The sequence below is a fragment of the Azospirillum lipoferum 4B genome, assembly GCF_000283655.1.
Lineage (GTDB): Bacteria > Pseudomonadota > Alphaproteobacteria > Azospirillales > Azospirillaceae > Azospirillum > Azospirillum lipoferum_C.
This window is the reverse complement of record NC_016624.1, coordinates 54,737-472,500: the sequence shown is the minus strand read 5'-3', so window position 1 is coordinate 472,500 and position 417,764 is coordinate 54,737. Positions and strand designations below refer to the sequence as shown.

The following is a 417,764-nucleotide window of genomic DNA, read 5'->3' as shown; positions in this document are numbered from 1 at the left end:
TGATTTGCCAGAGAATAGGTCCCCAACGCCAGGGCCAGCGAGATCGTCAGCTCCACCGTGCTCTCGTCGACCCGCCGCTTCGCCTGATAGGCGACCCAACCGCCGGCGAAGCCGAGCGCCGCACCGCCGAACGCCTCCTTCAGAAAATCGAAGGCCACTTCGCCGGCGGTCAGATCCTGTTCGCTGCCGGTGGCGAGATGCAGCAGGGTCACGAACGCCACCACCCCGACGCCGTCGTTGAACAGGCTTTCGCCCGAGATCACCGAGCGGAGCGTGTCGGGAACCGGCAGCCGTTCCAGGATGCCGTGCACCGCCACCGGGTCGGTCGGCGCGATGGCTGCACCAAGCACCAGACACCAGATCAGCGGCACGCCGACGCCGACCAACCCGAAGATGACGTGCAGCCCGGCCCCCATCAGGGCGGTGAAGATCAGGACGCCAAGCGTCGCCAGCGCCAGCACCGTCCATTTCCGCTTCAGCAGGGCGCAGAGATCCTCGTTCACCGCAGCGGCATAGAGCAGCAGGCTGAGGATGCCGTCGAGCAGGATGTCCGGCAGGCTGATCCGGTCTATCAGGTGGCGCAGCCAGTTGCCGATGCCGAGCGATGCCGCCACGCTGTCGGCGCCGCTGACCAGCAGGGCCAGGACCAGCCCTTCGAGGAACAGCGCGATGGTGCTGGGCAGCTTCAACCATCGGTAATTGATGAAGCCGAAGGCGGCTGCCAGGGTCAGCAGGATCGCGGAGAGGTCGAACGGACCCAAGGGCTTTCTCCGATGCAACGTGATGGCTGGCGAGATGGCAGGCAACTGCCGCCCGGCCGAGTGAGAAACGCGCGCTTCGACACCCCGGATCAGGCAGCCGGATCGGGATCTCGCGTCTCGACATGGCCGGAACAGCACAAGAAACCGATGGAAGTTGCAATGATCTCGACAACATCGGCAGGTGGCTTGATGTCACGCCGGCATGACGAGGCAAGAAACCTACTCCCAAATGGCTAGAGGACCTGGATTGCCACTCCTCGGACGATTGAATATTCTCGCGCCATGATTCGGAACAAATCCCACATTTTTTGTCGGAGCATTCGGCATCGGCGTCTGGGACCGGCGCAGGTCGATGTGAATGGCATGTGGATGACCGTCTCCGTGGCCGTCTCCGGGGTGTCCGGCGCATGATGGCCGATCGGATCTGGGCGGATGCGGCCCGGCTTCGTCACGCCGGCAGCCGCGATATGGACGGCGCAGGCATCGGGAACCGGAGCATGCCGGGGGGCGCGCCGGACATCTTCACCGGCGGCGAGATGGGCGCGCGGATGCGGGCGATGGACTGGTCCGCCACCCCGCTCGGCCGGGCCGAGGACTGGCCGCAGTCGCTGCGCACCCTCGTCAACCTGATGCTGACCTCCTGCTTCCCGATGTTCGCGGTCTGGGGGCCGGAGCTGACCTTTCTCTACAACGACAGCTACCGCCCGATCCTGGGCGACAAGCCGGAGGCGCTGGGCCGCCCCTTCGCCGAGGTGTGGGCCGACATCTGGGAGGATCTGTCCCCGCTGGCGGTGCGGGCCCTGGCCGGCGAGGCGACCTACCACGAGGACCGGCTGCTGGTGATGGAACGCCACGGCTACCGGGAGGAGACCTATTTCACCTTCTCCTACAGCCCGGTCCGCGACGAGACCGACCGCGTCGCCGGCATGTTCTGCGCCTGCACCGAGAACACCGCCCGTGTACTCGCCGAACGGCGGCTGACCTTCCAGCTCGATCTGGCGGAAAGGCTGCGCGGGCTGAACGACCCGGTCGGCGTCACCGCCGCCGCCGCGGAGGCGATAGGCCGCCATCTGGGGGTGGCGCGGGCCGGCTACGGCCGCATCGATCCCACCGGTACCATGGTCCTGGTAGAGCGCGGCTGGAGCGACAGCGGGATGGCCAGCCTGTCCGGGGAGACCCGGCCGCTCGACAGCCTCGGCCCCGCGGTGATGGCCGAATTGCGGGCCGGATACACGCTGCGCGTCGACGATGTGACGACCGACCGGCGCACCTCCGGCAGCGGCCCGGCGGAGGACTTCGCCGCCATCGGGGTGCGGTCGCTTCTGGTGGTGCCGCTGCTGAAGGCCGGGCAGCTGACCGCCATCCTCTATCTGCACGAGGCCAAGCCGCGCCACTGGACCGAGGCCGACGCCGCCCTGGCGGAGGATGTGGCGGAGCGGACCTGGGCGGCGGTGGAGCGCGCACTGGCCGAAACGGCACTGCGCGCCGCCAACCAGGCGCTGATGCGCGAACGTGCCGCGGTGGAGGCCGCCAACGCCCGGCTGGCGGCGGAGGGGGAGCGGCTGCGCGCCCTGTTCCGGCAGGCGCCCGGCTTCATGTGCGTGCTGCGCGGGCCGACGCATATCTTCGAATTGGCGAACGACACCTACCTTCAGCTCGTCGGCAAGCGCGATGTGGTGGACCGCCCCGCGCGCGAGGTCCTGCCGGAGGTGGAGGGGCAAGGCTTCTTCGAGTTGCTCGACCGCGTCTACAGCTCCGGCGAGACCTTCGTCGGGCGGAACATGCCCATCCGCTTCCAGCGCCGTCCGGACGGACCGCTGGAGGAACGCTATCTCACCTTCGTCTACCAGCCGATCAAGGACGAGGCGGGACGGGTCACCGGCCTGTTCGTGGAGGGCAGCGACGTCACCGAGGCCCGCGTCGCCGAGGAGGTGGCCGAGCGCGAGCGCGTGCAGGTGGCGCTGCTGCAGACCCAGAAGACCGAGGCGCTGGGCCAGATGACCGGCGGCGTCGCCCACGACTTCAACAACCTGCTCCAGGCCCTGTCCGGCTGCCTGCACATGATCGAGAAGCGGGCGGAGGGGACGCGCATCCAGCCGCTGGTCGATGCCGGCCGGCAGGCGGTGGACCGCGGCGCCAAGCTGGTGCAGCAGCTGATGGCCTTCGCCCGCCGCCAGGCCCTGCGGCCGGAAACGGTCGATCTGCGCGACCGCGTGCTCGGCATGTCGGAACTGCTGAACCGGGCGCTGCGCGCCGACATCCGGCTGGAGATCGACTTCACCACCGGTTTGTGGCCGGTGGAGGTCGATGCGACGCAGCTGGAACTGGCCCTGCTGAACCTCGTGGTCAATGCGCGCGATGCGATGCCGGAGGGCGGGGTGCTGGCCATCCGTGCGGACAATGCGACGCTGGAGCCGGGAGATCCGCACGCGCCCGACGGGCTGTCCGGCGACTTCGTGCGGCTGACGGTCAGCGACACCGGCACCGGCATGCCGGCCGAGGTGAGGGCGCGCGCCTTCGATCCCTTCTTCACCACCAAGGAGATCGGCAAGGGCAGCGGGCTCGGCCTGTCGCAGGTCTACGGCTTCGCCCGCCATTGCGGCGGCACCGCCTGGATCGACAGCGAGGAGGGGCGCGGCACCACCATCGGGCTGCTGATCCGCCGTTCCGGCACCGCCCCGCAGGCAGAGACCGAGCCGGCGGCCGAGGCGGCCGGCGCCACCCGCAAAGGCGGCCATGTGCTGGTGGTGGAGGATGACCCGATCGTCGCCCTGACCGTCGCCACGGCGCTGGAGGATGCCGGCTTCACCATCACCCGCGCCGCCACCGCCGACGAAGCCCTGCCGCTGCTGGCGGCCGGCCGGTTCGACCTGCTGTTCAGCGACGTGGTGATGCCCGGCACCATGAGCGGCGTCGATCTGGCCCGCACGGTGCGGCGCCTCTACCCCGGCCTTCCGGTGGTGCTGGCGACCGGCTACAGCGAGGAGGTGGCCCGCGCCACCGGCGTGATGGTTCTGCCCAAGCCCTACCGCATCGAACATCTGGTCGGCGTGCTGGATACGGTGCTGGCCGAATCAGGCCGCCCGCGTCCCGGCTTCGGTTAAGACACCGGACCATTCGATGATTGAGCCAGATTAAAGACGTCTTGCCGGCCCGATGCTCTACTGTCGGGGTCAACCAGCAGGGTGATCGCAATTGGCAACCATGACCCTATGCAGGTGAAACCCGTCATTCCCGCGAAGGCGGGAATCCAGCCATACCAGCTGTTTTCCACAAGAGTTTCCTGGATCCCCGCCTTCGCGGGGATGACGAGAGCACCCTCATAGGGCCTTGGTTTCCAGATGTGATCGCCTTTGGTCAACCAGAGAGGCACTTCATGGCACCGCTGGCCGAATCAGGCTCCACCGCCCAAATGCCCGCCCAAATGCCGGCGGATACCCCGTGGCATGCGCTCGACGCCGCCGACGCCGCCGGCCGGCTCGGCAGCCCGGACGAGGGGCTGAGCGGCGCGGAGGCCGCGGCACGGCTGGAACGCTTCGGTCCCAACCGGCTGACCCCGCCCAAACGGCGACCGGCCTGGATGCGCTTCCTGGCACAGTTCCACAATCTGCTGATCTACGTCCTGCTCGCCTCCGGTGCGGTGGCGCTGCTGATGCGGCATTGGACGGACGCAGGCGTGATCTTCGGCGTCGTGCTGGTCAACGCGCTGATCGGCTATATCCAGGAGGGCAAGGCCGAACAGGCGCTGGAGGCGATCCGCAACATGCTGTCGCCCCAGGCGGTGGCGATGCGCGACGGCCATGCCGTGACCCTGGCAGCGGAAGAGCTGGTGCCGGGCGACCGGGTGTTCCTCGCCTCGGGCGACCGGGTGCCGGCCGATTTGCGGCTGGAGCGCACGAAGGGTCTGCTGGTGCAGGAGGCGGCGCTCACGGGCGAGTCCGTCCCCGCCGCCAAGGCTTCCCTCCCCGTTGCCGCCGATGCGGCTCTGGGCGACCGCCTGGGCATGGCCTATGCCGGCACGATGGTGGTTCAGGGCCAGGGCACCGGCATCGTGGTGGCGACCGGCGACGGCACGGAAATCGGGCGCATCGGCCATCTGCTGGCGTCGGTCGCGTCGGTGGAAACCCCGCTGCTGCTGCAGATGGCGCGGTTCGGCCGCTGGCTGACCGGCGGTATCCTGGTGCTGGCGGCGATCACCTTCGCCTTCGGCCGGCTGGTGCATGGCGAGCCGTGGCAGGACATGGTTCTGGCGGCGGTCGGGCTGGCGGTGGCGGCGATCCCGGAAGGGCTGCCGGCGGTGATGACCATCACGCTGGCGGTGGGCGTGACCCGGATGGCCAGGCGCAACGCCATCATCCGCCATCTGCCGGCGGTGGAGACGCTCGGCTCCGTCGGCACCATCTGCACCGACAAGACCGGCACCCTGACCCGCAACGAGTTGCTGGTGCAATGGGTGGTGACGGCCGACGGCACCTATCGCGTCGGCGGCAGCGGCTATGCGCCGGAGGGGGAGTTCAGCCGCGATGGGCGGCTCGCCGACCCGGCCCGCGAGCCGGTGCTGCTGGATCTGGCCCGCGCCGCCCTGCTGTGCAACGACGCCGACCTTCACCGCAATCCGGGCGGAGACTGGCTGCTGGCCGGCGATCCGACCGACGGCGCGCTGCTGGCGCTGGCGATGAAGACGGGGCTGGAGCCGGCCGATGAGCTGGGCCGATGCCCCCGCCGCGACGCCATTCCCTTCGAATCCGAACGCCAGTTCATGGCGACCCTGCATCACGACCATGCCGGCCACGGCATCCTGGTGGTGAAGGGCGCGCCGGAACGCGTGCTGGCGCTGTGCGAACGCGAGCGGCGGGCCGGCGGCAGCGTTCCGCTGGACCGGGAGCGTTGGTCCGCCCTGACCGCCGATCTGGCCGGCCAGGGGCAGCGGGTTCTGGCGCTGGCGATGCGCCGCACCTCCATCGACCTGTCGGAACTGATCGTCGACGATCTGGCGGACGAGGGGCTGGAACTGCTGGGGCTGTGCGGCCTGATCGACCCGCCGCGGGCGGAGGCCTTGGCAGCCGTCGCCGCCTGTCGTCAGGCCGGGATCGCGGTGAAGATGATCACCGGCGACCATGCCGCCACCGCCGCCGCCATCGGCCGGACCTTCGGCCTGCCGGACGGCGTCACCAGCGGGCCGGAGCTGGACCGCATGGACGAGGCCGGCTTTGCCGCCGCCGCCCGCGCCAACAGCGTCTTCGCCCGCACCACGCCGGAGCACAAGCTGCGCCTGATCGCGGCGCTCCAGGCGGACGGCGGGACAATCGCCATGACCGGCGACGGCGTCAACGACGCCCCGGCGCTGAAGCGCGCCGACGTCGGCGTCGCCATGGGCCGCAACGGCACCGAGGCGGCGAAGGAAGCGGCGGCGATGGTGCTGGCCGACGACAATTTCGCCTCCATCGTCCACGCGGTGGAGGAGGGGCGCACCGTCTACGACAATCTGCGCAAGACCATCCTGTTCATGCTGCCGACCAACGGCGCCCAGGCGGCGGTGATCCTGGCGGCGGTCCTGTCCGGCACCATCCTGCCGATCACGCCGGTGCAGATCCTGTGGGTCAACATGGTGACGGCGGTGACGCTGGGGCTGGCGCTGGCCTTCGAGGCGCCGGAACCCGGCGTCATGGCCCGCCCTCCCCGCCCGCGCGACGAGCCGATCCTGTCCGGCCTGCTGATCCGCCGGATGCTGGTGGCGCTGGTCCTGCTGGTGGCCGCCAGCTTCGGCTTCTTCTATGTCCAGCGGATGCAGGGCGGCGGGATCGAGGTGGCGCGGACCATGGCCGTCAACGCCCTGGTGGTGGGAGAGATCTTCTTCCTGCTGAACGCCCGCGGCCTGCACAGCCACGCCGGCCTGCTGGCCGGCATCGCCGGCAGCCGGCCCGTCTGGCTGTCCATCGCGCTGATGACCGTCCTGCAACTGGCCTTCACCTACGCCCCGCCGCTGCAATCCCTGTTCGGCACCGCCCCCATCGGCGCCGTCGCCTGGGCGGCCATGATCGCCGCCGGAGCCCTGCTGTTCCTGCTGGTGGAGCTGGAGAAACGGCTTTCGAGAGGATAAGACGCTCCGGATGCCCATAGCTCTGCGCATAGCTTCCCCCCTGCCGCCGAGGCCCGGCAAGGTTGCAGCTATGGAGATATACTAGTATCCCAAGGAGACGGCCGCCGTCAGTGCCGGCCCTCCCCTTCCGGACACCCCCTGCCCGATCATGACCCTGGCCTTCCACATGATGCCGCTCGTCGGCACGATCCTGCTCCTTGCCTCCCGCCGCGTCAGCCTGCTGACGGCCGGGCTGGCCGGCATGACGCTGGCGTTCGTGACGATGATCGTCGCGCAGGCTCCGCTCGCCGGGATGCCGGACATGTCCGTGCTGACCATGGCGGCGGTCAAGGCGGGCGAAGGGGCATGGCTGGCGTGGCATGCCATGTCGATCATCGCCGCCGGCCTGCTGTTCCACCGCGCTTACGAGGCCCGCGGCATCCAATCCGCCGCCGTCGCGCAGGAGAACCGCCGGCGCGCCGTCTTCGTCGCCTGCTTCCTGGTCGGTCCCTTCGCGGAGTCGGTAACGGGATTCGGCGTCGGTCTGGTCGTGGCCCTTGCCATGCTGCGCCACATGGGGCTGCCGCCGGTCCAGGCCGCCGCCCTCGGCCTGTTCAGTCAGGTGCTGGCGGCCTGGGGCGCGATGGGGGTCGGCACGCGGGTCGGGGCCGAGTTGATCGGCGTGACCTTCACCGAGCTCGGGACGGCCAGCGCCCTGCTGATGGCGGTCGTGCTGCCCTGCCTGCTGCCGGTGTTCTGGGGGCTGATCCACGGCTGCGGCCTGCGCTCCACCCTGCGCGACCGGACGGCCGATGTGGCCCTCCTGCTCTGTCTGGCCGGACTGATCTGGCTGACCAACCGCTTCGTCGCGCCGGAACTGGGCGGCGGGCTGGCGACGGGCGTCCTTCTGGTGCTGGTGGAGGGGCCGCGCCTGCTGCGCAGCGACGACGGGCCGCGAATGGCGATGGCGGGGCTGATGGAGCGGCTTTGGCCCTATGTGCTGCTGATCGCCGCGCTGATGGCGACGCGGCTGCTGCCGCCGCTGTCGGACTGGACAGGCCGCTGGCTGGTGCTCGACCCGTTCGGCGGGCTGGCCCCGCTGGCCCTGCTGCGCCATCCCGCGACATGGCTGGTGGTGATCGCCGCCATCCTGCTGGCCGGACTGCCGGCCGCCAAGGCGGGCGAGGTGGTCCGCGGAGCCCTGCGCGCAGCGCTGGTGCCGATGGCCGCCACGCTGGTCTTCGTCGAATTTGCCGCCTTCATGGCCGCTTCCGGCGGTGCGGCGATGTTCGGGCAGGCATGGCGCGAGGTCGCCGGACGCTTCGCCGTGCTGGCGACCCCGGTCTTCGGCGGTGCCGCCGGCATGCTGACCGGCTCCAACACCGCGTCCAACGCCCTGATGATGCACATCCAGCTGAGCCTTGCCGCCGAAAGCGGCCTGCCACCCATGCTGACCGCGGCGATCCAGACCGTTTCGGGGAGCATCTGCACCATGCTGACCCCCGGCCGCATCGTGCTCGCCGCCGGCCTCGTCGGGCTGCAACAGGCGGAAGGCGCTATTTACCGCCGTGCCCTGCCGATCGGGCTGGCGACGATCCTGTCGCTGCTGGTCGTCGTCGTCCTGGTGGCCGGGGCCAAGGCCTGGGGCCTGGCATAGCGGACGGCGAAGCTCGCATGGTCATGACAGTTGAACGCCCCCCGGTCACGTTTCGGGGGGCGGCGTTTTTCTCATCCAGCCCCTCTTGCGGCCGCCGTGCCAGTCCCCATCTGGGTGTTCCGGGCCGGTCCCGCGGCAGTCACCCGTGCCGGACCAGCCTGCGGAATGATCGGAAAAATCGGTCCAGAACCCTTGTTTTAAGCGGCTAAATCCTCATTTAAAGCAGTGTCGGCGGTGACGCCGAGCTTGCCCAAAAATCCTGGCCCGCAACCCTGGTCGGATACCCCGTGTCGACCCCCACCCCTGGGGCTCCACGGCAACTTTGGTGATTTCCTTGATCTGAGTTCTCCAGTTCGGCGTCCCCCAACTCGGGCATGCCGACGCTTTCCTCTCCGGCCTGATGAAGAGCAGGCTGCCAGACTCCCCCGGGCCCCCCTCCCCCGGGATCGGGCGCCGCCGGCCGGGCCGGAGAGGGCCTCTCCTATCTGCATCCTGTGGCGATGCACGCACTCCGGCAGCGTCGAATGCCGGATTTTCGCAGCCTGCCCGCGCATCCGGCGCCGGGCCGACGAAGGAACCCTATGGGTACGAATCCGAATACCGACACGAATACCATCGAAACCCCGCGGTCCAGCCTGGGCCGTGCCCTTGTCCTCCACCCGGTCCTTCGCGGGACCGAGACCGACCGCAGCCCCGAGGCCTCGCTTGAAGAGGCGGTGGGACTGGCGGCGGCCATCGAGCTTGAGGTGGCGCAGGCCGCCGTCGTCAAGGTCAACCAGCCGCGCCCGGCCACCCTGCTGGGCGGCGGTGCCATCGAGCAGTATGCCAAGCTGCTGGACGACGCGCGGGAGGCGGGCGAGGACATCGACCTCGTCATCGTCGACCATGCGCTGACCCCGGTGCAGCAACGCAATCTGGAAAAGGCGTTCGGGACCAAGGTGATCGACCGCACCGGCCTGATCCTGGAGATCTTCGGTGCCCGCGCCCGCACCCATGAAGGCCAGCTTCAGGTCGAACTGGCATCGCTGACCTACCAGAAGTCCCGGCTCGTGCGGTCCTGGACCCACCTCGAGCGCCAGCGCGGCGGCTTCGGCTTCCTCGGCGGCCCTGGTGAATCGCAGCTTGAGATCGACCGCCGCCTGATCGGCAACCGCATCGTCAAGATCAAGCGGGAACTGGACGACGTCCGCCGCACCCGCGGCCTGCACCGCAAGGCGCGGGCCAAGGTGCCCTACCCGGTGGTGGCGCTGGTCGGCTACACCAACGCCGGCAAATCCACCCTGTTCAACCGGATGGCCGGTGCCGACGTGTTCGCCAAGAACCTGCTGTTCGCGACGCTCGACCCGACCATGCGTCAGGTGGTGCTGCCGTCGGGCCGCAAGGTGATCCTGTCCGACACGGTCGGTTTCATCTCCGACCTGCCGACCCATCTGGTCGCGGCCTTCCGCGCCACGCTGGAGGAGGTGCAGTCGGCCGATATCATCCTGCATGTCCGAGACATCGCCCATCCCGATACCGAGGCCCAGAAGGCCGACGTGGAGGCGATCCTGACCGACCTCGGCATCGATCCGGAGCGCGATCCCCGCGTGGTCGAGGTTTCCAACAAGATCGACCTGCTGGACGGGGCCGAGTTGGACGCCGTGCTCGCCCGCGCCGGACGGTCCGGCAACACCTGCGCCGTTTCGGCGGCGACGGGGGACCGGCTGGACACGCTGTTCCGCATCCTCGACGACCGGATGACCGCCGGCCGCGAGTTGGTGGAACTGGATGTGGAGCATGGCGACGGGGCGACCCTGGCTTGGCTCTACGCCCATGGCGAGGTGATCGGCCGCCGCGACGACGACAGCCACGCCCATCTGCAGGTGGCGATCGAGCCGGCGGTTCTGGCCCGCATCGCTCCCCTCGCCCAGGCGCGCGCCGCCGCCTGACCGGGCATCTGTCAGAAAGTGAGCCGGTGGGACGTGAGACGTCCCACATCGTCACGGAACACCGAAAGCGAAACGGGCCATGTGGGACGTCCCACATGGCCCGTTTCGTTTGTCAGGGAAAGCTTCTCACTCGGCCGGGGTGGCCACCATCGGAACCTCCAGGGCACGGGCCTGGAACAGCTCCCGCCACTTCTTCAGGGCGGCGATCAGGATCACGAAGCCCAGCGTCAGCATGATGATGGAGATGCCGGCGTTGAAGGGGTTGTAGCCCTTGGCGGCCTTGTTCAGATAGACGTTGGCGATCATCCAGTAGCCGGCGACGTTCACCGTGACGAACAGGTAGGCCAGCGGGACCAGGCAGGTCAGCATGTAGATCCGCTTCTGGGCCAGCCGCAGGATGATGGTGGCGCCGATGATCAGGCCGACCGAGGCCATCAGCTGGTTCGACACGCCGAACAGGGCCCAGACCGAGTTGATGTCGCCCGAGGTCAGCAGATAGCCCCAGGCCACGCAGGCGATGACGCTGGCGATGATCGAACCGGGGACCCAGTCCAGCCGCTTCATCGGGGCATAGACGTCGCCCAGCAGGTCCTGGATCAGGTAACGGGCGACGCGGGTGCCGCTGTCCACGGCGGTCAGGATGAACACCGCCTCGAACATCACGACGAACTGGAAGAAGTAGGAGGCGAGGCTGTTGAACCACGGCACGCGGGTGAAGATCTCGGTCATGCCGACCGCCAGCGTCACCGCACCGCCTGTGCGGCCGTAGAGGTCGAGGCCGATTTCCTGGCTCAGCCGCGGCAGGTCGACGACGGTCATGCCCAGGGCCTTGAAGGCGGCCGGCGAGGAGTTGATGGCGAAGTAATCGGCCGGATGCAGCGCGGTCGCGGCGATCAGCGCCATGACGCCGACCAGGCATTCCGCCAGCATGCCGCCGAAGGCCACCGGACGGATGTCGCTCCACTTGTCGATCAGCTTGGGCGTGGTGCCCGACCCGATGAAGGCATGGAAGCCGGAGATGGCGCCGCAGGCGATGGTGATGGAGATGAAGGGCCAGACCGGGCCGTTCAGCACCGGGCCGCCGCCATGGATGAAGTCGGTCAGGGCGGGGAAGCGGATCTCCGGATTGATGAAGACGACGCCGACGACCAGCGCGCCGAACACGCCGACCTTCATGAAGCTGGACAGATAGCCGCGCGGGGTCAGCAGCAGCCACACCGGCAGGGCGGTGGCGAAGAAGGCATAGATGGGCAGGATGATGGCGACGGTCTCGGCATGCAGCGTCAGCCACTCGCCCAGCAGCGTGCCCTGGATGTACGGGCCGGCGAAGACCGAGGCGGCGATGGCGGCGATGCCGACCTGGGTCGCGCCTTTGGACGAGCCGGTGACCTTCTCATACAGGCCCAGCGCGATGGCGATCGGGATCGTCATGAACACCGCGAAGGCGCCCCAGGCGTTGCGTTCCAGCGCATGGACGACGACCATCGACAGGCCGGCCATGGTGATGGTGATGATGAACAGCATCGCCAGACCGGTGCACCAGCCGGCCACCGGGCCGAGCTCGGCCTTGGCCACCTCCGACAGCGACTGGCCCTTGTGCTTCATCGAGGCGAACAGCACGACCGTGTCGTGCACCGCGCCGCCGATGACGCAGCCGATCAGCAGCCACAGGAAGCTCGGCAGATAGCCGAACTGGGCGGCCAGCACCGGACCGACCAGCGGGCCGGCGGCGGCGATGGCGGCGAAATGCTGGCCGGCATTCACCCACTTCTTGGTGGGCACATAATTCTTGCCGTCGGCAAGGATGTGGGACGGGGTGACTTCGGAATCGTCGGCACGAAGAACCTTGCGCACGAAGAACACGCCATAGAAGCGGTAGCAGAGCGTAAGGATGCAGAGTGTCGCGATCACAAAGGTTAGAGCGTGATCCATGACGGCTCTCCTGAAAAGGACGTGCCATCGGTCTACGCCGCCGCCTCGAACCCGTGGGGTGGAATGCCGCGAGCGGCAGTCAGGACGTGCCGAGCGGCAGCCGGCAGGGGGCGAGCGGCGCCGCTCAAATCGCCATGGCGCCGCTCGGCGCCAGGATGCCGCCGTTCGCCGGGAATCGGCTCCTTGCCGGTTGGAACAGCGCTAGTGTGGGACGTCCCACAGTGCCGGACAGCATCCCGGAGACCCAGCCATGTCCACCCAATCCGCCCCCTGCCCCACGCCGCTGCGCAAGGCGCTGGCCAACCTGCGCCGGCTGTTCAACGACGATTCCTATGAACGCTACCGCGAGGCTCAGGCCCGCTTCGCCCCGGACGAGCCGCCGCTCGACCGCCAGGCTTTCAAGGCGCGGCAGATCCTGATGACGCTGGGACGGGGTTGCTGCGGCCGATAGGAGGAGGATGCGACCTGCTGCCCTTGCGCTCCGAATAGGCGCGGGTCAGCTCCGCCCCGAACAGGAAGATGACGGCCGAATAATAGACCCACAGCAGGATCAGCACGAAGGATCCGGCCGCGCCATAGATCGTCACCACCCCGCTGGTGGCGATGTAGAAGCCGATCAGGAACTTGCCCACCGCGAACAGGAAGGCGTTGACCGCGGCCCCCAGCCACACATCGGTCCAGCGGATGCGCGTGTCCGGCAGGATCCGGTAGATCATCGCGAACAGCCCGGTCAGCACCGTCCAGGAGACCGCCATGTCGAACAGCCACAACAGCGACGGCATGGCCGGTACATAACCGGCGGCCCATCCGGTGGCCCACCCGGTAGCCCAGGTGCCGACCGCCGCCAGGGCGGCGCTGACCACCAGCGAGACGATCAGCAGGAACCCGATCGCCCCGATCAGCGCCAGCGCCTTCAGCCGTACCCGCACCAGCCATGTGATGGTCGATTCCTCCGGTGCCGCCACCCGCCAGATGCGGTTCAGCGCGGTCTGCAGCTCGACGAAGACGGTGGTGGCGCCGACGATGATGGTGCCGATGCCGACGATGCTCGCGACCAAGCCGGTTTCCCGTGCGCCGGCCCGCGCGATCAGGTCCTGCAGGGTCTGGCCGGCCTCCCGCCCGACCAGGGCCGACAGCTGCTCGACCAGCGCGCCTCGTGCCGCCTCGTCGCCGAAGATCAGCCCGGCCAGCGCGATCACCAGGATCGCCAGCGGTGCCAGCGAGAAGATGGTGTAGAAGGCGATGGACGCGGCCATGCTCATCGCATCGTCGTTGATCCAGCCATAGGCCGCGTCGACGACAATCGCCCACCACCGCCGCAGATACTCCATCACCGCCCCCCAAATCCCGCCTCACCGGTCAGGTAACACCGGCGGCGGCATTTCGGTCACGCACGGCCCGAACGGGAACGGGCCGCCCGTCGCCGGGCGGCCCGCTTTCAAGTCAGGTGGTCCGAACGGACGGGCCGATCAGCCCAGCAGCCCGATGTCGTCGTACGGGATGTGGTCGAAGCCCTGCCCATAGACCGGCGAGCTCGACGACAGGCTGAAGTCGTCCGCACCCGGATTGACGAAGCCCGGGTTCAGCGTGACGGAGCCCTTGTCGTACCCCGCGGCCTGCCACTCCGCCAGATCGCCCTTGCCGCCGCCGGCCATCACCTGCGGCCAGACGTCGAAGAGATCCTTGGACGCGTCGAGGTTGCTGTAGAAGTTGTCGTGGATGTTGCCGACGCCGGCCGGGCCGAAGATGTGGACGGCCATGCCCTCGCTGACGTCGACGACGTTGCCGGCGATGTCGTTGCCGCTCATCGCCTTGCCCTTCCAGCCGCCCCAGGCGACATCCTGCTGCAGGCCGATCTGGGCGCCGCTGTTGCCGGCGATGACGTTCTCGGTGACCGTATTGTCCCATCCGCCATGCAGGAACACGCCGCCGATGTTGTCATGGACGACGTTGCCCTTCACCGTGGCGCCGCTGGTCCAGTCGTCGAGATAGATGCCCCAGCTCGCGACGCTGCCCGACGGGTTGGTCGCCGTGGTGCCCGACACGTCGTTGTTGACGATGGTATGATCGCTCAGGTCCTGCTGTCGGTTGATCAGGTAGATGCCGCCGCCGTCGTTCGAGTCCAGGTTGGCGTCGATCACCTTGTTGAAGGCGATGGTCGCCCGATAGGTCGCGTCGCTGCCGTCCGTCTGGACCGAGCCGACGGCGATGGCCTTCTCCGGCGAATCCTCGATCCGGTTGTGGGTGATCTTGACGTCGGAGCTGCCGTTGACCCAGATGCCGGCGTCGCCGCGGTCGGCGGCGTTCGGGTGCCGGATCAGGTTGTCGGACACCACCGTGGCGTCGGAACCGGCCTTGACGAAAATCGCCTCGGCGCCGGTGCGGTCGAACTGGTTGCCGACGACCTTGCTGTCGGCGCTGTTCTGCACCGTGATGCCATAGCCGCCGCCCGACACCGTGTTGTTGGCGAAGGTCAGGCCGGCTGCGTTGTCGGCGAAGACGTAATGGCCGTTGGCGACGCCATCGGCGAAGGTCAGGCCTTCGATGGTCACGTCCTTGGCGCCGCCGAGCCCGAACGAGACGGACGCCTGCGCACTGCCGTGGATCACCGCCTTCTCGTCGCCGTAGCCGGTGAAGGTCACGCCGGAATCCTGGCCGTCCAGCCAGATCGCGTTCTTCGGGTGATATTCGCCGCCGCGGACATAGGTGGTGTCGATATCGCTCGACCGCATCGCAGCCTGCGCCTTCTCCAGCGAGGCGAAGGGACCGTCGGTGCCGTCGGCATTGGGGGCGGCGAGCTTGCCCGACCAGCTGTCGTTGCCGTTCTTGGCGACGTAGAAGCCGGGGCCGCTCGGCTTCGACACGCTGGGCGTGGGCTCGGTCGGAGTCGGCTGGGCAGGGGCGGGTTGAACGGGCGCCGGCTCCACCGGCGCAGGCTGGTTGGGCGCGGCCACCTCGTCACCGGTCGAGAAGTAGCTCTTGCCGGCATTCACGACCAGCGCGCCGTTCCACCACAGGTCGTCCTGTCCGCCGACAACGTCGCGGCCATCCAGCGCGCCCTTGTCGTAGGTCACGATGTCGTCGGTCGGCAGGACCGATTTGCCGTTGATCGAGATCTCGTTGACGATCAGGTTGCGGTCCGTGCCGTTCACATATCCGTCATTGTCGTACTGGACCTGCACCTTGTGGGCCTGGTCCTCTGCGAGATCCGTCTTGAAGACGAAGTCCTTGGCCGTGGCACCCGTGGTGCCATCACCGATCTTCTTGCCGTCGACCAGCAGGGTGAAGTGCGCGTCGGCAGCACCTTCGGCGGTCACGATGATGGTCGAATTCCCAGACGTCGTGGCCATTGATCCGTATCCTTAGCGGTTGCGATGCGGCGCCACGATGGTCGGACGGCTGGGGCAATAGTGAGGCATCTTTCCGGGATTCATCGAATAGGTGGTAAATTCCGTTACAATCCTGGGATCAATGCAAACGCTTGCCGAAGGTTCAATGAACCTATGAGAGAGATATTCCTGCAGAAGTATAGCGCATTACCACTTCTGGCTTCTTTGGTGTTGTTGATCATGAAGCTCGCAAACTGAACCGAATCCGCTGCGATGCTTTCCGGTTATGCCGCATCGCCGCAGCCAACGTCTTTTCACCGTCCGACCGCTCCCGTCGTCGGCAATGGCGCCGGTCGCGGGAGGGATCGCATCGACACCGCAGCGGAGCATCTCCGCACAAGCCCATGCATTAAGTTAAGTGACTTAAGTTCCTTGGCCGCATTCTTCTTCCACCCGCAGAGATGATGTCGATCGCGGCCAAGAACCAAAGCCAGCTCACCTTCCGCGATGCGACATCTCTGCACATCGACACTTCGACAGGGACAGCAACAATCGCAAGCAGCATCGGGCGAGCGGGCGTTTCCCTTTGTCCGTTGAGTGTTGCATGACATTCTGTCCAATCACGGTGGCAGCGTGTCGACGATTTGCCGCCCGGGACACGACCAGAATGCGAGGCGTGGGGGAGAAATGCTGAACCGAATCATCAGGGCGGGCACGGTGGCCATGGCGATGGCCGCTGCGCTGCTGTTCCAGCCGGCGGCCGCCACGGCCGCGGACAAGCCGCTCGTCATCGCCGCCGGCCCCGAGCTGGGTGTCTATTTCCCGGTCGCGGCGGCCCTCAGATTGACGGTCATCGACGCCAAGACAATGGCGGCGGATCGGCTGTCGATCACCGCATCCGCGGGCTCCGTCGCCAACATCGACGGGCTGCGCAAGGGGCGCTACGACCTCGCCATCGTGCAGGAGGATATTGCCGAGGACGCCTTCCGCGGCGCCGGCCCGTTCGCTGCGGTGGGAGGATGGGACGGCCTGCGCTCGGTCATGCGGTTCCACAAGGAAGCCCTGGTGCTGGTCGCCCGGCGCGACGCCAAGATTACCAGGATCGCCGACCTGAAAGGCAAGCGCGTGGCCGCCGGTCCGGAAGGGTCGGGCTCCCGCCCGGCGGTGGACCGGATTCTGGCGAGCCTCGGCGCCGGCGACACCGTCAAGCGGACGGAGACCGGCATCGACAACGGCATCCGCGCGCTCTGCCGGGGGGAGGTCGATGCGGCCTTCCTCGTCATCGGCCAGCCGAGTGCGTTGCTGATCGACGTGTTGGCGCGCTGCAAGTCCCGTCTCGTCCCGATCGACGGCCCCGTCGCCACGGCGATCAGCCAGTCGATGCCGGCCTTCCAGCCGATGACCATTCCCGGCCGGCTCTATCCGTCGCAGCCCAAGGATGTGAAGACACTGGGCGTCGATTCGGTGCTCGTGGCGCGCGCCGATGTCGATGACGACACGGTAGCCGCCGTGGTCGCCGCCATCCGCGGGGACCTCTGGCTGTTCCGCAACCTGCACCCGGTCCTCTCCCCGATCACCGACGAGGATCTGCGCCCGGATACCGGCGGGCTTCCGCTGCACAGCGGGGCGGCGCGCGCCTTCCGGCAGGCAGTCACCGTTTTCTGAACCGGCCGCAAGACAAATAGGAAAAGGCCCCTCCCGGTCGGGGAGGGGCCTTCATTTTTCCCGGCACCGCGGACCGACGGCGCGTCAGGTGATGCTGCGCAACTCCTCCGAGCGGGTGGAGCGCGAGGCGGCATAGTGGTCCTTGGCCAGCAGGGTGTAGACCGCCGGCAGGACGAACAGCGTGAACAGCGTGCCGATCAGCATGCCGGCCACGATGACGAGGCCGATGGAGAAGCGGCTGGCGGCACCGGCACCCGCCGCGGTCAGCAGCGGCAGCAGGCCGACCACCATCGCCGCGGTGGTCATCAGGATCGGGCGCAGGCGGACGCGGGCCGCATGCTCGATGGCGGTGCGGCGGTCCACGCCCTCGTTCAGCTGCATCTCGCGGGCGAACTCCACCAGCAGGATGCCGTGCTTGGAAATCAGGCCGATCAGCGTCACCAGACCCACCTGGGTGTAGATGTTCATGGTGGCGAGACCGAAGAACAGCGGCAGCAGCGCGCCGCAGATCGACATCGGCACCGACACCAGGATCACCAGCGGGTCGCGCAGCGATTCGAACTGCGCCGCCAGCACCAGATAGATCACGATCAGCGCGAAGGCGAAGGTGACCATCAGCTGGTTGCCTTCCGTCACGAACTGGCGCGATTCCGACAGGTAGGCGTGGTTGAAGCCGGCCGGCAGGTGGATGCGCGCCTGCTCCTCCAGGAAGTCGACGACCTGACCCATGGAGACGCCCGGCATCGGCACGGCGGAGAAGGTGGCCGACGGCAGCTGGTTGTACTTGTTCAGCGCGTTGGGCTCCACCGCCGTCTCCACCGACACCACGGTCGACAGCGGGATCTGGGCGCCCGACCCGGAGGTGACATAGTAGTTGGTCAGCGATTCCGGCGTCAGGCGGTCGGCCCGCGGCACCTGCGGGATGACCTCGTAGGAGCGGCCGTTCAGGTTGAAGCGGTTGACGTAGTTGCCGCCGACCAGCACCGACAGCGTGCTCGACACCGACTGCATGGTCAGGCCGAGGTCGGCCGCCTTGGCGCGGTCGATCTTCAGCCGGACGACCGGGCTGTCATATTGCAGGTCGCTGTCGGTGATGATGAACATGCCGCTCTTGGTGGCGGCGTCCTTGATCCGCTCGATGGCGTCGTAGATGGTCCGGTAATCGCCGGGGCTGGAGATCACCATCTGCACCGGCAGGCCGCCGGTGGACCCGGGCAGGGCAGGGGGCGACACCAGGAACACGTTGATGCCCGTCACCTTGCTCAGCTCCGCCTGGGCCAGCGGCTGCAGCTCCGAAGCCGACCGCTTGCGCTCGTCCCATGGCTTCAGGATCATGCCGGCGAAGCCCTGGTTGAGGGTGGGCACACCGGTCAGGACGAAGCGGGTGTCGGTCTCGGGGAAGCTGGCGAAGGTCTCGTCGATCTGCTTCCCGAAGCTGTCGATATAGTCGAGGTTGGCGTATTGCGGCGCCTTGGAGATGCCGAACAGGATGCCCTGGTCCTCTTCCGGCGCCAGTTCCGCCATGGTGTTGGCGAACAGGTAGCCGACGCTGGCCAGGATGCCGACGGCGAACAGCAGCGTGGCCGCCCGGTAGTCCAGCGTGCCGTGCAGCCGGCGTTCGTACCAGTCCGCCAGCTTTTCGAACTGGCGGTCGAGGAAGGCGGCGAAACCGCCCTGGTTTCCGCCTTCCTTGAGGATGACCGAGCACATCATCGGCGACAGCGTCAGCGCCACGACGCCGGACACGATCACCGACGCGGCGAGCGTGAAGGCGAACTCGCGGAACAGCGCGCCGGTCAGGCCGCCCAGCAGGCCGATGGGCGCATAGACCGCCGCCAGCGTGATGGTCATCGAGATGACAGGCCCGATGATTTCGCGGGCGCCGATCAGCGATGCGGCGACCGCCGATTTTCCGTGCTCGATATGCCGGTGGATGTTCTCCACCACGACGATGGCGTCGTCCACCACGAGGCCGATGGCAAGCACCATCGCCAGCAGCGTCAGCAGGTTCAGCGAGAAGCCCAGCGCCAGCATGAAGGTGGCGGCACCGACGATGGACAGCGGGATGGTGACGATCGGGATCAGCACCGACCGGAAGGATCCGAGGAACAGGAAGATGACGACGATGACGATGGCGACCGCCTCGATCAGCGTCTTCACCACCTCGTCGATGGAAGCCTGGATGAAGCGGGTGCTGTCATAGACGATTTCCATCTTCATGCCCGGCGGCAGGTTGCGCCGCAGGTCCGGCTCCATCTTGCGGATGTCCGCGACGATGTTCAGCGGGTTGCCGGTCGGGGTGCTGTCGACGCCGATGAAGATCGCCTGCTGCCCGTTCATCGCCACGCTGGCGTCGAAGCTCTTGGAGCTGAGTTCGACCGTGGCGATGTCGCGCATGCGCACCAGCGCCCCGTCCTTGGCCTTCACCACCATGTCGCGGAACTGCTCGACGTCGGTCAGCCCGGTGTTGGCGGTGATGTTGGAGATGACGAAGACGCCCTTGGTCTGGCCGGGCGCCGACTGGTAGTTGTTGGCGGCGATCGCCGCCGAGACGTCGGCTGGCGAGATGTTGCGCGCCGCCATCTTGACCGGATCCAGCCACAGCCGCATGGCGAAGGTCTGGCCGCCCAGGATCTGGGCGCGCGCCACGCCTTCCACCGTGGACAGCACCGGCTGCACCACGCGGGTCAGATAGTCGGAGATCGCGGCACCCGACAGGTCGGGACTGGAGAAGCCCATATAGAGGATGGAGGTCGTCTCGCCGGTCGATTTCAGGATGATCGGGTCGTTGGCCTCGCGCGGGAGCTGGTATTTGACCTGGTTGACCTTCGCCATGACGTCGGTCATCGCGACGTTGGGGTCGAAGTTCAGCCGGACGTAAGCGGTGACGACGCTCTGCCCCTGGGTGGAGGAGGAGGTCAGGTAATCGAGCCCCTCCGCCGTCGCCACCGCCTGTTCGATCGGCGTGGCGATGAAGCCCTGCATCAATTCGGGCGAGGCGCCGGGATAGCTGGTGGTCACGGTGATGACCGTGTTCTGCAGCTGCGGATACTGCCGGATCGGCAGTTCCAGCATCGCGCGGGCCCCGACCAGCAGGATCAGCAGGCTGACCACGACGGACAGGATTGGCCGGCGGATGAAGATGTCGGTGAAATTGCCCATGGCGTCGGCCTCAGTTCTGCGGCAGGGACTGCGGCGGGGTCAGCGGGTTGTTCTCGGCCGGGACGACGGCGGCGCCGTTGGCGAGCTTCATCTGGCCGGACACCACGACGCGGTCGCCGGGGTTGATGCCGCTGCGGATCTCCACCCGGTTGGCGAGCCGGTCCCCGGTCTTCACCGACTTGCGCTCCACCACCAGCTGCTCCTTGCCGTCCGGGGTCTTCCCCTGGACGGCCACCAAGACGGAATCGCCATAGACGGTGTAGTCCACCGCGGTTTCCGGCACGGTCACGGTGTTGGGCTGCGGCGGCAGCACGACGCGGACATTGGCGAACATGCCAGGCCGCAGCAGGCGCTCGCGGTTGTCCATGGTCGCCTGCACCTTCACCGCGCGGGTGTCGGCACTGACCTGCGGCTCGATGGTGGTGATCTTCGCGCCGAAATCGCGGCCGGGCAGGGCGTCGACATTGATCAGCACCTCCTGACCGACGGACAGCTTGGGAAATGCCTGCTCCGGCAGGGTGAAGTTGATATAGAGCTGGGACAGGTCGGTCAGTGTGACGATGGTGGCGCCGGGATTGACGTAATCGCCGACATTCACCTGCCGGATGCCGAGGTCGCCGTCGAACGGCGCCTTGATCAGCTTCTGGCCGATCAGGGCGCTCGTGCGCTTCATGTTGGCGTTGATCTCGTCGAGCTGCGCCTGATACTGGTCGACGTTGCTCTGGGGCGTGGCCTGGCTGCGGCGCAGGTCGCGGTAACGTTCCAGGTTCAGCTCCGCCAGTCGCGCCTGGGCGCGCTGGGCCAGCAGGTCGGCCTGCTCGGTGGCGTCGTTCAGCTGCACCAGCGGGTCGCCGGCCTTGACGCGGGCGCCCGATTCGAAGGGGATGCGCTCCACCCGGCCCGCGACCTCGGGTGCCACCGTCACCTGACGCGCCGCCTGCAGCGTGCCGATGGCGGACAGGTATTTCGGCACGGTCTCTGCACCGTCGCCTCCGCAAGGGCCACCGGGGTGGGTGGCGGCTTGTTGTTGGCGAAGAAGTCGGCGATGGCCTTGGCGCGGAAGGTGTTGAAGCCGTACAGCGCCGCCCCCAGCAGCCCCAGCACCACCAGCATGATGATGATGCGCACGGTCAGCCGCCCGCGGGTGACGGGCTTGCGCGGCGGGCGGGGCGGGGACGGCGGCGTGCCGTGGCCCGGCTCCGACGCCGGATGCCCGAACGACGTCTCGGTCTTTGGCGAATGCTCCAGGGTCACGATCGGCTACTCCGCTCTCTCGGGTGTGGATTCGTCATCTCTTGGTCCGCCTTCCGGCGGCGATGGCGGCACGAAGGCCAGATGGCCGCTGCGCTCCTGGGCGGCAATGGCCTCGTCGCGCAGGCCGAGCCCACGCAGGATGAACCATGCGGTCCGCCGCGCAAGCTCGGGACGGCCGCAGCTGTAGGGAACCACCGTTCCGCCGGACAGGCAGACGGTCGCCATCATCTCGCACAGATGCTCGGCAAGCCAGAGCCCGCTCTCCGCATCGATCGGGCCGGGCACCAGATCGCCGTCGGCGATGGCGGCATCGATGGAGGCGGTGAAGCAGGGCAGGAACCGGCTGCGGATTCCCTCATAGACCTGCCGCATGAACTCGCCGTCGTCCAGCAGGCTGATGATCGACAGGCGCTGGCGGGCCCGCTCGTTCGGATCGGCCGGGACCTGCATCACGAAATAGCCGACCAGCCCCTGGATCATCTGCGCCAGCGTCGCGGTGCCCGGCGGCAGCGCGATCAGCCGCTCATATTCCGGGTCGCCGTCGACGCAGCTGAGGAATATCGCCTCGTAGAGCGAGGCCTTGGACGGGAAATGCTTGAAGATCAGGCCCTCGGACACACCGGCGGCCTGCGCGATCTCCTTCGTGGTGGTCGCGGCGAAGCCCTTGCGCGCGAAAAGCGGCAAGGCGGCGTCGACGATGGCCCGCCGCCGGGCACGGCTGTCCAGGCGTGGAGCCATGGGGCTGCTGTCTTTCGAAAACCGGGCATATTAGGAAAGTGAGCGCACACTCACCTCGTTCGGGCGGTTTGTACACCGGCCCGACGCGCTTGTCCATCGGCTGCGCGCGGTTGCGCTCAGGCCGATTGGGTTTGGACCAGAGCGATCACCTTAGGTCCCAAAGCCCTTCTCCCCTTGCGGGAGAAGGGTTGGGATGAGGGGTACGGAGGCCGTAGATCGTTGGAAATATTAGACTTGCGCCCCTCACCCCAACCCCTCTCCCGCACGGGGAGAGGGGCTTCATCCAACGAACGAACGCCCATGAGTCGAGTCCGCAGCCTCACCCCATGCCCAGCCGTTCCTTCAGCGGCCCCAGGAAGCGCCGGCTGACCGGCACGGTGTGCCCGCCGGTGGTCCGGATCTCCGCCAGACCACCGTCGACGAAATGGATCTCCCGGATGCGTTCCGGATTGACCAGGAACTGGCAGTGGCAGCGAAACAGCTGGCTCTTTTCCTGGATGGTGTGGAGCGTCAATTCGGTGAAGCGCTCCTGCCCGTCCTCCCCCACCACATAGACGCCGGCCGGGCGCGAGACGACATACTCGACGTCCGCCAGCTTCATCAGGGTGATGCGGTTGACCCCGGTGCAGGGGATGTGGCGCAGCTCGGCCGCCCCCGGCAGCACGCCGACCTCCTGCGGGGCATGCTGCCGGCGCAGCCGCTGCAGGGTCTTCGCCAGCCGCGCCGGGTCGGCCGGTTTCAGCAGGTAATCGAAGGCATGTTCCTCGAAGGCCTTGACCGCATACTCGTCATGGGCGGTCAGGAAGACGATCCGCGGCATGCGGTCGGGGTCGAGCATGCTCAGCATCTCCAGCCCGCTGACCCGCGGCATCTGGATGTCGAGGAACACGACGTCGGGCGACTGCCGGTTGATGGCGCCGATCGCCTCGATGGCGTTGGCGCATTCGCCGACGACGCGGATATCGGCGGCCTCCTCCAGCATCCGGCGCAGTTCCTCCCGCGCCAGCGGCTCGTCGTCGACGATCAGGATGTTCATCATGGGCAGACCATCAAGGAGAAGACCATCGAGGAGAGGATCATCATGCCGGAACGGGTTCTTCGGCCGGCAGCGGCAGGCGCAGGGTGACGCGGGTCAAGACATCGGGGTCGCAGGCGATGGAGACGCCATACGCCTCACCGTAGCGGTTGCGGATGCGGCGGTCGACGATGGTCATGCCCAGCCCGTCGCCGCCCGGCTTGGCCTCGTAAAGCCCGGCATTGTCCTCCACCGACAACAGCAGGTCGCCGCCCTCCCGCTTCGCCGCGATGCGGACATGGCCGTCGCCCAGCAGCTGCGCCGTGCCGTGCTTGATCGCATTCTCCACCATCGGCTGCAGCGAGAAGGCGGGCATCGCCGCATGGCGCAAATCGTCCGGCACGTCGATCTCCACCGTCAGCCGGCCGCTGAAGCGCGCCAGCTCGATCTGCAGATAGGCGCTGACATGCTCGACCTCGTCGGCCAGCGTCGCCGTTTCGCTGGGGCGCTTCAGGTTCTTGCGGAAGAAGGTGGACAGGTTCTGCACCAGCTGGCGCGCCCGCTCCGGATCGTTGCGGATGACCGCTGAGATGGTGTTCAGCGCATTGAACAGGAAATGCGGGTTCACCTGGGCGTGCAGCAGCTTGATCTCCGACTGCGCCAGCAGGGCCTTCTGCTGCTCGTAGCGGCCGGCCAGGATCTGGTTGGACAGCAGCCGGGCGACACCCTCGCCCAGCGTGCGGTTGATGGTGGAGAAGATCTTGGTCTTCGGCTCGTACAGTTTGATGGTGCCGATCACCCCGCCATCCTCGCCGACCAGCGGGATCACCAACGCCGCCCCCAGCCGGCAGGTCGGGCTGATCGAGCAGCGATAGGCCACCTCGTTGCCGTCCGCATAGATCACCTGATTGTTGGCGATGGCCTGATGGGTCTGGCGCGAGCTGATCGGCGTGCCGGGCAGATGGTGGTCGTCGCCGATGCCGATGAAGGCCAGCAGCTTCTCCCGGTCGGTGATGGCGACGGCGCCGACGCCGGTCTCCTCATAGATGATGCGAGCGACGCGGGTGCTGTTCTCGCTGTTGAAGCCGCCGCGCAGCACGCCGTCGCAGCGCGCGGCGATCTTCAGCGCCTTGGCGGAGAAGGCGCTGGACTGCTTCTCGTCCAGGACGCGGCGCTCCAGCAGGATGCGCATGAACAGCGCCGCCCCCAGCGTGTTGGCGACGATCATCGGCGCCGCCACCACCTCGACCAGATGCACCGCCGCCTCGAACGGCCGGGCCACCGCCAGGATGATCAGCATCTGCACCACCTCCGCCACGAAGGTGACGGCGCCGACGCGCAACGGGTTGAACAGCGGCTCGATCCGGCCATGGCGCACCATGTGGCGGTGGACCAGCCCGCCGATCAGCCCTTCCGCCATGGTGGAGATCGCGCAGGCCAGCGCCGACATGCCGCCCAGCGAATAACGGTGCATGCCCCCGGTCAGCCCGACGGCCAGCCCCACCGACGGCCCGCCGAAGATGCCGCCCAGCACCGCGCCGATGGCACGGGTGTTGGCGATGCTGTCGTCGATGTGCAGGCCGAAATAGGTGCCCATGATGCAGAAGATCGAGAAGATCACATAGCAGGCCAGCTTGTGCGGCCAGCGCACCGTCACATGGGTCAGCGGCAGGAACAGCGGCGTCCGGCTCAGCAGATAGGCGATCACCAGATAGACGCACATCTGCTGAAGCAGGGAGAGGATCAGGGTGAAGGGTTCGACAGGCATGGCGGCATTCCCGGCAGCCGCCGCGGACATCGGGCGCTGCTCGGCCGCCATCCTACATCAGCATGCCATCCCCGCCGATGGGACATCCTTGCATTTCTGCCCGGGCATCCGCGTCGGCACGACCGCCGCCTATCGCTGGCGCGGAGCCGGATGCAGCAGCGCCAGCGACGGAGTGACCGCCTGCCGCATCGCCGCCTCCCATTCGGTCATGGTGACGAAGCGGTATCCGCGCCGCTCCCCCTCCTCCAGGATTGCCGGCAGCACGGCGACGGAAGAGGCCTTGGTGCTGTGCATCAGCACGACGGCGCCGGGGGCCAGCCGCTCGACCACGCGGCGCCGGACGATGTCGGGACCGGTGTCCTTCCAGTCCTGGCTGTCGGCGGTCCACAGCACCGTCGCCATGCCATGGCTGCGCGCCAGCGCCGCCAGCGCGTCGTCGACATCGCCATAGGGCGGCCGGAACCATGTGGCCTGCACGCCGACCGAAGCCAGCGCCTCCTCCGCCCGCGCGAGATTCCATTCGCGCTGGGCCGGCTTCAGGTCGGTTGTCATCGGGTGGGTCTGGGTGTGGCTGCCGACCTCGTTGCCCGATGCCGCGACCAGCATGGCGATGTCGCGATGGGCTGCGATCTTGGCGCCGATATAGAAGAAGGTCGCCTTGGCCCGATGCGCCCGCAGGATGTCGAGGATGCGCGGATCGTTGGCGTCCGGCCCATCGTCGATGGTCAGCGCCACCACCTTCGCCCCCGGCAGCGTCAGGTCCACCTGTTCGAGGTCGAGGTCGGAGCCCGGAATCAGATGCTCCGTCACGAAGGGCGCCGATCCATGGGTGGCGGCATAGCTGCGCGGCCCGGCCATGGCGGAGGCGGCCAAGGTGGAGACGGGCAAGGCCGACACCAGCCCAAGCAGCAGGACGGCGCGGCGGAGAAGGGGGGTCGTCATCGCAAGGCACGCAGGGAAAGGTCGGCGCCCCTTTACTCCTCAATAAAGGGGTAGAGGGGCAGGTGCGCGAGCTTTGCTCCCGGCGGCGATGCTGGACAAGCGATTTGTTGGGGGCCGGTGCGGCCCCCCGCACTCAGCCGAACAGCCCCCTGTACGCCTCCCGCAGCAGGTTCTTCTGCACTTTGCCCATGGCGTTGCGCGGCAGCTCCTCCAAGAAGGCCACCGCCTTCGGTACCTTGAAGTTGGCGAGCTGCTCCCGGCAGGCGCCGATCACCGCCGCCTCATCCAGCGCTTCCGCACCCGGACGGCGCAGAACCACCGCCACCACCGCTTCGCCGAAATCGGGGTGGGGGACGCCGATCACCGCGGATTCCACCACGCCGTCGATGGCGTCGATCACCGTCTCCACCTCCTTGGGGTAGACGTTGAAGCCGCCGGAGATCACCAGATCCTTGGCGCGGCCGATGATGTGGACATAGCCCCGCCCGTCGATCCGGCCGACATCGCCGGTGATGAACCAGCCGCCGGGGCGGATTTCCTGCGCCGTCTTCTCGGGCATGCGCCAGTAACCGGAAAAGACGTTCGGCCCCTTCACCTCCAGCACGCCGATTTCGCCATCCGCCACAGGCTCCCCCGTCTTCTCGTCCGCCACCCGCACCGACACCTCGGGCAGGGGGAAGCCGACCGTGCCGGGGATGCGGTCGCCGTCCAGCGGGTTGGAGGTGAGCATCCCGGTCTCGGTCATCCCATAGCGCTCCAGGATGGCGTGGCCGGTGCGCTCGCGGAACTCCCGGTGGGTGTCGGCCAGCAGCGGGGCGGAGCCGCTGATGAACAGCCGCATATGGGCAGCCGCCTCCGGCGTCAGGCGCGGGTCGGCCAGCAGGCGGGTGTAGAAGGTCGGCACCCCCATCATCACCGTCGCCCGCGGCAGCAGGCGGAAAACGGCGTCGGCATCGAATTTGGGCAGGAACAGTATGCCGGTGCCGTTCATCAGCACGCAGTTGGTGGCGACGAACAGCCCGTGGGTGTGGAAGATCGGCAGCGCATGCAGCAGCACGTCGTCCGGCCGGAACCCCCAGATGCGGTGCAGGGTGGCGGCGTTGGAGGACAGGTTGCGGTGGCTCATCATCGCCCCCTTCGACCGCCCCGTGGTGCCGGAGGTGTAGAGGATCGCCGCCAGATCGTTCGCCCCGCAGGCCACGGTGGCGAACTCCGCATCCAGCCCCGCCGCCCGCTCGGCCAAGCTGCCGTCACCGTCGGTGCCCAACGTCAGCAGGGTCCCCACACCGGCCGCCGCCGCGGTATCGGCCAGCGCCGCCGCGTTTCCCGGCGTGCAGACGAAAACCCTCGGCTCCGCATCGCCCAGGAAATAGCCGACCTCGGCCTTGGTATAGGCGGTGTTCAGCGGCAGATAGGCCGCGCCGGCGCGCAGGCAGGCGAGATAGAGGAAGACCGCTTCCGCCGACTTCTCGACCTGCACCGCCACGCGGTCGCCCTTGGCCACACCCAGCCCCACCAGCAGCCGGGCATAGCGTCCGCTGATCTCCATCAGGTCGCGATAGCTGTAGCGTCGTCCGGACTCCAGCTCGATGAACGGGGCGTCGGCATCGGCGGGGAAGCGTGCGGTAGCGATGTCGAAGAAGTTGTCGGTCATTCTCGGTCGGCCCCCTGCGGAATGGCGCGCCCATCATACACCGGCGCGGGGAAGGCGGAATCCCCTCTCCCTCCGGGGAGAGCAGGGCAGAGGGAGCCCCACCCACGCAACGCATGACTGTGGGACATCCCACATCGGCGCCTCGTGATCAATGAAACGAGTATCGACAGAGTCACTCAACCGAAGCGGTGCTGATCACCACGCACTCTCCGATACGGTAAAAATGTATGCACCACCGATTATTTCCAGTGGAAACCCCTGGAGTGCTCGCGTAAGCACGACTCACGTAACGGGAAATTTCATTCATCAAAACAACTTTTTTATCCGCGTATCCACCCTTCCCGGCACCCCCGCCGGACGATTCAGGAGACGGAGCGTATGACGGCCAAAGATTCCTCCCCGATTCCCCCGTGCTTCGACTGCGCGACCAACGCTACCCAGCGGCTGGACGAGATGTTCATCGCCATGGGCCAGATGAAGCGCATCGCGCTGGGCCAGACGCCGGCGGAACGCGCGGTGTTCCGCAAGCTGCACGGCGCCGCCCATGGCCGGCTGGTGATGGACCCGAACCGGCCGGACTCCCTGCGCGTCGGCGTCTTCGCCAGGGACGAGCTGCCGGCCTGGATGCGCTTTTCCAGCGACACCGGCCCGACCTCTCCGGATCTGGGATCGACGCTCGGCATCGGGTTGAAGGTCTGGGGCGTCGATGGCGTCAACGCGCTGGGCGAGACGGGCGACGTCGCTGACTTCATCATGCAGAACTTTCCCGTCTTCTTCGTCGATAACGCCGAGGAGATGTGCGAGTTCACCTATGCCGGCACGGTCCTGAAGGATTATCCCGGCTATCTCAAGACGCACCCGAAGACCGACGGCATCCTGAACGCCATGTCGGCGCAGGTGGACGGCAGCGTTCTGACCACCCAATATTGGGCGATCCTGCCCTTCGCCTTCGGCCCGGATCGCTACGCCAAATACTCGCTGGTGCCGGAAGCGCCGCCGCCGGGGCATCCGGCGGTCAACGTGCCGACCGACGACAAGAACTATCTCGCCACCGACCTCGCCAACCGGCTGCTGGACAACGAATACCGCTTCACCTTCATGGTGCAGGTGGTTCCCAAGAGCGCCGGCTATCCGCTGGACAAGGCGACGGAGAAATGGCCGACCGACCAATACCCCTACCAGCCGGTGGCGACGCTGATCCTGCCGAAGCAGGATGTCTGCGCCCGCGGCCAGGGCGACTATGGGCAGGAGCTGGCCTTCAACATCTGGCGCACGCCGGTGGAGCAGGCGCCGCAGGGCAGCATCGCCGCGGTGCGCAAGGTGGTCTACAACCACGGCGCCGATGTCCGCCATCAGGCCAACGGCCAGCCGCTGCAACAGCCGACGGTGCCGCGCACCCAGGCGCCGCCGCTGCCGAAGGACGACTGCATCGTCAAGGCGGTGATCTACCCGCCCATCGGCATCGCCCGCATCGGCAACGCGCCGGAGGGCTATGTCGTCGGTCCCGAGGTGCCCAATCCGAAGCCGCTGATGGCCGGCGACGATCCGGCGCAGAACCCCTATCGTGACGCCAAGGGCCGGCTTCTGCCGCAGGCCGCGCGCTTCCGCATCTATGGCGTCAACGCCATGGGCCGCATCGTCCGCGAGCTGACCGCCGCCGACAGCGGCGCCGACATCACCTGGAAGGTCCATCTCTCCAACCAGAAATCGGCCTGGTACAGCTTCCAGCTGGCGCTCGACATTCCCGAAGCGGCCTCCGCCGATCCGTCGACGCTGCGCAACCCGACGGTTACCGACCGCAAGGCGCTGGTGCTGGATGCCGGCGAGCACAAGATCCACGCCGGCCAAGGCAAGCAGAGCCGCAAGCTGGTCGCCGGCAAGTTCATGCACCAGGGCGAGCCGGTCTATCTCGGCCGCATGTGGTGCGAGGAGGGCGACCACCGCCTGCTGGTCACCGGCGGTCGCGGCTTCTCCTCCTCCTACAACGGCACCAAGGCGATCACCTTCGGCAACAACGAGGGCTGGCACGACGACACCTCGGACGGGCCGGTCGATGCGGTGGTCAGGCTGAACGGCATGGAACTGCCGGTCACCCCCGCCTGGATCGTCGTGGCGCCGCCGAATTACGGGCCGCAGCGCAAGTCCGTCCGCACCATGTGGGACCTGATGCGCGACATGGCGATCCAGGCCGGCACGCTGCCGAAGCCCACCCGTCCCTCCTTCACCCACGACATCTATCCGGTGTTCGAGCGGATGACCGGGCTGCAATGGGTCAATGCCGGGTTCGCCGCCGGGTTCGGCTGGAACTCCGCCAACGACTTCACCAAGCCGGACTGGATCGCGCGGCTGAACGACCGCAGCCTCGCCAACCAGGAAACCCGGCGGGTGCTGAAGAACTCCTTCCGCCATGACGATGTCGACAGCTGGTCGCCGATGCCCTGGCCCTGGGTCTATGGCGACGCGATGAGCATCCCGCCCGCCCAGACGCCGCGCCAATACACCTCGCTGACCCAGACCCAGCTGGAATTCCTCGACCAGTGGGTCGCCGGCGATTTCGACGACGACTGGGGCAAGGTCCCGGTCTACACCGAGTTCGATCAGGTGCCGCTAGACCAGCAGGGCGACGTGCTGACCCGCGCCGCGCTGGACTTCTGCCTGGCCGACGCCTTCCATCCCGGCTGCGAGATGACCTGGCCGGTCCGCGCCTCCACCATGTATATGGAGCCCTTCCGTTTCGCCCATGCGCCCAAGGGCTGGGTGGAGCCGGGCATGGGCGCCATCCTGTCCAGCGACACGGTGACCATCCCCAACGGCCCGCTCTATGGCCAGCTTCCCGGCGGCATCACCCGCTGGATGGCGGTGCCGTGGCAGACCGACACCGGCAGCTGCCGCTCCGGCTACGATCCCGGCTATGACCCCAACGTCCCGACCTTCTGGCCGGCCCGCGTGCCGAACGAGGTGCTGACCCGCGAGAACTACCGGATCGTGATGGACGCCGCCCAGCCGACCCAGGTGCGTCTGGCCGCCTTCGCCAACCGCGCCGCCTGGGTGGCGCCGCTGGGCACCACCAGCTACACCGACCAGATCAACAACATGATCCATCACTTCGACCATCTCGGCGTGGTGGAGGTCAATCCCGGCCCGACCGATCCGGAAGGCGCCAAGCTGTTCCCGCCGCTGATCGAGGTGGAGGACCAGCACATCCCCATCCCCGACGTGGACGACACGGTGGACACCAAGGCGGTCCGCACCGCCCACCGCACCCTGTCCACCAAGGCGCCGGCCCCGTCGGGCGGCGGTGGCGGGCTGCGGGCGACCCAGCCGGTCGACCTCAGCCGGATCGACAAGGTCCGCCGCTTCCCGCGCGGGCTGCGGTGATCCAGGGAGGCGTGATCGAGGCGGATGCGGTTGTGGTGGGAGCAGGTCCCGCCGGCGCCGCCTTCGCCCTCAACCTCGCGCCGCTGCACCGGGTGCTGGTGCTGGACCGGCGGGACGGCCCCGCCGTCCGCATCGGCGAATCGCTGGCCCCGGCCGCCCGCCGCCTGCTGACCGACATGGGATTGTGGGAGGCTTTCCTGGCGGAAGGCCATTCCCCCTGCCATGGCGGCCGGTCGGTCTGGGGCGGTCCGCTGCCGGTCGAGGCCGACAATCTGCGCGACCTCGACGGGCCGGGCTGGCACCTCGACCGTGGCCGCTTCGACGGCTGGCTGCGCCGGGTCGCAGTGTCGCGCGGCGCCGCCCTGCTGGTCCCGGCCCTGCCCTTGTCGGTGGACAGGGCAGGGGAGGGCTGGCTGCTGGAGGTGGAAACCGCCGGCCGCCGCCTTCCCGTGCGTGCCCGCCTGCTGGTCGATGCCGGCGGGCGCGGCTCGCCGCTGGCCAAGCGCTTCGGCGCCCGGCGGACGGTGTCGGACCGGCTGGTCTGCGGCTGGATCCATGGCAGGGACGCCCCCGGCCGCCAGTCCGGCCTGACCTGGATCGAGGCGGAGCCGGACGGCTGGTGGTACAGCGCCCCGCTGCCCGAGGGCCGCCGGGTCGTCGCCTTCCACACCGACGCCGACCTGCCCGCCGCTGCCGATGCCCGCGACGCCGCATCGCTGCTGCGCCGGCTGCCCGGCTGTCCCGTGCTTTCGGAGTCGTTGCGCGCCTGCGGCTTCACGCCGGAAGGGCAGGGGGAGGGGAGAGGCGGATTCTGCGCCGCCCACAGCAGCACGCTGTCACCCGCCTCGGGCGAGGGCTGGCTGGCGGTCGGCGACGCCGCCCTGGGCTTCGACCCGCTGTCGTCGCAGGGCATCTTCAACGCGCTCTACACCGGCCTTGCCGCGGCGGAGGCCGCCGACCGCCATCTGTCCGGCGATGCGAACGCACTCTCCGGTTATGCCGCCGGCCTGACGCCGATCCGCGACGCCTACCGCGCCCATCTGCACGCCTGGTACGGGCTGGAGCGCCGCTGGCGGGACCGCCCCTTCTGGAGCCGCCGGCTGGCGGCCTGAGCGGTCAGGCCCCGCTTTCCACCCCGTCATCCACCTCCTCCAGGATCGCATCGATCTCCGCCCGCAGCCGCATCAGCCGCTCGCGGTTGTCCGGGTCGAGGTGGCGGCGCTGCTCGCGCACCACGGCGACGTCGCGCATGATCCGCTTCACGCTGGCCTGCAAGGAGCGCATCGCCTCCTTCGGGCCGGGCTCCGGCGGAGTGGCTTCTGCAGCGGCGCCTTGGGCATGGTCCCGCTTGGCCTGCCGCACCGCCTTGACGCTGGCCCCCTCCTTGGCGCGCTCCCACAGCTCGGCGCGGAGCTCCGCCGGGGCGGCGGCGATCTCGATCATGACGGAGCGCGAGACATGGGCGAAGGCCGTCGCATACTCCTCCCGCATCTCCGCCGGCAGGCTCATGATCGCCAGCAGCTTGGTCACGTCGGTGCGGTCGCGCCCGACCACGGCGGCCAGCTCGTCATGGGTGTAGCCGTGCTTGTCGATCAGCCGGGCCAGCGCCGCCGCATACTCCACCGCGTTCAAATCGACGCGCTGGACATTGTCGATCAGCCCGATCTCGTCCGGGTCGCCGGAGGTCAGGATGGCGAAGACCGTCTTGCGGCCCAGCATCTCGTGTGCACGCACCCGGCGCTCGCCGCCGATCAGCAGATATTCGCCCTGGGGCAGCGGGCGGACCAGGATCGGGTTCTGCAGCCCGTGCCGCTCGATGGAGGATGCCAGGCCGCGCAGCTCCGCCTCGTCGAAATGGCGGCGCGGCTGGTCGGGGTTGCGGTGGACACGGTCGAGGTCCAGCTCCACCACATGCGGGAAACCGGCCGAGGTGCCGAACAGCCGGTCGCTGCCCACCGTCAGCCCGCCCGTCATGCCGCCCCCCGCCACGCCGCCCGGCTCGCCGGCGCCGCCCAGAAGCTCGCGGGTCTTGCGTTCGAACTTACGCGACATGCGGCAACTCCCGGTTCTGGGCATAGGCGCGGATCTGGCGCGCCACCTCGCGGAAGGTCTCGGCCCCCGGCGCCTTGGGATCGCCCGCCAGCGTGATCATGCCGGCGGCGGCCGCCTTGCCATAGACGGTGGCGCGCGGGATGGGGTCGAAGACCGGCACCTGACCGGCGTAGGATTCGTGCAGCTCCTGCAGCGTGGCGCGGTCCTGGGTCAGCCGGTCGTTGTACATGGTCGGGATGATGCCGGCGATGCGCAGGGTCGGATTCACCCGGCGGCGGATGCGGCCGATGGTGTCGATCAGCCGCTTGACGCCCAGCAGGGCCAGCGCCTCCGTCTGCACCGGCACCACCACCAGCTCCGCCGCCGACAAGGCGTTGGCGGTCACCAGACCCAGGTTCGGCGCGCAGTCCATCACCACGAAATCATAGGAGTGGCGCACCTCGTCCAGCTTCTCCCGCAGGATCAGCCCGCCGGTGGAATCCGCCGCCAGTTCAACGTCGGCGTCGGCAAGCGACAGCCCGGCCGGCGCCAGATCCAGCCCGCGTTCCGCCGTCGGCATGATGACGGAGGTCAGCGGCTCTTCCGACCGCAGCACGTAATAGAGTGTCTTGCGCTGCTGCTCCAGCGCGACGATGGCGGCGTTGCCGATGCCGACATGGACGGTGGCGTTGCTCTGCGAATCGCAGTCGATCAGCAGGACCCGCGCGCCCCCTTCGGTCAGGGCATAGGCGAGGTTGACGGCGGTCGCGGTCTTGCCGACGCCGCCCTTCTGGTTGGCGACCGCCAGATATGTCGCGGCGCGGGGGCGCTCGTCCGCCTTGTGGCGGGTCAGGAAATCGACCAACTGCTGCGGGATCCGCTCCGCCCCGCTTTCCCAGCGGCTGATCCGTGCCTTGGTATAGCTGCGGCCAAGCTGCGCGTTCAGCCATTCGGCGAACTGCGTCTGGTTCTCGCCGCGACGCTCGCGCAGCTGGCGCATCTCGTCGCCCCCAATCGACAGCATTCCCGTCATTCCCCCTCAACTCCGGCCCCGATATGGACGGCCATCCGGGCCGCCGGAGTCTGAGCAAGTTGCCGGAACTTTGTCAATGGAGAGCGCGGCGAGTTGCCACAACCATCACCCCGGAACCGGCCCGCCCGCCCGCAATTCGGTGAAGACGCGGCTTATCTCCGGAAAGCGCTCCTTCACCTGCCGGTCGATGCGGGCAAGGGCCTTCTCCACCTCGCCCGCGCTCACCTCGTCCCGCAGGTCGAGGCTGAGATTGACGATCACCACCTCGGGGCCGAGATGAGTGGTCAGCACCTCGTTGACGCGCTCGATGGCGGGCTCCTCCCGCAGCAGGGCGCGCACCCCGCGCACCAGATCGGGACGGGCCGATTCGCCGATCAGCAGGCTTTTCGTCTCATAGGCGAGGAAGCCGGCGGTGGCCGCCAGCACCAGCCCGATCAGCACCGAGCCGATGCCGTCGAACACCGGCTGGTCCAGCAGCAGGTCGGCGGACAGGCAGGCGGCGGCGATGATCAGGCCGACCAGGGCGGCACTGTCCTCGAACAGCACCATGAAGATGGTGGGGTCCTTGCTGGCGTGGACGGTCTCGAACACGCCGGCGTCGCCGCGCCGGGCATTGAAGGCGTGCAGCGCCACCAGCCAGCTGACCCCCTCAATCACCACGGCGATGCCCAGCACGACGAAGTTGATCCAGGGCGATTCGACCGGCTGGGGGTGCAGGATCTTCTCCACCCCTTCATAGATCGACACCACGGCGCCGCCGGCGAAGATCACCAGCGCCACGACGAAGGTCCAGAAATACAGCTCGCGCGCGTAGCCGAAGGGGTGGCTGTCGTCGGGCGGCTTCCTCGACCGCTTCAGCCCGACCAGCATCAGCGCCTCGTTCCCGCTGTCGACCAGCGAATGCACCGCCTCGCTCAGCATCGACGAACTGCCGGTCAGGAACGCCGCCGCGAATTTGGTGACGGTGACCGCCAGATTGGCCGCGATGGCCGCGATCACCACCTTGCCGGCGTCCGTCTCCGATCCTCCCACCGAACCGGTCATCGCATCCTGCGCCATGGTCCCCCGCCAATTCAGCCACGTTGGCAAACAACTCCGCTGCTGCCGCCCGGTTCCGCGGAGCCGGAGCACCTGAACCTTGGTGACGCCCCGATGGTCTAGGATGGGGTGGCAAGCCTCCGGAGTTTGAACTTTGGTGACGCTCCCATCCGGACCGACTCGGCATGACTCCTGAACTTTGGTGACGCTGGGGTCGTGCGGCTTTGAACTTTGGTGACGCCGAGGGTCCGGAATCGACTCGACCGGCCGTTTGAACTTTGGTGACGCCCTGAGGTGGGAAGGGACGATGAACGGCCGCGAAACCCAGAAAGCCCACACCCGCTCCTCTGTGCGTCATTCCCGCGAAGGCGCATAGGCGCTAACTTTGAGGACTTTGCCCATTTCCCAAGGGGTCGGCACTTCTTTCAGCGTCATCCCCGCGAAGGCGGGGATCCAGGCTTGCCCATTGATTCTGCTTGGAAAACCCTGGATCCCCGCTTTCGCGGGGATGACGGTCGATAAGGGATGGGCTTGGCTTCGACAACAATTCGACCAGTAAGTTAGCGCCTATGCGCCTTCGCGGGAATGACAGCCGAATAAGTGCCATGATTGCAGTGCCTTAATGGCCCGTGAGATCTGTGCATCCCGTAGCGCCTCCGCGGGGATGACAGGTAAGCCATTGAATTCAAACACCACGCCGATGATGGGCGAACAGCCAACCATCCAATGGCCGGCAGCAAAGGCCCCGCTAACGCGCCTCACTTAGCCGCTGGAATCCTTGAACTTTGGTGACGCCTGCCGCGACCCGCGCCCGCCCGATTCACCCCGACTCGCCTGCCCGGGCGTCACCAAGGTTCAAACCCGCAGCGCTCCCGGCACCGCGATTCGTCCACAGGCCCCCCGGTTTTCCCCATGAACTCTGGTGACGCCATCCTTGAACTGTGGTGACGCGACTCGGAGTTATCCCCTGAACCTTGGTGACGAATCTAATAGTTGGTTCCAAATAGCTTCCAATTAGCCTGCGTCACCAAGGTTCAAATTGCCTTCGGCGCGATCCGGGGTGTTGTATCTGGCAGGTTCGGTCATCCGGCGGTCACAGGACGGTCATGGAGGCCAGAAGCAGGTGACCAGGAACGGGAGAGCGGCATGGGCAGCATTCATCGTTTGATCGAGACACATGGGCGCGACGGCGCACTGGCCCTCGTTTCGGACGAGGAACGGCCGCTGATCGACATCGCCGCCGCGGTCCAGGCCGCGGAGAACGGCAAGCTCGGCATCACCTATGCCGGATTCTGCCAGACGGCGCTGCCCCACCGCCAGCTTCCCGACGACCAGCATTGGGAACGGCCGGGCCACAAGGTCAAGTTGGTGATCCAGCCCGGCGTGATCGAAGACCGCAACGGCGTCACCCGCCGAATCGGCGTGCCCTATGGCAGCCGGGCGCGGATGATCCTGCTCTATCTCCAGACCCGCGCCATCCAGACCGGCAATCCGGAGGTGGAACTCGGCGGCTCCATGCATGACTGGCTGAAGCGGATGGATATTCCGATCTGCGGCAAGGCCTATCGCGATGTGGAGGATCAGGCTGCGCGCCTTTCCGCCTGCCATCTCACCTTCTTCACCGACGCCGACGGCGGCCGGCGGCAGAGCAAGGAATCGATCGTCGCCGACGCCATCCAGCTGCGCCGGCCCGACGACCGCCAGGGAACCCTGTTCACCGAGACGGTGCGGCTCAGCGACAGCTTCTTCAAGGCCCTGCGCGAACATCCGGTTCCGGTGGCGGAAGAGGCGCTGAAGGCGATCAGCGGCAAGTCGATGGCTCTCGACGTCTATATCTGGCTCGCCTACCGCCTGCATTCGCTGGAAAAGCCGACCCCAATCACCTGGGCGGCGCTGCACGGCCAGTTCGGCGCCGGTTACGCCCTGGTCCGCCAGTTCAAGACCAAGTTCATCCCGAATCTGAAATACGCGATGGCCGCCTATCCCGACGCCCGCGTCGAAGAAGCGGCCGAGGGGCTGATCCTCTACCCCTCGCGCCCGCCGATCAACGAGCGGGTGATGGCGCGCATCGCCTGACAACGCTGCTGAACTTTGGGGCTGAACTTTGGTGACGGTGGGTGTTTTCGGTCTTGAACTCTGGTGACGCTTCAGCCTCCCGGACATCCGTCACCAGAGTTCAAGAGGCCAACAGTCAAGCATCCGCGGATTTCAACCCCACGCTTATCCCGTCGCCCGGTTCGTGATAGGAAAAATAACCTGCCACAGAATCCGGGAGAACACGGGTGTCCAGCCGGGTCCCATCATCGCTGCTCCTGTCGCCGCCAGATGCTCCCGGTCTCAAGTTGAACAGTGAAACAGGTCCGAATTCCTGTTTCACGGTGTTTCAAATGTCCCATTCCCCCTCCGCCCCAGGGGAAGCGAAGGGGAAGCGGCGCGGGGGCGGAGCGTTAGGCCCGGCCGCCGGAAACATCCCGCAGAGGGGTGCGCGGCAACGCTCCGTTCAGCCCGTCGACCCCGGTCTGCACCGCACGGGCAAGCGCGGTGCGGGCAAGCACCACCAGCAGGTCGGTCTGGGTGACCATGCCGAGGACCCGGCGGTTCTGGTCGACGATCACCACGTCATGGGTACGCCCGTCCGACAGGCGGCCCAGCAGGCGGAAGACCGGGGTGTCCGGCAGTTCGACCGTCGCCGGGGCCATGACGCTGGCGACGCGGGCGCCGCTGCGGCCGGTGTCTCCGTGAGACAACTGCTCGTGCCCGACGATGCCGACCACGGCGTTCTGCCCATCCACCACCGGCAGGGTGCGGAAGCCATGTTCCAGCAGGCGGGCGCGGGCCACCTGCGGATGGGTGTCCAGCGTGACCGAAACGACATCGCGGGACATGATGTCCCGGCAGCTGATGTCGGCATGCAGGCGTTCCAGCGCATGCAGCTCGGCATTGACCAGCAGGGCGCCGAGATCCTCGCGGCTGACGTCCAGCGTCTCGGCCAGCCTGCGCAGCGCGACGTCCACGTCGCCCTGGGTCAGGCCGGGGCGCAGCTGCGGCGGCGGATCGCTGGTGCGGTGGGTGTTGACCGCCTTGTGCGGATAGCGGTGGCCGGACAGCCGGTGGAACATCAGCCCGGCGGTCAGCAGCAGGATGGAGTTCACCGCGACGGGGAAGACGGCGAACTTGATCCCCATCTCCGTCACCGCCGGCCCGCCCAGCACCGCGGTCAGGGCGGCGGCCCCGCCCGGCGGGTGGAGGCAGCGGGTCAGCGACATGGTGGCGATGGCCAGCGCCACCGCGGCGGCCCCCGCCAGCATCGGGTCCGGGATGACGGCGGCGACCAGCACCCCGACGACCGCCGACAGCGTGTTTCCGCCGACGATAGACCATGGCTGCGCCAGCGGGCTGGCCGGCACGGCGAACAGCAGCACCGCCGACGCCCCCATCGGCGCAACCAGCACCGGCGCACTGGACATGTAGGTCAGCATGTTGCGGCAGAGCAGCCCGGTCGCGGCGATGCCCAGCAGGGCGCCGCAGCAGGCGATCATGCGGTCGCGCAGCGTGGCGCCCGGCAGGATCGGCCGGAACACGAGCTCCCCCCATGCCGCCCCCAAGCCCACCAGACGCTCGCGCAGGGCGGCAAACTTTCCCCTCGTCATTCGGTCCCCGTCCCCCTGATTACGCAATCGGCAAATTGCCCGTTCGGTCGGCAAAGTCGGGGCAGGCTAAAACCTCAACAGAACTTGAGGTCAAGCGGAAAGGGCTTCACACTGGCGGGACGGAGGGTTGCGGCAGAGGGGAGGACCGGGATGCTGTCGTCGGAGGAATACGACAAGGACCTGACGGTGGGCGAGGTCGCGCGACGGTCGGGCGTGGCGGTCTCGACCATCCATTTCTACGAGGCGCAGGGGTTGATCCGCAGCTGGCGCAATTCCGGCAACCAACGCCGCTTTTCCCGCGACGTGCTGCGGCGGGTGGCCGTGATCAAGGTGGCGCAGCGGCTGGGCATCTCGCTCGCCTCCATCGCCGACGCGCTGAACGCCCTGCCGGAGGACCGCACCCCCACCACCGCCGACTGGCAATGCATGTCGGAGCGCTGGCGGCAGGAACTGGACGAGCGCATCGCCAAACTGACCAGACTGCGCGACAATCTCGACGGGTGCATCGGCTGCGGCTGCCTGTCGATCCGCGACTGCCCGCTGCGCAACCCGTGGGACGAGTTGGGGGATGGCGGTGCCGGGCCGCGCCTGCTGGATCCGGCGTGAGGGATCCAGCTTGAGGATTGCGGCCCGGCACCACCCCCTCAGGCGCTCAATCGACCTTCAGCGTCAGCGTGCCCATGGTGCCGTAGCGGGCGACCGACCGGCTGCCCGGCTGGACGAAGACGGTGCCGGTGCAGGAGCCGGTGGTGACCACCTCGCCGGCATGCAGGCCGCCGAAGCTGCGGGCGCCGACATTCGCCATCCACACCAGCAGCCGCACCGGGTCGCCGGCGCTGTTGCCGCCGACCGTTTCCACCTTGATCTCGCCGTCGACCTCCAGCGTCACCGACTCCGTGAGCGGGTCGAGCGCGCGCCAGTCGGCGATGGCCGGGCCGACGATCAGCGCGCCATGGTTGAACTGGTCCGCCATATGGCTCAGCCGATCCTGGCTACCGAAGCCGGTGAAGCGGGTGTCGACGATCTCCCAGGCCGGATGGACGGAAGCCACGGCGTCCAGAACCTCGTCCCGCGTATAGGGCTGCTCGCGCGCCGGCAGGTCGCGGCCGAAGCGGTAGGCGATCTCCGCCTCCACCCCGATGACCTGGAACAGGTTGGCCGGCAGATGGTCCGTGCCCTCGAAGACGGTGGCGGCGTTGATCGGCGCGCGGAAGGGCACGGCCTCGGGCGTGGCGGCGCCGACCTTCCAGGCGGTGACGGGACCCAGGCGGCGGGCGACGGCGTCCTGGATCGCATAGGCCTCCGCCTCGTCGGCGGGGCGGCTGTCCAGCCCGGTCAGCCACTTGCGGGTTTCGCGTGCCGCGATCAGGGCCTCGACGGTATCGGTCATGACAAGTCTCTGTGGTGGATGGAAGGGGTAGGGGCGCCGCAGGAGTCGCGGACGACCAGCCGGCTCGGCAGGATGATCCGCTCGGGCGGGCCCTGCGGGTCGGCGATGCGGCGCAGAAGCAGCCGGGCGGCTTCCTGCCCGATCTGCCTTGCGGAGGTGGCGACGGTGGTGAGCGCCGGGCGGCTGAGCGCCGCTTCCGGCACGTCGTCGAAGCCGGTGACGGCCAGATCGCGCCCGGCCCTGAGGCCGCGCGCCTCCAGCCCCAGCATCAGCCCCAGCGCCACCACGTCGTTGTAGCACAAGGCCGCCGTCGGGGCTTGCGGTCGATTGAGCAGATCGTTCGCCACCTCGGCACCCGACCGTCGGGTCAGCGGACAGCGCAGGACCAGATCGTCCGCCAGCCCGTGCCGCCGCATCGCCGCTGTGAAACCGGCATGGCGCGCCGCATAGGCGGAATGATCCAGCGTGCCGCCGACGAAGGCGATCCGGCTGTGCCCGAGGGAGACCAGATGGTCGATGACCGTCTCCACACCCGCCTGGTAATCCACCCCGGCATAGTCGCGGCCCCGGTCGGAGACGAGGCGCAGGGCCTGCACGCAGGGCAGCCGCCAGCGGTCCAGCCGGTCCAGCAGCTCACCTTGCGTTCCGGTGGCGGGGCAGAGGATCACCCCGTCGACATTGTGTTCCCGCATCCGCTGCAGGAAACGCTCCTGCCGCTCCGGCTGCTCGGCGGTGTTGGCGATGAAGGCGACGAAGCCTTCGGCGTCCAGCACATCGTCCACCCCCGCCGTCAGCTCGGCATAGAAGGGGTTGTTCAGTTCGCAGACCAGCAGCCCGACGGTCTGGGTGCGGGCGGCGCGCAGGGTGGCGGCGCCGCGGTTGTAGATGTAGCCCAGCGCCGCCATGGCGGCCTGGACCCGCTCCCGCGTCTCCGCAGCCACCAGCGGGCTGCCGCGCAGCACCAGCGACACCGTCGACCGCGACACCCCGGCATGGCCGGCGACCTCCGTCAGGGTGATGCGGTCGTTCCCCGATCTGCTGCTATCCGGCGGTTTGGCCACGCTGGCGGGGCCTCACACCACGGCGGTCGGCAAGGGCCGGCCGGCGAAGAAGGCGTCCAGGTTGTCCAGCACCAGCTGGCCCATCGCCGTGCGCGTCTCCACCGTGGCGCTGGCCTGATGCGGCTGCAGGACGACGTTGTCGAGGCCGTAGAACCCCTCCGGCACATTCGGCTCGTCGGCGAAGACGTCCAGCCCGGCCCCGCCCAGTCGGCCTTCGGTCAATGCCGCCAACAGTTCCGGCTCGTCCACCACGCTGCCGCGGGCGACATTGACCAGGATGCCGTCGGGCCCCAGCGCGTCCAGCAGCTCGCGGCCCACCATGTTGCGGGCGTCCGGCCCGGCGGACGCCGCCACCACCAGGATGTCGCTCTCCCGCGCCAGATCGACCGGCGAGGCGACGAAGCGGTACGGCACGCCCTCGCGCGGCTTGCGGTTGGTGTAGGCGATGGTCATGCCGAAGGCCTCGGCGCGCTTGGCGATGGCCTCGCCGATGCGGCCCAGCCCCAGCACGCCCAGCCGCTTGCCGCTGACCTTGCGGGCGAGCGGCAGCTTGCCCTTCGGCCATTGCCCGGCCCGGACGAAGCGGTCGCCCACCGCCATGCGGCGCGACGTTGCGATCAGCAGCCCGATGGCGAGATCCGCCACGTCGTCGGTCAGCACGTCCGGTGTGTTGGTGACGCGCACGCCGCGGCCGCGGCAATGCTCCAGGTCGACCGCATCGGTGCCGACGCCGTTTATGGCGACGATCCCCAGCTTGGGCAGCGCGTCGATCACCGCATTCTTCACGCCGGTCCCGCCGCCGGTGACGACGGCGCGCGCCCGGTCGGCCAACTCGGCGACCAGCCGGTCGCGGTCGGGCGCCGCCGACAGCCGGTGGACGGTGTAGGCCGCGTCCAGAGCCTGCTCGATGGCGGGCATCATGGGTTCGACGAGGAGGATTTCGGGCTTCATCACGACTGTCCTTGGTGGAACGAAAAGGTCCTAGTGAGCCAGAATCTGGCCGAGGAAGCTCCGCGTCCGCTCCGATTTCGGGGCGGAGAAGAACGCCTCCGGCGTGTTCTGCTCGACGATCTCGCCGCGGTCCATGAAGATCACGCGGTGGGCGACCGACTTGGCGAACCCCATCTCGTGCGTCACGCACAGCATGGTCATGCCGTCTTCCGCCAATCCGATCATGGTGTCCAGCACCTCCTTGACCATTTCGGGATCGAGCGCGGAGGTCGGCTCGTCGAACAGCATCACCTTCGGGTTCATGCACAGCGACCGGGCGATGGCGACGCGCTGCTGCTGGCCGCCCGATAGCTGGCCGGGATATTTGTCGGCCTGTTCGGGAATGCGCACCCGCTCCAGATAGCGCAGCGCGGTGGCCTTCGCATCGGCCTTGGTCGTGCCGCGCACCTTCATCGGCGCCAGCATGCAGTTCTCCAGCACGGTCAGGTGCGGGAACAGGTTGAAGCTCTGGAACACCATGCCGACCTCCCGCCGGACGGTGTCGAGCTGGCGATGATGGGGGCCGAGCTCGACGCCGTTGACGGTGATGCGGCCCTTCTGGTGGCGCTCCAGCTGGTTGATGCAACGGATCAGGGTGGATTTTCCCGATCCGGATGGGCCGCAGATGACGATCCGCTCGCCCCGGTGGACCTCCAGGTCGATGTCCTTCAGCACCTGGAAGTGATCGTACCATTTCTGGACGCCTTCCATGCGGATGACGACATCCGCGCTCATCGGTCCGGACGCCACTGTCATGGTCTTACCCTCCACCGGGGAAATGCGGTTGCTTCAAGCTCAGGACTTGCCGGACGTGACCGCCGCCGGCAGGTCGGTGCCCAGCCACTTCCGATGGATGGCGTTCAGCTCCCCGTTCTTCTTCACCGTGTCGAGGAAGCCGTTGACCCAGCTCTGCAGCTTGTCCTGGCCCTGGCGCATGGCGACGCCCTGCACCTGGCTCTTCAGCACGAACTTCATCTCGTAATTGGCCTGCGGCGCCATCGTCTTGATCTGCTGCGCCACCACGTTGCTGACGCCCAGCGCATCGACCTGACCGGACAGCAGGGCCTGCACGGCGCTGGCGTCGTCGTCGAAGCGCATGATGCGGGCATCCTTCGGCGCCACCGCGGTCAGCGACTGGTCCTGGGTGCTGGCGCGGGCGACGCCGACGCTCTTGCCCGACAGATCCCCGGCCTTGGCGATCGGCGATTTCTGCGGGGCGAGCAGCCCGATCTCGATGGCGGCATAGGGATCGGAGAAGGCGACCTGCTTGGCCCGTTCCGGCGTGATGCCGAGCGAGGCGACCAGCACGTCCACCTTGCCGGTCAGCAGGTAGGGGATGCGGTTCGGACCGGTGACCGGCACGATGTCCACCGGCACGCCCATGTGCTTGGCCATCAGCTTGGCGACGTCGGCATCATAGCCGTCCGGCTTGCCGTCGCTGCTGGTGATGCCGAAGGGCGGGAAGTCGACCAGCATGCCGACGCTCAGCTTGCCCTTGCCCTTGATGTCCTCGACGCTCTGGGCGTTCGCCGTGGCGGTGAGTCCGACCGCGGCGGTCATCAGGGCGCCGGCGACGATCAGGCGGCGGGTGACGGTGAAGGCCATCTTTGTTTCCTCCGAGTGTTTTTTGAGGTTTCAGCGCGTTGGGGCGGCGTAGCGGGCTTCCAGCCGCTGGCTCAGCAGCGACAGGGGCCAGCACAGCGCGAAATAGATCGCGGCGACGATGCCGAAGACCAGGAAGGGCTGGAAGGTGGCGTTATTGACGATCTGGCCGGCGCGGGTCAGCTCGACGAAGCCGATGATGGCGGCCAGCGAGGTGCCCTTGATGACCTGGACCAGATAGCCGACGGTCGGCGGCACGGCGACCTTCACCGCCTGCGGCAGGATCACGTAGCGCATCAGCCCCGGATAGCGCAGGCCGAGCGCGGACGCCGCCTCCCATTGCCCACGCGGCACCGACTGGATGCAGCCGCGCCAGATCTCGCCCAGGAAGGCACTGGTGTTCAGCGTCAGGCCGAGCGCGGCGGCGACCCACGGACTCATGTCGATGCCCATCACGGTGGCGCCGAAGAAGACCAGGAACAGCTGCATCAGCAGCGGCGTGCCCTGGAAGACCTGGATGTAGCCGGTGGCCAGCCAGCGCAGCGGCTTCACGTCCGACGTGCGGCCGAGCGCCACGAACAGGCCGACGATGCTGCCGCCGATGAAGGCGATGGCCGACAGCAGCAGCGTCCACTGCACGGCGCTCAGCAGGAACAGGAACTCGTTGTATCCGAAGGCGCGGATCATCTTGCGGCCTCCTTCAGCGCCGGTCGACGGTATAGGCGAAGGCCAGCCGGTAGATGCCGGCGAACAGGGCCGAGAACATCAGCGCCAGCACCAGATAGATGCCGGTCACGACGATGTAGATCTCGAAGCTGCGGAAGGTCTGCGACTGGATGTTGTTGGCGACCGACGTCAGCTCGTCCGCTGAGATGGCGGACACGATGCTGGAGCTCAGCATCAGCAGGATGAACTGACTGGTCAGCGCCGGATAGACCGTGCGCAGCGCCGGCTTCAGCACGATGTAGCGGAAGACCTGCAGCGGGCGCAGCCCCAGCGCCAATCCGGCTTCGATCTGGCCCTTGTGGATGGATTCGATGCCGGCGCGGATGATCTCGGTCGCATAGGCGCCGACATTGACGACCATCGCGATCAGCGCCGCCACATCCGGAGACAGCCGCAGCCCGACGCTCGGCAGCCCGAAGAAGATCAGGAAGATCTGGACCAGGAAGGGCGTGTTGCGGATGACCTCGATATAGGCGTTGATCAGCCAGCGCACCGGTTTCGGACCGGAGGTCTTGCCCAGCGCACAGAGGATGGCCACCACCAGCCCGATGGCCATGGCGCCGAACGACAGCTTGATCGTCAGCCAGGCCCCGCCCAGCAGCATGTCCCACGACGCGAACACCGCGTCGAATTGAAAGTCGTAGGTCATGGGCGTTCCTCCGCACCCGCGTCGCACCGGCATTTCCAAGAGCCGGCGTCGCGCGGGATCGCCTTTGTCCGTCGGGCATCCATCCAGGGTCATCGCCCGGGAGCCATTGCCTGGGCTGTGGCGGCGTCGCAGTCGCCGTCCCGGTGCCCCTCAGTCTTTGGACAGGCTAATTGGATCGATCCAAATACGCAACGGAAAATGAGGAGAGTCGTGACAATTCGTGTACCAGATGTTTGGCGGGTGCTCGGATGGGGCGCCGGCGAAACCTTCCATTGCGACGGGACGTTTCATCCGCAGCCGGAACGCCTCACCCGGTCCGTCCATCAGCACGACCATCAGCATGAGGAGTGCCGCCCGCCATGACCGCCAGACAAAGCGCCGCTCCGGGCTCCGCGCCGCGGAATGCCGCGGTGAGCAGCCTCGTGCCCGCCCGGATGGACCGGCTGCCCTGGGCCCGATTCCATTGGATGGTCGTGGTCGGGCTGGGTGTCAGCTGGATCCTGGACGGTATCGAAATCCAGCTGATCTCGGCCTCCGGCTACAAGGAAAGCCTGGGCATGTCGAGCGCCGAGGTCGGGCTGGCCGGCACCATCTATCTGATGGGGCAGGTGGTCGGCGCACTCGTCTTCGGGCGGCTGACCGACCGCTGGGGGCGCAAGCGGCTGTTCATCACCACGCTGGCGATCTACCTGATCGCCTCCGGCATCGCCGGATTCGCCTGGACGCCGTGGTTCCTCTATCTCTGGCGCTTCGTCGCCGGGATGGGGATCGGCGGCGAATATGCCGCCATCAATTCGGCCATCGACGAGCTGATCCCCGCCCGCTACCGCGGCCGTGTCGACATCGCCATCAACGGCACCTATTGGGGCGGTGCGATGATCGGCGCCGTCGGCAGCGTCTTCCTTCTCGACCACTCCCTGGTCCCGGAGGATCTCGGCTGGCGCATCGCCTTCTTCATCGGCCCGATCCTGGGGCTGGCCATCATCTATCTGCGCCGCTTCATCCCGGAGAGCCCGCGCTGGATGGTCACCCACGGAATGGAGGAGGAGGCCGAGCGCATCGTCGACGGCATCGAGGCCAGTGTTCGCGAGCAGGGTAAGCCGTTGCCGCCCGTCGATCCGCGGCGGGCCATGTCGATCATCCCCGAAGATTCGGTGTCCTACGCCCAGTTGGTGGATGTCTTCTTCCGGCAGTATCCGTCACGCACCTTCCTGGGCGTGACGATGATGGTCACGCAGTCCTTCCTCTATAACGCGATCTTCTTCACCTATGCCCTGGTCCTGCAGAATTTCTATCATCTCGATCCATCGCAGACGGCGCTCTATTTCTTCCCCTTCGCCGCCGGCAACCTGATCGGGCCGCTGCTGCTGGGGCCGCTGTTCGATACGGTGGGGCGGCGGCGGATGATCTTCGGCACCTATCTGCTGGCGGGAACCGTGCTGCTGGCCTCGGCCATCCTGTTCCGGCAGGGGGTGCTGACGGCGGACACGCACACGGTGTTCTGGTGCGTGTCCTTCTTCTTCGCCTCGGCGGGCGCGTCGTCGGCCTATCTGACGGTCAGCGAAATCTTCCCGCTGGAGGTCCGGGCGCAGGCCATCTCCTATTTCTTCGCCGTCGCCCAGGTGGTGGGCTCCACCGGGCCGCTGCTGTTCGGCTGGCTGGTGGGGGAGGGGACGGAGCGCGAGCCGCTGTTCTGGGGCTATGTGCTGGGGTCGGTGGTGATGATGTTCGGCGGCGTGGTCGCCCTGATCTACGGCGTCGATGCCGAAGGCAAGGGGCTGGAGGAGATCGCCGAACCGCTGACCAAGGCCGACCGCGACCGCGGGGCGGGGGAGGAAGCGGCGGAGACGATCTGACCGCCGCCGCGTCTCATCCGGGATTGGCGGTTCCGGATGCATGGGCGCCGCTCAGGAACAGCCGCACCGCCTGCCGGACATAGCGGTCGAGGTCGGGGATGGCCGGCGCGCTCTGCGGCAGGATCAGGCGGCGCATCAGCAGGTTGCCGGTGACCATGCCGAGGAAGGCCTGGGCGGCCACGGCCGGATCCTCGATCTTCAGGGCGCCGCTGTCCGACAGGCGTTGCAGATACTCGGCAAGGCGGCGGATGGCGTTTTCCGGGCCGATGCGGAAGAAGGCCTCGGCGATATCCGGCACGCGGTCGCCTTCGGAGATCAGGATGCGGACCGTGCCGGTCGTCTCCTCGTTCAGCAGGGCCTTGACCAGATGCAGGGCGAAGGCGGTCAGCCCGGCTTCCGGCGTGACGCGCTCATCGGCCTGGGCCGGGGCGAGGCCGGAGAGGATCATGGCGTTGTCCTCCTCCATGATCGCGCGGAACAAGCCTTCCTTGTCGCCGAAATGCTCGTACAGCGTGGCGCGGGAGCCGCCGGCCACGGCGATGATGTCGCTGAGCGTGGTCTTCTCGAACCCCTTTTCGATGAACAGCTGCCGGGCGGCGGTCAGGATCGCCTGCCGGCGCGCCAGTCCCCGCGGTCCGCAGGTAGCGGGTCCGGCAGTGGCTCCGGCGGCGAAATCGGTCTTGTGGCTGCTGCTCGTCATGATGCGCTTTCCTCCGGCGCGGCGGCGCCCGCGTCCGGTCTGAGTATCCGTTCCACGCCGATGCGCGTGCGCCACTGTAGAACGTCTGCACCGGGAAGGGGGACCGGCGCGAGCGGCAAAAAAGACGCAGGGGTGCCCCTCCGGCAAGGTCATCGCGACAGCAGGATCGGCGTGTTCGCCTTCGCCAGCACGGTTCGGGTCGTCCCGCCGAAGACGAACTCGCTGATCCGCGGCCTGCCATAGGCGCCCATCACCAGCAGGTCGGCATCCACCGTGCGCGCATGGTCCAGCAGCACGGTGCCGGCATCGGTGCCGGGGCGCTGTTCCAGCACCACCTCCACCCCGTTGCGCGCCAGATGGCGGGACATGTCGGCCCCCGGATCGCCGCCGAGCAGGCCGTTCGGGCGCGCTTCTGGCACCACGACCAAATGCACGATGTCCGCCGCGCTCAGCAATGGCATGGCGAGCGCGATGGCCGTCGCCGCCTCGCGGCTGCCGTTCCAGCCGACGACGATGCGCCGGCCGATGCGGTGCGACGGCCAGCCCGTCGGCAGAAGCAGAGTGGGACGGCCGGAGGCGAAGATCACGTCCTCCGACAGGCTGAGCATCCGCGCCGGTTGGGCCGGCCGCAGCGGCGGACCGACGATGGCGAGGCTGGCATGGCGGGCATGGAGCATCAGCGCCTCGCCATCCTCATGGTCGGACAGGCGCCATTCGCCGCTGATGCAGGTGTCGGCGACGATGCGGTCGAACAGCGTCCGCGCTTCCGCCGCCGCGTTGCGGGTGGCGGTCCGATGCTGGCGCAGCATGGCCTCCAGCCCGCCGCCGCGGGCGAAGCCGCTGCCGGGGGTCAGTTCCAGCCGGTTGACGACGAAGGTGGCGATCAGGTGCGCCTGCCAGCTTTGCGCCAGGGCGGCGGCGTAGGCGAGCCGACCGGCCCGCTCCTCGTCCGCCTCGATGAAAACGACGATGTCCTTCGGCATTCCCGAGGGTATTCTGGGGGGCGTTCCGGGGGGCATTGTGCGAGCCTCTTGCTTGGCGATCCGTTGGGATGCGTGATTGATTGAGTCGGAATGACGTCAGGAGGCCGACGGGGGCGGGGCGGCGCCGCGGAGGAACAGGCGGACGCAGGCGCGCACATAGGCCTCCACCGCCGGAGTGTCGACAGGCCGGTCGGGCAGGATCAGCCGCTCCATCAGAAGATTGCCGGTCACCATGCCGCAGAAGGCCTGGGCCGCCGTATCGGGGTCGGCGACGCGGATCCGTCCCAGAGCCTCCAATTCGCGCAGGCAGCCGGCCATCCGCTCGCGCGTGCGCTCCGGTCCGACGCGGACGAAGGTCTCGACGAGGTCGGGAATGCGGGCACCTTCCGAAATCAGCGTGCGCAGGATCGCCGTCGTCTGCGGTTCCGTCAGCGCATGCATGATATGCAGCGCGATGCGGACCAGCCGCTCCTCCGGATCGGCAACCTGCTCGGAAATGCTGCCGGCGGGGGCATCCAGGGCCAGGGCGTCCGGTGCCATGCCGTCCAGCACCCGGGCGCAATGTTCCTCCATCATGGCGCGGAACAGGCCGTCCTTGTCGCCGAAATGGGCATAGAGCGTCGTGCGCGACCCGCCGGCGAGCCGCAGCACATCGCTGAGCGACGTGCCGGCATAGCCCTTCTCGACGAACAGCGCGGCCGCGGCATCCAGCAGAGCCCGGCAGCGCGCATGGCCGCGGGTGCCCGTTCCGGCGCCGTAATCCACCCCTCTTGCATCGAGCCCCGTATCGGGCATTGCGGAACCCCCTTGCGCGCTGCAGCGTTCTGAATGTATCGTCTGGTACAGTGTACTGTATGAGACAGTACTAAGCAACGGGGATGTGCCGGTCCATCCGCAGCCCGGACCGAAGGCCGGCCCAAAGCCCGGCCGTAGCAGGGAGACGGGACCGCAGACGCGCGGCGCCGAGACGAGGAAAGAGATGTTCAGATCCAACTCATTCATGACGCTGGCCGCGGCTGCTGCGCTGATCGCGGTGCTCGCAGGCTGCAACCAGCAGAAGCAGGCATCCGGCCAGCCCCAGGCAGGCGGTCCGCCGGAAGTTTCGGTCGTCACCATCGAACCGCAGCGACTGACCGTGACGACCGAGCTGCCGGGACGCACCGCCGCCTATCGGGTGGCGGAAATCCGTCCGCAGGTCAGCGGCATCGTGCTGAAGCGCCTGTTCCGCGAGGGCAGCGACGTCAAGGCCGGCGACCAGCTCTACCAGATCGACCCCGCCACCTACGAAGCGTCGCTGGCGAGCGCCTTGGCGGACGTGCAGAAGGCGGAAGCCAACCTGCAGGCCGCGCGCAACAAGGCGGCGCGTTACGGCGACCTGGTGAAGAACAGCGTGGTCAGCAAGCAGGACTTCGACGATGTCCTGGCTTCGATGAAGCAGAATGAGGCGCAGGTGGCCGCTGCCAAGGCAGCCTACAACCTTGCCAGCATCAACCTGAACTATACCAAGGTGTTCGCGCCGATTTCCGGCCGCATCGGCAAGTCGGCGGTCACCGAAGGCGCGCTGGTCACGGCCAGTCAGGCGACGGCGTTGGCGACCATCCAGCAGTTCGACCCGATCTATGTCGACGTGACGCAGACCGCCTCGCAGTTGATGAAGCTGCGCGAGGATATGGCGACCGGCCGCATCCGGCCGGCCGAGCCCGGCAAGATCCCGGTGACGTTGCTGCTGAACAGCAACGCCAGCGGCGCCGACACCCCCTATCCGGTAAAGGGCGAGTTGCAGTTCTCCGACGTGACGGTGGATGCCGGCACCAGTTCGGTCCAGCTGCGGGCGGTCTTCCCCAACCCCAACAAGGACCTGCTGCCCGGGCTTTTCGTTCGCGCCCGCGTGGAGCAGGGCGTCGCCGAGAACGCCATCACCGTCCCGCAGGCGGCGGTCAGCCGTGGACCGGATGGCAGCGCCCGCGTCTGGGTGGTGGGCGCCGACAGCAAGGTGGCCCAGCGTACGATCAAGACCGAGCGCGCGGTCGACAATGTCTGGCTGGTGTCGGACGGGCTGGCCGCCGGCGAGCGGGTGGTCGTCGAAGGCCTGCAGAAGGTCAAGCCGGGTGCCGAGGTGAAGCCGGTGCCGGCCCAGAACGCCCTTGCCGCGCTGCCTGAAAAGGCTGCTTCGGCCCGCTGATCCAGGACACCGTCCGCAGGAACCGCTCCCATGTCAAAATTCTTCATCGACCGGCCGGTCTTCGCCTGGGTCATCGCCATCGTCATCATGATGGCCGGCGCCCTGGCGATCCTGCAACTGCCCGTCGAACAATATCCGAAGATCGCACCGCCGACGGTGTCGATCACCGCCAGCTATCCCGGCGCTTCGGCCAAGACGCTGGAGGACACGGTCACCCAGGTCATCGAACAGAAGATGACCGGGCTCGACCACTTCCGCTACATGTCCTCCACCAGCGACTCTTCCGGCAATGTCAGCATCACGCTGACCTTCGAGCCGGAGGCCAATCCCGACATCGCCCAGGTCCAGGTGCAGAACAAGCTGCAGTTGGCGACCCCCCTGCTGCCGCAGGAGGTCCAGCAGCGCGGCCTTCAGGTGTCGAAGGCCGGCAACGACTTCCTGCTGGTGGTCGGTTTCGTGTCGAGCGACGGGCGCCTCAGCCAGGGTGACATCTCCGACTACGTCACCTCCAACCTGCAGGACACCATCAGCCGTGTGGAGGGCGTCGGCGACGTCACCGTCTTCGGTCCGCAGCATGCCATGCGCATCTGGCTCGATCCCGACGCGCTTAACAATTTCGCGCTGACGACCACCGACGTTTCCAACGCCATCAGTACCCAGAACGCCCAGGTTTCCGCCGGCCAGCTCGGCGGTGCGCCGGCGGTTCCGGGCCAGCAGATCAATGCCACCATCACCGCCCAGTCGCGCCTGCAGACGCCGGAGCAGTTCGGCGCCATCCTGCTGCGCGTCAATCCCGACGGTTCCCAGGTGCGGCTGCGTGACGTGGCGCGGATCGAGATCGGGTCCGAAACCTACGAGATCAATGCCGCCTACAACGGCAAGCCGGCGGCGGGTGTCGGCATCAAGCTGGCGACCGGCGCCAACGCGCTGGACACTGCCGCCGCGGTCAAGGCGCGGGTGGCGGAACTGCAGCCCTTCTTCCCGGAGGGTATCGAGGTCATCTATCCCTACGACACGACCCCCTTCGTTCAGCTGTCGATCGAAGAGGTGATCAAGACGCTGTTTGAGGCCATCGTCCTCGTCTTCGTCGTGATGTACCTGTTCCTGCAGAATTTCCGCGCGACGCTGATCCCGACCATCGCCGTGCCGGTGGTGCTGCTCGGTACTTTCGGGGTGCTGTCGCTCTTCGGATTCTCGATCAACGTGCTGACGATGTTCGGCATGGTGCTGGCCATCGGCCTGCTGGTCGACGACGCCATCGTCGTCGTCGAAAACGTCGAGCGCGTGATGGGCGAGGAGGGCCTGCCCCCGCGCGAGGCGACGCGCAAGTCGATGGACCAGATCACCGGCGCGCTCGTCGGCATCGCGCTGGTGCTGTCGGCGGTGTTCGTGCCGATGGCCTTCTTCGGCGGGTCGGCCGGCGCCATTTACCGCCAGTTCTCGCTGACCATCGTATCGGCGATGGCCTTGTCGGTGCTGGTCGCCCTGGTCCTGACGCCCGCGCTCTGCGCCACCATCCTGAAGCCGGTGGCGGTCGGCCATGGGCATGCCAAGAGGGGCTTCTTCGGCCTGTTCAACCGCGGCTTCGACGCCAGCAGCCGGGTCTATGTCCGCGGCGTGCGCGGTGCGGTGAACCGGCTGGGCCGCTATTTCGTCGCCTATCTGCTGATTCTCGGCGGGCTGGGCTACCTGTTCCTGCAGATGCCCTCCTCCTTCCTGCCGACGGAGGACCGCGGCCAGCTGTTCGTGCTGTGGTCGGCCCCGCCGAACGCCAGCGCGGAGCGCACGGCAGAGACAGCCAAGGCCGTCACCACCTATCTCCTGGAACAGGAGAAGGACAGCGTCGAGGGCCTGTTCTCCATCGTCGGCTTCAACTTCTCCGGTCGCGGCCAGAATGCCGGCATGGCCTTCGTCCGGCTGAAGGACTGGAGCGAGCGTCCCTTGCCGTCGCAGAAGCCGCAGGCCATCGCCGGCCGGGCGATGGGGGCGCTGTCGCGGCTGAAGGATGCGGTGGTCTTCGCCTTCTTGCCGCCGTCGGTCCCCGGCCTGGGCAACGCCACCGGTTTCGACCTGCAGCTGGTCGACCGCGGCGGGCTGGGCCATGACCGGCTGATGCAGGCGCGCAACCAGCTGCTGGGCATGGCGGCGCAGAACCCGAAGCTGGTCGGCGTCCGCCCCAACGGCCTGGAGGACACCCCGCAGTTCAAGCTGGATGTCGACCGCGAGAAGGCGAGCGCGCTCGGCCTGTCGCTCAGCGACATCAACACGACGCTGTCGGCGGCCTGGGGGTCGTCCTATGTCAACGACTTCATCGACCAGGGCCGGGTGAAGAAGGTTTATCTGCAGGCCGACGCGCCCTACCGCATGCAGCCGAGCGACATCGACCGCTGGTATGTGCGCAATACCGCTGGGCAGATGGTCCCCTTCTCCGCCTTCACCACGGCGCAGTGGATCTACGGTTCGCCGAAGCTGGAGCGCTACAACGGCTCGGCATCGATCAACATCCAGGGCGCTCCCGCGCCGGGCATCAGCTCGGGCGAGGCGATGGCCGAGATGGAGGCGATGATGCAGAAGCTGCCTCCGGGCATCGGCTACGAGTGGACCGGCCTGTCCTACGAGGAGCGACTCAGCGGCTCGCAGGCCCCGGCGCTCTATGCCCTGTCGATGATCTTCGTCTTCCTCTGCCTGGCGGCACTCTATGAGAGCTGGTCGGTGCCGGTGTCGGTCATCCTGGTGGTGCCGCTGGGCGTCATCGGCGCGGTCGTCGCGGCGACGCTGCGCAGCCTGCCGAGCGACGTCTATTTCCAGGTCGGCCTGCTGACCACCATCGGCCTGTCGGCGAAGAACGCCATCCTGATCGTGGAGTTCGCCAAGTCGCTCTACGACCAGGGCATGGAGTTGAAGGAAGCGGCGGCGGAGGCCTGCCGCCAGCGCCTGCGGCCGATCATCATGACGTCGATGGCCTTCATCCTCGGCGTGCTGCCGTTGGCGATCAGCACCGGCGCGGGGTCGGAGAGCCAGAACGCGATCGGTGTCGGCGTGATGGGTGGCATGATCTCCGCCACCGTGCTGGCGATCCTGTTCGTGCCGGTCTTCTTCGTCGCGATCTATCGTCTGTTCGTCCGCCGGCGCCCGGACCAGGGCGCCGCACCGCAGCCGGCGGCAGGAGACTGAGCGGAGGGAACGCTTCCGCCGCAGGAACTGAAAAGCGCCGGGTCCCTCGCGGGCCCGGCGCTTTTTCTTACGCGGCAGGATGGAACATCATGGAACAGGTCCGTCCCTTCCGTTCAATCCGTCCACCCCATTCGAACGTGGGACGTCCCACCACCTGACCTGTCGGCTTGCGGGTGGCAGGGCGTTGCCGTCGGGGCTGACCGGGGCTGCTGCTTTGCCAACCGGCGAATGTCAGCCGGTCAGGCCAGCTCGACGCGGTTCCGGCCCGCGTCCTTGGCCCGGTACAGCGCGGCATCGACGCGCTGGAGCAGGCCGTAGGTGTCCTCGCCGGCCCGGCACTGTCCGGCGCCGATGCTGACGGTGATGGAGCTTCCGCACTCCATCTGCTGCGATGCGACGGCCTGCCGGAGATTTTCGAGCACCTGCCCGGCAGCCGCCAGTTCGGTTTCCGGCAGCAGCAGGGCGAATTCCTCGCCGCCCCAGCGGGCGAGCGCATCGGAGCGGCGCAGCCGGGCGGAGAGCGTGCCGGCGACCAGACGGAGGGCGTCGTCGCCCGCCTGATGCCCATGCGTGTCGTTGAAGCGCTTGAAGTGGTCGATGTCGATCAGCGCCAGGACATAGGGCCGGCCGTAGCGCTCCGCTCTGGCCTCGGCCTCGGCAAGCGCCTGCTGGAAGCGGCGGCGGTTCCAGGCCCCGGTCAGCGGATCGTGCATCGCCGCCCGCTGCAGTTCGGCCTCCAGGATCTTGCGCTCGGTGATGTCCAGCAGAACGCCGTTGAAGACCAGGGTGCCGTCGGCGCGCCGTCGCGGCTGGGCGCGTCCCAGCAGCCAGCGCCGGGAATCGGCCGGACCGATCTCCAATTCGCCTTCCCAGACCTTGCCATCCCGTCCGGCCCGCCGCAGGCTGCGGCGGATCCTGGCCCAGCCCTTCAGGCTCATCAGCGGGATCAGGATGCTTGGGGCGGTGAGTTCGGACTCCGGGGTCAAGCCGAACAGCTCTGTGGCGGCGGAACTGAAATAGCCGGCGCGCAGCGCGCCGTCCGGATGAAGCTCTGCCTGGAAGATCGCGCCCGGCAGGGCGTTGGCCAGATCGCTGGCCTGGGCTTCCTGCTCCCGTTCCGCCGTCAGGTCGGAGAAACTCACCACCACGCCGACGATTCCGCTGTGGTTGCGGATCGGGCTGGCGGTCAGGCGGACCGGGAACGGCGTGCCGTCGCTGCGCAGGAATGTGGCGTCGATGTCCCGTGCCGTCTGCCCGGTTTCGGCCACCTGGAAGATGGGGTGGAGCGCCGCAGCGCCTCCCTCCGACCCGGCTGTGCGGCTGTCCGGGGGCAAGTCGGTTGGAGCCGGACTGCTGTAGGTCAGGAAACACCCGATATGACCGCGGGTCAGCTCGCTTTCATGGCGGAAGCCGAGGGCACGGACGGCGACCGGATTGACGAAGGTGAAGTTTCCGGCGCGGTCGATGCCGCAGACCCCGACCTGCACATTTTCCAGCAGCAGGCGGTTGAACTGCTCGGCCTCGATCACGGCGGTCAGGTCATGGATGATGCACAGCAGCAGCTTCCGCCCGGCCAGCAGGATGGGACCGGCATAGACCTGCACGTCGCGCACCGACCCGTCGGCAAGCCGATGATGGAAGCGTTGCGGGTAATGGCCGCCCTCCCACGATGCGATCTCCCGCATCGCCGGCAGGATCGACCGTCCGAGCGCATTGATGTCCCAGACATGGAGGCTGCGCAGCTTTTCGCGGCTGTGGCCGTAGAAGGCGGCCGCCTTGGGATTGGCATCGACGATGGCCCCGTCCCGGCCGGGATCGATCAGCAGGATGGGAGCCGCATTGTTCGCGAACAGCATGTCGAGAATGCCGCCGTCATCCCAGCCCGGTGCGATGGGCCGAACAGGATCGCCGGGCAGTTCGCCATGAGAATCGCGATCACCATGTGGCGCCATCCCAGGCCCTTTCGCTGTCGTGTGGCCGGAGTCGTCCCTGACGCCGGCTGCTACATTCTCCGGTACTCAGATTTGTAGAAAGAGAAATCTAAAGAATGTGTTGTCGCCGGGCGCAGGAATCGAAAATCGGGTGGTTGCCGCATCGTCGGCCGGCCGGCGCTACGTTCCTACGTTTGTGGGAGGGGGGCCGTCCGCAATCGTCCGCTTTGACCGCCGCACCCGTTCCCGCCCCTGAACCCTCGGGACCAGGATCGGGAGGATGGCAGAGGACGACGCTGATCATGCCCCGCATCCTCCTCTGCCGTCCGTTCCTATGTCCGGCTTTTCATGTCCGGTTTTCAGGCCGCGACGCGTTCTTCCTCGGCGTCCACCGCCACCGGCGGCACCCAGGGAATGAGATCCCGGCCGGTGTTGGCCAGCCGCCTGGGTTCGATACGGCCGATCACGCGGGTGCCTTCCTTGGCGATGCGCAGGATGTCGCCATCCTCCGGCACCAGGGCACGCTCGACGCCGCAGGCGCGGGCGAGGCGGGCGTGGGCTTCCATATGCTCGATGGTGCCGTGGACCGGAACCGCGAAGCGCGGGCGGACCAGCTCGTACATGCGGGCGAGGTCGTCGCGCTTGGGGTGGCCGGAGACGTGGACCGGCGCATCGGCCGGGGTGACGATCTCCACCCCCATGCCGCGCAGATGCTCGTGGATTTCGGCCAGCGCCTCCTCGTTGCCGGGGATGGTGCGGGCGGAGAAGATGACGGTGTCGCCCTCTTCCAGCCACAGCTCGCGGTGCTCGTTGCGGGCCAGACGGCTGAGCGCCGCCCGTTCCTCGCCCTGGCTGCCGGTGCACAGGAACACCAGATTCTCGCGCGGGGTCCAGGAGGCCTCGCGGACATCCATGAAGTCCGGCACATGATCCAGATAGCCGCAGGCCTGGGCCGCCTTTTCCATGCGCAGCATGGAGCGGCCGACCAGGACCACCTTGCGCCCGACCGCCGCCGCCGCTTCCGCCACCGCGGTCATGCGGGCGACGTTGGAGGCGAAGCCGGTCACCGCGATGGCGCCAGACCGGTTGGCAAAGGCGCCGATCAGGCCGGCGCGGGCGTCGGCCTCCGATCCGGTGGAGCCGGGAACGTCGGCATTGGTGCTGTCGCACATCATGGCGAGCAGCCCCTCGTTGCCCAGGCGCTTCAGCGCGGCGACATCGGTGGTCCGGCCGATCAGCGGATCGGGATCGAACTTCCAGTCGCCGGTGTGCAGCACCGTGCCGGCCGCCGTGCGGATCGCCAGCGACATCGGTTCGGGGATCGAATGGGTGACGGCGATGGTCTCGATCCGGAAGGGACCGATGGTCAGCGTGTCGCCGATCTCGAAGGTCTGCACCTTGGCGGCGCGGTGGGCGCCCTTTTCCTTCAGCCGGTCGCGGATGATGTGCGAGGCGAAGGGGCTGGCATAGATCGGGCAGCGCAGCCGCGGCCACAGATGGTGGATCGCGCCGATATGGTCCTCGTGCGCATGGGTCACCACCAGGCCGACGACATCCTGCATCCGCTCTTCGATGAAGGTCGGATCGGCCATCAGGCTGTCGACGCCGGGCAACTCGTCGCCGACGAAGGCGACGCCGGCGTCCACGATCAGCCATTTGCCGGCATGGCCGTAGAGCGCCATGTTCATGCCGATGCGGGAACAGCCGCCCAGCGGAAGGAACAGGATCTCGTCCTTGCCCGGAACCGGGCCGGTGGGGCCGCCGCCATGGACCGGAATGGTCGCCGGGCGGGAGCCGTCGAAGTCATCTCGCGGACGCGGGTTGCGGTTGCGTGCGCGGTTGTTCGGCGCCATCCGGCGCCGCTTTGAATCAAACGTCATGCCTCTGTCGTACGTCTCACTTAGGCCGGCATTCGACGCTGCCGGACAGGCGTGCATCGCTCGTCGATGCGGATCTCGGGAGTGGGGGGAAACCCTGCCGGAGGCGCCTGTACGGCGGCCGTCGGACGGCTGGGATCGAATGTTCGGTATGGGCTTATGTGGGCAAAGGGAGACGCACGTCAAGGGCGCGCGTGAAAAGTCACACGAAATGGTGGGGCATTGCTGGGATGCGTGGGGGGGGCAACTGGCGCTTTCAACTGCGCCAAGGCGGTAATGTCGCTAAGTGTCGTTGTAGGAGCTTTGGACTGCTGGCGTGTCCTGGCCAGCTTTGCCGGCGCTCTGGCCGGTTTGCTACCATGCTCAGCTATATAGCTTATTTGAAGCAAAGGCTCGACCGAGGTACGTGAGAGCCACGGATCGATCCTATCGATATCAGCTCATGCCAGAGTGACATATCTATGATTTCCCCGCATCCTGGTATGTGCGGCTAAAAAGGCGTGAAACGGATCATATCAGGGCAATCGCATATGAAGATCATGTTCCTTTTCAAGGAAACCCGTCATCCCCGCGAAGGCGGGGATCCAGGCTTTTTCAACAGATTCGCCATGCGAACTCTGGATCCCCGCCTTCGCGGGGATGACGGAAGTCCCTTCATAGGACTCTAGATTTCAAATGCGATTGCCCTCCGGATCATATCACGCCTTATTGCAATCATAGGGCGATCAATATAAACATATTCATTTCCTTGATTGTGCGCTCAGGGGCGGTCGTTCATTGCGATACAAATGCGATGGTCGGCGATTGTGGGCAAAAAGGGGGGATTATGCTGCGTTTGGTAACGCCAGATCAGGTGACTGATGTCCGGAATCGGATATTGGCAAGCTTTGTTGCAAAGGGGTGTAGATCGCATGCATGCAAGCTTTCAACTCCGGGAGGATCCATCGCAAAGGCTGATCTGCTCTGGTGCCCAGAAATTGGCTTGTGGGGTTACTTCCCCAACGACCTCTTCGACGATAACCGCTGGCCTTGCTGGTTTGGCAGTTCTCTGGAACCGGCGGATGACGCTAAAGTCCTCGGTCCGAGTTTGGAGATCAACCTGCCTGTAGATCCGGAAAACCGTCAGGCAGCCGGTCGCACCCTGGTTGATGACGAGGGACATTTCTACCTCGGTCATAAGGGAGGACTTGGTGGCGGGCGTGGCGGACAGATGTCCATGGCGGAGTTTGCCAAGCGAATCCGCGGCTTCGTAAACGAACCCATTCTTCGCTCAGAAAATGTCGAAGAACGTGTGTTTGTCATCGGCTCTCTCGATGCGCCCGGCTTCCTGCCACGACTGCGCGCTTATATCAAGGAATGCGAGCGTCTGCGAGCCATCGCCAAGATTCGTGCCCAAGGAGCCATGGACGGCTCAATGCTTAGTAACGTTGTTGGCAAAGCTGCCAATTCGGACAGCGGCTTCACGCCAGAAAATGACCAGGACGGCACAGGCAGCGGTTATCCAAGCGATACATATACCATCCGAAGAGAGCATGGGCGTGTTGTTAACGCCTTGCAAAAGACGATTGGCGATCAAGCAGTAAATGGCATGTGTTTCGACATGCGTCCAGACCTCTATGTCCTTGGCCCAAAAGGAAATATGAAAATACTTTTCGAGGTTAAGGTATCTTCAAGCACCCAAAGCTGGTTTACGGCCTTGGGTCAGCTTGTGGTTTATGGTGCCGGCCAGACGCCACCTCCTCAGCGTGTGCTCGTGTGCCCTGCGATGCGCGAAGACCCAAATTTCGGGAAAGCATTGAAGCAACTTGATATCGCTATCGTGACTTATGAAGAGGGAAACCGCGGGCGATTTACTTTCCATGGACTGGATTTAGTGCTGTCTCAGATAAGAAACTGAACCAACACGCATTCTGGTGCTGCGTACCTTTGCGGCTCGTACCATTGTCCTATGACGCGAGCCAAGACACACAGAGAATCAGTCAACCTCAATGCCGAAGGCGGACGCCGCCCTACCGCGTTGCAGGAGGGCGGCACTTCGCCCGAAAGCTCCCAGCCGTCAGTGATTGTCGCGCGGGATCCCCATCGTCTGGGCGACGCGCTGGTACTTGACCGCCGGCTTCAGCACCATGCCCTCATCCAGCTGGTCGACGATGCCGCGCTGGATCTCCTGCCACGGGGTCTGCGACGCCGGGGCGGGGTAGCCGCCGGCCGCCTCCAGCGCGGCCTTGCGGTCGGCAAGCTCCGCTTCGGAGAGCAGGATGTCGGCGCTGCCGCGGCGCAGGTCGATGCGCACGCGGTCGCCGCTGCGCAGAAGGCCGAGGTTGCCGCCGGCCGCCGCCTCCGGCGAGGCGTTGAGGATGGACGGGGAGCCCGAGGTGCCTGACTGCCGCCCGTCGCCGATGCAGGGCAGGGAATGGATGCCCTGCTTGATGAGGTCGGCGGGGGGCCGCATGTTCACCACCTCCGCTGCACCCGGATAGCCGATGGGGCCGGCGCCGCGGATCACCAGGATGGTGTAGGCGTCGATGCCCAGCGATGGGTCGTCGATGCGGTGGTGGTAATCCTCCGGACCGTCGAAGACGACGACCTTGCCCTCGAAGGCTTCCGGATCGCTGGGGTTGGACAGGTAGCGTTCGCGGAACTCGTCGGAGATGACGCTGGTCTTCATGATGGCGGCGTTGAACAGGGTGCCGCGCAGCACGACGAAGCCGGCGTTGATCTTCAGCGGGTCGTCGATGGGGTGGATGACGCGGGTGTCGAGGATCTCGGTGTCGCGGCAGTTCTCGCCGATGGTCCGGCCGTTGACGTTGGGCGCGTCCTCGCGGATCAGGCCCTGGCGCATCAGCTGCGACACCACCGCCGGCACGCCGCCGGCGCGGTGGAAATCCTCGCCCAGATACTCGCCGGCCGGCTGCAGGTTGACCAGCAGCGGCACGCCCAGCCCGTGGGTCTGCCAGTCGTCCACCGTCAGCGGCACGCCGATGTGCTTGGCGATGGCGTTGATGTGGATGGGCGCGTTGGTCGAACCGCCGATGGCGGAGTTGACCACGATGGCATTGAGGAAGGCGTCGCGGGTCAGGATGTCCGACGGCTTGATGTCCTGGCGCACCATCTCGACGATGCGCTTGCCGGTCTCGTAGGCCGCCTGCTGGCGCTCGCGGTAGGGGGCCGGGATGGCGGCGGAGCCCGGAAGCTGCATGCCCAGCACCTCCGCCAGCGAATTCATGGTGGAGGCAGTGCCCATCGTGTTGCAGTAGCCGGTCGAGGGGGCCGAGGAGGCCACCAGCTCGATGAAGCCCTGATAGTCGATCTCGCCGGCCGCCATCAGCTGGCGGGCCTTCCACACGATGGTGCCGGAGCCGGTGCGCTCGCCGCGGAACCAGCCGTTCAGCATCGGGCCGACCGACAGGGCGATGGCCGGAATGTTGACGGTCGCCGCCGCCATCAGGCAGGCCGGGGTGGTCTTGTCGCAGCCGATGGTCAGAACCACGCCGTCCAGCGGATAGCCGTGCAGCACCTCGACGAGGCCGAGATATGCCAGGTTGCGGTCGATGGAGGCGGTCGGGCGCTTGCCGGTCTCCTGGATCGGGTGGACGGGAAACTCGATGGCGATGCCGCCGGCGGTGCGGATGCCCTCGCGCAGACGTTCGGCCAGCACCAGATGGTGGCGGTTGCAGGGGCTGAGGTCGGATCCGGTCTGGGCGATGCCGATGATGGGCGCGCCGGACTGCAGCTCCTCCCGCGTCAGGCCGAAGTTCAGGTAGCGCTCCAGGTAGAGCGCCGTCATGTCGGGGTTGGCAGGGTTGTCGAACCACGCGCGCGACCGCAGCCGACGCCCTGAATCGGAAGAGTTGGGGGGGAAGGGGGGCTTCGTATCGGACATATCGGCACCGGTTTCAGGTTGGGGCGCGGGCCGGATCGGCGGCGCCGGAGTTGGGGGTGCGTTGCTGTGGCGTTACCAGTCGAAGGCGTCGGTGCGGTGCCAGCGCCCGACCATGCAGGCGTCGGCGACCAGGGACAGCGGGCGGGCGTCGACGTCGCTCGCCCCATCGCCTATCAACCGGTGGAAATGGCGATAGATGCGCTGGTACTCGGTATCGGGCTCTGCCAGCACCGGCACGCCGTCCACCGTCAGGCGGGTGCCGCCATGGGTGAGGTCGAGGCGGCCGTCTTCGGTCTCGATCACGATGGACCAGGTCTGCTCGCCCTGCTGGAGGAAGTCGAAATCGGCGGTGACGCGGCCGATGCGGGATCCGGGGGCGGCCGACATCTCCAGCGTCGCGGCGATGGGCGTGTCGCGGTTGGCCGGGGCATGCAGCTCGGCGGCGCGGACGAAGACCGGGGCCGGCAGGATGTCGGTCAGGATCGACAGGGCGTTGATGCCGGGATCGAAGACGCCGAAACCACCGGCCGCGAAGATCCAGTCCTGGCCCGGATGCCAGCGCCGGACATCCTCCTTCCAGGTGATTGCGACGCTGCGGATATCCGCCTCCGCCAGCCGGCGCTTCGTTTCCTCGACCGCCGGGTTGAACTGCGAATGCCAGGCGGTGAACAGGGTGCGGCGGGCGGTCTCCGCCTCCGCCACCAGATCGTGGAGCTCCGACAGGGTGGCGGCGGGCGGCTTCTCGATCAGCACATGCTTGCCGGCGCGGAGCGCCTCCACCGTCAGGCCGTGGCGGACGGCGGGCGGGGTGCAGAGCGCCACGGCATCCAGGCCGGGCAGGGCCGCCAGCATCTCCGCCTGGGAGCGGAAGGTCGGCACGCCGTCGGTTGAGGCGCCGTCCGGGCTGACCACGGCGGCCAGCTGGAACAGGCCGGTGGCGGCAATGGCCGGGATATGCTGGTCGCGGGCGATCTTTCCCAGACCGACGAGGCCGAGGGTGGGGAGCGTCATGGCGATTGTCCGGTCGGGGCGGAAGGCCTCAGGCCTTGCCCTTGTTGTAGACGTCGAAGCAGACGGCGGCGAGCAGCACCAGACCCTTGATTACCTGCTGCCAGTCGATGCCGATCCCGAGGATCGACATGCCGTTGTTCATCACGCCCATGATGAAGGCACCGATCACCGCACCGGTCACCCGGCCGACACCGCCCGACGCCGAGGCGCCGCCGATGAAGCAGGCGGCGATCACGTCCAGCTCGAACGACACGCCGGCCTTCGGCGTCGCGGTGTTGAGCCGGGCGGCGAAGATCAGGCCGGCCAGCGCGGCCAGCACGCCCATGTTGACGAAGGTGTAGAAGGACAGGCGGCGGGTGTCGATGCCCGAAAGCTTGGCGGCCTTCTCGTTGCCGCCCAGCGCGTAGATGCGCCGGCCGATGGTGGTGTCGCGGGTGACGAAGGCATAGATGCCGATCAGCAGCGCCATGATGATCAGGACGTTCGGCAGCCCTTTGTAGGAGGCCAGCAGCATGCCGATATAGGCGACCACCGCGAACAGCCCGGCGCTCTTCAGCAGGAACAGCGGTAGCGGCTCCTGTTCGATGGCGAAGCGGTGGCGGCGGATGCGGGCGGCGACGCTGAGGCCGATGATGATCGCCGGCGTCACCAGGCAGAGCAGAAACGTGGTGGTGTGGAAGCCGGCCGTGCCGAAGACATCCGGGATGAAGCCGGAGCTGAGGCGCTGGAACTCCACCGGGAAGGGACCGACCGACTGGCCGGCCAACAGCGCGAGGCTGAGGCCGCGGAAGACCAGCATGCCCGCCAGCGTCACGATGAAGGACGGGATGCGGAAATAGGCGACCCAATACCCCTGTGCCGCGCCGATGGCGGCACCGGCCAGCAGGCAGAGGATGGCGGTCGGGATGAAATGCAGGTGGAACTGCACCATCAGGATGGCCGCGAGCGCGCCGATGAAGCCGACGATGGAGCCCACCGACAGATCGATGTGCCCGGCGACGATCACCAGCAGCATGCCCAGCGCCATGATGACGATGTAGCTGTTCTGCAGGACGAGGTTGGTCAGGTTCAACGGCTGCAGCAGCGTGCCGTTGGTCATGTATTGGAAGAAGGCCACGATCGCCAGCAGCGAGATCAGCATGCCGTAATCGCGCATGTGGCTCTTCAGGAACTTGGCCATGGAGGCCTGGCGCGGCGCGGCGGCGGGCAGATTCAATTCGGCGCTCATTGCAGGGACTCCCGGGCAACCATGGTCTGCGTGACCGCCGGAGGCTTCGCGGTCGACGACATGATGGCGTGCATGATCTTTTCCTGGCTGGCCTCGGCCGCCGGCATCTCGGCGACCAGTGCGCCCTCGTTCATCACATAGATGCGGTCGGCGACGCCCAGCAGCTCCGGCAACTCCGAGGAGATCAGGATGACGCCGCGGCCTTCGGCCACCAGCTGGTTGACGATGGTGTAGATTTCATATTTGGCGCCGACATCGATGCCGCGGGTCGGCTCGTCCAGGATCAGCACCTGCGGGTCGGCGAACAGCCATTTGCTGAGCACGACCTTCTGCTGGTTGCCGCCGGACAGATTGACCGTCTGCTGGAACACGTCGGAACAGCGGATGCGCAGGCGGCGGCGGAAGTCGTTGGCGACCTCGATCTCGCGCTCGTGGTGGATGACGCCGCGCTTGGCGACGCCGTCCAGGTTGGCCAGCGTCACGTTGTGGCGGATGTCGTTGTCCAGCACGAGGCCGTAATGCTTGCGGTCCTCGGTGGCATAGGCGAGGCCGGCGTCCATCGCCTTGGCTATGGTGGACAGATCGACCTCCCGCCCGCCGAGGAAGGCCCGGCCGCGGATGTTGCGGCCATAGCTGCGGCCGAACAGGCTCATGGCGAATTCGGTGCGGCCGGCGCCCATCAGGCCGGCGATGCCCACCACCTCGCCCCGGCGGACATGCAGGTCGATGTCCTTCACCACGCGGCGTCCGGCATGGATCGGGTGATCGGCGCTCCAGCCCTTCACCTCCAGCAGGATGTTGCCGGGCTTGCTGGTGCGGCGGGGATAGCGGTCGGCAAGGTCGCGGCCGACCATGCCCTTGATGATGCGGTCCTGGCTGATCGGGCCGTCATGGCAGTCCAGCGTCTCCACCGTGGTGCCGTCGCGCAGGATGGTGACGCGGTCGGCGACCTTGGCGATCTCGTTCAGCTTGTGCGAGATCAGGATGGAGGAGATGCCCTGGTCCTTGAAGCGCAGCAGCAGCTCCAGCAGCGCGTCGCTGTCGCTTTCGTTCAGGCTGGCGGTCGGCTCGTCCAGGATCAGCAGCTTGACCTGCTTCGACAGCGCCTTGGCGATCTCCACCAGCTGCTGCTTGCCGACGCCGATGTCGGTGATCAGGGTTTCCGGCGAATCCGTCAGCCCGACCATGCGCAGCAGGTCGCGGGCGCGGGCGGTGGCGGCCACCCAGTCGATCCGGCCCCGTTTCGCCTGCTCGTTGCCGAGGAACAGGTTCTCGGTGATCGACAGCAGCGGGACCAGCGCCAGTTCCTGGTGGATGATGATGATGCCCAGCTTCTCGCTGTCGGCGATGCCGCGGAAGGCGGCGGGCTGGCCGCGGAACCGGATCTCGCCGTCATAGGTGCCGTGCGGATAGACGCCGCTCAGCACCTTCATCAGCGTCGATTTGCCGGCGCCGTTCTCGCCGATCAGCGCGTGGATCTCCCCCTCGCGGACCGAGAGGTTGACGTTGTCGAGCGCCTTGACGCCCGGAAACGTCTTGGTGATGCCGCGCATCTCAAGAATGCTGTCCATGGATGACCCCCGATCGCCCGCCTGCATGGTCCGGCGGTGCGCTGGAGCGGAGTGCCGGACGGCATCCGCTCCAGCGCCGCTCACTCACTTGATCTGCGATTCCTTGTAGTAGCCGCCGTCGACCAGGACCTGTTTCCAGTTCGTGGAGTCGACGCTGACCGGCTTCAGCAGATAGGAGGGGACGATCTTCTTGCCGTTGTCGTAGGTCTTGGTGTCGTTGACCTGCGGGGTGCGGCCGGCCAGCAGGTCGTCGACCATGCCCACCGTGACCTTCGCCAGTTCGCGGGTGTCCTTGAAGACGGTGGAGCGCTGCTCGCCCGCCAGGATCGACTTGACCGACTGGACCTCGGCATCCTGGCCGGTCACCACCGGCATCGGCTGCCCCGGAGTGCCGTAGCCGACGCCCTTCAGCGACGAGATGATGCCGATGCTGAGCCCGTCATAGGGTGACAGCACCGCGTCCAGCTTCTTGCCGCTGTAATAGGCGCTCAGCAGATTGTCCATGCGGGCCTGGGCGACCGCGCCGTCCCAGCGCAGGGTGGACACCTTGTCCATGCCGACCTGCCCGCTCTGCACCTTCAGCTTGCCGCTGTCGATGTAGGGCTGCAGCACCGACATGGCGCCGTTGTAGAAGAAATAGGCGTTGTTGTCGTCGGGCGAGCCGCCGAACAGCTCGATGTTGAAGGGACCCTTGCCCTCCTTCAGGCCGAGAGCCTTCTCGATGTAGGCGGCCTGGAGCACGCCGACCTGGAAGTTGTCGAAGGTGGCGTAGTAATCGACATTGGCGGACCCGCGGATCAGCCGGTCGTAGGCGATGACCTTCACGCCGCGCTCCGCCGCCTTCTGCAGCACGTCGGTCAGCGTCGTCCCGTCGATGGCGGCGATCACCAGAACCTTGTCGTTCTTGGTGACCATGTTCTCGATCTGGGCGAGCTGGTTGGGGATGTCGTCCTCGGCATATTGCAGGTCGGTCTTGTATCCCTTTTCCTGGAAATACTTGACCATGTTGTTGCCGTCGTCGATCCAGCGCGCCGACGACTTGGTCGGCATGGCGATGCCGATGGTCGGCTTGTCCTGGGCCATCGCCGGGGCGGCTGCGGAGCCGGCGGCGATCAGCAGGCCGACGGTGAGGCCGGCAAGTTTGCCGGCGAGGTTTGAACCGAAGGAAGAACGCTTACGAGACGACATGGACCGGAATCCTCCCCGTTTCTACGGCACGCGTTTCGCAGCCCCCGCTTTCGGTGTCGCGGACGGCGTGGGACGCGATGGTTTGTGTCCCTAGCAATCCTCCGTTTTCCCATAACTGTCAAATATGATTATTCGGCAAACCGATATGCATTTCTATATCGGCCGTCGATCCTGCGAGCTGGCGCATCTTGCGTTCCGACGCCGCGCGCACGGCCGACAGGACGGTGCGGGCCCCCGGCGACAGCGGCCGGTCCTTCAGCCAGAAGATGCCGTAGGGCTCCACGCTGAAGCGCTTGTGGAAGGGCATGATCGTGTAGCAGCCGCCGGGCGTGAACACCTGGGCTAGCGCGCGGGCGAAGACGGTGATCGACTCGGTCTCCGCCACCATCGCCATCGAGATCACCGGCGACGCGCTTTCGATCACCTTGTGCGGCAGCCGGGCGCCCTCGGCGCGGAACAGCGCCTCCACCCGGTCGCGCAGCAGCGTGCCGACCGGCTGCAGGATCCAGGTGGCGTCCGACAGGTCGGCGGCGGCCAACGGGCGGCCGAGCTGCAGCAGCGGATTGCCGGCGCGGCAGATGAAGCACAGCTCCTCGCTGCTGATCTCCTGATAATCGAATGCGGTGGGGTCGAAATGGCCGGGCAGGCGGCCGATGGCGAAATCCATTACCCCCTGATGCACCCGTTCGGCCAGCACGTCGCTGGTCTCCACCGCCACGCCGATCTTCAGGCCGGGATGCTCGCGGGTCAGGCTGCTGATGACCGGCACCACCAGTTCCACCGCCGGAGCCATCACCGTGCCGACCGACACCCGGCCGCTGTGCCCGGCCAGCAGCGCGTTCAACTCCTCGCCGGTTTCCTGCAACTCGCTGAGGATCATCCGGGCGTGGCGTATCATGAGGCTGCCGTACCAGTTCGGCTCGATCCCGCGGCCATGGCGGTCGAACAGCTCGATCCCCAGCGTCTCCTCAAGGTCGCCCAGCAGCTTGGAGGCCGCCGGCTGCGACATGTTCAGGCTGGCGGCGGCCCGGTGCAGGTTGCGGTGTTCGTCGAGCGCCGCGAACAGCTGGAGATGGCGCAGCTTCAGCCGGGCCTTCTGGAACCAATTCGGGGGGAAGCGTTGCGGGGTCACGGGTGGTTGCCTCCGGTCGGGCGCCGTCACCGGGTTATGGGATGCCGGGATACGATATTTGCTATCGCAAGCGCCCATCTTCGTATTGGACGATTATCAAAAGGCCTCTTATCGTTCGGGTCGTCAACAAATTTTGGAATGGCTGCCGGCGCAAATCCTGAAATGGGCGGCCACCGGGTGCGAGGGGGAGTGAAGCGGCATGGCGCAGGAAGCGCGTTGCGTCTGGCAGGCCCGGGCCCTGCTGGGGGAGGGTCCGCTCTGGTCCCCGCGGCAGGATGCCGTCTACTTCGTCGACATCCGCGGCTCCCGCATCCTGCGCCACGGTCTGTCCGACGGGGCGCGGGCGGGGTGGGAGCTTGACGCCGCCGCCTGCTGGCTGGTGGAGAGCGCCGACGGCAACGGCCTCATAGCCGGGCTGCGCTCCCGACGGGTGGTCCGCCTGCTGCTGGAGCCGGGGCAGGCGGTGATCGCCGAGGAACTGGCGCGGATCGAGCCGGACCGGCCGGGCAACCGGCTGAACGACGGCAAGGCCGATGCCCAGGGCCGGCTGTGGGTCGGCAGCATGGACGATGCGGAGGAGGCGCCGGCCGGCAGCTTCTATCGCATCGATCCCGACGGCGCCGTTACCAGGGTGGACGAGGGCTACACCGTCGCCAACGGGCCGGCGCTGTCGCCGGACGGGCGGACGATCTACCACACCGACAGCGCGGCGCGGACCATCCGTGCCTTCGATGTCGGCGCCGACGGCAGCCTGTCGGGCAAGCGCGTCCACATCCGCTTCGGCGAGGCCGACGGCTACCCCGACGGCATGACCTGCGATGCCGAGGGGTGCCTGTGGGTCGCCCATTGGGATGGCGCGCGCGTCAGCCGCTTCCGCCCGGACGGCAGTCTGGACCGCGCCATCGCCCTGCCGGTCTCCCGCGTCACCTCCTGCGTCTTCGCCGGTCCGGACCTCGACCGGCTGTTCGTCACCACCGCGGCGCACGGCCGGTCCGAGGAGCCGCTGGCCGGGGCGCTGTTCGAGTGCGACCCCGGCGTCCGCGGCCTACCGCCCGGGCGGTTCGGTTCCCCGTCGCGCTGAATGCCGATCCGATTTCGATGAAGGATTCCACCGCCATGCCGTCCAGCGCCCGCCCGTACCGCGGCGTCTTCCCCGTCGTCCCCACCATCTTCACCGAAACGGGGGAGTTGGATCTCGACGGCCAGAAGCGCTGCGTCGATTTCATGATCGACGCCGGCTCCACCGGCCTGTGCATCCTCGCCAACTTCTCCGAGCAGTTCGTGCTGACCGACGACGAGCGCGCGGTGCTGATGGAGACGATGCTGGCCCATGTCGCCGGCCGGGTGCCGGTGATCGTCACCACCACCCATTTCAGCACCCGCGCCTGTGCCGAGCGCAGCCGCCGCGCCCAGGATATGGGGGCCGCAATGGTGATGGTGATGCCGCCCTATCACGGTGCCACCATCCGCGTGCCGGAGGCCGGCATCGTCGAGTTCTTCCAGCGGGTATCGGACGCCATCGACATCCCGATCATGATCCAGGACGCGCCGGTCAGCGGAACCCCGCTCTCCGCCGCCCTGTTGGCACGGATGGCGCGGGAGATCGCCAACGTTTCCTATTTCAAGATCGAGGTGCCGCAGGCCGCCGCCAAGCTGCGCACGCTGATCGAACTGGGCGGCGACGCCATCGAGGGCCCGTGGGACGGCGAGGAGGCGATCACGCTGCTGGCCGACCTTGACGCCGGGGCGACGGGGGCGATGACCGGCGGCGGCTATCCCGACGGCATCCGCCAGATCGTCGACCCGTTCCTGGCCGGCGACCGCGAGGCGGCGGTGGCGGCCTATGGGCGCTGGCTGCCGCTGATCAACCATGAGAACCGCCAGTGCGGCATCGCCACTGCGAAGATCCTGATGAAGGAGGGCGGCGTCATCAAGTCGGAGGCGATGCGCCACCCGGTGGCCAACCCGCACCCGATCAGCCGCGAGGGGCTGCTGGACGCGGCGCGGCGGGTCGATCCGCTGGTGCTGCGCTGGGGGCGCTGAGTTCTTGCAGCGGATGCCCCCTCCCTAACCCTCCCCCGCTGGACGGGGGAGGGGACTGCCGCCGCTCTCCCGAATAAGCACTTACCCCCTCCCCCGCCCAGCGGGGGAGGGGTTGGGGTGGGGGCGATCGCCAGCCTACCCCCTCCCACAATGGAGACCCATCATGACCATCACCGGCGAGATGCTGATCGGCGCCAGCGCCCACCGCGGCGGCGAGGGCGAGTTCCGCGCCGTCGACCCCGCCAGCGGCGAGGTTCTGGAGCCCGCCTTCGGCGGCGGCGGCGCGGCGGAGGTCGAGCGCGCCTGCGCCCTGGCCTGGGCCGCATTCGACGCCTTCCGCGAGACCGGCCTGGACCAGCGCGCGACCTTCCTGGAAACGGTCGCCCAGAACATCCTCGACATCGGCGACGAGCTGATCGCCCGCGCCATGGCCGAAAGCGGCCTGCCGCGCCCCCGGCTGGAGGGCGAGCGCGGCCGCACCGTCGGGCAGCTGCGCCTGTTCGCCCAGGTCGTGCGCGAGGGAAGCTGGATCGAGGCGCGCATCGACCCGGCCATGCCCGCGCGCACGCCGCTGCCCCGCCCCGACATCCGCCAGCGCCATATCCCGCTGGGGCCGGTCGCGGTGTTCGGCGCCTCGAACTTCCCGCTCGCCTTCTCGGTCGCCGGCGGCGACACCGCCTCGGCCTTCGCCGCCGGATGTCCGGTGGTGGTGAAGGGCCATGGCGCCCATCCCGGCACGTCGGAGCTGGTCGGCCGCGCCATCCGGGCGGCGGTCGCGTCCTGCGGCCTGCCCGAGGGGGTCTTCTCCCTGCTGTTCGGCACCGGAAACGAGATCGGCACGGCGCTGGTCGCCGATCCGCGCATCAAGGCGGTCGGCTTCACCGGCTCGCGCCGCGGCGGGCTGGCGCTGATGGAGGTGGCGTCCAGGCGGCCGGAGCCGATCCCGGTCTATGCCGAGATGAGCAGCATCAACCCGGTCTTCCTGATGTCGGCGGCGCTGGCCTCGCGGGCCGAGGCGCTGGGCAAGTCGTTCGTGGCGTCGCTGACCATGGGCGCCGGACAGTTCTGCACCAACCCCGGCATCCTGCTGGGCGTCGAGGGGCCGGATCTCGACCGCTTCGTCGTGGCGGCGGTGGAGGCCATCGGCTGCAGTGCGGCGTCCACCATGCTGACGCCCGGCATCCACGCCGCCTATGACGCCGGCGTCGCCAAGCTGGCCGGCAGCGGCGCGGTGACGGCGCTGGCGCGCGGCATGGCCTGCAGCGGGCCGAACCAGGCGCAGGCGGCCTTCTTCGCTACGACGGCGGACGCCTTCCTGGCCGACACGGAATTGCAGGAGGAGGTGTTTGGCGCGGCCTCTCTGCTGATCCGCTGTCCGGATGTCGCGGCGATGAAGGCGGTCGCCGAACGTCTGGAAGGGCAGCTGACCGCGACGGTGCAGATGGACGCGGAGGACAAGGCGGCGGTGGCGGCGCTGATCCCGACGCTGGAGCGCAAGGCCGGCCGCATCCTGGCGAACGGCTGGCCGACGGGGGTGGAGGTCTGCCACGCGATGGTGCATGGCGGCCCCTTCCCGGCGACCTCCGACGCCCGCAGCACCTCGGTCGGCACGCTGGCGCTTCGCCGTTTCCTGCGCCCGGTCTGCTACCAGGACATTCCCGCCGAGCTGCTGCCGGAGGCGGTGCGCGACGGCAACCCGCTGGGGCTGTGGCGGCGCATCGACGGGACACTTGGACGGAATTGACCTGCGGACAGGCCTGACCACCGGTCGGGACTGACCGGCACCACCAACCCGCAACGGCTGCGTCAGAGGGAGCGCTGACGCAGGACACGCTGTCGGGTCCGGCCGCGCGCCGGGCCTGACGGTCGGGCACGGCGTGCGCCCGCGCATTGCCGAAAGACCGCTCCCGACACTGGCTATCGAAGCAAAAACAAACCGGAACAAGAGGAAACGCTGATGGTGAGATCCGCACTGCTGCTTGGCGCAGCCACCCTTTCGCTCGTCTCCGTCCTGGGGGTCACCCCGGCCTTCGCCCAGTCGAAGTTCGACGTGGTCCTTGGCGGCGATGCCTATTTCGAGGCCGGCTATGTCGACCAGGACCGCGACGCCGGCCTGCGCTCGACCGAGTTCCGCAACCGCCTGCGCCTGCTGGTCACGCCGAAGGCCAAGGCCGACAACGGTCTGGAATACGGCGCCCGCCTGCGCCTGCTGGCCGAGAACGGCGCCGGCAACGCCCGCAGCACCGGCTATGACCGCGCCTTCCTGTTCGTGCAGGGCGGCTTCGGCACCGTCCACATGGGTGTGGAGAACGGGCCCTCCGACGACAGCGGCATCATCGCCCCGTCCGACTGGGGCACCGGCGGCGTCGACGGCTCCTTCCCCTCCTGGCTCGGCAACAGCGCGACCAATGCGCCGGTCACCATCGGCAACATCCGCGCCCTGATCTCCGGCAACAGCGCCACCCGCGCCACCTATTGGACGCCGGAGATCGCCGGCTTCAAGCTCGGCGCCTCCTACCAGCCGTCGTCGGACAGCAGCGGCACCGACGTCAACCGGTCCAAGGTGGCGCTCGCCTCGGCCAACCGCACCGGCGCCTACCGTGACGTCTACGAGGTCGGCGGCACCTATGCCAACAGCTTCGGCGGCGTCGCGGTCAATGCCAGCCTGTTCTACCTGGGCGGCAAGGCCAAGGAATCCAGCACGACGGCGGCGCGCTTCGACGATTTGTCGTCCACCCATGCCGGCCTGACGGTGGCCTATGGCGGGCTGAAGGTCGGCGGCAGCTATGCCTGGTCGGGCGACAGCGGCTATGCCAAGTCCAGCACCGCCGGCATCGTCAGCCGCGAGAAGCAGGACGTCTGGACCGTCGGCGCGCAATACACCTTCGGCCCCACGACGCTGGGCGTCGGTTACCTGAACGCCAAGGACGCCGGCGACCTGACGGTGCGCGGCCGCAGCAAGTTCGAGCTGATCACCGTCGGCGCCCGCTATGTCGTCGCGCCCGGCTTCAGCGTCGGGCCGGAGTACAACCACTTCAAGCTCAGCTCCGACGTCGCCGCCAACAGCGACAAGGGCGACATGTTCCTGATCCAGACGAACCTCGCCTTCTAAAGGCCTGGCTTTCCAACAGGGGGCCAACCGACGTCCTGGCCTTTCTCCCGGCTTCGCACCGCCGCGGTGCTTTTCTCCATCCCACTGCGGCGGCTGCGTCCCGGCGCGCTCTCCCTCGGGTGCGTCGGCCCCGGTCTCTCTCGAACCGGGGTCACCTTGCGGCCGGGCGGCCTTCCGCTGCCCGGCCGTTCTTTCGACCGGACATATCCTTTTCAGCATCGCATCGGTCGAGAATCGTATTGGACAGTTATGGTTTTGGGTACTTAAAGTAGGCATCGCGAACAAATTCGACCGGGCTGCGATCACGATCTTTCAGCGCCCCGTTCCGCCGCCTGCCCCCATCCGAAAAGCACGGCAATAAACCCTCAGGGAGTGAAACAGATGTCCAGGAAATGGGTGATCTCCGCCGCCACCGCCGCCGCGGCGCTCTTCATCGGGCTCGGTGCGGTGCAGGCCGCCGACAAGAAGCTGGTGGTCGGCTTCTCGCAGATCGGATCGGAATCGGGCTGGCGCGCGGCGGAGACCAAGACCGCCAAGGCGGAAGCCGAGAAGCGCGGCATCGAGCTGAAGATCTCCGACGCCCAGCAGAAGCAGGAAAACCAGATCAAGGCCGTGCGCTCCTTCGTCGCCCAGGGGGTGGATGCGATCTTCATCGCTCCCGTCGTGGCGACCGGCTGGGATTCGGTGCTGAAGGAAGCCAAGGAGGCGAAGATCCCGGTCGTGCTGCTCGACCGCCAGATCGAGACCAAGGACCCCAGCCTCTACATGACCGCCGTCACCTCCGACACCGTGCATGAGGGCCGGGTGGCCGGCGAATGGCTGGCCAAGCAGACCGGCGGCAAATGCGCGGTGGTGGAGTTGCAGGGCACGGTCGGCTCGTCGCCCGCCATCAACCGCAAGAAGGGCTTCGACGAGATCGTCGCCAAGAATCCGGGGATGAAGATCGTCCGCACCCAGTCCGGCGACTTCACCCGCGCCAAGGGCAAGGAGGTGATGGAGAGCTTCATCAAGGCCGAGAATGGCGGCAAGGGCATCTGCGCCGTCTATGCCCACAACGACGACATGGCGGTCGGCGCCATTCAGGCGATCAAGGAAGCCGGGCTGAAGCCGGGCAAGGACATCCTGGTGGTGTCCATCGACGGCGTGCCCGACATCTTCAAGGCGATGGCGGAAGGCGAGGCGAACGCCACGGTGGAGCTGACGCCGAACATGGCGGGTCCGGCCTATGACGCGCTGATCGCCTACAAGAAGGACGGCAAGGCGCCGCCGAAGTGGATCCAGACGGAATCGGCCCTGTTCACCCCCGAGACCGCCAAGGCGGAGTATGAGCGCCGCAAGGACGCTTATTGATCGGGGGTTGAAATCTCCCTCTCCCCACCGGGGAGAGGGTCGGGGTGAGGGGGACCCACCGCGTGACAATACCGAGAATCCTCGCCGCGCATCCCCCTCACCCTAACCCTCTCCCCGGGGGGGGAGAGGGGATTCTTCACATGTTTCTTCCGCGCATCCGCCGAGGTCCGTCATGACGGCGTCAACCGCTCCTCCCTCCGCTCCGCTGCTGGCGATCCGCGGGCTGTCGAAGGCATTTCTCGGCGTGCAGGCGCTCGACGGTGTCGATTTCACGCTGCGCCATGGCGAGATCCACGCGCTGCTGGGCGAGAACGGCGCCGGTAAATCGACGCTCATCAAGACGCTGACCGGCGTCTACCAGCGCGACGGCGGCACCGTGGCGCTGGAGGGGCGGGAGATTGCGCCGCGTGGCGTGGAGGAGGCGCAGCGCCTGCACATCGGCACCGTCTATCAGGAGGTGAACCTGCTGCCCAACCTGTCGGTGGCGGAGAACCTGTTCCTGGGGCGCCAGCCGATGCGCTGGGGGCTGGTCGACCGCGGCGCCATGCGGCGGCGGGCGCGGGCCATTCTGATGCCCTATGGCCTGTCCATCGACGTGACGGCGCCGCTCGGGCGCTTCTCGGTCGCGACGCAGCAGATCGTCGCCATCGCCCGCGCGGTCGACATGTCGGCCAAGGTGCTGATCCTGGACGAGCCAACCGCCAGCCTGGACGCGCAGGAGGTGGCGGTGCTGTTCAAGGTGATGCGGACCCTGCGGTCGCGCGGGATCGGCATCGTCTTCGTCACCCATTTCCTCGATCAGGTCTATGAGGTCTGCGACAGCATCACCGTGCTGCGCAACGGCCGGCTGGTGGGGGAGCGGCGGACGGCCGACCTGCCGCGCCTCGACCTCGTCGCCATGATGCTGGGGCGGGAGCTGGAGGAGGCGGCGCACCGCATCGACCTCGGCCCGGAGGAGATCGACACCCGGCCGCCGCTCGCCAGTTTCAAGGGGTTCGGCAAGTCGCGCAGCGTCGAACCCTTCGACCTCGACATCCGCCCCGGCGAGGTGGTGGCACTGGCCGGGCTGCTGGGATCGGGACGGACGGAGACGGTGCGGCTGGTCTTCGGCATGGACCGCGCCGACCAGGGCGAGGCGACGGTCGATGGCCGATTGGCGCGGCTGACGGGGCCGCGCGACGCCGTACGGCTCGGCTTCGGCTTCTGTCCGGAGGACCGCAAGAAGGAGGGCATCGTCGGCGAGCTGTCGGTGCGCGAGAACATCATCCTCGCCTTGCAGGCGCGGCAGGGCTGGCTGAAGCCGATCCCGCGCCGCCGGCAGGAGGAGATCGCCGACCGCTTCATCCGCCTGCTCGATATCCGCACGCCGGACGCCGAGCGGCCGATCCAGCTGCTGTCGGGCGGCAACCAGCAGAAGGCGCTGCTGGCGCGCTGGCTGGCGACCGAGCCGCGGCTGCTGATCCTGGACGAGCCGACGCGCGGCATCGACGTCGGCGCGCATGCCGAGATCATCCGCCTGATCGAGCGGCTGTGCGCCGACGGCATGGCGCTGCTGGTGGTGTCGTCGGAGCTGGAGGAGATCGTCGCCTACAGCCGCCGCGTCGTCGTGCTGCGCGACCGCCGCCATGTGGCGGAACTGAGGGGAGGGGAGGTCAGCGTGGAGCGCATCGTCGCCGCCATTGCGTCGGAGACGCCGAATACCATTGCGTCGGAGACGCCGAATGTGGAGGTGCGGCAATGACGCTGTCCGCTCCCGGTCCGGCGCGCAATCTGCCGCAATATGGCGCGCTGCTCGTCGTGCTGTTGGCCAACTGGCTGCTGTTCCCCGATTTCTTCGCCATCCGCCTGCAGGACGGCCGGCTGTTCGGCAGCCTGATCGACGTGCTGAACCGCGGCGCCCCGGTGGCGCTGCTCGCCATCGGCATGACGATGGTCATCGCCACCCGCGGCGTCGACCTGTCGGTGGGTGCGGTCATGGCGATCTCCGGCGCCATCGCCGCCACCATGACCGGGGCGGGCTGGAGCCTGCCGGCGGTGCTGGCGGCGTCGCTTGCCGCCGGGCTGCTGTGCGGGTTGTGGAACGGGCTGCTGGTGGCGGTTCTGCGCATCCAGCCGATCATCGCCACCCTGATCCTGATGGTCGCCGGCCGCGGCATCGCCCAGCTGGTGACCGAGGGGCAGATCGTCACCTTCACCAGCCCGGCGCTGGCCTTCATCGGCAGCGGATCCTTCCTGACCGTGCCGATGCCGGTGGTCCTCACCGTCGTCGTGCTGGCGGTGACGGCGCTGCTGGTGCGGGCGACGGCGCTGGGGCTGATGATCGAGGCGGTCGGCGTCAACCGGCTGTCCAGCGCCGGGGCCGGCGTCAACACGCCGGTGGTGCTGGTCGCCGTCTATGTCTGGTGCGGGCTGTGCGCGGCGGTGGCCGGGCTGATTGTCACCGCCGACATCCGCGGCGCCGACGCCAACAATGCCGGGCTGTGGCTGGAGCTGGACGCCATCCTGGCGGTGGTGGTCGGCGGCACCTCTCTGCTCGGCGGGCGCTTCGGGCTGGTGCTGTCGGTGGTGGGGGCGCTGATCATCCAGGCGATGAACACCGGCATCCTGCTGAGCGGCTTCAAGCCGGAATTCAACCTGATCGTCAAGGCGGGCGTCCTGATGGTCGTCCTGCTGCTGCAGTCGCCGACGCTGACCCTGTTCCTGCCGCGCCCCAAGGGCGCGCAGCCGACGGGTGCGGTCAAGCCGCCGGTTGCGCCGCCGGTTGCGCCGAAGAGCGGAGGGGCGAAATCATGACCGGAGCACTCCAGCGGTTCCTTCCGCTGATCGTCACCACCGCGGTGCTGGTGGTGGGATTCCTGATCTGCGCGGCGCAGTTCCCCAACTTCGCCTCCTGGCGGGTGGTGGGCAACCTTTTGACCGACAACGCCTTTCTCGGCATCACCGCGGTCGGCATGACCTTCGTCATCCTGTCGGGCGGGATCGACCTGTCGGTCGGCGCGGTGATCGGCTTCACCACCGTGCTGCTGGCCGTGCTGATAGAGCATGGCGGCTGGCACCCCGTCCCTGCCTTCGCCATGGCGCTGATCGCCGCCGGCGGCTTCGGGGCGGCGATGGGCGGGGTGATCCATGTCTTCCAGATGCCGCCCTTCATCGTCACGCTGGCCGGCATGTTCATCGCCCGCGGCCTGGGCTTCGTCCTGACCACCGATTCGGTGCCGATCAACCACCCGCTCTATGGCGAGCTGAACGACATGGCGCTGCGCTTCGATTTCGGGCTGAAGCTGAGCCTGCCGGCCCTGCTGATGCTGGGGGTGGTGGTCGCCGCGGTGGTGCTGGCGCATTGGACCCGCTTCGGCGCCAACCTCTATGCGCTGGGCGGCAACCGCCAGTCGGCGGAGCTGATGGGTGTGCCGGTGGGGCGGACGACGGTGGCGGTCTATGGGCTGTCGGGTCTGCTGGCCGGGCTGGCGGGGATCGTCTTCTCGCTCTACACCGGGGCGGGCTATTCGCTGGCGGCGACGGGGGTGGAGCTGGACACCATCACCGCGGTGGTGATCGGCGGCACCCAGCTGACCGGCGGTTACGGCTATGTCGTCGGCACCTTCGTCGGCGTGCTGATCCAGGGGCTGATCCAGACCTACATCACCTTCGACGGCACCTTGAGCAGCTGGTGGACCAAGATCGCCATCGGTGTTCTGCTGTTCGTCTTCATCCTGTTGCAGAAGGGTCTGCTGACGGTCTGGGCCGGCCGCGGCGGCGAACCGGCGGAGGCGTGATGCCCATCGAGAGTTTCCTGTTCGATACGGTCGAGGGCCGTCCGGTGGAGGGCTTCACCCTCTCCGCCGGCGGGCTGGAGGCGACGGTGATCGCCCATGGCGCCCGGCTGGTGCGGATGACGGTGCCCGGCCAGGACGGGACCGTCGCCGACGTGGTGCTGGGCTTCGACCGGGTGGCCGACTATCTGGCGAGCGACGCCTATTTCGGCGCGACTTGCGGCCGCTATGGCAACCGCATCGGCGGAGCGGCCTTCACGCTGGACGGCGTGCGCCATGAACTGGCCGTCAACGAGCCGCCGAACCAGCTGCATGGCGGGCCGGAGGGCTTCGACCGGCGGATTTGGGATGCGACGGTGGAGGAGGCGGAGAACGCCGTCACCTTCACGCTCGTCTCGCCGGACGGTGACCAGGGCTATCCCGGAACGCTGACGGCGACGACACGCTACCGGTTGACCGACGACGGCGTGCTCGACATCCGCATGACGGCGACGACCGACCGGCCGACCATCGTCAACCTTGTCCATCACAGCTACTGGAACCTCGGGGGACATGCCTCGGGCGATCTTCGCGACCATCGGCTGACGGTGCGCGGCGGTTTCACCACGCCGGTCGGCGCCGACCTGATTCCGACGGGGGAGGTGCGGCCGGTGGACGGCACCCCCTTCGACCTGCGCGGTGAAGTGGGGCGCGGCGGGGTGCGGCTGGGCGAGGCTTTGGACGCGGTCGGCGGTTTCGGTTTCGACCACAACTGGTGCCTGGAGGGGCCGGCGGGGGAACTGCGCCCGGTGGCCGTGCTGGAGCATCCGGGCAGCGGCCGGCGGATGGAGCTGGCGACCGACCAGCCGGGCCTGCAGGTCTATACCGGCGGCTATCTCAGCGAGCAGGTGGTGGGAAAGGGCGGGCAGCCTTATCGGCGCTTCGCCGGGCTGGCGCTGGAAAGCCAGCGTTTTCCCGGCAGCCCCAACATCGGCCATTTCCCGTCGGCCCGGCTGGACCCCGGCGAGACATACCGGCACCGCATGCAGCTGCGATTCCGGGCGGGCTGAGCGGAAAGCGGGGAACCGTCCACCGGTTTGCGGGGTTCATCGAAGGCACGGCAGCGGCTCCGCTGCTGCCATCGCCAAACCCCATGCATGCCGGAAGGAAAGGTCGACATGGCTGCGACGCCGGACGCCGCCCGCCCAAGCCCCGTTTATCCGACCGGCCAAATCCCGACTGGCCAAATCCCGACTGGCCAAATCCCGGCGGGACCGATCCTGGTGCCCGGCCGGACCTGCTGGCGCGTGGCGAAGGCGGACCGGATGGCGGTCATCATCGACGCCGCCGCCTATTTCGCCCGGATCAAGGAGGCCATCCTCGGCGCCCGCCACACGGTGATGCTGATCGGCTGGGATTTCGACACCCGGATCAAGCTGGAACCGGAGGACCCGATTCCGGACGTGCCGAACGAACTGGGCGACTTCCTGTCCTGGATCGTCCGGACGCGGCCGGAGCTGACCATCAATGTGCTGAAATGGGATCTGGCGGTCCTGAAGATGCCGTTCCGCGGCCGGACGCCGCTGGTCCTGCTGGACTGGCTGAGCAGCCGGCGCCTGCGCTTCCGTCTGGATTCCGCCCATCCGCCCGGCGCCTGCCATCACCAGAAGATCGCCATCATCGACGATGCGCTGGCCTTTTGCGGCGGCATCGACATGACCACCGACCGCTGGGACACCCCCGACCACCGCGACGGCGATCCCCGCCGCATGCGGCCGAGCGGCGAGCCCTATGGCCCCTTCCACGACGTGACCACCGCCGTCGACGGCGAGGCGGCGCGGGCGCTGGGCGAACTGGCGCGGGAGCGCTGGCGCCGGGCCACCGGCGAGGCGCTGCTCCCGCCGCCGCCGACCGAGGCCCGTTGGCCGGAGGACCTGGAGCCCGACTTCCGCGACATTCCCGTCGCCATCGCCCGCACCGACCCGATGGCGGATGATGAAGGACGGGACAAGACCGGCAAGCGCGGCGTGCGCGAGATCGAGGCGCTCTATCTGGCCGCCATCGCCGCGGCCCGGCGGTTCATCTATCTGGAAAGCCAGTATTTCGCCTCGCAGCGCATCGTCGGCGCCATCGCCGCCCGTCTGTCGGAGGCGGACGGGCCGGAGATCGTGGTCGTCAACCCGGAACGCGCCCCCGGCTGGGTGGAGGAGGAGGCGATGGGCAGCGCCCGCACGCTGCTGGTCGGGCGCCTGCGCGAGGCCGATCCCCACGGGCGCTTCCGCATCCTGGCCCCGGTGACCGAGGGCGGGCAGGGCATCTATGTCCATGCCAAGGTTCTGGTGGTGGATGACCGCTTCCTGCGGGTGGGATCGTCCAACATCAACAACCGCTCCCTGGGGCTGGACACCGAATGCGACCTCGCCATCGACTGTCCGCCCGGCGAGCGCGAGGAGGAGTCGGAGAACTGCCGCGCCATCCGTTCCGTCCGCACGCGGCTGATGGCGGAGCATCTGGGCGTGGCGGTGGCGGAGGTGGAGCGGATGGAGGAGGGCACCGGCTCGCTGACCGCCACCGTCGACCGGCTGATGCGCGCGTCCGGCCGCTCGCTCTGTCCGCTGGAGCCGGAACCGCTGAGCGAGGCGGAGGTGGCTCTGGTGGACGAACGCCTGCTCGACCCCGACCGGCCGGAGCCGATGGCGGAGACCATCCTGCGCGGTGTGACGCTGTTCGGCGACGTGAACCGGACGGCATGGCGGATCGGTGCCGGGATCGCCGCGGGTGCTGCGCTGGGGGTCGGACTGGCCCTTCTGGCCCGCCGGAATGGGCGCCGGAAAAAAATGCGCGGAGAGTGAATTCTCTGCTTGCGGGGCGCGGTCCATCCCGCTACATAAGCGCTCCCCGCGGCGCCCAACGCGGTGCGGGGAAAGCGCTTGTGGCGGAATTGGTAGACGCGCTAGGTTCAGGTCCTAGTGGCTGAAAGGCCGTGGGGGTTCGAGTCCCTCCAAGCGCACCAACACTCCAAGTGTTGGTGAAGGGTAGCAGAAGTATAGTGGGGCCATAGCTCAGCTGGGAGAGCGCTACAATGGCATTGTAGAGGTCAGGAGTTCGATCCTCCTTGGCTCCACCACTTCTGAAGGTTTGGGTAGAGTTTAGGTCTTGTCTATCGGGGTGATGTCTTGTAAAAGGCGCCGCTCCTCAGCGCGGGTGTAGCTCAGTTGGTTAGAGCGCCGGCCTGTCACGCCGGAGGCCGCGGGTTCAAGTCCCGTCACTCGCGCCACTTTGCGGGCGTAGCTCAGGGGTAGAGCACAACCTTGCCAAGGTTGGGGTCGAGGGTTCGAATCCCTTCGCCCGCTCCATTACTGGAGCGACAGTTTCAGGTTCCCGTGGTCTCGTAGCTCAGCGGGAGAGCACTACGTTGACATCGTAGGGGTCACTGGTTCAATCCCAGTCGGGACCACCATTCACGAGGCTCCAAGGCAACCCCTTGGGGCCTCGACCATTTTGGGCCCTGGCAAGAGCCATCTTGCGGAATGGTCGACGCCCGGCAATCCGCCGCATTCCATCCAGCCCGTTGGCCCTGTATTCATGGTGCGCGAAAGCGCGGTCGGGTGCACGGGGCTGGCCAGTGCATGAGCCGCGGCGGGGTGATCGCCGAGGACTTCCCGATGGTCGTGTCCCTCCGGAAACCTGGTGCGGTTTGCAATGACGTGCCCCGGCTTGCGGCCGGGGGGCCGGCTGCCGATAATGCGCCACTTCCAGCTGCCGCCCGTCCGTTCCGGAGACCTCCCGGCGGTCCACAGGAGACGTGCCCCGTGTTCGACCTTTCCGACCTTCGCCGCCTGACCGAGCCCGGTGCTTTCGAGCGGGGCCGGCAATATTGGCGCGACGGCCGCGTCAAGCAGGTCGAGGCGGAACGTGGGGCCGGCGATGACTGGACCGTGACCTCGGCGGTGCGGGGATCGGGGCGTGCGCTTTATCGGCAGGAGATCGTCGTCGAACTCGTCCACGGCGTGCTGCGCGCACTGGACGGCAACTGCGACTGTCCGGTGGGCTACAATTGCAAGCATGTCGTCGCGGCGATGCTGGCCTGGGACGAGCGTTCCCGCAGGCTGCCGCCCGCCCCGCCGGTACGGGCGCCGGCACCGCTGCCGGTGCGGACCGCAGCCGCCGTTCAGCAACAGGCGGCTGCGGCGGACCCCGGACTTTCGGCGCCGGTGCGGGACCTGCTGTCGCGGCTGACGGCGGCGGCCTTGCGCGACGGCGCGGACCGGTATGCCGACACGGTGCGCAAGCGGCTGCTCTATGTGCTGAATGTCGGCGAGCCGCGACCCGGCGAGCGGGGTCTGCTGCTCCGCATCATGTCCGTCACCCTGCGCAAGGACGGCCAGTTCTCCAACGACGACAAATCGTATGATTCCTATCAGTTCAACACCCTGGCCACGGCCAAGTTCGTCACTCCGGCCGACCACGAACTGCTGAAGGCGGTTTCGCGCAACGGACAGACCGTTTCGCAAGGGTTTCTGCTGCCGCCCGACACCGCTCCCTGGCTGATCGAGCGCATGCTGCGCACCGGGCGGCTCTATTGGCAGGATTTCCGCAACGGCGAGCCGCTGCGTCCCGGCGACGCCTTGTCCGGCACGCCGCGCTGGGAGACCGACGGCGCCGGCAACCAGCGCTTCGCCGTCGCGATAGAGCCGGCGTCCGGCGATGCTCCGCCGCCGGTCGTGCTGCCGACCGTGCCGCTGCTCTATGTCGATCCGGCAAAGGCCGCCTGCGGCCCGGTCGAGGCGGCGGCGGTGTCTCCGCACGTCGCGGCCGCGCTGCTGGCGGCCCCGCCGCTGCCGCCGGGGGAGGTCGCCGCCTTCCGGGCCGAAGCGGAGCGGCTCGGCGACCGCCTGCCGGTGCTGCCGGTTCCCCCGGCTCGGGCGGAGCGCCGCCGCGTCCTGCCCCGGCCGGTGCTTCGGCTGGGGGTGGCGCGGCCTGCGGGACTGTATGGCTTCCATCCTTCGGCCTATGGCTACTCGCCTTATGGGATCACGGCAGCTCCGGAAATCGCGGTCGCCGACCTGCAGTTCGACTATGCCGGCACCCGCCTGCATTGGAAGCGGGGCGGGCCGCCGCTGCAATGGATGGAGGACGGCATCCTCGTCACCGCCGAGCGGCGTCCGGCGGAGGAGAAGAAGGCGGTCAAGCGACTGAAGGACGCCGGCCTCGACCTGCCGCCTTTGCCGCTCAGCGTCGGCGGCGGCCCGCTGGTCCGGGATGAGCTGTTCGCCGCGCCCGGCGACGAGTTCGACGAGCGGTCGATCTGGCTGGCCTTCTGCCATTCTGTGCTGCCCGAACTGAAGGCTGCCGGCTGGACCGTCGACGTCGATCCGAAATTTCCCTTCGAGGTTCTGGAGGCGCCGAAGGATTGGGCGTTCGAGGTCGGGGACGGCTCCGGCATCGACTGGTTCAGCCTGTCGCTGGGTGTCGATATCGGCGGGCAGCGGATCGACCTGCTGCCGATCCTGCGCGAGGTGATCGATGCGCTCGCCCGGATCGATCCGTACCTGATCGGTGAGGAATTCCTGGACGACGACGGCCGGGAGAATGACGGGGCGGACGGGGGGACGCCGGGCCTGGAAGCGGTGCTGGAGCAGTTGGCTCCGTCCGGGACGATGTTCGTGCGGATCGACGACAGCCGCTACATCCCGCTGGAGGTGGAGCGGCTGAAGCCGATGATCGGCGTGCTGATGGAGCTGTTCGGCCTGCAGCCCGGCGGCGGGGAACTGCGGATCGGCCGCTCCCATCTGGGCGACCTGTCGGCGCTGGAGGATGCGGCGGCGGCGGCGGGCATTCCGCTGCTGGGCGCCGACGCCGTGCGCGCGATGGCCAGGGCCCTGCGCGAGGCGGGCGGCGTGCCGGCGGTGGCGCCGCCGCAGGGGCTGCACGCCACCCTTCGCCCATACCAGCAGGCGGGGCTCGACTGGCTGCAGTTCCTGGGCGCCCATGGCTTCGGCGGCATCCTGGCCGACGACATGGGGCTGGGGAAGACCCTGCAGGCGCTGGCCCACCTGATGGCGGAGAAGGAGGCGGGTCGGCTCGACCGGCCGAGCCTGCTGATCGCGCCGACCAGCGTGCTCGGCAACTGGCGGGCGGAGGTCCAGCGCTTCGCCCCGACCCTGCGCACGGTGATTCTGCACGGGCCGCAGCGCAAGGAGGCCCATGGGTCGCTGGCCGACCAGGATCTGGTCGTGACCTCCTATGCGCTGCTGCCGCGCGACCGCGAGGTGTTGACGGCCCAGCCCTGGCACATGGCGATCTTCGACGAGGCGCAGTATCTGAAGAACCCCGCCGGCCAGTCCTACAAGGCGGCGCAGGCCCTGGAGGCGCGCCAGCGCCTGTGCCTGACCGGCACCCCGGTGGAGAACAATCTGGACGAGCTGTGGGCGCTGTTCGCGGTCAGCATGCCCTCGCTGTTCGGCGACCGCACCGGCTTCCGCCGGCTCTTCCGCACCCCCATCGAGAAGCATGGCGACGCCGAGCGCCAGCGCGTGCTGGCCCGCCGGGTCCGCCCCTTCCTGCTGCGCCGGACCAAGGAGCAGGTGGCCTCGGAACTGCCGCCGAAGACCGAGATCGTCGAGACGGTGGAGCCTGGCGACAGCCAGCGCGACCTTTATGAGACCATCCGCCTGACCATGGACAGGCGCGTGCGCGAGGAGGTGGCGCGCAAGGGGCTGGCGCGCAGCCACATCACCATCCTCGACGCGCTGCTGAAGCTGCGGCAGGTCTGCTGCGACCCGCGGCTGGTGAAGCTGGAGAGTGCCCGCAAGCGCGTGGCGAAGGGTGCGTCCTCGGCCAAGCTGGACCGGCTTCTGGAGATGCTGCCGGAGCTGCTGGCCGATGGTCGGCGCATCCTGCTGTTCTCGCAGTTCACCTCGATGTTCGACCTGATCCGGCCGGAGCTGGACCGGCTCGCCATCCCCTTCGTCGAGCTGACCGGCGACACCAGGGACCGCGAGACGCCGGTCAGGCGCTTCCAGGCCGGCGAGGTGCCGCTGTTCCTCATCAGCCTGAAGGCCGGCGGCACCGGGCTGAACCTGACCGCCGCTGACACGGTGATCCATTACGACCCGTGGTGGAACCCGGCGGTGGAGGACCAGGCGACCGACCGCGCCCACCGCATCGGCCAGGACAAGCCCGTCTTCGTCTACAAGCTGGTCACCGCCGGCACGGTGGAGGAACGCATGGTCCAGCTTCAGGAGCGCAAGCGCCGGCTGGGCGAAGCGGTCTACGACCAGGACCGGACGGCGGAGGATCTGCTGACCGCCGACGATCTGGATTTCCTGCTGGCGCCGATCGACGGGTGAGGACGGCGGGTGAGGATGCCCGCCGTCAGATCATCGCCAGCGGCTGCTTGCGCTTCGGCGGCGGGAAGGCCCTGTCGATCTCCGCGATGTCCTCCCCGGTCAGGGTCAGCTTGACGGCTACAGCGTTTTGGAGGACGTGCGCCGTGGTTCCGGCCTTGGGAATGGCGATCACGCCCTGCTGGCGCAACGCCCAGGCCAGCGCCACCTGGGCCGGGGTCGTGCCGTGCCGCTTCGCCACCGCCAGCAATGCGGGGGAGCGCAGCAGGCGGCCGCCCTGGCCGATGGGGGAATAGGCCATCACCGGCATGCGCGCAGTGTGCTGGAAGGGCAGCAAATCATATTCGATGCCCCGGTGTTCGGGGTTGTAGAGCACCTGATTGACGGCGCAACCGTGCAGGTCGGTGACCTCCGCCAACTCCTCCAGGTCGTCGACGTCGAAGTTCGACACGCCCCAGCGGGCGATCTTGCCGGCCTCGCGCAGCAGCTCGAACGCCTCGACCGTCTCCTCCAGCGGCACGCCGCCGCGCCAGTGCAGCAGGTAGAGGTCGATGCGGTCGATCTTCAGCCGCTTCAGGCTGCGCTCACAGGCCTTCACCGTGCCGATGCGCGAGGCATTGCTGGGCAGAACCTTGGTGACGATGAACAGCCCGTCGCGCCGGCCGGCGATGGCCTCGCCCACCAGCTCCTCCGAGGCGCCGTCGCCGTACATCTCGGCGGTGTCGATCAGGGTCATGCCGTGGTCGATGCCGGCCCGGATGGCGGCGATCTCCGCGGCACGGTCGCCGCGCCCCTCCGCCATCATCCAGGTGCCCTGGCCGAGAGCCGGAACGTCGGAGCCGTCCGGCAGGGTCACGCGCTTCATCTTCGATCCCTCGTCCGTCATCCCGAAAAACAACAAGCTGGCCCCGCGGGGCCAGCTTGTCCAATGCCTATTCGGTGGGATTTCCGGAAGATGGAAGCGGCTCAGGCCGCCTTCTTCGGCACTCCGGCATGGCCGCCTTCCAGGAAGTTCAGCAGCTCCTCGCGGTAGTCGTAATAGCGCGGGTGCTCCAGCAGGGCCTGCCGGGTGCGCGGGTGGGGGATGTCGACGGTCAGGACATGGCCGATTTTGGCGTTGGGGCCGTTGGTCATCATCACCACCCGGTCGGCCAGCAACAGCGCCTCGTCCACGTCGTGGGTGACACAGACCGCCGTCACCTTGGTGCGCGCCCACACCTCCATCAGCACCTCCTGCAACTCCCAGCGGGTCAGGCTGTCGAGCATACCGAAGGGCTCGTCGAGCAGCAGGAGCTTGGGCGACAGGGCGAAGGCGCGGGCGATGCCGACGCGCTGCTTCATGCCGTTGGACAGCTCCGCCGCCTTCTTGTCCATGCTGTCGCCGAGTCCGACGCGGGCGAGGTAATAGCGGGCGATGTCGGCGCGCTCGCCCTTGTTCGCATGGGGGAAGACGCGGTCGACGCCGAGCATGACGTTTTCATAGGCGGTCAGCCAGGGGAACAGGCTGGGGGCCTGGAACACCACGGCGCGGTCGGGACCGGCGCCGTCCACCTCCTTGCCATCCAGGATGATGCCGCCGCTGGTGATGTCGGCAAGGCCGGCGACCATCGACAGCACGGTGGACTTGCCGCAGCCGGAATGGCCGATCAGCGAGACGAACTCCCCCTTGCGCATCTTCAAATCGAAGCCGTCCACCACGGTCAGCGGCCCCTTCGGCGTGGCGAAGGTCTTGGTCAGGCGGGTGAATTCGAGATAGCGGTCCTCCATACCGCGCCCGCCCATCGCCTCGATATAGGCCTTGGGCGGGGGCGAGGCGGTGATCGGCTTCACGTCGGGCAGGGTGAGGCCGTCATCGCCGCCGGTGCCGCGGGCGACGCCGACTTTCATCAGGTACGCGGTGATCTCGGCGCGCAGGCGCTTGAAATCCTCGTCATGGTTGACGGCGGTGCGGTCGCGCGGGCGTGGCAGATCGACGGTGAAGGCGGGGCCGAGCGTGGCGTTCGGACCGGGGGTCAGCGGGATGATGCGGTCGGCCAGCAGGATCGCCTCGTCCACATCGTTGGTGATGAGGATGACGGTCTTGCGGTCCTTGCGCCAGATCGCCTCGATCTCGTCCTGCAGCTTGGCGCGGGTCAGCGCGTCGAGAGCGGAGAGCGGCTCGTCCAGCAGCAGCATCTCCGGGCTCATGGCCAGCGCGCGGGCGAAGCCGACGCGCTGGCGCATGCCGCCCGACAGCTCCTTCGGCCGGCGGTCGGTGGCGTGGCCGAGGCCGACCGTCTCCACCGCCCGGCGGGTCAGCACGCCGCGCTCGGCCGACGGCTTGGCCTTGTGGACGGCGTCGACGGCCAGCGCGACGTTTTCCTTCACGCTGAGCCAGGGCATCAGCGAATAGGACTGGAAGACCAGACCGCGCTCCGGGCCGGGGCCGGTCACCGGCTTGCCGCGATAGAGCACCTCGCCGGCGTCCGGCATCGCCAGCCCGGCGATCAGGTTGATCAGCGTCGACTTGCCGGAGCCGGAGAAGCCGACGATGGCGACGAACTCGCCCTCTTCGATCGACAGGTCGATGTCGCGCAGCACCTGCGTACCGCCATAGGACTTCGACACACCCTTCAGGTCCAGGATCGCCATGGCTGGTCTCCTTAGCGGGCGGGGCTGTGGCTGACGGCGGATTGCAGCGCCAGCATCACGCGGTCGAGCAGGAAGCCGATCAGGCCGATGGTGAAGACCGCCACCATGATCTTGGCGAGCGAGTTGGAGGAGCCGTTCTGGAACTCGTCCCAGACGAATTTGCCGAGGCCGGGGTTCTGGGCCAGCATCTCCGCGGCGATCAGCACCATCCAGCCCACGCCCAGCGACAGCCGCAGCCCGGTGAAGATGTAGGGCAGGGCCGAGGGCAGGACGAGGCGGCGCACCATGGTGAAGCCGGACAGCTGCAGCACCTTGCCGACATTCATCAGGTCGCGGTCGATGGAGGACACGCCGACCGCCGTGTTGATCAGCGTCGGCCACAGCGAACACAGCGTGACGGTGATGGCGGAGGTCAGGAACGACTTCTCGAACAGCGGGTCGTTGCCCGACACGGTGGCGCTGACCACCATGGTGACCAGCGGCAGCCAGGCCAGCGGCGACACCGGCTTGAAGATCTGGATCAGCGGGTTGATCGCGGCGTTGACGGTCGGCGACAGGCCGCTCGCCACGCCCAGCGGCACCGCCACCAGCGCGCCCAGCAGGAAGCCGGTGAAGACGGTCTTCAGGCTGGTGACGATCTGGTCGAGGTAGGTCGGCTTGCCGGCATAGGGGCGGGTCTTGACCTCCGCCGCCGGGTCCTTCGCCAGGATCTCGGCGTTGCGCTTGGCCTGCCGGTCGTAGAAGGCGGCTTCCTTGGCGCGTTCGGCCTTGTGGTCGGCGTAGAGGTTCGTCGCCTGCTCCCACACCTGGGCCGGGCCGGGGATGGCGCCGAGGCTGGTCTGCACCTGCGGGGCGGCCCAGCCCCAGGCGGCGAGGAACAGCAGGATGGCGGTCAGCGGAATGCCCATCTGGCGCCACAGCTCAAGGCCCTGCTGGCGCGGATTCTCGCCGGCGGCAAGCCGCAGCAGCGGCGCCAGCCAGCCGAGGCCGACGGTGTTCAGGGCGGAGGAGATGCGGTTCAGGGTGTGGGTGCGGCGGGCCTTGCGCTGGGCGCGGGCGAGGTCGGCGGAGGTGTCGGTCAGGCTGGTCATGGCGGGGTGTCCCTTCGGCAAGGTCCCTTCTCCCCCCTGGGGAGAAGGTTAGGATGAGGGGGTTCGGCGCAGCCGAAGAGATCCTCGAAGCGGATCCCCCTCACCCCGACCCTCTCCCCGCTTTCGGCGGACCAGGGGTCCGCCTGTCGCGTCAGCGCAAACTTCGTTTGCGCGTGAGCGGGGGAGAGGGAGGATTGGGCAGGTGGGGGCAATGCTGCTCAGCCCCCAACCACCTGACCGCCCTCGACCTTCTGGTCGCCCTTCAGGCCGATGGGCTGCTTGGCGAGGTAGTCGTTCGGCTTGCGGCCGTCATAGGGGATGCCGTCGATGAAGCCGTTGTCGACCGGCTTGTAGCCGTCGCTCTTCCACGGGAAATCGGCCTCTTTCGACTTGCCTTCCTCGACCAGCAGCTTGGCGGCCTGGAGATAGACGTCGGGCTTGTAGACCTTGCGCGCGGTCTCGTCGTACCAGGCATCCGGCTTGGCCTCGGCGATCTGGCCCCAGCGGCGCATCTGGGTCAGGTACCAGACGGCGTCGGAATAGAAGGGATAGGTGGCGTTGTAGCGGAAGAAGACGTTGAAGTCGGGAACGTCGCGCTTGTCGCCCTTTTCATACTCGAAGGTGCCGGTCATCGAATTGGCGATGACCTTGGCGTCGGCGCCGACATATTCGGGCTTGGCCAGGATCTTCACCGCTTCGGCGCGGTTGGCGTTGTTGTTCTCGTCCAGCCACTGGGCGGCGCGGATCAGCGCCTTGACGACGGCCAGATGGGTCTTGGGGTTTTTCTTTGCCCAGTCGTCGGTGACGCCGAAGACCTTCTCGGGATTGTTCTTCCAGATCTCGGTGTCGGTGATGACGGGGACGCCGATGCCCTTCATCACCGCCTGCTGGTTCCACGGCTCGCCCACGCTGTAGCCGTAGATGGTGCCGGCCTCCAGCGTCGCCGGCATCTGCGGCGGCGGGGTGACGGAGAGAAGCGCGTCGGCGCCGATCTGGCCCGACACGTCGGTCGGGCTGTAGAAGCCGGGGTTGATCCCGCCCGACGCCAGCCAGTAACGCAGCTCGTAATTGTGGGTCGAGACCGGGAAGACCATGCCCATGTTGAAGGGCTTGCCCTCGGCCTTGTACTGGGCGATCACCGGCTTCAGCGCGTCGGCCTTGATCGGGTGGACCGGCTTGCCGTCCGCGCCCTTCGGCACATTGGCCTTCATCTTCTGCCAGACGTCGTTCGACAGCGTGATGCCGTTGCCGTTCAGGTCCATGGAAAAGGCGGTGACGATGTGCGCCTTGGTGCCGAAGCCGATGGTGGCGCCCAGCGGCTGGCCGGCCAGCATGTGGGCGCCGTCCAGCTCGCCGGAGATCACGCGGTCGAGCAGGACCTTCCAGTTCGCCTGCGGCTCCAGCGTCACCGACAGGCCTTCATCCTCGAAGAAGCCCTTTTCGGCGGCGATGGCGAGCGGCGCCATGTCGGTCAGCTTGATGAAGCCGAGCTTCAGCTGGTCCTTCTCCACGTCGAGCGGGGCGGCGATGGCAGAGACGCCTGCGGTCAGGGCGATGACTGCAGCGGCGGATGCGAGAAGGCGGCTAAGGGTGTGGGAGGTTTGGGCCACGTCGGTTGCTCCATCTCTGAAATCCGGACCAGCGGTCGGGTGGGGCGACACCGGTATCGACGATTTTGGGTGTCGATTTTATGGGCAAATCCCGGACTGGCTGTTTTTCGGGCAGATGGTGGTGGAGCACCTTGGCCATCGAAAGCGTCCAGCGGGATCGACCGGAAAAGCCTTGTTGAAAGGCCCGTCGATACCGGGGTCGGCAACACTGCCGGGGCTGGCCCATCATTGGACGCTTGGGATGCACGCACCGTCGTTGGCGCGTCTCTGGCCTCCCTCTTCGCAAGCCTCATGCCAAAGGATGGGTTTTGCCGAAAAATGGGCCGGAGCGGTTGATTCATCTGGCTATGACCCGGCGGAAGGTATGAAGCACCCGGCGGGGTGACCGCACCGTCTGCCGATTTTTGCGGCGCACACAGACCCGCTTGGTCATCCTTTGTGCAAGACCTAAGGATGATCCAAAAACAGGCACCTAGGTATCGGGTGCGGAATGGCGCGGGAAGCCGCGGAATCGCTGGGTTTTTCCCGATACCGTCCGCTTGCGAAGGGATTGGCACGCGGATTGCGAAGGGAGTGGCGAGACAACAGCGGGCGCCAGCAACGTCGCCAGTGCCCGCAACATCGGCCGATCCCACGCGACGACGCGCGGACTCGGCCCTGGTTCGACGACGAACCGCCCGGACAACGGCGTCCGAACAGGTGTGTGCCCGCCTTCGCGATCCACTCGCGGGGCAGGGGCACTGCCCGTTCGGACGCCTTTCTTTTTGGCCCCGTGCCTGACTTTGCAGCAGGCCGGACACGATAGACGAGGCAGACGCGCCATGGACATGCATCTCTCATCGAACAACGGGCCCGCCGTCGAATCCGATGCCGTCGAACTTAACGAGGCAGAACTGCGCAGTGCCGGTCCGGCCAGGGAACGGCTGGTGGTGGTCGGCAACGGCATGGCCGGCATGAAGACGGTGGAAGAGCTGCTGGCCAAGGCGCCGGGCCGCTACGAGGTCACCGTCTTCGGGGCCGAGCCGCATCCGAACTACAACCGCATCATGCTGTCGCCGGTGCTGGCGGGGGAGAAGACCTTCGACCAGATCGTGCTGAACAGCCGCGATTGGTACGACGCCAACGGCATCACCCTGCTGACCGGCGAGCCGGTTGAGGGCATCGACCGCGCGAGCAAGACGGTCGTCTCGCAATCCGGCCGCGTCGTTCCCTATGACAAGCTGCTGATCGCCACCGGCTCCATGCCCTTCATCATTCCGGTGCCGGGATCGACCCTGCCGGGCGTCATCGGCTTCCGCGATCTGGCGGACGTGGACGCCATGCTGGCGGCGGCGGCGAAGGGCGGCCGCGCCGTGGTGATCGGCGGCGGGCTGCTGGGGCTGGAGGCCGCCAACGGGCTGCGGGTCAAGGGGATGGAGGTCACCGTCGTCCATTTGATGCCGACGCTGATGGAACGCCAGCTCGACCCGTCGGCCGGCATGCTGCTGCAGCGCGAGCTGGAGCGCCGGGGCATCGAGGTGCTGACCGGGGCCGATACCGCCGAAATCGTCGGTGAGGACCGGGTCGGCGCGGTGCGGCTGAAGGATGGGCGCGAACTGCCTGCCGACATCGTCGTCATGGCGGTGGGCATCCGCCCCAACATGGCGCTGGGCAAGGCGGCCGGGCTGGACTGCGGGCGCGGCATCCGGGTGGACGACCAGATGCGCACCAGCGATCCGTCGATCTACGCGGTCGGCGAATGCGTCGAGCATCGCGGCGTCACCTGGGGTCTCGTCGCCCCGCTGTTCGAGATGGCGAAGGTGCTGGCCCATGACCTCGCGGGTGGGGAGGGTGCGGCCTACACCGGCTCCGTCACCTCGACCAAGCTGAAGGTCACGGGCGTCGATGTGTTCTCGGCCGGCGATTTCTCGGGAGGGGAGGGGACGGAGGACATCGTGTTCCGCGATGCCGCCCGCGGCATCTACAAGCGGCTGGTGCTGAAGGACGGCAAGCTGCTGGGCGCCGTGCTGTATGGCGACACCAAGGACGGCGCCTGGTACTTCTCGCTGCTGAAGGATGGCGCCGACATCTCGGCCGAGCGCGACACGATGATCTTCGGGCAGGGGTTCGGCAGCGCCGATGCCGGTGACCCGAACGCCGCCATCGCGGCATTGCCCGATTCTGCCGAAATCTGCGGCTGCAACGGCGTCTGCAAGGGCACCATCGTCAAGGCGATCACCGAGAAGGGCCTGACCAGCCTGGACGAGGTGAAGGCGCACACCAAGGCGTCCGCCTCCTGCGGCGGCTGCGCCGGCACGGTGGAGCGGCTGCTGGCGGTGACGCTGGGCGACGGCTTCACCGCGGCGCCGAAGGTCAAGCCGATGTGCAAATGCACCCACCACAGCCATGACGCGGTGCGGGCGGCCATCGTCGAGCGTGGGCTGAAGACCATGGCCGAGGTGTTCCAGGCGATGGAATGGACGACGCCCGACGGCTGCGCCTCCTGCCGGCCGGCGCTGAACTATTACCTGCTGTGTGCGTGGCCGGGCGAGTACCGGGACGACTATCAGTCGCGCTACATCAACGAGCGCGCCCACGCCAACATCCAGAAGGACGGCACCTATTCGGTCGTGCCGCGCATGTGGGGCGGCCTGACCAGTGCCGCCGAGCTGCGCGCCATCGCCGATGTGGTCGACAAGTTCGCCATCCCCACCGTGAAGGTCACCGGCGGCCAGCGCATCGACCTGTTCGGCGTGAAGAAGGAGGATCTGCCGGCGGTCTGGGCGGATCTGAACGCCGCCGGGATGGTATCCGGCCACGCCTATGCCAAGGGGCTGCGCACGGTGAAGACCTGCGTCGGGTCGGAATGGTGCCGCTTCGGCACGCAGGATTCGACCGGGCTGGGCGTGAAGCTGGAGCGGATGACCTGGGGCACCTGGACCCCGCACAAGGTCAAGCTGGCGGTGTCCGGCTGCCCGCGCAATTGCGCCGAGGCCACCATCAAGGATCTGGGCGTGGTGTGCATCGACAGCGGCTATGAGCTGCATGTCGGCGGCAACGGCGGCCTGCATGTCCGGGCCTGCGACCTGCTGGTCCGCGTCGCGACGGAGGAGGAGGTGCTGGAATACACCGGCGCCTTCATGCAGCTCTACCGCGAGGAGGCCCGCTATCTGGAGCGCACCGCGCCCTGGGTGGAGCGGGTCGGCCTCGACCACATCAAGGCGGCGCTGGTCGATGATCCGGAGCGGCGCCGGGCGTTGAACGCGCGCTTCCTGTTCTCGCAGACCTTCTCGCAGGACGACCCGTGGGCGGAGCGTGCCGCCAAGGGCGTCGACCGTCACGAATTCAATCTGCTCGCCGAAGTGGGGTAACCGATCATGGACAGCATCGTTATGGAAACCGTCTGGACCCAGGTCGGCAGCATCGACGACATCCCGGTGCTGGGCTCGCGCGTCGTCCGCACGCCCGATGGCGATATCGCCCTGTTCCGCACGGCGTTGGACGAGGTCTTTGCCCTGGAGGATGCCTGCCCGCACAAGCAGGGACCGTTGTCCCAGGGCATCGTCCATGGCCGCCGCGTCACCTGCCCGCTGCACAACTGGGTGATCGAGCTGGCAACCGGCGAGGCCGTCGCCCCCGACGAGGGCCGCACCGGCCATGTTCCGGTGCGGGTCGAGGGGCGCAGCGTCTCCCTCGCGCTCGGCGAGGCCAAGCTGTCGCGCGGCGGCTGCCGCAAGGCCTGCGGCCATGTTTGACGGAGCGGAGCTTGCCTCCGGCGGACAACGGGAGGTGAAGACCACCTGTCCCTATTGCGGGGTCGGGTGCGGGGTGATCGCGACGGTGAAGGCAAATGGCGCCGTCAGCGTGCGCGGCGATGCCGACCACCCGGCGAACCGGGGGCGGCTCTGCTCCAAGGGATCGGCGCTGGCCGACACGCTGGTGCCGGACGGGCGGCTCCTGCATCCCGAGATCGGGGACAGGCGCGTGTCGTGGGACGAGGCGCTGGACGAGGTGGCCCGCCGCTTTTCGAATACCATCGCCCAGCATGGGCCGGACTCGGTCGCCTTCTACGTCTCCGGCCAGCTGCTGACCGAGGATTACTACGTCGCCAACAAGCTGATGAAGGGCTTCATCGGCTCGGCGAACATCGACACCAACTCGCGGCTCTGCATGGCGTCGTCGGTGGTCGGGCACAAGCGGGGCTTGGGCGCCGACGCGGTGCCGGGGACCTATGAGGATTTCGAGTGCGCCGATCTGGTGGTGCTGGTGGGGTCGAACCTCGCCTGGTGCCATCCGGTTCTGAACCAGCGGCTGCTGGCGGCGCGGGCGGAGCGCGGCACGCGGATCGTCGTGGTCGATCCGCGGCGGACCGATTGCGTCGATGCCGCCGACCGCCATCTGGCGCTGAAGGCCGGCACCGACGTGGTGCTGTTCAACGGGCTGCTGGCTTGGCTGGACAGCCGGGGCCATCGCGATGCCGGCTTCACCGCCGCCCATGCCGAGGGGGTGGAGGAGGCGCTGGCCGCTGCCCGCGCCGATGCGCCGGATGTGGCGACGGTGGCGCGGCGCTGCGGGCTGGACGAGGCGGAGATCGCCGCCTTCTATGCCGAATTCGCGGCGACCGGTCGGGTGGTGACGGTCTATTCGCAAGGCGTCAACCAGTCGTCCCAGGGCAGCGACACCGTCAACACCATCCTGAACGTCCATTTCCTGACCGGGCGCGTCGGCCGGCCGGGCTGCGGTCCCTTCTCCGTCACCGGGCAGCCGAACGCCATGGGCGGCCGCGAGGTCGGCGGGCTGGCGAACCAGCTTGCCGCCCATATGGGCTTCACGGCGGAAGAGGTGGACCGCGTCGGCCGCTTCTGGACCGCGCCGCGGATGGCCGACAAGCCGGGGCTGAAGGCGGTGGACCTGTTCCGCGCCATCGAGGCCGGCACGGTCAAGGCGGTGTGGATCATGGCGACCAACCCCGCCGTCAGCATGCCCGATGCCGGCCGGGTCCGCAGGGCGCTGGAGCGGTGCGAGACGGTGGTGGTCTCCGACTGCATCCGCGACACCGACACCGGCCGCTTCGCCCATATCCGCCTGCCGGCCAAGGGCTGGAGCGAGAAGGACGGCACCGTCACCAACTCCGACCGCACCATCTCGCGCCAGCGCGCTTTCAAGGCGGAGGCTGGGGAAGCGCGGGCGGACTGGTGGATCATGACCCAGGTCGCGCGGCGGATGGGCTTCGCCGACGCTTTTCCGTATGAAAGCGCCGCCGCGGTGTTCCGCGAGCATGCCGCGCTGTCGGCGTTCGAGAATGGCGGTGCGCGCGCCTTCGACATCGGGGCGCTGAGCGGGCTGGACGATGCCGGTTACGACGCGCTGGCGCCCTTTCCCTGGCCCTGGCGCGCTGGCGGCGAGCCGCAGAAGCGGCTGTTCGGCGATGGCCGCTTCTTCACCGCGGACGGGCGCGCCCGGATGCTGGCGGTGACGGCGAAGCCGCTGCCGCGCGCTCTGCCGGACGGCGCCTTGCTGCTGAACTCGGGCCGGTTGCGCGACCAGTGGCACACGATGACGCGGACGGGTCTGTCGGCGCGGCTGTCGGCGCATGCGCCGGAACCTCGGCTGGACATCAACCCGGCGGATGCGGCGGCGCGGGGACTGACCGATGGCGGGCTGGCCCGCATCGCCACGGCGGCGGGGGAGGCGCTGGCGCGGGTGCGCGTCACCGATGCCCAGAGCGAAGGCACCATCTTCCTGCCGATGCATTGGACCGACCGCTTCACCGGCGCCTGCGTCATCGGCCGGCTGATCGACGACGAGGCGGTGGACCCGGTCTCCGGCCAGCCGGATCTGAAGCGGATGCCGGCGACGGTCGAACCATGGCGGCCGGACTGGACCGCCTTCCTGCTGGCCCGCCGGCCGGTGGAGCCCGCCCATGGCGGCTATTGGGCGCGGCGCGCGGTGGGCAGCGGCAATCTGGGCGGGCATCTGGTGGAGATGGCGGGGATGGGGGCGATTCCCGACCTTACGGCGTGGCTGCCCTGCCTCGACCCTGCCGGGGCGGCGGTGGAGTTCCGCGACGAGGCGCGCGGCGGCCTGCGCATGGCCTGGATGGACGGCGACCGGCTGGAGGCCTGCCTGTTCGTCGCCGCCGACGGGCGTTTGCCGCCGCGCGGCTGGCTCGCCGGTCTGCTGGAGGCGGATGGGCTGGACGACGGCGCGCGGGCCGGGCTGCTTGCCGGGCGGGCGCCGGGCGCGCAGGCCGATGAAGGGCGGATCGTCTGCGCCTGCTTCAGCGTCGGCATCAACCGGCTGGTCGGCGCCATCCGCGACCGGCGGCTGACCAGCGTCGCGGAGATCGGTGCGGCATTGAAGGCCGGCACGAATTGTGGTTCCTGCGTGCCTGAACTCAAGGAGGTGCTTCGTCATGCTCACCAGCGCGAAGTGGCGTGATGGTCTCGCGGCGTTGGCGCGCCTCTTGGTCCCGCGGTTCGCGGGTGCTGGCGGCGGTGCCCCCACCTATCCTCCCCCGCTGAGCGGGGGAGGGACTGCCGCCGCTCTCCCGCTCAAGCGCATATCCCCTCCCCCGCCCAGCGGGGGAGGGTCAGGGTGGGGGCAAGTGATTCTCGTCGGCGCTGGCCCCGGCGACCCCGACCTGCTCACCGTTGCGGCGGTCAAGGCGCTCGCCGCCGCCGAGGTCGTGCTCTATGACGCGCTCGTCGGCGACGGCATCCTGGATCTCGCCCATCCGAGGGCCGAGCGCATCTGTGTCGGCAAGCGGTCCGGCCGGCATTCGCTGCCGCAGGGGGAGATCAATGCGCTGATCGCCTTCCATGCCCGGCGTGGCAAGCGCGTCGTCCGCCTGAAGGGCGGCGACCCGATGGTGTTCGGCCGCGCCGGCGAGGAGATCGAGCATCTCGACAGCCTCGGCATTCCGGTGCGCGTCATCCCCGGCATCACCGCGGCGCTTGGCTGTGCCGCCTCCACCGGCCTGTCGCTGACCAGGCGCGGGGTGTCGCGCGCCGTGACCTTCGTCACCGCCCATGGCCGCGACGGTGAGCGGTTCGAGCCCGACTGGGCGCGGCTGGCCGATCCGCAGGGTACGCTGGCGATCTATATGGGCCGTGAACAGGCGCGGTCGGTCGGGCAAGGGCTGACCGGGGCCGGGCTGCCGGCCGACACGCCGGTGCTGGCGGTGGAGAATGGTTGCCGGCCCGACGAGCGGCGTTATTGGACGACGCTCGGCGAGATGGCGGAGCAGGGAGTGGCCGCCGGCAAGGGGCCGACCCTGCTGCTGGTCGGGGAGGCGCTACGTCCGCGTCATGTTGGGGCGGCGGACGCCCTAGCCGGGACGGCGGACCCCATTGATCTCCGCGCGCTTGGCAACCTCGCTCAGCGGCTCGATCACGACTGACATGGTGAAGACGGTGGCGTGCAGCAGCTTCGTCCCGTCCACCATCAGCCCGACATGGCCGGGGAAGAAGACGATATCTCCCCGTTGATACTCCACATCGCGGCCATCGTCGGACACCCACGACCCCAGCCGGTCGTCCTTGCGCTGCATCCCACTGCTGTGGTGGGAGACCACCCCGGCCGCCGCCATGGCGGTCAGCACCAGCCCGGAACAGTCGATGCCGAAGCTGCTGCGCCCGCCCCAGACATAGGGCGTCTCCAGAAAGCGCAGGGCGGTGGCGATGTGGTCGGCCGCCGGGGCGGCGTCCGCCGGCTCCAGCCATCCCGCGAACAGCCACAGCCCGTCGTCGGTGCCGACCCAGCCGTTTTCGGCCCGGCCATCCAGCGTCACCAGCGACCCGAAGCTGAGCGTTGCCACCGGCGGCGCCTTATGCGTCGGTCCGGGGTGCAGGTCGGCGCGCAAGGCCCGCACGCGGTGGGTGGGGGCGACCGGCTCGGCATGCCGGGTGCCCGGCGGCAGCCAGCCGGCATGGCCGTCGAAGGCATTCTCCGCCCGCAGCCAGCCGTCCCGCTCCTCCAGAATGCGGAAACGCTCGCCGCGGATCATCTCGCTGGTCTGGGGGACGCCGTTTTGCGGCTCCTCCAGCAGGACGGCGTGCGGGGCGGTCAGTTGGCGGATGGTCATGGGTGCGGGCCGGATATGGGAAAACCGGCTGCGACCTTAACGCCGCTGCCGAGGTGGCGCGAGGGATAAAGCGCATCCGTCATTTCAACGGCCATTCCGTGATTCCGCCGGAAATCTCGACCGCGCCCGGCGCATTGCCCGGTTCTGCCCGGCCGCATCCGCCGACACCTTTTGTGTGCGAGCCAATCGCCAACACACAAGGCTGAACAGAGGAGCGGGAGAGATGGCAACGATGAAGGTTCTGGTTCTGGGTGCCGGCAAGATCGGGTCGATGATCGGCACGCTGCTGTCCGAGACCGAAGATTTCGCCGTCACCATCGGCGACCGGGACGAGGCGCTGCTGTCCCGCGCCGAGCGTGCCGGGCTGCGGGTGACGCGCGTCGATGTGGAGGATCCGTCTTCGCTGCGTGCCGCCATGGCCGGCCAGCATGCGGTGCTGAGCGCCTGCCCCTTCACCCTGACCCCGGCCATCGCCACTGCCGCCGTCGCGGCCGGCGCCCATTACCTCGACCTGACCGAGGATGTCGCCGCCACCCGCAAGGTGAAGCTGCTGGCGGAGACCGCCGACACCGCGCTGATCCCGCAATGCGGTCTGGCGCCGGGCTTCATCTCCATCGTCGGGCATGACCTCGCCCGCCGCTTCGACGAGCTGCACAACCTGCATCTGCGCGTCGGCGCCCTGCCGCAATACCCGACCAACGCCCTGAAATACAATCTGACCTGGAGCACCGACGGGCTGATCAACGAGTACTGCAACCCGTGCGAGGCCATCATCGACGGCCGTCAGCACGAGGTGATGCCGCTGGAGGGCGACGAGCGCTTTGCGCTGGACGGCGTCGATTACGAGGCGTTCAACACCTCGGGCGGGCTGGGCTCCTTGTGCGAGACGCTGGCCGGCAAGGTGCGGAACCTCGATTACAAGACGGTGCGTTATCCCGGCCACCGCGACATCGTCCGCCTGCTGATCCGCGACCTGCGGCTGGGCGAGCGGCGCCACCTGCTGAAGGACGTGCTGGAAACCGCGGTGCCGCTGACCCTGCAGGACGTGGTTCTGGTGCTGGCGACCGCCACCGGCATGCAGGAGGGCGAATTGCGGCAGGAGACCTTCGCCACCAAGATCTACAGCAAGCCCATCGCCGGCCGCAGCTGGAGCGCCATCCAGGTCACCACCGCCGCCGGCATCTGCGCCGTGCTGGACCTGCTGCGCGAGGGCTCCATCCCGCAGGCGGGCTTCATCCGGCAGGAACAGGTGCCGCTGGACGCCTTTCTGAACAACCGCTTCGGCCGGCATTACAGGGGGTGAGCGGGAGAGGGGATCTTTCCGTCCCCCGGCGGGCTGATGATCAGCAGCGTGTCCTGCGCCTGGATGATGTAGCGGTTGCGCTCGGTGAAGGGGATGTTGCGGCCATGGCTGTGGACCTGCACCACCATGCCGCCGGTGATCTCCGCCATGGTCCGGCCGACCTCGTCCGCTTCCGCCCGCCGCTCGCTCAGCACCATCTTGCCGCCGGCCGACATCAGGTCGCACAGGAAGGGGGTGGCGTGGCTCGTCTCCACCGCGTCGGCCATCAGATAGCCGCCGATCCTGGGCGGCGACACCACCAGATCGGCGCCGCTGAGGTTGGCGAGCTTGATGTTCTCCTCCTGCTTGATGCTGGCGACGATCTTGGTGGCGGCGGACAGGTGGCGCACCGTCAGGACCACCAGGATGGTGGTGTCGTCGCGCCCGGTGCTGACGATCACCGCCTTGGCCTTGCCGACGCAGGCCTTGATCAGCGTGTCCTCGCTGGTGGCGTCGCCCAGCAGGCCGACGAAACCGGCTTCGGCCGCCAGATGGATGCGGTCCTCCGAATCGTCGATGACGACGACGCGGTCGGCGGGATGGCCCTTCGCGACGGTTTCCTGTGCGGCGATGAACCCGCTGTGCCCGAAGCCGCACAGCACGATGTGGTCTTGCAACTGCTTCTGAATGCGGCTCAAGCGGAATTCCTCCACGATCCTCTGCACCACCAACTCGTAGGCGGTGCCGAGGAAGATGAACCAGATGAAGATGCGGATCGGCGTGACGGCGAAGGCGTCGATCAGGCGGGCGGTGTGGCTGACCGGCACGATGTCGCCATAGCCGACGGTGGTCACCGTGATCATGGCGAAATAGAGGATGTCCGGAAAGCTGATGTGATCGTCCAGATTGTCCCTCAGCCCGTCGCGGTCGAACCAGAACACCGCGATGACCAGCGTGAGCAGCACGATGACGATGCCGATGCGCACCAGCAGCGTCTTTTCCGCCGACAGGCCGGAACGGACATGGAGCAGCCGACCCTTGCGTAGGGAAGGTTTCGCCCGGCGCCTGTCCTGAAGCCGCCGCTCTGCCGGTTTGTCCATCGACCGTCCGTCCGGGTCTGTCGCGTTCACGTCCACTGTCTGAACGCGCCAGACCGCATTTCGGCCGCGAGGATCCCGCCTTCAATCGGCGAAGGCGGGTCGTCCCGTGGCATCACCGTCGCGGCGATGGACTGCACCGATCCTGCGGAGAGCCGCGGCCCCGTGACCGTTCCATCGGAACCGCTCGAGGGCTTACCCCACCGCCGCCATCGACGCCGCCGAATCGGCCGTCCGCGTGGTGCCGTAGCGGCGGATCATGGCGGCGCAGAACTCGGCGAACTCCTCCGCCACCTGGGGCGGGCTGGTGTGGTGGGGTTCGACGCCGCGGTGTTCGGGGGTGAAACAGAAGGTGACGGTCACGTCGAAATCGGCCAGCGCCTCCATCTGGCGGTCGAACCAGTCGAGCGCGTTGGGGCGGAAGCTGTCGGCCCAGGACAGGCCGGTGCGCAGGTGCCGCACTCCCAGCCGCTTCAGCCAGGCCACCGCGTCATCCAGCCGGTGATCCTCGTAATGGAACCACTGGCAGATGCCCATCTGCCCGGCATAGGGGGCGAAGGCCTCCACCGCCGGTTTCGGCATGCCGTCGGCGCGCAGCAGCCCCATGTGGAAGTGGCGATAGTAGGACGACCCTTCCGCCTCCTTGTGGCGGGTGGTGGCCTCCCAATGGCTGGGCAGGTCGTACAGGCTGTACCAGTGGATGCGCGGCACCTTGCCGATCAGCAGTTCGGCGGTGCGCTTGACGCCCCAGGCCTGGACCTCCTCGGCGCCGAAGGAGGACACGCCGGCCTCAGTCACCCAGACCGGCTTGTCGGTGACGGCGCGGATCTCGTCGATCTTGTTCGGCCAGTCGTGGATCTGCCAGAGATTCCAGTCGAGCGGGAAGCCGTGGACCGCCACCACGTCCACCTCGTCGAGCACGCCGCGCTCGTCGAGCCGGCGGACGAAGGACGGGTCGATGGGAGACATGCCGCCCAGCACGCGGGTGATGGTGGAATTCTCCGCCCGGATCGCCTGTCCGGCCAGGATTGTCATGCGGGCGAACAGGTCCCATTCGGGGTCGAGGTTGGGATCCCAGTGCGACTTGTTGTTCGGCTCGTTCCAGATCTTGGCGGCTTCGATCATCCCACGGTCCCTTTCTTCACGGCGTCTTCTTTCGGCTGGGCGGGATAGACCGCCCCCGCCTCCGTCGGGCGGTCGACCCGGCGGCAGACATAGACCTCGCGTTCCGGATGCTCGGTGATGGCGAAGCCGGCGCTGCGCAGCATCGCCTCGGCACAGGCCGCGTTCGGCGCCCACCAGTTGGTCCAGTCGCGGGCGTAGTCGTGTTCGATGAAATGCAGCTTCGGATAGCCGGGATCGTCGAAGTGATCCTGTTCGAAGAAGTCGTAATCCGTGCGCACCGGCGCCACCTCGGCCGAGCCGCGCTGCATCGACTGGAAGATCATCAGATCCCTGGCGACATGGTCGTGGATCAGGTCCAGTGCCAGCAGCGGGTGGCGCAGGTGATAGAGCACGCCCATGAACAGCACGACGTCGAAGCTTTCGCCGAGCTTGGCGACGTCATAGACCGACATCTTGTGGAATTCGATGTCCTGGCCGGTCACCTCGGCGGCGAATTTGGCCTGGGCCAGATAGCGGTCGTCGAAGTCGATGGCGACCACCCGGTCGGCGCCGCGGCGCTTCATCTCGATGGAGTAGAAGCCGCCGTTGCAGCCGATGTCGAGGACGGTGCGGCCGGTCAGATCCTTCGGCACCGCATGCTCGAAGCGCTTCCACTTCACGTTCGGATAGTCGTTGAGGAAGTGGTCGGGCGCCGTGCGCACGCCGTTGAGGTCGATGTTGTGGAACCAGTCGCCGAGTTCTGCGACGCGTTCGCGGATCTGGTCGGCCGTCAGGCTCGTCATGCCGCACCCTCGTTGATGCTGTGGACCTTCAGCCCCCAATCGCCGGCGATCAGAACGCTGCGGGAGGCCGGGCTGATTTCGAATCGTCCGTAAAAGTCGAGCGGCAGGCCCATGGCGTGGGCCAGCGCCGCCTTGATGATGTCGCCATGGCTGACCAGCGCCAGCGTGCCGCCGGGATGGGCGCGGCGCAGCCGGTCGAGCAATGCTGCGATCCGGGTTTGCGCCTCCGCCATCGACTCTCCTGGAGTCTCACCGGGAGTGGGGCGGGCATGGCTGCGCGCCCGGTTCCACAGGTCCCAGGCGGGGTCGCTATGCAGCTCCTCGAACCGCTTGCCGCTCCAGGCGCCGAGGTCGAGTTCGTTCAGCGCCGGTTCGATGGTCAGGGGGAGGCCCTGCCGCTCCGCGATGGGGGTGGCGGTCTCGACGGCGCGTTCCAGCGGGCTGGACAGTACGGCGGTCAGGCGCTGTGACGACAGGCGGTCGGCCAGCGACTCGGCCTCCACCAAGCCTTGGGCGCTCAGCGTCACTCCGGCCATGCGGCCGCACAGGACCGAGCCCAGCCGGTCGTGCGAACCGTGGCGCACCAGGATGAAGATGGTTTCCATGCCGACGCTCACATCAGGCGGGTCGGCTTGGTCTCAAGAGGCTCCCCGGCGATGAAGCGCAGCGTGCGTTCCCGTGCTTCATTGTCGGTGAACTGTTCGGGCGGCGACTTCATGAAATAGCTGGAGGGGCCGACCAGCGGGCCGGCGATGCCGCGGTCGAGCGCCAGCTTGGCGCAGCGCACCGCGTCGATGACGATGCCGGCCGAGTTGGGGCTGTCCCAGACCTCCAGCTTCAACTCCACAGACAGCGGCACGCCGCCGAAGGTGGTGCCTTCCAGCCGGATATGCGCCCATTTGCGGTCGGTCAGCCACGGCACATGGTCGCTGGGGCCGACATGCACGTCGTCCGGATCGAGCGGCACGTCGAGCTGGCTGGTGACCGCCTGGGTCTTGGAGATCTTCTTCGATTCCAGACGCTCGCGCTCCAGCATGTTCTTGAAGTCGGTGTTGCCGCCGAAATTCAGCTGATAGGTGCGGTCCAGCCGCACGCCGCGCTCGCGGAACAGGTTGGCCAGCATGCGGTGGACGATGGTGGCGCCGACCTGGCTCTTGATGTCGTCGCCGATGATCGGCAGGCCGCGCTCGGCGAAGCGCCGCGCCCAGACCGGGTTGGAGGCGATGAAGACCGGGATGCAGTTGACGAAGGCGCAGCCGGCCTCCAGCGCCTGTTCGGCGTAGAATTCCGTGGCCTGCTGCGACCCGACCGGCAGGTAGGAGACCAGGATGTCGGTGCCGGTGCGGCGCAGGGTTTCCGCCACATTCACCGGCCGCTGCTCCGATTCGGGGATGTCGCCGGCCAGATATTTGCCGATGCCGTCCAGCGTCGGACCCCGCTCCACCGGCACGCCGAAGCGCGGGGGCTTGGCAAAGCGGAAAGTATTATTGGGAGGTGCGAAAATAGCCTCTCCGACATCGAACCCGACTTTCGATGCTGCAACATCGAAGGCCGCAGAGATCTCGATGTCTCCAACGTGATACCCGCCAAGATCGACAGTCATAAGCCCCGGGGGCGGCTCATTGGCTTTGGCATCGGCGTAATAGCATATCCCTTGCACAAAAGACGATGCACAATTTCCGACGCCTGCGATTGCTACCCGGAGCTTTTTACCAGTCACGGAGCTCTCCCATCCTTAAATGCACGTCGCTCCACGGAGCATGGTTATTTGTAGACATGAAAAGGAATCATCGGAAGATCGGTCGTTGGTGGCACGCCTTTTGGACAAGGTGCGCAATTTTTAACGGCGGTGTTAACGTCGACAGTGCGGCCGTCGTGACTCCGCCAAGGAGTTGCGAGTCGGTCCCGAAATAAAACCGCACAGGGTGCCCTGGGCAACTTGCGGAGATCGGCGGGGGGCTCGCGGTGTCGATGTCCGCAGGCCCTGGCCCTCTGTTTCCGCACGTCAACGTCAAGAATCGTATCGAAATCCTCGGAGGGACTTGTGGGAGAGACCGTTCTCGTCACTGGCGGCGCCGGCTTCATCGGCCGCCATGTCGCCAAGGCTCTGCTTGCCCGCGGCGACCGCGTCCGGGTGCTCGACAGTCTGATCGAACAGGTGCACCCCAAGCGGCAGCGTCCCGACGAACTGGACGCCGACGTGGAACTGCTGGTCGGCGATGTGCGTGACGACGACATGGTCGCCCGTGCGCTGGAAGGCGTCGATTCGGTGATCCACCTCGCGGCCGAAGTCGGCGTCGGGCAGAGCATGTATGCGGTCGACCGCTACACCTCGGTGAACGACTACGGCACCGCCGTGCTGTTCCAGCGCCTGATCGACAAGCCGGTGCGCCGCGTCGTCGTCGCCTCGTCCATGAGCATTTATGGCGAAGGGCTGTACCGCACCGCCGACGGCACGCTGATGGAGGACCTCGTCCGCGGCGCCCGCAACCCCGACGGCAGCTGGGACCCGCTCGACCGGCAGGGCCGGCCGCTGGTGCCGGTGCGCACGCCGGAAAGCAAGCGCCCGGCGCTGAAATCGGTCTACGCCATCGGCAAATATGTGCAGGAGCGGCTGACCCTGACGCTGACCGCGCAGTACGGGATGGAGGGCTCGGCCCTTCGCCTGTGGAACGCCTATGGGCCGGGGCAGGCGCTGTCGAACCCCTACACCGGCGTGCTGGCGATCTTCGCCTCGCGCATCGCCAACGGCCAGCGCCCGATGATCTTCGAAGATGGGCAGCAGCGCCGCGACTTCGTCCATGTCCGCGACGTCGCCCGTGCCTTCCTGCTGGCGCTGGACAATCCGGCTGCCAACGGCGAGGTGTTCAACATCGGCTCCGGCGAGGAGCGGACGGTGGAGGAGGTGGCGCTGATGCAGGCCGCTTCGATGGGCCGCGCCGACCTGTCGCCGGACATCACCGGCAAGGCGCGGGCCGGCGACATCCGCCACAACATCCCCGATCTGACCAAGGCGCGCACCGTGCTGGGCTATGACCGGAAGGAGAATTTCTCCGAAGGTCTGGCCGAACTGGCGGAATGGGTCGCCCGGCAGGAGGCGCAGGACCGCGTCGCCGACGCCCGCCGCGAGCTGGAAGAGCGGGGTCTGGTGGCATGAGCGGCAGCAAGACTCCGGTCCTGATCACCGGCGGCGCCGGCTTCATCGGATCGAACCTTGCCGACCGCTTGGCGTCGGACGGGCATGACGTGCTGATCTATGACGCGCTGCGCCGTCCGGGGGTGGAGCGGAACCTGCGCTGGCTGCAGGCCCGCCACCCGTCGCGCATCAGCGCCGTCACCGCCGACCTGCGCGACGAACAGGCGCTGGCCGATGCCGCCAAGGACGCCAAGGCGGTGTTCCATCTGGCCGCCCAGGTCGCGGTGACCACCAGCATGGTCGATCCCATCGACGATTTCGAAGTGAACATCCGCGGCACCCTGTCCCTGCTTGAAGCGGTGCGCCGCCAGGGCAGGCGGACGCCGGTGATCTTCGCCAGCACCAACAAAGTCTATGGCGACCTCGCCGACGTGGCCCTGGAGCTGGTGGACGACGCCTATGCGCCGGTCGACCCGGCGATCCGCGCGCATGGCGTGGCGGAGGTGCGGCCGCTCGACTTCCACACCCCCTATGGCTGCTCCAAGGGCGCGGCGGACCAGTATGTGCTGGATTACGCCCGCAGTTTCGACCTGCCGACGGCGGTGCTGCGGATGAGCTGCATCTATGGCCCGCGCCAGATGGGGACCGAGGATCAGGGCTGGGTCGCCCATTTCCTGATCCGCGCGCTGAACGGCGAGCCGATCACCATCTACGGCGACGGCCGGCAGGTGCGCGACGTGCTGTTCGCCGCCGATGCGGTGCAGGCCTATGTCTCCGCCTGGGAACGGATCGAGCAGGTGAAGGGCCATGCCTTCAATCTCGGCGGCGGGGCGGCGAACGCCATCAGCCTGCGCCAGCTGATCGCCCATATCGAATATCTGATGGGGCGCAAGGTGGAGGTCGGCTTCGGCGACTGGCGGGCCGGCGACCAGCGCTATTACGTGTCGGACACCCGCGCGGCGCGGCAGGCTTTGGGCTTGGCCGAGCCGACCGACTGGAAGCGCGGCGTGGCGCTGCTGGCCGAATGGCTGCGGGCCGAGAAGAGCGGCGTTCCGGAAGCCGCCCCTTCGGTGGAGGCCGCCTGATGAGGGTTGCGCTGGTCAACCCGGCCTGGAGCTTCGACCACAGCATCTATTTCGGATGCCGCGAAGCGCATCTGCCGCTGGAGCTGGGGTATAGCAAGGCGCTGCTGGAGCGGGCCGGTCACGAGGTGCTGCTGCTGGACGGCGCGCTGGACGGCCTGTCGAACGCGGAGATGGCGGAGCGGGTCGCCGCCTTTACGCCCGGCATGACCGTGCTGACCACGGCGCCGACCTACCTGTTCTGGCGCTGCGCCCAGCCGGAACTGCGCGTGCCGCGCGAGTTCCTGACAGCGCTGGGCGGGCGCGGCGGGCGAACCGTCGCGGTCGGCCCGCACGGTTCCACCACCCCGGCGCCGACCTTGGGCAAGCTCGGCGTCGATCTGGTGGTGCGCGGGGAGTGTGAGGAGATCGTCGCCAAGCTGGCGGAAGCTGCGGCGCTGGAAGAAATTCCGTCGCTGGCCTTCCATCGCGACGGCGATCTGGTGGTGACCGGCGGACCGCATGCCACGCGCTTCACCGACTTGCCGGCGCTGTCCTGGCCTGTTGAGTGGCTGCAGCGCCACCCGCACCACCACCACCGTTACGGTACCGAACCGGTCGGGCCGGGGGCGGAGGTGGAGGCGTCGCGCGGCTGTCCCTACAACTGCAGCTTCTGCGCCAAGATCGATTTCCGCGACCAGTACCGGCGGCGCGACACAGCCATCATCCTGGAGGAGATCGACGGGCTGATCGCGGCCGGTGTGCGCTACGTCTATTTCATCGACGAGATCTTCCTGCCCCGGCGCGACCTGCTGGAAGCGCTGGTCGAGCGGCCCATCGAGTTCGGCGTGCAGACGCGCATCGATCTGTGGAAGCCGGAAATGCTCGACCTGCTGGGGGCTGCCGGCTGCGTGTCGATCGAGGCCGGGGTGGAAAGCCTGACCGAGGAAGGCCGCGCCTCGCTCGACAAGAAATGCCGGATGAGCACCGACGATCTGGCCGACCGGCTGATCCATGCCCGGCGCAGCGTGCCCTTCGTCCAGGCCAATCTGATCGCCGTGGCCGGCGACGATGCCGACATGGTGAAGGCCTGGCGGGAGAAGCTGCTGGCCGCCGGGGTGTGGGCCAACGACCCGGTGCCGCTCTACCCCTATCCGGCCTCGCCCGATTACCGTCGCCTGTGGGGCGAGCCGGACGACCGGGCGTGGGAGCGGGCGCACGAGCATTACCTTGGCCAGTTCGAACGCCTGAGCGACATCCAGGAGGACGAGCCCTTGCCGCTGACGGAGCTGGAGGCGGCATGCTCCTGCCGCTGACAAGTGCCCAAAGAAAACTGCCGCCTGCGGAACCCCCCTATGTGCTGATGACGGCCGACAGTGTCGGCGGGGTGTGGACCTATGCGCTGGATCTGGCGCGCGAACTGGCGGGGCAGGGGACACGGGTGACGCTGGCGGTGCTGGGACCGTCGCCCCACCCCGATCAGGTCGCCGCCGCCGCCGCGGTGGACGGGCTGGAGCTGATCGACACCGGTCTGCCGCTCGACTGGACCGCCCCCAATGAGGCCGCGGTGCGCCGCACGGCGGAGGCGCTGGGCGATCTGGCAGCAAGGCTCGGTCCCGATGTCGTGCATCTGAACAGCCCGGCCTTGGCCGCCGACGCCGGCTTCACCATGCCGGTCGTCGGCGTCTGCCATTCCTGCATGGCGAGCTGGTGGGCAGCGGTGCGCGGCGGCGGGATGCCGGAGGATTTCCGCTGGCGGACGGAGCTGCTGCGCCGGGGCTATCGGGCCTGCGACGTGCTGGTGGCGCCCAGCGCCGCCTTCGCCGATGCGACCGCGGCACTCTACGGCGTGGCGCCGCCGGTGGTGGTCCGCAACGGGCGCTATACCCGCAAGGCCGGTCCCCGCCGCGCAGCGATGGGGCGGGAACGCTTCGTCTTCACCGCCGGGCGGCTGTGGGATTCGGGCAAGAACGTCGAACTGCTGGACGCGGCGGCCAAGTTGCTGGACGTGCCGGTGTTCGCCGCCGGGCCGCTGGAAAGCCCGACCGGGCACCGCGTCGGGCTGACCCATGCCCGGGCGCTGGGGCGGCTGGACGGTGCGTCGGTCGCCGGATGGATGGCGCGGGCGCCGGTCTTCGCCTCGCTGCCGCTGTATGAACCCTTCGGGCTGACGGTGCTGGAAGCGGCACAGGCCGGCTGCGCGCTGGTGCTGTCGGACATCGCCAGCTTCCGCGAATTATGGGACGGCGCCGCCATCTTCGCCGATCCGGGCGATGCCGCGGCACTGGCCGCGACCCTGCGCCGGCTGCTCGACGACCCGCTGGAGGCGCGCCGGCTCGGCACCGCCGCCCGCCGCCGCTCCGCCCGCTATGACATGGACCGTCTCACCGCCGGGATGCTCGACGTCTATCGGTCGGTGACGCACCCGGTGCGTTCGGAGGTGATTGCGTGAGGATCGTCTATTTCACCCATTCGCTGGCCTCCTGCTGGAACCACGGCAACGCCCATTTCCTGCGCGGGGTGCTGCGCGACCTGATCGCCCGCGGCCATGACGTGCAGGTGCTGGAGCCGGAAGGCGCCTGGAGCCTGCAGAACCTGCTGGCCGACCATGGCGAGTCCGGGCTGGACGCCTATCGCAGCGCCTATCCGGAGCTGTCGTCGCAGGGCATGCCGAAGGGCTTCGATGTGGAGGCGGCTTGCGACGGCGCCGATCTGGTGATCGTCCATGAATGGAACGACCCGGCGCTGGTCGCCGCCGTAGGCGAAGCGCGCAAGCGCGGCGGCCGCTTCACCCTGCTGTTCCACGACACCCACCACCGCGCGGTCAGCGACCCCGAGGCGATCAACGCCTTCGACCTGTCCGGCTATGACGGCGTGCTGGCCTTCGGCGAGACGCTGGCCGCGGTCTACCGCCGCTGGGGTTGGGAAGGCCGCGTCTTCGTCTGGCACGAGGCCGCCGACATCCGGCTGTTCCATCCGCCCGCCGAAGAAGGGCAACGTGAAGGTGCGGTGTGGATCGGCAATTGGGGTGACGGCGAGCGGACGGAGGAGTTGGAGCGCTTCCTCTTCGCGCCGGCAAAGGCCGCCGGGCTGCCGCTGGAAATCTACGGCGTGCGCTATCCGGCGGATGCCCTGGCGACGCTGAAGCGTTACGGCATCGCCTACAGGGGTTGGCTGCCGAACGCGCGGGCGCCGGAGATCTTCGCCCGCCACCGCGTCACCGTCCATGTGCCGCGCCGCTTCTACGTCGAAATGCTGCCGGGCATCCCGACCATCCGCGTGTTCGAGGCGCTGGCCTGCAGCATCCCGCTGGTCAGTGCGCCGTGGAGCGATGCGGAAGGGCTGTTCCGCCCCGGCCGCGACTTCCTGTTCGCCCGCGACGGCGAGGAGATGGCCCACCATCTGCGCGCCGTCGACCGCGACGAGGGGCTGCGCGCCGAACTGGTCCGCAACGGGCTGGAGACGATCCGCGCCCGCCACACCTGCGCCCATCGCGTCGACGAGTTGCTGTCCATCGTCGGCAGCCTGCGCGGCAATGAAAAAGAACCGGTCCTTGAGGAGTCCGCCCGATGAAGATGGCCTTTTACGGGTCCAGCCTGCTGTCCTCCTACTGGAACGGCGCTGCCACCTATTACCGCGGCATGCTGAGCGAACTGGCCACGCATGGCTGGGACATCACCTTCTACGAGCCGGACGCCTTCGACCGCCAGAAGCACCGCGACATCGAGCCGCCGGACTACGCCAAGGTCGTCGTCTATGACGCGACGCCGGAAGCCTGCCGTGCGGTGATCGCCGAAGCGGTCAAGGCCGACGTGGTGGTGAAGGCCAATGGCGTCGGCGTCTTCGACGACGAATTGCTGGACGGCGTGATGGATGCCTCCGACCCGCAGGCCCTGCGCATCTATTGGGACGTCGACGCCCCGGCGACCCTGGCGGAGCTGCGGCAGGCGCCCGACCATGTGCTGCGCCGACGCCTGCCGGAGCTGGACTTCGTGCTGACCTATGGCGGCGGTCCGCCGGTGGTGTCGGCCTATGAGGCGATGGGGGCGCCGGTCTGCCGGCCGGTCTACAACGCGCTGGATCCGTCCACCCACCATCCGGTGCCGCCGCAGGACCGCTTCCGCGCCGACCTGAACTTCCTCGGCAACCGGTTGCCCGACCGCGAGGCGCGGGTGGAGCGCTTCTTCCTGGAGCCGGCGGCGCGCAATCCGGATGCCCGCTACATCATCGGCGGCAGCGGCTGGGAGACCAAGGGCCTGCCGGCCAACGTCACCCACATCGGCCATGTCGGCACCGCCGATCACAACGCCTTCAACAGCTCGGCCAAGGCGGTGCTGAACATCGCCCGCGACAGCATGGCGGAGGTCGGCTTCTCCCCCGCCACCCGCGTGTTCGAGGCGGCCGGCGCCGGCGCCTGCCTGATCACCGATGCCTGGGAGGGGGTGGAACTGTTCCTGGCCCCGGACGAGGAGGTGCTGGTCGCCCGCGACGGGCAGGACGTGACCGAGCATCTGCGCGCGCTGACGCCTGAACGCTCCCGCGCCATCGGCGAGGCGGCGCGCCGCCGCATCCTGGCCGGCCACACCTATGCCCGCCGTGCGGTCGAGGTGGACCAGCTGTTGCGCGGCGCGCTGGCCGCCCGCCGGGAACGGAGTGCGGCATGAAGCTGGTCGTCCTTGGGCTCAGCCTGTCCTCCTCCTGGGGCAACGGGCATGCCACCACCTTCCGCGCGCTGCTGAAGTCCTTCGCCGCGCGCGGGCACGAGATCCTGTTCCTGGAGCGGGACGTTCCCTGGTACGCGAACAACCGCGACCTGCCGAATCCGGGTTGGTGCGAACTCGCCTTCTACAGCGACCTTGAGGATCTGAAGCGTTTCACCGCCGCGGTGGCCGGGGCGGATGCGGTGCTGGTCGGATCCTATGTGCCGGAGGGTGTCGCGGTCGGGCGTTGGGCGCAGGAGACCGCGCGGGGTGTCGTCGCCTTCTACGACATCGACACGCCGGTGACCCTGGCGAAGCTGGAACGCGGCGATTACGAGTATCTCGCGCCGGAGGTCATCCCCGGCTTCGATGTGTATTTCTCCTTCACCGGCGGGCCGACGCTCGACCGGCTGATGGAACGGTACGGCTCACCAGCGGCAAGGGCGCTCTATTGCTCGGTGGATGCGGAGGCCTATGCGCCGCTGCCGGTGCCCAAGCGCTGGGATCTCAGCTATCTCGGCACCTACAGCATCGACCGCCAGCCGACGCTGGACCGCCTGTTGCTGGAGCCGGCGAGGCGGGCGCCGGAGCTGCGCTTCGTCGTCGCCGGGCCGCAATATCCCGACGACATCGTCTGGCCGGCGAATGTGGAACGGCTGCACCATGTGCCCCCGGCCGACCATCCCGCCTTCTACGCGGCGAGCCGCTTCACCCTGAACGTGACGCGCGAGGACATGATCCGCGCCGGCTACAGCCCCAGCGTCCGCTTGTTCGAAGCGGCGGCCTGCGCCACGCCGATCGTCTCCGACATTTGGGACGGCATCGACACATTGCTGGAGCCGGGGCGGGAGATCATCCTGGCTTCGAGCGCCGACGAGGTGCTGGACGTGCTGCGCCGCCCGGCCGCGGAGGGCGAGATCGGCGAACAGGCGCGCCGGCGGATCCTGGCGGCGCACACGGCGGCGCACCGGGCGGAGACGCTGGAGACGGAGCTGGTGGCGGCGATGGAGCGGGGAAGCGCTGTTGCCACTTCAGTGCTCTCGCCCCCTCCCTAACCCTCCCCCGCTATCGCGGGAGAGGGAACTCCGCTGCTGTTTCGATACCCTCACTCTGACAAGCGTCCTACCCCCTCTCCCGCGAAGCGGGGGAGGGATGGGGTGGGGGCAACCGCACCCCCCTCAAGGCACCCGCTTCTTCTCCAGCTTGCGGGCCAGCGTGCGGCGATGCATGCCCAGCCGCCTTGCCGTCTCCGAAATGTTGAAGTTGGTCTCCACCAGCGTTTCGTGGATGCGTTCCCACTCCAAATTCTTGATCGAGGTGGTGCGGGCGGCGGGGGCGATTGAGGTGTCGCCTTCGGTGCGGTCGAACGCCGCCTCGATGTCGTCGGTGTTGGAGGGCTTGGCGAGATAATGGCAGGCGCCGAGCTTGATCGCCTCCACCGCGGTGGCGATGCTGGCGAAGCCGGTCAACACGACGATGCGGGTGTCCTCGTCCGCCTCGTGCAGTTCCTTCACGCATTCCAGCCCCGACCCGGTGGCGAGCTTCAGGTCGACCACGGCATAGTCGGGCTGCATCGTCTGCAGGATCTCGCGCATCTCCTCCAGCCCGGCGCAGGCATGCACCTCGTAGCCGCGGCGCTCGAAGGACCGGCGCAGCGCCTTCGCGAAGGACTCGTCGTCCTCGACGATCAGCAGGGTGCGGGGACCGCCGTCCAGCTCGGGCGTCTCCCGCTCAGTCATCTCCATCGGAGCCTCCCGGCGACAGGGCGGCCAGCGGCAGGGTCAGCGTGACGGTTGCGCCGCCGCCGGCCCGGTTCTTGGCCGAGACGGTGCCGCCCAGCTTGCGCAGCACATTGACCACCAGAAACAGGCCGAGCCCGCTGCCCGGCCGCTTCTTGGTGGAGCGGTAGGGCTTGCCCAGTTCCTCCAGGATGGCAGGGTCGAATCCGGGACCGGAATCGTTGACCGCCACCACCAGATTGTCGCCCTGCCGCAGGGCCGCGACGCCGATCCAGCCGGGCGAGGCCTCCAGCGCATTGTCCAGCACGTTGAACAGCACCTGCTTCAGGGCAAGGTCGGCGATCATCCGCTCCTGCGGGCCGACGGTGTTGTCGTACTCGAAGCGGGCCGGCGAGCGGCTGGACAGCCAGTCCTGCACCAGATCGTCGAGGAAGCCCTTCACCGTGGTGCGCACCGTGCCCTCGCCGCGCGCCTCGCCCGACGACAGCAGGATGCCGGACACGATGGCCTTGCAGCGGTCGATCTGGTTCTGCATCTCCGCCACCTCCTCCGACAGATCGGGATCGGACATCAGCAACGGCATGCGGCGCCAGTCGTTGAGGATCACCGACAGGGTGGCGAGCGGCGTGCCCAGCTCATGCGCCGCGCCCGACGCCAGCAGGCCCATGCGGACAATGTGCGCCTCTTCCATGGAGCGCTGGCGCAATTCCGCCAGATAGGCGTCGCGGGCGCGCAGGTTGCGGTTGATCTGGGTGAGGAAGGGGACCAGCAGGCTCGCCGCCAGTACGAAGCAGATGAACATTCCCTGGATGTGCAGGCTGAACAGCTCGCCCTCATGGGCATGGGGCAGGGGAAGCGGCTGGTGGGTGCCGATCAGCCAGGTGAAGCCGGCGGTCGCCACCAGCACCAGCGCCCAGGCCGACCAGGCCTCCAGCAGCACGGCACCCAGCGCCACCTGCAGAAGATAGAGCGATATGAAGGGGTTGGATGCACCGCCGCTGAGATAGAGCTGCAGGGTCAGCGCCCAGACGTCGATCAGCAACTCAAGGAACAGCTGGGTGTTGGAAACGCTGGCGCTGCGGCGGATCTGGATCAGGCTGGCGATGTTCAGCGCGATCAGGACGAAGATCACCGCCGCCATCGGCAGCAGCGGCAGCCGGATTCCCATCTGCAGATGCACGATCAGGATCGTCACGATCTGCCCGACGACGGCGAGCCAACGCAGCTGGACGAGCAGGAACAGGTTCTTGCGGTCGGTGGTGTCGCGCACGAAAGACGTCCTGTTCCTCACCCGGTTCATCAGCCCACCGACTTATATAGAGAGTTACCGGCGGGAGGGGAGTTTTAGCAGGCCCGTTTTCCGTTGCGCCCCTTGTTCTAGGTTCGTCTGCGCCGCAACTCGCTGCGGATCACGAACAGGACGGCGGCGATCAGCATCAGGTCCAGCGCGAACCAGGTCAGCGCATAGCCGAGATGGCTGTTGGGGAAGCTGACCACCGTCAGCCCGCCGACCGGCCAGCCGCCGGGATTGCGGGTGGAATCGGCATCGATGAAATAGGGGGCGGCCTGCTCAAGCCCCTTGGCGGCGGCGATGGCGGCGACGTCGCGGGAATACCAGCGGTCGGCGGCCGGATCGTTGCTGCGCAGGAAACCGCCCTTCGGCTCGGTGACGCGCAGAAGGCCGGCGGCGGTCACGGTTCCCTGCGGCTGCCCCTCGGCACGGGTCGCGGGATCGCGCTTTTCAGGCGGCACGAAACCGCGGTTGACCAGGACGCTGAAGCCGCGGTCGGTGACCAGCGGCGTCAGCACCCAGAACCCGCCGCCGAGGTCGGAAACCGCCTGCACCAGGGTTTCGCGGTCGTGCAGGAAATGGCCGGTGGCGGCGACCCGCCGGTATTCGGCCGATGCAGCCGAAACGGACGGCCAGGACTCCGGCCCCGGTGCGGGGACGGGGGAGGCGTGGATTCGCGCCTCCACCCGCTCGATCAGGTCGAGCTTCCAGGCCCGCCGTTCGAGCTGCCAGACGCCGAGCGCGGTCAGGCCGGCGATGCCGGCCAGCGCCAGAAGGCCGAAGAGGGCCAGCGCCCAGACCGGGCGGGCCCCCTTGGCCGTGCCGCCCGCGTGGGGCGCGGACGGCTGTCCGGTCACGGCAGCTTGCTCATGTCGGGGGTGGTCATGCCGGGCATCATGTTGTGGTTCATGTGGTACATCACCCACAGCGAACCGGCGAACATGATGACCACGACGATGATCGTGAAGATCATCGCCAGCATCGACCAGCCGCCCTCGACGCGGCCGTTCATGTGCAGGAAATACACCATGTGGACGAGGATCTGGACCACGGCGAGCGCCAGGATGACGGCCGTGGTGGTCTCCTTGTCCAACGTGCCGTTCATGACCAGCCAGAACGGAATGACCGTCAGGATCACCGACAGGACGAAACCGATCATGTAGCTGCCGAAGGTGCCGTGGGCGCCTTCCGGATGGCCGTGGCCATGATCGTCGTGGCCGTGACCGTGGCCCTGATGGGCGTGGTGGTCGCCGTGCGCGTGGGTGCTCATCGCAGCACTCCCATCAGATAGACGTAGGTGAAGACACCGATCCAGATCACGTCCAGGAAGTGCCAGAACATGCTGAGGCACATCAGGCGCCGGCGGTTGGCCGGGATCAGGCCGCGGCGGGCGACCTGCACCATCAGCGTCACCAGCCAGATGCAGCCGAAGGTGACGTGCAGGCCGTGGGTGCCGACCAGCGTGAAGAAGGCCGACAGGAAGGCGCTGCGGCCGGGGCCGGCCCCCTCGTGGATCAGATGCGCGAACTCGTACAGCTCGATGCCGAGGAAGGCGAGGCCGAACAGCAGGGTCACGACCAGCCAGCCCTGGGTCTGGGCGGTGCGGCCCTTCTCCATCGCCAGCATGGCGAAGCCGTAGGTGATGGAGGAGAACAGCAGCATCGCCGTGTTCAGCGCCACCAGATTCAGGTCGAACAGCTCCTTCGGCGTCGGGCCGGCGGCGTAGCTGGTGCCCAGCACGCCATAGGTCGCGAACAGCACCGCGAAGATGAGGCAGTCGCTCATCAGGTAGATCCAGAAGCCGAGCGCGGTGCTGGCGGCTTCGTGGGCGTGCTCGTCCCTTACATAGAAGACGGGCGGGGTGGCGTCGCGCGGGGCGTCGTGCCCCGCGTGGCCGCCATGCATGGCTTCAACGGTCGTCGTCATGCTTTACACCTGTCCCGCGAGCAGACGGGTCCGCTCGTTCTCGGTCCGAACGACCTCCTCCACCGGAATGTGGAAGTCGCGGTTGTAGTTGAAGGTATGGCTGATGGCGACAACCAGCAGGCCGATGAAGCTCAGCGCCGCCAGCCACCAGATGTGCCAGACCAGGGCGAAGCCGAGCGCCGTGCTGATGCCGGCCAGGATTACGCCGGTGCCGGTGTTGGCGGGCATGTGGATCGGGCGGTAGCCGTCCAGCGGACGGGCATAGCCGCGCTTCTTCATGTCCCACCACGCGTCATTGTCGTGGATCACCGGCGTGAAGGCGAAGTTGTAGCCCGGCGGCGGCGAGGAGGTCGCCCATTCCAGGGTGCGGCCGTCCCACGGGTCGCCGGTGACGTCGACCAGCTGGCGGCGCTTCAGGACGCTGACGGCGATCTGGACCAGGAAGGCACCGATGCCCATGGCGATCAGGACGGCGCCGACCGCGGCGATCTGGAACCAGATCTGCAGAGACGGGTCCTCGAACACGCGCAGGCGGCGGGTGACGCCCATCAGGCCCAGGACATAGAGCGGCATGAAGGCGGCGTAGAAGCCGATCACCCAGCACCAGAAGGACACCTTGCCCCAGAACGGATCCAGGCGGAAGCCGAAGGCCTTGGGCCACCAGTAGTAGATGCCGGCGAACAGGCCGAACAGCACGCCGCCGATGATGACGTTGTGGAAGTGGGCGATCAGGAACAGGCTGTTGTGCAGCACGAAGTCGGCCGGCGGAACCGCCAGCAGCACGCCGGTCATGCCACCGATCACGAAGGTCAGCATGAAGGCGATCGTCCACATCATCGGCAGCTCGAACCGGATGCGGCCGCGGTACATGGTGAACAGCCAGTTGAAGATCTTCGCACCCGTCGGGATCGAGATGATCATCGTCGTGATGCCGAAGAACGAGTTCACGCTGGCGCCCGAACCCATGGTGAAGAAGTGGTGCAGCCACACCAGGTAGGACAGGATGGTGATGACGACGGTCGCGTAGACCATCGAGGTGTAGCCGAACAGCTTCTTGCCGCAGAAGGTGGAGGTCACTTCCGAGAAGATGCCGAAGCAGGGCAGGATCAGGATGTAGACTTCCGGGTGGCCCCAGATCCAGATCAGGTTCACGTACATCATGGGGTTGCCGCCCATGTCGCTCGTGAAGAAATGGGTGCCGACATAGCGGTCCAGCGACAGCAGGACAAGCACGGCGGTCAGGACCGGGAAGGAGGCGACGATCAGGACGTTGGTGCAGAGCGAGGTCCAGGTGAATACCGGCATCTTCATCATGGTCATGCCGGGCGCGCGCATCTTCACGATCGTGCAGATCAGGTTGATGCCCGACAGCGTCGTTCCGACGCCCGCCACCTGCAAGGCCCAGATGTAATAGTCGACGCCGACGTCGGGACTGGCCTCGATCCCCGACAGCGGCGGATAGGCCAGCCAGCCGGTGCGCGCGAACTCGCCCACGAACAGCGAGATCATGATCAGCACGGCGCCGCCGACGGTCATCCAGAAGCTGAAATTGTTCAGGAACGGGAAGGACACGTCGCGCGCGCCGATCTGCAGCGGCACGACATAGTTCATCAGCCCCGTCACCAGCGGCATGGCGACGAAGAAGATCATGATCACACCGTGGGCGGTGAAGACCTGATCGTAGTGGTGGGCGTTGAGGTAGCCCTCGCTGCCGTTGAAGGCGATGGCCTGCTGGGCGCGCATCATGATGGCGTCGGCGAAGCCGCGCAGCAGCATGATCAGGCCCAGGATCATGTACATGATGCCGATGCGCTTGTGGTCGACGGTGGTGAACCACTCCCGCCACAGGTAGCCCCACAGCTTGAAATAGCTGAGGGCCGCGACCAGCGCGATGCCGCCGAGCATGACCGCGAAGAAGGTCGCGACCACGATCGGCTCGTGATAGGGGAAGGAGTTCAGGCTGAGGCGCCCGAACAGGAAGGTCGTCAGTGTCTCAAGCATGCCGGTGTGCCCAATCAGGGATTGGCCAGCCGCTGCGGCCCGGCCTGGGAGGCGGACGCGCTGATCGGCGTGACGGTGGGGCGCTGCACGGCGCCCGAGTTTGCGGCGGCTTCGACCGCCTCGGCGACGGTGCACAGGCCGGTCGGCTGCGTATCCGGGAAGCCGGCCAGCGTGTTGGCCCGCAGGATTCCGTTGGCCGCGGCCATGCCGCCGGCGTTCAGCCCGCCCGCACGGTCGATGGCGGCCATGTCGCTCATGCACATGGTGCCGGGGCGCACGCACAGGTTCACGACGGCGTTGAACAGCTTCGGATCGACGGTGCCGAAATGCTGGACCGGAACCGCCTCGCTCGGCTTCTCAAGCGCGATGTAGGCGTTGCGGTCGAGCGGGGTGGCGGTCGACTTCACCTTCGACACCCAGCCTTCGAAATCCTGGTCCGACAGGCCGAGGAAGGCGAAGCGCATGTGCGAGAAGCCGGCGCCGCTGTAGTTGGACGAGAAGCCCTTGTAGGTCCCCGGCTCGTTGATCACGGCGTGGAGCTTCGTCTCCATGCCCGGCATGGCATAGATCATGCCCGCCAGCGCCGGAACGTAGAAGGAGTTCATCACCGTGGAGGCGGTGAGGCTGAAGCGGATCGGACGGTCGACCGGCGCCGCCATCTCGTTCACGGACGCGATGCCGTATTCGGGATAGACGAACAGCCATTTCCAGTCGAGCGCCACCACCTGCACGTCCAGCGGCTTCACGCCGGCCGGCAGTGGCTTGTCGGCCGCGATGCGGTCGAGCGGACGGTAGGGGTCGAGCTTGTGGGTGGTGACCCAGGTGATGGCCCCCAGGCAGATGATGATCAGCAGCGGGGCTGCCCAGATCACCAGTTCAAGCTGCGTCGAATGGTCCCAGTCCGGTTCGTAGCGGGCTGTGTTATTCGACTGACGGTAACGCCAGGCGAACAGCACGGTAAGCGCCATGACCGGGACAATGATCAGCAGCATCAGCAGGGTGGAGATGACCACGAGGTCTCCCTGCTGGCTGGCAACGTCGCCGGCCGGGTTCAGCACGACCAGGTTGCAGCCACTCAACGCCGCCATCACTGGCAGCAGGGCGATTGCGCGATAACGGCTCAAGGCAGGACCTGTATCAAAGGTTTGCTTTGGGGAGACAGCTAGCGTCCATGCCCCAGCGGCGACATTGGACAATTTGTCCAATGCCCCGACTCCTGCGCGCTTGACAGATCACCGAATGTTGCGGTGACATATTGTATGATCTACGGATCATCGCAAGCGAAATAACGCAGCCGGGGCCGACATGACGACTTCATCGATTGCGGCGGTCGAACGGGATGCGAGGCTGGTGAACGCGCGGCATCACGGGGTGAATCCCGGAGAAATTGCCATCGGCGTGATCATCGGCCGAACCTCCGAGTTCTTCGACTTCTTCGTTTACGCTATTGCTTCCGTGATCGTCTTTCCGAAGCTGGTGTTTCCCTATGTCGATCCGCTGACGGGCACCCTTTGGTCTTTCGCCATCTTCGCGCTGGCCTTCGTTGCGCGGCCGATCGGCACCTTCATCTTCATGGCCATCGATGACAGCTACGGGCGCAGCGCCAAGCTGACCATCGCCCTGTTCCTGCTGGGCGGGTCGACGGTGGCGCTGGCCTTCCTGCCGGGATATGAGGCGATCGGCATCGCATCCGCCTGGTTGCTGGCGCTGTCCCGCGTCGGGCAGGGCGTGGCGCTGGGCGGCACCTGGGATGGGCTGGCCTCGCTGCTGGCGATGAATGCGCCGGCGAACAAGCGTGGCTGGTATGCGATGATCCCGCAGCTGGGCGCGCCCATCGGCCTGATCGTGGCGAGCGGTCTGTTTGCCTACATGGTCAACAGCCTGTCGGCGGAGGATTTCTTCGCCTGGGGCTGGCGCTATCCCTTCTTCGTCGCCTTCGCCATCAATGTGGTGGCGCTGTTCGCCCGGCTGCGTCTGGTCCAGACGCCGGAGTTCGAGCGGCTGTTCACGAACCGCGAACTGCAGCCCGCCCCGGTGATCGAGACGCTGCAGATGGAGGGCAAGCGCGTGGTGATCGGCGCCTTCGCGCCGCTGGCCAGCTTCGCCCTGTTCCACATGGTCACCGTCTTCCCGCTGTCCTGGATCTTCCTGAACGCACAGCATGAGACCGGGGCGTTCCTGGTGATCGAGGTGATCGCCGCCGCCTTCGGCATCGCCGCCATCGTCGCGTCCGGCTTTATCGCCGACCGGGTCGGGCGGCGGACCCTGCTGGGCAGTTGCGCCGCCGCCATCGCGGTGTTCAGCGGCTTCGCCCCGCTGCTGCTCGACGGCGGGCAGACCGGCGAGGCGGTGTTCATGGTGGTGGGCTTCGTCATCCTCGGCCTGTCCTTCGGCCAGTCGTCGGGCTCGGTGGCGTCGGGCTTCAGCCAGCAATACCGCTACACCGGTTCGGCCATGACCTCCGATCTGGCGTGGCTGTTCGGGGCGGGCTTCGCGCCCTTCGTCGCGCTCTACCTGTCCAGCCAGTTCGGGCTGGTCGCTTCCGGCCTCTACCTGCTGTCGGGTGCGGTCTGCACGCTGGTGGCTCTGCGGATCAACAAGACCCTGTCTTCATGACGTTCCTATCCAACGGGCGGGTTCAGGTCTGCCCGTTGGCCCCCACTCCGGATTCCATGGACGCCAGCCGCTCGCCGGCGGCGCCCGAAGCCGGCCGCGCCAGATCCAGCCGTTCGCGTGGCAGCGATCCCGGATACTGCTCCGTCAGGAAACGGATCATCTCCTCGCGCACGAGGCAGCGCAGGTCCCAGGCCGTGCCGGCATCGGGGGCGCTGACCAGGGCGCGAAGCTCCATCGTGTGTTCCTTCAGGTCGGTGACCTGCAGGTTCCACACCCGCTTGTCCCACAGGCTGGTGCTGTCCAGCACCTTGCGCAGCTGGTCGCGCAGCGCCGGGATCGGCACCGAGTAATCGACATACAGCATCACCGAGCCCAGGATGTTCGGCGCGTCGCGGGTCCAGTTCTGGAAGGGCTTTTCCAGGAAATACCCCAGCGGAACGATCAGCCTCCGGTCATCCCAGATGCGGACGACGACATAGGTCGAGGTGATCTCGTCGACATTGCCCCACTCGCCCTCGACCACCACCGAGTCGCCGATCCGGATCGGCTGGGTCAGCGCGATCTGGATGCCGGCGATCAGGTTGGCGATGGTCGGCCGGGCGGCGATGCCCAGCACGATGCCGGCGACGCCGGCCGAGGCGAACAGGCTGATGCCGATGGTCCGCACCAGCGGCACGGTCATCAGCATGAAGCCGGCGGTGATGCCCAGGACGGTCAGCAGGGCCAGCCGCCGGAACACCGTCAGCTTGGTCCGCCGCCGCCGCCATTCGAATCCGCGCTCGTTGGGGCCGCTGCGGTCCAGATAGGCGTCGAACACCGCCCCGACCTTGCCGGCGACGGCCCAGCCCAGCGCGCCGATGAAACCGATGCCGACGGCGCGGGCCAGCATCTCCATCGCGGTGGCGGGCAGCGGCAGTGCCGGCACCGAGGCGAGAAGGGCCGCGAAGACGAGGGCGAAGCGGGTGGCGGTCCTGCCGGCGCGGACGACCCGGCTCAGCACCGGCGCGTTGGTCGGGCGGAACAGCCGTTGCAGCACCCGCCATGCCACCTCGTGAAGGGCAATCGCGATGGCCACGGCGACGACCGGCGCCAGGAAGGCGGCGACCGTGGAGGAGATCGGAAATTCCATCGGTTCCTGTGGATCCGGTTCCTGGTGATCTATGGGAAAAAAGGCGGAAAGAGGGGCGGGGCGCCTCCGCCGTCACCGGTTCAAGATCATGCCCACCGGAAAACGGTTCGGGGCTCCGCCCCATCCGACTCCGCCCCATCCGCCAGCGCGTTGACGGTCAGCCGCCCTGCCGGCCAGGAGTGGACGAGGCCGGCGGCGCGCAGCTCCGGCAGGGCGCTGCCCACCTGCTCCGCCGACAGGCCGGTGGCCTCGACCAGGGCGGGACAGGTCCGCGGACCGGAGCCCAGCGCCGACAGGACCGCGGCGGTCGGCGTGCCGGGGGTGCGGAGCGCACCGGGCGGGCGGGGCGGGGGGCTGCCGCGGGCGGCGGCAACGGTCAGCGCCAGCGCCCGCAACTGCCCCAGCCGGTGCATCGCCTCGCCGTCCAGACCTTCCTCCAGCGCCAACGCCGTGTGGCAGCGCACGACCAGCCGGGCGAGCGTGGCAAGGTCCTCGGTCCGGTTCGCGACCATGGCGGCGACGGCTTCCTGCGCCAGCGTCTCCAGTTCGGCGTCCGCCACGGCCCAGTCCCGTCGCCCGACAGCGTGCAGCAGCGCGTCGGTCAGCGACCGCAGCGCCGGTTCCAATGCGCTCATGCGCCGCTCTCCTTCGCTTCGGGGTCGGGCAGGGCGGGCCAGCGGCCGGGCGTCCAGTTGGCGCAGACATAGCCGGGGGACGGGTCGGCCAGCGGCAGGGTCAGGCAGGCGATGCGGGGCGCGCCGGCCTGGCTGGCCCGCGGCTGGAACAGCAGGGCGACGCCGCAGTCCTCGATGAGCTTGTCCTCTTCGCCGTTGGCACGGCAGTAGCGGTTGAAGCGGTGCGACAGCGCCATGCTGTTGGCGACGATCACCCGGCAATAACCGGCGCGCGACGAAGCCCCGCCTTCCTTCGCCTGCCAGCGCTCGGTGGTGAGGCCGCTGTCCATCACCGGGGTGACCAGCCAGTCCACCATCATGCCGGAGGCGATCCAGGCGCTGGGCTCCGAGCGCCCCAGATCCTCGCAGATGGCGACGGCGAGCCGGCCGAGGTCGGGCAGCTCGAACAGGGTGAAGCAGTCGCCGGTCTCGATGTCCTCGCGCGCGCAGTCCAGCAGCCGGCCGTTGCGGTCGCGCAGGTCGTAGGAGCGGCACTGGTTGCTGTCCAGGTCCCAGCAATGCAGCTTGGTCTGGCTGCCGATCACCGTGCCGCAGCGGTCGAGCAGCAGCGCCCGGTTGTGCGGCCGTCCTCCCGTCTCCGCCTCCTCCTTCACGCCGACCAGGGCGTAGCGGATCGGGCCGTCCACCGCCTGGGCACGCAAAGCCTGCCGGATCGCGTCCAGCGTGCCGGCCCCGACGGAGACCTCCGGGAACAGCACGAAGGTGGCGCCCTGCTCCGCCAGTCCGGCGATGGCATCGGCGGCGCGGCGGCTGACGTCGCGCGGGGTGGGGTCGTACCAGTCCTCGCCGTCGCGGCGGAACTGGTGGATGGAAAGGTCGTCCTCCGCCTCCGCCAGCGGAACGACGCCGATGACCGGGGTCCAGGCGGGGTCGGCCGGGTCCTGGTCGGACACCCCGGCGATGCGGCGATATCGGACGGCGATGCGGCGGTCCGGGTCGCCGTCGCGCTCGGCCTCTATCGTCAGGCCGGGCGGCACAGCCAGCAGGGCGGCGAACAGGTCGACCGGGTCGAAAGCGTCGGGATCGGCGCCCGGCGGTGCCGTCTCCCGGATGTTCATGGCGCGCGCCAGCAGGCCGGGACGCAGGATCAGCTGTCCGTCGGCCGGGTCGGCGTTGAAGCGGCCGTCGCGGTTCAGGCGGCGGCGCGCCTCCAGCCGTTCGGCGGGGAGCGGGTCGTCGGCCATGCGGAAATCGAAACGGGAGGCCAGGGGCGCGAACCACCCGTCGATGGCCTGCGCCGCGGCGAGAACCCGGTCGAGGTCCGGTCCGTCCCCGACCCACCTCTCCAGGGCCGCGGCGCCCTCCCGCAAATGTGCCGCCGCTTCCCCGGCCAGCCGGCCGGCCCGCGCGTGGTCCGCCTCCAGCCCCAGGGCCAGGACGCGGACCTCGTCGCGCCGTTCCTCCAGCAAGCGCCACAGCGCCATGAACAGGTCGGCCGGGTGCATCTGGGTCAGGAGGCCGCCGTCTGGCCTTGGGCCATCTGGAACTGCAGGATCTTCGGCGTCCGCATGTCCTCGCCGATGGGGGCGTCGCTGGCCGCGCCCCGCATGGCGGAAACCGGGCGGGGGAAGCCGCTGCGGTCGCTGTAGTCCGGCACCGGCAGGCTGCGGTAATAGGCCTCCTCCTGGTGCAGTTTCTGGGCGCAGACCACGTCCAGCGCCGTCGCCGCCACCACCGCGCCGAAGGCGATGCGGGCGTTGCCGGCACGGGGATTGTCCTGCATGCCGGCGGCCAGCGTCGCCATGTCGACGGCGTCGCCGGCGATGCGGCTCCAGATCCAGGGCTTGGGGTCGCCGAGAGCCAGCAGGCCGACCCCGGCGGTGATCTCCCGCACGCCATAGGCGCGGATCAGGTTGGTCCTGTCCTCCATCCCCATCCAGCGGGCGATGGTCCGGCCGGCCATCAGTTCGGCGACGCCGAGGCCGATGCTGAACCAGCCCAGCCCGCGGGCGAGGGTGTCTCCGGTGGAGGAGCGGTTGTAATAGGCCATGACGTCACCTCAGGGCTTGAGGACCACCTTGATGCAGCCGTCCCGCTTGTCGCGGAAGGTCTTGTACATCTCGGGTCCCTGGTCGAGCGGAACGGTGTGGGTGATGACGAAGGACGGGTCGATCTGTCCGTCCTGGATGCGGTTCAGCAGGTCGTCGGTCCAGCGGTTGACATGGGTCTGGCCCATGCGCCAGGTCAGGCCCTTGTTCATCGACATGCCGAAGGGCAGCTTGTCGATCAGCCCGCCATAGACGCCGGGGATCGACAGGACGCCGGCAGGGCGGCAGACATAGATCATCTCGCGCAGCACATGGGCGCGGTCCGATTCCAGCATCAACGCCTGCTTGGCGCGGTCCATCATGCTGTCGAGCGTGGCGGTGGCGTGCGCTTCCATGCCGACGGCGTCGATGCATTTCTCCGGACCCTTGCCGCCGGTCAGCTCGTTCAGCCGCTCGACGACGCTTTCCTCTTCGAAATCGATGGTGATGGCGCCGCCGGCCTTGGCCATCGCCAGCCGTTCCGGCACGCGGTCGATGGCGATGACCTGTTTGGCGCCCAGCAGGATGGCGCTGCGGATCGTCATCTGCCCGACCGGGCCGCAGCCCCAGATCGCCACCGTGTCGTCCGGCTGGATGTCGCACTGGGCGGCGGCCTGCCAGCCGGTGGGGAAGATGTCGCCCAGGAACAGAACCTGCTCGTCGGTCAGCCCGTCGGGGACCTTGATGTGGGTGCGGTCGGCCATCGGCACCCGCACAAATTCGGCCTGTCCGCCGGCATAGCCGCCGGTAAGGTGGGTGTAGCCGAACAGGCCGGCGGTGGTGTGGCCGAAGACCTTGTCGGCCAGCGCCTTGTTGCGGTTGGAGCGCTCGCAGACCGAATAGTTGCCGCGCCGGCACTGGTCGCACTCGCCGCACCAGATGGTGAAGGGGACCACCACCCGCTCGCCGATTTTCAGCGCGCTCTTGGCGTCGGCCCCGACCTCCACCACCTCGCCCATGAACTCATGGCCGACGATGTCGCCCTTTTCCATGCCCGGCATGAAATGGTCATGCAGGTGAAGGTCGGATCCGCAGATGGCGCAGGTCGTCACCTTGACGATGGCGTCGCGCGGATTCTCGATCTCCGGATCCGGGACCGTGTCGCAGCGGATGTCGTTGGCGCCGTGCCAGACCAGTGCTCTCATCGATGTCTCCCCGAAATTGGCCGTTCATCAAGTCGGTTCAGCAACAGGACCGGCGGCCGGAGCGTTCCGGTCCCCGGCCGGTTCCTTGCCGTAAGGCGATGGTCAGAGGATCAGTGCCTTCTCGCGGGCGACGCCGCCGGACATGATGGCGGTCTGGCCGTCGTCCAGGCTGTTGCGCAGGGCGGGGAAGTCGATCTCCTCCTCCTGCCGGATATGGCCGTCGACGATGCGCTTCAGGTCGAGCGCCACGGCGAGCCAGTGCGGATCGTCCTTCGGCGTCTGTTCCAGCGTGAAGAGATGCATCTTCATCTCGGCATGCTCGCCGTAGAGATGCTTGGCGTCCTCCTCCTTCCGCGCCTGGTCGTGCAGCATGGGATAGACGACGTCCTCTTCCGCCATGGCGTGGGCGGCCAGCCGGCGCTTCAGGCGCAGCAGAAGCTGGGTGCGGCGGCCAGGCGCGTCGATGGGCGTCTGCACCATCTCCACCAGAAGGGCCTGGAGGTGGCGGTGGTCGTCGATCAGCGCGGCGAAACCGTCGCGGCCGGCGGATGCGCGGGCCGAGCCGGCGAGCTGCGCCACCACCGGCGGCAGCAGCCGGCTCGCCACCAGCGCCAGCGCCGCACCGCCGGCCATCATCGCCAGCCCGCGGGTCGACAGCCAGCCCGTGCCGCCTTCATGTGAATAGCCTGCTTCCGGATGGCGTGGCGTGTGGCGTGGCATGTCGAGACTCCTTGCTGCCGGTTGGGTCGTCTGGCCCACCAACAGGCGCGGAAGCCCCGGCGTTCCGGCCGGCGTTCCGGCGGGGGAGCGTGACGGCCCTCCGGGTCGGCCTGCAGGACGCTCAGGACGCTCAGGCTGGGGGGCCGGCCGGCACCGCTTCGTCCGTCTGCGCCGCCGCCGCCCGTCCGTCCGTGGCGACCAGAAGCAGGAGAACCACCAGCGCCGTGAAGAACTGATAGGATTGCAGGATGTTCAACGGGCCGTCCGCCAGACTGTTCAGCGGATGGAAGAAGTCGTTGCTCATGATCGCGAAGGCGACGCCCAGGACCAGCAGGTCCCGCAGGCCGCGGGAAACGCCCCGCCGCGCGCGGTCGATCAGGACGAACAGCAGGAAGGCGAAGGCAGGCAGCATCACCCCGTAATGCGGCACCCAGGAAATCGGGGATCCCATGGTGAAGCACAGCCCCGCCACCAGGAAGGATGCAAGCCGGTCGCCGGCCCGCGCGCTGCCGCCGAGCTGCCACAGCAGGCCGAACAGAAAGAACAGGAGGCCCGACAGCAGCGTCGCCGCATGCACCAGCGGGTGGTAGGGGGCGAAGGCGCTGCCCCGCCATTCGGTGTCGCCGTTGGTGGTCGACAGCAGATTGGGGCCGTTCTGCAGCAGGCGGTGCAGCAGCCCGTTCACGGTCTGGTTCGGGAAATAGCTCTCGCCATGTTGGCCGAGGAAGGAGAGGACGTCCAGGTAGTGCAGCGACGGTCCGAAGCCGTAGAGCGCGCAGGCCGCGGCGAAGCCCGGCCCGACCACCGCCGCCCAGCCGGCCGCGAAGCGCCATTCCCGGCGGATCAGCGCCCAGACCAGGAACAGCGACATCTGCGGCTTGATCAGGGTCGATGCGCCGAGAAGGGCGCCGGCGAGCGCCCGCCGGTCGCGCAGGAAGAACAGGGCGGCGAAGATGAAGGCGGTGTTCAGCCAAACCTGGATCTGGCCGACGGCGAAGGCCTTCACGATCGGGTAGAAGCTGAGGGTTCCGACGACGCCCAGGGCGGCGAGGGTGAGGCGTCCGATGCCGTTGCGTGCCGTCCTGTCATATCCCATGCTGACGGCCAGGTCGCGCATCAGCAGCGCCATGCCGACAGCCGCGGCGACGACCATCAGCAGATTGGCAAGGGCGTAGACGCGCAGGTGCAGCAAACCCACCGCCGACATTGCCTCCATCACCAGCAGCGAGGTCAGCGGGTATTGGAACTTCACGTGCTGGGTGAAGAAGACCGCGTCATAGACATTGCCGTTCCCATGGTCCCGCAGCCATGTGAAGGCGGTCATCATCGGCTCCCAGGAATCGAGCGGGAGCCGTTCCGGCGAACCGGCGAAGATCAGGATCAGCACGTCCCAGACCGTCGTGTCCCCGCTCCCGCCGTCCAGATAGGGCCGGAACACGACACCGATCAGGGTATCGGCGCACAGCACGAACAAGAAAGCGATAACGAGAACCCAGGCCGCAAACCTGTGGGCGCGGTTCGGGTCTTCCACCTGTCCGATGCAGCCCTGTCGGGCTCCGTCCACGGCACGCGAGACTCCCTTCGATGCCATCGATGTCCACTCCCTGGCGTTTTTTGCGGCTCAGTTCGCCGTGAGGCCGCAAAAATACGCCGGGAGGCAGGGGTTCTGGAATGTGCCCTACCCGTGCCGGACCGGAGTAATGCCATTGGCTGCCGGCACTCCGCGGCGGTAGCCGAGTACCAAGTTCAATCGGCAGCCGGCCCGTTCGGGCACCGGCGGGCGCAGGCCGCGGGTCAACCCGGCTTGCCTTCCTCCCTGTTGCGCGGACGCTTGCCTGCATCGTCCTTCGGGGTCGGCGGCGCGGCATGCTGGTCCGGCAGGTCGCGGCGCTGTCCGGTGCCCTCGCCGACGGTGACGGTGGTCGACGGTCCGCCGCCGACGGCGTGCGGCAGGTCGTCCGCGCTGCCGGTTCCGACACCCATGCCCTGGCCGGCCCGTCCGGGGGTGAGCGGCCCGCCACCCTGTGCGCCCGGATTGGGACTGTCGGCGTTGGAGACCTGCCGGTCGCGATCCTGATCCTGGTTCTGGTCCTTGTTCATGCTGTCCTCCCGGTTGGTGCTCGCCCTTCGGCCAACATGCCGTCCGCTCGGGAGTTCCGGCTTCCGTCGGACGGGGAGGGGGCGGAACGGCCGTGCGGGGGCGCGGTTGTCGGTTGGCGGCGGGGGCGGCAGCGCCCGGACGGCCGCCGCGGAGCATGGAGACCCGACGATGGCAGACCCTTCGCAGACCGCCGCCGGTGCCGGGCGCAGCGGCGGCCCGCCCACATATCCACCGCCCCAGACCGCCGGTCTCAGCGCCGTGCTGGAGCGCAACATCCAGGCGCTTCAGGCCCGCCGCAAGCGGGAGGAGGTGGAGGCCACGCTTCAGGACCGCATCGCCGACCGGATCACCCGCTTCACCGGCAGCATGCGCTTCGTCTACCTGCATCTGCTGCTGTTCGGCGGCTGGATCCTGGTCAATCTGGGCTGGCTGCCGGTGGTCAGGCCGTGGGATCCGTCCTTCGTCGTGCTGGCGATGATCGCGTCGGTGGAGGCGATCTTCCTGTCCACCTTCGTCCTCATCAGCCAGAACCGCATGGCCGCGGTGTCGGACAAGCGCGCCGACCTCGACCTGCAGATCAGCCTGCTGGCCGAGCATGAACTGACCCGGCTGGTGACGCTGGTCTCGTCCATCGCCGACCATCTGGGGGTGAAGACGGAGGTCGACGCGGAACTGGACGTCATCCGGCAGGATGTCGCCCCCGATGCCGTGCTGGACGAGATCGAGGCGACCCAGGCGGAGGAAAAGCGGAAATGACCGGCCGTGCGGAGACATCCGGCAACCCGCCGTTGCCGAACGCATGGAGGTTATGCGTTTAGGGAATCCCTCGGTCCTGCATGTGATATTGTTCTGGAGGCGAAGAATATCCTAAGGTCAGGCTACCCCCATTTCGGGCTTGGCGCAGACCACGTCCCGACAGAGACCAGCTCAAGGCCCCCGGTGACCGACGGTGATGGCGTCCTCTCACATAATCGTCGGTGGCGCCACCTGGTTCTACCTGTCGAGCCGGTACGGGATGACCTTTGACCCGGTCGCCTTCGGCGCGGCGATTCTGGGGGCGCTGGCGCCGGACATCGATCATCCGAAATCGACTCTGGGACAGATGGTGAAGCCGCTGTCCACCGCGGTCTCCAACATCTTCGGACATCGCGGCGTCACCCATTCGGCCCTCGCCATCGCCGGATGCCTGTGGGTCCTGCATGAGCATGCGGCCTACCAGCACCTGCTGATCCCCTTCATCGTCGGCTATCTCACCCATCTGGCCGGCGACCTGCTGACTCCGGCCGGGCTGCCGCTGCTGTGGCCGATCAAGCGGCGGCGCAACTTCGCCCTGCCGGTGCTGAAGACGGGCGGATTTTCCGAACAATTGGCGGTGACGCTGATGGCGGGCTGGATGATCTCCGGCCTGTTCGCCGGCGGCTGGCCGCAATTTCCGCTGGAACGCCCGTGGCGCTCGGTCGTCGCCGCGGCGCAGACCTATCTGGGGGAGGGCGGCGAGAAGTCCGCACCCCCGGTTCCCCTGCGCAAGCCGCCGGAAAGCAGCCGTACGAAGCCGCTGAAGGGCTGAATCCCGGCCGTTCGGGCGCTCCGCCCCTCATCCCGACGAATCTGCGGAATCTAGGCCGTCGCTTCCGCTACGGCGTCGGCAACAGGGCTGCATTGCCGACATTTGTTCGGCAAAAACGAATGCGCTGGCCGGAAGGTCTCGAAAACAGGCCAGATGTTCTGGCAATTCAGCATCATGCTCATAGTTCATTCTGAACGAAGGCGCATATTCAGAATTTAATTTGGCAAAATGGCGGAAATACCAGTTGGAAAGGATCCCGGAAAATCGGTTAGCCTGACAGGCATCGGATCGACCTCCGCAACCCGCCGGACATGGGCTTTCCGAAGCCGCCGCTCCACGCCCCCCCGACCAGAGCCAGCCACGCGATGAACCAGATGACCGACCCGAGCGTTGCTCCCGCCTCCGAGCCGTCCTTCGCCAGTGGGGTCCTCTCCAGCGGAACCGGCCCCTTCGCCGCCTTCGCCCCCGTCGTTCGTCCTGCCGGTCCGCTGCGTCAGGCGATCACCGCCGCCTATCGCCGGCCGGAGCCGGACTGCGTGGCGTGGCTGGTGGAGCAGGCGACGCTGCCGGACGAGGTGACCGCGGCGGCGGCCCAGACCGCGCGCTCGCTGATCGCGGCGCTGCGCGCCAAGCCGCAGGGGCGCGGGGTGGAGGGGCTGATCCACGAATACAGCCTGTCGAGCCAGGAAGGCGTGGCGCTGATGTGCCTGGCGGAGGCGCTGCTGCGCATCCCCGACCGCGCCACCCGCGACGCGCTGATCCGCGACAAGATCTCCGGCGGCGACTGGCGCGCCCATCTCGGCAACAGCCCGTCGCTGTTCGTCAATGCCGCGACCTGGGGGCTGCTGGTCACGGGCAAGGTGACGGGCGTGCTGGGTGGCGAGCAGGCACTGTCGTCGGCGCTGACCAAGCTGATCCTGCGCGGCGGCGAGCCGCTGATCCGCCGCGGCGTCGATTTCGCCATGCGGATGATGGGCGAGCAGTTCGTCACCGGCCAGACCATCGACGAGGCGCTGTCCAACAGCCGCAAGATGGAGGCGGAGGGCTTCCGCTATTCCTACGACATGCTGGGGGAGGCGGCGACGACCGCCGCCGACGCCGACCGCTATCACGCCGACTATGAGAAGGCGATCCACGCCATCGGCAAGGCGTCGGCCGGGCGCGGCATCTATGACGGCCCCGGCATCTCGATCAAGCTGTCGGCCCTGCATCCGCGCTATTCCCGTGCCCAGGCGGGCCGGGTGATGGCGGAGCTGCTGCCGCGCGTGACCGAGCTCGCCCGACTGGCCCGCCGTTACGACATCGGCCTGAACATCGATGCCGAGGAGGCCGACCGGCTGGAGCTGTCGCTCGACCTGCTGGAATCGCTGTGCTTCGACCCGGATCTGAAGGGCTGGAACGGCATCGGCTTCGTCGTGCAGGCCTATGGCAAGCGCTGCCCCTATGTCATCGACTTCATCGTCGATCTGGCCCGGCGCAGCGGCCACCGGCTGATGGTGCGTCTGGTGAAGGGCGCCTATTGGGACAGCGAGATCAAGCGCGCCCAGGTCGACGGGCTGGAGGATTTCCCGGTCTACACCCGCAAGCTGCACACCGACGTGTCCTATGTCGCCTGCGCCCGCCGGCTGCTGGGCGCGCCCGAGGCGGTGTTCCCGCAGTTCGCCACCCACAACGCCCAGACTCTGGCGACCATCTACCGGATGGCCGAGCAGATGAACGGCGAGTTCCAGGTCGGCCAGTACGAGTTCCAGTGCCTGCATGGCATGGGCGAGCCGCTCTATAAGGAGGTCGTCGGCCCGCTTCAGCGCCCCTGCCGCGTCTATGCCCCGGTCGGCACGCACGAGACCCTGCTGGCCTATCTGGTCCGCCGCCTGCTGGAGAACGGCGCCAACAGCTCCTTCGTCAACCGCATCGCCGACAAGAGCGTGTCCATCGACGATCTGGTCGCCGACCCGGTGGCGCAGGCCCGCGCCGCCCTGCCGATGGGCGAAAAGAACCCGCTGATCGCCCTGCCCAAGGATCTCTTTGGGGCGGAGCGGGCAAATTCCGCCGGCCTCGACCTGTCGAACGAGACCACGCTGGCCGAGCTGTCCACCGCGCTGCGGGACAGCGCCGCCGTCGCCTGGACCGCCGCCCCGCTGCTGGCGGACGGCGAGCGCCGCGGAGCCGCGCAGCCGGTGCTGAACCCGGCCGACCATCGCGACGTCGTCGGGCACTGCGTCGAAGCCACGCCGGCCGACATCGCCGACGCCTTCCTGTTCGCCGAGGCTGCGGCGCCGGTTTGGGCCGCCACCCCGCCGGCCGAGCGCGCTGCCTGTCTGTTCCGTGCCGCCGACGAGATGCAGGCACGCATGCCGACCCTGCTCGGCCTGATCATCCGCGAGGCCGGCAAGTCGACCGCCAACGCCATCGCCGAGGTGCGCGAGGCCATCGACTTCCTGCGCTACTACGGCGCCCGTGTCCGCGACGGCTTCGGCAACGACACCCATCTGCCGCTGGGGCCGGTGGTCTGCATCAGCCCGTGGAACTTCCCGCTCGCCATCTTCTCCGGTCAGGTCGCCGCGGCGCTGGCCGCCGGCAACCCGGTGCTGGCCAAGCCGGCCGAGGAAACCCCGCTGGTCGCGGCGGAGGCCGTGCGGATCCTGCACGCTGCCGGCGTTCCCGCCGGTGCGGTCCAGCTTCTGCCGGGTGCGGGCGAGGTCGGCGCCGCCCTGGTCGGCCATGCCGGCACCCGCGCGGTGATGTTCACCGGCTCCACCGAGGTGGCTCGCCTGATCCAGCACCAGCTGGCCGAACGCCTGTCGCCGGACGGCGCACCGATCCCGCTGATCGCCGAAACCGGCGGCCAGAATGCCATGATCGTCGACAGCTCCGCCCTGGCCGAGCAGGTGGTCGGCGACGTCATCGCGTCGGCCTTCGACAGCGCCGGGCAGCGCTGCTCGGCCCTGCGCATCCTCTGCCTGCAGGAGGATGTGGCCGACCGCACGCTGACCATGCTGAAGGGCGCGATGCGGGAGCTGCGCATCGGCAGCCCGGACCGGTTGGCCGTCGACGTCGGCCCGGTCATCAGCGCGGAGGCGCGCGACGGCATCGCCCGCCACATCGAGGCGATGCGCGCCAAGGGCCGCCGGGTGGAGTCCCTGCCGCTGCCGGCGGAGACCGCCAACGGCACCTTCGTCGCGCCGACCATCATCGAGATCGACGGCATTGCCGACCTGGAGCGCGAAGTGTTCGGCCCGGTCCTGCATGTCCTGCGCTTCCGTCGTGACGATCTGGACCGGCTGGTCGATGCCATCAACGGCACCGGCTATGGCCTGACCTTCGGCCTGCACACCCGCATCGACGCCACCATCGACCGGGTGACCAGCCGGATCGAGGCCGGCAACCTGTACGTCAACCGCAACACCATCGGCGCGGTGGTGGGCGTACAGCCCTTCGGCGGCCACGGCCTGTCCGGCACCGGCCCGAAGGCCGGCGGCCCGCTGTACCTGTCCCGCCTGCTGTCCGTACGTCCGTGTCTTGACCTGGGCTTGCGCGGCAGCGACGCCGTACGTGCGCCGGCCCACGCCCTCGCCGGCTGGCTGGCCGATCAGGGCAAGGCGGAAATCGCCACCGACATACGGACGTTGGCGAAGCATTCCCCTGTCGGCGGCAGCGTCGAGCTGGCCGGCCCGGTGGGTGAAAGCAACGTCTACAGCCTGATCCCGCGCGGCCGCATCCTGCTGCTGCCGCAGACGGAGGACGGGCTGTACCGGCTGCTGGGGGCGGCTCTCGCCACCGGCAACGAGGTGGTGGTGGATGGCGACTCTGCGGTGACCGCCGGCTTGAAGAGCCTGCCGGCGGAGCTTTCGTCCCGTGTCCGGGTGAGCGCGAACTGGCTGTCCTTCGGCGCGCTGGCCGGTGCGCTGGTGGAGGGCGACGCCTTCCGCCTGCTGGCCGCCAACCGCCGCATCGCCGAACTGCCCGGCCCCATCGTCCTGACCCAGGGCGTGCCGGTGGGTGGCGAGGGGGTGGAAATCGCCTGGCTGATGAACGAGCGCTCGCTCAGCACCAACACCACGGCGGCCGGCGGCAACGCCAGCCTGGTGGCGATGAGCTGAGGACTAGCGTGCGATGCCAGCGGTCATCATCGATGACCGCTGGCATGAGCCTCACGTCTTAAGGAGCAGCCCATCGAAATCCCTCTCCCCAGGGGGAAAGGGAAAGCGACGGCGGCCCATTGAGCAACGCAGCGGCTTACGACCCGATCACGCCGGCGTCTTGCTTGGTGATGGCGACCACGGACGGCCGCGGCGGCATGTTGGGCTTGAAGTCAGGCCAACGGGTCGCCGGGTCTTCAAAGGTCGATTTGCGGCCGAACGGCTTGTAGAGATCGACACCGTCGGTGGCAGGGTGCTGCACCGCGACGAACAGGGTCTTGTCGTCGGGCGCGAACTCCGGCCCGCACATTTCCGCCCCCACCGGCACGCGGAAGAACATCATCGATTTGCCGCGCAACGCGCCTTCGGTCTCCACCGCGTAAACGCCGTCGGCCTTGCCCGACGCCTTGAACCAGCCTTCGCCCTGGTCGGTGGTGATCCACAGCCGGCCCTGGTGATCGACGGCGCAGTTGTCGGGGCAGGAGAACCAGCCATTGTCGGAGGTGGCGGGGTTGAACATCGCCCCCACCGCGCCGTCCTTGGGGTTGCCGCCCTTGAGCAGAATGTTCCAGGTGAACTTGGTGGCGGCGTGGTCGCCGTCCGGCGGCAGCATCTCCACCACCTGGCCCCACAGGTTGCCGGCGCGTTCGTTGGCGGCGTCCACCTGTTCGGCCTTGCGGCGGGAGTTGTTGGTCAGCATGACGTAGATGGCGCCGGTCTTCGGGTTGACCTCGACGTCTTCCGGGCGGTCCATCTTGGTGGCGCCCAGCTTGTCGGCGGCGAGACGCGCCTTGATCAGCACTTCGCCCTGATCCTTGAAGCCGGCATCGGCGGTCAGGCCGTTCTGGCCATGCACCAGCGGCAGCCATTCCAGCGAGCCGTCGGCATTGTAACGGGCGACATGCAGCACGCCGTCGTCCAGCAGCGTCATGTTGTGGGCGCGGTCGCCTTCGACGTATTTCTTGGCCGAGACGAATTTGTAGACGTAATCGAAACGCTCGTCGTCGCCCATGTAGGCGACCACCCGCCCGTCCTTGTTGACGGCGACGGAGCAGGCCTCATGCTTGAAGCGGCCGAGCGCCGTGCGCTTGATCGGGGTGAAGGTCGGGTCGTAGGGGTCGATTTCGACGATCCAGCCGAAGCGATTGGCTTCGTTGGGTTCTTTGGCGACATTGAAGCGGTCGTGATAGACGCCCCAATTGTACCACTTGCCGGGCACGCCGTAACGGTCGGCCTTGGGCTTTTCCTCGTCCGACCAGAAATAGCCGTTGAAGTTCTCTTCCGTCGTCAGCCAGGTGCCCCACGGCGACATGCCGCCGGCGCAGTTGTTCAGCATGCCGCGGACCTTGGTCCCGGTCGGGTCGTAGGAGGTCTTCATCAGATCATGGCCGGCGGCGGGGCCGGAGATGGCGCACTCGGTCTCGCCGGTGATGCGGCGGTTGTACTTGGAGGCGGGGTCGTAGGTCCACTTGCCGCCGACCTTCTTCACCTCGACCACGCTGCCGCCGTGAGCGGCGATTTCGATATCGACCAGTTCCTTGGTCATTTTGACGAATTTGGCTTCCTGCTGTTCGCCGCCCAGACCGGGGAACATCACCTCTTCGTCGGTGTACTCGTGATTGACGCACAGCAAGCCGTGATCGGGGGTTTTGCTCCCCCGCGGCAGCGGCGCAAAGCCGAGATAATCGTTGTTGTAGCCGAATTGCAGCGCCTGGGACGCCGCCGACTGCTTCAGCGGATCGAAGGCCGGGGCGCCCGGGACCACCGGGTCGCCCCAGCGAATCAGCACGTCGGCGCTGTAGCCGGGGGCGACGTGGTGGGTTTCATCGACGCCGAAGGAGACTTCCGAAAAGGTGAAGGACGGCTTGGCGGCTTCGGCCGCGGCTTCCTTCGACAGCGCCGCCAGAGCGGCGGGACCGGCGACGGCGGAAATGGCGGAAACCGCCAGCACGCCGCGCAGCATGTCGCGGCGGCCGAAGCGCGCGGCGATGACGTCGCCCATGGTGGGGTTTTCGGTCGGATTGCTGCCGATGTCTTCGGCGGCCTGATAGCCCTTGACGTCGCTCATTTTGCTAGTCCCCCGGGGTGGAAGTTTGAGCGCACCATAGGCGGGGCCGATGACAACCATGTTACGTTTATGTTGGCGATGAATGAAGGCGGAGAGGATGGGGCGGGCGCCCTCCCGGTTGCCCCGATCGCGCGAGAACAGGCGCACACCGTCGTCGTTCCAAATCGGACCCATGGTCTTCCTCCTCGATTGCCAGGCAAACACATGCGGCGGCCACGAACCTCCCCGCGGCATGCGCATGCCTGCCATCACGGTCGCACTGCGGTACGCCCGCGGCGGATCCGGCTAAGGTCCTGAATCTTCATCGTCGCCGTTCGGGCCATCCATGCGTCTCATCTTCCTGCTCGGCCTCGCCGGGTTCGCCAGCGCCTTCTCCCTGCGCACCACCGATCCGATGCTGACGCTGATCGCCGACGACCTCGGCGTGACGGTGCGGCAGGCGGCGCTGCTGGCGTCGGCCTACACGCTGCCCTATGCGCTGATGCAGATCGTGCTGGGACCGGTCGGCGACGCCATCGGCAAGTCGCGGCTGGTGCGGCTGGCGCTGGCCGTGCTGACGGTCGGGCTGGCACTGTCCACCATTGCGCCGACCTATGGCACGGTGATGGCCGGGCGCATCCTGGCCGGGGCCTTCGCCGGCGGCATCATCCCGGCCTCCATGGCGCTGATCGGCGACCGCGTGCCCTATGAGGAGCGCCAGATCGCCATCAGCCGCTTCCTGCTGGCGGTGATCCTGGGGCAGATGTCGGGGTCGGCCGTGTCGGGCGCGCTGGCCGAGGCGTTCGGCTGGCGCATGGTGTTCGGCCTGTCATCCGGTCTGACCGCGCTGATCTGCGTTGCCGCCCTGATCGGGCTGGCGCGCGAGGTGGAGACGCGCTCCCCCCTGTCGGTGGCGGATGCGCAGCGGCGCTACGCCACCGTGCTGACCAACCCGGCCTCGCTGATCGTCTTCGCCACGGTGGCGGCGGAAGGGCTGCTGATCTTCGGCGTCTTCCCCTTCGTGGCGCCGGTTCTGATGGAGCATGGCGCGGCCGGCGCCTTCCAGGCCGGGCTGACCATCGCCGCCTTCGCCATCGGCGGTGTCGTCTACAGCGCGGTGGTGCGGCGAATGATCGCCTCGCTCGGCCAATGGGGCATGATGAAGGCCGGCGGTCTGGCGGCGGGGCTGGCCTATCTGGTCATCGCCTTCCCGGTGCCCTGGCCGGTGGTGAGCCTTGCCTTCCTGGTCGCCGGCTTCGGCTTCTACATGCTGCACAACACCATGCAGACCCAGGCGACGGAGCTGGCGCCGACCGCCCGCGGGTCGGCGCTGGCCCTGTTCGCGTCCTGCTTCTTCATCGGCCAGGGGATCGGGCCGGTTCTGTACGGCTTCATTTCCACCCACACCGGCTTTGCGCCGCTGTTCCTCGGCGTCGGCGCGCTGACCGCCGGGCTGGGCTTCGCCTCGGCCCGGCTGATCCGGCGTGGATGAAAGGACGGGCTTCGGCCGCTGGCCCGTCGTCGGGATTTACGCTTCAACTCGATTCGGATTTCGCGCAATCAGAATTAGCGGGCCAAAAGGATCTTGTATCCTTTTCCATGCATGCACTTGGTAAGGTGGCTGCCAAGCGAGACAACCGGAGTGCTGAGTTCGCAGTCGGCAAGGTCGCGATTGTATTTGACGATGTCGACGCCTTCCATATCGACAATCGGAGCTTCAGCCTTGGTCACACAGCCGGCGAGGATGGTCAAGGTGACTGGAGCGGACAGAGCAAGCAAAGCCAAGCGAATCATCAAGCCTTTTTCCTTTTCCGGAATTTTGATGTGAAGGGTGTCGTCGCGACAACGTGCACGATGCCGCGGAGCAGAGCGCGATAAACGCAGGGATGCAAGGAAAAGCTGATCGCATGCATTCATGAACATCTTAGGATTCTGGCATCGACCGTCACAGGCAAGCCCGGATATAGGGCCGGTTCGCCTCCCACAGCTCGTCCAGGATGGCAACGGCCGCCGTGCTGGAATTGATGACGGGGTCGATCAGCAGGGCCTGCAGCGCCAACTCCTTCGACCCGTGCAATGCCGCCTCCACCGACAATTGCTGCACGTTGGCCTGGACCGACAGCAGCTTGACGATGCCGTCGGGCAGGCGGCCGAGCGAGATGGGATGGATGCCGGCGGCGTCTGCCACCAGCGGCACCTCCACCGCCAGCTCGTCGGGCAGGCCGGGGATGACGCCGCGGTTGATGACGATGCCGCTCTCGATGAAGCGCTTCTGGTTGTGCAGTTGGCCGGCGATCACCGCCACCGCCCGCTCGCCCCAGGACGGCTTGGTCCAGTCGTCGGGGATTGGTTTGCTGCCGTCGATCACCCCGTCCATCAGGTCGCGCAGGATGATTCGGCCGTCTTCGTCATGCTTGAAGTCGAAGCCGTGCTCGCCGGCTTCCCAGCCATAGGGCAGGAACTCGCCGGTGTGGTCGTCGCTGGGCGTCACCCACAGGCCAAAGGCGTGGAACAGGCGCCGCGCCAGCGGGGTGAAGGACGGGTCGTGCGTCGCCTCCCTCTCGCGCAGCAGGGGGTAGAGATCGCGGCCCGTCGCCTTCTCGCGAATGGCGGTCAGCCATTGGAAATGGTTCAGCCCGGCGCCCCAGACATCCACCTCCTTCTCGGCCATGCCCAGGATCTGGCAGATGAACCAGCGCGCCAGGAAGATGCCGTGGCAGAGCCCCAGCGTCCGCACGGAGGTGCAGCGCGACAGGCCCAGGACGATGCGGCTTTCCGGGTTGGACAGGTTGATGAACAACGCGTCGGGGCAGATCGCCTCGACGTCGCGGACGATGTCGACGATCAGCGGCAGGGTGCGCAACGTAAAGAACAGCCCGCCGGGGCCGCCGTTCTCGCCCAGCGTGTGGCGGATGCCGTGCTTCTTCGGCACCTCGAAATCCAGCCGCCACAGCCGGTTGCGGTCGATGGCGATGGCGCACAGCACGAAGCCGGCGCCCTGCAGGGCGGCCTTGCGGTCGGTGGTCTTCTCGATGGTGATGCCGGCGTCGCCGTGGCGGTTCATCACCTCGGCCAGCGCCGCCATGCGGTCGAGCGCCTCAGTGTTGGTGTCGACCAGCGTCAGGGTGCTGCCGGCAAGTTCGGTGGTGGAGAACAGGTCCTGGAACAGGCTGAGCCCGAAGGCGGCGCTGCCGGCACCGATGAAGACGATCTTGGTGGTGTTTGGCATGTCGGGTTTCCTCCGTTGTCGGAGCGGCTGATCGCCGTCTTGTCGGAACAGGCTACGCCTTTCGGGCAGGTCCGCACAGGGCCTGCGTGCAACCACCTGCGGCTGCGCCACCGCGTCGCGCCCGGACCGTTCGCATGCTTGTCCCATGGCGAAGGGCGGCGGGCTGGGGCATGCTGGGGAAAACGGACCAGCCCCGTGGGAGGAATAAGAATGGACAGCTTCAGCCAGCCCGTGTCCCAGGCCGCCGATGCCAAGCCGCTGAGTTTTCCGCCGGATTTCCGTTGGGGTGCGTCCACCGCATCCTACCAGATCGAAGGGGCGGTCAATGCCGACGGCCGCGGCCCCTGCGTGTGGGATACCTTCACCGCCGAGGGACGCATCATGGACGGCAGCAGTGCCGCCGTCGCCTGCGACCATTACCACCGCTACCCGGAAGACATCGCGCTGATGAAGGCGGCGGGCTTCGACAGCTATCGCTTCTCCATCGCTTGGCCGCGCATCCTGCCGACGGGGACGGGGGCGGTCGAGACGCGCGGCCTCGATTTCTACGACCGGCTGGTGGATAGCCTGCTGGAGGCGGGGATCACGCCGATGGCCTGCCTCTACCACTGGGACCTGCCGCAGCCGCTGGAGGATGCCGGCGGCTGGCAGGGGCGGGAGATCGTCGGCCCCTTCGCCGATTATGCCCGCATCGTCACCGCCCGGCTGGCCGACCGGGTCAAGACCTGGATGATGCTGAACGAGCCGAACGTGGTCGCCATCTTCGGATATGGCGTGGGGGAACACGCCCCCGGCCACAAGCTGGGCGAACAGGGCATCCTGCGGGCGCTGCACCACCAGAATCTGGCGCAGGGTGCTGCCTTGCGCGCCATCGCGGCGGAGCATTCCGGCCTGACGCTGGGCACAGTGCTGAACCTGCAGCCCGCCGTTCCCGACAGCGACCGGCAGGAGGACGTGGCCGCGACCGCCCGCTGGGACGCGGTGTGGAACCGGGTGACGCTGGACGGGCTGATGCGGGGGCAGATCCCGGCGCTGCTGGCCGACAGGATGGCGGATTTCGTGCTGCCCGGCGACGAGGAGGCGATCCGCTACCCCATCGACCTGCTGGGGATCAACTACTACTCCCGCATGACGATGAAGCATGAGGAGGGGCGGCCCTTCGATGTCGGCTGGGGCGAGGCGCAGTGCAGGCGCTGGACCGGCATGGCCTGGCCGGTGCAGCCGGAAGGGCTGTACGACCTGCTGACCGAATTCCGCACCGATTACGGCAATCCCGCCGTCTTCATCGCGGAGAACGGCTGCGCCTATGACGACGTGGTGACGCCGGACGGCCAAATCCATGACGCGGAGCGCGTGCTGTATTACCGCGAGCATCTGGAATCGGTGGCGCAGGCGCTGGCCGACGGCTGCAACGTCAAGGGCTATCTGTGCTGGAGCCTGCTGGACAACTTCGAATGGGCCTTCGGCCTGTCGAAGCGGTTCGGCATCGTGCGCGTCGATTACGACACGATGGAACGCACGCCGAAGGACAGCTACCGCTTCCTTGCCGAGGTTGTAAGAACGGGGAGGCTTTAAGCCTTTCTTCGCCCCTACCCCTGTACTTTTGGCAAGGTACGTCCTATTCGTTAGTAATACGGACGGTGAGGGATCGAGGGCGGAGGTCCGGGATGGCGGACATGACGGACGACACTGACGGCAAGACGGGCGGCGCCAAATCCGAGGGTGCCAAATCCGACGGCGCCAATTCCGGTGACGAGAGGCCCGCGGACGACGCACCCGGCTTCACCCGCCGCTTCCTGCGGCTGGCTGGCGGCTATTGGTTCGGCCGGACCCGGGTGACCGTCTGGGCGCTGACCGTGGCGCTGGTGGTGCTGACCATCGGACAGGTGTCGATCCCGGTCCTGATCAATCTGTGGAGCGAGCGGCTGTTCGACGCGCTCGAACAGCGCTCCATGGACCGTTTCCTGACCATGATCGGTCTGGTCGGGCTGATCATCGTCTACAACATCGTCATCGTCGTGCTGCATCTGCGGGTGAAGCGCCGGCTGCAGATGGGCTGGCGCGACTGGCTGACCCGCAAGCTGCTGGAGGACTGGCTGCGCCGCGGCCGCCACCACCAGATCGCCTATATGCCGGGCGAGCACGACAACCCCGACGGCCGCATCGCCGAGGACATCCGCATCACCGCGGAGATGGCGATCGACCTGGGCCATTCGCTGACCTATTGCGTGCTGCTTCTGATCAGCTTCACCAACATCCTGTGGATGCTGTCGGGCACGCTGACGGTCACGCTGTTCGGGACCGAGCTGTCGGTGCCGGGCCATCTGCTGTTCGTGGCGCTGCTCTATGCCGCCATGGGCACCTCCATCGCCATGCTGATCGGACAGCCGCTGGTCAATGCCGTCAACCGGCGCCAGGGTTACGAGGCGGATTTCCGCTTCGCGCTTGCCCGCATCCGCGAGAACGGCCAGACCATCGCGCTGCTGCACGGGGAATCGGCGGAGCGCGGGCATCTCGCCACGCTGTTCGGCGGGGTGGTGCGCGGCTGGAACGGGCAGACCCGTGCGCTCAGCCACATGATGGTGTTCAGTGCCAGCTATTCGGTGCTGTCGGCCGCCTTCCCGATCCTGGTCGCCGCCCCGCGCTACATCGCCGGGACCATCTCGCTGGGCGTGCTGATGCAGACGGCGCAGGCCTTCCAGCAGACGGTGGGCGCGCTGTCCTGGCCAATCGACAACCTGCCGCGCGTCGCCGAATGGCGCGCGTCGGTGGAGCGCGTGCTGAACCTGCACGACGCGCTGGTCCGGCTGGACCGCGAGGTCTGCGACGTGCCGGACGGCCATATCCAGGTCGTGCGCTCCGAAGAACACCACACGCTGACCTTCAGCGGCGTCGCCATCGACGAGCCGAACGGCACGGCGGTGGTCCACGCCTTCGACCTGGAGGTCCGTCCGGGCGACCGGGTGCTGATCGGCGGCGATGCGACGGCGACCATCCGCCTGTTCCGCGCCGTGGCCGGCGTCTGGCCGTGGGGCAGCGGGCGCATCACCCTGCCGGCCCACACCCGCGTCTTCTTCATGCCGGAACGCCCCTATCTGCCGCATGACAGCCTGCGCGCGGTGCTGGCCTATCCCGGCCCGGCCTCTTCGGTGGCGGACGACCGGGCGGCCGAAGCGCTGGCCAGCGTCGGGCTGCCCGATCTGGTCGACCGGCTGGACGCCACCGACCGCTGGGACGAGGTGCTGTCCGTGCCCGAGCGCCAGCGGCTGGGCTTCGCCCGGCTGCTGATCCGCCGCCCCGACTGGATCTTCCTGGAGGACGCCACCGACAGCCTCGACCCCCCGGCGGAGGAAGAGTTGCTGACCCTGATGGAGCGGGAGTTGCCGAACGCCACCCTGCTGACCATCGGCCATCATGTGGGGCTCGACGCCCATCACAGCCGCAAGCTGATCCTGGAACGCACCAACGGTGCCGTCACCCTGCGCGAGGAAGTGCGCGAACCCCAGCCGGTGACGGAGAGCGCGGCGTGAGGAGGACCCGCTCGGTGGGTGTGCAGGGCAATCGCATATGGAAAACGAGCGACGACGCTGCGCTTCGGATGCTTTCATGCGAATGAAACGTATGCGCAATAACTCTGCGGGACGGGAGAAGGCGAATATCGCCGCATCCTTGGAACGCATCCAAAAAGCTGCCACACTGCCCGGCGACCACCGTTCGTATCCACAGCATCGTCGCCCCGCAAAACCATGGACATGAGCGTGAAGAAGACCAGCATCAACGCGGCATGGCGGGGGCTGGCGAACTGCAGGGGGTGCGGCATCCGGGAATCGGCACTGTTCGCCGATCTGACCGAATCCGATTTCAACCTGATCCATCTGCCCATCGACGAAATGACGGTGGCGCCGGGGGCGGCGCTCTACCATGTCGGGGACGAGCCGACGGCCCTCTTCACCGTGCGCGGCGGGCTGGTGAAACTGGTGCAGTATCTGCCCAACGGCGGCCAGCGCATCGTCCGGCTCTTACGCACCGGGGACACCGCCGGGCTGGAGGCGGCGCTGGGCGAACCCTATCGCCACACCGCCATCGCCATTCATCCGGTCCTGACCTGCCGCATCCCCCGTGCCGTGATCCAGCGCCTGTCGGAGGAGACGCAGCACCTGCACCAGCAGTTGATGCGGCGCTGGCATCAGGCGGTGGAGCGCGCCGACGCTTTCCTGGTCGAACTCGGCACCGGCAGCGCGCGGGCGCGGGTCGCCCGGCTGTTCCTGACCCTGGTGGACGACCACGGCGAATGCGACTTCTTCGGGCGGGAGGATGTCGGCGCCGTGCTGGGCATCACCACCGAGACCGCCAGCCGCGTCGTCGCCGAACTGAAGCGGCAGGGCCTGCTGAACGAGATGCGGCCCAACCGTTTCCACTGCAACGTAGACGCCCTGCGGGACCTGGCGGACGGGCCGTAGCCCGCCCTCGCCCCTCGCCCCCCGGCCTCTGTTTCAGAACCGGCGTCAGGCCGCCCGCATCTCTTCCACCAGCGCATCGACCTGACCGGACAGGGTCCGCAGTTGGTCCTGCACGGTGGAGGAGGCCGACAGAACGCGGTTGGCGGACTCCCCCGATTCCCGTGCCGCGTCGGCGACGGAGTCGATGTTGCCGCGGACATGCTGGGTGCTGTCCGCCGCTTCGCCGACATTGCGGGCGATCTCGCGGGTGGCGGCACTCTGCTGTTCCACCGCGGCGGCGATGGTGGCGGCGATCTCGTTCACCTCGCGGATGGTGCCGGCGATGGAGCGGATGGCGTCCACCGCCTCCTGCGTCACCGACTGCATGGCGGCGATCTGGGCGGAGATCTCCTCCGTCGCCTTCGCGGTCTGGGTGGCGAGCCCCTTCACCTCGCTCGCCACGACGGCGAAGCCCTTGCCGGCCTCCCCGGCGCGCGCCGCTTCGATGGTGGCGTTGAGCGCCAGCAGGTTGGTCTGGCCGGCGATGGACTGGATCAGCCCGACCACCTCGCCGATGCGGCCGGCGGTCTGGGCCAGCCCCTCCACAGTGCGGTCGGTCCGCTCTGCCTCTTCCGCCGCCTTGCGGGCGATCTGGCTGGAGGCGTGGACCTGACTGCCGATCTCCTGGATGGAGGCCGACAGCTCCTCCGTCGCGGCGGCGACCGCCTTGACGTTGCCTTCGGCCTGCTGGGAACTGCCGGCGGCGGTCGTCGCCTCCCCGGCGGTCAGGTCGGCGCTGCGGGTCATGCGTTCGGCCATGTCCTGCATCTCGCCGGCAGCCTGGGCCACGCGGTCCAGTACGCTGCGGACGCTGGTCTCGAAATTCTCCGCCATTTCGATCATCGCCCGGCGGCGCTCGCCGGCGGCACGGCCGCGCTCGGCCTCGGCGCGGGCATTGGCCTCGCGGGCGGCATTGGCGGTATCGCGGAAGATGGTCAGCGCACGGGTCATGTCGCCGATCTCGTCGGATCCTGCGGCGGGGATGGAGGCGTTCAGGTCGCCGGCCGCGATGGCGCGCATAGCGTCCGACAGTGCGCTGAGCCGGGCGACGATGTGGCGCCCCACCACCAGCCAGGCCAGCGCCACCGCGCCGACCAGACTGCCGACGGCGAACAGGATCAGCATTTGGCGGCCGGCGGCGATGGTGCCGTCGGTACCGGCGATGGCGGTCTTGGCTTCGTCCCGCATTGCGGCGATCTTGCGGTCGACGGTGGCGGCGAAGCTCTGCGCCAGCAGCCGGTTTTCCGCCAGCACCCGGTCGGTGTCGGCAGTTGCCGCCAATTCGGCGCGGCGCAGGGCGACGATGCCGTCCTCCCCCCGGCCGAAGGCGGCCAGCGCCTTGGCCAGGGCGGCGATGACCGCGTTGCCGGCGGCATCCTCGGCACCTTCGGCCTTGTCCGCGTTGCCCATTTCGGTGTCGGCCAGCTTGACGATGCGCTGGTCGAGCGCGATGGCCTCGGTGATGAAGCGCTTTTCCAGCAGAGCCAGCCGGGCGGCGTCGGCGGCCTGCGCCGCTTCGTTCAGCGCGCCGGCCAGGGCGGTGCCGTGGGTCGACAGTTCCAGATGGGTGCGGAAGCGGTCCAGGCCGGGGCCCAGCAGGTCCTGGGTCGACTCCTGGATGCGGGAGCGGACGTCGAAGCTGGTGCGCTTGATGTCGCTCTGCACCTTGCGCAGCGGCGCCTTCAGCCCGTCGAGCAAGCCGGCCGCCTGCGCCCGTGCCGCGCCCAGCCTTTCCGCCAGCCGCCGGTCGACCGCCCCGCCGCTGTTCTCGGTACCGTCCAGCGCCGCCCGGCGCAGTTCGAAGACATTGTCCTTGCCGTATCCGAAGAGGAACAGCGTGTCGATCTTCCCCGCCATGTCGGCCGGCAGCCGGTCGCCCAGCATGCCGAGCGTGCCCGTCACCTGGGAGGAGGCTTCCAGATAGGCCTGCTGCAACTCGCCGATGGTCTTGGCGTCCGGCGCGGTGCCGGAGCGGTTCATGGCGTCGAGCGCAGCGGCGATGCCGCCGCGCAGGTCGTAGAGTACGATCATCGACCGCACCGCATCCGACAGCGCCCCCATGTCGCTGTCGGTTCCGCCATCCAGCGCCATGCCCTTGTCCTGCAGGGACTGTCCGGCACCCTCCACCAGCGGCGCCAGCGTCTTGATGAAGCCGTCATAGGCCTGGGCCAGACGCGCCGACGCCGCCTCGCGCCGGTCGCGCAGGGACAGGCGGGCGGCGACCCCGTCGTTGACGCGGTCCAGCGTGGCGATCAGCGCGTTTCCGGTGTCCCGCACCTCCGACAGCAGCGGATCCTGCGGACGGCGGGCGGCCAGTTCGTCGACCAGCGCCAGGAAGGCGCGGGAGCGTTCGCGCGCCTCGGCCTGGATGCGCTCGCGCTCCTCCTGGCTGTCGGCGCCGTCCAGGGCCGGGGCGGCGGTGGCGATGCGGCTGCTCTCGCCGGCCAGCCGGGTCGCCAGTTCCATCTCCGGCAGGCTGGTATGGGTGATCTGCGCCATCGGCCGCTCGACGGCGGAAAAGGACATCAGCCCGACGGCGCTGGCCGCCACCGTCATCGCCGCCATGGCGGCAAAGGCCAGCAGCAGCTTGGCCCGAACGCCCAGACGGCGCCGGTTGCCCGGGGTTGGATTGCTGCCGGACGGGCCGGGAACATGCTGCGGGAGGGCAGGAGCGGCGGTGGGCATGGCGTCGGGTCCCCTCGGGGCGGGTGTGATCGCGGTCACCCGGAGGCGGCGGCTGCGCTCCACCCGGGCGCCGGCGGCCCCCATCGGCCGCAAGTCTGCATTGTCTGCAATCTCGGTTCTGCAAGTTCCGAAAGGTTCTTGCGGCGATCGGTCACACCGGCTCTTGCATGGTTTTCGACCGGGCGATTTCCCGTCAACATAATTTCCGCTGAAAGGAAAAGAGATTACAGTTCATTCCGGTATATGGAAGCGATAGGCTCTAGAGGTGGATAAATTTCGTGTGCGAGAAAGTATATTGTCGGCGGGCCGATTATCCATTCGGACTCGTCGGCCCGCATCGGGGTGGTCGCGGCCGCACAAGACCCGCAGCGGCCAAGTCCAGGCCTAGGCCGCTGGGTCATGGTCCGAACTGGCAACACCAAAGGCGTTCGGGCCTTCGACCAACGCTATCCCTGTGCTTACCCCCACCGGAGAAAAAGCGATCACTTGGATAGCCCGGCGGCCATACCGATGCCGAGTGGAAGCACCGGGATGGCGTGGCTAGCTTGGGATCAGCAAGTTTCCGAGGGATTTAAAGAATGCCGCAGGACGCCAGCCCGCCTTTCCCCAACCCGTCGTTCCAAGCGGCCGGGAGTGCCGGGCTACCCCCCGCCGCCGGTGGCGGTGCCGATGACGGGATGATCGCCGGCATCCGTTCGGTCCTGGCCGAATGCGGCGGACTGGCGGTCGATGCCGGCAGGCTCGCCGTCGATGACGATCTCTATGCCGCCGGCCTCACCTCTCATGGTTGTGTCGGCCTGATGCTGGGGCTGGAGGAGCAGTTCGACGTCGAGTTTCCGGAAAAGCTGCTGAACCGCCGCACCTTCGAGAGCATCGCGGCGATCCGCGACGCGGTGCGCGGCCTGATCGATGGGGGCGAGGCGTGAACGCCACCCCGGCCGGCGCGGCTCCGAGCCTCTCGGCCCGCGCGCGCGCCATCGGGGCGGACATCGCCGCACCCCACGCCGACGCGGTGGACCGGGATAGCCGCTTCCCCGGCGAGGCCATCGACGCCCTGCGCCGGGACCGGTTGCTGGGCGCCATGGTGCCGGCGGAACTCGGCGGCGGCGGCGCCTCGCTGTTCGAGGTGGCGGCGGCCTGCCATGCGCTGGCCCGCGGCTGTGCCGCCACCGGGATGATCTATGCCATGCACCAGATCCAGGTCGCCTGTCTGGTCAATCACGGCAGTAATGAGGGCAGCAACGGCTGGCACCGCGAGCTGATGGCGCGCATGGCGGCCGAACAGCTGCTTCTCGGCTCCGCCACGACGGAGGCCGAGACCGGCGGCGACATCCGCAACAGCGTCTGCGCCGTCGAGGCGGATCGGGAAGCCGGGGAGGGCCGTTTCACCCTGGCGAAGAACGCCTCGGTCATCTCCTACGGCGACCAGTCGGACGTGATCCTGGTCACCGCCCGGCGCAATCCCGACGCGCCATCGTCGGATCAGGTGCTGGTGGTGCTGACCCGCGACGATTACCGGCTGGAGAAGACCTTGCTCTGGGACGCGATGGGGATGCGCGGCACCTGTTCCGACGGCTACCGGCTGGAGGCGGCGGGCGTTACCGACCAGATCCTGCCGCTGCCCTACGCCGATTTGTCGGCCCGGACCATGCTGCCGGTCACCCATATCCTGTGGAGCAGCACCTGGCTCGGCATCGCCGCCGACGCGGTCAGCCGCGCCCGCGCCTTCGTCCGGTCGGAGGCCAGGCGCAAGCCCGGCACCACCCCGGCCTGCGCCGTGCGGCTGGCCGAGGCGACGGCGAAGCTGCAGCAGATGAAGACGGTCATCCTGACCGCCATCCGCCAGTATGAGCTGGCCTGCGGCTCGCCGGAGCTGCTGACCAGCCTGTCCTTCGCCACGGCGATGGCCACGCTGAAGGTCACCACGTCGGAGCTGGTGCGCGAGGTGGTGGAGGCGGCGATCCGCACCTGCGGGCTGGCCGGCTACCGCAACGACACGCCCTACAGCCTGGGCCGCCACCTGCGCGATGCCCACTCCGCCGCCCTCATGATCGGCAACGACCGCATCATGTCGCACATCGCCACGCAGCTTCTCGTCCAGCGGGACGGGTCGGGGCCATTCGAATGAACATGGTCGACATCCGGGCGGCCCAGGCGGCCTATCGCGACGAGCTGGTGGCGGCCGGACTGCTGATCCCCACCGGCGTGGACGGCCTCTATGGCCGCAGCGGCGTTTTCGAGGAGGTGGTGGAGCGCTTCGACGCGCTGGTCACCCGCTGGGGCGGTGCCGACGGGGCGGAGGCGATGCGCTTCCCGCCGGCCCTGAACCGCCAATACTTCGAGGAAAGCGACTATCTGAAGAGCTTCCCCCATCTGGCCGGCACCATCCACAGCTTCGGCGGCGACGAGAAGGCGCACCGCACCCTGCTGCGCCGGCTGGAGGAGGGGCAGGACTGGACCGAGGATCAGGTCGCGACCGACGTGGTGATGACGCCGGCCGCCTGCTATCCGGTCTATCCGACCGTCGCCCGGCGCGGCGCGCTGCCCGATGGCGGCAGACTGATCGACGTCTTCTCCTACTGCTTCCGGCACGAACCGTCCATCGACCCGGCCCGCATGCAGATGTTCCGCATGCGCGAATACATCCGCATCGGCACGCCGGAGCAGGTCGTGGAGTTCCGCGAGCTGTGGCTGGAGCGCGGGCGCGGGATGATGGCCTCGCTGGAGATGCCGCTGGACATCGACGTCGCCAACGATCCCTTCTTCGGCCGGGCCGGCGCCATGCTGTCGAGCAGCCAGCGCGAACAGAAGCTGAAGTTCGAGCTGCTGATCCCCGTCACCAGCACGGAGCAGCCGACCGCCTGCCTCAGCTTCAACTATCACCAGGACCATTTCGGCCATATCTGGGACATCCGTACCGCCGACGGCGGCGTCGCCCACACGGCTTGCGTCGGCTTCGGGATGGAGCGGGTGGCGCTGGCGCTGTTCCGCCACCACGGCTTCGACCCGGCCGGCTGGCCGGCGGCGGTCCGCAAAGTGCTGTGGGGCTGACGGGCGCCATGTGGACCCGGCACCAGCCCGACGGCCACGACCGCCATCCCCTGCACCAGGGCGAGCGGATCTGGCTGGAGACCAACTGCTACGTCGATCTGTGGATCGAGGCGCTGCATGCCCGCGGGCTCGACCCGCTGGCGATGCTCGGCTTCACCGTCACCCAGGATTTCGAGGGCGACCAGTTCACCTTCTTCAAGGTGCCGCTGGAGGATCTGGAAACGCTGTACGGCCTGCGCGTGCAGGAACTGGCGATCTACGACAGCGTCGAAACCCATGTCGCGGAGCAGCTGAACCGCGATCCGGATGGCGGGCTGGTGCTGGTGGAGGTCGACGGCTTTCACCTGCCGGACACCCGCGGCACCTCCTATGGCACCACCCATGTCAAGACCACGGTCGGCATCGTCCGCATCGACCCGGCGGCGCGGACCATGGACTATTTCCACAATGCCGGCTTCCACCGGCTGGATGGGGCCGATTACGAGGGGGTCGCCACCGCGGCGGCCGGGCCGCTGTTTCCCTATGTGGAGTTCGTCAAGCCGGCGCAGCCGGCGCTGGAAGGCCGGGCGCTGAGGGACGCGTCGCTGGCGCTTTTGCGCCGCCACCTCGCCCGCCGGCCGGCGGAGAACCCCATTGCGGCCTACCGCGCCGCTTTCCCGGAGCATCTGGAGCGGCTGCTGTCGCGGCCGATGGAGTATTTCCACCTCTACGCCTTCAACCTGCTGCGCCAGCTCGGCGCCAATTTCGAGCTGCTGGGCGCCCATGTCCGCTGGCTCGACGGGCCGGCGGAGGCGGAGGAGGCCTGCCGGATCATCTCCCAGGGCGCCAAGGCGATGCAGTTCCAGCTGGCCCGGACGGTTGCCCGGCGCAAGGCGCCCGACCTGAGCGACGGCTTCGACCGGATGGAGCGGGCCTACGACACCGCCCTGGGCGCACTGGCCCGGCATTGCGGGTGACCGGCGATGGCGCGCATCCGATCGGTCACGGGACGGCGGATCACCGCGCTGACGGAGGGATGGGACCTGACCCTGCTGCCGCCCGGCGGCGCGGAGGAGGGCGTGGCTGCCGCCGTGGCTGTCCCCGTGGCCGCCGCAGTGCCTGGAACCGCGGCGCAGGCCCTGCAGGCGGCCGGGCTGTGGTCGCTGGACGATCCGCTTCCGCTGCATGACAAGGATATCGTTTACCGGACCCGGCTGACCGGCCACGGTCCGCGCAACTTGCGCTTCCACGGCCTCGCCACCATCGCGGAGGTGCGGCTGGACGGGGAGCGCATCCTGACCTCCGACAGCATGTTCCTCGCCCATGAGGTGCCGGTGATGCTGGACGGGGAGGCGGAGCTGTCCATCCGCTTCCACGCCCTGCATCCGGTGCTGGCGGCGAAAAAAGGCCGCGCCCGCTGGCGGCCGAAGCTGGCCGAACCGGCGGCGCTGCGCTTCGTCCGCACCACTTTGCTGGGCCATATGCCGGGCTGGTGCCCGCCGGTCCATGCGGTCGGCCCCTACCGCCCGGTGGAATTGGTTGAGGAGACTGCTCCCGTCCGTGTGCTGGGCGCCGACCTGCGCAGCAGCTTTGACGGTCGCGACGGGTGGCTATCGCTCCGCCTGACGGTGGACGGTATGTCGTCCGACATGACCGGTTCGGTCGAGGTGGCCGGGCAGGTCGCGCCGCTCCGCTTCGACGGCATCGACGGGCTGCATGCTGACATGACTCTGCCGGAGGTGGAGCCTTGGTGGCCGCACACCCATGGCGAGCCGGTGCTGCATGGCGTGGTCGCGCGGATCGCCACGCCGGGGGGCAAGGTGGAGGTCGATCTGGGCCGCGTCGGCTTCCGCTCCCTGGCGGTGGACCGGGGAGCGGACGGCAATGGCTTGGCCCTGCTGGTGAATGGCGAGCGGGTGTTCTGCCGCGGCGGCTGCTGGGTGCCGGTCGATCCGGTCGGCCTATCGGCGGAGCGCGCCGTCTACGAGCCCGAGTTGCGGCGGATGCGCGATGCCGGCGCCAACATGGTCCGCGTCGGCGGCACCATGCTGTATGAGGGCGACGCCTTCTTCGAGCTGTGCGACGAGCTGGGCATCCTGGTCTGGCAGGACGCCATGTTCGCCAATTTCGATTATCCCAGCGATCCGGCCTTTCTTGAGAGCGTGCGGGCGGAGATCGCGCAGCTTCTCGACCGCACCCAGGCCTCGCCCTCCTTGGCGGTGCTGTGCGGCGGCAGCGAGATGGAGCAGCAGGCGGCCATGCTCGGCCTGCCCCGCGCCGTCTGGACGCAAGAAGCACTGGCGGGAGCGATTGCGGAAGAGGCGACGGCGCGGCGGCCCGACCTGATCCAGATCGCGAACTCCCCCAGCGGCGGGCCGTTGCCCTTCGCCGCCAATGCCGGGGTGACCCATTACTACGGCGTCGGCGCTTATATGAGACCGCTAGAGGATGCCCGGCGGGCCGACGTGCGCTTTGCCGCCGAATGCCTCGCCTTCTCGAACCTGCCGGAGGACGACCCGCTCGGTGTCCCGGCGCTCCATCATCCCCGCTGGAAGGAGCGGGTTCCGCGCGATCCCGGCGCCTCCTGGGATTTCGAGGATGTGCGGGAGCATTACCTGGAGGCGCTCTACGGCGTCGATCCGCGCCGCCTGCGCCATGAAGACCCCGACCGCTACCGCCGCCTGTCCCGCGCGGTGACGGGGGAGGTGATGCAGGCGGTGTTCGACGAATGGCGGCGCGCCGGGTCCGGCTGCGCCGGCGGGCTGGTCTGGCAATGGCGCGACCCCTGGCCGGGGGCCGGCTGGGGCGTGGTCGCCGCCGACGGTACGCCGAAGCCGGCCTGGCATGCGCTGAAACGTGCCTTCCGTCCGCTGCGCGTCATCCTGGCCGACGAGGGGGTGAACGGTCTGGCCGTGCATCTGGTCAACGACACCGCCCGGCCGGTGGAGGCGCTGCTGCGGTTGACGGCCTGGCGCGACGGGACGGTTCCGGTGCTGAAGGCGGAGCGGCCGGTGATCCTGCCGGCGCGGGCGGCGGTTATGCTCCCCGCCGCGGCGATGACCGACCGCTTTTTTGACACGACGTACACCTACAGGTTTGGACCGATCCCACACGATGTGGTGTCGGCGCAATTGCTGCCGGCCGAAAGGGACGCGGAACCGATCGATGAATCTCACTATTTTCCGAAGGGCCGCTCGCTGCCGCGCGCGGATCTCGGCCTGACGGCGGCGGTGGAGCGGCAGGGCGACGGCTGGGCGTTGCGGCTTGCCACCCGGCGGCTTGCCTGTTCGGTTCATGTGGAGGATGGGCGGTTTCGGGCGGAGGATGCCTGGTTCCACCTGTCCCCCGGCGCCGAACGGGTGGTCCGCCTGCGGCCGCGTACCTGCGCGGGCGATGGGGTGCCGGATGGCGAGGTCCATGCGCTGAACGCGCTGGCGCCCGTCCGTTACAGGGGGGACGCATGAAGCCGACACCGATGGTGTTCGAGGGGTGTTTCGGATGGCTGCACCCGGCACCGGGGCTGCGCGGGGTGGTGCTGTGCGGTCCCTACGGGCATGAGGAACTCTGCGCACACCGCGCCTGGAAGACCTTCGCGGAGAGGTTGGCCACCGCCGGGCTGCCGACCTTGCGGTTCGACTATCCGGGTTCCGGCGATTCCGCCGGGGACGACAGCGAGCCGGACCGGGTGCGTGCGTGGCTGGACGGCGTCAAGGCGGCGGTGCGCCGCCTGCGCGAGGACACCGGCGTCACCGAACTGGTTCTCGTCGGCTTCCGCCTGGGCTCGCTTCTCGCCACCGCGGCGGCGCTGGAATTGGCCGAGGACGGGCAGGGGGTGGATGCGCTGGTGCTGCTGGCGCCGATCACCTCCGGCCGCAAGGCGGTGCGGGAACTGCAGACGCTGGCCACCATGGTGCTGCGCCCGGTCTGCAACCCGGAACCGCCGGAGCGCGCGTCCTGGCTGAACGTGATCGGCATGCCGCTGACGCCGGAGACCGCGCTGGCGCTGAGCGGCCTTGCCCCCTGCGACCAGCCGAAGCTGCCGGCTCCACGCATCCTGATCGCCGACCGGCCGGATGCGAAGACGCCGGTGAAGCTGGCGGCCCGCTGGCGCGCGATGGGCGCGGTGGCGGAGCCGATGGGCATCAGCGGCATGTTGGAGATGGTCCAGCAGCCGCAGCGCGCCCAGGCCGCCACGGCGTTCGACCCGGTCCTGCGCTGGATCGCCGCCGGGCCGGTCGCCACGGGTGCGACCCCGCCGCCGGACCGCCCGGCCGGGCTGATGACCACGACCGCGGTGGAGCGTCCGGTCTTCTTCGGCAAGGGCCCGGAGCTGTTCGGCATCTATTGCACGCCGGTCCTGGCCGACCCGGCCGGCAGCCGGCCGGCCATCCTGTTCCTGAACAGCGGCGCCACCCACCATGTCGGGTCCGGTCGCGCCACCGTGGTGCAGGCCCGCCGTCTGGCGGCGCGCGGCTACTGCTCGCTCAGGATCGACGCCGCCGGGATCGGCGACAGCCCCGGCCGGCCGGGCGTTGCCGACAACCTGCTCTACCACCGGGATGGCATCGGCGACGTGCGGGCGGCCCTGGACTGGCTCGAAGCCCAGGGGCACGCGCGGGTCGTCGTCGTCGGCCTGTGTGCCGGCGGGACGCCCGCCCTGCATGCCGGTTTGGGCGACAACCGGGTGGTCGGGCAGGTCGCGCTCAATCCCGGACGGTTCGAGCTGGGCGACGGCACCGCCGTCTCGGAGCTGATGCGGACGGTCGCCTTCCGCTCCACCACCGAATATCTGCTGGAGGCGCTGAAGCCGGCCCGTCTGCGCGCCAGCTTCCGCAACCGCGCCCGAGTGATGGGGCTGACCAAGCGGCTGGCCGGCCGCTTCGTCCGCAAGGTGCTGATCCGCACCGGCCTGACCCGCCACGCGCTGCGCATGTTCCGCCGCCTGTCCGCGGAAGGGCGCCGGGTTCTGCTGGTCTACAGCAGTGGCGACATGACCTTGGCCGAGTTCTATCTGCATCTGGGCGAAGGCGGACGCGCGCTGGACGGCCTGACCGGCATCGAGCTGGTCTATCTCGACCGCGCCGACCACAGCCTGACGGTGTGGGAGGCGCGCGACCGGCTGAATGTGCTGATCGACCGCCATCTGGCCGCGCTGGACACCGCCGCCACCGATCCGGCCGCCTCCGGCTTGGCCGATTGGGACCTCGGGCTGCCGTCGGGGGAGCGGGTGGGGTAGGAGGGCGGCGCTTACCCCAGCAGTTCCGCCAGCGACCGCGCCACCACCTGGGTCGCCTTGCGCAGATCCTCCAGCACCAGCTTCTCGTCGGCACGGTGGCCGTTGGCTTCCAGCAGGTCGCGCGGGCCGGCGCCGTAGAGGATGGTGGGGATGCCGGCCTCCGAATAATGGCGGGCGTCGGTGTAGAGCGGGATGCCGTTCTGGCCGACCGGAACGCCCAGCACCTCCTGCGCATGGGCCGCGAACAGCGCGGCCAGCCGCGGCGCGTCGCCGACCGAGCGGAAGGGCCGGGCCAGCAGGATGCGGCGGATGGTGACGCGGATGCCCTCGCGGCCTGCGGCGGCCTGCTCGATCAGGGCGCGCAGTTCGGCCTCGACCTCCGCCGGGTTCTCCTCCGGGATCATGCGGCGGTCGAGGCGGAAGGTGACGCGGTCCGGCACCACGTTGGTGTTGATGCCGCCCTGGATCAGCCCGACGGTCAGCGACGGATGAGAGATGCCGGTCACGCTGGAGCGGCGCGTCGCCAGTTCCGGCCGGTGGGCGTAGAGAGCCGCCAGGATGCCGGTCGCCGCCTCCAGCGCGTCATGGCCGGTGTCGGGACGGGCGGCATGGGCGGACTTGCCGTCGACCTGCACCTCCAGATGCAGGCAACCGTTGTGGCCGGTCACCACCGAATAGGCGAAGCTGGCCGACACCGCATAGTCCGGCTTGGAAATGCCCTGGTCGAGCAGCCATTTCGGCCCGATCTCGCCGCCGGCCTCCTCGTCATAGGTCAGGTGCAGTTCGACCGTCCCCTTCAGCGGGGCCTTCGAGGCCATCAGCGCCTGCAGCGCGAAGGCGTAGGTGGCGAAATCCGACTTCGACACCGCCACGCCGCGGCCATACATCACGCCGTCACGGATTTCTGCGCCATAGGGATCGCTCGACCAGCCCTCGCCGGGCGGAACCACATCGCCATGGGCGTTCAGGGCCACGGTCGGGCCTTCGCCGAAGCGGTGGCGGATCACCAGATTGGTGGCGCTGATCATGCCGTTGGCCCGCACCAGATCGGCCGGCACCGGATGGCGTTCGACCGTGAAGCCCATCGCCTCCAGCAAGTCTGCGGCGCGGACGGCGTGGGGGGCGCAGTCGCCGGGCGGGTTGTCGGACGGCACTTTCACCAGCTCCGCCAGGAAACGGACCTCCTCGTCGAAGCGGGCATTCACCGCCTCATCGAGAGTGGCGGCGAGGGAGGGGGGCAGGTCGGTCATGGCAGGCGGTCCGTCACGGAAGGGAGATTGCGGGCTGGAAGTTTTCGACGAAGCGGGCGAGCACGCGGGCTCCCGCCTCGGCATCGGCGGCGGTGATCCGTTCGGCCGGGTTGTGCGAAATGCCGCGCTCGCAGCGCACGAACAGCATGGCGATGTCGGTCAGCGCCGCCACCGCCATGGCGTCGTGGCCGGCGCCGCTCGGCAGCTCCGGCGCATCCAGCCCTTCGGCGGTGGCTGCGGCGGCGAATTGCGCCATCAGGGCCGGATGGCAGGCGACGGCCGGGCTTTCATGCAGGGTTTCGAAGCCGATGGCGACGCCGCGGGCATCGGCGATGGACTCCAGCCGGGCGCGGACGGCGCCGACCCGCTCCAGCCGCAGCGGATCGCGGTCGGCACGCAGGTCGATGGTGAAGCGGACCTTGCCGGGGATGACGTTGGTGGCGCCGGGCGACGCCTCGATCCGGCCGACGGTGCCGACCAGCCGCTCCTGTCCCGAGCAGAGCTGTTCCACCGCCAGGATCATCTCGGCCGAAGCCGCCAGCGCATCGCGGCGCAGGGTCATCGGCACGGTGCCGGCATGGCCGGCCATCCCCTCCACCGTCACCGCCAGCCGGGTGGCGCCGGCAATGGCGGTGACGACGCCGACCGGCCGGCCCAGAGCCTCCAGCACCGGCCCCTGTTCGATGTGCAGTTCCACATAGGCCAGGACGGCTTGCGGCTCATAGGCGGCGGTGGCCCAGGCGGCGGGATCGAGCCCGAAGGCGGTCATCGCATCGGCCAGCCGCGTGCCGGCGGCGTCGCGAGTCTCCAGCACCGCCGGGTCGAAGGTGCCGGCGATGGCGCGGCTGCCGATCAGGGTGGACTGGAAGCGCGTGCCCTCCTCGTCGCCGAAGCCGATCACCTCGACGGCGAAGGGCAGGCGGCGGCCGCGGGCGTTCAGGTCCGCCACCACGGCGATGCCGCTCAGCACGCCCAGCATGCCGTCATAGCGCCCGGCATCGCGCACGGTGTCGAGGTGTGAGCCGATCAGCAGCGCCGGCAGGCCCGGCCGGTCGCCCTCGTAGCGGCCGATGATGTTGCCGACGGCATCCTCCCGCACGGCCATCCCGGCGGCGCGCATCCACTGCGCGACGAGGTCGTTGGCGCGGCGGTGTTCCGGCGTCAGGTAGAGGCGCGACAGGCGCCCCTCCTCCGCGCTGATCGCCGCCAGCGCGTCGATGCGCTCGAGAAGGGCCGGCCCGGACAGCGGCGACTGGGAGGACGGGGAGACGGGCATCGGGTTTCCGGACTTCAGAGGGTTCGGGACGAGGATTCGGGACGATGGCACCGGTTATACGCCGAAGCCGCCACCCCGCCCTAGCCCCCGGCCCGTGAAGACAGTTTCAAAGAATCCCGGAAAGGCGCCCCGCCACCGCCTTCCGGTCATGACGCAGCGCAAAAAGACAGGAAAAAGAGCGTTGGTAGTGCCGAATACTGTCTACCTCCCTCTGGAAGTGACCGGCAGAATTCATAAATGTAGGGAAACAAAATCCGCTGCAGAGCGGTATCATTTGCTGCGACTGCGAAAGAAACTGCTGAGGGGAGGTGCGTCCATGACGTCGTTCGATCCCGATATGCCTTTCGAAAACGCAACGCCGATTGGCCGCCCAGGCGGCGGCCTGTGGTTCAACGACCGGGCCGGGCTGGCCCAGGCCCGCACCCTGGCGGGATGGATCACGCTGCTGGCGGAAGACCGCGGGCTGGACGACCGGCAGCTGGCCGCCGTCACCGGCCTCGATCCGGAGGATGTGCGCGCGGTGCGCGACGGTGCGGTGGCCATGCTGCCGCCCCGGCTGCTGAACCGGGCGCTGGCCCGTCTGGAGGGCCGGAACGACGAAGGGCGGCTGCAATAGCTGCAACCGCCCTTCCGGACCGATTGGCCGAAAAACTGGATTGCGGCGGCGCCTCAGGCGACGGCCAGCACATCCACATACATGTTAGCCGGCGCCGACAGGTGGATGCGGTACAGCATGCCGGACTGGTCGACGATGATGTCGGCGACCGGATTCTTGGTCGACAGGTCGGTCACCGCGGCGCGGACGTTGCGCGGCAGTTGTTCCAGGGCGACGTCGCGGTAACCGCCCTTGTCGGAAAGCTTGATGGTCTTGTTGCCCATGATGGCAGATGCTCTGTTTCAGGAAGGCTTGAGAGGGGATACTCGATTTGCCGCGGGACAATGATCCCCGCCGGTTAACCGAGGGTTAAGCACCCTCTCAGGTCCTCCGGATGCCCGCGCAGGGCAGCAGCGCATCCGGTGCAGGGGGGCGGAACCGCCCTCCCCGATCCGATCATGACTCAGCGGCGGTCCCGTCCGGCGGTGCCGGCCATGGCGTCGTTGCGGCGCTGGGTGTCGTCCTCCGGCAGCGGCTGCTTGCCCAGCACCATGGAACTGTTGTCGAGCGCCGCCACCATGGCGTCCCGCGCCGGGGCGCCGGGGCCGGTGACGCTGCCCTCGCCCTGCGGGGCGGCCGGCTCCACCCGCTCGCCGACGCCGACGCCGACGCCGACGGCCGCGTTCCGATCCGTCGCGGTCCGGCCGGCGACGCGCAGGTCGTTCTGCACATGGCCGACGCCCGACACGCTTTCCGCGATGTCTTCCGCCCGGCGGCGGGCGGCGCGGTCGGCGACGGTGCCGGACAGCGTCACCTCACCGCCTTCCACCGTCACCCCGACATCGGAGGCGTCGATGTGGTGATCGTCGGTCAGGCGCTCGTTGATGTCTTCCAGGATGCGTTCGTCGGAGCGGCGGTAATTGCGCGGGCCGACGCCGCGGTAACGCGCCTCCGGGCTCATCTTGGCGAACTCCTCGCTCCAGGGATGGCGGTGCATGCGCATGGCGGCCTCCATCTAAAAACTCCGGTATCTTCCGCCGTTCAACAAAAGTGGCGCGGTCCGCGTTCCGAAGCTTCGCCGGATGGGCAGCGATGCGCAGCGAAAGGCGTCCATCGCTCAAGAGCTCCGCAACCAACCCCGTCCCCGTTCGTTGGAAACGGAAACGGGTTTGGTTGAGGACGTGCCATGAAAAAATCCGAGCGAAGCGTCGCCCTGTGGGCGATGACAATTCTGCTGGCAATATTGGGACTGGGGTCGCTGTTCGGTGGCCTTTGGCTGATCTTGCTGGGTGGGTCCTGGTACTATGCCGTCGCGGGCATCCTGTTCCTGGCCACCGCCCTTCTGCTGGTGAAGCGGTCGCCCGCGGCGTTGACGGTCTACGCGCTGCTGGTGATCGGCACGCTGGTCTGGGCCTTGTGGGAAGCGGGGCTGGACTGGTGGCCGCTGGCGGCGCGCGGCGACATCATCGCGGTGGTCGGGTTCCTGCTGCTGATGCCCTGGATCACCCGCCGCCTGGGCGAACGGCAGCCGATGGCCGGTGTGCCGGCACCCGGCGCCTACCCGGTGGGAGCCTTCCGCGGCGCCGGCATTCCGCTGACCGCCTCGCTGGCGATCGTTCTGGTGGTGGCCGTCGCATCCTGGTTCACCGACCCGCACCGCATCGACGGAACCGTTCCGGCGCGGCAGCAGACCGCATCGGCCGGAACTCCGGGTGACGGCTCCGGCCCGACGATTCCGGACGGGGAATGGCATGCCTATGGCCGCACCGGCTACGGCCAGCGCTATTCGCCGCTGACCGGCATCACCCCGGAGAATGCCGACAGGCTGGAGGTCGCCTGGACCTATCACACCGGCGACCATCGCGGCCGGCCCGGCGATCCGAAGGAAACCACCTTCGAGGTGACGCCGCTGAAGATCGGCAACCGCCTGTTCCTGTGCTCCCCGCACCAGCTCGTCATCGCGCTGGACGCAACCACGGGCAAGGAGGTCTGGCGCCGTGATCTGGAGATCAATCCGCGCAACCTTGCGCTGCAGCATCTGACCTGCCGCGGCCTGTCCTACCATCCGGCCTCGCGCTCGGTCGCCGCGTCGCCCGGTCCGGCGGCGCCGCAGACCGAGCCTGCCAGCCCTGCCACGGGCACCACGCCGGTTGGCGCTGGCAACTGCGCGTCTAAGCTGTTCATGCCGACCGCCGACGGCCGTCTGGTGGCGCTGAACCCGGAGGACGGGTCGGTCTGCAGCGGCTTCGGGCAGAACGGTGAGATCAACCTGTGGGCCAACATGCCGAATGTGAAGCCCGGTGCCTATTACTCGACCTCGCCGCCGGTGGTGACGGCCGATCTGATCATCGTCGGCGGCACGGTGCTGGACAATGTCTCGACCAAGGAGCAGTCGGGCGTCATCCGTGCCTTCGACGTGAATGACGGCCATCTGGTGTGGAACTGGGATTCGGCCAGGCCCGACCGGACCGCCCCGATTGCGGAGGGGCAGACCTACACCGCCAATTCGCCCAACAGCTGGTCGATCTCCAGCGTGGACGAGGCGCTGGGCATGGTCTATGTGCCGCTGGGCAACCAGCCGCCCGACCAGTTCGGCGGCAACCGCAGCCCGGAGGTGGAGCGATTCTCCTCCTCCGTCGTGGCGCTCGATCTGGCGACGGGGCAGGTGCGCTGGGTCTTCCAGACCGTGCATCACGATCTGTGGGACTATGACGTGCCCGCCCAGCCCAGCCTGATCGACCTGACGATCGACGGACAGACCGTGCCGGCCCTGGTCCAGCCGACCAAGCAGGGCGAGCTGTTCGTGCTCGACCGCCGCACCGGCCAGCCGGTGTTGCCGGTGACCGAAAAGCCGGCGCCGCAGGGTGCCGTGGAGGGCGACCACACCGCCCCGACCCAGCCGGTTTCAGCCCTGTCCTTCGACCCGCCGCCGCTGGGCGGAGCGGACATGTGGGGGGCGACGATGTTCGACCAGCTCGCCTGCCGCATCGCCTTGAAGCGGCTGCGGTACGAGGGGCGCTATACGCCGCCGTCGCTGCAGGGGTCGCTGGTCTATCCCGGCAATTTCGGCGTCTTCAACTGGGGCGGCGTCGCGGTGGATCCGCAGCGCCAGATCGCCTTCACCACGCCGGCCTATCTCGCCTTCGTCTCGCAGATGGTGCCGCGCCAGAACGACACGGATCTGTATGTCCAGGGCGGGGAGCGGCCGGAATTCAGCCTGCCGGCCCTGAACGAGAATTTCGGCGCACCCTATGCGGTGAAGCTCGGCCCCTTCGTGTCGGTGCTGGGACTGCCCTGCCAGGAACCGCCCTGGGGCTATGTCGCCGCGGCCGATCTGACGACCGGCGAGATCGTGTGGAAGCACAAGAACGGCACCACCCGCGACGCCTCGCCGATCCCTCTGCCCTTCCACATGGGTGTGCCCAATCTGGGCGGCCCGATCATGACGGCGGGCGGCGTGGCCTTCCTGTCCGGCACCATCGACTATTATGTGCGGGCCTATGACGTGTCCAACGGCAGGCAGCTGTGGGAAAGCCGGCTGCCCGCCGGCGGTCAGGCGACGCCGATGACCTACCAGGGCGAGGACGGCCGGCAATATGTGCTGGTGGTCGCCGGCGGGCATGGCTCGCTGGGGACCAAGGGGGGCGATTCGGTGATCGCTTATGCGGTGCCGAGGTGAGGGGTTAGGGAAGGTGCTGTTGCCCCCTCCCCAACCCTCCCCCTCTTCGAGGGAGAGGGAACTCCGCCGCTCCGGCGCTCAACTCCCTCTCCCGCGGAACGCGGGGGAGGGTTGGGGAGGGGGCATCGGCGGCCAACCCCTCTCCAACAAAAAACCCGCCCCGGTTTCCCAGGGCGGGCCTTCCCAAACAAACGTCGCAAATCCTCAGCGCGTCGGCACCGGCGGCGTCTGCGAGTAGTCGTAGAAGCCGCGGCCGTATTTCTTGCCGATCCAGCCGGCCTCGACATACTTCACCAGCAGCGGGCAGGGGCGGTACTTGCTGTCGGCGAGGCCTTCGTACAGCACCTGCATCACCGCCAGACAGGTGTCCAGGCCGATGAAGTCGGCCAGCTCCAGCGGGCCCATCGGGTGGTTGGCGCCCAGCTTCAGCGCCGTGTCGATGGCCTCGACGCCGCCGACGCCCTCGTAGAGGGTGTAGACGGCCTCGTTGATCATCGGCAGCAGGATGCGGTTGACGATGAAGGCCGGGAAATCCTCGGCGACCGCGGCGGTCTTGCCGATGGCCAGCGTCAGTTCCTTGATGGCGTTGAAGGTCGGCTCGTCGGTGGCGATGCCGCGGATCAGCTCGACCAGCTGCATCACCGGCACCGGGTTCATGAAGTGCATGCCCATGAACTTGGCCGGACGGTCGGTCGCCGCGGCCAGACGGGTGATCGAGATCGACGAGGTGTTCGTCGCGATCAGCGCCTCCGGCTTCAGATGCGGGACCAGCTTCTTCAGCAGGTCGCGCTTCAGCGCCTCGTTCTCGGTCGCGGCCTCGATCACCAGATCGGACTCGCCGAACACCGACAGGTCGGTGCCGGTGGTGATGCGGCCGAGGGCGGCGGTCTTCTCCGCTTCCTCCAGCTTGCCCTTCTGGATCTGGCGGTCGTAATTCCGGCCGATGTTGGCGAGCGCCTTTTCCAGGACCGCGTCGCTGATGTCGGACAGGACGACATCATAGCCGGCCTGGGCGCAGACCTGGGCGATACCGCTGCCCATCTGGCCGGCGCCGATGATGCCAATCTTCTTGATCGTGGTCATGGGGCTGTCCCGCGAAGGATGTGGGTAGAAGGACCGCGGTCGAGGAGAGTTTCCCCCTCGACCGCGATCCGGATCAGCGCGCCTTATCCAAGTTTGTCCGTCAGCTCCGGCACGGCCTTGAACAGGTCCGCGACGAGGCCGTAATCGGCGACCTGGAAGATGGGCGCTTCCTCATCCTTGTTGATCGCGACGATCACCTTGCTGTCCTTCATGCCGGCGAGGTGCTGGATCGCACCGGAGATGCCGACGGCGATGTACAGCTCGGGCGCCACGATCTTGCCGGTTTGCCCGACCTGATAATCGTTCGGCACGAAGCCCGCGTCCACGGCGGCGCGGCTGGCGCCCACCGCGGCACCCAGCTTGTCGGCCAGGGCCTCCAGCATCGGGAAATTCTCGCCCGACTGCATGCCGCGGCCACCCGACACCACCACGCGGGCGGCGGTCAGTTCCGGCCGCTCCGACTTGGTCAGCTCGGCCGAGACGAAGCTCGACAGGCCGGCGGCACCGGCGCCCGACACCGCCTCGACCGAGGCCGAACCGCCTTCGGCGGCGGCGGTCTCGAAAGCGGTGGTGCGGACGGTGATGACCTTCACCGCATCGGCCGACTGCACGGTGGCAATCGCGTTGCCGGCGTAGATCGGCCGCTCGAAGGTGTCGGCGGAGACCACCGCGGTGATGTCGGAGATGGCGGCGACATCCAGCAGGGCGGCGACACGCGGCAGAAGGTTCTTGCCGACCGAGGTGGCGCCGGCCAGGACATGGCCGTAACCGCTCTTGGCGGTGGCGACCACCAGCGGCGCGACGTCCTCCGGCAGCTGGTGCTCATAGGCCGCATCGTCGGCCAGCAGCACCTTGGCGACGCCGGCGACCTTGGCGGCTGCATCGGCGGCGGCCTGGGCGCCCTTGCCGGCGACCAGGACATGGATGTCCCCACCGATCTTCGAAGCGGCGGTGACGGCGTTCAGGGTGGCGGGCTTCAGCGACGCGCCGTCGTGTTCCGCGATGACGAGAATGTTGGCCATGGTCAGTTCATCCCCTCAGATCACGCGCGCATCGTTCTTGAGCTTGTCGACCAGTGCGGCGACGTCCGGCACCTTGATGCCGGCCTGACGCTTCGGCGGCTCAACCACCTTCAGCGTGGTCAGGCGCGGGGTCACGTCGACGCCCAGGCTGTCGGGGGTGATGGTCTCCAGCGGCTTCTTCTTCGCCTTCATGATGTTGGGCAGCGAGGCGTAGCGCGGCTCGTTGAGGCGCAGGTCGGCGGTGACCACTGCCGGCAGCTTCAGCTCGACCGTCTCCAGGCCGCCGTCGATCTCGCGCGTCACTGCGACCGCGCCGTCACCGGCCACGATCTTCGAGGCGAAGGTGCCCTGGCCCCAGCCGAGCAGAGCCGCCAGCATCTGGCCGGTCTGGTTGCAGTCGTCGTCGATGGCCTGCTTGCCGAGGATCACCATCCCCGGCGCCTCCTTCTCGACCAGTGCCTTCAGCAGCTTGGCGACGGCCAGCGGCTGGGTCTCCATATCGGTCTGCACCAGGATGGCGCGGTCGGCACCCATGGCGAGAGCGGTGCGCAGCGTCTCCTGCGCTTGGGCCGGACCGATGGAGACGACGACGATCTCGGTCGCCTTGCCGGCCTCCTTCAGGCGCACCGCCTCTTCGACGGCGATCTCGTCGAAGGGGTTCATGCTCATCTTCACGTTGGCGGTCTCGACGCCGCTGCCATCCGCCTTGACGCGGATCTTTACGTTGTAGTCGACCACTCGCTTAACGGGGACGAGGACTTTCATAACTCACCCTGGCTGCTGAGCGCGCGCCTTATTACGGCGAACACCGCGAAAATTGCTGTGGTTGCGAACGGACCATAGGATCTGGCATTACCACTGTCAATGATGCGCCCGAAGCGCCGGCAGCGGTTCAGGCCGGATTCGGCGGCAAACTCCTACCGGTTGGCGCCGGGAACCCACAGCACGTCGTCCGCCCCGTTGCGGTTCACCACCCGGCTCAGGACGAACAGGTGGTCCGACAGCCGGTTGACGTATTTCAGCGCCGCCCCCGTCACCGGTTCGTGGCGCGCCAGATCGGTCATCAGCCGCTCCGCCCGGCGCACCACGGTGCGCGCCAGATGCAGATGGGCCGCGGCCGCAGAGCCGCCGGGAAGGATGAAGGAGGTCAGCGGCGCCAGACCGGCGTTCATCGCGTCGATCTCCGCCTCCAGCCGGTCGACCTGGGCCTGGACGATGCGCAGCGGCGGGTATCTCGGCTCCTCCTCCTCCGGCGTGCAGAGGTCGGCGCCCAGGTCGAACAGGTCGTTCTGGATGCGGCCGAGCATCGCGTCGGCCTCCGGCCAGTCATGGGTATGGAGGCGCGCCATGCCGATGACGGCGTTCGCCTCGTCCACCGTGCCGTAGGCGGCGACGCGGCGGTCGTGCTTCGGCACCCGGCTGCCGTCGCCGAGCGAGGTTTCGCCGGCGTCGCCGCCGCGCGTGTAGATCTTGGTCAGCTTTACCATGGGAACCGTCAGTCTTTGATCAGGATGGCGATGACGAACAGCAGCAGTGCCGCGCCCTGCAGGATCACGCGCAGGCGCATCGCCTTGTTGGAACGGCGCGGGTCGCCCCTGCCGCCGCGGGCCATGAAGAAGAGGCCGACGAAGAGCGAGCCGACCACCGCCAGCATCGCCAGGACCATCAGGATGGGGAAGAGATCGTGCATGGCGCCAATATAGACCGCGATGGCCCCGGCGCCTATGGCTGCCCTTCGATGCGATGCAATGGATGGGATGCAATGGATGGGATGTTGGGGGGCCGCGCGCCGGAAGAATCGCCGATCCGGGTAATCACCCGGTTGCCAAAGCCGATGGACTGCATACAGTGCGCGGCGACGGACGGCCACAGCCCGGTTGGGCGGCGGATGCGGAGATGCGGGCGATGCGGCGGCGGAGTTTCCTGAAGACGGCCCTGAAGGTGACGGCGGCCGCGGCGGCCGGCGGCGGCGCGATGGCCGCACTGACCCGCGAGGGCGTGCAGGCGGCGCCCGACTCGGCAACCCGGACGGTCGCCTTCCCAGAGGGGTTCCTGTGGGGCGTCTCCACCTCCAGCTACCAGATCGAAGGGGCGGTGGCGGAGGATGGGCGCGGCCCCAGCGTCTGGGACACCTACAGCCATTCCTTCGGGCGGATCGCCAACGGCGACACCGGCGACATCGCCTGCGACCACTACCACCGCTATGCCGAGGATGTGGAGCTGATGGCGCGGGCCGGCATGAAGGCCTACCGCTTCTCCATCGCCTGGCCGCGGGTGATGCCACAGGGCACCGGTGCGGTGAATGCCAAGGGGCTCGACTTCTACGACCGGCTGACCGACGCGCTGCTGGCCAAGGGCATCCAGCCCTGGCCCTGCCTGTTCCACTGGGATTTGCCCCAGGCCCTGCAGGACCGCGGCGGCTGGACCAACCGCGACATCGCCGGCTGGTTCACCGACTACGCGCTGGCGGTCACCGCCCGGCTGGGCGACCGCGCCAGGAACTGGGTGATGCTGAACGAGCCGTCGGTGGTCGCCATCTTCGGCCACGGCACCGGCGGGCATGCGCCGGGGATGACCGGCCGCGACACCTGCCTGAAGGCCATCCATCACCAGAACCTCGCCCAGGGCACGGCGCTGGCCGCGCTGCGGCAGGTGGGGGGTAAGAACTGGCAACTCGGCACCGTGCTGTCGCTGCAGCCGTCCTGGCCGGTGGGGGGACTCGATTCGAATTATCCGGCATCGCTGATGTGGGACGCGGTGTGGAACCGCTCCTGCCTCGACCCGCTGTTCAAGGGCCGCTTCCCGGCACTGCTGGAGGCCGATTTCGCCCGCATCGCCAAGCCCGGCGACCTGGAGCGCATCGAGCAGCCGGTCGACTTTCTCGGTGTCAACTATTACAGCCGCATGCACCAGCAGCCCGATCCGCAGGGGCTGTTCGGCACCGGCTACGGCTCGGCGCCGGAGGGCACGCGCAAGACCGGCATGGACTGGCCGGTCGAGCCGGACGGGCTGACCGAGATTCTGGCCGAACTGCAGGAGATGTACGGCAACCCGCCGGTCTATGTGACGGAGAATGGCGCCGATTATCCCGATACGGTCGGCCCGGACGGCCGGGTGAACGACCGCGACCGCATCGGCTACCTGCGCGACCATCTGCTGGCCGCTGCCAAGGCGATCGATGAGGGCTGCAACCTCAAGGGCTATATGGCCTGGACGCTGCTGGACAATTTCGAATGGTCGGAGGGCTACCGCCGCAAGTTCGGACTGGTCCAGGTCGACCGCAAGACGATGGAGCGCAAGCCGAAGGCCAGCTACGACTGGTACGCCTCGGTCATCCGCAACAACGCGGTTCCGCTGCGCTGAGTGTGAAGCCGGCGCGGCTCAGGCCGATGGCGCGGCTGCTTCCTCGGTTTGAGTCTTGTCTGGTGAGGCCGAGGGCCAACGCAATGCGATTTGGTGCAGGTACTGAGCCATTACCCCACCGTCTATATCGCGATAATGGACGGTGTAAAGCAATTCGCGCCACACGTCTTCCGACACCTGTTTTGGATCGGCACCGACCCAGATCAACGCGTGGATAAGCGCGAAGTCGGCGTTGATCAGCATGCAGCGTTCAATGACCGGATCGATTTCCTCTCGGGCGTAGGAGCCGTCGGGATTGGTCGTCCGGTGCTGCACCGGCGTTTGGGTCAGCTGGATAGGACGGATGCGGCCAAACCACTTGAGCGTATAGCCAGCACGCTTGTAGCGGTTGGCGATCGGCATCCGGTGGAAACGCTTGAGGCGTTCGATATCGGAAAAATAGCTTTCCACACAATTCACCAGCAGCGTCTTGTTCATGACGGCACCGGTGAACCCAATAGTGATCAGCTTCTTATTGTATGCCTGGAAACTCTCAAAAAAGAACTTTGCCCTTTCAGCGACGCGCCGGTCAGTTTCTTCTTGCGAAAGGGTGCGATCAAATTCCTTCTCTAAATCCTGATCCGTCATAATCCGGTTTCTTCATCCTTCGCGGAAATGCCCTTGAACGCACGTGTGGAAAGATTGAAAAAATCATCCAGCTGGCTGACAAAAAGCGCCTTCTGTATGGTGCTGTCGAAGGGAGTGTCCTTGTTCGGCAGAACCCAGCGCGACACCGAGCGAATGGCGGGATTGCGAACAAGTTCCTCGAACTCTTCGAGAGATCCGTCCTGTGTGTCCCGATCGTCAGGCTTGCTCATCGCCAACTCCATCCCTGTTTGCCTCCAAACGCTTGTTGTCCCGGACCAGGAATGGGCCGGGACTTTATGGATTGGAAGGCTATTGTCAATATCGATGTGAAGAAGCCATTGATTGCATTTGTGTGTGGGATTATCGCTCTTCTATAAGCGATGTGCTTGGAAATATAGCATGAATCCCACTCCGCTCCAATTGCGGAAAGCCTGTAGGAGGTGCTTGGTCTGCGACAAATTTTGACCACACCTTGTGGAAGCGTGGTAAATGCATACACATGGACTGGTCCATTCGTGATAAACAGTGTCCAACTCTTTCCGAGCTGGTCTTCTCGTCATGCCGACCCCGCGCCCGCCTCAGCCGACCCGATTCGCCATCCAGAAGGCGCGCGGCAAGGGCTGGAAGACGCTTGAGGTGGGGGAGGAGCTTGCCCATGCCAAGGCCCGCTTCGACCGGATGGTCGGCATCAACCCGCGGGCCTATTTCCGGCTGATCCAGCTCGATTACAACGCCGACTCCGGCTATGAGGGCATGGAGTTCAACTGGACGCTGATCGAGCTGTACGACCCCACAAAGGGACCGGGGACGGGGGGACGCGTCCGCCCGGCTCCGAAGGCGGCGCCGGCCGGGAAACCGGATCGCAAGCGCAAGGCGGTGGAACCCGTGGCTTTGCCGTTGCGGGTCTATCTGGCGGTGATCCTGATCGGCACCTTTGCCGGCGCCTTGGCCTACCTGCATTTGGCCGGCGGGAGATGAAGGGGCGGGCGGAAGGCGGTCACTCCGTCGCGTAGCCCTTGCGGCGCATGCACAGCGCGAAGATCTCCTTGCGATAGCCGTATTGCGGCGTTTCCGGCAGCGGGCGCAGGGGGTAGCCGCGCAGGCGCATGGTGTGGTCCACCTGCTCGGTGCATTCGTCATAGGCGATGGTCGGCACGTCGGGGCTGGCGGTCCACTCCCGATAGGCCGGCGGGCTGCTGCAGCCCGACAGCAGGAGGATGGCGGACAGGACGGCAATCGCCGGTCCGCCCGGCCTGATCCACGGAGATGCGTTCTCGAACCCGGTCATGGCGCCCCTGCATTCGACATGTTGCCCCCGAATTGACGCTACCACGTCCGGCCTTTTCCGATCCATTTTCGCACACCATTTCCGGGAACGCGCCTTTTCGGCAACGCTGCGTGGCGGACAACGCAGACGCACTAAAATCGCCGCCGGAAAAGCGGCACAATCTGGTAACACGATCCCTGTCCCCGATTCGCGGGGGGAGTGTCGTGGCTCTGAAATCGGTCTGGCGTCACGGACGGAGGGATAAGGCGATGTCTGGGATTTCGCGGCGGGTGCGTGGTGGCGCCGCGGTGGCGGCTGTTGCAGTGGTGGTGTCGGGTCTTGCGCTCTGGACGCCGGGTTCCGCATGGGCGGAGGTATCGACGGCCGATATCCAGTGGGCGCAGACCTTCCTGAAGGACAAGGGCTACAACATCGGCGGCCGGGCCAAGGGCCAGATGACGCCGGAGACCCGCTCCGCGCTCAGCGCCTACCAGAAGTCGGTCGGCCTGCCCGCCACCGGCAATCTCGATCAGGCCACCGTCAACAAGATGATGGGCGAGCGCGAGAAGAAGGCCGCCCCCACCATGGGCAGCCTGTCCAAGAGCCAGGTCGGCCAGACCCGCCACGAGAAAGAGGTGACGCCGCGCGCCGCCCCCACCGGCCGGGTCGAATCCGGCAACGAGAGCGTCGGCGGCATGGCCCAGTTCGGCGGCGCGCCGGTGTCGGCACCGTCCAGCCAGTCTTCCTCCTCTTCCACCGGCCACAGCACGCCGGCCGCGGCTCCGCGCCCTCAGGCGCCCGCGGCGGCTTCCGCTTCGGTGGCGCCGGTTGCGGCGCGGCCGGCAGCGGGCCAGTCCGCCACCACCCCCGCCACCCCCGCCTCCACCGCCTCCCAGGGACCGGCTCCGCAGGCGGCTCCGCGCGGGGCGGTATCGGCGACCAACCCCGACGGCAAGCCGGTTCCGGTGGAGGAACCGGTGGCGGTCGGCGGCGGCACGTCGGTGTGGCAGTCGAATGCCGCGCGCGCCGGTGTGGCCGGGCTGCTCGCCGCGACGCTGGGCGGTCTCGGCTTCGCCTGGTGGCGCAGCGGGCGCGGTGTCGATCCGCTCAGCCGGGCGCCGGCCGGCGACGACCGGCCGCGCGAGTCGCGAGTCGAGCCGAGCTTCGGCAGCCCGCGCCGCCGGGAAGAACTGACCATCGAGCCGCGGCTGACGGCGGAGGCGCGGAGGCGCTGAGCGTCGCCCCCCTCACATCATCATCGGACAGCCGCCCCCACCGCAGCCGCCGGGTGCGCAGGCGGGGGCCGGGGCCGGCTGCGACTTGCCGACACGCGGGGCCATGATGGCCTTGGCGACCTCGGTCCCGCCGCAGGACGGGCAGGGAATGCCGACAGCCTTCTTGGCGTCGTAATCGGCCATATTGTCGAACCACTGGTCGAAATCATGGCCGCAGGCGCAGTGCAGGGCGTAGACGATCATTGCGGAGCCTCGAAAAGCGGAATCCCGGCCGCCGTTCTAGCCAACCGTCCACAGCCCCGCCAGGATCTGCATCAATCGCTACCCCTCAGCGCGATTCGGTGATCCCCATGCCGAGGAAGGCTCCGTCGATATCGGAGGACCTGAACGTCACGGGCTGGAATCGCACCCGGTTCGAAAATCGGCAAGTTCCCGGGATCGTTCCGCTCAGAGCGCCTTGATCTGCATCTTGATCGGCCCGTCCGCCCGGCCATGGACGAACTGGTCGACATAGGCGTTGCCCGAATTGTCGATGTCGCGGGCGTGGCCGGTCCAGATGATGCGGCCCTGATAGATCATGGCGATGCGGTCGGCGATCTTGCGGGCCGACGCCATGTCGTGGGTGATGGTGACAGCGGTGGCGCCGAGATCCTTCACGCACTGCACGATCAGCTCGTTGATGACGTCGGCCATGATCGGGTCGAGGCCGGTCGTCGGCTCGTCGAAGAAGATGATCTCGGGCTCGTCGGCGATGGCGCGGGCAAGGCCGACGCGCTTCTGCATGCCGCCCGACAGCTCCGCCGGCGACAGCTCCGCCACGTCGGGTGTCAGGCCGACGGCGCCCAGCTTGGCGACGGCGATCTCCTTGGCCTGGGCGCGCGGCATATGCTCGCCCTGGATCAGGCCGAAGGCGACGTTTTCCCAGACCGTCAGGCTGTCGAACAGGGCGGCGCCCTGGAACAGCATGCCGAACTTGTGCAGCATCTTCTCCCGCTCGCGCGAGCGCAGGCGGGTCGTCTCCACGCCATCGACCTGGATCGAGCCGGAATCCGGCGTCAGCAGGCCGAGGACGCTCTTCAGCATCACCGATTTGCCGGTGCCCGACCCGCCGATGACGACCAGCGACTCGCCCTTCGCCACCTCCAGATCGATGCCGTTCAGCACCTTCTTCGGGCCGAAATGCTTGGTGACGCCCTTGAGCGCGATCTTGGGGACAGTGGTCATAGGCCCAGTGCTCCTAAAATGCCGCTCACTTGGTCGAGAAGAAGAGGCCGGTGATGAGATAGTTCCACACCAGGATCATGATCGAGGCCGAGACCACCGCGTTGGTGGTCGCCGCACCCACGCCCTGGGCGCCGCCCTTGGAGTGGTAACCGTGGTAACAGCCCATCAGCGCGATCAGGAAGCCGAAGATCGCCGCCTTGACCAGACCGGAGATGACGTCCAGCGGTTCCAGGAATTCCCAGGTGCGGTTGATGTAGCTGGCGGCGTTGAAGTCCAGCCGGTAGACACCGACCAGGAAACCGCCGAACACGCCGATGATGTCGGCGACGATCACCAGCAGCGGCACCATGGTCAGGCCGGCGATCAGCCGCGGCGCCACCAGATACTTGTACGGATTGGTGGACAGCGTGGAGAGCGCGTCGATCTGCTCGGTGACCCGCATGGTGCCGATCTCGGCGGCCATGGCGGCACCGATGCGGCCGGCGACCATCAGGCCGGCCAGAACCGGCCCCAGTTCGCGCGTGATCGACAGCACCACCACCGTGGCGATGGCGCCCTCGGCCTGGAAGCGGGAAAAGCCGCTGTAGCTCTGCAGGGCCAGCACCATGCCGGTGAACAGCGCCGTCAGCCCGACCACCGGCAGCGAATAATAGCCGATGTCGATCATCTGGCGCAGGATCTGCCGTGGATAGAGCGGCGGGCGCACGCAGTGCGACAGGGCGGACCCGGTGAACAGGGCAAGGCGTCCGGTTGCTTCCAGGAAGATCAGGAAGGCCCGGCCGGTAGCGGCGAGGAAACCCATCAGTCGGCCCGCATCCTTGGTTTGAGACTCATTTGGGCGCTGCGGTCATAGCACCGATGAACGCCGCGGTCATCCTTGGACTTTGCAATGGAGGGGCGATGGGTTCGACGCGGCGCGGGAAAGCTCGGCTATGCCGGGCAACAATGACACGGATGTCACGGATTTAGACACGGATTTCACGGATGCCGCTTGGATCGGTCTTGGCTTTTCGGTCCAGGTATTCACCCGGCCAGTAAAATAAAAATCCGTGTAATCCGTGTAAATCTTGTCAGGTGAGACAGAACGTCTGGCAAGGCTCTGCACCTTGCCTATTATCCCCCGACGTAAACCCGGTGATAACGTCGGCCGAGCGAGGTCAGGATTTCGTAGCCGATGGTCCCGCCCTCCGCCGCCACCGTGTCGACCGGGCGGTTGGGGCCGATCAGCTCGACCATGCGGCCGGCATGGGCCACCGACTCCGGCAGGCCGGTGACGTCGATGGTGATGAGGTCCATGGAGATGCGGCCGACGATGGGGGCGGCGACGCCGTCGACGAAGACATGCCCCTTGCCGCCCAGCGCCCGCATGTAGCCGTCGGCATAGCCGACGCCGATGGTCGCGATCCGCGCCGGACCGGTGACCTTGTGGGCGGCGCCATAACCGACCGTCATCGGAACCGTGCAGTTGCGGACCTGCAGCAGCCTCGCGTCCAGGCGCACCGTACCCAGCATCGGGTTGGGCAGATGCGGCGTCGGGTTGACGCCGTAGAGCGCGCAGCCCGGCCGGGCGAGGTCGAAATGATGGTCCTTGCCGTGGAAGATGCCGGACGAATTGGCAAAGCTCGCCTTCGCCTTCGGCAGCCGGGCCAGCGCCGCGCGGAAGCGGTCGAGCTGCTCCCCGGTCATCGGGCTGTCGAACTCGTCGGCGCAGGCGAGGTGGGTCATCCAATAGCGGACGTCGATGCCTTCCAGCCATTCCGGATGGCCGGCGAGTTCGTCCAACTCGTCGGGGCCGAGGCCCAGGCGGTTCATGCCGGTGTCGATGTGGATCACCGCCGGCAGGACCTCCCCCCGCGAGGTGGCGAAGGCCCGCCAGGCGGCGATCTCGCCCAGATGGTTCAGCACCGGCAGGATGCGGTTGGCGATGAAATCCCCCTCGCACCCCGCGGGCAGGCCGCCCAGCGAGAAGATTTGCACCTCCTCTTGGGCCTCCGGAGCGACCGGCTTCAACGCCCGGCGGACGGCCAGCGCCTCTTCGAACTGGGCGACGACGAAGGTGCGGCAGCCGGCGGCGGCCAGAGCCGGCACGACGCGCGCCACCCCCAGCCCATAGGCGTCGGCCTTGACCACGGCGGAGCATTCCGCCGGGGCGACGCGGTCGCGGAGCTGCGTCCAGTTGGCGACGACGGCGCCGAGATCCACGGTGAGGATGGCGCCGGCGCGCGGGTTCAGGTCGCTCGTCACTTTGGTCACTCGTCGCTCTGGTGGTGCTGGTCGAGATCGCCGAACTTGGTGAACTGGCCGTCGAAGTAGAGACGGACGGTGCCGATCGGACCGTGACGCTGCTTGGCGATGATCACCTCGGCGGTGTTGTGCACCTCGCCCAGGCGCTGCTGCCAGCGCTGATAACGGTCGTTGAACTTGTCGTCGCTCTCGTCGGGCCGGCGCGAAGGCTCGGCGCGCTCAAGATAATACTGTTCGCGGAAAACGAACATCACGACGTCGGCGTCCTGCTCGATCGAGCCCGATTCGCGAAGGTCGGCCAGCTGCGGACGCTTGTCCTCGCGAAGCTCCACCGCGCGGCTCAACTGCGACAGAGCCACCACCGGCACGTCCAGTTCCTTGGCGATGGCCTTCAGGCCGCGGGTGATCTCCGAGATTTCCTGCACCCGGTTCTCCGAACCGCGCGACGACGAGCCGCGCAGCAGCTGGAGATAGTCGACCACCACCATGCTGAGGCCGGAGGTGCGCTTCAGCCGCCGGCAGCGGGTGCGCACCGCGGCGACCGACAGGGCCGGCGTGTCGTCGACATAGAAGGGGCAGCGCGCCAGATCCTGGCTGGCCTGGACGAATTTCGGGAAGTCGGTGTCGCGGATCTCGCCGCGGCGGATCTTGTCGCCGGGCACCTGCACCTCGTCGGCGAGGATACGGGTGGCGAGCTGTTCCGCCGACATTTCCAGCGAGAAGAAGCCGACCACGCCGCCTTCCTGGCCGGAGGAGCGCATATGCGCCTTAGCGGCGTTGAAGGCGATGTTGGTGGCCAGCGCCGTCTTGCCCATCGACGGGCGCCCGGCGAGGATGATCAGGTCCGACGGGTGCAGGCCGCCCAGCTTTCGGTCGATGTCGATCAGGCCGGTGGTGACGCCGGTGACGTGGCTGGAGCGGCGGAAGGCCACCTCGGCGGTGGCGATGGCATGCTTGACCGACTCGCCGAAGGCGACGAAGCCGCCCTGCACGTCGCCGGTCGAGGCGAGGTCGAACAGCTGCTTTTCCGCCTCGCCGATCTGGTCCAGCGCGGTGATGTCGAGGTCGTGGCGATACGCCTCGTTCACCATGTCGGTGCCGACCTCGATCAGCTGCCGGCGGATGAACAGGTCGTGGATGGTCTTGCCGTAATCGGCGGCGTTGACCACCGTCACGACGTTGGCCGCCAGTTCGGCCAGATAGGCGCTGCCGCCTTCGACCGCCAGTTCCGGATCGTTGTCGAACAGCGATTTCAGGGTGACCGGATTCGCGATCTGGCCGCGGTCGATCATCTTGGTGATGGCGGCGAAGATGCGCTGGTGGGCCGGGTCGTAGAAATGCTCCGGCCGCAGGAACTCGCCGACCTTCTCATAGGCCTTGTTGTTGACCAGGATCGCGCCCAGCAGCGCCTGCTCCGCCTCCTCGTTGTTGGGGGGCGTGCGGTACTCGGCCGTCGGCTTGACCGCGGCGGAGGGGCGGGGATCGAACAGCGATGAGGTCTGGTTGCTCATGAAGGACACAATAGCAGAAACAGAACGGGAACGCTCTGCGAAGGGCGGGGAACCCTCCACAAAAGCTGTGCACAGAAGTTATCCACAGGCTGGGAAGTCTGGGGATAACCGCGGGAAGGGTTGACCCTGCCTCAGAGCTTCTTCGGCTGGTCCGGATGGGCGGGGGCGGGTGCCACCTCCAAAGCCTCGAACACCGCATCGACGTGGTCGGCGACGCTGTAGAGGGCGGAGCGGTCGATGCGGGCGAAGCCCTGGGCGACCATATGGTCGATCAGCCCGAGCAGCGGGCGCCAATAGCCGTCGACGTCGGCGATGACGATCGGCTTGTCGTGCAGCTGCAGCTGCTTCCAGGTCAGGATCTCGAAGGCCTCGTCCAGCGTGCCGAGTCCGCCCGGCAGGATGACGAAGGCGTCGGCGCGCTCCACCATCATGCGCTTGCGGGTGTGCATGCTGTCGACGACGTGCAGCTCGGTCAGGCCGGTATGCTCGATCTCCGCCGACTGGATGTGTTCGGGGATGATGCCGACCACCTCGCCCCCGGCGGCGATGGCGGCGTCGGCGGCGATGCCCATCAGCCCGACCCGGCCGCCGCCATAGACCATGCGGATGCCGCGCCGGGCCAGCCCGTCGCCCAGCGCATGGGCGGCTTCCTTGTAGACATCGGCGACGCGGCTGGATGCACCGCAATAGACGCAGACGGACGACAGGCTCTTCATCGCGGGTCAACCTTTCTCGCCACCGCCGCCCACCCGGGGCGGGGCGCAAACAATCCGGTGAAAGCCATGGAATATCGGGAGAGGGCGCGCGTCAACAGCGGCACAAGCACCGTTAAACCAGGGCATCATCGGGAGGGACCACATGAGCAACCGCGTCGTCAATGTCCTTGCGGCGGCATCCGTCGCCGGTCTGATGTTCGCGCTGTTCGGCATGTCGGCGGGCACCGCCGGCACCGCCGGCACAGCCGATCCGGCCGAGCAGGTCAAGGACCGGCAGCAGACGATGACCGGCGCCCAGGGCAAGGGGATCGGCGACTGGTCAGACGGCGACCTGACCCTGCTGTTGGATACCGGACTGACCCCGGAAGGCGACATCGTCGGCGGCGCCATGGGCGAGGTGGTGCGCAACAGCACCTCCAAACTGACAGCCGAAGGCCGTGCCGCCATCGCCGCCTAACTGAAGACGGTGCCGGCTACGGAGTGAATCCACCCGATTCCCGCCCGAATCCTGATCTTTGGGGGCAATCGAAGCCGTTTGGCCGATGGAAATGCTCCAACGGCGCCATTCTTTTGGCACCTATCCTTCTGCTATAGTTGCTCATCCCGCCGTGGTGGCGGGCCGCCGGATGGGTGCTCAGTGAAACGAAACGCGTTGTTCGCAGCTTTGGGCGTGGCTCTGGTGGGCGGGGCGGCGGCGATTGCCCTGTGGCCGGCCGGAAGCCCTGTGCCGGCACCGGTTCCGACGGCGTCGGCTCCCGCTGCTCCTGCCGCCGCCTCGCCGGCGCCGACTCAGTCCGCGCCGACCCAGCCGACGGCAGCTGCGAATGCTGCTGCGGCACCGGCTCCTGTTCCCACTGCCTCCCCCCCTCCCACCGCAGTGCCGGCGGCGCCCAGCTTCGACGTGGTGCGGGTGGCGCCGGACGGGGCGACGGTGATGGCCGGCCGCGCGGCGCCGGGATCGCAGGTGACGGTCACCGACGGGGGAACGCCGGTCGCCACCGCCAAGGCCGACCAGCGCGGCGAATGGGTGATGCTGCCCGACAAGCCGCTGCCCCCCGGCACGCGCGAATTGAACCTGACGGAGGCCCGCCCCGGTTCAGACACGCCGCTGCCCGCCGACAAGGTGGTGGTGGTGATGGTGCCCGATCAGGCAGCCAAGCCCGCCGATCGGGCCGGCACGACCCAGGCTGCTGCGACCGACCCGGCGGCGCAGGGCACCGCGGTGGCCGTGGCGGTTCCGCGCGACGGGCTGGCCGGCGCGTCCACCGCCATGGGCGGTAGCTCGGTTCTGCAGGCTCCCCCGGTTCCCGCCAACGGCGCGCCGCCGCCGCCGGGCGGCGTGTCGGTGGAGACGATGGACTACGATCCCGCCGGCCGCGTGGCGCTGGGCGGGCGGGCGGCGCCCAACAGCGCGGTGCAGCTCTATCTCGACAACATCCTGGTCGGCCGCGCCCACACCGACCCCAAGGGCGGCTGGCGGCTCATTCCGGAAAAGCTGATCGATCCCGGCATCTACACCCTGCGCGCCGATCAGGTCACCCAGTCCGGCAAGGTGGTGGCGCGGGCCGAACTGCCGGTCCAGGTCTCCGCCATGCCCGCCGGGGGAACCGACGGGCGCAGCATCGTCGTCCAGCCCGGCAACAGCCTGTGGCGGCTGGCCCGCCGTACCTATGGCGACGGCATGCTCTACACCACCATCTACACCGCCAACCGCGAGCAGATCCGCGATCCGGACCTGATCTATCCCGGCCAGATCTTCTCGCTGCCCCAAGTGAACTGACCTGTGAACTGATCTGTGAAGCGACCGGCGAACCGGCCGCCGGTTCAGTCCGGCGGCAGGCGGCCGATGGCGGCCCAGCCCAGCGGAGTCAGGCGCAGAACCTCCGGCCCTTCGCCGGCCGGATTCGGATCCAGCGCCACCAGTTCCCGGTTTTCGAACCAAGCCCAGCGCGCCACCTCGGCGGTGGTGCCGGGCCAGCCGTCGGCAAGGCGCTTCAACACCTCCAGGTCGGCCGACGCGATGGGGAAGCGCGGCTTGGACACCGCCGGCTTCGCCGCCGAAGCGGGAGCGGCCGCCGGCAGGGGCGGGGCGTCGGCCCCGGCATGGGCGCGGATCCAGTCGGTCTGGTAACTGCGGAGCGCCTGTTCCAGCTCGCTCCGCGCCGCGTCCACCGGGCAGCGCAGATAGGCGTCCAGCAGGGCGTGCAGCGTGTTCTTTGCGTCGCTCATGATCCAAGTATTCCTAAAGGGCGCCTTGGCCGGGGCGTCCCCCCGCCGCGGCAGCGTCGAAGCCCGCCCGCCCGCCCGAAACGGAGATACAGGCCGGCGCAGACGGCGGCGATGGCGGTGCGGATCATACTGGTTTCGACGACGAAGGACAGCACCTCGCGCGGCGATCCGATCCGTTCGCTGACGCGGATCGCCGGGACGATCGTCGGCAGGTCGAAGCGCTCCAGCCGCGGACAGGTCCCCGCCTCCGCGACCCGCAAGTCGGCGATGCGCCGGCACCCTGAAGAGGTTCCCCGGTAGAACCGGCGAATCCGACGGCGCCGGCCGGGCGGACCGGGTGTCCCGCGCGTTGTCATTGCCAAGGACCAGTTAGCATCGGGAAGGGGAAGGACGATGTTCCAAACGGCGGCGCGCGGGATGTATCTGCTGGCGGCGGCGACGCTCAGCCTGTTCTCCCTGCTGTTCATCGGCCTGTCCGCCCTGACCGTCGTGGAGGGGATGGTGGCGCTGGACAGCCACGCGCTGACCTCGGCCATGCTGGAAGGGGTCGGGATGATCGTGCTGGCCATAGCCGTCTTCGAGATCGCCAAGTACCTCTACGAGGAGGAGATCGTCCGCGAACGCGAGCTGCGACGCGCCGACGAAGCCCGCCGCACCCTGACCAAGTTCCTGACCACCATCATCATCGCCGCCAGCCTGGAGGGGCTTGTCCTGGTGTTCGAGGCGCGCACCAGCGAGATCTCCGCCATGGTCTATCCGGTGATGCTGCTGGGGGTGGTCACGCTGCTGGTGGTCGGGCTGGGCGCCTTCCAATGGCTGGCACGCAAGGCCGAGAGCATCCATGTGGATCCCGCCGTGTCCGACGCGGACGAGGCGGAGAACGACAAGCGCGGGGAAGAGAACGGACTCCCCAAGGCATAGGCCGACAAGATGGGGCAAGGGGCCGCAGCGTCCGCCTTTTGCCATCATTGACCCGCCCGTGCCGCCTGCGCCAAGCTTTCCCGCATCCAAGGTGGTAGAGGGAGATGGGGCATGCCCCGCAATACGGGCAACTACACGGCCGTCTACGGGTTCCCGGATTCGGCGGACGCGGCGCGCCGGCTGGCCCAGGCGCTGGACATTCCCTGCCACATCGCCGAGTTGCACCGCTTTCCCGACGGAGAGAGCCTCGTCCGCCTGCCCGAACCGGTGGAACGCGCCATCGTCTACCGCTCGCTCGACCGCCCGAACGACAAGCTGGTGGAACTGACGCTCGCCTCCTCCGTGCTGCGGCGCCAGGGGGCGACCGACCTCTGCCTGGTGGCGCCCTACATGGCCTACATGCGCCAGGACGCCATCTTCAAGCCGGGCGAACCGGTCAGCCAGACGGTGGTCGGGGAGTGGCTCGGCCGTTGCTTCGACCGGTTCGTCTGCGTCGAGCCGCACCTGCACCGCACCCACACGCTGGACGAGGTGTTCGTCGGCCGCCCCTCCATCGCCCTGAGCGGAGCGGCCCCCATCGCCGCCCATCTGCGCGCCGCCGGCGTGGCGCCCGGCACGGTGGTCGTCGGCCCCGACGAGGAGTCGGCCCCGCTGGTGGAGGCGGTGGCCGGTCCGCTCGGTCTGACCGGCGTGGTCGGGCGCAAGGAGCGGCGCGGCGACCGCGACGTGACGGTCGCGCTGCCGCCCGACGCGCCGATCCACGGCCGCCCGGTGGTGATCGTCGACGACGTCATCAGCTCCGGCGAGACGATCTTCTCCTGCGCGCGGGCGGCGCGGGTGCTGGGGGCCGGCACGGTGCGGGTGTACGGCGTCCATGCCCTGTTCAACGAGACGGTCGCGGGACGCTTCGTGGCGGAGGGGCTCGGCCGTCCGCTGTCCTGCGATGGCGTGCCGCATCCGTCGAACGGCCTTTCCCTCAGCGGCCTGATCGCAGAAGCCGTTCAGTCATTCGTAAGCAAATGATCTGTCCTGCAACATTCTCTCCATAGTCGATTCGGCTTCGCAAGGATGCCTGATTTGCGGGCAGGTGCGACCATTATGCGCAGCCCTTTGCCGTTCATTTGATCGATAAGGGTCTGCCCTGGGTTGCGCTTTGCGACAATTGTCATATAACTGTCGCCAAGGATAAGGCGGCCCGACGCTTGTTTTGCGTATGCCGCAGCATCATCGTGGATGGGCGAGATGGCGGCTGACGGGCGGGTTGCGGGTGCGGATGCGGGTTTCTTCGGGCTTGAGGCGGAGGAACGCGGCCTGTTGACGAGCATGGGCCGGCTGATCGACCGCAGCCTGCCGGACCTGTCCGAGCGCTTCTACGCCCACCTGTCGCGCTGGCCGGAGACCCGCAGGCTGCTGGACGCCCATGGCGACCTGCCCCGGCTGAAGCGGCAGCAGGCCGACCATTGGCGTCTGATGTTCCAGGAGGCCGGCTCGCCCGCGCACGAGGCCCGCTGCCGGGCGGCCGGGGAGGCGCATCGGCGCATCGGGCTGGAGCCGTCCTGGTACATCGGCGCCTATGGCGTTGTGCTGAGCGACCTGCTGGCCCTGGTGCAGGGCGCGTTGCGCTGGCGTCCGGCCACGGCACGGCGGGCGGTGGCGGCGGTGGCCCGCGCCGTGTCCTTCGACATGGACCGGACCCTGGCGGGCTACGGCCCGGCGGCGGCCGATGCCGCCGGTGGCGCCGGAAGCGGGCGGTCGCTGGGCGGCTTCGCCGCGACATTGATGGACCGCACCATCGATGTGGCGATGGCCATCAACGACGCGGCCGTCGCCAATGCCGAGATGGTCGGGCAGCTGCGCGCGGTCGATCACGAGTCCCAGGGCATCGCCGCCGCAACCGAGGAGACGGTGACCGGCATCCAGGAGATCTGGGCGCGCAGCCGCGACGTCGCGGCGCTGGCTGGGGAGGCGCGGTCGGTGACCGCCGACGGCGGTCACACCGTACAGCAGGCGGTCGCCCGCATGGAACAGATCGCCACGGCGGTCGAAGGGGCGGCGACACGGGTGGGCGAGTTGTCGGTCGCTTCCGAACGCATCGCGGAGATCGTCTCCACCATCGAGGCGATCGCCAAGCAGACCAACCTTCTGGCCCTGAACGCGACCATCGAGGCGGCGCGGGCAGGGGAGGCCGGCAAGGGCTTCGCCGTGGTGGCGAGCGAGGTGAAGAACCTGTCCAACCAGACCGCCCGCGCGACCGAGGACATCCGCCTGCGCATCGACGCGCTGAAGGCGGAGATGGGCGCCATCGTCGCATCGATGGAGGACGGCACCCGCGCCGTCGCCGCTGGCCAGCAGGCGATCCGCGAGGTCAGCGAGCGAATGGCCGACATCGGCGAGCATATCGGCCGCACCGAACAGCGCATGTCGGACATCGCCAGCATCCTGACCCAGCAGTCTGCCGCCGCCAACCAGGTGGCCGCCGGCACCGCGCGCATCGCCGAAAGCAGTGCGTCCAACAGCGCCACCATCCTGCGCAGCGTCCAGGCGACGCGCGGCGTGGAGACCCTCCTGGGCAGCCAGCTGACCCAGCTGATGGAACAGGACATCCCCGGCAAGATCGTGAAGATCGCCAAGGTCGACCACGTCATCTGGAAGAAGCGGCTGGCCGACATGCTGGTCGGGCTGGAGACCCTGCGCCCCGACGAACTCGCGAGCCACGAGGCCTGCCGGCTCGGCAAATGGTATTACGGCCCGTCCTCGATGAACTACCGCGCCCATTCCGCCTTCGTCCGGCTGGAGGCTCCGCACCGGAAGGTTCACGACCACGGCAAGGCGGCCGCCCGCGCCTTCGCGGCCGGCGACATCGACCGTGCGCTTGCCGAGGTGGCGGAGGTCGAGCGTGCGTCCAAGGACGTCATCGACCTGCTCGACCTGCTCGACAAGGCGGGGTTGGAGAAGGGGCCGACACCGGCTGCCGCGGTCGGGTTTTGAAGGCGGGTTCCGACGGGCCGGTAACACTAACGATCGGGGTGGGTTCTGGTGTAGGCTGGCCGACACAGGCGGGGCGAGCATGGGCGGCCCGGCACGGATGCGCGAGGGCGGGCCGTTGAGCGGAGGGGTGTGATGTCGAAGGTGACGGACGTCGTGCTTCGGATGTCCCGGAAACTGACCGAAGACATCGCCGCCCTGGCCCGGCTGCGTGCCGCCGGAAAGCCGAAGACCTTTCCGCGCTTTCGCGAGATCCGCGCGGCCTATCTGGATATCCAGGGGCTGATCTTCTCGATCCAGGAAAGGCTGGAGGCCGCCGGGAAGGAGCTGCCGCCGAATTTCCCGCAATGGGTTCTCCGGCAGAAGCTGAGCGCCATCGCCATCTTCACCGACATCAGCCATTCCTTCGTCAGCGATCCGCCGCTGGCACTGACCTCCTCGTTGGGCGCCTTCGACGTGCTGGTGGCCGAGCAGAAGGCCTTCAACGAGACCCTGCACACCTTCGACACGATGCTGATGGAAGCGGGCATCGACGACAAGACCGCCGACGAGCTCGACGCGACCCGCAGCAAGATCGAGCAGATCCTGGGTATGATCGAAACGCTGCTGCTGACCAGCCCCAAGATCCTAGAGGAGTTCTGATGGCGGAACCGGCAGCCGATCCCGCAGCCGACCGACCTGTGGACCTCCCGCCGGCCTTTCATCCGGATCCGTCCTTCCGTGGCTTCCTGCGCAATCTCCCATTGCCGGCCATCATACCCGCTCTGGCTTTGATTGCCGGCTGCGGACTGTCCATGCTGGCGATGCTCCAATCCGAGCGCCTGCTGACCCGCGAGGAGGAGCACCGCTTCGCCACACGGGTCGAGGAGATTCATGGCCAGCTGGCCGACCGGCTGCAGGTCTACCAGCAGGTCGCCCGCAGCGCCGCATCGCTGGCGATGACCTTCCCCGACCTGCATTGGACGCAGTGGAACCGTTTCGTCGAGGCGTTGGATATGCCGGGACGCTATCCCGGCATCATTTCCGTCGCCTATGCCCGTGCCGTGCCGGCCGCCCGCTCCGGCGAACTGGTGGCGGCGATGCGGGCGGCCGGCCTGACGAATTTCCGCATCTGGCCCGAGAGTGCCGGGGCGGAGCGGGTGGTCACCATCTTCGCCGCCCCGGTCGACGAGGCGAATGTGCGGGCCATCGGCTTCGACATGATGTCGGAGGCGACGCGGCGCTCCACCATCGAGCGGGCGCGCGACAGCGGCGATCCGGCGGCCACCCGCGCGATCACGCTGAAGATCGACGAGGCGGCGGGGGCGAAGCCTGCCTTCATCCTCTTTCAGGCGACCTATCGCGGCGATCCGCAGCCGCCGTCGCTGGAAGCGCGGCAGGCCTCCTTCACCGGCGTCGTGCTGGTCCCGGTGCGGATCGGTCCTCTGGTGGACGGACTGATCGACGAAAAGCGGCCGGATGCCGGCATCGAGATCTACGACGTGCCGCCGGCCGAAGCGGAATTCCCGCTCTACCGCAGCCGGCGTCCGCTGGAAACCACGGCCTCCATCAGCCTGATGCGGGAACTGCCGGTCGGCGGCCGGGTGTGGACCGTGCGCTACGACAGCCTGCCCGATGGGGTGCTGAGCGCGCATGATTGGGTGCCGGGGGCGCTGCTGGCCGGCGGGATCGCGTTGAGCATCGCCCTGTCGCTGATCCTGCGCATGATGCTGGCGACCCATTCCCGTGCGGTCGAACTGGCCGGGGAGATGACGGCCTCGCTCCGCCTGCAGGAGGCCGAACGGCAGCAGCTGTTCACCCAGGCGCCGCTGGGGATCGCGCTGATCAGCACCGACGGACTCCTGAAGGACTGCAACCCGGCCTTCGCCTCCGCCGCGGGACTGATGCGGGAGGAGATGCCCGGCACCGACCTGCGGCTTCGCTTCGGCGACCAGGCGTCCGTCTTCGCGCTGGAAGCGGCGCTGCAGGGGGAAAGCGGCAAGCTCGAATCCGACCAGCCGCTGGTGCTGGGCGGGCGGCGCAGCCATTTCAGCCTGCATTTCCAGCCCGTCACCCTGGCGGGAGAGCTGAAATTCGTCCTGGCCTTCGCCGAGGACATCGGCGAGAAGCGCCGGGCGGAGCAGCACATCCAGTATCTGGCGCATTTCGATGCGTTGACCGGCCTGCCCAACCGCGTCCTGCTGTTCGACCGCATCGCCCAGGCGCTGCGCGAGGCGCGGCGCGAAGGCAGCAAGGTGGCGGTGCTGTTCATCGACCTCGACCGCTTCAAGGTGATCAACGACAGTCTGGGCCACAGCTTCGGCGACGAGGTGCTGCGGTCGGTGGCGCGGCGGCTGCAGGCGGGATTGCGCGAATCCGACACGGTCGGGCGGCTGGGCGGCGACGAGTTCCTGATCGTGCTGCGCCGCGTGATCGAACCGGAGGATGCGGCGCGCGTGGCGGAGAAGGTGGTGGCGCATCTGGCCAGTCCCTTCACCGTCGGCGGCCAGAATTTCGTGGTGACGCCCAGCATCGGCATCAGCCTGTACCCCGACGATGCCGACGACCCGGAAGGGCTGATCCGCTGCGCCGACATCGCCATGTACCACGCCAAGGAAAATGGCCGGAACGGCTTCCGTTTCGTCACCAAGGAGATGGGCGCCAGATCGCGCGAGCGCATGGATCTGGAGGGCAGCCTGCGCGACGCCATCCGCGAGGGGCAGCTGTTCCTGGTCTATCAGCCGCAGGTCGATACCCTGACCGGCCGCATCGTCGGGCTGGAGGCGCTGATCCGCTGGCGCCACCCGGAGGAGGGTCTGATCCTGCCCGGCCGCTTCCTGCCGGTGGCGGAGGAGACCGGGCTGGTGCTGGCGATGGGCGACTGGGTGCTGTTCGAGGCCTGCGCCCAGATCCGGCGCTGGCGCGCCCGCTTCGACCTGTCGGTTCCGGTGGCGGTCAACGTCTCCGGCGCCCAGTTCCGTGATGGGCAGCTGCCGGCCAAGGTTGCCCGCGCGCTGGACGCCAACGGCCTGAGCGGGCCGGAGCTGGAGGTCGAGGTGACCGAAAGCACCCTGATCGACGACGTCGAATCGGCGGCGGCGACGCTGGGGGCGTTGAAGCAGCGCGGCGTTCTGATCGCGCTGGACGATTTCGGCACCGGCTATTCCAGCCTCAGCTATTTGCACCGTTTGCCGATCGACAAGCTGAAGATCGACCGCTCCTTCATCCACGACCTGTCGACCGGTGCCAGCGACGCCTCCGTCCCGCGCGCCATCGTCGGGCTGGGCCGCAGCCTGGGCCTGTCCGTCATCGCCGAGGGGGTGGAGACGCAGGAGCAGTTGCAGCTTCTGCGCGATCTCTCCTGCGAGAGCTACCAGGGCTTCCTGTTCAGCCGCCCCGTCCCGGCCGAAGAGGTGGAACGGCTGCTGGCCAGACAGGGTGCCGCCCAGCCGGTGGCGGTGGAGTAGCATTGAGAAATCCGTAGGAGGTTGGCAATTTGAGGCTTGCTATATAATTCAGGGTTCAGTCGTCGCAGTTTTGCACGGAAATAAAAACCCTGTTGTAACGTAGTGCTGTATTGTGATGTGGAAATCTTGAAAATCGGAGAAGGGTATGGGTGGTCGTACTGTAAGAGTTTACATGGCCGACGGAACTGCTTTCGGTGTTCAGCATGCAGAAATATTTAACAGAACTATTCAAGCTTTATCATTTCCAAGAAGCAGGTATTCAGAATTAAAGGAGTGGGTTGAGGCTAAAAGCCCGGGGGTTTACTTTCTTTTTGGGAAGAATGAGAATGACGAATCGATTTGCTATATTGGTGAGGCTCAGAATGTATTTGACAGAATCTCAAATCATGTAAGGGAAAAAGATTTTTGGAAAGATGGAGTGATATTTTCCAGTAAAGATGAGAATATAAACTCGAAGTATTTAGAGGCTAGACTTATCGAAATGGCGGTCGGGGCTGCTCGTTATAAACTGGATAATGCGAAGATACAGATTACTCCCAAGCTGTCTCGTGCTGACCGTGATGCAATGGAAGAAATCATAGCAGATGTGCGCCTTATATTAGGTATGTTCGGTCATAAATTGCTGGAGCCAGTTTCAAAGGTAGCGAAAGAAGAAGTGCGTGGCATCAGCGATGAGAGGCCGATTTATGGGGGCGTAGATAGGTCTTCGCTTAAAATCGAAGATCATGAGTTTTCTATGTCTGTCAGGGATTTAAGGGCAAGAGGAAAGGTTACTGACGAAGGATTCGTTGTTCTTGCGGGCTCATTCTCTTCTGCTGAGGTTGGCGCCCTTCAGGCTGGCTATATTAATTTGCGAGATAAACTGATTGCAGATGGATCACTGGCGAAATTTGACAATCATTTTAAATTTACAAAAGATGTTCTGTTTAATAGCCCAAGTGCTGCTGCAGCGGTTATCGCTGGAACTAGTAGAAATGGAAGAAAGGACTGGGCATCTGGGAAAAGGACGCTTTCAGATCTGGAGAACGAGATAAGCGAAAATTTAAAGAAGGAAAATTCAGCCTCTCAGGAAGGTATTACACTGGAGAAGCTTGGTTTATAGTGTAGACTACCTGAAATTCACACTTTTCAGTGATTACTATTAAAATTACCATGAGATCCGATGTATTTGTCTGAATTTTCATGTTCAATCGCGCCCTGGATTTCTTCGAGAGGGACTGGTCTTTCGTTTGCGCGCCTTAAAACACCGCGCAGCTGCGCCAAGTCTCTTTTTCTACGACCCTCAGAATCGTAATCCATAATCACCTCCCAACAACCCCAGCGTTGCCAGTGCCATCACCTGCGCCGACTGCACCATGTCTTCGATGCCGACCCATTCGTCGGGCTGGTGGGCGAGGTCGAGGATGCCGGGGCCGTAGGCGATGCAGTCCTTCAACTGGCCGACGCGCACCACATGCTTCTGGTCGTAGGTGCCGGGGGAGACGACATGCTGCGCCGGGCGGCCCAGCACCGTCTCGATGGCGGCGGCGACCGCCCGTACGACGGGGGCGTCGGCATCGGTCATCGTCGGCAGGAAGGCCAGCACCTCGCGCAGTTCGTAATCGAAGCCGGGGCGGCTGCGGCGCAGATCCTCCAGGATGGCGACGATCTCGCCGCGGACAGCCTCGGGGTCCTCCTCGATCAGGTAACGGCGGTCGATCACCATGCGGCAGCGGTCAGGCACCATCGGGCTCGGCAGGCCGTCATGGTCCTCGCGCTGGCCGCCATGGATGGCGTTGATGTTGATGGTGGACTGGCGCGCGCCCTCCGGCACCACCGGCATGTCGGTGCGCTTGGCGGCGAGGCGGGGGATCAGCTCCGTCTCGATCCGGTGCAGCACGGCGCCCATGTGGCGCACCGCGCAGTTGCCGAGGAAGGGCATGGAGCCATGGGCGACGCGGCCCTTGGTCTCGATCTCCGCCCACCAGACGCCGCGGTGGCCGATGCAGACGCGGTCGACGTTCAGCGGCTCCGGGATGATGACGTGGTCGACGCGCGGCCGGGAGAAATAGCCGAGCTTCGCCAGATGGCCGACGCCGCCGTAACCGCCGGATTCCTCGTCCACCGTGCCGGAAATCTCCAGGGCGCCGGCGGTCAGCAGCCCTTCCTCCAGCAGCGATTCGACGGCGACGATCGAGGCGGCGATGCCGCCCTTCATGTCGCAGGCGCCGCGGCCATAGACCCGGCCGTCCTTCACCACCCCGCCGAAGGGATCTACGGTCCAGCCCTGGCCGGCCGGCACCACGTCGATATGGCCGTTGAAGTGGACGCAAGGCCCCGGCCGCGGTGCCTCGATGCGGGCGACGACGTTGGTGCGCGGGTAGCGGTCGCTGTCGCCGGCCGCCCCCTCCGCCCGCACATACTCCACCGAGAATCCGCGCGCCGTCAGCCGGCGGCCGATCAGCTCGGCGCAATCGGTATAGACGTCGCCCGGCGGATTGACGGTGGGGATGCGGATCAAGTCCTGCGTCAGCGCGACCAGATCGTCGCGCCGCACCTCGATCCGGCGGAACAGCTGGCTGGTTGCGGCGTCGGTATCGGATCGCATGGCCTCTCCCGCGGCAAGGACGCCACCAGTGTCGCCCCAAGCGGATGGTCCGTCCACCCCGCCTTTCGGGAAGCGACCCGGGCGGAGTTCCCAGGTGGAGTTCTTGTGCAGCGCACTTTCCCCGGTTGGCCGGGGCGGCTACAGTCGCGGCGCCCCTCAGCGGAGAGTTCCTGTCATGACCGTCAAGCACCCCATCGGGCTGAGCGCCCCGACCCTGGCCGACCCGGTGATCGCCGAGGCCGCCGCCCGCTTCGTCGCCGCCCGCCGCAGTGCGACCGGGCTCGACGAATTTCCCGGCCCGCTGCCGGCCGATCTCGCCACCGCCTACGCCATCCAGGCGACGGCGACCGCGGCTTGGCCCGACGAGGTCGCCGGCTGGAAGGTGGCGCGGGTGCCGCCGGCCCTGGAGGAGGCGCTGGGCGCCATGCGCTACATCGGCCCGATCTTCGCCGGCACGGTGACGACCGCCGATGGCGGGCCGCTGAGCTTCCCGGTGATTCCCGGCGGTTTCGGCGCCGTGGAGGCCGAGTTTGCGGTGCGCATCGCCGCCGACGCTCCCGCCGACAAGCTGGACTACAGCCCGGCGGAGGCCGCGGCCTTCATCGCCGCCGTCCATGCCGTCATCGAGGTGGCGGGCGGCCCGCTGGCTCCGGTGAACGAACTGGGGCCCACCGCCTCGACCGCCGTCTTCGGCAACAACACCGGCTTGATCGTCGGCGAGGAGATCGTCGGCGGCGTCGAAGGCGCCGATGCGCTCAGGGCCGAGGTGCTGATCGACGGGCAGAGCGTCGGTGTCGGCAGCAGCGCCAAGCTGCCGGGCGGCATCGCGGCCGCCCTCGCGGTGGCGCTGGGCATGGCCGCCCGGCTCGGCCGGCCGCTGAAGGCGGGGCAGTTGGTGTCCACCGGTGCCCTGACCGGCGTTCATTCCATCGCCATCGGCCAGCAGGCGCGGATCGCCTTCACCGGCCTTGCCCCGATGAGCGGCACCGCCGTCGCGGCGACGCCCGCCGCCTGACCGTCAGAGTCGCGGATCGCGCAATCCTGGGTGGGGCGGAGGGCATGGCCGTCCGCCGCCTTGGCGCAAGCCAAACGGGCAAGGGGATGCTTGAATGGCGTTCCCTCTCCCGTCGCCGGATCCATCGCCTTGTCCCAGACCAGCGCATCCCAGGCCAGCCTGCCGTCCGCCAGTCTGTCGTCCGATGGCATCGCCGCGGCGTCCGTCCTGCCGCCGGTCCAGCTTCTGACCGGGCTCGGGCTCGCGGTGGCGGGGGTGGTGGCCTTTTCGCTGCGGCCGGTCATCATCAAGCTGGCCTACCGCTACAATGTCGATCCGGTGACGCTGATCATGCTGCGCATGGTCTTCGCGCTGCCCTTCTTCCTCGGCATGGCCCTCTGGTCGGGCGCCCGGAAGGGAGAGCGGGGGCCGGTTTCCGGCCGCGACCTCGCCCTGACCATCGGGCTCGGCATCACCGGCTATTACGCCGCCAGCTTCTGCGATTTCCTCGGTCTGCGCTATGTCTCGGCCGGGATGGGGCGGCTGCTGCTGTTCCTCTACCCGACCATCGTGGTGATTTTGTCCGCCATGTTCCTCGGCAAGCGGATCGGCCTGCGCGAGGTGGTGGCGCTGGTCGTCTCCTATGCCGGCGTTGCGCTGGTGGTGTGGTCGGAGGTCGGGACCGGCCACCCCAACTTCATGGCCGGGGCCGGGCTGGTCTTCATGGGGGCCTTCCTCTATTCGGTCTATCTGGTCGGCAGCAGCCGGGTGGTGCAGCGGATCGGCTCCATGCGTTTCACCGCCTATGCGATGACCGCGGCCTGCCTGTGCTGCATCCTGCAATTCGCCGTGCTGCGGCCCCTGTCGGCGCTCGACCTGCCTCTGCCGGTCTATGGGCTGTCGGCGGTGATGGCGGTGGTCTGCACCGTGCTGCCCGTGCTGATGACGGCGGAGGCGCTGCGGCGGGTCGGCCCCAATCTGGTGGCGCTGAGCGGCGCCATCGGCCCGGTGGCCGCCGCCGTCTTCGGCTATGTGGCGCTGGCCGAGCCGATGGGTTGGCTGCAACTGGCCGGCGCCGCCCTGACCGTGGCCGGCGTCATGATCATTACGCTGTGGAAGACCGCCTGAGGCCGCTCATTCGGCAGTCGGCGGAATAACGGGCTTCCCGCAATCGTCTCCCGTTCGATGAGACTGGAATGAGGAGCCGGTACGATGATCAACCATGCGACATCGTCGAACGGGTTCGATGCCGGTGCGGGAACCGCCGGACAGGACGCGCTGCTTCTGGCGGCCCGCGTCCTGCTGGGCGCCATCTTCGTGCAGAGCGGCTTCGGCAAGCTGATGGCGCTCGGCGGCTTCATCGCCGGGCTGGAAAGCCAGGGCGTGCCGATGGCGGCGGTGCTCGGCACCATCGGCGCGCTGGTCGAGGCGTTCGGCGGGCTGGCCGTGGTGCTGGGCGCCTGGACCCGGCTGGCGGCGCTGTTGGTCGCGGCCTTCACCGTCGCCGCGACCCTGATCGCCCACCGCTATTGGGACGCCGCGCCGGAGGCGATGAAGATGCAGCAGACGCAGTTCATGAAGAACCTCGCCATCATCGGCGGCTTCCTGGCGCTGGCCGCGGCAGGCAGCGGGCGCTTCAGCATCGACGGCTGGCGCGCCCGGCGCTGATCTCAGTTGCGGGTCTCACTCATCGTAGGCCATCAGCGAGACGCTGGGCACGTCGATGCGGTCGCGACCATTGAGGAAGGTGAGCTCCACCAGGAAGGCGGCGGCGCGGACGTCGGCGCCGACCTGGCGCAGCAGGTTGATGGCGGCGACCATGGTGCCGCCGGTCGCCAGCAGGTCGTCCAGCACAACCACGCGCTGGCCGGGCTTCACCGCGTCGGCCTGCACCTCGATGGTGTCGGTGCCGTATTCCAGATTGTAGGAATGGGCGATCTTGTCGCCCGGCAGCTTGCCGTGCTTGCGCACCATGATGAACCCGATGCCCAGCGCCAGAGCCAGCGGGGCGGCGACCAGGAAGCCGCGCGACTCGATTCCGACCAGAAGATCCGGCTTGTGCGGGCGCACGGCCTCGGCCAACTCGTCGATGGCGGCCTTCCAGGCGGCGCCGCTCGCCAGCAGCGGCGAGACGTCATAGAACAGGATGCCGGGCTTCGGGAAATCCGGAATGCCGCGGATGTGGTCTTTCAGGTTCATCGGAAATCTTGTCCGTAAAGGGTCCGCCGCCCGGCACTCTAGCCGCTGCCTGCCTCCGCGGAAAGACGCGATTGGCCGCGGCCCCAGACGCCGCATTCGGCGCCGGGCATGGCCGCCGTGCTGCGCGGCTATGCCGCATGGGGTTGACCATTCGGCGGTGCTCCGCCACGTTCGGGACGCACCGGACGGAGTGCGGATGCGTGCGGCGGGGCCTGTGGCTGGAACTTTGGCGAAGGACGGAACGGCGGCGGAGATGGCCCGGATCGATGCCGGGCCGGAGGACGGCGGGTGGCGGATCGGTGCCGCCGGGCGCTGGACTCTGCATGCGGCCGGGGCCGCCTCCGACGCGCTGGACCGGGCGCAGAAGCCAGAGGGCGGTGCCGCCGTGCGGCTCGATCTGTCGCGGGTGGAGGCTCTCGACACCGTCGGCGCCTATCTGCTGAACCGTCTCGCCGACCGTCTTGGGGCGGAAGGGCATGCGGTGGAGGTGGTCGGGCTGCGGCCGGAGCATGCCGCGCTGTTCGGCGCGGTGCGCGATGCCGGCAAGGCGCCGCCCCATCCCATCGAGCGCGACCATCACCCGATCCTGGACATGATCGTCCGCACCGGGCAGACGACGGTCAACGCCGGCAAGGAAGTGCTGGATCTCGTCGGCTTCCTCGGCCTGGTCACCGTCACCTTCGGCCGGCTGATCCTGCGCCCGTCGCGCCTGCGCCTGACCTCCGTCCTGTTCCACATCGAGCAGACCGGGCTGAACGCCCTGCCGATCCTGGGGCTGCTGTCCTTCCTGATCGGCGTGGTGCTGGCCTTCCAGGGGGCGGACCAGCTGAAGCGCTTCGGGGCTGAGCTGTATGTCGTCAACCTGCTGGGCATCTCCGTCCTGCGCGAGATCGGCATCCTGATGACGGCGATCATCGTCGCCGGCCGCTCCGGCTCCGCCTTCACCGCGCAGATCGGCACCATGAAGGTGAACCAGGAGGTCGACGCCATCGGCACCATGGGGCTCGACCCGATTGAGCTGCTGGTGGTGCCGCGGGCGCTGGCGCTGATGATCTCGCTGCCGTTGCTGGCCTTCTACGCCGACGTGATGGGGCTGTTCGGCGGGGCGGTGATGGCCTATGCCACGCTGGACATCACCTTCGGGCAGTTCATCCGCCAGCTTCACAGCGCCGTCGGCATCAACACGGTGCTCGCCGGGTTGATCAAGGCGCCGGTCTTCGCGCTGGTGATCGCCATGGTCGGCTGTTACGAGGGGCTGAAGGTCGCCGGCAGCGCCGAAAGCGTCGGCATCATGACCACCAAGGCGGTGGTGGAGGGGATCTTCCTGGTGATCGTGATCGACGCGGTGTTCTCCGTCGTCTTCTCCATGCTGGGGGTGTGATGGACGCGCGCCCCGTCATCCGGGTGCGGGGATTGGTCACCCGCTTCGGCCCGCAGACCGTCCATGACGGGCTCGACCTCGACGTGGAGCGGGGGGAGGTGCTGGGCGTCGTCGGCGGGTCCGGCACCGGCAAGTCGGTGCTGTTGAAGGAAATCCTGGGCCTGATCGCGCCGTCCGCCGGCCGGATCGAGCTGCTGGGCCACGACATCGCCGAACTCGACCGGACGGAGCGTACGCATCTCCAGGCTCGCACCGGCGTGCTGTTCCAGAACGGCGCGCTGTTCAGCTCCATGACGGTGGCGGAGAATGTGATGCTGCCGCTGAAGGAGCACACCGATCTGCCACCGGCGCTGGTCGCCGAGGTGGCGCGGGTGAAGATCGCCATGGCCGGCCTGCCGCCCGATGCCGGCACCAAGCATCCGGCCCAGCTGTCGGGCGGCATGATCAAGCGCGCCGGTCTGGCCCGCGCGCTGGCGCTCGACCCCGACATCCTGTTCCTCGACGAGCCGACCGCCGGCCTCGATCCCATCGGCGCCGCCGCCTTCGACACGCTGATCCAGGGGCTGCAGCGCAGCCTGGGGCTGACCGTCTTCATGGTCACCCACGATCTGGACAGCCTGACCTCCATCTGCGACCGCATCGCGGTGCTGGTGGACCGCAGGATCCGGGTGGGGACCTTGGCCCAGCATCTGGCCGATCCGCATCCCTGGATTCGCGATTACTTCCACGGGCCGCGCGGCCGCGCGGCGCTGGACGCCAAAGAACGCAACCAAGCTCGACAGCTTGCAAAAAGGTAGGGGCAAGCCATGGAAACCCGCGCCAGCTATATCCTGGTCGGCAGCTTCGTGCTGGCGCTGGTCGCCGGCCTGCTGGTCTTCACCGCCTGGATCGCCAAGGTCCAGCTGGACGAGACGCGCGAGACCTACCGCATCTACTTCAGCGGCTCGGTCACCGGCCTGCAGCAGGGAAGCCCGGTGCGCTACCGCGGCGTGCCGGTGGGCACGGTGTCGGACATCCGGCTCGACCCCGACAACGTCACGCGGGTGCGGGTGACGGTGCAGGTGCAGAACGGCACGCCGGTGATGGCCGATTCCATCGCCTCGCTGGAGGTGCAGGGCATCACCGGCGGCGCCTATGTCCAGATCTCCGGCGGGACGGTGGAGGGCAAGCGACTGACCGCCACCGATGCCGACGGCGTGCTGACCATCCCGTCGCGGCCAAGCTCGCTGACCGCGGTGGTGGACAGCGCGCCGCAGCTGGTCAACCGCTCGCTGGAGGTCATCACCAAGCTGGGCGAGTTGCTGAACGGCGAGAACCAGAAGGCCATCGGCGAGATTCTGGCCAATGCCCGCACCCTCAGCGCCGAGCTTGCCCGCGCCGGCTCCGGCCTGGAGGAGACGATGGCGCAAGCCCGGCAGACGCTGACCGGCTTCGAGGCGGTCGGGCCGCAGCTGGATCGCACGCTGGCGCAGGCGCGGGAAACGCTGGCGACGGTGGACGGCAGCGCCAAACAGCTGACGGGGGAAACGCGCGAGCTGATGCGCTCGCTGAAGCGCACCTCCGACACGCTGAACGGCCTGATGGCCGAAAATCGCGAGCCGGTGCGCGACTTTACCGCCACCGGACTGTATGATCTGACCCTGCTGATCTCCCAGCTGCGCGACCTGTCCGGGCAGTTGTCGCGGGTGATCACGCGGATCGAGAACGACCCGTCGAACTTCCTCTTCGGTGGGACGCGGCAGGGTGTGGAGGTGCGTGGGAAATGACGGGAGCGGCGATCTTGCGGATGGGGATGGGCAAAGGGGCGTCGCGGTCGGCGCTGTGCGCGGTGGCGGGGGCCGTCCTGCTGCTGGGGCTTGCCGCCTGCTCCGCGCTGAACCCGACGGCGCCGCAGCTCTACACCCTGACCCCGCGCGCCAGCGTCGGCCCCGGTCCCAAGGCCGACTGGCAGCTGTTGGTGGAGACGCCGGCCGCCGCCGCCGGGATCGATACGCCGCGCATCGCGCTGGCCCGCACGCCGACCTCGCTCGACTATTTCGCCGACGTGTCCTGGGCCGACCGGGCGCCCAACATGGTGCAGGGGCTGGTCGTCCAGACCTTCGAGGACAGCGGGCGGATCGTCTCGGTCGGGCGCGACACGGTGGGGCTGCGCTCCGACTATGTGCTGAAGTCGGAACTGCGCGACTTCCAGGCGGAATACACGACGGCGGGAGCCGCCATGCCGGACCGGGTGCATGTGCGCCTGTCGGCCAAGCTGGTCGCCATGCCGCGCCGGACCATCGAGGCCGGTGAGACCTTCGAGGCGTCGGTCCCCGTGCGCGGCCGCTCCTTCACCGACATCGTCGCCGCCTTCGACGAGGCGCTGGGCCGCGTCACCGGCGAACTGGTGACCTGGTCGCTGTCGCAGCGGTTCCGCCCCGCCGGCAGCTGACCGGCCAAGCGCAGGCCCGGCTGCAACCGCAGGTGCGAAATCCGAAAAGACCTTGCCACGCCCGCATATCCGCGTACGTAATATGGATGTTCGCGCAGCGCAGGATCGGGCGATGACGGATTTGTCGGACGTGTCCCGGGAAGAGTTGGAGGCGATGGCCGAGGCGGGACGCGAGGTGCGCCTGTGCCAGCGCGTCCTGGCCAAGACCGGCGACACGGTGGTGGGCGAGCTTCTGCGCGGCCACGGCACGCTTTACGAGTGGAAGCACTATCCGCCGGGCGACGTCTACGACGCCGAGTTCCACGCCCAGTATTACTACCACTGCCACCCGGAAGGCGAGCGGCCGAATGGGGAGCATGGGCATTTCCACACCTTTCTGCGGCCCCACGGCATGCCGTCCGGCCTGCGGCCGGCGCCGCTGCCCGATTTCGAGCCGCCGGAGAACGACAACGACGCGCTGTCGCACCTGATCGGCATCGCCATGGACGTCGCCGGCCAGCCGGTGCGCCTGTTCACCACCAACCGCTGGGTGACGGGGGAGACCTGGTACGGGGCCGAAGACGTGATCGCCATGCTCGACGCCTTCGAGATCGACCATGCCCGCCCGTCCTGGCCGGCCAACCGCTGGATCACCGCGATGATGCGGCTGTTCCGCCCGACCATCGTCGGACTGCTGCGCGAGCGCGACGCCGCAATCCGGCGCTGGGCCGACGCGCATCCCGACGCCTACGTCTACGAGGACCGCGGGCTGGAGGTCGCCTCCCAGCGCCATATCTCGGTGGAGGAACAGATCGCCGAGGTCGCCATCCAGCTGCGCGGTGCGCGGCGCCGCCGCGCTGTCCTGCCGGAACCGCCCAGCTTCGTCGAGCTGCCGTGATCCTGGGTCCGCACCCCTCCGACGATCTATGACCCGCCGACGTTAATGAAGGTTCAACCGTTTCGGAAGATCCTTGATGGCGTGGATAAGTCTCCGCCCACATCCGCGCGGGTATCGCCTCTTCGCGACCGATTTGGAGACGGACCAGGGCAGGAAGGGTCCCGGACCCATGAGTGACGGTATGAAGTCGGGTCATCTGACCCAGCAGGACGTGGCGCGCCTTCTGGCCGACCCGTCGCCCAACAGCCGAACCGATCTGGCCGCCAAGCTGGCCCAGCAGTTCGACAGCCCCGAGCTGTCGCAGGCCGAGCACAAGCTGGCGGAGGACATCATCCGCCTGATGGTCAACGACACGGTCCTGCGCGTCCGCCAGACCCTGGCCGAGAACCTGAAATCCAGCCCGTCGCTGCCGCGCGACGTGGCGTTGAGCCTTGCCCGCGACGTGGAGGCGGTGGCGATCCCGCTCCTCAGCGTGTCCACCGTGCTGACCCCGGCCGATCTGGTCGAGATCGTGCGATCGGGGGCCGAGGCAAAGAGCACCGCCATCGCCCAGCGCCCGACCGTGCCGGCGGTGGTTGCCGATGCGCTGATCGAAAGCGGGTCCGAACGCGCCGTCGCCGCCCTGGTCGCCAACGAGGGGGCGGAACTGGGCGAGCAGAGCCTTGGCCGCGTCATCGACCGCTTCGGTGCCAGCGAAGCGGTGCAGGATCCGCTGGTCCACCGCTCCAGGCTGCCGATCACCATCGCCGAACGGCTGGTCGCCGTGGTGTCGGAACGGCTGCGCCAGCATCTCGTCGCGCATCATGAGTTGCCGGCCAAGGTCGCGTCGGAGCTGATCCTGCAAAGCCGCGAACGGGCGACCGTGGCGCTGTTCACCGGCGAGAGCGACGAGGGCGCCCTGGACCGGCTGGTGGGCCAGCTCACCCGCACCGGCCGCCTGACGCCTTCGCTGCTGGTCCGTTCGCTGTGCACCGGCGACATCGCCTTCTTCGAGATGGCCATGTCGCGCATGGCCAACGTGCCGCTGACCAACGCCCGCCTGCTGATCCACGATGCCGGCCGGCTGGGGCTGAAGTCGCTGTACGACAAGGCGAAGCTGCCGCCGGCCCTGCTGCCGGCCTGCCGCATCGCCATCGACGTGCTGAAGGAGACGCCCTATGACGGCGAACCCGGCGACCGCGAGCGCCACCGCCGCCGCGTGATCGAGCGCATCCTGACCCAGTACGAGGATCTGGCGCCCGAGGATCTGGAATTCCTGCTGGCCAAGCTGGGCGACATCATGCAGCCGGAAAACGCCGCGGCGTGACCGACCGGATTCTCTTCACCGACCCGGGCATCGTCGGATCGGCGGAGACCGTCCGCCGGCTGGAACACCGCGTGGCCGAGCTGGAGGCCGCTTTGCGGCAGAGCGAGGCGCGGGCGGGCGAGGCGCGTTTCCGTTCCCTGGTGCAGACCGCGGCCAGCATCATCCTGGTCCTGGGTGAGGACGGCCGGGTGCAGGAGGCCAACCGGGAGGCCGAACGCGCCTTCGGTCTCAGCGGCGGCACCATCGGCCGCCATTGGACCGAGGTGATGGGGGAGCGCCCGACCGGCGCTTTCGCCGCCCAGATCGCCATCGCCGTCCAGGGCACGGAGATCCGCAACTTCGAACAGGTGCTGCGCGAGCAGGACTGCATGAGCGAGCGGGTGTTCCTGTGGAACCTGAACCGCCTGCCGGAGGCGGACGGCGTGGCGCCGGGCATCCTGTGCGTCGGCCAGGACATCACCCGGCGCAAGCGGGCGGAACTGGCGCTGCGGCAGGCCCGCGACGAGCTGGAGATGCGCGTCACCGAGCGTACCCGCGCGCTGATGCAGGAAATCCAGGAACGCCGCCGTGCGGAAAAGGCCCTGATCCAGGCCAAGGAGCAGGCCGAACTGGCGAACCGGGCCAAGAGCGAGTTCCTGGCCAACATGAGCCACGAGCTGCGCACGCCGCTGAACGCCATCATCGGCTTTTCCTCGATGATGGAAAGCGAGATCGTCGGGCCGCTCGGCCACCCCAAATACCTCGACTATGCCAAGGTGATCGGCAAGTCGGGGCAGCATCTGCTGGCCGTCATCAGCGACATCCTGGACGTCGCCAAGATCGAGGCGGGGAAGCTGGAGATGCACCCGCAGCCGATGGACGTCCGCGATGCGGTGGAAAGCTCGCTTCTGCTGATCGCCGAACGGGCGGAGGAAAGCGGCCTGACCCTGACCCAGGACATCGCCCCCGATACCCCCCATCTGCTGGGCGATCCGGTGCGGGTAAAGCAAATCCTGCTGAACCTGCTATCCAACGCCGTCAAGTTCACCCCTTCCGGCGGCCGCATCGCGTTGCGCGTCCGCCCGGACGGTGGCCGTATCCTGATCGAAATCGCCGACACCGGCATCGGCATGAGCGCCGAAGGCATCGCCGTGGCGCTGCAGCCCTTCGGACAGGTCGACAGCCAGCTGTCCCGCCGCTCCGGCGGGACAGGGCTGGGGCTGCCGCTGGTCCGCTCCTTCGTCGATTTGCTGAACGGCACTCTCGACATCCGCAGCCGCGAAGGGGAGGGCACGACGGTCAGCGTGCGCCTGCCGGTGGCGCCGCCGTTCGATGGTGAATAGGATCGGAAGAAAGGCTCAAGCCCCGGCCGTACCGGTGGCGGTGGTCCTTGGCGGCATCTCCGGGATTGATCCGCGGGACTGGAATGCGTGCGCCGCCGGTCATGGGCCGTTCTTGAGCCATGCCTATCTGCTTGCGGCGGAGGAAAGCGGGCTGGCGGGGCCGGCGAATGGGTGGACCCCGATGCATTTGACCGCCCGCGATCCGGCGGGACGGATCGTCGGCGCAGCGCCCCTTTACCTACGGGACCGGTCCACTGACGAGCATTGGCCTGACCAGCCCTGGGTGGACGGCTATCAGGCGGCCGGCGGACGTTATTTCCCCAAGCTGGTTATGGCGGTTCCCTATGCGCCGGTGAGCGGTCCCCGGTTGCTGCTGCGGGCGGGTGCGGCGCCAGCTGTCGCCGACGCCCTGATCGGTGCGATGCGGTCGCTTGCCCAGGCTTATGAATTTTCTTCCATCCATGTCGATTTTCCCGACGAGACCGACCGTGCGCGTTTCGAGGCGGCGGGCTGGCTGACCCGGCATGCCGTAGACTATGAATGGCGGAACGACGGATACCGGGATTTCGGCGATTTCACAGCGTCCCTGTCGAAGCGCCGGCGTGATGCCCTGCTGTGGGAGCGCCGGAAGGTGCTGGCCAGCGGGGTTCGTTTCCGCGACGTGCCGGGGAGCAGGGTGGGCGAGACCGATGTCGCGCTTTTCCTCGGACTGCTCGACGATCTTCACGCCCGCCGGGCGACGCCCCAGCCCTTGACCGCCGGCTTCGTCCTTCGGCTCTGTGCCGCGTTGGGAGACGCGGTGACGCTGACCTTCGCCGAAGCAGGCGGAGTCGCGGTCGGCACCCTGCTGGCTGTCGAGGGCAACGGCCGGCTTTATGTCCGCAATTGGGGAGCACGGGAAGAGGCGAAGCTGGTCCATTTCGAGACCTGTTACCACCGGACCATCGAGCGGGCGATCGCTCGCGGCCTGGATGGGGTGGATGGCGGCCGTGGCGGGCCGCACAAGCTGGCGCGCGGCTTCCGGCCGAAGCTGGTCCATGCCTGTCATTGGTTCCGGCACACCAACATGCATCGCGCGGTGGCAGAGGGGCTGGGCCTGTACAATGCACGGGTCCTCGCCATCCTGGCGCGGGAACAGGCCCGTTCACCCTTTCGGCAGCCGGCGGACGGGGGCGGGGGCGATACCCGCTTGCACGGCGCGACAGGCGACGCCACTTTGCCTGCTTGATTAGACGACAGTCGGAGTGGGTTATGGCGGTCAGCCGGGATGATCTGAAGACGCGCATCGGGCAGGCGCTGGGCGAGGCGAAGGCCGATCTGGTCATCAAGAACACGCGCTTCCTCAATGTCGTCACCGGCGAGATCGCCGAGGGCGACATCGCCGTCTGCGGCGAGGTCATCGTCGGCACCTACGAATCCTATGACGGGGTGGAGGAGATCGACGGGCGCGGGCTGACCGTGGTTCCGGGATTCATCGACACGCATGTCCATTGCGAATCCACCTGCGTCACCCCGCAGGAGTTCGACCGCTGCGTCCTGCCGCGCGGCACCACCACCGCCATCTGCGACCCGCACGAGATCTGCAACGTGCTGGGCGAGCGGGGGCTCCGCTATTTCCTCGACAGTGCCGGCGGGACGACGCTCGACCTGTTCGTGCAGCTGTCCTCCTGCGTGCCGGCGACGGAGCTGGAGACCTCGGGCGCGCGGCTGGAGGCGCCGGACCTGATCCGCCACATGGACCATCCCCGCGTGCTGGGGCTGGCGGAGTTCATGAACTTCCCCGGCGTCTTCCACAAGGTGGACGGGGTGCTGGACAAGCTGGCCGCCTTCGACGGGCGCCACATCGACGGCCACGCCCCGCTGGTGACGGGGAAGGAACTGAACGCCTATCTCTCCTGCGGCATCCGCAACTGCCATGAGACGACCAGCGCGGCCGAGGCGATGGAGAAGCTGCGCAAGGGCATGCAGGTGCTGATCCGCGACGGGTCGGTGTCGAAGGACGTCCATGCCCTGGCTGAAGTCATCAATCCCGAGACCTCGCCCTTCCTGGGATTCTGCACCGACGACCGCAACCCGCTGGACATCGCGGAGGAGGGGCACATGGATCACCTGATCCGCAGCGCCATCCGCCTGGGCGCCCCGGTCGCCCATGTCTACCGCGCCGCCACCTGGTCGGCCGCCCGCGGCTTCCGCCTCTATGACCGCGGGCTGGTGGCGCCGGGTCATCGCGCCGATCTGGTCCTGCTCGACGATCTGGAGGACTGCGCGGTCAACCGGGTCATCCGCAACGGCAAGGTCGTCGGCCCGCACAGCTTCGACGGCCGGCCGGCGGTGACGCCGGTGGGGCTGGAGTCGGTGAAGCTGGACCCGGTGGCGGAAGAGGATTTCGCCGTGCCGGCCGGCGGGTCGGTCCAGTCGGTGATCGGGCTGGAGCCGGGCAGGATCCTGACCGAACACCGGCGGATCGAGGTGCCGGTGGTGGCCGGTCGGATGGTGGCCGATCCGTCGCGCGACCTGCTGAAGATCTGCGTCTTCGCCCGCCATGGCAGCAACCGCAACATCGGCCGCGGCTTCGTCCAGGGCTTCGGTTTCGCGGAGGGCGCGCTGGCGTCGTCGGTCGGGCATGACAGCCACAACATCTGCGTGGTGGGGGCCGGCGACTCCGACATGCGGATCGCCGTCAATCGCCTGATCGAGCTGCAGGGCGGCTTCGTCGCGGTGCGCAATGGTCGGGTGGTGGGCGAACTGGCCCTGCCGCTGGCCGGCCTGATGAGCCTGGAGCCGTTCGAGACGGTGGAGGCCAAGCTGCGCAGCCTGCGCGCCGCCGTCCGCGCCATGGGCTGCCCGTTGGCCGAGCCCTTCCTGCAGCTGGCCTTCCTGCCGCTGCCGGTCATCCCGCACCTGAAGATCACCGACCGTGGCATGGTCGATGTCGACCGGTTCGAGCTGATTGCCGCCTGAACAGGCGGATTGCCTGGGGAAGAGGCAGAGGCACAGGGAATGTGTGGGACCGGATCGCTCAAAAACCAGGAACCGGGATGCCGGACAGATCCCCTCTCCCCTTGCGGGAGAGGGTTAGGGTGAGGGGTCGCAAATGTCAGGATTTCCATCGGCCTTTGGGCCGCCGCACCCCTCACCCCAACCCCTCTCCCGCAAGGGGAGAGGGGCTTTTAAAGCGGGCGGGCTTTGACTAAAAATCGACGGGAGCGGCGCCGGACCCTCTGGCACAGGCTTTGCCACGACGTCACATTATCCGTTGTTCGTCATCGAGCGAGCCCGAGCAGCCATGACCCATCTGGCCCCGGTGATCCATCAGTCGCATGACCTGCTGCCGGTCCGGCCGCCGGAGACCGTGTCGATGCGGACACGGGACGGCGCGCGGCTGGATGCGGACCTCTACCGGCCCGATGCCGCCGGCACATGGCCGGTGCTGCTGCTGCGCGTCGCCTGCGGGCGGCGCACCGCGCTGACCAGCCATTACGCCCATCCGCGCTGGTACGCGGCGCGCGGCTATGTGGTGGTGGTGCAGGACGTGCGCGGCTGCGGCACCTCGGACGGCCGTTTCCGCCCCTTCGAGGCGGAGCGGGAGGACGGGGCCGACGCCGTGGCCTGGGCGGCCTCGCTGCCGGGGTCTTCCGGCGTGGTGGCGATGTATGGCTGCGGCTATGCCGGGATGGCGCAGTGGTTGGCATTGGCGGAGCGGCCGGCGGCCCTGCGCGCGGTGGCTCCCGCCTTCGCCGGCTGGGACGTCTTCTCCGACTGGGCCTATGAGGGCGGAGCCTTCCGGCTGGCCGACGCCATGGGCTGGGCTCTGCGGGCCGCGGCCGAGGCCGCGCGGCGGGTGGAGGACGGCACCGGCCACCGCATCCTGTCCGATTCGGCGCGCAGCCTGCCCATCGACGACGAGATCCCGTCGCGGCCGCAGGCTCTGCGCGACTATGCGCGCTATTCCCATTACGACGACTGGCTGACCAACCCGGTGCCCGGTCAGGCCTGGGCCGCGCTGTCGCCCAAGGCGATGCTGACGGACATGCCGGCCGACGTCGCCGTGCTGCAACTTGGCGGCTGGTACGACCCGCGGCTGGCCGGCACGCTGGATGCCCACGACCGGCTTGCGGCGCGCGTCAGGGCGCCGGTGCGGCTGGTGGTCGGCCCCTGGAGCGCCGACGGACCCGCCGCGGCGCCGGGGGAGGCGCCCACGCTCGACACGCTGCAGCTCGCCTGGTTCGACCGGGTGCTGAAAGGGCAGGGCTCCGACCGCGGCGGCCCGGTGCGCCTGCATGACGTGGAGACCGGGCGTTGGCACGACCTGCCCACCCTGCCTGCGGCGGAGGCGGTTCTGCATCTGGCCAGCGAGGGTCTCGCCAACCGGCAGGGTGGCCGGCTGGGGCCGGAGATGCCCGATTTCGAGGCACTCGACGTGGTGGTGCACGATCCGCGCACGCCGGTGCCGACGGTCGGCGGCCATGCGGTGCCGGCCGCCGCCGGCCGCTTCGACCGCGCCGCCGTCGACCGCCGGCCGGATGTGGCGACCTACACCAGCCTGCCGCTGGACGAGCCGCTGTTGCTGGCCGGTCGGGTCGCGCTGGATCTGTGGGTGGAGGCCGACGCCCCGTCCTTCGACGTCAGCGCCGTGCTGTCGGTGGTGCGCCCCGACGGGCAGGTGCTGCCGCTGACCCAGGGCCATGCGCGGGTGGAGCCGGGCGATCCGACCCGGCCGCTGACCATCGCCATGCGGGCGGCCTGCGCGACGCTGGCGCCGGGATCGGCGCTGCGCCTCAGCCTCGCCGGCTCCTGCTTCCCCGCCTATCCGGTCAATCCCGGCACCGGGGCGGAGCCGGGCGAGACCCGCCGGGTCGATGCGCTGCCGATCACGCTGCTGATCCATAGCGGACCCGACCGGCCGTCGCGCCTGCGCCTGCCGACCTGAAAAGCGTCAGGGAAGATCGCCGGGCTCGTCCTGGTCGGCCTTGCCCGCCGCTTCCAGGCAGAAATCCAGGCTCTGGGACAGGAAGCGCATCATCAGGTCGCGGAAGGGCGTCTTGTCGCCGACCGACCAGGCCCGTTCGACGAGGTCGAGATAGAGGCCGCGGTCCTCCGCCAGGACCACCACCGGCGGGTAGCCGGCGCGGTTCAGGATCAGGTTGCACAGCAGCAGCGCCGTCGCCCGGTTGCCGGCGTGGAAGGGGCGGATGGCGCTCAGCTTGTGATGCGCTTCGAAAGCGGTGTCGGGACCGGCGTCCGACTTGCGCATCCAGGTCGACAGTGCCGACATCGACACGCGCAGCTTGGCCGGATCGGGCGCCGTTTCCGCCGGATCGTCCTTCGGCGGGCCGTTGCGGTACTTTCCGGCCTCGTCCTCGATCCCGCGATACAGCACGCTGTGGAAGGCGGAGACCGTGCGTTCGGTCACGGCACCCGCCGGATCGAAGGACAGCCGCGCCATCAACTCCAGCGCCGCGCGATGGTTCAGCACGAAGCGCTGCTCCTCCACCGCGCGGTGGCGCAGGATGCTGCCGCGCTCCAGGATCGCCTTGACGTCGGCGGGCTTGACCGGCACCTCCTCCAGCCCGGCGGCGGCGACGGTGAGGTCCAGCTCGAAGCGGTCGGCGATGCCGTGCACGACCTCCTGCGGCAGGGGGCGCGCCGCGTCCAGCGCCCGTTTCTTCTCCGCGATCTCGTCGAGCAGGGCCATCGGTCACTCTGGGGCTGGTGGCGGGGAAGGGGCGGTCAGGAGGATGTGGTCAGTAGGGCGTCTGGCGCATCATGCCGCGCCCCCTGCGGGGATTTGCCGCTTGGACGGGCACGGTTGCCGGTTTTAGGATCCCTGTCAAGATGTCCACAATCCAGCCATGGCCGGCCGCAATCGCCTGAATATGGGCGGAAGGCGCTTGATTTCGCGGGATGCGAGGGGGGAGGTCGCTGCGATGACCTATGTCGCCTGGGACGAATCCATGAGCGTCGGCGTGCCCGTGCTCGACGAAGAGCATCGGCGGCTCCTCGACCTGTTCAACGGCCTGCTGGAAAGCGGCATCACCCCCGCCAACCGGGAGGAGCTGTCCAGCCTGCTCGCCAGTCTCCAGGACTATGTCGCCGTCCATTTCGCGCGGGAGGAGGCGATGATGGAGCGTTGCGGCTATCCCGAGATGGACGGCCACCTCGCCGCCCACCGCTATTTCGCCGACGAGGTGGAGAAGCTGGCCCGCGACTTCGACGGCGACAACCCGACCATGCTGCGCGTCGACCTGATCCTTCTGCTGAAGGACTGGTTCGTGGAGCACATCCAGCAGACGGACAGCCTCTACAAGCCCTATGTGGGGGAGAAGGTGTAGGCGAAAGCTCCCTCTCCCGCGTTGGAGAAATAACGGGAACTCAGCCTCATCCCCGCGAAGGCGCTATGGCATGCACACATTTCGCATCTGCGAATGAACGGCTGCCCTCGATAGCGAATAGCCCTTCTCCCCTTGCGGGAGAAGGGTTGGGATGAGGGGTGCGATCGGCTGGAAGCCGGTGGAAATCAGATTTGCACCCCTCACCCCAACCCCTCTCCTGCGAGGGGAGAGGGGCTTTCTTCCACGTCAAGCTGCACGCCGTTATGACGGCCGAGAAAATTCTCCGTTTTTAGGGCATTCAACCCGCTACTTCGCCGCGGCCTTCCGGTCGGCCAGCCCCTCGTCCAGCTTGGCCTGGATGGCGGACTTGTCGGTGTCCTCGTCGGCGTTGCGCAGCGCGCGCGTCCATTGGAACCGGGCCTCGTTGCGGCGGCCGGCGCGCCAATAGGCGTCGCCGAGATGGTCGTTGATCGTGGGGTCGCCGGGCTTCAGCTCCACGGCACGTTCCAGCTTGGTGACCGCGCCCTCGAAATCGCCCAGCTTGTAGAGAGCCCAGCCCAGGCTGTCGACGATGTAGCCGTCGCGCGGGCGCAACTCCACCGCGCGCTCCACCATCGCCCTGGCCTTGTCCAGATGCTCTCCCCGGTCGATCCAGCTGTAGCCGAGGAAGTTCAGCAGCGACGCCTCGTCGGGCCGCAGCTTCAGCGCGGTCTGCAGGTCGGCTTCCGCCAGCGGCCACTGCTTCGTCTTCTCGTAGCTCATGGCGCGGGCGTAGAGCAGCGGCCAATGCCGTTCCTGCGGCGCGCCGATCCGATCCAGCGCGGTGGTGTAGGCGGAGATAGCCTCGTCGTAGCGCTTGGCGTAGCGGTAGATGTCGCCCAGCCGGGTCACCGCATCGGTCCGCTCCGGCCGTTCGGCGGATAGGGCCTTGAGCACCGCGACGGCGTCGTCGTTGCGCTCCATGCGGGCGAGGCTGTCGGCTTCGCGCATGCGGGCGGTCCAGCCCAGCAGAGGATCCTTCGCCAGCCGCCGGTAGGCGGTCAGTGCCTCCTCATGATGGCCGCGGGAGGCCGCGATGTCGCCGATCAGCAGATGGGCCAGCGCCAGATCGTCGCGCAGATGCAGCGCGATGCGGCCGAACAGCAGTGCCGGCTCGTCGGCATTCTCGTGATGCAGCGCGCTGCCCAGGTCGAACAGGGCCTCGGCAAGGCCGGAACGGGCGTCGGGCACCGGGCGGGCGTCGGACGGTGCCTTCGCCATCGCGTCCAGCGCCGGTTCCACCAGCAGACCGTCGGGGTTGTTGGCCTGGAAGGTCTCGTAGAGCTTGCGCGCCTCGTCCTTCTTGCCGGTGCGCATCATGAAGTTGCCGACGATCTGCACCACCCGCAGCGGCGCCTCGGTGTCCGTCACCTTGACGTAGCGGGCGGCGGCATCCTCGCTGCGCCCGGCGAGGTCGAGGATCAGGGCGGCGTGCAGGTTGTAGAGCGCGCCGAAGCCCTGGACGGCGGCCAGCGGCTCCAGCGCGGCCAGCGCCTCGTCGGTCTTGCCGCGGGATGTCGCCAGCCAGGCGCGGGTCAGCGGGGTGATGAAGCGGCCCAGCCCATCGGCCGGCAGGCGCGCGGCATAGCCATCGGCCTCGTCCAGCCTGCCCTTGGCGAGCGCATCGGCGGCCAGCAGGGTCAGCGCCATCTGCGGCTCGCCCTGCTCGCCCAGCAGGCGGCCGGCATAGCCGATGGCGTCGTCGACCCGCCCCTCGCCCAACCGCAGCAGGAAGGTGCGGCGCAGCAGGGCCTGATCGTCCGGGTCGGCGGCCAGGGCCTGGGCGGTGAAGCGCGCCGCCGCCGTCCAGTCGTCCTGGTGCTGGGCGTAGCGGCCGGCCAGATAGCTGCCGGTGGCGGAGCCGGCGGTCTCGCCGGGCGGGCTGGCGGCGAAGGCCGGGGCCAGCGTGGCGCCTGCAAATACGCCACCGGCCAGCAGGGCGGCCAGGGAGATCGGCAGCAACCGGCGTCGGAAACTCGTCATGCTCTCGTCACCTCGTTTTCCGAGTCGGTATCCCATCACTTCCGGCAGGGCGCGGGCAAGTGACTTTCGTGTCCTCTCTCCTTCTCCCCCCTGGGGAGAAGGTCGGGATGAGGGGGTTCGGCGTAGCCGAAAAATCCCAAGATGCGGTCCCCCCCTCACCCTAACCCTCTCCCCGGGGGGGAGAGGGGACTGGGGCCCAATCCCGCCGCACCTGCTCGATCCGTCCGGCGCGCAGGATGTCGGTGGCGTGGGCGTCCATATGGGCGCGCAACGGCTCCGGCATGCCCGGCGACAGCGTGGCGCCCTCCACCGACCAGCGGGCCATCCAGGACAGGGTGCGCAGCCAGGTGAGACGCCGCAGCGGCTTCAGCCAGGGCCGCACCTCGTCGGCGAGATCGCCGGGAACCGCCATCGCCCAGTCCTCGACGAAGGCATCGACGTCGGCCGGCGCCAGCTCCGCATTCACCGCCGGATCCCATTTGGTGGAGGTGTAGAGGCTGGCATGGGCAAGGTCGCTGGCGGGGTGGCCGTATTGCAGCTTCTCCAGGTCGGTGAACCAGGCCTTGCCGCAGCCGTCGATCAGGAAATTGCCGGGATGCACGTCCACCCCGACCGCGGTCAGCGGCATCGGCGTCTCCGGCGGCGGGGCGAGGTCGCCGGCTCTGGCGGCGGCAAGCTCCGCCGCGATCAGGGCGCGGGCGTCGGCGTCCAGCGCGGCGCGGTCGAACCACTCCGCCTGCCGCTCCACCTGGGCCAGCAGCGCGGCGACCGGATCGGGCGGTGCGGGCAGCGGCTCATAGAAGTCCGGCGGGGCCATGCGGTGGATCGCCGCCAGCGCGCGGGCGATGGCCGGCATGTCGCCGGGCAGGACGGGGGTGCGGCCCTCCACCTCGCCGACCACCAGCGCGCCCAGCGGCAGCCCCTCGCCCGGCGAAAGCAGGCCGGCGAAGCGCGGGGTATGGCCCGACGGCTCTGCCCGCCGGAAGGCGGCGACCTGCCGGTCCAGCGCGGTCCAGGCATCGAGGCCCAGCTGGCTCCAGCGCGGGATGCGGGCGACCAGCCTGCGGCCGCGCAGCCGCACATGGTCGTGGGCGACGCCCTTCAGCGGCATCGGCTCCAGCGCGTCGGGGGAGAGGTCGGCAAGGCGCGGCAGCTGGATCAGGGCGGCGTGCAGTGCCTCCATCGAGAAGCCGGCCAATCCGCTCGTGCCAGTTCCGCCCGTGCCGGTTCCATTCATGCCAACTCCGCTCACGCCATATGCTCGCGCAGGCGGGGCATCAGTTCCACCAGGTTGCAGGGGCGGTGGCGGTTGTCGAGCTGCCAGACCAGGATGTCGTCCCAGGCGTCGCGGCAGGCGCTGGGCGAACCCGGCAGGGCGAAGATGTAGGTGCCGTTGGCGACGCCGCCGGTCGCCCGGCTCTGGATGGTGGAGGTGCCGACCTTGGCATAGCTGAGGTAACGGAACAGCTCGCCGAAGCCGGGGATCGCCTTTTCATAGAGCGCCTCGACCGCCTCCGGCGTCACGTCGCGGCCGGTGACCCCGGTGCCGCCGGTGGTCAGGACCACGTCGATCTGCGGATCGGCGATATGGGCCTGGACCTGGGCGCGGATCGCCGCGATGTCGTCGCGAACGATGGTCCGGGCGGCGAGCCTGTGGCCGGCCCCGGCGATCCGCTCCGCCAGCGCGTCGCCGGACCGGTCGTCGGCTGCGCTGCGGGTGTCGGACACCGTGATCACCGCGATGTTCACGGGAAGGAAGGGGCGGCTCTCGTCGATCTTCGGCATGGCGGCAGGCATGTCCTCGTGTCGGGCCGGAGCCCGGCAAGGGCGCACCGGCGGTCAGGGTATCGGGCTGGCCTCCTCCCGCTCCGCCACCGTCTCCACCCGGGCCGGAACGGCCGGGGCGTCCGCCTCCGGCTTCTCGGCCGGGACCGCCGGCTTCACCGCCGGCAGCGGGTCCGGCTGGGCCGCGACCTGGGTCGCGATTTGGGCCGTGCGGGCCTCCACCGGGATGTAGGCCGGCCATTTCCCGTCGGCGACGGCGTCGAGCGAGGCGGTCTCCTGGCCCAGCCGAAGCTGGTAGATCCAGAAATTCGCCATCACCTTCTCCACATAGTCGCGCGTCTCGCCGAAGGGAAGGCTTTCGATGAACAGCAGGGGGTCGGTGATGTCGCTCAGCTCCCGCCGCCAGCGCGCCAGCGTGCCCGGCCCGGCATTGTAGGCGGCGGCGGCCAGGAACAGGTTGCCGTCGATTTCCGGCATGCCCAGCAGTTCGGTCAGGTAGCGCTGGCCCAGCTCCATGTTGCGGGAGGGATCGAACAGGGCGTCGCGGTTGGCGTCCTCGCTGCCGATGTCGGCGTGGCGTTCGCGGACATGCTGGGCGGTGCTGGGCAGGATCTGCATCAGCCCGGTCGCCCCGGCGGAGCTGACCAGCCGCGGATCGAAGCGCGATTCCTGGCGCATCACCGCGAAGACCAGCGCCCGGTCCACGGCGAAGCCGTCGCGCGGCGCCCAGTGGGGCAGGGGATAGAGGGCGGCGGCATAGGGCGCGCCGTCCGGTCCGGCCAATGCATTGCCCAGCCGCAGCGACAGGGTCGCCACCCCGGCGCGGTCGGCCAGCGCCACCATCGCCTGTTCGACCAGCGGGTCGCCCTGGGGGTGGATGCGCTGCAGTTCCATGCCCGCCAGTTCGCGCTGTCCCACCTGCAGCAGGGCGATGGCGCGGGATCCTGCCGGCTTGGCCGCCATCGCCGCCAGCGTCCGCCCGCTCAGCTCAGGCGCCTGCCAGCGCACGTCATGCAGCGTGCCCAGGGTGCGGAGCGCGATCAGGCCATAGAAGGTATGGGGATAGCGGGCGGCGGCGGCCAGATGCTCCGCCGCCTCCTTCTCCTTGCCGGGCTTGCGGGCCAGCGCGCGGGCCGCCCAATAGTCGGCGGCGGCCGCCTTCCAGGGGGAACGCGGACCGGCGGCGGCCATGCCCTGGAAATGGCGGGCGGCGCGGTCGATCTGCTTCAGCCGCCAAGCGGACAGCCCGGCGATCCAATGCGCTTCCGGCAGCATGTCGCCCGACCGGGCGGCGCTGGCCGAGGCGAGCGTCAGCGCCTGCGCCGTCTCGCCCGAGAAATAGAGGGATGCCGCGATGCGGGCGCGGGCGGCGTCATACTGAACGGTGTCCAGCTTGCCGCCGAACTCGTCCTGGTTCAGCAGGGTCAGCGCATGGCCGGCGCGGCCGGAGCGCAGCAGCTCCTCCACCCGCGCCACGGCGGCACGGTCGCTGCGGGCGCGCGACACGGTGCGGCTGCGCGGGGCGATGGTGACGCCGTCCTCCTCGTCCTCCTCGTTCGCGGCGACGGTACGCAGCCCGCCCAGCCGTTCCAGCGAGCCGACGAGGCGCACGCGCTCCTCCCCCCGCGGGGGCTTCGGCGCCCGCTGGCCGGCGGGCTGGCGCTTCTGGGCCAGGCTGTGCACCCGCTCTGCTCCGGCGAGGTCGCCGTAATCCTGCATCCAGCGGGCGAGTTCCTCATAGCCGGCGCGGCGGTCGGGATGGAGATAGCGCTGGCGCAGGACATAGCCGATCAGCCGGCGGTCCTTCAGCTTCGCCATCTCGGCGTCGGCGCCATCCCAGTCCGCCCGCTCCTGCAGCGCGAAGATGCGGCGGTAGCGGCCGGCATCCTCCTCGTCCAACTGGACGGCGCGGGCCTCGTCGTCGCTGGCGAGCAGCAGCGGGGAACCGGTCGGGCCGGTGGAGGCATCGGCCGCCGCAGTTCCGGCAACCGGGTCGCCGGGAACGGACGGGTCGGGCAGCCCCATAACCGGGTCGCCAATGGCCGGGTCGCCAATGACCGGATTGCCGGTCGGCTCGCCGAAATCGGAGGTATCGGGGTCAGGCACGGAATCGGGGCCGGGCGGGACGACGGCGTGACCGTCCGGCGCGTGGATGATGAGGGCGGCGCAAGCGGGCCGGAACCCGACCGTACCGTCGGGTCCCAGGGTGTAAGCCACCACAAGACCCAGCACCCCCAGAAGGTTCCGCCGCAGCGGGACCGCATTCGCGGCCCGGTATGCTGCACTGCAAAAAATCCGGAGCATTTTTCCGAAATAGCGCAGTTGTTCGAGAACCGCAAGCAACGGATTCGCGCGGAATGTGTCGGTCTCGGTATTCGCCAGTCCCTACAACGGCTTAAGGGGTGTGGGAAAAAGGCCTTAGCCCATTGGGAAGGTGCCTTTGGGTATGGGCGGATTACATTTGTGTCATACAACCTGCCCGGTCATACGATCGATTTCGGCCGGGCTGCGGCAGAGATTTTTATCTTAGGAGTACTTGATCTCTTCTTCGTCGATCTTTTGCCGCAGCGCAAGCATGTCCCGCCACGCTTCCCGCTTCGCGATAGGGTTGCGCAAAAGGTAGGCCGGATGGAGCATCGGCATCAGCGGCACGGGCGTGCCGGTTCCCTCATAGGAGCGCCACTGCCCGCGCAGGCGGGTGATTCCCTCCGCCCGATTCAGCAGGGTCTTGGCCGACACGCCGCCCAGCGCCACCAGCAGCCTCGGCCGCACCAGTTCGACATGGCGTTCCAGGAAGGGCAGGCAAGCGGCGATTTCCGCCTGGGTCGGGCTGCGGTTGCCGGGCGGGCGCCAGGGCAGGATGTTGGTGATGTAGACCTTGCCGCGGTCGAGGCCGATCTGCGCCAGCATGCGGTCCAGCAGCTTGCCGCTGACCCCGACGAAGGGCTTGCCCTGCCGGTCCTCGTCCTCGCCCGGCGCCTCGCCGATCAGCATGACCGGAGCCTGCGGATTGCCGTCGGCGAAGACGGTGTTCATCGCGGTGGCCTTCAGCGGGCAACCGTCGAAGGCGCGCAGGGCCGCTTCCAGCGCGTCCAGGCTCTGCGCCTCGTGTGCGCGGGCGCGGGCCTGGATGCCGGCCTCGCTGGCGCCCAGCGGCTGGTCGGGCGACGGGGAGAGGGCGGCCGGGCGCATGGCCGCGGGGGCGGGTGCCCGAGTCGATGCCGGACCGGTCGGTGCCGGACCCCGCGCCATGGCTGCACCCATTCCGGCGCCCGCGGGCATGGCGCGCGCCGCCGGCCGGGCGGAGAAGGCGGCCCAGTCGATCGGCTCGTCGCCGATGGCCTCGTCGCAGCCGATATCGGCATGCCAGCGCAGAGCGTCGAGGATGTCGCATACGTCAATCATCGTTTGACCTTACCACAGATCGTGTGGTCTTACATGTCCAGATACCCAATTTGGGTGCGGTGCAAAGCGTGCTACAAGCACGCGCCCGCAAAACACCATAGGGCGTCCCGAGGGAAACAGTACCAAAACAAGACGGTGGGGGAGTGTGGTGATGGAACGCGAACCGCGCGAGGTCATGGAATACGATGTTCTGATCGTCGGCGCCGGCCCATCGGGCCTGAGCGCGGCGATCCGCCTGCGGCAGCGCGCGGTCGAGACCGGGCAGGAACTCAGCGTCTGCGTGATCGAGAAGGGGTCGGAGGTCGGCGCCCACCTGCTGTCCGGCGCCGTCTTCGAGCCGCATGCGCTGCAGGAGCTGATCCCCGACTGGAAGGAAAAGGGCGCCCCCCTCACCACCCCGGCCCGCGAGGACCATTTCCTCTTCCTGACGGAAACGAAGGCCTATAAGTCGCCCTTCGCCCCGCCGCAGATGAACAACCACGGCAACTACATCATCAGCCTGGGCAATCTGGCCCGCTGGATGGCGACCCAGGCGGAAGAGCTGGGGGTGGAGATTTACCCCGGCTTCGCCGCGGCCGAGGTGCTGTATGACGACAACGGTGCGGTGAAGGGCGTCGCCACCGGCGACATGGGCATCGGCAAGGACGGCGAGAAGACCGGCAACTACACGCCCGGCATGGAGCTGCACGCCAAGCAGACCATCTTCGCCGAGGGCTGCCGCGGCTCGCTGACCAAGACCCTGTTCGAGCGGTTCGATCTGCGCCGCGACTGCCAGCCGCAGACCTACGGCATCGGCATCAAGGAGCTGTGGGAGGTCGATCCGTCGCAGTCCAAGCCGGGCCTGATCGTCCACACCATCGGCTGGCCGATGGACCCCAAGACCTATGGCGGGTCGTGGCTGTATCACATGGAAGGGAACCTGGTGTCGGTCGGCTTCGTCGTCGGCCTCGACTACTGGAACCCGCACATGAGCCCGTTCGAGGAGTTCCAGCGCTACAAGACCCATCCGGCGATCCGCCCGACCTTCGAAGGCGGCCGGCGTTTGTCCTATGGCGCCCGCGCCCTGTCGGAAGGCGGTTTCCAGTCGATCCCGAAGCTGACCTTCCCCGGTGGCCTCCTCATCGGCGACGGCGCCGGCTTCCTGAACGTGCCGAAGATCAAGGGCAACCACACCGCCATGAAGTCGGGCATGGTCGCGGCCGAGGCGGTGTTCGATTACCTCACCGGCGACAATGACAACGGCCCCGAGGTCGTCGCCTATCCGGAGCGGTTGAAGCAGTCCTGGGTTTGGCCGGAGCTGTACGCGGTGCGCAACATCCGTCCCGGCTTCCAGAAGGGCCTGTGGGCCGGTCTGGCGAACGCCGCCTACGAGACGGCGCTGAAGGGCAAGTCGCCCTGGACGCTGAAGCACCACGCCGACCACACCACCCTGGTGAAGGCCAGCGAGGCGCCGAAGATCGCCTACCCCAAGCCGGACGGCAAGGTCAGCTTCGACCGCCTGTCCTCGGTCTACCTCTCCAACACCAACCACGAGGAAGACCAGCCGCCGCACCTGACGCTGAAGGACAAGTCGGTCCCGATCAGCGTCAATCTGGCGCTCTACGACGCGCCGGAGCAGCGCTATTGCCCGGCCGGCGTCTATGAGATCGTCCGCAACGACGATGGCAGCGACCCGCGGCTGCAGATCAACGCGCAGAATTGCGTCCACTGCAAGACCTGCGACATCAAGGACCCCACCCAGAACATCAACTGGGTCGTGCCGGAAGGCGGCGGGGGGCCGAACTATCCGGGCGGGATGTAAGGGGGCCGGGGCATTTGCCCCCTCCCTAACCCTCCCCCGCCCTCGGCCGGCCAAAGGCCGGTCCGATCGCGGGAGAGGGAACTGCCGCTTTCTTCCCCTCCACCGCCGTAGGCGGGGGAGGGAGGGGCCCACGCGCAAGCGTGGGAGGGAGGGGGCAGGCTGCCGCCCGTTGGGTGTCGGTTGCGCCGCCGGCCACTCCTATCTATAACGCAAGCAGTAACCTCTCTGCGACGGCGCGATGATCGTTTCCTGTCCGACCTGTTCAACGCGCTACACCCTGTCCGACGAGTCGCTCGGCATCGACGGCCGTAAGGTGCGGTGTGCCCGCTGCGGCCACACATGGTGGCAGATGCCGGAACGGGCGGACCCCGATCCGGTGGTTCCCGACGCGCTGACGGAAATCCGTCCGGCGAAACCGGCGAAGTCCGCCGAGAAGGCGGCCGGAAAGAGCAAAACCAAGCCACCGAAGGCTCCGCGTGCCAAGCCGGCGCGCAGCACGGTGATCGGTTTCGCCCTGCTGGGGGCGCTCGTCGCCGGGACCGTGGCCGGCGGCTATTTCGGCCGCGACGCCATCGTCCGCAGCTGGCCGCCCGCGGCCCTCTTCTACGAGACCATCGGGATACAGGCCGAGCCGCCGGGCTTCGGGCTGGAGCTGCGCAACATCCGCTCCGAACAGAAGCTGGAGGGCGGGAAGACCGTCCTGCTGCTGGACGGCGAGATCGCCAACACCACCGATGTCGAGCGCGCGCTGCCGCCGTTGCGCGCCATTACCTTCGGCGCCGAGCACAAGCCGCTGCAGAGCTGGACCATCGAACCGTCTGCGCCCGTGCTGGCGCCGGGCGAGGTGGTGAGCTTCCACCACAGCCAGCCGGACCCCGGACCGGTGACCGAGGTGACCATCACCTTCGGCGGCCCGCCGCCGGGGCTGGATGCGCCGGCCACCGAAAAGCCGGCCGAAAAGCCTGCCGAGAAAGCTCCCGAGAAGCCCGCCGCAGCAAAGGCCGCAGCTTCGGCCAAGCCCTCCGGTCACTGACCGGGCGCGTCACCGCTCCGGAATGCCGTACTTCCGCAGCTTGTTGGCGATCATGGTGTGCGAGGTGTTCAGCCGCGCCGCCAGCTTGCGGCTGGAGGGGAAGCGCGGATAGAGCCGGCGCAGCAGCGACCGTTCGAAGCCGTCCACCGCCTCCTCCCAGCTTTCGGCATCCTCTGCCGGCACCTCTGCCGACTGCATGCCGGCCCCGGCCAGCTCCAGATTCGCGGCATCCAGCGTGCCGCCGTCGCTCATGGTCACGGCGCGGAAGATGACGTTCTCCAACTGGCGGACATTGCCGGGCCAGCGGTTGGCGAGCAGTGCCGCCGCTGCCGCCGGGGTAAGCCGGCCGGGCGGACGGCGGGCCTGCGCCGCGGCGCGGGCGATGAAATGGCGGGCCAGCAGCAGGATGTCCTGTCCGCGCTCCCGCAACGGCGGCACGCTCAGCGTCAGCACGTTCAGGCGATAGAACAGATCTTCGCGGAAACTGTGGTCGGTAACCATCGCCTCCAGCGAGCGATGGGTGGCGCTGATGACGCGGACGTCCACCTTCTGCTCGCGCTCGCCGCCCACCCGGCGGAAGCTGCCGTCATTGAGGAAGCGCAGCAGCTTGGCCTGGAGATAGGCCGACATCTCGCCGATCTCGTCGAGGAAGACGGTGCCGCCATGGGCCAGTTCCAGCAGGCCGGGCTTGCCGCCACGCTGCGCCCCGGTGAAGGAGCCGGGGGCGTAGCCGAACAGCTCGCTCTCCGCCAGATTTTCCGGTACGGCGGCGCAGTTCAGCGCCAGGAACGGCTTGTCACGGCGCGGGCTGGCGCGGTGGCAGGCATGGGCGATCAGCTCCTTGCCGGTGCCGGTCTCGCCCAGGATCAGCAGCGGCGCCTCCATCGCGGCGACGCGGGCGGCGCGCGCCTTCAGCGCCCGCACCGGCGGCGATTCGCCGAGGATGCGGTCAAAGCCGCCTTCGTCGAAATTCTGGATCGCATTGAGACGCTCGCCCAGCCGCGACGGGGTGAACAGGGTGATGACGGCGCCCGCCGCCTCGACATCGACGATGGGCGTCACCTCCAGCAGGAAGGGCTGGCCGTTCAGCGTCACCTCGCGACCCGACATGCGGAAGCCGCCGTCGGCCAGTTCACGCGTCAGACCGGGTTCGCCGAACAGGTCGCCGAGGTCGGGGCCGGCCAGCCGCGATTCCGGCAACCCGGCGACCTGCGCGGCGGCGGCGCTCGCCACCACGACGCGGGCCTCACGGTCAACCGCCAGAACCGGATCGGGCAGGGCGGCGAGCAGGGCGTCCAGATGCAGGCGCCGCCGCGTGCCGGGCAGCATGTCGATGGCGGCCACCGCCTGCACGCCGGCAATGCGTCGCAGCGCGTCCGACAGGGCGGGCAGTGCCGCCGGATCGAGGCCGGGGGCGTCGATGTGGATCAGCGGCGGATCGACCTCGACGCCGACGACGTTGAGCCGGCGCAGCGCCAGCACGGCGAGGATCTCATGGGCGATGCCGACACGGTCGGTGAAGGTGACTTCGATGCGCATGGGGGTGGGGGCTTCTGGAATGGCAGACTCTTGCCCCCACCCCAACCCTCCCCCGCTGGGCGGGGGAGGGGGCAGGTGCTTAGCCGGGAGAGCGGCGGCAGTTCCCTCTCCCGCCCAGCGGGGGAGGGTTAGGGTGGGGGCATCCGGCAACCACTGTACACAATTCATTACACCGTATCAAAATCTTTACACCACTCCAACCCCCTGATCCTCAACACACCTCCTCCCCTCAATCCCCTTCCCCTGTAAACATCTGCATACACCCACCACCCCACCACTCCTCCCGCACCGCAGCAAATCCGCCATTTCCGCCATTGGCACGCCCTTTGCGAACCAATGACCCCAAGTGAAGTCATCCATCCCCTTGGGAGCCAGTCTCATGCGCGTGATCGTTCTGGGCAGCGGCGTCATCGGTGTCACCACCGCCTATTATCTGGCGCGCGCCGGGCATGAGGTGACCGTCATCGACCGTCAGGCCGGCCCGGCGCTGGAGACCAGCTACGCCAACGCGGGCGAGGTGTCGCCGGGCTATTCCGCTCCCTGGGCGGCGCCGGGGCTGATGCTGAAGGCCGCCAAATGGATGCTGATGAAGCATTCGCCGCTGGTGATCCGGCCGAAGCTGGACCCGGCCATGTGGTCCTGGTGCCTGAAGCTGCTGGCCAACGCCAACGAGGCGAGCTACCAGCTGAACAAGAGCCGCATGGTCCGCGTCGCCGAATACAGCCGCGACTGCCTGAAGGCTCTGCGCGCCGAGACCGGCATCACCTATGACGAGCGCACCCAGGGCACGCTGCAGGTCTTCCGCACCCAGAAGCAGATGGACGCCGCCGGTTACGACATGGCGGTGCTGGAGCGCTACGGCGTTCCCTTCAGCCTGTTCGACCGCGACGGCCTGACCTCGGTCGAGCCGGCTCTGGCCCATGTGAAGGACAAGCTGGTCGGCGCGCTGCACCTGCCGGGCGACGAGACCGGCGACTGCTTCCAGTTCACCAACAAGCTGGCCGCCTATGCCGCCAAGCGCGGGGTGGAGTTCCGCTATGGCGTCTCCATCCGCGGGCTGGAGAACGACGGGCGCAAGATCACCGGCGTGCAGACCGACCAGGGCACGCTGACCGCCGACAGCTACATCGTCGCCATGGGCAGCTATTCGCCGAAGCTGGTGAAGCCGCTGGGCATCGACCTGCCGGTCTATCCGGTGAAGGGCTATTCGCTGACCCTGCCGATCACCGACGCCGCCCATGCCCCGGAATCGACGGTGATGGACGAGACGCACAAGATCGCCGTCACCCGCCTGGGCGACCGCATCCGCGTCGGCGGCACGGCGGAGCTGTCCGGCTTCGACCTGAGCTTGCGCGAAAGCCGCCGCGGGCCGCTGGACCATGTGGTCAGCGACCTGTTCCCGAAGGGCGGCGACCTGTCGAAGGCGGAGTTCTGGACCGGCCTGCGCCCGAACACCCCGGACGGCACGCCGATCCTGGGGCCGACCGACATCCGCAACCTGTATCTCAACACCGGCCACGGCACGTTGGGCTGGACGATGTCCGCCGGCTCGGCCCGCGTGCTGGCCGACGTGGTCAGCGGCCGTCGGACCGAGATCGACATGGAAGGCCTCAGCGTCGAGCGCTACGGCCGCAAGCCGTCGGTGGCGGTGTCGCGCCCGGCGGCGGTGCGTCCGGCCTGACCTGAATACGGCACCCGCACCGCGCGGCGGACGCGGGTCATCGCCAGCTCGAGCAGGGCGGCGTCGGCGATTTCGGCCCCATCCAGCCGATGTCGCCCGCGCCGCCCTTCGCATTTCTCCACCCGGTGGCCAAGGCGCCTGAGATGCAGGATCGCCTCGTAGAGCCGGGTTGCCGGCTCGTTTGCCGGGCGGGCGGTCATGGCTGGACCACCAGGACGACCAGCCGCTTCGGGCCATGGACGCCGTAGGCCAGCGTCTGTTCGATGTCGGCGGTCTTGCTGGGACCGGAGATCAGCAGCGCGTTGGTCGGCATGCCGTCCGCCCAGCGCTGCTCGCGCATGGTCTGCAGGAAGGTGTCATAGAGGGCGTCGGTGCGCAGCAGCGCGATGTGGATGTGCGGGATCAGCGAGAGGGTGCGCGGTTCGTCCGCCGTGGGCCACAGGATCAGGCTGCCGGTCTCGGCGATGGCGCCGCGGGTGGTGGTCAGGCTGGCGTCGATGGAGCCGAACAGCTGGGGCTTGAGGTCTTCGAGCGGGCGGTCGTAGGGGATGAGGGTGGGGGTCGCGATTTCTCCCTCCCATCCCTCGACCAGCCGCTTTCCCGCCTCCGTCGCCGGCGCGTAGAGCAGCGAGCCCACGCCCTCCCGCGCCAGGAACTCGCGCAGCACCGCCGGCCAATCGGCCTCGGTCGCCTCGATGAACTCCGTGTGCACCGCCTCCATCAGGCGGCGGATGCGGGGCAGGCGCTCCTCGGGCGGCCAGTGCTTCGCCTCGATCGGCGCGAAATCCGACGGGGGCGGGGTCAGCGGGTGGGCGTCGCGGGTGGTGCGCAGCTTCGTCAGGATCGAGTTGCGGGCGTCAGACATCGGGAATCCCCTTGGCGCGGGCGAGGTCGTGCAGGGTGCGGCCGGCGAAGCGCGGCTTGGTGCGGACGTTCGTCCACTCCTTCAGTATGGGCAGCGACGAGGGCGTCGCATTGCCGAGTTTGCCCATCGCCGCGGTCGCGATGCGGTAGGCGGGGGGGGAGGCGTTCATCGCCGCCCAGCCGCTCCACACCATCGCTTCCGCCCGGCTGGCCTTGGCGCCGCCGTCCTTCACCGCACCGCCGGGCTTCACCGCCTCCACCCGCAGCCGGCCCATGATCTCGACGATGGGGATCTTCACCGGGCAGATCTCGACGCAGGCGTTGCACATGGTGCAGGCGTGGGGCATGGCTCCGCGCTTGGCCAAGCCCTCGATCTGCGGCACCAGGATCTTGCCGATGGGGCCGGGATAGGGCGCCTCATAGGCATGGCCGCCGACCTTGGTGTAGACCGGGCAATGGTTCATGCAGGCGCCGCAGCGGATGCAGCGCAGGGTGTCGCGCAGTTCCGGGTCGGCGTAGATGCCGGAGCGGCCATTGTCGAGGATGACCAGATGCACCTCGCGCGGGCCGTCCTTCTCGCCAGGCTTGCGCGGGCCGGAGATCATGTTGACGTAGGTGGTGATCGGCTGGCCGGTGGCGGAGCGCGGCAGCAGGCTGATGACCGGCGGCACGTCCTCCAGCTTTTCAACCACCTTCTCCAGCCCCATGAAGGCGATGTGGACCGGGGGCACCGTAGTGCACATGCGGCCGTTGCCCTCATTCTCGATCAGGCAGAGGGTGCCGGTCTCCGCCACCGCGGCGTTGACGCCGGACATGCCGACATCGGCGGCCTGGAACTTGGCGCGCAGCACCCGGCGGGCGAGGTCGGTCAGATAGGCCGCATCCTCGCGGCTTTCGGCGTCCTTGATCTTGCGCTTGAACAGATGGGCGATCTGTTTGGTGTTCAAATGGATCGCCGGCATGATGATGTGCGACGGCATGGTGCCGTCGAGCTGCACGATGTATTCGCCGAGGTCGCTTTCCAGCACCTCGATGCCGTCCTTTTCCAGAACGGCGTTCAGGTGCATCTCCTCCGTCACCATCGACTTGCCCTTGACCACCAGCTTGGCGTTCACCTTGTGCAGGATGTCGAGCGCGATGGCGTTGGCCTCATCCGTCGTGGCGGCCCAGTGGACGGTGATGCCGTTGCGGGTGCAGTTCTCCTCCAGCTTTTCCAGCAGTTCCGGCAGTTTGGAGAGCGCGCGCAGCCGGACCGAGGCGGCGAGCGCCCGCACGGCATGCCATTCGCCCGCGTCCGCGAATTGCGCGGCGCGCTTGGTCATCAGCCCGTCCATGGCGCGGCGGAAATTGCCGCGCAGCTGCGGGTCGGCCAGCGCCGCGCGCGAGGCGGCGGCGAAATCCGGTGCGTTACCGTCCATGGATGCGCTCCTTCAGGAACTGGGCGATGTGCTGGCCGCGCGCGGCCTTGGCGCCGGCCTCCAGCGCGCCGGAGATGTTCAGCAGGCAGCCGCAGTCGCCCGACACCACGCGGGCGGCGCCGGTGCTCTCGATGTCCGCCACCTTGTCGCCGACCATCGCGGCGGAGATCTCCGGATGGCGCACGGCGAAGGTGCCGCCGAAGCCGCAGCATTCCTTCTCCCGCTTCAGCTCCACCAGCTCGACATTGGCAAGCTGGCGCAGCAGGGCCTTCGGCTCCTCCACCACGCCCATTTCGCGCTGGGCATGGCAGGAGGCGTGCCAGGTGACGCGCAGCGGCTCGCCCTTGTCGGTGAGCTGGACGTCGAGGACATGGACCAGGAACTGCGTCAGCTCCCAGACGCGGGCCGCGACCTGTACCGCCTTGGCCTCGTCCGGTTCGCCGCGGAACAGGTCGGGCCAGTGCTTCTTCATCATGCCGGCGCAGGAGCCCGACGGCACGACGATGGGGTCGTCTCCGGGGAACAGGTCCAGCTGGGCACGGGCGACCTTCAGCGACTCGGCGCGATAGCCGGAGTTGTAGGCGGGCTGGCCGCAGCAGCTTTGGCCCTGGGGAAAGACGACGGTCAGGCCCTGGGACTGCAACAGCTCGATCCCCGCCATGCCGGCGTCGGGGAAGAACAGGTCGACGAGGCAGGTGCCGAAGTAATAGACGCGGGTGGGTTTGGGGGGCTGGTGGTCCATGGGCGTTTCCTCGCTGGGCGTCTTTTTATGGCTTGGTGTCGGTGCCCCCTCCCTAACCCTCCCCCGCTTTGCGGGAGAGGGAACTCCGCCGCCTTGGCACTTAACTCCCTCTCCCGCCGAAGGCGGGGGAGGGTTGGGGAGGGGGCAACCGGTGCTTTCAGAAATCATCGCTCAAAAAGCCACCTCCGCCACCCGCGCCGCCGTCGCACCCACCTTCGCCGTCGCGCAGGCGTCGACCAGATAGACGATCGACCGGTAGGGCACGCCCGCCTTGTCGGACAGGCCGATCTCGCAGGTGCGGCTGGTGGAATAGCCCGACGCGCAGCCTTCCGGCACCGCGGCCGGCAGGTGACGCAGGGCGTGGGCGTTCAGTTCTGGCGTGGTGAAGCCCTTGTCGCCGGCGAAGCCGCAGCAGCCGACGTCGGGCGGCACCACCACCGTCTCGGCACAGGCCTTCGCCACCGCGGTCAAGGCGCCGTCCAGACCCATGCGGCGGGTGGAGCAGGTCAGGTGCAGCATCACCGGCTCGGCCGTCTTCGCGATGTCCAGGCGGGGCAGGGCGAACTCGCTCAGGAATTCCGCCACGTCGAGGATGCGCAGGCCCGCGTCGGTCAGCCGCTTCCTGAGACGCAGGGCGCAGGGGCTGGTGTCCATCACCACCGGATACCGGCCGCCCCGGCTCGCCTTCGACAGCGCCGCCAGCATGGCGTCGGCCTTGGCGTCGGCGGCCCCGGTCAGCCCCTTGCTCTCCAGCGGCATGCCGCAGCACTGGCCGTCCGCCTCCTCCGGATAGAGGATGCGGAAGCCGGCCTTGCGCATCACCGACTCGACAACCTGGGGCAGCGGGCGTTGCTGCGGATCGCCGGCGGCGGGGCCCATGCTGCGGCTGACGCAGCTGGGGGCGTAGACCACCGTCGGCAGGTCGTCGGCGGTGGCGGTGGCGATGTCGGGGCGCGGCGTGAAGCTTGCGGCGGTCGGCATGCTGTGGGGCAGGGCCGGCAGGTTGCCGCCGGTCAGGATGCGGGCCGCTGCCTGGGTAACGCCATGCCCAACCGTGCGTCGGGCGAGGTCGGCCAGCCGCAGCCCGGTGCGGGCGAGGCCCAGCGTACCCTCCATATGGTCGGCGACGAGAGCCCCGGCCTTGCGGGCCACCGCGCCGCGCCGCTCGCCGCGCAGGGACTTGACCAGCAGCCCGGTCTCGATCCCCACCGGGCAGGCGGTGGCGCAGAGGCCGCAGGCGGCGCAGGTGTCGATGCCCTGGTAATCGTAGGCGGCGCTGATCTCGGCCAGACGGGGGGCGTCGTCGCCGGCGGCCACCAGCCGCGCCATCTCGCGCCGGCCGACGATGCGCTGGCGCGGCGACAGGGTCAGCCGGTGGGACGGGCAGGTCGGCTCGCAGAAGCCGCATTCGATGCAGGTGTCGACCAGCGGATCGGCGGGGGGCAGCGGCTTCAGGTTCTTCAGATGGGCTTCGGGGTCGCCGTTCAGGATGACGCCGGGGTTCAGCAGCCCGTCGGGGTCGAAGAGGTCCTTGATCTCCTTCATCAACCCATAGGCCTGCGGTCCCCATTCCATCTCGACGAAGGGGGCCATGTTGCGGCCGGTGCCGTGCTCCGCCTTCAGCGAGCCGTCATAGCGGGTGACCACCAGAACCGCGACATCGTCCATGAAGCGGCGGTAGCGGTCGATCTCCTCCTGGGTGTCGAAGGCCTGGGTGAAGACGAAGTGCAGGTTCCCTTCCAGCGCGTGGCCGAAGATGATCGCCTCGTGATAGCCGTGGCGGAGGAACAGCGCCTGCAGCTCGCGCGTCGCCTCGGCCAGCCGGGGCAGGGGGAAGGCGACATCCTCGATGATGACGGTGGTGCCGGTCTGGCGGATGGCGCCGACCGCCGGGAACAGGCCCTTGCGGATCTTCCAGAAGCCTTCGCAGGCCTTGGCGTCGGTGGTGAAGCGGGTGTCGCCGATGGTGATGCAGTCGGCCAGCACCGCGGCGATCTCCGCCACATTGGCCTCCAGCGCCGCGGCACTCTCGGCGCGGGTTTCCACCAGCACCGCCGCCACGTCGGCGCCGAAGCCACGGATCTGCGGCGGCATGCCCGGCTTGTCCTGGATGGAGCGGAGCGAGGCGCGGTCCATCAGCTCCGCCGCATCGACCGGAGCCGCCTTCAGCAAGGACACGGCGTGGCAGGCCTCGCCGATGTCGGGGAAGAACAGCAGGGCGCTGGCCTTGTGCGGATGCTCCGGCACCGTGCGCAGCGTGATGGCGGAGATGAAGCCCAGCGTCCCCTCCGACCCGATCATCAGGTGCTGGAGGATGTCGACAGGGTCCTCATAGTCGACCAGCGCGTTCAGGCTGTAGCCGGTGGTGTTCTTGATGCGGAACTTGTCGCGGATGCGGCCTGCCAGCGCCGCGTCGGCGCGGGTGCGGGATCCCAGATCCGCCAGCCGGTCGAGCAGCGCTGCGTGGCTGTCACGGAAACGGCTGCGGCTGGCCGGGTCGGCGGTGTCCAGAACCGTGCCGTCGGCCAGCACCAGCCGCATCGACTCCAGCGTGCGGTAGCTGTTCTGCGCGGTGCCGCAGCACATGCCGCTGGCATTGTTGGCGGCAATGCCGCCGATCTTGGCGGTGGCGATGGAAGCCGGGTCGGGACCGATCTTCCGCCCCAGCGGGGCGAGCCGCCGGTTCGCCTCCGCCCCGATCACGCCGGGCTGCAGGGTGACGGTGGCCGCGGCGGCGCCGATGCTGCATCCCCGCCAGCCGTCGCCCAGCACCACCAGGACGCTGTCGCTGACCGCCTGCCCCGACAGGCTGGTGCCGGCGGCGCGGAAGGTCACCGGCACCTTGTGGCCGCGGGTGATGCGCAGCAGTTGCACCACCTCCTCCTCCGTCTCCACCAGCGCCACGATCTTCGGAATCAGCCGGTAGAAGCTGGCGTCGGTGCCGTAGGTCAGCGTGCGCAGCGGATCGGTGACCAGCCGCGCATCGGGAATGACGGCCTGAAGCTCGGCCAGCACGCGGTCGTATGGGGCGGCCAAGGGGCTGGCCAAGGAGGCGGGCGGCATCGGCGGCTGCTCCTGCAGAGGGGATGCAGAGGGGATGGCGTGGCGACGGCGTCCTCCCCGCGGCAGGGGCGTTCCCTTGCGGACCGGCGGCTGCGGACATCACTCTTCCATGCGGCAAAGCTTGGATAAAAGATTTTACCAGATTGTGCAATGGCTGAATCGTTTGCCAAGCGATCCGCTTCGGTAGGCGATGATGTCCGCAGTGGGCCGGGTGTCCAACATCCTGTTCCGGATGGCCGCACTGGACGTATCTTCCGTCCACCGGTAGAAGGGGACCGGGAGCTGCAGCGAGGGACCGCCCATCCAATGCAGGGGACGATCAAACCGGCCAAGCTGGCCGACGCCATTGCCGAGCATCTGGAACGGCTGATCCTGGAAGGCGCGCTTCGCCCGGGCGAAAAGCTGCTGGCCGAACGCGAGTTGGCGGTGAAGCTGGACGTGTCGCGCCCGTCGCTGCGCGATGCCATCGCCAAGCTTGAGGAGCGCGGCCTGCTGGTCACCGGGCGCGGCGGCACCCATGTCGCGACCTTCCTGTCGCAGATCGCCGACCCGCTGATGACGCTGATGCGCAACAAGCCTGACGCGTCCTTCGACTATCTGGAGTTCCGCCGCTCCATCGAGGCGGCGGCGGCCGGGCTGGCGGCACAGCGGGCGACCGACCTCGACCGCGACGGCATTCGCGCCATCATCGCCCGCATGCAGGCCGCCCACGGCAAGGACGACAGCTCGGAGGAGGCGGAGGCCGACGCCGACCTGCATCTGGCGGTCTACGAGGCGGCGCACAACGTCGTCATGCTGCACATCATGCGGACCCTGTCCGACCTGCTGCGCAACGACGTGTTCTACAACCGCGCCGACCTCTATTCCCGGCCGGGGGTGCGCGAGCTTCTGCTGCAGCAGCATCTGGCCATCGCCGATGCGGTGCTGGCCGGCGACGCGGATGCTGCGAGCGCGGCGGCCGACGCCCATGTGGAGTTCACGCTGCAGACCCTGCGCGAGATCAGGGACCATAATGCCCGCGTCCAGGTCTCGCTGCGGCGGATCGGGCGCACCGACCTGATCGACAGCGGGGCGTAAGCGGAAAATCCGGAATCGCGGCAGGCAGAAGTTCTCCGTCGAAGGTCATATGCCGGTGGGCTCGCCCCGACTGGCGGCAGGGCTTTCGCCGGGTTACACTGCGGACGAACATTCCTTCGCCACCGATTGCCCGAGTGTTGCGCCCGTGTCCTCCGCCAAGAAGCACCGCATCCTGCTGATCGAGGATACGGTCCCGCTCGCCAAGCTGTATATCGAGTTCCTGCGCGCGGACGCCCATGAGGTGGTGCATTGCACCCGCGGGCGCGAGGCGCTGGACGCTGCGGCGGCATCGCCGCCCGACGCGGTGATCCTGGATCTGAAACTGCCGGACATGGACGGGCTGGAGGTGCTGCAGGCTCTGCAAGCCCGCGACCCGAGCGTGTCGGTGGTCATCATCACCGCCCACGGCTCCATCGATCTGGCGGTGGAGGCGATGAAGCTGGGCGCCTTCGACTTCATCGTGAAGCCCTTCAACGCCGACCGGCTGAACCTGACCCTGCGCAACGCGCTGGAGCGGCGGACGCTGGCGCGTATGGTGGAAGGATACCGCAAGGACCTCGACCGCGGGCGCTTCCACGGTTTCATCGGCAGCTCGTCCGAGATGCAGGCGGTCTACCGCACCATCGAAAGCGTGGCGGCCAGCCGCGCCAACGTCTTCATCACCGGAGAGAGCGGGACCGGCAAGGAGGTGGCGGCCCAGGCCATCCACCGCGCCAGCCCGCGCCGCGACCGCGCCTTCATCGCGCTGAACTGCGCCGCCATTCCGAAGGAACTGCTGGAATCGGAGATTTTCGGCCATGTGAAGGGCGCCTTCACCGGGGCGGCGGGCGACCGGCCGGGGGCGGCGCTGCTGGCCGACGGCGGCACGCTGTTCCTGGACGAGATCTGCGAAATGCCGGTGGAACTGCAGAGCAAGCTGCTGCGCTTCGTCCAGACCGGCACCATCAGTCCGGTGGGAAGCGGCCGGGAGGAGCGGGTGGACGTGCGGTTCGTCGCCGCCACCAACCGCGATCCGCTGGCCGAGGTGCAGGCCGGCCGGTTCCGTGAGGATCTCTATTACCGGCTGCACGTCATCCCGCTCGCCTTGCCGCCGCTGCGCGACCGCGGCGACGACGTGATCGAGATCGCCCGCTCCCTGCTGATCGATTATGCGCGGGAGGAGGGGAAGTCCCTGACCGCCTTCGCTCCCGAGGTGGAGGCGCGGCTGCGCGCCCATGACTGGCCGGGCAACGTCCGGCAGCTTCAGAATGTCCTCCGCAACGTCGTCGTGCTGAATGACGGACCGCAGGTGGTGCTGGAGATGCTGCCGCCCCTGACCGGGGCCGGCGGGATCGGCGCCGACGCCGCTGCCGGCGCCGGCGCTCCGGCTGACGGCAGGCAGGACGAGGACGCCGCCGCCGTCCTTCCGCTGTGGCAGGTGGAGAAGGAGATGATCCTGAAGGCCCTGCGGCTGAGCGGCGACGACGTGCCGCGCGCCGCCCTGATGCTGGAGATCAGTCCGTCCACCATCTACCGCAAGCTGCAGCAGTGGCGCGCCGCCGACGGGGCTGCCGCCCAGGGGAATGCCGCGTGAGCCCGTGTGCGGCTGGCGAGGTTCCGGCGGCGCTCCCCCCTGACGAGGAGCGGCGGCTGGCGGTTCTGGAGTCCTACTGCGTCCTCGACACCCCGGCGGAGTCCGGCTTCGACAACATCACCCGGCTTGCCCAGCATTTCTTCGGCACCCGCATCGCGCTGGTGTCGCTGATCGACCGGAACCGCCAGTGGTTCAAGAGCCGCATCGGGCTGGACGTCGAGGAGACGCACCGCGACCTTGCCTTCTGCGCCCATGCCATCCTCAATGACGGCGTCCTGGTGGTGCCGGACGCGACGAACGACCCGCGCTTCGCCGGCAATCCGCTGGTCACCGGGGAACCCAACATCCGCTTCTATGCCGGCGCGCCGCTGGTGGCGGACGGCTTCAAGCTGGGCACCCTGTGCGTGATCGACGATACCCCTCGCGGCGGGTTCGACGCGCGGGAGGCGGAAACCCTGACCCAGCTCGCCCGGCTGGTGGTGGACGAGCTGGAGCTTCGCCGCGAGGTGACCCGGCGCCAGCAGGCGGAAGCCGAATTGCGCGACCGCTCCCGGCTGTTGAACCTGGCCGAGGAGATCGGCCAATTCGGGCATTGGTACATCGACTTCGTCACCGACACCCGCCGCTGGTCGGACGAGGTCTACCGCATCATGGGCCTGAGCCCGCAGGACGGCCCGCCGACCGTCGACATGTCGCGCGGCGCCTACCACCCCGACGACCTGCCGACTCTCGCCGCCCTGGTTCAGCGGGCGCGGACGACCGGCGAGGGCTTCTCCGTCGAGGCGCGGGTCATCCGCCCGGACGGCACGCTGCGCCACGTCTTCATCCGCGGCATGGCCGAATGGGGGACCGCCGGCCGGCCGATCGGGCTGCTGGGCGTGGTCCAGGACATCACCGACGCCAAGCGGGAAGAGGCGGAACTGCGGTCGAACCGCGAACTGCTGGACCTCACCGTCCAGGCGACGCGGGACGGCATCTGGGATTGGGCTCTCGACACCGGCGCCATCTGGTTCTCCCCGACCTGGAAGGAACAGCTCGGCTACCGCGACGACGAGCTGGAGAACAGCCTGGACATGTGGGCCGGCCTGATCTTCGAGGAGGACCGGATCGCCGCCCTGGAGACGGTGCGGGCCTACAATGCCGGCCTGATCCCGAAATTCGAGGCCGTGCAGCGCTTCCGCCACAAGCAGGGCCACACCGTCTACATCCTGAGCCGTGCCATCCACATCCGCGATGCCGAGGGGCGGGTGGTGCGCATGGTCGGTGCCCACACCGACATCACGCGCGACAAGATGACGGAGGAGGAGCTCCGTCTCGCCAAGCAGACCCTGGACGACGCCATCGAGGCGGTGCCGGAAGGGCTGGCCTATTTCGACGCCGACGACCGGCTGATCCTGTGCAACCAGCGCTATCGTGACGCGCATCCGCTGACCGCCCCGCTGCTGACGCCCGGCCGCCCCTTCGAGGAGATCCTGCGCACGGCGATCGCCAACGGCGAATTCGCGGCCAACCCGGACGGCCCGAGCGACGAGGCGTGGATCCAGGCGGAACTGGCGCAGCACCGCAATCCCGGCCCGCCTTTCGAGCGGGAGCTGCCCGACGGCCGCTGGATCCTGGTGGCGGAGAACCGCACCAGCAGCGGGGCGCTGGTGTGCACCCGCACCGACATCACCGAACGCAAGCGCTTCGAGGCGGAGCTGCAGCGTCAGGCGGCCGACATGTGCGCGCTGGCCGAAGGGCTGGACGCCGCCCGCGAGGAGGCCGACGCCCTGCGTGCCCGGGCGGAGGCGGCGACCCAGGCGAAGTCGGAATTCCTGGCGGCGATGAGCCACGAGATCCGCACCCCGATGAACGGCATCATGGGCATGACGGAGCTGCTGTTCGACACGCCCCTGACGGCGGAGCAGCACCAGTTCGCCCAGGCCATCCGCAGCTCCTCCAACGCGCTGCTGACCATCATCAACGACATCCTCGACATCTCGAAGCTGGAGGCCGGCCGCGTCACCATCGAAACGCTACCCTTCGACCCCGCCGATCTGGTGGAGGGGGTGGTGGAACTGCTGACCCCCCGCGCCCACGAGAAGGGGATCGAGATCGGCTTCTACATCGACCCGTTCCTGCGCCGCACCCTGCTGGGCGACCCGACGCGAATCCGGCAGATCCTGGTCAATCTGGTGGGCAACGCGGTGAAGTTCACCGACCAGGGGTCCGTCGCCGTGGAGCTGGAGGCGCTGGACGCCACCGAGGGGCATCTGGTTCTGCGCATGACGGTGACCGACACCGGCATCGGCATTCCGGCAGAGGCGCTGCCCTCCCTGTTCAACAAGTTCCAGCAGGTGGACGGGTCGATCACCCGCAAGTTCGGCGGAACCGGGCTGGGGCTGGCGATCTGCCGCCAGCTGTCGGAACTGATGGGCGGCAGCATCGCGGTGGAAAGCAGCCTGGGCGCCGGCAGCCGGTTCGTGGTCGATCTGCCGCTGGCCATGCTCGACGAGGCGCTGCCGCCGGCCGAACAGCCGTTGGCCGGGCGCCGCGCATTGGTGGTGGACGATCTGGCGGTGAACCGCCGGGTGCTGGCGGCGATGCTCGACAGCCTGGGTGCCCGGCCGACGGCGGTGGACAACGGCCCCGATGCGCTGGAGGCGCTGACGCGCGCAGCGGTCGGCGGCAGGCCCTTCGACGTGGTGCTGGTGGACCAGACCATGCCGGGCATGGGCGGCGACGCCCTGCTGGCGGCCATTGCCGGCAATCCGATGCTGGGCGGTACAAGACGCGTGCTGATCGCCGGGCTGGGACCGGCGGCGCGGGCCGACTGCGGACCGGTCCAGGGGTTGGCCCATGCCATCCTCAACCGCCCATTGCGCCAGAGTGCGCTTGTCGGCTGCCTGACCGGCCTGTTCCAGGCGGCTGTACCGCCGTCCTCGGCGGACAGGCAGGCCGCCGAAGGGCAGCCTGCCGACCGCAGCGAGGAGCCGGCGCGCAGCGGCCGCATCCTGCTGGCGGAGGACAACCGCACCAACCAGCTGTTCGCCACCACCCTGCTGCGCAAGCTGGGCTACACCGTCGAGGTGGCGGAGGATGGGGAGCAGGCGATGGCGGCGGCCTGCCGCGGCGGCATCGATCTGGTGCTGATGGACGTGCAGATGCCGGGCATGGACGGGCTGGAGGCCGCGCAGGCGATCCGTGCACGCGGCGGGCGGTTCGCCGGCCTGCCGATCATCGCCCTCACCGCCGACGCCATGCCGGGCACGCGCGAGCTGTGTCTGCGTGCGGGCATGAGCGACTATCTGACCAAGCCGATCAGCCGCGCCGGGCTGCTGGCGGCGCTGGACCGCTGGATGGCGGAGGCCGGGGCCGATGGCGCGCATGCGGCGGCGGATGCCGATGGTGCCGGCGGCAATGGTGGGGATGCCGACGGCGATGGCGGCGATGGCGGCGAGGTCCTGGACGAGGCGGTGCTGGCCGATCTGGTCGAGACTGTGGGTGCCGACAATCTGGCGCTGATCGTCGACAGCTTCCTCGACGACGTATCCCGCCGGCTGGAGCGGCTGTCGGCGATGGAGCGGACGGCCCCGGCCGGCACCCTCGATATGCGGGCGCTGGCGGGGGAGGCGCACGACCTGTCCAGCCTTGCCGGCAGTTTCGGCGGGATGGCGGTCATGCATCTCGCCTGGCGGATGGAGGTGATCTGCCGCAACGGCGACACCGTGCAGGCCGGCCAGCTCCTGCCGGTGCTGCTGCGCGAAGCCGCCCGTCTGGAGCGTTCCTTGCGCGAGCGCACCGGAGTGGAGCAGCCGGCGGCCTGAGCCTTGCCCCGGAACGCCGCCGGCCGGGACGGCGTCAGCCGGTGCCGGGCTGGGTCGAGCCGTCGGTGTCCTCGGCCCGTTCGCGCAGTTCCTTCGACGACATGCCGGCCGGGGTGGCGTCCTGCAGGGTGCCGTCGCCGGGCGTCTTGGTCATGTCCTCGCGCGGGGAGCGTTCGCCCGCCGGGGTGCCGTCGTGGGTGTCGGAACCGGATTTGCCCGCTGCGGGTTGGTCCGATTGGGATTTGTCAGGGTGGGGCATTCCTTCGGAGGGGATGCGCGTTTGGGGCGTGTCGGTCATGATGTCCTCTGCTATCTTCCGGCAGAGTCAACGACAGCGGGCGGGTGCGGGTTCCGATCCTGACCGATCCTTCGAAGACCGGGAGAAGACGGCGCGGCGCCGACAGGGTGCCAGAGCGCGCGAAGAACGGGCCAACCACCAAGGTCCGGCTGCGGAGACCGTGCCCGGCCGGACAGCAAGGAGTGCGATAAGGTCATGGAATCGAGCAAGCATACCCCGCACGGCGATGTGACCCAGGTCGGCACCGTCACGCTGACCGACGATGCCACCGGCAAGACGCTGAAGCTGCCGCTGCTGGGCGGGTCCACCGGCCCCAACGTGATCGACATCCGCAAGCTCTATGCCGAGACCGGCTATTTCACCTACGATCCCGGCTTCACCTCCACCGCCGCCTGCGATTCGGCCATCACCTACATCGACGGCGACGAGGGCGTCCTGCTGCACCGCGGCTATGCCATCGCCGACCTTGCCGAGAACTGCGACTTCCTGGAGGTCTGCCACCTGCTGCTGAACGGCGAACTGCCGAACCCGCAGCAGAAGGCCGATTTCGAGCGCACCATCACCTATCACACGATGGTGCATGAGCAGCTGGCCAAGTTCTACAGCGGCTTCCGCCGCGATGCCCACCCGATGGCGATCATGTGCGGCGTCGTCGGCGCCCTGTCGGCCTTCTATCACGACTCCACCGACATCTTCGATCCGGTCCAGCGCAAGATCGCCGCGCACCGCCTGATCGCCAAGATGCCGACGATGGCCGCCATGGCCCACAAATACACGGTCGGCGAACCGTTCATGTATCCGCGCAACGACCTGACCTATGCGGAAAACTTCCTCTACATGACCTTCGGCACGCCGTGCGAGGAATGGACGGTCGATCCGGTCCTGTCGGAGGCGATGGACAAGATCTTCATCCTGCACGCCGACCACGAGCAGAACGCCTCGACCTCCACCGTCCGGCTCGCCGGCTCGTCCCACGCCAACCCGTTCGCCTGCATCGCGTCGGGCATCGCGGCGCTGTGGGGTCCGGCCCATGGCGGCGCCAACGAGGCGGTGCTGAAGATGCTGGAGGAGATCGGTTCGGTCGACCGCATCCCCGAATTCGTCCGCCGCGCCAAGGACAAGAACGACAGCTTCCGCCTGATGGGCTTCGGCCACCGCGTCTACAAGAACTACGACCCGCGCGCCAAGATCATGCGCGAGACCTGCTATCAGGTCCTCGACCGCCTGGGCATCCATGACGAGCCGCATCTGGCCATCGCCATGGAGCTGGAGAGGATCGCCCTGTCGGACGAGTATTTCATCGAAAAGAAGCTCTATCCGAACGTGGACTTCTACTCGGGCATCATCCTGAAGGCGATGGGCTTCCCGACCAGCATGTTCACCGTGCTGTTCGCGCTGGCCCGCACCGTCGGCTGGATCAGCCAGTGGAAGGAGATGATCGAGGACCCGGCCCAGAAGATCGGCCGCCCCCGCCAGCTCTTCACCGGCCACGCCGCCCGTCCCTTCGTGCCGCTGGACAAGCGTTGAGTTCAGCAGCCTATCCCCGCCTTGGATCCCCTCTCCCCCCCGGGGAGAGGGTTAGGGTGAGGGGGGACCGCCGCGGGACCTTTGCAAGCGATCTGATACGCCTCCCCCTCACCCCGACCCTCTCCCCGCTTTCAGCGGACCTATGGTCCGCCTGCCGCGTCAGCGCAAACTTCGTTTGCGCGAGAGCGGGGGGGAGAGGGGGAATCGTGCGCGTCCCGTGACCCAGCCCCTGCAACTCGGCCTGTCGGTCGCCATCGTGGCGGTGGCCGGCGGGACGCCGCGCGTCGTGACGGTGCGCAGCGGCTTCTCCGTGCCGGAAGACCACCGGCGCGGCGACGAGCCGTTGCCGCATCGCGACGCCCTGCCCGGCGCGCCCTTCGAGCCCGACCGTTTCCGCACCCTGCAGGAGGGCGTGCGCGCGGTGGCGGAAGGGCTGTCGGGTCTCGCGCTGCGCTATGTCGAGCAGCTCTATACCTTCGGCGACCGCCATCGCGATCCGCATGAGCTGTTCGGCGGCCCGCGGTCGGTCGTGGTCGGCTATCTCGCCCTGGTCCGCGACGGCCCGCTGGGCGGCGACGCCTCGGCCGAATGGCGCGACCTCTACGACCATTTCCCGTGGGAGGACTGGCGCGACCGCCGCCCGCCGCTGCTGGACGGCGTGATCGCCCCGGCGCTCGGCGGCTGGATCGCGTCGGCGCCCGACGAGGAGACACGCCTGCGCCGGGCCGAGCGTGCCCAGATGGCCTTCGGCCTGGACGGCGCGGACTGGGACATGGAACGGGTGCTGGAACGCTTCGAACTGCTCTACGAAGCCGGGCTGGTGGTGGAGGCCTTCCGCGACCGCGACCTCGCCGCGCGGATCGATTCGTCGGTCGGTGTCGGCGGGCCGATGCCGCGGGCGCTGGGACGGCCGATGGCGCGCGACGGCCGGCGCATCCTGGCCACCGCGCTGGAACGGCTGCGCGGCAAGCTGCGCTACCGCCCCATCGTCTTCGAACTGCTGCCGCCGACCTTCACCCTGCACCAGCTGCAGCTGGTGGTGGAGGCGCTGTCCGGCGAGCGGGTGCACAAGCAGAATTTCCGGCGCCTGATGATCTCCGGCGGCTTCGTCGAGCCGACCGGGCAGTATGAAAGCCAGACCGGCGGCCGTCCGGCGGAGTTGTACCGCTTCCGCCGCCAGGCCATCCACGAACGCACCAGCGCCGGTGCCATCCCGTCCGCGGACGGATAAGGGTAAAATCCATCGGAAACTTCGACGCGCGGCATTGGGCGCAGTTGTCAACGGGCGGCTGCAAGCGGATACTGCCGGGACGGTTTCAAACCCGGAATGTCCATACCCGGAAAGTCCAAGAAGGCCGATGTCGCACCGCATCCTGATCGCCGACGACCATCCGCTGATGCGCACCGCCTTGACCCAGACCATCGGGCAGGCGATCCCCGGCGCCGTGATCCTCGAAGCATCGCGGTTCGACCAGATCAAGCCCGTGCTGGACACCGGGGAGCCGCCGGACATCATCCTGCTCGACCTGCACATGCCCGGCATGAGCGGCCTGATCGGCCTGATGATGCTGCGCTCCGAACATCCGGCGATTCCGGTGATCGTGGTGTCGGCGTCCGAGGATCCGGTGACGATCCAGCGCGCCATCGATTACGGCGCCTCCGGCTTCGTGCCGAAATCCGCCCCCAACACCCAGATCGTCGAGGCGATCCACGCCGTTCTCGATGGTGAGCTGTGGCTGCCGGAGATCAACGGCGGTCCCGAGACCGACGCCCCCGATCCCGCCCAGCGCGCCGCCACCCTGACCCCCCAGCAGCTCCGCGTCCTGGCCGGCATCGCCGAGGGCAAGCTGAACAAACAGATCGCCTATGAGATGAACGTCGCCGAGACGACGGTGAAGGCCCACGTCACGACGATCCTACGCAAACTGGGCGTGCTGACGAGGACGCAGGCCGCGGTGCTGGCGAGCCAGTTGGCACTGTCGTCCGCGCCGCCGCCGCCGGTGGAGTAGGCAACCCCTGCCCCCTCCCTATCCCTCCCCCGCCCTCGGCCGGTCGAAGACCGGTCCGATCGCGGGAGAGGGGACAGGAGCTTTGTCGGCGTGCGGCGGCAGTCCCCTCTCCCGCGTGAGCTACGGGATGCACACATTTCGCATTTGCGAAAAGACGTGCAGCTTGGCATTGAGGACAGCCCCTCTCCCCTCGCGGGAGAGGGGTTGGGGTGAGGGGCGGAAACTTGATTGCCACGGGCTTTCAGCCGGTCGCACCCCTCATCCCAACCCTTCTCCCGCAAGGGGAGAAGGGATTTTCACTACCGGTGGTTGCTGCTATTTCGCAGAGGCGAGATGTGTGAATGCCATAGTCCGCGTGAGCGGGGGAGGGATAGGGAGGGGGCACAGCGCGTCAGTCGCCCGCCAGCCGCTGCCCTTCCGCCAGCAACTGCCCCAGCAGTGCCCGTAGCGCTCCCGGACGCACCGGCTTGTAGAGCAGGCGGCAGCCCGCCGCTTCGATGTCCTCGCGCACGGCGGCGTCGCGGTCGGCGGTGACCACGGCGGCGGGGAGGTCGCTGCCCAGCGCGGCGCGCAGGGTCGCCAAGGCCTCCACCCCCGTCAGGCTGCGGTCCAGGTGGTAGTCGGTCAGGATCACGTCGGGCGTGCGCCCGCCCAGCTTCGCCAGGGCGAGGTCGGGGGCCGCCGCCGTGACGACGCGGCAGGACCAGCTCGACAACAGATCCTCGGTGGCGCGGGCGATGGCGGGCTCGTTCTCCAGGCAGAGCACCAGGACGCCGCTCAGGTCGCGGCCGCGCGGGCGGACCACCACGGCGCGGGCGGCGACCGGCTCGTCGGTCAGCGGAACCAGGACGGAAAAGGCGCTGCCGCGCCCGACCTTGGAGCGCACCTGCACCGTGTGGCCGAGGATTCCTGCCAGACGCTCGACGATGGCGAGGCCGAGTCCCAGCCCCTTGCCGCGGTCGTCGGCGTCGTTGTCGAGCTGCCGGAACTCCATGAAGATTTCCGGCACCTTGTGCTCGGGGATGCCGGGGCCGGTGTCCCACACCTCGATGGACAGGAAATTCCCGCGGCGGCGGCAGCCCAGCAGGATGCGGCCGGTCCGGGTATAGCGCACGGCGTTGGCGAGGTAGTTCTGCAGGATGCGCCGCAGCAGCGTCGGGTCGCTGTGCACGATGGCCGAACACTCCACCACGCGCAGGGCCAGCCCGTGGCGGCTCGCCAGCACGGTGAACTCCTCGCCCAGCGGCTTCAGCAGATCCTCGATGCGCATCGGCACCGGGTTCGGCTTCACCACGCCGCTGTCGATCTTGGAGACGTCCAGCAGGTCGCCCAGGATCTGCTCCACCGACCGCAAGGAGGTGTCGATCTGGCGGATGGCGCTGTCGCCGTTGCGTTCGGCCAGCGCGGAAAGGAACAGGCGGGCGGCGTGCAGCGGCTGCAGCAGGTCGTGGCTGGCGGCGGCGAGGAAGCGGGTTTTGCCGCGGTTGGCGCGCTCGGCCTCCGCCTTGGCTTCCGATAGGGCGTGGGTGCGCTCGGCGATGCGGCGCTCCAGCGTTTCGTTGGCTTCGCGCAGGGCGGCGGCGGCGCGGTGGCGTTCGGTGACGTCGGTGTAGACGGCGACGAAGCCGCCCCCGCCGGGCTTCGGCCCCGGCATCGGGTTGGTGGCGATCTCCAGCACCGTGCCGTCGGGACGCACCCGCTCGTAGACGTCCGGCTTGTTGCGGCGGCGCGGGTCGGACCGGCGCTCCAGCAGGGTTTCGATCTCGCCGTTGCGGCCGTATTCGCCGCGCCGCGCGATCAGCCCGACGATCTCCTGCAGCGAGGTGCCGACCTGGACGAAGCCGTCGGGCAGGTCCAGCAGGACCAGGAACTGGTTGTTCCAGGTGGCGACGCGCCAATCCTCGTCGAACACGGCGATGCCCTGCGGCACATTCTCCACGGTGGCGCGCAGCAGCTCATGCTGCTTCAGGATGGCGCGCGACGCCTCGTCGATGATCGACCGCGCGTCGGTGCGCGACAGCCGGCGGTCGGACAAGAGCCCGGCCACCACCACGCGGGCGGAGGCGGAGCCGACGGCGCCGGCGAGCAGCCGCTCGGTCAGCTGGATCGCCTCGCCGTCGGTGCGGGTCAGCAGTGCGGTCGGCAGGTCGCCGTCCTCCACCCCGGTGAAGCGGCAGAAGGCGGCATCGGCGCGGGCCTGCCCGACATAGCGGACGGCGAGGTCGTGCAGGTCGGCCAGCGTGGCGCCGCGCGGCCCGGTGGCTTCTCCGTCGGCGGAGCGGCGCAGGCTGATGAAGCGCGCGGCCTGCTGGCGCTCCAGCGTCGACGGCCGGGTCAGCAGCGAGACCAGCACGAACAGCAGGATGTTCGGCCCCAGGCTCCACAGCGCGGCGTTGGTCAGCGGGTCGATGCCGGCGATGCCGGCCAGCGCCACCGGGCTGAGGCCGGTCAGGCCGAACGGCCCCTCGCGCAGGGCGCTGGAGGCCAGCCAGCCTGCGTCGGCGAAGGACGGCAGCAGCATGGTGTAGGCCCAGCCGAGGAAGCCGGCGCAGATGCCGGCGAAGGCGCCGGCGCGGCTGGCGCGGCTCCAGATCAGGCCGCCGAGCAGGGCGGGGGCGAACTGCGCCACCGCGGTGAAGCTCATCATGCCGATGGTCGCCAGCGGAAAGGCCGGGCCGATCAGCCGGTAGCAGCCGTAGGACAGCAGGACCAGCACGATCACCGCCGACCGGCGGATCAGCAGCAGAATCCCCGCCGGATCGTCGCGCAGCCGCCGGTCGTCGGGGCGCAGCGCCATCAGCAGCGGCACGGCGACGTCGTTGCAGATCATGGTGCTGAGCGCCACCATCTCCACCAGGATCATGCTGGTGGCCGCCGACAGGCCGCCGATGAAGGCGGCCAGCGCCAGCCACGGCCAGCCCTGGCTCAAGGGGATGGAGACCATGAAGGTGTCGGCATTGGTCGTGCCGTCCGGGAACAGCATCAGCCCGGCCAGCGCCACCGGCAGCACGAACAGGTTGATGGCGACCAGATAGGCGGGGAACAGCTTGGCCGACGACCGCACGTCGCCGCCATGGGTGTTCTCCACCACCGCGACGTGGAACTGGCGCGGCAGGCACAGGATCGCCAATGCCGACAGCAGGCAGGCCACCCACCAGTCCGCGCCGATGCTGTCCAGCCGGATCAGGTCGAGGAAGCCGGGATGATTCGCCGCCGCTTCGAAGAAGGTGGCCGGGTCGCCGAAGACCGAATAGGCGATGGCGCCGCCCACCGCCAGCGCCGCCGCCAGCTTCACCACCGACTCCGCGGCGATGGCCATCATCAGGCCGCGGTGGTGTTCGTTGGCCGACACGCTGCGCACGCCGAACAGGATGGCGAAGGCCGCCATCAGCAAGGCCGCCATCAACGCGGTGCCGCCCGGCATCTGGTTGAGGTCGGTCCCCAGCGACGCCCCGGCCAGAATCTCGAAGCTGACGCTGATCGCCTTCAATTGCAGGGCGATGTAGGGCAGCAGCCCGATCACCGCGGCGACGGTGACGAGGGCGGCGAGGCTGCGGCTCTTGCCGTAGCGGGCCGACAGGAAGTCGGAGATGGAGACGACATTCTCCGACTTCGCCACCCGCACGATGCGGGCCAGAACCGGCCAGCCCAATCCGATCATCAGGATCGGCCCGATATAGATCGGCAGGAAATAGAAGCCCCCGGTGGCCGCCCGCCCAACCGCGCCGTAGAAGGTCCAGGAGGTGCAGTAGACCCCGAAGCTCAGCGCATAGAGCCAGGGCGTGCGCCGTTCGGTGCCCTGGTCGCCGGTGCGGTCGCCGTACCACGCGATGGCGAACAGCGACAGCAGATAGGCCATCGATGCGACGAGGATGAACCAGCTTTCCATGGGGCTTTTCGCATCCCGTTTTGGACTTCTTCTCCCTATGGCGGTGGAGGCTATCACAAAATTGCGCAAACGGGCGGAGGGAAACCCTCCGCCCGTCCGTTCCGCCGCCCGTCGATCAGCCGGGTTGCGTCCTTGCTCAATCGTGCTGGTAGATGTCCACGTCCTTTGTTTCGCGGACGAACAGCAGGCCGATCACCAGGGTCGCGGCGGCGATGATGATCGGGTACCAGAGGCCGGAGTAGATGTCGCCGGTGGCTGCCACGATGGCGAAGGAGGTGGTCGGCAGGAAGCCGCCGAACCAGCCGTTGCCGATGTGGTAGGGCAGCGACATCGAGGTGTAGCGGATGCGGGTCGGGAACATCTCCACCAGCATCGCGGCGATCGGGCCGTAGACCATGGTCACATAGATGACCAGGATGGTCAGCAGGGCGATGACCATCACCGTATCGATGCGGGCCGGATCGGCCTTCGGCGGATAGTTGGCGGTCTTCAGCGCGTCGGTCAGGCCCTTGTCGAAGGCGGCGCCGGCGGCCTTGGTGTCGGTCGGCGCATGCGAGGCGGTCGGGCCGTGGCTGAGCGATACGGTGGTGCTGGCCTGCGGAGCCGCGGTGTAGCTGGGGATGACCGTGCTGCCGACCTTGATCGACGCGACGGTGCCGGCCGGGGCCGCTTCGTTGGTGTAGGGGATGCCGCGCCGGACCAGTGCGCTCTTGGCGATGTCGCAGGAACTGGTGAACTGGCTGGTGCCGACCGGGTTGAACTGGAACGAGCATTCGTTCGGATCGGCGACGACGACGACCGGCGAGGTCGCGATGGCTTCCTCCAGCGCCGGGTTGGCATAGTGGGTGATGGCCTTGAACAGCGGGAAGTAGGTCAGGCAGGCCAGCAGCAGACCGGCCATGATGATCGGCTTGCGGCCGATCTTGTCGGCCAGCGTGCCGAAGACCACGAAGAAGGGCGTGCCGATCAGCAGGGCCGCGGCGATCATCAGGTTGGCCGCCTGGGCATCGACCTTCAGCGTCTGGGTCAGGAAGAACAGGGCGTAGAACTGGCCCGTGTACCACACCACCGCCTGGCCGGCGACGAGGCCGAACAGGGCGAGCAGCACGATCTTCAGGTTCTTCCATTCACCGAAGGACTCGGTCAGCGGCGCCTTGGAGTGCTTGCCCTCCTCCTTCATCTTCTTGAAGGCGGGCGATTCGTTCAGCATCAGACGGATCCACACCGAGATGCCGAGCAGCACGATGGAGATCAGGAACGGGATGCGCCAGCCCCAGGCGTTGAAATCCTCGGGCGACATCGACACGCGGCAGCCCAGGATGACCAGCAGCGACAGGAACAGGCCGAGAGTCGCGGTGGTCTGGATCCAGGAGGTGTAGTTGCCGCGGCGGCCGTGCGGCGCATGTTCGGCCACATAGGTCGCGGCGCCGCCATACTCGCCGCCCAGCGCCAGGCCCTGCAGCAGGCGCAGGATGATCAGGATGATCGGCGCGGCGATGCCGATGGAGGCGTAGTTGGGCAGGATGCCGACGATGAAGGTCGACACGCCCATGATCAGGATGGTGACCAGGAAGGTGTATTTGCGGCCGATCATGTCGCCGAGACGGCCGAAGACCAGGGCGCCGAAGGGCCGGACGGCGAAGCCGGCGGCAAAGGCCATCAGCGCGAAGATGAAGGCGGCGGTCGGGTTGACGCCGGAAAAGAACTGCGCAGCGATGACCGCGCTGAGCGAGCCGTAGAGATAGAAGTCGTACCACTCGAAAACGGTCCCGAGCGAGGACGCGAAGATCACCTTCTTCTCCTCGCCCGTCATCGGTCGGACGGCATCGTCCGACGAAGCCGCATAGGCCATGGTCTTCACCCTCCCAAGTGAATAGTCATGCATTACGGTTGGTTTTGACTGCCCAGTGCATTCCGGTCATATGAACTGATGACCGAGCCCGAGCCTTGGTTTCTGACCGATAGTGTGCCTAGCAAATTATCCGCGTCACCCCCGACCATGGTCGGGGGTATCGGCCATTGCGGGACTGGGTCAAAATAATATTTTTGGATCGGAGCCATGCCTCCACCGGGGCGCAATCCCGACCTCAAGCCCCCTGTCGGAACAGCATCACTGGAACACTGGCGCGTACAGCAGGCCGCCCTGGGTCCAGGGCCGGTTCGGTCCGCGGTCCAGCTTGAATGGCGACCGGCTGCCCAGGTTGCGTTCGAAGATCTCGCCGTAATTCCCGACCTGCATCACGACCTGATAGGCCCAGTCCGGACGCAGCCCCGCCTTTGCCGCGACCTCCGGCAGGCCGGACAGCAGGCGCCGCACCTCGCTGCCGCCGGTGATCCGCTGAAAATTGGCGTTGGCGCCGGTGACGCCGGCATCCTCGGCCAGGAACAGCGCATAGATGGTCCAGCGCACCGCCGCCATCCACATGCGGTCGGCGTTCGGCGTCAGCGGCGCCAGCGGCTCGCGTGACGGGAGAGGGGCGTCGACGATCTCCAACGCCTCCTTCCGCGACTCCAGCATATGCAGCGCGGTGGTCAGCAAAGCCCGGTCGGCGCTGAGCGCCGCGCAGTCGCGGCTGAGGAATGCCTCCAGCGCATCGGGCCAGCCGGGGAAGCTCCGCAGCTTCCAAGGCCGCTTTCCGACGGCGACCAGGGCCTCCAGCTCGGCCTGGGTGGTGGTTCCGGCGGGCACGCAGATCGTCAGCTCCGTTCCGTCCAACGCCGACCGGCCGTCGGCCAGCAGCCAAGCGGCGATCCCCTGCACATCGTGGAAGACCGGCGGGCCGAAATCGACGGCGTAGGTCGCATCGCGGGTCAGCGTCCAGGAGGTCTGGGCGAAGGACACGTCGACCTCGCCGGTGGCGACGGCGTCGAATTCCTGCGGCTTGGACAGGCGGCGGATTTCCACGGCGTCGGCCTTGCCCAGGACGGCGGCGGCCAGCGCCCGGCACAGATCGACCATGAAGCCGACCGGCCGCCCGTTGTCGTCGTTGGCGGCGAAGCCGGGATTGAAGGACACGCCGCAGCGAACCACCCCCCGCCGCTCGATCTCCGCCAGGACCGGGCGGTCGCCGTTCGGCACGGGCTGCACGCCGGGCTGCGCCGCGGCGGTTCCGCCGCCCGCCGGGACGAGCGCCAGAATCAGTCCCAGCGCGGCGGCAACAGGCTTCAGCCCCATCCTTCTCCCCTTATCCTACGGCGCCGCTATGATACGCTGCCCACGGCACCGCGCAAACGATTGGGGGTGGTGTCGGTGTCGGGGCTGGGCGTCTGGACGGGACGGGCGGGATTGGGAATGACAGGCGGCAGCAGGGCGGAGGCCGGCAGGTCCGAAGCCGGCAAGGCGGGGGTGGTGAGGATCGGCGTCGGCACGCGTCTGTTCGGCGCGCTCGCCTTCAACGGTCTGGTTGCCTTCCTGATCGGGCTTGGCGCCTACATCGCCTTCGACGGCCTGCATGCCGGCATCACCAAGGTGACCTCGGAGCAGTTTCCCGCCGTCGTCGCCTCCGCCAAGCTGGAGCGCCAGCATCAGCGGATCATGCGGACCCTGGAACAACTGGCCCTGTCAGACGATAATTTTGGTCGCGAAACGATCAAGCAGGGGCTGGCCGACCAGCTGGACGGCTATGACCGGCTGCTGGCGGAGATGGAATCGTCCGACGCCCGACAGGCAAGGCGGATCGCCGGGCTGAAGCAGCAGCGCGACGAGATCCTGCGGCTGCGCGACGCCATCGACCGCGGCGTGACCGCCCGCGTCGCTGCCCGCCGCGCCTTGGCCGACCGGACCCGCGACGTGCGGCGGATGGCCGACGCCCTGGCGGAACCGGGACTGCGCGGGGTCGAGGATGTGGGCGTGCAGCGCTGGCTGGCGATGGCCGAGCGGCTGTTGTTCCTGATCGCCTCGGTCCATCAGGCGGAGAACAGCTTCGCCCTGGCCCGGCTGGCCGACGGCGCGGCGGCGCAGGTGGAGAGCCTTGCCTCTTCGGTGCCGCAAGGGCTTGCGGACGGGGTATCGGACCGGCTGACCCGGCTGGCCGAGGGCATGCGCGCGGTGGTGGAGGGCGACCGTTCCGTCTTCCGCCAGCGGCAGGCGGAATTGCAGGCGTCGGAGGCGCTGAACGGGCTGGTCGACCGCGCCAATCAGGTTTCGCTGGTCAACACCGGCCTCAACACCGGCATCTTCGTCGAGCAGACCAAGGCGGCGGAGGAAAGCCGCCAGCAGGTGATCGAGGTGTCCACCACCTACACCCGCCTGTTCTTCGCCTCGGTCGGGGTGGTGGTGCTGGGGATGGTGCTGTCGGTGCTGTATGTCCGGCGCAAGGTGCTGGCCCGGCTGTGGGCGGTCAGCGAGGCGATCCGCGACCGCACCGGGGGCGGCAGGGCGGAGGTGCCGGCGACCGGTGCCGACGAGATCGGCGAACTGGCCCGCGCGCTGCGCTTCTACATCCAGGAGACCGAGGACAAGAGCGAGGCGCTGCGCCGCAACGAGCAATGGCTGCGCACGGTGCTGGAGGCGGCACCGGTCCCGCTGGTGATCTCCGGCCGCGCCGACGGCCAGATCCGCTTCGTTAACCGCCGCGCCGCCGACCTGTTCGAGGTCGCCGATGCCGGCGAGTTGCTGGGCCGGCCGGCCGCCTCCGTCTGGTACGTCCCGGCGGTGCGCGAGGAGTTCGTCCGCGACGTCTTCGCCAGCGGTCTGGCGCTCGATGTCGAAACGGAGCTGGTGACCCGCACCGGCCGCCGGCTGTGGGGCCTGCTGTCCGGCATCGCCTTCGAGTTCCAGGGGGAGGAGGTGCTGCTGAGTTCGGTGGTCGACATCACCCGCCGCCGCGAGGCGGAGGAGTTGCTGCGCCGGACCCAGGCCTTCCTGGACGCCGTGATCGACAATGTGCCGAGCGTGCTCTATGTGCTGGAGGGCGATACCGGCCGGGTCGTGCTGTGGAACCGGGCGGCGGAGGATTGCTTCGGCACCCGCCGCGCCGACATCGAGGACCGTACCCTGACCGCGGTGCTGGGGCACGAGACCGGGCGGGCGCTGGCCGGCGGCGTTCCCGGCTCCATGCGGTCGTTGGGCGTGGAGGAGCTGGTGCTGGCCCGCAACGGCGAGAGTGCGGTCTTCGCCCTGCAGCGCCATCCCTTCGAATGGTCGGGCGACGGCCGCTGCCGAATCATCTGCGTCGCCAACGACATCACCGCCTCGCGCCGGGCGCGGGAGGAACTGCGGCAGGCCAAGGAGCGGGCGGAACGCGCCGACGCCGCCAAGACCGAATTCCTCGCCACCGTCAGCCACGAGATGCGCACGCCGCTGAACGGCATCCTCGGCCTGTGCAGGCTGCTGTTGACCGGGCAGCTGCATGCGGGCGAGCGGCGCTATGCCATGTCGATCATGCGTTGCGGCCATGGGCTGCTCGATCAGGTCAACGACATCCTCGACCTGCGCAAGATCGAGGACGGCAAGCTCGACCTCGACCCCGCTCCCTGCGCGCTGCTGCCGGTGCTGGAAGAGGTCGTTGCGACAGTGGAAGGACTGGCGAACGAGAAGGGGATCGACCTCGACCTCGACATCGCGCCGGAGGTGCCGGAACTTGTGGTGATCGACCGGCAGCGGCTGCGCCAGATCCTGGTGAACCTCGTCGGCAACGCGGTGAAGTTCACGGAACGCGGCGGGGTGGAGTTGCGCGTCGATATCGAACCGGGGCCGGAACGTTCCGGTTCCGGAGAGATGCTGCGTCTGGCAGTGCGCGACACCGGCATCGGCGTGCCGCCGGAACGCCGCGCCGCCATCTTCGAGAAGCTGGAACAGGCCGATCCCACCATCGCCCGGCGCTTCGGCGGCAGCGGGCTGGGGCTCGCCATCGTGCGGCACCTGCTGGACGCCATGCAGGGCAGCATCCGGGTCGACAGCGCGGTCGGGCTGGGTAGCGTCTTCACCGTCACCATTCCCCTGCAGCGGGTGGAGGAAAGCGCCCTGCCGGAGCAGCGGCCCGGTCGGCTCCTGCCGATCAGCCGGGTGCGGTCGCTGGCCCTGCTGCTGGTGGAGGACGACGCGATCAACCGCGAGGTGGCGCTGGGCCTGCTGTCCGATGCCGGCCATCGCATCACCGTCGCCGAAACGGGAGAGAAGGCGCTGGAACTGGCGGGCCGGCGGCGTTACGACGCCGTGCTTCTGGACATCCGCCTGCCCGACATCGACGGGCCGGAGGTGGCGCGCCGCATCCGCGCCTTCCCGGATGCCGACCGGGCGGCGGTGCCGATCGTCGCGGTGACCGCCAACGTCTTCGCCGCCGACCGCGCCCGCTATCTCGACGCCGGCATCGACGCGGTGATCGAAAAGCCGATCTTCCCGGAGCGGCTGATGCACCTGCTGTCCAACGCCGTCGCTTCGCGCGGGGAGGGCGCCGGCGATGGCGAGGACCCCGGCTGCGACCGGGCGGCGGTCGCGAACCCCGCCCGTCCGCTGGTCGTGGAGGAGGATGTGAGCGACGAGATCCTGGAGCGTTATATCCGGTCCCTCGGCCCGGCGCGCTTCGCCACCATCCGCGGGTTGCTGCTGGACTCCGCGCAGGAAGGGCTGCCCCGCCTAACCGCCGCCGAGACTCCCGACGACGAGATCGAGGACATCGCCCACCGTCTGGCCGGCGCCGCCAGCCATTTCGGCCTGACCCGCTTCGTCGGGCTGATGCGCGCGGTGGAAGACGGCATGCGCGAAGGCCGCCGCGTCGAGGCCCAGGAGCTTGCCGCGACGGCGGAATCGGTGTTCAGCCGCGGGCTCGCCGCGATGGACGCGGTGCAGGGAATGCTGCAGGGGGCGTAAGGCGTCCCTACACGATCGACAGCATCGCCGCCGCCGGTGCGTCCAGCGCGTCGGCCAGCGCGCGCAGGCCGCGGGCGGCCTCGTCGCGGCTGCGGGGCATGCACAAGCCCACCCGCACCGCATGGGGGGCGCTGGCGCGACCGACGGCGAAAGCATCGGCGCCGGTGACGATCACACCGCGGCGCCGGGCCTCGCCGATGAAATCCTCGCGCCGCCAGGGCTCGGGCAGGACCAGCCACAGATGCTGTGCCGCCGAACTGCCATAGACGGTGCCGGCCGGCAGGATGGAGCGGGCAAGCCGCTGGCGGGCCAGATCCTCCTCCCGCTGGGTGGCGACGATGCGGTCGGCGGTGCCGTCCTGAATCCAGCGCGCCACCACCTCCGCCGGCAGGGCGGGGGCGGAATATTGCAGGGCGCGGATCGCGGTCTCGACGCGGGATCGCAGCTCCGCCGGCGCGACGACGAAGCCCAGCCGCAGCCCGGCGGCAAGGCTCTTGGACACGCTCGACACATAGAGCGTGATGTCGGGCGCGATGGTCTGGATCGGCCGGGCGTCCGGCACCATGAAGCCGAACACGTCGTCCTCGATCAGGATCACGCCATAGCGGCGGGCGATCTCGGCGATTTCGCGGCGGCGGGCGGCGGGCATCACCACCGCGGTCGGATTCTGCAGGGTCGGCACCAGATAGACCGCCTTCGGTCCCAGCCGGCGACAGGCGCTGTCGAAGGCGTCGGGCACCAGCCCATGCTCGTCGATGGCGACCCCTTCCAGGTGATAGCCCTGGGTAGCCGCCAGCGCCTTGGTGCCGATGTTGGTCAGCCGCTCCGCCAGGATAACGTCGCCGGGGCGGGCGACGGCGGCCAGCGCCACCGCCAGCGCGTTCTGCGCACCGGTGGTCAGCAGCACCGAGTCGGCCGTCGCCTGCACCCGGTGCTGTCGTTCCAGCCAGGCGGCGGCGGCGGTGCGGTGGTCGGGCAGACCGGCATGCGGGCCGTATCCGATCAGCGCTGCCGCCCGGCCGGAGGTGCCGATGGCGACAAGCGTCTGGCCGAAGGCCTGCACCGCGACTGCATGTTCGGGATGGACCGTCGTCATGTTGACGATGGCGGAGCCGGAGCCCGTCTCCCCGGCGGATGTTTCTCCGGCCGGCGGCCATCCGAGCGGCAGCGGTGTCGCCGGCGGACGCTGGCCCTGCACGAAGGTTCCGCGCCCCACCTCGCCGCCGATCAGGCCGCGCTTTTCCGCTTCCGTATAGGCGCGCGTCACCGTGCCCACCGTCACGCCGAGACGGAAGGCGAGGTCGCGGTGGGTGGGCAGGCGGGTGCCGACCGCCAGCGCGCCCTCGGCGATGTCGTCGGCCAGGGCGTCGGCGATGACGCGATAGAGCGGGCCGGCGCGGCCCTCCAGGTTCGGGGTCCAATTTGTCATGAGGACAAATGTGGCATTGTCCCCTCAATCTGGCAAGTTCGGCGCGATTGTCACCATCCGCCGACTCTTGGCAGGCCGCACAATCAGGCGAAACGGCCGATGAGGCTCGGTGTGCTCCACCTTGTATCCGGTTGGCGGAACCGATAGCTTCGGTATGAGGGGCCGGCAGACAATCCGCGGGCCATCGGACTCCGTCACGGGGGACAATGAACACCATCGCGGTGGTCGACGACGATCCCATCACCCGCGAGACCCTGAAGGCCTATCTGGAAGGCGAGGGGTATCGGGTGATGCTGGCGCGCGACGGCGATCAGCTGTCGGCGCTGCTGGCGCGCGGGCGGATCGACCTGCTGCTGCTGGACATTCGGCTTCCCGGCAAGGACGGGCTGGCGGTGACGCGGGAACTGCGGGCCACCTCCAACATCGGCATCATCCTGATCACCGGCCGCTCCGACCGGATGGACCGGCTGATCGGGCTGGAGCTGGGCGCCGACGACTACATCACCAAGCCTTTCGAACCGCGCGAGATCCTGGCCCGCACCCGCAGCCTCCTGCGCCGCATCGCCAAGCCGACGCGGCCGGCCGGCGGACGGGTGAAGCGGTTCGACGGATGGGAGCTGCATCTGGACAAGCGCCGCCTGCGCGACCCCGGCGGCGAGGATGCGCGGCTGACCTCGGCCGAATTCGAACTGCTGGCGGCCTTCGTCGAGAATCCGGGGCGGGTGCTGAGCCGCGACGATCTGCTGGACCTGACGCTGCGCGGCGACTCGGTGCCCTACGACCGCTCAATCGACCGGCTGGTCCGCCGCCTGCGCCGGGTGGTGGAACCCGATCCCGCCGACCCGATCCGAATCGTCACCGTCCACGGCATGGGGTACATGTTCCAGGCCGTCGTTGACTGATCGCCCCCGTCTGCGCCCGGTTCAGGATTGGGCCGGCGAGGCCCGGCGTTGCGGACGGGCCGCCGCCGCGGCGGCTTCCTCCTCCGGCTTGCCGGGCTTGCGGAACGTGCTGAGTTCGGAAATGCGGTTGACCGTCAGCCCGTTCAGGCGGCAGCCGGCGACCTCCACGATCTCGAAGCCGGCCTGTCGGGGGTAGCGGGCGGCCACCCGGTCGCGCGCATCACGCTCGCCGTCGGCGACCAGCAGGAAGCGGCGGATGCCTGTCCAGCCGCGATAGCCGCGCTGGTCGGCGAAGCTGACCGCGGTCGGCTGAAAGCGCACCGCGACCTCCCAGAAGCGGCCGGGGCGCGGCTCGTTCCGGTCGAACACGAAGTAGCGCTGCATCGGGGCGCCCTTCTTCTGGTCCAACTCCAGGATGGCGGCCTGCATGTCGATTTCCGCCTTCTGTACGCGCTTTTCCATGTCCGCCTGATGCTGGGCGAGTTGAGCATAGTCGGTGGCGATGTCCGCCACCTCCTTGGTCACGTCGTCCACCTTATCCTTCAGCTTGGACATGGCGATCCGCGTCAGGGTCAGCTGACGGCGCCAATAGCGGTTGGACAGGACGGTCAGCACCATCAGGCCAAGCGCGAAATACAGCATCATGCCGGTCATCGGGCCATTCCCATCATGCCACTGCCCATCATGCTGCGGTCGCCTCGGCCTCGGCCTCGGGATCGGGGGCCAGCGCCAGCGGCACCACTGGCGAACAGATCAGCCCGTTGCGCTGGGAAAAGCTGGTCCGAACCGTGCCGTGGGCCTGTTCGGCCGATGGCGCGGTGATGTGCGCGACGTTGCGGTATTCCCAGATCTGGCGGGAGAAGACGATGTCCTTGCGGTCCAGTTCGTTGAAATTGGGACCGACCGCCAGCTGTGCCCAAAAGACGTCGCCGTCGGAGTCCAGGTCGCCCAGTTCGTGCACCAGTTCGATCTTGGAGAATTCCAGAGCCCGCAACTCCGTCATGGCCTTCTGGCGCCGGCCGTTGAATTCGGTCAGGCGGGCCTGCAGGGTGGTGAGGTCGACGCGCTTGCGCTCCGTCTTCTGGCGCCATTCGGCCAGCGCGGCGCGCTTCTTGTCGTATTGTCGCTGGTTCATCGCTTCGCGCGCCTTTTCGGCGCTGACCCGGCCGACATCGACCACGATCGACAGACCGAGCGCGGCGGCGCTGGTGATCAGAAGCAGCATCCCCAGGAACTCGGCCGAAATGACCATTCGCCCTCCGCCAGCCGCACCCAATGCCCGCGCCGTTTCGACGACGCATGGTGCCATGGACGTCCGAGGGCGGCGATGCCCTCGCGACAACCCGCCGCACGGAGCCGATCATACCATCGCGCTCTGTTCCAAGGTTGTAATTTTTAGCTCAATTGGGGGTAAACCCGCCTTTTTTGGGAGGGTTTATGACCGGGCGCCCATCAGGCAAAGGAATCCGGCGCCCGGTCATAGTTCTGCGGGTCAGCCGGACTTTTCCGAAGGTACGAAAGTCATGGCGACACCGTTCATGCAATAGCGCTTCCCTGTCGGCTGCGGCCCGTCATCGAAGACATGGCCGAGATGGCCTTTGCAGGCGGCGCAGTGAACCTCGGTCCGCGGATAGGCCAGCTTGTAGTCGGTGGAGGTCTCTACCGCTCCCGGAATCGGCTCCCAAAAGCTGGGCCAGCCCGACCCGCTCTCGTATTTGGTGTCGCTGGCATAGAGGGGCTGCCCGCAGCCGGCGCAGCGGTAGACTCCCGGGCGCTTCTCGTCGTTCAGCGGGCTGGTGCCGGGATACTCGGTCGCATGTTCGCGCAGAACCTTGAACTGGTTGGGCGACAAGTCCCGCTTCCAGTCCTGTTCGCTCTTGGCCGTGTTGGTCTTGTCCGATTCGGGCATGCCGCCGGTCTCCGCTGGTGGTGGTCGGTGTTCCAGACCCACTATATTGGTCGGGCTTGCCCCCGGCCCAAGCGGGGAGGGAGGGCGATCACGCGGCTGTGATGACGGCGGTCCTATGGCGGACGGGATCGGTGGAACCGGATGGAACGGATCTGAGGCTGCAACAAAAGAATCTTGCCGATCCGGCGAAGGTTCGACGGGAGATGCCTTCCGAAATCGAATCGGTTTCGGTAACATCCCGATTGCCAACAGTCCGGGACAGCGTGTCCGGGACGGCAATGCCGGGGCATAGACGCGCCGCATGACGGATGAACGCTACCTTCGGGCGGTTCGCGACGCGCTGGTGCGGCACCAGCAATGGCTGCTGCGCGACCCGGCCGGACGGGGGCGCCGCGCCAACCTCAGCTTTTACGATTTGGCCGGGCTGGGCCTCAACCGCGTCAACCTGTCGGGCGCCAAGCTGACGGGCGCCAGCCTGGCGCGGGCGCGGATGGTCGGCACCGTGCTGTCGAAGGCCGATCTCTACGGCGCCGACCTGTCGAAGGCCGACCTGACCGGTGCGCAGCTGCAGGGCGCCGATCTGCGCGGGGCCAGGGTCGACGGCGCGAAGCTGCAGAACGCCAACCTGCAGGGGGCCGACCTGCGCCGCGGCATGGTTCTGGACGCCGGCGAATTCCGCGCCGCCGGCAACAGCGACGGCACCACGACCTTCGTCGGCTGCAGCCTGACCCAGGCGGTCCTGACCGGTTGCCGGATGGCGCAGTGCGATTTCAGCGGCAGCGACCTGTCGGGCGCCGACCTCAGCGGCAGCGACCTCAGCGGCGCCATCCTGATCGGGGCGGACCTGACGGGGGCGAGCATGCGCAAAGCGACGCTGGACGGCGTGCTGATGTGCGGCGCCCGCCTGAACGAGGAACTGCGGGTGGCGCTGGAACGTCACGGCGTCGATGTGGACGGCACCGGGCTGACCACCACCGCGGCGCGGATGTCCGACCTGATCGCCGGGCACCAGATTTGGGTGGAGAAGCTGGGCAAGGGTGGGGAGCGCATCGAGCTGCAGCGCATCGACCTGCGCGGCTACAATTTCGCCAACCAGCTGCTGTGCGGGGCGGTGATGCGCTTCAGCGGTCTGCGCGGGGCTGATTTCTCCGGCGCCAAGCTGATGATGGCGGACCTGTCCTACAGCGACCTGCGCGATGCCGATTTCACCAGCGCCGACCTGTCCGGCTGCAACCTGGAAGGCGCCAATCTGGCCGGCGCGAAGCTGTGGCGGGCCAAGTTCCGCAAGGTGGATCTCAGCGGCGATGGCAGCCGCCTGTGGCCGACCAGCTTTGCCAAGGCGCGGCTGACCGGTGCCGACCTGCGCGACGCCAGCCTTGCCGGTGTGGTGCTGCGCGGCACCGATCTGACCGCGATCAAGACCAGTTTCGCCACGCTGAAGGGGGCCGACCTGTCCGCCGCCCTCGGATGGCAGCCTTGCGAGGCGCCGGCCTGACCCTGCCCTGATTTCAGAGCGACTGCCGGTTCAACTGCCGTCCGCTACGGGAATGCGCCCGGCGACGATGGCGCGGCGGGCCGCCTCCGCCGTTTCCAGCATGGCGGGGGTCAGAAGCTCCCGGTTGTTTTCGTCCATAGCGTAATCGACGGCGCCCTCCGCCAGTCCCAGCGCCACCGTGCCGGCGCTCCACCGCCCCTGGAGTGCGGCCTGGAAGCTCGATTCCACCGCCAGATCGACCCGCTTCAGCATCGAGGTGAGGATGGAGCCGGGATAGAGATAGTTCTGGTTGCTGTCGACGCCGATGGCCAGCCGGCGCGCCTCGCTCGCCGCGGCGAAGATGCCGAAATTCGATACGCCCGCCCCGGCGAAGACCACGTCGGCCCCGCGCTGGAACTGGCTGCGCGCCACCTCCGCCCCGGCGGTGGGGTCGTTGAAGGCAGCGGGCGTGGTGCCGACGAAGTTCACCACCACCCGGATGTCGCCGCGGGCATGGCGCGCACCCTGTTCGAAGCCGGCGATGAATTTGCGGATCAGCGGGATGTCCAGCGCGCCGATGAAGCCGACGGTCCCGCTCTTCGACGCCAGCGCCGCCAGCACGCCGACCAGGAAGGCGCCCTCCTGCTCCTTGAAGGTGACACAGCGGATGTTCGGCGCCTCGGCCACCGCATCGACCAGGGTGAAGCGCACCGCCGGGTGCGCCGGGGCCAGCCGGGCCAGCGGCGTCGCGTAGTAGAAGCCGATGGCGACCAGATCGGTCACGCCCCGCCGCAACAGCGAAGCCACGCCCTGGTCGAACTGCGCCGGATTGGACGGCAGGTATTCGATCGCCGGAATGCCGCTGGCCGCCTTGAACCGCTCCGCCCCGGCGAAGGCGCCTTCGTTGAAGCTCTTGTCGAATTTCTGGCCCGCCGCATAGATCAGCCCCGGCCGGATGTCCGCCGCCTGAGATTGCTGCGGCAGCAGGACCAGGGCGGTCCCCGCGGCGACGCAGGACAGGACCGACCGGCGGTTGGGGTGCGGCATGACTCTGCCTCCGGCTGGGTGGAAAACCCGGTGTGCGGACTCAATTTTAGACACGGGCTCGTCGCCGGAACCAGAATTTTGTCGCTCCGCAAACCGGCGAAAGCCCGGATTGTCGCGGCTTCGGTCCATCGCGCGCCGGTCAAGGCAGCCATGACAAGACAGGACTTTGCGCAAGGCGGGTGACGGATCAGCTTAGAGGCTGCGGACTCCCTCCGGCCGATTCCCCAATTCCTTCTTATTCGGATCTCCAGATGCTCGCGCGCCTTGCCGCCGTCCGTTCCCGTTTGCCTGCCGAAAGCCCCTTCTTCATCGCGGCGCTCGGCGTGCTGATGTCGTTCGGTCCGATGGGCACCGACATGTATCTGCCCGGCATGCCGGAGATCGGGCGCGATCTGCACGCGCCGCAGGATCAGGTGCAGTGGACGCTGTCGGCGTTCTTCCTGGGCTTCGGCGTCGGGCAGCTGCTGTGGGGGGCGTTGAGCGACCGGTTCGGCCGGCGCATTCCGGTGGCGACCGGCATCCTGCTCTATGCCGTGGGCTGCGTCGGCTGCTCGCTGACCACCGATATCGGCCATCTGGCGGCCTGGCGCTTCGTGCAGGCGGTGGGGGCCTGCGCCGGGCCGGTGCTGGTCCGTGCCATGATCCGCGACGTGTTCGAGCGCGACCGCGCCGCCAGCGTGCTGTCGATGATGATGCTGGTGATGGGCGCCGCCCCGATCATCGCGCCGCTGATCGGCGGCCAGATCCTTGTCTGGGCGAACTGGCGCTGGATCTTCTGGGCGCAGGCGGCCTTCGGCGTCATCGCCATGCTGGCGCTCGCCTCCCTGCCGGAAACCCACCCTGAATCGCGGCGCACCAGCCTGCGCCCGATGGTGCTGGCGGAGTCCTACCGCAAGCTGCTGACCAACCGCCGCTATCTCGGCTATGCCGTTGGATCGTCCTTCATCTATGCGGGGATGTTCGCCTTCATTTCCGGCTCGCCCTTCGTCTATATCGAACTGTTCGGGGTGCAGCCGGAGAATTACGGTTTCCTGTTCGGGCTGAACATCGTCGGCATGATCATCGTCAACACGCTGAACAGCCGCGCGGTGATGCGCTTCGGGTCCGACGCGATGCTGCGGACCGGCGTCTGGCTGTCGGCGGCGAGCGGCATCCTGCTGGTCGCCACGGTGGCCGGCGGCTGGGGTGGTTTGTGGGGGCTGGTCGGCTGCCTGTTCCTGTTCATGTCGCTGACCGGATTCTGCTTCGCCAACTCCATGGCCGGGGCGCTGCAGTCCTTCCCGCAGATGGCCGGCACGGCGTCGGCGCTCGCGGGCATGCTGCAGTTCAGCATCGGCGCGGCGTCGGGTTGGGCGGTCGGGCTGATGGCCAACGGCACCGCCTTGCCGATGGCGGCGGTGATCGGCGGCGCGGCCCTGGTCAGCCTCGCGCTGAACCTGTGGCTGATCCGGCCCGTCCGTCGCCGGCAGCATGGCGAACAGTAAAACAGGATATCTTTGTTGAATATCGGAATGTGTCGCTTGGGGGTGTTGTGAATTGAGTTTCCCGTCCGGGCGGGCTAGCCTTGTCCGGAAAAGGGAGACCGCAATGCCGACGACCAGCCGTTCCAACACCACCCTTCCCATCGCCCGCCGCCGGCTGCTGGTCGGCGCTGCCGCATTGGGCGCCGTCGCCGCCGGTGCCGTCGTGTCGCTGCCGGCCTTCGCCGCGACGACCCTGCGTGTCGGCTATATCCCGATCATCCCGATGACCCAGCTCTATGTGCTGACGGGGGAGGGATGGGCGAAGGATGCCGGGCTGACCCTGCAGACCACCGGCTTCCAGTCGGGTCCGGCGATGATCCAGGCGCTGGCGTCGGGGACGCTGGATGTCGCCTATGTCGGCATCGGCCCGGCGATGATCGCGCGGTCGAAGGGGGTGAAGCTGAAGGTCGTCGCCGCCAACGTCATCGATCAGGTGGCGCTGATCGGCGGCGGCCCGCTGGCCAAGGCGATGGCCGGCGCATCCAACCCGGCGGAGGGGATCAAGGCCTTCCGCGCGGCCAGCGGCCGGCGGCCCAAGATCGGCTCGCTGCCGGCCGGTTCGGTGCCCGACACGGTGCTGCGCTATTGGATGGCGGAAGTCGCCCATATCGGCGCGGACGAGGTCGAGATCGTCGGCATGGGCGAACAGCCCCTGCAGCAGGCGCTGCTGACCGGCGCCATCGACGGCGCCTCGATCCTGGAGCCGATCCTGACGCTGGTTCAGTCGCGCCTGCAGGATGCCGCCATCATCGCGAAGGCCGGCACCATGTTCCCCAAGCAGCCGGGTGCGGTCCTGGCGGTAACGGAGGACGCCATCGCCAACAACCGCGCCGCCGTCGCCGATCTGGTCAAGCTGCACATCCGCGCCACCGCCTTCGCCAAGTCCAATCCCGACCGCACGGCGGAACTGGTGACGGAGATCATCGGCAAGGGGCTGGTGGAGCGCGACGTGATGCGGGCGGCGCTGACCTCCGACGCGACGACCTTCGTCGACGACCCTCGGGTGATTCTGGACTCCACCAAGCGGATGCAGGCCTTCCAGCAGACCCTGGGCCAGATCACCGAGCCGGTCGACGTGGACGCGCTGTTCGACCTGTCCTTCCACGACGCCGCTGTGGGGAAGTGACCGCCATGACCTCCCAGCCCGATGTGCCCCTGCGACTGGTCATCCACGCCCCCACCCCGGCGGCGCTGGAGCGGGCGCGGAACAATGCCCGCAACCTGCTGAAGGCGCGGCCGGACGCCGAAGTCCGCATCGTGGTCAATGCCGGTGCGGTTGCGGCGGCGCTGGACGGCCCGGATGCGGAGACCGACCGGCTTCTGCGCGTCTGCGGCAACACGCTGGCGAAGACCGGCCGGTCGGCGCAAGGGCTGACGGTTGTCCCCGCCAGCGTCCTCGACATCGCCGAGGCGCAGGCGGAGGGCTGGGGTTATATGCGGGCCTGAGCCGCGTCTACCCCGGTGGTCAGCCGACTCCCCAGCCGCCGGTGTCGGGGAAGGGAACGGCGGGCGGCGGGACTGCGGCGGCGGGATCGGCGACGATGCCGCGTGGCAGGGCCGGGGCGTCGGGCGGGGTGGGGCGCAGGCGGGTCGGCTTGACCCACCAGCCCGGCTCCGCTGCGGCGATGGCCTTCGCCGCGGCCTCCGCCTGCTGCGCCGTGCCATAGAGGCCGAAGCAGGTGGCGCCGCTTCCCGACAGGCGGGGCAGCAGGCAGCCGGCGCTGCGCTCCAGCGCCGCCAGCACGTCGGCGATCACCGGGGCGACCGTCAGGGCCGGGGCGGTGAGGTCGTTGTGCCGTTCCAGCAGCAGCGCGGTGAGATCGGCCGCATCCGCCGGCTTGCGGGTGAAGCGGGCGGGGGCGGAGAATGGGGCGCCGCCCTGCGCCCTTGCGGCGGCCATCGCCTTGAACACCGCCGGCGTCGGCACCGGCAGGTTCGGGTTGACCAGAACCACATGGGTTTCCGGCAACTCCGGCGCCTCGTCCAGCACGTCGCCGATGCCGCCGAAATAGCAGCTGCGCCCGGCGACGCAGACCGGCACGTCGGCGCCCAGCCCGGCGGCCACCGCGAACAGTGCCGGATCGTCGGTGGGAACCCCCCACAGGCGGGCCAGCGCCCGCAGGCAGGCGGCGGCGTCGGCCGACCCGCCGCCGATGCCGGATGCGACCGGCAGCGCCTTGGTCAGCGCGATCATCGCGTCGGCCTGGCGTCCCAGCCGGGCGGCCAGCGCATGGGCGGCGCGGATCACCAGATTGTCGGCCGGGTTCTCGCCCATCAGCACCGGGCCGAAGGGGCCGGCGATGGCCAGCCGCGGCCCGGCCGGCGGCAGGTCGGCACCGCGCAGCGCCACCCGCGCGGCGCCCGTGGTCAGGGTGATGACGTCGCCAAGCTCGGCGAAGGCGACGAGGCTGTCCAGCTCGTGATAGCCGTCGGCGCACCGGCCGGTGACGTGCAGGTACAGGTTCAGCTTGGCCGGGGCGGCCTCGACGATGGGAATGCCGGTCATTAGCTCCAATCCGCTGGCGGGCGCGCGACGACGCGCCCTGTGTCGCACCCTTGCCCCCGCAGCGGCAAGGGGTTGCGTCACAGCTGCGCCAGCAGATCCTTCAGCAGGGTCTCGCCCATCGGCCAGGGGCCGTGGCCGCTGTCGTCGTTGATGTGTCCGACCTCGCCCGCATCGATGAAGTCGGCGCCCCACAGGGCGGCGAAGCCGCAAGCGCGGGCGGCGGCGCAGTAGGGATCGTTGCGGCTGCCGACCGTCACCGCCGGGAAGGGCAGCGGATCGGTCGGCACCGGCGCGAAGCGGCGGACAACCGCCGGCACGCGATCCGGCGATTCGACATCGGGCGGGGCGACGAGCAGCGCCGCCGCCACCTTGTCCGCGGCGTCGGAACCCGCCGCCCAGCGCGCGACCAGGATGCAGGCCAGGCTGTGCGCGACCAGCACCACCGGGCCCGGTGCGGCGAGGGCTGCGGCACGGACCGCGGCATCGAGCCGTTCGACCCACCGCTCCGGCTCCGGTGCGTCCCAGTCGCCGAGGTCGACGCGGTTCAGCGCCGGCAGCCGGGCTTCCAGCCAGCTCTGCCAATGCCCCGGACCGGAATTGCCCAGGCCGGGAAGAACCAGAACGGTCGGCTGCGTCATTCTTTCAACTCTGCGTTTGTAAATGTTGCGTGTAGTGTCGGAAGATAACCAAAAATACGGCAGATGCTCTCCGCCCGGTGGGCAGGGCAGGGCCGGGAAGCACCAACCGAACATAGGGGAGAAGCGCCTTGGACATCAGCGCTACCATCGCACAGGATCTCTGCGATGCCATCGGCCGTGAGCTGGACGCCGTCGTGTCCTTCATCGGCAAGGCCGGCACCGTCGCCGCCTCCACCGCGCGGGAGCGGATCGGCACCGGTCACCCGGCCGCGGCCGACATCGTCGCGCGGCGGCTCGACGAACGCGCCGTCAGCCGCGAGGAGGCGGCCAAGTCGGGCGGGGCGATGCGCGAGGGATACGCCATCGCCATCGACCTGGACGGCGAGCGGGTGGGGGCGCTGGCCGTCGCCGGACCGGCCGATCAGGCCCGCCGTTTCGCCCGCCTCGCCCGCCATTGGGCGGTGGCGACCCTGCGGGCCGAGACGGCGGAGACCCGCCGCGTCGCCCTGATGCGCGACCTGTCCGACCGGGTGGAGCGCGAGGTCGGCGGGCTGGCCGCCGATCTGGCCGACGCCGGGCGCCGGTTGGAGACGGCGATCGCCTCCGTCCGCACCGCCGGGACCGAGGGGCTGCGCCAGACCGCCGGCGCGGCCGATGCGGCGCGTGCCGTCGACGGATCGGTCGGCGCCATCGCCGGCATGCTCGACCGGCTGGCCTCCACCTCCGACCAGATCTCCGGCGACACCAGCAAGGCGCGGGAAATCAGCCTTGCGGCGGCGTCCGACAGCGACCGCGCCACCACCGTCATGAACTCCCTGCGCTCGGCGGCGGAGCAGATCGCCAGCGTGGTGAAGCTGATCAACGCCATCGCCAGCCAGACCAACCTGCTGGCGCTCAACGCCACCATCGAGGCGGCCCGCGCGGGCGAGGCCGGGCGCGGCTTCGCCGTCGTCGCCAACGAGGTGAAGGCGCTGTCGCGCCAGACCGCCGACGCGACCAAGCAGATCGCCGATCAGGTCGCCAACCTGCAGAAGGAAACCGCTGCGGTGGACGAGGCGCTGGGCCGCATCCATTTCACCATCGGCTCGATCCAGACGATCAACGGCACCGTCGCCGCCGCCATCGACGAGCAGGCGACGCTGACCGCCGAGGTTGCGCGCTCGCTCGACCGCTCCCGCCAGGATGCCATGGCGGCGGAACAGCGGATCGGCGACGCCGAACAGACGCTGGGCGGGGTGACGCGCACGCTGGACGAGCTGGCGACGCTGAGCCAGACCATCGCGGCGCGGGCGGGAAGCCTGGGCAGCGGGCTGGGCAGCCGGTTGTCCGATGCGCTGCGTCAGGTCCGCGGGTAGGGCTGCTGCCCGTCCACGGCATCGCCGCCGGGGCCGGTGATGATGCGGGCGCTGCCGCTTCGCGCGGCGGGGGCCGCACCGCCCGGCAGGGGCACGATCAGCCGGCGCTTCACCGGCTGCTGCGCCGCCCGGCGCGACACGCCGGCGAAGATCTGCTTCGACGCCTCGATCATCGTCACCCCGGCGAAGGCCTTGAACCAGCGCACGCCGACCTCTTCCCAGGCCGGCGCCGTCTTCTGCAGGAAATGCGAGCGCAGCGGCGGGATGAACAGGGCGTGGCGGGTGCGTTCCGGCACGAACATGGTGTCGCGCAGCACCTGCTTCAGCTGCGAGGCGGAATAGGGGAAGCCGTGGCCGAAGGGCGTCCAGTCGGCGCGCGCCCACAGGCCGCGGCGGTTCGGCACCACCGCCAGCACCCGGCCGCCGCCGGCCAGCACGCGCCAGATCTCGCGCATCATCGGCCGCAGCTGTTCCGTGCCCTCCAGCCCATGGACCAGCAGGACGCGGTCGATTGTGTTGTCGCCGAAGGGCAGATCCGCCTCGTCGCCCAGCGCCACCATGCCCGGCCCTTCCGCCGGCCAGAAGCTGACGCCCTGGCTGGCCGGCATCACGGCGACCACCCGGTCCGCCTCGCCCATGAAGGGACGCAGGTACGGGGTGGTATAGCCGACGCCCAGCACGATCTGGTCGCGCACGTCCGGCCAGATTGTGCGGATGCGGCGGCGGATCATCCGCTGGGCCGTCCTGCCCAATCCGGACTCGTAGAACTCCCTCAGATCGACGATATCTGTGTACATGGTATCCCAAGCGTAACACGGGTTTCGTATCGCAACAGCAGGGAGTCCGCTGCCGTGGAGGTCATTCTCGTTCCGGCTTTCGCCGACAATTACATCTATGTGCTGCGCGACGCGGCATCCGGCAAGGTCGGCGTTGTCGATCCCGGCGACGCCTCCCCGGTGCAGGCCGAGCTGGAGCGGCGCGGCTGGACCCTGACCCACATCTTCCTGACCCACCACCACAACGACCATATCGGCGGCGTGGCGGAGTTGAAGGCCCGCCACCGCGCCACCGTGATCGGCGCCCGCGCCGACGCCCACCGCATTCCCGACCTCGACGTGGCGCTCGGCGACGGCGACCGCACGGTGTTCGGGGAGCAGACCGCCCGCGTCATCGCCGTTCCCGGCCACACCAGCGGCCACATCGCCTTCTGGTTCGAGGCGGCGGAGACGCTGTTCAGCGGCGACACCCTGTTCTCGCTCGGCTGCGGCCGCCTGTTCGAGGGCACGCCCGCCCAGATGTGGGAGTCGCTGCAAGCCCTGCGGTCGCTGACCGATTCGACCCGAATCTATTGCGGCCACGAATACACCCAGTCCAACGGCCGCTTCGCCCTGACCGTCGACCCGGACAATTCCGCCCTGCAACAGCGCATGGAGGAGGTCGCGGCCTTGCGTGAGCGGAACCAGCCGACCATCCCCACCACCATCGGGCTTGAACGCCGGACCAACCCCTTCCTGCGCGCCGACGACCCCGGCGTGCAATCCGCCATCGGCCTGTCCGGCGCCCCGGCGGTGGAGGTCTTCACCGAACTCCGCCACCGCAAGGACCATTTCCGCGGGTAGGAGCCGTCGCCCGGCCGCGGCGCCCGGTCAGAACTGCTTCAGCAGGCGGTCGATGTAGTTGCGTTCCTCCTGCGGGCGGCCGTACTGGCCGGAGCGGCGGCGGAGCTCGTCGAGGATTTCGCGGGCGCGCTGCAGTTCCGACTGTTCCGGGATCTTCACGTCGTTGGAATCCTGCATGCCGTAACCGGACGGGCGGCGGCCCAGCGGGTCGCGGCCGCGGCCGTTCTGGCGCGGCATCTGGCCTTGCTGGCCCATCATGGCCGGTCCCTGGCCCATCATCATCTGCTGGGCCATCTGTTCGGCCATGCCCTGCATTCCCTGCTGGAGCTGTTCCATCGCCTCGGTCTGCGACGGCACGGCGGCGCCGGGGGCGCCCCGCTGCAGGGCCTGGGCGGCATCGCGCATGGCGCGTTCGGCGCGGCCCAGCGGCTGGGGGATCTCGCCACCCTGCTGCTCGCCCATGCGGCGCATCAACTCGCCAAGCTGGCGGCGCAGAGCCTCCTGCTGTTCGGCCTGCTTCTGCAGGGTCGGGCTGCCCGGGTTCTGTTGGTTGTTCTGTTGGCCATTCTGCTGGCCGTTCTGGTTGCGGCGCTGGTTGGGCTGGCGGTTGCGCGGCTGGTCGCCCTGCTGTTGCTGGTCCATCGACTCCTGCGACTGGCGGAAGCTCTGGTCCAGAAGCTGCTGTTGCTGCTGCGCCAGCTTCTGCAGCTGCTGCATCATCTCCCAGTTCTGGTTCTGCTGCTGGCCGTTCTGCTGGTTCATCTGGGCCATGGCGCCGGAGCGCATGTTCTCCAGCATCTGCTGCAGCTGGGACAGCATCTGGCGCGCGGCGTCGCGCGATCCCGTCTGCGCCATCTCGCGCATCTGGTCGAGCATCTGCTGCAAGTCGTTGCGGTCCGTCATCTGGTCGGCCATTTCCGGCGGGACCATGGGCAGCTGCTCGCCGCGCTGCAGCGCTTCCATCATCCGCTGTTCCATGGCGTCCAGGAACTTGTCGAGCGCCGCCTGCAACTCGTCCATCAGGCGGTTCAGCTCCTCGTCCGACGCATTCTTGTCCAGCGCTTCGGACAGCCGCTTCTCGGCGTCGCGCAGGTCCTTCTCGGCCAGCGACAGGCCGCCGTCCTCGATGCGCAGCGCGGTTTCCCACATCAGCTGTTGCAGCGGGGGGATCGCCTCGGCGCTCTCGTCCAGCATCAGCCGGGCGATGGCGGTGCGCATCGACAGGAAGGCGACGATGTCGTCGCCATAGGTGCCGGGCCGGGCGGAGATCTCGGCCAGCGCGCGGGCGACCTGCACGCGCGATGCCTGCGGGTTGCGGGTCAGGATCTTGCGCTGGTTCACGATGGCGCGGGCGACCGGGTGGTTGAAGGTCCGTTCCGGCAGGGTGATGGCCGCGTCCTCCGACCGGCCGGTCTGGCCGGCGCCGTCGGCGGCGGTCAGGCGCACGGTCACCGGCATGCCGGCCCAGGGGTGAGCGGTCAGGTCCTGGAAGGCGGTGCTGTGCGCCTCCTTCGGGCGGAGTCCGGGCAGCGACAGCGCAAGCTCCAGCATCTCGTCGCTGTCCGCCTTCTCCTTCGCCGCTTTCCTGTCGGTGTCGGTCTTCAAGGCGTCGGTCTTCAAGGTGTCGGTAACGGGCGGAGCGGCGGGGGCGAGGCGGATTTGCGCCTTCACCTCGGTCAGGCCGTAATCGTCGCGGGCGGCATAATCCAGCTTCAGCGTGCCGCGCTCCGCGGCGGATGGCGGGCTGGCATGGGCGATGATGGGGGCGCGGTCAGGCACCACCTGGATCGGCCAGGATCCCAGCGTGCGGCCGCCCTGGGTGACGGAGATGCGGGTGCCGCCGGTCACCGGCCGCTGCACCTGGAAATTGGTGGAATCCACCGCCTCGAACGGGCCGGTCTGGTCGCCGGCCTCCAGGCTGGGGGTGCCGCTGCCGCCGGTGACGCGGGCCAGCACGAGGCTTCCCTGCGGAACCTGGACCGGTTGGTCGGCCGGTTGCTGGCCGGCGCCCTGTGCGGTGGCGGCCGGCGTCGGGATGGCCGGTGTCGGGGCGGTGGCGGCGGTGGAGCCGGATTTCAGGAAGACCGGCGGCAGGCCGGTATACTCGGGCGGGTTGATCCAGAGATCGAGCGTTGCCGTCGCCGTGGCGGTGCCGCCGTCCAGCCGCGGGGTCAGGGCGGCCGCCACCCGCGGCCGCCAGTCGCCCCAGGCGGCGGCCCCGGCCACCACCAGCGTCAGGATCACAAGGGCGCGCAAGGCATAGCGGTCGTGCGACGGCACCTCGGTCCCCGGCCAGGCGACGCGCAGTTTACGCATTGCAGCGCGGGCGCGCTCCTGGTGCAGGCGCCACAAGGCCTGGGCCATCGGGTCGTTGCCGGCCGGGCGGTCGCGCAGGGTGTGCAGCGGACGGTGGTCCAGGCCGCTGTCGCGCTCCAGCCGCCGCCGCGCCTCATCCTCGGCCGGGGCGCGGAAGCGCCGGACGCCGACGACCAGCGACAGCAGGAAGGCCGCGGCGAGCGCCAGCAGCGCCAGTGCATGCAGCCAGCCCGGCAACAGGATCAGCAGATTCAGCAGGGCCAGCGCCAGGAAGGCGCCCAGCACGGACAGCGGCGCCCACAGCGCCGGCCCCAGCCGTTCCCACAACAGCGCCGCGCGCGCCTGGGCCAGCCGGAATCGCGGCTCTCTCACGCCGTCACCCCCCCGAATGCCATCGGCAGGCCGGCTCTCGCCGCGTCGCTCGTTCTGCTTCATGCCGCCCCCTCCGCGCCGAAATGCAGCCGGTCCGCCGCCGCCCACCGATACTGCTGCGCACGCCAATCATATAGGCGCCGCCGATGGATTTTGCCCACCGGCGCGATGGTACAGCCCATCATTGCGCAATGGCGAAACTATGGCGCGAAAAATCAGTGCCGGAACAGGCGCTTGGGCGGTCAGTCGCCGTCGCCGGGCGGCAGCGGCTGCGTCGGGGTGGCGCGGCGCCGGGTTTCGCGATGCAGGATGTACAGGCCGCTCGCCATCACCACCGCGGCGCCGACCACCATGGTTCCGGTCGGCACCTCCCCCCACATCAGCCAGCCGAAGCCGACCGCCAGCAGAAGCGAGGTGTAGTTCAGCGGCGCCACCACCGCGGCCGGCGCCAGCGAATAGGCCCGCGTCAGCGCCAGCTGCCCGCAGCCGCCCAGCAGGCCGGTCGCCACCAGCAGAAGCCAGTCCATCGGGTCCGGCGTGACCCAGGAAAAGGGCAGGGTCAGCCCCAGCAGGACGGTGGTCAGCAGGGTGAAATAGAAGACGATGGTGTTCGGCGGTTCCGTCCGGCTCAGCTGGCGGATGGCGATCATCGCCAGCGCGTTGGTCAGCGCGCCGGCCAGCGCGATGATGGCGCCCAGGTTCAGCACGTCGCCGCTGGGCCGCAAGATGATCAGCACGCCGGCGAATCCCACCAGCACCGCGCTCCAGCGGTGGATGCCGACCTTCTCGCTGAGCAGCGGCACGGAGAGGGCGGTGAGGAACAGCGGGGCGGCGAAGTTCAGCGCGATGGCGTCGCCCAGCGGCAACAGGTGGAACGACCAGAACATGGCGACCATGGTGGTCAGCCCGATCAGCGACCGCCCAATATGGCCCCAGGGATGACGGGTGTACAGCGTGGACGCGAAACCCTTGCCCAGATGGATCGACAGGCAGACCGGGATCAGCGCGAACAGGCTGCGGAAGAACATCACCTCGGTCACCGGGAAGCGGTCCATCAGGAGCTTCGCCAGCACGTTCATCAGCGAGAAGAACAGCACCGACGCCAGCATCGAACCGATGCCGAGCGGGGTATTGTCGATGCGCCTATGCGGTTTGGAGAGGGCTTGCGGCGGGACTGTCACGGTGCCCCGAGCCTACCAAGGGAAACCGCCCGCGTCACGGTGTCGCGACGCGGGCGGTCATGTCCAAGGGGTATGGCCGCGTTGCGAAAACCCGCCCGGCCCACCGTCTAACCGGCTGAGGAGCTTAAACTTTGAACAGACCGGAGATCTCGGCTTCGGCACGCAGCCAGTGCTCCTGCTCGCAGCCTTCCGGACGGCCTTCCTCTTCCCAGATCTGATAGGCGCGTTCCTGGATCATCCGGTTGCGCTGGCCGCTCAGCAGGCCCTCGGCGATGTTCATGTTCAGGCGGGCCAGCGAGACCAGCTTGCTCGTCTCGATGGCGCCCTGGGTCGCCAGCATGGTGGTGGAGACGACATACTGCGCCAGATTGCGCAGATTGGCCTTCACCTCCGGCTCCACCGGGCAGTCGTCGTTCAAGAGGACGGTCTTGATCGCGATCCACAGCTTCAGGTTCTGGTCCAGCGCGATGCTGACCTTGTCGGGCGAATCCGAATCCAGAAGGCTGCCGGCCGCCTGCAGCAGGACGATGCTGTCCTGTTCAACCGAAGCGAAGTTGGTCCGCAGGATGGTGTCGGCCCAGCTTTCCACCGGCGCTTCGAACACGGGCGCGGCAGCGGCGGGAGCGGTTGCGGGAGCAGCGGAGGCGGCGGTCTTGCGCTTGGTGGCCATGGTGGGTTCCCCGGGGAGCGTTCGGTCCGCGTCCACTTGAGCCAACCATGTTTAAAATGCAGTTAAGACGCTACCGCCGCGCGCGTTTTCCCACCGCCAGACGCCGCGACACGATGTCCTGCCGCGCCGGCAGGGTCAGGGGCCGCCGAAAGGCAAGCGGTAATAAAAGCCGAAGACATTGTTGGTGCCGGCCGCCGGATCGCCTGCCCCCGCATCGTTGACGATGCGGCTGTAGCCCAGGCTGAAGCGGGAATTGTTGTCGAATCGATATCCCAGTTCCAACTGCGAGCGGAACTCGGTGGTGGGGGCGCCCTCCCGCCGCAGGGTGGGCAGGGTGCCGGCGCCGACGCTGGGCGTGAAGACGAAGGAGCCGAGCGGGACGTCGATCAGCACGCCGCCCATGATGCCGGCCAGCCCGCCGGAAATACCGGCGCTTCCCGTGCCGGTAAGCCCGCCGGCAAGCCCGGTCACGGCGCCGCGCGGGGTCAGGCTGCTTCCGGTGCCCGGCCCGATCCAGGGCTGCACGCTGGCGAAGCCTTCGATCTGCGGGATCAGCGAGGCGCCGATCCGCATCTTGCTGTTGAGGATTGTGAGGCTGCTGTCGGCCGGCGGCTGCAGGCTGTAGGCGAGGCCGCCCAGCGCCCAATTGCCGAAACGCCCGTCGGCGTCGATGGTATGTGCCGCTGCCGGTCCGGCGAGGATGAAGACCAGCGCACCGGCGATCAGGCCGGCCCGCACCGCTGCGGGTGTGCTGTGCGTCAGGTGGCTGAACTGGCGGTTCACGGGCACCCTCCGGTGACGCGTCGGCTCTGGCAAGCGCGTTTTACCAAGTGTTCTCGGCCAAGCATTCTCGGCCAAGCATTCTCGACCATGCGGTCCGGCCACTATAACGATGGGGCGTGGCCGTCGTCCCATGGTGTATCGGCACTACCCCTAGGATGTCGTGATTGGCATCGGTGTTTCAACCACGAAAGCAGGAGCGGGGCGGGCCCCTGTCCTGTTACCATCACGTCATGACCGCGCACCCCATCGATCGGCGCCCGAGCCCGCCGCAGGGCCTTGGCCGGCAGGAGGAGGCAATCGCCTTCCTGGGCGATCCGCGCGCGCATGACGGGCAGGCGGTGGAGCGGATCGACACCCATGCCGCCCTGGTCTTCCTGGCCGGCGACCGCGCGCTGAAGCTGAAGCGCGCGGTGCGCTATCCCTATCTCGATTACTCGACGGTGGAGAAGCGCCACGCCGCCTGTCTGGCGGAACTGGCGATCAACCGCCGCACCGCGCCTGCGCTCTATCGGGACGTGGTGGCACTCCGCCGCGGCGCCGACGGACAGCTGTTCCTGGATGCCGGCGAGGGCGAAGGCGAGGCGGTCGATTGGCTGGTGTCGATGACGCGCTTCCCCGACGACGCGCTGTTCGACCGCATGGCGGAGCGGCACCGGCTGCCCCCCGACCTGATGCGTCGGCTGGCCGAACGGATCGCCGCCTTCCATCGCGAGGCCGCCCCCCGGCCGGATGGCGGCGGCGCGGAGGCGATGCGGGCGGTCGCAGACGGCAATCTGGAGGATCTGCGCACCGCCCCCGACCTGTTCGCGGAAGCCCTGGTGGCGCGGCTGGCGGAGCGCAGCGCGGCGGCGCTCGACCGGCTGGCGCCGCTGCTGGAGGAGAGGCGGCGGAGCGGCTTCGTCCGGCACGGGCATGGCGACCTGCATCTGCGCAACATCGTCCTGCTGGACGGCGAGCCGACCCTGTTCGACGCCATCGAGTTCGACGAGGCGCTGGCGGTCGCCGACGTCTTCTATGACCTCGCCTTCCTGCTGATGGACCTCGATCACCGCGGGCTGCGGCGGCTCGGCAATCTGGTGCTGAACCGTTATCTGGAGGAGACGGAGGATTACGGCGGGCTGGCGGCGCTGCCGCTGTTCCTCTCGCTCCGCGCCGCGGTGCGGGCCAAGGTGCTGGCCGCCGCGCTGCGGCTGGGTGGCACCGCTTCCGGTCTGGCGGAGGAGGCGCGGCGGTATCTGGACCACGCGCTGGCGGCGCTCGACCCGGCACCGGCGCGGCTGGTGGCTGTCGGCGGCCTGTCCGGCACCGGCAAGACGCGGCTTGCCGAGGGACTCGCCCCCGGCCTGGGGCCGGCGCCCGGTGCGGTGGTCCTGCGCACGGACGTGCTGCGCAAGCGGCTGTGCGGCGTGGCCGACACCGACCGGCTGCCGGAGGACGGCTATGCCCCGGCCGTGACGGAGCGGGTCTATGCCGAGTTGTACCGGAGGGCCGCCGCCGTGTTGGCCGCCGGGCATGCGGTGGTGGTCGATGCGGTCAGCGCCCGGCCGGAGGAGCGCCGCCGCCTCGCCATGGTGGCCGCCGATTCCGGCGTGCGATTCGACGGGATTTGGCTGGACGCTCCGCTGACCGCGCGGGCGGAGCGTGTGGCCAATCGTCGCAACGACGCCTCCGACGCCACCGCCGAGGTGGTGGAACGGCAGGAAAGCTATGATTTGGGTACAATCGATTGGACGCGCCTGGATGCTGGCAGGGTTGCAGCGGATGTGCTGGACGAGGCCCGTGCAAGCTTGGCCTAATTCCAGGACGGACAACATGTTAAGGGCCGAACGCTGAAGGTCGACGGCTCCGCCCCGGGCCGTGGACCGCTAACGTGGACCGTTACGACCATACCGTTATGATGATGGGGCGAACGACGGCACGGTGAATGCCCCGCCGCACCGGCGGGCAGATCGGCGCCGTCCGGGAAGGGCCGCTCGAACCGGTCCGGGAGGAGTCCATGACCTACAAGACCATCCTTGTGCCGCTGTGCGGCAGTGACAACGATCCGGTGGCCCTGAAAGGTGCGGTCGCGGTTGCGAAGGATTTCGACGCGCATCTCGTCGCCCTGTTCGTCCGCCTCGACCCGCGCGATGCCGTGCCGATGCTGGGCGAGGGCATGTCCGGCGCCATGGTGGACGAGATCATGCGCGCGGCGGAGACGGAATCGAACAACCACCGCGCCGCCGCCCGTCGGCATTTCGACACGGTGATCGCCGAAGCCGGGATCGAGCTGCGCGACGTCCCCGGCGGGATCGAGGCGCCGTCCGCCGCCTGGCGCGAGGTCGTCGGGCGGGTTGAGGATGTGGTGCCGGCCGAAGGCCGCCTGTCCGACCTGATCGTCTGCGCCCACACCTCCATCGAGGCCGACACCCAGGGCTACACCACCATGGAAACCGCGCTGCTGGGCTCCGCCCGGCCGGTGCTGCTGGTGCCGAAGGACCTGCCGGCGGAGATCGGCCGCACCGTCGCCGTCGCCTGGAATGGCAAGCCGGAGGCGACCCGCGCCGTCGCCGCGGCGCTGCCCTTCCTGCGCAGCGCCGAACGCGCAATCGTGCTGACCGCCGAGACCTCGGTGACGGAGGCTGCGACAGGACGCCGCATAACCGATTATCTCGCTTGGCAAGGTGTTAACCCTGAGTTAACTATATTGCATCCGGGATCGGAACCCGTTGGGGAGACGGTCACCAAGAAAGCCGTGGAGCTGGGCGCCGACCTGCTTGTCATGGGCGGCTATGGCCACAGCCGGATGCGGGAAATGATCCTGGGCGGTGTCACGCGCTACGTGCTGAACCACGCCGGGCTGCCGGTTCTGATGGCTCACTGATCTTTGCCGGTCTTCGGCCGCGCGGCATCCCCGCCGCCCAATCGGGTGGGGATGCCCTGCGGCGATGGCCGTTTCAAGGCGGGCGTTCCAGCCGAACCGATCCGCCCCTGCCCGCAGGGAGGCCCGGCCGTTCCTGGGAGGAACGCGCCATGTTGACGATCAAGGACTGCATCGCGCTGAGCGATCTCACCGAAGCCGAGATCGACGCAATCGCCGAACACGAACATCTGCCGGAAATGGTGGCGGTGGAGATGGGCCATTGCCTTGCCCACTGCCCCGGCGGTCCCGACCGGATCGCCCATATCATCGCCGACGACATCGCGGAGGCCTGTGCCCACGGGCAGGTCGCCCATGCGGTGGAGCTGATGCACACCCTGCGGGAATTCGTGGAAACGCATCCGCAGAGCTGACAGGGCGTTTCCGGAAGTCGGCCCGCAGGTCGGGGGCCGGGGAACGGCGGCCGGGAACAGTCCGGCCGCGGCGGGGTTCTATTGGCAGGTTTTCTCGCGGTTGCCCTTCAGCGATCGCCCCCCGACAATTGCCAAGGACCCCGACGATGGCCAGCAAGACCACCGGTACCCAGGCCGACATCTTCGCCCGCATCAAGACCGATCACGACACCATCCGCAGCCTTCTCGGTCAGGCCGAAAAGGCCAACGGCAGCGGTCGCGCCGTGTTCGAGGAGCTGCAGCGCGAGCTGTGGGCCCACTCCAAGGTCGAGGAGGGCGTGTTCTACGCCTCGCTGAAGAAGGCCAAGGAGGCGAAGTCGGAAACCATCGAGGGGCTGAACGAGCATCACCTGATCAACGGCCTGCTGGACGAGCTGAACGCGATGAAGACCAGCGACAGCGGCTGGAAGGAAAAGCTCCAGGTGCTGGGCGAACTGGTCCGCCACCATCTGGACGAAGAGGAGGAGGAGCTGTTCGAGGAGGCCAGGGACGTCCTGGACGACTCCCGCGCCGCCGAACTCGGCAGCGCCTACGCCGACCGCAAGCAGCACATGATGGCGGGGCTGGCGCCGCTGTAAGGGGCGCTCCCTCTCCCGTTCGGTTGCCGCCGGTTGGTAAATGGCCCATATCTGGACCTTTGTGGAACTGGCCGGCGGTGTCGATGTCAAAGCGTATCTGCGTCAAGCGACTGCTCCCGCAGCGGGCCGGATGGTTCCGCGGTGCCGCGCTGGCGGCGGTCGTCTTCGGGATTTCCGCAGTGACGAGCGTTCCGGCCTCCGCCGCTTCCGCCGCACCGGCAAAGGATTTGGCCCAGAAGACCTGCGCCACGCTCGCGTCCCGCGTGGACGAGGTATCGGGGCGCGGGCCGCTGTTCCTGCGCAGCTACGACAACTCCTATGCCCCCGGCCCCACCTCCGAGCCGGCGCTGTCCAACGCCGCCTTCACCTACGACAACGCGCTGGCGATCATGGCGCTGACCGCCTGCGGCCGGCAGGACAGGGCCTTGCGCATCGGCGAGGCGCTGCTGGACGCGGTGTCGTTCGACCGCGCCGGCTGGAAGGGACGGCTGCGCAACACCTACCGGGCCGGCGCGCAGAAACAGCGGCCGATTCCGCCAAACGGCTGGTGGGATGCCGTCGGCAACCATTGGGGCGAGGACCCCTATCAGGTCGGCACCGCCACCGGCAACGTCGCCTGGGCCGGGCTGGCACTGCTGACGCTGGCGGAGTCGACCGGCGAAACGCGCTTCCGCGACGGCGCGGCGGAACTGGCGCGCTGGGTGGTCGAGCACACCCGCGATCCGCGCGGCCCCGGCGGCTTCAATGGTGGCGTCCAGGGCTTCGACGACGCGCCGCAGCCCCTGACCTGGAAGTCGACGGAGCACAACACCGATCTGGTCGCCCTGTTCGGCTGGCTGGCCAGGGTTTCGGGTGACGATTTCACCGGGCCGGAACGCGAGGCGCGCGCCTTTCTCGACACGCTGTGGACGGCCGGCGGCGACCATTTCCCCATCGGCACCGCGCCGGACGGGGTGACGGTCAGCACCTCCACCTCCGGCCTCGATGCCCAACTCTGGCCGCTGCTGCTGCCGAAGGCACCGGAAGCGTGGCGGGCCGCGCTGTCCTATGCCGAGCGGGCGCATGGCGCCGACGGCGGCTTCGATTTCAACGACGACCGCGACGGCATGTGGGTGGAGGGCACGGCGCAGGCGGCGCTCGCCTACCGCGTCGTCGGCCGCCGCGGCGATGCCGACCGGCTGTACGGCGAATTGCTGAAGGAGATCAGCCCCGGCGGTTATCTCTATGCCACCCGGCCGCAGGTGCTGTCGACCGGCCTAGCGATCGGGCCGGACAGCAAGACCGACGACTTCCTCTATTATCGCCGCCCCCATCTGGGCGCCACCGCCTGGGCGGCACTGGCGGCGCTGGGCTGGAACCCCTTCACGGGAAAGACGGTGCCGTAACGGGCGCCGTCTTGCCCCAGGGCAATCGCATAAGGGGTTGGTCCGCATGCAGAGCCCCTCTCCCCTTGCGGGAGAGGGGTTGGGGTGAGGGGTTGCAAATCAACAATTCCAACGGCCTGCGGCCGCGGCACCCCTCATCCCAACCCTTCTCCCGCAAGGGGAGAAGGGCACTGGGGTGGATGAGTTCAAGATTCCGATCCATATGCGATAGCCGTGCGCCTTCCCCCGGCCGGGTCAGCCGACGCGGATCTGCGACAGGAAACCCTCCACCTCGCGGTGCATCGCCTCCGACTGCTGCGACAGCTCGCGGGCGGCCGACAGGACCTGACCGCCGACGGTTTCCGTCTGGGCGGCGACCTCCGTCAGTTCCGACAGGCTGGCCGACACGCTGGCGGTGGCGTGCGACGCCTGTTGGATGGCGCGGCTGATTTCCTCCGTCGTCGCGTTCTGTTCGGTGATGGCGCTGGAAATGGCGGTGGCGACCTCGTTCATGCGGGCGATGGTGATGCCGATGCCCTGGATCGCCTTCACCGCCGTTCCGGTCACCGTCTGCATTGCCTGGATCTGGGCGGAGATTTCGTCGGTGGCGCGGGCGGTCTGGCTGGCGAGGCTCTTCACCTCGCCGGCGACGACGGCGAAACCCTTGCCGGCCTCGCCGGCACGCGCCGCCTCGATGGTGGCGTTCAGGGCCAGCAGGTTGGTCTGGGCGGCGATGTCGCTGATCAGCGAAACCACCTCGCCGATGCGCTGGGCGGACTGGGCGAGCTCGCCGACCACGGCGTTGGTCTGCTCGGCCTCCCGCATGGCGGCGCCGGCCACGTCGGTGCTCTGGTTCACCTGACGGGCGATCTCGGCGATGGAGGCGTTCATCTCCTCCGTCGCGGCGGCGACCGCCTGGACGTTGGAGGAGGTCTGCTCGGACGCGGCGGCGGAGCTGGTGGCCTGCTGCATCGATTTCTGCGAGATGCCGCTCATGCTGCGGGCGGTGCTTTCCAGCTCCGTGGCCGCGGCGGCGACGCCGCGCAGGATGCCGGAAATGGCGCTGTCGAAGGCGCGCAGCAGCCCTTCGCGCCGGTTGGCCAGGGCAAGAGCCTGTTCGCGCTGGCGGTCGACCTCGGCCTGGACTTCGCGGCCCTTGACCAACTCCAGACGGAAGCCTTCCATCGAGCGGGCCAACTCGCCGATCTCGTCCTTGCGGCCGATGCCCTCGACCGTCTTGTCGAGCGCGCCGCCGGTCATGCGCCGGACCTCCTGCATCAGGGCGCGCAGCGGAAGCACCAGCCCGGCGCGGGAGATCAGGATGGAGACCAGAAGCCCGGCGCCGAGCGCCAGCGCCGCGGCGACCGCCAGCGTGATCTTCATCGTCTCCGCCAGCTTCGTCGCCTCCTGCACCGCAGCCTCGGTGCGTTTCGACACGTCGCTGTTGTAGGCCTTCACCGCATCGGTCAGCGCCATCTGGCCGTCGCGGCTGGCCTTCAGCCCGGCGATTACCATCTGCCGCCCCTCGTCGCCCCCCTTGGCCGCCGCCGCCTTGGCGGTGTCGAGCATCGAGCGGACCTTCGTCTCATAGGCACCGAAGCCGGAGCGGATCGCGTCGACCTTCGCCGTCCGCTCGCGGTCGGTGGGGGAGGACATCCCGGCCAGCCGCTCCTTCATTTCGGCGATGCGTTTGTCCGCCTGCGCCGTGAATTTGTCGGCTTGGGACGGATCGTTGCCCAGCTCATATTCCATCCGGCTCAACGCGATGATGTCGATGCGCATGTCGAAGGCGCTGAGCTGTTCCTTCTGGGTGCGGACCAGATCGCCGATGGCCCGTTCCGTGCGGTCCAGGGCGTAGAATCCGGCGGCGGCGGTCACCACGGAAAAGAGCCCGACCACCGCACCGGCGGCAGCCGTCTTCGTTTGGATTTGCCAGTCGGCCAGCATGTCCTTCACCTCGAATGTGATCTGGGCAGGAAATGGAGACTGGAAAGGGCGGTTGCATGTGCGCCATCCTTCCGAGCACTCGCCGGAAAATTATCCAAGCACAGCATGATTTAAATTTTATAAAAACACTGATCGATGCTGTCCCGGTGCCCCCGCGCCGCGATGAAGTGTTCTTGAGATCGAACGCAATGCTGAGATGTATTTGTTCCGGACTTGCCGCGAGCAAGACTGGACACGGATTCGGCGTGGAGGCCTATCCGTGGAAATGCTCATAGAGCTTTCGCGCCATGGCGGCGCTGATGCCGGGCGTGGCTTCGAGATCCTTCAGCCCGGCGGATGCCACGGCGGTGGCGCTGCCGAAATGGTGGAGCAGTGCCTTCTTGCGGGTCGGACCGATGCCGGGAATGCCGTCGATCCGGGTGTGCGACATCGCCTTCATGCGGCGGGCGCGGTGGCTGTCGATGGCGGTGCGGTGGGCCTCGTCGCGCAGCCTTTGCAGGAAATGCAGCACCGGGTCGTTGGGCGCCAGGGTCAGCGGCGGCTGGCCGGGGCGGAAGAAACGCTCGCGCCCGGCATTGCGCTCCGGCCCCTTGGCGATGGCGACCAGCGGGATATCGGTGATCCGCAGCATCGCCAATTCGTCCTTCACCGCGTTCAATTGGCCGAGTCCGCCGTCGATCAGGACGAGGTCGGGCCACTGGGCAGAATCGGGTCCGGAATCGCGGCCGGCCCCACTGCTGCGGTGGAAACGGCGGGTGAAGGTCTCGCGCAGCATGGCGTAATCGTCGCCGGCGGCCTCGGGATCGCGGATGTAGAAGCGGCGGTAGGCGTTGCGCTGGAACCCCTCCGGCCCGGCCACCACCATGGCGCCGACCGGGAAGGACCCCTGGATGTGCGAGGTGTCGTAGATCTCGATGCGGCGTGGGGTGGCGGGCAGGCCGAAGACGCGCGCCACCCCCTCCAGCAGCGTCGCCTGGGTGGACCGCTCGGCCAGCCGGCGGCCGAGAGCGTCGCGGGCGTTGGTCTGCGCGTGTTCGACCGCACGGCGCTTCGGCCCGCGCTTCGGGCATTCCACGGCAACGCGGTGGCCGGCCGACAGGCTGAGCGCTTCCTCAAGCAACTCTGGTGACCCGATGGGATCGCTCAGCAGCAGCAGGGCCGGCGGCGGGGTGTCGGCATAGAGTTGGGCGGCGAAGGCGGCCAGGATGTCGCCGGGTTCTTCCTCCGCGTCGATGCGGGGGAAGAAGGCGCGGGTGCCCTGATTGCGGCCGCCGCGGAAGAAGAAGGCCTGGACGCAGGCCGCTCCACCCTCGCGGTGCAGGGCCAGCACGTCGGCATCGCCCAGCGTGTCCTCCAGATTGATGTCCTGGCGGCTTTGCAGCGCGCTCAGGGCGCGGATGCGGTCGCGCCAGCGGGCGGCGTCCTCGTATTCCAGCCGGTCGGAGCTGTCGAGCATGTGGCGGGCGAACTCCGCCTGCACCTCGGCGCTGCGGCCGGACAGCACGTCGCGCACGCCCTGCACCTGATCGGCATAGTCCCCCTCGCTGACGCGGCCGACGCAGGGGGCGGAGCAGCGCTTGATCTGGTGTTGCAGGCAGGGGCGGGTGCGCGAGGCGAACACCCCGTCGTCGCAAGTCCGCAGCAGGAAGGCGCGCTGCAGGGCGGCGATGGTCATGCCGACCAGATGCGGCGAGGCATAGGGGCCGAACAGGTCGGAGTCCCGGCGGTTGCCCTTGCCTGTCGTGCCGCGGCGCTCGGCGCTGCCGCGATGCTGTATCAGGCGGGGGAAGTCGTGGCCGCCCCTTTTATTACTTGGGCCAATGACGATGTAGGAAAAGGATCGGTCGTCCTTCACCAGGATGTTGAAGGGCGGCAGCAGGCTGCGGATCAGGTTCGCTTCCAGCAGAAGCGCCTCGGCCTCTGTATGGGTGGTGACGAATTCCATGGAGCGGGTCAGCGCCACCATCCGCCGGGTGCGGTTGGGCAGCCCGTCGGTCCGGGTGTAGCTGGCCACCCGGCGCTTCAGGTTCTTCGCCTTGCCGACATAAAGGACCGACCCGTCGGCCGCCAGCATCCGATAGACGCCGGGCGTGTCCGGCAGGGTCGGCAACTGCGCGCGGATCACCTCCGCTCCGCTGCCGGGCACCCCGTCCATAAGCACTCTCGTTCCCGCGATGATCCGATTCGCTGTTCACCCAAGCAGTAGAACGGAACGGGACCAAGAGACAAGAATCGGACCGGGCTGCCGGCAGGGATCAGCCATGCGGCTTGGGGGCGGCACCGGCGCGGATCAGCCCCCGAACACGGTGTTCAGCTGGGCGCCGACGCGGACGAAGGTGGTGCGTTTCGGCACTTCCTTCAGCCGGGTGGCGCCGATGTAGGTCATCATGCTGCGCACGCCGCCCATGATCTCCTGCATCGTGTTCTCCACCGGGCCGCGGTAGGGGACATCCACCGTCTTGCCTTCCGAGGCGCGGTAGGAGGCGACGCCGCCGGAATATTTGTGCATCGCCGTGTCCGACGACATGCCGTAGAAGGTCATGGCGACGGGCACCCGGTTGCCGTCGCGGTCCTCGTAGCGGATCTCGCCCTCGCATTCGTCATGGCCGGCCAGCATGCCGCCCAGCATGACGAAGTCGGCGCCGGCGCCATAGGCCTTGGAGATGTCGCCCGGCACCGTGCAGCCGCCGTCGCCGCAGACCTGCCCCTTCAGCCCGTGCGCGGCGTCGGCGCATTCGATGATGGCCGACAGCTGGGGATAGCCGACGCCGGTCATCTTGCGGGTGGTGCAGACCGATCCCGGCCCGATGCCGACCTTGACGATGTCGGCGCCGGCCAGCAGCAGCGCCTCCGTCATGTCGCCGGTGACGACGTTGCCGGCCATGATGACGGTGTCCGGATTCTCCTCGCGCAGCCGGGCGATCACCTCGACGAAGCGCTCGGTATAGCCGTTGGCGACGTCCAGGCAGATCTTCCCCACCGGCGCCTTGGCCTTCACCGCCCGGAACTTGTCATGGTCGGCGTCGGCGATGCCCATCGAATAGAAGACGTTCGACTGGACGGCGGATTCCGCCTCCTTCTGGAAGAAGGCGACCAGTTCATCCGCCTTGTAATGCTTGTGCAGGGCGGTCATGGCGCCGAAGCGCGACAGGGCGCGGGCCATGCCCATGCTGCCGGTGACGTCCATGTTGGCGGCGATCAGCGGGAAGCCGGTCCAGTCGCGCTGGGTGTGCAGGAAGGTGAAGGTCCGGTTGACGTCAACATCGTTGCGGCTCTGCAGCGTGCTGCGTTTCGGCCGGATCAGAACATCCTTGAAGTCGAGCTTGAGGTCGCTTTCGATGATCACCGCACACCTACTCTTCTCTGTTTGCCGGGCCAACCGTTTTCATCAGGCCCAACAACACAGAGTGGAGGCGATGCCCCGCTTCGGCAAGCGGCAACGGGGTCGCGGGTGGGGGGCGGCGTTTGAAGCTGTTTCGCCGAATCAGGCGAATTCGCCTCACTCCTCCGCATCCTCGCCGTCACCATTCGCCGGCTCGCTGCCGTCCGCGACATGGACCTGGCAGTCGGCGTTGCCCAGCACCTCCATCAGTTCCGGCGGCGGCAGGCGGTCGGTGAACAGGGCGTCGAGCACGCTGACGTCTGCCATGCGGATCATGGCGTTGCGGCCGAACTTGGTGTGGTCGGTGACCAGGAAGACCCGGCGCGAGCTTTCGATGATGGCGCGGGCAACGCGCACTTCCTGCTCGTCGTAATCCAGCAGGTCGCCTTCGGAATCGATGCCGCTGATGCCGATGATGCCGATGTCGACCTTGTAGCGGCGGATGAACTCCACCGTCGCCTCGCCGATGATTCCGCCGTCGCGCTCGCGCACGAGGCCGCCGGCGATGGAGAGCGCAAAGTTGGTGTTCTTGTGCAGGATGGTGGCGACGTTCAGGTTGTTGGTCAGAACCCGCAGCCGCTTGTGGCCGAGCAGGGCCTGGGCCACCGCCTCCGTCGTCGTGCCGATGTTGAGGAACAGCGAGGCGTCCTCCGGCACATGGCGGGCGACCATCTCGGCGATGCGGCGCTTTTCCTCGGCCATCAGGGTCTGGCGGGTGGAATAGGCGATGTTCTCAACGCTCGACGGCACGGTGACGCCGCCGCGGAAACGCCGGACGGCGGACTGGCCGGCCAGATGTTCGATGTCGCGGCGGATGGTCTGCGGCGTGACGTCGAAATGCTCGGCCAGCCATTGGATCTGCACCATGCCCTTGGCATGGACCAGGGCCACGATTTCCTGCTGGCGGCGTTCGGCGTCCAGGCGCGCATCCATCGGGGGGCTGTCTCCGGTCGTTGAGGGGCTTCAGTGGATCAGATGCGCGGAATGGGTCAAAGCGAAAACCGTCCGTCCCTGCCGTGCAACCCGTGCAAGCCGGCCGATTCCATCGCTCAAGGAGCCTGCGGCACCGTACGCTGGATATTGTTCGCAACACAAGCATGTTTCTTTACGAAAATAAACGCGCATGCTATGAGATGCAGCGGTGGTTTCGCTGCCGCCCCACGCGTCTGCGGGCAATTCAGGGTTTGCCGCGAGTCACCACCGCCAACGCCATTCAGTAACATTGCCGGGATACAAAAAAGAGCCCGGTCCGCTGCCAAGAAGATAACCTATAGGAGAGGAATATGACGCATATGCCTATGCAAGGGGACGGCCGTCCGCGACGGGACGGCCGGGCACGGCTCGGCATTCAGGGGCGTCTGTTCCTGGCCTTCGGCGGGGTGGCTCTGCTGGCCGCCTTCGCCAGCCTGATGGGCTGGTGGTCGCTGACCGAAACCGGGCGGTCGATGGACCAGATCGGCCGCAGCAGCGTGCCGGCCATCGTCCGCTCGCTCAATCTGGCCAAGGACAGCACGGCCATCGCCGCCGATGCGCCCGCGGTGGCCGCCTCGGGCGACGCTGCACAGCTGGAGGAGCGGATGGGCGGCCTGTCCCGGCGGCTGGCGGGCCTGCGCGAGCGCATCGCGGCGATGCGGGGCGATGCGGGCGGCGCTTCCGCCGATGCCGACTCGGTGGCCGGGTTGGTGGAGCGCATGGGGACGGCGCTGGACACGCTGGGCAAGCGCACCGCCGAACGGCTGGCGATGGAGGAGAAGCTCAACGCCCTGGTGGCCGACGCGGTGATGGCGCACGAGGACTTCACCGATCTGGTGGCGCCGCTGCTGGAGGTGTCGACCCTGTCGGTCAACAACGTGGTGGACGATCTGGCGGCGGCGCAGGCGGTCGAAACCGCCACCGGCCTGGGCCGCCGGCTGGCTCAGGAGGAGCTGCCGGTCATCACCCAATTGATGGGCGTGCAGGCCAACGGCAACCTCGCCTTCGGGATGATCGCCGCCGCCTCCAGCGTGCCGCATGGGGCGACGCTCAACAACATCCGGTCAAAGTACAATTGGGCGCTGCTGCGTGTCGACAACGCCATCGGCGCGATGCCCAAGGACAGCCCGGACCGGCCGGCGCTGGTCAAGGCACGCGACGGGCTGGCCGCCTTCGGCAGCGGGGCCGGCAGCGTCTTCCGCCTGCGCGACGAACAGGCGCGCATCACCGCCGACATCGAAAGCGCGCTGGCCGAGACGGTGCGGCTGACCGCCGACCTGAACGGCACCATCGAAGCGGTGGTCGCCCACCAGCAGGACCGCACCGGCGCCGACGTGGCGCGGACGGAAACGGCGATTGCCGGCGCCGTCGCCGTCCAGGGAACCGCCGCCGCGGTGGTGGTGGTCTCCAGCCTGCTGATCGTCTGGTTCTATGTCCGCAACCGGCTGACCCGCCGCCTGATGCGGGTGATCGACGCCATGCGGGCCGTCGCCGGCGGCGACCTGACGGCCGATGCCAGGGTCGGCGGGCGCGACGAGATCGCGGAGATGGCGGGAATCGTCGGTCTCTTCCGTGACAAGAGCGCCGAGATCGCCCGCCTGCAGGAGGAACAGGACGCAATCAAGCAGGCCGCCGATGCCGAGCGGTCGCGCACCATCCAGACCATCACCGCCAGCATCGAGGCCAGCGTGAAGGAGGCCTCGCGCCACATCACCGCCGCCTCGGCCGACATGCGCGCGGCGTCGGAGGGCATGTCCGCCACCGCCGAGCAGACCTGCCGCCGCATGACCGACGTGCGCGCCGCGGTCGCCGACACTGCAACCAACGTGCAGACGGTTGCCGCCACCGCCGGCCAGCTGTCGGCCTCCATCGGCGAGATCACCCGGCGGGTCGGCGATTCCAGCCAGATCGCCCGCAGCGCGGTGGAGGAGGCGCGCAGCACCAACGAACTGATGACGGCGCTGGCCGCCGCTGCGCAGAAGATCGGCGACGTGGTCGGCATGATCAACGCCATCGCCGGCCAGACCAACCTGCTGGCGCTGAATGCCACCATCGAGGCTGCGCGGGCCGGCGACGCCGGCAAGGGCTTCGCCGTGGTGGCGGAGGAAGTGCGCAGCCTTGCCGGCCAGACCGCCAAGGCGACGGAGGAGATCGCCCAGCAGGTCCAGGCGGTGCGGACCACCGCGCAGGGTGCCGTGTCGGCCATCGACGACATCGGCCGCACCATCGGCCGCATCGACGAGATCACCGCCATGGTCGCGGCCGCGGTGGAGGAGCAATCCGCCGCCACCGACGAGATCGCGCGCAGCATCAACCATGCCTCCGAAGCGGTGCAGAGCATCGCCGACACGGTGGTTTCGGTGGACGACGCGGTGAACCGCACCGGCAGTGCCGCCGCCGAGGTGGTGGACGCCACCCGCGCGCTTTCGCAACGTTCCGAAAGCCTGAGCGACGATATCGACCGTCTGCTCGGCCATATTCGGGCGGCATGATCCGCCGGGCGCGCGGGCCGGGCGCGCGGAATGCCGGGTCGGCCTTATTTCCGATAGGAAAACGGCAAGATCCGGCGTAGCCTCCAAAACATGGTCAGCTGAACAAACATTTTCCTTTTCAAACGCGAACGAACATCATATGTTCCGAAACGAAAGCTGCCGGGTTCGCAAGGAACCGGCGCGGTACGGAGAGGAACCCATGGCAAACGCGAGCCCAGCAGGAACGGACGGCCGGCTCGGAGCGACCGATACGGCGGTGACCGATCTGCTGATCGTCGGCGGCGGCGTGAACGGGGCGGGGATCGCCCGCGATGCGGTCGGGCGCGGGATGTCCGTGGTGCTGTGCGAACAGGGCGACCTTGCGGGCGCCACCTCGTCGGCCAGCACCAAGCTGATTCACGGCGGCCTGCGCTATCTCGAATATTACGAGTTCCGCCTGGTGCGCGAAGCGCTGCAGGAGCGGGAGGTGCTGCTGCGTGCGGCCCCCCACATCATCTGGCCGATGCGCTTCGTCCTGCCCCATGACAGCAGCATGCGCCCGGCCTGGATGGTGCGCATCGGTCTGTTCCTTTACGATCATCTGGGAAAGCGCAAGCTGCTGCCGGGCTCGCACGGCGTCGACCTGACCAGCTCGCCGGCGGGAAGGCCGCTGGCGGGCGGCTTCACCAAGGCGTTCGAATATTCGGACTGCTGGGTGGAGGACAGCCGGCTGGTCGTGCTGAACGCGATGGACGCGCAGGCCCGCGGGGCGGAAATCCTGACCCGCACCCGCTGTGACAAGGCGGTCCGCCGCAACGGCCTGTGGGAAGCGACGCTGGTCGACGTGAACACGGGCGCCGCCCGTACCGTCCGCGCCCGCGCGCTGGTCAATGCCGCCGGCCCCTGGGTGCGCGAGATGATCGCCAAGCGCACCGGCGTCACCGTCGACAAGTCGGTTCGTCTGGTCAAGGGCAGCCACATCGTCGTTCACAAGATGTTCGAAGGCGACCACGCCTACATCTTCCAGAACGACGACCGCCGCATCGTCTTCGCCATCCCGTACGAGCGCGACTTCACCCTGATCGGCACCACCGACCTCGATTACTCGGGCGATCCCGGCGCGGTGGCGATCAGCGCGGAGGAAATCACCTACATGTGCCGGGCGGTGTCGCGCTATTTCGCAAAGCCCGTGCGCGAGGCGGACGTGGTGTGGACCTACAGCGGCGTCCGGCCGCTGTTCGACGACGCCAGCGGCAACGCCTCGGCCGTCACCCGCGACTATGTGCTGGAGATGGACGAGCCGGCCGGCGAGGCGCCGATGCTGTCGATCTTCGGCGGCAAGATCACCACCTTCCGCCGGCTGGCGGAGGAGGCGACGGAGAAGCTCGGCAAGGCGCTCGGCAAGGACGGCGTCACCTGGACGGCCGACGTGCCGCTGCCCGGCGGCGACATCGCCAATGCCGATTTCGCCGGCTTCCTGGCCGGTCTGAAGCGCAGCCGGCCCTGGCTGCCCGATGCGCTGGCTTACCGGCTGGCGCGGGCCTACGGCACGCGGGTCGAGCGGCTGCTGGGCGACGCCAAGGCGCTGGGCGACCTGGGCATCGATTTCGGGGGCGGCGTCCATGAGGCCGAACTCGACTATGCCGCGCGGGAGGAGTTCGCCATGACCGGCGACGACTTCCTGTGGCGGCGCTCCAAACTTGGGCTGCACCTGGACGCAAATGTCCGGGAAGCCATCGGTGGCTGGTTCGACCGGCGCCGCGAAGCAACGGCCAACAGGGATACGAGCGGCGATACCGCCACCCTGCGGTCGATGGGAGGATTGCGGTGACACTCACACTGGAAGGCGTGGCGAAGCGCATCGGCGCCGAGCAGCATCTCCACCCCCTGTCGCTGGAGCTGCAACCCGGCAGCTTCAACGTGCTGCTGGGGCGGACGCTGGCCGGCAAGACGACGCTGATGCGGCTGATGGCGGGGCTGGACGCGCCCAATTCTGGCCGCGTGCTGGAGAACGGCAAGGACGTCACCGGCACGTCGGTGCGCCATCGCGACGTGGCGATGGTCTATCAGCAGTTCATCAACTATCCGGCGATGACGGTCTACGAGAACATCGCCTCTCCGCTGCGCCGCCAGGGCAAGGACAAGGCGGAGATCGACGCCAAGGTGCGCCGCACCGCCGCCATGCTGCGGATCGACCCCTTCCTGGAACGGCTTCCGGCCGAACTGTCGGGCGGCCAGCAGCAGCGCTGCGCCATCGCCCGCGCACTGGTGAAGGGCGCCGGCCTGCTTCTGCTGGACGAGCCGCTGGTCAACCTGGACTACAAGCTGCGCGAGGAGCTGCGCGCCGAACTGCGCGACATCTTCGCGGACGGCAAGACCACCGTCGTCTACGCCACCACCGAACCGCAGGAGGCGCTGATCCTCGGCGGTTCCGTGACGGTGCTGCATGAGGGGCGGATGCTGCAGACCGGGCCGACCGGCGACGTGTTCCATGCCCCCATCTCGCTGGACTGCGCCGAGGTGTTCAGCGATCCGCCGATGAATGTGGTGGACGCGATCCTGACCAACGACCGGGTCGCGCTGTCGGACGGCACCAGCCTGCCGCTGTCTGCCCATGACCGCAACCTGCCGGCCGGCCCCTGCAAGGTCGGCATCCGCGCCAACCACCTGACGGTGCTGCGCCGGAACGAGCGGCTGGTGCCGATCACGGGCCGGGTGGAGCTGTCGGAGATCAGCGGGTCGGAGACCTTCATCCATCTGCGCCATGGCGGAACCACGCTGATCGCCCGCGAGGACGGGGTGCACAGCCATCCCATCGGCAGCGAGATCCAGGTCTATGCCGATCCCGACCGCATCTTCGTCTTCTCCACCGCCGGGCAACTGGTGGCGGCACCCAACTGGCGGCGCGGCGCGCTGCGCAACATCGCGTGAGGGGCGGGAGCGATGGCGACCATCCAATTCGACAATCTCGGCCACTCCTATCACCCGCATCCGACCAGGCCTGAGGACTACGCGCTGCGCCGCCTGTCGCAGGAATGGGAGGACGGCAAGGCCTATGCGCTGCTGGGGCCGTCGGGCTGCGGCAAGTCCACGCTGCTGAACATCATCTCCGGCCTGCTGGTGCCCAGCGAGGGGCGGGTGCTGTTCGACGGGCTGGACGTGACCCGCTGCACGCCGGAAGAGCGCAACATCGCTCAGGTGTTCCAGTTCCCGGTCATCTACGACACCATGACGGTGTACGAGAATCTCGCTTTCCCCCTGCGCAACCGCAAGGTTCCGGAGGCGGATGTCGACCGCCGGGTGCGGCAGGTGGCGGAGGCGCTGGACCTGACCGCCGACCTGAAGAAGCGCGCCCAGCGCCTGACGCCGGACGCCAAGCAGAAGATCTCCATGGGCCGTGGTCTGGTGCGTTCGGACGTGGCGGCCATCCTGTTCGACGAGCCGCTGACCGTCATCGACCCGCACACCAAATGGATCCTGCGCCGCAAGCTGCGCCAGATCCATGAGGAATACCGCCTGACCATGATCTATGTGACCCACGATCAGGTGGAGGCGCTGACCTTCGCCGACAAGGTCGCGGTGATGTACGAAGGCGCGATGGTCCAGCTCGGCACCCCGCAGGAGCTGTTCGAGAATCCGCTGCACACCTTCGTCGGCTATTTCATCGGCAGCCCCGGCATCAACCTGATGCCCTGCACGCTGGGCAACGACCATGCGCTGGTCGATGGGATCGCCATCCCGCTGCCGGATCGTGCCGTTCCGACGGTTGGCGGCAAGTTCGAGCTGGGCATCCGGCCGGAGTTCCTGGAGCTGACCCGCAGCGGGAGTGCCGGCGCCATCCCGGTGCAGGTCACCGGTGTGGACGATCTCGGCACCTCCAAGATGGCGACGGTCCGGCTGGGCAGCCACACGCTGAAGGCCCGGCTGAGCGAGGAGCAGGAGATCCCGGCGCTGGATGCCGCGATCCGTTTCCCCACCCGGTGGACCAAGCTCTACCGCGACAGCCATCTGGTCGGTTAAGGAGCCAAGAGCCATGGATAAGGTCCACGACAACCGGGCTTGGTTCCTGATCATCCCGGTCTTTCTGATCGTCGCCTTCAGCGCGGTGATCCCGCTGATGACGGTGGTCAATTATTCGGTGCAGGAGATCTTCGGCCCCGGCCAGACCTTCTTCGTCGGCACCGAATGGTTCGAAGTGGTGCTGGCCGACGAGCGGCTGCACGATGCGCTGGTGCGCCAGATCGTCTATTCGCTGGCGGTGCTGGCAATCGAGATCCCGCTGGGCATCCTGATCGCGCTCGGCATGCCCGGCGGTCGCAGCGCTAAGACGTCGCTGACGCTGGTGCTGCTGGCCCTGCCGCTGCTGATCCCGTTCAACGTGGTCGGCACCATCTGGCAGATCTTCGGCCGCGGCGACATCGGCCTGCTGGGCGCCACCTTCCGCGCCATCGGCATCGAGTACAACTACACCAACAACTCGCTGGACGCCTGGCTGACCGTGCTGGTCATGGACGTCTGGCACTGGACCAGCCTGGTGGCGCTGCTGTGCTACGCCGGCCTGCAGTCGATCCCGCCGGCCTTCTATCAGGCGGCCAAGATCGATGGCGCGTCGAAATGGGCGGTGTTCCGTTACATCCAGCTGCCGAAGATGCGCGGCGTCCTGATCATCGCGGTTCTGCTGCGCTTCATGGACAGCTTCATGATCTACACCGAGCCCTTCGTGCTGACCGGCGGCGGTCCCGGCAACTCCACCACCTTCCTCAGCCAGTATCTGACGCAGATGGCGGTGGGTCAGTTCGACATCGGCAAGGCCGCGGCCTTCTCCATCGTCTACTTCCTGATCGTGCTGCTGTTCAGCTTCATCTTCTACACCATCATCACCCGCACCGGCGAGGGAGAGAAGAAATGAGCAAGGCCGCGGTTCTCGCTCCCGGTTCGCTGTCGGCGCCGGCCAACATCCGCCGTTCCTCGGCGGGGGTATCGAAAAGAACGATCATTCTGGTCTGCTACATCGTCTTCCTCATGCTGCCCATCTACTGGATGGTCAACATGTCCTTCAAGACGAACGAGGAGATCCTGTCGGGCCTGACGTTGTATCCGCACAACCCGACGCTGCGCAATTACGCGGTCATCTTCACCGATCCCAGCTGGTACAGCGGCTACATCAACTCGATCTATTATGTGACGCTGAACACCATCATCTCGCTGTCGGTGGCTCTGCCGGCGGCCTATGCCTTCTCGCGCTACCGCTTCATCGGCGACAAGCACGTCTTCTTCTGGCTGCTGACCAACAAGATGGCGCCGCCGGCCGTGTTCCTGCTGCCCTTCTTCCAGCTCTACCAGACGGTCGGGCTGTTCGACACGCACATCGCGGTGGCGCTGGCCCACTGCCTGTTCAATGTGCCGCTGGCGGTCTGGATCCTGGAAGGCTTCATGTCCGGCGTGCCGCGCGAGATGGACGAGATGGCCTACATCGACGGCTACAGCTTCCCGCGCTTCTTCGGCACGGTCTTCCTGCCGATGATCCGGGCCGGGGTCGGCGTCACCGCCTTCTTCTGCTTCATGTTCAGCTGGGTGGAGCTGCTGCTGGCCCGCACGCTGACCTCGGTCGATGCCAAGCCGATCGCCGCCACCATGACCCGCACCGTCAGCGCGTCTGGCATGGACTGGGGATTGCTGGCCGCCGCCGGCGTGCTGACCATCCTGCCGGGCGCGCTGGTGATCTGGTTCGTCCGCAACTACATCGCCAAGGGCTTCGCCCTGGGTCGCGTCTAAGGGAGGCCCCGCGTCATGGACATGGAATGGATGGCGTGGACCGCGCCGACCGCGATCTTCTTCCTCTGCATCGCTTTGATGCTGGCCGGCATGACGGTGTGGGAGGTGATGTCGCCGACGGTGGAGGCCAAGGGCTTCCTGCCGATGCGCACCACCCGCGGCGACCGGCTGTTCATCGGCCTGCTCAGCAGCGCCTTCATCCATCTGGGCTGGCTCGCTGCGACCGACATGTCGCTGTGGGGCGCCTTCGCGGTCTCGCTCGCGTGGATCGCACTGGTGATCCGGTTCGGCTGAGGGAGGAGGTACAGTACATCGCCCCCTCCCTAACCCTCCCCCGCCTCTGGCGGTGGAGGGGACTGCCGCCGCCCTTCCGCAAGGCTCCCGCTCCCGCTTCAGCGGGGGAGGGTCGGGGAAGGGGCAATGGCAGGGTTAAGGGAGGGGAAACGGAATGCGTCACTGCCGCCAAGGCGGCAGATGACGGGAAGAGCGGGTGTTCCCGCCGTTAAGAGCAATACGAAACGTCAACCCGACATCAAGTCGATCAAGTGGGAGGAACCATGCTTCAGCACCAGACTCTGCGGCGCCGTCTGTCCGGCGCGGTGATGGCCGGCGGCATCGGCGTTCTGATGGCGATGGGGTCGGCGGCGCCGTCCGCCGCCATGACGCCGGAACAGGAAGCCGTCGCCAAGCGCATCATCGAGGAACTCCAGCCCTCCACGCTGTCCAAGGACGAGCAGATGAAGGAGCTGGAATGGTTCGTGAAGGCGGCCGAGCCCTACAAGGGCATGGAGATCAACGTCGTCTCCGAAACCATCACCACGCACGAATATGAATCGAAGACTCTGGCCAAACTGTTCAGCGAGCTGACCGGCATCAAGCTGAAGCACGACCTGATCCAGGAAGGCGACGTCATCGAGAAGCTGCAGACGCAGATGCAGTCGGGGCGCAACGTCTATGACGCCTACGTCAACGACAGCGACCTGATCGGCACCCATGTCCGCTACGGCCAGGCGGTCGCCCTGTCCGACTTCATGACGGGCGAGGGCAAGGACGTCACCCTGCCGACGCTGGATCTCAAGGATTTCATCGGCACCAGCTTCACCACCGGCCCGGACGGCAAGCTCTACCAGCTGCCCGACCAGCAGTTCGCCAACCTCTACTGGTTCCGTGCCGACTGGTTCGCCCGTCCCGACCTGAAGGAGAAGTTCAAGGCCAAGTACGGCTACGATCTGGGCGTCCCGCTCGACTGGTCGGCCTATGAGGACATCGCCGAGTTCTTCACCAACGACGTGAAGGAGATCGACGGCGTCCGCGTCTACGGTCACATGGATTACGGCAAGAAGGATCCGTCGCTCGGCTGGCGCTTCACCGATGCGTGGCTGTCGATGGCCGGCGCCGGCGACAAGGGCCTGCCGAACGGCAAGCCGGTGGACGAGTGGGGCCTCCGCGTCGAGGGCTGCCGTCCGTCCGGCGCCTCGGTCGCGCGCGGCGGCGATACCAACGGCCCGGCTGCCGTCTATTCGCTGACCAAATACATCGACTGGCTGAAGAAGTACGCCCCGCCGGAAGCCTCGGGCATGACCTTCTCCGAAGCCGGCCCGGTGCCGGCCCAGGGCGCGGTCGCCCAGCAGATCTTCTGGTACACCGCCTTCACCGCCGACATGACCAAGGCGGGCCTGCCGGTGGTCAATGCCGACGGCACGCCGAAATGGCGCATGGCCCCCTCGCCGCGCGGGCCCTACTGGGAGCAGGGCATGAAGCTCGGCTACCAGGACGTCGGGTCCTGGACGCTGCTGAAGTCCACCCCGGCCGAGCGTCGCAAGGCCGCCTGGCTCTACGCCCAGTTCACCGTGTCGAAGACCGCGTCGCTGAAGAAGACCCTGGTCGGCCTGACGCCGATCCGCGACAGCGACATCCGGTCCGAGGCGATGACCCAGGTTGCTCCGAAGCTGGGCGGTCTGGTCGAGTTCTACCGCAGCCCGGCCCGCGTTTCCTGGACCCCGACCGGCACCAACGTGCCGGACTATCCGAAGCTGGCCCCGCTGTGGTGGCAGAACATCGCCGAAGCCGTGACGGGTGAGCGCACCCCGCAGCAGGCGATGGACAATCTCGCCGAGCAGATGGAGCAGGTGCTGGCCCGCATGGAGCGCGCCAACATCGGTGGCGAGTGCGCGCCCAAGCTGAACCCGAAGAAGGACGCCAAGGAGTGGTTCGCCGCCCCCGGCGCCCCGAAGGCCAAGCTCGACAACGAGAAGCCCAAGGGTCAGACCATCGCCTATGACGACCTGCTGAAGGCCTGGAAGGAAGGCCGCGCCCAGTAACGACGGGTGCGGTCCATGGTTCTCCCTCCCGGCTGACGTCCTGGTTGCGCCGGGAGTGAACCTTGGGGCGGCGGCACGCCGTCGCCCCATTCTTGTTTTCCTGAATATCCCCTCTCCCCGGGGGGAGAGGGGGAGACGCGCGAAAATTGGATAATTGGGGGACACGCACCATGAGCAAGGCCGGTCACATCCTCGCCATCGACCAGGGCACCACCTCGTCGCGGGCGATCCTGTTCGACGGCCGGGGGAGGCCGCTGGCCGAGGCGCGGCGCGAGTTTCCGCAGCATTACCCCGGCGACGGCTGGGTCGAGCATGATCCGTCCGACATCCTGCGCGATGTCCGCGCCGTGGCGCGCGGGGCGGTGGAGAATGCCGGAATCGATGTGGCATCCATCGCCGCCATCGGCATCACCAACCAGCGCGAAACCGCCGTGGTGTGGGACCGCGCGACCGGCGAGCCGATCCACCGCGCCATCGTCTGGCAGGACCGCCGCACCGCGCCGCTCTGCCACGATCTGGTTGCCGACGGCCATGCCGAACTGGTGCGTTCCAAGACCGGCCTGCTGATCGACGCCTATTTCTCCGCCACCAAGATCGCCTGGATTATCGACCATGTGCCGGGCGCCCGCGCGCGGGCCGAGCGGGGCGAGCTGTGCTTCGGCACCATCGACAGTTTCCTGATCTACCACCTGACCGGCCGCCGGGTGCATGCGACCGACGCGACCAACGCCTCGCGCACCATGCTGTTCGACATCCATGCCCAGGATTGGGACGACGAGCTGCTGAGGCTGTTCCGTGTGCCGCGCGCCATGCTGCCGCGGGTGCTCGACAGCTCCGACGATTTCGGTGAGACCGATCCGGAGCTGCTCGGCCGGCCGATCCCCATCGCCGGCGTGGCGGGCGACCAGCAGGCGGCGGCTTTCGGACAAGCCTGCCTGACGCCGGGCATGGCGAAATCGACCTACGGCACCGGTTGCTTCGCGCTGATCAACACCGGCGAGACGCCGGTGGTGTCGAAGAACCGGCTGCTGACCACGGTCGCCTACCGTCTGAACGGCAAGGCGGCCTATGCGCAGGAAGGCTCGATCTTCGTGGCGGGAGCCGCGATCAAGTGGCTGCGCGACGGCATCGGCATCATCACCCACGCCAGCCAGACCGACGACATGGCCACCCGCGTGCCCGACAGCCACGGCGTCTATTTCGTCCCGGCCTTCGTGGGCTTGGGCGCGCCGCACTGGGATTCGGAGGCCCGCGCCGCGATCTTCGGCATGACGCTGGACGTCGGCCCGGCCCACATCGCCCGCGCGGCGCTGGAGGCCGTCGCCTACCAGACCCGCGACCTGATGGAGGCGATGGCGGGCGATTGGGGCGGCACCATCAATGCGCTGCGCGTCGACGGCGGCATGGCCGCCAACGACTGGCTCTGCCAATTCCTGGCCGACCTGCTGAACATGCCGGTGGAGCGCCCGAAGGTGATCGAGACCACGGCGCTGGGCGCCGCCTGCCTTGCGGCGCTGCGGGTCGGCGTGTTCAACGGGCTGGAGTCGGTTTCCGACGCCTGGGGCAGCGAGCGCCGCTTCGACCCGCGCATGGAACAGGGCAAGCGCGACCGCCTCTATGACGGCTGGCGCGACGCCGTGGAGCGGGTGCGGTCCGATCGCTGAAAAAGCCTCGATGGCGTGAATTCGAGACATTGTGACGCAGACGAACAAGTAGCCTCAACCGTCTGCCGGTAGATTGACCTTGGTTGCGCGCTCCTCCCTCGGGTGCGTCGTCCTTGCCACTCCCGCGAGGACACTGGGCCGGACGGTTCATGCCGTCCGGCCCATTTTTCTGGATCACACCCCCTCGGGGCCGGTCACCATGTGGCGGATCTCGCTCTTCAGCAGCTTGCCGGTGGCGGTGTGGGGCAGGCCGTCGACGAAACGGACGTCGTCGGGGATGCACCACTTCGCGACCTTGCCCTCGAAGACCGCCAGCAGCTCCTCGCGGGTCAGGGCCGAGTCGGGCTTGCGCACCACGACCAGCACCGGGCGTTCGCCCCATTTCTCGTCGGGAACGGCGACGGCGGCGGCCTCCTGCACACCCGGATGGCCGACGGCGATGTTCTCCAGGTCGATGGAGCTGATCCACTCGCCGCCGGACTTGATGACGTCCTTGGTGCGGTCGACGATCTGGACATAGCCGTCGGCGTCCATCGTCACCACGTCGCCGGTCTCGAACCAGCCCGGAACCATCTGGTGCGCCGGGCTTTCCGTCACGCCGAAATAGCCGGAGCAGACGGTGGAGCCGCGCACCAGCAGCCGGCCGAAGCTGGTGCCGTCGCGTGCCACGTCGTTGCCCGAGCCGTCGACGACGCGGAACCGCACGCCGCAGATCGGCCGCCCCTGCTTCGCGGCCAGCGCCAGCGCTTCGTCGGCGCTCAGCCCCGCATGCTTGCTCTTCGGCATGTTGGCGAGGCCGAGCGGGCTGGTTTCCGTCATGCCCCAGGCATGCAGCACCTCCACCCCCATCTCGCGGAAGCGCTGGATCATCACCGGCGGGCAGGCGGAGCCGCCGATGGCGATGCGGCGCATGCTGGTCAGCGTCTTCCTGTTCGCGTCCAGCCAGTTCAGCAGGGCGAGCCAGACCGTCGGCACGCCGGCGGTGTTGGTGACCGTCTCGGCCTCGAACAGCTCGTACAGGCTGGCGCCGTCCAGCTTGCCGCCGGGGAAGACCAGCTTGGCGCCGACCATCGGCGCGGCATAGGGTATGCCCCAGGCGTTGACGTGGAACATCGGCACCACCGGCAGGACCACGTCCGAGGCCGACAGGCCGAACACGTCCGGCATACAGGCGGCCATCGCGTGCAGGTAGGAGGAGCGGTGGCTGTACAGCACGCCCTTCGGGTTGCCGGTGGTGCCGGAGGTGTAGCACATGCCGCAGGCCGTGTTCTCGTCGAGATCCGGCCAGTCGAAGCTGCCGGGCTGGTCGGCCAGCAGATCCTCGTAGCACATCAGGCCGGGCAGGGTGGATTCCGGCATGTTGGCCCGGTCGGTCATCACGACGATGCCCTTCAGCCCGCTCAGCTCCTGGGCGATGCCCTCCAGCAGCGGAACGAAGGTCAGGTCGGTGAACAGCAGCCGGTCTTCGGCGTGGTTGACGATGTAGGCGATCTGTTCCGGGAACAGGCGCGGGTTGATGGTGTGGCAGACCATGCCCGAGCCGCCGATGCCGTAATAGCATTCCAGATGGCGATAGCCGTTCCAGGCCAGCGTGCCGATGCGGTCGCCCGGCTGCATCCCCAGCGCCGCCAGCGCGTTCGCCAGCTTTTGCGCGCGGACCCAGGCGTCGGCATAGGTGTAGCGGTGGATCGGCCCCTCGGTGGTGCGCGACACGATCTCGGTGTCGGCGTGGTAGAGCGCCGCATGACGCAGGATCGACGTCACCAGCAGCGGCTCGTTCATCATCATTCCACGCAGCATCGTTTCACTCCCGGTTCATTTGTCTGCTATTCGGTTATCGTCTGCATCGGCTCTTCGTCGGGCATGCAGGTGGCGAGCCGCCGCTCGGCGTCGGCCTCCATCGCCTTCAGCTCGACGATCACCTCGGCGATTTCGGACTGCATCCGTTCAAGCTCGGCCAGCCGGGCGCGGATCTTCCGCAGCCCGTCGCGATACTGCCCGGCACTGGGCCGGCCCGAGCGGTAGTGGGCGAGATAGTCGGCGATCTGCTCCAGCGAGAATCCCACCCGCCGGAATTTCAGGATCAGGATCAGCCGCGCGCGGTCGCGGTAGGTGAACACCCGGCGCCCGCCGGCCCGCTGCGGTGTCAGCAGCCCTTTTTCCTCGTAAAAGCGCAATGCCTGCGGCGTGAGATCGAACTCCGCCGCCAGTTCCGTCACGCCGTAAACCCGATCCCGTTCGGACATGGACAATCCCCTGCGCCAACGGATTTCGCCACGGGCGCAGGGGGAAGTCAACGTCAATAAGCTAAAGCGGGCTTTAGACCGAAGCGGCCGTCATCCGGCGCGGACCTGGGTGAGGAAACGGTCCACCTCGTGGCTCAGCGAATCGGTGTGGCTGGACAGCTGGCGGACGGAGGTCAGGACTTCGTATGCGACCTTGCCGCTCTGGCTGGCGGCCTGGTTGACACCGCCGATGCTGTCGGAAACGGTCTGCGTGCCCTGGGCGGCCTGCTGGATGTTGCGGCTGATTTCGCGGGTCGCGGCCCCCTGCTCCTCGACGGCCGACGCGATGGAGGTGGCGACCTCGTTGATGTGGCCGATGACCCTGACCACCTCCTGCAACTCTCCCACCGCATCGCCGGTCATCGACTGGATGTCGGCCACCTGGACCGCGATGTCCTCTGTCGCCTTCGCCGTCTGGGTGGCGAGCGCCTTGACCTCCTGCGCCACGACGGCGAAGCCCTTGCCGGCATCCCCGGCGCGGGCGGCCTCGATGGTGGCGTTGAGCGCCAGCAGGTTGGTCTGGCTGGCGATGGAGTTGATCAGTTCCACCACCGCGCCGATCCGTTGCACGGCCTGCGCCAGCCCGTCGACCTTGCCGTTGGCGCGTTCGGCGATGCCGACCGCCTCGCGGGCGATCTCCGAGGACTGGCCGACCTGCCGGCTGATCTCGCCGATGGAGCTCGTCAGCTCCTCCGTCGCGGCGGCAACGGTCTGGACATTGGCGGAGGTCTGTTCCGTCGTCACGGCGACGTCGCTGGCGAGCCGGCCGGTCTGGTCCGCCGCCTGGGTCACCGCGCTGGCGCGGCTTTCCATTCCGGCGGCCTGCTCGACCACCGCATGGATGACGCCGCCCACCGCCTGTTCGAAGCGGTCGGCCAGTTCGGCGATGGCGCGCTGCTTGTCCGCCTCGGCCCGGCGGGCCTGTTCGGCCTGTTCGGACTCGAGCCGCTGCTTGGCCAGCGCGTTCTCCTTGAACACCTGCGTGGCGCGGCTCATGTCGCCAAGCTCGTCGCCGCGGCGGGTTTCGGGGAAGGTGACAGTCAGGTCGCCATCGGCCATTGCCCGCATGCGGTCGGCCAGCGAGCGGATGGTGGCGCTGATGTTGTGCCCGACCAGCGCCAGCAGGACGATGGCCGGCAGGGCGAGGCCCGCGATGACGCTGAGCAGGGTCCAGAGCTGCGACAGGAACTCGGTCCACAGATCGTCGATGAAGACGCCGGTGCCGATGAAGATCCGCCAGGGCTCGAACCCCTTCACATAGGCGAGCTTCACCGCTGTTTCGCTGCCGCCGACCGTGCGCGGCCAATCATAGGCGTAGGTGCCTTCGCCCTTGGTCCTGACGATGCCGATCAGCGCCGGGATGACCGGCACCCCGGCCGCGTCCTTGATGCCGGAGACATCCTTGCCCATCAATGCCTTGTTGACATGGGCGAAGCCGACATTGTCGTAGGTGTGGGCGAACAGATACTCGTCCCCGCTGTAGCGGATGGCGAGGAAGGCATCCTTGAAGCGGGCCTGTGCCTCGTCGCGGGTCAGGCGTCCGGCCGCGACCTCGTTTTCGAACCGGGCCGCCATGCTGTGTCCGGCCTCGACCATGAAGCGCAGGGCTTCCACGCGGTCCTGATACATGCGGTTGTAGCTGAGATAAAGCCCGGCGCCCGCGATCGCCATACAGGCGAGGCTGGCAGTTGCCACCAGCATCAGCAGCTTCGCGCGGATGGAAAGAGAAGATCTGGTCATTGACCACCACCTTTCGGCGTATTGCAGTCGCCTTGTCGTGCAGGGTGTCGTTCGGGAAATCATTGCCTGAATATTGAATGGATTTCTTACCGATGGACCGCGCTACGGTGTCGCATGGGGATGTGGCACGCAGGCAGCTTCGACTTTTGGGTATTTGAGTCGATTTGCAGAGATGCTCTGCTCTTGCTTGCGCTGCTTTTCGCTTCTGCTCGCCGACGACGCCAGCCCTTCGCGGTCCACTACAGGGGAGCGCCGCCGCGGCGGACGGGTGGAGACGATGGCGGCCATCCTCCGTCCATGGAATCGCGGAGGCGATGCCATCCAGCGCCGTTTCCCGTCCGGCAGGAACGCTGGGAGCAGGAAAATTGCCTTCGAGCAAACGGCCGATCTTCTTTGAATGAACGATCAATCAAAAACAGCAAAGACAATCGACCAAATGGATATGCCAAATGAATGGGCTATCAGATAGCGACATTGTGCCGATCCTGTTGTTTGCGTCACTTTCATGAAGACCCAAAGACGGCTATGGTGCGCCCCTGACGGCTTGGGCTTGACCTTTGAACAGGGCCCGGAATCGGGATCGAGAGAGGGGAAACAGGATCATGGACGCCGACTCCATTCGCGCCGCCTACCGCCGCTATGCGGGATTTTACGACAAGGTGTTCGGGGTGCTTCTGGCGTCCGGCCGGCACGCGGCGGTGGAGTGGCTGAACCGCCGCGGGAACCTGCGGATCCTGGAGGTCGGCGTCGGCACCGGCCTGTCGCTGTCCGATTACCGCAAGGACAACCGCGTCGTCGGCATCGACCTGTCCACCGACATGCTGAAGGTCGCGCAGGAGCGGGTGGAGCGCGAGAAACTCGACCATGTCGAAGGGTTGCTGGAGATGGATGCCGGAAAGCTGGCCTTTGCCGACGGCAGCTTCGACGTGGTGGTCGCCATGTATGTCATGACCGTCGTCCCCGATCCCCAGGGCACGATGGCGGAGCTGGAGCGCGTCTGCAAACCGGGCGGCGATATCGTGATCGTCAACCACTTTGCCGCCCCCAGTCCCGGCGTCCGCCGCGCGGTGGAGGGCTGGCTGTCGCCCTTGTCGAAGAAGCTGGGTTGGCGGCCCGATTTCACCCTGGACGCGATGATGACCGGATCGCGGCTGGCGGTGGAAAGCATCCGCACCCTGCCGCCCTTCGGGCTGTTCAGCCTGCTGCATTGCCGGCGGGGATAGGCGCGGCGCCGGCAGTGGTGGTGGCCGTGACGGTCCAACCCGCGTGACCGCCCGCGCCGCCTGCTGTTAGTCTGTCCGCCACCACACACGGACGAACACGGGGACGGGACCATGGCCGAACAGGGCGGAGATCTGGCGGGAAAGCGGATTCTGGTGCCGGAGAGCCGGGATCTCGACCTGTTCGCCGGCATGATGGAACAGCATGGGGCCGAGACCATCCGCTGCCCGATGGTCAAGATCCTCGATCTCGACGACCCGGCGCCGGCCCGTGACTGGCTGGAGCGGCTGCTGACCGAGGGCTTCGACGACATCGTGCTGCTGACCGGCGAAGGGCTGCGGCGGCTGATGACGGTCGCCCGCGCCATGGAGCGCGAGGCCGACGTGGTCGCCGCCATCGGCCGGGCGCGTGTCTTCGTCCGTGGGCCGAAACCGGTCAAGGCTTTGCGGGAGATCGGCTGCAGCCCGTTCAAATCCGCCCCCACGCCGACCACGGACGGCGTCATCGCCATGCTGTCGGAACAGGAGCTGGACGGTCACCGCGTCGGCATCCAGCTCTACCCCGACAACCCCAACGAACCCCTGCTGGAAGCTGTGCGGGCGCGCGGCGGCATGCCGGTGGCGGTCACGCCCTACCGCTATGCCAATGATTCCGAGACCGGAGCGGTGCAGACCGCCATCCGCGACATGGCGGCCGGGCGGATCGACTTCGTCGCCTTCACCGCCTCGCCCCAGGTCCGACGCCTGCACGAGGTGGCGGAGGCCTGCGGCCTTGCCGACGAGTTCCGCCAGGGCTTCGCCAGGACCCGGATCGCCGCCGTCGGCCCGGTGGTGGCCGAGGCGGTGGAGGCGGCGGGCGGAACCGTCGCGGTGTCCCCGGAATCGACCTTCCACATGAAGCCGCTGGTCAATGCCATCCGCCGTCTGCTGACGGACGGGGCGGGGGCGAGATAGGTCCGGCGGGAGCGGGGGATCCGACGGCATAGGCGCTAACTTGCAGGACTTTCCTCATTTCCCAACGTGACCAGCACCTCTTTGGGCGTCATCCCCGCGAAGGCGGGGATCCAGGCTTACCCGTTGGTTCTGCTTAGGAAACACTGGATCCCCGCCTTCGCGGGGATGACGTTCGATGAGGGATGGGCTCGGCTTACGGCGGCAATCAAACCTGTATTTCAGCGCCTATGGGAGCCAACGGAGGGGTGAAGCAGCGACCATTCGCCCCACCCTGCCTTTGCGCAGCCGTATTGATAACAATTCTCACTCTCGCTTAACCTTTGACGCTCAGTTTGGCGCCGGTCGCCGGGGTATTCCCCGCGGCCAGCCGTTGCCAGGAGCGTCGTCATGTCCGCCAATACCCTTTCCCTGCCTCGCCGCGCGCTCGCGCTGGTGCTTATGTCGGCCGGAATCGCCGGGGGCGGGTCCACGCTCGCGGCGGATCTGTCGACGAAGGAAAAGCTGGGGGAGGCGCTGTTTTCCGACCACAATTTGTCGGCCAACCGCACCCAGGCCTGTGCCGATTGCCACAATCCCGACTTCGGCTTCGCCGATCCGCGCACCGGCGGCGCGGGCGGGGCGGCATCGGTCGGCGACAACGGAAAGTCGGTCGGCGACCGCAACGCACCGACGGCGAGCTATGCGGCCTTCACGCCCGCCTTCCACATCACCGCCGACGGCAAGGCCATCGGTGGGCAGTTCTGGGACGGCCGCGCCGCGACCCTGAAGGATCAGGCCGGCGGCCCGCCGCTGAACCCGGCGGAGATGGGATTGGCCTCCAAGGAGCAGGCGCGCGAAAGGCTGGCCGAGAATCCCGATTATGTCCGCGCTTTCGTGGCGCTCTATGGCGCCGGTGTGCTCGACGATGCGGAGCGCGCCTACGACGCGATGAGCGACAGCCTCGCCGCCTTCGAGAAGACCGACCGCTTCGCGCCCTTCGATTCGAAATACGACCGCCATCTGCGCGGCGAATACAAGATGACGGCGGAGGAGGATTTGGGCATGACCCTGTTCTTCTCCACCCAGTTCACCAACTGCAACCAGTGCCACAAGCTGAAGCCGATGCCGGCCGCAGCCGGGGAGATGTTCACCAACTACGAACATCACAACATCGGTGTGCCGGCGAACCCGGCCCTGCGCGAGGCGTCGGGCAAGCCGGCGACCTTCGCCGACCGTGGCCTGCGCGACAACCCCGCGGCCGCCAAACCGGCCTTCGAGGGCAAGTTCAAGACCCCGAGCCTGCGCAACGTGGCCGTGACCGGCCCCTATATGCACAACGGCGTCTTCAAGGAGCTGGAAACGGTGGTCCGCTTCTACGACCACTACAACAACCGCACGGACAAGGCGGCGATCAATCCGGAGACGGGAAAGCCCTGGGGTCCGCCCGAAGTGGGGGCGAACCTGTCGAAAAAGGAACTGGAATCGGGTCCGGCGCTGGATACCCGCCGCGTCAAGGCGCTGGTCGCCTTCATGAAGACGCTGACCGACGCGCGGTATGAGCATTTGCTGAAGTGAGGTGTCGGGGAGAGGCTGGGGTGGGCCTCTCCCAGCCGCCCTTTCAGCCGCCGATATCGATCCGGTAAAGCTCCAGATCCAGCAGTTCCATCGTGATCCGGCGGCGACCGGCCGTCTTGCGGGCACTCAGTTTGCGGGCCAGTGGCTGGCTGAGCCAGGCTGCGCGGGCGCGGTCGATCAGGGCGGTGCAGCGATGGGACAGTCTGGCGTTCATGGCTGGTCAGCTTTCTCGCACGGGATGTCGGGATTGGCGGATCGATGGGGTAGCGTCAGGCTCCTGTGAGCGGTTGCGGTAAGAATGTCGCGGCACTGTGACAGTTTCTATCGCCCGAAAGTCTAGACGGTAGGCCGTAAGGCGGGGTTTTCGCCTGTTTCGCCCCCGTCTTCGACCAAAGAATGAGGGGCAAGGAAGGAGGGCCAAGGAAGGAAGGGAATCACATCGCCACGCCCACCAGCCGCCGCAGCGCGTCGCGCGCGTCGCCGTCCAGAACCGGCAGCCCGTCGCGGGCGTCCAGCATGTAGGCGCCGGGATCGGACAGCGTGCGCATGGCGAATCCAACCACGGCCGGCGGTTCGGTGCCCAGCGGCTGCGACTCGTAGACGGGGGTGAAACTGCAGCCGGCGAGCAGGGCGCGGATCATCAGCGCCTCGTCGGAGGATGCGCCGGCCGTCGGGGTGTTGATGCCGAACAGCAGCCGTTCCGCCTCCGCCTCGGTCACCAGCCCGCGTTCCAGCAGGATGTCCACCATGGCCGAACTGGTCATCACCGGCGCGGCACGTCCCTTCCAGCAGAAACGGCCGTCGTCCCAGCCGACGTCGAGGCTGCGGAAGATCAAGTGGGGTTCGCCGCCGCCGGGTCCGCCGGCGACGATGTAATTGACCCGCAGAAGGCCGTTCCAGGCACCCGCCGGGGCGACGATGCTGGACACGCCGCACCGCGTCAGGCGCAGGTAGGTGTCGTTGATCCCCGACGGTTCGAAATCGAAAAGCATGGCCTGTTCACCTCGCTGCCGGCAGGCGGGCACGGTTTCCCGATTGCCCGGCCCTCGTTCGGTAAGTCAGGTGAGTGGCGGTTCGGCTTGCGCAAACTGCCCATGCGGGTGCCCCCCCTTTGCGCAGAAATGCGAAAGGCAGTAGGCCGTTCCGCCGGCCACTGCCTTTCGATTCCACGCCGATGAGGGAAACTGTGGAGGATTACTGGTTCGCCGGCCCCATGAACACACTGTCGCGGCTGTTCCTTTCCGCGGTCACGGTGTCGGACAGCTGGAAGGTCAGCGGCAGCGAGCTGGCGGTCACTTCCCCGCGGGGGGCCGTCACATAGACGCGGTAGGTGGCGACGCTGTCCGGCTCCGCCGAGATGGTGGCGGTGTGGGCGGCGGTCTCCGGCTCCGCTTCGCCGATCACCTTGATGTCGGCGGCGGACAGGCCGGCGACGCTGAGGGTGTAGGAGCGGTTCTGGCGGGTCTTGTTGGCGACCTTGAAGGTGTAGGCATTGCGGATCGACCCATCCGACAGCGTCACGAACAGCGGCGCGCGGTCGCGCAGGACGGTGATGTTCAGGCTGGGGCGCAGCGCAAAGCTCCAGGCCATGGCGCCGCCGATGACCAGCATCAGCAAGGCATAGACGATCACGCGCGGACGGATCAGCCGCCATTGATAGGACTTGCCGGACGCGCGGGTATCCTGGGCTGCCAGCGAGTCGAAGGCGATCAGGCGGGTGGGCAGTCCCTGCTGGATCATGATGGTGTCGCAGGCGTCGACGCACAGGCCGCAATTGATGCAGTCGGCCTGTTCGCCGGTGCGCACGTCGATCCCCATCGGGCAGACCTGGACGCATTGGCCGCAGTCGATGCAGTCGCCGAAGCCCTGGGTGCGCCGCTCGTCCCAGCTCTGCGACTTGCGCTTGGGACCGCGGTTGTCGCCACGGTCGGCCTGATAGGTGACGACCAGCGAATGTTCGTCCAGCATCGCGGTCTGGATGCGCGGCCACGGGCACATGTACATGCACATCTGCTCGCGCGTCCAGCCGGCCATGACGTAGGTCATGCCGACGAAGATGCCGAAGAAGGACGTCGCCTCGTAGCTGGCCTGGAAGGTGGCCAGATCGTGCAGCAGGGTCGGGGCGTCGGTGAAGTAGGCGAGGAAGCCGAAACCGGTGACGAGGCTGAGCGCCAACCAGCCCGCATGCTTGCCCGCCTTGCGCAGGATTTTGCGCATGGTCCAGGGCTGCTTTTCCATGCGGATGCGTTCCGCCCGGTCACCTTCGAAGACGCGCTCGATCCAGACGAACAGGTCGGTCCAGACCGTATGCGGACAGGCGAAGCCGCACCACACCCGCCCGGCCAGCGCCGTCGTCAGGAACAGCCCCAGCGCCGCCACGATCAGGATGCCGGTGAGGTAATAGATCTCCTGCGGCCAGATCTCGATCCAGAACAGGAAGAAACGCGGCGCAGTCAGGTCGAACAGGACCGCCTGTGCCGGGGCTTCGGGTCCGCGTTCCCACCGGATCCAGGGGGCGATGAAGAACAGCACCAGAAGAACGGAGAAGGTCGCGGTTTTCAGGCGGCGATATAGGCCCTTGACCGATTTCGGGTGAATCGTCTTGTGGCTTTCGTACAGCGGAACCTTGGCTGGTTGGGCTGATCCCTGCTGAACGATGCTTCCGTCTGGCATGTCGATGCGCCTGATTCCCGATTCCACGTTGGCGCGGAGCATAGTCGACCACCAGTGCGGCGCGTTTGACCTCTGTCAAACTGCACCGATATTTTGAAAAGCCCCCATTTTTCTGAGGCTTTCCGCCGGTTCGAAGGATCCGCGGTCCGGGTTCCGTTAATACTGTGCAGCCGCTGTCGCCGACAAGCCCATTATTGCGCCTGTTATGGAGGCGTGACATACAATGCTAATACTATACTGTATCAGAGAGCGACTATCAGTGCAACGTACCGTCCAAGCTTGCCCAGCGTCACCAGCAGCAGGAACAGGCGCAGGTCGACACGCAGGATGCCGGCGACCAGGGTCAGCGGATCGCCGATGAAGGGAACCCAGGCCAGCAGAAGCGACCAGACGCCGAAGCGCTGGTACCATCCGGTGGCCCGCTCCACCAGACGGCGCGACACCGGAAACCAGCGGCGGTCCTGGAAATGCATCAGATAGCGGCCGAGAGCCCAGTTGACCGTCGATCCCGCCACGTTCCCCGTGGTCGCCGCCAGAATCAGGAGTCCGTCGTGATAGTTGCCCGAACTATGCAGCCCGGCCAACAGAAGCTCCGACTGGGCGGGAAAAATCGTCGCGGCCGCCAGCGCCACAAGGAACAGGCTGCCATAGGCCGCGATGTCCGACATCGTGCAAATCCTTTCCCGGCCAACGGTTTGCCTGTTACGCTTCACTGTCAGGCGCAGGATTAGGCGTCGGGCGGACGTAAAATCAAGGGGTTCACCGGCGGCGTCCGTCGGGTACGGCTGCGTGATGGCCCTTGCCCGGCAACCGTCAAGAGACAAGAATGGGGCCGCGATCCGCACCGCGTGTCCGGCCGGCGGCATTTGCCCGCCGGCCGGCGTGACGGTCGTCGCAAACAGGCCCGATCGGCGGTGGGAGAAAGCACGCGCATGGGGGAAACCGGGTTCGCCCGCTTCGACGCCGACGAACGTCTGGTCTGGGCCAATGCCGCCTTTGCGGCCCTGTTCGCCGTGCCTTCCGCAGGAACGTCCGATGCACCGTTCCATGCGACGCTCGACGCGCTTCTCGCCGGGCTTCTCGGGCCGTCCGGGATCGACGACCTGCGCCGCGGCCATGCCGTGACGCGGGCGTTCCCCGATGGAACCGCGGTCACGCTGGCGCTGGGTGCGGGCGCTCCCGGCGAAACCCTGCTGACGGCCATCGAGACTGCCGGACCGGCTGAAATCCCATCGGAGCGGGAACCCTGGGCGAAGACCAGCCTGGTCCTCGATTGTCTCAGCCAGGGCGTGATGGCCTTCGACCGCGACCTGCGGCTGGTCGCGTGGAACCGGCGCGTGCTGGAACTGCTTTTCATCGACCCGGATTTCCCGCGCTATGCCCAGCCCTACGAGACCGTGGTGCGCCACATCGCGGAGCAGGGGGGCTATGGCCGCGGCGACGTGGACGATCTGGTGGCGCAGCGGCTGGACTATATCCGCAACGCGTCCTGGCCCTTCTACAATGAGCGGGTGCGGCCCGACGGCGTGGTCATCGAGACGGTGACCCTGCCGCTGCCGGACGGCGGATTCGTCACCACCTACACCGACATCACCCAGCGCAAGCATTCCGAACGGGAACTGGCCGCCAGCCGCGAACTGTTCGAACTGGCGATCCGCGCCGCGCGGGAGGGCATCTCGCAATGGGACCTGCGCACGGGGGAGGTGTGGTTCTCTCCGCAATGGTGGGGCCTGTTGGGATATGCCGAGACGGAGATGGAGAACAGCCGCCGCCGCTGGGAGGAGCTGATCCACCCCGATGACCGCGCCGAGGCGCTGGAGATGGTGGAGGAACTGGCGTCCGGCCGGCGGTCGGAAAGCCGGTTGCTGCAGCGTTTCCGCCACCGGTCCGGCGCGACGGTCTTCCTGGAGACCCGCGCATTGGCCGTTGCGGGCGGCGACGGCCGGACGTTCCGCATCGTCGGCTCCCACACCGACGTGACCGAGAGCGTCCGCGCGGCGGAAGCGGTCCGCGCCGCGAAGGAGGAGGCCGAACGCGCCCTTCAGGATTTGAAGGAGGCGCAGGTCCAGTTGATCCAGGCGGAGAAAATGGCCGCACTCGGCTCCCTCGTGGCCGGCGTGACGCACGAGATCAACACGCCGGTGGGCATCGCCCTGACCGGGGCCTCGCTGCTGGCGGAAAAGACGCGGGGCCTGCGCCGCCTGTTCGAGGCCGGCTCGCTGCGGCGCGGCGACTTCGCCGAATTCATCGACATCGCCGACGAAGCGACGCAGCTGATGCTGCTGAATGTCGAACGCGCCACCCGCCTGATCCAGAGTTTCAAGCAGATCGCGGTCGACCAGGCCAGCGAGGAACGCCGCGTCTTCGAACTGAACCACTATATCCACGAGGTCCTGCGCAGCCTGGGAATGCGCATCCGCCGCAGCGGACACGCCATCGCCGTCCATTGCCCGGAAGACCTGATGCTGGACAGCTATCCCGGTGTCATCAGCCAGATCCTGACCAACTTCGTCATCAATTCCATCCTGCACGGCTACGATCCGGGCGTGCGCGGCAGGCTGACAGTGACGGTCACTCTGTCGGATGGGGAGGTGGAACTGGTCTATGCCGACGACGGCCGGGGCATTCCGACCGAATATCATGGCCGGGTCTTCGAGCCCTTCTTCACCACCAGCCGCGACCGCGGCGGCAGCGGGCTCGGGCTGAACATCGTCTACACGCTGGTCACGCGCAGCTTGCGCGGACGGCTGCGGCTGGACAGCGCACCGGGGGCGGGAACCGCCTTCACGCTGCGTTTTCCGCGCGTCACGCCGGCAGACCTGCTGCCGCTGTAGCGGCACGGGACAGGCTTTTCAAAAGTCGGGAATTGAGAATTCGGGAGCCTATCGCGCCTCCGCCATGACATTGCCGTCTGCTGTGGGCCGTCTGCTTCGGAGGTCTGCTGCGGCGCACGCCATGGTGCGATGGTGGAAGGGGCTGGATTCGAACCAGCGTACGCGTACGCGGGCAGATTTACAGTCTGCTGCCTTTAACCACTCGGCCACCCTTCCATCGGGGCGCAGAGGATTAGCCTTTCGATCGGGTGGGCGTCAAGCCCCTTTTCGTTGATTTTTGCTCCAACAGAAAACCTCCGCCCCAAAGGATGGGACGGAGGTTTTTTGAAACGCGGCATTCAACGAGGACTCGGCAAAGAGGGCCTTGCGACCCGCTTTTCAAAATCCGGTCAGTTCGGGCGACGCGATGCCCGGTGCGCCGGGATCGGGATCGGGCGAATCGCCTGTTCCTCGCGCCGGCTGGCCGACATGTCGATCTCCACGCGGGCCAGGGCCTTGCGCAGCTCGTGCACGCTGTCGGACAGCGACTGGATGGTCGCCTCGCTCGGCTGCTGACGCCAGCCGCGATAGGCGGAGATGCAGGCCTTGGCGGTGTCGCGCAGGCGGCCTTCGACCGCATCCACCGGCGGGGTCGGCTGTCCTGCCGTCCGCGGAGCATCCGTCGTCGCCGGGGCCGCCGTGACCGGAGCCGCCGCAGGAGCCGCTGCGGGAGCCGGAGCCGGTGCGGGTTCCTGACGGTTCAGGCGCAGCGTTTCCGTCTGCGCCGGCGCCGCCGGAGCGGGGGTCGCCGCCGGGGCCGGAGCCGGAGAAGCGGCAGGCGTCTCGACCGGAGCCGGATCGGCCGCCGGTTCCGTCCGTGGGGCACGGGTCAGCGTGCCGCGGACCGTGCGGCCGGCGCGGCGCGGCTCTGCGGGAGCTTCGGCTTCCGCGGGAGCGGCGGGAGCGGGTTCGGCCGCCGGGGAGGCCGGAGCCGCGGTCACCGGTGCGGACGTCTCCTCGGCCGGTGCGGCCGCTGCGGAAGACTGAGCGTCGTCCGCCTGCGCATCGCCCTGGTCGTCATCACCCTGGGCGGCGTCGCCCTGGCCGCTTGCGGCCTCCGCCTTCTTGATGATGTAGGAGATGGCGCTGGGCGTGCATTCGAATTCGCGCGCGATGGCCGAAAGCGTTGCACCGCTGCGGTAGCGTTCAAGAATTTGGGGCCACGCCGACTGCGGAATGCGCCCACGCTTCTTGGGAGACTCCGGTTCGCTCCCGGTTTCTGCGTTCATTATATCGCTCGGTTGCCAAAGTGAATTTTCAGTCATTCGTCAGCATGTCCACCCGAACCGCACGCTTCCGACGCGGGACCACGCGGGCGCGTGCGTCGGCAGCATCGTGGCTTCACGCTGGCGGGCGATGTTTTCGGTATGGATGAATATCGGAAACTCTTCTCAAAAATGCCAGCATAACTTTGCACGGAATCGTGATTTTGTGTTCGGCGTCACAACGGGGCACGACGATTGGTGGATGGCGCCGCTTTTAAAATCCGCCGACGGATGAAAAGCGCGAACCGGAAACCGCCGGTGGTGGGGTATTTTGAAAAATGCGATGGACCCCGGACGGGGGGGGCCGTGTTTTGACTTCAGGAATTTCCCTGAACGGGGCGTTCCGACCGTCACCGGGACTTGTCGGCTCGGCGGGCGGTGGCCGTTGGCTCCAACTGTTTTGACCCACCGATTTTGCGGAGACCGTCCATGCCGCATGCGTCCGTTCCGCGTTCTCCCCACGCCTTCCGCCACCTTCCGGTTGCGGCGCTGCGCGCGCTGCTGGCCGGTTCCGTCCTGTTGCCGGCGCTTCCCGCAGGTCCCGCCGCCGCGCAGGAGGCGCCCGGCGCGAACAGCGTCAATCCTGCGCCCAACGCCAGCCGGACCTACGCACCGCCGTCCTTCCGCGATCTCGCCCGGACGCAGGTCGATACCGTGGTCAACATCTCCAGCACCCAGGCGCCGCAGGCCTCCGGCGGCGGTCGCCTGCCGGAGGGGATGGACGTGCCCCCCGGCTCGCCGCTGGAGGAGTTCTTCCGCGAGTTCCGCAACCGCCAGCGCGGCGGTCCGCCCAACGGCGCGCCGGAAGGCGGCCCGAATGGCGGTCCGAATGGCGGACCGGGCGGCGGACCGGGGGGCTTGCCCAGCATGGCGCTCGGTTCCGGCTTCATCATCGATCCCGCCGGCCTGATCATCACCAACAGCCATGTCGTCGCCGATGCGGCGGAGATCGCCGTCACCCTGCATGACGGCACCCGGCTGCCGGCCAAGCTGGTGGGGTCCGATGCGCCGACCGATCTGGCGCTTTTGAAGGTCGAAAGCGACAAGCCGCTGGCCGCCGCCCATTGGGGCGACAGCGAAGCGGTTGAGGTCGGCGACTGGGTGGTCGCCATCGGCAACCCGTTCGGGCTCGGCGGGTCGGTGACCGCCGGCATTCTGTCGGCCCGCGCCCGCGACATCCAGCAGGGTCCCTACGACGAGTATCTGCAGACCGACGCCGCCATCAACCGCGGCAATTCCGGCGGGCCGCTCTATGATGCCAGCGGTGCGGTGATCGGCATCAACACTGCGATCTATTCGCCCACCGGCGGGTCGGTGGGCATCGGCTTCGCCATTCCGTCCTCGCTGGCCAAGCCGATCATCGACCAGCTGAAGGACGGCGGCAAGGTGCGGCGCGGCTGGCTGGGCGTCCAGGTCCAGCGGGTGACGCCGGACATCGCCGAGAGCCTGGGCATGGACGGCACCGGCGGCGCACTGGTCACCAGCGTTTCGCCCGACAGCCCGGCGGCCTCTGCCGGCCTGCGCCAGGGCGACGTCATCACCGCCTTCAACGGCAAGCCGCTGGAGCAGATGCGCGAGCTGCCGCGCCTTGTCGCCTCGACCGGGATCGGCAGCGAGGTGCCGTTGACCGTGATGCGCGGCGGCAAGCAGGAATCGGTGCAGGTGACGCTCGGCGAACTGCGCAACGAGCCGCAGCAGCTGGCGATGTCCGGCTCGAGCGGCGCTCCCCGCTCCGCCGAGCCGGAGGAGAGCAGGTCTGCGCTCGGCCTCAAGCTCGCCCCCCTTACCCCCGGCCTGCGCGAAACCTTTTCCATCGGCGAGGATGTCGCCGGGGTGGTGGTGACGGAGGTGGACGGCGGCAGCGTCGCCTCACAGCGCGGACTCGACCTCGGCGACGTCATCGTCGAGGCGGGGCAGGAGCCGGTGGCCACGCCTGCCGATCTGGAAAGCCGTATCGCCAAGGCCAAGGAACAGGGGCGCAAGACGCTGCTGATGCTGGTCAGCCGCGGCGGCGACCTGCGTTATGTCCCGCTTCCGCTGGACGGAAACAAGGGGTAATCCGGGTCGAATCCCGGCCGATGAGACGGGAGCGGGGATCTGCCCCGCTTCCGTCTCATCCTTTTCCGCTACCGTTCGCCGCGCCGCGAGAGTAATTTGCGGCCCGTTTGGCGAATGGGATGGCAAACCGTGAGCATTTATCCGGAGAGCGGCCAGCCGGTGCGGCTGTCGGTCGTTGTCCCCGTCTTCAACGAGGCCGACAACGTGCTGCCGCTGCTCGAAGAGATCGAGCGGGCGCTAACACCGGTGGGCGGTTTCGAGATCATCTTCGTCGACGACCAGTCCGACGACGACACCCAGGCACGGCTGGCTCCGGCGGTCGAGGCCGGCCGGCTGCGCGTGCTGCGTCATGTCAACCGGTCCGGCCAGAGCGCCGCGGTGCGCAGCGGCGTCAAGGCGGCGCGCGGCGAATTCGTCGTCACCCTCGACGGCGACGGGCAGAACGACCCGGCCGACATCCCGGCGCTGTTCGCCCTGGTGTCGACGGGCGAGGCCGGTGCTCCGGTTCTGGTCGGCGGCCTGCGCAGGAAGCGGCAGGACACCCTGTCCAAGCGCTGGGCCTCGAAATTCGCCAATGCCGTCCGCCAGTCCCTCCTGCAGGATGGCTGCACCGACAGCGGCTGCGGCCTGAAGCTGTTCCGCCGCGACGCCTTCCTCGACCTGCCCTTCTTCGGGGCGATGCACCGGTTCCTGCCGGCCCTGTTCCGCGCCCACGGCCATCCGGTGGCTTATGTGCCGGTGAACCATCGCCCGCGTGAACGCGGCGTGTCAAAATACAACAACTGGCGGCGCGGGCTGATCGGCGTGGTCGATCTGCTGGGCGTCTATTGGCTGAAGCGGCGGACGAAGCTGTCGCCGGTCTCCGAACGCCTCTGACCGACCTTACGCTTGCGACCATAAGACCCTTTCGGGACAGGATTTCTACGATGCTTGAGCGCGCTGCGGCCTGGTTCCAAGAACAGAGCACGACCGACCTGATCTGGGTCGGCATCGGCTTCTTCGCCCAGCTGATGTTCACCATGCGCTTCGTCGTGCAGTGGATCGCCAGCGAAAAGGCGCGGCGCAGCGTGGTGCCGGAGCTGTTTTGGTATTTCTTGCTGGGCGGCGGCGTGATGCTGTTCGCCTATGCCTTCTACCGCTTCGACCCGGTCTTCATGCTGGGGCAGGGGATGGGGCTGGTGATCTACGCCCGCAACGTCTATTTCGTCTGGACCCACAAGAAGTCGGTGGCCGCCGGCGATGCGGTGCCGAGCAAATCGTGACCGCAGCCCCCCTGCCGCGCGCCGCTCTGCCGGTCTGGGCCTATGCGCTGCTGGCGCTGATCGCCGCCGCATTGTTCCTGCCGGGCTTCACCGTGCTGCCGCCCTTCGACCGGGACGAGGCACGCTTCGCCCAGGCCTCCTCCCAGATGCTGGACAGCGGCAATTTCGTCGACATCCGCTTCCAGGACGAGACGCGCTACAAGAAGCCGGTCGGCATCTATTGGTTGCAGACCGCGGCGACCGCCGTGGCCGAAGCGGTGCGCGGCGTTCCGGTGGGCACCGAAAAGCTGATTTGGACCTACCGCATCCCGTCCTTCCTGGGCGCAATTCTGGCGGTGCTCGTCAGCGCCTGGACGGCGGCTCGGCTGTTCGGCGGTCCGGCCGGCTTCATCGCCGGGCTGATGATGGCCTCCTGCGTCGTTCTGGGCGTCGAGGCGCGGATGGCCAAGACCGACGCCGTCCTGCTCGCCACCGTGGTGATCGGGCAGGCGGTGTTGGCGCAGCTGTACCTCACCCGCCGCGATCAGGCTCCCGCCGGGCGGGCCGCCTGGACCGCGCCGCTGCTGTTCTGGATCGCCGCCGGCATCGGCGTTCTGGTCAAGGGGCCGATGGTCCTGCTGGTGTCCGGCAGCACGGCGCTGGTGCTGGCCCTGTGGGACCGCGAGGCCGGCTGGCTGAAACGGCTGAAGCCGCTGGCCGGGCTCGGCATCGTCGTCGCCATCGCCGCGCCCTGGCTGATCGCCATCGCCATCAAGAGCAAGGGCGCCTTCTTCGCCGAATCCGTCGGCCACGACATGCTGGGCAAGGTGTCCGGCGGGCAGGAGGGCAAGGGCCTGCCGCCGGGCTATTATCTCGGCACCTTCTGGGTCACCTTCGCCCCCTGGTCGCTGTTGGCCCTGCTGGCGGTTCCCTGGACCTGGGCACGCCGCCGGCTGGACGCCGTGCGCTTCTGCATCGCCTGGATCGTCCCAAGCTGGCTGGTGTTCGAGGCGGTGCCGACCAAGCTGCTGCATTACACGCTGCCCGTCTTCCCGGCCATCGCCGCCCTGGCCGCGGCGGCCCTACTCGACAATTTCGACCGCAGCCGCGAACGGCCGCGCCGCTGGCTGACGGCCGCCGCCGTGGCGCTCGGCGTCATCGGCTTCGGCGCGTTGACCCTGGCGGTCGCGGTGATTCCCTGGCTGGTCGGCCAGCGGATCGATCCGATCGCGGTGTCGCTGGTGCCGGCGGTGGGCGGACTCTTCGCGCTCGCCCCGCATCTGTTGCTTGGGGGCGAGCGGCGGATGGGGCTCGCCGCCGGGGTGGGGGCCGCTGCCCTGCTCTATGTCGGCACTTACGCCGCGGTGCTGCCGAACATCGACGGGGTCTGGGTCAGCCGGCAGGCCGCCCGTGCGGTGGCGCAGGTCCGGCCCTGCGCCGACAGTGTCGTCGCCTCCGCCGGCTATTCCGAGCCGAGCCTCGTCTTCCTGCTGGGCACGCCCACCAAGCTGGTCCATGGCACCGGTGCGGCAACGCATCTGCTGTCGGACCGCGCCTGCGGTCTGGCCCTGGTGGAGGACCGGGAGGCCGCCGCCTTCCTCGACAGCCTGGGCACGGCAACGCCGCTGCCGTTGGCGGAACTGGCCGGATTCAACTACAACACCGGCAAGCGCCTGCACCTCACGCTCTACCGCCTGCCTGCGTCATAAGGGCAGGGGAACCCCCCCCGGTTGGGGATGGGCCTGCCGGGATGGGTAACGCGCCTCCGCATTGGACGGCGCGGGCGCTTTCCGCTCGACTGCATCTTCGGATCCGTTTTTCCGGACGAAAGGTGCCTGTTCGATGACCCGCGTTGTTTCCGCTGCCAAAGCCGCCGCTAGGACTGCTGCCGTCGCCGCCCTTTCCGTCCTGGGGATGGCGGCACTGTCGCTGCCGGCCAACGCCCAGAAGCAGGACTATGCGCCCTGGGTGTACGACCAGATGGTGCCGACCGGTCCCTTCATGCGCAACATGGATCAGGCGCAGCCGCTCCCCGGCCCGGCGCCGTCCCACTGGGGCGCGACGAAATCGGGCGGGCACCGCGCCGGCATGACGCGCTACGGCACCGACGTGAAGCGGACGAACCGCCACTATTCCAACACCCATTCGCTGACGCCGCCGCCGGTGGACCCGGCCGCCGCCCGGCGGGTGATGGCGCCGCCGCGCAGCGCCGACGCCCCGCCGACGCCGCGGACGGCCCAGCCTCAGTAATCCGCGCCTCAGTAATCCGTGTCCGGCATCTCGCCCGGCCGCCACAACCACGCAGCGCCGCGCACGCCACTGGAATCGCCATGGCGGGCGCGACGCACCGGCGTGTCCAGCCGGTCGGTGAAGGCCCAGGGTTCCATCGCCGCCGGCAGCCGGTCATACAGCAGATCCGCGTTCGACAGGCCGCCGCCCAGCACGATCACGTCCGGATCCAGCAGGTTGGTCACCGCGGCCAGCCCGCGGGCCAGCCGCCCGACCAGCCGCTCCGCCGTCGCGGCGCATCCGGGGGCGTCGTCGGCGCGTGAGAGGATGGTTGCGGCGTCCAGTGCCTCGCCGGTGGCCGCCAGATGGTCCGCCGCCACCGCCGGCCCGGAAACGAAGGTCTCCAGGCAGCCATGCTTGCCGCAGTAGCAGGCCGGGCCTGGCCGTTCCGCGTCCGTCGGCCAGGGCAGGGGATTGTGCCCCCACTCCCCGGCGATGGCGTTGCGCCCGCCGAGCGGCCGGCCATGCACGACGATGCCGGCGCCGCAGCCGGTGCCGAGGATCGCCGCGAACACCACGCCGCAGCCGGCCCCGGCGCCGTCGGTCGCCTCCGACACCGCAAGGCAGTTGGCGTCATTCTCGATCCGCACCGGCCGGCCGAGCGCCTGGACGAGATCGCGGGTGAAATCCCTCCCGATCAGCCAGGTGGAGTTGGCGTTCTTGACCAGCCCGCTGGCCGGGGAGATGGCGCCGGGAATGCCCAACCCGACCGTCGCCTTGCCACCGGCGGGGATTACGCCCTCCAGCCTTGCGACCAGGGCGCGGATCGTCGCGACCGTCCCGTCGTAATCGCCCTTGGGCGTGGGAACCCTGTGGCGGGCCATCTCATGTCCCTGACGGTCGAGCAGGATGCCCTCCGTCTTGGTGCCGCCCAGATCGATGCCGATGCGGTGCCCGCCGGCAAAACCCGATCCGTTCAATCCAGTGCCGCCCAACCCAGTTCCGGCCGCTTCTGATCCGGTGGCTGCCATGCCGCGTGACCTGTCTGACGATGGAATACCCATCCATAGCGTCGCCGCCACCGCGGCGTCCAGCGATGGCGATTGCCAGGACGGACAGGTGCCGAAGGAACAGGTCACGACCCGGCGTGTCGACTCCGCCGCGGTCGTGGGACAAAACGCAAGCGGCAGGCAAATACCATTGACCGGCCCCGGTGTTCGGGTAGAAGGTCGCCGACTGTCGGGCGGTCCCCTGTTCCGCCCCAACCCGTCCTACCGTACCGCGCCACCGGAGCCCCTGATGAGTCGCCAGCGCGCTGCCCTTCGCCTCTCCCTGAAAGCCCTGACCGGCGCCGCCGTCCTCGGCGCGCTGCTCGCACTGCCAGCGCCCGCCAGCGCGGCCGCCGCCAAGGAGGCTGCGAAGCCGCCGGCGAAGACGGCCGCCGCCAAGGCGCGCCCGACCAAGGCCAGCACCCCGGCCGCGCCCGCCTGCTACAACCGCGCCGAACATGCGGCCGAGCAGATGATGCGCCTGCACACCGAGATGATGGTGGTCGGCCTGACCTGCCGCACCGTGGTGCCGGACAAGAAGCCCTTCGACCTCTACCAGGACTTCTCGATCAAGAACCGCGCGCTGCTGTCCAATTCCGAAGCGTCGCTGATCAGCTATTACAAGCGCGCCGGCAGCGGCGGCAACGCCACCCGCCAGTTCGACATGTTCCGCACGGAGCTGGCGAACGAGATCAGCCGCCGCGCCTCCACCATCGGCATCGCGCAATATTGCGCCAACTTCGTCGACCGGTCGGTCGCCGCCAAGGACCTGACCCCCGAGGATCTGCGCATCCTGACCGCGGACGAGAAGAACGCCGGCCTGATGCATCTGGCCAGCCGCCCGCTCTGCGACGTGAAGGTGGTCAGCGGTCCGGACCCGGTCATTGCCGTCGCCCAGGCCGCCCCGGCTCCGGCCGCCCCGAAGGCGACTGTAGCCAAGGCGAAGGCCCCGGCCAAGGCCGCCGCTCCGGCCAAGCCGAAGCAGAAGGTCGCCGCCGTTCCGGCCAAGCAGTCCGTCGCCGTCCGCTGACGCCGCAATTTCCGGTTTAGATCGGATCGCGTAAAATCGGAATCGATTTGGAGCGTGAATCCGATCGCCAAACATAAAGCTACAGCGTCGTGCGTTTCATATTAAACGCACGACGCTGTAGTGCGCGCATTCGCAACGCCCCGCCCGGCAGCCGCCGGCGGGGCGTTTTGCGTTCTTCGCCCCGCCTGACCGAAGCCGGCAGCGGACGACGCATGCGGGCAACACAAATCTGTCTTGCAAAAATCCGTCAGGCTGGTACTACCGAAAAGGTCAGGGGAGCGCTCGACGGTCGGCCCGGCCGGGTCGGGACCGCATCCTCCGAACAGGAAAAATCATGGTCCGTCAGACCGATAGACGGAAATCCGGATGATACGGCATTCCGTTTGGTGAATGGACGGGCTGCACCAGACAGGGGGCTGCTGTTGCGTGACCGGTGTGCCGAGTGTGCCCGTGCCGCCGCACCCTGCCTTTGCGCCGTGCTGAAGGTGGGGTGAGGACATGGACTATTTTCTCCAGCAATTGATCAACGGCTTGTCGCTTGGGGCGATTTACGGCCTGATCGCGATCGGCTACACGATGGTGTACGGCATCATCGGTATGATCAACTTCGCCCATGGCGAGATTTACATGATCGGCTCCTTCGTGGCGCTGATCACCTTCCTGGCCATCGGCGCGCTGGGCATCACCTGGGTGCCTTTGGCGCTTCTGGTCATGCTGCTCGCCTCCATGCTGTTCACCAGCGTCTATGGCTGGACGGTGGAGCGGATCGCCTACCGGCCGCTGCGCTCCTCGCCGCGGCTGGCGCCGCTGATCTCCGCCATCGGCATGTCGATCTTCCTGCAGAACTACATCCAGCTCCTCCAGGGCGCCCGCTCCAAGCCGCTGCAGCCCATCCTGCCCGGCAACCTCACCATGATGGACGGCGCCGTCTCGGTCAGCTACGTGCGCCTCGCCACCATCGTCATCACCCTGGTCCTGATGGTCGGCTTCACCATGCTGATCAACCGCACCTCGCTGGGACGCGCCCAGCGCGCCTGCGAGCAGGACAAGAAGATGGCCGGGCTGCTCGGCGTCAATGTCGACCGCGTCATCTCGCTGACCTTCGTCATGGGCGCCGCGCTCGCCGCCGTCGCCGGCATGATGGTGCTGCTGATCTATGGCGTCATCGACTTCTACATCGGCTTCCTGGCGGGCGTGAAAAGCTTCACCGCAGCCGTGCTCGGCGGGGTCGGCTCGCTGCCCGGCGCCATGCTCGGCGGCGTGGTCATCGGCCTGATCGAGGCCTTCTGGTCCGGCTATGTCGGCTCCGAATGGAAGGACGTCGCAACCTTCTCCATCCTCGTCCTCGTCCTGATCTTCCGGCCCACCGGCCTGCTCGGCCGGCCCGAGATCGAGAAGGTGTAAGCGCCATGACCATGCACTCCAACACCGTCTCGTCCTCCGGGCGTGCCGCCACCCGCGGCGTCGACTGGGCCGCCACCGTCAAGGACGCCGGGCTCGCCGCCTTCGTCGCCCTGCTGCTGACCGTTCCGCTGGTGGGCCTGCGCACCGTCGACCGCCCCACCGGGCTCGGCATCGAAGCCCGGCCGGAGGAGGTCGTCGCCTCGCTGCTGCTGGTCTTCTTCGGCCGCCTCGGGCTCGGGCTGATCCGCCAGGGCATGGCGCTGCCGGTGCTGATCCTGGCGCTGGTCTGCGCCGGCATCGGGCTGCTGCTGCCGATGCCGACCCAGGTGCTGCGCCTGGTGCTGGTGCTGGGCGGCGGCGTCATCGCCATCCGTGCCGCCATGACCGTCGCCACCGGCCGCTCCAAGCTGTCCCAGGCCGACCGCGACAAGCGCATGGACCGCGTCGCGGCCAAGGTGCAGCACGCCAGCCGCTACATCGGCCCGGTCGCCGTGGCGTTTGCCGTCGTGCTGCCCTTCACCCCGCTGGCCGACCGCATGATCCTGGACATCGGCATCCTGCTGCTGACCTACATCATGCTGGGCTGGGGCCTGAACATCGTCGTCGGGTTGGCCGGCCTGCTCGACCTCGGCTATGTCGCCTTCTATGCGGTGGGCGCCTATAGCTACGCGCTGCTGGCGCATTACTTCGGGCTCAGCTTCTGGGTCTGCCTGCCGCTGGCGGGCGTGCTGGCCGCCATCTCCGGCGTGCTGCTGGGCTTCCCGGTGCTGCGGCTGCGCGGCGACTATTTCGCCATCGTGACCTTGGGCTTCGGCGAGATCATCCGCATCATCCTGGTCAACTGGTACCAGTTCACCGGCGGCCCCAACGGCATCTCCGGCATTCCGCGGCCGAGCTTCTTCGGCATCGCCGATTTCTCCCGCAGCCCGGCCGAGGGCATGGCCGCCTTCCACGAGATGTTCGGGCTGGAATTCTCGCCGCTGCACCGCATCATCTTCCTCTACTACCTCATCCTGGCGCTCGCCCTGGTGGTGAACCTGTTCACGCTGCGGGTGCGCAAGCTGCCGCTGGGCCGGGCGTGGGAGGCCCTGCGCGAGGACGACATCGCCTGCGCGTCCTTGGGCATCAACCGCACCAACATGAAGCTGGCGGCCTTTGCGATCGCCGCGATGTTCGGCGGCTTCGCCGGCTCCTTCTTCGCCACGCGGCAGGGCTTCATCAGCCCGGAGAGCTTCACCTTCATCGAGTCGGCGATCATCCTGGCCATCGTGGTGCTGGGCGGCATGGGCAGCCAGATCGGCGTGGTGGTGGCCACGCTGCTGGTGATCGGCCTGCCGGAAGCGTTCCGCGAGCTGGCCGACTACCGCATGCTGGCCTTCGGCGCCGGCATGGTGGTGATCATGCTGTGGCGTCCGCGCGGCCTGCTGGCCCACCGCGACCCGACCATCCTCCTGCATGGCGGCAAGAATCCGGCCGCGACGGGAGCCGCGAAATGAGCGCCGTCATGAGTGAAAAGCCCCTTCTGACCGTCGAACACCTGACCATGCGCTTCGGCGGCCTGGTGGCGAACAACGATGTGTCGTTCGAGGCGCGGGCGGGCGAGATCACCGCGCTGATCGGCCCGAACGGCGCCGGCAAGACGACGCTGTTCAACTGCGTCACCGGCTTCTACACCCCCACGGTGGGGCGGCTGACGCTGCGCCATCCCACCGGCAAGGAGTTCCTGCTGGAGCGGATGCCGGGCTACCGCATCGCCCAGCTGGCCGGCGTGGCGCGCACCTTCCAGAACATCCGGCTGTTCAGCGGCATGAGCGTTCTGGAGAACCTGATCGTCGCCCAGCACAACAAGCTGATGCGCGCCTCGACCTTCGCCATCGGCGGCCTGCTGGGCTTCCCCAGCTACCGCAAGGCCGAGCATGAGGCGGTGGAGCTGGCGAAATACTGGCTGGAGCGGGTGCGGCTGACCGAGTTCGCCGACTGGGAAGCCGGCAACCTGCCCTATGGCGCCCAGCGCCGGCTGGAGATCGCGCGGGCCATGTGCACGGAGCCGGTGCTGCTGTGCCTGGACGAGCCGGCGGCCGGCCTGAACCCGCGCGAATCGGCGGAGCTGGCCGAGATCCTGACCTTCATCCGCGATGTGCAGACGCCGCAGGGCCACCGGACCGGCGTGCTGCTGATCGAGCATGACATGAGCGTGGTGATGCGCATTTCCGACCATGTGGTGGTACTGGACTATGGCCGGAAGATTTCCGACGGCGACCCGGAGCATGTGAAGAACGACCCGGCGGTGATCCGCGCCTATCTGGGCGAGGACGAGGACGAGGCCCTGCCGCCGGAGGTCGCCGCCGACCTGCACATCCCACCCACCGCCGGCCAGCACAACGCGCAGAAGGGGGCCTGAGCCATGCTGAAGGTATCGGGCGTCCACACCTTCTACGGCGCCATCGAGGCGCTGAAGGGCATCGACATCGAGATCGGCGCCGGCGAGATCGTCTCGCTGATCGGCGCCAACGGGGCGGGCAAGTCGACGCTGCTGATGACGATCTGCGGCAGTCCGCGGGCGCGGCAGGGCCGGGTGTTCTTCGAGGGCGAGGACATCACCGACCTCCCCACCCACGAGATCGTGCGGCGCGGCATCGCGCAGTCTCCCGAAGGCCGTCGCATCTTCCCGCGGATGACGGTGCTGGAGAACCTGCAGATGGGCTCCATCGTCGCCCAGCCCGGCAGCTTCGAGCGCGAGCTGGAGCGGGTGCTGACCCTGTTCCCGCGTCTGAAGGAGCGCATCAACCAGCGCGCCGGCACGATGTCGGGCGGCGAGCAGCAGATGCTGGCGATCGGGCGTGCGCTGATGAGCCAGCCGCGGTTGCTGCTGCTGGACGAGCCCAGCCTGGGTCTGGCGCCGCTGATCGTGAAGCAGATCTTCCAGGTGATCCAGGAGATCAACCGGGAACAGAAGATGACGGTGTTCATGGTGGAGCAGAACGCGTTCCACGCGCTGAAGCTGGCGCACCGGGCCTATGTGATGGTGACGGGCAAGATCACGATGACGGGGACGGGTGCGCAGCTTCTGGCCGACCCGGAGGTTCGCGCGGCTTATCTGGAAGGGGGCCATTGAGATGGAAACGATCCTTGGCTCTTCGGTTCCGGTTTTCGTGTTCCTGACGGTTCTGGTGTTCGGCGGCTGCGGCGTGCTGACCGGCCAGACCCTGGCGGAGGGCTGGAAGCCGGTGTCGAACGTGCTGGCCTATTCGCTTCTGCTGGGGCTGGGCGACCGCTTCCTGGCCTGGGGCCTGTTCGGCGAGCAGCTGCTGTCGCTGTGGGGCTTCGTCGTCCACACGGTGGTGATCGGGCTGATCACGCTGACGGCGCATCGCATCGCCATCGCCCGGCGCATGGTCAACCAGTATCCGTGGCTCTATGAGACTGCCGGGCCGTTCGGCTGGCGGGAGCGGACGGGTATGGCCGAGGAAAAGGCCGAGGAAAAATAGGTCATTGGGAATAGGCCGTACGGCTGATTGGTGCCAGCGAAACTGTCGCACACCGCACCACTTGGGGTATGGTAGTCTGGAAACCGCCGGAGGGGACCCGGCGGCAAGGCCCGCAAGGGCCGGGGGTATGTTGCAACAGGGACCATTCACAGAACAGGGAAGCACACCCATGAAATTCAAGCTGTCCCTTCTCGCCGCGATCGCGGCGACCGCGCTCTCCGCCACGGCCGCCCAGGCCGATATCGCGGTGGCCACCGCCGGTCCGATCACCGGCCAGTACGCCACCTTCGGCGAGCAGATGAAGAAGGGCATGGAACAGGCCGTCGCGGACATCAACGCCGCCGGCGGTGTCCTGGGCCAGAAGCTGAAGCTGGAAGTCGGCGACGACGCCTGCGATCCGAAGCAGGCCGTCGCCGTCGCCAACCAGCTGGCCAAGGCCGGTGTGAAGTTCGTGGCCGGCCACTTCTGCTCGGGTTCGTCGATCCCGGCCAGCCAGGTCTATGCCGAGGAAGGCATCCTGCAGATCTCGCCGGCTTCGACCAACCCGAAGCTGACCGAGCAGGGCCTGAAGAACGTCTTCCGCGTCTGCGGCCGTGACGACCAGCAGGGCCTGATCGCCGGCAAGTATCTGCTGGACAATTACAAGGGCAAGAACGTCGCCATCCTTCACGACAAGTCGGCCTACGGCAAGGGCCTGGCCGACGAGACGCAGAAGGCGCTGAATGCCGGCGGCCAGAAGGAAACCATCTACGAAGCCTACACGGCCGGTGAGAAGGACTATTCCGCTCTGGTGTCGAAGCTGAAGCAGGCGAATGTCGACGCCGTCTACATCGGTGGCTACCACACCGAGGCAGGCCTGATCGCCCGCCAGATGAAGGACCAGGGCATGAAGGCCATCATCGTGTCGGGTGACGCGCTGGTGACCAACGAGTACTGGGCCATCACCGGCGACGCCGGCGAGAACACCATGATGACCTTCGGTCCGGATCCGCGCGAGAAGCCGGACGCTAAGGCCGTCGTGGAGAAGTTCCGCAAGGCGGGCTACGAGCCGGAAGGCTACACCCTGTACACCTACGCCGCGCTCCAGATCTGGGCCGACGCGGTGAAGCAGGCCAACTCGACCGACGCGGCCAAGGTTGCCGATGTCCTGCGCAAGGGCAGCTACAACACCGTCATCGGCAAGATCGGCTTCGACGCCAAGGGTGACGTCACCAGCCCGGCCTATGTCTGGTACAAGTGGAAGAACGGCCAGTATGCCGAAGTGAAGTAAGCGAAACGCATCGGCGTTCCGCTGAAAGGGGCCGGCACTTCTGTGCCGGCCCTTTTTTCTATTCGACCCGCCTTGGCGCCGGGTCAGGGAATAGGTCGGGGAACATAAGCGACGGACGGGGACATGGACGGTTGCGCCGCGGCAATCGCCGGCGAGGAGAGGCCGGATGCGACGCGGCGACCCGACCGCTCGTTCAGCAGCCGTTCGGAGGTCCGCATCACCTCCCGCCAGAAGGCGGCGGCACGGGTGTGGTTGGCGGCCGTGAGTTCGACAAGACGAACGCGGCTCATTCGAATCGCGGTTTCGCCCAATTCATCAACCAGGCGGGTCGCGAAGACAAGCACGTCGAGATCGGTGTTCATGACCGCTATGAACCCACAACCGGGACTTTTGTTCCAGCTTGAATCCGCACTGCGGCAAAGGGTCATCGGGGGTGCCCCGGACGTGCTGCGCTGCAACAGCGCATCTGCGGCATCGGTCAACGGTCACCGAACGGACACTCGCCACGACGGGGGGGTTTTGTGGTTCAATGGCGCCCTTCACGGCGGCCGTGACGGCAGCCGGTATGGGATGGGTTTTGGAGAACGGGAATGCGCAGAAAGCGCGAGGTGATCGAAGGTCAGATTTATCGCAAGCTGTCACCCAGCGGCGGTTATTGGGAAGTGGTCGCCATCCGCAAGGACGGCATGGGCACCCAGCATGCCCAGATGAAGCGAACCGACGACCCGAAGACACTGAAGACCCTCTCGGTGTCGACCCTGCTCGACCCGCAGCAGTTCGAGATCGTCACCGAGTAGCGGCCCCGTCCGACAAACACCTCGGGAGCATCGGGGGGGATATCGGGGGGAGCATCGGGGCTAAACGACGGCACACCGCCGGTAGAGGTCGATGTCCGGCCCGCTCTTCCCGCCGCCGGACACACGCTCCAGCCGCCCCCGGCGTATCAGATGGTTGAGGTGCGCCACGGCCTCGCCCACGGCGAAGACGGTCTGGTGCGGGTCGAGCGGGCGCGGGAACAGCGCCTGCGTCACCTCCGCCGCCGTCCGCGGCGACGCGCAGAGCGATTCGATCTCCGCCAGCCGTTCGGCATGGTGGAGGGCAAGTTCGTCGGCGCGCCGGTGCAGGCCGCGGAAGGGGCGGCCGTGCGAGGGCAGGACCAGCGTGTCGGCCGGCAGGGCGGCCCAGCCCTTCAGGCTGGCGAGGTAGTCGGTGAGAGGATCGGCGTCCGGTTCGGTCGGCCAGACGCTGATGTTCGGGCTGATCCGCGGCAGGATCTGGTCGCCGGAAATCAGCAGGGCCGAACCGTCGCCATTGCCATCGCTGCCGTCCGACGGGCGGTACAGGCTGACCGGTTCCGCCGTATGGCCGCTGCCGCCGATCACGGTCCAGAAGCGGTCGCCCACCGGCAGACCGTCGCCGGCACGCAGCCGGGTCAGCATCGCCGGCACGCCGGGGACGCCGCGGCTGTAGGCCCCCTTGCGGGCGAGCACGGCGTCCAGCGTCTCCGGCGCCAAGCCGCAGCGGCGATAGAATCGCTCCACCGCGGCATCGGTGGCGGCATCGTTGCCGGCTGACAGCATGCGGGCGAACAGCCATTCCGTCAGTGAAGTGGCGAAGGCCGCACCGGTCCGCTCCACCAGCCAGTTGGCGGCGCCGATGTGGTCGGGATGGAAATGGGTGGCCACCACCCGCTCCACCGGCCGTCCGCCGAGCGCATCGCGCAGCAGGTCTTCCCATACCGCCAGCGTGCGCCGGTCCCCCAACCCGCAATCGACCAGCGTCCAGCCGGCCGCACCGCCGTCCAACGCCCAGGCGTTGAGGTGATCGAGCTGGAAGGGCAGGGACAGCCGGATCCACAGCACGCCCGGCGCCACCACCTGCCAGCCGCCCGGATCCGGGGTGGTGCAGATGGGGTAGTCGATCGCATCGTCCGGGGTAGCGGGCATTGGGGCGGATGTCCAAGTCATTGTTATCACAGAAGGAAAGGCCGGAAGGGGCGTTGCGGCAAATCTGCAACAGGAAAAGCGGCCGTGCCTGGGCGGGATTGGCAGCCGCAAGTCCGGATTCCATTGTCGGGGCCGGAGCCCGTTCTGTCACGCGTTTCGCCGCAGGCCGGGATGTCCCGATCCGCCAACGCCGTCAACGATGGGAACAAGAACATGACGATGCGTGGGATTTTGCTGGGCACGGCACTGGCCGTCGCCGTTCCTTCCGTGGCCCTTTCGACCGCGGCCTTCGCCGCACCGGAAGGTTTCTACGTCGGCGCGGGGGCCGGCGTGAACTGGACCGAGGACGCCGACCTCAGCAGCTATCCGGCCCCGGGCCTGGGTCTGAAGGAGGAGTTCAAGATCGGCGGCATCGGCGACATTTCGGTCGGCTACGCCACCGCGATGGGCCTGCGCGCCGAGTTGGAGGCCGCCTGGCGTTGGCGTAACGGCGTCGACGGCACCAGCAGCGCCACTCCCGGCCTGAACGGCCTTGGCGGCAAGACGAGCTCGTATGCCTTCATGGGCAACCTGCTGTACGACTTCGACATCGGCCTGCCGATCACACCCTATATCGGCGCCGGTGCCGGTATCGCCGGGGTGAAGAAGACGCTGAACGGCGCCAGCGATCGCGACTGGGTCTTCGCCTATCAGGGCATCGTCGGCGCGTCCTATGCCATCAACGACACTGTGGCGCTGACGCTGGATTACCGCTACTTCGCCACCGTCGATCCGGAATTCGAACTGGGTCCGGTGACCTCGAAGAGCGAATATCGCAACCACACCATCCTGGCCGGTCTGCGCTATAGCTTCGGCGGGCCGTCGCGCGTCACGCCGGTCGCCGCCCCGGCCCCCGCCGCTCCGCCGATGGCCGCCCAGCCGCAGAGCGAATATCAGGTGTTCTTCGATTGGGACAAGGCGACGATCACCCCGAACTCCGCCAGCATCATCGCCGATGCCGCCGAAGCGTCCAGCCGTGCCCGCGCCGTCCGCATCCAGGTGATCGGCCACACCGACACCTCGGGCTCACCCACCTACAACCAGCGGCTTTCGGTCCGCCGGGCCGAGGCGGTGCGCCAGGGGCTGGTCGCGCGCGGCACGCCGGCCACCATGATCTCCATCGAAGGCGTCGGCGAGAACCAGCTGATGGTCCCCACCGGTCCGAACGTGCGGGAACCGTCGAACCGCCGCGCCCAAATCCTCATCAAGATCTCCTGATCTGGGCGAACCTGCAGGCGGGGGAGGGGGCGGATGACCTCCTCCGCGTTTTTCTTTCAGGATCTTCCCGGTATTGCTGTGCCCGGACGTGCGAAGGAGGTAGCGCCGGCCGTTGCGTCAGCGTATGACGGTGCAGCACGCAAGGCATCTTCGGTCCGAGACGTTACATGCAGGTTCTGATCGCCGACGATCATTCCATCGTCCGCAGCGGCTTGACCCATCTGGTGGGTGAACTGGACGAGCAGGCCACCGTGGTGGCCGCGACCAGCTTCAGCCAGTTGAACGCCATCCTCGACTCGTCGATGCTCGAGGGCGGCAGTGCGTTCGACCTGATCGTGATGGATTTGCGCATGCCCGGCCTGGGCGGTCTGGACGACGTCGAGGCGCTGGTGAAGCGTGTGGCGCCGGTCCCCGTCGCCGTCTTCTCGATGATCGAATCGCCGGACGAGATGCGCGCGGTGCTGTCGCGCGGCGTGCGCGCCTTCATCCCGAAATCGACCGACGACGTGCTCGTGGTCAATATCCTGCGGCTGGTGATGGCGGGCGGCTCCTATGTCCCGCCGGTTCTGGGCATGCCGGGCGCGCCGGTGGCGGCCGGTGCGGCGCCTGCACGCGGCGGCGCACCCAGCGTGTTCGACGGTCTGACCCGCCGGCAGTTGGAGGTTCTGGACCTGCTGGCCCAGGGCCTGTCGAACCAGGAGATCGGCGAGAGGCTGGGCCTGAACCTGTCCACGGTGAAGACCCATGTCACTGGCGTTCTGAAGGCGCTGGGCGTCGGCAGCCGCACCCAGGCGGTCCTGCTGGTCAAGGAATCGGGGCGCGACCGTCTGGTTTGAGGCCGGCTTCGGGGCCGGGCGCCGCTCTCACAGCAGAGCGTTCACCAGCGATCCGCGCCCGCCATAGCTGCCGCCGGATCCCCCCAGCATCAAGGAGGCGGGGTTCGTGGAAGCGCTGCCGGCGCCCAGGATGGCGGCCAGCCCCTGCAGCTTGGTGTTGTTGCCGAAGGGGTTGTCGCCCTTGGCCGGCTGCTTGGCGATGGTGTCGTAGTCCTTGCTGTAGTTGCCCATGCGCAGCTGGACGCCGTAGCTCTTGGCATCCTTGACCGGCACGTCCTTGTCGCGGGCGACGCGCAGCGTGTAGTCGCCCTTGTCCAGGGTCAGCTGGCCGGATTTCAGCTTCTGGAAGGCGTCATAGCTGGCGCCGGCATCCTTGTTGCTGTCGGCGATGATCTTGCCGCCGCGGTCCATCAGTTGCAGCCGCACCCCGGCGTCGCCGACCGTTCCCAGCGTCACGGCGCCGGACGTGGTGACGTTGAATTTGTAGAAGTCGGCGGGATCGTTGGACGCCAGGGAGCTGAAGACGTTCAGCCTGCTGGTGTCCTTCACCAGCGTGCCGATGCCGGTCGCGAAGGGCGCTGCGTTCAGCGCCGACTTGTTGACGGTCTTCTCGTATTCCTGGACCTTGCCGGTCGCGCCGCCATTGCCGGCCGCCTGCTGCTGCACGCGCTTGACCGCGGCATCGATCGACTGCTGCAGGCTCTGGGCCATGCTGCCGACATCGGCGTAGCTGGACAGGCTGACCATGGCGTGCTCTCCCTCGTTCCGCATCCCCTGAGGGGATGTCGAACAGGGCATTGCAGAATGCAGGCCAGCCGCAAGTTATTGACAGATAAAGAACCTCGAATGCCACGATCCTACCGGCCGGCAGCTTTTCCCCCACCGGCCGGCAGGATTTTCCCAGCGGCGCAACAGGCGAGGTTACCGTGCCCGCGTCTCCAGCCCCAGCCGCTCAGCCGACAGCTGCCCACAGGCGGCCAACAGTTGGAAGGCGGCGACCGTTTCGTCGCGTTGGGCGGTGATCAGGTTGACGCGGCTGTTCAGCAATTCCTGCTCCTGGTTCAGAACATCGAGCAAGGTGCGGCTGCCGACCTTGGCCTCTTCGCGGATGCCGTCCAGCGCGGTCTGGGCCGCCTTGATCTGGTCGCGATAGGAGCGGATGTTGGCCCTTGCGGTTTCCAACGAGGTCCAGGCCGTGATCGCACTCTCCACGCTCTGGTCGCCCTGGTCCCGCGCCTGCAGGCGGTATTGCCGGGCGGTGTGCTTCGCCTCCCGCACCTGCGCCTCCGGCAAGCCGGCCTGATAGAGCGGCGCCACCACCTGCACCTTCGCGGTCAGGCTGTCGGTCCGGGTATAATCGATGCCATCGTCACGCCCCGGATCCCAGGTCCGCGATCCGCTGGCAGACAGGCTGGCGGAAGGCAGAAGCTGGCCGAACTGCTGATCGATCCGATGGCGCTGGGCGTCTTCGGTATAAGCCGCGCTGAGTACCGACGGGTTGTTGGCGCGGGCGAGCGCCGTCGCCTCTTCCGCCGTCCGGGGCAGGCGGAAGGCTGGCTTGGGCGCGGCCAGCACGCCGGGCGCCGAACCGACGACCTGCACGAAGGTGGCGCGGGAGGTTTCCAGCGTGCCCTCAGCCTCCAGACGCGACGCGATGGCCTGGGCAAGGCGCGATTCCGCCTGGGCGACATCGGTCCGGGTGTATTCCCCGACCCGCGCCTGATCCCGGGCCGCCTTCAGCTGCCGTTGCAGCAGCTTTTCATTGGCGACGTTCAGTGCCACCAGTTCCTGATTCTTGACCACGTCCATATAGGAGGTCGCGGCGTTCAGAAGCACGGTCTGCCCGGTCGCCAGCAGGGTGGCGCGTTCCGCCTCAACCAGCCGTTCGGCCCGGCGCACGGCGGGAGCGACGGTGGCGTCGTACAGCGGCTGGCTGGCCGTGATCGACACGCTTTTCGCGTTCGTCTCCGTCCGTTCGCCGGCGGCGGCCTGATAGCGGGTGTTGGTCAGGTCGCGACTGATGCCCAGCGTGGCCGTCACCGTCGGCCGGTAGCCCGATATCGCCTGCGGGATCTGCTCGTCGACCGCGCGCAGGCGGGCTTCTTCGGCGGCCAGCGTTGGGTTGGTCGCCTGGGCGCGCGAAAGCGCCTCCTGCAGGGACATCGCCCGGACCGGTGCCACGCTCAGGATCAGTTCCGCCGCCAGCACGAGACCGCAGACCCGCCAAGACTCCGCATTCATGATACAGCCCACCCTTCCGCAACGGCGTTCCGCTGCCGGGAAAGCCCGATAGGGCCGGGGCCCGGCAGCGACGCTTGTTACGGATAGGCCGCCGGTCACCCTGCGGCTGGACAGCCATGCGGGAGAGACGAAAGACGTGCAGACGTGCCGATCGGCCTCAGGCGCCCTTGGCGGCCCGGTAGGCCTCCATCAGCTGGCGGCCGGCGGCCAGGATGGCCTCGCGGTCGCCCGCCTGCACCAGGCCCTCGTCCACCAGCTTGCCGCCGGCACCGACACAGGCCACGCCGGCCGCGACATAGGAGGCCACGGTGGTGGCGTCGATGCCGCCGGTGGGGACGAAGCGGACGCCGGGGAAGACCGACTTCAGCGCCTTGATGTGCGCCGGGCCGACGGTGGAGGCCGGGAAGATCTTGATGGCGTCGGCACCGGCGGAGATGGCGGCATGCACCTCGGTCGGGGTCAGGGCGCCCATCAGGCAGGCCACGCCATGGTCGCGGCAGGCGGCGGCCACCTTCGGCACCACGCAGGGCGACACGACGTACTTGGCGCCGGCCTTCACGACATCGGCGACGGCCGCCGGGGTCAGGACGGTGCCGGCGCCGATCAGGGCGCCGCCCTCCGCCGACAACTCCTCGATCAGGCCAACGGCGCCGGGGGTGGTCATAGTGATCTCGAAGGTGCCATAGCCGGCCTCGCGCAGCCAGCTGACGGCGGTGCGCGCCAGATCGGCGGAGCTGTTGCGGATGACCGGCACGACGCCGTAGGCGACGAGCTGGTCGAGGATCTCGGAAGCGGTCGGGGTGGTGGACATCAGGATTCCTCGGGACTCTTCTGGTGGGACAAGGAAAGCGAAGGAACGGCGGAGGCCGGACGGTCCGGCACGCGGTGGTGCCCGGCCAGCACGGCCTTGATGCGGGCAAGGCGGCGGTCGAGGCCGGGGGGAGCCTGCAGCCCGACGGCGACGGTCAGGGCGTCGATCAGGGCCAGCTGGGCAAGGCGGGAGGCCATCGGCGTGTGGACCGCGGTGTCCTCGTCCACGTCGACGGTCAGGCGGATGTCGGCGCGTTCGGCCAGCGGCGTGGCCGATGCGGTGATGGCGATCACCGTCGCCCCGCCGTCACGCGCGATGGCGGCGACGTCGAAGATCTCGTCGCTGGTGCCGGTCTTGGAGATCGCCAGCAGCGCATCGCCGGGGCCGAGCGTCGCCGCGGCCATCGCCTGGAGATGGGCATCGGTGCTGGCGGTCACCTGCGGCAGAAGACGGAACAGCTTGTGGTGGGCGTCGAGAGCCACGGTTCCGGATGCGCCGACGCCGACGATCTGCACCCGCTGCGCACAGGCCAGCACGCCGGCCGCGCGCTCCAGCGCCGCAGTGTCCAGACGGCTGCGCAGGCGGACCAGCGCGTCGATGGAGCGGTTCAGCACCTTTTCCGTCGCACTGGCGACGCTGTCGCCGGGGGAGAGGTCGCGCACCAGCGGGGTCGGCCGGTCGCCGGCCTCTTCCCGCGCGGCGGAAGCCGCCAGATGCTGGGCCAGCGCGATCTTGAATTCATGGAAGCCGCCGAAGCCGGCGGTGCGGCAGAAGCGCAGGACCGACGGTTCGCTGACACCGGCCTTGCCCGCGAGCTGGGCCAGACTGGCACGCACGGCGGCATGGGGTGCCGCCAGCACGGTGCGCGCCACCGCGGCTTCCGCCCGGCGGAGCCTGTCGAGTGAGGATGCGATCGTGTCCAGCATGCGGGAGTCCACCAGGGGAGGGGCGGCGGCCGTTCCGGCTGCCTGCGACCCTGATGTAGTTTTACTACAGGCTTGCGGCCTTGTCGACCGATCTGTGAAGTAACGCTACATTTCGTTTGTTCACCCCCTTTACTTTCCGCGCCGACCGGTCAGGATCGGCGGGCGCCAAACTCCTATCAGGGAAGAGTTTTCATGAAACTGCTGCGCTACGGCCCGCCGGGCCAGGAAAAGCCGGGATTGCTCGACGCCGACGGTCGCATCCGCGACCTGTCCGCCCATGTGGACGACATCGCCGGTGCGGCGCTGCTGCCTGACGGGCTGGACCGCCTGCGGGCGATCGACCCGGCGACCCTGCCGCTGGTGGAAGGCAATCCGCGCCTCGGCCCCTGCGTCGGCCGCGTCGGCAAGATGGTCTGCATCGGCCTGAATTTCTCCGACCATGCGGCGGAGACCGGGATGGCGGTGCCGCCGGAGCCGATCATCTTCATGAAGGCGACCAGCGCCATCGTCGGCCCGAACGATCTGATCGAGCTGCCGCGCGGGTCGGAGAAGACCGACTGGGAGGTCGAGCTGGCCTTCGTGATCGGCAAGACCGCAAAATACGTCTCGGAAGACGAGGCGATGGACCATGTCGCCGGCTATTGCATCGTCAACGACGTGTCCGAGCGCGCCTTCCAGATCGAGCGGCAGGGGCAGTGGACCAAGGGCAAGAGCTGCGACAGCTTCGGCCCGACCGGTCCCTGGCTGGTGACGCGTGACGAAGTCGAGGATCCGCAGAAGCTGAAGATGTGGCTGGAGGTCAACGGCCACCGCTATCAGGACGGCAGCAGCGCCACCATGGTCTATGGCGTACGCTATCTGGTGTCCTACCTGTCGCGCTTCATGAGCCTGCAGCCCGGCGACATCATCTCCACCGGCACCCCGCCGGGCGTCGGCATGGGCCAGAAGCCGCAGGTCTTCCTGAAGGCCGGCGACGTGGTGGAACTGGGCATCGAAGGCCTCGGCACCCAACGCCAGACGGTCGTCCAGGGCTGATTTCGACGATCCCCCTCTCCCCCCGGGGAGAGGGACGGGGTGAGGGGGATGCATTTCAGGATTTTTGCGAAAGTCCTGCCGCACGTCCCCCTCACCCTCTCCCCTAACGGAAGAGGGGCTTTCAGGGTTGGTTAAGCCGACCGCACCTGACGCAGGAAACGGTCGATCTGCTGTTGCAGGTGGCTGGTCTGGGTCGAGACCTCCTGGGCCACCGACAGGACCTCCTGCGCCGACTGGCCGGTCTGGCCGGCGGCGGTGCGGACCTCGCCGATGTTCTGCGAGGCCTGGGCGGTGCCGCCCGCCGCCTGCTGGACATTGCGGGCGATTTCCGAAGTGGCCGCACCCTGCTGCTCCACCGCCGCGGCGATGCTGGCGGCGATGTCGTTCAACCGGCCGATGGTCATGCCGATGCTGCGGATGGCGTTCACCGCCTCGCCGGTCGCCTGCTGCATGGCGCCGATCTGGCCGGCGATCTGGTCGGTGGCCTTCGCCGTCTGGCTGGCCAGCTGCTTGACCTCCTGCGCCACCACGGCGAAGCCCTTGCCGGCCTCGCCGGCCCGCGCCGCCTCGATGGTGGCGTTGAGCGCCAGCAGGTTGGTCTGGCCGGCGATGTCGGAGATCAGGTCCAGGACGGCGCCGATCCGGCTGGCCGCGTCGTTCAATTCGCGCATCGTGCCGTCGGTGCGCTCCGCCTCGTTGGCGGCCTTGGCGGCGATGCTTGCCGATTCGGTCACCTGCCGGGCGATCTCGCTGATCGACTGCGACAGCTCATGGGCGGCGGAGGCCGCACCATCGACATTGACAGAGGCGGTTTCCGCCGCCAAGGCGGCATTGCCGGCCTGGCGCGAGGCGTCGTCGGCGGTCGCCACCATGCCGGCGGCGGTCTGGTGCATCTGGGTCGCGGCGGCGGACACCGTCTCCACCACAACCTTCACGCCATTCTCGAACTGGTCGGCCAGCGACAGCATGGCGTCGCGGCGTTCGCCGGCGGCCCGCTGGCGTTCGGCCTCCGCAGCGGCGCGGGTCGTTTCCACCTCGCGCGCGGTGTCGCGGAAGACCAGCAGGGCCGCCCCCATCTCCGCGATCTCGTCATGGCCGTCGAGCGCGATCTCGGCATCGAGATCGCCGGCGGCGATGCGGCCCATCCCGGCCTTCAGCGCCAGCATCCGGCGGATGATGACCCGGCCGATAAAGAGCCAGACGACCAGGATCGACACCAGGATGCTGGCGCCCGCCACCGCGATCTGGGTCAGGCGGCTGTTGTCGAGCATGCGGGACGTGGCAGCGTTGGCCTCGGCGATCCCCTGCTTCTGGGCGTCGACCAGGGTGGCGATCCCCTTGGACAGGGTGCCGGCGAGCGCGTGGTTGCTCTCCAGCAGCTGGGCGAAATAGCCCTCGATCGCCAGTTCCTTCTGGCGCAGGGTGACCATCGACTGCTCGCCGACGGAATAGCCGGTCAGAAGCTCCGCCTGTTTGGACGCAACGGCGGCCAGACGGTCCGGCAGGGCCTGAGCGGCGCTGGAGAGCCCGGCCAGCGACACGCCGACACGGGTCTCGATGATCGCCAGACGCTGGTCGTCACGGGTGGTCGCCGCTTCCATCAGCATGTTGCGGACATTGGCCGCTTCGGCGGTGACAGTGGCCAACGGCTTCTTCTGCGTCATGACCCGGTTCAGGGTGGCTGCGGCCTCACGCAGGACGGCGAGCTCGGCGTCAGGGTCGGCAAGGGCCGAGCGCGCCTGCTGCTCGTCGTTGTTGAGGACGGAAGTCCAGGGGGCAGCGAATTTCTGGATCTCGGCCTCCGCGGCCATCACCTTGGGCAGCATGGCGTCCCGTGCCGTAGCAAGAGCAACCCGCTCCGCCGCCGCCTGATCGAGCTGTACGAGGTTGCCGAGCAGCCCCTTCGAGGTGTCTTCGATGGCGGTCAGCTCGGCACCGGCGAAACCGGTCGCCCGCAAGCGGTCGAGGCGCGCGTTGAACTCCTGCTTCGCCGCGGCGATGCGGGCGGACACCGCCTCGCGCGCGGCGGCCTTGTCGGCGGACGTCAGTTCCGGAGCCAGAGCGACCAGCCGCTCGGCCTGTTGCGCCACGCCCATGCCTTCGGTCATCGCCGGCACCGCCTGGCCCACGATGGCGTCGATGGTGGTGCGCACGTTGGCATAACCGATCAGCGCCACGGCGGCGGCCACCATGGTGCCGGACAGCACGACGCCGATGGCGATCATCAGCTTCGCGCGCAGACCGGAATACCAGGCGGTGCCCGTCGCGGTCGGTTTCCGATGGCTATCGTTCGACATCCCGTCCTCCCCCCTGGCGCCAGTGCACCAGCACATTCAGGTCTCTCTGCGGTCGGCCGTTCCGGCTCTCGCCGCATTGGTCGTTGCGTCCGTCCCCTTCGCCGGACCGGTGATGGCGATGTCAGGAAAAGGGAACAATTGTATATAATTCGGTGTCCGGACGACTAGGGAAGCGCCAAAATCGCTAAGAAATATATAAGGAGAATCCACGATCTTTCCGTTGGGTGGGATGGAGGTGGCCGCAGCGCGATGACCCTTTGCCGTTGTCATAGAACCATTTCAGCGAATAGACGCGCGGCCTTCTCATTTCTCCCGCGGCATGGCGCTGGGCGGCTCGATAGTCGTATTTTCGCACTGATATAACAGTTTTCTTTTCAACCTGCGGGAGAGATTTCGGGATCTACCGAGCAGAAACACGAACGGGCCGGCCCAGGATCGAAGGGCCGGCCCGCCGATATGGAGGCAGCGATCGGAGATCGCCGGTCAGGCAAGCGCCTCCCGTGGACCGAAGAACTCGTGAACGATGGCCGACTCCGGAAGGCCAAGCGCAGTCAGTGCCTTCACCACCGCCGCCATAAAGGGTTTCGGGCCGACGACATAGGCGGCAACGCCCGCCTCCTTCGGCAGCAGATCGCCCAGTCGGTCCTGGTCGAGCAGGCCCACCATGTGCGGCCGGTCGCCCGGCTGCGGATCGGCATAGCAATAAACCGGCTTGAGGGTCTCGTGCAGCTCGGCCAGACGGTCGATCTGCTCGCGGAAGGCATGGACCGAGCCGTTGAGCGCCGCATGCACGTAGATCACCTTGCGGCCTGCCGCCAGCGCCTGCTCGGCCAGCGGCAAGGCGGGTGTCTGGCCGACGCCGCCGGTGATCAGCAGCAGCGGACCCGTCCCCTCGCGCAGCACGAACTCGCCGGCCGGCGGGTAGACGTCGATCTCGTCGCCGAGCTGCGCGCGGTCATGCAGGAAGCCGGAGACCACCCCCTGCGGCTCCCGCTTCACCGAAATGCGGTAATCGCGGCCGTTGGGCGAGGCCGACAGGCTGTAGTTGCGGTGGACCGTCTCGCCGTCGACGGTCAGCCGCAGGCCGAGATACTGGCCGGGCTGGAAATCCATCACCCGCCCGCCATCGACCGGCGCCAGCCGGAAGGAAGTGATGACGGCGCTTTCCGGCGTCTTCTCCGCGATCCGGAACCGCCGCGCCCCGCGCCAGCCGCCGGTCAGCGCCGCCTTGCGGGCATATTCCTTCTCCTCCGCTGCGATCAGCAGATCTGCGAGCTGCCAATAGGCCGCGCCCCAGGCATCGGCGACCTCCGCCGTCACCGCATCGCCCAGGACCTTGCCGATGGCCTCCATCAGGCAGGTGCCGACGATCTTGTACTGGTCGGGGGTGATGTTCAGCGAGACATGCTTCTGCACGATGCCTTCGACCGCCGGCCCCAGAACCTCCAGCCGGTCGATGTTGGAGGCATAGGCGATGATGGCGTTGGCCAGCGCTTCCGGCTGGGCGCTGCTGCGCTGGTGGCTTTGGTTGAAGACGGCGCGCACCTCGGGGAAGCGTTCGAACATCAGGGGATAGAAGGTGCCGGTGATCCGGTTGGCATTGGTGGCGACGACGGGGGCGGTGGCCTTGATGACGGCGATCTGGGCGGGGGTCAGCATGGAGGAAGCATTCCTTTTGCGCGTCACGATGTCGCAACCGGTTGGCAATCCCTGTGCCAAAGCGACGCAGGGCGGGAATCGGCGCCGTGCGATGGAAGCGTTGTCAAAGCGACCACGCAGGCTATGATGTCGTATGGACAACGAGGCGGTCATTCCGACAACAGGTCTCTCGCTGGATGAGGCTGGCGCGCTGCTGCGTGTGCTGGACGACCAGGCGCGATTGTGGCCGCTGCTGCTGGATCTGATGGCTCGGCACCTGCCCTGCGATGCCTGTGCGCTGCTGCGCCATGACGGTCGCTCGGCGGATGGGCTGCTGGTGCCGCTCGCCACGCGGGGGCTGAGCCCGGATACGCTCGGGCGGCGCTTCGCGCTGGACGACCACCCCCGCTTGCGGGCAATCGCCGGGGCGGCGGGTGGACCGCTGCGCTTCCCGCCCGGCTGCGAACTACCCGATCCTTATGACGGGCTGATCCCCGACCTGAAGCAGCGGCTGCATGTCCATGACTGTGTCGGAGCGCCGCTCGGCGTGGATGGCCGTCCCTGGGGCATGCTGACCCTGGATGCGCTGAACGAAGGACGCTTCGACGGCTGGGAGGAGGCTATCGCCGCCTGGGCGCGGCTGGCCGCCGACCTCGCCACTGCGGTGGAGCGGCGCGCGGCTCTCACGGATGACGGCAACCGGGGGATCAGGGGGATCGACGAGCCGCCGGCGCACCTCGAATCCGGCACCGTCGGATCGAGCCCGGCGATGGCAGCCCTGCTGACGGAGATCGACACGGTTGCGGCGAGCGACCTCGTCGTCCTGGTGCTGGGGGAGACCGGGGTGGGCAAGGAACTGGTGGCCCGCCGGCTGCACACCCGCTCCTCCCGCAAGGCCGGCCCGCTGGTGCATGTCAACTGTGCGGCGCTGCCGGACGCGCTGGTGGAGAGCGAGTTGTTCGGCCATGTGCGCGGTGCCTTCTCCGGTGCGGTGAGCGACCGGCGCGGCAAGTTCGAGCTGGCCGACGGCGGCACCCTGTTCCTCGACGAGGTGGGCGAACTGCCGCTTGCGGCACAGGCGAAGATGCTGCGGGCCCTGCAGAACGGCGAAATCCAGCGCGTCGGCTCCGACCGCCACATCACCGTCGATGTGCGGGTGATCGCCGCCACCAACCGCGATCTGGCGGCGGAGGTGCGGGAGGGACGCTTCCGCGCCGACGTCTATCACCGGCTCAGCGTTTATCCTTTGCGGGTGCCGCCGTTGCGCGACCGCGGCACCGACATCCTGCGGCTGGCCGGCCTGTTCCTGGAGCGCAACCGGGCGCGGCTGGGCCTGCGCAACCTGCGCCTGTCGGCGGCGGCGGAACGGCGCATGCTGTCCTACCCCTGGCCCGGCAACGTGCGGGAACTGGAGCACGCCATCGGCCGCGGCGCCATCCGTGCCCGCGCCGCCCGGCCACCGGATGGCGGCGTGCTGACCCTGACCCCGGCCGATCTCGGTCTGGAGGAGGCTGGGGAGGGAACTGCGGCGCCGACGCCTGCCATGCCGCAGGCGTGCCGGCCGGAAACACCGGCCGCTCTGCCAGGGGAAGATCTGCCGTTGCGGGATGCGGTGGAGGAGCTTCAGCGGCGCATGATCCAGGACCAACTGAACCGTCACGGCGGAAACTGGGCGAAGGCGGCCGGGACGCTCGGGCTCGACCGCAGCAACCTGTTCCGGCTCGCCAAGCGGCTGGGGTTGCGGGAATGAGCGCGGACGGGCTGTGCTGGCGGGACGACATCGATGCGCTGGTCTTCCGGCCGGCGGGGCATGGCGGCTGGTGCGCCATCCACCGGCTGGCCTTCCGCGCCCTGCTCGGCACGCGGAATCCCGCACCGGAGGACTGCCTCGCCCATGCCGCCGCCCATCGCGCGGCACTCGAGGCCGCGGCGGCCGGCAAGATCGCAAAGCGCGGCTACGGTGCCGCGGCCAGCCTGCATCTGACCAGCCGCGACATCGCCCCATTGCTGGGCGACAACTTATATTAAACCCTGGGAGGAATCTGTGGGAGAGTTAGTAAAATTGATTGAAGGGAACCCGTCAGTTTTTGCAACACTTATGTCAGCAATTATTGCTGCTTCCGTTGCAATCATCGTATTTGCGTTAACTCAATTCATAACTAACAGGAGGGAAAGGTCAAAGCTTCTCACGCAAAAGCTTGAAGAGCTATATATATTAGTAAACGAAGTGTTTGAGAAAAATGCGGATAGATGCGAACGATATAAAGCTGCATCACTCGGCGATGAAGATGCTCTGGGATATTTTATAAAAACTCATTCTACGGAGGTATATGGTCATAGTCGCGCAAAGAAGATTATAATGTATATTCGGTTATATTTTCCTGAATTGACCTACGTTCATCAGCATGCCTTTAAAGCAGAGGCAAAGGTCAATCATGCATTGTATAAAATACATACAGGTTCCATGGAATCTTTCGATAAAATTTTCGAACTAAGCGGAGCTTTCGGGCAACTAATGAGATTGATGGAAAAGGAAATTATCGAGAATTATGCAAAGTTAGTGCGGGCAAATTGAGGGCATCGCGACATTTGTTCGGCAGACAACGCTAAGGTCGAACGGACCGGGAACTTGGCTTTCAGGCGGCATGGCGGTCCCGTCGCAGGTTAAGCGGTCGCCTGCCGATGGGCACGGCCGCGGCGCGGTCCCACAGGAAATCGCCGGACAGGCCGATGTGCTCCCAGCCGACCGGTGAGGTGTGGACGAGCAGGTCGTCGGGTACGGTCCCGCCGACGGCGCGCAGATGACCAACCGCGTCGGCCATGTAGGTCGAGTTCCAATAGACGATCGCGGCGATGAGCAGGTTCAGCCCCGAGGCGCGATACTGCTGCGCTTGGGACCCGCGGTCGGCGATCCGGCCCTGCTTGAACGTGCAGATCGCCTGGGCCAGAGCGTGACGCTGCTCCCCTTTGTTCAACCCGATGTGACAGCTCCGTCTGAGCTCGGGTGTTTCCAACCAGCGGATCATGAAGAGTGTGCGCTCGATGCGGCCCAGTTCCTGGTGAACCGCGCCGGTTTTCCCGGAGACCATTTGTGTTGAGTCACGCCGCCCTGGCGACGTCCTCGGTTTGGGCATAGTAACGCGCTTCGGCCTCGGCGGGAGGACTGTTGCCGATGGGTTCGAGGAGGCGCCGGTGGTTGAACCAGTCGACCCATTCCAGAGTGGCGAACTCGACAGCCTCCAAGGTGCGCCATGGCCCGCGGCGCCGGATCACCTCGGTCTTGTAGAGACCGTTGATGGTCTCGGCCAACGCGTTATCGTAGGAATCGCCAACGCTGCCCACGGAAGGCTCGACCCCAGCTTCGGTGAGACGCTCGGTGTAGCGAATCGCAACGTATTGCGATCCCCTGTCGGAGTGATGGATGAGGCCGCAGCCCTTGGCCGGTCGGCGGTCGTGAAGTGCCTGTTCGAGCGCATCCAGAACGAAGCCGGCGTGGGCTGTGCTGGACACCCGCCAGCCCACGATGCGGCGCGCGAAGGCGTCGATGACGAAGGCCACGTAGACGAAGCCCTGCCATGTCGATACGTACGTGAAATCGGCCAACCACAGGGCGTTTGGGCGTGGCGCCTGGAATTGGCGGTTCACCCGGTCAGCAGGGCATGACGCCGCCCGGTCGCTGATCGTGGTGCGCACCACCTTGCCACGCATCGCTCCTTTCAAGCCCATCTGCTTCATCAGTCGAGCCACTGTGCAGCGTGCCACGTCGATACCCTCCCGCCGCAACTGCCGCCAAACTTTACGTACCCCATAGACCTGGAAGTTCGCGTCCCAGACCCGCCGGATAGCCTCCCTCAGCACTGCGTCGCTTCGCGAACGGGCCGGCGCCTTGGACGGATCGGCCTGTCGGGCGGCATGGGCGTAATAGGTGGACGGGGCGATCGGCAGCACTCGGCAGATCGGCTCGACCCCGTGAACGGCGCGGTGCGCGTCGATGAAGGCGATCATTTCCGGAACGGGCGGTCGAGCTCCGCCTGGGCGAAATACGCCGACGCCTTGCGTAGGATCTCATTCGCCTGGCGCAGCTCCCGCACCTCACGCTCCAAAGCCTTGATCCGTTCCTGCTCGTCCGTTGTCGGCCCCGGCCGCTTGCCCTGGTCACGCTCGGCCTGCCGGACCCAGCCCCGCAGCGTTTCCGGAGTGCAGCCGATCTTCGCCGCGATCGAACTGATCGCCGCCCACTGCGAGGCATGCTCGCCTTCGTGCTCGAACACCATCCGAACCGCGCGCTCGCGCACTTCAGGGGCGTATTTGGGTGATGCCTGTTTCGTCATGAGGACCCCAGTCTCTCAGAAGATGGGGCCTCCGACAAACCCGGGGCGGTTCAGCCGGCGTTCACACCGTGTTTGCGCATCCCGAACACTTGAGCCCTTCAGTTTAGCAACACTCAAATAGTCAATAGCGCAATAGATCAAACGAGCATTTGCTCAGATGACCGTTTCCTCATGGCGTGCTTACTGACCACCGTCGTCCTGTGGTACAGCCAGCCGGAACTTGTGGAGGTGCCGGGATGCCAACGACGACGACCTGGACGACACGGCACGCGGTGACGCGGATGCACGGGTGCGATCTGGCGGTGGTCTGGCGCGGCCCGGATCTGTGGAGCTGGACCGTCACTGTTGCTGGTGAGCAGGTCCGCTCTGGAAGTGCCCGGACGATGACCGGCGCTCAGGACGCCGCGGTGCGCGCCGCAAAAGCCCACACGGACGATGGTGGGCGCATCCAGCTCCCGCTGTTCTGATCGAATACAGAGTGCCTTTTGCAAAAAGGGAGTAGGTGCGTAGATCTGTGGTGCTGTTCACAGGTCCTTAACGTGGAGAGGACTTTGGTGCGCAAATGGGCGTGCCGGCGGAGTCCTCGCCAGGGCAGAGGTAATCAGGCGACCTTTCGGGTGACTGGCATGCCCAAGCTGGTCATGAGGTTCATGACCTTGCAGCCGATGGCCGCTTCGACTTTTTGCGCGGGCAGAGTCCGAGCGCGGAGGCTGCGTCCGATGAGAACCTTGTACCTCAGGATCGCCACCTCAACCAGCGATCTGCGGCCGTACTGGACCGCGCGCTGCCAGCCAAGCCGCCCGCGCTCTTTGATCATCCGGATGTGGCGGTCGCGCCGGGTGGGGGCGGTCTCGGCGCTGTCGCTCACCACCGCAGTGGCGCGCGGCGGGATGATCACCTCGGCGTCCGGCGCACGCTCGGCAACGGCGCAATAGATGGGCTCGCCGTCGTACGCACCGTCGGCGATGACCGCATCGATCGGGCGGGTGATCTGGTCGAGCAACGAGCCGACCAGTGAAGCGTCCCCCTCCTCGTTGCCCGTCAACTCCGAGGCAAGGACCTCGCCCGTGTCGGGATCGACCGCCAGATGGAGCTTCCTCCAGCTCCGGCGCGGCGGGCCGCCGTATTTCTGCAGGTACCATTCGCCTTTGCCGAACACCTTCAGCCCGGTGGAGTCGATGACCACGGTGGCCGGCCCATCCGTCCTGACCAGCGCCGTCTCGACTGCCAGATCGGCGCTGCGCCGGGAAAACGTCGTGTGATCCGGGACCGGCAGGTCCAGGCCGAGCAGGCGCATGAGCGAGCCCAGCAAACCCTCGGTCTGCCGCCATGGCCGACCGAAGGCCAGGCGCAGCATCAGCCCGGCCTCAATGGCGATGGCCGAGTAGCGGGAAGGCCGGCCGCGCCGCCCCGTGGCGGGCGGCGTCCAGGCGGCGATCGCCTCCGGCGACACCCAGATCGTCAGGTCGCCGCGCCGGCGCAGCGCCGCGTCGTAGGCCGCCCAGTTCTCCATACGGTAGCGCGCCTTCGGGATCTTGGCGCGGCGGGGCTCGTTGGCCTTGTACAGCATCCGGCTCTCAGCTTCTGTGGGGGGCGCCTCTATACCGGCTCGCCCTGCCGACCGCCACCACCCCGGCCTTTTTGCACCAATGTCCTTGGCATCACCATTCAGCCGATCGCCAGAGGGCGCGGCGGCGTGTTTGTTCCCACCGACATCGCCTAGGTCGCGGAGCGCTCGTTTGGATGGATGAGCCGCTACCGGCGATTGAACACCATTGTTGAGCGGACGAAGGAGCACCTCGTCGCTTTCATCGAGATCGCCTTCATCTCGATCCTCTCACGTCGCCTGAAGCGGCTCGTCACCCAGGCAGCCCCCGCATGACGTCCACGAACAGTGCCTCTCAGGGGCCGGAAGGCCCGCTTCGCCGCTCGCCCGCCCCGTTCAGGAATAATGTCCAGGCCTGCTCGAAAAACTGATCCTGGGCGGCCTTGGCCGCGTAGGTCTTGCGGCCCAGCATCGCGTCGTTGGATGGCCCGAACACGATGGAATGGAGCATGTGCGATGCGATCATCCGCGGATCGCCGCCGGTGAGCGTGCCGGCTTCCTGTGCGGCACGGATCAGCTGGATCAGACGCTCCATGATGGGATCCTCCTCCCATGGATCCCGCTGGTCCTGACCGAAGAGGCTCGCTTCGCTCAAGGCAATCCGGTTCAAGGCGACCATGTCCGGATCCAGGTTGACGGTGAGGAACCAGCGGGCAACCCGCTTCAACCGCGCCAACGCATCGCCATGACCGCCGGCGGAGTCGAGCTCGGCCTCGAGACTGTTCAGGGTCCGTGTCCGCAGCCGCTCAACAACGGCGACGAACAGCGCGGTTTTCGATGGAAAGCGCCGGTAGATCGTATCCTTTCCCGCGTTACAGGCGGACGCGATCTGCTCGATCGACGTGGCGGCAAAACCCTGGGCCGCAAAAAGCTGCGCTGCCGTGTCGATGATCCGGTTGGATGTCTCCGCGGCATCTTCCTTCGACGGCCTGCCGATGCGCGGCTTTGTGGATGACGAAACCTTCATCGTTCCTTTACCTGCTCTGCACGGCCCTGAGGAGAGTTCGGATCATGGCGGCCGAAAGACACGGGGTCCTTCGCAGGGTTGCCCCCTGCCATTCGCGCTTTCCCTCCGTCCACCGTCCGCGCATGGCCATCACACTGCTCGGAGGCTCTTCCTTAGCAGACGGGCGACGCACCGCCCACACCTAAACCATGCATATGCCACCACTCCCACCCGTGACCAGCCAATGAATCGGATAGCATCAAAATAACTGGACGGGACCGTCCCGTTTGTTTTAGAACTCGCCTTACAATCGCGAATGATGCGCATTCGCATTATGTGGGCCGCATAGACTCCTCATGCGAACCAACGGGAGAGGCGAGACGAATGACGGGAGTGTTCCCAAAGCGAGCCGGCGCGGCGCTGCTGGCAGCAACTGCGACCTTGAGTCCGATGACCGGCCATGCCCAGGAGCAGGCCGTCACATTTCCGACGCTTCAGGTGGAAGGCGACCGGCTGAAGGGGACGAACGAATATCTCAGGCAGGATTCCTCGTCCGCGACCAAAACGGAAACACCCGTCCTCGACACGCCGCAGGCGATTACAACCATCACGCGCAAGCAACTCGACGATCAGAATCCCCAAAGCGTGAAGGACGCGCTGAACTACACGGCCGGGGTGCTGTCGACGGCCGACAGCACCAGCCGCTACGACAGCGTCTTCATGCGCGGGTTCGGAGGCTTCGGGACCGACACGCGGGTCGTGGATTTCCTCGATGGATTGAAATTGCCCCGTGGGCAGGCCTTCGCGCTGCCCGCGGTCGATCCCTTCCTGCTCGATCACATCGATGTCCTGAAGGGGCCGTCCGCCGTCCTCTACGGCCAGACCAGCCCCGGCGGTCTCGTCAATCAGGCCAGCCGCGCCCCCGACGTTACCCCCTACACCGAGGTCAGGGTCGAGGCCGGAAACCACGCAAGGCTGCAGAGCGGCGTCACCAGCCAGGGTGCCCTCGATGCCGATGGGCGTTGGCAGTACAGCATCAGCGGCGTCGGCCGCCGTTCCGACACCCGCTATGACAATGTCGAGGAGATGCGGGTCGGCATCGCTCCGGCCATCCGCTGGCAACCCGATGCCGACACGCAGTTGACCCTGCAGGGCTTCTATCAGAACGATCCCGAAGGCGGATATTTCAACTCCATCTATCCGCGTTCGCTCGCCCCGGAAGCCTACAAGTCGGCCCTCGGGCGCACGCTCAATGTGGGCGATCCGGATTTCGACAGCTACGAGCGCAAGCAGTACGCCATCGGCTACAGCTTCCAGCATCGGCTGAACGAAGTCGTCAGCCTCCGCTCGAAAACCCGCTACTCCGCCATCGATCTCGATTTCCAAAGCCTGCAGATGAGTGCGCCCGTCACCGCCGACGGGCTGCTGCCACGGCAGGCACTCCGCTCGATCGAGGATGTGCGGGGCGTCGCCACCGACAATCAGGCGCAGTTCGACTTCAGGACGGGAGCGGTCTCGCACACGGCCCTCGCCGGCGTCGATTTCCAGCATTCGCGCAGCGACTGGGAATACCAATTCGGCCTGGCGCCTTCACTGGACGTCGCCAATCCGCGTTATGACGTGCCCATCGGCGCCCTCACGACCATCATCGACTCCAAGCAGACGCTCCGGCAGACCGGTGTCTATCTCCAGGACCAGCTTGCACTCGGCGGCTTCCGGGCCGTGCTGGGTGCGCGCTACGACTGGACGAAGCAGGAGACCGAGAACCGGCTGGCGGGATCGAGCAGCAGCCAGTCCAGCAGTTCCCCAAGCTATCGCGCCGGCTTGCTCTACCGGTTCGACAGCGGGATCTCCCCCTATGTCAGCTACTCGACGTCCTTCGAGCCGACCGTCGGCGTGGATGCGCGCGGCGCGCCCTTCGAGCCGACCAAGGCGAAGCAATGGGAAGCCGGGCTCAAATACGAACCCTCCTTCATGAAGGCGCTCTTCACGCTTTCCGCCTTCCACATCCGCCAGGAAAATGTGAAGACGCCGGACACGACGGTCGGCTTCTACGTCCAGCAGGGAGAGGTTCGCTCGCGCGGACTGGAATTCGAAGCGCGCGGAAACGTCACCAAATCGCTGGAGCTGATCGGCGCGCTCACTCTGCTCGACACCGAGGTCACCAAATCGACCTCGGCGACCACCATCGGGAAGCAGCCGCAGGCGGCTCCCAGATATTACGGGTCCGCCTGGGCCAATTACGGCTTCGATACCGGCCTGCTCGACGGATTGACCGTTGGCGGCGGCATCCGCTTCGTCGGCGGCAGCTTCGCCGACGATGCCAACACCATCCGGACGAGCGGCTACGCGCTGGTCGATGCCTCGGTGCGGTACGACCTCGGCAAGCTCGGTCCGTCGCTGCGCGGAGCGGAAGCGACGCTGAACGCCACCAACCTCTTCGACAAGGAATATTACTCGAGCTGCAGTTCCAGCTTCTATTGCCAGTACGGCAACGGTGCGCAGGTTCTGGCCGGACTGCGGTACAGGCTGTGAGACGGACTCCGATGCGCCTGGACCGACGGACCTGCACCATCCTCCTGGGCCTGACCGCCCTGGCGCCCGTCACGGCGTTGGGAGCACCCGGAGCCGGGTCCGGGTCCGTCGTCGATGCAGCCGGCCGCCGGGTTCCGCTCGCCGGCGCGGTTCGCCGGATCGTGCTCCTCGATGCGGTCGATGTGTTGAGCATGGCCGTCCTGCACCCAGACCCATCCGCCCTGATCGTCGGTTGGGCCGGGGTCGACCGGTTCGACAGCGATCTGGTGCGCCGGCTCTACGAGCGGGGAAGCAACGGCGGCCCCATTCCGGTGGTGGGTGCCCAGACCGGCGACACGCTGTCGCTGGAGCGGATTCTCGCCCTTGAACCGGACCTCGTGGTCGCCACTGCGGTGATGGAGCCGGGGCTCGGCGAGGGTGGGCTGACGCGCCGCCTCGAAGCTGCCGGCATCCCCGTGATCTTCAGCAGCGCCGCCTCCAACCGGCAGGCGGACGCGGGCGCCCCCGGCGACCCCTTCGGCGACATGGCCCGGGCCCTGCGGTTGTGGGGTGCCGTCCTCGGCAAGGGCGACAGGGCCGACGCCTTCATCGGCTTTGTCGAGGAGCGCCTCGCAACCGTGACGGCAAGGCTGGCCGGCGCGCCGGCGGTGAAGGCGTATCTCGAAGTGCAATCCACCTACGACGATTGCTGCTGGACGGCCGGACGACGCATTTGGGGCGACCTTCTCGCCCGGGCCGGGGGGCGCAACCTCTCTGCCGTCGAGGGACCGCATGGGTCACCCTGGTACGCGAAGCTCGCCGCAGAGCAGCTGATGACCGAATCGCCGGAGGTCTACATCGCCTCGGGCGGCGCATTCGGCGCCGGCATCCGCCCCGGAATCGGCCCGGGTCTCGATCCCGAAAAGGCGCGTGCCGGATTGCGCCGCCTGACCGGACGGACCGGTTTCGACACGCTGCCGGCCGTCCGGAACCGGCGGGTGCACGGCGTCTGGACCGGGCTTCTCACGGCACCGCCGCTCAACATCCTGTTCGTCGAGGCCGTTGCCAAATGGCTGCACCCGGACGCGTTCGCGGATGCCGATCCGTCGGACACGATGGACGAACTGAACCGCCGCTTCCTGGCACAGCCCCTGGCGGGTCCGTGCTGGCTTAGCCTTTCGCCGGCGACGGCAGCTGACGGGCGCTGAAGAAACACCGGCCGCCACGGTTCCGTCCGATGGCGGCCGGCATCTTCGAACGCCGAAGCAACCCATGACAGATCGAACGCGAAGGACAGGCGACATGGCGTTTCTCAAGGCTCAGGCCACGATAGCGTTTCCGAAGGTCTCCACCTATCTCGACACCATCATCCAGTCCTTTTCCGCCCACAACATGACGGTAAGCCCGGACGGGGACGGCCACACGGTCACCTCCTCCTTCGGAACGGCGCACCTGCGTGCGGCACCGGGGGCGCTGTCGCTTGCCGTCGAGGCAACGGATCCGGCCGACTTCAACCGCCTCAAGCATGAGCTGACCGGATTGATCGACTTCGTGACCCGTCCGGAGAATCTGGAAATCGTCTGGACGGGCGACGCGGCCGGCGCCGTGCTGCCGACCGATCTCCGGGTGCTCACCGTGCGGGAGGTTCGGCAGCTGACCCCGCGCATGCGCCGGATCTCGTTCGGCGGGGATGACCTCGCCCGTTACGCGGTGCCCGATCAGATCCACTGCCGGCTGCTGTTCCAGGGCAGGGATATCGCTACGCCGCAATGGCCGTTTCTGGACGACAACGGCCGCGTCGTCTGGCCCGAATCCGGCAAGCTCGACTCGCGGATCTTCACCATCCGCCGGATCGATCCGGCGGCGGGAACGCTGGACATCGACTTCGTGATGCATGGCGGGGGCGGTCCCGGCCTGTCCTGGGCCGCGGCCGCGGCACCCGGCGACGTGGTCGGGCTCCTCGGACCGGCGGCCTATGGGCCGAAACCGGCGGACTGGTATCTGCTCGCCGGCGATGAGACCGGGCTGCCGGGCATCGCCCGCATCCTCGAAGGCTTGCCGGCCTCCGCGGCGGGGATCGCGCTCATCGAAGTCGCCGATGCCGCGGAACGGCAGGAGATCGACGGGCCGCCGGGTGTCGCAATTCGCTGGCTGTACCGCAATGGCACCGCACCCGGTTCGACCACGCTTCTGTCCGATGCTCTGCGGCTGGTCGAGCTTCCGGCCGGCCAGGACGGTCTTTTCGCCTGGATCGGCGCGGAATATTCGGCCTTCCGCGACATGCGGTCCTATCTGAAGACCGACATCGGCCTTCCCTCCTCCCGCCTCATCGCTTTTTCGCACTGGCGGCGGGGGATGAGCGAGGAGGACATCGTCAAGGCCGGAATCGCGGCGGTTCTCGCATGACCCCGCGCATCGGCAGTTCCGCCGCACCAGCCGTAGCCACACCGGCTGCCGGAAGCACGGAGCGCGAGCGGTCATACCGCCGGATGCTCCATCGGCGCCGGATGCTGGTTGCGGCACTGGCCGGCATCCTGCTGGTCGGATTCGTGCTGGACGTCGCCAACGGGCCGGCGGGACTGGGCCTGGAACGCACCATCAGGGCGCTGTTCGGACTGGAGGGGGCGACCCGCACCGAAAGCCTCATCCTGTGGAGCGTGCGCCTGCCCCAGGCATTGACCGCGCTCCTCGTCGGCGCCGCGCTCGCTCTCGCCGGGGCCGAGATGCAGACGATCCTCGACAATCCGCTTGCCAGCCCCTTCACGCTCGGCGTGTCCTCCGCGGCCTCGTTCGGAGCCGCGCTGGCGATGATCCTGGGAACCAGCCTTCCCGGCTTGCCGCCGGGCTGGCTCGTTCCGGCCAATGCCTTCGTCTTCGCCTTCGGTTCGGTGTTCCTGCTGCAGGCACTCGCTTCGCGGCGCGGGACGGGTCCGGACCGCCTCGTCCTGCTCGGCATCGCGATGGTCTTCACCTTCAACGCGCTGGTGGCGCTGGTCCAGTTCGTCGCCTCGGAAGCGGCGCTGCAACAGTTCGTGTTCTGGACCATGGGATCCCTCACGCGGACCGGATGGGCGGAGATCGCCGTGCTGGCCGCCGCACTCGCTGTTGCCTTTCCGTCCGCTTTCGCCGCGCGATGGCGGTTGACGGCCCTTAGGTTCGGCGAGGACCGGGCGCGGAGCTTCGGCGTACCCGTCGCACGGCTGCGCTTCACGGCCCTGCTCCGTGTCAGCCTTCTGGCCGGGCTGGCGGTGGCCTTCGTGGGAACGGTCGGCTTTATCGGACTGGTCGGTCCCCACATCGCCCGACTTCTGGTCGGGGAGGACCACCGCTTCTTTCTTCCGGCTAGCCTTTTGATCGGTGCCGCCATCATGTCCTTCGCCTCGCTCGCCGGCAAACTGCTGCTGCCCGGAGTGATGCTTCCCATCGGCGTGGTCACGTCGCTGGTCGGCATCCCGATCTTCGTCGCGCTCATTCTCAGGGGACGGCCGGCATGACGGACGACCTGCTTCGGATCACCGGGCTCCGTGCCGGCTATCCCCGGCGCCGGATCATCGACGGCCTGTCGCTGCCGCCCTTGCGGGCGGGTACGGTCGCCGCCCTCGTCGGTCCCAACGGCGCCGGCAAGACGACGCTTCTTCGCGCCCTGGCCGGCCTGCTGCCGGCGACCGGCGACGTTCGCTACGATGGACAGGCTCTCCTGCAGATGACGCCGGCCGAGCGCGCCCGGTACGTCACCTACATGCCGCAGAGCCTGCCCCAGGGCATCGCGCTCAGCGTCATCGAATCCGTCGTCACCGCGCTGCGCGTTTCGACGCTTGTGAAGGACCGGCCGGAAAGCCTCGTCCATGCGGAGGCCGACGCCGTGCTCCAGAGGCTGGGGATCGGCCACCTCGCCCTTTCTCCGCTCGACGAACTGTCCGGCGGGCAACGCCAACTCGTGAGCCTTGCCCAATCGATCGTGCGCCGCCCGAGGATCCTGCTGCTGGACGAACCTACGAGCGCGCTCGATCCACGCCACCAGATCGACGTGATGCAGGCGGTGACGGAAACCGCCAAGACGGAAGGCATGATCGTGCTCGCCGTGCTGCACGACCTGAATCTTGCACTGCGATGGGTGGATATGGTCGTTCTGTTGTCGGAGGGCGCCCTGGCCGCGGCAGGAACTCCGGAGGACGCGATCACCGCAGAGACCCTGGCGGCCTTCTACCGGATTTCCGGCCGGGTCGAGCGCTGTTCGCTGGGCCTTCCCCATATACTCTTCGACGGAAAGATCCGTGATTGATGAGCTGCGGCCCGACGCTCCTCCAGCTTGACCGGATTCCATCAGGAGGGTACCGTCACACTTGCGTCAAGCTGTGCGGGCCAGGGGAGTGGTTGATCGGAAAGCACGGAACCCAGCGCCAATGATCGGCGGACCACCGAGATTACCATCGCGGTCAGCGTGGTGCATTGATGCGAGCGGGAACGGCATGAGCCCATGTCCCCCATCTTTTTACGCGACGCGGACATAGGTCGGGCGTGCCAAGCCGAACATGCGGTTGAGCAGGGTGCTGGCGATGATGAGCTCGGTACGCCGCCCGTCATCGCTGTGGGCCCGCAGGCGATTGCCAATCACTTGCTTGTAGCGCGCGATCGCCGCCTCCACCTTGGCCCGCGCGTTGTAGCCGGACGTTCGCTGCCAAGCTATGCGTCCCATCTCGGCAATCGCCTGGATGTGACGGTCGCGCGGAGTGGGCGCGGTCTCGACGACGACTCTGAAGACGGCATCAGCGCGCGGTGGCGCGATCACCGCCGCCTCCGGGTGGCGGGCCGCCACTGCGACGTACACGTCGGTGCGGTCGTAGGCGCCGTCACCGACGAGCGACTTGACCGGCGCGGAGACCTGATCGAGCAAGGGACCGACCTGCGAGGCATCGTCGACATCGGGTGGGGTCAACTCCACGGCAGCGATCTGCCCAGTTCGAGCGTCCACACCGATGTGGAACTTGCGCCAGGAACGGCGCTTCTTGGAGCCGTGCTTCTCAACCTGCCATTCGCCGGGCCCGCTGAGTTTCAGCCCTGTGCTGTCGACCAGCAGGTGCAGCGGCCCGGTGGTCTGCGGACGGATCCTCACGGCCAGGTTTCGGGCCCGTCGGCTCAGAGTGGTGTGATCCGGCACCGGTAGGTCCAACCGCAACAGCTGCATCAGCGAGCCGATCAGCCCTTCGGTCTGTCGGAAGGCCAAGCGGAAAAGCGCCCGCAGGGTCAGCGCCGTCTCGATCGCCACGGCCGAGTAGCGCAGCTGCCCGCCGCGGGTGGTGCGTGGGGCGGCACGCCAAGCCTGAACGGCCTCCGTGCTGAACCAGATGGTCAAACTGCCGCGCTGACGTAGGCCAGCCTCATAGGCCGCCCAATTCGTTACGCGGTACCGGGCACGAGGAAACTGATGGCGGTGGCCAGCGTGGTGTTTGATACCAAGTTCATGAAGTTTTGACCTGTGTGGCCCACGGATAACCACAGGTTGATTGAATGCGGCCTGGCTTGTTGATGAGGGAGTTCCAGGCGCGGCAACAGGCGTCGATAATGTGCTTTGTGTCGATGAACAGGCGGTGCGAGAGGACGGTTTCCCGCATCACCTGCCAGAGGCGCTCGATGGCATTGAGTTCGGGGCTGTAGGGCGGCAGCGGCAGCAAGGTCAGGTTGGCCGGCACCTCCAACTCATTGGCGATGTGCCAGCCGGCTCCGTCCAGCAGAACGACGGCGTGCCCCTCGTGCGGCACGGCTTGGCTGATCTCGGCGAGCATCAGCGTCATCGCCTCGGTGCTGACGCGCGTCATCACCAAGGCGACGCCGGTGTCGCGCTGCGGGCACACGGCGCCGAAGATGTAGGCCGACTTGAAGCGATGATCGCGCACGGCACGCACCCGGATGGCGCGCGGCGCCCACAGCCGGGTCAGGGTTCCCTTCTGACCGACCCGGGCTTCATCCTGGAACCAGACCTCCAGCCGCTTGCCGGGGTGGCGCTTGGCGATGGCGGCGAGTTGGTCGGGGAAGTTTTTTTAAATGCCTCCTGGGCCGCGGGATCGGTCTTGGGGTGGATCGGGCGCGGGGTCTGCCAGGACAGCCCCATCTGCTGGAGCACGTTGTGCATGCCGCCGCGGCTGTAGTCGGCACCGAAGTGGCGCTTGGCCAAGTCTTGGATGTGGGTCAGCCGATACTCGACCACGCCGTCGCGCTCCAGGTCGGGACCTGCGGCGATCAGCGTCGCCAGCTCCGGGCGCAGTTCGTCGGCCAGCAGGCGGGGCCGGCCGCTACGCGAACGGTCGCGCAGGCCGGACACGCCCTCGGCGTTGAAACGATGCACCCAATCGCGCAAGGTCTGCCGGTCCATCCCGCCCAAGCGCGCGGCGTGGGCCCGGCTGTGACCGTCCAGCACGGCGGCGATCGCCAGAAGACGCGCCGCCACCCGCCCGTCCTCCTCCAATCGGGCTTGCCGGCGCAACTCGCAGACCGAGATGTCCTGTCGGATCGCTATCGCTGGCATTCCCGCTCCCCGCTGAATAGAGCGGACAGCGAATCACACCAAAGCCGCAGCCTCAATCCCCTGCGACACAACCCGAGTCAGAAATTTCTGGATGCGGTATGACAGGTACGTCTCGTCGACGTACCAGCTGCGCCCGACCGTACCGCGCCGGCGCCGTCGCAATGCGTCGGTGAGCAGTGAGGCGATCTTCGCCTCCCACTCCCGCACCGCCTCATGAGAAAAGACCAAGCCACGCAGCAGCAGGATCTCGGCCAGATCGCGAAAGCTGAGCTTGAGGCGCAGCCGCCAGAGCACGATGAGCAAGACCACGTCAGTGGGCACCTGCAGCCGGTTCAGCACCGAGCCCGTGCGCTCGTTGAACTGACGCCCGCATTCCTGGCAGCGGAACCGCCGATAGCCGTGCGCCGTCCGGTCTGAACGCTCGCTCGTTTTCTCCGACCAGCAGTGCGGGCAGCGCATTCGTCATCCTCTCCGTCCATCTCGACGGGGTGGGCTGTACGCCACCCAGCTGCCCGTTGGCAAGCTGGCGCGAAACCTGCCGGAACCGTGCAGAGAGCAAGGGTCAGCCGGACGCGGGTGGGCGCGGGCCGGTCCGGCGACGGCCTGGACGAGCGCCAGGAGCCCTCCACAAGGGCATAACAGTTTCAAAGCGCAGCCAGCGCCGGTTTATGAACGGAACGCTAATCGTTACCATGGCCCACAAACACGCTCTCAAAATTCACAGAAAGTTCGGTTGACACCAACCGGAAGATGTGTTGTTTTTTAAAAAAATCGGATTTCGCGACCTACTAACGTGTTTCGCAACCGCGAAACGGCGGCCTTATGAAATGCCAATGATATTTTTGCCATTCAAAAAAGGGGGATCATATGCTCAGTCCGGATGTTGTCGAGATTGGCGAAGACATCGCCGCCAGCTATTCGCAATTCCTCGCGCTCAACAGCTTCGGCACCTCCATTAGTCAGACCGTCGTGAGCCCGCTGAGTCCGGACCCGGGCTGGTTGCCGACGTTGCGTCGTCGGCTCGCGACGCTGGCGAAGTTGTGCGCTCAATGGCAACTTGACTACCCTGATTTGCTATCGTCCTATTTCTTGCCATTCACAGACTTCTCGTCAACCTTTGGCGCATTCGCCCGACAAAGCGGAAAATTTGGCAACAATGTCGAGGTTTGGGTCCAGGCGCTGACGGCGCTGCACAAGGCCGCCGTCGAGGCGGAAACGGTTACAAAAAGGGCCGCGACCGGGTTTACCGACCATTTCTCGATGATCAAGACGATCGAAGGTCAGCTGAACGAAAGCTTGGCCACGGCCTGGCAGGAATTGGCCAACGAAGAGGACAAGATCGTCGCGATCGCGACGCAAGTTGCTCGTCTTCAGGATCGCGTAGCGCAATTACAGGACAATCTGACCAGCGGCACGATTTCCGCGGGGAAGTCCTATTTCCAGACGGCGGCGACGATCACCTACACCGTGTTGACTTCGGCCACCGTGGAAATCCCCTATCTCGCAATCCTCAGCGAAATCTATACCATCGGAAAAGAAGCCTATGACCTCATAGTCACCGATAAAGAGATCAGTGAGGCCCTTCAAAAGATCGCCGATCTGACGGTTGAGGCGAGCGAGGCCGCCCAGGCCGCGGCGATGTCAAAGGGCGTGATCCAATTGATTACCCGCCTTAATCTTCAGGTCACGGGCCAGAGCGACCATCTGCCGGCCCTCAACCGGGTGTGGGAGGTCGCGGCGGAAAAGATTTCGGCGGCGATCGATGCCATTCAGGCCGGTGCTGTACCGACCCAGGTACTCGACTTGGTCTCGATGCCGGCCGCCGCCGCCGGTTGGAACACGCTGGCGAAGCTGTCACGCGACGCCGTGACGATGGTTCCAGTGCAAGGAAGGCCAGTTTTCCTCACGAACAGTTCGGTCAAATCAAGACTCTCTGCAACCCGCTTCTAAGGAGCCTTACCATGGCAGACCAACCCGAACCCGTTCTCGTCTTCTCGATGCCCGGCCTTACTCAGGAGGACATCGCGAAACTGGACACGAACTACGCCGAAATTCATAATGCCGTTCCCGACGATCTCATCAAGGCCTTCGTCAACGCCAATCGGACGCTCGCAGCGAACTGCACAGTCGTTATTCTCGACGGGGGAAAACAGTGGCTGATCAACAGCGGCACAAATTACTATCTGACGCGCGTTGATGGCACCAATCTCGATGTATATTCGGTGACATCCTCCGTTTATAGTGTGCTCCTGACGAAATCGAAAATGGCGACGGGCGTCACTTCGATCGTCCTCATCACGAACGCCTGCCATGCCATTCTGAACACGCAGCTCACCCTGCCCGACGGGATGACGAAGCCGACGTGGTTCGACAACCTTGTGACGAAGCTCGATGCCGCCAAGGCGCTGGCGACCGAATGGATCAATACGCTCGCGCCGGAACTGACCGCGTCCCTGCCGAACAAGGTCATCAACTACGACACGCAGTATAATGCGATCACGAACCAGATCATCCGCATCGCCGATGCCCATCCGATGGCGCGGGGAGCCGACGACCCGAACGTCAAGCTTGTCTTCGAACTGATCTCGGCGCTGAAGACGGAAGTCGGCAAGATACACGACGATGTCGCCGCCGAGGACAAGAAGCTACTGGACTGGGGCACGAGGATGCAGAAGGCCCACGACGATCTCTCGCAGGGCGTAACGAGCATCCAGGCAGCTGAAGCGGATTTGGCGGCGGACATCAGCAAAATGGATGGCGACATCAATCGCCTCAAGGCCGAGATCGACGGTCTGAACAAGAAGATCGCCGCGGCGGCGATTGGCGTTGGGCTCGGAATTTTCGCAGCGATTGTCGGTGTCGCTCTCTGCTTCGTTCCAGGAGGGCAGGTTGTCGGCGGGGTTGTCATCGCGATTGGTGCCGCCGCCATTGTCGGCGGAGGCATCGCTTGGGGTGTGATGCAGAGCAAGGTTAACGGCGACTATGACCAGATCGCCAAGGATCAGAAGCAGCAGAACGTGGACAATCAGCAACTCATCGCCCTGCGCGGACTTGAAGTTGCCACGAGCCAATCAATCAGCAGCATCGCAATGGCGACCGCGGCGCTGTCGAACGTCCGAGCGCTTTGGAAGCTTTTCGCTGGTGAGCTCGAGGGGGTGATCAACCAGCTCAATCAGGCGGATAAGGGACTCGCCCTGATCGTGAACGAGGCCTTCGTTCAGGGCGCTCAGGACGAGTGGAAGCTGTGCGCGGAACTGGCAACGCAGATGTTGAACCCGGTCGCCCAGAAGGTCGACACCACCCTGCCCATGAACGTCGACGTTCCACCGGCAAAGGCCGCCTGATGGGCCTCCGGCGCGCCGGCTGACAGGCCGGCGCGCCGGATGTTTCGAATTCCATCGCAAGGGCCGCGCCCGAACGCCGGGCAATCCCGACAGAACGGATGTTCAGACCCATGCTCGCGCCCGACCAAGACAAGACCACGGAAGCGCTTCGATCTTCCAGTTCCAGCGCGGCGACGATAACGGTCTACGCCGGCGCGGTTCGCTATGCCGTCGTTCCGCTTCTGCCGGCATCGGTGCCGGAGTGGTTCCTGCCGGTGAAAGAATCCATCGCCACCGCCGCGACGAATGCGACCCATTGGATGGACGAGCTGTGCATCGACGTCACGTCGTTCATTCCGCGGTCCGTCATCGACTACGCGGCGACCTTCGACGATGTCGCCGACCAGATGAACAATCTTCAAACTGAGATCGAGATGTCATCCGGCGCCGCGACTCCCGATCAGCGGCAGCGTGCGATCGATGCCCTGAACGGCCTGAAGGCCGGGGCCGATCGGGCGAACCACGATGTCGCGGCCGTCGATGCCCGCCTGCTGAGTTTGACGAAGCTCGTGCAATCCGATCATGACGCCATGGCCACTGCCAGCGTCCTGGTCGCGCAGAATATCCCCGATGGCGCAGTGATCTCCAAGACCATGACGGTCGATCTTGGCAACGATTTCCTTGATATCGTGCCAAACGGGCCGTGCATGGTTTCGGTCAATATCCGATCAAACGTGATGATAAAACTCACTGAGACGGCGGGTGCGCATCCTGAACTCCTGCCCTATGTGGTGACGCGACAGCTGCTCGACAACGCCGTCGCAGACAACGCCAAGGCCGGAATCGCCCTGTCCAACGTGCGCGCCACCTGGGCGCTGATGGAAGGGCTGATCCACGATACGATCAATGACCTGTCGGCCGCGTCCGACACCGACGTTCTCCCCATCCTGCGGCAGGCGGAATTCGCGGCCGCGCGAGACGTCTGGGAGCGTCTCTCCGCGGTAGCTCAGTCCCTGACTGAGAGCGACTGACGGCCACAGCCTTCCAACGCGAGGATCACCCCCATGATCAATATCGAAGCGACCCAGGTCATCTCCTACGGCGAAGGGCAGGTGGTAACCGTCTATCGCGATTTCACGGACGCCAACACCTGGTACATCGTGCCGGAGCCGGTCATTCCACTGGATGGCAATGGCATTCCGGAATTCTCGCTCGTATCATACATGACGGACAAGGAAGTCACCGGCACCTGTTCGTTCCAAACCGAGTTGCAGGTGAGCCAAGCGGCGCTGCAAGCCGTCAAGGCGAAGCTCGGAGCGGACATCGTCATCGGTCAGTTCGATTGGCAGTCGGTCAAGGCTGTCTTCCACTTCGCCACCGCGAAGCAGGCGGCACTGGAGTTGTTCGCGACGCCGTCGATGTACGGCTCGAACCGCGCGTCGTTCATCATCCATTTGCCCGATAGCGACACCTACGAAGCGTTCAAGAATGCCTTTGGCCCCGGCGGCAGCGCCGCTGGCACATTCGTTATCGAATACGATGTAACTGCTCTCACACGCCTTCCACCCGTCACCGTTACCGTCGAGTTCGACTCCCAGACCGCATATGACTATCAACGCACCGTTGACGTGAGTCGGGATACCTGGGGCCACGTCACGAGTGAAACGGTATCGATTACTGAGCACCTGCAGCAGTCCAAAGCCGGAAAGATAACGATCGATCCGGGTGCACGCCCGCTCGATCAGGGTACCCTGCAGCTACTGACTCAATGGGGCAATGACACGCTGCAACGGGACGTCGAACAGGCCGTCGCTGCGGCGACACGTATGATGGGCAGCAATACCGCACCGACATTCAATATGACCGCGGTATCGTCGTTCCGAAACGTTTTTACCGAAGGGCAGATTGTCCCCTGGGTCATCACCCCACGCTCTCCGATCCCGTCTTTCTCCGACGCGGTATGGAAGAAGGTGTCCAGCTCGGTATCGATCCGTCCGATGAGGGTGGCCTTCACGGTCCAGAACTTGAGTGCCAACGGTGTGGAATCGATCCAGGTTATGGTCAACTACCCCGTGGGCTCCGAGACGCCGCCGGCTAACAACACGTTCGAATTCACCCCGGGCGGCTCAAGCAGCTGGATCTTCACCGCGCCAGGCCATAGCGACCGCGGCGTGTTCGACGGCAAGTACAGCTACCATTATGTCGTCAACTACGCTGACGGTTCCCAGCCCTATATGTCGGGAGAGATTGAGAGCGATGACTCGGAAATCTACATTTCTGCTAACGATCTGAAAATCCTCTATATTGAATTCGTCGCGGAAAACGTGGCATTCAAGAACGCGAAGAATTTCGACACCATTAGCGTGGACTATATGCTGATCGACCTGTTCTTCGTGAATCAGGCGACCGGCGCGCCGTTGCAGTTCCAGCAAGCGAAACTCGACGCTACCAACAAGTCGCATGTGTTCAAAAGCCAAACACATGAGCCGTTCGCCAACCCGTGCAGTTACAAGCTTACTTACGTCTTGACCTCCGGCGCGCAGGTCATTGTCGATTGGCAGACGACGAAGCTTGCCGCACCGAAACAGGAAGGGGCGGCCACGGCGCCGGTGGTGCACCTAAATTCACCGTTCCAGAATCGGACCATCACTCTCTTCCCGCTCGCGCCAAAGGACCAGACGTTCCAAATGGCGTCGATCTCGGCGACCTATACGGACAGCGTCAATAACACCAATGAGCAGTATAGCTGGAACATTACGGAGTTCTCCCGATCGCCGGAAATGTGGACCTTCCTTGCCCCGGCCAATCAGAACGGACAGATCGTCAGTTTTGAAGGGACGTACATCTTCGATAACCAACCGTATTCGCTGCAGCCTGCGCAGACTTCGTTGACTATGTTCGTACTGGACCCGAAAAAGCCTCTGTTCTCGGTGATCGTCGACCCGTCACAGGTCGAATGGGAGGCCGGTCCGTACACCCAGGTGATCGTTAAGCTTTACACCAAAGATGACAAAGGCAACATATCCAACATCAAAACCCTTATTCCCTTCCACAAGGGCAATAGCCAGACGCAGCTTTACACCTACTACTACGATGCCAGCAAGACACCCGTTTGCTATTACACCGCCGAGTATTGGATCAAGGATCAGCCCGCGCCAGCGAAAATCGCCGAGACAGACCTCAGCGCGACCGGACAACTGACCTTGTTCGGTAAACCGCCTCAGGCGGCACTGACCGCGGCGGACAAACTGGCGCAGGTCCTGCAGTCCGGACGGGCCGAGGCGTCCGATCGTGCCCGAATGCTGGCGAGCCGATAATGGTAGCGCCGGGGAGCGTCACAAAACGTTCTCCGGCTTTACCCGCTGCTGTCCAACAATACCTCGCGAGTTGGGGAGATCTCGGCGCGCGCGCCGGGCACGTCCTCAAGACGATCGGCGTGACGGAAGCCGGTACCTCCGCGGCAAGCCGCCTGACCGCCACCGGCGCGCCGTTCGAGTTCTGCTTCGCCGAAGGTGCGAGCGGTCTGCGCTACACCGTGGAATACGGTCCGCCGGGCGAGCAGCCGGAGCGGCGCCTGTCGGACATACTCGGCTTCTTGACCAGGCAAGGGGTGCAGCCGCCGCGCGGCGATGTTCTCGACCGCATCGCGGCCCTGCAACGCCTTGGTGGCCTGACGTACGGCGCGTGGCTCGGTGTCCGCCACCATGACGCCTGCGACCGGTTCAAGGTTTATGCCGAGGTGCCCGCCGAAGCCGCGCCGGCGGCCGAAGCATGGACGACCGAGGTTCTGGGCAAGCCGCCGCGGCTGCCCGGACCGACACCAAGGGTCAACATGATCGGCCTCGATGCCGATTCCAATCGCTTCGAGATCTATCTCGCGAGCCGCGATCTGCTCCGAACCGGTGTCTCGATGGCGTTGTTGCCAGCTGGGCTTTCAGAGATGGCCGGCGGCATTCTGTCGGCGATCGACGGCATGACACCCTTCGCACCCCGTGCGCGGTTGCCAGCGCGGGACATTGGCTTTAGCTACGCCGTGAGCGCAGGTCGAACGGAGGTGACATTCACGCTTTACCTGGTGGCGCGGAAGCTGTTCGGCGACGATCGTGGCTGTGCAGATTGGATCGGCGATCGTTTGCCGGAGCATGCCCGCCTGATGCGTATCCTGCCGCTCGCCTCGCCCGGCATTGTCCATCATGGGATGATTGGTCTTACCGTCGGGCCAGGTTTGGCTCGCCCGCTGCTCACCGTTGGGGTTGCCGCGCCGTGGATGAATTGAGGCAGCCGGGAGATTGGCGGGCGGTCTTAGCGGCACAGCAGGACGACGGTTCCTTCCTGTCGCACGTCCGACTCTCATCGGGTGCGGTCAACGATCGCAATGTTTTCGCGACGGCGCTGGTTTTGGATCGGTTGCGCGCGGCGGCATGCCGGCCGGACATCGTCGCGGCGCGCAATCGGGCGCTGGATTTCCTGCAACGCTGCGCGGACCCATCGTGCCAGGGGAGATTTGGCTTTTATCGCGCGGGCCACCAGCCGGCCTGGATGCTGCCGCGACTGGCACCCGACGCGGACGATACGGCGCTTTGCAATCTGGCTCTGCTGCGGGCGGGTCGGATCGACCGAACCGAGGTGTGCCGTGTGGTCCGCGAAGTACTTTTGCCATTTCGGCTGCTCTACCGGAATGAGAGGTCGCAGCCGTGGCATCGGATTGGAGCATTACTGACGTGGCTCGACCCTGGCGCGTTCCCCAACCCGGTCGACTGCACGGTGAATGTGAACGTGTTGATGTTGCTGCATGCGAGCGGCGAACTTTGGCCCGAAGCCGGCGCGATCACCGAAATGCTCCATGCGGCGGTTGACTGGGCCGGCGGGTCGAAGATGAAAGCCGTCAAGCTGTCACCGTGGTATCCGGAGCCCATCGAATTCGTTTTTGCCGTCGAACGAGCCGCGGCGGCGGAGGTGCCCGGGATGGCCGAACTCTCCGGTCATCTGCAACGTCTGGAGTGGGTAGTGAAGGACAAACCGAACGATTTACCGATCTGCGGCTCCAGTGATGGGCGTATTGTTTGGACGTGCCCAGCGTTGAGGTCCGCGCGGGCGATCCCCGAAACCGGGCTCGATGCCTGGGTGAACTTTCCCCGGATCTGTGGTTCTCCCGCACTTTGCGTGGAAGAGGGCATCGCGACATTTGTTCGGCAGACAACGCTAAGGTCGAACGGACCGGGAACTTGGCTTTCAGGCGGCATGGCGGTCCCGTCGCAGGTTAAGCGGTCGCCTGCCGATGGGCACGGCCGCGGCGCGGCCCCACAGGAAATCGCCGGACAGACCGATGTGCTCCCAGCCGACCGGTGAGGTGTGGACGAGCAGGTCGTCGGGTACGGTCCCGCCGACGGCGCGCAGATGACCAACCGCGTCGGCCATGTAGGTCGAGTTCCAATAGACGATCGCGGCGATGAGCAGGTTCAGCCCCGAGGCGCGATACTGCTGCGCTTGGGACCCGCGGTCGGCGATCCGGCCCTGTTTGAACGTGCAGATCGCCTGGGCCAGAGCGTGACGCTGCTCCCCTTTGTTCAACCCGATGTGACAGCTCCGTCTGAGCTCGGGTGTTTCCAACCAGCGGATCATGAAGAGTGTGCGCTCGATGCGGCCCAGTTCCTGGAGCGCCAGATCAAGCTGGTTTTGTCGCTCGTAGGCGGCCAGCTTCTTCAACATGGTCGAGGGCGCCACGGTGCCGGCCTTCAGCGACGCGACCAGGCGCACCACGTCGTTCCAATGCTCACGGATGACGTCCACCTTGACCCGCCGGCCCAGCAGTGGCTGGAGGTCCGGATAACAGCTCGACGGCTCGATGCTGGCCAGCCGACGTTCGGGAAAATCGCGCAGGCGAGGACAGAAGCGGAAGCCGAGCATGGCGGCCAAAATGAACACGTGATCCGAGGTGCCGCCTGTATCGACGTAGTGGGTGTCGAGCTTCAAGCCGGTCCCATGGTGCAGCAGGCCGTCCAGAACGTAGGGGGCCTCGTGGGCCGCCGCCGAGATGACCCGGACATGGTACGGACCGTGCTGGTCCGAGACGTGGGTGTAGAAGCTGAAGCCGGGACTGCCGCCATACCGGGCGTTCACCTCGCCGGCGACGTTGCCGCGCTTGCCGGAACGGAAGAACTGGCCGTCCGATGAGGACGTCGTTCCGCCACCCCAGACGGCGGCCATGGGCAGCCGATGGTGAGCGTCGATGATCCGGGCCAGGGCCGACTGGTAGGTTTCAGGCCGGATGCAGGCGTCGGCGGTCCAGATGAGCTGGTCGCGGGTCACGCCCTGGCTGGCCTCCGCCATGCGTGTCAGGCCCAGGTTGGTGCCGTCGGCTAGGATGACGGCGAGCAGCGCGTTCTCGTTGTCGCAGGATTCACCGGTGCGCAGGTTGGTGAACGCCGCCGCGAAGCCGGTCGCGCGGTTGACCTCGTGCAGCAGTTCGGTGATGCGCACGCGCGGCAGAAGGGCGTCGAGCCGGTCGGCGAGAACGTCCGCTTCTGGCGGCGCGGTCGCCTTCAGCGCCGCGATGTGCAGCCGCTCATCGCGCAATTCGACGCCCTCGAGCTGGCCGTCGCGCAGGCGCTGGGCAAAACGCTTCAGCTGTTCGTCGAGGTCGCGCCCCAGCGCCCCCAGCCACTCTTCGGCCGTCGCGGGCAGCGTCAAATCCGCTGAGATCGGGGCCGCCGCCGCCGCGGGCAGCAGATAGCTGTCGAAGCGGCGGTAGTTGGACGACCGCTCCACCCACACGTCGCCCGAGCGCAGTTTGTTGCGCAGGGTGGCGAGCACCGCTGTCTCGTAGAGCCGCCGGTTGGGCTTGCCGTCCTTGGTGACGAGGCGCCGCCACTCCTTGCGGAACAGCATCGGCGCGTCCGCCGGGATGTCGCGCTTGCCGGATCGGTTGAGCTCCTTGAGCAACTCGACCGCCGCCAGGATCGGGTCCTTGCTCCGGGCAGCCTTGAACGTGAGCGCTTCGAGGAGCGCCGGGGCGAACTTCCGGATGGTGACGTACCGGTCGGCGGCGCGGACCAGCGGGTCCTCTTCCGCGAGCTCGGCGAGGCTGGCCACCTCGCCGCGCACGCGCAGCAACTGCGGCCAGCCCACCGCCTCGTTGACGAGAGCGAAGGCGTCCCCGTCGCTTTCCTGGGCTAGGCTGAGCGCCTCGATGGTGCGGTGAAACAGACGCATCAGACGGCCGACGTCCTTCGTCTTCGCGACGCAGGTCTTTTCCTTGTTGTTCTTCGCGCGCGTGAACGCACCGCCGATCAGCTTGTCGGCCATGTCGAGCGCGGCGTCGGTGAGCCGGTTCTCCAGGTCGATCAGCAACGCCACCAGTGTCGCGCGCCGCCGGTTCGGCGCACAGCGCTCGATCAGGTAGGTGGGCGAGGCCATGCCCTCGCGGGCAAACTGGCGAAAGCGGGTTTCATGGACACGCGCCTGCGCCTCGGCATCGATTCCGATGCCGCGAACGACGTGAAGTTTGTCGATCACGTCGCGAACGTGATCCGCTTTCGGCGCCGTGGGAATAGTCCTCAACCAGGTCAGCGAGGTGATCCCGGTTGCTGGATCAACGGCCAGCAGCTTGTCGAGTTTATCCCGCTGCTCGGCCGTGAGATCGGCCACCAAGGCATCCGCCGCCCGCTTTCGGGCGCGAGCACGGCCCGCCAGGGCGGCGCGCTCGATCACCGCCGGGGACGGCAGGACGATCTTCGCTGACCGGAGTGCAGCGATGGTCCCGGTCATGATCGACATTCCTTGGTCGGAAATCCAGGCCGCCTGCGCTGCGGCCTCGATCAAGTCAGGCAAATCGGCCTCGCGTGGGAACCGCAGCCCAAGCGCGGCGACAGTGTCGCGGGCGTGATCGGTCATCGTTTGTGATCGACGCGCATACTCGGCGAAGGCCGTCACCGGCAGCTCGAGGTGTTCGGCCACCCAGCCGACGACGGCGTCGATCGGCTCGCCGATATGGGGCAGAGGCAATCCGGGATAACGCAAGAGCGCCAATTGCACGGCGAAGCCCAAGCGGTTGGCATTACCGCGTCGGCTGGCGATGAGGTCCAAATCCGAGCGGGTGAACGTGTAATGGCGGGCCAAGGCGTCCCGATCCGTGGGCAGGCCGAACAACAGTCGGCGTTCCTCCTCCGTCAGCAATTGGCGTCGTGCCACGTGGTCTTTCCCTGTCCAGAAAACGTCGGATTGGACTGTGGACGGCAGGGATTAACGGGACGTATTCTGTGGACGGCGGCGCAGCAGTCTGATCGGGTTCGGCGCGACCGTCCACAGAACGGCCGGTTGGGGGACGGGCATGGGCGACATGCTGGGCTACGCACGGGTCTCGACCGGCGACCAGGATGTCGCCGGCCAACGGTTGCGGCTGGAGCAGGCCGGCGCCTTGAAGGTCTTCACCGACGTGTGCTCGGGCAAGGCGAAGGACCGGCCAGGGTTGGAGGCGTTGCTCGCCCATGCGCGCCGTGGCGACACGCTGGCCATTGTCCGCCTCGACCGGCTCGGCCGATCGCTCGCTGAGTTGCTGGCGACAGTGGCGATGCTGAAGGAGCGCGGGATCGGCCTGCTCAGCCTGGAGGAGAGGATCGACACCACTTCGGCGGCCGGCGAACTGGTGTTCCACGTCTTCGGCGCGATTGCGCATTTCGAACAGCGGCTGATCGCCGAGCGCACGAAGGACGGCATCGCGCCCGCCCGGGCCCGCGGCAAACGCCCAGGTCGCGAGCCGGTGGACATGGACAAGATCAAAGCGGCACTGAAACTGGTGGAAGCTGGCCTGTCGCCGACCGAAGCCGCCAAGCAGCTGGGGTTGGGGAGATCCACCGTTTACCGGGAGATGAGCTTGGCGGGCCTCCAGAGGCCGCCGTACACCTCCTGACCAGCATCAGGCTGGGCAATCATCCATCGCTGTTCCCGGTGCGTTCGACCTTAGGGCGTGTCGTCAGTTATGGGATTCCCAGCGGTAGGAATGCGTGATTCATAGAGGGTCGGCTGACGGGAGGGCCGACGAATGCGACGCTATGCTTTGCGCGACGATCAGTGGGAGCGGGTCCAGGATTTTCTGCCGGGGCGGGTAGGCCATGTCGGGGGGACGGCGAAGGACAACCGCCTGTTCGTCGAGGCGGTGCTGTACCGTTACCGGGCTGGCATTCCCTGGCGCGACCTGCCCACCCGGTTCGGGGATTGGAAGAACACCCACCGCCGCTACCGCCGCTGGTGCGAGAGCGGGGTGTTCGAGCGCCTTTTCAAAGCCCTGGCCGAGGACAGCGACAACGAGTACATGATGCTCGACGCGACCATCGTCCGCGCCCACCAGCACAGCGCCGGGGCGCGAAAAAAGGGGGCGCCTGCCAAGCCATCGGCCGATCACGAGGGGGGCTGACGACGAAGATCCATGCCATCGTGGACGCCTTGGGCAACCCGGTGGCGATCTCCCTGACCCCCGGTCAGGCCTCTGACTTCAGCCAAGCCGCCCCTCTGCTCGACGCGGTCGAGCCGCAGGCCCTCATCGCCGACAAGGCCTATGATGGCGACGCCCTGATCGACGCATTGAAGGAGCGCGACATCGTCCCCGTCATCCCGTCCAAGGCTAATCGGCTGATCGCCCGCGATACCGATTTCGCCTTGTACCGCGAACGTAATCTCGTCGAGCGATTCTTCAACAAGCTGAAGGGCTTCCGAGCCATTGCAACTCGATACGACAAGCTTGCCAGCACTTTCTTGGCGGCTGTTTACCTCGTGTCGGCTGTCATCTGGCTCAACTGACGACACGCCCTAGCGTTGTCTGCCGAACAAATGTCGCGATGCCCTCAAATTTGTTGCCAAAGCGCTACAAAAGAACCAGCACTTCGGAGATCTCCCAGGTACTTCATGGTAAATCTCCGAAGCAGCCTTCGTGAAGACTTTGCCAACAACCTCATGAAAGCACGGCTTAAAAAGCTAATTAGAACCCCATCTGCCGCGGCATCCACAGCGCCAGATCGGGCCAGACGATCACCGCGACCACCACCAGCAGCAGGGTGACGAGCGGCCACAGCACCCAGCGCACTGTGTCTTCCATCCTGCAGCCGGTCATCCGGCAGGCGACCATCAGATTGACCGCCATCGGCGGGGTGAACTGGCCGACCGCGATCATCAGGGTCAGGATCACGCCGAACCAGGTCAGGTCCCAGTTGTAGGCCTGGGCGATGGGAATCAGCAGCGGCAGCAGGATGATGAAGATCGAGATGCCGTCCAGGAAGGTGCCGATGACGGTCAGCATCACCACCAGCAGAGCCAGCACGCCATATTCGCCGAGGCCGGAATGGATGATGGCGTCGGCGATGGGATCGATCACCGACAGGGTGCTGAGCGCCCAGCCGAACACGCTGGCCAGCGCGATCACCGACAGGATGATGGCGGAGATCTCCGCCGCCTCCACCAGCATGGAATAGAGGTCGCGGAAGCGGATGGTGCGGTAGACCACCATGCCCAGCAGCAGGCCGTAAGCCACCGCGATCACCGCCGCCTCGGTCGGGGTGAAGATGCCGAAGCGCAGGCCGCCCAGGATGATGACCTTGGCGAACAGGCCGAGCGCCGCGTCCCACAGGCTGCGCCAGAAGGGCGGGCGCGGCTCGTGCGACAGCTTGGCGCCCAGATTGTGCTTCCGAGCCAGCCAATAGACCGGGACGATCAGGGCAAGGCCGGCCAGCGTGCCGGGGATGATGCCGGCGGCGAACATCGAGGTGGTCGGGGCGGCGGGCACCAGCACGCTGTAGATGATCAACGCGACCGACGGCGGAATCAGGATGTCGGTGGCCGCCGCCGCGGCGATGACACTGGCGATGTAGGGGCGGGGATAGCCGGCGCGGATCATGCTGGGCGCCATCACGCCGCAGACCGCGGCGGCGATGGCGGGACCCGAACCGGAAATGCCGCCCATCATCATCGCCACCACCACCGCGATGACCGCCAGCGCGCCCTTGCCCTGGCCGACGATGGCTGTGGCAAAGCGCACCAGCTTCTGCGCCACGCCCGACCGGTCGAAGATGGTGCCGGCCAGCACGAACATCGGGATGGTCAGCAGCGGATACTTGGCGATGCCGGTATAGACGCTGGTGGGCACGGAAATGACGCCGAGATGGGCGAAGGCGATGGCGGCGGTGCCGGCCAGACCCAGGGCGGCCGCAATCGGCACGCCCAGCACCATCATGACCAGGAAGGAACCGAAGAGCAGGGTCGTGATCACGGTTCCCCCTCCGGGATATGGCCGGTCTCCAGCGGCTCGGTGCCCTTGTGGATGCGGATCATCCGGCCGACGGTGCGGGCCAGCACCACGAGCGACAGCAGCGGCAGCCAGATCGTGTAGATCCACTGCGGCAGGCCCAGTGCCGGCGACGTCACCTCGAACCGGTAATCGTCCCAGGTCGTCCAGGCGCCGTAGACCACCAGCAGCCCATACATCAGCGCCACGCAGGCCATGGCGAACTGTTCGGCCCGGCGGCGGTTGGCGGGCGACATCTTGTCGACGATGAAGGTGATGCGGATGTGGCGGTCCTTCACCACCGCGGCCGAGGCGCCGAGGAAGGTCAGGATCACCATCAGGGCAATCGAATATTCCTCTGTGAAGGCGAAGGACACGTCGGTCAGGTAGCGCACCACGACATTGGCGAAGGTGATCAGCGCCACCACCGCCATGGTGACGGCGACCAGCACCTCTTCGATGCCCAGGGGGACGCGGGGTTTCGGCACCGGCCGGACGACGGTGGGGTCGTGATCGCTCATATTGCCAGGGTCCAGATGAAGGGAGCGGGATTATTCCCTTCACCGGGCAATCAATGCAAGAAACGATCTCCCCGGCGGATTACTCCGCCGGCATGCCCGCCATCCCCTCTTCGCAAAGCGCCTCCTGGCGAAGCGGGAGTCTGAGCGTGAAGACGCTGCCCACGCCCAGCCGGCTGTCCACCGTCACCGTTCCGCCATGCAGGGCGGCGATGCGGCGAACCATGTTCAGCCCGACACCGCTTCCCGCCGCCGTCCCGGTGTTGGTGGCACGGAAGAAGCGGTCGAACACCCGCTCCACCTCCGCCGCCGGGATGCCGATGCCCTGGTCGGCCACGGACAGCGCCAGTTCCGACTGCCCGCCCGGCCCTTCCCCGATCCACGCGCGCAGCCGCACCGGTGAGCCGGCCGGCGAGTACTTCAGTGCATTGTTCAGCAGATTGTGGACGCACAACTCCAGCATGGGACCGTCCCCGGTCATGCCGGCCGGGCAATCCGTCAGGTCCAGTTCGATCCGCCGGCCGGGAGCGGCGTCGCCCTGGGCCGCCGCCGCAGCGCGCAACAGCGCCGGCAGGTTCAGCGGATCGCGGCGCAGGGCGAAGGCCGGGTCGCTCAGCCGGTCGTCGGCCAGACAGGTGTCCAGGATGTTGACCTGCCGGCGCACCGCACGGCGGATCTTTTCCAGCCGCGGCAACATGCCGGGAGCCTTCATCTCCGCATCCAGCAGCAGGATCTGGGCGGCGCCGTCGATGATGGCCAGCGGGGTCTTGAACTCGTGCGCGGTCATCGACAGGAAGCCCTTCAGCGCCCGCTTGGCCTCCTGCTCCGCGACCAGCCGCTCTTCCGCCTCCAGCCGGGCGAGGTCCAGGCGGCGGACGGTGTCCTCCAGCCGCGCCTCCGTCCTGCGGCGGTGGGTGACGTCGCGCAGCATCAGCAGACAGCCGACCTCGCGCGGCCCCGACCGCCCTCCGCCACGGCCGCCGGAGGTCAGTGGAACCCGCGTCGCCTCGAAGCTGCGCAGGCCGCCGTCGCAGTCCAGCGTCAGCGGAACCGGCGCCGCGGTGCAGCCACCGGGCGCCAGGACGGACAGGCCGGGAAGCTCGGCCAGCCGGTGGCCGAGCGGCTGGCGGTCGCGCACCAGCGCAAGCGCCGCCGGGTTCGCCTCCACCACCGTGCCGTCGGCGTCCAGGACCAGAACCGGATCCGGCACCGCGTCAAGCAGGGCGTCGCGGGCGACCGGCAGCAGGTCGAACAGGCGCCGGCGGGTGATCAGCCAGTAGAAGACCGCGCCCATCAGAAGGAAACTGAAGGGGGTGGGGTCGAAATCGAACAGGGTCAGGTTGCCGGTGACATAGCCGACATTCGCCACCCACGGCACCGCCATCGCCACCAGGAAGCCCAGGTAATGGGTGCGGTAGGCCGGCGTCGCCCGTTGGACGCCGTTGGCGGTGACGACGATGCTCATCACCATGAAGGCGTAGAGATAGATGGTGACGACGAAGAACAGCAGTCCGTGGCTGTAGACCAGTGCGGCACCCGGCGTATCGCTGACGGGGTGGACCGCGGTGTAGATCAGCCGGTGGCTGTCGTTGGTCAGCGCCGCCGCCCAGGTCGCCATCCCCACCACGGCCGGCACCAGACGCCAGCGCGCCGCCACCTCCTCCCGCGTGTAGGACCAGAGGAACAGCGCCCAGAAGCTGGGGGTGCAGACGATGCCGAGCCAGGCCATCTCCGCCCAGAACAGCTTGTCCGCCGGTGCCGGGACGATGATCTCGATGGCGGCGGCTGTCGCCCACCAGGAGGCGGACAGCTGCATCGCCACGAAATTGAACCGGCCGGGGAAGGGCGGCAGGACCCAGCTGCGCCACGCCGTCCACAGGGTCGCCAGCACCGCGGCCAGGAGAAGGATGGCGGGCAGGTTCAGCATGGCGGGGAGGACGGCACGGGCAAGACGGCTCCGGTGGACGGGTGCAGCCCGCCCGGAACAGGTCCGGACAATGGCGCGGGCGCAGCATGGACCGGCCCGCCGCGACTCCGCAAGGGGGTGCGGCACCATGGTCGGAGTAGGCCGGCGGCACGTTCCGCCATTGCGGATTCCGCGCGCGATCCCGATAACACGAGGGGATGGGACGGACGGGCACAGGGGAGCGGCCGGGGTGACGCACGGAACCGACAGCGACCGGTTTTCAGGCGATGGGCTGGACGCCCGTCCCTTCGACGGCGATGCCTTCGAAGGCGGCGCCGCCCTGCTGCACCGCCGCGCCATCCCCTCGCTGTTCGAGGCGCTGGAGACCCAGTCCGAAGGCACGGTGGCGGTCGACCGCGACGCCCGCGTGGTGTGGATCAACGCCAAATACGCCCGCATGCTGGGCATCGCCGACCCCGCCGAGGCCATCGGCCGCGAGGTGGAGGAGATCATCCCCCATTCGCAGATGCGGCAGGTCCTGGCGACCGGTCAGCCGATCCTGCTCGACCTGATGCTGTTCGGCACCCAGCGGCTGGTGGTGACCCGCTTCCCCCTGACCGACGACGACGGCGCGGTGATCGGCGCCGTCGGCTTCGTCCTGTATGACAGCCTGCACCGGCTGAAGCCGCTGCTGGCCGAACTGTCGCGGCTTGAGGCGGAGCTGGCGGCGACCAAGCGCCGGCTCGACGAGGGGCGGCAGCCGCGCTACACGCTGCAGAGCTATGTCGGCGACAGCCCGGTGTGCCTGGAGGTCAAGCGCAAGGCGCGGCTGGCCGCCCGCACCGATGCGCCGATCCTGCTGCTGGGCGAGACCGGCACCGGCAAGGAGTTGATCGCCCAGGCCATCCATGGCCTGTCGGCCCGCAGCGGCCGGTCCTTCGTCGGCGTCAATGTGGCGGCCATCCCGGAAACGCTGCTGGAAGCGGAATTCTTCGGCGCGGTGCCCGGCGCCTATACCGGGCTCGACCGCCGCGGGCGGGAAGGCCGCTTCAAGACCGCCAACGGCGGCACCCTGTTCCTGGACGAGATCGGCGACATGCCGCTCGGCCTCCAGGCCAAGCTGCTGCGCGCATTGCAGGAGCAGGAGATCGAACCGCTCGGTTCCGACCGGCCGGTGAAGGTGGATGTACGGGTGATCGCCGCCACCAACGTCGACCTGGAGCGGCGGATCCGCGACGGCCGCTTCCGCTCCGACCTCTATTACCGGCTGAACGTGCTGCCGATCCGCCTGCCGGCCCTGGCCGAGATGGGCGGCGGGCTGGAAGCCATCGCCGAATCCATCCTGCAGGAGATCGCCGCCCGCACTGGGCTCCCCCTGCGCGGCCTGACCCCGGAAGCGGTGGAGGCGCTGGGCCGCCACCGCTGGCCCGGCAATGTGCGCGAACTGCGCAACGTGCTGGAGCGGGCCTGTCTGCTGACCGACAACCGCCGCCTGACCGCCGCCGACCTTGCGGAGGCGCTGCCGGATCTGGGCGACGCGGCACCGGCCGAGACGGCTCGTCCGGCGCCGGTCCAGCAGTTGGTCCAGGCGGACTCGCAGCCCCTGCCGGGCTACGACGCGGCGTTCGACGAATTCGAGCGCGGCCTGCTCGGCCGCGCGCTCGCCGCCAGCGGTGGCCGGGCGACGGAGGCGGCACGGGCGCTCGGCATCTCCCGCGCCGCCTTCTACAAGAAGCTCGCCCGGCTGGGGATGCGCGCCGGCGGGTGAGGCCGGCGCGACGTCCTCACACCGGCAGCTGCTTCATCGCCGCGACGGCGGTCATCACGCCGCGGATCTCGGCCAGACCGCGCAGGCGGCCGATCATCGGATAGCCGGGATGGGTCGGCTTGCCGATGTCGTCCAGCAGCTCGTGGCCATGGTCCGGGCGGAAGGGCAGGCGCCAGTTGTCGTTGCCGGCGTCCTGGCGGCGCTTCTGCTCCTCCAGCAGGGTGGTGACGACCGACACCATGTCGACGTCGCCGCCGAGATGATCGGCTTCCTCGAAGGACCCGTCCGGCTCCTTGGCGACGTTGCGCAGGTGGACGAAGTGGATGTCCTCGACGAAGCGCTTGGCCATCGCCGGCACGTCGTTGGTCTGGCCGGCGCCCAGCGAGCCGGTGCAGAAGGTCAGGCCGTTGTTGGGCGACTTCACCGCGTTGATCAGGTGGGCGAGGTCGTCCTCGGTGCTGACTACGCGGGGCAGGCCGAACAGCGGGCGGGGCGGGTCATCGGGGTGGATCGCCATGCGGATGCCGACCTCCTCCGCCGTCGGGATCACCTCGCGCAGGAAGCGGGCCAGCGTCTCGCGCAGACCGTCGGCGGTCATGCCGTTGAAGCGCGCGATCATCTTGCGCAGGCCGGGGATGTCGTAGCGGTCATAGGCGCCCGGCAGGCCGGCCATGATGTTCGACAGCAGCTTCGCCCGGTCGCTTTCCGACGAGCGGTCGAACCACTCCTTGGCCTTCGCGAGGACCTCCGGCGAATGGTCCTCCTCCGCACCCGGACGCTCCAGCATGTAGACGTCGAAGGCCGCATGCTCATGGGCGTTGAAGCGCAGCGAGGTGCCGCCGCCGGGCAGCGCCGCCGCCAGCTCCGTCCGCGTCCAGTCCAGCACCGGCATGAAGTTGTAGCAGATGGTGGTCACGCCGCAGGCGGCGAGGTTGCGCATCGACTGGCGGTAGTTGTCGAACAGCTCCGTCAGGTCGCCTTCGCCGATCTTGATCGCCTCGTGCACCGGCAAGCTTTCGGTGACGGTCCAGCTGAGGCCGAGTTCCTCGTCGGACTCGATCATCGCCTTGCGCTTCTGGATCTCCTCGACCGACCAGACGACGCCATAGGGGATGTGGTGCAGGGCAGTGACCACGCCGGTGGCGCCGGCTTGGCGGATGTGGTTCAGCTTGATGGCGTCTTCGGGGCCGAACCAGCGCCAGGACTGTTCCATGGCATCGAACTCCTTGGAAAGAGAGGGGCTTTGGAATTGGTGGGTCAGCGGAAAAGCAGGCTCGGCAGCCACAGCGACAGGGCCGGGATGTAGGAGACCAGCAACAGGATCACGATGTTGCAGAGCAGGAAGGGCCAGATCGCCTTGGTGATGGCACCGAGCGAGATCTTCGCGATGTTGGCGGCGACGAACAGGCAGACGCCGACCGGCGGGGTGGTCAGGCCGATCATCAGGTTCAGCACGGCGAAGGTGGCGAAATGGATCGGATCGATGCCGACCTGGGTCGCCACCGCCAGCAGCGGCGGGAACAGGATGATCAGCGCCGCGATCGTCTCCATGAAGGTGCCGACGAACAGCAGCAGGATATTGATCATCAGGATGATCAGGTACTTGTCGGTGGTCAGCGCCAGCATCGCGGCGGCGATGGCCTGCGGAATCTGCTCGCTGGTCAGGATCCAGCCGAAGACGTTGGCGAGGCCCACCAGCAGGATCAGCCCGCCCGACCCGATGGCGCTTTCCAGCAGGATCGCCGGCAGCTGGCGCAGGGTGAAGCCCTTGTAGACGAACAGGCCGATGACGAAGGCGTAGAGCGCCGCGACGATGGAGGCCTCGGTCGGGGTGAAATAGCCGCCGACGATGCCGAACAGGATGATCGCCGTCATCAGCAGCGCCCAGAAGGCGCCGCGGCTGGCGCGGAGCAGCGCGCCGAAGCCCTGCCAGGGCTCCTTGGGATAATTGCGCACCCGCGCCAGGATCCAGACCGTCAGCATCATGCCGATGCCGAGCAGCAGGCCCGGAATGGCGCCGGCCATGAACATCTTGCCGACCGACAGGCCGGTCAACGTGCCGACGATGATCATCGGCACGCTGGGCGGGATGATCGGTCCGACGGTGGAGGCGGCGGCGGTCACCGCGGCGGCGAAGGGTGCGTCGTAGCCGGACTTGCGCATCGCCGGGATCATCACCGCGCCGATGGAGGCGGTCTCCGCCACCGCGGTGCCGGAGATGCCGGCGAACACCATCGATCCCGTCACGTTGGCAAGGCCGAGGCCGCCGCGGATATGGCCGACCAGCCGGTTGCTGAACAGAACGATCTGGTCGGTGATGCCGCCGCCGTTCATCAGGTTGCCGGCCAGCACGAAGCCGGGGATGCAGAGCAGCACGAAGCTGTCCATGCCGGCATACATGAACTGCGGAACCACCGCGAGGTCGATGTCGCTGCCGACCAGATAAACGGCCGAGGCGCCGCCCAGCGCGATGCCGACCGGTGCGCCCAGGATCAGCAGGACGGCGAAGGTGAGGAACAGTGCGGTGACCATCAGACGGTTTCCCCATGGCTGGGCGGCGCGGCATCGCGTCCGAACCCGGCAAGGCGGGCGATGGAGAAGAAGGCGAGCGAGACCGGGATGATCAGCGTCACGACATAGACCCAGATCATCGGGACGTTGATGGAGCGCGCGCGCTCACCGATGCTGCCGACGACATAGTCCCAGGCGCCGGGGATGATGGCGACGGCGAAGACCAGGATCGCCACGTCGACCAGCCGGGCGACCGCCCATTGCGCCGGCTTGGGCAGCAGCAGAATGAACATGTCCACGTTCACCAGCTCGCCGCGCAGCAGCGCCAGACCGCAGGAGAAGGCGACGAGATGGACCAGCGCGAAGCGGGCCACCTCCTCCGTCCAGGCCGGGGACGGAAAGCCGGGAACGCGGCCCAGCACCTGGATGGTCACGACGATGATGAGGACGCCGATGGCCGCCAGGGTACCCCAACGGCAAAGGGCGGATACGGCCGACACCGCGGCGGCAAAGGCTGTGCGCATGGAGAAGGCTCTTGCGGTTGGGAGGAAGGATTACGCCCTCTCCCGCCCCGGAGGTTCTCCCTCTCCCCCCGGGGAGAGGGTCGGGGTGAGGGGGATGCACAAGGTGGATTCTCGGTAAAATCCCGCCACGCTCCCCCCTCACCCTAACCCTCTCCCCGGGGGGGAGAGGGGACACTCCCAAGGCGGGAGAGGGCAAGGGTGTGCCCCCTCACTTCACCGCGAGGATTTCGTCGTAGATCGGCTTGATCTCCGGCGACAGCGCCGCGACCACGGCGGCACGGCCCTTCTCGGCGAAGGCGGCCTTGTCGACCGTGACGAACTCCATGCCCTTGGCCTTCAGGTCGGCGGCCAGCTTGGCCTCGTCCTCGATGAACAGCTTGCGCTCTGCGGCCTGCGCCGCCTTGGCGGCTTCCATGATGGCGGTGCGCTGCTCCGCCGGCAGGCGGCCCATCCTTTTCGATCCGCCGACCAGATAGATCCAGCTGATGACGTGCTCCGTCTGGTTCACGTATTTCTGGACCTCGTAGAAGCTGGCCGACTTGATGAGGGCCAGCGGGTTCTCCTGCGCCTCGATGGTGTCGTTCTGCAGGCCGGTGAAGACCTCCGAGAAGGCCATCGGCGTCGGCTTGGCGCCCAGCCCCTGCCAGAAGGACACGAACAGCGGCACGTTCGGCACGCGCATCTTCAGGCCGTTCAGCTCGTCCGGCGACTTGATCGGGCGCTTGCTGGTCAGGTTGCGCGGGCCGCGGGCAAAATAGGTCAGCGGGATCAGCTGGGTCTTCTGCTCGATGGATTCGGCGATCTTGCGGCCCGGCTCGCCGGTGACGACCTTGTCGAGATGGTCGAGATCGCGGATGCCGTAGGGGACCGCCAGCAATGCTGCGGCCGGCGCCCAGTTCTGCAGGGATTCACCGGTGATGGTGAAGTCGATGGTGCCGAGCTGGATGCCCTTGATCAGGTCGGTTTCCTTGCCGAGCTGCTCGTTGGGGAACACCTTGACCTCGACCGCACCGTTGGTGCGCTTGGCGACTTCCTCGGCGAAGACCAGCGAGGCCTTGTGCCAGACATTCTCCTCATTGGCGAGGTGGCCCAGCTTCAGCGTCGTCTTGGCCTGGGCGCGGACGATGGCCGGCGCGGCGATGCCGCCCAGCAGCGTCGCACCGGCGGCGATGCCGGCGCCGAGACCGATGCTTTTGGCCAGCGTGCGGCGGGAAATCAGGCGGGAAATTGGGGTCTTGCTGTTCATCCTGGTGTTCCTCCGTTATGGGCGGATCCAGTCCGCCATTGTTTCACTGGCATTGTTTCACTGGTGGCCGCCGCTCGGCGGTCAGAGGCTGTGAGCCTTGCAGCCCCTTTTCCGGGCCGTCATCCCCGCGAAGGCGGGGATCCAGGCTTCGCCGGGATGCCCCCATTCGGAAGGACTGGATTCCCGCCTTCGCGGGAATGACGGCCGAAAAAAGCTCTCAAACCCTCAGCCTTCGAAGTCGAGCTGCACCTTGATCGTGCTCGACGGGTCGGTTTCGATCAGGGAGAAGGCGCTCGCCGCGTCGGCGATCGGGAAGACCTGGGTGATCATGGCGGCCGGCTGCAGCTTGCCGCTCTCCAGCCACTCGATCACCTGCGGCAGCAGGCGGCGGTTCAGGCGGGAACCGACCAGCGTCAGCTCCTTCTTCACGATTTCCTGCTGGCTGATGTTGCAGGGGCCGGGCGAGAAGCCCAGCAGGCCGATGCGCGCGGCCGGGCTGGCGAGGCGGCAGGCCTCCTCCAGCAGGGCCGGGACGCCGGCGCCGTCGATCACCACCGTGGGGCCGAGCCCGTCATTCTCGTCACGCACCGCATCGGGAACCGACACGCGCGAGGAATTGAGCACGACGTCGGCGCCGAACTCCTTCGCACGCTCCAGCCTCTTGTCGTCCAGGTCGGCGACGATGCAGCGGGCGCCGTGCAGCTTGGCGACCTGCACCACCGTCAGTCCGACCGTCCCGGCGCCATAGACCAGGAGCGTGTCGTCGGCGCCGATGCCGGTGCGCGACAGCACGTTCGCGGCGATGGACAGCGGCTCCGCCAGTGCGGCGATGGAGATGGGCAGGTCGGAACGCACCTTCACCGCATTGGCCGCCGGCACCACGACATGGTTGCGGAAACCGCCGTCGCGATGGACGCCGAATACCTCCAGATTGGCGCAGACATTGGTGCGCCCGGCCCGGCAGGCATAGCAGCGGCCGCAGGACACCACCGGGTCGACCACCACATGGTCGCCGGCCGCCACGTTGGTCACGCCGTCGCCGACCGCCTCGACCGTGCCGGCGAACTCGTGGCCGATGACGCGGGGATAGACGGCGAAGGGGTTGGAGCCGTGGTAGATGTGCAGGTCCGACCCGCAGATCCCGGCGCGCTGGACGCGGACCAGCACCTCGCCGGCCTTGACCGGCCCGGCATCCGGGGCGTTTTCGGGGCGAAGGGCCAGCACATGCGGCTTTTCGACGGTCAAGGCAACCACGGGAACACTCCCTGGAATAAGGTGATGCTTTGGAAGCGGGGTCAGGCGGTGGCGGCGACCACGGCGCGGGCACCCTCGGCGAACAGGCGCTTGAGCGCGGCGGTGACCGGTCCGGTGAAGCGCGGATCGCGCGGCAGATCCTCGCCGAACACCGCGGTCAGGCCGAACAGCGCCTCGGCCAGCCGGTCGGGGTTGCCGGCGGCGGATGCCGCGATCTCCGCCAGCTTGGATGCCAGCGGATCGCGCACGTCGATGGGCTGGCCCTTCTCGTCGATGCCCGCGACGTAGCGCATCCAGGCGGCGACGGCCAAGGCCAGCCGGTCGATGGGCTCCCCGGCGGCGAGGCGCTCGCGGATCGGGTTCAGCAGGCGCTGCGGCAGCTTCTGCGTGCCGTCCATGGCGATCTGCCAGGTGCGGTGGCGCAGCGCCGGATTGCGGAAGCGGGCGATCAGCGCGTCCTTGTAATGATCGAGGTCAGCACCGGGCGGCATATGCAGCGTCGGCCCCGTCTCGCGGTCCATCAGGTTGCGGACCAGCGTGGCGAAGGCGGGATCGGCCATCGTGTCCGACACCGTCTCGTAACCCGCCAGATAGCCGAGATAGGCGATGGTGGAGTGGCTGCCGTTCAGCAGCCGCAGCTTCATCGTCTCATAGGGATGGACGTCGGCGACCAGCTCGACCCCCACCTCTTCCCAGGCCGGGCGGCCGGCGGGGAAGCGGTCCTCCACCACCCACTGCGTGAAGGGCTCCGTCACCACCGGCCACGCATCCTGCATGCCGAGCGATTGGGACACGCGGGCGCGGTCGGCCTCGGTGGTGGCGGGCACGATGCGGTCGACCATGCTGTTCGGGCAGGCGACGCTTTCCCCGACCCAGGCGCCGAAGTCCGGATCGCGCAGTTCGGCGAAGCGGCGCAGGATGCGGGCCACCGTGTCGCCGTTGCTCGGCAGGTTGTCGCAGCTCAGCACGGTGAAGGGAGCCACCCCGGCGGCGCGGCGGTGGGCCAGCGCCTCGGCCAGGAAACCGATGGCGGTGCGGGGCTGGCCCGGATTGTCCAGGTCGTGGCGGATGTCGGGATGGTCCTCGTTCAGCGCGCCGGTCGCCGGATCGTGGCAATAGCCCTTCTCGGTCACCGTCAGGGTGACGATGCGCACCGACGGGCGGCACATCCGCTCCAGCACCGCCTGGGGATCCTCATGCGCCACCAGCAGTTCCAGCAGGCAGCCGATCACCCGCAGCCGCTCCCCCGCCGCATCGCGCACCGCGACGGTGTAGAGCCCATCCTGCGGTTCCAGCGCGTCGCGGGTATCGGGACTGCGCAGGCTGACGCCGGCAATGCCCCAGGGGCCGAACCGCTTTTCCAGCAAGGCGTCGGTGTAGGCGGCCTGATGGGCGCGCTGGAAAGCGCCGACGCCGAGATGGACGACCCCGAGTTCCAGCGCCCTGCGGTCATAGGCCGGCCGCTCCACCGTCGCCGGCAGGGTTGACAGGCCGGCGGCGCCGAGGCGGGGGAGGGGGGAGGATGCAGGGGATTGCATGTGAAACGGTTTCCTTCCCGGCGGAGCATTGGCGCGAGGCTTTGGCTCGCATTCTTGTATGGTAGAATGTCAAAGAGTGGGGGCGAGGGCAACCCGGATTGTTCGGCAATGGAATGATAAGGCGCTCTGATAAGGGGAGTGGCCGATGCTGCGCCGATCAGCGCAATCCGGCAACCTTAGAGCGGCCGGCAGACCGCGAGGAGGTCTTGGGGGCGGGTGGCGTCCCCCCATCCTCCAGCGTGAACAGGTCGGGGAACTTGCCTTCCAGTTCGGGCAGAGACGTCAGGATCTCGCGCAGATGCATGCCCATCGCCGCCTCGGCCTTGGCGGGATCGCGGGCGACGATGGCCTCCAGCACCGCCTGATGCTGCGAGATCAGCCGGCGGATCGGCGTGGCATAGGGCACGCTGAGGTAGCGGACGCGGTCCATCTGGGCCTTCGTCTCCTCCACGATGCGCCAGGCATATTCGCACTCCGCCCCGATGGCGATGGTGCGGTGGAAGGCCTCGTCCAGCTCCAGGAAGCGCACCGGCACCGCTTCGTCAGCGATGTCCCACTGGGCCTTCAGATTGTCGCGCAGTTCGGCGAGGCCGGCCGGCGTGATGGTCTCGCAAGCCTTGCGGACCACCGCGGTCTCCACCGCCTCGCGGACGAAGCGGGCGTCGAGCACCTGCTTGACCGAGATCTTGACGACGAAGGTGCCGCGCTGCGGCCGAATGGTCAGCAACCCGGACTCGCTCAGCTTGATGAAGGCCTCGCGCACCGGCTGGCGGCTGACGCCGAGCTGGTCGGCGATTTCCTGCTCGGACAGGGCTTGACCCGGGCGGAACTGCATCGTCACGATGGCTTGGCGCAGCACCCGGTACACGCGCCGCGCGATCGGCTCCCCGGAGTCCACGTCGATCTTGTTCAACATCGCTTTGCCATCCCGTCAGGCCGCCCTTCTCCCCACCTGCTTCGTCATACGGAGCATGGGCAGGGGGAAACAATCAGTGAAGCATACTACCATACTAGTTGGGAAGCAAGCCTTACACTGCGGGCCGCCCATATGCGACGTCGCATTTCACAGCGCTGCGACTTATGGAAATCATTTCGCACCAGCACACGGACGGTTGAAACTTCCGACAGAATGGGCATGCTGTCGCCGATGGTCTGACCACTTCGCGTGCAGGGGGTTGCTCCTGCCCGGGTTTTGATCATCCCGCTTCATGCATCCAGTGCTCGCGCATCGCCCCATATCCGTCCATCCTCGACCAGGAAACCGTCGCCCATGTCCGCCATCCTGCTGCAGGAAAGTTCCGAGACGAAGGACCAGCCGCTCCGCGAAGACATCCGCCTGCTGGGGCGCATCCTGGGCGACACCGTCCGCAGCCAGGAAGGGGAGGCGGTGTTCGACATCGTCGAGCGCATCCGCCAGACCTCCATCCGGTTCCACCGTGAAGAGGACCAGGGCGCCCGCAAGGAGCTGGAGGCGATCCTGAACAGCCTGTCGCCGCCGCAGACGGCGCGGGTGGTGCGGGCCTACAGCTTCTTCTCGCACCTCGCCAACATCGCCGAGGACCAGCACCACATCCGCCGCACCCGCGCCCATGCGCTCGCCGGGTCGTCGCCGCGCGACGGCACCATGGCCCATGCGCTGGACGAAGCGACGAAGGCCGGCATCACCACCCAGCAGCTGAAGGAGTTCTTCGACAGCGCGCTGGTCAGCCCGGTGCTGACCGCCCACCCGACCGAGGTGCAGCGCAAGAGCATCCTGACCGTGCAGATGGCGGTCGCCAAGCTGCTGGCGGAGCGCGACCACGGCCCGATGACGCCGGAGGAGGAGGAAACCAACCTCGAATCGCTCCAGCGCGCCGTGCTGACCTTGTGGCAGACCGCGATCCTGCGCGCCACCAAGCTGGCGGTGACGGACGAGGTGGCGAACGGCCTGACCTTCTACGACTACACCTTCCTGCGCGAGATGCCGCGCTTCTACGCCCAGCTGGAGGACCATCTGCGGCGGATGGATCCGTCCTGGGCGACGACGGAACTGCCGTCCTTCCTGCGCATGGGCAGCTGGATCGGCGGCGACCGCGACGGCAACCCCTTCGTCACCGCCCCCGTGCTGCGTCAGGCGATGCGGATGCAGAGCACCCGCGCCCTGCAATTCTATCTGGACGAACTGCACACGCTGGGGTCGGAGCTGTCGCTCAGCACCCGCGTCATCGACGTGTCGGAGCCGCTGCGCCAGCTGGCCGAACGCTCCCCCGACCCGTCGCCGCACCGCAAGCTGGAGCCGTACCGCCGCGCCATTTCCGGCATCTATGCGCGGGTCGCCGCGACGTTACGGACGCTGGACGGGCTGGAGGCGCCGCGCCATGCCGTCGGCGACGCGCCGCCCTACCTGACCCCGGCCGAGCTTCGCGCCGACCTGGACATCATCGACCGCTCGCTGACCGTCAACGGCTCGGCCGCGCTCGCCAAGGGCCGGCTGCGCCACCTGCGCCGGGCCGTCGACCTGTTCGGCTTCCATCTGGCCAGCATCGACCTGCGCCAGAACTCCGACGTGCATGAGCGGTCGGTGGCCGAACTGCTGTCCTTCGCCGACGCCGGGGTCGACTACACGTCGCTGTCGGAGGACGAGCGGATCGAGCTGCTGGTGCGCGAGTTGGAGACCAACCGGCCGCTCGCCTCCGGCTACGCCGACTATTCGGAGGAAACCAGCTCCGAACTGGACATCCTGCGCACCGCCGCCGATGCCCGCACCCGCTTCGGGTCGGATGCGGTGGTGAACTGCGTCATCTCCAAGACCGACGGCGTGTCGGACATCCTGGAGGTCGCCGTCCTGCTGAAGGAAGCCGGGCTGCTGCGGCCGAAGGACAAGGCGCTGGACCTGAACATCGCCCCGCTGTTCGAGACCATCGGTGACCTGCGCAACTGCGCCGCCACCATGGACCGGCTGCTGTCGATCCCGACATACCGGCGCTTCCTGGAAAGCCGCGGCAACCTGCAGGAGGTGATGCTCGGCTATTCGGACAGCAACAAGGACGGCGGATTCCTCACCTCCGGCTGGGAGCTGTACAAAGCCGAGATCGCGCTGGTCGAGGTGTTCGCCAAGCATGGCGTGCGGCTTCGCCTGTTCCACGGCCGCGGCGGCTCGGTCGGCCGCGGCGGTGGTCCCAGCTATCAGGCGATCCTGGCCCAGCCGGCCGGCGCGGTGCAGGGCGCCATCCGCATCACCGAGCAGGGCGAGGTCATCGCCGGGAAGTATTCCAACCCCGAGGTCGGCCGCCGCAACCTGGAAACGCTGGCGGCGGCGACGCTGGAAGCGACCCTGCTGCACCCGGAATCGGCGGAGCCCTGCACCGATGTGTTCCTCCAGACCATGGAAGAGCTGTCGGAGCATGCCTTCAAGGCCTATCGCGGGCTGGTCTACGAGACCGAGGGTTTCGAGAAGTATTTCTGGGAATCGACGGTGATCGGCGAGATCGCCAACCTCAACATCGGCAGCCGTCCGGCCTCGCGCAAGAAGTCGACCAGCATCGAGGATCTGCGCGCCATTCCCTGGGTGTTCAGCTGGGCGCAATGCCGCCTGATGCTGCCGGGCTGGTACGGTTTCGGCTCGGCGGTGAAGGCCTATCTGGCCGAGCATCCGGACGGGATGGAGCGGCTGCGCGCCATGCATCGCGACTGGGGCTTCTTCCGCACGCTGCTGTCCAACATGGACATGGTGCTGTCCAAGTCGAACATCGCCATCGCGTCCCGCTATGCCGGGCTGGTGTCCGACCCGGAGCTTCGCGACGCCATCTTCTCCCGCATCCGGGCGGAGTGGCAGGACTGCATCGAGGTTCTGCTGGCGATCACCGAGCAGTCGGCCCTGCTGGAAAAGAACCCGCTGCTGGCGCGGTCGATCCGCAACCGCTTCCCCTATCTGGACCCGCTCAACCACGTCCAGGTCGAGTTGCTGAAGCGTCACCGCACAAGCGACAGCGGGGAACAGATCGCCCGCGGCATCCATCTGACCATCAACGGCATCGCCGCCGGATTGCGCAACAGCGGCTGATCGGCCGGCATTTTCCCAGCGGCAGGACGCTTCGAAACGAGCCCCTCTTCCCCCATGGAAGAGGGGCTCGTTTCGTTTGTGAGCAGATGCGAATCAATTTGGTCAGCAATCTTTCCCTGCTCTTGTGCAGCGCCGTTCAAGTCTTCGCCGCTGCAAAATGACGCAGGCGAATTCGAATGGCTGGGCCGCAAAAAGTCATGGGTTCTTTCAAAAATCCGAATTGAAGGCAGACGAATAGTTTGATAGCTGTCGCCGCCTCACCAGGAGGATTGGTATGACCATTCAGTCGCAACAACAGCAGATGGCCCAGCCGGACGAGGTTCGGAGTCAAGGGACGGCCGGCGCCGCCGGCAGCCAGCAGGGCGCCACCGCCACGATGCAGGAAGAGCATGCCTTCTGGGGCGGTGCCTGCGGCGCCGGGGCCGGGGCCGCGATCCTGTGGCAGCCGATCACCGTCCAGGGAAGCCGTCGGCGGTGACCGGTTCCGGCTTGGTTGAAATCCTGGTTCCACCCCGCCGCTGCGCCTTGCGCAGGACGGGGTGGAACCAGCCGGTTTTCCGCCCTCTTTGGTTTCTTCAGCCCGCCCGCATCCGGTTGACCAGGCTGTCGACCTGCGAGCCCAGCGACCGCACCTCGTCCGCCACGGTGGAGGACGCCGTCAGCACGCGGGTGGCGGATTCGCCCGATTCCGCGGCGGCCCGGGCCACGGAATCGATGTTGCGGCGGACATGCTGGGTGCCGTCGGCGGCCTCGCCGACATTGCGGGCGATCTCGCGGGTGGCCGCACTCTGCTGCTCGACCGCCGCCGCGACGGTGGCGGCGATCTCGTTGATCTCGCGGATGGTGCCGGCGATGGAGCGGATGGCGTCCACCGCATCCTGGGTCACCGACTGCATCGCCTGAATCTGGCTGGAGATCTCCTCGGTTGCCTTGCCGGTCTGGTTGGCGAGGCTCTTCACCTCCGAGGCCACCACCGCGAAGCCCTTGCCGGCCTCGCCCGCGCGCGCCGCCTCGATGGTGGCATTCAAGGCCAGCAGGTTGGTCTGGCTGGCGATGTCGTTGATCAGCTGTACCACCTCGCCGATCTTGTTGGCGGACTGCGACAGCCCCTCCACCGTGCGGTCGGTGCGTTCGGCCTCGCTGGCCGCCTTGCGGGCGATCTGGCTGGAGGCGTGGACCTGGCTGCCGATCTCCTGGATCGAGGCCGACAGCTCCTCCGTCGCGGCGGCGACCGCCTTGACGCTGCCTTCGGCCTGCTGGGAGGTGCTGGCGGCGGTCGCGGCCTCGCCGGTGGTGGCCTCGGCGTTGCGGCTCATGCGCTGGGCCATGTCCTGCATCTCGCCGGCCGCGCGGGCGACGCGGTCAAGCACGCCGCGCACGCTGCTTTCGAAACTCTCCGCCATCTCGACCATCGCCCGGCGGCGCTCCCCGGCGGCCCGGCTGCGTTCGGTCTCGGCACGGGCGTTGGCCGCATTGGCCTCGTTGGCGGTGTCGCGGAAGACCATCAGCGCGCGGGTCATGTCGCCGATCTCGTCGGAGCCGGCCGCGGGGATCGGGGCGTTGAGGTTGCCGGCGGCGATCGCCCGCATGGCATCGGACAGGGCGCTGAGCCGGGCGACGATGTTGCGGCCGACCACGAACCAGGCCAGCGCCGCGGCGCCGGCGAGGCTGGCGGCGGCGAACAGGATCAGCATCATGCGACCGGCGGACAGCGCATCGGTGGCGCCGGCGGCGGCGGAATCCGCCTCCTGCTTCATGGCCGCGATCTGCTCGTCGACCATGCCGGCGAACTGCCGGGCGATCAGCCGGTTCTCCGCCAGCACCTTCTCGTTCTCGGCGGCCGCATCAAGTTCGGAACGGCGCAACTTGAACAGGCTGTTCTCCCCCTTGCCGAAGCCGGCCAGGACCTCCGCACTCTTGACCAGCTTCGGCAGGCCGTCGTCGCCCGCCTTCTCCAACGCCTTCAGCCGCTCCTCCATCGCCTTGGCGGCGGCGGCATAGCGGGTCTCCAACATCGCCAGCCGGTCGGTGCTGGGTGCCTGCGCCGCCTCGTTCAGCGCGCCGACGGTGGCGGCGGCATAGGTCGACAGCTCGAGATATGTGCGGAAACGGGCCAGCCCGTCGCCCAGCAGATCCTGCATGGAATCGCGGGTCTGCGAGCGGACGTTGACGCTGGACAGCTTGATCTCGGCCTTCAACCGCATCAGCGGCGGTTCCATCTGCTCCAGCAGGGCGGCCTGACGGCGGGCGGCGTCGGTCAGGATGTCGGCCACCTTCTGGCGCAGCCCGTCGCGCTCCGCGCTGCCGGCCGGCAGTTCCAGGGCCTTGCGGCGCAAGTCGAAGACACCGGTGGCGCCGTCGCCCAGCAGGAAGAAGGCGTCCAGCCCGTCGGAGGTCTCCTTGCTCAGCCGACTGCCGATCTGCGCGGTTGCGCTGACCATGCGGGCGGCGGCTTCCAGATAGGCCTGCTGGTGCTGGACGACGGCGAAGGCGGTCTCGGCGCTGCCGGCACGGGTCAGCGCTTCCGACGAGACGCTCAGGTCGCCGCGGACCTCATACATGGTGATCAGCGAACGGACGGCGTCGCCCAGTGCGTTCATGTCGCGTTCGGTGCTGCTGTCCAGCGTCTCACCCTTGTCGCGCAGGGTGGCGCCCGCCCGGTCGGTCAGCGGGGCGAGGCTGGCGAGGAAGGCGTCGTAGGACTTGCCCAACTCGACCGACATCGTCTCGCGCGTGCCGCGGACGGACAGGCGCAGAGTGGCGGCGGCGTTGCCGCGCTCCAGCGTGGCGATCAGCCCCTGGGTCTTGCCGCGCAGCTCGGCGATCCGCGGGTCGCCGGCGCGGCGGGTCGCCAGTTCCTCCACCAGGGCGCCCAGCGCCTTGCCGTTGCCCATGATCTCGCCATAGATGCGCTCGCGCTCGCCCTGGCTTTCGGCGGCGGCGAGCACCGGGGCGGCGGCGGCGATGCCGCTGCTTTCGCCGGACAGGCGCTTGGCCAACTCCATTTCCGGCAGCCCGGTGCCGACGATCCGCGTCAGCGGCGCCTCCACCGCGGAGAAGGAGGTCAGCCCGACGATGCTGGCGGCGACCGTCATGCCGGCCATGCCGGCGAAGGCGAGCAGAAGTTTGCCGCGGACACCCAGGCGGCGGGCGCGTGACTCGCCGTTTCTGCGGTCGGGCATCATGGTGTCGTCGCGGACATCGATCGTCATGTTTCGTCCTGCTCCCCCGGAATGAAGTGGCTGCCCGGGCTTGGCGCCCGTCTTGTTCGTTACTGCCCCTGCCGCCGCCGGCCCTCCGCTTGCGCGAGTTGATCCGGACCTGCACTGCTTGGGACACCAACCATACTGCAGTGTGGTTGACAGATCCTTACGGGGGAACTCTCATTTTCTGCCATCCATGGGCATAGACGCCTTCGGCGGTACGCTGACGGACCGGCGCCCCGACATGCGTCATTATGACCATCCGCCTGGGACGAACGTTATAGAGGCTCTCCTCCCCCGCAACCGCCGTGTTAGTTTGGCGCGTGAGACATCGGCAATGGGGAGACGCATGCGGGTCTGGCAGACGGTGTTCGTACCCTCGGCGGCGGAGGGCTCCCCGCAGCCCGTACAGCAACAGGCCGATCTGGTGCTGGTCTTCGGCTCCATCGCCCATTTCGACGCGCCGGGTTTCGCGACGAGGCTCGCCGAGGCCTTCCCCGGTGCCGTGCTGGCCGGATGCAGCACCGCGGGCGAGATCGTCGGCGACGGCGTGCTCGACGAGTCCTGCACGGTCACTGCCATCCGCTTCGACCGGGGCTCCGTCGCCGCGGCAGAGGCCGGCATCGCGGCCATCGACGACAGCCAGCCGGCGGGGGAGGCGTTGGGAGAGGCGCTTGCCGCCCGGCCGGGGCTGTCGGGGGTGCTGCTGTTCGCCCGCGGCGTGGCGGTGAACGGCAGCGCGCTGATCGATGGGCTGGTGTCGCGCCTGCCGGCCGGGGTGCCGGTGTCCGGCGGGCTGGCCGGCGACGGCGGCGCCTTCCTCCGTACGCTGGTGCTGTCGCCATCCGGCGTGTCGGACGCCCGTGCGGTCGCGGTCGGCCTCTATGGAGACGGGCCGCATCTCGGCCTCGGCTCCGTCGGCGGATGGGAGCCGTTCGGGCCGGCGCGCAAGGTGACGCAGGCCGTCGGCAACCTGCTGCTGCAGCTGGACGGGGAGCCGGCGCTGAACGTCTACAAGCGCTATCTCGGCGACTATGCCCGCGACCTGCCGGCGTCGGGGCTGCTCTTCCCGTTCGAGCTTCTGAATGGAAACCATGACTCGGTCGGGCTGATCCGCACCATCCTGGGCATCGACGAGGAGGCGGGCGGCCTGATCCTGGCCGGCACGGTGGAGGAGGGCTTCTATCTCCGGCTGATGCATGCCAGCACGGACGGGCTGGTCGACGGGGCGGAGCAGGCCGGCGCCCTCGCCGCCGCCAGCACGGTGTCGGACGCCGGGAAGGCGGGCGCCGGAAAGGCCGCCGAGGGCGACAGGCTTGCCCTGCTGATCAGCTGTGTCGGACGCAAGCTGGTGCTGGGCGACCGGGTGGAGGAGGAGGTGCAGGCGGTGGCCGACCGGCTGGGGGCCGGCACCCTGCTGACCGGCTTCTACTCCTATGGCGAGATCGGGCCGATGCGCGATCTGGTCGATTGCCGGCTGCACAACCAGACGATGACGGTCGCCTTGCTGACGGAACGCTGAGCGCATGCACCGTCTGCTGCAAAGCCAGTTCAAGCGCGTACTGGGCCTGCAAAGCGCGGAAGCGGCGGAGTCCGTCCTGGCGGAGCTGAGGGCGCTTGCCGGCCAAGCCGGCCTGTCGCCGGAGGCGGCGCGGATGCTGGACAGTCTGCCGGCCCTGTTCGGCCGCATCGGCCAGAGCTACGAGCAGGCCGACCGCGACCTGACCCTGCGGGCGCGCAGCCTTCAATTGAGTTCCGAGGAACTGGCGGACGCCAACGAGCGGTTGCGGCGGGAGGCGGCGGCCCAGGCCCATGCGATCCGCCGCCTGCGCGGCGTCGCCAACAGCCTGCTGCGCGCCGACGGCCGCCCCGAGCTGCCGGATTCCGCCGACAGCAGTCCGACCGACAGCCTGGAGCGGTTGAGCCAGCTGATGGCAGGGCTGGTGGAGGAACGCTCCGCCGCCCAACGGGCGCTGGAACAGCAGAAATTCGCGCTTGACCAGCACGCCATCGTCAGCATCACCGACAACCGCGGCGTCATCACCTACGCCAACGACAAGTTCTGCCAGATCAGCGGCTTCTCCCGCGACGAGCTTTTGGGCCGTTCGCACCGCATCGTGAACTCGGGCCGCCACCCCTCCGGCTTCTTCGCGGAGATGTGGCACACCATCATGGACGGACAGGTCTGGCACGGCGAGATCTGCAACCGGACCAAGGCCGGCGACGACTATTGGGTGGCCGCCACCATCGTGCCGCAGCTGACCGCCGACGGGCAGCCGCACCAGTACATCGCAATCCGCACCGACATCACCGAACGCAAGCGGATGGAGGCGGAGCTGGAGGACAGCCGCCGTTTCCTGCAAAGCATCACCGACAGCATGGGCGAGGGCGTCTTCTCGCTGGACCGCAACGGCTTCTGCACCTTCCTGAATCCGGAAGCGGAACGGCTGCTCGGCTGGTCGCTGGAGGATCTGCGCGGCATCCCCCTGCACGACGCCGTCCATTACAAGGACCGGCAGGGGAACCCGGTCGCCCGGGAAAATTGCGCCGTCCTGAACAGCGTCCGCCGCGGCGAAGCCTACCGCTCGGAGACCGATCATTTCGTCCGGCGCGACGGCACCGTCTTCCCCATCGCCATCACCACCGTACCGCTGCGCGAGGAGGGGCGCATCGTCGGTTCGGTCACCGTCTTCCAGGACATCACCGAACGCCAGCGCATGCTGACCGCCCTGCAGGAAAGCGAGGAGCGGCTGACCGTGGCGCTGGACGCCTCCAACACCGGGCTGTGGGATTGGAACCCGGTGACCGACCACGCCTATTACTCCGACCGCTGGCTCGGCATGCTGGGCTACGCACCCGGGGAGCTGCCGCCCTGCGGCGCCACCTGGCTGGGACTGCTGCACGAGGACGACCGGGACCGGGTTCTCGCCATGCTGGAGGAGCATGTCGCCGGCCGCCTCGCGGTCTACGAGGTCGAGTTCCGCATGCGCCACAAGTCCGGCGCCTGGGTCTGGATCCTGTCGGCCGGCAAGGTGACGGAGCGCGACGCGGCGGGCCGGCCCACCCGCATCACCGGCATCCACAAGGACGTGACCGACCGCAAGCGCACCGAGGACGAGCTGGCGCGCGCCAAGGAGGAGGCCGACCGCGCCAACCGGCAGAAGAGCGATTTCCTGGCCAACATGAGCCACGAGATCCGCACGCCGATGAATGCGGTGATCGGTCTCAGCCACCTGATGATGAAGACCGACCTGACGCCGCGGCAGCGCGATTACCTGGACAAGATCCACGCATCCTCGCGCAGCCTGCTCGGCATCATCAACGACATCCTCGACTTCTCCAAGGTGGAAGCCGGCAAGCTGACCATCGAGGCGATCCCCTTCCATGTCGGCGACGTCCTGCAGGAGGTGGCGACCGTCGTCCTGCCCAAGCTGCGGGAAAAGGGGCTGGAGCTGATCGTCGACCTGAACGGCGACGTGCCGGGCACGCTGGTGGGCGATCCGCTGCGGCTGGGGCAGGTGATCCTGAACCTCGTCTCCAACGCGGTGAAGTTCACGGAGCGGGGCGAGGTGGTGGTGACGGTGGGCGGCCGCATCGGCACCGCCGACGATTACCGGCTGGAGGTGGAGGTCTGCGACACCGGCATCGGCATGTCGCCCGAACAGACGGCGGCGCTTTTCCGCCCCTTCACCCAGGCCGACACCTCCACCACGCGGCGCTTCGGCGGCACCGGGCTGGGGCTGGCGATCTGCCGGCAGCTGGTGGAGCTGATGGGCGGCGCCGTGTCGGTGGAAAGCCGGCCGGGGGAAGGCAGCATCTTCCGCTTCTCCATCCGCTGCCGGGTCGCGGCCGGCGACACCGCCGACGACCGGCTGCCGCGTCACCTGATGGACCGGCGGGTGCTGGTGGTCGACGACAGCGACGCCGTGCGCTCCATCCTGACCGACATGCTGGAGCGCTTCGGCCTGACCGTGGAAGCGGTGGCCGACGGCCTGTCGGCGCTGCGGCGGCTGGAGGAGGGGCAGGCCGGCAGCCAGCCGCCGGTGGAGCTGGTGGTGCTGGACTGGCGCATGCCCGACCTCGACGGGGTGGAGACCCTGCGCCGCCTGCGCGCGCTGCCGGGCGCCCAGCCGCCGGTGGTGATGACCACGGCCTATGGCGCCGATGGGGTGCAGGGAGCGCTGGATGGGGCGCTCGACGGTATGGCCGGCCCCGCCGGACCGGTCACCGCCGTGCTGGAAAAGCCGGTGACGCCATCGGCCATGTTCGATTCGGTGATGATGGCGCTCGGCGGCGCCGGTCCCCGCATGGCGGACGCCGTCCGCCGAATCCACGATCCGGCCCAGTCGACGGAGCTGTCGGCGCTGGTCGGGCGCACCGTCCTGCTGGTGGAGGACAATCTGGTCAACCAGCAGGTCGCCTGCGGCCTTCTGGAGCTGGTCGGCATCGAGGCGATGGTGGTCGGCAGCGGCGAAGAGGCCTTGCAATGCCTGCGCGAGGTCAAGTTCGACCTCGTGCTGATGGACGTGCAGATGCCGGGGCTGGACGGCTACGAGACGACCCGGCTGATCCGGCGCGACCTGGAGCTGTCGAGCCTGCCGATCGTCGCCATGACCGCGCATGCCATGGCCGGTGACCGCGAGCGCTGCCTGGACGCCGGCATGAACGACCATGTCTCCAAACCGATCGACCCGGAGGCGCTCTATGCGGCCCTCGCCCGCTGGTTGAAGCCGGTGCGCGGGCTGGGGAACGGATTGGGGGGCGGCACGTCGCCCGGAACGGCGGCGGCGCCGGTGGTGGCAGCCGTCTCGGCCGCACCGGCGCTGCCGGAAAACCTGCCGGCACTCGACCTTGCCGTCGCCCGCCGCAACGTGAACGGCAACCTCGCCCTGCTGCGCCGCATCCTGATCGACTTCGCCGCCACCCATGCCGGGGAGGCGGCGCGCCTGACCGCCGCGGCGCGGGAGGAGCGATGGAAGGATTTGCTCCGCCTGTCCCATACGCTGAAAGGCACCGCCGCCACCATCGGTGCCATGGACCTGTCGGCCCTGGCCGGCGCGGTGGAGCGGGGGGCGATGACCTCTCCGCCCATGCTGGAGGACGGCATCCTCGACCGGCTGGCCGAGGCGCTTGCGCTGGTGGTGGAGGGAATCGGCACCCTCGGCCGTCCGGCGGGGGAGGCGGCAACCACCGCCGAGACACCGGCGATGCAGCTGTCCGCCACACTGCCGCGCGATACGCTGCTGGCGGCGCAGTCCCTCGCCGACCAGCTGGGCGGCCTGCTGATCGCCGGCGATCCGGAGGCCGGCGACATGGCCGACGGGCTGGCCCGCCTGCTGGCCGGCAGCCCGGCCGCCGCCGCGGCCGACCGGGTGAACCGCCATGCCGGCGCCTTCGACTTCGAGGATGCCGCCGCCGCCCTTGCCGAGCTGCGCGACCGGCTTCGTGACCTGAAAGAGACCGCGACATGACCATGCCGCCTCCCAACAGCGACAAGCCGCGGATCCTGATCGTCGACGACGAGCCGATCAACCTCAAGGTCATGGCCGACCTGTTGCGCGACAGCTATGGGCTGATCGTGGCGAAGGATGGGCCGCAGGCGCTCGCCCGGCTGGCCGGCGACCCGCTGCCGGACCTGATCCTGCTCGACGTGATGATGCCGGGCATGGACGGGGTGGAGGTGTGCAGACGGCTGAAGGAGGATGCCCGCACCCGTGACCTGCCGGTGATCTTCATCACCGCGATGGGACAGGTCCATGACGAGACCCGCGGATTCGCGGTGGGCGCCGTCGACTACATCACCAAGCCGATCTCCCCGCCGGTGGTGCTGGCGCGGGTCCGCACCCACATCGCCCTGCGCGAGGCTCGCCGTGCGCTCGCCCTCCAGAACCGGCAACTGGAAGACCGGGTGGCGGAGCGCACGCGCGACCTGCTGCGCGCCCAGGACGCCACCATCCGCGCCATGGCCTCGCTCGCCGAGACCCGCGACAACGAGACCGGCAACCACATCCGCCGCACCCAGAACTATGTCCTGGCGCTCGCCCTCCATCTCAGACGCGACCCGCGCTATGCCGGCCGGCTGGACGAGGAAACCATCGAACTTCTGTACAAGTCGGCGCCGCTGCACGATGTCGGCAAGGTCGGCATCCCGGATTCGATCCTGCTGAAGCCGGGGAAGCTGACCGACGACGAGTTCCACATCATGAAGACCCACGCCGCGCTGGGCCACGACGCCATCTTCGCCGCCGAAGGGCAGGCGGATATGGCTGCCGGCGAAAGCTCTTTCCTGCGCATCGCGCGGGAGATCGCCCACGGCCACCACGAACGCTGGGACGGCACCGGCTATCCGCAGGGGCTGGCGGGGGAGGCGATCCCGCTGTCGGCCCGCCTGATGGCGGTGGCCGACGTCTACGACGCCCTGATCAGCCGGCGCTGCTACAAGCCGCCCTTCCCGCACGAGAAAGCGGCGGCGATCATCCGCGAGGGCAGCGGCAGCCATTTCGACCCCGCCGTCGTCGCCGCCTTCACCGCGTTGGAGGACGAGTTCAAGGACATCGCCGACCGTTACAGCGACGAGGAGTGAGCTGTCCGGCGACGGTCAGATCCAGGAATCGCCCCCATCGCCGCTGCTGCCGTCATCGAAGGGCGCATCGTCGAACGACGCATCGTCCGCCGGCGGCGGGTCGGGGTCGTAGGAGGCTTCCTGAACCGCATCGGCCTGCGGTCCCCGGTCGCTGCCATAGTTGTTGATCACCGTCTCGTTGATCGTCTCGCTGACCGGGGTCTGCGCCGCCACCTCACCGAAGGGGCCGGGGGAATGGTGCAGCAGGGAGGAGATGGCACTCGCCGCCAGCATGCCGCCGGCCACACCCGCCGCCGTCTGCGCCGCTCCGGCGAAGAAGCCGCCGCCGCGAGGTGCCATGCCGGGGGCCATTCCGGGCGCCATGCCGGCTTGCGGGAAAGGCGGCGGCGCATAGGGTTGCTGCGGGTATGCGGCACCCGGTCCGCCGCCCCACGGACTGCGGCCAGCGGGGGGCGGCTCGGCACCCCGGCTCCACGGGCTGCGGCCGATGCCGAGCGCATTCGACAGGAAACTGCCGCCGGACGGCGCCGGCTGGGCCGGTCGGTCGCGCAACTGCCGCTCCAACTCCTCGATCCGGGTCTGCGCCGCGGACAAAGCCTGCTGCTGAACCAGAACGGTCTGCGCCATGTAATAGGCGGACAGCGGCTGGTCCTGGACCGCGCGGCGGATGAAGTCCTCCGCTTCGCCGTCGCGCGGCTGTGTTTCCACCTCGCGCAGGCGGCGGAACAGGTCGGACAGAAGTGTGCGTTCCTCGGGGGTCATCCTCATCTCCTCGCGCCATCTCCTCGCGCGGTATCCATCGCGCGGGCGCCTGGCATGATGTGGAGTCGCCATCCCCCTGCGTACAAGTCCCCTGGGGAAGGTGCCAACCGGGGATTCTGTCGTCACCCCGAACAGCGGCCAAACCACTTCATTACGTCTCTAAAGCAATATTGCATTGGAGTGCCGCTCTGTTGCCGAACGTTCCGAACTTGGCGCATGAGTTGGTGGATCGTCGGGCTGACCATTGTGGGAAGTGGGGCGGCTATATCGGCTATGGCGTCGCCGGCTTAACATATGACATTGACGGGGGTGCCCTTTTCCCGGTCGATGGGCCACATTCGGAGTGCGACCGCCGGGCGGCGCCGGTTGTGAGGCCGAGACCAAGAATGAACAGGCGCCGAGAGATGGTGGAACTGACCGACCTGGAGCGCGATGCGCTGACCGAGTTGGTGAACATGGGAGTCGGCCGTGCCGCCACCCATCTCAGCCGCATGGTCAACGACCAGGTCCTGCTGTCCGTCCCGACCGTGGACATCGTCAGCCGGCAGGAAGCATCCGATTTCCTGAACGCGCGGGAGCGCAGCGGGCTGGTGGCGGTGGAACAGCAGTTCCACGGCTCCTTCGATGGGCGCGCCATGCTGATCTTTCCGGAGGCCAACAGCCTGGAACTGGCCCGCGCGGTGCTAGGCGGCGACCTGACGCTTGCCGAGATCGTCGATCTGGAGCAGGACGCCCTGGCGGAGATCGGCAACATCATCCTGAACGGCTGCCTCGTCGTGGTCGCCAACGCGCTGAAGGACCGGCTGACCATCTCGCTGCCGGCGGTGCTGCGCGGCGACGGCGCCAACATCCTCAAGGACAAGGCGGGAAGCGCGGACGAGCTGGTGCTGTTCCTCTACATCGACTTCACGATCCGCAGCCGCAGCATCCGCGGCTACATCGCCTTGCTGATGGGCGTCTCCTCGCTGGAGTCGCTGCAATTGTTGATCCATGCCTTCATCGAAGACATCGCCTCCGAAGACCCAACATCCGCCGGAACGCCGCATGGTCCCCAGATTGCCTGAACAACCGATGTGGGCCCTGGATGTCCTGGGGGCGCTCGATGCAGGGATCCTGCTTCTCGACCGCCATTGCCGGGTGCTGTACTGGAACGGCTGGATGGAGCAGGCCTCCACCCTGACCGCCAGGGAAATCCTTGGGCATGACCTGTTCGATGCGCTGCCGAACCTGCGCGAATCGCGCCTGCACATCGCGGTGCGCGACACGCTGGCGACCGGGGCGCCCGGCGTTCTGTCCCACACGCTGAACCCGATGCTGTTCCCGCTGCGCCTGCCGGACGGGCGGCGGATGGTCCACAATGTGGTGATCCGTCCGTTGCCGACCCACGCCCAGACGATGGGCGGGGCGGCCGGAGGAGAGGCGCGCTGCCTGATCCAGGTGACCGACGTCACCGCATCGGTGAACCGCGAGCGCGTCCTGCGCGAGCAGCGCGACGCCCGCTATCGCGCCATCGTCGACACCGCTCCCGACGCCATCGTCACCACCGACACCCGCGGCATGGTGCAGTGGATGAACGGTGCCGCCACCCGCCAGTTCGACTATCGCCCGGAGGAACTGATCGGGCAGAGCGTGACGGTGCTGCTGGGCGACGACGCACCGGACTGGATCGCGATGGCCGAGCATAGCGGGCCGGGCAGTTCCGGCAGCCTGGATGCCGTCACCCAGCCGGTTGAACTGTCCGGCCGGCGCCGCGACCGCAGCCACATCGACCTGGAACTGTCGATGGCGCGCTGGGAATCGGAAGGACGCAGCTTCATCACCGGCATCCTGCGCGACATCACCGAACGCCGCCGCACTCGTGAGGAGCTGCGGGCCAGCGCGCTCGCCATGCGGCAGCTGGCCGAGCAGACCAAGGCGACGCTGGATGCGCTGCCCGCCTTCATCGCCGTGCTCGACCGGTCCGGCCACATCGTCTCGGTCAACCGCGCCTGGGCCGAAGCCGGACCGGAGACGACCTTCCTCGGCCAGGGCTGCATCGTCGGCGACGATTACCTCGACCATTGCGGCAGGGGCAGGGCCGCCGACCCGCGGGCGGACGACGTGATGGAGGGCCTGCGCAGGCTGCTGAGCGACGGGGGGCCGCCGGTGTCGGCGGAATATGTCACCACCAACCAGCATTGGTTCCGCTGCCTCGCCGCCCCCATGCCGGCCGGTCCCTTCGGCGGCACGGTGCTGATGCACATCGACGTGACGGAGATCAAGTCGATGGAGGCGGCGCTGCGCAAGCTGGTCGGCCAGAAATCGACCCTGCTGCGCGAGGTCAACCACCGCGTCAAGAACAGCCTGCAGCTGGTGTCCAGCCTTCTGACCCTGCAGACCCTCAGCCTGCCGGACGAGGCGGTGCGGGTGCATTTCCAGGACGCCCGCAGCCGCATCGAGGCCATCGCCCGCGTTCACAACCGGCTCTATCAGGCGGACCAGTTCCAGACCATCGAGTTCGGCACCTACCTGAACGAGCTGTGCGAGGATCTGGCCCGTGCGTCGGGCGGCGAGAGCATGTGCGACATCGTCGTGCGGTCCGAGGTCATCGACCTGCCGATCGACCATGCCGCGCCGCTGGGCCTGATCGCGAACGAGCTGATCACCAACGCGGTGAAACATCGCGGAGGCGGGGCGGCACGGGTGACGGTGACCTTCCGGCGCGAGGGCGACGACCTGTCCCTGACCGTGTCGGACCGCGGTCCGGGGCTGCCGTCCAACTTCGACATCCGCAAGAGCCGCAGTCTGGGCATGCGCCTGATTTCCAGCCTCGCCGGCCAGATCCGCGCCAGCGTGGACATCGACACCAACCCGCAGGGGACAACCTTCCGGATCGAGCTTCCGGTGCCCGACGCGGTGCCGCTGCTGGAAGCCTCCTCCGCCGAGGAGTTCGACGGATGAAGATCCTGCTGGTGGAGGACGAGGTGCTGATCGCGCTGGAACAGCAGCTCTACCTGGAATCCGTCGGCCACAGCATCATCGGCCCCGCCGTCACGGCGACCGAGGCGGTGCAGCTGGCCGAGGCCGACAAGCCGGACCTGGCGCTGGTCGACGTGCATCTGGGCATGGGCACCAACGGCATAGACGCCGCGCGCGGCTTGAACGCACTGGGCGTACCCTGCCTGTTCATCACGTCGTTCCGCGACGAGCTGAAGAAGGACGGCCCGCTCACCGGCATCGGCTGCCTGCCCAAGCCCTTCACCGAAAGCGGCCTGCTTGCCGCCGTCGACGTCGCCCGCGCGGTCCTGGCGGGGGAGACGCCGCGCAACGTGCCGCAGACGATGGAACTGTTCGTGTGAAGCGAAGGGGAGGGGAGTTTCTGACTTCTGGCCCTGGCCTCGGTCGCGCTGCCGGCCGTTCGGTGGCATGCCCTCGACGGCAGCCGTTACAGCAACCGGCGCACGGACAGGATGTTGTAGCGGCCGGGACTTGGCCTGGAAAAGACCTGCGACCAGATCTGCCATTGTCCGTTCACGCGCACGCCGATGACAGTCGCTTGGCCGCTGCCGTTGGCAAGGTTGCGATAATCGTCCCGCATCAATCGCCCCTGGTATCCGGACATGGCGTCGAGCATGGCCGCATTGTCCGTGGAGCCCTGGGAAGAACGGATGTTGTGATGGGCGACGCGCACGGTGCCATTACCGGGGTTCCAACCGAACGAACAGCCATTCATCAGGGCATTGAAGAACAGGCTCGCATCGTTGCCGATCACCAACGAATAGGCACTGTCTACGTTCCAGGGCAGGAAATAGGCGGTACCGTCTCCTGCCCCGTTGGGCGACACCTGATAGAAGTTGCCGCCGCCGCTCCATCCATAGACGCGACCGCGATGATGGACATTGGCGTTCGCCACCTGGGTGACCTGGAATATGCTGGGCCGGTGACCCTGGACATTCACGGCAGCCCCGTTGACCCGCTGAGCCCATAATGCGGGTGTCATGCCGTTGGGCATGAAGAAGGCCACGATATGCCGTTTCAGGAAGGCCCCGGCATCTGTGGCGAGTGGCACGGTAATGATCGGCGACGCAATGGGCATGGCCTTCCCTTCGGTTGTTCAAGGCGATAAAAAACAATTATCAAAGCGTGCAATCGAGTTGCATCAGCCTTGAAAATTGTATTTCGCCGCCTCAGCCGTGGGAAGAGCTTTCATGGGCGGAGTTGCCAGCCCTACCGGGCCTTGGGTGACAGCTTCCCATTCCGGCCGGCCCTGCCATCCCGCTCGGTACGTACCGGATGGCCGCCGGCCGGTTTGTTCCCCACCGGCGGCACCACGCGGCGTCCCTGGCCGGCCTGCTGGGTCAGGAAGGTCTTGCCCCCTTTCTCCCGCGGCTTGGCGGTGGCGCCGACCGGCTGCCACGCCGGGATCAGCTGCTCCTCGCCCGGTCCGATCAGATCCTCGCGGCCCATGCGCTTCAGCGCCTCGCGCAGGATCGGCCAGTTCTCCGGATCGTGGTAGCGCAGGAAGGCCTTGTGCAGGCGGCGCTGCTTCAGCCCCTTCGCCGACGACACCATCTCCGACCCGACACGGCGCACCGGGCGCAGCGGGTTGCGCTCGCTGTGGTACATGGCGGTCGCCAGAGACATCGGCGAGGGCAGGAAGGTCTGCACCTGATCCGCCTTGAAGCCGTTCCGCTTCAGCCACAAGGCGAGGTTCATCATGTCCTCGTCCGTGGTGCCGGGATGGGCGGCGATGAAGTAGGGGATCAGGTAGAGCTTCTTCCCCGCCTCCTTCGCCGCCTTGTCGAACATCCGCTTGAACTCGTCATAGGCGCCCATGCCGGGCTTCATCATCTTCGCCAGCGGACCCGGCTCGGTGTGTTCCGGCGCGATCTTCAGGTATCCGCCGACATGGTGGGTCACCAGCTCCTTGACATATTCCGGGTTGCGCACGGCGAGGTCGTAGCGCAGGCCGGATGCGATGTGGATCTTCTTCACCCCCGGCACCGCGCGGGCCTTGCGGTAGAGCTGGACCAGCGAGGAATGGTCGGTGTTCAGGTTCTTGCAGATGTCCGGGAAGACGCAGGACGGGCGCCGGCAGACGGATTCCGTCTCCTTGTCCTTGCAGGCGAGGCGATACATGTTGGCGGTCGGCCCGCCCATGTCGGAGATGACGCCGGTGAAGCCCTTGGTCTTGTCGCGGATAAGCTCGATCTCGCGCAGGATGGAGCCTTCCGACCGGCTCTGGATGATGCGGCCCTCATGCTCGGTGATCGAGCAGAAGGAACAGCCGCCGAAGCATCCCCGCATGATGTTGACCGAGAAGCGGATCATCTCCCAGGCCGGGATGCGCGCGTCGCCATAGGACGGGTGGGGCGCCCGCGCATAGGGCAGGTCGTAGACGCCATCCATCTCGTTGGTTTCCAGCGGGATCGGCGGCGGGTTCAGCCAGACGTCGCGGTCGCCGTGGCGCTGGACCAGCGCGCGGGCGTTGCCGGGGTTGCTCTCCTGGTGCAGGACGCGGCTGGCATGGGCATAGAGCACCTTGTCGGCCGTCACCTGCTCGTAGCTGGGCAGGCGCACCGCCATGCGGTCGGCGCCGGCGGCGCGCGGCGACACCGGGGCCGACGGATCGTCGATGGAACTGCTGTCGACCACCGTCCAGCCCTCCGGCAGGGAGGAGCGCATGATGGCGGTGCCGCGGATGTCGGTCATCGCCTTGGGCGATTCTCCCTTCAGCGCGCGCTGGGCGATCTCGATGATGGCGCGTTCGGCGTTGCCGTAGACCAGCATGTCCGCCTTGGAATCGACCAGGACGGAGCGGCGGATCTTCTCGCTCCAATGGTCGTATTGGGCGATGCGGCGCAAGGACGCCTCGATGCCGCCCAGCACGATGGGCACGTCCTTGAAGGCTTCGCGGCAGCGTTGGGAATAGACGATGACGGCGCGGTCCGGTCGCTTGCCGCCCTCGTCGTTCGGGGTGTAGCTGTCGTTGTGGCGCAGGCGACGGTCGGCCGTGTAGTGGTTGACCATCGAATCCATGTTGCCGCCGGTCACGCCCCAGAACAGCCGCGGCTTGCCCAGGATCTTGAACGGTTCCGCACTGCTCCAGTCCGGCTGGGCGATGATGCCGACGCGCAGGCCCTGCGATTCCAGCAGCCGGCCGATGATCGCCATGCCGAAGCTGGGATGGTCGACATAGGCGTCGCCGGTGACGACGATGACATCGCACTGGTCCCAGCCCAGCCGGTCCATTTCCGCACGCGACATCGGCAGGAAGGGTGCCGCCTTGGGGCGCACGCTCCGGTCCGGGCGGTGGGCGAACAGGTTGGGGGCCGCGAGCATCGCGTTCTCCGGGTCTCAGCTGTCGATAAGGATGGAAGCCGACAGTCTTACCCTGTCGGCCCGCAAATTCCCACCGCTGATAACGCAGCGGAGCAATGGGATATTCTGCGGGATGGTCGGCAGCTATGTGGGACGCCCCACAGCCGGTGCAAGGGTGTCCAGTGGGCAAGGGGGTGGGGAAGGGGGTGGGAAGACGGCGCCGGTCAGGCCGCTGCGCCGTCCGCCTCCTCCGCCCGGCCGTTGCGACGCGCCACCGTCCAGCCGATCACCGCTCCCAGCAGCAGCACGAGTGCCGCAATGACGAAGGCCAGCCCCGGATTGGGGAATAGCGGATCGGCACCGACGGAAACGGAATAGACCGTTCCGAAGACGACCGGCGCCAGGATCCCGGCGACGCTCGCCACGCTCATGTTGGCGCCCTGCAGCTGGCCCTGTTCCGAGGGCGAGACCCGCTGCGTCATCAGCGACTGGATGGTCGGCATCGCCAGCCCCCACAATGCAGCGGGCAGGATGGACAGCGCGAACCAGCCGCCGTCCGGCGCCAGCCCCATGCAGGCCAGCCCGACGGCCCCGCCGAACAGGCCGACCACCATCGTGCCGCGGTCGCCCAGCCACTTCACCACGCGGGACACGACCAGCCCCTGCATGACCATGTCGAGCGCGCCGACCACCGCCAGCAGCAGCCCGACATCCCAGGCACTCCAGCCATAACGATGCCCGGCATAGAGGACGAAGACGGCGGGAAAGACATTGTGGGAGAAATGCAGCATGAAATTGACCAGGGCCAGCCCCGACAGTTCCGTGTGGGACCGCAGCAGGCGCAGCGCGCCGAAGGGATTTGCCCGACGCCAGGAGAAAGCCATCCGGTTTTCCGGCGCCAGCGATTCCGGCAGAACGGCCAGACCATAGAGGAAGGCCAACCCGCTGAGCGCACCCGCAGCCCAGAAGGGGGCACGCGGCGAAAGTTCACCCAGCAGCCCACCCAGGAGGGGACCGGCGATGAAGCCGGCGCTGAAGGCGGCGCCGATCAGGCCATAGGCCCGCGCCCGCTGCTCCGGCGGCGTCACGTCGGCCATATAGGCGAAGACGGTGGTGAAGCTGGAGGAGGTGATGCCGGCGATCGCCCGGCCGACCACCAGCCACCACATGTTCGGCGCCACCGCGATCAGCACGTAATCCACCGCCAACCCCAGGGCCGACAGCAGGATCACCGGCCGCCGCCCGTACCGGTCCGACAGCGACCCGATCACGGGGGAGCAGAAGAACTGCATCAGCGCCCACAGCGCCACCAGCGCGCCGTTGATGGTGCCGGCCTGTGCATCGGGTCCGGCGAACTCCTCGATCAGCGCCGGCAGCACCGGAATGACGATGCCCATCGCGACGATGTCGAGCGCTGCGGTGACGAGGATGAAAGCGATGGCGGCCTTGCGTGGCCGAAGCAGGGAAGACATGGAACAGCCTTGCGAAACACGACGGATGACTATGCCCGGACCGGACGGGAAATGCGATGCCGGCCAGACCGGCAGCCGGAAGGGGATTTCCCAGTGAAGCGGGATCATAGGCGGCAGCCTACCGGTTGTGAAGCGAAATATTTCCGACTTCGGATGTATTTCAGCCATGCGCCGCGGCGGGATTTCGCGGCACGGGGACTGCCGGTGGAACGGCGCTTCCATCAGGAGCTTTTCGAAATGCGATGATCGCCCGTCAGTCCTCCAGGGCGCGCTCGATCCGTCGGTCCGGCACCAGCCACAGCAGGATCACGAGGACGTAAAGCAGGATGGACAGCGGTTGCAGGATAAAGGCGACGGGAATGGCCAAGGCATAGAACGCCATGCTGATCTTGCCCTTCAGGTCGGACCCGATGGCCCGCGCCACCGCCGAATCGCTGCCGCCGCAGGCGATGATCGCCCGTTCGGTCAGGGTGTAGCCGACCGCCGCCATGCCGAGGACGACGCCATAGGCCGCCGTCGCCACCGGCGAAAACGCGCTTTCATCGAGCCAGCGGATGACGAAGGGCACCAGCGACAGCCAGAACAGCAGGAACAGGTTCGCCCACAACACCCGCCCGTCGATGCGCGCGGTCGCCTGCAACAGATGGTGATGGTTGTTCCAGTAGAGCCCGACATTGACGAAGGACAGCACGTAGGCCAACAGGATGGGAATGCGCTCCGCCAGGGCGGCGAGGCTGCCGTCCTCGGGAACCTTCAACTCCAGCACCATGATGGTGATGACGATTGCCACCACCCCGTCGGTGAATGCCTCCAGCCGGCCGGCCTTCATGGGTCCGATCTCCGCCGTCAGGCCGCGGCCGGCGCGGCGGCCACCGGATGAAGCGCGCAGACCGCGGTCCCCGCCAGCACCAGCGCGCCGACGACGACCAGGGGAAGCACCAGCCCGCTCTGCATCACCATGACGGCACCGATCACGGCACCGAGGAAGATCGCGGCGACGCTGGCGATGCGCCGCGGCGCGTTGGTGTTGGCGCCTCCGGCAAGGCTGGAATCCGCCGCCAGTCCGGTCAGGGTCAGGGTCAGGACCGTGGTGGTGAGGTCGGGGACCTTCAATTGCCGGACCGTGGCGTTGCGGAAACCCATGGCGAACCCGGTCAGGGCGATGATCGTATACAAACCGGACGCGGGAGCCTGCGTGCCGACATCGAAACCGGCGGCGACCATCGCGGCGATCCAGAACAGCGACGTCTCGAACAGCGCCGCAGCCAGCAGCCAGTGCCGCATCGGCCGTCCGGCCAGCGTCCTGCCGACCCGGCCGGCGATCAGGGCCCCGGCAAGGAAGGTTGCCAGCGCGGTAACCGCCGGCATGACCAGGAAGCCCGGCGTACCGGCGGCAGCGAAGCCGAGGAAGACGACGTTGCCGGTCATATTGGCGGTGAAGACCTTGCCCAGGCCGAGAACACTGATGGCATCGACCAACCCCGTCGTCACCGACAGAAGAAGCAGAAGCCAGGGCAGGGGGGAGTTGCCGGTTGTGGCCGGTGCGGACATGGCTGTCGCTTTCCCATTGTTTCCGGTGGGTGGAGCGCCAGCATCGGTCATCGCCGCGACCGCGGTCTTGTCGGTTCACGGCCGGCTTGGAAAATTCTGCACATCTTGCCGGGGCGCCGCCGGCGGGGCGCTGACAGTTTGACTTTGCGCGCGCGACTTACGGCACATAAGTTCAGTTATGAAAAATAATCGACGGCTTGCGCGACTTGTCGGATCGACGGTTCCCGGCTATGCTCAAACCCAGGTGGCGGCGTACTGTAAGAGATGCCGGGTAGCCTTCGGGTCCGTGGGGCGTGTCTCTCTCCCCAGCCGCTACCTTACCTCTACATGGGCGAACCAGGACTCCGCGCGCTCGCATGTTTGCGATCTGGTCGTTGTTGCTGCGGCGCAAGGACTGGAGATACACCCCCCTGCGATCCACCGTCACTTTCACGACTGCGCACCACCAGACCAAGTCATGGCGCGCTACGACCACGTGCCTCTCGCGATCCTCCCGAACCTCGCCTTGGTCCAAAATCTCTTGAAGACGGGCGAAGGCTTCAGGGGTCCATCCGTGCTTCTTATGGCTGTCCCTGGTCTCCGACGACAGGAACACGCGAGTCGTTTTGGCACCGAGATGTTTTTGGATGTCGGCCGGCAGACGCGCCACGACGATGATGCCCGAGGCATCCCACTCAAGAAAATACTCCACGCCGCAGCCGTTCCCGCCATCACAGTCAGCGGCCCGACCCTACCCCATTCGAGACTCGCAAGAAAGGCGGCGGTTGAGTGAACCGCCGCCTTATACCAGCGGCTTTGAAGTGTGACTCGTCACGGTGGATTCCCTTTTGGTCCGCCCTGTGATTCGCTGCCAGCTCTCGGAAGGAGGCGGGTATGGCGGCGATTGCGATCACGCGGCTGGAGCTGAGTTCAGCGGAGTTGCGCCAGCGGGCGGTGCGTTTTGGCGATCCGGATGTAGCGCGGCGCCTTCTCGCCCTAGCTCTGGTTTTGGAGGGGCGATCTCGCGAGGACGCCGCGCGGTCTTGCGGGATGGATCGGCAAACGTTGCGGGATTGGGTTCACCGCTACAACGCCCAAGGCGTGGCGGGGCTGCGGGATCGTAAGGCACCGGGAGCCAAGCCGAAGCTGTCGGCGGAGCAGGAAGCGGAGGTGGCGTCCTGGGTCCGCTCCGGTCCGGACCTCGCCGAGGATGGCGTGGTTCGGTGGCGGCGGTGCGATCTGGCCCGCAAGATCGAGCGCCGGTTCGGCGTGGTGCTGGCCGAGCGCAGCGTTGGCGGGCTGTTGCGCCGTCTGGGGTTCCGTCGCCTGTCGGTGCGCCCCCAGCATCCTCAGCAGGATGGCGAGGCGCTCGAGGCTCACAAAAAAACTTTGCCGCTCTGGTTGCCGGCGCCCTCCCCGACACCGCCCGCGGCAAGCCGCTGGAGCTCTGGTGGCAGGACGAAGCCCGGGTCGGCCAGCAAGGGACCCTGACCCGGGTGTGGGCCGCCAAGGGCAGCCGGCCACGCGCGCCCCGCGACCAGCGCCATAGCTGGGCCTACCTGTTCGGCGCCGTCTGCCCGAGCCGTGGCGCCGCCGCGGCCTTGGTCCTGCCCAAGGCCAACGCCGCGGCAATGACCCTGCACCTGGCCGAGATCAGCGGCCAAGTGAGCGACGGCCACCATGCGGTGCTCATCCTCGACGGCGCAGGCTGGCACCAGCCGGGCGACAAGCTGGTCGTGCCCGAAAACATCAGCCTTCTGCATCTGCCGCCCTATTGCCCGGAACTCAATCCGGTCGAAAACATCTGGCAGTTCCTGCGACAGAACCACCTCAGCCATCGCGTCTTCGATTCCTATGCCGCCATCGTCGAGGCCTGCTGCGAGGCGTGGAACGCTCTCGCCCAGGCACCCGAAATCATTCGCTCAATCGCCTCACGCTCGTGGGCAGCGGTCAATGTCTAAAGCCGCTGGTATTAAACAGCTTTCAGTATGCAATCCGCCGAAATTTCTCCGCCGGTTCTCCCCTTGGCAGGAAAGACCGGCGGAGCGGAACCGTCAGCCGAAACGGCCGGTGATGTATTCGGACGTCTTGTCCTTGGTCGGGTTGGTGAAGATCTCTTCCGTGTTCCCGAACTCGATCAGTTCGCCCAGATACATGAAGGCGGTGAAGTTGGAGATGCGGGCCGCCTGCTGCATGTTGTGGGTGACGATGGCGATGCAGTAGTCGGAACGCAGCTCGTCCACCAGCTCCTCGCACTTGGCGGTGGAGATGGGGTCGAGCGCCGAGGTCGGCTCGTCCAGCAGCAGGACCGACGGCTTGACCGCGATGGCGCGGGCGATGCACAGGCGCTGCTGCTGACCGCCGGACAGGCTCATGCCATTCTGGCGCAGCTTGTCCTTCACCTCTTCCCACAGGGCGGCGCGGCGCAGCGAGAATTCCACCCGCTCGTCCATTTCGGTGCGGGACAGCTTCTCGTACAGCTTCACGCCGAAGGCGATGTTGTCGTAGATCGACATCGGGAACGGCGTCGGCTTCTGGAACACCATGCCGACGCGGGCGCGAAGCAGGTTCAGATCCTGCTTCGGCGACAGGATGTTGACGCCGTCCAGCATGACCTCGCCGGTCGCGACCTGCTTGGGATAGAGGTCGTACATCCGGTTCAGGATGCGCAGCAGGGTCGACTTGCCGCAGCCCGACGGGCCGATGAAGGCGGTGACCTGACGATCGTACAGCGGCATCGAAACGTCTTTCAGCGCCCGGTAGCCGTCGTAGAAGAAGTCCAGGTTGCGGATGCTGATCTTCTCGGGAAGGCCGGCACCGGCGATTGGGCGGTCGGCACCGGCGCCGGGGATCATGCCGGGGGGCATCGTGTGGCTTCCGTGGGCGGGGCTGTTGGCGTCCATGTGGGTCATCGTCATGGTTACTTTCTCGTCGAGCCGAGACCGGCCAGCAGCCGGGCGCCGATGTTGAGGAGCAGGATGGCGACCGTGATCAGCAGCGCGCCGCCCCAGGCCAGCTGGCGCCAGTCCTCATAGGGAGACATCGCGTACTGGAAGATGACCACCGGCAGGTTGGCCATCGGCGCATTCATGTCCGCGCTCCAGAACTGGTTGTTCAGGGCGGTGAAGAGCAGGGGGGCCGTCTCGCCGCTGATGCGGGCAATCGCCAGCAGGACGCCGGTGATCATGCCGTTGCGGGCGGCGCGGTAGGCGACCATGGTGATCACCTTCCACTGCGGCGCGCCAAGGGCGGCCGCGGCCTCGCGCAGGCTGTTGGGCACCAGCTTCAGCATGTCCTCGGTCGTGCGGACCACGACGGGGATGACGATGACCGCCAGGGCCATGGCCCCCGCCCAGGCCGAGAAATGGCCCATGCGGATGACCATCACCTCGTACACGAACAGGCCGACCATGATCGACGGCGCGCTCAGCAGCACGTCGTTGATGAAGCGCACCACCTCGGCCAGCTTGCGGTCGCGGCCGAATTCGGCGAGGTAGGTGCCAGCCATGATGCCGATCGGCGTGCCGACCAGGGTGGCGACCGTGGTCATGATGACGCTGCCGAAGATGGCGTTCAGCAGGCCGCCCTCGCCGCCCGGCGGCGGCGTGTTCTCGGTGAACAGGGCGATGTTGATGGCCGACAGCCCGTTGTAGAGCAGCGTCCACAGGATGGCGACCAGCCAGAACAGGCCGAAGCCGGCCGCGCCCAGCGCAAGCGACAGCGCCACCTTGTTGACGACACGGCGGCGGTTGTACAGCCCGCCGGCCGGAGCGGCGAGCGCCGCGGAACTTGTCATGCTCATGGCCTCAGACTCCGGCCTTGCGCTGCAGGCGCAGCAGCATCAGCTTGGCGATCGACAGCACGGTGAAGGTGATCAGGAACAGGAACAGGATCAGGCCCAGCGCCACCAGCGAGGCGGTGTAGACGTCGCCGACCGCTTCGGTGAATTCGTTGGCGATGGAGGCCGAGATCGTCGTGCCCGGCGCCATGATGGAGGAGCTGATGCGGTGCGCGTTGCCGATGACGAAGGTGACCGCCATCGTCTCGCCCAGCGCGCGGCCCAGCCCCAGCATGACGCCGCCCATCACGCCGGTGCGGGTGTAGGGCAGCACCACGTTCCACACCACTTCCCAGGTGGTGGCGCCCAGCCCGTAGGCGGATTCGCGCACCATCGGCGGCACCGTCTCGAAGACGTCGCGGGTGATGGAGGTGATGAAGGGCAGCACCATGATGCCCAGGATCAGGCCGGCGGTCAGGATGCCGATGCCGTAGGGCGGGCCCATGAACAGGTTGCCGATGCCCGGGACCTGACCAAGCGTGGAGATCAGGAAGGGCTGGATGGTCGACTGCATGAAGGGGGCGAAGACGAACAGGCCCCAGATGCCGTAGATGATGCTGGGAATGCCGGCCAGCAGCTCGATGGCGACGCCGAGCGGGCGCTTGAGCCAGGCCGGGCACATCTCGGTGATGAACAGCGCGATGCCGAAGCTGACCGGGATGCCGACAGCCATGGCGATGACCGAGGTGATCAACGTGCCGTAAATGGGGGCGAGCGCGCCGAATTCCTCCGACACCGGGTTCCAGACTTCGGTCGTGACGAACCCGAAGCCGAACGCGCGCAGTGCCGGAAGCGCGCCGTCGATGAGAGAAATCGTGACGCCGCCCAGGATGAACAGGACGAGCAGGGCGAAGAAGAGGGTGGCGTTGCGGAAGGCCGCATCCTGCAGGCGCTGGCGGCGGGCCCGTCGGGCGGTGGAAGCGTGTGCGTCGGTCAAGGTCAGCGCGATCTCGGTCATGGCCGCTCCGTGAGGCGTGCGGTGGGGTCGGCGAAATTTCCAACCCCACCGGCGGATCATGCCCCCGGGGCGCGCCGTCTGCCGGCGCATCCCGGGGTCGGGTTGGCCGTGGTTACTTGGCCGACGCGGTCCAGATCGGCTTGCCGTCGGCCTGGATCGACTGCGACCAGGTCTTCTGAACCAGCGAGACGACCGAGTCCGGCATCGGCACGTAATCCAGATCGGTGGCCATCTTGGCGCCGCTCTTGTACGCCCAGTCGAAGAACTTCAGCGCTTCGGCCGAGGTCGCGACATCCTGCGGGTTCTTGTACATCAGGATGAAGCTGGCACCGGTGATCGGCCAGCTGTCCGCACCCGGCTCGTCCGTCAGGATGACGTAGTAGCCCTTGGAGTTGGCCCAGTCGGCGTTCGCCGCGGCGGCCTGGAAGGCCTCGATCTTCGGAACGACGGTCTTGCCGTCCTTGTTCTGCAGGCCGAGATACGTGATGTTGTTCTGCTTGGCGTAGGCGTATTCGACGTAGCCGATCGAGCCGTCCGTCTGCTTGACCATGTTGGCCACGCCTTCGTTGCCCTTGGCGCCGATGCCGGCCGGCCACTGGACGGAGGTGTTGGCGCCGATCTGGGTCTTGAACTTCGGGCTGGTCTTCGACAGGTAGTCGGTGAACAGGAAGTTGGTGCCCGACCCGTCAGAACGGTACACCGGCGCGATGGCGGTGTTCGGCAGGTTGACGTTGGGGTTCAGCGCCTTGATCTGCGGGTCGTTCCACTTGGTGACCTCGCCCATGTAGATGTTGGCGAGAACCGTGCCCGACAGCTTGACCTCGCCCGACTTCAGACCCTTCAGGTTCACGACCGGAACGACGCCGCCCATGATCATCGGGAACTGGATCAGGCCGGCCTGCTCCAGCTCTTCCGGCTTCAGCGGCATGTCCGAAGCGCCGAAGGTGACCGTCTTGGCCTTGATCTGCTTGATGCCGCCGCCCGAACCGATCGACTGGTAGTTCAGGCCCGTGCCCGTCTCCTTCTTGTAAGCGTCGGCCCACTTGGCATAGATCGGATACGGGAAGGTGGCGCCGGCGCCGGAGATGTCGGCGGCCGAGGCGACCGACAGCGGGGCGACCGACACGGACAGAACGGCCAGGGCACCAAAGGCGGCGCAGCGAACGAACGCCGAGGTCATGGTTTTCACGGCAAAACTCCCGATAGGTTTGGACGGTGTCGTTGGGTTGTGGAAAAGCCCGGCCTTCGCCGGAGGACGTAACCCGCCTTCTTCGTCGCGGTGACCATAGCCACCGCTGGTGACGGGTTTGTTTTGTTTACGTGTCAGTTTTATGAAACCGACCCGTTCGTGACCGGGGCTGCAACGGCATCGGGACAATCGTCGCGACCGTCATCGCGCGGCCCGGATTTCCTGGAGGAACAGATGCACGGCGGAGCCGAGGCTGGTCGCCTCCTGCGACAGGCTTTCCGCCACCTGCAGCACGTCGCCGGCCTGGGCGCGCACCTTGGCCGCGGCCTCCGACAGGCCGGCGACATGGTCCGACGCCGCCTGGGTGCCGACGGCAACGCGGTGGGAGCTGTCGACGATGCTGGAGGTGATGGTCGCCTGCTCCTCCACCGCCGCGGCGATGGCCGAGGCATTCGATTCGATGCGCTGGACGCTGCCGGTCATGGTCGCCACCACCTCCGCCGTCTGGCGGCTGGCCGCCTGGGTCGCGGCGATCTGGCGGGCGATCTCGGCGGTGGCCTGGGCGGTCTGTCCGGCAAGGGCCTTCACCTCCCCGGCGACCACCGCGAAACCGCGGCCCATCTCCCCTGCCCTCGCCGCTTCGATGGTGGCGTTCAGCGCCAGCAGGTTGGTCTGGCCGGCGATCTCGTCGATCAGCCCCACCACGGTGCCGATCTCCCCCGCCGTGCTCGACAGGTCGGCGACGGTGGCCTTCACCTGCTCCGCCCCGGCGGCGGTGTCGCCGATGATGCGGGCCGATTCGCCGGTGCGCTTGCTGATCTCGGCAATCGACTGCGAAATCTCCGAGGCGGCGGTCGCCACCTGCTGGATCCCCGCCGCCATCTCGCCGGAGAGCTGCATCGCGGCGTCGGCCCGGTCGTTGGCATTGGCGGCGATGTCGGTCAGCGAGCGGGCGCGGGCGGCCATCACGCGGGCGGCCTCCGCCAGGGTCTCCACGCTGCTCAGCACGTTGCGCTCGAACTGGTCGGCGATCTCCAGCATGCTGGTCCGGCGGGCCGAAGCGGCGTTGCGGCGTTCGATCTCCACCTTCTCATGCGCCTCTTCCATGGCGCGGGCGTTGGCGATGAAGACGAACAGCGCGCGGGCCATGTCGGTGATCTCGTCGTTGCCCTCGGCCTTCTGCTCCACCGTCAGGTCGCCGCCGGCCACCCGGCGCATGGCGTCGGCAAGCGCCTCCATCCGGCCGACCACCCGGCGCCCGACATAGAGCGAAACGATCAGCCCGGCCAGCAGCACGCCGGCCGTCGCCAGCAGGATCTGGATCTCGTTGGTGCGCTCCAGCGCGTCATGGGCGGCGGCGGCCCCCTCGGCGGTCGCGGTTTCGGCCGACTCCACCAGCGTGTCGACCATGCCGGTCAGGGCGGCGCCGGTGCTGCGGTTGTTGTCGATCAGCGCGGCATTCTCGGCATAGGCGGCCAGTTCGCCGCCGCGGAGCGCCAGGATGCCGACCTCGCCGAAGCCCAGCTCCAGCAGATTCTCGGCCAGCCGGCGGACCTCCGGGCCCAGATCGCCCTGCGACTCCTGCAAGGTCTTGCGGATCGTCGCCGCCAGCGGATCCAGCGTGCGGCGTGCGGCCGACAGCCGGGCCAGCGTTTCCGCGTTGCCGGCCTCGGCCAGCTTGCCGGCCAGCAGGTTGGCGTCGGCCATCAGGCCGCTCAGCACGGTGTAGCGGTGCTGGGCTTCCGGCACCACATTTGTGGAAAGATCCTGCATCCGCTCCGCGATGGCGTTCCCGGCCTCGGCGATGCGCCCGCGGGAATTCAGCATCAGCGGCAGCATGCGGCTGTTGGCGTCGCGGTCCAGCCGGACGATCTCGTCGACCGCGGCGGCCTGCGCTTCGGCAAGCTTGCGCGCTTCCTCCTCCGGGATGCCGGGGGTCAGCTGGCGGACCCGGCGGGTGTAGACGCTCTTGTCGCCGTCACCATATGCCGTCAGCTCGTTGATCGCCGCGATGACGGGGGCGGCCGCCTCGCTCTTCGCCAGCGGGCGCAGGGCGCCCTGCAGGTCGGACAGCGCCGAATCGAAATCGGTGGACAGCGACATCACCTTGGACCGGTCGGTCTCGAAGGCGCCGATCAGCAGCGCCTTGGCCAGCGCCGCCTCCGCGCCGCGCAGCTGGAACAGTGGGATCACCGTCTGCCCCAGTTCGCCGCCGATGGTCTCGGAGGATTGCGAGGTCGCCTCCACCATCGCGGTGATCGCCTGGGCAAGCTGTTCGCGCGAGGCCTGCATGTCCGGCTTCAGCGCCGCCAGCAGCCGGGCATGGGCGTCGCTCAACTCGGCCAGCCGGCCGCTGCGCTGTTCCTGCAGGCTCAGCCGGCGGCCGGTCGCCGCGCCCAACGCGTCGACGGTGCCCAACAGCGAGCGGGCGGTGGCCGCCAGCTCGCCCATGCGGCCGATGTCGCCATGCCCGTCGGCCAGCCGGGCGAGCTGGCCGTCCAGCTCCGCGCGCTGGCCCGCCGCCGCACTGCGCAGCCTGGTCAGGTCCTCCTCCGACGATGCGGCGTCGATCAGCGGCCCCAGCGCCAGGACCCGCGCCGTGGTGGTGGCAAGGCCGTGCGCGGCGCTGAGCACCGGCACCTGCGTTCCCGTGATGTCGGCGACATGGCCCCGGACCGCGCCATAGGACATCCAGCCGACGACCGCCGCGATGCAGGGCAGTGCCGCCACGGTGCCGAAGGCGATCAGCATTTTCGACTTGATGCCGGATCGCCGGCGCTGGTCGGCGCGATCTGCCATGTGGGCCACCCACGGTCTGGAGGTTGTCGGCACCGGCCCCGCGGTTCTCCGCAGGCCGGCCGACGCCATGGGTAGACCCTCTCTTTGGATGTTTGGGTGACGGTTCGGTGAAGTTTTCGCGACGCACAATCGAAACATCGTTGCGCCCGCGAAATCGACCGCTTTGGCGACGGTAGACTGCCGATCTTCCGCCTGTCATGGTGAATCGAACGTAAACAGCGCGGCGATGCTCCAGCGGCGCCCGCCGGCATCGGGCGCCGCATTACTGCGCGTTATCGGAGAAGAACATCCCTCTTATTGCAAGCGTTACACCGGCGGTGCGGTGCACCGCAGGCTGTCGCGGTCGGATGCCTTGTCGAACCATGCCGCGAGCGCCGGCCGGCCTTCGCGCCAATCCTCGGTCCCGAAGCGGAAATCCAGATAGCCGAGCGCCGCCAGCACGGCGAGCGTGCCGATGGTGTCCTCGCCGGCCAGCGCCGCCGCGTCGGCTTCCAGCAGGTCGAGCGCGCGGGCGACCGCCTTGCGCTGGCGCTCCATCCAGGCCGCCGACTTCTCGCCATCGGGTCGCATGGACTCCAGCCGGCGGAGGATGGCGGCGTCGCAGATGCCGTCGGCGGTCGCCTGGAACCGAAGCGCGGTCCAGCGTGCCGGCCCGGCCGGCGGGAACAGCGGCGCCCGGTCGCCGAGCGAATCGAGATACTCGACGATGACCGGGCTGTCGAACAGGGTGGTGCCATCCGCAAGCGTCAGGGCGGGAACCTTGCCCAGCGGGTTCTCCTTGGGCAGGTCGGTATCGGCCGACCAGGGATCGGTCACCACCCGCTCCACCCGGTCCTCGAGCCCGCGTTCGATGACGACCATCATCACCTTGCGCACATAGGGCGAGGTGGGGCTCCAGCGCAGCTTCAACATGGATGTTCCTTCGGTGATGTCGGTTTACGGAGGCTCCGCCCCGCATCCTGCCACCGAACCGCCCGCCGGGGGAGCGCTCGATGGACGGAGCCGGGCGAAGGTTTTGCGCCCCGCTCCCGGCCGCCTCGGTCCTGTCGGATCCGCTTTGACTTGCAACGCTTCGCCATTGCCGTCATTTGCTGACATCGGCCGGTTGGGCCGGGGTGCAGCGTGGACAGGCCGGGGGCAGGCGCATGAAGGTGATCATCTGTGGAGCGGGGCAGGTCGGGGCCAGCATCTCGCGGCACCTCGCGCTGGAAGACAACGACATCACGGTGATCGACACCTCGACCGAGCTGGCGCAGCGGATGGACGAGAGTCACGACGTGCGCGGGATGGTCGGCTATGCCTCGCACCCGGATGTGCTGGCCCAGGCAGGCGCGCGGGATGCCGACATGCTGATCGCCGTCACCCATTCCGACGAGGTCAACATGGTGGCCTGCGAGGTGGCCCATTCGGTGTTCAACATCCCGCTGCGCATCGCCCGCATCCGCAAGCAGGCCTATCTGCAGCCGGAATGGTCGTCGATGTTCTCCGCCCAGCATCTGGCGATCAGCGTCGTCATCTCGCCGGAGGTGGAGATCGCCCACAGCATCGCGCGGCGCCTGCGCTCCCCCGGCGCGTTCGAGATGGTGCCGCTCGCCGACGGCAAGGTGCATCTGATCGGCGTCCACTGCACGAACAGCTCGCCCCTGCTCAACACGCCGCTGCGCCGCCTGACCGAGATGTTCCCGGACGTGCGCGCGGCGGTGCTGGCCGTCTTCCGCGACGGCACCGGCTTCGTGCCCAAGGGGAACGACATGCTGCGGCTGGGCGACGACGTGCATCTGGTCTGCCGCACCGCCGACATCGTCCGCGTCGTCGCCCTGTTCGGCCACAGCGAGGCGCCGGCCCGCCGGCTGGTCATCGCCGGCGGCGGCAATGTCGGCTTCAACCTGGCGAAGATCGTCGAACGGCACATGCACGGCATCTCCATCAAGATGATCGAGGGCAACGCGGAGCGGGCGGAGCTGATCTCGCGCTCGCTGCGCTCCAGCACCGTGGTGCTGAACGGCGATGCGCTGGACCACGAGATCCTGGACGAGGCGCAGGTCGGCCGGGCCGAGACCATCGTCGCCGTCACCAACGACGACGAGACCAACGTCTTCACCTCGCTTCTCGCCAAGCGCGCCGGCTGCGGGCGGGCGATCACGCTGCTGAACAAGACGTCCTACGCGCCGATCGTCGCCGGGCTGGGGATGGACGTGGTGGTCAACCCGGCGGCGGTCACCGTGTCCTCGATCCTGCGCCATGTCCGGCGTGGGCGGGTCGCCGCGGTGCAGACCATCGGCGACAATTTCGGCGAGGTGGTGGAGGCCGAGGCGCTGGAGACCTCGCGCGCGGTCAGCGGCCCCATCGGGTCCATCGGCCTGCCGGCCGGCATGATCGTCGGCGCGCTGGTCCGCGGCGGGGAGGTCATCATCCCGACCAGCCAGACGGTGATCGAACCGCACGACCGCGTCATCGTGATGGCCACCGCCGATCTGGTGCGCAAGGTCGAAAAGCTGTTCGCCGTGGGGCTGGAGTTCTTCTGACCGGCGGTATCGCCCTGCCGGATACGTCATTACCTTCCCGCCGCCGCCCATTCCCCTGACCAGAGACATCATGCCGAATTTCAGGCCGATCCTGTTCATCGTCTCCATCGTGCTGCTGGCGCTTGCCGGGACGATGCTGATTCCGGCCGCGGTCGACTTCGCCTATGGCAATCCGGACGCCGGGGTCTTCCTCTATTCGGCCGCCTTCACCGGTGCCTGCGGCGGAGCGCTGGCGCTCGGCACCCGATGCCACCTGCATGGCGGATTGTCGCTGAGACAGGCCTTCCTGCTGACGCCGCTGACCTGGACCAGCACCGCGGCCTTCGCCGCCCTGCCCTTCCAGTTCGGCCATTTCCCCGAGCTGTCGCTGAACTACGCCAACGCCTTCTTCGAAACCATGTCGGGGCTGACCACCACCGGATCGACGGTCCTGGTCGGGCTGGACCGGACGACGGAGGGCATCCTGCTGTGGCGGGCGCTGCTGCAATGGATGGGCGGCATCGGCATCATCGGCGTCGCCATCGCGGTTCTGCCGGCGCTGCGGGTGGGCGGCATGCAGCTGTTCCGCACCGAATCCTCCGACCGGTCGCAGAAGGTGCTGCCGCGCGCCCAGCAGATCGCCAAGGCGATCGCCGGCGTCTATGCCGGGCTGACGGCGATCTGCGGGGTCTGCTACTGGCTGGCCGGGATGACGCCGTTCGAGGCGGTGGTGCACGCGCTGACCAGCCTGTCGAGCGGCGGCTTCTCCACCTCCGACAGTTCCATCGGGCATTTCGAAAGCCCGGTCCTGCATTGGCTGGTGACGCTGTTCATGCTGCTGGGCAGCCTGCCCTTCGTCCTGTATGTCCGCACCCTGACCGGCCAGCGCGACGCGCTGTGGAAGGACAGCCAGGTGCGCACATATCTGGCCTTCCTGGCCGCGGTGATCCTGCCGCTCAGCATCTGGCTGGCGGCGACCCACGGCCACGGCTTCCACGATGCCCTGCGGCTGGTGGCCTTCAACGTGGTGTCGGTCGTCACCACCACCGGCTATGCCTATACCGATTACAGCCAATGGGGGAATCTGGCGGTCGGCGTCTTCTTCGGGCTGACCTTCATCGGCGGCTGCACCGGATCCACCGCCGGCGGCATCAAGATCTTCCGGTTCGAGGTGATGGTGACGGTGCTGCGCACCCATTTCCTTCACCTGATCTATCCCCGCGGCGTCTTTCCGCGCCAATACGGCAACCGGCGGCTGGACGACGACGTTCTGGGATCGGTGATCGTCTTCTTCGCGCTGTTCTTCACCGCCTACAGCGTGATCACCATCGCGCTGATGGCCCTGGGGCTGGACTTCATCACCAGCGCCAGCGCCGCGGTGACCGCGCTGGCGAATGTGGGGCCGGGGCTGGGCGACATCATCGGCCCGGCCGGCACCTTCTCCTCCCTGCCGGATTCGGCCAAATGGCTGCTGTCGCTGGCGATGCTGCTGGGCCGGCTGGAGCTGTTCACCGTGCTGGTGCTGTTCATGCCCCAGTTCTGGCGGGGCTGAGGACGCGGGAGGACCGGACGGAACCGGCCCTCCCGGCAGGGTTCTACTTGTCCGGGTCGCGGTTGGCCGCGTGATCCTGCATCTGCTCGGTCTGCACCGCCTTGCTGTCCAGCCCGCGGGCATCGGAATGGCGGGACTTGTCGCGGTTCGACAGCACTTCGTTGTCGCCGATTGCGCCGGCCGGCAGGTCGGTGGTGGCGCCGGTGCCGGTGCCCTTGCCCTGACCGCCGGGGCTCATGTGCTTCTTGCTGGCGTTCGCCATCCTTGCTTTCTCCATCGGTTGGACGGGGTCGCCGGCAAATGGCTTCCCGGTGCCCCCGGCTTGTGTCCGTTCAGATCCGCCGCAAGCCCCCTTGCGGGTCTTACTGCGGATTGCGCGGCTGGGTGCTGTCCAGGCTGTTGGCGGTGCCGTGGGCGGCGTCGTTCTTCATATCGCCGCCCTTGTTGTTCATGGTGCCGTTACCGGCATTGCCGCCGCCGCTGTTGCGCTGGCCCAGCGAGACGGTGTTGTCGTCATACTCGAACTCCGCCATCTGCCTGACCTGATCCTCGGTCACCTGCCGGGCGACGATGCGGTCGCCGTCGGCGTTCAGCAGCGTATAATCCAGGGCCACCTGCTTGGCGCCGATGCCCAGAATGCCGCCGCGGTCCAGGATCACCTGGGTGGCCTTGCCCGACTGGGCGTCGAGGATGATGTCGGCGACATCGCCCAGCTTGCCGCCGCTCTCACCATAGACGGCCTTGCCCATCATGGTTTCGAAGCTGGTGCTCTGCTGGGCGGCGCCGCTGGTGGAGGCGACGTTCGGGCGCAGGTCGCGGACCTGGCGCAGATGCTGCTCCAGCGTCGGCAGGGTCTGCTCGGCGAAACGCTTCAGGTCGGCGTCCTGGCCCTTCTCGGCCTGGGTGCGGAACAGGGTGACGGCGGTCTGGTGGGCGTCGATCTGGCCCTGCAGATAGGCGGAATCGAACTGGTCGCCCTGCAGGCCGCGCAGCCGGTCGAGCTTCTGCTGATGTTCGGAATCGAGCTTGGTCGGCAGCGACATCGATTTCTGCTGGGCCATCGCCTTCATGGCTTCGGACGTCTTGGTGTGGTCGGCCACCATGTGGTTGCCGAACTGCTTGACGCCATTGTCCTTGGCCTGGTCCTGCGCCAGCTTGCCGGCCTGGATTTCGAACATGTCGCTGATCGCCGCCTTTTCGGCGAAAGTCATGTCCTGCTGCGACAGTTGCCCCTTCTCGGTCACGGTCTTCTGCGGCGTCGGCGTCTGGGCCAGCGACAGCGTGGGAGCGGAGAACAGGATCAGGGCGGCGGTGGCGAGAAGATGATGGCGTTTCATGGCGGCGGTTCCTGCGGTTGCATGGTTGCCGGTGCGCGTCCGTCCGCGGCCGTCCGGCCGGGCCGAGGCACCGTTCTTCCCCATTTCAACCGCCGACTGCGGCCGTCGTTCCCGCCATCATTCCCACGATCACTTCCAGCCGCCGGGGCGATACGGACCGGCCATCCGGTTCGTCCGGGGTGCCGCGCTTGCGTTGAGTACCGGAGTAGTGCGGCGCGCCGGGGGTATAGCCGAATGCGCGCTCGGCCTAGGCTACGTGTCCGGGGCAAGAAGGAACGGCTTATATCCCTGGTACGGAGGCCCGCTTGCTTCGTGACGCCCGCCATGTCCTGAACGGCACCCATATCGATTGCGACCTGTGCGTGATCGGTGGCGGCGCCGCCGGCCTGACCATCGCGCGCGAGCTGGCCGGCAGTTCCTGCAGCGTCGTCCTGCTCGAAGGCGGCGGATTGGAGGTCGACGGCATCTCCCAGGCGCTTTATGCCGGCCGCAACGTCGGCCTGCCCTATGAACGGCTGACCACCGCGCGCAGCCGCTATCTGGGCGGCAGCACCAACTGCTGGGGCGGCTTCTCCCGCCCGCTGGAGCCCGGCGACTTTGCCGAACGGTCCTGGATTCCCGGCAGCGGATGGCCGATCCCGCGCGACACGATGATGCCCTATTACGAGCGCTCGCAGAGTGTGCTGGGTCTGGGTCCGTTCGACTACGACAATGATTTCTGGATGGAGCGGATCGGCGGGCCGAAGACGGCGCTGTTGCCGGTAGAAGACAAGGACGGCGACGGCTTCGAAAACCGCCTCGCCCAGCTCAGCCCGCCGATCCGCATGGGCGAGGCTTACCGAGCCGAGATCGGGCGCGCCGCCAACATCACCGCCTTCCTCAACGCCAACGTCACCGGCCTGGACACCAACCCGACCGCCACCGCGGTGGAACGGGTGCAGGTCCGCACGCTGGAGGGACCGGGCTTCACCGTCGGCGCCCGGCTGTTCGTGCTGGGCTGCGGCGGCATCGAGAATGCGCGCATCCTGCTGCTGTCCAACAAGGTGCAGGCGGCGGGGCTGGGCAACGGCAACGATCTGGTCGGCCGCTACTTCGCCGACCATCCGCGCTTCAAGACACCGCCGATCCGCCTGACCCAGCAGGGGCGGCACCGCACGCTCTACGACGTCAGCCTGTGCCTGGCGCGGCGGCGGCTGCGCCGGCCGCACCCGTCGGTGGCGCTGGCGCTGGCGCCGACCGCGGAGCTGCAGGAACGCCACGCGCTGCCCAATTCGCGGACATATCTGGTCGCCTCCTACCATTCGGGGGCGTTGGACGCCTTCAAGGCGATGCGCGACCTGCGGCTCCTGCCCTCGCGCCACAGCTGCCGGCGCTTCGGCGTGTCGGAGGACGAGTCGGTCAGCCTGCTGCGCAACGCCGGCCCGCGCATCCTGCGCAGCATGCCGCAGCTCGCCCACGCCCTGTTCGACAGCCTCGTCGATCCGGGCTGGCTGCCCCGGCGCTTCACGCTGGAGACGGTGCTGGAGCCGGTTCCCAACCCCGACAGCCGGGTGACGCTCGACCATGCCACCGACCCGTTCGGCTGCAACCTGCCGCGGGTGGACTGGCGGCTGACCGAGCAGGACCGCCGGGGCGCGGCCGAGACCCAGCGCCTGCTGCGCGAGGATCTGCTGCGCCGCGGCCTGATCACGACCGGCGGGCGGCAGGAGGAGGAGGCCGAGGCGACGATGGCGGATGTCGGCTGGTGCTGGCACCACATGGGTACGACGCGCATGCACGAATCGCCGCGTCACGGCGTCGTCGATGCGGAAGGCCGCGTGCATGGCGTCGGAAACCTTTACATCGCCGGCAGTTCCGTCTTCCCCACCATGGGCGCCGACCACCCGACCATGACCATCGTGGCGCTGGCCCTGAGAATGACCGACCGCATCCTCGCCCTGCTGCAGGACGAACGGAGCAGTCCGCCTGCCCCCGCGGTCGCCGCCTCGCTTTGAGCGGGGCGGCGGTGTCCTATATCTTCCTCTCCCTGCGGAGAGGAACCGACCGATGGACCTGTTCGACGATGTTCCGGCCCCTTCCCCGAACATGCTTCCGCCTGCGGCCGGGCCGTTGCCCGACATCGTGGCGCCGGGGCTCGACTGCCTGTTCGTGGGCTTCAACCCCGGCCTGCGGTCGGGCGCGCTCGGCCACCATTATGCCGGGCGCGGCAACCAGTTCTGGCGCCTGCTGTTCGAGGCCGGGCTGACCCCTCGCCTCTATCGGCCGGAGGAGGACGTCACCCTGCCGGCCATCGGGCTGGGCTCAACCAACCTCGTCGCCCGCGCCACCGCCAGCGCCGCCGAGCTGTCGCGGGCGGAGCTGCGCGGCGGGGTGCCGCGGCTGGCGCGCATCGTCGCCTTTGTCCGGCCACGGGTGCTGGCCTACACCGGCAAGGGGGTCTATCTGGCGGCCACCGGCCTGCCCGACGCGCCCTGGGGCGTGCAGGAGCGCGGGCTGTTCGACGGCGTCGCCGACGTGGTGGTGCCGTCGCCGAGCGGCCTCGCCCGCCTGCCCTTCGAGGAAAAGCTGCGCTGGTTCCGCGACGTGCAGGCGGAGATCGACCGGCGGCGAGGCACGGGGTAGGTTTCAAATCGGATCGATGGAAACGTCCCAACGATGCTATGCAACAGCCTCGAGATGCGGCTGGCGCGTTATCGTGAAGCTGACCGAGCCGTCGGCTTCATAGCGCAGAATCCAGACGGTGTGGAAATCGTCACCCTCCCATTTTTTCGGAACCTGATCGGCCGGGGCGCCGAGTGCCAGTGCCAGCTCCGGCAGCTTGCCGTGATGCCAGCAGATCAGGACGGTGGCGCCGGTGTAGGGCGCACCACTCAGAAGCGCCGGAACCTGGGCGACATCATCGTCGGCAATCGTGTGGGCCAGCGGCAGGGCGCGGATCAGGCTGATCGGCGTCACCGTTTCGATCGGCCGGACGCTGTGCGGCGAGGGCGCCGTCGCCACCACCGCCGAAATGGCCGGAACTCCCGTCGGAACCAGATCGGGCAGCGTCTTGGTGATGGAGCAGGCGCGCTGCCAGCCCTTCGCCGACAGGTTGGGGTCGGTGTCGTCGTCCGGCTTCTCGCCATGGCGGATCAGCAGGACGGTGTTCGGCGCCGGATTCGGTGCGGTCATCGCCAAATGCCTTTCAACGGGAAACTTTCCATCATTATACGCAGAAAAAGAGAATTTGCTGCCAATTTAATCTTATAAGGAGTGAATCGACAGGCGTCTTGCCGGAAATGCCGTCATCGCAATTCCTGGCTAGTCGGTAGAGATAACTGTCCGGACGGAGAGTATCGGCCGGGAGCGGGGGGCTGCGGGGGCAATCCCCCTGCCCCGGCGAATCTCCGGGAAAGGCGAGGATGCGAAATCGGCCTTGAGCCATGCTGTGCGCCGCATGACCGCCATCGACCGACACAGCATCCCGCACGACCCATTGCACACGCCGGAGACCGGTATGGTCGCCCGGCGGCTGCGGCGCCGCCTTTGGACGGTGCTGGCGCTGGCTGTCCTGCTGCTGGCCGGGGTTCTGGCCGCCGCCTGCCACCTCACGGTGCTGACGCCTGCCACGATGGCGGCCACCGCGGCCGTGGACCCCTGGGGACCGCAACTGCCCCGGTCATCCCTTCCGGCCATCCAGTCCCAGCGGCTCGCCCGGCTTCTGTGCATCGAACCGCCACGCAAAAAAGAACCGGCGGAGACTTCCGTCGCCGCCGGTCCGATGCGGGCCGATCCCGCGATAAGGCTGCTGGTGGACCAGGGCTGGCCCGGCCGCCGGCCGGCGGCGATTCCCGCCACCGCCCAACTGACGGCGAAGACCGGGCCGGCCCCGCCTTAGCTGCCCCGTCTCAGCTGACGATGCCGCTGCGGCTGAAGGGCAGCGTCTGCTGCGGCTGGCCGGTTACCGAGAAGACGGCGTTGGCCACCGCGGGCGCGGCGGTCGGGACGCCCGGTTCGCCGGCACCGGTCGGCCGTTCGCCGGACGGCACGATGTGCACCTCCACCACCGGCATGTCCGACATCCGCATCGGCAGGTAGCTGTCGAAGTTGGCCTGATCCACCACGCCGTCGGTCATGGTGATCTCGCCGCGCAGGGCATGGCCGATGCCCCAGCCGGTGCCACCCTCCATCTGCGCCTTGACGATGTCGGGGTTGATGACTTGGCCGCAGTCGATGGCGACGATGACCCGGTCGACCTTGACCTGCCCCTTGGCGTCGACCGTCACGTCGGCGACATGGGCGACATAGGTGTTGAAGCTTTCATGCACCGCCACGCCGCGGCCTTTGCCCTGCGGCATGGGCTGGCCCCAGCCGGCCTTCTCCGCCGCCAGCTTCAGCACGCCGGCCAGACGCGGATGGTCCTTCAGCATCTCCAGCCGGAAGGCCACCGGATCCTTGCCGGCCGCCTTGGCGAGCCGGTCGATCATCACCTCCTTGGAATAGGCGGTGTGGGTGTGCCCGACCGACCGCCACCACAGGGTGGTGACCGGCGAGGCGACGGTGTGGGCGTCGACCGCCAGATTCGGCACGGCATAGGCCATGTCCGACGCCCCCTCGACCATCGTCGCGTCGACGCCGTTCTTGACCATTACCGCCTCGAACGGCGTGCCGGCCATGAAGCTCTGGCCGACGATGCGCTGCTTCCAGGCGACCAGGGCGCCCTTGGCATCCACCGCGGCCTTGATCCGGTGCAGGAACAGCGGGCGGTAGCGGCCGCCCTTGATGTCGTCCTCGCGCGTCCAGACCAGATGCACCGGGGCCTTGGGATAGGCCTTGGCGATCATTACCGCCTCGGCGATGTAGTCGGCGTTGGTGGTGGCGCGCCGGCCGAAGCTGCCGCCGGCCCACTGGGTCTCGATCTTCACCTGTTCCGGCTTGCAGCCCAGGATATGCGCGGCGACCATCTGTTCGACCGTCTGGAACTGCGAGCCGGCCCAGATGGTGCAGCCACCCTCCGGGTTCAGCGCCACCACGGCGTTCAGCGGCTCCATCGGCGCATGGGCGAGGTAGGGGAAGACGAAGTCGCCTTCCACCACATGGCCGCCCTTGGCCGCGGCGTCGGCGAAGGCCTTGTCGGCGTCGCCCTTGCCGGCGGCGACCGCACCCGGCCGGTCGGCCAGCTTGCGGTAGTCGGCCAGCATGGCGTCGGAGCCGCGCATCTCGGACTTGGCATCGTCCCAGGTGACCGTCAGCGCCTCGCGGCCCTTCATGGCGGCCCAGCTGTTCCTGGCGATCACCGCGACGCCGACCGGAAGGCTCACCACCTCGATCACGCCCGGCACCTTGCGGGCCGCCGTGTCGTCGACGCTCTTCACCGTGCCGCCGAAGCGGGGGCTGCGGGCCAGAACCGCCGTCACCTGACCGGGGCGGCGGATGTCCATGGCGAAGATCGCGGTGCCGTCGGTCTTGCTGATGTGGTCCAGCCGGTGCAGGTCCGGCTTGCCGATCAGCACATAGTCCTTGGGGTCCTTCAGCTTGACCTGCTGCGGCACCGGCAGCTTCGCCGCCTCCTCAGCCAGTTCGCCGAAGGTGAGGCTGCGGTTGCTCGCCGCATGACGGACCACGCCCTTCGACACCGTCACCTCGCCGGCCGGCACGGACCAGCGGACGGCAGCGGCGGCGACCAGCATGGCGCGGGCGGCGGCACCGGCCATCCGCAGTTCGTCCCAGCTGTTGGCGATGGCGGTGGAACCGCCGGTGCCCTGGATGCCGAAGAAGTGGTTGGCGTACAGCTTGCTGTCGGCCGGGGCGAAGGCGCCGCGCACCTGGGCCCAGTCGGCGTCCAGCTCCTCCGCCACGATGGTGGCGAGGCCGGTGACGATGCCCTGGCCCTTGTCCAGATGCTTGGCCAACACGGTGACCGTGTTGTCCGGCGCCACGATGACGAACAGCTGCGGACGCGGGTCGGCCGGGCCGATGGTCTTCGCCGCCGCTTCGGCGGCCAGCGCCGGCAGCGGCAGATGCGCGCCGACGACCAGCGCGCCGGCCCCGGCGCCGATGGCCTTCAGGAAACCGCGGCGCGACGGGGCCGTCAGCGGCTTCAGCGCAAGGGGTTCGCCGAACCCGTTTTGGGCGGCCTGACGGATCAGATGATGCAGCATGGATCAGGCCCTCATCGTCTGGGCGGCATCCTTGATCGCCGCGCGGATGCGGACATAGGTGGCGCAGCGGCAGACATTGCCGTCCATCGCCGCGTCGATGTCCTGGTCGGTCGGGTTCTGGTTGTCGGTCAGCAGCGCGACCGCGCTCATGATCTGGCCCGACTGGCAATAGCCGCACTGGACGACGTCCAGCTTCTGCCAAGCCGCCTGGACGGCTTGCGCCGCCTTGCCCTTCACGCCCTCGATGGTGGTGACCTTGCTGTCCGGACCCAGCATGCCGACCGGGGTCTGGCAGGCGCGGGTCGGCGTGCCGTCGACATGGACGGTGCAGGCGCCGCACTGGG

Annotated in this window: 330 protein-coding genes, 6 tRNA genes, 4 pseudogenes and 1 other annotated feature (2 of these 341 running past the window's edge); of the genes and pseudogenes, 169 read left to right on the top strand and 171 right to left on the bottom strand. The window is 67.8% G+C overall.

Translation table 11 applies throughout. The features are described 5' to 3' along the window. Positions 1-761 carry the 5' portion of a cation:proton antiporter gene (locus AZOLI_RS29065; RefSeq protein ID WP_014250244.1) on the bottom strand. Its footprint begins 517 nt before the window's first position, so 761 of the gene's 1,278 nt are visible here — the first part of the coding sequence; it begins with the start codon at positions 759-761; its stop codon lies beyond the left edge, outside the window. 497 nt (positions 762-1,258) lie between these two features. Here AZOLI_RS29065 and AZOLI_RS33735 point away from each other — a divergent pair, with 497 nt between their 5' ends. From AZOLI_RS33735 to hflX, 4 genes are all read left to right on the top strand, one after another. Then, positions 1,259-3,865: a GAF domain-containing hybrid sensor histidine kinase/response regulator gene (locus AZOLI_RS33735; RefSeq protein ID WP_275451555.1), complete on the top strand. Its 2,607-nt coding sequence runs from the start codon at positions 1,259-1,261 to the stop codon at positions 3,863-3,865. Between the two features lie 272 nt (positions 3,866-4,137). After that, on the top strand, positions 4,138-6,861 hold the full coding sequence (locus tag AZOLI_RS29055; RefSeq protein WP_014250242.1) for an HAD-IC family P-type ATPase: 2,724 nt from the start codon (positions 4,138-4,140) through the stop codon (positions 6,859-6,861). A gap of 148 nt (positions 6,862-7,009) precedes the next feature. Beyond that, complete coding sequence (locus AZOLI_RS29050) at positions 7,010-8,497, top strand: L-lactate permease (RefSeq protein ID WP_014250241.1); 1,488 nt, start codon at positions 7,010-7,012, stop codon at positions 8,495-8,497. 581 nt (positions 8,498-9,078) lie between these two features. Further along, the gene (gene hflX / locus AZOLI_RS29045) at positions 9,079-10,425 is read left to right on the top strand and encodes a GTPase HflX (protein WP_014250240.1); all 1,347 of its coding nucleotides are present in this window, start codon (positions 9,079-9,081) and stop codon (positions 10,423-10,425) included. A gap of 126 nt (positions 10,426-10,551) precedes the next feature. On the opposite strand, the gene AZOLI_RS29040 is transcribed toward hflX, so the two are convergent. Continuing rightward, positions 10,552-12,357, bottom strand: a complete 1,806-nt coding sequence (locus tag AZOLI_RS29040; protein WP_014250239.1) for a carbon starvation CstA family protein — start codon at positions 12,355-12,357, stop codon at positions 10,552-10,554. A gap of 250 nt (positions 12,358-12,607) precedes the next feature. Between AZOLI_RS29040 and AZOLI_RS29035 the strand changes: the two genes are divergently transcribed. Next, positions 12,608-12,808, top strand: a complete 201-nt coding sequence (locus AZOLI_RS29035; RefSeq protein ID WP_014250238.1) for a hypothetical protein — start codon at positions 12,608-12,610, stop codon at positions 12,806-12,808. On the opposite strand, the gene AZOLI_RS29030 is transcribed toward AZOLI_RS29035, so the two are convergent. Then, entirely contained in the window at positions 12,756-13,688 is a 933-nt protein-coding gene (locus AZOLI_RS29030) for a YihY/virulence factor BrkB family protein (RefSeq protein ID WP_014250237.1), read from the bottom strand. The genes AZOLI_RS29035 and AZOLI_RS29030 overlap by 53 nt on opposite strands. 138 nt (positions 13,689-13,826) lie before the next feature. Then, on the bottom strand, positions 13,827-15,707 hold the full coding sequence (locus AZOLI_RS29025) for a right-handed parallel beta-helix repeat-containing protein (protein WP_014250236.1): 1,881 nt from the start codon (positions 15,705-15,707) through the stop codon (positions 13,827-13,829). A gap of 666 nt (positions 15,708-16,373) precedes the next feature. Here AZOLI_RS29025 and AZOLI_RS29020 point away from each other — a divergent pair. Next, entirely contained in the window at positions 16,374-17,351 is a 978-nt protein-coding gene (locus tag AZOLI_RS29020; protein ID WP_014250235.1) for a TAXI family TRAP transporter solute-binding subunit, read from the top strand. Positions 17,352-17,435: 84 nt separating this feature from the next. Here the strand turns inward: AZOLI_RS29020 and AZOLI_RS29015 are convergent, their stop codons facing one another. From AZOLI_RS29015 to AZOLI_RS28985, 7 genes and pseudogenes are all read right to left on the bottom strand, one after another. Beyond that, positions 17,436-20,513: a multidrug efflux RND transporter permease subunit gene (locus AZOLI_RS29015; protein ID WP_014250234.1), complete on the bottom strand. Its 3,078-nt coding sequence runs from the start codon at positions 20,511-20,513 to the stop codon at positions 17,436-17,438. A 10-nt stretch (positions 20,514-20,523) separates the two neighbouring features. Further along, positions 20,524-21,647, bottom strand: a pseudogene (locus AZOLI_RS29010) (efflux RND transporter periplasmic adaptor subunit). Between the two features lie 126 nt (positions 21,648-21,773). Beyond that, positions 21,774-22,505, bottom strand: a complete 732-nt coding sequence (locus tag AZOLI_RS29005; RefSeq protein ID WP_014250231.1) for a TetR/AcrR family transcriptional regulator — start codon at positions 22,503-22,505, stop codon at positions 21,774-21,776. A 319-nt stretch (positions 22,506-22,824) separates the two neighbouring features. Next, positions 22,825-23,544, bottom strand: a complete 720-nt coding sequence (gene btsR / locus AZOLI_RS29000; protein ID WP_014250229.1) for a two-component system response regulator BtsR — start codon at positions 23,542-23,544, stop codon at positions 22,825-22,827. A 40-nt stretch (positions 23,545-23,584) separates the two neighbouring features. Further along, the gene (locus tag AZOLI_RS28995; protein WP_044553667.1) at positions 23,585-25,288 is read right to left on the bottom strand and encodes a sensor histidine kinase; all 1,704 of its coding nucleotides are present in this window, start codon (positions 25,286-25,288) and stop codon (positions 23,585-23,587) included. A gap of 129 nt (positions 25,289-25,417) precedes the next feature. Then, positions 25,418-26,230, bottom strand: a complete 813-nt coding sequence (locus tag AZOLI_RS28990; protein WP_014250227.1) for a polysaccharide deacetylase family protein — start codon at positions 26,228-26,230, stop codon at positions 25,418-25,420. Positions 26,231-26,363: 133 nt separating this feature from the next. Further along, the gene (locus AZOLI_RS28985; protein WP_014250226.1) at positions 26,364-27,884 is read right to left on the bottom strand and encodes a malonate--CoA ligase; all 1,521 of its coding nucleotides are present in this window, start codon (positions 27,882-27,884) and stop codon (positions 26,364-26,366) included. A gap of 378 nt (positions 27,885-28,262) precedes the next feature. Between AZOLI_RS28985 and AZOLI_RS28980 the strand changes: the two genes are divergently transcribed. Continuing rightward, positions 28,263-31,262 (top strand): LodA/GoxA family CTQ-dependent oxidase, encoded by a 3,000-nt coding sequence (locus AZOLI_RS28980; protein ID WP_014250225.1) that lies wholly within the window; start codon positions 28,263-28,265, stop codon positions 31,260-31,262. After that, a complete protein-coding gene (locus tag AZOLI_RS28975; RefSeq protein ID WP_014250224.1) occupies positions 31,259-32,374 on the top strand; it encodes an NAD(P)/FAD-dependent oxidoreductase in 1,116 nt (371 codons plus the stop codon). The genes AZOLI_RS28980 and AZOLI_RS28975 overlap by 4 nt, the downstream gene beginning before the upstream one ends. Before the next feature lie 4 nt (positions 32,375-32,378). On the opposite strand, the gene AZOLI_RS28970 is transcribed toward AZOLI_RS28975, so the two are convergent. The 3 genes from AZOLI_RS28970 to AZOLI_RS28960 form a co-directional block, all read right to left on the bottom strand. Continuing rightward, positions 32,379-33,314, bottom strand: a complete 936-nt coding sequence (locus AZOLI_RS28970; RefSeq protein WP_014250223.1) for a ParB/RepB/Spo0J family partition protein — start codon at positions 33,312-33,314, stop codon at positions 32,379-32,381. Then, positions 33,304-34,317, bottom strand: a complete 1,014-nt coding sequence (locus AZOLI_RS28965) for an AAA family ATPase (RefSeq protein WP_014250222.1) — start codon at positions 34,315-34,317, stop codon at positions 33,304-33,306. Before AZOLI_RS28965 ends, AZOLI_RS28970 begins: the two co-directional genes overlap by 11 nt. Positions 34,318-34,431: 114 nt before the next feature. Beyond that, positions 34,432-35,385: a cation diffusion facilitator family transporter gene (locus AZOLI_RS28960; protein WP_014250221.1), complete on the bottom strand. Its 954-nt coding sequence runs from the start codon at positions 35,383-35,385 to the stop codon at positions 34,432-34,434. A 1,125-nt stretch (positions 35,386-36,510) separates the two neighbouring features. On the opposite strand from AZOLI_RS28960, the gene AZOLI_RS28955 reads away from it, so the two are divergent. Then, complete coding sequence (locus AZOLI_RS28955) at positions 36,511-37,440, top strand: replication protein RepA (protein WP_014250219.1); 930 nt, start codon at positions 36,511-36,513, stop codon at positions 37,438-37,440. A gap of 371 nt (positions 37,441-37,811) precedes the next feature. On the opposite strand, the gene AZOLI_RS28950 is transcribed toward AZOLI_RS28955, so the two are convergent. Next, positions 37,812-39,014, bottom strand: coding sequence for an HPP family protein (locus AZOLI_RS28950; protein WP_014250218.1), 1,203 nt, complete (start codon positions 39,012-39,014; stop codon positions 37,812-37,814). Between the two features lie 150 nt (positions 39,015-39,164). Here AZOLI_RS28950 and soxR point away from each other — a divergent pair, with 150 nt between their 5' ends. Next, positions 39,165-39,620 carry a redox-sensitive transcriptional activator SoxR gene (gene soxR / locus AZOLI_RS28945; protein WP_014250217.1) on the top strand — a complete coding sequence of 152 codons (456 nt, stop codon included), beginning with the start codon at positions 39,165-39,167 and terminating at the stop codon, positions 39,618-39,620. A gap of 46 nt (positions 39,621-39,666) precedes the next feature. Here soxR and AZOLI_RS28940 read toward each other — a convergent pair whose 3' ends face one another. From AZOLI_RS28940 to AZOLI_RS31995, 8 genes are all read right to left on the bottom strand, one after another. After that, positions 39,667-40,404, bottom strand: a complete 738-nt coding sequence (locus AZOLI_RS28940) for a 2-keto-4-pentenoate hydratase (RefSeq protein WP_014250216.1) — start codon at positions 40,402-40,404, stop codon at positions 39,667-39,669. After that, a complete protein-coding gene (locus AZOLI_RS28935; protein ID WP_014250215.1) occupies positions 40,401-41,465 on the bottom strand; it encodes a LacI family DNA-binding transcriptional regulator in 1,065 nt (354 codons plus the stop codon). The genes AZOLI_RS28940 and AZOLI_RS28935 overlap by 4 nt, the downstream gene beginning before the upstream one ends. Before the next feature lie 12 nt (positions 41,466-41,477). Beyond that, positions 41,478-42,416, bottom strand: a complete 939-nt coding sequence (locus tag AZOLI_RS28930) for a 2-hydroxyacid dehydrogenase (protein ID WP_014250214.1) — start codon at positions 42,414-42,416, stop codon at positions 41,478-41,480. Positions 42,417-42,446: 30 nt separating this feature from the next. Continuing rightward, positions 42,447-43,211 carry an amino acid ABC transporter ATP-binding protein gene (locus AZOLI_RS28925; RefSeq protein WP_014250213.1) on the bottom strand — a complete coding sequence of 255 codons (765 nt, stop codon included), beginning with the start codon at positions 43,209-43,211 and terminating at the stop codon, positions 42,447-42,449. Positions 43,212-43,250: 39 nt separating this feature from the next. After that, positions 43,251-44,060, bottom strand: a complete 810-nt coding sequence (locus AZOLI_RS28920) for a transporter substrate-binding domain-containing protein (RefSeq protein ID WP_014250212.1) — start codon at positions 44,058-44,060, stop codon at positions 43,251-43,253. A 30-nt stretch (positions 44,061-44,090) separates the two neighbouring features. Next, positions 44,091-44,744, bottom strand: coding sequence for an amino acid ABC transporter permease (locus AZOLI_RS28915; RefSeq protein WP_014250211.1), 654 nt, complete (start codon positions 44,742-44,744; stop codon positions 44,091-44,093). A 13-nt stretch (positions 44,745-44,757) separates the two neighbouring features. Continuing rightward, a complete protein-coding gene (locus AZOLI_RS28910) occupies positions 44,758-45,432 on the bottom strand; it encodes an amino acid ABC transporter permease (RefSeq protein ID WP_014250210.1) in 675 nt (224 codons plus the stop codon). A 150-nt stretch (positions 45,433-45,582) separates the two neighbouring features. Beyond that, positions 45,583-45,774: a hypothetical protein gene (locus tag AZOLI_RS31995; protein WP_014250209.1), complete on the bottom strand. Its 192-nt coding sequence runs from the start codon at positions 45,772-45,774 to the stop codon at positions 45,583-45,585. Positions 45,775-45,791: 17 nt separating this feature from the next. Here AZOLI_RS31995 and AZOLI_RS28905 point away from each other — a divergent pair, with 17 nt between their 5' ends. Further along, complete coding sequence (locus AZOLI_RS28905; protein ID WP_014250208.1) at positions 45,792-47,288, top strand: MFS transporter; 1,497 nt, start codon at positions 45,792-45,794, stop codon at positions 47,286-47,288. Positions 47,289-47,301: 13 nt separating this feature from the next. Here the strand turns inward: AZOLI_RS28905 and AZOLI_RS28900 are convergent, their stop codons facing one another. The 3 genes from AZOLI_RS28900 to AZOLI_RS28890 all read right to left on the bottom strand — a co-directional run bounded on the left by AZOLI_RS28900 (position 47,302) and on the right by AZOLI_RS28890 (position 49,766). Then, on the bottom strand, positions 47,302-47,988 hold the full coding sequence (locus AZOLI_RS28900) for a TetR/AcrR family transcriptional regulator (RefSeq protein ID WP_014250207.1): 687 nt from the start codon (positions 47,986-47,988) through the stop codon (positions 47,302-47,304). Between the two features lie 149 nt (positions 47,989-48,137). Continuing rightward, a complete protein-coding gene (locus AZOLI_RS28895; protein ID WP_014250206.1) occupies positions 48,138-48,971 on the bottom strand; it encodes a universal stress protein in 834 nt (277 codons plus the stop codon). A 96-nt stretch (positions 48,972-49,067) separates the two neighbouring features. Further along, the gene (locus AZOLI_RS28890; RefSeq protein WP_014250205.1) at positions 49,068-49,766 is read right to left on the bottom strand and encodes a TetR/AcrR family transcriptional regulator; all 699 of its coding nucleotides are present in this window, start codon (positions 49,764-49,766) and stop codon (positions 49,068-49,070) included. 184 nt (positions 49,767-49,950) lie between these two features. Here AZOLI_RS28890 and AZOLI_RS28885 point away from each other — a divergent pair, with 184 nt between their 5' ends. Both AZOLI_RS28885 and AZOLI_RS28880 read left to right on the top strand, forming a co-directional pair. After that, on the top strand, positions 49,951-51,153 hold the full coding sequence (locus AZOLI_RS28885) for an efflux RND transporter periplasmic adaptor subunit (RefSeq protein WP_014250204.1): 1,203 nt from the start codon (positions 49,951-49,953) through the stop codon (positions 51,151-51,153). Positions 51,154-51,183: 30 nt separating this feature from the next. Further along, positions 51,184-54,327 (top strand): efflux RND transporter permease subunit, encoded by a 3,144-nt coding sequence (locus AZOLI_RS28880; RefSeq protein ID WP_014250203.1) that lies wholly within the window; start codon positions 51,184-51,186, stop codon positions 54,325-54,327. Positions 54,328-54,566: 239 nt separating this feature from the next. Here the strand turns inward: AZOLI_RS28880 and AZOLI_RS28875 are convergent, their stop codons facing one another. Then, positions 54,567-56,279: a sensor domain-containing diguanylate cyclase gene (locus AZOLI_RS28875; protein ID WP_162488507.1), complete on the bottom strand. Its 1,713-nt coding sequence runs from the start codon at positions 56,277-56,279 to the stop codon at positions 54,567-54,569. Between the two features lie 338 nt (positions 56,280-56,617). Further along, complete coding sequence (locus tag AZOLI_RS28870) at positions 56,618-58,138, bottom strand: ribonuclease J (RefSeq protein ID WP_244442689.1); 1,521 nt, start codon at positions 58,136-58,138, stop codon at positions 56,618-56,620. A 790-nt stretch (positions 58,139-58,928) separates the two neighbouring features. Between AZOLI_RS28870 and AZOLI_RS31985 the strand changes: the two genes are divergently transcribed. Further along, positions 58,929-60,032: a hypothetical protein gene (locus tag AZOLI_RS31985; protein ID WP_162488506.1), complete on the top strand. Its 1,104-nt coding sequence runs from the start codon at positions 58,929-58,931 to the stop codon at positions 60,030-60,032. 159 nt (positions 60,033-60,191) lie between these two features. Here the strand turns inward: AZOLI_RS31985 and AZOLI_RS28865 are convergent, their stop codons facing one another. From AZOLI_RS28865 to AZOLI_RS28840, 6 genes are all read right to left on the bottom strand, one after another. Then, the gene (locus tag AZOLI_RS28865; RefSeq protein WP_044553563.1) at positions 60,192-62,018 is read right to left on the bottom strand and encodes an IlvD/Edd family dehydratase; all 1,827 of its coding nucleotides are present in this window, start codon (positions 62,016-62,018) and stop codon (positions 60,192-60,194) included. Positions 62,019-62,090: 72 nt separating this feature from the next. Then, positions 62,091-63,029, bottom strand: coding sequence for a Gfo/Idh/MocA family protein (locus AZOLI_RS28860; protein ID WP_014250195.1), 939 nt, complete (start codon positions 63,027-63,029; stop codon positions 62,091-62,093). A gap of 28 nt (positions 63,030-63,057) precedes the next feature. Further along, a complete protein-coding gene (gene mmsB / locus AZOLI_RS28855; protein WP_014250194.1) occupies positions 63,058-64,257 on the bottom strand; it encodes a multiple monosaccharide ABC transporter permease in 1,200 nt (399 codons plus the stop codon). Next, positions 64,254-65,828 (bottom strand): multiple monosaccharide ABC transporter ATP-binding protein, encoded by a 1,575-nt coding sequence (gene mmsA, locus AZOLI_RS28850; RefSeq protein WP_014250193.1) that lies wholly within the window; start codon positions 65,826-65,828, stop codon positions 64,254-64,256. Before mmsA ends, mmsB begins: the two co-directional genes overlap by 4 nt. An 84-nt stretch (positions 65,829-65,912) precedes the next feature. After that, positions 65,913-67,016 (bottom strand): multiple monosaccharide ABC transporter substrate-binding protein, encoded by a 1,104-nt coding sequence (chvE, locus tag AZOLI_RS28845; protein ID WP_014250192.1) that lies wholly within the window; start codon positions 67,014-67,016, stop codon positions 65,913-65,915. 118 nt (positions 67,017-67,134) lie between these two features. Beyond that, positions 67,135-68,148: a LysR family transcriptional regulator gene (locus AZOLI_RS28840; protein ID WP_014250191.1), complete on the bottom strand. Its 1,014-nt coding sequence runs from the start codon at positions 68,146-68,148 to the stop codon at positions 67,135-67,137. Between the two features lie 199 nt (positions 68,149-68,347). Here AZOLI_RS28840 and AZOLI_RS28835 point away from each other — a divergent pair, with 199 nt between their 5' ends. The 16 genes from AZOLI_RS28835 to AZOLI_RS28760 all read left to right on the top strand — a co-directional run bounded on the left by AZOLI_RS28835 (position 68,348) and on the right by AZOLI_RS28760 (position 85,757). After that, positions 68,348-69,229, top strand: a complete 882-nt coding sequence (locus AZOLI_RS28835; RefSeq protein WP_014250190.1) for an SMP-30/gluconolactonase/LRE family protein — start codon at positions 68,348-68,350, stop codon at positions 69,227-69,229. A 35-nt stretch (positions 69,230-69,264) separates the two neighbouring features. Continuing rightward, positions 69,265-70,191, top strand: a complete 927-nt coding sequence (locus tag AZOLI_RS28830; protein ID WP_044553653.1) for a dihydrodipicolinate synthase family protein — start codon at positions 69,265-69,267, stop codon at positions 70,189-70,191. Positions 70,192-70,354: 163 nt separating this feature from the next. Further along, a complete protein-coding gene (locus tag AZOLI_RS28825) occupies positions 70,355-71,935 on the top strand; it encodes an aldehyde dehydrogenase (NADP(+)) (protein WP_014250188.1) in 1,581 nt (526 codons plus the stop codon). 213 nt (positions 71,936-72,148) lie between these two features. Further along, the gene (locus AZOLI_RS28820; protein ID WP_014250187.1) at positions 72,149-73,303 is read left to right on the top strand and encodes a porin; all 1,155 of its coding nucleotides are present in this window, start codon (positions 72,149-72,151) and stop codon (positions 73,301-73,303) included. A 381-nt stretch (positions 73,304-73,684) separates the two neighbouring features. After that, positions 73,685-74,653 (top strand): galactofuranose ABC transporter, galactofuranose-binding protein YtfQ, encoded by a 969-nt coding sequence (ytfQ, locus tag AZOLI_RS28815; RefSeq protein ID WP_014250186.1) that lies wholly within the window; start codon positions 73,685-73,687, stop codon positions 74,651-74,653. A gap of 172 nt (positions 74,654-74,825) precedes the next feature. Further along, complete coding sequence (gene ytfR / locus AZOLI_RS28810) at positions 74,826-76,394, top strand: galactofuranose ABC transporter, ATP-binding protein YtfR (RefSeq protein ID WP_014250185.1); 1,569 nt, start codon at positions 74,826-74,828, stop codon at positions 76,392-76,394. Continuing rightward, positions 76,391-77,446 carry an ABC transporter permease gene (locus tag AZOLI_RS28805; protein ID WP_014250184.1) on the top strand — a complete coding sequence of 352 codons (1,056 nt, stop codon included), beginning with the start codon at positions 76,391-76,393 and terminating at the stop codon, positions 77,444-77,446. Before ytfR ends, AZOLI_RS28805 begins: the two co-directional genes overlap by 4 nt. Continuing rightward, the gene (gene yjfF, locus AZOLI_RS28800) at positions 77,443-78,429 is read left to right on the top strand and encodes a galactofuranose ABC transporter, permease protein YjfF (RefSeq protein ID WP_014250183.1); all 987 of its coding nucleotides are present in this window, start codon (positions 77,443-77,445) and stop codon (positions 78,427-78,429) included. The genes AZOLI_RS28805 and yjfF overlap by 4 nt, the downstream gene beginning before the upstream one ends. Then, entirely contained in the window at positions 78,429-79,475 is a 1,047-nt protein-coding gene (locus AZOLI_RS28795; protein ID WP_044553560.1) for an aldose epimerase family protein, read from the top strand. The genes yjfF and AZOLI_RS28795 overlap by 1 nt, the downstream gene beginning before the upstream one ends. 108 nt (positions 79,476-79,583) lie before the next feature. Continuing rightward, positions 79,584-81,257 (top strand): phospholipase D-like domain-containing protein, encoded by a 1,674-nt coding sequence (locus AZOLI_RS28790; protein ID WP_014250181.1) that lies wholly within the window; start codon positions 79,584-79,586, stop codon positions 81,255-81,257. Between the two features lie 74 nt (positions 81,258-81,331). After that, positions 81,332-81,418 (top strand) — tRNA-Leu (locus tag AZOLI_RS28785). Positions 81,419-81,456: 38 nt separating this feature from the next. Next, positions 81,457-81,532, top strand: a tRNA-Ala gene (locus tag AZOLI_RS28780). A gap of 73 nt (positions 81,533-81,605) precedes the next feature. Beyond that, positions 81,606-81,682, top strand: a tRNA-Asp gene (locus tag AZOLI_RS28775). Between the two features lie 4 nt (positions 81,683-81,686). Next, positions 81,687-81,761, top strand: a tRNA-Gly gene (locus tag AZOLI_RS28770). A gap of 29 nt (positions 81,762-81,790) precedes the next feature. Next, positions 81,791-81,865, top strand: a tRNA-Val gene (locus AZOLI_RS28765). A 352-nt stretch (positions 81,866-82,217) separates the two neighbouring features. Then, on the top strand, positions 82,218-85,757 hold the full coding sequence (locus AZOLI_RS28760) for a DEAD/DEAH box helicase (protein ID WP_014250180.1): 3,540 nt from the start codon (positions 82,218-82,220) through the stop codon (positions 85,755-85,757). Between the two features lie 25 nt (positions 85,758-85,782). Here AZOLI_RS28760 and AZOLI_RS28755 read toward each other — a convergent pair whose 3' ends face one another. The 4 genes from AZOLI_RS28755 to AZOLI_RS28740 all read right to left on the bottom strand — a co-directional run bounded on the left by AZOLI_RS28755 (position 85,783) and on the right by AZOLI_RS28740 (position 91,086). Then, positions 85,783-86,619 carry an aldo/keto reductase gene (locus AZOLI_RS28755; RefSeq protein ID WP_014250179.1) on the bottom strand — a complete coding sequence of 279 codons (837 nt, stop codon included), beginning with the start codon at positions 86,617-86,619 and terminating at the stop codon, positions 85,783-85,785. A 101-nt stretch (positions 86,620-86,720) separates the two neighbouring features. Further along, entirely contained in the window at positions 86,721-88,385 is a 1,665-nt protein-coding gene (locus tag AZOLI_RS28750) for an ABC transporter ATP-binding protein (protein ID WP_014250178.1), read from the bottom strand. 11 nt (positions 88,386-88,396) lie between these two features. Further along, a complete protein-coding gene (locus AZOLI_RS28745) occupies positions 88,397-89,476 on the bottom strand; it encodes an ABC transporter permease (protein WP_014250177.1) in 1,080 nt (359 codons plus the stop codon). Positions 89,477-89,694: 218 nt separating this feature from the next. Then, entirely contained in the window at positions 89,695-91,086 is a 1,392-nt protein-coding gene (locus AZOLI_RS28740) for a CmpA/NrtA family ABC transporter substrate-binding protein (RefSeq protein ID WP_014250175.1), read from the bottom strand. Between the two features lie 821 nt (positions 91,087-91,907). Between AZOLI_RS28740 and nirB the strand changes: the two genes are divergently transcribed. The 4 genes from nirB to cobA all read left to right on the top strand — a co-directional run bounded on the left by nirB (position 91,908) and on the right by cobA (position 98,467). Next, positions 91,908-94,436 (top strand): nitrite reductase large subunit NirB, encoded by a 2,529-nt coding sequence (gene nirB / locus AZOLI_RS28735; RefSeq protein ID WP_014250174.1) that lies wholly within the window; start codon positions 91,908-91,910, stop codon positions 94,434-94,436. Between the two features lie 21 nt (positions 94,437-94,457). Further along, positions 94,458-94,820, top strand: a complete 363-nt coding sequence (gene nirD, locus AZOLI_RS28730) for a nitrite reductase small subunit NirD (protein ID WP_065814249.1) — start codon at positions 94,458-94,460, stop codon at positions 94,818-94,820. Beyond that, positions 94,813-97,506: a nitrate reductase gene (locus tag AZOLI_RS28725; protein WP_014250172.1), complete on the top strand. Its 2,694-nt coding sequence runs from the start codon at positions 94,813-94,815 to the stop codon at positions 97,504-97,506. Before nirD ends, AZOLI_RS28725 begins: the two co-directional genes overlap by 8 nt. A gap of 166 nt (positions 97,507-97,672) precedes the next feature. Further along, positions 97,673-98,467, top strand: a complete 795-nt coding sequence (gene cobA, locus AZOLI_RS28720; protein WP_014250171.1) for a uroporphyrinogen-III C-methyltransferase — start codon at positions 97,673-97,675, stop codon at positions 98,465-98,467. On the opposite strand, the gene AZOLI_RS28715 is transcribed toward cobA, so the two are convergent. Next, entirely contained in the window at positions 98,396-99,151 is a 756-nt protein-coding gene (locus AZOLI_RS28715) for a C40 family peptidase (protein ID WP_014250170.1), read from the bottom strand. The genes cobA and AZOLI_RS28715 overlap by 72 nt on opposite strands. A 223-nt stretch (positions 99,152-99,374) precedes the next feature. On the opposite strand from AZOLI_RS28715, the gene AZOLI_RS28710 reads away from it, so the two are divergent. Beyond that, positions 99,375-100,454 carry a saccharopine dehydrogenase family protein gene (locus AZOLI_RS28710; protein WP_081506035.1) on the top strand — a complete coding sequence of 360 codons (1,080 nt, stop codon included), beginning with the start codon at positions 99,375-99,377 and terminating at the stop codon, positions 100,452-100,454. Here AZOLI_RS28710 and AZOLI_RS28705 read toward each other — a convergent pair. From AZOLI_RS28705 to AZOLI_RS28685, 5 genes are all read right to left on the bottom strand, one after another. Then, on the bottom strand, positions 100,442-101,533 hold the full coding sequence (locus AZOLI_RS28705) for a potassium channel family protein (RefSeq protein WP_014250168.1): 1,092 nt from the start codon (positions 101,531-101,533) through the stop codon (positions 100,442-100,444). The two genes, AZOLI_RS28710 and AZOLI_RS28705, sit on opposite strands and share 13 nt — an antisense overlap. A 192-nt stretch (positions 101,534-101,725) precedes the next feature. Then, on the bottom strand, positions 101,726-102,655 hold the full coding sequence (locus AZOLI_RS28700; protein WP_014250167.1) for a beta-xylosidase: 930 nt from the start codon (positions 102,653-102,655) through the stop codon (positions 101,726-101,728). After that, entirely contained in the window at positions 102,652-103,437 is a 786-nt protein-coding gene (locus tag AZOLI_RS28695) for a TIGR04290 family methyltransferase (protein WP_014250166.1), read from the bottom strand. Before AZOLI_RS28695 ends, AZOLI_RS28700 begins: the two co-directional genes overlap by 4 nt. Further along, positions 103,434-104,042, bottom strand: coding sequence for a histidine phosphatase family protein (locus AZOLI_RS28690; protein WP_014250165.1), 609 nt, complete (start codon positions 104,040-104,042; stop codon positions 103,434-103,436). The genes AZOLI_RS28695 and AZOLI_RS28690 overlap by 4 nt, the downstream gene beginning before the upstream one ends. 8 nt (positions 104,043-104,050) lie before the next feature. Continuing rightward, a complete protein-coding gene (locus tag AZOLI_RS28685; protein ID WP_044553557.1) occupies positions 104,051-105,157 on the bottom strand; it encodes an inositol-3-phosphate synthase in 1,107 nt (368 codons plus the stop codon). A gap of 324 nt (positions 105,158-105,481) precedes the next feature. On the opposite strand from AZOLI_RS28685, the gene AZOLI_RS28680 reads away from it, so the two are divergent. Genes AZOLI_RS28680 through AZOLI_RS28650 form a run of 7 tightly spaced genes read left to right on the top strand, consistent with a single transcriptional unit; the run spans position 105,482 to position 113,389 of the window. Continuing rightward, positions 105,482-106,594 carry an NAD-dependent epimerase/dehydratase family protein gene (locus AZOLI_RS28680; protein ID WP_014250163.1) on the top strand — a complete coding sequence of 371 codons (1,113 nt, stop codon included), beginning with the start codon at positions 105,482-105,484 and terminating at the stop codon, positions 106,592-106,594. Beyond that, positions 106,591-107,658 (top strand): SDR family NAD(P)-dependent oxidoreductase, encoded by a 1,068-nt coding sequence (locus tag AZOLI_RS28675; RefSeq protein ID WP_014250162.1) that lies wholly within the window; start codon positions 106,591-106,593, stop codon positions 107,656-107,658. Before AZOLI_RS28680 ends, AZOLI_RS28675 begins: the two co-directional genes overlap by 4 nt. Further along, positions 107,658-108,950, top strand: a complete 1,293-nt coding sequence (locus AZOLI_RS28670; RefSeq protein ID WP_014250161.1) for a TIGR04295 family B12-binding domain-containing radical SAM protein — start codon at positions 107,658-107,660, stop codon at positions 108,948-108,950. The genes AZOLI_RS28675 and AZOLI_RS28670 overlap by 1 nt, the downstream gene beginning before the upstream one ends. After that, a complete protein-coding gene (locus AZOLI_RS28665; protein ID WP_014250160.1) occupies positions 108,935-110,086 on the top strand; it encodes a glycosyltransferase family 4 protein in 1,152 nt (383 codons plus the stop codon). Before AZOLI_RS28670 ends, AZOLI_RS28665 begins: the two co-directional genes overlap by 16 nt. Next, positions 110,083-111,207: a CgeB family protein gene (locus AZOLI_RS28660; protein WP_014250159.1), complete on the top strand. Its 1,125-nt coding sequence runs from the start codon at positions 110,083-110,085 to the stop codon at positions 111,205-111,207. The genes AZOLI_RS28665 and AZOLI_RS28660 overlap by 4 nt, the downstream gene beginning before the upstream one ends. Next, positions 111,204-112,298 (top strand): CgeB family protein, encoded by a 1,095-nt coding sequence (locus AZOLI_RS28655; protein ID WP_014250158.1) that lies wholly within the window; start codon positions 111,204-111,206, stop codon positions 112,296-112,298. The genes AZOLI_RS28660 and AZOLI_RS28655 overlap by 4 nt, the downstream gene beginning before the upstream one ends. Then, positions 112,295-113,389, top strand: a complete 1,095-nt coding sequence (locus AZOLI_RS28650) for a CgeB family protein (RefSeq protein WP_014250157.1) — start codon at positions 112,295-112,297, stop codon at positions 113,387-113,389. The genes AZOLI_RS28655 and AZOLI_RS28650 overlap by 4 nt, the downstream gene beginning before the upstream one ends. A gap of 123 nt (positions 113,390-113,512) precedes the next feature. Here AZOLI_RS28650 and AZOLI_RS28645 read toward each other — a convergent pair whose 3' ends face one another. The 7 genes from AZOLI_RS28645 to cyoA all read right to left on the bottom strand — a co-directional run bounded on the left by AZOLI_RS28645 (position 113,513) and on the right by cyoA (position 120,415). After that, complete coding sequence (locus AZOLI_RS28645; protein WP_014250156.1) at positions 113,513-114,073, bottom strand: response regulator transcription factor; 561 nt, start codon at positions 114,071-114,073, stop codon at positions 113,513-113,515. Next, entirely contained in the window at positions 114,066-115,373 is a 1,308-nt protein-coding gene (locus AZOLI_RS28640; protein WP_044553552.1) for an ATP-binding protein, read from the bottom strand. The genes AZOLI_RS28645 and AZOLI_RS28640 overlap by 8 nt, the downstream gene beginning before the upstream one ends. A 77-nt stretch (positions 115,374-115,450) precedes the next feature. Beyond that, the gene (locus tag AZOLI_RS28635; RefSeq protein ID WP_014250154.1) at positions 115,451-116,221 is read right to left on the bottom strand and encodes an SURF1 family protein; all 771 of its coding nucleotides are present in this window, start codon (positions 116,219-116,221) and stop codon (positions 115,451-115,453) included. Then, positions 116,218-116,634 (bottom strand): cytochrome o ubiquinol oxidase subunit IV, encoded by a 417-nt coding sequence (cyoD, locus tag AZOLI_RS28630; RefSeq protein WP_014250153.1) that lies wholly within the window; start codon positions 116,632-116,634, stop codon positions 116,218-116,220. Before cyoD ends, AZOLI_RS28635 begins: the two co-directional genes overlap by 4 nt. Continuing rightward, the gene (cyoC, locus tag AZOLI_RS28625; RefSeq protein ID WP_044553647.1) at positions 116,631-117,269 is read right to left on the bottom strand and encodes a cytochrome o ubiquinol oxidase subunit III; all 639 of its coding nucleotides are present in this window, start codon (positions 117,267-117,269) and stop codon (positions 116,631-116,633) included. Before cyoC ends, cyoD begins: the two co-directional genes overlap by 4 nt. 24 nt (positions 117,270-117,293) lie before the next feature. Then, complete coding sequence (gene cyoB, locus AZOLI_RS28620) at positions 117,294-119,291, bottom strand: cytochrome o ubiquinol oxidase subunit I (RefSeq protein ID WP_014250151.1); 1,998 nt, start codon at positions 119,289-119,291, stop codon at positions 117,294-117,296. A 14-nt stretch (positions 119,292-119,305) separates the two neighbouring features. Continuing rightward, entirely contained in the window at positions 119,306-120,415 is a 1,110-nt protein-coding gene (gene cyoA / locus AZOLI_RS28615) for a ubiquinol oxidase subunit II (protein ID WP_044553548.1), read from the bottom strand. A gap of 181 nt (positions 120,416-120,596) precedes the next feature. On the opposite strand from cyoA, the gene AZOLI_RS28610 reads away from it, so the two are divergent. Then, on the top strand, positions 120,597-121,907 hold the full coding sequence (locus AZOLI_RS28610) for an MFS transporter (RefSeq protein ID WP_014250149.1): 1,311 nt from the start codon (positions 120,597-120,599) through the stop codon (positions 121,905-121,907). A 22-nt stretch (positions 121,908-121,929) separates the two neighbouring features. Here AZOLI_RS28610 and AZOLI_RS28605 read toward each other — a convergent pair whose 3' ends face one another. The 8 genes from AZOLI_RS28605 to AZOLI_RS28570 form a co-directional block, all read right to left on the bottom strand. Next, positions 121,930-123,036: a mechanosensitive ion channel family protein gene (locus tag AZOLI_RS28605; protein ID WP_014250148.1), complete on the bottom strand. Its 1,107-nt coding sequence runs from the start codon at positions 123,034-123,036 to the stop codon at positions 121,930-121,932. 86 nt (positions 123,037-123,122) lie between these two features. Then, positions 123,123-123,671: a hypothetical protein gene (locus tag AZOLI_RS28600; protein ID WP_014250147.1), complete on the bottom strand. Its 549-nt coding sequence runs from the start codon at positions 123,669-123,671 to the stop codon at positions 123,123-123,125. Then, on the bottom strand, positions 123,668-125,176 hold the full coding sequence (locus tag AZOLI_RS28595) for a nitrilase-related carbon-nitrogen hydrolase (RefSeq protein ID WP_014250146.1): 1,509 nt from the start codon (positions 125,174-125,176) through the stop codon (positions 123,668-123,670). Before AZOLI_RS28595 ends, AZOLI_RS28600 begins: the two co-directional genes overlap by 4 nt. 5 nt (positions 125,177-125,181) lie before the next feature. After that, on the bottom strand, positions 125,182-125,721 hold the full coding sequence (locus tag AZOLI_RS28590) for a hypothetical protein (RefSeq protein ID WP_014250145.1): 540 nt from the start codon (positions 125,719-125,721) through the stop codon (positions 125,182-125,184). 9 nt (positions 125,722-125,730) lie between these two features. After that, positions 125,731-126,903 (bottom strand): zinc-dependent alcohol dehydrogenase, encoded by a 1,173-nt coding sequence (locus tag AZOLI_RS28585; RefSeq protein ID WP_014250144.1) that lies wholly within the window; start codon positions 126,901-126,903, stop codon positions 125,731-125,733. A gap of 102 nt (positions 126,904-127,005) precedes the next feature. After that, positions 127,006-127,623: a hemerythrin domain-containing protein gene (locus AZOLI_RS28580; RefSeq protein ID WP_014250143.1), complete on the bottom strand. Its 618-nt coding sequence runs from the start codon at positions 127,621-127,623 to the stop codon at positions 127,006-127,008. A gap of 130 nt (positions 127,624-127,753) precedes the next feature. After that, positions 127,754-129,214 (bottom strand): glycosyltransferase family 87 protein, encoded by a 1,461-nt coding sequence (locus AZOLI_RS28575; RefSeq protein WP_014250142.1) that lies wholly within the window; start codon positions 129,212-129,214, stop codon positions 127,754-127,756. 203 nt (positions 129,215-129,417) lie between these two features. Next, on the bottom strand, positions 129,418-129,723 hold the full coding sequence (locus AZOLI_RS28570; protein ID WP_014250141.1) for a hypothetical protein: 306 nt from the start codon (positions 129,721-129,723) through the stop codon (positions 129,418-129,420). Between the two features lie 169 nt (positions 129,724-129,892). Between AZOLI_RS28570 and AZOLI_RS28565 the strand changes: the two genes are divergently transcribed. The 3 genes from AZOLI_RS28565 (at position 129,893) to putA (ending at position 135,391) form a co-directional block, all read left to right on the top strand. Then, positions 129,893-130,480 carry a DUF1003 domain-containing protein gene (locus AZOLI_RS28565; protein WP_014250140.1) on the top strand — a complete coding sequence of 196 codons (588 nt, stop codon included), beginning with the start codon at positions 129,893-129,895 and terminating at the stop codon, positions 130,478-130,480. A 196-nt stretch (positions 130,481-130,676) separates the two neighbouring features. Then, positions 130,677-131,291 (top strand): metal-dependent hydrolase, encoded by a 615-nt coding sequence (locus tag AZOLI_RS28560; RefSeq protein ID WP_014250139.1) that lies wholly within the window; start codon positions 130,677-130,679, stop codon positions 131,289-131,291. Positions 131,292-131,656: 365 nt separating this feature from the next. Then, positions 131,657-135,391 carry a trifunctional transcriptional regulator/proline dehydrogenase/L-glutamate gamma-semialdehyde dehydrogenase gene (gene putA / locus AZOLI_RS28555; protein WP_014250138.1) on the top strand — a complete coding sequence of 1,245 codons (3,735 nt, stop codon included), beginning with the start codon at positions 131,657-131,659 and terminating at the stop codon, positions 135,389-135,391. A 136-nt stretch (positions 135,392-135,527) separates the two neighbouring features. Here the strand turns inward: putA and AZOLI_RS28550 are convergent, their stop codons facing one another. Continuing rightward, the gene (locus AZOLI_RS28550; protein ID WP_014250137.1) at positions 135,528-137,498 is read right to left on the bottom strand and encodes a PhoX family protein; all 1,971 of its coding nucleotides are present in this window, start codon (positions 137,496-137,498) and stop codon (positions 135,528-135,530) included. Between the two features lie 325 nt (positions 137,499-137,823). On the opposite strand from AZOLI_RS28550, the gene AZOLI_RS28545 reads away from it, so the two are divergent. Then, on the top strand, positions 137,824-138,969 hold the full coding sequence (locus tag AZOLI_RS28545; protein ID WP_014250136.1) for an MFS transporter: 1,146 nt from the start codon (positions 137,824-137,826) through the stop codon (positions 138,967-138,969). A 74-nt stretch (positions 138,970-139,043) separates the two neighbouring features. On the opposite strand, the gene AZOLI_RS31980 is transcribed toward AZOLI_RS28545, so the two are convergent. Together AZOLI_RS31980 and AZOLI_RS28535 are read right to left on the bottom strand one after the other, a co-directional pair. Next, positions 139,044-139,400 (bottom strand): hypothetical protein, encoded by a 357-nt coding sequence (locus AZOLI_RS31980; RefSeq protein WP_162488500.1) that lies wholly within the window; start codon positions 139,398-139,400, stop codon positions 139,044-139,046. A gap of 22 nt (positions 139,401-139,422) precedes the next feature. Further along, on the bottom strand, positions 139,423-140,706 hold the full coding sequence (locus AZOLI_RS28535; RefSeq protein ID WP_014250134.1) for an alpha-galactosidase: 1,284 nt from the start codon (positions 140,704-140,706) through the stop codon (positions 139,423-139,425). 210 nt (positions 140,707-140,916) lie between these two features. On the opposite strand from AZOLI_RS28535, the gene AZOLI_RS28530 reads away from it, so the two are divergent. From AZOLI_RS28530 to AZOLI_RS28520, 3 genes are all read left to right on the top strand, one after another. Continuing rightward, positions 140,917-142,281 carry a GH1 family beta-glucosidase gene (locus AZOLI_RS28530; protein WP_014250133.1) on the top strand — a complete coding sequence of 455 codons (1,365 nt, stop codon included), beginning with the start codon at positions 140,917-140,919 and terminating at the stop codon, positions 142,279-142,281. A 101-nt stretch (positions 142,282-142,382) separates the two neighbouring features. Then, complete coding sequence (locus tag AZOLI_RS28525) at positions 142,383-144,236, top strand: ABC transporter ATP-binding protein/permease (protein WP_244442687.1); 1,854 nt, start codon at positions 142,383-142,385, stop codon at positions 144,234-144,236. A gap of 216 nt (positions 144,237-144,452) precedes the next feature. Continuing rightward, a complete protein-coding gene (locus AZOLI_RS28520; protein WP_014250131.1) occupies positions 144,453-145,166 on the top strand; it encodes a Crp/Fnr family transcriptional regulator in 714 nt (237 codons plus the stop codon). A 45-nt stretch (positions 145,167-145,211) separates the two neighbouring features. On the opposite strand, the gene AZOLI_RS28515 is transcribed toward AZOLI_RS28520, so the two are convergent. Beyond that, positions 145,212-147,890, bottom strand: coding sequence for a methyl-accepting chemotaxis protein (locus tag AZOLI_RS28515; RefSeq protein ID WP_162488499.1), 2,679 nt, complete (start codon positions 147,888-147,890; stop codon positions 145,212-145,214). A gap of 677 nt (positions 147,891-148,567) precedes the next feature. Here AZOLI_RS28515 and AZOLI_RS28510 point away from each other — a divergent pair. The 6 genes from AZOLI_RS28510 to AZOLI_RS28485 are packed head-to-tail and all read left to right on the top strand — an operon-like array spanning position 148,568 to position 156,156. Next, positions 148,568-148,816, top strand: coding sequence for an acyl carrier protein (locus AZOLI_RS28510; RefSeq protein WP_044553540.1), 249 nt, complete (start codon positions 148,568-148,570; stop codon positions 148,814-148,816). After that, positions 148,813-150,018, top strand: a complete 1,206-nt coding sequence (locus tag AZOLI_RS28505) for an acyl-CoA dehydrogenase family protein (RefSeq protein WP_014250128.1) — start codon at positions 148,813-148,815, stop codon at positions 150,016-150,018. The genes AZOLI_RS28510 and AZOLI_RS28505 overlap by 4 nt, the downstream gene beginning before the upstream one ends. Further along, the gene (locus tag AZOLI_RS28500) at positions 150,015-150,941 is read left to right on the top strand and encodes an amino acid--[acyl-carrier-protein] ligase (RefSeq protein WP_014250127.1); all 927 of its coding nucleotides are present in this window, start codon (positions 150,015-150,017) and stop codon (positions 150,939-150,941) included. The genes AZOLI_RS28505 and AZOLI_RS28500 overlap by 4 nt, the downstream gene beginning before the upstream one ends. Positions 150,942-150,949: 8 nt before the next feature. Beyond that, positions 150,950-151,897, top strand: coding sequence for a DUF1839 family protein (locus AZOLI_RS28495; RefSeq protein ID WP_014250126.1), 948 nt, complete (start codon positions 150,950-150,952; stop codon positions 151,895-151,897). A 6-nt stretch (positions 151,898-151,903) separates the two neighbouring features. Next, positions 151,904-154,384 (top strand): glycoside hydrolase family 2 protein, encoded by a 2,481-nt coding sequence (locus AZOLI_RS28490; RefSeq protein WP_014250125.1) that lies wholly within the window; start codon positions 151,904-151,906, stop codon positions 154,382-154,384. Beyond that, positions 154,381-156,156 carry an alpha/beta fold hydrolase gene (locus tag AZOLI_RS28485; RefSeq protein WP_014250124.1) on the top strand — a complete coding sequence of 592 codons (1,776 nt, stop codon included), beginning with the start codon at positions 154,381-154,383 and terminating at the stop codon, positions 156,154-156,156. Before AZOLI_RS28490 ends, AZOLI_RS28485 begins: the two co-directional genes overlap by 4 nt. A gap of 11 nt (positions 156,157-156,167) precedes the next feature. Here the strand turns inward: AZOLI_RS28485 and AZOLI_RS28480 are convergent, their stop codons facing one another. Both AZOLI_RS28480 and AZOLI_RS28475 read right to left on the bottom strand, forming a co-directional pair. Further along, positions 156,168-157,406 (bottom strand): ArgE/DapE family deacylase, encoded by a 1,239-nt coding sequence (locus tag AZOLI_RS28480; RefSeq protein ID WP_014250123.1) that lies wholly within the window; start codon positions 157,404-157,406, stop codon positions 156,168-156,170. Positions 157,407-157,419: 13 nt separating this feature from the next. Beyond that, the gene (locus AZOLI_RS28475; protein WP_014250122.1) at positions 157,420-158,682 is read right to left on the bottom strand and encodes an allantoate amidohydrolase; all 1,263 of its coding nucleotides are present in this window, start codon (positions 158,680-158,682) and stop codon (positions 157,420-157,422) included. A 316-nt stretch (positions 158,683-158,998) separates the two neighbouring features. Between AZOLI_RS28475 and AZOLI_RS28470 the strand changes: the two genes are divergently transcribed. Further along, positions 158,999-159,298, top strand: a complete 300-nt coding sequence (locus AZOLI_RS28470) for a hypothetical protein (RefSeq protein WP_014250121.1) — start codon at positions 158,999-159,001, stop codon at positions 159,296-159,298. Between the two features lie 53 nt (positions 159,299-159,351). Here AZOLI_RS28470 and AZOLI_RS28465 read toward each other — a convergent pair whose 3' ends face one another. Both AZOLI_RS28465 and AZOLI_RS30755 read right to left on the bottom strand, forming a co-directional pair. Further along, the gene (locus AZOLI_RS28465) at positions 159,352-159,561 is read right to left on the bottom strand and encodes a hypothetical protein (RefSeq protein ID WP_014250120.1); all 210 of its coding nucleotides are present in this window, start codon (positions 159,559-159,561) and stop codon (positions 159,352-159,354) included. A gap of 179 nt (positions 159,562-159,740) precedes the next feature. Continuing rightward, the gene (locus AZOLI_RS30755) at positions 159,741-160,292 is read right to left on the bottom strand and encodes a BON domain-containing protein (protein ID WP_014250119.1); all 552 of its coding nucleotides are present in this window, start codon (positions 160,290-160,292) and stop codon (positions 159,741-159,743) included. Between the two features lie 171 nt (positions 160,293-160,463). Here AZOLI_RS30755 and AZOLI_RS28455 point away from each other — a divergent pair, with 171 nt between their 5' ends. Next, positions 160,464-162,956, top strand: a complete 2,493-nt coding sequence (locus AZOLI_RS28455; RefSeq protein WP_014250118.1) for a glucose/quinate/shikimate family membrane-bound PQQ-dependent dehydrogenase — start codon at positions 160,464-160,466, stop codon at positions 162,954-162,956. A 204-nt stretch (positions 162,957-163,160) separates the two neighbouring features. Here the strand turns inward: AZOLI_RS28455 and AZOLI_RS28450 are convergent, their stop codons facing one another. The 5 genes from AZOLI_RS28450 to AZOLI_RS28430 all read right to left on the bottom strand — a co-directional run bounded on the left by AZOLI_RS28450 (position 163,161) and on the right by AZOLI_RS28430 (position 166,751). Then, a complete protein-coding gene (locus tag AZOLI_RS28450; protein ID WP_014250117.1) occupies positions 163,161-164,039 on the bottom strand; it encodes a 3-hydroxybutyryl-CoA dehydrogenase in 879 nt (292 codons plus the stop codon). A gap of 83 nt (positions 164,040-164,122) precedes the next feature. Then, positions 164,123-165,061 carry an electron transfer flavoprotein subunit alpha/FixB family protein gene (locus AZOLI_RS28445; RefSeq protein WP_014250116.1) on the bottom strand — a complete coding sequence of 313 codons (939 nt, stop codon included), beginning with the start codon at positions 165,059-165,061 and terminating at the stop codon, positions 164,123-164,125. 15 nt (positions 165,062-165,076) lie between these two features. Next, a complete protein-coding gene (locus AZOLI_RS28440; RefSeq protein ID WP_044553537.1) occupies positions 165,077-165,826 on the bottom strand; it encodes an electron transfer flavoprotein subunit beta/FixA family protein in 750 nt (249 codons plus the stop codon). Positions 165,827-165,978: 152 nt separating this feature from the next. Next, positions 165,979-166,548 (bottom strand): cob(I)yrinic acid a,c-diamide adenosyltransferase, encoded by a 570-nt coding sequence (locus AZOLI_RS28435; RefSeq protein ID WP_014250114.1) that lies wholly within the window; start codon positions 166,546-166,548, stop codon positions 165,979-165,981. An 8-nt stretch (positions 166,549-166,556) separates the two neighbouring features. Then, entirely contained in the window at positions 166,557-166,751 is a 195-nt protein-coding gene (locus AZOLI_RS28430) for a twin transmembrane helix small protein (RefSeq protein ID WP_014250113.1), read from the bottom strand. Between the two features lie 215 nt (positions 166,752-166,966). Here AZOLI_RS28430 and AZOLI_RS28425 point away from each other — a divergent pair, with 215 nt between their 5' ends. Further along, positions 166,967-168,424, top strand: a complete 1,458-nt coding sequence (locus AZOLI_RS28425) for a GH1 family beta-glucosidase (protein WP_014250112.1) — start codon at positions 166,967-166,969, stop codon at positions 168,422-168,424. Between the two features lie 18 nt (positions 168,425-168,442). Here AZOLI_RS28425 and AZOLI_RS28420 read toward each other — a convergent pair whose 3' ends face one another. Then, positions 168,443-169,051: a hypothetical protein gene (locus AZOLI_RS28420; RefSeq protein WP_044553535.1), complete on the bottom strand. Its 609-nt coding sequence runs from the start codon at positions 169,049-169,051 to the stop codon at positions 168,443-168,445. Further along, positions 169,048-169,281 (bottom strand): hypothetical protein, encoded by a 234-nt coding sequence (locus AZOLI_RS28415; RefSeq protein WP_162488498.1) that lies wholly within the window; start codon positions 169,279-169,281, stop codon positions 169,048-169,050. Before AZOLI_RS28415 ends, AZOLI_RS28420 begins: the two co-directional genes overlap by 4 nt. A gap of 328 nt (positions 169,282-169,609) precedes the next feature. Here AZOLI_RS28415 and AZOLI_RS28410 point away from each other — a divergent pair, with 328 nt between their 5' ends. Further along, entirely contained in the window at positions 169,610-170,029 is a 420-nt protein-coding gene (locus AZOLI_RS28410; protein ID WP_014250108.1) for a hypothetical protein, read from the top strand. Between the two features lie 19 nt (positions 170,030-170,048). Here AZOLI_RS28410 and AZOLI_RS28405 read toward each other — a convergent pair whose 3' ends face one another. Next, positions 170,049-170,339: a hypothetical protein gene (locus tag AZOLI_RS28405; protein ID WP_014250107.1), complete on the bottom strand. Its 291-nt coding sequence runs from the start codon at positions 170,337-170,339 to the stop codon at positions 170,049-170,051. Positions 170,340-170,587: 248 nt separating this feature from the next. Here AZOLI_RS28405 and AZOLI_RS28400 point away from each other — a divergent pair, with 248 nt between their 5' ends. Further along, entirely contained in the window at positions 170,588-171,553 is a 966-nt protein-coding gene (locus AZOLI_RS28400) for a peptidoglycan-binding domain-containing protein (RefSeq protein WP_014250106.1), read from the top strand. A 12-nt stretch (positions 171,554-171,565) separates the two neighbouring features. On the opposite strand, the gene AZOLI_RS28395 is transcribed toward AZOLI_RS28400, so the two are convergent. From AZOLI_RS28395 to AZOLI_RS28370, 6 genes are all read right to left on the bottom strand, one after another. Then, positions 171,566-171,796: a DUF1178 family protein gene (locus tag AZOLI_RS28395; protein ID WP_014250105.1), complete on the bottom strand. Its 231-nt coding sequence runs from the start codon at positions 171,794-171,796 to the stop codon at positions 171,566-171,568. Between the two features lie 204 nt (positions 171,797-172,000). Continuing rightward, entirely contained in the window at positions 172,001-172,777 is a 777-nt protein-coding gene (locus AZOLI_RS28390) for an ABC transporter ATP-binding protein (RefSeq protein ID WP_014250104.1), read from the bottom strand. Positions 172,778-172,802: 25 nt separating this feature from the next. Beyond that, complete coding sequence (locus tag AZOLI_RS28385; protein WP_014250103.1) at positions 172,803-173,579, bottom strand: MlaE family ABC transporter permease; 777 nt, start codon at positions 173,577-173,579, stop codon at positions 172,803-172,805. Between the two features lie 311 nt (positions 173,580-173,890). Beyond that, positions 173,891-175,030 (bottom strand): alanine racemase, encoded by a 1,140-nt coding sequence (gene alr, locus AZOLI_RS28380; RefSeq protein WP_162488497.1) that lies wholly within the window; start codon positions 175,028-175,030, stop codon positions 173,891-173,893. Continuing rightward, complete coding sequence (locus AZOLI_RS28375) at positions 175,027-176,532, bottom strand: replicative DNA helicase (RefSeq protein WP_014250101.1); 1,506 nt, start codon at positions 176,530-176,532, stop codon at positions 175,027-175,029. The genes alr and AZOLI_RS28375 overlap by 4 nt, the downstream gene beginning before the upstream one ends. Before the next feature lie 131 nt (positions 176,533-176,663). After that, positions 176,664-177,248, bottom strand: coding sequence for a TIGR00730 family Rossman fold protein (locus tag AZOLI_RS28370; protein WP_014250100.1), 585 nt, complete (start codon positions 177,246-177,248; stop codon positions 176,664-176,666). A gap of 142 nt (positions 177,249-177,390) precedes the next feature. On the opposite strand from AZOLI_RS28370, the gene AZOLI_RS28365 reads away from it, so the two are divergent. Both AZOLI_RS28365 and AZOLI_RS28360 read left to right on the top strand, forming a co-directional pair. Further along, a complete protein-coding gene (locus AZOLI_RS28365; RefSeq protein WP_014250099.1) occupies positions 177,391-177,705 on the top strand; it encodes a hypothetical protein in 315 nt (104 codons plus the stop codon). A 195-nt stretch (positions 177,706-177,900) separates the two neighbouring features. Next, the gene (locus tag AZOLI_RS28360; protein ID WP_244442686.1) at positions 177,901-179,028 is read left to right on the top strand and encodes a LysM peptidoglycan-binding domain-containing protein; all 1,128 of its coding nucleotides are present in this window, start codon (positions 177,901-177,903) and stop codon (positions 179,026-179,028) included. 44 nt (positions 179,029-179,072) lie between these two features. Here AZOLI_RS28360 and AZOLI_RS28355 read toward each other — a convergent pair whose 3' ends face one another. Further along, on the bottom strand, positions 179,073-179,477 hold the full coding sequence (locus AZOLI_RS28355; protein WP_014250097.1) for a hypothetical protein: 405 nt from the start codon (positions 179,475-179,477) through the stop codon (positions 179,073-179,075). Positions 179,478-179,588: 111 nt separating this feature from the next. Here AZOLI_RS28355 and AZOLI_RS28350 point away from each other — a divergent pair, with 111 nt between their 5' ends. From AZOLI_RS28350 to AZOLI_RS31970, 7 genes are all read left to right on the top strand, one after another. Further along, entirely contained in the window at positions 179,589-179,777 is a 189-nt protein-coding gene (locus AZOLI_RS28350; protein ID WP_044553529.1) for a hypothetical protein, read from the top strand. A 93-nt stretch (positions 179,778-179,870) separates the two neighbouring features. Continuing rightward, on the top strand, positions 179,871-180,398 hold the full coding sequence (locus AZOLI_RS28345; protein ID WP_014250095.1) for a hypothetical protein: 528 nt from the start codon (positions 179,871-179,873) through the stop codon (positions 180,396-180,398). Positions 180,399-180,509: 111 nt separating this feature from the next. Further along, positions 180,510-181,421: a ribose-phosphate diphosphokinase gene (gene prs / locus AZOLI_RS28340; RefSeq protein WP_014250094.1), complete on the top strand. Its 912-nt coding sequence runs from the start codon at positions 180,510-180,512 to the stop codon at positions 181,419-181,421. Between the two features lie 219 nt (positions 181,422-181,640). Further along, positions 181,641-183,386, top strand: a complete 1,746-nt coding sequence (locus AZOLI_RS28335) for a methyl-accepting chemotaxis protein (protein WP_162488496.1) — start codon at positions 181,641-181,643, stop codon at positions 183,384-183,386. Positions 183,387-183,518: 132 nt separating this feature from the next. Next, positions 183,519-184,025 carry a hypothetical protein gene (locus AZOLI_RS28330; protein WP_014250091.1) on the top strand — a complete coding sequence of 169 codons (507 nt, stop codon included), beginning with the start codon at positions 183,519-183,521 and terminating at the stop codon, positions 184,023-184,025. A 152-nt stretch (positions 184,026-184,177) separates the two neighbouring features. Next, positions 184,178-186,829, top strand: a complete 2,652-nt coding sequence (locus AZOLI_RS28325) for a bifunctional diguanylate cyclase/phosphodiesterase (protein ID WP_244442685.1) — start codon at positions 184,178-184,180, stop codon at positions 186,827-186,829. 172 nt (positions 186,830-187,001) lie between these two features. Next, positions 187,002-187,931 carry a GIY-YIG nuclease family protein gene (locus AZOLI_RS31970; RefSeq protein ID WP_162488495.1) on the top strand — a complete coding sequence of 310 codons (930 nt, stop codon included), beginning with the start codon at positions 187,002-187,004 and terminating at the stop codon, positions 187,929-187,931. Between the two features lie 180 nt (positions 187,932-188,111). Here AZOLI_RS31970 and AZOLI_RS28320 read toward each other — a convergent pair whose 3' ends face one another. Then, on the bottom strand, positions 188,112-189,416 hold the full coding sequence (locus AZOLI_RS28320; RefSeq protein WP_014250088.1) for an acetylornithine deacetylase/succinyl-diaminopimelate desuccinylase family protein: 1,305 nt from the start codon (positions 189,414-189,416) through the stop codon (positions 188,112-188,114). Positions 189,417-189,591: 175 nt separating this feature from the next. On the opposite strand from AZOLI_RS28320, the gene AZOLI_RS28315 reads away from it, so the two are divergent. The 3 genes from AZOLI_RS28315 to AZOLI_RS28305 all read left to right on the top strand — a co-directional run bounded on the left by AZOLI_RS28315 (position 189,592) and on the right by AZOLI_RS28305 (position 192,078). Continuing rightward, positions 189,592-190,431, top strand: a complete 840-nt coding sequence (locus AZOLI_RS28315; protein WP_014250087.1) for a 2-keto-4-pentenoate hydratase — start codon at positions 189,592-189,594, stop codon at positions 190,429-190,431. Between the two features lie 129 nt (positions 190,432-190,560). Continuing rightward, positions 190,561-191,538 (top strand): DMT family transporter, encoded by a 978-nt coding sequence (locus AZOLI_RS28310; protein ID WP_244442684.1) that lies wholly within the window; start codon positions 190,561-190,563, stop codon positions 191,536-191,538. An 84-nt stretch (positions 191,539-191,622) separates the two neighbouring features. Then, positions 191,623-192,078, top strand: a complete 456-nt coding sequence (locus tag AZOLI_RS28305) for a DoxX family protein (protein WP_014250085.1) — start codon at positions 191,623-191,625, stop codon at positions 192,076-192,078. A 15-nt stretch (positions 192,079-192,093) separates the two neighbouring features. Here the strand turns inward: AZOLI_RS28305 and AZOLI_RS28300 are convergent, their stop codons facing one another. Further along, positions 192,094-192,609 (bottom strand): adenine phosphoribosyltransferase, encoded by a 516-nt coding sequence (locus AZOLI_RS28300; RefSeq protein WP_014250084.1) that lies wholly within the window; start codon positions 192,607-192,609, stop codon positions 192,094-192,096. Positions 192,610-192,805: 196 nt separating this feature from the next. Here AZOLI_RS28300 and AZOLI_RS28295 point away from each other — a divergent pair, with 196 nt between their 5' ends. The 10 genes from AZOLI_RS28295 (at position 192,806) to AZOLI_RS28250 (ending at position 204,856) form a co-directional block, all read left to right on the top strand. After that, a complete protein-coding gene (locus tag AZOLI_RS28295; RefSeq protein ID WP_014250083.1) occupies positions 192,806-193,990 on the top strand; it encodes an ABC transporter permease in 1,185 nt (394 codons plus the stop codon). After that, positions 193,990-194,787, top strand: coding sequence for an ABC transporter ATP-binding protein (locus tag AZOLI_RS28290; RefSeq protein WP_014250082.1), 798 nt, complete (start codon positions 193,990-193,992; stop codon positions 194,785-194,787). Before AZOLI_RS28295 ends, AZOLI_RS28290 begins: the two co-directional genes overlap by 1 nt. Positions 194,788-194,796: 9 nt before the next feature. After that, on the top strand, positions 194,797-195,756 hold the full coding sequence (locus AZOLI_RS28285; protein WP_014250081.1) for an MlaD family protein: 960 nt from the start codon (positions 194,797-194,799) through the stop codon (positions 195,754-195,756). A gap of 20 nt (positions 195,757-195,776) precedes the next feature. Then, entirely contained in the window at positions 195,777-196,421 is a 645-nt protein-coding gene (locus tag AZOLI_RS28280; protein WP_244442697.1) for an ABC-type transport auxiliary lipoprotein family protein, read from the top strand. 112 nt (positions 196,422-196,533) lie between these two features. After that, the gene (locus AZOLI_RS28275) at positions 196,534-197,298 is read left to right on the top strand and encodes a DUF6969 family protein (protein WP_014250079.1); all 765 of its coding nucleotides are present in this window, start codon (positions 196,534-196,536) and stop codon (positions 197,296-197,298) included. Positions 197,299-197,467: 169 nt separating this feature from the next. Then, entirely contained in the window at positions 197,468-198,604 is a 1,137-nt protein-coding gene (locus tag AZOLI_RS28270) for a DUF2336 domain-containing protein (RefSeq protein ID WP_162488492.1), read from the top strand. Next, complete coding sequence (locus tag AZOLI_RS28265; protein ID WP_014250077.1) at positions 198,601-199,926, top strand: PAS domain-containing sensor histidine kinase; 1,326 nt, start codon at positions 198,601-198,603, stop codon at positions 199,924-199,926. Before AZOLI_RS28270 ends, AZOLI_RS28265 begins: the two co-directional genes overlap by 4 nt. Then, entirely contained in the window at positions 199,916-201,154 is a 1,239-nt protein-coding gene (locus tag AZOLI_RS28260; RefSeq protein WP_014250076.1) for a GNAT family N-acetyltransferase, read from the top strand. Before AZOLI_RS28265 ends, AZOLI_RS28260 begins: the two co-directional genes overlap by 11 nt. A 23-nt stretch (positions 201,155-201,177) precedes the next feature. After that, a complete protein-coding gene (gene ade / locus AZOLI_RS28255) occupies positions 201,178-202,887 on the top strand; it encodes an adenine deaminase (RefSeq protein ID WP_014250075.1) in 1,710 nt (569 codons plus the stop codon). Between the two features lie 325 nt (positions 202,888-203,212). Next, positions 203,213-204,856 carry a CocE/NonD family hydrolase gene (locus AZOLI_RS28250; protein WP_014250074.1) on the top strand — a complete coding sequence of 548 codons (1,644 nt, stop codon included), beginning with the start codon at positions 203,213-203,215 and terminating at the stop codon, positions 204,854-204,856. A gap of 6 nt (positions 204,857-204,862) precedes the next feature. On the opposite strand, the gene AZOLI_RS28245 is transcribed toward AZOLI_RS28250, so the two are convergent. Beyond that, the gene (locus AZOLI_RS28245; protein WP_014250073.1) at positions 204,863-205,621 is read right to left on the bottom strand and encodes a Fic family protein; all 759 of its coding nucleotides are present in this window, start codon (positions 205,619-205,621) and stop codon (positions 204,863-204,865) included. A 232-nt stretch (positions 205,622-205,853) separates the two neighbouring features. Here AZOLI_RS28245 and AZOLI_RS28240 point away from each other — a divergent pair, with 232 nt between their 5' ends. Beyond that, positions 205,854-206,258, top strand: a complete 405-nt coding sequence (locus AZOLI_RS28240) for a bacteriohemerythrin (protein ID WP_014250072.1) — start codon at positions 205,854-205,856, stop codon at positions 206,256-206,258. Between the two features lie 306 nt (positions 206,259-206,564). On the opposite strand, the gene AZOLI_RS28235 is transcribed toward AZOLI_RS28240, so the two are convergent. The 5 genes from AZOLI_RS28235 to AZOLI_RS28215 form a co-directional block, all read right to left on the bottom strand. After that, positions 206,565-208,280, bottom strand: coding sequence for a tetratricopeptide repeat protein (locus tag AZOLI_RS28235; RefSeq protein WP_014250071.1), 1,716 nt, complete (start codon positions 208,278-208,280; stop codon positions 206,565-206,567). A 160-nt stretch (positions 208,281-208,440) separates the two neighbouring features. Further along, the gene (locus tag AZOLI_RS28230) at positions 208,441-209,517 is read right to left on the bottom strand and encodes a phosphotransferase (RefSeq protein ID WP_244442682.1); all 1,077 of its coding nucleotides are present in this window, start codon (positions 209,515-209,517) and stop codon (positions 208,441-208,443) included. An 11-nt stretch (positions 209,518-209,528) separates the two neighbouring features. Then, positions 209,529-210,065 (bottom strand): molybdenum cofactor biosynthesis protein B, encoded by a 537-nt coding sequence (gene moaB / locus AZOLI_RS28225; RefSeq protein ID WP_044553526.1) that lies wholly within the window; start codon positions 210,063-210,065, stop codon positions 209,529-209,531. 54 nt (positions 210,066-210,119) lie between these two features. Beyond that, entirely contained in the window at positions 210,120-212,171 is a 2,052-nt protein-coding gene (locus AZOLI_RS28220) for a lytic transglycosylase domain-containing protein (protein ID WP_244442681.1), read from the bottom strand. Between the two features lie 420 nt (positions 212,172-212,591). Then, positions 212,592-213,470, bottom strand: coding sequence for a uracil-DNA glycosylase (locus AZOLI_RS28215; protein WP_014250067.1), 879 nt, complete (start codon positions 213,468-213,470; stop codon positions 212,592-212,594). Positions 213,471-213,621: 151 nt separating this feature from the next. On the opposite strand from AZOLI_RS28215, the gene AZOLI_RS28210 reads away from it, so the two are divergent. Both AZOLI_RS28210 and AZOLI_RS28205 read left to right on the top strand, forming a co-directional pair. After that, on the top strand, positions 213,622-215,271 hold the full coding sequence (locus tag AZOLI_RS28210; protein ID WP_014250066.1) for an electron transfer flavoprotein-ubiquinone oxidoreductase: 1,650 nt from the start codon (positions 213,622-213,624) through the stop codon (positions 215,269-215,271). Between the two features lie 238 nt (positions 215,272-215,509). Further along, positions 215,510-216,304 (top strand): MJ0042-type zinc finger domain-containing protein, encoded by a 795-nt coding sequence (locus AZOLI_RS28205; RefSeq protein ID WP_014250065.1) that lies wholly within the window; start codon positions 215,510-215,512, stop codon positions 216,302-216,304. Between the two features lie 9 nt (positions 216,305-216,313). Here the strand turns inward: AZOLI_RS28205 and AZOLI_RS28200 are convergent, their stop codons facing one another. Then, the gene (locus AZOLI_RS28200; protein ID WP_014250064.1) at positions 216,314-217,843 is read right to left on the bottom strand and encodes a sigma 54-interacting transcriptional regulator; all 1,530 of its coding nucleotides are present in this window, start codon (positions 217,841-217,843) and stop codon (positions 216,314-216,316) included. A gap of 379 nt (positions 217,844-218,222) precedes the next feature. Between AZOLI_RS28200 and AZOLI_RS28195 the strand changes: the two genes are divergently transcribed. Next, positions 218,223-219,524: a D-amino acid dehydrogenase gene (locus tag AZOLI_RS28195; protein WP_014250063.1), complete on the top strand. Its 1,302-nt coding sequence runs from the start codon at positions 218,223-218,225 to the stop codon at positions 219,522-219,524. Here AZOLI_RS28195 and AZOLI_RS28190 read toward each other — a convergent pair. From AZOLI_RS28190 to AZOLI_RS28170, 5 genes are all read right to left on the bottom strand, one after another. Beyond that, entirely contained in the window at positions 219,467-219,724 is a 258-nt protein-coding gene (locus tag AZOLI_RS28190) for a hypothetical protein (protein WP_044553524.1), read from the bottom strand. The genes AZOLI_RS28195 and AZOLI_RS28190 overlap by 58 nt on opposite strands. Beyond that, a complete protein-coding gene (locus AZOLI_RS28185; RefSeq protein ID WP_014250062.1) occupies positions 219,721-220,389 on the bottom strand; it encodes a LutC/YkgG family protein in 669 nt (222 codons plus the stop codon). Before AZOLI_RS28185 ends, AZOLI_RS28190 begins: the two co-directional genes overlap by 4 nt. Further along, positions 220,382-221,806, bottom strand: a complete 1,425-nt coding sequence (locus AZOLI_RS28180; RefSeq protein WP_014250061.1) for a LutB/LldF family L-lactate oxidation iron-sulfur protein — start codon at positions 221,804-221,806, stop codon at positions 220,382-220,384. The genes AZOLI_RS28185 and AZOLI_RS28180 overlap by 8 nt, the downstream gene beginning before the upstream one ends. Then, the gene (locus tag AZOLI_RS28175) at positions 221,796-222,548 is read right to left on the bottom strand and encodes a (Fe-S)-binding protein (RefSeq protein WP_014250060.1); all 753 of its coding nucleotides are present in this window, start codon (positions 222,546-222,548) and stop codon (positions 221,796-221,798) included. Before AZOLI_RS28175 ends, AZOLI_RS28180 begins: the two co-directional genes overlap by 11 nt. 171 nt (positions 222,549-222,719) lie before the next feature. Beyond that, on the bottom strand, positions 222,720-225,611 hold the full coding sequence (locus tag AZOLI_RS28170; protein WP_014250059.1) for an FAD-binding and (Fe-S)-binding domain-containing protein: 2,892 nt from the start codon (positions 225,609-225,611) through the stop codon (positions 222,720-222,722). A gap of 306 nt (positions 225,612-225,917) precedes the next feature. Between AZOLI_RS28170 and AZOLI_RS28165 the strand changes: the two genes are divergently transcribed. From AZOLI_RS28165 to AZOLI_RS28155, 3 genes are all read left to right on the top strand, one after another. Next, positions 225,918-226,688 (top strand): FCD domain-containing protein, encoded by a 771-nt coding sequence (locus AZOLI_RS28165; protein WP_014250058.1) that lies wholly within the window; start codon positions 225,918-225,920, stop codon positions 226,686-226,688. Between the two features lie 145 nt (positions 226,689-226,833). Beyond that, positions 226,834-228,261 (top strand): sigma-54-dependent transcriptional regulator, encoded by a 1,428-nt coding sequence (locus AZOLI_RS28160; RefSeq protein WP_014250057.1) that lies wholly within the window; start codon positions 226,834-226,836, stop codon positions 228,259-228,261. Further along, the gene (locus AZOLI_RS28155) at positions 228,258-232,067 is read left to right on the top strand and encodes a response regulator (RefSeq protein ID WP_014250056.1); all 3,810 of its coding nucleotides are present in this window, start codon (positions 228,258-228,260) and stop codon (positions 232,065-232,067) included. The genes AZOLI_RS28160 and AZOLI_RS28155 overlap by 4 nt, the downstream gene beginning before the upstream one ends. Before the next feature lie 34 nt (positions 232,068-232,101). Here AZOLI_RS28155 and AZOLI_RS28150 read toward each other — a convergent pair whose 3' ends face one another. Further along, the gene (locus tag AZOLI_RS28150; protein WP_014250055.1) at positions 232,102-232,365 is read right to left on the bottom strand and encodes a hypothetical protein; all 264 of its coding nucleotides are present in this window, start codon (positions 232,363-232,365) and stop codon (positions 232,102-232,104) included. Positions 232,366-232,560: 195 nt separating this feature from the next. Between AZOLI_RS28150 and gltA the strand changes: the two genes are divergently transcribed. The 3 genes from gltA (at position 232,561) to AZOLI_RS28135 (ending at position 235,901) form a co-directional block, all read left to right on the top strand. Further along, positions 232,561-233,892: a citrate synthase gene (gltA, locus tag AZOLI_RS28145; protein ID WP_014250054.1), complete on the top strand. Its 1,332-nt coding sequence runs from the start codon at positions 232,561-232,563 to the stop codon at positions 233,890-233,892. A 217-nt stretch (positions 233,893-234,109) separates the two neighbouring features. Beyond that, positions 234,110-235,123, top strand: coding sequence for an NUDIX hydrolase (locus AZOLI_RS28140; protein WP_014250053.1), 1,014 nt, complete (start codon positions 234,110-234,112; stop codon positions 235,121-235,123). A 127-nt stretch (positions 235,124-235,250) separates the two neighbouring features. Beyond that, positions 235,251-235,901, top strand: a complete 651-nt coding sequence (locus tag AZOLI_RS28135; RefSeq protein ID WP_014250052.1) for a response regulator — start codon at positions 235,251-235,253, stop codon at positions 235,899-235,901. 391 nt (positions 235,902-236,292) lie between these two features. On the opposite strand, the gene AZOLI_RS28130 is transcribed toward AZOLI_RS28135, so the two are convergent. The 3 genes from AZOLI_RS28130 to AZOLI_RS28120 all read right to left on the bottom strand — a co-directional run bounded on the left by AZOLI_RS28130 (position 236,293) and on the right by AZOLI_RS28120 (position 242,965). Beyond that, the gene (locus AZOLI_RS28130; protein WP_014250051.1) at positions 236,293-239,790 is read right to left on the bottom strand and encodes a hybrid sensor histidine kinase/response regulator; all 3,498 of its coding nucleotides are present in this window, start codon (positions 239,788-239,790) and stop codon (positions 236,293-236,295) included. A 136-nt stretch (positions 239,791-239,926) separates the two neighbouring features. Beyond that, entirely contained in the window at positions 239,927-241,642 is a 1,716-nt protein-coding gene (locus tag AZOLI_RS28125; protein WP_014250050.1) for an MFS transporter, read from the bottom strand. A 258-nt stretch (positions 241,643-241,900) separates the two neighbouring features. Beyond that, complete coding sequence (locus AZOLI_RS28120) at positions 241,901-242,965, bottom strand: amino acid ABC transporter substrate-binding protein (RefSeq protein ID WP_014250049.1); 1,065 nt, start codon at positions 242,963-242,965, stop codon at positions 241,901-241,903. 117 nt (positions 242,966-243,082) lie between these two features. On the opposite strand from AZOLI_RS28120, the gene AZOLI_RS28115 reads away from it, so the two are divergent. Beyond that, positions 243,083-246,601, top strand: a complete 3,519-nt coding sequence (locus AZOLI_RS28115; protein ID WP_014250048.1) for an ATP-binding protein — start codon at positions 243,083-243,085, stop codon at positions 246,599-246,601. Between the two features lie 7 nt (positions 246,602-246,608). On the opposite strand, the gene AZOLI_RS28110 is transcribed toward AZOLI_RS28115, so the two are convergent. Continuing rightward, positions 246,609-248,030 carry a PLP-dependent aminotransferase family protein gene (locus tag AZOLI_RS28110; protein ID WP_014250047.1) on the bottom strand — a complete coding sequence of 474 codons (1,422 nt, stop codon included), beginning with the start codon at positions 248,028-248,030 and terminating at the stop codon, positions 246,609-246,611. Positions 248,031-248,236: 206 nt separating this feature from the next. On the opposite strand from AZOLI_RS28110, the gene AZOLI_RS28105 reads away from it, so the two are divergent. Next, positions 248,237-248,932: a response regulator gene (locus AZOLI_RS28105; RefSeq protein ID WP_014250046.1), complete on the top strand. Its 696-nt coding sequence runs from the start codon at positions 248,237-248,239 to the stop codon at positions 248,930-248,932. A 21-nt stretch (positions 248,933-248,953) separates the two neighbouring features. Here the strand turns inward: AZOLI_RS28105 and AZOLI_RS28100 are convergent, their stop codons facing one another. The 3 genes from AZOLI_RS28100 to msrB all read right to left on the bottom strand — a co-directional run bounded on the left by AZOLI_RS28100 (position 248,954) and on the right by msrB (position 250,841). Further along, a complete protein-coding gene (locus tag AZOLI_RS28100; protein ID WP_014250045.1) occupies positions 248,954-249,586 on the bottom strand; it encodes a hypothetical protein in 633 nt (210 codons plus the stop codon). A gap of 28 nt (positions 249,587-249,614) precedes the next feature. Continuing rightward, complete coding sequence (locus tag AZOLI_RS28095; protein WP_014250044.1) at positions 249,615-250,184, bottom strand: hypothetical protein; 570 nt, start codon at positions 250,182-250,184, stop codon at positions 249,615-249,617. Between the two features lie 240 nt (positions 250,185-250,424). Next, positions 250,425-250,841, bottom strand: coding sequence for a peptide-methionine (R)-S-oxide reductase MsrB (gene msrB, locus AZOLI_RS28090; RefSeq protein WP_014250043.1), 417 nt, complete (start codon positions 250,839-250,841; stop codon positions 250,425-250,427). A 301-nt stretch (positions 250,842-251,142) separates the two neighbouring features. Between msrB and AZOLI_RS28085 the strand changes: the two genes are divergently transcribed. Next, complete coding sequence (locus AZOLI_RS28085) at positions 251,143-252,336, top strand: pentapeptide repeat-containing protein (RefSeq protein WP_014250042.1); 1,194 nt, start codon at positions 251,143-251,145, stop codon at positions 252,334-252,336. 30 nt (positions 252,337-252,366) lie between these two features. Here the strand turns inward: AZOLI_RS28085 and AZOLI_RS28080 are convergent, their stop codons facing one another. After that, positions 252,367-253,362: a BMP family lipoprotein gene (locus tag AZOLI_RS28080; protein WP_014250041.1), complete on the bottom strand. Its 996-nt coding sequence runs from the start codon at positions 253,360-253,362 to the stop codon at positions 252,367-252,369. A 251-nt stretch (positions 253,363-253,613) separates the two neighbouring features. On the opposite strand from AZOLI_RS28080, the gene AZOLI_RS28075 reads away from it, so the two are divergent. The 3 genes from AZOLI_RS28075 (at position 253,614) to AZOLI_RS28065 (ending at position 256,331) form a co-directional block, all read left to right on the top strand. After that, a complete protein-coding gene (locus AZOLI_RS28075; protein WP_014250040.1) occupies positions 253,614-254,846 on the top strand; it encodes a Bcr/CflA family multidrug efflux MFS transporter in 1,233 nt (410 codons plus the stop codon). A 103-nt stretch (positions 254,847-254,949) separates the two neighbouring features. Continuing rightward, on the top strand, positions 254,950-256,011 hold the full coding sequence (locus tag AZOLI_RS28070) for an ABC transporter substrate-binding protein (protein ID WP_014250039.1): 1,062 nt from the start codon (positions 254,950-254,952) through the stop codon (positions 256,009-256,011). Between the two features lie 5 nt (positions 256,012-256,016). Beyond that, positions 256,017-256,331, top strand: coding sequence for a DsrE family protein (locus tag AZOLI_RS28065; protein WP_044553521.1), 315 nt, complete (start codon positions 256,017-256,019; stop codon positions 256,329-256,331). A 19-nt stretch (positions 256,332-256,350) separates the two neighbouring features. Here AZOLI_RS28065 and AZOLI_RS28060 read toward each other — a convergent pair whose 3' ends face one another. After that, entirely contained in the window at positions 256,351-257,391 is a 1,041-nt protein-coding gene (locus AZOLI_RS28060) for a 4-(cytidine 5'-diphospho)-2-C-methyl-D-erythritol kinase (RefSeq protein ID WP_014250037.1), read from the bottom strand. 77 nt (positions 257,392-257,468) lie between these two features. After that, entirely contained in the window at positions 257,469-258,029 is a 561-nt protein-coding gene (locus AZOLI_RS28055) for an RBBP9/YdeN family alpha/beta hydrolase (RefSeq protein WP_014250036.1), read from the bottom strand. A gap of 128 nt (positions 258,030-258,157) precedes the next feature. On the opposite strand from AZOLI_RS28055, the gene AZOLI_RS30605 reads away from it, so the two are divergent. Next, positions 258,158-259,384: a methyl-accepting chemotaxis protein gene (locus AZOLI_RS30605; protein WP_014250035.1), complete on the top strand. Its 1,227-nt coding sequence runs from the start codon at positions 258,158-258,160 to the stop codon at positions 259,382-259,384. On the opposite strand, the gene AZOLI_RS28045 is transcribed toward AZOLI_RS30605, so the two are convergent. Continuing rightward, positions 259,369-260,181 (bottom strand): methyltransferase domain-containing protein, encoded by an 813-nt coding sequence (locus tag AZOLI_RS28045; RefSeq protein ID WP_044553519.1) that lies wholly within the window; start codon positions 260,179-260,181, stop codon positions 259,369-259,371. The genes AZOLI_RS30605 and AZOLI_RS28045 overlap by 16 nt on opposite strands. A 54-nt stretch (positions 260,182-260,235) precedes the next feature. On the opposite strand from AZOLI_RS28045, the gene gloB reads away from it, so the two are divergent. After that, the gene (gene gloB, locus AZOLI_RS28040; RefSeq protein WP_014250033.1) at positions 260,236-261,003 is read left to right on the top strand and encodes a hydroxyacylglutathione hydrolase; all 768 of its coding nucleotides are present in this window, start codon (positions 260,236-260,238) and stop codon (positions 261,001-261,003) included. 27 nt (positions 261,004-261,030) lie between these two features. On the opposite strand, the gene AZOLI_RS28035 is transcribed toward gloB, so the two are convergent. The 4 genes from AZOLI_RS28035 to AZOLI_RS28020 all read right to left on the bottom strand — a co-directional run bounded on the left by AZOLI_RS28035 (position 261,031) and on the right by AZOLI_RS28020 (position 266,325). Beyond that, positions 261,031-263,691, bottom strand: a complete 2,661-nt coding sequence (locus AZOLI_RS28035; RefSeq protein ID WP_244442693.1) for a TIGR02302 family protein — start codon at positions 263,689-263,691, stop codon at positions 261,031-261,033. 242 nt (positions 263,692-263,933) lie between these two features. Next, positions 263,934-264,800, bottom strand: a complete 867-nt coding sequence (locus AZOLI_RS28030; protein WP_014250031.1) for a DMT family transporter — start codon at positions 264,798-264,800, stop codon at positions 263,934-263,936. Positions 264,801-264,996: 196 nt separating this feature from the next. Then, positions 264,997-265,542, bottom strand: a complete 546-nt coding sequence (locus AZOLI_RS28025) for a DUF2934 domain-containing protein (protein ID WP_014250030.1) — start codon at positions 265,540-265,542, stop codon at positions 264,997-264,999. 135 nt (positions 265,543-265,677) lie between these two features. Beyond that, positions 265,678-266,325, bottom strand: a complete 648-nt coding sequence (locus AZOLI_RS28020; protein WP_014250029.1) for a hypothetical protein — start codon at positions 266,323-266,325, stop codon at positions 265,678-265,680. A gap of 230 nt (positions 266,326-266,555) precedes the next feature. On the opposite strand from AZOLI_RS28020, the gene AZOLI_RS28015 reads away from it, so the two are divergent. From AZOLI_RS28015 to AZOLI_RS27995, 5 genes are all read left to right on the top strand, one after another. Next, entirely contained in the window at positions 266,556-268,121 is a 1,566-nt protein-coding gene (locus tag AZOLI_RS28015) for an AAA family ATPase (RefSeq protein ID WP_014250028.1), read from the top strand. A 200-nt stretch (positions 268,122-268,321) separates the two neighbouring features. After that, positions 268,322-269,188 (top strand): universal stress protein, encoded by an 867-nt coding sequence (locus tag AZOLI_RS28010; protein ID WP_044553623.1) that lies wholly within the window; start codon positions 268,322-268,324, stop codon positions 269,186-269,188. 149 nt (positions 269,189-269,337) lie between these two features. Then, entirely contained in the window at positions 269,338-269,598 is a 261-nt protein-coding gene (locus AZOLI_RS28005) for a hypothetical protein (RefSeq protein WP_014250026.1), read from the top strand. 146 nt (positions 269,599-269,744) lie between these two features. Beyond that, a complete protein-coding gene (locus tag AZOLI_RS28000; RefSeq protein ID WP_014250025.1) occupies positions 269,745-270,215 on the top strand; it encodes a hemerythrin domain-containing protein in 471 nt (156 codons plus the stop codon). Positions 270,216-270,298: 83 nt separating this feature from the next. Next, entirely contained in the window at positions 270,299-271,600 is a 1,302-nt protein-coding gene (locus AZOLI_RS27995; protein WP_014250024.1) for a hypothetical protein, read from the top strand. Between the two features lie 234 nt (positions 271,601-271,834). On the opposite strand, the gene AZOLI_RS33075 is transcribed toward AZOLI_RS27995, so the two are convergent. From AZOLI_RS33075 to AZOLI_RS27975, 4 genes are all read right to left on the bottom strand, one after another. Further along, on the bottom strand, positions 271,835-273,526 hold the full coding sequence (locus tag AZOLI_RS33075; protein ID WP_014250023.1) for a methyl-accepting chemotaxis protein: 1,692 nt from the start codon (positions 273,524-273,526) through the stop codon (positions 271,835-271,837). Positions 273,527-273,779: 253 nt separating this feature from the next. Further along, on the bottom strand, positions 273,780-275,681 hold the full coding sequence (gene uvrC / locus AZOLI_RS27985; protein WP_014250022.1) for an excinuclease ABC subunit UvrC: 1,902 nt from the start codon (positions 275,679-275,681) through the stop codon (positions 273,780-273,782). A gap of 135 nt (positions 275,682-275,816) precedes the next feature. Then, positions 275,817-276,872, bottom strand: a complete 1,056-nt coding sequence (locus tag AZOLI_RS27980; protein WP_014250021.1) for a GMP reductase — start codon at positions 276,870-276,872, stop codon at positions 275,817-275,819. 153 nt (positions 276,873-277,025) lie between these two features. After that, positions 277,026-277,841: a DeoR family transcriptional regulator gene (locus tag AZOLI_RS27975; protein WP_014250020.1), complete on the bottom strand. Its 816-nt coding sequence runs from the start codon at positions 277,839-277,841 to the stop codon at positions 277,026-277,028. A gap of 359 nt (positions 277,842-278,200) precedes the next feature. Here AZOLI_RS27975 and AZOLI_RS27970 point away from each other — a divergent pair, with 359 nt between their 5' ends. The 9 genes from AZOLI_RS27970 to glpK all read left to right on the top strand — a co-directional run bounded on the left by AZOLI_RS27970 (position 278,201) and on the right by glpK (position 290,111). Then, positions 278,201-280,372 (top strand): methyl-accepting chemotaxis protein, encoded by a 2,172-nt coding sequence (locus AZOLI_RS27970; protein ID WP_244442692.1) that lies wholly within the window; start codon positions 278,201-278,203, stop codon positions 280,370-280,372. Between the two features lie 199 nt (positions 280,373-280,571). Continuing rightward, positions 280,572-282,182 (top strand): glycerol-3-phosphate dehydrogenase, encoded by a 1,611-nt coding sequence (gene glpD, locus AZOLI_RS27965; protein ID WP_014250017.1) that lies wholly within the window; start codon positions 280,572-280,574, stop codon positions 282,180-282,182. Further along, positions 282,179-283,282 (top strand): ABC transporter ATP-binding protein, encoded by a 1,104-nt coding sequence (locus tag AZOLI_RS27960; RefSeq protein ID WP_014250016.1) that lies wholly within the window; start codon positions 282,179-282,181, stop codon positions 283,280-283,282. The genes glpD and AZOLI_RS27960 overlap by 4 nt, the downstream gene beginning before the upstream one ends. Before the next feature lie 12 nt (positions 283,283-283,294). Continuing rightward, complete coding sequence (locus AZOLI_RS27955) at positions 283,295-284,371, top strand: ABC transporter ATP-binding protein (RefSeq protein ID WP_014250015.1); 1,077 nt, start codon at positions 283,295-283,297, stop codon at positions 284,369-284,371. 13 nt (positions 284,372-284,384) lie between these two features. Continuing rightward, positions 284,385-285,260 carry a carbohydrate ABC transporter permease gene (locus AZOLI_RS27950; protein ID WP_014250014.1) on the top strand — a complete coding sequence of 292 codons (876 nt, stop codon included), beginning with the start codon at positions 284,385-284,387 and terminating at the stop codon, positions 285,258-285,260. Between the two features lie 113 nt (positions 285,261-285,373). Beyond that, entirely contained in the window at positions 285,374-286,126 is a 753-nt protein-coding gene (locus tag AZOLI_RS27945) for a carbohydrate ABC transporter permease (protein ID WP_044553618.1), read from the top strand. A gap of 21 nt (positions 286,127-286,147) precedes the next feature. Beyond that, on the top strand, positions 286,148-286,420 hold the full coding sequence (locus tag AZOLI_RS27940; RefSeq protein WP_044553616.1) for a DUF2160 domain-containing protein: 273 nt from the start codon (positions 286,148-286,150) through the stop codon (positions 286,418-286,420). Between the two features lie 263 nt (positions 286,421-286,683). Beyond that, the gene (locus AZOLI_RS27935; RefSeq protein ID WP_014250011.1) at positions 286,684-288,447 is read left to right on the top strand and encodes an ABC transporter substrate-binding protein; all 1,764 of its coding nucleotides are present in this window, start codon (positions 286,684-286,686) and stop codon (positions 288,445-288,447) included. A 170-nt stretch (positions 288,448-288,617) separates the two neighbouring features. Continuing rightward, positions 288,618-290,111: a glycerol kinase GlpK gene (gene glpK / locus AZOLI_RS27930; protein ID WP_014250010.1), complete on the top strand. Its 1,494-nt coding sequence runs from the start codon at positions 288,618-288,620 to the stop codon at positions 290,109-290,111. Between the two features lie 174 nt (positions 290,112-290,285). Here glpK and AZOLI_RS27925 read toward each other — a convergent pair whose 3' ends face one another. The 3 genes from AZOLI_RS27925 to AZOLI_RS27915 form a co-directional block, all read right to left on the bottom strand. Beyond that, positions 290,286-291,911 (bottom strand): 3-(methylthio)propionyl-CoA ligase, encoded by a 1,626-nt coding sequence (locus tag AZOLI_RS27925; protein WP_014250009.1) that lies wholly within the window; start codon positions 291,909-291,911, stop codon positions 290,286-290,288. Positions 291,912-291,937: 26 nt separating this feature from the next. Further along, complete coding sequence (locus AZOLI_RS27920) at positions 291,938-292,357, bottom strand: MerR family transcriptional regulator (RefSeq protein ID WP_014250008.1); 420 nt, start codon at positions 292,355-292,357, stop codon at positions 291,938-291,940. A gap of 90 nt (positions 292,358-292,447) precedes the next feature. Continuing rightward, positions 292,448-294,136, bottom strand: coding sequence for a methyl-accepting chemotaxis protein (locus AZOLI_RS27915; RefSeq protein WP_014250007.1), 1,689 nt, complete (start codon positions 294,134-294,136; stop codon positions 292,448-292,450). A 602-nt stretch (positions 294,137-294,738) separates the two neighbouring features. Here AZOLI_RS27915 and AZOLI_RS27910 point away from each other — a divergent pair. The 3 genes from AZOLI_RS27910 to AZOLI_RS27900 all read left to right on the top strand — a co-directional run bounded on the left by AZOLI_RS27910 (position 294,739) and on the right by AZOLI_RS27900 (position 297,864). After that, positions 294,739-295,359: a class I SAM-dependent methyltransferase gene (locus AZOLI_RS27910; RefSeq protein ID WP_014250006.1), complete on the top strand. Its 621-nt coding sequence runs from the start codon at positions 294,739-294,741 to the stop codon at positions 295,357-295,359. Positions 295,360-295,470: 111 nt separating this feature from the next. After that, positions 295,471-296,310: a uroporphyrinogen-III synthase gene (locus AZOLI_RS27905; protein ID WP_014250005.1), complete on the top strand. Its 840-nt coding sequence runs from the start codon at positions 295,471-295,473 to the stop codon at positions 296,308-296,310. Between the two features lie 387 nt (positions 296,311-296,697). Then, a complete protein-coding gene (locus tag AZOLI_RS27900; RefSeq protein ID WP_014250004.1) occupies positions 296,698-297,864 on the top strand; it encodes a cytochrome-c peroxidase in 1,167 nt (388 codons plus the stop codon). Between the two features lie 43 nt (positions 297,865-297,907). Here AZOLI_RS27900 and AZOLI_RS32805 read toward each other — a convergent pair whose 3' ends face one another. The 4 genes from AZOLI_RS32805 to AZOLI_RS27885 all read right to left on the bottom strand — a co-directional run bounded on the left by AZOLI_RS32805 (position 297,908) and on the right by AZOLI_RS27885 (position 301,205). After that, positions 297,908-298,078 carry a hypothetical protein gene (locus AZOLI_RS32805; RefSeq protein WP_014250003.1) on the bottom strand — a complete coding sequence of 57 codons (171 nt, stop codon included), beginning with the start codon at positions 298,076-298,078 and terminating at the stop codon, positions 297,908-297,910. Positions 298,079-298,298: 220 nt separating this feature from the next. Then, on the bottom strand, positions 298,299-298,856 hold the full coding sequence (locus tag AZOLI_RS27895) for a hypothetical protein (protein ID WP_014250002.1): 558 nt from the start codon (positions 298,854-298,856) through the stop codon (positions 298,299-298,301). A 202-nt stretch (positions 298,857-299,058) separates the two neighbouring features. After that, positions 299,059-300,537, bottom strand: coding sequence for a cytochrome c oxidase accessory protein CcoG (gene ccoG / locus AZOLI_RS27890; RefSeq protein WP_044553610.1), 1,479 nt, complete (start codon positions 300,535-300,537; stop codon positions 299,059-299,061). A gap of 242 nt (positions 300,538-300,779) precedes the next feature. Continuing rightward, the gene (locus tag AZOLI_RS27885; RefSeq protein WP_014249999.1) at positions 300,780-301,205 is read right to left on the bottom strand and encodes a YqaA family protein; all 426 of its coding nucleotides are present in this window, start codon (positions 301,203-301,205) and stop codon (positions 300,780-300,782) included. Between the two features lie 264 nt (positions 301,206-301,469). Between AZOLI_RS27885 and AZOLI_RS27880 the strand changes: the two genes are divergently transcribed. Then, positions 301,470-303,371, top strand: a complete 1,902-nt coding sequence (locus tag AZOLI_RS27880; protein WP_014249998.1) for a PAS-domain containing protein — start codon at positions 301,470-301,472, stop codon at positions 303,369-303,371. A gap of 130 nt (positions 303,372-303,501) precedes the next feature. Here the strand turns inward: AZOLI_RS27880 and AZOLI_RS27875 are convergent. Further along, positions 303,502-303,587 (bottom strand) — tRNA-Tyr (locus tag AZOLI_RS27875). A 173-nt stretch (positions 303,588-303,760) separates the two neighbouring features. Further along, positions 303,761-304,639, bottom strand: coding sequence for a hypothetical protein (locus tag AZOLI_RS27870; protein ID WP_014249997.1), 879 nt, complete (start codon positions 304,637-304,639; stop codon positions 303,761-303,763). A 465-nt stretch (positions 304,640-305,104) separates the two neighbouring features. Between AZOLI_RS27870 and AZOLI_RS27865 the strand changes: the two genes are divergently transcribed. The 5 genes from AZOLI_RS27865 to AZOLI_RS27845 all read left to right on the top strand — a co-directional run bounded on the left by AZOLI_RS27865 (position 305,105) and on the right by AZOLI_RS27845 (position 310,224). Beyond that, positions 305,105-306,733, top strand: coding sequence for a DegQ family serine endoprotease (locus AZOLI_RS27865; RefSeq protein ID WP_014249996.1), 1,629 nt, complete (start codon positions 305,105-305,107; stop codon positions 306,731-306,733). A 114-nt stretch (positions 306,734-306,847) separates the two neighbouring features. After that, positions 306,848-307,609: a glycosyltransferase family 2 protein gene (locus AZOLI_RS27860; RefSeq protein WP_044553513.1), complete on the top strand. Its 762-nt coding sequence runs from the start codon at positions 306,848-306,850 to the stop codon at positions 307,607-307,609. A gap of 50 nt (positions 307,610-307,659) precedes the next feature. Beyond that, complete coding sequence (locus tag AZOLI_RS27855; protein WP_014249994.1) at positions 307,660-307,995, top strand: lipid-A-disaccharide synthase N-terminal domain-containing protein; 336 nt, start codon at positions 307,660-307,662, stop codon at positions 307,993-307,995. Beyond that, positions 307,992-309,683, top strand: a complete 1,692-nt coding sequence (locus AZOLI_RS27850) for an ArnT family glycosyltransferase (protein ID WP_014249993.1) — start codon at positions 307,992-307,994, stop codon at positions 309,681-309,683. Before AZOLI_RS27855 ends, AZOLI_RS27850 begins: the two co-directional genes overlap by 4 nt. Positions 309,684-309,816: 133 nt before the next feature. Next, positions 309,817-310,224 carry a hypothetical protein gene (locus AZOLI_RS27845; RefSeq protein WP_014249992.1) on the top strand — a complete coding sequence of 136 codons (408 nt, stop codon included), beginning with the start codon at positions 309,817-309,819 and terminating at the stop codon, positions 310,222-310,224. A gap of 8 nt (positions 310,225-310,232) precedes the next feature. On the opposite strand, the gene AZOLI_RS27840 is transcribed toward AZOLI_RS27845, so the two are convergent. Next, complete coding sequence (locus tag AZOLI_RS27840; protein WP_081506030.1) at positions 310,233-311,234, bottom strand: ROK family protein; 1,002 nt, start codon at positions 311,232-311,234, stop codon at positions 310,233-310,235. 268 nt (positions 311,235-311,502) lie between these two features. Between AZOLI_RS27840 and AZOLI_RS27835 the strand changes: the two genes are divergently transcribed. From AZOLI_RS27835 to AZOLI_RS27805, 7 genes are all read left to right on the top strand, one after another. Beyond that, positions 311,503-312,282 (top strand): hypothetical protein, encoded by a 780-nt coding sequence (locus AZOLI_RS27835; protein WP_044553509.1) that lies wholly within the window; start codon positions 311,503-311,505, stop codon positions 312,280-312,282. A gap of 498 nt (positions 312,283-312,780) precedes the next feature. Next, on the top strand, positions 312,781-313,686 hold the full coding sequence (locus AZOLI_RS27830; RefSeq protein ID WP_014249989.1) for an ABC transporter permease subunit: 906 nt from the start codon (positions 312,781-312,783) through the stop codon (positions 313,684-313,686). A gap of 5 nt (positions 313,687-313,691) precedes the next feature. After that, on the top strand, positions 313,692-315,182 hold the full coding sequence (gene livM / locus AZOLI_RS27825) for a high-affinity branched-chain amino acid ABC transporter permease LivM (RefSeq protein WP_014189441.1): 1,491 nt from the start codon (positions 313,692-313,694) through the stop codon (positions 315,180-315,182). Between the two features lie 8 nt (positions 315,183-315,190). After that, entirely contained in the window at positions 315,191-316,087 is an 897-nt protein-coding gene (locus AZOLI_RS27820; RefSeq protein ID WP_162488484.1) for an ABC transporter ATP-binding protein, read from the top strand. Between the two features lie 3 nt (positions 316,088-316,090). Beyond that, positions 316,091-316,801 carry an ABC transporter ATP-binding protein gene (locus AZOLI_RS27815; RefSeq protein WP_014189439.1) on the top strand — a complete coding sequence of 237 codons (711 nt, stop codon included), beginning with the start codon at positions 316,091-316,093 and terminating at the stop codon, positions 316,799-316,801. A 1-nt stretch (position 316,802) separates the two neighbouring features. Continuing rightward, positions 316,803-317,174, top strand: a complete 372-nt coding sequence (locus AZOLI_RS27810) for a DUF6867 family protein (RefSeq protein ID WP_014249987.1) — start codon at positions 316,803-316,805, stop codon at positions 317,172-317,174. 169 nt (positions 317,175-317,343) lie between these two features. Continuing rightward, positions 317,344-318,444: a branched-chain amino acid ABC transporter substrate-binding protein gene (locus tag AZOLI_RS27805; protein WP_014249986.1), complete on the top strand. Its 1,101-nt coding sequence runs from the start codon at positions 317,344-317,346 to the stop codon at positions 318,442-318,444. A gap of 83 nt (positions 318,445-318,527) precedes the next feature. Here AZOLI_RS27805 and AZOLI_RS27800 read toward each other — a convergent pair whose 3' ends face one another. Then, the gene (locus AZOLI_RS27800) at positions 318,528-318,806 is read right to left on the bottom strand and encodes a hypothetical protein (RefSeq protein WP_014249985.1); all 279 of its coding nucleotides are present in this window, start codon (positions 318,804-318,806) and stop codon (positions 318,528-318,530) included. Between the two features lie 228 nt (positions 318,807-319,034). Here AZOLI_RS27800 and AZOLI_RS27795 point away from each other — a divergent pair, with 228 nt between their 5' ends. After that, positions 319,035-319,241, top strand: a complete 207-nt coding sequence (locus AZOLI_RS27795) for a hypothetical protein (protein ID WP_014249984.1) — start codon at positions 319,035-319,037, stop codon at positions 319,239-319,241. A 60-nt stretch (positions 319,242-319,301) separates the two neighbouring features. Here AZOLI_RS27795 and AZOLI_RS27790 read toward each other — a convergent pair whose 3' ends face one another. Then, a complete protein-coding gene (locus tag AZOLI_RS27790; protein WP_014249983.1) occupies positions 319,302-320,390 on the bottom strand; it encodes an MBL fold metallo-hydrolase in 1,089 nt (362 codons plus the stop codon). A 213-nt stretch (positions 320,391-320,603) separates the two neighbouring features. Between AZOLI_RS27790 and AZOLI_RS27785 the strand changes: the two genes are divergently transcribed. Together AZOLI_RS27785 and AZOLI_RS27780 are read left to right on the top strand one after the other, a co-directional pair. Continuing rightward, the gene (locus AZOLI_RS27785; protein ID WP_014249982.1) at positions 320,604-321,647 is read left to right on the top strand and encodes an OmpA family protein; all 1,044 of its coding nucleotides are present in this window, start codon (positions 320,604-320,606) and stop codon (positions 321,645-321,647) included. A 167-nt stretch (positions 321,648-321,814) separates the two neighbouring features. Next, entirely contained in the window at positions 321,815-322,483 is a 669-nt protein-coding gene (locus tag AZOLI_RS27780; RefSeq protein WP_014249981.1) for a response regulator transcription factor, read from the top strand. A 27-nt stretch (positions 322,484-322,510) separates the two neighbouring features. On the opposite strand, the gene AZOLI_RS27775 is transcribed toward AZOLI_RS27780, so the two are convergent. The 4 genes from AZOLI_RS27775 to AZOLI_RS27760 form a co-directional block, all read right to left on the bottom strand. Then, a complete protein-coding gene (locus AZOLI_RS27775) occupies positions 322,511-323,230 on the bottom strand; it encodes a hypothetical protein (RefSeq protein ID WP_014249980.1) in 720 nt (239 codons plus the stop codon). 174 nt (positions 323,231-323,404) lie between these two features. Next, a complete protein-coding gene (locus AZOLI_RS27770) occupies positions 323,405-324,724 on the bottom strand; it encodes a TolC family outer membrane protein (RefSeq protein WP_014249979.1) in 1,320 nt (439 codons plus the stop codon). Between the two features lie 157 nt (positions 324,725-324,881). Next, positions 324,882-325,535, bottom strand: a complete 654-nt coding sequence (locus AZOLI_RS27765) for a bifunctional 4-hydroxy-2-oxoglutarate aldolase/2-dehydro-3-deoxy-phosphogluconate aldolase (protein ID WP_014249978.1) — start codon at positions 325,533-325,535, stop codon at positions 324,882-324,884. Further along, a complete protein-coding gene (locus AZOLI_RS27760; protein WP_014249977.1) occupies positions 325,535-326,461 on the bottom strand; it encodes a MurR/RpiR family transcriptional regulator in 927 nt (308 codons plus the stop codon). Before AZOLI_RS27760 ends, AZOLI_RS27765 begins: the two co-directional genes overlap by 1 nt. Positions 326,462-326,653: 192 nt before the next feature. On the opposite strand from AZOLI_RS27760, the gene AZOLI_RS27755 reads away from it, so the two are divergent. Next, complete coding sequence (locus tag AZOLI_RS27755) at positions 326,654-327,496, top strand: fumarylacetoacetate hydrolase family protein (protein ID WP_014249976.1); 843 nt, start codon at positions 326,654-326,656, stop codon at positions 327,494-327,496. A 131-nt stretch (positions 327,497-327,627) separates the two neighbouring features. Here AZOLI_RS27755 and AZOLI_RS27750 read toward each other — a convergent pair whose 3' ends face one another. Both AZOLI_RS27750 and hmpA read right to left on the bottom strand, forming a co-directional pair. Then, positions 327,628-329,793 (bottom strand): methyl-accepting chemotaxis protein, encoded by a 2,166-nt coding sequence (locus AZOLI_RS27750; protein ID WP_014249975.1) that lies wholly within the window; start codon positions 329,791-329,793, stop codon positions 327,628-327,630. Between the two features lie 483 nt (positions 329,794-330,276). Beyond that, positions 330,277-331,452, bottom strand: coding sequence for an NO-inducible flavohemoprotein (gene hmpA, locus AZOLI_RS27745; RefSeq protein WP_014249972.1), 1,176 nt, complete (start codon positions 331,450-331,452; stop codon positions 330,277-330,279). A 133-nt stretch (positions 331,453-331,585) separates the two neighbouring features. On the opposite strand from hmpA, the gene norR reads away from it, so the two are divergent. The 3 genes from norR to AZOLI_RS32800 are packed head-to-tail and all read left to right on the top strand — an operon-like array spanning position 331,586 to position 334,006. Continuing rightward, the gene (gene norR / locus AZOLI_RS27740; RefSeq protein ID WP_014249971.1) at positions 331,586-333,181 is read left to right on the top strand and encodes a nitric oxide reductase transcriptional regulator NorR; all 1,596 of its coding nucleotides are present in this window, start codon (positions 331,586-331,588) and stop codon (positions 333,179-333,181) included. Beyond that, a complete protein-coding gene (locus AZOLI_RS27735) occupies positions 333,178-333,459 on the top strand; it encodes a DUF1488 family protein (protein WP_014249970.1) in 282 nt (93 codons plus the stop codon). The genes norR and AZOLI_RS27735 overlap by 4 nt, the downstream gene beginning before the upstream one ends. 34 nt (positions 333,460-333,493) lie before the next feature. After that, positions 333,494-334,006 carry a hypothetical protein gene (locus AZOLI_RS32800; protein ID WP_162488482.1) on the top strand — a complete coding sequence of 171 codons (513 nt, stop codon included), beginning with the start codon at positions 333,494-333,496 and terminating at the stop codon, positions 334,004-334,006. Positions 334,007-334,067: 61 nt separating this feature from the next. Here the strand turns inward: AZOLI_RS32800 and AZOLI_RS27730 are convergent. Both AZOLI_RS27730 and AZOLI_RS27725 read right to left on the bottom strand, forming a co-directional pair. Next, positions 334,068-334,490: pseudogene (locus tag AZOLI_RS27730) on the bottom strand (Tn3 family transposase); the annotation flags it as partial. Between the two features lie 40 nt (positions 334,491-334,530). Next, positions 334,531-335,762, bottom strand: a protein-coding gene (locus AZOLI_RS27725) for an IS3-like element ISAli4 family transposase (protein ID WP_085938505.1) whose coding sequence is annotated in 2 segments (ribosomal slippage) — positions 334,531-335,468 and positions 335,468-335,762 — 1,233 coding nt in all. Because the reading frame shifts where the segments join, the coding sequence is not laid out codon by codon here. Continuing rightward, positions 335,362-335,478 (bottom strand) — a sequence feature (AL1L pseudoknot). It overlaps the preceding gene by 117 nt. 236 nt (positions 335,763-335,998) lie before the next feature. On the opposite strand from AZOLI_RS27725, the gene AZOLI_RS27715 reads away from it, so the two are divergent. Continuing rightward, complete coding sequence (locus AZOLI_RS27715; RefSeq protein WP_014249968.1) at positions 335,999-336,229, top strand: hypothetical protein; 231 nt, start codon at positions 335,999-336,001, stop codon at positions 336,227-336,229. A gap of 134 nt (positions 336,230-336,363) precedes the next feature. Here the strand turns inward: AZOLI_RS27715 and AZOLI_RS27710 are convergent, their stop codons facing one another. Then, complete coding sequence (locus tag AZOLI_RS27710; RefSeq protein ID WP_014249967.1) at positions 336,364-337,332, bottom strand: IS5-like element ISAli17 family transposase; 969 nt, start codon at positions 337,330-337,332, stop codon at positions 336,364-336,366. A 177-nt stretch (positions 337,333-337,509) separates the two neighbouring features. Here AZOLI_RS27710 and AZOLI_RS33730 point away from each other — a divergent pair, with 177 nt between their 5' ends. After that, a complete protein-coding gene (locus tag AZOLI_RS33730; protein WP_081506028.1) occupies positions 337,510-337,644 on the top strand; it encodes a hypothetical protein in 135 nt (44 codons plus the stop codon). A gap of 19 nt (positions 337,645-337,663) precedes the next feature. Here the strand turns inward: AZOLI_RS33730 and AZOLI_RS27705 are convergent, their stop codons facing one another. After that, positions 337,664-338,335 (bottom strand): TetR/AcrR family transcriptional regulator, encoded by a 672-nt coding sequence (locus tag AZOLI_RS27705; RefSeq protein WP_014249966.1) that lies wholly within the window; start codon positions 338,333-338,335, stop codon positions 337,664-337,666. A 363-nt stretch (positions 338,336-338,698) separates the two neighbouring features. Here AZOLI_RS27705 and AZOLI_RS27700 point away from each other — a divergent pair, with 363 nt between their 5' ends. The 5 genes from AZOLI_RS27700 (at position 338,699) to AZOLI_RS27680 (ending at position 345,110) form a co-directional block, all read left to right on the top strand. Further along, positions 338,699-340,849, top strand: coding sequence for a TonB-dependent siderophore receptor (locus tag AZOLI_RS27700; RefSeq protein WP_014249964.1), 2,151 nt, complete (start codon positions 338,699-338,701; stop codon positions 340,847-340,849). A gap of 11 nt (positions 340,850-340,860) precedes the next feature. Next, a complete protein-coding gene (locus tag AZOLI_RS27695; protein WP_014249963.1) occupies positions 340,861-342,036 on the top strand; it encodes an ABC transporter substrate-binding protein in 1,176 nt (391 codons plus the stop codon). A 94-nt stretch (positions 342,037-342,130) separates the two neighbouring features. Beyond that, entirely contained in the window at positions 342,131-343,234 is a 1,104-nt protein-coding gene (locus tag AZOLI_RS27690) for a siderophore-interacting protein (protein WP_014249962.1), read from the top strand. Then, on the top strand, positions 343,231-344,322 hold the full coding sequence (locus AZOLI_RS27685; RefSeq protein ID WP_014249961.1) for a FecCD family ABC transporter permease: 1,092 nt from the start codon (positions 343,231-343,233) through the stop codon (positions 344,320-344,322). The genes AZOLI_RS27690 and AZOLI_RS27685 overlap by 4 nt, the downstream gene beginning before the upstream one ends. Continuing rightward, positions 344,319-345,110 carry an ABC transporter ATP-binding protein gene (locus AZOLI_RS27680; protein WP_014249960.1) on the top strand — a complete coding sequence of 264 codons (792 nt, stop codon included), beginning with the start codon at positions 344,319-344,321 and terminating at the stop codon, positions 345,108-345,110. Before AZOLI_RS27685 ends, AZOLI_RS27680 begins: the two co-directional genes overlap by 4 nt. A gap of 210 nt (positions 345,111-345,320) precedes the next feature. On the opposite strand, the gene AZOLI_RS27675 is transcribed toward AZOLI_RS27680, so the two are convergent. The 3 genes and pseudogenes from AZOLI_RS27675 to AZOLI_RS27660 all read right to left on the bottom strand — a co-directional run. Beyond that, positions 345,321-346,280 carry an IS5 family transposase gene (locus AZOLI_RS27675; RefSeq protein WP_044553603.1) on the bottom strand — a complete coding sequence of 320 codons (960 nt, stop codon included), beginning with the start codon at positions 346,278-346,280 and terminating at the stop codon, positions 345,321-345,323. Between the two features lie 7 nt (positions 346,281-346,287). Then, positions 346,288-347,351, bottom strand: a protein-coding gene (locus AZOLI_RS31940) for an IS630-like element ISAli2 family transposase (RefSeq protein WP_085938504.1) whose coding sequence is annotated in 2 segments (ribosomal slippage) — positions 346,288-346,868 and positions 346,868-347,351 — 1,065 coding nt in all. Because the reading frame shifts where the segments join, the coding sequence is not laid out codon by codon here. 102 nt (positions 347,352-347,453) lie between these two features. Further along, a pseudogene (locus AZOLI_RS27660) lies at positions 347,454-347,810 on the bottom strand (IS1/IS1595 family N-terminal zinc-binding domain-containing protein); the annotation flags it as partial. A gap of 408 nt (positions 347,811-348,218) precedes the next feature. On the opposite strand from AZOLI_RS27660, the gene makB reads away from it, so the two are divergent. The 6 genes from makB to AZOLI_RS32795 all read left to right on the top strand — a co-directional run bounded on the left by makB (position 348,219) and on the right by AZOLI_RS32795 (position 356,023). Then, entirely contained in the window at positions 348,219-349,301 is a 1,083-nt protein-coding gene (gene makB, locus AZOLI_RS27655; protein ID WP_014249957.1) for an alpha-pore-forming cytotoxin subunit MakB, read from the top strand. Between the two features lie 11 nt (positions 349,302-349,312). Next, positions 349,313-350,695: an alpha-pore-forming cytotoxin MakA gene (makA, locus tag AZOLI_RS27650; RefSeq protein ID WP_014249956.1), complete on the top strand. Its 1,383-nt coding sequence runs from the start codon at positions 349,313-349,315 to the stop codon at positions 350,693-350,695. 110 nt (positions 350,696-350,805) lie between these two features. Continuing rightward, a complete protein-coding gene (locus tag AZOLI_RS27645; protein ID WP_014249955.1) occupies positions 350,806-351,705 on the top strand; it encodes a hypothetical protein in 900 nt (299 codons plus the stop codon). Between the two features lie 33 nt (positions 351,706-351,738). After that, complete coding sequence (locus AZOLI_RS27640) at positions 351,739-353,991, top strand: hypothetical protein (protein WP_014249954.1); 2,253 nt, start codon at positions 351,739-351,741, stop codon at positions 353,989-353,991. Positions 353,992-354,110: 119 nt separating this feature from the next. Beyond that, on the top strand, positions 354,111-354,950 hold the full coding sequence (locus AZOLI_RS27635; RefSeq protein WP_014249953.1) for a hypothetical protein: 840 nt from the start codon (positions 354,111-354,113) through the stop codon (positions 354,948-354,950). Beyond that, positions 354,938-356,023, top strand: coding sequence for a hypothetical protein (locus AZOLI_RS32795; RefSeq protein ID WP_162488481.1), 1,086 nt, complete (start codon positions 354,938-354,940; stop codon positions 356,021-356,023). Before AZOLI_RS27635 ends, AZOLI_RS32795 begins: the two co-directional genes overlap by 13 nt. Here AZOLI_RS32795 and AZOLI_RS27630 read toward each other — a convergent pair. Next, on the bottom strand, positions 355,907-358,864 hold the full coding sequence (locus AZOLI_RS27630; protein WP_014249951.1) for a Tn3-like element ISAli20 family transposase: 2,958 nt from the start codon (positions 358,862-358,864) through the stop codon (positions 355,907-355,909). The two genes, AZOLI_RS32795 and AZOLI_RS27630, sit on opposite strands and share 117 nt — an antisense overlap. A gap of 139 nt (positions 358,865-359,003) precedes the next feature. On the opposite strand from AZOLI_RS27630, the gene AZOLI_RS27625 reads away from it, so the two are divergent. The 3 genes and pseudogenes from AZOLI_RS27625 to AZOLI_RS31930 all read left to right on the top strand — a co-directional run bounded on the left by AZOLI_RS27625 (position 359,004) and on the right by AZOLI_RS31930 (position 360,469). Continuing rightward, positions 359,004-359,582 (top strand): recombinase family protein, encoded by a 579-nt coding sequence (locus tag AZOLI_RS27625; protein ID WP_014249950.1) that lies wholly within the window; start codon positions 359,004-359,006, stop codon positions 359,580-359,582. 132 nt (positions 359,583-359,714) lie between these two features. Further along, a pseudogene (locus AZOLI_RS33500) lies at positions 359,715-359,993 on the top strand (transposase); the annotation flags it as partial. Beyond that, on the top strand, positions 359,921-360,469 hold the full coding sequence (locus AZOLI_RS31930; protein ID WP_244442499.1) for an IS5 family transposase: 549 nt from the start codon (positions 359,921-359,923) through the stop codon (positions 360,467-360,469). The pseudogene AZOLI_RS33500 and the gene AZOLI_RS31930, both read left to right, overlap by 73 nt. A 178-nt stretch (positions 360,470-360,647) precedes the next feature. Here AZOLI_RS31930 and AZOLI_RS27610 read toward each other — a convergent pair whose 3' ends face one another. The 3 genes from AZOLI_RS27610 to AZOLI_RS30600 form a co-directional block, all read right to left on the bottom strand. Then, positions 360,648-361,931, bottom strand: a complete 1,284-nt coding sequence (locus AZOLI_RS27610; protein ID WP_014249949.1) for a TRAP transporter large permease — start codon at positions 361,929-361,931, stop codon at positions 360,648-360,650. Further along, positions 361,928-362,467, bottom strand: a complete 540-nt coding sequence (locus AZOLI_RS27605; RefSeq protein WP_014249948.1) for a TRAP transporter small permease — start codon at positions 362,465-362,467, stop codon at positions 361,928-361,930. Before AZOLI_RS27605 ends, AZOLI_RS27610 begins: the two co-directional genes overlap by 4 nt. A 79-nt stretch (positions 362,468-362,546) precedes the next feature. Beyond that, positions 362,547-364,391, bottom strand: coding sequence for a sensor histidine kinase (locus AZOLI_RS30600; RefSeq protein ID WP_014249947.1), 1,845 nt, complete (start codon positions 364,389-364,391; stop codon positions 362,547-362,549). A gap of 229 nt (positions 364,392-364,620) precedes the next feature. Between AZOLI_RS30600 and AZOLI_RS27595 the strand changes: the two genes are divergently transcribed. Next, positions 364,621-366,138, top strand: coding sequence for a sigma-54 interaction domain-containing protein (locus tag AZOLI_RS27595; protein WP_014249946.1), 1,518 nt, complete (start codon positions 364,621-364,623; stop codon positions 366,136-366,138). Between the two features lie 16 nt (positions 366,139-366,154). Here the strand turns inward: AZOLI_RS27595 and uxuA are convergent, their stop codons facing one another. The 7 genes from uxuA to AZOLI_RS27560 all read right to left on the bottom strand — a co-directional run bounded on the left by uxuA (position 366,155) and on the right by AZOLI_RS27560 (position 374,127). Then, positions 366,155-367,351 carry a mannonate dehydratase gene (gene uxuA / locus AZOLI_RS27590; protein WP_014249945.1) on the bottom strand — a complete coding sequence of 399 codons (1,197 nt, stop codon included), beginning with the start codon at positions 367,349-367,351 and terminating at the stop codon, positions 366,155-366,157. 44 nt (positions 367,352-367,395) lie between these two features. Then, positions 367,396-368,670: a TRAP transporter large permease gene (locus AZOLI_RS27585; RefSeq protein WP_014249944.1), complete on the bottom strand. Its 1,275-nt coding sequence runs from the start codon at positions 368,668-368,670 to the stop codon at positions 367,396-367,398. Further along, the gene (locus AZOLI_RS27580; protein ID WP_014249943.1) at positions 368,670-369,173 is read right to left on the bottom strand and encodes a TRAP transporter small permease; all 504 of its coding nucleotides are present in this window, start codon (positions 369,171-369,173) and stop codon (positions 368,670-368,672) included. Before AZOLI_RS27580 ends, AZOLI_RS27585 begins: the two co-directional genes overlap by 1 nt. Positions 369,174-369,381: 208 nt before the next feature. After that, positions 369,382-370,419, bottom strand: a complete 1,038-nt coding sequence (locus AZOLI_RS27575; RefSeq protein WP_014249942.1) for a TRAP transporter substrate-binding protein — start codon at positions 370,417-370,419, stop codon at positions 369,382-369,384. 225 nt (positions 370,420-370,644) lie between these two features. Continuing rightward, positions 370,645-371,673, bottom strand: coding sequence for a Zn-dependent oxidoreductase (locus AZOLI_RS27570; protein WP_014249941.1), 1,029 nt, complete (start codon positions 371,671-371,673; stop codon positions 370,645-370,647). 41 nt (positions 371,674-371,714) lie between these two features. After that, on the bottom strand, positions 371,715-373,211 hold the full coding sequence (locus AZOLI_RS27565; RefSeq protein WP_014249940.1) for a mannitol dehydrogenase family protein: 1,497 nt from the start codon (positions 373,209-373,211) through the stop codon (positions 371,715-371,717). A gap of 157 nt (positions 373,212-373,368) precedes the next feature. After that, complete coding sequence (locus AZOLI_RS27560) at positions 373,369-374,127, bottom strand: GntR family transcriptional regulator (RefSeq protein WP_014249939.1); 759 nt, start codon at positions 374,125-374,127, stop codon at positions 373,369-373,371. 354 nt (positions 374,128-374,481) lie between these two features. On the opposite strand from AZOLI_RS27560, the gene ppc reads away from it, so the two are divergent. Both ppc and AZOLI_RS27550 read left to right on the top strand, forming a co-directional pair. After that, positions 374,482-377,253: a phosphoenolpyruvate carboxylase gene (gene ppc / locus AZOLI_RS27555; protein ID WP_014249937.1), complete on the top strand. Its 2,772-nt coding sequence runs from the start codon at positions 374,482-374,484 to the stop codon at positions 377,251-377,253. Between the two features lie 274 nt (positions 377,254-377,527). Then, a complete protein-coding gene (locus tag AZOLI_RS27550) occupies positions 377,528-377,731 on the top strand; it encodes a hypothetical protein (protein ID WP_014249936.1) in 204 nt (67 codons plus the stop codon). A 97-nt stretch (positions 377,732-377,828) separates the two neighbouring features. Here AZOLI_RS27550 and AZOLI_RS27545 read toward each other — a convergent pair whose 3' ends face one another. Continuing rightward, positions 377,829-380,465 carry a methyl-accepting chemotaxis protein gene (locus tag AZOLI_RS27545; RefSeq protein WP_014249935.1) on the bottom strand — a complete coding sequence of 879 codons (2,637 nt, stop codon included), beginning with the start codon at positions 380,463-380,465 and terminating at the stop codon, positions 377,829-377,831. 340 nt (positions 380,466-380,805) lie between these two features. Between AZOLI_RS27545 and AZOLI_RS27540 the strand changes: the two genes are divergently transcribed. Genes AZOLI_RS27540 through AZOLI_RS27530 form a run of 3 tightly spaced genes read left to right on the top strand, consistent with a single transcriptional unit; the run spans position 380,806 to position 387,039 of the window. Continuing rightward, positions 380,806-381,978, top strand: coding sequence for an FIST signal transduction protein (locus tag AZOLI_RS27540; RefSeq protein ID WP_014249934.1), 1,173 nt, complete (start codon positions 380,806-380,808; stop codon positions 381,976-381,978). A 4-nt stretch (positions 381,979-381,982) separates the two neighbouring features. Further along, positions 381,983-385,927, top strand: a complete 3,945-nt coding sequence (locus AZOLI_RS30595) for a PAS domain S-box protein (protein WP_014249933.1) — start codon at positions 381,983-381,985, stop codon at positions 385,925-385,927. Further along, entirely contained in the window at positions 385,924-387,039 is a 1,116-nt protein-coding gene (locus AZOLI_RS27530) for an HD-GYP domain-containing protein (protein WP_014249932.1), read from the top strand. Before AZOLI_RS30595 ends, AZOLI_RS27530 begins: the two co-directional genes overlap by 4 nt. A gap of 15 nt (positions 387,040-387,054) precedes the next feature. Here the strand turns inward: AZOLI_RS27530 and AZOLI_RS27525 are convergent, their stop codons facing one another. Next, positions 387,055-387,801: a DUF2076 domain-containing protein gene (locus tag AZOLI_RS27525; RefSeq protein WP_014249931.1), complete on the bottom strand. Its 747-nt coding sequence runs from the start codon at positions 387,799-387,801 to the stop codon at positions 387,055-387,057. 386 nt (positions 387,802-388,187) lie between these two features. Here AZOLI_RS27525 and AZOLI_RS27520 point away from each other — a divergent pair, with 386 nt between their 5' ends. From AZOLI_RS27520 to AZOLI_RS27510, 3 genes are read left to right on the top strand one after another with little or no spacing between them, the layout of a single operon-like run. Then, the gene (locus AZOLI_RS27520; protein ID WP_044553488.1) at positions 388,188-388,865 is read left to right on the top strand and encodes a chemotaxis protein CheX; all 678 of its coding nucleotides are present in this window, start codon (positions 388,188-388,190) and stop codon (positions 388,863-388,865) included. A 7-nt stretch (positions 388,866-388,872) separates the two neighbouring features. Further along, a complete protein-coding gene (locus tag AZOLI_RS27515) occupies positions 388,873-390,741 on the top strand; it encodes a sensor histidine kinase (RefSeq protein ID WP_014249929.1) in 1,869 nt (622 codons plus the stop codon). Next, the gene (locus AZOLI_RS27510; RefSeq protein ID WP_014249928.1) at positions 390,738-391,139 is read left to right on the top strand and encodes a response regulator; all 402 of its coding nucleotides are present in this window, start codon (positions 390,738-390,740) and stop codon (positions 391,137-391,139) included. Before AZOLI_RS27515 ends, AZOLI_RS27510 begins: the two co-directional genes overlap by 4 nt. An 86-nt stretch (positions 391,140-391,225) precedes the next feature. On the opposite strand, the gene AZOLI_RS27505 is transcribed toward AZOLI_RS27510, so the two are convergent. The 6 genes from AZOLI_RS27505 to AZOLI_RS31920 all read right to left on the bottom strand — a co-directional run bounded on the left by AZOLI_RS27505 (position 391,226) and on the right by AZOLI_RS31920 (position 397,815). Beyond that, on the bottom strand, positions 391,226-391,876 hold the full coding sequence (locus AZOLI_RS27505; RefSeq protein ID WP_014249927.1) for a hypothetical protein: 651 nt from the start codon (positions 391,874-391,876) through the stop codon (positions 391,226-391,228). Between the two features lie 131 nt (positions 391,877-392,007). After that, positions 392,008-394,122, bottom strand: a complete 2,115-nt coding sequence (locus tag AZOLI_RS27500) for a YgiQ family radical SAM protein (RefSeq protein WP_014249926.1) — start codon at positions 394,120-394,122, stop codon at positions 392,008-392,010. Between the two features lie 203 nt (positions 394,123-394,325). Continuing rightward, positions 394,326-395,573, bottom strand: a complete 1,248-nt coding sequence (locus AZOLI_RS27495; protein ID WP_014249925.1) for a TCR/Tet family MFS transporter — start codon at positions 395,571-395,573, stop codon at positions 394,326-394,328. 253 nt (positions 395,574-395,826) lie between these two features. Next, positions 395,827-396,402, bottom strand: a complete 576-nt coding sequence (locus tag AZOLI_RS27490; protein ID WP_014249924.1) for a TMEM175 family protein — start codon at positions 396,400-396,402, stop codon at positions 395,827-395,829. A 17-nt stretch (positions 396,403-396,419) separates the two neighbouring features. After that, positions 396,420-397,124 carry a YoaK family protein gene (locus tag AZOLI_RS27485; protein WP_014249923.1) on the bottom strand — a complete coding sequence of 235 codons (705 nt, stop codon included), beginning with the start codon at positions 397,122-397,124 and terminating at the stop codon, positions 396,420-396,422. A 172-nt stretch (positions 397,125-397,296) separates the two neighbouring features. Further along, positions 397,297-397,815, bottom strand: a complete 519-nt coding sequence (locus AZOLI_RS31920; protein WP_014249922.1) for a hypothetical protein — start codon at positions 397,813-397,815, stop codon at positions 397,297-397,299. A gap of 182 nt (positions 397,816-397,997) precedes the next feature. Here AZOLI_RS31920 and AZOLI_RS31915 point away from each other — a divergent pair. Continuing rightward, a protein-coding gene (locus AZOLI_RS31915; RefSeq protein ID WP_085938487.1) for an IS630-like element ISAli3 family transposase occupies positions 397,998-399,064 on the top strand; the annotation gives its coding sequence in 2 pieces (ribosomal slippage) (positions 397,998-398,484 and positions 398,484-399,064; 1,068 coding nt in all). A 93-nt stretch (positions 399,065-399,157) separates the two neighbouring features. On the opposite strand, the gene pstB is transcribed toward AZOLI_RS31915, so the two are convergent. The 6 genes from pstB to AZOLI_RS27445 form a co-directional block, all read right to left on the bottom strand. After that, positions 399,158-400,021 (bottom strand): phosphate ABC transporter ATP-binding protein PstB, encoded by an 864-nt coding sequence (gene pstB, locus AZOLI_RS27470; protein ID WP_014249921.1) that lies wholly within the window; start codon positions 400,019-400,021, stop codon positions 399,158-399,160. A 2-nt stretch (positions 400,022-400,023) separates the two neighbouring features. After that, positions 400,024-400,905 carry a phosphate ABC transporter permease PstA gene (pstA, locus tag AZOLI_RS27465; protein ID WP_014249920.1) on the bottom strand — a complete coding sequence of 294 codons (882 nt, stop codon included), beginning with the start codon at positions 400,903-400,905 and terminating at the stop codon, positions 400,024-400,026. Between the two features lie 4 nt (positions 400,906-400,909). Then, positions 400,910-401,899, bottom strand: a complete 990-nt coding sequence (gene pstC, locus AZOLI_RS27460; RefSeq protein ID WP_014249919.1) for a phosphate ABC transporter permease subunit PstC — start codon at positions 401,897-401,899, stop codon at positions 400,910-400,912. A gap of 112 nt (positions 401,900-402,011) precedes the next feature. Then, positions 402,012-403,079, bottom strand: a complete 1,068-nt coding sequence (gene pstS, locus AZOLI_RS27455; RefSeq protein WP_014249918.1) for a phosphate ABC transporter substrate-binding protein PstS — start codon at positions 403,077-403,079, stop codon at positions 402,012-402,014. 210 nt (positions 403,080-403,289) lie between these two features. Further along, complete coding sequence (locus AZOLI_RS27450; RefSeq protein WP_162488480.1) at positions 403,290-405,887, bottom strand: methyl-accepting chemotaxis protein; 2,598 nt, start codon at positions 405,885-405,887, stop codon at positions 403,290-403,292. Between the two features lie 306 nt (positions 405,888-406,193). Beyond that, positions 406,194-406,799, bottom strand: coding sequence for a glutathione S-transferase N-terminal domain-containing protein (locus AZOLI_RS27445; RefSeq protein WP_014249916.1), 606 nt, complete (start codon positions 406,797-406,799; stop codon positions 406,194-406,196). Positions 406,800-407,032: 233 nt separating this feature from the next. Here AZOLI_RS27445 and trkA point away from each other — a divergent pair, with 233 nt between their 5' ends. Both trkA and AZOLI_RS27435 read left to right on the top strand, forming a co-directional pair. Beyond that, a complete protein-coding gene (trkA, locus tag AZOLI_RS27440) occupies positions 407,033-408,412 on the top strand; it encodes a Trk system potassium transporter TrkA (RefSeq protein ID WP_014249915.1) in 1,380 nt (459 codons plus the stop codon). A 70-nt stretch (positions 408,413-408,482) separates the two neighbouring features. Then, a complete protein-coding gene (locus AZOLI_RS27435; RefSeq protein WP_014249914.1) occupies positions 408,483-409,943 on the top strand; it encodes a TrkH family potassium uptake protein in 1,461 nt (486 codons plus the stop codon). A 43-nt stretch (positions 409,944-409,986) separates the two neighbouring features. Here AZOLI_RS27435 and AZOLI_RS27430 read toward each other — a convergent pair whose 3' ends face one another. Both AZOLI_RS27430 and AZOLI_RS30590 read right to left on the bottom strand, forming a co-directional pair. Next, complete coding sequence (locus AZOLI_RS27430) at positions 409,987-410,205, bottom strand: hypothetical protein (RefSeq protein WP_014249913.1); 219 nt, start codon at positions 410,203-410,205, stop codon at positions 409,987-409,989. Positions 410,206-410,305: 100 nt separating this feature from the next. Further along, a complete protein-coding gene (locus AZOLI_RS30590; RefSeq protein WP_162488479.1) occupies positions 410,306-411,280 on the bottom strand; it encodes a DUF4142 domain-containing protein in 975 nt (324 codons plus the stop codon). Positions 411,281-411,585: 305 nt separating this feature from the next. On the opposite strand from AZOLI_RS30590, the gene AZOLI_RS27420 reads away from it, so the two are divergent. Continuing rightward, positions 411,586-413,274 (top strand): GMC oxidoreductase, encoded by a 1,689-nt coding sequence (locus tag AZOLI_RS27420; RefSeq protein ID WP_014249910.1) that lies wholly within the window; start codon positions 411,586-411,588, stop codon positions 413,272-413,274. A 52-nt stretch (positions 413,275-413,326) separates the two neighbouring features. Continuing rightward, entirely contained in the window at positions 413,327-413,902 is a 576-nt protein-coding gene (locus AZOLI_RS27415) for a mismatch-specific DNA-glycosylase (RefSeq protein ID WP_014249909.1), read from the top strand. 36 nt (positions 413,903-413,938) lie between these two features. Here AZOLI_RS27415 and AZOLI_RS27410 read toward each other — a convergent pair whose 3' ends face one another. Further along, on the bottom strand, positions 413,939-414,451 hold the full coding sequence (locus AZOLI_RS27410) for a hypothetical protein (protein ID WP_014249908.1): 513 nt from the start codon (positions 414,449-414,451) through the stop codon (positions 413,939-413,941). 244 nt (positions 414,452-414,695) lie between these two features. Between AZOLI_RS27410 and AZOLI_RS27405 the strand changes: the two genes are divergently transcribed. Then, positions 414,696-415,157, top strand: a complete 462-nt coding sequence (locus AZOLI_RS27405; protein WP_162488477.1) for a hypothetical protein — start codon at positions 414,696-414,698, stop codon at positions 415,155-415,157. Positions 415,158-415,167: 10 nt separating this feature from the next. Here AZOLI_RS27405 and AZOLI_RS27400 read toward each other — a convergent pair whose 3' ends face one another. Together AZOLI_RS27400 and AZOLI_RS27395 are read right to left on the bottom strand one after the other, a co-directional pair. Further along, complete coding sequence (locus AZOLI_RS27400) at positions 415,168-417,420, bottom strand: xanthine dehydrogenase family protein molybdopterin-binding subunit (RefSeq protein WP_014249906.1); 2,253 nt, start codon at positions 417,418-417,420, stop codon at positions 415,168-415,170. Between the two features lie 3 nt (positions 417,421-417,423). Then, positions 417,424-417,764, bottom strand: partial view of a (2Fe-2S)-binding protein gene (locus AZOLI_RS27395; RefSeq protein WP_014249905.1) — the 3' portion only. Its footprint extends 121 nt past the window's final position; only the last 341 of its 462 coding nucleotides appear in the window; its start codon lies beyond the right edge, outside the window; it ends in the stop codon at positions 417,424-417,426.

Coding starts and splice junctions, on each gene's coding strand:
- AZOLI_RS33735 (WP_275451555.1), top strand. CDS start 1,259: ATGCCGGGGGGCGCGCCGGACATCTTCACCGGCGGCGAGATGGGCGCG.
- AZOLI_RS29055 (WP_014250242.1), top strand. CDS start 4,138: ATGGCACCGCTGGCCGAATCAGGCTCCACCGCCCAAATGCCCGCCCAA.
- AZOLI_RS29050 (WP_014250241.1), top strand. CDS start 7,010: ATGACCCTGGCCTTCCACATGATGCCGCTCGTCGGCACGATCCTGCTC.
- hflX (WP_014250240.1), top strand. CDS start 9,079: ATGGGTACGAATCCGAATACCGACACGAATACCATCGAAACCCCGCGG.
- AZOLI_RS29040 (WP_014250239.1), bottom strand. CDS start 12,357: ATGGATCACGCTCTAACCTTTGTGATCGCGACACTCTGCATCCTTACG.
- AZOLI_RS29035 (WP_014250238.1), top strand. CDS start 12,608: ATGTCCACCCAATCCGCCCCCTGCCCCACGCCGCTGCGCAAGGCGCTG.
- AZOLI_RS29030 (WP_014250237.1), bottom strand. CDS start 13,688: ATGGAGTATCTGCGGCGGTGGTGGGCGATTGTCGTCGACGCGGCCTAT.
- AZOLI_RS29025 (WP_014250236.1), bottom strand. CDS start 15,707: ATGGCCACGACGTCTGGGAATTCGACCATCATCGTGACCGCCGAAGGT.
- AZOLI_RS29020 (WP_014250235.1), top strand. CDS start 16,374: ATGCTGAACCGAATCATCAGGGCGGGCACGGTGGCCATGGCGATGGCC.
- AZOLI_RS29015 (WP_014250234.1), bottom strand. CDS start 20,513: ATGGGCAATTTCACCGACATCTTCATCCGCCGGCCAATCCTGTCCGTC.
- AZOLI_RS29005 (WP_014250231.1), bottom strand. CDS start 22,505: ATGGCTCCACGCCTGGACAGCCGTGCCCGGCGGCGGGCCATCGTCGAC.
- btsR (WP_014250229.1), bottom strand. CDS start 23,544: ATGATGAACATCCTGATCGTCGACGACGAGCCGCTGGCGCGGGAGGAA.
- AZOLI_RS28995 (WP_044553667.1), bottom strand. CDS start 25,288: ATGCCTGTCGAACCCTTCACCCTGATCCTCTCCCTGCTTCAGCAGATG.
- AZOLI_RS28990 (WP_014250227.1), bottom strand. CDS start 26,230: ATGACGACCCCCCTTCTCCGCCGCGCCGTCCTGCTGCTTGGGCTGGTG.
- AZOLI_RS28985 (WP_014250226.1), bottom strand. CDS start 27,884: ATGACCGACAACTTCTTCGACATCGCTACCGCACGCTTCCCCGCCGAT.
- AZOLI_RS28980 (WP_014250225.1), top strand. CDS start 28,263: ATGACGGCCAAAGATTCCTCCCCGATTCCCCCGTGCTTCGACTGCGCG.
- AZOLI_RS28970 (WP_014250223.1), bottom strand. CDS start 33,314: ATGTCGCGTAAGTTCGAACGCAAGACCCGCGAGCTTCTGGGCGGCGCC.
- AZOLI_RS28965 (WP_014250222.1), bottom strand. CDS start 34,317: ATGCTGTCGATTGGGGGCGACGAGATGCGCCAGCTGCGCGAGCGTCGC.
- AZOLI_RS28960 (WP_014250221.1), bottom strand. CDS start 35,385: ATGGCGCAGGATGCGATGACCGGTTCGGTGGGAGGATCGGAGACGGAC.
- AZOLI_RS28955 (WP_014250219.1), top strand. CDS start 36,511: ATGGGCAGCATTCATCGTTTGATCGAGACACATGGGCGCGACGGCGCA.
- AZOLI_RS28950 (WP_014250218.1), bottom strand. CDS start 39,014: ATGACGAGGGGAAAGTTTGCCGCCCTGCGCGAGCGTCTGGTGGGCTTG.
- soxR (WP_014250217.1), top strand. CDS start 39,165: ATGCTGTCGTCGGAGGAATACGACAAGGACCTGACGGTGGGCGAGGTC.
- AZOLI_RS28940 (WP_014250216.1), bottom strand. CDS start 40,404: ATGACCGATACCGTCGAGGCCCTGATCGCGGCACGCGAAACCCGCAAG.
- AZOLI_RS28930 (WP_014250214.1), bottom strand. CDS start 42,416: ATGAAGCCCGAAATCCTCCTCGTCGAACCCATGATGCCCGCCATCGAG.
- AZOLI_RS28925 (WP_014250213.1), bottom strand. CDS start 43,211: ATGACAGTGGCGTCCGGACCGATGAGCGCGGATGTCGTCATCCGCATG.
- AZOLI_RS28920 (WP_014250212.1), bottom strand. CDS start 44,060: ATGGCCTTCACCGTCACCCGCCGCCTGATCGTCGCCGGCGCCCTGATG.
- AZOLI_RS28915 (WP_014250211.1), bottom strand. CDS start 44,744: ATGATCCGCGCCTTCGGATACAACGAGTTCCTGTTCCTGCTGAGCGCC.
- AZOLI_RS28910 (WP_014250210.1), bottom strand. CDS start 45,432: ATGACCTACGACTTTCAATTCGACGCGGTGTTCGCGTCGTGGGACATG.
- AZOLI_RS31995 (WP_014250209.1), bottom strand. CDS start 45,774: ATGCTGATGGTCGTGCTGATGGACGGACCGGGTGAGGCGTTCCGGCTG.
- AZOLI_RS28905 (WP_014250208.1), top strand. CDS start 45,792: ATGACCGCCAGACAAAGCGCCGCTCCGGGCTCCGCGCCGCGGAATGCC.
- AZOLI_RS28900 (WP_014250207.1), bottom strand. CDS start 47,988: ATGACGAGCAGCAGCCACAAGACCGATTTCGCCGCCGGAGCCACTGCC.
- AZOLI_RS28895 (WP_014250206.1), bottom strand. CDS start 48,971: ATGCCGAAGGACATCGTCGTTTTCATCGAGGCGGACGAGGAGCGGGCC.
- AZOLI_RS28890 (WP_014250205.1), bottom strand. CDS start 49,766: ATGCCCGATACGGGGCTCGATGCAAGAGGGGTGGATTACGGCGCCGGA.
- AZOLI_RS28885 (WP_014250204.1), top strand. CDS start 49,951: ATGTTCAGATCCAACTCATTCATGACGCTGGCCGCGGCTGCTGCGCTG.
- AZOLI_RS28880 (WP_014250203.1), top strand. CDS start 51,184: ATGTCAAAATTCTTCATCGACCGGCCGGTCTTCGCCTGGGTCATCGCC.
- AZOLI_RS28875 (WP_162488507.1), bottom strand. CDS start 56,279: ATGGCGCCACATGGTGATCGCGATTCTCATGGCGAACTGCCCGGCGAT.
- AZOLI_RS28870 (WP_244442689.1), bottom strand. CDS start 58,138: ATGACGTTTGATTCAAAGCGGCGCCGGATGGCGCCGAACAACCGCGCA.
- AZOLI_RS31985 (WP_162488506.1), top strand. CDS start 58,929: ATGGTCGGCGATTGTGGGCAAAAAGGGGGGATTATGCTGCGTTTGGTA.
- AZOLI_RS28865 (WP_044553563.1), bottom strand. CDS start 62,018: ATGTCCGATACGAAGCCCCCCTTCCCCCCCAACTCTTCCGATTCAGGG.
- AZOLI_RS28860 (WP_014250195.1), bottom strand. CDS start 63,029: ATGACGCTCCCCACCCTCGGCCTCGTCGGTCTGGGAAAGATCGCCCGC.
- mmsB (WP_014250194.1), bottom strand. CDS start 64,257: ATGAGCGCCGAATTGAATCTGCCCGCCGCCGCGCCGCGCCAGGCCTCC.
- mmsA (WP_014250193.1), bottom strand. CDS start 65,828: ATGGACAGCATTCTTGAGATGCGCGGCATCACCAAGACGTTTCCGGGC.
- chvE (WP_014250192.1), bottom strand. CDS start 67,016: ATGTCGTCTCGTAAGCGTTCTTCCTTCGGTTCAAACCTCGCCGGCAAA.
- AZOLI_RS28835 (WP_014250190.1), top strand. CDS start 68,348: ATGGCGCAGGAAGCGCGTTGCGTCTGGCAGGCCCGGGCCCTGCTGGGG.
- AZOLI_RS28830 (WP_044553653.1), top strand. CDS start 69,265: ATGCCGTCCAGCGCCCGCCCGTACCGCGGCGTCTTCCCCGTCGTCCCC.
- AZOLI_RS28825 (WP_014250188.1), top strand. CDS start 70,355: ATGACCATCACCGGCGAGATGCTGATCGGCGCCAGCGCCCACCGCGGC.
- AZOLI_RS28820 (WP_014250187.1), top strand. CDS start 72,149: ATGGTGAGATCCGCACTGCTGCTTGGCGCAGCCACCCTTTCGCTCGTC.
- ytfQ (WP_014250186.1), top strand. CDS start 73,685: ATGTCCAGGAAATGGGTGATCTCCGCCGCCACCGCCGCCGCGGCGCTC.
- ytfR (WP_014250185.1), top strand. CDS start 74,826: ATGACGGCGTCAACCGCTCCTCCCTCCGCTCCGCTGCTGGCGATCCGC.
- AZOLI_RS28805 (WP_014250184.1), top strand. CDS start 76,391: ATGACGCTGTCCGCTCCCGGTCCGGCGCGCAATCTGCCGCAATATGGC.
- yjfF (WP_014250183.1), top strand. CDS start 77,443: ATGACCGGAGCACTCCAGCGGTTCCTTCCGCTGATCGTCACCACCGCG.
- AZOLI_RS28795 (WP_044553560.1), top strand. CDS start 78,429: ATGCCCATCGAGAGTTTCCTGTTCGATACGGTCGAGGGCCGTCCGGTG.
- AZOLI_RS28790 (WP_014250181.1), top strand. CDS start 79,584: ATGGCTGCGACGCCGGACGCCGCCCGCCCAAGCCCCGTTTATCCGACC.
- AZOLI_RS28755 (WP_014250179.1), bottom strand. CDS start 86,619: ATGAAGCGCGTGACCCTGCCGGACGGCTCCGACGTTCCGGCTCTCGGC.
- AZOLI_RS28750 (WP_014250178.1), bottom strand. CDS start 88,385: ATGGCGATCCTGGACCTGAAGGGTGTGTCGAAGTCCTATGGCGGTACG.
- AZOLI_RS28745 (WP_014250177.1), bottom strand. CDS start 89,476: ATGACCAGCCTGACCGACACCTCCGCCGACCTCGCCCGCGCCCAGCGC.
- nirB (WP_014250174.1), top strand. CDS start 91,908: ATGGACATGCATCTCTCATCGAACAACGGGCCCGCCGTCGAATCCGAT.
- nirD (WP_065814249.1), top strand. CDS start 94,458: ATGGAAACCGTCTGGACCCAGGTCGGCAGCATCGACGACATCCCGGTG.
- AZOLI_RS28725 (WP_014250172.1), top strand. CDS start 94,813: ATGTTTGACGGAGCGGAGCTTGCCTCCGGCGGACAACGGGAGGTGAAG.
- AZOLI_RS28715 (WP_014250170.1), bottom strand. CDS start 99,151: ATGACCATCCGCCAACTGACCGCCCCGCACGCCGTCCTGCTGGAGGAG.
- AZOLI_RS28710 (WP_081506035.1), top strand. CDS start 99,375: ATGGCAACGATGAAGGTTCTGGTTCTGGGTGCCGGCAAGATCGGGTCG.
- AZOLI_RS28705 (WP_014250168.1), bottom strand. CDS start 101,533: ATGGACAAACCGGCAGAGCGGCGGCTTCAGGACAGGCGCCGGGCGAAA.
- AZOLI_RS28700 (WP_014250167.1), bottom strand. CDS start 102,655: ATGATCGAAGCCGCCAAGATCTGGAACGAGCCGAACAACAAGTCGCAC.
- AZOLI_RS28695 (WP_014250166.1), bottom strand. CDS start 103,437: ATGACGAGCCTGACGGCCGACCAGATCCGCGAACGCGTCGCAGAACTC.
- AZOLI_RS28690 (WP_014250165.1), bottom strand. CDS start 104,042: ATGGAAACCATCTTCATCCTGGTGCGCCACGGTTCGCACGACCGGCTG.
- AZOLI_RS28675 (WP_014250162.1), top strand. CDS start 106,591: ATGAGCGGCAGCAAGACTCCGGTCCTGATCACCGGCGGCGCCGGCTTC.
- AZOLI_RS28670 (WP_014250161.1), top strand. CDS start 107,658: ATGAGGGTTGCGCTGGTCAACCCGGCCTGGAGCTTCGACCACAGCATC.
- AZOLI_RS28665 (WP_014250160.1), top strand. CDS start 108,935: ATGCTCCTGCCGCTGACAAGTGCCCAAAGAAAACTGCCGCCTGCGGAA.
- AZOLI_RS28655 (WP_014250158.1), top strand. CDS start 111,204: ATGAAGATGGCCTTTTACGGGTCCAGCCTGCTGTCCTCCTACTGGAAC.
- AZOLI_RS28650 (WP_014250157.1), top strand. CDS start 112,295: ATGAAGCTGGTCGTCCTTGGGCTCAGCCTGTCCTCCTCCTGGGGCAAC.
- AZOLI_RS28645 (WP_014250156.1), bottom strand. CDS start 114,073: ATGACTGAGCGGGAGACGCCCGAGCTGGACGGCGGTCCCCGCACCCTG.
- AZOLI_RS28640 (WP_044553552.1), bottom strand. CDS start 115,373: ATGAACCGGGTGAGGAACAGGACGTCTTTCGTGCGCGACACCACCGAC.
- cyoD (WP_014250153.1), bottom strand. CDS start 116,634: ATGAGCACCCACGCGCACGGCGACCACCACGCCCATCAGGGCCACGGT.
- cyoC (WP_044553647.1), bottom strand. CDS start 117,269: ATGCATGGCGGCCACGCGGGGCACGACGCCCCGCGCGACGCCACCCCG.
- cyoB (WP_014250151.1), bottom strand. CDS start 119,291: ATGCTTGAGACACTGACGACCTTCCTGTTCGGGCGCCTCAGCCTGAAC.
- AZOLI_RS28610 (WP_014250149.1), top strand. CDS start 120,597: ATGACGACTTCATCGATTGCGGCGGTCGAACGGGATGCGAGGCTGGTG.
- AZOLI_RS28605 (WP_014250148.1), bottom strand. CDS start 123,036: ATGGAATTTCCGATCTCCTCCACGGTCGCCGCCTTCCTGGCGCCGGTC.
- AZOLI_RS28600 (WP_014250147.1), bottom strand. CDS start 123,671: ATGAGCGCATTGGAACCGGCGCTGCGGTCGCTGACCGACGCGCTGCTG.
- AZOLI_RS28595 (WP_014250146.1), bottom strand. CDS start 125,176: ATGCACCCGGCCGACCTGTTCATGGCGCTGTGGCGCTTGCTGGAGGAA.
- AZOLI_RS28590 (WP_014250145.1), bottom strand. CDS start 125,721: ATGGCCTATTACAACCGCTCCTCCACCGGAGACACCCTCGCCCGCGGG.
- AZOLI_RS28585 (WP_014250144.1), bottom strand. CDS start 126,903: ATGAGAGCACTGGTCTGGCACGGCGCCAACGACATCCGCTGCGACACG.
- AZOLI_RS28580 (WP_014250143.1), bottom strand. CDS start 127,623: ATGCCACGCCACACGCCACGCCATCCGGAAGCAGGCTATTCACATGAA.
- AZOLI_RS28575 (WP_014250142.1), bottom strand. CDS start 129,214: ATGGCATCGAAGGGAGTCTCGCGTGCCGTGGACGGAGCCCGACAGGGC.
- AZOLI_RS28570 (WP_014250141.1), bottom strand. CDS start 129,723: ATGAACAAGGACCAGAACCAGGATCAGGATCGCGACCGGCAGGTCTCC.
- AZOLI_RS28565 (WP_014250140.1), top strand. CDS start 129,893: ATGGCAGACCCTTCGCAGACCGCCGCCGGTGCCGGGCGCAGCGGCGGC.
- AZOLI_RS28560 (WP_014250139.1), top strand. CDS start 130,677: ATGGCGTCCTCTCACATAATCGTCGGTGGCGCCACCTGGTTCTACCTG.
- putA (WP_014250138.1), top strand. CDS start 131,657: ATGAACCAGATGACCGACCCGAGCGTTGCTCCCGCCTCCGAGCCGTCC.
- AZOLI_RS28550 (WP_014250137.1), bottom strand. CDS start 137,498: ATGAGCGACGTCAAGGGCTATCAGGCCGCCGAAGACATCGGCAGCAAT.
- AZOLI_RS28545 (WP_014250136.1), top strand. CDS start 137,824: ATGCGTCTCATCTTCCTGCTCGGCCTCGCCGGGTTCGCCAGCGCCTTC.
- AZOLI_RS31980 (WP_162488500.1), bottom strand. CDS start 139,400: ATGTTCATGAATGCATGCGATCAGCTTTTCCTTGCATCCCTGCGTTTA.
- AZOLI_RS28535 (WP_014250134.1), bottom strand. CDS start 140,706: ATGCCAAACACCACCAAGATCGTCTTCATCGGTGCCGGCAGCGCCGCC.
- AZOLI_RS28530 (WP_014250133.1), top strand. CDS start 140,917: ATGGACAGCTTCAGCCAGCCCGTGTCCCAGGCCGCCGATGCCAAGCCG.
- AZOLI_RS28525 (WP_244442687.1), top strand. CDS start 142,383: ATGACGGACGACACTGACGGCAAGACGGGCGGCGCCAAATCCGAGGGT.
- AZOLI_RS28520 (WP_014250131.1), top strand. CDS start 144,453: ATGGACATGAGCGTGAAGAAGACCAGCATCAACGCGGCATGGCGGGGG.
- AZOLI_RS28515 (WP_162488499.1), bottom strand. CDS start 147,890: ATGCCCACCGCCGCTCCTGCCCTCCCGCAGCATGTTCCCGGCCCGTCC.
- AZOLI_RS28510 (WP_044553540.1), top strand. CDS start 148,568: ATGATCGCCGGCATCCGTTCGGTCCTGGCCGAATGCGGCGGACTGGCG.
- AZOLI_RS28500 (WP_014250127.1), top strand. CDS start 150,015: ATGAACATGGTCGACATCCGGGCGGCCCAGGCGGCCTATCGCGACGAG.
- AZOLI_RS28495 (WP_014250126.1), top strand. CDS start 150,950: ATGTGGACCCGGCACCAGCCCGACGGCCACGACCGCCATCCCCTGCAC.
- AZOLI_RS28490 (WP_014250125.1), top strand. CDS start 151,904: ATGGCGCGCATCCGATCGGTCACGGGACGGCGGATCACCGCGCTGACG.
- AZOLI_RS28485 (WP_014250124.1), top strand. CDS start 154,381: ATGAAGCCGACACCGATGGTGTTCGAGGGGTGTTTCGGATGGCTGCAC.
- AZOLI_RS28480 (WP_014250123.1), bottom strand. CDS start 157,406: ATGACCGACCTGCCCCCCTCCCTCGCCGCCACTCTCGATGAGGCGGTG.
- AZOLI_RS28475 (WP_014250122.1), bottom strand. CDS start 158,682: ATGCCCGTCTCCCCGTCCTCCCAGTCGCCGCTGTCCGGGCCGGCCCTT.
- AZOLI_RS28470 (WP_014250121.1), top strand. CDS start 158,999: ATGACGTCGTTCGATCCCGATATGCCTTTCGAAAACGCAACGCCGATT.
- AZOLI_RS28465 (WP_014250120.1), bottom strand. CDS start 159,561: ATGGGCAACAAGACCATCAAGCTTTCCGACAAGGGCGGTTACCGCGAC.
- AZOLI_RS30755 (WP_014250119.1), bottom strand. CDS start 160,292: ATGGAGGCCGCCATGCGCATGCACCGCCATCCCTGGAGCGAGGAGTTC.
- AZOLI_RS28455 (WP_014250118.1), top strand. CDS start 160,464: ATGAAAAAATCCGAGCGAAGCGTCGCCCTGTGGGCGATGACAATTCTG.
- AZOLI_RS28450 (WP_014250117.1), bottom strand. CDS start 164,039: ATGACCACGATCAAGAAGATTGGCATCATCGGCGCCGGCCAGATGGGC.
- AZOLI_RS28445 (WP_014250116.1), bottom strand. CDS start 165,061: ATGGCCAACATTCTCGTCATCGCGGAACACGACGGCGCGTCGCTGAAG.
- AZOLI_RS28440 (WP_044553537.1), bottom strand. CDS start 165,826: ATGAAAGTCCTCGTCCCCGTTAAGCGAGTGGTCGACTACAACGTAAAG.
- AZOLI_RS28435 (WP_014250114.1), bottom strand. CDS start 166,548: ATGGTAAAGCTGACCAAGATCTACACGCGCGGCGGCGACGCCGGCGAA.
- AZOLI_RS28430 (WP_014250113.1), bottom strand. CDS start 166,751: ATGCACGATCTCTTCCCCATCCTGATGGTCCTGGCGATGCTGGCGGTG.
- AZOLI_RS28425 (WP_014250112.1), top strand. CDS start 166,967: ATGCGGCGGCGGAGTTTCCTGAAGACGGCCCTGAAGGTGACGGCGGCC.
- AZOLI_RS28420 (WP_044553535.1), bottom strand. CDS start 169,051: ATGACGGATCAGGATTTAGAGAAGGAATTTGATCGCACCCTTTCGCAA.
- AZOLI_RS28415 (WP_162488498.1), bottom strand. CDS start 169,281: ATGAGCAAGCCTGACGATCGGGACACACAGGACGGATCTCTCGAAGAG.
- AZOLI_RS28410 (WP_014250108.1), top strand. CDS start 169,610: ATGCCGACCCCGCGCCCGCCTCAGCCGACCCGATTCGCCATCCAGAAG.
- AZOLI_RS28405 (WP_014250107.1), bottom strand. CDS start 170,339: ATGACCGGGTTCGAGAACGCATCTCCGTGGATCAGGCCGGGCGGACCG.
- AZOLI_RS28400 (WP_014250106.1), top strand. CDS start 170,588: ATGTCTGGGATTTCGCGGCGGGTGCGTGGTGGCGCCGCGGTGGCGGCT.
- AZOLI_RS28395 (WP_014250105.1), bottom strand. CDS start 171,796: ATGATCGTCTACGCCCTGCACTGCGCCTGCGGCCATGATTTCGACCAG.
- AZOLI_RS28390 (WP_014250104.1), bottom strand. CDS start 172,777: ATGACCACTGTCCCCAAGATCGCGCTCAAGGGCGTCACCAAGCATTTC.
- AZOLI_RS28385 (WP_014250103.1), bottom strand. CDS start 173,579: ATGGGTTTCCTCGCCGCTACCGGCCGGGCCTTCCTGATCTTCCTGGAA.
- AZOLI_RS28375 (WP_014250101.1), bottom strand. CDS start 176,532: ATGAGCAACCAGACCTCATCGCTGTTCGATCCCCGCCCCTCCGCCGCG.
- AZOLI_RS28370 (WP_014250100.1), bottom strand. CDS start 177,248: ATGAAGAGCCTGTCGTCCGTCTGCGTCTATTGCGGTGCATCCAGCCGC.
- AZOLI_RS28365 (WP_014250099.1), top strand. CDS start 177,391: ATGAGCAACCGCGTCGTCAATGTCCTTGCGGCGGCATCCGTCGCCGGT.
- AZOLI_RS28355 (WP_014250097.1), bottom strand. CDS start 179,477: ATGAGCGACGCAAAGAACACGCTGCACGCCCTGCTGGACGCCTATCTG.
- AZOLI_RS28350 (WP_044553529.1), top strand. CDS start 179,589: ATGGCGGTGCGGATCATACTGGTTTCGACGACGAAGGACAGCACCTCG.
- AZOLI_RS28345 (WP_014250095.1), top strand. CDS start 179,871: ATGTTCCAAACGGCGGCGCGCGGGATGTATCTGCTGGCGGCGGCGACG.
- prs (WP_014250094.1), top strand. CDS start 180,510: ATGCCCCGCAATACGGGCAACTACACGGCCGTCTACGGGTTCCCGGAT.
- AZOLI_RS28335 (WP_162488496.1), top strand. CDS start 181,641: ATGGCGGCTGACGGGCGGGTTGCGGGTGCGGATGCGGGTTTCTTCGGG.
- AZOLI_RS28330 (WP_014250091.1), top strand. CDS start 183,519: ATGTCGAAGGTGACGGACGTCGTGCTTCGGATGTCCCGGAAACTGACC.
- AZOLI_RS28325 (WP_244442685.1), top strand. CDS start 184,178: ATGCTGGCGATGCTCCAATCCGAGCGCCTGCTGACCCGCGAGGAGGAG.
- AZOLI_RS31970 (WP_162488495.1), top strand. CDS start 187,002: ATGGCCGACGGAACTGCTTTCGGTGTTCAGCATGCAGAAATATTTAAC.
- AZOLI_RS28320 (WP_014250088.1), bottom strand. CDS start 189,416: ATGCGATCCGATACCGACGCCGCAACCAGCCAGCTGTTCCGCCGGATC.
- AZOLI_RS28315 (WP_014250087.1), top strand. CDS start 189,592: ATGACCGTCAAGCACCCCATCGGGCTGAGCGCCCCGACCCTGGCCGAC.
- AZOLI_RS28305 (WP_014250085.1), top strand. CDS start 191,623: ATGATCAACCATGCGACATCGTCGAACGGGTTCGATGCCGGTGCGGGA.
- AZOLI_RS28300 (WP_014250084.1), bottom strand. CDS start 192,609: ATGAACCTGAAAGACCACATCCGCGGCATTCCGGATTTCCCGAAGCCC.
- AZOLI_RS28295 (WP_014250083.1), top strand. CDS start 192,806: ATGCGTGCGGCGGGGCCTGTGGCTGGAACTTTGGCGAAGGACGGAACG.
- AZOLI_RS28290 (WP_014250082.1), top strand. CDS start 193,990: ATGGACGCGCGCCCCGTCATCCGGGTGCGGGGATTGGTCACCCGCTTC.
- AZOLI_RS28285 (WP_014250081.1), top strand. CDS start 194,797: ATGGAAACCCGCGCCAGCTATATCCTGGTCGGCAGCTTCGTGCTGGCG.
- AZOLI_RS28280 (WP_244442697.1), top strand. CDS start 195,777: ATGGGGATGGGCAAAGGGGCGTCGCGGTCGGCGCTGTGCGCGGTGGCG.
- AZOLI_RS28275 (WP_014250079.1), top strand. CDS start 196,534: ATGACGGATTTGTCGGACGTGTCCCGGGAAGAGTTGGAGGCGATGGCC.
- AZOLI_RS28270 (WP_162488492.1), top strand. CDS start 197,468: ATGAGTGACGGTATGAAGTCGGGTCATCTGACCCAGCAGGACGTGGCG.
- AZOLI_RS28260 (WP_014250076.1), top strand. CDS start 199,916: ATGGTGAATAGGATCGGAAGAAAGGCTCAAGCCCCGGCCGTACCGGTG.
- ade (WP_014250075.1), top strand. CDS start 201,178: ATGGCGGTCAGCCGGGATGATCTGAAGACGCGCATCGGGCAGGCGCTG.
- AZOLI_RS28250 (WP_014250074.1), top strand. CDS start 203,213: ATGACCCATCTGGCCCCGGTGATCCATCAGTCGCATGACCTGCTGCCG.
- AZOLI_RS28245 (WP_014250073.1), bottom strand. CDS start 205,621: ATGGCCCTGCTCGACGAGATCGCGGAGAAGAAACGGGCGCTGGACGCG.
- AZOLI_RS28240 (WP_014250072.1), top strand. CDS start 205,854: ATGACCTATGTCGCCTGGGACGAATCCATGAGCGTCGGCGTGCCCGTG.
- AZOLI_RS28235 (WP_014250071.1), bottom strand. CDS start 208,280: ATGACGAGTTTCCGACGCCGGTTGCTGCCGATCTCCCTGGCCGCCCTG.
- AZOLI_RS28230 (WP_244442682.1), bottom strand. CDS start 209,517: ATGAATGGAACCGGCACGGGCGGAACTGGCACGAGCGGATTGGCCGGC.
- moaB (WP_044553526.1), bottom strand. CDS start 210,065: ATGCCGAAGATCGACGAGAGCCGCCCCTTCCTTCCCGTGAACATCGCG.
- AZOLI_RS28215 (WP_014250067.1), bottom strand. CDS start 213,470: ATGATTGACGTATGCGACATCCTCGACGCTCTGCGCTGGCATGCCGAT.
- AZOLI_RS28210 (WP_014250066.1), top strand. CDS start 213,622: ATGGAACGCGAACCGCGCGAGGTCATGGAATACGATGTTCTGATCGTC.
- AZOLI_RS28205 (WP_014250065.1), top strand. CDS start 215,510: ATGATCGTTTCCTGTCCGACCTGTTCAACGCGCTACACCCTGTCCGAC.
- AZOLI_RS28200 (WP_014250064.1), bottom strand. CDS start 217,843: ATGCGCATCGAAGTCACCTTCACCGACCGTGTCGGCATCGCCCATGAG.
- AZOLI_RS28195 (WP_014250063.1), top strand. CDS start 218,223: ATGCGCGTGATCGTTCTGGGCAGCGGCGTCATCGGTGTCACCACCGCC.
- AZOLI_RS28190 (WP_044553524.1), bottom strand. CDS start 219,724: ATGACCGCCCGCCCGGCAAACGAGCCGGCAACCCGGCTCTACGAGGCG.
- AZOLI_RS28185 (WP_014250062.1), bottom strand. CDS start 220,389: ATGTCTGACGCCCGCAACTCGATCCTGACGAAGCTGCGCACCACCCGC.
- AZOLI_RS28180 (WP_014250061.1), bottom strand. CDS start 221,806: ATGGACGGTAACGCACCGGATTTCGCCGCCGCCTCGCGCGCGGCGCTG.
- AZOLI_RS28175 (WP_014250060.1), bottom strand. CDS start 222,548: ATGGACCACCAGCCCCCCAAACCCACCCGCGTCTATTACTTCGGCACC.
- AZOLI_RS28170 (WP_014250059.1), bottom strand. CDS start 225,611: ATGCCGCCCGCCTCCTTGGCCAGCCCCTTGGCCGCCCCATACGACCGC.
- AZOLI_RS28165 (WP_014250058.1), top strand. CDS start 225,918: ATGCAGGGGACGATCAAACCGGCCAAGCTGGCCGACGCCATTGCCGAG.
- AZOLI_RS28150 (WP_014250055.1), bottom strand. CDS start 232,365: ATGACCGACACGCCCCAAACGCGCATCCCCTCCGAAGGAATGCCCCAC.
- gltA (WP_014250054.1), top strand. CDS start 232,561: ATGGAATCGAGCAAGCATACCCCGCACGGCGATGTGACCCAGGTCGGC.
- AZOLI_RS28135 (WP_014250052.1), top strand. CDS start 235,251: ATGTCGCACCGCATCCTGATCGCCGACGACCATCCGCTGATGCGCACC.
- AZOLI_RS28130 (WP_014250051.1), bottom strand. CDS start 239,790: ATGGAAAGCTGGTTCATCCTCGTCGCATCGATGGCCTATCTGCTGTCG.
- AZOLI_RS28125 (WP_014250050.1), bottom strand. CDS start 241,642: ATGGCCTATGCGGCTTCGTCGGACGATGCCGTCCGACCGATGACGGGC.
- AZOLI_RS28120 (WP_014250049.1), bottom strand. CDS start 242,965: ATGGGGCTGAAGCCTGTTGCCGCCGCGCTGGGACTGATTCTGGCGCTC.
- AZOLI_RS28115 (WP_014250048.1), top strand. CDS start 243,083: ATGACAGGCGGCAGCAGGGCGGAGGCCGGCAGGTCCGAAGCCGGCAAG.
- AZOLI_RS28110 (WP_014250047.1), bottom strand. CDS start 248,030: ATGACAAATTGGACCCCGAACCTGGAGGGCCGCGCCGGCCCGCTCTAT.
- AZOLI_RS28105 (WP_014250046.1), top strand. CDS start 248,237: ATGAACACCATCGCGGTGGTCGACGACGATCCCATCACCCGCGAGACC.
- AZOLI_RS28100 (WP_014250045.1), bottom strand. CDS start 249,586: ATGACCGGCATGATGCTGTATTTCGCGCTTGGCCTGATGGTGCTGACC.
- AZOLI_RS28095 (WP_014250044.1), bottom strand. CDS start 250,184: ATGGTCATTTCGGCCGAGTTCCTGGGGATGCTGCTTCTGATCACCAGC.
- msrB (WP_014250043.1), bottom strand. CDS start 250,841: ATGCCCGAATCGGACAAGACCAACACGGCCAAGAGCGAACAGGACTGG.
- AZOLI_RS28085 (WP_014250042.1), top strand. CDS start 251,143: ATGACGGATGAACGCTACCTTCGGGCGGTTCGCGACGCGCTGGTGCGG.
- AZOLI_RS28080 (WP_014250041.1), bottom strand. CDS start 253,362: ATGCCGCACCCCAACCGCCGGTCGGTCCTGTCCTGCGTCGCCGCGGGG.
- AZOLI_RS28075 (WP_014250040.1), top strand. CDS start 253,614: ATGCTCGCGCGCCTTGCCGCCGTCCGTTCCCGTTTGCCTGCCGAAAGC.
- AZOLI_RS28070 (WP_014250039.1), top strand. CDS start 254,950: ATGCCGACGACCAGCCGTTCCAACACCACCCTTCCCATCGCCCGCCGC.
- AZOLI_RS28065 (WP_044553521.1), top strand. CDS start 256,017: ATGACCTCCCAGCCCGATGTGCCCCTGCGACTGGTCATCCACGCCCCC.
- AZOLI_RS28060 (WP_014250037.1), bottom strand. CDS start 257,391: ATGACCGGCATTCCCATCGTCGAGGCCGCCCCGGCCAAGCTGAACCTG.
- AZOLI_RS28055 (WP_014250036.1), bottom strand. CDS start 258,029: ATGACGCAGCCGACCGTTCTGGTTCTTCCCGGCCTGGGCAATTCCGGT.
- AZOLI_RS28045 (WP_044553519.1), bottom strand. CDS start 260,181: ATGTACACAGATATCGTCGATCTGAGGGAGTTCTACGAGTCCGGATTG.
- AZOLI_RS28030 (WP_014250031.1), bottom strand. CDS start 264,800: ATGCTGGCGTCGGTGCTGTTCTTCTCGCTGATGAACGTGCTGGCGAAG.
- AZOLI_RS28025 (WP_014250030.1), bottom strand. CDS start 265,542: ATGGCCACCAAGCGCAAGACCGCCGCCTCCGCTGCTCCCGCAACCGCT.
- AZOLI_RS28015 (WP_014250028.1), top strand. CDS start 266,556: ATGACCGCGCACCCCATCGATCGGCGCCCGAGCCCGCCGCAGGGCCTT.
- AZOLI_RS28010 (WP_044553623.1), top strand. CDS start 268,322: ATGACCTACAAGACCATCCTTGTGCCGCTGTGCGGCAGTGACAACGAT.
- AZOLI_RS28005 (WP_014250026.1), top strand. CDS start 269,338: ATGTTGACGATCAAGGACTGCATCGCGCTGAGCGATCTCACCGAAGCC.
- AZOLI_RS28000 (WP_014250025.1), top strand. CDS start 269,745: ATGGCCAGCAAGACCACCGGTACCCAGGCCGACATCTTCGCCCGCATC.
- AZOLI_RS27995 (WP_014250024.1), top strand. CDS start 270,299: ATGTCAAAGCGTATCTGCGTCAAGCGACTGCTCCCGCAGCGGGCCGGA.
- AZOLI_RS33075 (WP_014250023.1), bottom strand. CDS start 273,526: ATGCTGGCCGACTGGCAAATCCAAACGAAGACGGCTGCCGCCGGTGCG.
- uvrC (WP_014250022.1), bottom strand. CDS start 275,681: ATGGACGGGGTGCCCGGCAGCGGAGCGGAGGTGATCCGCGCGCAGTTG.
- AZOLI_RS27975 (WP_014250020.1), bottom strand. CDS start 277,841: ATGGATGCGCGCCTGGACGCCGAACGCCGCCAGCAGGAAATCGTGGCC.
- AZOLI_RS27970 (WP_244442692.1), top strand. CDS start 278,201: ATGCCTATGCAAGGGGACGGCCGTCCGCGACGGGACGGCCGGGCACGG.
- glpD (WP_014250017.1), top strand. CDS start 280,572: ATGGCAAACGCGAGCCCAGCAGGAACGGACGGCCGGCTCGGAGCGACC.
- AZOLI_RS27955 (WP_014250015.1), top strand. CDS start 283,295: ATGGCGACCATCCAATTCGACAATCTCGGCCACTCCTATCACCCGCAT.
- AZOLI_RS27950 (WP_014250014.1), top strand. CDS start 284,385: ATGGATAAGGTCCACGACAACCGGGCTTGGTTCCTGATCATCCCGGTC.
- AZOLI_RS27945 (WP_044553618.1), top strand. CDS start 285,374: ATGCTGCCCATCTACTGGATGGTCAACATGTCCTTCAAGACGAACGAG.
- AZOLI_RS27940 (WP_044553616.1), top strand. CDS start 286,148: ATGGAATGGATGGCGTGGACCGCGCCGACCGCGATCTTCTTCCTCTGC.
- AZOLI_RS27935 (WP_014250011.1), top strand. CDS start 286,684: ATGCTTCAGCACCAGACTCTGCGGCGCCGTCTGTCCGGCGCGGTGATG.
- glpK (WP_014250010.1), top strand. CDS start 288,618: ATGAGCAAGGCCGGTCACATCCTCGCCATCGACCAGGGCACCACCTCG.
- AZOLI_RS27925 (WP_014250009.1), bottom strand. CDS start 291,911: ATGCTGCGTGGAATGATGATGAACGAGCCGCTGCTGGTGACGTCGATC.
- AZOLI_RS27920 (WP_014250008.1), bottom strand. CDS start 292,357: ATGTCCGAACGGGATCGGGTTTACGGCGTGACGGAACTGGCGGCGGAG.
- AZOLI_RS27915 (WP_014250007.1), bottom strand. CDS start 294,136: ATGACCAGATCTTCTCTTTCCATCCGCGCGAAGCTGCTGATGCTGGTG.
- AZOLI_RS27910 (WP_014250006.1), top strand. CDS start 294,739: ATGGACGCCGACTCCATTCGCGCCGCCTACCGCCGCTATGCGGGATTT.
- AZOLI_RS27905 (WP_014250005.1), top strand. CDS start 295,471: ATGGCCGAACAGGGCGGAGATCTGGCGGGAAAGCGGATTCTGGTGCCG.
- AZOLI_RS27900 (WP_014250004.1), top strand. CDS start 296,698: ATGTCCGCCAATACCCTTTCCCTGCCTCGCCGCGCGCTCGCGCTGGTG.
- AZOLI_RS32805 (WP_014250003.1), bottom strand. CDS start 298,078: ATGAACGCCAGACTGTCCCATCGCTGCACCGCCCTGATCGACCGCGCC.
- AZOLI_RS27895 (WP_014250002.1), bottom strand. CDS start 298,856: ATGCTTTTCGATTTCGAACCGTCGGGGATCAACGACACCTACCTGCGC.
- ccoG (WP_044553610.1), bottom strand. CDS start 300,537: ATGCCAGACGGAAGCATCGTTCAGCAGGGATCAGCCCAACCAGCCAAG.
- AZOLI_RS27885 (WP_014249999.1), bottom strand. CDS start 301,205: ATGTCGGACATCGCGGCCTATGGCAGCCTGTTCCTTGTGGCGCTGGCG.
- AZOLI_RS27880 (WP_014249998.1), top strand. CDS start 301,470: ATGGGGGAAACCGGGTTCGCCCGCTTCGACGCCGACGAACGTCTGGTC.
- AZOLI_RS27870 (WP_014249997.1), bottom strand. CDS start 304,639: ATGAACGCAGAAACCGGGAGCGAACCGGAGTCTCCCAAGAAGCGTGGG.
- AZOLI_RS27865 (WP_014249996.1), top strand. CDS start 305,105: ATGCCGCATGCGTCCGTTCCGCGTTCTCCCCACGCCTTCCGCCACCTT.
- AZOLI_RS27860 (WP_044553513.1), top strand. CDS start 306,848: ATGGGATGGCAAACCGTGAGCATTTATCCGGAGAGCGGCCAGCCGGTG.
- AZOLI_RS27855 (WP_014249994.1), top strand. CDS start 307,660: ATGCTTGAGCGCGCTGCGGCCTGGTTCCAAGAACAGAGCACGACCGAC.
- AZOLI_RS27845 (WP_014249992.1), top strand. CDS start 309,817: ATGACCCGCGTTGTTTCCGCTGCCAAAGCCGCCGCTAGGACTGCTGCC.
- AZOLI_RS27840 (WP_081506030.1), bottom strand. CDS start 311,234: ATGGCAGCCACCGGATCAGAAGCGGCCGGAACTGGGTTGGGCGGCACT.
- AZOLI_RS27835 (WP_044553509.1), top strand. CDS start 311,503: ATGAGTCGCCAGCGCGCTGCCCTTCGCCTCTCCCTGAAAGCCCTGACC.
- AZOLI_RS27830 (WP_014249989.1), top strand. CDS start 312,781: ATGGACTATTTTCTCCAGCAATTGATCAACGGCTTGTCGCTTGGGGCG.
- livM (WP_014189441.1), top strand. CDS start 313,692: ATGACCATGCACTCCAACACCGTCTCGTCCTCCGGGCGTGCCGCCACC.
- AZOLI_RS27820 (WP_162488484.1), top strand. CDS start 315,191: ATGAGTGAAAAGCCCCTTCTGACCGTCGAACACCTGACCATGCGCTTC.
- AZOLI_RS27815 (WP_014189439.1), top strand. CDS start 316,091: ATGCTGAAGGTATCGGGCGTCCACACCTTCTACGGCGCCATCGAGGCG.
- AZOLI_RS27810 (WP_014249987.1), top strand. CDS start 316,803: ATGGAAACGATCCTTGGCTCTTCGGTTCCGGTTTTCGTGTTCCTGACG.
- AZOLI_RS27805 (WP_014249986.1), top strand. CDS start 317,344: ATGAAATTCAAGCTGTCCCTTCTCGCCGCGATCGCGGCGACCGCGCTC.
- AZOLI_RS27800 (WP_014249985.1), bottom strand. CDS start 318,806: ATGAACACCGATCTCGACGTGCTTGTCTTCGCGACCCGCCTGGTTGAT.
- AZOLI_RS27795 (WP_014249984.1), top strand. CDS start 319,035: ATGCGCAGAAAGCGCGAGGTGATCGAAGGTCAGATTTATCGCAAGCTG.
- AZOLI_RS27790 (WP_014249983.1), bottom strand. CDS start 320,390: ATGCCCGCTACCCCGGACGATGCGATCGACTACCCCATCTGCACCACC.
- AZOLI_RS27785 (WP_014249982.1), top strand. CDS start 320,604: ATGACGATGCGTGGGATTTTGCTGGGCACGGCACTGGCCGTCGCCGTT.
- AZOLI_RS27780 (WP_014249981.1), top strand. CDS start 321,815: ATGCAGGTTCTGATCGCCGACGATCATTCCATCGTCCGCAGCGGCTTG.
- AZOLI_RS27775 (WP_014249980.1), bottom strand. CDS start 323,230: ATGGTCAGCCTGTCCAGCTACGCCGATGTCGGCAGCATGGCCCAGAGC.
- AZOLI_RS27770 (WP_014249979.1), bottom strand. CDS start 324,724: ATGAATGCGGAGTCTTGGCGGGTCTGCGGTCTCGTGCTGGCGGCGGAA.
- AZOLI_RS27765 (WP_014249978.1), bottom strand. CDS start 325,535: ATGTCCACCACCCCGACCGCTTCCGAGATCCTCGACCAGCTCGTCGCC.
- AZOLI_RS27760 (WP_014249977.1), bottom strand. CDS start 326,461: ATGCTGGACACGATCGCATCCTCACTCGACAGGCTCCGCCGGGCGGAA.
- AZOLI_RS27755 (WP_014249976.1), top strand. CDS start 326,654: ATGAAACTGCTGCGCTACGGCCCGCCGGGCCAGGAAAAGCCGGGATTG.
- AZOLI_RS27750 (WP_014249975.1), bottom strand. CDS start 329,793: ATGTCGAACGATAGCCATCGGAAACCGACCGCGACGGGCACCGCCTGG.
- hmpA (WP_014249972.1), bottom strand. CDS start 331,452: ATGCTGACCCCCGCCCAGATCGCCGTCATCAAGGCCACCGCCCCCGTC.
- norR (WP_014249971.1), top strand. CDS start 331,586: ATGGACAACGAGGCGGTCATTCCGACAACAGGTCTCTCGCTGGATGAG.
- AZOLI_RS27735 (WP_014249970.1), top strand. CDS start 333,178: ATGAGCGCGGACGGGCTGTGCTGGCGGGACGACATCGATGCGCTGGTC.
- AZOLI_RS27715 (WP_014249968.1), top strand. CDS start 335,999: ATGCCAACGACGACGACCTGGACGACACGGCACGCGGTGACGCGGATG.
- AZOLI_RS27710 (WP_014249967.1), bottom strand. CDS start 337,332: ATGCTGTACAAGGCCAACGAGCCCCGCCGCGCCAAGATCCCGAAGGCG.
- AZOLI_RS33730 (WP_081506028.1), top strand. CDS start 337,510: ATGAGCCGCTACCGGCGATTGAACACCATTGTTGAGCGGACGAAGGAG.
- AZOLI_RS27705 (WP_014249966.1), bottom strand. CDS start 338,335: ATGAAGGTTTCGTCATCCACAAAGCCGCGCATCGGCAGGCCGTCGAAG.
- AZOLI_RS27700 (WP_014249964.1), top strand. CDS start 338,699: ATGACGGGAGTGTTCCCAAAGCGAGCCGGCGCGGCGCTGCTGGCAGCA.
- AZOLI_RS27695 (WP_014249963.1), top strand. CDS start 340,861: ATGCGCCTGGACCGACGGACCTGCACCATCCTCCTGGGCCTGACCGCC.
- AZOLI_RS27690 (WP_014249962.1), top strand. CDS start 342,131: ATGGCGTTTCTCAAGGCTCAGGCCACGATAGCGTTTCCGAAGGTCTCC.
- AZOLI_RS27685 (WP_014249961.1), top strand. CDS start 343,231: ATGACCCCGCGCATCGGCAGTTCCGCCGCACCAGCCGTAGCCACACCG.
- AZOLI_RS27680 (WP_014249960.1), top strand. CDS start 344,319: ATGACGGACGACCTGCTTCGGATCACCGGGCTCCGTGCCGGCTATCCC.
- makB (WP_014249957.1), top strand. CDS start 348,219: ATGCTCAGTCCGGATGTTGTCGAGATTGGCGAAGACATCGCCGCCAGC.
- makA (WP_014249956.1), top strand. CDS start 349,313: ATGGCAGACCAACCCGAACCCGTTCTCGTCTTCTCGATGCCCGGCCTT.
- AZOLI_RS27645 (WP_014249955.1), top strand. CDS start 350,806: ATGCTCGCGCCCGACCAAGACAAGACCACGGAAGCGCTTCGATCTTCC.
- AZOLI_RS27640 (WP_014249954.1), top strand. CDS start 351,739: ATGATCAATATCGAAGCGACCCAGGTCATCTCCTACGGCGAAGGGCAG.
- AZOLI_RS27625 (WP_014249950.1), top strand. CDS start 359,004: ATGGGCGACATGCTGGGCTACGCACGGGTCTCGACCGGCGACCAGGAT.
- AZOLI_RS27605 (WP_014249948.1), bottom strand. CDS start 362,467: ATGAGCGATCACGACCCCACCGTCGTCCGGCCGGTGCCGAAACCCCGC.
- AZOLI_RS30600 (WP_014249947.1), bottom strand. CDS start 364,391: ATGCTGAACCTGCCCGCCATCCTTCTCCTGGCCGCGGTGCTGGCGACC.
- uxuA (WP_014249945.1), bottom strand. CDS start 367,351: ATGGAACAGTCCTGGCGCTGGTTCGGCCCCGAAGACGCCATCAAGCTG.
- AZOLI_RS27585 (WP_014249944.1), bottom strand. CDS start 368,670: ATGGTCACCGCACTGTTCCTCACCTTCGCCGTCCTGCTGATCCTGGGC.
- AZOLI_RS27580 (WP_014249943.1), bottom strand. CDS start 369,173: ATGCGCACAGCCTTTGCCGCCGCGGTGTCGGCCGTATCCGCCCTTTGC.
- AZOLI_RS27575 (WP_014249942.1), bottom strand. CDS start 370,419: ATGAACAGCAAGACCCCAATTTCCCGCCTGATTTCCCGCCGCACGCTG.
- AZOLI_RS27565 (WP_014249940.1), bottom strand. CDS start 373,211: ATGCAATCCCCTGCATCCTCCCCCCTCCCCCGCCTCGGCGCCGCCGGC.
- AZOLI_RS27560 (WP_014249939.1), bottom strand. CDS start 374,127: ATGTTGAACAAGATCGACGTGGACTCCGGGGAGCCGATCGCGCGGCGC.
- ppc (WP_014249937.1), top strand. CDS start 374,482: ATGTCCGCCATCCTGCTGCAGGAAAGTTCCGAGACGAAGGACCAGCCG.
- AZOLI_RS27550 (WP_014249936.1), top strand. CDS start 377,528: ATGACCATTCAGTCGCAACAACAGCAGATGGCCCAGCCGGACGAGGTT.
- AZOLI_RS27545 (WP_014249935.1), bottom strand. CDS start 380,465: ATGACGATCGATGTCCGCGACGACACCATGATGCCCGACCGCAGAAAC.
- AZOLI_RS27540 (WP_014249934.1), top strand. CDS start 380,806: ATGCGGGTCTGGCAGACGGTGTTCGTACCCTCGGCGGCGGAGGGCTCC.
- AZOLI_RS30595 (WP_014249933.1), top strand. CDS start 381,983: ATGCACCGTCTGCTGCAAAGCCAGTTCAAGCGCGTACTGGGCCTGCAA.
- AZOLI_RS27530 (WP_014249932.1), top strand. CDS start 385,924: ATGACCATGCCGCCTCCCAACAGCGACAAGCCGCGGATCCTGATCGTC.
- AZOLI_RS27525 (WP_014249931.1), bottom strand. CDS start 387,801: ATGACCCCCGAGGAACGCACACTTCTGTCCGACCTGTTCCGCCGCCTG.
- AZOLI_RS27520 (WP_044553488.1), top strand. CDS start 388,188: ATGAACAGGCGCCGAGAGATGGTGGAACTGACCGACCTGGAGCGCGAT.
- AZOLI_RS27515 (WP_014249929.1), top strand. CDS start 388,873: ATGTGGGCCCTGGATGTCCTGGGGGCGCTCGATGCAGGGATCCTGCTT.
- AZOLI_RS27510 (WP_014249928.1), top strand. CDS start 390,738: ATGAAGATCCTGCTGGTGGAGGACGAGGTGCTGATCGCGCTGGAACAG.
- AZOLI_RS27505 (WP_014249927.1), bottom strand. CDS start 391,876: ATGCCCATTGCGTCGCCGATCATTACCGTGCCACTCGCCACAGATGCC.
- AZOLI_RS27500 (WP_014249926.1), bottom strand. CDS start 394,122: ATGCTCGCGGCCCCCAACCTGTTCGCCCACCGCCCGGACCGGAGCGTG.
- AZOLI_RS27495 (WP_014249925.1), bottom strand. CDS start 395,573: ATGTCTTCCCTGCTTCGGCCACGCAAGGCCGCCATCGCTTTCATCCTC.
- AZOLI_RS27490 (WP_014249924.1), bottom strand. CDS start 396,402: ATGAAGGCCGGCCGGCTGGAGGCATTCACCGACGGGGTGGTGGCAATC.
- AZOLI_RS27485 (WP_014249923.1), bottom strand. CDS start 397,124: ATGTCCGCACCGGCCACAACCGGCAACTCCCCCCTGCCCTGGCTTCTG.
- pstB (WP_014249921.1), bottom strand. CDS start 400,021: ATGACGATGACCCACATGGACGCCAACAGCCCCGCCCACGGAAGCCAC.
- pstA (WP_014249920.1), bottom strand. CDS start 400,905: ATGAGCATGACAAGTTCCGCGGCGCTCGCCGCTCCGGCCGGCGGGCTG.
- pstC (WP_014249919.1), bottom strand. CDS start 401,899: ATGACCGAGATCGCGCTGACCTTGACCGACGCACACGCTTCCACCGCC.
- pstS (WP_014249918.1), bottom strand. CDS start 403,079: ATGACCTCGGCGTTCGTTCGCTGCGCCGCCTTTGGTGCCCTGGCCGTT.
- AZOLI_RS27450 (WP_162488480.1), bottom strand. CDS start 405,887: ATGGCAGATCGCGCCGACCAGCGCCGGCGATCCGGCATCAAGTCGAAA.
- AZOLI_RS27445 (WP_014249916.1), bottom strand. CDS start 406,799: ATGTTGAAGCTGCGCTGGAGCCCCACCTCGCCCTATGTGCGCAAGGTG.
- trkA (WP_014249915.1), top strand. CDS start 407,033: ATGAAGGTGATCATCTGTGGAGCGGGGCAGGTCGGGGCCAGCATCTCG.
- AZOLI_RS27435 (WP_014249914.1), top strand. CDS start 408,483: ATGCCGAATTTCAGGCCGATCCTGTTCATCGTCTCCATCGTGCTGCTG.
- AZOLI_RS27430 (WP_014249913.1), bottom strand. CDS start 410,205: ATGGCGAACGCCAGCAAGAAGCACATGAGCCCCGGCGGTCAGGGCAAG.
- AZOLI_RS30590 (WP_162488479.1), bottom strand. CDS start 411,280: ATGAAACGCCATCATCTTCTCGCCACCGCCGCCCTGATCCTGTTCTCC.
- AZOLI_RS27415 (WP_014249909.1), top strand. CDS start 413,327: ATGGACCTGTTCGACGATGTTCCGGCCCCTTCCCCGAACATGCTTCCG.
- AZOLI_RS27410 (WP_014249908.1), bottom strand. CDS start 414,451: ATGACCGCACCGAATCCGGCGCCGAACACCGTCCTGCTGATCCGCCAT.
- AZOLI_RS27400 (WP_014249906.1), bottom strand. CDS start 417,420: ATGCTGCATCATCTGATCCGTCAGGCCGCCCAAAACGGGTTCGGCGAA.